Consider the following 461,373-nt stretch of genomic DNA (forward strand, 5'->3'; position numbering starts at 1 on the left):
CAATGACAGTTAACTACGTTCCGTAGTGGCCCTTTAACCTCATATTGCACAGCGCCACACTAGCAACCACCGGAAGTAATTGTATTCTTGTTATTCATATATTGGGCCTGTAGCTAGAAATATTTACCTAAAGCCAGGACTGAATTTAAATATATTTTTTATCATTGTTGAATTATTCGGTTAAGTTTCAAATACTCTGCCTATAATTTGATTTAAGCACAACTATCGATATTCTAGCCAACTATTTATCTGTTCTATGTAGATATTAAGTACGATACGATAGTGGCTTCTAATTACACATGTAGGGAAAAAAATAACTAAGTTTGAGTACAGTTTGTGAACTCTGGATTCAATTTACTTACAGTTATACTTATAGTCTTTATATAATTTTAGGTCTCGGTCATACAAAAAAGATCTTTGTACACAGGGAACTCGTAGTGACAATTGAGTATGACTTTTAATGAGATGAGGGTGAAAATTAACATAATACTGCACCCATCTGGCGTAAGTGCAGTCGAGAGAGAAGTAACTGTAATTTCTTAGTAGAGTAAATATATAAGATTAAATAATTTGCTTACTTTTTTAGTAGGCCTTTTAAATACTCTACAAACTGCTCGCGCTGAAGCCGCGTTGTGTTAACACACCCAATCATTAATCCAGACTTGTTTGGTTTGTTTGCGTAGGACAGAGAAAGTGCTGCACTTCCGAACCCCCTCTGATTGAGTTTTTTTGCAAGGTAAATATCATTATAATTAGGGGTTATAATTATGACATACATTGACGCACTACTCTTAACAAGCGTTACGTAGGGTTCTAGTTGACTTTTTATTAACTCACAAAAGTGCTTCCATTTTTCCCGATAGCATTTTTGCATTTTCCTTACATGCCGTACAAAATGTCCTTCTTCCATAAAATCAGCTAATACTGCTTGGTAGAGTGATGTGGATGGGCCAGAGAAAAAAGACTTTGTATTGGTGAAAGCGGATACTAGAGGCTTAGGTGCAACAAGATAGCCTAGGCGTAAGCTAGGTATTAATACCCTATTAAAACTACCAATAAATATAACCGGAGAATTTTCACGCATACCTTGTAGAGCTGCCTGTGGTTTTTCTGTGAATGAAAATAAACTGTTTGACTCATCTTCCAATATCCAGCATTTTGATCTGCCCGCCCAGTCTAGGAGCTTACTTCTTTCAAGGGGGGGAATTATTCCCCCCATAGGATGCTGATGAGTTGGGCTGGTATAGATGATTTTGGCTCCTAAATTTTCCTTTAATATTTGACATACATCCAGACGATTCTCTTTTAATTCAATCAGTCTTATTTTTGCATTCATTGAGCCAAAAGCAATTCGGGCTCCTCTGTATCCTGGATTTTCCATGAGTACAGTATCACCGTAGTTTAATATAGTCTGGGCACAAATATTTACGGCTTCCTGCCTACCGTTAGTTATAATAATCTGATCTGGAGAGCAGCGAACGCCACGAGATAAAAGTAAATATTCTGAAAGTTTTTCTCTTAAAGGAAAATATCCTATTGGCTCTCCATATCCACTAATTGATACTCTGTCCTGATGCTGTCGATATATTTTATTCCAAATAGAAAAAGGGAAAGCTCTTAAATCTGGAACACCCGGTGAAAAAGGAAGATTTGAAGGCCATTGTAATAATTGAGGAGACTGCAATTTTAATATCTCACTATGTTTAGATAATGCAGGAAGGTCACTCCAATTATTTGAGTTGCCAAATTGTAGATTGTTTATTTTAGAATTTACGCAGTGTGGTAGTTGGTAGGATACAAAAACCCCTGTACCTGCTCTACTGAAAAGGAATCCTTCATTCTTTAATTGTTCTATTACTTGAGTGACAGTATTGCGACTGATTTTTAAACACTCAGACATTCTTCTTGATGAGGGCAGCTTTGCACCTGCTGCTAATCGTCCATTAGTTATCCAATTGGTTAAGACTTTATAAAGCTGTTTTTGAAGAGGTTGATTTCTATCGAGAAATAAATCAGAAAAATCTGGGGCACTCACCGCTGGAACCATTAAATATCAAAAAAAATGATGGGAATTAGTGATTATAAATATCTGAATTCTTATCTGATTTTTTTGTAAAAAGCATAAAAAAGTATATATTTCGTTAGTTGTATTTTTTTCTTTTGCTGAATTTTAGTTAAAAATAAGATAATCATTTCTAGCAAAAACTTTAGTTATTTGTAAGTGACTAAGAATTAAATTAAAGTCAGTTTGACTTAAAAACGCCCAGTTGTAATAGGGGTTTAATCTATCCTAATCTTATTCTTAGAGCTTACCATCTTAAGCTGATCTTAAGTTGCTGGTACCATGGATTTTTCCAAACTGGACCTTTTATTAGTTAAAGAGATACGGCTTATCCGCTCCAAAAATCGCCAAGTATAGGACTTGTAGTGTAAGTATTATGAGGTCTACTATCACAAGATAATGAACGGTTGCGAGAAATTATTTAGCTCCGGTCAAGTGATCTTTATTACAAGTCCCACTAAGCATTATTGATGAGTACAAGATGCATATTCGCTAATGCCAGTACCTATGTTAATGCTGCTTACTGCAGTTAGTTGTGATGAAATAGTAGGTTATATTTGGGAAATTGACGGATTCGATATTCTCGATACACCCCTCTGGGTAAGTATGCAGCATACTGGTGAGAATGTGCGTATTGGTAGTGGTAACGCCGCAGTTGAGATTCGGTTGTCTATCAAATTCGTCCGTATCACGGCGGGTATCGTGTAGTATAGGTGATGGAAAGAGTATGAAAGACGAAGGAGATGGTTCTATATCATTTATCAGTAGGCTTGAGGATGTTGCAATCCGGGACATAGCTGACTGGAATAATGATGGCAGTTTTCAGTTGCAAACTCGTGATACTGATAAGTGTCTTGACTACGAGAATGGAAGCCGAGTTGCTACTGGATGCAAGTTTGGTTTAGCACTGAAAATTTTTTGTATTTGATATTGTGAACTTACCAATCACCTCAAATGCCGAGAGAATCTATTTGAAAGACAATTTATCTGCATGCAGATGTTTGAGTGGAAGATATGCGATCCAGTCGGGTGCGGGCCATACAGCAGATTTTAATACTACTTGTGATTTGGCACTCATAAAATATAGTGGTGGGTGCATGACCTATGATATCAATAATGAAAAATCTATCGAAGACAAAGACGTGATCGCCGATAATTATAAGACTAGTTCCGAGTAGTGAACTGAGTAACTCTACCACTTGGGATTTTCTCGGACAATACAATCTTTCTGGCGTTAACTATTTCCGTACTAGAAATAGAAAAACGGGTGACTGCTTGCTAACAGAAACAGTGAGTACTACCACTACCTCAGCGCTTTCAAAAGGGGGCTGCACAATAGCACCACGCTAATGTGTAGGCTATATAAGGAAGAAGAGTAGGGCTTAACATAGATTGCTTAAAAAGATAGTTGCTACTACGGGCCATATTTAATAGGGCATCGTTCTCACATTTACTTTATTAATACAAAGAAGGCGAACTCATATTATTAAAATTTATTAAGGGCAAAAGTAATCGACATATAATCATTATGCCCATGCCTTAACTATAGTGAATAATTTTTAATTGGCATACAGATTTAAAGTTAATAATGTTTCAGTTTTTGGACTAGCACCAGGTTTATTGGGAATCTCATTTAAGGTTTATATTTTTTTATAAGTTTCGCCAAGTATTTCACAAAATGCAGACGTTGTAGCTGTGTAGTATTGGCACATCCTAATACCAGGCCAGATATTTTCGATTTGTTAGCATCGGATAGAGAGAGTGGTGAATTTCCAAAACCTCTCTCAATGAGCTTCTCTGAAAGGAAAACATCATCATAACCGGGTGTCTTAATAATCACAAACATAGCCGCACTGCTTTTAATAAGATGAATATCTGGTTCTAAATGAGTGCGAATCAGTTGACAAAAATGTGCCCATTTCTCTTGATAATTATTTTGCATTTTGCGGATATGTCGAACATAGTGCCCATCGTTAATGAAATCAGCTAATACTGCCTGATGAAGTAAATTACATGGCCCTGAAAGCATGGATTTTGTATCAATAAAAGATGGGGCCACAGGTTTTGGAGCTATGATATAGCCTAGCCTTAAGCTTGGTAGCAGAGTTCTACAAAAACTGCCAATAAATATAACTGAGGTATTTTTTTTCATGCCTTGCAGGGCAGCAATAGGTTTTTCCTCAAATGATAAAGTACCGTTAGATTCATCTTCTAGTATCCAACAGTTAGATTTTTCTGCCCAATCTAAAAGGTTGCTTCTTTCTTTGAGTGGAAGTACCCCGCCCATAGGATGCTGATAGGTTGCGGTTGTATAAATAAGCTTTGCTTTTATGTTTTTTTTTAATAATTGACCTACATCCAGTCGGTTTTCTTTCAGTTCAATCAAATTCACCTTTGCGTTTTTCATATTAAAAGCAAACCTGGCCCCTCTATAGCAAGGATTTTCCATTAAAACGGTATCGCCGTAATTTAATATGGTCTGAGCACATATATTCAAAGCCTCCTGCCTTCCATTGGTAATAATAACTTGATCCGATGTGCAACGAACACCACGAGAGGCTAATAAATGCTCTGCGAGACTTTCCCTTAGGGCTAAATATCCAGCAGGGTCTCCATATCCACTAATTGGTATTCTATCTTGATGTTGTCGGTATATTTTATTCCAAATAGGAAATGGAAAAGACTTTAAATCTGGTACTCCAGGTGAGAAAGGAAGAAGGGTAGGCCAACGTGACTTAAGCCTAGGTCGAGATTTCATAGCCTCAGTAAAATCTGATAAACTTGGCAAAGAAATTTCAGTATGCTTCTCACCAGGTGAGATGTGGGAAGCTAACTCCATTGCACCGTAGGGTAAATTTTGAGAAACATAAACGCCTTTTCCGGCTTTACCAATTAGGAAACCTTCTTTCTTTAGCTGCTCTATAACATGTATAACCGTGTTACGACTGATGTTTAGACTCGCAGACATCCTTCGTGAAGAGGGTAGCTTGGAGTTTTTAACAAGCCGGCCACTAACTATCCATTCTGTTAGAGACTGATACAGCTGTTCTTGTAAGGGTCGATTTCGATTGAGGAATAAATCAGAAAAATCTGGGGCACTCACCACTTGCACCATGAAAAATATAAAAAGTGATCTTATCAGCTTTTATATATTTATCCATACTCGATCTTAAATAATGAGTAGATTATGTGATTTAGATCGTAGGTTGCTTCCCAAAAATAAAGCTCGTAGACTTAAATCACAGTGATTAGCGCTCTTATTCTTTGTCTTTACATGACTTCGGGCTTTAATAGATGGATCATCAATAAATTGTTACATTTGAAACTAGCTGCATCACATTATCGTTTTCACAAGCGATACATAAATCACATTATTCACCTTACTTTGAAGATGCTTCCTCCATTAACTTCGGAGGGAGAAGCCTCATGAACCAATAGTAATAGTAAAGTCATATCACCCTCATTCCAGGCGTGCCTATATTCGTTAGCACAACCTAAATTACAGCTAGTTCCTTCACCGGTACAGGAATCCAATTGAACAAATTCCTGTGTCTAATATTCCTGTCTTTGTGCCCGTGGATATCAATTTTTCTACAGTGGCTACGGGGAACCTGGGCATATTAGATTTCCCCAATAGGATAAAGCTAGTGATTAATAGCCGGGTGTTGTTTGTGTAAATTGCTGGCTTTATGAGTCTGTATATGCGATGTGCCTACCATTTAAAAGGCAAAACCTGGTTTGACCGTCAGCCAATCGATTTTCTTAAATAGATTGATGGTATCTCGCTGTTTATGGCTGATACCCTACACAAAAATCCGACATCCGGTCAGCTTATTGTCTTTCGTAATAATAGACCGATAAAATTCGTATGATCTACTGAGAAGATAACAGATCATGGCTCCTTTATTAGCTACATGCGAAGTGGAGGTTTATCTATCTAGGCAGTTTACATGACGCAATAGAGTTATAGATTTTACAGCTACAGTGGCTGCTTTTCATGTTGAGCTTTACTCAGCAAAAAAGAATCAGAGAAATTGTATTTTTCACGCTTTTATTGATGCGTATAGGTCCTGGGAAATGGTTTCCCATATTAGAAAGCCCAATGACTATCAGTTGATACACTACAGTTTCAAGTTGAACAGCTTAAATGTGAACTCAAACTTTCGCTCCAAAGGTGCGAGCAGTTTAAAACAGCTTACAGTCAGCTATTACGACTGATAACCCATGAATCGCATATAAGGATACAATGGGCCGCTTTGATGAAATATGACATAAAAGCTGTAAGTTTGATGGATTCAAACCCTTAACAGAAACTCAGCAAAGTTTCTTTGTTGATCTACTGGCTCGTAGTTTCGTAAAGGGGATTGGACATGCGTGGTAGCGTTATTGATTTACTACCCGCCTCAATGGAAAGTGTCAGCCAGAGGAGCAGAAGGGAGGATTGTGGCTTCTGGGTGGGGTATGGACAGCGATATTTCATCTATAGATTCAGAGGTTTGTTTTTATCGAATTGACAGTAAAGAGTCAGGTATAGTTCTCTTTGGGTCCAGCAAAGAGGCTATCTGTGAAAAAGGATTTCCAGAGATCATTAACCTTTTTCTGGTGACGATTTCGGTCAAAAGAGTATGGAGCATCACTGCCTGCCCAAAGAGTATTCAATCTGCAATTATATTATTTTGATACATTGTAGCAATATCATGTCACCAAATGACATTTACTTGATTTCCTTTAGATTTGCATAGAACAAATTTTTGGGTTTTTTAGTTTTAAATTATGAAGTCCAAATGCCCTAAATAGTTAAATATGAAATCACATTGCCTATTTATTCGAATAGATTTCCATATTAACTGGCCTTGTGTCTGGCACCATGATTTTTTCCAAACTGGACCTTACTTTTATTGAGTTTATTTGGCTAAATTTAAATGGGGATTTCCTCTAATTTAAATGTAAAAAAACTCTTAAGAGGCCTAAGTAAATGAAAATTATGAAAAGGGTGGGCTTATGTGCAGGTGTAGCCCTAGCTGTTGCTTATCAGTCTGCCAGCGCAGCGGAGCTAACAGGCGCTTGTTATGACTATGCTTCAAGAGAACCCACCTCAGCTGTGAAGCTTGATGCTCAAGCGATAGGAATGGTTGTTGCCCACAATGTAATAAACCAATCGCTTGGCGCTTCTGGCATTCCAATATTAAAAAACTTGTATCCAATTGTTTATGGTTCAATAACTGGGGGGTTTGTCACAGAAACCACAGACGGTGCAGATCCACAGCTTGTTGGTTGCTTGCAGCAATTCAATAATAGGATCTCTGATCTGGAATCGTCGTTAATTGAAATTTATCTTGTCGAACTAAATGATATTTTATCAGATGCAAAAAGAGAAATTATTGACTTAGGCAACTTGTATTACCACGACGATGCTGCAGATGATTATCAAGGGCTGGCAGTAAAAGTGGGAAAAGTTATAAGAGACACTCTAGAAAGTCCAGTAATATCGAAAGCTAAGTACGACTCTTTGGTTAACAATGTTGCGCCAGCTTATGTTTCCATTATTCAAATGGAGCTGTTACACAGAACAGAGTTTAATCGTTTTTGTTTTAACCAGGAAGTTTATCCAACCTGGAACCATATAGATAGTGATGAGCTCGTTGACCCTGAACTGTTAGAAACAATTAAGTATAACGATTCGGTATTTATTGACTCTTATTTAACTACGCCAGAAGGTTCCGTAGCTAATTGTAATGCAGACTATAATACTTTCTTAAGCTTTGACCGCTTCATCGGTGATGAATTTGATTCATATAAAGTAGTATTGGGATTGCTTGGTATATCTGTTACTGAAAGTGAAAAAATGCCAGGTATGGTTTCAGTATCTTTAGATATTAATAATTCAGAGTTGGGCGCCTACAGAGAGCAAATGTTAGGCGAATGTAGTGATGACGGTGAATATACAGATTCTTATTATAATAGAACTCGTGATGCCGGAAGTAAAAGCGACTGTTTTGGAGATCGCAGAGACTATTTACGAAATGAAATTAGATTTAGCGGAATATATTCTGAGAATTCAGGGCGTAACGCTGAAGCAAGAAGAAATCTTATTTTTCATAATTTAGCAGCGGTTGTAGATTCATGGGATTGGTATAGTCACGTGAGTCCAGAGGCCGTGGCCCAGCTAGATGAAGACACCATGCGACATGGTAAACTTGTTACAGTGCCAACCTATAGTGGTGTGAGACTGAAACATTTAGATACTGATTTATGTGTCGGTTCAGATAAAAAAGCACAGCATACTTGCGATATCAGTAAAAATCTTTTTATGTTCCGACCATTTGAAGATGGTTTTAATATTACACGGATATCTGATAACAACAATTTTAAAGACAAAGGCGAAGACTCTGTCGGCTTCGTTATACGGTCTGGTGAAGGGCTGGACTCTAAATGGATACTCGAAAGAGAAGCTGATTTTGGTTTAGATGCTTATCCTAATTTTGTTAATGCAAGCACAGGAAGATGTTTAGCTCTTGATGATAATGCCAGCCTCACAGCAGTTAATTGTGATGAAATAGATAATGATTTCTGGGAAATTGATGGAGTCGATATCCCAGATACGCATTCCTTTGTCAGTATGCGACATACCGGAGAAGGAAAGTGTATTAGCAAAGCCGGTACACCGGTAAGCTGTGATATCGATTCGGTTTTCTATGCTATTCTTCCGCAAAATGGTGGTTATGCTGTGCATGGTAGTGGAGGATATATGGCAGATACGGAAGATGCTGGAATAGCATTTATTCTTGCTACAGGAGATTCTGTTACTTGGGATTTTTCAGACTTTAATAGTGATGGTGTTTTTAGACTGCAAAATCGAGATACCGGACAGTGTCTTGACTACCAGAGTGGAAGCCTAGTTGGAGTTGACTGCAGCCTTGATCCGGCGGTAAGTGAATTGTTTGCATTTGATATTGTAGATTTACCCAATTCCTCAAATGCGGAGAGAATCAATCTGAAGGATAGTACATCTAAGCATGGTCGTTGTATGGGTAAAAGATTTACCGCAAACTCAGGCACGGGTCAGACTGCCTATTTCAATTGGCCGTGTGATCGGAGAGACATGGCACTCGTAAAATATAATGGTGGTTACATGATCTATGATATCACTAATGACAAGTATATCGAAGACAGTAACGATACCAATGTTCGTAAATATGAACAGTTAGTGCCAAGCAGTGTGCCAAGTGATTCTACGACCTGGGATTTTCTTGGACCATATAACTATTCTGGGGTTAACTATTTCAGTATTAAGAATAGAGCTACTGGTGAATGCCTGAAAACAGTAGAACTGAGTAGTTATAAAGGTGTCGGCGCTCTTTCAAAAGGAGACTGTAGTGATACTGCTGCGTCAAGAATCTGGACCCTCCCTGATATTGGAGAGTAAGAACTAAAAAGCTCTTATAAAAACGCCCGCTTTAGCGGGCGTTTTTATAGATAGGATTGGTTAGAATTTGATCTGATTACTTTATTGTATAAATTAAAGATAAATAGCCCTAACTGCTAAAGAAGTAGAAGAGCAGTTTGCCACCAATGTATTTGGTCTTTTAAATGTTACACGAACGGTTCTCCCTTATATGTGGAAGCAGCGATCTGGCCACATTCTCAACTTTTCATCAATCGGGGGCTATCAAAGTGGACCGGGCTTCGGTATTTATTGCGCCACCAAATTTGCGGTGGAAGGTTTGACAGAAGCGTTATACGCGGAGTTAGCACCACTTGGTATCCATGTTACGGCTATTGAGCCGGGGTACTTCCGAACGGACTTCCTTGGTTCAAGCTATTTAGCCGTAAGCCCTAAAGTCATCGACGATTATGCTGAGACATCAGGTGCTGTGCGTAAACTGGCTAGTGCATTAGATGAAGTGATAGATGAGGAGGTTCAATTTGTAATGGATCGCCTAATAGTAGACCTAGTGGTCCATGCGGTTAATTCTGTAATGAAGGGGAAGTTCCTTTGGTCTACTCGACCTTTGATAATGATTCTATCAATTTGGTTAGCTGGCCCCTGGTGTTGGTAGCACCTTGGGTCAGCGACTTTTACTCACTCTTATGTCACGCTACCGTTCTCCTGTGAGGGAATAAATTATTTATAAATTCTTAGGCGTTTTGAGCTGAATTTATTAGCTAACGAAAGCTAATTTGGTTGCACCCTAAAATACCGATAAATATCTATTTACCTTACGCATTTTAGGTTCTAAAAACAATCTTAATAAAATCCAACAAGATCATTCTGATGCCTATCTTTTTGAATATGTTTTCGACTTCAAAATGTGTTCGGTGTAAAGGCCGTGAGTTGGTGCAACCTTTCCAGAAGAGATATGTACGATTGTTTTCTATTGGCCTAGCAGGCAATAGACTCATTTAAGTAGAGCATAAACCAGCTAAGATCCATCAAATGATTTCGCCATAGATGAATGACTTTTTTTAATTTTCTTATCCCACAGTATTTGTGATTATCCTCTTGAAGATATCGTAGGGCTCAAATTGAGCCTTAAAATATTTTTTGCCAGGAGAAGTGTAATAAGGGGTGGCCTCTAGTGAGGTTTGAGCATTGCGTGGAAGAGGCATTGGTTATGCCTCTATTTGCTTGGGTAAGCGGTACATAAACGTGTGCGGATGTCCTGGTAGCTGTTGTCCAAGGCGAACAGAGCGATGACCTTGCGCTCCAACTCGTCGGTAAGCTGAGCCTGGTGCTTCTTGACGACTTGAGATTCAAAGGTTCCGGCACGCTCCCGTGGCGTCTGCAGCTTGAAACTACCAGCAGGGCTTTCCATTGTTTTTGAGGTGGAACCATTCTTGTGGTTGGGGCTGTCCTCGCTGGTGAGGTGTTTCTCCAGCTCTGCCTTCATGGCGACTTCAGTGAGTTGCTTGATCAGAGGAGTTAGGATACGGTCTTTGCCACTGAGGTCTTTCCTTCATGCAAGGCTTTAACGGCGGCATCCATGTTGAAAGTGGCTTTGGTCATGGGTCATTTCTTTTTTGCTAATAGTAAAGAAATGACACAGAATCCTGAACACTACCATTCAGTGGTGCTATCCCAGTACTCTAAATACAACTCTCACCTACCATCTGGTAAGATCGCTTACGCTTGAGTGCAAAATTTAATTGCCAGATTAATAGCTATTCCTTCATGGTGTTTCGTCACCATTCATCGCCTTTCTTCCACAACCGTTGCTAGTTAAAGAAAAATTCTAAGTACAACGCAAGGAATTAAAGCAGCCAAAACGGATCCTATCAGCCGTCGTGGTCGTGGTGGCTCCGGCCGTTGGAGAAATGGTGTTGCGAATGGTGGTCGCGCCGATCACCGGAATCGTGCTCTCAACGGCCCGCCGATCCGCTTTCAGCGAGGGCACCCGGCATCGGAAAGCGTACCGTAAGAGTACTGTTGGGCGGTAGCGTATAGATGAAGGCATTCGATAGCATCGACACGCTCGCGGTCGCAATACCATTGGTCGAGTAGGTGCAGCCGCTATAGCTGCCGTTGGCGATGGTCCCGCCCTGGATCTGCACCGCTTGCGAGACGGCCGTGGCCGTCGGGTTGACTAAGCTGACCACGACAGCCCCGGCCGTCGGGTTGACGAAGCCCGCGCCAGGCACCCTGAGCGTCGGGTCCCAGCTCGGTGCTAGGGCCGTCCAGCCGGACTGAACTCCCGTGGTATCCACGGTGCAGCCCCCCGCCGTAGAGGTGAGCGGGGCGCTTAGCGACTGGAGCGCGTAAAAGGCGGGCCGCCTAGGGGCGGAGCCGATAAACCTCCCTGCGGCGAGGCCCCACGCCGAGCCGTCCTTATCATCGGCGATCCAGTAGAGGCCGCCGGAAACCCCGAGATTGGCGAGTGCCAGCAGGTTCTCGACGACACGAACGCCGAAGCCTGTCGAGTTGGAGGAAGCACACTGGTCGTTGTGATTGAGAGGCGAGATGAGCGAAGTGCAACCGGCCGGCAGGGGAGCGCCCGGGAAGTCCAGTCCCACCGTGGCGAACTCGGTCACGAAGAAGGGCAGATCGGCGCGGCCCCGCGCTGTATCTATGAAGCTTTGCCACTTCGTGAAAACGCCGGCGTCGTTGTCGTTATAGGCGTGGGCCGACCATCCGGCGAGCCGGGAGACCGCCGCGGCAGACATGTCCTGCACCCACTGGATAGTGCCATTAGCCTGAGTGGCCGCCTCCATCACGTTAACGCCGGGACCGATGATCCCGATCCCGGCGAGGGCGGAATAGTTCGGGTCCGAGGCCATGCTCGCCAGGCTGTCGGCTACCGCGATGACCAGTGTGCCGTAGTCCTGCGGCGCGATGTAGTCGAACTGATTTGGGTTCTGCACGGGCGTCACGTTTGGCTCGTTGGCGAGCTCGATATACTTCGGCATGTCGACGCCGTTATCGTGGAGGTATTGGAGCAATGCGATCCAAAAGGCGGCAAAGTCCTTTATGTTGACCAGGCCGGTGTTGTCGCGATAAACGCTGGGAATATTGAAGAAGCTCAGGACGATCGATGCCCCGCGCGCGTGGTTGGTGTTAATGGTGTCCTGGGCGTTGCGCAGGTGCCAGGGCGCCGGCTGTCCGTTGATCTGAAGCGGGAAATACTGCGCGATATAGTCGTAGAATGCCTTCTCGTCCGGCGTTTGGCCGGCGGGCGTCACCGGCGGGGCATGCGGTACCTGGTTCCAGTCGGGCCCGACCACGGTGCGGACGAGCGGCGTGGCCAGTTCCAGATTCACCAAGGTCCCGACCTCATTGTCCGGCGGTTGCGAGTTCTCCGCGGCCATATTGGTGCCTATCCCGACGAAGGGATGCGCGGTTAAGTTGCCGACATCGAGGACCATCACCGGCGGCGCGGTGAACCCGCAGCAGAGCATGCCCGCGGGGCAGCTCGAGCAGATGGCATCCAGCAGATACTGGACCAGGTGAGGCCAGTCGCTGTGCGCGCCTAGCCCGAGCGTTCGCAAGCGCTGGGGATCATACGGGGAGACATGGTCGAACTCCACCGCCATGCCGTGCCTAGCATGGCCATCCGTCGCATTGGTCGCCGGTGCGGCGAGCAGCAGGGGCCCGGCGATGAGGAGCGGCGCGAATGAGACGACGAGGACTCGGCGCCACAATGCGGCGAGGCGTCCACCGCATTGTGGCGCCGGTGCCACCCGGTTGCCTTTGCAACGGATTGATCCCTTCCCACCTGAATTCCGGATAAGTACTTCGGGCACTGTGTCCCACATGGATCTCGTGAGCATCTCGTCGCTTCCTTACAGGAGATTTGATTACCGTTAGAAGTGAGTTTAGAGAAGAATCCTCAAGAGCGATGGAGCTAGGCTTCGGATAAGTTCAAGAGCAGAAGTGTACCTCGCACCGTTTTCGGCGCCAGCCCCAGCGGGCGCGGAGTGAAGGGTTAAGAAAACCTTGGCAGTTCCGCAGTGCGTGTGCTCGGCACTTGTTTTGCTGTGAGTGAGGATTCTATTTGAGACACTCAAGTTGGGGCGTAAGCGATCTTACTAGATCGTGGGTATGAGTTGTATTTAGAATACTGGGATAGCGCCGTTGAATGCCAACTGCTCGCATCGTTGGAGTGAGAGTTTGAGTTCACATGTGAGTTGTTCAACCTGGCACTGTAGCGTATCACCAGTAGCCATTGGGTTTTCCGATGTTAATTTATGTGTGGATTATACTATGGGAAACTATTTTCCAGGCTCTATACATATCAATAAAAGCGTGAAAAATAGAGTTTTTCTGGTTCTTCTTGCTGAGTAAAGTCCAACTCGGAAAGCAGCCACTGTAGCTGTGAAATCGACAACTCTATAGCGTCATTTGAAATGCCAGGAAAGACAAATCTCGACTTCTCATTTCGCTTATACAGGAGCCAGAATCCATTATCTTCCCAGTAGAGCATACGAATTTTATCAGCCTTTTTGTTACGAAAAACAAAGAGCTGACCGGATGACGGATCTTTGTGTAACGTATCAGCCACCAGCAGAACAATACCATCAATCTGTTTCCTGAAATCGATGGGCTGACGGTAAAACCAGACTTTGCTGTTAAACGGTAGCCACATCGTATTTACAGGTCCATAAGGCCCGGAATTTGCGCCAACAACACCGGGCTATTGATCACCAGCTTTATGCCATTAGGAAACTCAAATATACCCAGGTTTCCCGTAGTGGCTGTGGAAGACTTGATATCCACGGGAACAAAGTCAGGGCTATCAGACCCCGAAGTTTGTTCAGTTAGTTTGCGGTACCAGTAGAGGAACTGGCTGTAGTTTAGGTTGTGCTTACGAGTATAGGCGCGCTTGGATTGAGAGCTTTTCTTGTAGGCCCTGACATGACTTTGCCATTGCTGCTGATTCTTGGGGCTTCCCTCCGAAGTTGATGGAGCGGGTATCATGGCAGACCGTCAAAGCAAATTGAATAATGTGGTTCATGTACCGCTTACCTCTATTTGCTTGGTTATTTATATAATGTTTGATCCGGTATTTTGTGCGGTGTCAATATGGGTGGTGCTTGAAGTTACTACTTTTGTGGGTGTCCGGGATTGTTTTGATTGACCCAAATTTAAAATGGGTATCTTCTGAGCAGGCTAGTCCAATAACTTTATCAATACATCAGACAACCATTTTACCGCGGGTCCCATTGCCTGATTTTTTTGAGTAACCCGATCAACAGGCGTAGTCCAAGGCTTGTCATCAAGTCGCATGGGGAGTTTATAAAGTTCTCCAAGATTTACTGGTTTTTCGATCAGGTGAGAAGGCAGGTAGGCCCAGCCAATTCCTTGCTTGATGAGTTCAAGCATGGAGGGGATGCTGTTAGATGTCCATATCATCGATGACACATGAACTTCATGATCTAGTCCATCTCCGTTCACACCGCGCAAAATGAACTGAGTGTGGGCGGCCAAATGTGATATCTCTACGCTGTCCAATTTGGTTAGCGGATGCGTTGTACTACACACGGCTTGAACAGTGATATTGCCGGCAAAACATACATCAACTTCCCGCTTATAAGCCATATTCGAAAACATCAGTCCAATATCTACACGCCCATCGTCCACAAGCTGAATAATATCTGGGCTCGCAACGGATAAAAGCTCGACTTCTGTGGCGGGGAAACGTTGCCGAAACTCCAGCAAAATTTGGCCTAATGTTGGGAGGTTAAGAGCGTGTTCTATTGCTAGTCGGACAGCTGTCTCTTCTTGCTTGATGATGGACTGAGCGACAGTGTTCAATTCTTCTGTTTGTTCAAGCACAACCTTGGCGTATCCAAATAGCCTTTGGCCCGCTGCCGTCAAGGTAGGTTTACGTGTCGAGCGATCAAAGAGCTCAACACCTAGGTCAATTTCTAGGTTAGCTATACCTTGGCTAATAGCGGACTGTGCTTTACCCAGTTTTCGTGCGGAGGCTGAGAATGAGCCGGTATCAACGGCCTCCACAAACATCCGGAGCTGTTCGAGGTTATACATATCAGAATATCTGATGGTAACTATCTTTAATCTATCTGCTTATTGTATATGCTTTGGCCAATCAATACTCAAGTACAGCCCTGGTTTCCAGAGCCAGGGGGAAAGGGCAATGAAGCAGTTATATCCCGATTTGTGGCAATCGAAGCGCTATAGCTCCGGAATACTCAACACCCATGCTTATCTTTTGCGGCACCCTGACGGTAATATCCTTATTTACAATACCGGTGACTCTGAAGACCTTGATCATATAGAGCTGCTAGGTGGTGTTCGCTATCAATTGCTTTCACACCGCGATGAAGCGGGTGAATCGCTCAAGCGTATTCAGCAACGTTTTGGCTCAATACTGATGTTTACTAAGTATGAAGCAGTTGCAATCAACCACTACGCGAAAGCGGACCGCTACTTCAATGAAGGTGATTATCAGCTCGGTGATCTTACGGTACTGGAAACCCCAGGACATACAGATGGTAGTGTCTGCTTTGTCTACCAATCCCCGTATGGCAAAACTTACCTTTTTACCGGTGATACGCTTTTTCAGTGGAACAGAAAGTGGTCAACACTGGTGATTAAGAAAGCTGGTGGCAGCGAAGCGTTATTGGTCAAGAGTCTATTGAAGCTGAGAAGAGTGCAGCCTGACGTTGTGATGAGCAGCGGTTTTGTCGGTGAGGTGGGACTGGTAGAGCCCACGCATGATGAATGGATTACGGCTATTGATACTCAAATAACTCGATTGAAAGGGTAGTGGCCCCTTGATTAATACATATTTGAAAAGTCTTCAGAGAGAAGTGGCTTAAAAAAATTATATTGTCACGCGGCACCGAGCTGTGTGGCGAAATTTCCGCGATAAATATTGAGGAGTAATGATATGGCTAAACAAAAGCCCGCTTATCTGGTTGCCAGCTCTTTTATGGAGAAAGGCCACGGATCACTCGATGCCTATGCAAAGGCAACCCACCCGCTGATGGAAAAATACGGTGGTGAACTACTGGTTGCTGGAAGCCCTGAGCAGTTTATGGATCATTACGAAGGGGAGTGGAAAGAGGGAGCGCGCTTTACTTTGTTTAGATTCCCCTCCATGGAAGCGTTACAGAGTTTTTGGAATTCGAAAGAGTATCAAGCTGTAAAACACCTTCGTACCGATGTTACGCCGCCTAACTTCACTTTTGGTGTGGAAAGCTTTGATATGGAGGATTGGATGAGTGAACATCCGACGCAAGCTACCCCCGCTAAATAATTGAAGGAGATTAGGTTATTTTTAGTCGAACTGCTTAAAAGTTATGAAGCACTATTATGAATAGCGCTTTAAGCTACTGATTTTGAGGATGCACAAAATTAGTAGAGCTGTTTATAGCGAAGATTGAAGTCAGATTATGCATCCTGGATTCAATCCACTCACGAAGATGCTCATAGTTTTTACCAGACTGTAAATCTATTTCGCAGAGAAAAGCTCTTAGCACACAGCGGAAGACGCTGTAGTAATAGGGGGTGGCCGCTAGGGAGATTTGAGCACTGAGTGGAAGAGGCATTGGTTATCTTCTATCTGGTTGGCTATCTATAGTAATTTATCTGATATCAATATGGCCTGCGCTTAGAATTATTGATTTTGTGGGTATCCAGAATTGTTCAGAAGTTAGATAGTGGAGGAGTCGGGGGTGTTGCACCATTTAATGATGTATTTAATAAAAGCGAGTTGTGTGATAAATATTTGCAGTGCTTTGCCGATCATAAGATAATTGGCATTCGATTTCTTTGGAGATAAAGATAATGGGGGTTTACAATTATGTTTAACAATTTTTTCCATCTGAAAACCATATTAGCAGCATGTTTGATGCTGACTACAAGTGAGGCCTACTCTTATTCGGTAGATAAGACACCTGTAGAATACCTAAGAACTTATAAAACATATGCTATTGCGACCCTGACTAATGAAGCTGCAAATCCAAATGGGTGCACTATGACTTATAAGGATTATGGTGCTGGTAGATATATTGCCGTTGAATTTGATTCTACAGAAGGGAAGGAAATGTACAGTGCATTATTGGCTGCATACTTAAGTGGTAGCGAGGTTGCCTTTGGCGCTCATGACGGCCAATGCAAAGTTTGGTCAGAGGACAATACTATCCCTATAGCGTATCGAATTGACATAATTCGCTAAGGCTATTAAAGCTTTTACAGTAACTATGTGACTGCACTTTGATGTGTGGGCGGGGAGATAGTCTAACCTATATACCTAGCAGCGGGATAAAATAGTGGAGCTGAGATGCAAAGTTAGCTAATTGGGTTTGGTTTGGGTTTTCCTGATTTAGGCGGCTTTGCGCCGTCTTTCAGTTTTTTCCTTTCTGTGAATATTCGTTGTCACTATTCACGCTCAAAATATTCCCATGAAACTATAGAGCTTTTGCTTTATTGTTCTCTATTAGGGTGCGGTACTGAATAGATATCAAACTTAATAGGTGCAAGGGCTTTGTGGGTAGCTTGAGAGTTAACCTTTTATAGGTCCTCATTCTTCATGAAGATTTCTATGTTGGGAATCTATAGGTTTTTTTTCTCGTAGCTGTTTTTCGATTTCCTTCGCGATCTTAATGTTCACGCAAGGTAAGACTCAATATTCAATAGCTGCTTCAGTACATACTCACGTTTTCTGGTGCTTTTCCTGGTGCCGAAACCAAAGGGTTTGGGGGGAAGGCTGGACATTCGAAAGGCGCAGTTTTTGCTGGCGCCGAACAGGATGGGCTCACCTGTTTTCTTATTTCGTAAATCATAAACACCGGGTCCGAAAGGAGCGATGAGGAAGTCACTTTTAGTTGGGTCCGGGAAAGGCTCCCAACTTGTCCATTCGTTCATTGTGATAGCCTTTGTTACTAGTACCTACTAGCACTTATCTGGAGGTAGGATTTGTTACAGAATTAAATTTGTTTAATTTCAGTAGCTTCCACTTTTTTGTTCGGTTAAGTGTCGGCCAAATCCTATCACCCTAAGAGGAAGCTTTAAAACCCGTAGGTATAGAGATCACACACATACCACATCTCAAAACTGTTAAAACGTTTCTAGGGTAATCCAAACCAATAATTTTCTGCCAAGTACCCAGGTCTCTATGGCCTCTCGGTCGGGCTGATAAAAAATAATATATCGACAAGATGGCCCCAGCCTGCCGATTTTCACGCTTTTTTAGTTGATGAAATGTCACAAGCGTCCAGGGCTGGAGCCAGTATGGGCTTTGAGTAAGATTCGGACTTCACTCTTTGAAGAGTTGTGAAGAAAGGTGAAAAACTTGAACGGTTGGAAGGTTTGCGAGGTAGCGAAGTGTCAGTGTGATTTTGCGTTGACACTTTGTTGGCATCTTGGCGTTAACATCAACAAAACAGCCATTTACAAAATGCCTGTGCAAAAACGAAAAAACCCGCGAAAGCCTACGCTATCGCGGGTTTGAGATATGGTACCAGAGGCCGGACTCGAACCGGCACGCTTTTAAGGGCGGGGGATTTTGAATCCCCTGTGTCTACCAATTTCACCACTCTGGCACATTCGCTGCTCGACCTTGGGGTCGGTGCGAAGAGGGCGTGATTATAGCAATGCTTTGGCCGGGGTCAACCAGTGATTTCAATAACTTAGCGCATTTTCTGTCGCCCCAGTTAACAGCTCCTAAAATTTCCTATAACCTTCGCGACCTCTCCATTGTTTCTAGATTTCCAGGATTCCATGCAGCGTCAGGACTTTGACTTTCATCTGCCCGATGAGCTGATCGCCCGCGCGCCCACCGAGGAGCGCCGTGGCAGCCGTCTTTTGTGTCTGGATGGGCCCAGCGGGGCCATTGCACATCGGCAGTTCCCAGATATTCTCGATCAGGTCCAAGCTGGTGACCTGATAGTCTTTAACGATACCCGGGTGATCCCGGCACGTTTGTTTGCGCAGAAGGAGACCGGCGGTAAGTTGGAAATCCTGGTGGAGCGTGTGCTCAACGAGACGGATATCTGGGCCCACGTGCGCTCCAGTAAGTCGCCCAAGCCCGGTTCTACCATCGTCCTTGAAGACGGCACCCGTATAGAGGTGACCGGCCGCAAGGATGCACTGTTTGAATTGTCCTTTCCCAAAGAAGAAGGTGTGCTGGCGATTCTGGATCGCCTCGGCCATATGCCGCTGCCTCCTTATATTGATCGTGAAGACGATGCCAGCGATCGGGAGCGCTACCAAACTGTATACGGCCGCAATGCTGGTGCAGTGGCCGCGCCGACGGCGGGATTGCACTTTGATGATGAAATGATCGGGGCACTGCGGGATAAGGGGGGCGAGGTTGTCTTCGTTACCCTGCATGTGGGTGCCGGTACTTTCCAGCCGGTGCGCGTGGACAATATTTATGAACACCAGATGCACAGCGAAGTGCTGGACGTCTCCCAGGAAGTGGTGGATGCGGTAGCCGCTTGCCGCGCTCGCAATGGCAGCGTGATTGCGGTAGGCACCACCAGCGTGCGCGCGCTGGAAAGTGCGGCGCGCAGTGGCCAGTTACAGGCCACGGTGGGGGAGACAGATATCTTTATTTATCCCGGTTATGAATTCCAGGTTGTGGATAAGTTGGTCACCAACTTCCATCTGCCGGAATCCACTTTGTTGATGCTGGTGAGCGCCTTCGCGGGGTACCAGCATACGATGGCCGCTTATAAGGCCGCAGTTGAGGAGCGCTATCGCTTCTTTAGTTACGGCGATGCCATGTTTATTACCCGCGATCCCAATGCCAAAAAAGAAGAAGTAGCACCAGCGAAAGGAGATACCCAGTGAGCCGCGAATGTTTTATGCAGTTTGAAGTGGATACCACTGATGGCAAGGCCCGTCGCGGCCGCTTGCGTTTTCCTCGCGGTGTGGTGGAAACCCCGGCGTTTATGCCGGTGGGCACTTACGGCACCGTGAAAGGCATGTTGCCGAGGGATATCGAAGGGATTGGTGCACAGATTATTCTGGGCAATACCTTCCACTTGATGCTGCGCCCGGGTACCGAAGTGGTTAAAGCCCACGGCGATCTGCACGATTTTACCCAGTGGTCTGGCCCGATCCTTACCGACTCCGGCGGTTTCCAGGTGTTTAGCCTGGGTGAGCTGCGCAAGATTACGGAAGAAGGGGTTTCCTTCCGTTCACCTATCGACGGCAGCCCGGTATTCCTGGACCCGGAAGAATCCATGCGTGTTCAGCGGGACCTGGGTTCCGATATCGTCATGATCTTCGATGAGTGCACCCCTTATCCGGCCACCACTGACGAAGCGCGTAAATCTATGGAGCTGTCCCTGCGTTGGGCGGAGCGCTCCAAGAAGGCCCACGGCGATAGCCCGTCGGCGTTGTTCGGTATTGTGCAGGGCGGTATGTACCCGGAATTGCGCGATGTCTCCTTGCGCGGTCTGACCGAGATTGGTTTCGATGGCTATGCCATTGGCGGCCTGTCTGTGGGTGAGCCGAAAGAGGAGATGATCAAGGTATTGGATCACCTGGCTCACAAGATGCCGGAAGATAAGCCGCGCTACCTGATGGGCGTGGGCAAGCCGGAGGATATTGTCGAGGCGGTGCGTCGCGGTGTGGATATGTTCGACTGCGTCATGCCCACTCGCAATGCGCGCAACGGCCACCTGTTTACCTTCGAGGGTGTGGTGAAAATCCGCAACGCCAGGCACCGTCACGATACCGGTCCCTTGGAGGAAGAGTGCGATTGCTACACCTGCGAGAATTTCTCCCGCGCATACCTGCACCACCTGGATCGCTGTGGTGAAATTCTCGGTGCGCAACTGAATACGATTCACAATTTGCGCCACTACCAGCGTCTGATGCAAAAGCTGCGCGATGCCATTGCCGCCAATGAACTGGAGGCTTATGTCGCGGAGTTCTACCGCGGTTTGGGCCGCGAGGTTCCAGTGCTGGAGGCCTGATCAGGCGTCGCTTTTACCCTGCCTGGGGTGCTGCTGGTCTCATTGCGGCACCCCTGTAATTTGTCCGTTCCCCCGATCCCCGTATAATCAGCCCCCACTTTTATTGGAGGCGGTGTACCTTGCATTCTGCGTATACTGCCCGCATATCCAGGCAAATTGCTTAGGCAGATTGCCAAGATTTACCGGCCCTCAGGGTCACACTAGAACAATGAGAACAGCATGAATCGCTACCCGATCTGGAAGTACTTTCTGATTCTCGCGGTTGTGGCCTTTGGCCTGATCTACGCCGCGCCCAATCTCTATAAGCCGGACCCTGCCGTACAGATTTCCGGGCAATCCAGTGCGCTCACCATTGGCCCCGATGTCCTTGCGAATGCACAAAAAGCCCTGGATGAAGCGGGCATTGCTCACTTCGGCGGTGAAGTTGGGGATAAGTCAGTACTGATCCGCTTGAGCTCCATGGAGGAGCAGTTGCCGGCTAAGGAGGCGATTCAAAAAGCGCTTGGGACCACTAACTATGTTGTCGCCCTGAACCTGGCTTCCACCACACCCCAGTGGATGAAAGATATCGGTGCGGGCCCGATGAAGCTCGGTCTGGACCTGGCGGGTGGTGTGCACTTCCTGATGGAAGTCGACACCAACACCATTATCAAGAACAACATGGAGAGCTACGAGCAGGAAGTGAAGAGCAAACTGCGCGAAGCTAAGGCCCGTTACCGCAATGTGGAGCTGGTGGATGATCGCGAGATTATTGCCCGCTTCCGCAACGATGAGCTGCGCAGCCTGGCGATGTCCACCATGCGCAAGGAATTCCCACAGCTTCAACTGCGCGAATCCGGCAGTGGTGAAAATCTGGAGGTCCGCGCAACCCTGACCGATCAGGAAATCAAGCAGCTGGAAGATTACGCCGTAACCCAGAACCTCACCACCCTGCGCAACCGGGTGAACGAGCTGGGTGTTGCGGAGCCGATCGTACAGCGCCAGGGCCGCAACCGTATCGTTGTGGAGCTGCCCGGTGTACAGGACACCGCAGAGGCCAAGCGTATTATCGGTAAGACCGCCAACCTCGAATATCGTATGGAAGCCCGCCCGGATGAGCTGGTTTCCAACAAGGAATACTTCGAGTACCGCGATGAACGTCAGGCGCAGATGTACGGCGGTGCCTGGCTGGAACGCCAGATCATTATCAAGGGTGACAGTGTCACCAATGCCCGCGTCGGTTACGACGAGAGCGGCTTCCCGCAGGTAAATATCACCCTCGATGCCCGTGGCGGTGAGATGATGCACCGCGCTACCTGGAAGAATGTGGGTCGCCGTATGGGCACCCTGTTTATCGAGACTCGCTTTGAGCCAGTAACCGAGATCGACGAAAACGGTAACGAAGTTACCGTGCAGAAGCGCACCGAGGAGCGAAAAATTATCAGTCTGGCCACGGTACAGAGTGCCCTGGGCAAGCAGTTCCGGACCACAGGTCTGGACAGCCCGGCCGAAGCCCAGGAGCTGGCCCTGTTGCTGCGTGCCGGTGCCCTGGCTGCGCCGATGTACTTTGTGGAAGAGCGTGTGATCGGCCCATCCCTGGGTGCGGACAACATTAAAGTGGGTATTCAGTCGGTGGAGTACGGCTTGTTGGCGGTACTTATCTGTATGCTGATTTCCTACCGCGTATTTGGTTTGGCGGCGAACCTGGCTCTGGCAGTAAACCTGATCCTGCTGGTGGCGGTGATGTCGATTCTCGGCGCTACCCTCACGCTGCCGGGTATCGCCGGTATCGTACTGACCGTGGGTATGGCGGTGGATGCCAACGTGCTTATCTTCTCGCGAATACGGGAGGAACTCAGGAATGGGATGCCTCCCCAGACAGCGATCAGTGCTGGTTTTGACAATGCCTACAGCACCATTGTGGATGCGAATATCACTACCCTGATTGTGGCAGTGATCCTGTATGCCATCGGCTCCGGCCCGGTGCAGGGCTTCGCGGTAACCCTGTCTATCGGTATTCTCACCTCCATGTTCAGTGCCATCATGGGTACGCGAGCGATTATTAACTTGTTCTACGGCGGTCGCCGTGTGCAGAAGCTCTGGATTTAAGGGAGTCAGTCATGAGTGAGACCAAAGTGGAAAACGGCAAAATTACCGAGTACATGGGCAAGCGCGTCTACGACTTTATGCGCTGGCGCAAAATCGCCGGGATTGTCTCGGTGGTACTGGTACTTTCCTCTATTGCCGCGCTGGCAATTAACGGCCTGAAATTCGGCCTCGACTTTACCGGCGGTACCCAGGTAGAAGTTGGGTACGAGGTAACGCCCTTTATCAGCGATGTGCGTGACCAGCTGGATGCTGCTGGCTACGATGGCGCTACAGTAGTGAATTTTGGATCTGAGAAGGACCTGCTGATCAAGTTGCCACCAGCGGTAACTGAAGAGGAAACCCAGATCAGCGCTACCGATCAGGAAACGACGACACCGATTGGGGACAAGGTGGTGGCTCTGCTGAGAGCGGGCAGCGAGGGCAATGTTGAGCTGCGCCGTGTCGAGATGGTGGGTCCCCAGGTTGGTGCTGAACTGCGCGATGACGGTGGTCTGGGTATGATGGTGGCCCTGTTCCTGGTGATGATTTACGTTGCCCTGCGCTTCCAGTACAAGTTTTCTTTCGGCGCTGTAGCGGCCCTGGGCCACGATGTCATTATCGTGCTGGGCTTCTTTGCGGTAATGGGACTGGACTTCGACTTAACCGTTCTGGCGGCGGTGTTGGCGGTAATCGGTTACTCCCTGAACGATACCATCGTGGTGTCGGATCGTATCCGCGAGAACTTCCGCAAGGTGCGTAAGGCTGACTCTGAGGAGATTATCAATATCTCGATCAGCCAGACCCTAGGCCGTACCTTTATGACATCTTTCACCACCTTGCTGGTGCTTTGGGCACTGCAGTTCTTCGGTGGTGAATTGATCCACAACTTCTCCCTGGCCTTGATCGTGGGTGTGGTTGTGGGTACCTACTCCTCTGTTTATGTGGCTGCCAATGTGCTGATGGCCTTGAATATCAATAAAGAAGATCTGATGCCGCCGGTGAAAGAGGGTGCGGAACTGGAAGAAATGCCCTGATGTGAATGGTCAGTGGCTGCGGTAGCGCAGCCATGGTCGAGCGGCCCCGGCCGCGCTTCGCTGTTGATCAGTGGGGCGCTGTCGGGGTTTTTTATTGGTTGGCGGTTAAGCTCTGGGTTTTTTGCCGAGGGTAATATGCTTGGGGCCGGAGGTGTTGGTCTGGCCACTGACACCCTTGGGTACCTGCTCGATCTCACCGCCACCGGCGAGGAACGCCTTTACCTGCTCCTCGATACTTGCACTGGTCTCAAGGGGAGCGGCTTGTTTGCGATTGGAAGATGAGGAAGGTTTCTTGGCCACGGTGCTATCCGATTTATGTGTAAGCCGGGCATATTACCACGGCTTGCACAAAAAATCACCCAAGTGGCCAGAGTCTGCGCATAGCGAGTGTTTTGTCGACAGTTTTTGAATATTTCTGTCGCTTTTGGATAAGTCGGGCTGTGCAGGCCTGCCCGAAAAATAAAGGGGTTATTCGGTTTCTTCGGTAGCTTCTTCGGTTTCCAGCGGCCAACCGCCCATTTCTTTCCACTTATTCACGATGCCGCAGAACAGGGTTGCGGTTTTCTCTGCGTCGTACTCGGCGGAGTGGGCGCAGTTGTTATCGAACTCAATTCCGGCAACCTGGCAGGCTTTGGCCAGTACGGTCTGGCCGTAGGCGAGGCCGGCGAGGCTGGCAGTATCGAAGCAGGAGAATGGGTGGAAGGGGTTGCGTTTGATGCCGGTCCGCTCGACTGCTGCATTGACAAAGCCCAAGTCGAAGTGGGCATTGTGGGCAACTACGATGGCGCGGGTGCAGCTGTGTTTTTTCACTGCACTGCGAATCTTGCGGAACAGCTCGGGAATAGCGATTTCTTCTGGCCAGGCGTCACGGTCAGGGGATTCCAGGTCGATACCGATAAAGTCGAGGGCAGATTGCTCAACGTTGGCGCCCTCAAAAGGCTCCAGGTGGAAACTGTGGGTCTCCAGCGGGAAGAGGTTGCCGGAATCATCCATGTCGAGGATAACCGCTGAAATTTCCAGCAGCGCATCGGTGCGGGCGTTAAAGCCGCCGGTTTCAAGGTCGATGACCACGGGCAGAAAGCCTCGGAATCGCTGGGCGAGAGAGCTTTTTGGTCCTGTGGGTTCTTCGGCGGGTGTCACGGTGGTTCCTTGTAAATCTTGTCTTCAGGCCAGCAGCATTTGGCGCTGGTGGGGAAGGGTATTGTATTCGAATTGCGGCGCCCGCCGGGAGTGTTCTCCTCGCAGGCGCTGTAATCAGGGCATTCGCCGATTACGCAAGTTGCCAGTTTAAAGTTTCACCGGCTGCGAGGGGAATCAGATTTTCACCACCCATATCCAGTTTTTCCGGCAGGGTCCAGGGGCTCTTGACCAGGGTGATGGTGCCTTCGTTGCGCGGCAGCTCGTAGAAGTCGGGACCGAACTCACTGGCAAAGCCTTCCAGCTTGTCCAGTTTGCCCGCGCGCTCGAATACTTCGGCGTAGAGCTCAATAGCGGAGTAGGCGGTATAGCAGCCGGCGCAACCACAGGAGTGCTCTTTCTTGTGGTCGGCGTGGGGGGCTGAGTCGGTGCCGAGGAAGAACTTCGGATTACCGCTGGTGGCCGCTTCGATCAGTGCATTTTGATGGTAGCCGCGCTTGAGGATCGGCAGGCAGTAAAAATGCGGCTGAATACCGCCGACCAGCATATGGTTGCGGTTGTACAGCAGGTGGTGCGCGGTAATGGTTGCGGCAACACCTTCGCGGGCGCCCTGTACAAACTCTACCGCTTGGGCGGTGGTGATATGCTCAAACACCACTTTCAGCGTGGGGAAATCATCTACCAGGCGGGACAGGGTTTTCTCGATAAAAGCCTGCTCGCGGTCGAAGATATCGATATCGCTGGTGGTGACTTCACCGTGTACCAGCAGCTTCATTCCGCAGGCCTGCATCTCTTCCAGGGCCGGGTAGATGTTGGCGATATCGGTAACGCCGGAATCGGAGTTGGTGGTGGCGCCGGCCGGGTACAGTTTGGCGGCGATAACGCCGGCTTCGTGGGCCTTGCGGACGACGGCAGCGTCGGTCTTGTCGGTGAGGTAGATCACCATCAAAGGTTCGAAGTTGGTGTCGGCAGGAACATGGGCGTTGATACGTTCCTTATAAGCCACTGCACTTTCGGCATCGGTCACAGGGGGTACCAGGTTGGGCATTACAATTACGCGGTGGAATTGTTTTGCGGCGTCGGGCACGGTGCGCCCGAGAGCGGCGCCGTCGCGCAGGTGAATGTGCCAGTCGTCGGGGACGCGAAGGGTAATTTGCTCCGTCATGGTACTCCGTAAAGCTTCTTAGCGTAGTGAGTCGTTGTGCGGCGCGAATGCTACCCGAAGCTGTACAAAATTGCGATGCACGAAAAGGTTAAAAATCAATCAATTGTGCTTACTGGCGCCTTGGCGCTAGTCGATCGCGAGCTTAGGCGCTACAATCGCGCCCCGACAAAGAGTGTGGGTATTGTTGTGCCCGCAATTTACCGATCCTGGGCATATCTCCAAGAATAACTCCCCCAGACCGACACTAGTTTCGCGTAGTGGCATTCCCCGTCTCCGCGTTTTTGTCGCGGCGGCGTATTTCCGGCAGCAGAGGACAGCAATGAGCAAAATCGAAAAGGTGGTACTGGCATACTCCGGTGGATTGGATACGTCAGTAATCGTGCGATGGTTGCAGGAGACTTACGGTTGTGAAGTGGTGACGTTCACCGCTGATATCGGCCAGGGTGAAGAGGTGGAGCCGGCCCGTGCCAAGGCAGAGGCCCTCGGGGTTAAAGAGATTTATATCGACGATCTGCGCGAAGAGTATGTGCGCGATTTCGTTTTCCCGATGTTCCGCGCCAATGCGATATATGAAGGGGAGTACCTTCTGGGTACCTCTATTGCGCGCCCGCTGATCGCCAAACGCCTGATTGAGATTGCCAATGAGACTGGCGCCGATGCCATTTCCCACGGTGCTACCGGCAAAGGTAATGACCAGGTGCGTTTCGAACTGGGCGCCTACGCGCTGAAGCCGGGTATCCAGGTAATCGCCCCCTGGCGCGAGTGGGACCTGAACTCCCGCGAAAAGCTGATGCAGTACTGCGAGCAGCACAATATTCCCGTGGACTTCTCTTCCAGCAAGAAGAAATCCCCTTACTCGATGGATGCCAACCTGCTGCACATCTCATACGAGGGCGGCAACCTCGAAGATCCCTGGGCGGAAGCCGAAGAGGATATGTGGCGCTGGAGTGTGAGCCCCGAGGCGGCTCCGGAAGAACCCACTTACATTACTTTGGGTTTTGAGAAGGGCGACCCCGTTTCTATCGACGGTGAGCGCTTAAGCCCTGCTACTTTGCTTGAGAAGCTGAACAAGTTGGGCGGAGCCAACGGTATCGGTCGTCTGGATATCGTGGAAAACCGCTACGTGGGAATGAAGTCCCGCGGCTGCTACGAAACACCGGGCGGCACCATTTTGATGAAGGCGCACCGCGCCATTGAGTCCATTACCCTGGATCGCGAAGTTGCGCACATGAAGGATTCCCTGATGCCGCGCTACGCCGAGCTGGTTTACAACGGTTACTGGTGGTCCCCGGAGCGCCGTATGCTCCAGGCTGCCATTGATGAGTCCCAGGATGTGGTGAATGGCGAAGTTCGCCTGAAACTGTACAAAGGCAGCGTGAGTGCTGTGGGTCGCCGTTCTGAGGACAGCCTCTTCGATGAGCGTATCGCCACCTTCGAAGATGATGCTGGTGCCTACGACCAGAAAGATGCGGAAGGCTTTATCAAGCTCAACGCCCTGCGCCTGCGCATTGCCGCCGGTAAAGGAAGAAAATTGATTTAGTTGATTTAGATCAGCAATCGCCGGGTGAGAATGCGCTTAAATCCTTATCCGGCCAATAGTAACCGCAGTACCTTACACATTGTGGTTACGCACCTCCTGTGGTGGGCCAGTCCCGCGCAGTGGAACCGAATCTTAAAAGCAACGGAAGTAAAAACATGACGACAACGGTGGCAAAGACCGGCCCTGTGCCGGACTATGACTACAATATCGTGCGCCAGTTCACCATCATGTCCGTGGTCTGGGGCATTTTTGGTATGGGCATGGGCGTATTGATCGCAGCCCAGCTAGCCTGGCCTCAACTCAACGACTTTTGGCAACCCTTCTCGCACTTCGGGCGTTTGAGGCCCCTGCACACAAATGCGGTAATTTTCGCCTTTGGTGGTAGTGTTCTTTTTGCCACTTCTTACTACGTGGTGCAGCGCACCTGTCAGGTCCGCCTCTGGGGTGGCTGGCTGATCCCCTTCACCTTCTGGGGATGGCAGGCGGTTATCGTCGCTGCGGCAATTACCCTGCCGATGGGCTTCACTTCCACCAAGGAATACGCTGAGCTTGAGTGGCCCATCGATATCCTGATCGCGCTGGTTTGGATTGCCTACGCGCTGGTGTTCTTCGGCACCATCATGAAGCGTAAGACTTCCCACATCTACGTGGCGAACTGGTTCTTCGGTGCTTATATCGTCACTATTGCTGTTCTCCATATCGTGAATAACCTGGAGATTCCTGTTGCCCCGTTCAAGTCCTACTCTATCTATTCGGGCACTAAGGACGCAATGATCCAGTGGTGGTATGGCCACAACGCAGTAGGGTTCTTCCTGACAGCTGCCTTCCTCGGCATCATGTACTACTTCGTACCTAAGCAAGCTGGCCGTCCGGTATACTCTTACCAGCTGTCTATCGTTCACTTCTGGGCACTGATCTCCCTGTACGTATGGGCTGGTGGTCACCACCTGCACTACTCAGCGCTGCCCGATTGGGCCCAGAGCCTGGCGATGGTTATGTCCCTGATCCTGCTGGCACCTTCCTGGGGCGGTATGATCAACGGCATCATGACCCTGTCCGGCGCATGGCATAAGCTGCGTACCGACCCGACCCTGCGCTTCCTGGTGGTATCCCTGTCCTTCTACGGTATGTCTACCTTCGAAGGCCCGATGATGTCCATCAAGACTGTAAACGCCCTGTCCCACAATACTGACTGGACTGTTGGCCACGTACACTCCGGTGCTTTGGGCTGGGTTGCCATGATCTCTATTGGTGCCCTGTATCACCTGGTTCCGGTTCTTTGGAAGCGTCGCGAAATGTACAGCTCCAAACTGATCAATGCGCATTTCTGGCTGGCCACTGTGGGTACTGTTCTGTACATCGCCGCTATGTGGGTAAACGGTATTACCCAGGGCCTGATGTGGCGTGCATTCAACGCCGACGGCACCCTGACTTACAGCTTCGTTGAAAGTGTTGTAGCCAGCCATCCGGGCTACGTAGTGCGCTGGATTGGCGGTGCCATGTTCCTGGTGGGTATGCTGCTGATGGCTTACAACGTTTACCGCACGATTACCGAGAAGGTAAACGATGCCGAAGCCGATAACACCGTTCGAGCAGTGCCTGCGGCATAGGAGTTTAGATCGTGAAGAATCATGACCTCGTAGAAAAAAACATCGGCTGGATGATCTTTTTTACCATTGTCGCCATCAGCTTCGGCGCCCTGGTTGAGATCGTTCCGCAGTTCTTTACCAAGGATAACTACACGCCGCTGCCGGGCCAGAAGCCACTGACAGCAATCGAGCTGGAAGGTCGCGATATCTATATTCGCGAAGGTTGTCACGTTTGCCACACCCAGATGATTCGTCCTCTGCGTGCGGAAGTTGAGCGTTATGGCCACTACTCCATGGCTCAGGAATCCGTGTACGAGCACCCCTTCCTGTGGGGCTCCAAGCGCACCGGTCCAGACCTGGCGCGCGTAGGTGGACGCTTCTCTGATGAATGGCAGCGCGCGCACCTGTACAACCCGCGCAGCGTTGTGCCTGAGTCAATCATGCCGGCTTACCCCTGGTTGTTCGACAATGTGGTAACTGGCGAATACACCGCACGTAAGATGGAAGCGCTGCGCCTCGTAGGTGTGCCCTACACCGATGAGGACATCGCCAACGCCGCCGAGCCTTTCAAAGGTGGCAAGGTTATGGAAATCGATGCGCTGGTCGCTTACTTGCAACAGCTGGGTACCCTGGTTACCCAAAAACGCTAAAAGCGAGGAAGGAAGCTCGTGACTATAGAAACTTTGCGGGAAATCGGTCTGGTTCTGGGCTCAGTGGCTTTTCTGGCGATCTGCTGGTGGGCCTTCTCTCCGAAGCGCAAGAAGCGCTTCGAAGAAGATGCCAATTTGCCATTTGCCGATGAAGAGCAACAAGCCGACAAGGATAAGTCGGCCGCTCAGCAGGACGAATCCAATTCCGGGGATAAACCCGGAACCAATCGAAAACAGGGGCAGGACAAGTAATGAGTACATTCTGGAGTGCGTGGGTAATTGTGCTCACCCTCGCCAATCTGGCGTTGATTACCTGGGTGCTGTTCGCCAACCGAAAAGTGGCGGTAGATGATCAGGCAGAACCGGAAAACAAAACAACAGGCCACGTATACGATGGCATCGAGGAGTATGACAACCCACTGCCCAAGTGGTGGTTCATGCTGTTTATCGCCACACTGGTATTCTCTGTTGGATACCTGGTGATCTACCCGGGTATGGGTAACTTCAAGGGCGTTAGCGGTTGGACATCTGTGGGTGCTCTGGAAGCTTCTCAGGCTAAAGCTCAGGAGAGGTTTCACGAGACCTTCGGCAAGTATGTCGATATGCCGATTGAGCAGATTGCACAGAACCCTGAGGCCCTTAAGATGGGTTCCCGAATCTTTGCCAACAACTGTGCCGTATGTCACGGCGCGGATGCCGGTGGTAACTTCGGCTTCCCGAACCTGACTGACAATGCCTGGCTGTACGGCGGCACCCCGGAGAAAATCCTGGAAACCCTGTACAACGGTCGTCAGGGCATGATGCCTCCCCAAGGGCCGGTTATCGGCGAGGAAGGTGTTAGGAATGCTACTGAGTATGTTCTCTCCTTGAACGGCCTGGAGCATGACTCCGCCATGGCCGCCGAGGGCCAGAAGGTATTCAACACCGTATGTATGGCCTGTCACGGTATGGATGCCAAAGGCAACCAAATGCTGGGTGCGCCGAACCTGACCGACAATATCTGGCTGTACGGTAGCAAGCGCGAACAGATTCAACACACTATCCGCGGGGGTCGTTCCAATATGATGCCCGCGCAAAAAGACAAACTGCGTGAAGACAAGATTCGCCTCGTGGCGGCCTATGTCTACAGCCTGTCCCAACAGGAAGATAAGCAGCAGTAATTAACTTTTGAGGCCCGGCATTTGCTGGGCCTTATTTTATCAAGGGACTCCGGGCGCTGCAGGGACGGAGAAAAAAGCCTCAACATAAGTGGCTACCTGGCCCGCGTACAGATGTGCCCGTGCGAGAGTGAGGTTTGTGTGAGTGATTTAATTCCCACCCGTGAGGAACAGGAAGGTGATGGCGAGGTTCGCTATCGCATGCTGTATGAGTCGGAAGACAAAGTTTATATCCGACACATCCGCGGTGTTTACACCCGTATCCGCAAATACACCGGCCTGCCGTTGCTGCTGGCTTTCTTCTTTCTACCCTGGATCAATATCGACGGGCGCCAGTCAGTCTTCTTTGATCTCCCCACCCGTCAATTCCATATTTTCTGGACAACTTTTGGGCCCCAGGATGGTTTTCTACTTGCCTGGTTACTAATTATTGCCGCATTTGCCTTGTTTGCTGTCACCACTCTGCTGGGTAGGGTGTGGTGTGGCTTCACCTGTCCGCAGACCGTCTGGACCATGATGTTTATCTGGGCGGAAAGGATCTGTGAAGGCGATCGCAACAAGCGTATGAAGCTCGATAAGTCGCCCTGGAACCTGGAGAAGGTTCTGCGCAAGGGCGGCACGCACACTATCTGGTTGCTGATCTCACTGGCAACCGCCCTGGCTTTTGTGGGTTATTTCTATGGCGTGCGCGAGCTGGTGGTGGATCTGGCCACATTTAACGCTCACCCGCAGGGTGTTTTCTGGACCGCGTTCTTCACTTTTGCCACTTATATGAACGCCGGCTTCCTGCGTGAGCAGGTGTGTAAATATATGTGCCCCTATGCCCGCTTCCAGTCGGTGATGTACGACGAGGATACGCTGGCGGTCTACTACGATGCCAAGCGGGGTGAGACTCGCGGTCCGCGTAAGAAAAATGTGGATTACAAGGCGGAAGGTATGGGGGACTGTATCGACTGCTACTGGTGTGTCCAGGTCTGCCCGGTGGATATCGATATCCGCGACGGCATGCAGTACGAATGTATCAACTGTGGTCTCTGTGTTGACGCCTGTAACAGCGTTATGGACAAAATGGGCTACGAGCGCGGCCTGATTCGCTTCACCTCTGAGGATGAACTGCAGAGCGGTAAGACCCGCTTCCTGCGTCCGCGATTGTTTGGTTATGCGCTGATCCTGGTTGCTATGACCGGATTGTTCGCTCAGCAGGTAGTGACCCGCAGTCCCATTGAAGCCGAAGTCACCCGCGATCGCGGAAGCCGTATGTTCCGGGAGTCCCAGGGGCTGATACAGAACGTCTACACGGTGAAGATCAACAACATGGATCAGGCTCCCCATGAGTTTTCCATCAAGGTGGTGGGGAACCCTGATTACGATTACTCAGTTCGCAAGCCAAGGACGATTTACCTGGTGCCGGGGGAGATGTTCTCCGTACCTATCCGGGTCAGCGTCCCCAGTGATCAGCTGAAGGAAACCAAGCACGATATCGAGATTGTTGTCCAGGCGGTCGACAATCCTGAGCTGATTGATAAACGCCGAGCGGTGTTTATTGGTCCAAAGCAGTAGACGGGACGCCAATCCCGTTGCAAAGTACGGGCCCGCCCAGGCGGGCTCGACTTTTGTGCACTAACGGTAACTTTTTGGTAACGCGATGAATGAACCAACCCCAAAACCCTGGTACCGGGAACCTTGGGCGTGGATGGTACTGGCACCACTGATTACAGTGGTGGTTGTCTCCACAATCACAGTCTCAATAGCGGTACGTTTTGCTGACGATAAAGTCAGCGATACCTACTACAAAGACAGTCGCATGTATCACTTCAGCGCCGAGCAGGATCTGCGCGCGAAAGAGCTGGGTCTCGCGGCTTTGGTTCAGTTCCAGCCCTCTGATAATGCAGTTGTCGTGGAGCTGAATGGCGATCTCGACTACCCCAAGGCCCTTTTGCTGACATTGAGCCATCCAGTGGAATCGGACCTGGATAAGCATATCGAGTTGTCCCAGCTCTCTGTGGGCCGCTATCAGGGCGCCTTGCCTGAAGGTATTGGAAATCGCTGGTACCTCCGTTTGATGCCGGAACTCGACCCCGATGCCCATCAGGACGCCAACTGGCGCCTGAAAGGCGAAATTAACTTCGATCTCGGCAATGCCGCGCCACTGAACGCTGTAACTCAATGACTTCGTCTTCCTCCAACTGTTATCACTGCGGACTTCCAGTCCCCCGCGGCAGCAACCACTCGGTGGTGATCGAAGGGGTTTCCCGGGAAATGTGTTGTCCCGGCTGTGAGGCGGTAGCCAGCGCCATCGTCTCCGGTGGCCTGGACGGCTTCTATCGTTTCAGGGAAAAAGAGAGTGACAGACCGGAGGAGGCACAACCCCAGGATCGCTGGGTGGCATACGATCTGCCTGAAGTGCAACAGCAGTTTGTCCACGATTGGGATAACGGCAACAAGATTGCCTCGCTGTTGATTAGTGGCATTACCTGTGCCGCCTGTGTCTGGCTGATAGAAAAGCATCTGGGGCAGCTGGACGGGATTGAGAAAGTCTCCGTCAACGCCAGTACACAGCGCGCCCAGATTGGTTTCGATCCCAATAAAATTAAGCCGAGTGAGCTGTTTGGCGAGCTGGAGCGAATCGGCTATCGGCCGGCACCAGCCACTGCGGCGAACCAGGAAAGTGTTATTCAGAGCGAGCATCGCGCCGCCCTGCGCCGCCTGGGTGTGGCTGGGCTCGGCACTATGCAGGTGATGATGTTTGCTATCGCCCTGTATTTTGGCGCTGCGGCCAGCGAAGGTGTCGGCGAGTTTGAGCGCTATTTCCGCTGGGTTTCCCTACTGGTGGCAACGCCAGTGGTTTTCTATGCGGCGCGCCCATTTTTCAGTGCCGCTCTGCGCAGTCTGCGCGCCCAACACCTGAGTATGGATGTGCCGGTGTCCCTGGCGATTGGTATGGCCTATGTCGCCAGCTTTTACGCCACGGTATTCGGCACCGGCGAGGTGTACTTCGAATCTATCTCCATGTTCACCTTCTTCCTATTGTTGGGACGAACGGTGGAGATGCGTGCCCGCCACCGGGCGGGCTTAGCCAGCGGTGGTTTGGCGCAGTTGTTGCCAATGACGGCGGCCAAATACCAAGGGGACGATATTGTCCATGTACCGGTGGCCGCATTGGCCGCTGGGGATAAAGTCTTGTTGCGCCCGGGAGACACTATCCCTGCCGATGGGGAGGTGCTGGAGGGCGTTAGTGGTGTGGATGAATCCCTGCTCAGCGGTGAATCGGCACTGCAACAGAAGTCTGCAGGCAGCCCGGTTTATGCCGGTAGTGTCAACGGCGATTCCACCCTGACTATCCGAATTACGGCAGCGGGGCAGTCGACTCGCCTGTCCGCCATTGAGCGCTTGGTAGAGCGGGCGCAATTAGATAAACCCAACCAAGTGGCCCTGGCAGATCGGGTTGCGGGTATTTTTGTCGGTGTCGTTTTATTCGCGGCACTGGCGGCGTTTGTCGTCTGGTGGCAAATTGATCCCAGTCGCGCTTTTTGGGTATCCCTGTCTGTGCTGGTGGTGACTTGCCCCTGTGCACTGTCGCTGGCAACCCCTGCTGCCCTGGCCTCCGCCACCCTGCGTTTACAGCAGTTGGGACTTCTTGTGGCTGGAGGCAGCCTGCTGGAAACGCTGCCGCGTATTGGCCGGGTGCTGTTCGACAAGACCGGTACCCTGACACGCGGTGAACCGAGAATTTTGCATATTGATTTGCTGCAGGCCAACTGGACCGAGCAGCGGGTTAAGGACGTTGCCGCCGCCCTGGAATCCCAGACCAATCACCCCCTGGCCAGAGCCTTCCGCGCCTGGCGTGGCAATCTCATCGCCAGTGATCTGAAAGTCCATACCGGGGCTGGCCTGGAAGGGCAGATCGAGGGGGACAGTTACCGACTGGGTAAAGCGAGCTTTGTCTCCAGTGAGGAAATTTCCACACCCGAAGGGGAGGGGCAGTGGCTGCTGCTCGGCGACTCCCTGGGCCCTATTGCCTGGATTGCGTTGGGGGATAAGTTAAGGGACTCCGCAACCACCGCCGTTGAGGGTTTGACTGAGCAAGGTCTTTCAGTGGAACTGCTCAGTGGTGACCAGTCTGCGGAAGTTGAGCGGCTGGCAGGGCGAGCGGGTATCGACAACTACCGCGCTGGCGCCTCGCCAGAGGACAAGCTCAGCCATATGAAGCAGCTGCAAAGGGATGGTGAGAAGGTGTTAATGGTGGGGGATGGCATCAATGATGTGCCAGTGCTCTCTGGTGCCGATGCCTCTGTGGCGATGATGTCTGCGGCGGATCTGGCCCAGTCCCGCGCCGATGCCATTTTGCTGAACGGAGATCTCGAAGTGCTGCCCAAAGCTATAGAGCTGGCGCACAAATGCCGCCGAATTGTGCGGCAAAATCTGGCATGGGCTCTGGGCTACAACGTGATTGCCCTGCCGCTGGCATTTTGCGGTCTGGTGCCGCCCTGGGCTGCGGCAATCGGTATGTCCCTGAGTTCTCTGATCGTAGTGCTAAATGCGTTGCGTCTGTCCCGTGGACAGGAAGTCGACGAAAACCCTGTGAGCGCCGCGGCTTAATCCCGTGCTCACAGAAAGAGAGGAGGTGTAACTGATGGAAAGTCTGTATTTCCTGATTCCCATTGCGGTGATTTTGGTTGGCTTTGCGGTGAAGCTCTTTTTCTGGGCCGTGAATAACGGACAGTACGATGACCTGGAAACGGAAGGTCGTCGCATTTTGTTTGATGACGATGATGTTCAGCAGGACAAATCTGACGCGGAAAGGAAGCAGGAGAAGTAAGTGGGGGACTGGGGTTTTTTAGCGGCGGCTCTGGCTATCGGTTTTTTGGGCAGCAGTCACTGCATCGGTATGTGTGGGGGAATCTCCGGAGCGCTGGGAATGGCGGTACCGGGGAAAAAGACTGCTTGGGTGCAGCTGGGCTCTTACCAATTGGGGCGCCTGGGTAGCTATGCGCTGATGGGGGCGCTCGCCGGTGCCCTCGGTGCGGCGATATTGCCCGCTCTCACTCCACTGCGCTTTGCCGCCGGGATTATGCTGATCCTGATGGCGCTGTATATCGGCGGTATCTGGCAGGGATTGGCCTGGATTGAAAAAGGGGGCCGCTACCTTTGGCGCTATGTGCAGCCACTATCGGCCAAATTATTACCGGTTCGCTCTGCGGGGCAGGCATTGGCACTGGGCTCCCTATGGGGCTGGTTGCCCTGTGGTTTGGTTTACAGCGCGCTGACTTTCGCCCTGGCCCAGGGCAGTGCCGAGCGGTCTGCCCTGGCTATGTTTGCTTTTGGTTTGGGCACCGTGCCCGCCATGCTGGCTACTGGCGCTGCCGCAGCGCAGGTGCGTGGCATAGTGCAAAAGCCGGGAGTTCGCTATGGTTTTGCCACAGCGATTTTGCTGTTTGGTATCTGGACCATCTGGGGGGCTATGGGCCACGGTGGACACGGCGAACACACCAGCCACGGGCAAATGAGTGGGATGGAAGCCCCCGCCGAAGACACAGAAGAGCAGGGACACCATCATCACCATCACTAAGCGCAGTGATGATGGGTCTTGTGGGCGCTAGAGATCGATTCGCAGGGAAAGGTCGATAGCGCGCAGGTGCTTGGTCAGGCTGCCGGAAGAGATATAGTCCACTTCCAGTTCAGCTAACTGAGCGATACGATCACGGTCGACACTGCCGGAAAGCTCAATTTTGGCTTTGCCTTTGGCCAGTTTCAGGGCCGTTCTAGTGTCTTCATCATTGAATTCGTCGAGCATAATAACGTCCACACCGACGGCGAGCGCCTGCTCCAACTCTTCAATATTTTCCACTTCGACTTCAATCAAGGCTTCCGGCTTGATCACTCGGGCCTGGGCGACGGCGTGCTCAATGCCACCTGCGGCGAAGATATGGTTCTCTTTGATCAGGAAGGCGTCGTAAAGACCGATGCGGTGATTGTGGCAGCCGCCGCAAAGCACGGCATACTTTTGCGCGCTACGCAGGCCTGGAATGGTTTTGCGCGTGTCGAGAATCTTCACTTCTGTGCCCTCAGCCTTTGCGGCGAATTCTGCAGCCGTGGTTGCGGTACCGGACAGGGTCTGAAGGAAATTCAGCGCAGTGCGCTCGCCGGTAAGGATGGTGCGGGCATTACCTTCCAATTCAAAAATAACGGCGTTTGCGCTGATGCGGTCGCCGTCTTCGAAGTGCCAGGTGAGTTTGAGTTCCGGGTCCAAAGCGTGGAAAACTGCCTCTACCCAGGCTCGACCACTCAGGGTGCAATCTTCGCGGGTGATAACCCGGGCCCGGGCTGTGCGGTCCTCTGGTATCAACTGGGCGGTGATATCGCCACTTCCAATATCTTCTTCGAGAGCTGTCTCTACCGAACGCTGCAGATCGGTCGTGATATTGGGAATAGCTGTGTCTTGTGGTCGCATTGGGAAACCTCGAAATTAACGCCGGCGCAGTTTACCAAAACACCAGGGGTTTTGACTGCCTGACTAAGTGATTGGCAAGTAGCAGTTGGCTCGACGAATAGCTGTGACAAGTGTCTCAAATATGTCGCGGAACTGTGTAAAACAGCCCTGTAACGCGAGTAGAATGACCGGAGAATTAAGCTTAATCGCAGTCTTTATTGTTCCTGGGCAGGGCCCGGAACTATTTCATCTACGCGATTAAAAGTTGAGAGAAATCAATAATTTCGACAGCTTTTTCGCGCATGATCGCGACGAAGCATCAGCAGTATGGGGCTGTGGTTTGGGGCGATGTAACAGGCACCCGATTCCACGCAAAGGGGAGCTTCCCGCAGGGAATTTCACCTGGCGAGCCGCTGTCCCACTGACGAATTTTTGCTATTGGCCACAGTGCTATAAGTCGGACGGCATTCGAAGGACCTCTTGGAAATGAGTGAATCCAGCAAGGTAGTTTCCCTCTCAGAGAAAAGTGGAGCGCGCAATATTTCTGCATCAGGTAAGCCCGCTGTTCTGCCCGCCGCAGTCGCCATGCTGAAAGATAAAGCGACGGCGCAGCTGCTGGAGAGAATTAAAGCGCTGTTCGGCAAGGTGGATGACTCCCTGTTTGCAATGGCTGAGCGGGCCCATGGTCAGGAAGAGCAGGATGGGCTTTTCCAGGCATTGCGATTACTGCGTGTAGAACGCCGCAATATTGCTGAGCTTTTTATCCAGAATGTTTCCCGGGCCTTTCAGGTTCGCCAGGAAGAAAAGTCAGAGAGTACTTTCGCTCCGGACAACCTGTCGCTGGTCAACAATGATGATCTGGAGCAACTGGTGGCTGCCGATACTATGGTGGCAAGTGCCAAGCGCGATTTTGCCGAGCCCCTTACCGAGTTGTGCATGAGGCTCGATACGCTCTACTCCGTGAAGGTTTACGACAAAAACAACCCCTTGGGTCCAGATGTAATCTGCGATGCTTTTGTAGAGGCTATCCAGGACCTGGATCTCTTTATCCGCGCTCGCCTCACTCTGCTGAAGAAGTTTGAGCAGGTGGTCATGCTGCAACTGCGAGATTTCTATGAATTCTGCAATCAGCTACTCATAGAGCAGGGCGTACTTCCATCTTTACGGGAACAGCAGCGTGCAGCCAGGCAGCGCTCGGCCTACAGCAACAGCGTGCCCCATGCCCCCGGCGTTGCTGGCGCACCCACCGGTGGACCTGGTGCTGTAGCGGCTGGTGGCCAACCCGCACAAGCTGGAGTTCAGGCTACAGGGCATTTTCCCCCGGGATTGGTGCCGGCGGCCGCCGGAGTCGCTCCGATGCCCGCTGGAGATCTGCTTTCTCATCTTGGTGCATTGCAAAGCGGCAGCCACTATCAAGGTGGTGGAAGTGCCGTTCAGTTGTTGAATGTGGGCGAATTGCTACAGCAGCGGCTGGTGGATTCCAACCAGGCGGCCTCCCTGGCAAAAGTCGATAGCGATGTGATTAAGCTGGTGGAGATGCTGTTCTCCTTTATTCTGGAGGATCGCAGCCTCGCGACTCAGATCAAGTCCCTCTTGGGGCGCTTGCAGTTGCCACTTTTGAAGGTGGCCATTGCGGATAAGTCATTCTTCAGTAAAGGCGGTCACCCAGCACGCAAATTACTCAACGAACTTGCCGATGCGGCTACCGGATGGCAGGCAGGGGATAATTACGAGTCCGATCCCCTCTACAAAGAGATATCCCAAATCGTTGAGCGTGTGCTCAATGAGTTTGATCGGGACATTAATATCTTTTCCGTTTTGCTGGAGTCCCTGCGGGAATTTATCGTCCGCGAACGCAAGCGCGCCGAAATGCTGGAGCGCCGGGTTGTGGATGAGGCGGATGGTCGCGCTAAAACCCAGGCTGCTCGCGCGCGGGTTGCTGCGGTAATGGATGCTCTTGTCGCAGAGCGAGATCTTCCACAGGTGGTGCAGGATTGGCTGCATAAAGTCTGGAACAACGTGCTGTTCCTGACTTGTGTCAAAGAGGGCACAGAAAGTGACGCCTGGAACCGTGATGTACGCACTGCGAGAGATCTTGTATGGAGTGTCCAGGCACCAATGCCGGATTCCCGCAAGCAGTTATTGAGCTTGCTGCCTGTATTACAAGAGCGCCTGCGGGAGGGGATCGAAGCGCTTTCCTATAACGCTTTCGAAGCGCGCACACTTTTCTCAGGCCTTAAGGAAGTCTATCGCGAGCGCTTTGCCCTGGCCCAGCAGTTGTCGGAACAGCGCGAGCGCGAAGTGGCTGAGCAGGTTGCCCGTGAAGTGCGCGCGGCGACAGCAGTTGAGTCGGCGCCCGCTGCGGCCGAGGCACGGGTTGTCCCAGCGGTAGAACAGGAGGTTGCTGCTGGCGCTGAAACTGGTACTGACATTGAAGCAGCTACTGATGCTGTCGCTGCAGTCCCTGTTGAAGAACAGACTCCAGCTGAGGCGATTGAAGTTGCTGCCGAAGCAGCCCCAGCCGAACCCCAGGAAGTGGCAGTGCCGCAGATGGAAGAGCTGGAGCAGGCAGTTGCTGAGGCAGAGGTGTCTGCACCGGAGCAGGATGGATTGGCGCCCCTCGATGAAAGTGATCCTCACTGGCAGATGACTTTCCGCTTGGCGCAGGGCAGCTGGTTCGAGTTGAAGCGCTCTGAGGAAGAACAGTTCCGCTGTCGACTGGCCGCCGTTATCCGCGATATTGACCAGTTTATCTTCGTCAATCGCAACGGTGCCAAGGTCGCGGAGTTCGCCCGTTTGGAGCTGGCTCACGCCCTGCGCTCGGCACAACTGCTGCCGCTGGATGACGGTATGTTGTTCGAGCGTGCACTGCAGTCCGTGATCGGCAATGTGCGCAAGAAGCGCAGCGAGCAGCGCTAATCCGCAGGGATTTTAAGGCCCGGGGTGGAATTATTCAGGCCTTCTTTAGCAGTGATACCCACTGGCTGGCGGTTTTCCGCAAGTTATGTCGCGATACTGCTCTGATCCGATTGGCATATCGATCAACGCTTCCATAAAATGGTAACTGCTGAAGCCTCGGGCGATGCCGGGGCTATCGATAGGTTGCAGCGGAGATCGCAGATTGAAATATCAAGTGGAGTCCGGTTGGCTGGCGGGCGCACGCCGGGTTCCTAGTCCTCATTGCAATAGCCGCCCGGAAGACTGTGCGGTGGATCTACTGGTGATTCACAGCATCAGCTTGCCGCCGGGGCAGTACGGCGGCCCCTATATTGATGCCTTCTTCCTTGGGCAGCTGGATATCGACGCGCACCCTTACTTTACCGAAATTGCCGCGCTTCAGGTATCTGCGCATATTTTGATCGATCGCGATGGCCTGGTGACCCAATATGTGCCCCTGGATCGGCGGGCCTGGCACGCGGGTAAATCTGAATTCAAAGGTCGCACCAACTGCAATGACTTTTCGATTGGCATTGAGCTGGAGGGATTGGATACCGATGTGTACACCGATGCCCAATACCTCGCTCTCGCCGAGGTGAGTGCTGCGATAATGCAGGCCTATCCCGCCATTGATATCGATAGAATTGCCAGTCACTCGGATATCGCCCCCGGTCGAAAGTTAGACCCGGGTCCGGGTTTTGATTGGGAGCGCTATCTCAACAAATTAAAAGAAATCGTCTGATAGCCTTAAGGGTTATTCCGCTGTGGGTGGCTTCCCATAAGCGAAGTGTCGCAGGGCGATTTTGATAATTGAAACAGTCCCGGAATATTTATGACTCTGCTAATTGTTTTGATCACCCTTGCCCTGGTGCAAATTTGGGGCTCAGGGGCGCCCTTACACCGCGATGGCTGGTTCAGTCGCTGGAGTCGGCACTTACAAACGATGCCCAGCATCAATGGCAACAGTGGTCTGTTGCTTGGTGTGACTATTCTTGTTCCGGTACTGATTTCTGCGATTGTGATGGTGGTGGCCGAGGACGCCGCAGGCAGTCTCGGTTATTTGTTGATGGGGGTGCCGCTGCTTCTCTATTGTCTCGGTCGTGGCAACTTTAATGAAACCGTCGCGAATTACCTGCGCAATTGGTATAGCGGTGACTTTGATGGAGCAGCCAAAGCGGCGTCTCCAATTCTGCGCGAATTGCACGAAGCGCCCTCCGATGATACTTGTCTCCATGAACAGGTATTTCGCGGTGCTGCCTATTGTGCCTTTGAGAGACTCTTCGCCGTGTTGTTCTGGTTTATCCTTCTGGGTATTCCCGGAGCAATACTCTTCCGTCTAAGTGCTTTGTACGCAGAAGATACCCGGGGTTCCACCGAAGAGGCAACGGCGGCGCGCTGGCTGTGGTTGCTGGAATGGCTGCCGGTCCGTGTGATGGGGCTGAGTTTTGCCATCGTGGGTAATTTTGCCGGTTGTTACCGTGCCTGGCGCCGCGTATTGATGTGTCGCGAGAGCGATACCGACCAGGTACTTGAGGCCTACCTGGAGGGTGCGCTCGGCGGTATTGATGCCAGCGAGTGCAGTGGTGGTTCCGACCTGTCTCAGGTGCAGCGCCAAAGTGGCGCAGAGATCGAGGGACTGCAGGCACTGCTATCCAGAACACTGCTCCTGTGGATTACCGGCTTGGCACTCCTGGCTCTCTTTATCTGATAGCTTGTAAATACGTCCCGGAGTTACACGTTCAACTCTGGGGACGATTGTTGAGCTTGTCGCCATTTTCAAGATTTTTTCTCCTCCCTACCTTGACTTATTTCCCGCTTCCTACGAAATTGCGCGCCCCAGCTGCCGGGCTTCAGTGTATTACCGTATTGCCAGGGCGGAGCTAGCCATTGCCTGTGACGGCTTATACTCATTGGAGGAAGTAGGGTTTGGAAGTTTCGGTATTGGAACCGCAAATGTTGTCAGATCTGGCTACATCAAACGACAGGGATGCGTCCACGTTAGTTGCGGGGTTGCGCACATATTTTCACAGTGGCAGCACCGCTGAAATAAGCTGGCGGCGCAGGCAGTTGTGCCAACTTCGCAAAATGATTTCCGAGAACGAGGCGCACTTTCTCCAGGCCCTTCAGGATGATTTGCGCAAGGCCCGCCAGGAAAGCTACCTCACCGAAGTCTCATTTCTATATAACGATATCGATCACACCCTGAAGTCCCTGAAGAAGTGGGTGCGCCGGCGCAAGGTAAAATCGCCGATGCTGACCCAGCCGGCAAAGAGCTATGTGCAGCCGGAACCATTGGGAGTCGTGTTGATTATCGGCGCCTGGAATTATCCGCTGCAATTACTGTTGTCACCACTGGTACCGGCGATCGCGGCCGGCAATTGTGCGGTGGTGAAACCCTCAGAATTATCGCCTGCGACCTCCCGGTTAATTGCTGAGTTATTACCGCATTACCTCGATAACGATGCTTTTGCCTGTGTTGAGGGAGGAGTTGCCGAGACGACAGCCCTGCTGGAGCAGCGCTGGGATCATATTATGTACACCGGGGGTGGCCGCGTCGGAAAAATTATCATGAATGCGGCGGCCAGGAATCTGACCCCGGTGACGTTGGAGCTGGGTGGGAAGAGTCCCTGTATCGTTGCTGACGATGCCAATCTGCAAGTGGCGGCACGGCGGATTGCCTGGGGGAAATTCACTAATGCAGGACAGACCTGTATCGCCCCGGACTATGTGCTGTGCAGTAAAGCTACTGCCAACCGCCTCACCTCCATGTTACAGCGCGTACTCTGGGAAATGTTCGGCGAGCACCCGCGAGAATCCGCGGACTATGGCCGCATTATCAACTGCCAGCATACCCTGCGTCTGTCGGATTACCTGGGGGATGGAGAGGTGGTATTTGGCGGTGAAGTCGATGTGGACGCTTGCTATGTGGCGCCGACTTTAATGCGCAACGTGAATCTCTCTGCGGGAGTTATGCAGGAAGAGATCTTTGGCCCGATCCTGCCCATTGTTGAACTGGATGACTTTTCCAAAGTGGAGGAGTTTATCAACGGTCGGGAGAAGCCCCTGGCTCTGTATATTTTTACCCGGGATGACGCTTTGGCAGATCGGATTTTATCCCGTTGCAGCTCGGGCAATGCCTGCGTGAATGACTGCATGATGTTTATGTTGGCCCAGGACCTGCCATTTGGTGGGGTTGGCGCCAGTGGCATAGGGGCTTATCACGGAGAGCATGGTTTCCGCACCTTCAGCCATTACAAGGCCGTGATGCGGCGTAGAAATATTCTCGATATCGATATTCGATATGCACCCTACAACGATAGGAAAATGAAATTCTTGCGTATGCTTAGTAAGTAATCCCCTCACCGGCATGCACTGTTTTCTGCTGTGCCTGCTCCGCAGAGCACTGAATGTTGTCGGCGATGGATGACATGGATTGTTCCCAATTAGTCGAAAAGGAAACACAGTGTTATGTCCCTGGATCAAATCGAGTTACCAGCCAGTGAGGATGTGTTTAATGCCGCACAAAATATCGCTGGAATGGTCCATCAAACTCCTTTACTTAGCTCCCGGCAGCTGAATGAGCTGACGGGCGCCAACTTGTGGTTTAAGTGTGAGCACTTGCAGAAAGTCGGTGCTTTCAAAGCTCGGGGTGCGGCTAACGCTCTATCCCTACTTCCCGAGGGGGTCGATGAGGTGGCTACCCATTCGTCCGGTAACCACGGTGCGGCTCTCGCCTGGGCGGCAGCTGAGCGGGGAATACCCTGCACGGTGGTGATACCGGAGAATGCCCCTAAAGCAAAGCGGATCGCGGTAAAGGGTTATGGAGCCAAAATAGTGACTTCGGGCCCCAGCCTGGGCGATCGCGAATCTACTTTGGCAAAGGTGCTTGAGGAAACTGGCGCACACGAAGTACCGTCCTACGACGACAAGCGCATTATTGCCGGGCAGGGTACGGTGGCCTTGGAGGTTCTTCAGCAGAGCCGCGAACAGGGGATTGCGCCGGACGTTATTGTGGCGCCAGTTGGGGGCGGCGGGCTTTTGGCTGGTGTGGGTTTGACCATAAGCGCACTCGCCCCTGATATCCTGGTGATTGGCGCCGAGCCTGCCGCAGCGGATGACGCCCATCGTTCACTGCGGGGTGGAGTCCATATCACTACACAGCAACCCAATACGATTGCTGATGGCCTGCGCACGACACTGGGTGGCAGAAATTACGCTGTTATTGAGCGCACAGTGCGGGATATTGTGACTGTCAGTGAAGCTGGTATCGTAAATGCGATGCGGCTATTGTGGACGCGAACCAAACAGCTGGTCGAGCCGTCGGCTGCTGTGGGTTTTGCCGCGGTTATTGAGCACAATGCGCGCTTTCGCAATAAGAACGTCGTTGTCGTTTTGACTGGCGGAAATATGGATCTGGATAAAGTGGGACCAATGCTGTCCAGTGAGGAAAATTAAAAGGGGGAAGCTGGAATATGAGCCAATTATTAAAAAAAGGCGGCCGAGGAATTGCTGGGCTGATTTGTGCCGCAGCGCTGTCACTGACTGGAGTCGGCGCGCTTGCTGAGAAACTGACATTGTCATCCAGCTCGTTGCAAGCTGGAAAAAAAATGCCCATGGCTCATGTTTACGGTGGTTGTGGTGGTGAGAACCTGTCGCCCCAGTTGAGTTGGAGTGGGGCGCCGGAGGGTACAAAAAGTTTTGCCATTACCGCTTACGATCCCGATGCGCCCACTGGTAGTGGTTGGTGGCACTGGGTGGTGTTTAATATCCCGGTGGACACCACCAGCTTGCCGGAAGGCGCTGGCGATCTGAAAAACGGTCTGATCCCGGAAGCGATCCAGGGTCGCAACGATTACGGCAATTCCGGTTATGGCGGTGCCTGCCCGCCAAAGGGGCATGGGGATCATCGCTATCGTTTTCGTGTCTATGCCTTGAAAGTGGAATCCCTGCCACTGGATGAAAACACTTCTCCTGCTAAAGTTGGCTTCAATATCAATGCCAATAAGCTGGCCGAGGCAGAGCTGGAAGTTTTGTGGGGCCACTGAGTAAATAAATCTAACTATTTAAATCCCGCTGCACAGCGGTAGTAGCTGTTGCAGCGGATCAGGCTCCGGAGGCCGCGCTTGACCAATTCGCAGACGCAAATGACATGGGGGCAAGCGCTGGCCGCTTATTTGAAGCCCCGTGTACTCACCATGTTCTTCCTCGGCTTTTCCGCCGGCCTCCCATTACTGCTGGTCTTCTCTACCTTGACTGCCTGGCTGCGGGACTACGGTGTCAGCCGTACTGCCATCGGGTTTTTTGCCTGGGTGGGAATTACCTTTTCCATCAAAGTTCTCTGGGCCCCTATTGTCGATCAGCTGCGTCTGCCTTTTTTCACGGATAAATTGGGCAAGCGTCGGGGCTGGATGCTGGTATCCCAAATCGGGATAGCGATTGGCCTGATAGGTATGGCCAGTGTAAATCCCCAGCTCTCCCTGATGCACGTAGCCCTGCTGGCCCTGTGGGTTGCGTTCTGCTCGGCCTCACAAGATGTGGCGATTGATGCCTATCGAATTGAGGCTATGGACAAAGACTACCAGGGCGCTATGGCTGCCAACTATGTGTTTGGCTACCGGGTGGCAATGTTGATTGCCGGAGCAGGGGCCCTGTTCATCGCGGATATCTTCAGTTGGTCTGGTGCTTATCTCGCGATGGCCGGATTGATGGGAGTTGGCCTTATTACCACCCTGATTATTGCCGAACCGGATCACAGTAAAGTGAGCAGGGAGGCCGATGAGCTGCAGAGCGAGTGGGCGGAGCGTTTGTTAGGTAAGGGGGAGCACGGTCGCTTGAAGCAGTGGTTTATTCGCGCTGTAGCCTGCCCCTTTATCGAGTTTTTCCAGCGCAATGGCCGCCTGGCATTTGTTCTATTACTGTTTATCGGTATCTTCCGTTTAAGTGATATCGCGATGGGGGTGATGGCCAACCCCTTCTATTTGGATCTGGGCTTTACCAAAACGGAAATCGCTGAAATCAGTAAGCTGTTTGGCTTCTTCTGTACCATTATCGGCTCTTTCCTCGGCGGACTTTTAGTGGTGCGCTACGGTGTTGTGCGCCCGCTGATACTGGGTTCCGTTATGGTTGCCTGTACCAATCTGCTGTTTGCCCAGCTCGCAGTGATTGGCCCCGATAAGGCCTGGCTGGCTCTTGTGATCAGCGCGGACAATATCAGCGGCGGGATTGCCAATGCGATACTGATTGCTTTTCTCTCCAGCCTTGCCAACAAGGCTTATACCGCCACCCAGTATGCGCTGTTCAGCTCTCTGATGACCTTGCCAGGCAAATTTATCAGCGGCTTTTCCGGCATAGTGGTGGACGCTCAGGGTTACGCCCACTTCTTTATTTACGCCGCGCTTATGGGGATTCCAGCCATAGTGCTCTCCATTTATTTCTGGCGGCGCGAGCAGCGCGACTGGCCGGGAGAAGAAGTTCAGCCGGGTGCGGGCACTACCTGATTTTTAACGAAACATTTTCTCGTTTTTCTCAGGGTATTTCTTGAGTCCCGTACCTCTCAATATCCCAATGTCATATCAAAACTCTTCGCCGGGCATTTTGCCCGGCTTGTGTCTATGGTGGTTGTAAAGGTGAAACCCGCTCCTTCCTAGACTCGCTTTTATATTTGATCGCATGTCTGCTTTTTGTATGGCCGGGTATCACTGGTGGATGACGTACAGTGAATAAAAGCGACAAACTATGGCCCACGAAACCATCCGGGAGGCGGTGTTTAATCGGCGCATGCTGATTTGTATTGGCACCGGTTTCTCTTCGGGGATGCCTCTCTTTGTGTTGATACAGCTGGTGCCGGCCTGGTTGCGTACCGAGGGCGTGGACCTGGCCACCATCGGTATCTTTGCACTGCTCGGATTGCCCTATACGTGGAAATTTATCTGGTCTCCACTGATGGAGCGCTATGCATTTCCAATGCTCGGTCGCCGTCGGGGCTGGATGCTGGTAATGCAGTTGTTGCTGATAGCTTCTATTGGTGTCCTGGGGATGTTCAGCCCCCAGTTTGATATCTGGTCAATTGCCGCTATCTGCTTTGCTGTGGCTTTTTTCAGTGCCAGCCAGGATATAGTCCTTGATGCCTTCCGCCGGGAGATTTTGCCGGACCAGGAGCTGGGCCTGGGAAACTCTTTTCATGCCAATGCCTACCGGATTTCCGGTTTGATCCCGGGCTCCCTCAGCCTGATCCTGTCGGACCACCTGGCCTGGGACCAGGTTTTTATGATCACTGCGGCATTTATGTTGATTGCCGTGTTTATGACTTTGATGGTAGCTGAGCCAGACCATCCCGCCGCCCGCCCCAAATCACTGAGGGAGGCCATCGTCTTACCCTTCGTCGAATTTTTTAATCGCAATGGGGTAAGGCAGGCTGTGCTCGTATTGGCCTTTATGTTCCTGTACAAACTCGGCGACAGTATGGCCACGGCGCTGGCAACGCCCTATTACCTGGATATGGGATACTCCAATACAGATATTGGCATAGTGGCGAAAAATGCGGGTTTGTGGCCCGCGGTAATTGGCGGTTTCTTTGGCGGCTTGTTGATTGTAAAGATTGGGATTAACAAGTGCCTGTGGATTTTTGGTGTGGTACAGCTGGTCTCGATTTTTGGATTTATTATTTTGTCTGAAGTGAATGGTGAGCTGGTGGGTACGCCGGATTTCAATCCCAGTCTGTGGTTACTGGCGATAGTAATTGCCTTTGAGTATCTCGGTGTGGGTCTGGGAACCGCAGTATTCATTGCCTTTATTGCACGCACTACCAGCAAGTTACATACCGCCACCCAGTTTGCGTTATTTACCGCTTTGACCTCCCTCCCTCGGACCTTTGCCAATGCTTCTACCGGTTATTTAGTGGAGGGGATGGGATGGACCAACTTCTTTCTTCTATGTGCCGCACTGGCAGTGCCCGGAATGATCCTGTTGTTTTGGGTCGCGCCGTGGGGGGCCGATGAGGTTGCGTAACTTCCTGCCTTCGATAAGGGTTAAGGCTTCCAGCGGTATATGTTCATATCCACCCGGCCTTTTAACAGTGTGACTCCCTCTCTTTCCAGTCTTTCACGCTGGCGGCTGGCGCCCGGTTCCGGCAGGGAGATACGTCCCTGGGCGTTAATCACCCGATGCCAGGGAAGTTTGGTGCCCCTGGGGAGCTTGCGCAGGGTTTGACCTGCCAGTCGTGCAGCTCGGGGGTAACCGGCCATCTCTGCCAGGTCGCCATAGGTAACTACTCGACCTTTGGGGATAGCTGCCAGTGCTTGGCAAATTCTTTCCAGGGAGGTTTGTTTTTCCATAAAAAGCTCTAAATACCGGCGAAATACATCAAAAGGGCGCAATTTTTTACTTTGTGCTCTCGTCATATTGGGATTTTTATTCGCCATTTGTGGATACTTTACCAGCTTGCAGGGTCACAGTCCCTATGGCGCAAAAGCCCCCGCTGTGACGGCGTGCCACATCATTCCAGTTATGGCATCATGGTGCGATTGCTTAGGCTATTTGCACTGTTCATACACCTAAAAAGTCCAAGGTTTCTTAGTGGTTTTATCGACACGACTCCCCAGGTTCTTTGCTCGAACTCTCCTGTTTCTTGCGCCTTTCCAAGCCCAGGCGGGTGTACTGACCCTGGAAAATGGCGATCGTATTCAGGGGGAGCTGGTTCTTGTGGAAAAGGATCAGGTTACTTGGAAATCAGAGAACTTCGGTCAGTTAAAAGTCGATAAATCCAAAGTGCTATCGATGGATATCGATACGGATATAAAAATTGCCGGAAGGGATGAACCCTGCACTTTGGCCGGTCACCGTCAGGAGCGCTGGGAGGTTTACTGTGACGAAGGACGCGGTTGGCTGATTGATTTTCCTGGAATTGAGCGAGCGGAGCCCTACAGCACATTTACCACCAGTCCGGTGCTGCTCCACGGTGATGTTACCGCCGGAGGCGTTTTCGAGAGCGGCAACCGAGAGCGTCAAGATCTCGATGCCAGTATTAATCTGGATATTCGCCACGGGGACTTTCACCACTTGATTGGTTCCGTTTACCAGAACCAGGACAGTGAGGAAGATGGTGACCTGGAAAAATACCAGCTCAATTACGATTTGCGCTGGATATTTTCCGAGAAATGGTTTGCTGCAGCCAACAGTGAACTGGAAAGGGAAGAGGCACAGAACCTGGATCTGGGTACTACACTCGGTCTCGGTATGGGTTACCTGTTTTACGACACGAGTAAAACTACCTTTTCTCTAGAAGGTGGCTTGAGTAGCCTGCACGAAAGTTTTATCGATGAAGAGTTAAGTGAGGACCAGGACGAGCGTTATGTCGCCGGTCGAATTGCACTTAATTACCGCTATAAGTTTTCTCTGGGACCGGAAGTTTATTTCGACCAGGAAACCCTTCAATCCTTTGATCACAGTAACGATTACGAAGCTAACGCCAAGCTGGGGGTGCGCACACCGCTGGTTGAAGGCGTGTTGATGGAAATCGGTTACGAGTGGCAGTACGACAATACGCCCTCCCTGGAAAGTGAAAAAGAAGATACCAAAGTTACCGTTGGTGTGGGTTACGAATGGTAATTCCCCTTCGAGCGTACATTGGGTAGGCTCGAAGGCTTTCATAAACGATAAATCTAAGAAATGAGCGACGAGGAGTTCAATATGCAAATCGCTGACAGTATTGTTGCGATTACCGGTGCGGGCCAGGGTTTGGGCCGGGCAATGGCCGAGTACCTGGCCGCACGGGGCGCGCGCCTGGCCCTGATCGATGTTAATGAAGAAGGCCTGAAAGACAGTATCTCTGCCTGTGAAAAGCTCGGTGCAGAGGTTCGCAGTTACGGAATCAATGTTGCCGATGAAGAAGCGGTAGATTCCGGGTTTGCAAAAATTGCAGCGGACTTTGGCGGGCTTCAGGTGCTGATTAATAATGCCGGCATCATGCGCGATGGCATGTTGCTCAAATGTAAAGACGGCAAAGTGACCGATCGTATGTCCCTGGCCCAGTGGCAGTCAGTGATTGATGTAAACCTCACTGGTGTATTCCTTTGCGGCCGTGCTGCTGCGGGCATTATGGCCGAGGGCGGCAAGGGTGGAGTGATGATCAATATCTCCAGCTTGTCCCGCGCGGGCAATATGGGGCAGACCAACTACTCCGCCAGTAAAGCCGGTGTTGCGGCGATGACCGTAACCTGGGCCCGTGAATTGGCGCGCTACGGCGTGCGTGTTGCCGCAATTGCTCCGGGCTTTATCGGCACCGATATGGTTGCACAGATGCGCCCGGAAATTCTTGAGAGCCTAGTAAAACAAGTGCCTCTGCGCAGGCTGGGTGAGCAGGATGAAATCGCTTCGACAGTAGCGTTTATCCTGGAAAATGACTATGTTACCGGTCGTGTAATGGATATTGATGGCGGAGCGCGCCTGTAAATTTCTCACTTTCCGGTTACAAAAAAGGGTGAACTCAGTTCACCCTTTTTTAGTTTTGCTATCAGCGGCTGGGCCTGAATTAAAGGTAGTCTCAACTCAAGCGCATCACACCGTCGGCGCGAAACTGCGAATACATCAGCTGCCATAGCTGCAAAGTACGGCCCCGGAAGGCACCGGCATAGGACAGCAGGTAATAGCGCCACATTCTGTAAAAGCGCTGGCCGTACTGGTCGGCAAAGCGCGGCCAATTCTCCTCAAAGTTTTTATGCCAGGCCATCAGGGTTTTGTCGTAGTAGTAGCCGAAGTTGTGCAGGTCCTCGCATACCAGCAATCGATCGGCTGCGTCTCCCAGTTGCCCCACAGAGGGCAACTCGCCACCAGGGAAAATATATTTTTCCGTCCACAGGTCAGTGGATGCACTGCGGTGGTTGTTGCCGATCGTATGCAGCAGCATCAGTCCGTCTTTATTCAGGCAGCGCTTCGCCGTTTCCATAAAGGTGCGGTAATTCTTACGTCCGACGTGCTCAAACATCCCCACGCTGGCGATGCGGTCGAAAGGCTCTTTGAGTTCGCGATAGTCCTGCAGGTAAACGGTGATTGGCAGTTCCCCGTAACGCTCAGCCACATAGGCCCTCTGCTCGCGGGAAATGGTGACCCCCACGCACTCCACCTGATACTTCTGCGCGGCATAGCTCACCAGGCTTCCCCAACCGCAGCCAATATCCAGCAGGCGCATCCCGGGTTTTAGCTCAAGCTTGCGGCAAATCAGGTCCAGCTTGGCCTCTTGGGCTTGGTCGAGGGTCTCCGCCTCTTTCCAGTAGCCGCAGCTATAGGTGAGTCGGTTGTCGAGCATGGCGCTGTAGAACTCATTGCCCAGATCGTAGTGCTGCTCGCCCACATTGAATGAGCGGTTTTTGCTCTGCAGGTTTACCAGGTAACTGCGTATGGCGCGCCAAAAGTAGCGCCAGTTCTTAACACTGTGGTGGATTTCGGCACTGAGTAACCGGTGGAAGAATTGATCCAGGTCCTGGACATCCCAGTCCCCGCGCATATAGGTCTCACCCAGCCCCAGACTGTGTCGGGCGATAACTTCATCCAGGGCTGTCTCCCGGTGAAGTTGCAGATCCCAGGGCCGCTCCCCGTTAATTTGAATGTCCGCTTTCGCCAAAATATCGTCCACTAAATGGCGACTGCGGCCAATGGCTGGTACTTCTATCGCATCCTGCTGCTCGCTTGCCATTCAATCCTCCTTCTCTCCAGGTATTGCGGAGTTGAATGAGGCGCCCTTGAATAATTTGCCTCCCCACTCCATTTACTACAGCATATTGAAAAAACCGTGATTGTCCCGGCTCTCTGTGAAGCTGGTTAACTAGGAATTCCCGCAATGCGCCCATTACTACTTCTATTTATAGTCCTACCTGTACTTGAAATGTGGGTGTTGATTGCCGTAGGGAGTGAAATTGGCGCATTGCCAACGATCGGTCTGGTTATTCTGACCGCAGTGGTTGGAGTGACACTGCTGCGTCGCCAGGGGATCTCTACCCTGATGCGGGCTCAGGAGAAGATGCAAGCGGGAAATATTCCTGCAAAAGAGATGGTTGAGGGGATTTTCCTCGCCGTGGGTGGCGTGCTGCTACTCACTCCAGGTTTTATTACCGACTTTTTTGGATTTATCTGTTTGATACCGGGCCTCAGAAACCTCCTGCTGGGCTTTATTCTTCGCCATGTCAAAGTGGTTCCTCCACAACACTTCGGCCAGTCGCCAAATCAAAAGAATGGAGATGACGTTATCGAAGGGGAGTATTCCCGGGATGAGAAGCGCCCTGGAGAAGACAAGCATTCTGTTGAAGACAAGCGTCCCAGGTCCTGATTAGATTAAAAAATATACAAAATGCCAGCGGTGAGAATTTGCTTCACAGTTTTTTCACCTGTTGGTGTTGAAATCCCTTTTCCCGCCCATAGATAGGGTTCAACTGAGAATTAAGCCCCGCCTCTGGATTTCAGAGAGGGGTGAGGCTACCGGCCCAAAGGGTCAGTGCCGCCAATGTTGGAAACCATTAAAACGACTCAATGGAGAACTTATCCATGAAAATTCGTCCTTTACACGACCGCGTCGTAGTACGACGTAAGGAAGAAGAAGCGATGTCAGCTGGCGGTATCGTGCTGCCGGGCGCTGCCAAAGAAAAGCCGAACCAAGGTGAAGTGGTAGCCGTGGGTGAGGGCAAGCAGCTGGACAATGGCGATGTTCGCGCACTGTCTGTGAAGGTAGGTGACACTGTTGTTTTCGGTCGCTATGCCGACAGCAATACCCTCAAGGTGGAAGGCGAAGAGCTGATCATCATGAGCGAAGGTGATATCTACGGCGTGTTGGAAGGCTAAGGCCAGCCTTTAACTTTACCCGCAAAAAGAATTTGAGGAATAAGAATCATGGCAGCTAAAGACGTAATTTTCGGTGACGACGCTCGTCAGAAAATGCTGAAAGGCGTAAACATCCTGGCAGACGCTGTAAAAACTACCCTGGGCCCTAAAGGCCGCAACGTAGTTCTGGACAAGTCCTTCGGCGCTCCTACCGTAACCAAAGACGGTGTTTCCGTAGCGAAAGAAATCGAGCTGAGCGACAAGTTCGAAAACATGGGCGCACAGATGGTTAAAGAAGTTGCTTCCAAAGCTTCTGACACCGCTGGTGACGGCACCACCACCGCTACCGTTCTGGCCCAGGCTATCGTAACCGAAGGCCTGAAATCCGTAGCCGCTGGCTTCAACCCAATGGACCTGAAGCGCGGTATCGACAAAGCGGTAACCGCAGCTGTTGACCACATTGCTGGCCTGTCCACTCCCTGTGCTGACACCAAGTCTATCGCCCAGGTAGGTACTATCTCCGCTAACAGCGACGAGAGCGTTGGTACCATCATCGCTGAAGCCATGGAAAAAGTTGGCAAAGAAGGCGTTATCACTGTTGAAGAAGGTTCCGGCCTGGAAAACGAGCTGGACGTAGTAGAAGGTATGCAGTTCGACCGCGGCTACCTGTCTCCTTACTTCATCACCAACCAAGAGAACATGACTGCCGAGCTGGACAACCCGTTTATCCTGCTGGTAGACAAGAAAATCTCCAACATCCGCGACCTGCTGCCCCTGCTGGAGCAAGTAGCTAAAGCTTCCAAGCCGCTGCTGATCATCGCTGAAGACGTAGAAGGCGAAGCACTGGCAACTCTGGTTGTAAACAGCATGCGCGGCATCGTTAAAGTTGCTGCTGTTAAAGCACCTGGTTTCGGCGACCGTCGTAAAGCCATGCTGCAGGACATCGCTATCCTGACTGGCGGCACCGTGATTTCTGAAGAAGTTGGCCTGGAGCTGGAAGGTACCACTCTGGAGCACCTGGGTACTGCTAAGCGCGTAACCCTGTCCAAAGAAAACACTGTAATCGTTGACGGCGCTGGCAATGTTAAAGACATCGAAGCTCGCGTTAGCCAGATCCGTGCACAGATCGAAGAGTCCTCTTCCGACTACGACAAAGAGAAGCTGCAAGAGCGCGTAGCCAAGCTGGCTGGCGGTGTTGCGGTAATCAAAGTAGGCGCCGCTACTGAAGTGGAAATGAAAGAGAAGAAAGCCCGCGTTGAAGACGCTCTGCACGCTACCCGCGCCGCAGTAGAGGAAGGCGTAGTACCTGGCGGTGGTACAGCTCTGGTTCGCGCTACCCAGGTTATCTCTGTAACTGGCGACAACGAAGACCAGAACCACGGCATCGCTGCAGCCCTGCGCGCTATGGAAATGCCTCTGCGTCAAATCGTTTCCAACGCTGGTGACGAAGCTTCCGTAGTTGTTGACAAGATCAAGCAAGGCGAAGGCAACTTCGGTTACAACGCTGCTACTGGTGAGTACGGCGATATGCTGGAAATGGGTATCCTGGACCCAGCTAAAGTAACCCGCTCTGCACTGCAGGCGGCAGCTTCTATCGCTGGCCTGATGATCACCACCGAAGCCATGGTTGCAGAAATCCCGGAAGACAAGCCGGCTGCTCCTGACATGAGCGGTATGGGTGGCATGGGCGGTATGGGCGGCATGATGTAAGCCGGCCTTAAAGCCTATCTAAAAAGCCCCGCAACTGCGGGGCTTTTTTTTGCCTTGTGGAAAGTGGTTTACTGGGGGCAGATTTATCCATGGTGTGAATTGGTGTAGATGAGAGCACTTAACTGCTGGAACTTGGTGTGATACAGGGCAGCAGCAAAATCGAGTGGAGCAGGGTTGGTAAGTGATGGTGAATCTGACTTAAGTTGAAATAACAAACATAGAATGGAATCGGTGCGGAAATATGGATATCTACGAAATGGTCGAGTCGGGAGATCTGCCAGTACCTGAGTGTGCGAAAACTCTGGGATTTGAGCTAATAAGCTATTCAAGTGAAAAAATGGAGATGAAAGCCCGATTTTTTGCCAGGGAGTCATTCTTAAACCCTGCGGGAACAATACAGGGTGGGTTTCTATGTGCAATGCTCGACGACGTAATGGGTCCTGCACTTGTATTTTCCTTGAATATTGGTCAGTTTGCTCCGACTTTAGAGCTAAAGACTCAATTTGTTCGCCCAGCTAAAGTGGGGCCACTTGAGGGTGTTGGCAGAGTTGTATCTAAAGGTGGAACCGTCTGTTTCCTGGAAGGAGAGCTTATTCAAGAGGGGAAAATTATTGCTAGGGCAACCGCTACCACTTTAATAAAGGGGCAAAGTTTATAAATCCTTGATAAAGGATGTGATGTTTTCTGAGGTAAGAATGAGTTTTGAGCAAAAAATGTATAACTCTCCGGAAAGTGAGCTTTGCCCGGAGGGGAAGAAGCGGGTTAAGTTGGGGAGTGTTCTTTCTATATTAGGTGCTTTTCTTCAAACCCCAATTTTTGTGTTCTTTTGTTTGGGGGTGTTGAGTTTTTGGGAAACTTTTCAGGTGGCCCAATCACTTGATACATCTCCTGAAGTAATGGCGGGTATGATGAGCCATTCCCTCTCTAATTTTGTTATAGGAGGTCTATTGTCTACCCCAGGTCTATTGATTTCCTGTGCCGCTTTGTTTTTATCGTCTTTTCGAAATAAGTGGTTGTTCTGGTATTCCTTAATACTCTCCCTGATTTGGATTATCTCTTTTCCGTTTGGGACACTATTTGGTTTGATATACCTGTTAATAATTTTTATTAAACGAAAATCGTAAATACCGATTTGATCCATTTTTTATTCTGATTTTTTAAGTGAAGTGACATAAATGTTAGATACTATTTGGGATTATTTTCAGCAGCGAGAAATCGATGATGCGAGATATCGAGCTCAAAATGCAAAGCAGATGGCCGCTAATCTGGAGCTGGAAGTCGGTGATATTCAGAGTCGCATAGATACGTTGGTGCTGGCGAATCAGGCGATGTGGGAGCTTCTATCGGAAAAGTTAGGGGTAACCGAGGCTGAGCTTATTGAAAAAATGGGGCAGATTGATCTGCGAGATGGTAAGCGCGATGGAAAAATAACCAGCGGGAATCTTAAAGAGTGTCCCTCTTGTGGGCATAAAGTACGAAAACAAAGGGCCAATTGTTATTGGTGTGGAACAGAACTGATGGTATCTAGTCACTTTGGGGGCTGATAGTAGGGATTTAGGTTTTTAGATTATAATTTTGGGGTGCTTTAGGGCACTACAAAGTTGATTTTTTAGTTTTTAAACAAACAGGACTTATGGATGTTGGCTATGGATGGGCTTCGAAAAAAGATTTTATGGGGCTGCATGGGTTTCCTTGTGATTATAGGCGTCGCTCTTGGAGGTTCTCCATTTTTCTTATCCTGGTTTCCAAATTCGGTGGCAGATAGGGGATATTTTTTATATATAGATCTTGATGATATTGAAGAAGATGCCATGATCTCCGTAGATTGGTCTTGGTATCGTTTACTTATTGTTAAGCCTAGGCGTGAGGTTTTAGAACAACTTGATGTTTTAGTTGAACCCAAAAAACATGGAAAGCAGCCACCAAAAGCCCAGGACCGACTAGATCATGAAATAAAAGTGTTTATGCTTCAAGTGGGTTCTGAGGATGGTGTGCCTAGACTAGCCGAGCGTGATTACTATCGCTCGATAATCCCATGTTATGAGTTTAAGTACTTGCCAGGGGGAGTTTCTGTTGAGGGGCATGACTTAGCTGGGGCGCTACAGTGTGTTGAGAGTGAGTGGGATAGTTGGGAGAACTATATGATTTTTGACCTTAATGGTAGAAGTCAATCCTGGTACATTGCCAACCTAAATGTTCCCAGCTACTCCATTGAAGACGATACCTTAATTAACAAATAGGTAAACCACCGCCTCAGGCGGTGAGACTTGACAAGGCTCTGCCGTTCCGGCGTGCAGAGTAAAAATATGGCCTCCGTGAACCGGCAAGTTCTTTAAGGAGGCCATATGCGAGATTGGCAGTGCCAAGCTCACGTGAAACATTATTGCAGGTACCATGTGGTATTTGTGCCCAAGTATCGAAAGAAAGCGTTATTTGGAGCATTGAGGCGTGAGATTGGAGCAATATTCCGAGACTTATGTCGTCAAAAAGGCATTGAGTTGGTCGAGGGGTACGCAATGAGGGATCACATTCATATGTTGTTAATGATTCCTCCAAGGTTAAGTGTTTCCAATACGGTTGGGTTTCTGAAAGGGAAATCTGCGATCCAGATATTTCGGAAGTACAAGCAAGTGCAGAGAAATTTCACAGGAAGACATTTTTGGGCTCGGGGCTACTGCGTGAGTACAGTAGGTCTTGATGAGCAGATGATTCGAGAGTACATCAAGAATCAAGAGGTTTTGGAGCGCCGGCAAGAGCAGATGCAACTGGCGGGGTTGTAAATAGCCCCCTCTGGGGGCTTTCACCATACCACCCGCTATGCGGGTGGTTGCTGATTATTGGTAAGAGGAAGTAAGGGCAAAGCTTCTTTTTTTTAATTAATTTGACTAAATTACCGATATTCTACTACTCAATGGTGTCACGATTAGATGGTCACTTGGCACCATCGGATTCTTAATTGGCGCCTTCTGATCATATATTGAATTCAAGATTAACGCTTGGGAAACAGATAGATGGAAACGGCACTTATTAAGGCGTAGTACCTGACGGTGGTACCGCTCTGGTTCGCGCTACCCAGGCTATCTCCGTAAGTGGTGACAACGAAGACCAGGCGCTATGGAAATGCCTCTACGTCAGATCGTTTCCAATGCTGGTGACGGAGCTTCTGTAGTTGTTGACAAGATCAAGCAAGACGAAGGCAATTTCGGTTACAACGCTGCTACTGGTGAGTACGGCGATATGCTGGAAATGGGTATCCTGGACCCAGCTAAAGTGACCCGCTCTGCTCTGCAAGCGGCAGCTTCTATCGCTGGCCTGATGATCACCACCGAAGCCTTGGTTGCAGAAATCCCGGAAGAGAAGCCGGCTGCTCCTGACATGAGCGGTATGGGTGGCATGAGCGGCATGATGTAAGCCGGCCTAATAGCCTATCTAAAAAACCCCGCAATTGCGGGGCTCTTTTTTGGTTTGGAGAAAGTTGGTTGGTGAAAAAGCGATGAACTTTGGTATCTGCAAGATTCATATTTGCATCGCGAAAGGAGCATCTGTTGCAGAAACTTAACAGTGGCTCAGTCTGAAGTAGGGCGACTGCTATGGAAGGTCCATCATAGGCAGAAAGAGTTATGGTGGCTAAAGAGGATGAAAAACCGCTCTGACTGACGCGGTTCTTTTTTTGTGTTTATTGGGAGTGTCAACAGCGTGGACAAAGCTGCTACTAAAGGTTTGGTTCAGTCTATCTTGGGCCCCAAAACACTAATGCTTGGACTATTAATGAGCTTTTCATACGATAGGTGGCTGCCATTTTGATCCTGCTGATTTCACCGGCCTTGAGGGGGCCAGTTACAAAATCAGGGATATCCTGCTTGGCCTCAGCTGTGAATTCTATTTCGGTCGCTGTAGCATTGGGTTTAACCCATATCTCTGTCGGGGTTAACGTCAACTTCGCGAACTCGCCGGCACCTTGAAAATATTTGATTATTTCCTCGCGTCCACGAAACTGATTTCGCGGATTCTCAAATAGCGCGTCTGGGTCATAGAACCTATCAATCAGTTCGACAAATCGTGCTTTGTTGTGTAATTCGTAGTAGTTACGCCAAAAATTTTCGTCAACCGTTATCATAGTGTTAAACCTTTCTTGGATGGTATGAAAAATAATATGTCATTCTCATGTTGGGGTGTTGAGAAGCAAGTCTTTTTCGTCCATATAAAGCGTGTTTGAGGAAGCTTAAATTTTCAAGACTTAGCCTTGAGTTAGCAGGCAACACTAGAATATCTACAATAATTTTGTACGTGGAAAGTTGTTACCAATGGCTCAGGCATGGAGATTTTCTTTGAAATCTATGGTGAAACTTTATCCGTCACAGGTCTCCAATCGGATTGTTTGCGGAACAGTACAAAACCTAAGTTTTGATTTTTTAATTAATGAAATAAAGATAAAATTTTTTAAGGAAAAAGATGGGTGACTATGCTATTTATCTCCTCCTTATTTTTCCCTAAGTGCTTCATAATGTTTTCACTTAATTTAATGCCTTTTAAAACTCTTGGTTTCGGATAATAAGTGCAATTGGTAAGGGAGGGAATATGGATATTTATGAAATGGTCGAGTCGGGAGAGCTGCCGGTACCGGAGTGTGCGAAAACTCTGGGATTTGAGTTGATAAGCTATTCGCGTGAAAAAATGGAGATGAAAGCTCGCTTTTATGCCCGGAAATCATCCTTAAACCCTGCGGGGGCAATACAGGGCGGATTTCTGTATGCAATGCTCGACGACGTAATGGGTCCTGCACTTGTATTTTCCCTCAATGTCGGTCAATTTGCTCCGACACTAGAGCTAAAGACTCAATTTTTTCGCCCAGCTAAAGTTGGGCCAATTGAGGGTGTTGGCAGAGTTGTATCTAAAGGTGAAACCGTCTGTTTTCTGGAAGGAGAACTTTTTCAAAGGGAGCAGCTTATTGCGAAGGCATCGGCTACAGCTTTGATTAAAAGAAAACTATTGTAATTTCTTCATGAGGGGTGTGATGTTTCTGAGGTAAAAAATGAGTTTTGAACAAGATATCTATAATTCTCCAGAAAGTGATCTTTGCTCAGTGAGGGAGAAGCCGGTTAAGCCGGAGGGGCTATATTAAGAGGGGTTTTGGATCATATTTCTCTGTTGTTCAGAAAGGGTGATGTGATTAATATTCAGATAGACCTCGTGTTTATCAATAACGCAATTTTTAAAATACATCCTGATACTACCGGTGCATTAAAAAACGATCCACAAGTCACCGGAAGATCAAGGGGTGGATGGACAGCTAAAATTCACATGATAGCAGCAGATGATAAATCAACCGTTATTTTTTCTTTATCGGCTGGGCAGTATACGATACACCCGAACAGCGTAATATGCTAAGAACGCTAGAAAACTGTGGTTGGAATGGTGCCAGAATCATTATGAATAAGGTGTATGAAGGTGATGATACGTGGCAGTCGGTGCTGGATCACAGTATGATTCTAGTGGTTCTTCCTAAGATTAACTGGTTCACACAATGGGAGTATGATTGTTAGCTGTACAAGAAGCGTAATAAGTTGGAGCGCTTGTTCCGTCAATTTGATAGTTTGGCTGTGTTTTTTTATTCCTTATCAGCTTTTCACTTATAGCAGTCAGGCTAATTAGTGTAGACAGGCCCTAGGTCGCGAATTTCACTCAGAATAAAATAGAAAACAATAATAAAAGCGTAGATTTCGATGATCTTAAAAAATGTAGTGATTCTAATGTTTAAGTAGGAAGCACTTTTAATGCCATGGGTTTTATTTTTCTTTATTAGACGCAGGAAGTAGTTATCCCTCCCTTAAGTACGGTTCCAATTAAATAGTAGTTTTAAGTCGGTTGTTGTATTTCCTAAAAGAAACTGTTTGATTTTAGGACAATTTATCAGGTTGAATGCCTCCATTACAGAACTATTGCCTATTTTTACTCTATTCCATTGGTATTTGATACGAGAGAGGCCTGGTATGAGTATTAGACGCTTTATTTTTTGTAAGATCGTACTGACGAATATGTTTGTATGTGTAACTTTGGCAGCTTCTTTATCAGCATTTGCCATAGACTGTGGCGATGTTATTACAACAAGTGAAGTTTTAGATAGAAATCTTGTCTGTAATGTAAGCCCAGCATTAAGTGTTGAAGGCCCGTCGGGTTCCCTTAATCTTGATGGATTTTCTGTTGTTTGTGATGGAACATCTCGTGGTATTTCACTTGATGGTGTGGCAGCATTTTTAACCGGTGGTGATCTTATGAATGGGGCCGTTAGAGATTGTGGCCTTGGTATTAATGCCGGTGAAAATGGTTTTCATACCATTCAGGGTGTTATTGTTTCGGGAAGTTCAAGTGCAGGAATTGCCTTGAGGAGCGAGGGCAATACATTGGCTCTATCCACAGTTCAAACAAGTGATATAGGGGTTTATGTATTTGACCCAAATAACACTATTATCCTTAATGAAATGGAAAGTAATTCAGTGGGAGTATTGCTGGATGCAGGTGATTCGTTGATTTCGCAGAATAATGTTAACAATAATACAGGTTGGGGTGTTATTATCCAGAGATCGGATGGAAGTACTATTTCTCAGAATAGTGTGATTAATAATGGAGGCACAGATTCTGCTAGTGCAGGCATACTAATGGATTTGTTTGGGCAGCAGGGAAATTTTATTCTTGGTAATACGGTGACTGGTAATCAAAATTTTGATTTACTCGATCTTAATATAAACGCATGTGATGGTTCTAATGTATGGGTCGGGAATGTTTTTAGTATCAGTGAACCCTCCTGTCTAGATTAGGAAATATAAAACTATATTTTTCGAGGGGCCTGGGAGTAAAAAGAGGGCTTGCCCGGTTCCCCTTGGTTTTTTTGCTCTGTGATTAAAAGCTAAAACTATCTATCTATGGATAGATTTATTAAAAATACAAATGCCTCGGTATTTTAAGTTTCGTAAGTTTATGCAATATTGTATTTGGTGTTTTTAAATCGTTCTCTATAGTATTATTAATGCTATGAGTATGTTTGCAGCTTCGAAAATTGGCAACAGGGATTAGGAGTATTTAAGGGGGGTATATATTTAATGTTGTCCCTATTTGTAACTCTGGTTATATATTAAGAAAAAAGGCTGTACATTTAATTGTGTAACTGCTCCTGTCTCCGCACTTTGTATTGGGGGATAACATGAGAAGAGCAATGGATAATCTGCAAAGAGATCTACATGACTAATGCAATAGAGTCCCTAAACAGCGTCATTCTCGAAGCGACTGCTTCAAGTGGATTATGAGGATGGCATGCCTAAACTAGCCGAGCGTGATTACTATTGCTCGATAATCCCATGTTCTGAATCTACGTATTTATCAGAGGGTGTTTCTGTTGAGAGGCAGGACCTAGCCGGGGCGCTACAGTGTGTTGAGAGTGAGTGGGATAATTGGGAGAAGTATATGATCTTTGACCTCACTGGTAAGAGTCAATCTTGGTACATTGCTAACCTGGACGTACCCAGCTACATCATCGAAGACGATACCTTAATTATTGATAGTAGGAAGTAAGGGTAAAGCCCTTTTCTAATTAATTTGTCTAAATAACCAATAATCTACTAATCAATGATGACATGATTTGATAGCCACTTGGCACTATCGGATTCTTAGTTGGCGCCTTCTGATCATATACTGATTCCAAGATTAACGCTTGGGAGACAGGTAGATGGAAACGGCACTTATTACTGGGGCCTCTGGTGGCATTGGCCTTGAACTTGCCAGGATACATGCATCTAAGGGCGGCAACCTGGTTCTGGTTGCTCGGTCTGAGGGGAAGCTTTCAGCACTCAAACAGCAGCTGGAGAGGGAGTTTGGTATCCAGGCAATGGTTATTGCAGAAGACCTTTCTGACCCCATGTCCGCGCAGAGAATTTTTGAGAGAACCCAAAGCGAGGGCGTGGAGGTTGGCACTCTAATCAACAATGCGGGTTTTGGTGGTCACGGTCTCTTCCATCAGCGGGACCTGGGAGTTGAGCAGGGTATGATGCAGGTGAATATGGTTTCCCTTACCAATCTCACCCACTTGTATTTAAAGGGGATGGTTGGTCGCAATAGTGGACATATTCTTAATGTTTCATCTACAGCCTCTTTTATTCCGGGCCCTTTACAGGCGGTTTACTACGCAACTAAAGCCTATGTAACTTCATTTAGCCAGGCACTTGCTGAAGAGTTGAAAGGCACAGGTGTAACAGTAACCGCTTTGTGCCCCGGCGCTGTTGCGACAGGATTTGTGGCGGCAGGTGATCTTCAGGGTGTCGATATTTGGAAGAATGCTCGCTCAGCTGAGTCTGTAGCCAGGTGTGGTTACCAGGCGATGGAGCGCGGAGATCTGGTTGCTTTTAATGAGACGCGGCTTAAATTATTTCTAAATTGGATAATGCCTTTACTGCCCCGTAAAATGGTACTGAAGTTTTCCCGTCAGACGATGGAAAAGTCTTAATTGCAGGCAGGCCCGGTAATGATCAAACGCGCAGCTAAATTTCTGGTACCTCCCAGCTGGAAGTTGATATTACATGATATGAATATCGATACAGCGCTGGCTCTGGCCTATGCCGGGTTACCTGCGGATTTATTACAGCGGGAAGCTGTGACACTTACTCCGGTAGAGTATTTCCGCTTCTGGTGTGGTATTGATCAGGCCTCGAAGGATCGGCCACTACCGCTCTTACTGGCAGAGCACCTTTCGGCTGAGGCGTTTGACCCTCCCATATTTGCGAGCCTGTGCAGTGCAAACTTGAATCAAGCTCTACTGCGGATACAGCAATATAAGCCATTGATTGGTCCCATGGAATTGCACTTGGATATTACTGACGAGTTCACAAAGCTCAATTTAGAGTGCTATGGAAGTGATGGAAATATTCCTGCGGCTTTGGGCTTGAGTGAATTAATTTTCTATATCCGCCTGGCTCGTTTGGGAACCCGGGAGAAAATTCGACCATTGGAATTGGCGCTACCCCAGTTGCCTGAAGATCAAACGCCTTATCGGGAGTTCTTTGATTGCTCAATTAAGCAGTCAGACCGGGTGAGAATTTGTTTTTCAGCGCAAGATGCGAAAAAACCATTTCTGACTGCCAATGCACCCATGTGGGATTTCTTTGAAGGTAAATTGAGCCAACAACTAAAGGATCTGGACAGTGAAGCTACAATGGGAGAGCGGGTAGGTTCTGTATTGATGGAGTTACTACCAGCCGGTGAGAGTTCTATCGAAGCTGTCTCTGAACGTTTGGCCATTAGTAAAAGGACTTTGCAGCGGAAACTAGGCGAGGAGAATCAATCCTTCCAGACAATTTTACAGGGGGTTAGGTCAAATTTGGCAGATCACTACCTCGCCAAATCGAGTCTTCATCTAGGTGAGATTTCTTTTATGCTGGGATTTAAAGAACCCAATTCATTTATTCGGGCCTACCGGGACTGGAAAGGAATGACACCATTGCAATACCGGGACTCTATTCACTGAATAGATCCCTTAGTTAAAAACCAATGTTTACATATCACTGTAAATTTTTGTGACCAATTTGACCAAGGAAGTTTGGTTTTAACATTTAAACAGCGATTAGTAGAGGATTTAGCTCGGAATGTATAACCTGTAGTGGTTCAGACTTGATCTGATAGTTACCGGTTTTTCAGGGGGGCTCTGTCAGTTCAAGTCTGAACTACTAAATTTTAATCGTTTACTTCGACACTTATCCTGTTTGCCCCATCCAAGGATGACACTGAAAAAAGAAGAGGGTACAGGCTCTCTTCGTCTTATGTAAATCGCGCACAAACCTCAATGAGGCGCTCGTATCGACAAATTAGCAGTGTTTCCTATCCGTGGGACTCATGGAAGTGATCGCCGTGTTGATGATGCCAGTGATCATCATGTTTATATTCCACCAGCCCATTTTGAACTCTAGATTCGTGACCACAATCTAAACTGTGGGCATGCTTATGCGCTTTGTGAAGTTTTAAATCGGCCTCGTGGGTCTCATCCATATGACTATGGTGATCATGGCCGTCGTGACTGTAATCAAAATGATCGATATGCCACTCAGCAGCATGCCCGCAAGTATATCCGTGTTGGTGTTTATGTGAGTCGTGCAAAGGATGTGCAATAACAGTACTGGCAACGCCGAGTGAACAAAGCAAAACAATAGTTTTCATTTCTCCTTCCTTGTTTTTTCCTTCCTTGTTTTGGGCAGCGTTAAATATAGCTATTATCTCTAAAGCATACAAGATGCTTGGCATGTCGAGGGACACGTTTAATCGGTACAAGGAAGCTGTTTCAAGTGGCTACGCGGGTGCCCTTTTTGAGAAGAATCGGCGGGTGACAAATCACAGGAACCGTGTTGACATTGTCGCTGAAGAGAACATTATTGGCCTATGCCCTCCAAGAGCCTAGCCATGGACAAGTTCGATTCTTCAATGAACTGTGTATAACCTAACTAAAGTAGCGCTCCGTTTACGAATAGCTCCAGCTGTCCTACCTTGATTTTTTTAGACTCGGGATGAGGTAAAATTCATAAATACCTCTTGTACTTTTTATATCTTCAGGTTCCATAATTAAAGACTCAAGAAACCTCTGATGTTGTTCAGGTTCCATTTCTTCAAATTTATGGTGCCAAGCGAGCATTGAGGCTTCATCAAACCCCTCCGCTCTCTGATAAAGCATTTATGCTTTGGTGGAGCTCTTCTTAATCCTCGAGATTACGCTTTCAATGGACTTAGAGCTTACTGGTTTATGTATGATATCGCTTGCGAATTGGCACTACCGCAGCTGACTGAAGATCAAACGCCTTATCGGGAGTTCTTTAGTTGCTCAATTAAGCAGTCAGACCGGGTGAGAATTTGTTTTTCAGCGCAAGATGCGAAAAAACCATTTCTGACTGCCAATGCACCCATGTGGGATTTCTTTGAAGGTAAATTGAGCCAACAACTAAAGGATCTGGACAGTGAAGCTACAATGGGAGAGCGGGTAGGTTCTGTATTGATGGAGTTACTACCAGCCGGTGAGAGTTCTATCGAAGCTGTCTCTGAACGTTTGGCCATTAGTAAAAGGACTTTGCAGCGGAAACTGGGCGAGGAGAATCAATCCTTCCAGACAATTTTACAGGGGGTTAGGTCAAATTTGGCAGATCACTACCTCGCCAAATCGAGTCTTCAGCTAGGTGAGATTTCTTTTATGCTGGGATTTAAAGAACCCAATTCATTTATTCGGGCTTACCGGGGCTGGAAAGGGATGACACCATTGCAATACCGTGACTCTATTCATTGAATAGACCGTAGGGATTTTAGAGTTAGTGATTGTATTCAATAGAATCATTTCGTGACTGATCTGACTCTGCAGGTTTATTTTTCAAAAAAAACGTTGCGAATAAGTCGGCCAAACTCAATTGGCTGGTCGGTCAGCAATAATAATTCCGTTGTCTGGGTTCACTTCCAGCGCCCTTAACTCTCCTCCGTAGACCGCCTGGATTTTCCACCTTCCGCCGACAAATTCGATATGAGTGATGGGATTAAATCCCAGACTGTGCAGTTTTGCTTTAATAGTGGATAAATCCAATGCGATGACTGAGGGTTCTGCTCCGTAAAGATCTGGGCTGTCGTAGATGGGGGCGGGTTTATTGGGATCAAGTCCGGGGGGAATTGGATTTGTGAGGTTGCCAACTAAAGCTATGGCGGTGAGAAAAATCATCTACGGCCCCAAACTACTAACAAGCCATAGTATTAGTTTGGACTAGGGATTATCGCAGTGCCAGCGGGCTGTAGTGATTTTGAATTGGTCAGGGGGCTATTATAGCAGTGAATGGTCCGGCAACAGGGTGTTACCAGACCATAAAAGATTAGCGGGTTAGTTTTAGCATAAAGTCGATAACACGAGTTGAGAGCTTGCCATAGGGAGGGCGTAGTAACTTCAATAGATCAATTGGGCCCTGATAGAAGATAGGGCGCAGTTTAGAGAAAGTCAGGAATCCTTCGTAGCCGTGGTAGTGGCCCATACCACTTTCACCAACACCGCCAAATGGAATATCGTGCTGGCCAACGTGCAGTACGCAATTATTTACCGATACGCCTCCAGACATTACTTTATCGATATATAAATTCTGCAGCGTTTTATCGTGGGTGTAGGGGTAAATTGCCAGGGGTCTCGGGCGGGCATTAATATATTCAATAACTTCCTCAGGCTTGGAGTATGTGATAATAGGCAATAGAGGACCAAAAATTTCCCTTTGCATTGCCAGCATCTCGCTATCGACATTAGTGAGGATATGCGGAGGGAACTTACGCAGTTTATTGTCCCTGTCCAGTTTGCCCGAGCTTAAATCTATAGCTTTAGCACCTTTGGCTTTAGCATCATCCAGGGTTGCCCAGATGCGTTGATAAGACGTGTCGTCAATAATGGATGTGTAATCCCGGCCATTTAAGTCAGGGTAACGCTTCTGAACATAATGTTTTGCGTGTTCGATAAACTCTTCAAGATGTTCATCAGGTAAGAAGAGGTAGTCCACATTGACACAGATCTGCCCGGCATTTACCAATTTCCAATAGATTAGTTGCTCGGCTGCTTTTTTTACCGGGTAATCTGGGGCAACAATTGCCGGCGATTTGCCTCCGAGCTCCAAGGTAACTGGAGTTAGGTTTTCTGCGGCGGAGCGCATTACCGCGCGGCCAGTATTACTGGAGCCGGTAAAGATCAGGTGATCGAATTTAAGGCTGGAAAAAATTGGGCCTATCTCATTGGCATCGGGAATAAAAACAAGTTTTTCTTCTGAGAAATACTGCTCGCTAACTTCACTGAGTAATTCTGCCAGGTGCTTGGAGTTAGTGGACATTTTGACCATCGCCTGGTTGCCTGCAGCGAAAATATTGGTCAGTGGTGAAAAGCTAAGGTTTATCGGGAAGTTCCACGGCACAATGACGCCAATGACTCCCAGGGGCTGTGGGACAACACGATTCTTAGACAATGGATAGGACTTAAAGTCTGTATGGCGTGCTCTGGGCTTCATCCACCTCTTTAAGCGCTTGATCGTCTCTTTAATACCAGAGAGGGCAGGGTAGATATCGTAGAGTAGTATTTCTTCCCGGGCACGATTTCCGTAGTCATTACTGATTGCCTGGATAATGGGCTCCTGCTGTTCGCGCAGGAGCCGGGCAAGGGTTTTAAGGTCCTGGATTCGCTGCTGGTAGCTGGGGGTTGGGTTGGCCAGGTAGGCACGGCGCTGTTTGTCGAGATGATTTTGCAGTACCGCTATGTCTGCATCCTGCCGGGTCAGGGTTTGCGTTGTCATTTTATTATCCTGTGGCGTTGATTCCAGAAAGACTAAACCAAATTCACGCGGAGTGATTGACCAATCCCGTCAGGCACTTGTCAATTCCGGTAAATTCTTATTAATAGCTTTGATAAACGGATAGCAAATTCTATCCGGGATATGGCCGAGTTTGTTTTGACACTGCAATTTATGGCGTGCATTGCATCAAATTTGTAATGTAAATAAAGTTGGGCCGGCTTTGGGAGCCGGCCCGCCTAGGTGTCTTGGGAGAGGGGACCACAATCGTTAATTGTTGTCCGGTTTTTCCGATAAGACCTCAGCAGAATTTGGGTCTACATGAAGATCGTACTTCTGCTCGCCCTTATAGGCTTCAACTTTCCACTTACCGTTGTCCAAGTCAACTTCCACAATTGGGGTGTAGCCCTGTTGTTCCAATTTAGTTAACACGGTGGAAAGGGCCATAGCTCCGGGAGGTGGCTTTTCTTTGGCGATTGCGCTTGGTATTGCTGTGGCGGCGATAACGGCCAGCAACAATTTGCTGATAGGCTGCATGATGCTATTACCTCGCTGTCTGTTTTGCTCAGTTGCGATGTTCAGTGAATCAAAGCTTCCTTTAACCGGGTGATTCATACTTCCAATCAATTCGTAAACATCGGGGTTTGATCTGCTGGTCTTCACTGCAGGGGTTGCCCACTACCCTCTGTGAGGTGCTTTTGGATGGCCTCACACCACTCCATTCCTCCGGGCTGTAAGCCGCTGGTATCGACTCCGCTGAGCTGGGAAATAGCAGTGAACCACTCCTCGCTGCCGGTAGTTGGCATACCAGAAGGGTAAAGGTTGGCCATATCGCCATTTTGTTGTGCAATAACCTGCTGCTGGACCCATTCAAACCACTCGGGGGTACAGATAGCTGTAGCTTTTTTGTCGGCCTTCCCCATATCACCTGGTGGGGCAATGGGCTCCTTCATGGCGTCGGTAGCCGCTTCATCCGCAGGAGCTACAGGCGGTTTGGAGTCCTTGGGGCCTTCGCAGCCGTAGACTGTCAGGATCAATGCTATTACAAGCCCAAAGCGGTACATGAGGCCTCTATCTGTGGCAGTTTCAAGCCTAAGCATAGGAGGAAAATTGCGACTTTGCTTTGTCAATTGAAGCCATGTGTATTTTTATTGACATTGCTATTAAATCAAATGAGAATGTTTCTCGTTTAATCTGAGGGTGATCATCGATAATGTCTACCAGAGCTCTATTTCAAAAAGTGCTGGCAGTTGCCGGCTTGTTGGGTGCTGTGGGTGCCAGTGCGGCCGAGCAGGTAAATATCTACTCCTACCGACAGCCTTTCCTGATAGAGCCGATCTTGAAGGAGTTCACCGCAAAAACCGGTATTGAGACCAAAGTGGTCTACGCCAGTAAAGGCTTGAATGAGCGCCTGCAAAGGGAAGGGCGCAACAGCCCCGCCGACCTGGTCCTGACTTCCAATACCAGCAGCCTGATGGATCTACTTAATAAGCAGCTGACCCAACCGGTAAGCAGTGAAATCCTGGAAGACAATATCCCATCACAATTTCGCGATAACGCCGGCAACTGGTTCGGCCTGACCACCCGAGCGCGTTTAATTTACGCCTCCAAAGACCGCGTTAAGCCCGGCGAAATTACTCGCTACGAAGAGTTGGTAGACCCTAAGTGGAAGGGCCGAATCTGTACTCGCAGCGGCAAGCACCCCTACACCCTGTCCTTGATCGCCTCCATGATCGCCCATCACGGTGAAGCAGAAACCAAAGAGTGGCTGCAAGGCGTGAAAGCGAATCTGGCGCGTAAGCCTCAGGGCAATGACCGCGCTCAGGTTAAAGCCATTAGCGAAGGTGTCTGCGACCTTTCCCTGGGTAACAGCTACTACTTTGGTAAAATGATTACCAATAAGGAGCAGCCGGAGCAGGTGGATTGGGCCAAGTCAGTCAACCTGGTCTTCCCTAACCAGAAAGATCGCGGTACCCATATGTTTATTTCCGGTGCGGCGCTGACCAAGCATGCCCCCAACCGTGAAAATGCCGTTAAGCTGCTGGAATTCCTCAGCGGCGCCGATGCTCAATACTCTTACGCTGAGAAAAACTTTGAGTTCCCGGTACGCCCTGGCACTGCCCGCTCTGAGTTGATTAAGGAGTATATGGGTGAGTTTAAAGAAGACGATCTGAGTCTCACGGAGATCGGTTCTTACGTTCCGGCGGCTTCCCGTATGGTTGATGAAGTACGCTTTGACTTTTAGAATGGTTAACTGAATGGGAATTGCTGCTTGGCAAATTGGCAGCACTATCTCAGCCTTATTCGAACGGCCCTGTCGAGAGACCAGGGCCGTTCTTTTATAATGAGCTTTTGATTCCTTAATCCATGCTAAACCGAGCAAACTTATCAGCTTCCCGCTGGCTGCTACTGGTAGCTACTATTTCCCTACTGGTAGCCCTGCCAGTGCTATCCATTTTTTGGTTGGCATTTTTCCCTGAAGAAAATATCTGGCCGCACCTGGTGGATACGGTGTTGTTTCACTATGTGTCCTCCACATTGATTCTGGCTGGCGGTGTCGGTTTGGTAACGCTGATAGCAGGCGTGGGCAGCGCCTGGCTGGTGAGCATGTGCCAGTTCCCCGGGCGACGTTTGTTTGAGTGGGGGCTGTTATTGCCGTTTGCTGTTCCCGCCTATGTGATTGCCTACGTTTACACGGATTTGCTGGAGTATGCGGGCCCTGTGCAAAAGTCCTTGCGGGCCTGGTTTGATTGGCAGACAGCTAGGGATTACTGGTTCCCGGAGATCCGTAGCATGGGTGGGGCGATTGCCATGCTGTCACTGGTGCTCTTCCCCTATGTCTATATGCTCGCGCGAGCAGCCTTTATCGAGCAGTGCGGCAGTATACGTGCTGCGAGCCGGTCATTGGGCTGTACGCCCTGGCAGAGCTTCTTGCGCGTTTCCCTGCCAATGGCACGCCCGGCAATTGCGGTGGGTTTATCACTGGTGTTGATGGAAACCCTGAATGATTTCGGCACCGTGGACTTCTTTGCCGTACGCACCTTGAGTGTCGGGATTTACGATACCTGGTTGAGCCACGGTAATTTAGGAGGCGCGGCACAAATTGCCTGTAGCACTCTGATTTTTGTCGTTCTGTTAATTACGCTGGAGCGAATGGGGCGGGCGAGACAGAAGCACTTTGTACAATCGCCAAATTCCCAGCGTGAACGCTATCTATTGCGCGGCTGGCGATCCGGTGTGGCTCTATTGTTCTGCGGGTTACTGTTGGTGGCCGGTTTTATTATTCCCCTGCTGGTTCTGGGAGGTTACGCATTCAGCAACTTCTCCAGTTATTGGAGCGAAGATTTTATACAGATCGCCAGCAATAGCTTGTTGCTGTCAATCGCAGCGGCACTGGTTTCTGTGTTTTTGGGTTTACTGTTGGCTTACGGTAAGCGGTTGCAACCCAAAAGATCCGTACGGGTCTTGGTCGGCTTTTCCAAGCTGGGTTATGCAATGCCAGGGGCGGTATTGGCGATTGGTGTTCTGATTCCCCTGGCCGCTTTTGATAATGCGGTGGATGGTTTTTTACGTGAACACTTTGATATCTCCATAGGGCTGCTGTTAAGCGGCAGTATTTTCGCCATTATTTTTGCCTACACGGTGCGCTTCCTGGCAGTGTCCACAGGGGCCATAGAATCCAGCCTGGAGAAGGTAACCCCTTCAATGGATCGCGCTGCCCGCTCCCTGGGGCGCAATAGCTGGCAAACCCTGTGGGCTGTACATCTACCTTTGGTGCGTACAGGCCTGCTAACGGGTGGCTTGGTGGTATTTGTGGATTGTATGAAAGAACTGCCGGCGACTTTGCTACTACGCCCCTTTGGCTTTGATACCCTGGCCACTTATGTTTACCAGTTTGCTTCCGATGAGATGCTGGAACGCTCGGCCCTGGGAGCCTTGTTGATTGTCCTGGTGGGATTGATACCGGTAATTTTATTGAGCCGTTCCATTGGTTGGCGCAGAGGTGAGGAGCGCACAGCCCTGGCGGGCTCTGAAGCACCCGCCCTGTCCTGATAGCGTCTATCGGGCCTGGTCAAACACCAGTGCAGAGGAGAGATGCAGGGGAAGTTTATCACCGGGAGCCGCTTGAATATCTGCATTTAAAGCGGCCTCGACAGTTTCCCCTGCGGCCAGCTGAAAGCGATAGTTCACCTGATTGCCGAGAAAATTCTTTTCCATAACCTGGGCCATAACAGCTCCGGGATGTTCGCCTGCGGCAATATCCTCACTGCGCACAAACAGTTCGAGCTTATCTCCCTCTGCGTATGCAGCTGTCGGAGCCTTTACTTCCCCCAGAGGGGTGCTGATCAGGTCATTGCCCACAACAGTGCCGGAAATGATGTTTCCTTCACTGACGATCCTTGCAACTACCAAATTTCTTGGTGTCTGATAAGTGTCTAGGGGGCTATCCCATTGCTGTAATTGGCCCTGGCTAAGCACTCCCAACTTATCTCCGGCAATAAAGGCCTCATGGCGGTCGTGGGTAACAATAATCGCAGGGATCTTCTCTTCGCGCAGTATATGGCGGACTTCGGCGGCGAGATTGCGGCGCAACTCGGTATCCAGGTTGGAGAAGGGCTCATCCAAAAGTAACAGCTTGGGGCGCGGTGCCAGTGCTCGAGCCAGAGCGACACGCTGCTGCTGACCGCCAGAAAGCTGGTGCGGGTACTGTTGCCCGAAGCCTTCCAGGCGCACTAACTTTAGCAAAGACTGGGTGCGGGATTGCCGCTCGCTTTTCGGAATTGATTGGATACCGAAGGCAATATTCTGCTCAACAGTGAGGTGTGGGAAGAGGGCGTAGTCCTGAAAGACCACCCCAATTTTCCGTTGCTCTGCGGGAATCTGTTTCTCACGGGAGGAAATCACTTTCCCGGATAGCTGGATACTCCCCGCTGCGACCGGTTGAAAACCAGCGATGGCGTGCAGCAGCGTTGTCTTGCCACAACCGCTGGGGCCCAATAAACAGGCAATTTCCCCGGCCTGTAAAGCAAAGGAGACTGATTCGATAACTACCTGCTCACCGTAGCGGCACTGCAGGTTTTCTATAGAGAGTATGGGATGCACGGGTTTTCCAGTAGTTTGGCCTGTAAACAATTTGAGCAGCTTTCGGGTCTAGTTCCTGATCATAGTCATCACCAAGCTGACCGATAGCCAGTCCAGAGTGAAGCATGTTTTTAGCTGTGCAGCAGTGTTTAAGCGAGTCTAATCCCGATTATACCATTAGCCTCAGCATTTGGTGCTGTGAGAGGTTTCGAATGAAGATAACAATACATCACTTACATTGAATTTTTCAGGGGGGGATATCTTCGCTGGTCGTTCATCAATACTGAGGTCGATATGACGAACGCAATTGTCATTTTATGTGAGGAAAATTTGAAGCGAAAATTCTTTGAAGGGGCTAATCGAACTTCCGCTAACGCTTGTTGATCAAGATATAGTCTAGTGCGTTGCTTTACCGCCAATCATTTTTGTCACTCTTGGAGCTTCCTCCCAGTAGTCGCTGAAAAAGTCCGGAGAATATATATGAAACGATATCCTCTTTGTTGGTAATATCTTTTTCTCTTAGGTTCTCGGCCTTTCTGTCTAGTTGTGTAGCCATAGAATAGTTATTGCGGACCCTGGCTTCCTCCGCCTGAGCCTCAAGTTCGTTAGCCTTCTCATGTCTCTCATATATGTTAGGGGTTGAGGCACACCCGGAAATAAATAAAAAGGACAGGGTAAAAAATAAACTCTTCATGTTCGGTAAAATAAATTTGAGTTTCATAAAATTTTAACTGGTAGGTGTTGGCCTACATAGGATTGCCAGCAATATACCATAGTAGCGAGCTAAATGCTGGGCTTCTGATAATCAAAGCCCAATGTGGTTGGCACGCGGATCGCATTTAATATCCACGTGCCAGTTATAAGGCGACCCTATTGATTTTCTATTGGCATGGGCCTTTACGCATTCTCATTGTACTTCCGCGAACCATTTCAACATTGCTTGGAGTAACTGATAGAAGCTTATGAGATCCAACATTTGACATTATTAACTTGTTGTCTTCAACAGACCAAGTACCATCCTGCTTCCAAAAACTATCGACCCACTTATAGGAGCCATCTTTCTGGAGAGTAATTGTGACATTTTCAGCGGCGACATTTCCTGCCGCTTCTTGTTCGTAAAAGCACCAAGTACCCTTAAGCTCATTTGCCTCATAGGCATTGGTCACTTGTGAAGCTGCAGCAATAATACTTGCCAGAAAAATTTTTCTCATTTTATATTCCTTTTAGTTTAAGGTGTCCAATTTTCAAGTTTGATTTTTATAGCCTTGAGGTTAGCTTCCCTTAATTATGTACAGTATTAAATTTTACCTAATATTTAACGCGAAGTGACTGGGTGCTGTAATATAGATAGCTTTCTATTATACTTTCCTTTGTCCTATCTCAAGTACATGTTCGTGAGAATAGAATAAAACTGTGTTTGAATTATTGTGCAGAACCATCGCATCATCTTTGGTGGGCGTAAATATATCCTGCCAAGCATCCAGGAAGATATTGGTTGCTAGAATAAAAACTTCATTCTCACTAAATACCCCCTGAACTGTTCCCACGGTATTGAAATTACTCTTTAACCAAGCATCTGCAATGGAATCACTCTCAATCTCTAGTTTGAAAATTGATTCAACGACTTCACTATTTAACCCATAAAAATCGGTCGCACTGTATTTAGCTGCAAAATCGTAAGCATTTTTGGCGTGCTTAGAATTAAGCCACCGAACACTTAAGTTGAGTCTTTCTATTTCAGCTTTTCTATATTTCATTTTGATACACAAAATAGTACATGTGTGCTGAAACGTGGGCATATTAACGTACTGGTCGGCAAGGAAGTGAAGTGGTTGGGCATAACCCGCCTCATCAAGTATTTGATTTTGCTTTTAGAGTAAGAAAGTACCCAGCTATGAACGAAGGTACCAAAACTATATTTGATGCTATTTCATACCAAATGGGATACTCTTTATCCAGGTTCGATGGAGATTGGCCAATATAGAACATAAAACCACCATACATGGCTGCGACTAATATCGCATTTACTATATTTGGACTTCCCGATATTTCAGCTGATAAGTAAATACCAATAGCAATACCAACAAATATTGTGAACAATGAATATATCAAAGGCTCAACTGAAGTCATCAGTATATCCATTGGGGCCTTGTCAACAATAAGATAAGAGAATATAAAAATACTAAAGAATGAGAGAGCCATTATTGTAACTAGCGCAACAATAAAACCAACGAATATACCAACTAAACTTTTAAGTGCTACTTTCAATTTATCTATCTTAGCTAAGGTCATATCCATATTTGGAGCAGTAGGAGTGTTCTGCTACAAAGCGGTGAACATTATATATTAAAAATTCATAAAACAAGTGTGACATACCCAAAAAACAAGTAGATAACCCCTAATGTCAGATGTTTTCGCTCTCACTCAGAAGTGATTACATATATGAAATGTCAGCGGATCACAAGGGAGGAAAGATATCCCCTTTCTGTGATAAGAAAATAAGATATTCCCATTTCACAGGTTACTGAATAGATAAATTGCCATTAGTCAATGATTTATCTTGAAACAAAGAGAAACCTAAGTCTGCGTGCTTGCTACTATCAACCTTTGGATCTCACAGAGTGTCACAAGAGTACCGTCATTGATCTCGAAGGAACTAACATATCTCTGATGAAAAGTATATCCATACCATACAACTATTATCCTGATTACTACCTCAAAAGAAATTCTTCTGCTAAACACAAATATTACTTTAAAATAATAGAGCTAAACTTATCTAGCTCGGTTGTACAAGCTACAATAACTACCAGTTTGGCTACTATCCCATTTTTTATATCAAACTGTAACTCTTTCACTTGCAGATTATTTTCTCACATCTCTTCGCGGACCTCTAAATAACGGCAGGAGTGACTATAGAATAATCAGCTGCCCAATCTCTGTGGAGCTGTTGATGACTCGGAGGTTAAGTGTGCCAAAAGGTTGGGAGGAGAGAGGGGAGATTTGGTAGGCAGTCTGAAAATAGATAGTTGATGTTTGTCCGCTGGAATTGGCGCTAGTTTTGAATTTGGGTAAAGATTGCTATCTGAGAGGTCTTAGGGTTTAAAACTTAAACTGGTTCTTGAACCTTGAACTATGGATATCCAACATGAATATGTTTAATAATACTTGCTGACTATGGAATAATTATATCACTCCTAACACTGTGGCTAAATTAGCTTTACAGTTGTAATCATGAATCTTGTTTTTTCATCTTTGCTTTATAATCATTTATTAATAGAAAATAAATCCATAAGGTCGATAATGCAGCAAAGAAACACCAGGTTGATACCCATGTTTCACGCTGAGTGAAGTAGACGATAACACCAAGTAGCATGACAAGTGCCCAAAACTTTCTAAAAATTCTATTGCTCGATAATAAAAATAAAAAGCCGAGTAAAGAATAAATAATATGTCCTGCTGTAATGGCGAACAAGCTGTAATCGGACGTGATATAGCATAGGCTATGCCCGCATACACTCGTTTTTAGTAAGTGTCTTGGTCCCGTTTCTAATAGGATAGGTGCCCAAAGATATAAACCAAAGACAAAACCTATGACAATTAATGTAATAAAAAAAACTTTTTTCCATTTTTTTGTCTCAAGGCTAAAGGCTACGATTGGTATCCAGGTGAGCCAAAAAAATAGGGCAAAAAACAAATAAAAAATAGAAGCTGTTGTCGTCAGTAAAGTAAAATTTTCGTTGTACCCAATCCATACCACCCCTTCACTCGCTTGCTGTAGTGCAAAAAGGAGAGGAGTAATTGCGAGTAATAAATAGGTTTTATCATTTTTTATAGCATGTGTTGTACACAAAGCACCGCCGACTAGAAGTAGGGTTGCTGATCCGAACGATGCTGTGGCTGAAAAACACATAACGGTTTTCTCTATATGTAAAATATAGCAATTTAAGCCAGATTCTTATAGCTTAATGCACAATCTAACAATAGCATTAACTCAAAAAATAAGTTGGAATTCGATAAGTTATACTAAGCTTTTAAATTTTTCTTTGAATACTATGTCAAGCTCAAAGTCTTCAGTTAACCTTGCGAGTGAAGTTTAAAAAACCAATAAAGATATATCGAGTTTGCCTAGGGAAATCGATACTTATACAGATAAAGCCTATGTCTACTGGGAGAAACATGTCATTTTGATGCCATTGGGTCAGTTTCGCTCTTTATTCAGTTATCAACGCTGGCCAGCTTTTTGAACCATGTATTGTGGGTGCCCTTTGCATATCAGAGTAGTAATGCCCCCACTAAATTAAATGTAATTGGGGGATTATTCTTGTCGATACTCTCTGGTCATTCACGTTACGCGCATTAATAGGGGATCACCAATGATGCTATAACAAAGGAATTATTGGGCATGATTAAGCCCGTCGCGCCTTAACCAGGCTGGTAGAAAAACCGCTAAAGATTGATTGCAGCAACATTTGCATGAGAAGTATTGTCCCCTATTAACGACACTTTCTAATTTAAATTTTTATGTCAAGGTTAACCCCATCTGCGGTAAACAATAACTAGCGTCAAAGATTATATCCCTCGTAAACCTGAGGATCACGTATCATACTGGTCACGCTTTAAGGTCGCGAATATGCGACTCTTTTCGGATGTTAGAGTTAAGGTGGCCAATGAAGGCCATTCGAGTCACAATTTGTCTGAATTATTCGCCATATTCGAACGACTGAACGTTCAGAATGGTCTCGTTTTTTCCGTGATGATTGAACTTGGACTAACAAAGGGGTCATGCAGAAACTTGAGCAAATGGGTATGTCTTATCTGTTTAATCTGAAAAAATATAACTAAGTGAATAGGCTTATTAACCAAGAGCATGGCCGAGGGCATTGGTGTCAGGTTAAACATGGTTGGGAGTCTAAAGATGCCAATATTTACTTATTGAGTTGGAGTTACTTTCGGCGAGTGATATTAGTCCGGCGTCGGTTATACAATGATAATATCGTTGCCTTAAAGCATGGTATCAATCAATAATACGTACTTCGCTGAATACTTTCTTTTCTCCTACCCTATTCAAAAGGTAGGCGTCTACTCAATGAGGGAAACTGCCCCACTAAAAGTATTTTTACGAAGCATCCAATGACTTGTAATAGCTTTAACCGCCTTAAAAAGATAACTAATTTTCCGTGCCCGTTTCAGTTAGCTCTGTTAAATAAACAAAAGTATTCTCTAATCCAGCCTCTTTATGTTCTAAAGCTTCTTGTGCAGCAGGGTTTAAGAAAGCATTTAAAAAGGCATCACGGCTGGCGTAGCGCACAATCATAATCTTTTCCCAGTCGATAGTATCTTCAGTCAAAACAATATCAACATCCATTGAATAGGATGGGCCGCTATTGTAAGAAAAAAGTATTAGTCCAATGGTTTCACCATAGATGCTATTAGCTTCTTCGCCGGTTAGTTCTGTTTCTCGACCGTCAGAATATTGTGCTGTTTCATAAAAGTCGATGAGGTTCATCATAAAAAATGGGTCGGGTGAATCGCTGACAATCATATCGATCATGACATCTATATTTGTGTAAAGGGATACCGCTTCGCCGCTATCATCTAATACGCCTAAGCTGAGAAGTAGTTCAATGGCTTCATCTTCATCAAGATTATCCAGGCTTGGGTCAGAGAAGGAACCGGAAGGTTCAAACGGAAGATTCCCAGGTGTTCCTAATATCCAAGTCTGATCAGTTGAAGCTTCATACAGCGTATTAATAGAGGTTGTAAAATTGTCTGAATTAATAGCTTCTAATAGTGCATTAATATTCGGAAATTCGGCGATACGAATCGCGCTAAATTCCCTTTCAGCGAACATGGTTGCAGCTACTGTGCTCATAAAGACAGTGCTTCCACCTACGCTAGACCATACTGATTCAATCGAGCTTTCGTAGTCGCTAAAACTATAGGCATCACTAACTGCGATAAGCTGCACAAGAGCCAATGTGTTCGACGTATCCTCATATTCCAATAACGCCTGCATTGTTTCTTCGCTAAAGCGGCCTTGAGCATCGCCAAATTGCGCAAGCAACGATTCACTTGCTGTTGTGGTATCCTTGGATGTGTCATTGCTATCAGAACCACTATTATCGCAGCCCAGAGCCAAACATATACATGTGAGAGCGAAGCACTTTATAAGTGTCTTATTAGCAGTGTTTAAAGAGCTTTTTTTATAGTACCTTTCCATAAATTAACCACCCCATGAAGTATATTCTGTAGTTTGACTTAATCAAGCAATTAAGATCCTTATTAAGCATACTAATGAAAATAACAATGATTCATAACCTAAGACAGTTTGAATGGTATCAATGGTGTTTTTTTGCGTATGAAAGGTGATGGAGCGTATTATGTGATATCGAATAATAATCGCTTTAAGAGAGTAGTGGGTAGATTACTATCTAAATTAATCGAGTCTGCACTTATTGATTTAGGTATAAGCAAATACTTAAATTTAGAAAGAATTTCACTTATTAGTAACTATAATAGCGCTTCTGGCTGAAGGGATCTTACACCAATAACAACGTCTTGTTACGTTTTGATCGATGGCTACTGAGGCTTAAACACATACTCGATATGAGTAAACTAAGGCAGAATAACCAAATATTACCTGAAACCTTTTTTGTGCGAAACCGAGAGCAAAGCGAACCGCACAAAACGTGCATAATATTAGGTCTCCCGCGGAGACCCGAAAGGGCGAAGCAAGCTGCTTGCGCTTGTATGGTTGTTCTTGATCAATTCTGATGTTGAAAATCCTTTTCGCTAACGGGTAAATTGAGACCCACCTTCGGCGGCCACCGAAGGCCTTGTTTATCACAGTTCGCTGCCTGGCCGGTGCGTAAAAGACCGATAACAAGTATGAACGTGATAAGCACTCACTAGGCATAACTCGAATAGTCATGTGGGCCTCGAGCCCGAATAGCAAGGCGGAGATAGCTTATCTTATGGAACCTCAAGAGATCAATGTCGGTATCGATACCAGCAGTAAACAACTCGATATTTATGTGAGACCTACTGGCCAATTCTTTAGTGTTGCCAATGATAAAAATGGCATTAAGGATGCCATTAAACAGCTACAACCTCTTAAACCTCAAAGAGTGCTAATAGAGTCTACAGGAAGACTTGAATTAGAGTTTGTTTGCGCCGCAGAAAAAGCAGGGCTACCTATTGTTGTTTGCAACCCTTCGCAGATAAGAAGCTTCGCTAAATCCGCAGGGCGCCTCGCCAAAACTGACAAGCTAGATGCAATGGATATTGCACATTTTGGTGAGGCCATGAAGCCAAGGCTGTCGGTGCTAAAACCAGAAAAGCTTAGGGAGATCAGTGACTTACTGGCTGTAAGAAGTCAGTGCTTAGAGATGAGTACAATGCAAAAGAATCGGCTGCAGAGGATGCCTAAATCAGTGCACAAACCTATCCAGACCATTCTAAACACCATCAAGAAAGAGCTACAAGGTATCGACAAACAACTGGATAAACTGGTTAACAGTGTGTCTGAGTGGCGGCAAAGGCGCGACCTATTGTTGAGCGCTAAAGGAGTCGGAAATGTATTAGCCTATACGTTGATGAGCGAACTTCCAGAACTAGGAAAATTGAACCGTAAAGAAATCGCTGCACTTGTAGGTATCGCTCCGATGAACCGTGATAGTGGCAGCTTCCAGGGCAAACGATATATTCGAGGTGGAAGGCATCGTGTACGCACAGTTTTGTTTGTCTCCATCATGTCGGCCATACAACATCATCCTAAATTAAAGCCGATGTATAAGCGACTAGTCGACGCTGGTAAACCTAAAAAGGTCGCTCTGATTGCCTGTATGAGAAAGCAGATTACGATCCTGAATACGATGGTAAAGAATAACACCTACTGGGATGAAAGTATGGCTTAAAAACTTGACGAGCAACCATAGTCACTTTGTTATACATCTCTAGCTTACCGAACCCGGGAAAAATTCAATTAGACAACGCCTCTCTCTAGGATATAGCCATCCATGCAGGGAGTGAGCCATTAACAGACAACGAACAGAAGTACCGTATAAAGCTTAGCTTGGAGGCGAGGTGGCCAAGGACAAAGAAGCTATGTGATCTAATGAATAGAGTAAATAATACAGTTGTGTAGTGAAAGTTTACGTTCTTATCTGGGGAGATCAGGTTAGCTTGCAGCTGTGAAGCTGTCAGCGTGGCCGCTGACTCAAAAGTAGGCCCAACCCGCTAGCCTTCATAGCGTGGATAGAAAAAAATGGCGGGATACAGCTGTGCCTTGGTCAGTAATGGCCAAGGTTATTAAATGGAAGTCAGCCGACGGCATAGGCATAGTAGCCTAATGTCAAGATTAATACTTTGGATATGATGAAGGCCTGAACCCAAACTCCATGAATTAAAAGACAGGATTAGCCTATAGATATATTTCCAGTCAGCTATAAAGTTGAGGTAGCGTATTGCCAAGACTCTCGACGCAAATGAAAACCTGCTCGCCACTATTGTTGAGTAGAGGTTCATTACGGATAGGGCACGGCCCATTGCGGGTCCCACACGATAGGTGGTATGGGAGCGACAACTGGAAACTATCAGCTACCCGACTTCGGCATATTCAATCCAATATATCTGTTTATGTATATGTTGAGTTAGTTGTCTCATTTTGAATTCCGCATCAGACTTCCATTTATATTCACCAACTATAAATTCATTTGAATTGTCGTCTTGTCGAACTAATCTGTATGTTTGATGTTGGATTAATGGAGACTCCCATAACAGTAAACGCGATTCAACATCAAGAACTGACATGAACTCAGAGAGTGCCTCATAATCAGGGTTGGGATCGAATAACGAAAATACGAGAGTCTGATCATTATTGTCTAGTAAGAAACACTTTAAATAGAGCTGTTTTCCAGAATTCAAGGCCAATCGAGCACCTTTAGCTGGCCCCAACCCATCCTCCATATAGCTTTCAAAAGCTATATTCAATTTTTCTTCGAGTGTTTTCCATCCATAAGGAAGAAGAATGCTATCGTAGTAGTACCCGCGAACCCACTCTTTCTCTGAAATCTGCTTCATGGCTAATCGTACATAATGAGAGGACAACAACGGCTGCTGGAGCATAGCGTATACCGTCCCGGAAAGGGCCAAATACTCGTAGCAACCTGTTTATACTTGTTATGCACTTTTTAAATTACTCGTATTCACATATGCTTGATTGGTAATTAAAAAGACCACCATCATCGAGGCATGAGTCTATATCAATATTTTTAGATGCCCAATCCGTAACTAGTATTACTGAGATTAATATTATTACCCAAGCAATAAGCCCCAAAACAATACAGAAAGTACCATCTATATCTACTTTCTTAAAGGGGCGGCAAATTAGATATCCTAGACCTTTTATTAACACTTCAATAATGACTTCGAATAATATCCACCCAAGAAACCTAAATATAGCTCCGAAAATACCTATCCCAATTTCATCAATCAGCACTTTTATCCCTCAATGCATAACGCCTTGCCCACAGGCGGGCCGCGCAGAGGCGAGTCCGGCGCAGCTCTGCTGCACGATTGTGCGGCAACTTGGTACGCCCAGCATGGGCGTGGACTAATGGGGTGAAAGTCCCCTGTAGGAGGATCACCATTTAATGGGTTCCATTAAATGCTAACTACTAGCCAATGGCAACTGCAACATCGTGAGGCCTTGTGGGGAGGAAGCCGCTGGCAAAACTGCGGGCTGACGAACAGAAACATCCTATAAGGATTAGCTTGGAGACGAGGTGGTCAAGGACAACGAAGCCGGGTGATCTTACGGGTAGAGTAAATGATGCAGTTGTGTAGTGAAAGTTCACGCTCTTATCTGAGAAGATCTGGTTAGCTTGCTGCTGTGAAGTTTTCAGTGTGGCCGCTGACTCAAAAGTAGGTCCAATCCGCTAGTTACCGATTCTAGATACCCAATATCTGGCCTATGTAGACCTCAAACCGATCCGTGCCAATATCGCGAAGATGCCCCAAGAGTCTGATTACATTTCAATTCAACAGCGTATTTTTGTGGCAGCCCAAAAATCTACTTCCGTTTGTCGGCGCTGAGTGTTTGAATATGCTGAGAGGGCTACCCTTTAAGCTAGATCAGTATCTGGCGCTAGTAGATTGGGCTAGCCGACATTTAGCCCCCAAAAAGCGCGGTGCCACTTCTCAAAACACGCTCCCTATCCTTGAGCGGCTGGGCATCTCAGCCAAATATGGGCTCTATTACAATTGGAACTTTGAAAGCCGCTTTAAAAGCCTGATGGGATCAGCAGAGGCTGTGCGACAAGCCTGTATTCAACTCAATAAACGTTGGGTGCATGGCATAGGTAATTGCAAAGACTTCCATTCGGCAACACCCTACTAATTCTCTCCCAGCCTTCGATGCTATTCCTTCCGATTTAGCTAAAGTTACGCAATTAAACCTAAAGCATAATTTTCAGCATTTCACCTCGTCCGAACTAGACCAGGAGAAATGGTCGTTAAAGTGGAAGGTCTGTACTATTTCCGACGTCATCTTTTAAGCTATGGGTGTCCTAGTTTTGCTTCATCAAGGCTCACAATACTGAAGCTGTAAAGCCATTTAAATGAACAAAGCCCGCCGTTGAAACCATCCTTTTCGTAGAGCGTGCAAAACAATCGCTACAGAATTAACCGGATGGACTACTAGTGTTGCCTAACCCTCCACTACAGACCCACCAGACGGGTGACGTGGGCGGGTGTCTGCTAGTGGTCCATGTAACTTAAAGGGGGATATTTTAGTTTTTATACGTGTTTTTTGCTGGTTAAATTTTCAGCTAGAAAACTATTAGTTACATAATTAACCGCATGGACCACTAGAAACTACCAGCTACTCGAATTTGTATATTCTACTTCAAATATACACCAATTATTTTCCCAAAATCTCCATCATTAACACAACCATCAAATCGAATCATAACTTCTTTCTCAGCCATTTGAGCCGAAAGTAACATAGAAAAAACGGCATCATATTTTTCATGGGTTGTATACAAGACAAATCTATCTGTATTACAGTAACCCGACTGGTGATCTACGTAAGCATTACCGGTTTCACTAAAAATATGAAGGAATGATGGGACGGCATCACCTGTGTAAGCTGGTTCCGCTACTGTTGAGACTGCCAAAAAACAGGAAAAAATTATTGATATTGCATATTTCATTATTACTTCTCCAAGTACTATTTAGATTGCTGGGGTGGTAGAAAAACTTGCTCACCTTTTCACATTATAATCTTACATTAAAACAGCACATATTAAGTAGTGAAAACTAACTTAGGCTCACGCAGGATACTCATTTGTGCCTAATATTTAACCAGCCATCTGGGGGGAGGGTGAACTTCAACTTTCTACAGCTAGAAGACCCGCTAAGCTGTTCGCATTTTGTGCAAAATGGGGGCATTGCGGCAGCCCCCCCTTTTTTAAGTAGACGCAATCTTATATTTATCTTATTCGGTCATTCTTTCATATTCTCCTGGGCTTTTGAATCTAAGTGAAATATGTCTTCTTTTAATGATCCTATATACACATTGTCATTCATAAATACTGGTCGGTTCATACTCGGCTCAAAATCCAGCTCTTTGAGTTGGTTTTAGTATGTGTAGGCACCGTATCCAGCGCCGCAGTGGCTGTGAAGTATTAAATCTGATTCTATCTTTCTGGGACAGACGGCTATATTTAGCGTTGACAACGATAATTATACAGTTCGGGTATCTGAGAACTCCCAACCCAAAAATTTTTGGGAGTAAATATCAATAATCACAGCTAAATATTCCCACTGCCAATTGATTTTCAGACAGGTTACATCACCTGCCAATTGAGAGTCTGGTTTGGTCTGCATACCATGTTCTCTTTGTAAATATTCAACTTTAATACAAGGGTTCCGGACAAAGGGCGTCAACGATAGGTCTAATCCTACCTGCTAACGACGGACACCCTCTTAAGTGATAAACTACGTAACAGAGGGCTCCACGACAAAAGTAAAGACAATCCCCCAAAACTGATTGCAAGTAATACTCTGAAGAATACCGAAAAGACGTCCTAGTACTTGCAGCAAAGGTTGGTGTAAGCGACGCAGCCAAACAGCTCGATCTAAATGCATTTCAAATTTACGGCTGGCTTAGTAAAGCCAAGTTACACCAGCATCGAAGATGTGCCGAGAAAGAGCCGGCCACGGGATATGCCCGATTGAAATGCCAACTGGCGGAACAGACAGAGGAATTGTCCAGCTTCCAATCTGTGGGTACCTTAGTGTTGTAACGTCATTTAGACCCCAAAAAGTGCAATGTCATTTATCAAAAGACGACCCCTATCCTTGAACGGCTGGGTATCTCAGCCAAACACTGGCTCTATCTCAAGCGGATCTTTGAAAGCCTGGAGGCTTCAGCAGAGGCTGTACGACAAACCTGTATTCAGCTCAATAAACGCTGGGTACATGGCATAGGAGAGTGCCAGCGTTTCCTTTCGGCATCCCAGCCTTTCGATGCCATTCCTTCCGATTTGGCCAAGGTTACGCAATTTTCAAACCTAAAGTACAATTTTTCAGCATTCCACCTCGCTGTACACCAGACTCGGAGAAATAGCCGTTTACGTGGAAAGCCTGTACTATTTCCGATGTCATCGTTCAATCTGTGGGTGTCCTAGTATATACCTTCGGTCAGTAGCGATTATTCGTTTTTTTCAACCTTCTGGTTGGTGTTTCGATGGTTGCGGCTGACGATAATTGGTGTTCTCGGGTTTTAATAGGACTATTTGTCTGCCTTGGGTTCGGAAAGGTAATCGCATAGCCGCAAGTTCTGGCTATAGTATTCAGTTTTGGGGAGTACTAATCTTTTGTCCATCCATCGACAATCATTAATAACCTTCCAGGTCTCGATTGATTTGTAAAGAGCATGTTATGTCCAGAAAAATATTATCCTTAAAGGTAAAGAGAAATACGGAGCCTAAGAAGTCTGATAAAAAGCTAGAGAATATTTCTGATCCAAAGAAACGGTTCTTAAATGGAGTAGCTATTAATCCATCTGAGCCTATTCGCCTTGAGTCAGGTTCTCAGCAACTTACGGCAAGGGCGTTGGACTTGATTACGCCAATTGGTAAGGGGCAACGAGGCTTGATTGTGGCTCCACCGGGCTGTGGCAAAACCACTATCCTGAAACATATTTGCCAGGCAGTGGGGGAGGCTTACCCCGAAATAAAGCTGTACGCTTTGCTTATTGATGAAAGGCCAGAGGAGGTTACCGACTTTAAGCGAAGTGTACCAGCCGAAGTTTATGCGTCCTCTTCTGATCATAGCTATGAAGAGCATGTGAGAGTAGCTAATGAACTCCATGGTAGGGCCTGTAAGGAAGCCGGTGAAGGCCAGGATGTGATGATCGTGGTTGACTCGTTGACAAGGCTTTCACGGGTACATAATGCGCGGCAGAGTGGTAGGGGGCATACAATGTCTGGCGGGATAGATGCCAGGGCTATGGAGGTACCCAGAAAGCTGTTTGGTGCTGCGAGGAAGATTGAAGGTGGTGGCTCACTTACGATTCTGGCAACGATACTCGTGGATACCGGAAGCCGAATGGACCAGGTGATATTTGAGGAGTTTAAGGGTACGGGAAATATGGAGGTAGTATTGTCAAAGGAAGTTGCGAGACAGCGAATTTTCCCTGCCTTGGATATTGCTAAAAGCAGTACTCGCCGTGAAGAAATCCTGTTCAACTCGAAAGATATTGCAACGATAAGAGCTTTACGAAGAACGCTTGCTAGCCTAAAGCCTGTAGATGGTACTAAGAAACTTATTGAACTCCTTGAAAAGTACCCGACAAATGCGGAGTTACTTGACCATTAATTTTTAAGTTAAGTTTAAGGGTAGTATTTAGCCGCTTAGCATTTTTGGAGTTAGTTGCTTAGCGACCGAGTCCTTATTAGGACAGCCGTTATTTAGTCGAGGGCTTTACACTTCAATTCTCTGGTGTGTTTTTACAAGATATTTCTCAGTGAGGGGCTAAGTGGAAATGTGGCCTTAATATGCCGAAAGGGTTGCCCTTTCAGCAGGTTCACTATTTGGCGCTAGTAGACTGGAGTGGCCGGCATTTAGCCCCCAAAAGCGCGGTGCCATTTCTCAAAAGGCGCTCCTTATCCTTGAGCGGCTGGGCATCTCAGCAAAACACTGGCTCTATCTCAGTTGGAACCTTGAAAGCTGCTTTAAAGGTTTGGTGGGATTAGTGGAGACGGTGAAGCAAGCTTGCATCCAACTCGATAAACGCTGGGTACACGGAATAGGGATTGCCGGCGTTTCCTCTCAGCCACACCCTGCTAATCTACTCCTACCCCAAATACTCTATAACACGATTACCACTCTTTTATCCAAAATAGCATTTCCAAAAATCTGCATATCAATTCCCAGAACTTAATCTCTCTTACCTATAAATCAAAGGGTAGGAGCCCCTAGAAAGAGAGCTTGCTCTACAGTTCACAGCATCCTCCAGCCTTTGGGTGTCCTAATGTGTGTGTGCACTAATTTGCGCAATAGGGTAATAAACAATACCCGCAGCAACCAATAAGATTACTAAACCGGGTGCTTTCATCTAAATTTATGCATCTTCTGAAGATTCACGTATGCGCTCTTTTCGTTCCAGTTCCTCTTGCATCACCACTTTGATTTCTTCTAGCACGGCGTCGACATCGGCGCTGTCATCGTCATCATCAAACTTGCCGCTGAGCGTTGAGCTAGTCGTTAAGTTACCCTCTTCAAACAGTGCCCACATTTCCTTGGCGTATTGAGTCTGTAATAAAGAGGGGGCAAATCTGCCATAATAACGACGCATATTGTCGACGTCGCGAGTGAACATTTCTTGTGCACTGTTATTGGCAGCGGCATTAACAGCTTGGGGTAAATCGATAATCACAGGGCTGGAATCATCTACTAGCACGTTAAATTCGGATAAATCACCATGTACAATTCCCTCGTGAAGCATGAGCATGATGTAATGAATCATTAATGCATGATCTTGAATTGCTTGCTCTTCTGACATTGTCACATCGCCAAGCCGCGGTGCGACATTGCCTGCTTCGTCGGTGATTAACTCCATCAATAATACACCGTCAACACAACCAAAAGTCTTGGGAACTCGTACATGAGCGCGTGCTAAACGGGATAAAGCATCAACTTCGGCATTTTGCCAAATCTCTTCCTGCTGTTGGCGGCCATAATTCGACCGTTTTTGCATGGCACGTGCTTGACGACCACTGCGAACTTTACGCCCTTCTTGGTATTGTGCGGCCTTTTTAAAATTGCGCTTAGTTGCGTCTTTATAGACTTTGGCGCAACGAATTTCGTCACGACAACGGACAATAAATATATCGGCTTCTTTGCCGCTCATTAGGCGGCTGATAACTTCATCGATTAAGCCATCATCGATGAGAGGCTGTAGACGTTTGGGAGTTTTCACTAGATACCAGCTTCGAGTGTTCGGCAATTAATCATATATGCTATTGACATATTTCCATGTGTATTTGAGGCAAGAAATCTAATCCTGCTTATGGATAAAGAGCGATTATGGGGCCCTATAATGCTCGCGTAAAGGATGGGGGCAATAAGAATCGCACTTGACATGTTATGAACAATGCGGTGAAAGCCCCCAGTAGGAAGATCACCGTTTAATGACCTCTAACTACCAGCGAATAGCAATTGCAATACTATAAGGTTTTGTGGGGAGGAAGCCGCGAGCCAAACTATGAGTTGGCGAACAGAAACATCCTATAAGGCGTAGTCAGGAGGCCAGGGGCGCCGGAGCCACGTGATCTAATGGATAGGGTTAATGATGCAGCTGATTTGTGAACTTTTATACTCTTATCTTGGGGAATATGTGTAATTTGTTTCAGTGATTCCGCCAGCGTGGCTACTGGCTGGTAAGTAGGTCCAACCGGTTAGCATTCATGACCCGCATGATGGGTGGTGTGGGGCCGGTAGCTAAAAACTACCGGCTACTCGATTTAGCTATTTGCTTCGTGTCCACCCTTTGTTTTTAAAGCACTCAATCGACTCTTTTTCTAGTGCTTGATATTCACTCCAATACTCTGGCTCTGCTTGACTTCCGCTTCTTATTCGCGCTAATGAATCTTCTACCACCTTGGAAATAACTTTACTTCGATCAGTATATAAGGTCCCATCCATTGTAATTCCTTTACTATATGCCTTAACTCCACAGGAATCTCTATCCGACGAGACAATCGGACTGTTCCCATCAAGCTTTCCGTATTCAGGATGTTCCCAATATGTTTTTTGGGTCGCGCATGAGATTAAAGTTAAGCTAGATATTATTGCAAAGAAATATTTCATCTCGTTGATTTCTTGTCCTTGTTGATAACTAATGCAAAGCTTTACGGACGCCGAAGCAACCCGTAGGTTTTCCGTAAGAACTTTTTGTTATTATTCTACTTTGATTAATTAACATACTCCAACCATTCATTACAAAATATACTTTCAACGGCCATTTCTAACTGAAATATCTGAGGGTCAATCAGGTCGCCTCTAAATGTTGCACCTTTATCAATCCATGCTGAGTACTCAATATATGGATAGTGGCCTATACAGTACAAGGCGTACGACAACTCTTTGCTCAAACTGCCTGAATTTTTTAGGTTTTGAAATAGTGAATGCAGGTCAGACAGTAGTTGTTCTATATATTCCTTTCCTGGATCTTCACCCATTCTGGCCAATACCGGCAACCCTTTTTCACCTAATCCCGCGTTTATAATTCTTTCTTTAATCTCTTTCATATTTGGAAGTCATAACGCCCTAAGCAATACACAGAAGGTCCAGTGCATTGCTTTGTCAGTTTTTTGAATCGCAAAATGATAGTTTGTCACGTAAAACCAAATCAATAATCCCATTAGGATCTGAAGAAAGCTCGACGATTGATTGTTTGTTATCGCCGATTGGTATTCGATGGCACGGATTAGACTGGATTTGATCGTTTTTCCGATAAAGAAAATACAGTTGAACTGAACCCAATTCAACAGGTATCGATGAGTCATTAAATGTAAATCGATCCCCTATTTCAAAAGTACCCTTGATTGAATTCAATACCAAAAAAGTTGAGTCGATACCTCGATTCAGATCTTGTAATCTCTCCCACGCTGGAGAGTCACGCCACTCAATGGGCTTTGAGTTATATGAGCTAATTTCATGTGTTAGATCTGCGTACGCGATGCGGCCTGAGATTTTCTTGGCAATAACAATGTCAGTGGCATTATTCAAATCAAAGCTTAAATCCTTATGATCATATTCAAACGAAATGGCTCGCTGAGAATAAAGGATGACTAATAAGGTTAGATATATAACTTTCATTGATCGAAGCCTGATGGAAACTAACGCCTTGCTCAGTCGCCGCCGGAACGGAGCTGCTTTGTGCTAGCGTAAGCGTACAGTACAAAGCGAGCGGAGTGTAGGCGGTCAGATACAGAAATTTGTTAAATTTTGGTTAGTTTACTTGGTTCTATATACGGGCTGAGGGTTGGATTCAAAGAATAATAGAATTCTATTGTCTCCTTCAATAACTAAGTATTCACCTTGCAGGCACCCCGAAATTGTACCCTTAGGAATAGAGAGTTTATAGCCTTTAGGGTGATCAGTAAGGGCGAATACTTCCGTTTTATGATCTTTCTGACAGCTTAGTGAAATATAGCGATCTAATTGATTGGTTACAATCTTTGCGTTGATAATTTTCGCTGGATTCTCAATGCCTACCGCGTCAGAAATGGAACTGAATAAATAGAATAGTAGGAATATATTAGATTTCATGGTACTTAGATTTTACGCCTTGCAGCATAGGTCGGCGCGTAGCGACGGTCCTGCTGACTGCGATTGTTATGTTTCGTTTTTCTTGAGCTGGTTTTCAAGGCTCTTTAAATCACCCAGCACCCATACATCAGAGATTTGATCACCTTTAAAAGTAAACAAGGCGCACCCATTCCAAGTTACGCGTTTATGTGATGGTAAAAAGCCCATAAACTCATCTCTATGAAGTCCGGTAAAGGACATCTTCGCAAAAACCTTGTCTCCCTCTTCTACGAGATCTTCAATAATGCATTTGTAATCACCCAGCGCTTTGTGAACCATATCGACATATTCAGCGAAACCTTTGTGACCTCGCTTTTCCTGTCCCAATGATCCTCTAAAGGAGAAGCTCTCATGCAGGATCGATGGTATTGCTTTCTTATCGTGGGCATCCCAAAGAACCTCATAAAATCTTCGAACTTGATCTTTATGCACTAGTCATCCTCAGAAACATAACGAACCGGAGTGTAAGCTTTCGGGCGCCAAAAGCGCGTAGTTAATTGATTTGGTACGCCCAGCATGAGCGTGAACTACTGGGGTGAAAGTCCCCTGCAGGAGGATCACCATTTAATGGGTCCATTAAATGCTAACTACTAGCGAATGGCAACTGCAATACTGCGAGGTCTTGTGGGGAGGACGCCGCTAGCAAACTACGAGCTGATGAACAGAAACATCATATAAGGCATAGCCTGGAGGTGAGGTGGCCAAGGATACCGCAGCTATGTGGCTAATGGGCCGAGCTAATGATGTAGTCGTGTATTGAAAGATCACGTTCTTATCTGGAGAGGTCTGCTTAGCTTGCTGCTGTCTGCGTGACCTTGAAATCATATAGGGCCCAACCCGCTAGCCCGATTCAGGAAGCCCACTTTATAGCCTATGTAGATCTCAAGCCGATCGGTACCATTTCTCAAAACGCGCCCCTATCCTTGAGCGGCTGGGCATCTCAGCAAAACACTGGCTCTATCTTAATCGGAATTTTGAAAGCAGCTTTAAAGGGCTGGTGGGATCAGCAGAGGTTGTACGGCAAGCTTGTATTCAGCTCAATAAAAGCTGGGTAGATGGCATAGGCGATTGCCAATGTTTTTTTCGGCAATGCCTCAATAATTCCCTTCCAACCTTTCGATAATATTCCTTCCGGATTGGTCAAAATCACGCAATTTACAAACCTAAAGCATAATTTTTCAGTATTTCACTTTGCCCTATACCTGATCAGGAAAAATGGCCGTCAAGGTGGACGACCCGTACTATTTTCGGTGTTATCTTTCAATCTGTGGATGTCCTAGTGTTGTTACTAATCGGAATAAGGTTATCTGATTCAAGCAATGGCTTACGCAAATACTCGGTATATGACAGATATGTAATATCAATTGGGATGTCATATTCAAGACCAATTTTGTCCAAGGTATTTTTGACATCATAAAAGACTTTCAAGGGGGCGTCGCATCGGTCATCTACTACTACAAGAATATCTATATCATTAAAATTGTTGGATCTAAAAAATGATCCGAAGCCAAAGACCCCAAATATGTCTGACTTACCTTGTAAACGTAATTGGATCTCCGTCTTGATCTCTTTTCTGATAGTTCCAGTATTCATCTCTCCACAGAGCTCCAGACATTTCATCTGTTACATAAAGGCCGATGTGTGAATCCAAGCAAAGGTCTTTGGCCTCGGGTTGATAGCCATTCCATCCCCCGCCTATATAGATAATATCTATGCGGCCAAACTCATCTATTGCACGATCAACCATTGTGCGTCCCATTGTGTATTGCCTAAGACAAAGCACTCTCAGCGTATCATCTTGCTGAATTCTGGACACAGTAAAAAGAATGTCTTCTGATCTACTGACAGTAAAAACATTTTTGTGAGTTCTTAATAGTCGATCTAAAAATGTAATATCACTGTAGGGTGTTCCCCATTCATTACTTCCATTTGTCATTATTGAAACTTCTCCGAAAACGTTTCAGGAAATAGAGTATAGCTGGACAATCGACAATATTGGTTCGCCTCAAATGAGGTCGCATGATTCTTAAACAAAAGAAAGGCTTTGTAATCGTCAGTATCAAGAAGCTTCATGTTAGCTTCAATCACATTGATAATCTTTTGATTGTTGGGAATCACTGTGTCTAGCTTTCGCAAGTTCCATATTTTGTATAGATTAGATCCAGGATCTTCTTTAGCAACTTCTGATTGAGGACCATATTCTTTCCAGATCATGTGATTCTCTGTCAGGAGATTTGATACTTCACGCTTTAACTCTTCGACATTCTCATATACAACCTCACTCATTCTGTGTCTGATTGTATTTTCGTGATCGTTCTTCCACTGATGAAGCTGCTCTACTGTGAAGGTACCTTCAGGTGATTTATCAACATGCCTGTGGCAAGTTGGGCAAAGAAGAATAAGGTTAGAATACTTATCTGAGCCACCACCAGTCTCCCCTCTTGGCCCATCTTCACTTCTTGCTATTATGTGAGCCATTTCGCCTATATTGTAGCTATTTGACTCTAGTAAAAGTGCTGTTAAATCGGCTCGGCAGGAAGGGTTTGAACATATACCGGCGGCTCTTCCCCAAAGTAACTTACTGTCGGCTTCGCTAATTGCCATGTAGGATAATTTCTCTAAAACTTAATGCCCGATTCAATGGGGGAAGGTTTCGAGTCCGGTGGAGGCTACAGGCAGGAACGAAATGCAGCCGCTTGTTAGGCTATTTCGACTCGGTACTTCGGATATGTGCCATAGCTTTTGATGTCTCTTTGGGAAATTTATCAACTGCTAGGTTCCACCACTCTTGTTCAGTATTAATTTTTTTATCATGGGCCAATTCGTCTACTATATCAATAAGTTCTGGCTTGTTAATCAGATTGGGCACCGGTCCCTGAATTAACTGCAAAAGTATATTGAGACAATATTTGTATCCTTCATGCTTCACATAAGCAACATATGAATCTCCACCTCTACCTAGTTGAGGGATACCATATATGTCTGTTAAATTCTGTAAAATTTCTGATGAATTATTCATGTAAGAGATTGGGGAGGCAGCACCTAGTGCAGGGCGTGCGGGGCGCCCTGCATCACCGCCATCACCGCCTCTGGCGTAGGCATAGGATACAGGCGAATCATGTTGCACAGTTTCAATTTTTGCATCCCCACCACTCCCGCCATTTCCATATCCCGGAGTACCGCCCCGACCACCATTGCCTCCTTCAGCAATTCCTGGGCATCCAATAATTTCTGCGTTACCTCCATTTCCACCACGAGAAGGCTTTTTGATGTCAGCCATTTCCTCCATCACCTCCTATAGCCTTACCTTTGCCGATTACTTTAGCATTCCCACCGTTTCCTCCTGGTCCAAATGAACCGGAACTGCCTCCTTTCCCTCCTCGAGCTTCTCCATCTCCGATGACTTCAGCATTTCCTCCTAGCCCACCACTTAAAGTAGATCTATCAACTGACAAAAGAACTCGACTCAATACGATGCCAATTAGAACAACACCAATAAAAGCTATGGCCACGCCGAGGCTATTTGAAGAAAATTCATTTCCAAAAAGATTAAACTTAACCTCTGCTAAACTTTCATTGAAGAAAGCTAAATAGATTCCACCAATCACACATAATGAACTTATAAGCGTTGCTAAATAAGTTGTCTTAGCAATTAAGGCTGATTTTGATTGTTGTTTTGAAGAAAAAGCCATTCTTATTTTCCTTAATTCTCTTTTCGATGTCTGTCGCTCTCAAGCACTTGAGTCTAACGCTTAAATAAGGCTGTTTCTGGACACCCATCAAAGGTAGAGCTTAAGGCGTTACAACTGTTGACACAATACTGAAACCACAATAAAAATACTGGATATTAAAACAGTTAAATCCATACCCGATGACCCAGCCTCGCCGCTCACAGATCATCACTTGATGCGACTCCGTACTATCCCTGCGTCTCCCGCTGTGTACGCCGGGCGTTCCTTTGTGGAAGAGATACTCAATTAGGACGGGATTATGAGCACCGGCGCCAGTGGATTGAGACTGGGATGCAAAAGCTAGCTGCTATCTTTGCGTTGGATATCGCTGCCTATGCGGTAATGAGTAATCACTACCATGTGGTGCTCTATATTGATGCTAAAGCGGCCAGAACTTGGTCTGATACTGAGGTCATTTTCCGCTGGCAGGAGCTATTTAAAGCTTCTAATTTGTCAGGGTGCCTCTCTGGATTGCAGTGAAAAGAACAAGCTTAAGGAGCTGATTGAGCTGTGGCGAGAGTGATTAATGGATATCAGTTGGTTTGTGCGCTGCCTAAATGAATTTATTACTCGCCAAGCAAATGAAGAAGACCGCTGTACTGGCCGTTTTTGGGACGGCCGTTTCAAGTCTCAGGCGCTATTGGGTGAAAGAGCCTTGGCTGCCTGCATGGCCTATGTCGATCTCAATCCTATCCGTGCCGATATTGCAAAAAAACCGGAGGACTCCGATCACACATCCATTCAGCAGCGTGTTCGCGCTGTGATCTCAGGTGAGCAGCCCAAAGAGCTACTACCGCTTGTGGGCGGCGAGCGCCTTAATATGCCGAAAGGGTTGCCCTTTCAATTGGATCACTATTTGGCGTTAGTAGACTGGAGTGGCCGGCATTTAGACCCGAAAAAACGCGGTGCCATTTCTCAAAATGCGCCCCCTATCCTTGAGCGGCTGGGAATCTCAACAAAACACTGGCTCTATCTTAATCGGAACTTTGAAAGCCGCTTTAAAGGCCTGGTGGGATCAGCAGAGGCCGTACGGCAAGCCCTTCCTAATCCCCACCCCGCCTTTCGATACTATTCCTTCCGATTTGGCTAAAATCGCGCAATTTTCAAACCTAAAGCATAATTTTTTAGTATTTCACCTTGCCCTATACTTGATCAGGAGAAATGGCCGTCAAGGTGGAAGGCCTGTACTTTTTCCTGTGTCATATTTCAATCGATGGGTGTCCTAGTGTTGTTATTAGGTGCTTTAACACAAACTCTCCGAGTATAACCCTATTATTTCTTTAGACTCTTCTTTGGCGAATTCTAAGCACCATTTTTCACCAATTGTTCTCACCATGTCCGCAACAAATGAAGCCACATATGAAAGAACTAGACTTGCAAGTGCCTCATGTAACTCTTTGCCTTGAATTCTAGAGTGGACTATGGCGTTTATCGCCGAAGGTGTAGAGTGAGTATTAGTTGATAGTATTTTGTGGATACCATTGAACGTATCCAAATCCAGCCCTCTACATTCGGATATTTCGGTTTGATTCATATCCGAGCACTTACGACCTTTGAGAATCTGCCTTTGAACCTCAGGCAAAAGGGATTTAAATTTTGCGCTTTCTTTAATTGTACCTTTCAGCTTATCGTATTTTTCTTGGAGCAAATCCAAACCTTGTTCTTCGGCACCTATAAACTTCGCGATCTGCATTGTAGATTTCTCATCATGAAAATCATAAAGATAGAATCGAAAGTCTGACACCTCTGTATCAATGCTCTCTATACAGTAATACCAATGTAGGTTAGCAGCTTCAATAAGATTTCTAGAAATCGAACAGAAAGACGGGAAATCGAATAGCTCTTCTGCATCGGTAAACCTTGAGCCAGGAAGTACTCTTAATAGTGACATGCATTCCGGAACAACTTTAGCCAAATAGTACGTTGATATCTTCTTCTTTCTGTCTTCTGTTTGAACACCATCAAATTGCTGAGACAAGGCGTATGCTATCTCAGTTATAAAATCGAAATCATCTATTAATTCTTGAAGGCTACTCATAATTCAGATGACACCTAAAGCCGCGCTCAGGGGCGACTTAGTTTATGTGCTTTTTGCGCGAAAGTGGGAGCGTAGCGAGCGCGCAAAAAGTGCGCAAAGTAAGCTGTTCCCTTGCAGCGCTTTGTTATACGATTTTTCCGTGGCACTCTTTAAATCTCCTGCCACTACCACAGTGACACGGGGAGTTTCTCGGCATGTTTTCAGGTGGAGTCAGATCAATTTCATCCAGCATGGAAAGTAGTTCTTCAGCAGAAACTGCCTCACCAATCATGACTTGAGTTAAACTCCGCATATGCACCAGCAGCTCTGCCACTATCTGTGATTCGACGAAGCTTTTTGTTTCACCGTTGCTGCCAGTTGCATTAAACATTACTCCGCTACTATTTTGCTCCAAAGCATCAATTGCGGATTGGTGATAATGGCTAATAGGGGCATGCTTGCTTACGACAATGCCAATAATTTTATTGTCTGAAGCCCTGAATAGGGCACCACCAGAATTTCCTGAGTTAAATGCCCCATTAACTATCAGATGTTTTTTTATTCCGTTAGTCGTTTTGTGAGAGGCAAAACCCGCCAAATAACCAACAGATAGCAATGGAGCTGGCCCATTATACCCAAGTGGGTAGCCCCAAGTTGTCACGGATTCACCGACATTGAGGCTAACATCCCTAGCGATGGCCAACCCCCCAGGCTGCGCGATAGATGGCCTTAAAATTGCTAAATCACGATCAGCGTCTATCCAAAATTGGGAAACCCGAATTTGTTCTCCAAAAGCAGATACCGCAATTATCTGGCTTTCTATGCAACCTCTTACGACGTGTTCATTGGTTACAATAAGGCCGTTATCCAACAAAAAACCAGACCCCTTTGAGCCAGTGGCAGGGCAAACAATCATATAGACGGAATTCACTGAAGAGCGACCGATCTCACCTACAGCATCCAAAGTCCATTGTGTTGATATCGGTATATCGTTCAAGCATTACTCCATTTCGTATAACGCCCGCTTAAGCGGACTATAATGTGTAGCGAAGCGGAACTGAACCAACTGTTTTAGTTCCGTTTAAAGCGCTTGTTAGCTGTGTGGCTATGGGATATCAAATATTGCTTGCCAGTCACCAGGGCTGCCGCCATGGTAAATACTTTCATCATCTTCAAATTCTTCGTCGTTGTCCCATGCTCCAATATAATCTTCGGTTTGTCCCTCTGTCATAGTACACCTTAGGTTTGAAGGGTAAGGTCCTTTGCGCCTTATGTAATCAAGGCGACATGAATCATAACGGTCGTAGAACTCGATTCCTTCGATGTTAACATGAACAATTTTATCTATATCAGTGTGATGTACAATAAAGTCTTTGGGATCCGCATTTTTCTTAACTGAGGATTCCAGTAAAACCGAGTTAAAATGAGCGAGTTCAGCTAATATTGTGCAAATTTTATTTACATCGTAACTATTTTCTAGGTTTGCATCTCCACTTGCAGGTGCCCTGTATGAAATTAATTCCCTTTGTGCTTTAAGAAGCTTACATAAGTCTTTTAGCTCTTGAGCTTCAGCTTTATTAAAGAGGGCTAGCCAATCGCTAGCTAAATTAATCGCTTTCGTGTGGGAGATTTCAATCAATTTCCCTTCATCCCAATGCTGGCCTGGTAATGTATAGACTACACATCTCAGCAATGATAAAACCGCATAATACTCAATATATGGCTTTACAATTCTCATGTTCTTTTTTTCTGCGTACTCCGCATTCTTTAGAAGAACAGTAGCATTTAAGATCATGTTTGTTGCAAAGTACGTTCGACAAGTCCACTCTGAATTTAAATCTTTATTCCAACCTTTAGTTACATCTGCATATTGCTTTAATATACGGTTGGATATCTTATCCAATTTTTTAACATCAGCGAGCTCTTCTAGCTCTCTAAAAGAATAATACCACTCTCTATTTTGGAAACTCATCAATACTCCATGTAACAGTTAACGCCTACAGCACGGGCCGGAGCCGCAAAGCGGCGGAGGTCCAGCAAATACGTAGTATTTGCGATCGTGCCTGCACTTAGTACGCCCAGCATGGGCGTGAACTAATGGGGTGAAAGTCCCCTGTAGGAGGATCACCATTTAATGGATTCCATTAAATGCTAACTACTAGCGAATGGCAACTGCAATGCCGCGAGGTCTTGTGGGGAGGAAGCCACTAGCAAAACTACGAGCTGACGAATAGAAACATCATATAAGGTTAGCCTGGAGGCGAGGTGGCCAAGGACACCGAAGCCATGTGATCTAACGGGTAGAGTAAATGATGCAGTTGTGTAGTGAAAGTTCACGTTCTTAGCTGGGGAGATCTGTTTAGCTTGCTCCTGTGAAGCTGTCAGCGTGGCCGCTGACTCATAAGTAGGCCCACTCCGCTAGCCACCATCGCGGGGATCGACAAAAGTGGTGGAACACAGCAGCGCCTCGGTCAGTAATGGTCAAGGTGATTAAACAGAAGTCAGCAGACGGCATAGTAGCCAAATGCCAAGATTAATACCTTGGACACGGTGAAGGCCTGAACCCAAAATCCATGAGTTAAAAGACAGGGCTAGCCTACCGATATGTTTCCAGTCGGATAAAGTTGAGGTAGCGCACTGCCATGATACTCAACTCAAATGAAGATTTGCTCGACACTGATTTTGTTACGTGATCGTTGGGTGGAAATTCATTACGGATAGGGAACCGCCCATTGCGGACCCGCATGATGGGTGGTGTGGGGGCCGGTAGCTAGAAACTACCGGCTACCCGATTTAGGCGCAGAATTTATTCCCAGTATTTAGAGTGTATGAAATTTCGCAGAGTGCTACTTTTTATAGATATAATTTCTTTTTCACGCTCATACCACCCAACGAATATACCTGATAAACGGCACGCAAATCGAAGCTCATTTTCTGAATCTATACCTACAAGCTCAAGAACTGGACCACCGCTATTACCGCTAAAGCTGGGGGGTGTTACTCTCTTATTGTCGCTATCTACAGAATTTTTCTTACTGAAATGAAATACAAGAGGGTTTCGTATATGAGGTTTGGATTGATGATTTTTGACTGGCGCAGTAAAGCTTGTTCCTTGAATATATTTTTTAATCTTGTTGAGTCTTGGATTGATAATATTCTTCTTTCCAGGGAAACCAATTAAAAAGTTTATCCCTGTTGATTCTGATTCAGTCCTATTGTTATCAATTGGTAAGGCTTTAATCTTCTCAATGCCATTATTACTAAGCCAGTCAATGCTTAAATGGCTGACAGCTAAATCATCTTCTTCAGATATAGCAAAAGGCATCTTGTTTAGTGGTATAGAATGACTATTTATGTTAACAATTAATAATTCTTCTGCATGCTCTTTTACAACATGAAGAGCGGTAACAAGGAAAAACTCACTCCTTTCCTGAACAATGAAACCAGTTCCAAGGAGCTGGGCAACTCCATTATGGTGAGGTTTTTCTGTATAAATAGGGACAAGAATATCACCCCACTTTTGTACCATTATATCTATATCACTTACGGAAGCTTTCACTTCTATCATATTGATTCCATATTGGTGTTGATATGAGGAGCGCCTAACAGCTATACAGTAATCATTCTGACCACCATTATCCTGATTGTTATCTCAGAATCAATTTCTACGCCAAAGTCTATATTTTTATTTAAAACCATAGACTTAAAGCATCCTGATACGTCCGTGCAAACTGGAAAAACGATTACTTTGACTACTATCCCAATTTTTACGCTAGTCCGTAACCCCTTTATTTCGTTATTGTTTTTGGGTTTATCTTCTTGTTCTCCAATATCACGGTCAATACGATCGTAAATCCCTAAGCTAACACTCGCCAACTTTTACAGGCTGGTATTAGTTGGGGAGTGGTTAAGGTATCCAGGGTGCCTCTGAATCACTCTGTAATATCTCCGCGGATCTTGAAGGCTAAAGATGTTAGGTGCTGTTCGCCGCGAATGGACGTAGCCCTTTGCAAGTGTTGCAACGCAGCAGATGTGGCCTTCAAGGATCGGCTTGAGGGGCTTCCATAACGATTCATTTCTTCTATGGTCTAGTCATTCCTGTGAAGCTACGCTCTTATTGAAACCACTCTGTAAGTTGAGGCATCACTGGGTTCTTCAGAGGCTCCTAAATCTCGCAGTAATATTCTGCAAGTGACTTTGGTCTATGGAGAGATCTTTTCTGTAGATATGTGGAGTACGTATTAAGTCGAAGCATTGATGATCTATTGTTGTCTGAACTCCAGCGTGGGAGCGGTGGGTATATTAATCTAAACGGCCACTTTTATATGCAACCGAAATTTTCAATGCATGAGTAACAAAAAATATAGGCACAAAAATAATCTTATTGAATTTTATTAGGATTGTTTTAGTGTCAAAGCCACGTAAAATCGATAGATATTTATTGGTATTTTGGCCGAGATTAAGAAGCCATCTAAAGGCAACAATCAAAGTCGCTCGGTTGAAGAGTATCGAGAATCCAAGAATTTTCTAAAGACCACCCCTTAAAAGGAGAACGGTAGCGTGAAGTAAGAATAAGTAAAAGGCGCTGACCCAAGGTGCTGGAACACCTGGGGCCAGCTAACCAAGTTGATAATCACAGTATCAAAGTGGCTATATGCATAGTACGCTACAAACCCGCTCGTCTTCAATAAAGTGGAGCACAATCAGCGGCTTGGAGAGATTCCCCAAGCCCTGGGGGCGTTGCGTCTGCCTTTTCTTTTTCTATGCCTACCGTTCTCGCGCACCTCCTCGTAGTTACTCAAAAAATTTCTATTCAAGCTTTCCCATTATGGAAGGTCTATCCATGGTTTGAGTATCAGTAGGAAACAAATATGTTGATCTTAAAGCGCCGCACAGGCGAGAACTTACGGATTGGAGCGAATGTCTCAATCACCGTATTGGAAGTTAAGGGCAATCAGGTAAAGGTGGGAATACTTGCTCCCAAATCCCTGCCCGTACACCGCGAGGAGGTTTATAGGCGGATCAAAAGGAAAGGAAATATGGGCAGTGGAAATCGTTGAGAATCTGATCGAGATTGTGGCGTGTCGCCATGAGCGGGTGGTGTTGCTATGAAAGCGCTAACTGTTGATAGTTAGCGCTTTCAGTCGAGCCTTTCGCTGCGGATAGAGCCACAGGTTAAGCTCGGAAGTGATCTGTATTAGTGATGTTTATGCTTAAATCCAGCAGCAAATTTGTCTGCTAATTTAAAGTAGTGATTCAGATCCTTGCGGGTTTTTTCTGGGCGGTTGTTTTCGGAGTTAATGTGGATGTTTTCCACAACAACGGCGATGTCTTTTGCCAGCTTCTGTCTTTCGCCCTTCAGGTTCTCAGCGAAATACTCAACACTTTTTTCGAGTCTGTAGGTGATGACATGAATCTCGTGAAGTTCAGCAGGGTTAAGCTTTTTCTTGCCCTTAATTTCTTCTGTTGTTTCAACAAAAATCTTTCTCGCATCCTTCAAGGAAGTAACTTTCGCTACTTTAAAGTGCTGGATGGGCTTTTCGCCTGATGCAGGGCTAGCTTGAGCAGTGGTAGCAAAAGTAACAGCAAAAAGTAATGCAATTAAAGTTCTCATCTTTCCTCTCTAACGCCCAAACTTTAAGGGTTGGTAAGGCATTGATCGGGCGAGGTGAATGCCTAACATTTATCAGTGATCATTTTGACCACTTTGATCGCTATCGTAAATGAGGATAACTATCATTAACATTCATGATACAGGAATTTTTAGGTGCTCAAAACATTTGTCGTAAAAATTGCGATCAAGCTGATCGAAATTTGTAAGGAATAAGAAAATTGAATCTGGAAAGGATGAGCAGGGGAGGGGGCTACGGAGGTTTTTAGCCAGGAAGAGGCGCCCCGTGTTATGAAATTTGATCTATTAACCCTCTCTTCGCGGTAACAAAGAGAGGGTTATTTACAGGAAGAGCCAGTTAGTTCGGGATTATTGAGACCGGTTTCACAAATTAATTGGTACGGAAGCTAGGAAATCTCTCCCAGTACATCAACCATCGCCGAGGTTAATTGGCTGAGGTCTTCTTTCGAAATCACATAGGGCGGCATAGCGTAGACCAGCTTGCCGAAGGGGCGCAGCCAAACTCCGCGTTCGATTAGAGCTTCCTGCACTTTGGCCGTATTGACCGGCTCGCGCATTTCCACCACGCCAATTGCTCCAAGGGCTCGAACATCGGCGACACCCGGTGCGGATTTTAATGGGGCCAGCTGTTCAGTCAGCTGTTGCTCGATTGCGGTTACTCGTTCCTGCCAGGGTCCGCTGAGTAGCAATTGAATACTGGCATCGGCCACGGCACAAGCCAGGGGGTTACCCATAAAAGTGGGGCCGTGCATAAAGACACCGGCTTCCCCTCGGCAAATACCTTCGGCCACTTTATCGGTACAGAGAGTGGCGGCGAGGGTCATGGTGCCGCCGGTGAGGGCTTTGCCCAGTGTGAGGATGTCCGGGGTGATATCGGCGTGTTCACAGGCAAATAACTTGCCGCTGCGGCCAAAGCCGGTGGCGATTTCATCGGCGATTAATAGCAGGTCGTGCTCGTCACAGAGTTCGCGTACACGGCGCAAATAATCGGCAGAATAAAAACGCATGCCGCCAGCGCCCTGGACGATGGGCTCTAAAATAATCGCGGCCAGTTGATCACGGTTGGCTTCCACTTGCTGGCGCAGTTCGGCGATATCACTGTCACTACAGGTGTTACCGAAGGGGACCTGCGGGGCGGGGGCGAACAGATGCTGGCTCAGTTGCCCTGCAAACAGGTGATGCATTCCGGTGACCGGGTCACAGGTGGCCATGGCTCCGAATGTATCGCCGTGGTAACCATTGCGCAGGGCGAGCAGTTTGCTCTTCTGGGGTTTTCCCTGGGAGTGCCAGTATTGAATGGCCATTTTAATGGCCACTTCCACAGACACTGAACCGGAATCAGCCAGAAATACCCGGTTGAGGCCGGGTGGAGTGATTTCCACTAATTTCTTGCACAGCTCGATTGCGGGCTCGTGAGTTAAACCCCCGAACATCACATGGGACATTTTGTCCATCTGATCGCGCATGGCCTGGTTTAGCTCGGGCACATTGTAGCCGTGCAGGGCACTCCACCAGGAGGACATACCGTCGATCAGGCCGCGCCCGTCTTCCAGGTAAAGTCTTACCCCCTCGGCCCGCGCTACCGGGTACACCGGGGGCGGGTCGATCAGGGAGGAGTAGGGATGCCAAATATGTTTGCGATCGAAATCCAGGTCCATAAAAACTACATCTTTATTCTCAAGAGCCGACAATCATCAGTTAGGCCAGTTCGCGCAGTACTCTGAGCGGGGGCTGGCTGATCGAGCTGTAACAGGCCAGGGTACCGGCGGTGCCAACCAGTACTGCACCGGTGAGTGGTCCGGTTAGCCAAAGGACTGGGTGCAATATCACCGGCAGTTCAAAGACCCAATAAGACAGCACGGCCAAAGCGGCTTCAGCACCGATAGCCGCGAGCAAACCGGCGGCAAAACCCAGTAGGCCAAATTCCAGTATCAGGCTTCTCAGTAACAAGCGCCTGCGGCCCCCCAGTGTGCGGATAATTGCCGCTTCCTGCAATCGCTCGGCGATACTGGCGCGGACTCCGGCGATTAATACCAGGACCCCGGCAACCAGCATCAGGGCCATAACCGATTCGATAGCAAAGGACACCTGGTTAATAGTGTCGCGGATACGCTGGATGATCTTATCCAGCTCTATCACACTGACGCTGGGGAAGGCGCGAACCAGATCGTTGACCAGTAACTTGTCCTCCGGTGGGAGGTAAAAACTGGTGATATAGGTAGCCGGGAAATCATCGATAGTGCCCGGTGCAAATATCATATAGAAGTTGGGGCGCATGCTGTTCCAGTCCAGCGAGCGGAAGCTGGCTACCGGGGCTTCTACTTCCAGTCCGCCGATGGAAAAGCGCAACTGATCTCCCAGTGACAGTTCCAGCTGAGCTGCCAGCTCCACTTCTACCGAAACACCTTCGCTGGCCTTGTCCCACCATTCGCCTTCCAAGATACGGTTGTCCGGCGCCAGGGTATCGGTGTAGCTCAGGTTCAACTCCCGCCGAACGCCGCCGGGACGATCTTTTTTCTCTTTAATCGAGACGCCGTTAATCGCTACCAAACGGCCGCGCACCATGGGGTAAAACTCGGTGCTGCTTACCTCGCCCTCTGCCAGCATGTTTTCCATGGTTGGAACATCGTGGGGTGCGATATTCAGGAGGAAGTGATTGGGGGCTTTTTCCGGCAATTGCATCCGCCATTCATCCACCAGGGCCGTGCGAGCAAAGACCATGGCCAGCATGGCCAATAGTCCGGTGCCAAAAGCGGCAATTAGGAGGGTGTTAAACGCGGCGCGGCGTTGCAGGCTGCCTAGGGCAATACGCCAGGCTCCCCCTAGGGAGGCCAGCTTGCCGCGCACCAAGAGGCGGTTAACCAGGGCGCTGCCTGCTACCAACAGGAGCATGCCGACAAACAAGGCGAGCGTCATGAGTAGACTGCCGGACAGCCACCAGATCAGAAGCAGCATGGCGCTGGGGCCGAGAATCAGCCCGAGCCATTCGCGTCTGTCCGGGTTACTCCAGTCGTGCCTCAGGGTTTGCATCGGGTCTGTACGCGCCAAACGGAAAAGTGGCGGCAGGGCGAAGCCCAGGGCGCAGGCGAGGCCGGTGGCGAGCCCAATCAGCAGTGGGCTCCAGCTGGTGGCCGGGGGTTGTACCGGGAAGAACCCTTCCATCAGGTTGACCGCCTGGCTCTGGATAAAGGTGCCCAGTGCCAGCCCGATAGCAGTGGCAATCAGGGTGAGGGCGGCCAGCTGTCCCAGGTAGATACCCAGAATTTTGTTGCGCCCGGCGCCGAGGCTTTTCATTACGGCTACGTAGGCGCCATGGCGCAATCCGTAGCGTCTGGCTGCCAGTCCAACGGCGACGCTGGCGAGCAGTACGGCCAGGCTGGCGGCGAGAAACAGGAAGGATTCGGCTCTATCCAGAGCAGAGGCAACCCGGGGCTGGCCTTCGCGCAGATCCAATATCCGCTGGTGCTCAGTCAGTTGAGGTTTGAGCCAGTCAAAGTAATCTTTCAGGACTTGGTCATCGCCGGCAAACAGGTAGCGGTAGCGTACGCGGCTGCCGGGCTGGATCACACCTGCGGCGGGCAGGTCGGCGGTATTGGCTAGCAGGCGCGCACCCATATCAAACAGACTGGTGCCCCGGTCGGGCTCCCGCTCCAGTATGGCTGTCACTTTTAATTGGGTGTCGCCGAGGGCGATAGGATCGCCGAGCTGGATTCCCATCAACGGCAGAAGGCGGGATTCCACCCAGGCTTCTCCCGGGGGAGGTCCTTGTGGTGCAATTTCTCCAGGGCCTCCCTGGGACTTGCTGATTTCCAGTTGTCCCACCAATGGATAGCCTTTGTCGACGGCTTTAACCGAGACAAACTGGAACTGGTCGTTGGCGGAGATCATGGATGAAAACTGGACTATTTGGCCCCGTTCCAACCCCTTCTTATCGGCTTCCTCCAGCCATGCGCTATCCACAGGCTTACTGCTGCGCAGCACCCGCTCTGCAGCCAGGAAGGTGAGGGATTGCTGCTCCATGGCCCGGGTAAGGCGGTCGGTGAAATGGGCGATCGCAGTGACACAGGTAACAGCCAAAACCAGGGCCGAGGCAATTAGCGCCAACTCGCCACCGCGCCAGTCCCTGAACAGCAGTCTGAGTGGCAGCATCAGGCGGACACCTCCGACAGGTTGTCCCCGTCGATAAGCGGAGCGTAGGAATCTACGGCACCTGCGGACATATGCAGGTGGGAGGCACAGCGCTCTGCCAGTCGCTGTTCGTGAGTCACCAGCACCAGGGTGGTGTCAGACTCTTCGTTGAGTTTAAACAGCAGGTCGATAATTTTGGCACCGTTGCCGGCATCGAGGCTGCCGGTGGGTTCGTCGGCAAAGAGGATGGCATCTTTGCTGCTAAAGCTGGCAAAGGCCCGGGCAATGGCCACCCGCTGTTGCTCACCGCCGGATAACTGGCGCGGGTAGTGGCGCAGTCGCTGTTCCAGGCCCACCCGGGCGAGGAACTCTTCCGCCCGTTTGGCGGCGCCCCGTTCGCCGCGCAATTCGCTCGGTAGCATCACATTCTCCAGGGCGGTAAGGCCGGGCAGCAGTTGGAAAGTCTGGAATACAAAGCCCACGCAGCGGGCTCGTATTGCTGCACGTTGTTCCTCGTCCATAGCGGTGATTTCATCACCCGCCAGCCAGATCTTGCCCTCGGTGGGTTTGTCCAATCCCGCCAGCAGGCCGAGCAGGGTGGACTTGCCTGAACCTGAGGCCCCTGTCACAGCGAGGCTCTCGCCACGGGCGACTTTCAGGGAGATATTGTTTAATAGGGTCAGTGGCCCTTCGCTGGTGGAGACCCTGTGATAGAGGTTTTCTGCCGTGAGAATGGCGGACATACTGTATTCCCTTTGCGGATACGCGAGATTTTTGGAGAGTATGACATGACAACAGCCTTTTTTCGGCAGTTACTGACTCGGTTCGGCTTGGTGCTGATGCTGTCGGTCCCCAATCTGGCACTGAGTGCCAACAAGCCCGGCACTCTGCTCGTATTAGGGGATAGCATAAGTGCGGCCTACGGTATCGATGAGGAGCTGGGCTGGGTCAACCTGTTGCAAGAGCGCTTGCAGGAGAAGGGTCGCCCGGTGAAGGTGGTCAATGCCAGTATCAGCGGGGAGACCTCCGCAGGCGGCCTGACCCGGCTGCCGCGCCTGATGAAAGAGCACAAACCCCAGTGGGTGATTGTCGAATTAGGTGGTAACGATGGCCTGCGGGGCTACCCACCCCAGAGTTTACAGCGCAACCTGCAGCAGATGGTAAAACTGGCGAAGGATTCCGGAGCCGAGGTCCTGTTGCTGGGGATGCGTATCCCGCCCAATTACGGCCGCGCCTATACTGAGGCTTTTGCCGCTGTATTCCCTAAAGTAGCCAAGGCTGAAGAGGTCGCCCTGGTGCCCTTCCTTTTGGAAACCGTGGCCCTGGAGCAGGGCGCTATGCAATCCGACGGTATCCACCCCACCGCCAAGGCGCAGCCGGCCCTGCTGGATCATGTCTGGCCCTGCGTGCAGTCCCTGCTGGGGGAGAAGGCGGCTGGTGAGTCGTGTACTCCGTGATCGAAATGCGTACAATCGCGCCCCCAGGAACAGGAAAGCCTGGCTCTGGTCCCAAAGTTTAAGGTTTTGTGCCGGTACAGTGGGCCCGGTCACTGGTCGCGAATGAGTTAGAGAGACACCATGCCCGAATTGGAAAACCGCCGCGAGCGGCTCGAGTTTAATAAGCTGCAAAAGCGCCTGCGCCGCCATGTGGGCCGCGCCATCGCCGACTTCAATATGATTGAAGAGGGCGACAAGATTATGGTCTGTTTGTCCGGCGGTAAGGATTCCTACGCCATGCTGGACGTGCTGCTGAATTTGCAGAGGACAGCGCCGGTTAACTTTGAACTGGTGGCGGTCAATATGGACCAGAAGCAGCCGGGTTTCCCCGAGCATATCCTGCCGGAATACCTGCAATCCCTGGGTGTTCCCCACCATATTGTCGAGAAAGATACCTACTCGGTCGTGAAGGAAGTGGTGCCTGAGGGCAAGACCACTTGCGGGCTCTGCTCCCGTCTGCGCCGGGGCACTTTGTATGGTTTTGCTGAAGAGATTGGTGCCACCAAGGTGGCACTGGGCCATCATAAAGACGATATCGTTGAGACCTTGTTCCTGAACATGTTCTACGGTGGTCGCCTCAAGGCGATGCCGCCCAAACTGCGCGCCGACGATGGCCGCAATATCGTGATCCGTCCGCTCGCCTATTGCCGCGAAGAGGACATCGCCCAGTACGCGGAGTACAAGCAGTTTCCGATTATTCCCTGCAACCTGTGCGGCAGCCAGGAGAACCTTCAGCGCCAGGCGATCAAGCAGATGGTGCGGGAGTGGGATAAGAAATTCCCAGGCCGCAGCGAGAATATTTTCGCCGCGATTACCCGGGTGTCCCCGTCACAATTGGCGGACAGGGACCTCTACGATTTTGAGAGCTTGGAGCTGGACCGCTCTACGCCGTCGGCTGTCGAGCGTTCTGACCATTCAATCCAGCGCCAGGTGAATTCTTGGGAGCCTGAGGATGCTCAGGAGGCTGAGCCCCAGTATATCGAGGCGCTGAATCTGTAGGATCTGCACCGTTGACCAGCTGTGCGTAGCTGCATTCAAAATCCTGGGGGCTGGCACTGGGCCCGTGGTGGAAGTGCTGGTGCCACAGGCGCGCCATATTGGCCACGTCTGCGGTTTCCTCGTCCTGGATTTTATGCACCTTGGCCGATTTGTATATCAACCAGGCAATAGCCGTTGCATAGCGCAGGTTGGTGGTCAGTTCGCTGTGGGGGTGATCGAGAAAATCCCGCTGGCTCGCCAACCCTCGCACCTTGGAGGCGAGGGTCGGGTGGTTGATCAGGTATTGGTCCCAGATTTCCCGGTGGGTGTGGGGCTGGATTTGGTAAATACCCAGCCCGTGGCGCCGTCCCTGTTTGAGGTGGAAGCCCAATTGCGACTCCTGGGCGGCGGTTCCCAGAAGGAGATTCTCCATGCCCTGGCTCCAGGCTCTCAAGTGCTTGAGGGTTGGACGGATAACCTGGAGTCGAAGCTCGTCCAGACATATGCCCATAGTGTTGTCTTTTTTTCTGTAGTTGTATCCAACATATATGTAGTTTGCTGATTGAGTCGGCGCCACCTTATGGGTAGATTTACGCGCAATAAACATAACAATTTTTAGGTGGTGCTCTTTCCATAGCTCAATGCGCTGAAAAATTGAGCAGGAAAACGCAGACTATTCCCGCGCCAAGTGCCACCCCACTTTGATCAGAAGGAATCCCTTATGGCCGCCGAGTGGCTGATCGCCCTTACTTTTGTCGCCTATTTGGCGTTGATTGTTGTTATCGGTATTTACGCTTACATGCGTACAAAAAATGCCAGTGATTATTTCCTCGGTGGCCGCTCTCTGCCGCCGGCAGTGGCGGCCCTGTCTGCCGGGGCCTCGGATATGAGTGGCTGGCTGCTCCTGGGTTTGCCTGGCGCGGCCTACGCGGCGGGGCTTTCCGCCGGTTGGATCGCAATCGGTCTTTTCTCCGGCATCGTTCTGAGCTGGGTGACAATGGGTCGGCGCCTGCGCATCTACACCTATGAGCTGGACGACTCACTGACGGTGCCAGCCTATCTGGATCGTCGGTTTAAGATGGGGCACCCCTATCTGCGCACAGTCTGCGCGATATTCATCCTTCTGTTTTTCCTTTTCTATGTAGCTTCGGGCCTGATTGCCGGCGGCAAATTGTTTGAAACGGTGTTTGGCTGGGATTACCGCTGGGCGGTGATTATCGGTGCGGTTGCCGTTATTTCTTACACCTTGTTTGGTGGTTTTTTGGCGGTGTCCTGGACCGATGTGTTCCAGGGGCTGCTGATGAGTGCGGCGCTGATTGCGGTGCCTCTCGTTGTTATTTCTGACCAGGGTGGTTTTTCCGCCAGCTGGACTCGCCTGCAAACGGAGATGCCTCAGCTGACCCATTGGATGACGGATAACACCGGGCAAACCTTAAGTCTTGTGGCGATACTCAGTTCTCTCGCCTGGGGACTGGGCTACTTCGGCCAGCCGCATATTTTGGCGCGATTTATGGCGGTGCGCAGCCCTAATGATATTCCGGTTGCGGCGACAGTGGCGGCGGTTTGGTCCCTGGCGGGCTTCTTGGGCGCTATGGCGGTAGGTTTGTTTGCACATCTGGAAATCCAGCAGAGCTTACCCGATGGCGAGACTGTGTTTATGGAAATGGTGCAGGTGCTGTTCCACCCGTTAGTTGCCGGTGTTCTGCTGGCGGCAATTTTGTCTGCCATTATGAGTACGGCGGATTCCCAGCTGTTAGTGTCTTCGGCGGCACTGGCGGAGGATATTTATCACGTTTGGTTTGGGCGTGAGACCACCCCGGAAGCCATGGTGAAAGTGGGGCGCTGGGCGGTGGTTGCTTTATCAGTGGTCGCTGTGTGGATTGCGATGGACCCGGATTCCAAGGTTCTGGATGTGGTGAGTTATGCCTGGGCAGGCCTGGGTGCAGCCTTTGGCCCGGCGTTGCTGATCAGTCTCTACTGGTCCCGTATGACCGGTAGTGGCGCTATTGCCGGTGTTATCGTTGGCGGCCTCACCGTTGTGGTGTGGGAGCAACTCTCCGGTGGCATTTTTGATGTTTATGAGCTTTTGCCGGGTTTTGTTTTCTCTTCAGCTGCTATCGTGTTAGTGAGCGCGCTGACGAAGTGCCCGGAAGCCGTTGCCTCACAGCACCGCAAGTTGCTTGGTTGAGGGGGCAGGGCAGGACTTGAGCCCGAGCGACTCGCTCGGGCCGAGACAGACCAGCCGCGCTAGGGACGCACCTCTGGCAAAGGTGCGACTGTTGTGAAGTGAAATGGATTTCCATCCGCAGCAATTATTCAAATAGCGGTTGGAGATGCTGAGTGATCAAAGTTCATCTCGGTGATATCACTCGATTGCAGGTCGATGTAATCGTCAATGCTGCCAACAGCCGTCTCTTGGGAGGCGGTGGTGTCGATGGGGCCATACACCGCGCAGCGGGGCCCAATCTACTGGAGGCCTGCCGCAGTCTGGGCGGCTGTCCTGTTGGTGAAGTGCGCGCCACTGGCGCTTATTCCATTCCCGTAAAACGTATCTACCACACGGTTGGGCCGGTTTGGCGCGGCGGCAGTTTGGGCGAGCCCGAGTTGCTCTCCAGTTGTTATCGGCACTGCCTGGCACTGGCTCGGCGCGAAAATATGCGCTCGATTGCTTTTCCGGCGATCAGTTGTGGCGTCTACGACTATCCCCCGGAGCTGGCCGTAGAGGTGGCTGTAGAGCAGGTACAGCAGTTCCAGGAGAAGGAGGGAGCGCCGCAGCAGGTTGTATTCTGTTGTTTCGAAAAATCGATGGCGGATCTCTATCTATCCCAGTTGGATGCCTACGTTAGGCGCTAAAAGCCACGTTTTGTAGGCCTCGTGGTATTTTCGGCCATTGATTGATATCCATGGGTTGGGGATTATTATTGCTCTGACAATAACAATATAAGAATGAGGAGATTGTCATGCGCAGTGCCCAGCAGTGGTTTTCCGAGTATGGTGAGAGTCATCAGAATCCGATCAACAAATCCATTCATTGGATTGCTGTTCCCGTAATTTATGCAACTGTGGCCGGGCTTTTGTGGGCAGTTCCGCAGCCGGAATTTATGGCAACAATTCCCTGGCTGAACTGGGCTGTCGTGGTGACAATCCCTATTCTTCTGTTTTATTTCGCGATGTCGTTTCCCATTGCCCTGGGAATGACGGGGTTAACGGTTCTGTGTTTGTGGGCTTGGTCGGTATTGGAGCGCCTGGGGGTGCCCATCTGGCAGACGGCACTGGCCCTTTTCGTGATCATGTGGGTATTCCAATTTATTGGTCACCATATCGAAGGCAAGAAACCCTCTTTCTTTAAGGACTTACAATTCCTGTTGATCGGCCCCGCCTGGGTGATTGGTTTTATTTACCGGAAACTGGGCATTCAATACTGATTGCCGGTTTATGCAGATGAGTGGCTGCGGCCACTCATCGATCTATCCCGCTATCGGTTGTAGTGAACCGGTACTTCCAATGTCTCTTTGACTTCTTCCATCACCACATAGCTAGTGCACTCCTGCACTTCTGGCAATGTCAGTAGAGTCTCCCCGTAGAATTTTCGATAAGCACTCATGTCTGCCACCCGGGCTTTGATCAGGTAATCAAAATTCCCCGATACCAAATAGCACTCCTGTACTTCCGGCAGGGCGGCCACGGCGTTGCGGAATTCCTCAAAGGCGTCCTGCGCGGATCGATTCAATCTGATCTGCACAAAAACCACTAGGGCAGCATCGAGGTACTCCGGGTTGATCAAGGCGGTGTAGCCCTGAATAACATTGTCATTTTCCAGGCGCTTGACCCGTTCGACACAGGGGGTCGCGGTCAGACCTACCTGTCGGGCCAGCTCTGCATAACTGGTTCGTCCATTCTTTTGTAGAACACGCAATATGTTCCGGTCGATAGTGCTTAGCTCTCCCGCACGTTTGCGCATAACTGGTGACTCCGAATTGGTCGACATGGTCAAAAAGTAGACTTGGCGACAGGTTGTTTAGTGGATTCCACTAGTTTTAACAAAAATCTACTAAATATCCACTTCTTACCTGCTCTTATACTGGGGAAAACATAGAAATTAGGTACTCCTATTTTGATTAAGGCAGTACCGAGCGCACAGAGCGAGGAGAAGGAAAATGTTGATTGGCGTCCCGAAAGAGATTAAGAACCACGAGTATCGTATTGGCCTGACGCCGTCGAGTGTTCGCGAACTGATTGGCCACGGCCACGAAGTAATTGTACAGAAGGATGGTGGTGCCGCTATTGGTTTCCCCGATGAGATGTACGTTCAAGCCGGCGCCAAGATTATCGATACTCCGGAAGAGATTTTTGCCACTGCCGATATGATCGTCAAGGTAAAAGAGCCCCAGCCCCACGAGTGCGAAATGCTGCGCCCTGGGCAGGTTCTGTACACCTATCTGCACCTGGCTCCAGACCCCAAGCAAACTGAGCTGCTGGTGAAATCCGGCGCTACCTGCATCGCTTATGAAACCGTAACCGACCGCTTCGGTGGCCTGCCTCTGCTGGCGCCTATGTCTGAAGTTGCCGGTCGTATGTCTGTACAGTGCGGTGCCCACCACCTGGAAAAAGCCCAGGGTGGTCTCGGCGTACTGCTCGGCGGTGTTCCCGGTGTAGCTCCCGCTAAAGTCCTGATTATCGGTGGCGGTGTTGTTGGTACTAACGCAGCGAAGATGGCCCTGGGTATGGGTGCTGACGTTACTATCCTCGACCGCTCCCTGCCGCGTCTGCGTCAGCTGGACGATATTTTCGGTGGTGCGGTTCGCACTGAGTACTCCACTAACGATGCTATTGAAAAGCACGCACTGGAAGCTGACCTGGTTGTTGGTGCGGTTCTGATTCCTGGCGCAGCAGCCCCCAAGTTGCTGACCCGCGACATTATCAGCCGCATGAAGAAAGGCGCAGTTGTTGTTGACGTTGCTATTGACCAGGGCGGTTGTTTCGAGACTTCCAAGGCGACTACTCACCAAGAGCCTACTTACGTAGTTGATGGTGTCGTTCACTACTGTGTTGCCAACATGCCCGGCGGTGTAGCTCGCACCTCTACTATGGCCCTGAACAATGCCACCCTGCCTTACGCGGTAGCCCTGGCAAACAAAGGCGCCAAGCAGGCACTGCTGGACGATGCCAACCTGCTGGAAGGCCTGAATGTTCACGCTGGCATGGTGACCTACCAAGCCGTAGCCGATGTATTGGGTTACGAGTTTGTAGATCCCAAACTGGCTCTGCAAAAACATGCAGTAGCGGAAGACGCTGTAGCTTAATTGCCCCGGTGGCCGCCTGCGGGCGGCCGCATTGTAAATAAGCGGTAACGCGCTTGTTGTTGGGAAGTTTCCCCCGGAGCGCTCTTTGCGTTCCTCTCTGTGAGACCTGGTGGCGGTAGTCACCATATTGATAGCCGCGTGTATACGCGGCTTTTTTATGCGCGCTATTATTCCTTGATGAATTGTGCTCTGGCGAAGGTTAGCTTTTGACTTTAGGGAATTATCAGGGGAGGTAAGGGACTTCCTTGTCGCCTCACTGGGGGAGTGTCTAATTGAGTGTTAAATAATCCAGATTTCCACTCGGCGGTTTTTAATTTTTGCGCTGGAATTGTTGGAGGCTACCGGAAGGTAGGCGCCAAAGCCCTGTACGGGAGCAGTATTAATCTGGTGATCCCTTAGGGCAGAGCGAACCGTAACAGCGCGCAGCTTTGATAAAACGACTGAGCGCCCCTCGCTGACCTTTTCATCGCCAAACCCTATTAACAGCAGGCGTTTGTGATTATTCTCGGGCTTTTGCATAAAACGGACAAGTCGCTGGATATCCTGTTTTGCCTTGTTATCCAGTGAGGCACTACCTTCAGAAAAGCGAAAGTTGATACTCAAGCGCTCCGCATTTTCCGTTAATTTAAGGTACTCACTGGGCCCCTCTCGGTTGGCCTCAGGTTTAACCCCGATCGGCGTCTGGGCAACAAACCCAGTGGCATTTACCTGATCCTGGCCTTGTTCGCTCTGTACAAATTGTAGGAATTCCTGAGCGGCAGGTTTTAAACCATAGGCAGCGGTATAGAGGAATAGACGGCGGGAGAGGGGGTAATCCTCGGTTGCAATAGTCAGGTGTTCCGGAGCCTGTGGATGGGTATTGTTATCGGATACCGCAATTGCTTTGGCCTTTCGAATAGATGCCAAACCGACAAATCCAATACTGTTGGGATTAGCCGATATGCGATCCGATAATTGATCATTGGATTCAAAGCGCTGGGCGTTGGCTATAAGAGTGCGGTTCTTCCCGAGAACCAGACTCTTAAAAGTATCCCAGGTACCAGACTGGTTATCTCTTGCCAATACTTTGATACGTCCTTTCTGTCCGCCCACTTCAGACCAGTTGGTAATTTTGCCAGAAAAAATTGCAGCTATTTGTTGCAGGGTTAACTTATTGATGGGGTTTTGAGGGTGAACAATAATCGCCAGGCCATCGATGGCAATTACATGTTCTGCACCCTGGCCGCGCATATCGCCAAAGCGGCTCAGGGCTGCATGTTCTTTGTCTTTAATCGGGCGGGAAGCCATAGCGATATCTGCCTGGCCGCGTTCGAGGCCTTTAAAGCCCGTACTCGAACCGTGCGCTAAAATATCCACATAAATCTTATTGACTCCCAGGCTTGCCTGTACTCGAACTTCATTCTCTTTTCCCAGTGGGATTGTCTCCAGATTATGGCCACCACGGGCTTTCAGGTAATCATTAATCAGGTTGGGGGCTAACTTTGCGCCGACGGTATTTGAGCCGTGTAAGGTAAAAAGCAGGCCCGATGTATCGGGAGGGAAGCTAGTTTGTGCTGCTGAAGTTGCTGCTGCCAGGGTCACTCCGAGTAGGAGGGTAAGGGTTTGCTTAATCCGGCTTAAGAACACGCTCATAGTAACTCGACCGTAAGGTGGTAAAACGAGGGCGCAAAATATGACTTAATTGTGACAAATTGATGAAATATTAATTGCTAAATTACGCAAATGTCTCATCACGAGAGATAGGCAACTTTACTGGGTTTTATTTGAACAATTGAAGTATCGGCGGTTAAGAGTTTGTAAAAGCGGGGACCCCCTATTTGTTACGTACCCGTAATTGTTACGGTTGTGTCAATTTAAAAGTATTAATAAAGGGGTATTTCTCAATTGCACAATTGATCGATAGTTATCTGTACATTATCGCTCAACAGGCTGGGAACAGTCGGCTGATCAGCACCGGCAATGCAGTTTCTACACGTAAGATACGGGGCCCCAAGTGCACAGATTGGAAACCGACTTCCTGTAGTTTCTCAACTTCATAATTGATAAACCCCCCTTCGGGGCCAATTGCTAAAGTGGTTGGCTGTTTTATGTCCACAGGGCAAGCTGTTCCCCCCACCGGGTGAGCGACCAGTTTCCGAGACCCACTGGAGAGGTTGGGCAATTCATCTTCGACAAATGGTTTAAAGCGTTTTCGCAACAGAATTTCCGGCATTTGTGTATCGACGGCCTGCTCAAGCCCGAGCAGGCATTGCTCAAAAAGTTTGTCCTCTTGTAACCAGGGCGTTTGCCAGTAAGACTTTTCGACCCGGTAGCTATTTACTAATACCAGCTTTTTGACACCCAGTGCGGTCAGGTGCTGGATAACCCGCTTGAGCATTTTGGGGCGGGGCAGGGCTAAAACCAGTGTGAGAGGCAAGGGCTGGGGCGGGTCCATGGCCAGTGCCACTTCAAGCTCAACACTCTGATCATTGAGCGTAATAATCTCGCCACTTCCAATTTTGCCATTGAGCAGCCCGACACGAAGTCGTTGCCCCGGCGCTGCTCTGTGAACCTTGGCGATATGTTCCAGCTGGCGGCCGCCCAGGCGGACGCGATCAGCGCTAATAAAGTCGTGTTTTTGTAAAATAATCAGGTTCAAAGTCGGGCGCCTTGGTACTTCAGTTTATATTGGTGTCGGTGCTATGGAATTGGGTCAGCTCGTTTGAGCTGAAGCAATCGCGCCTTTGCCAATACCTTCGTAGGCTCTTACGGTTATCGCTTTCCCTTGTTCTTTTGCCGCCAGGTTATTAGCGATATATTGGGCCAGTTGCTCTACTGTGGTATCGCAGTCCAGGATTTCACATGCTGCAGCCGGGATCGAAAGAGTGAAGTTTCCCTGTTGTGCGCTGTAAGCGAAGTTATGGATTTGCTCACCACGATTATCGGTAGTCGTTGAAACCAGGTCCTCGCGAGTGCCCAGGTAGATATCTTCCCAGCGTTCAGCCCAGTATTTTTCCAGCTCTATATCGCGCTGGTCACCGGTAGTGATCTGGATACGGGAGCGGTGTCCATGGGCGATACGTTGGCAATTGCCAAGGTGCTTTTTCAGACCATGGCTGTAGTGATAGAAAGCATCTTCAATCACTTCACAATGAAAGCTGAGTTTGAGCTTTTCCACGCTGTCGGGGAAGTGGCTGGCCAGTTGCAGGACACACCAGGTGGCGACACTTTCTGCGGTAATTGCTTCGGCATCCACCAGGGCAAAAGCCTGTTCCGGGCCTGAGACGCTGATGGAAGCGCCGCTTTCCAGTAACCAGGTCATGTTAACCTGGTCTTCAGTGTGCTCCAGGGTTAATTGGGGCGAGCGGGTGGGGACTAAGAGGCGATGGTCGACCTGATCATCGAGCCAGTGCCTCAGTGTCTTTTTTACTATGCCAAAGTCGCAAACCATCCCCTGCTCATCCAGAGCGCCATCGAGGGCTGCATTTGCCAGCCAGGTTTCGCCTACGATGCCTCGTTTATGGTCGAGGTAGCTAAAGTCAACGTTGGTTAAATTATCGACAAACAAGTGCATGAGTAACTCTTTGCAGGGGTGAGATAGTAGTCGTTTATTATAACCTGTTAATAGGGCTGGATCTTATTCGTTTATGCCTCTATAATCGCGCCCTCTTCGGATGCACTGGCACCGAAGATCGTTGTGGCGGCCCTCCCGGTCCCCTCGCAATGAACAGCTGTGAATCCCGCCAGGCCCGGAAGGGAGCAACGGTAGCAGTGGTATCATGTGCCGAGGGTGTTGCTGGTTGGGCTGCCTCCAATCTCCCCCTTCTTTTTTCAAAAACAATTCCCCTGATAAATCCCCGCTGAGAGTGTTTTGCTCGGCCGTGTCCTGGGTTCTTGATCTTTTCCTTACCAAATTTTTTCCCGCAAAGACGATATAAAAGGGGATTTTGTGTCGATCTGGCTCGATCTTCGGCCTTGCCGTCGCTGATTGAGTGGGGCTTATGCTATAAACGGCGTCAACTATAAGCAGATCTAAAAATGATTCTTGAGGAGAAAATGAAAAAAATTGCTCTCTCGATAGCGGTTGCCGTTGCACTGTCTGCCTGTGACAGTGGACAGCAAGCTGCAAAGCCAGTTGGTGTAGCCCAGGCGACGGCAGAAACCCCGGCCAACAATTCCCAGCTGACAGCCAAAGATGCTCAGGCTTTTCTTACGGATGCCCAGGCCCGTTTGGAAAAAATGGGGCAGGAGGCAAGTCATGCAGCTTGGCTCGCTTCTACTTATATCAACATTGACTCCCAGTACGTGGAAGCTTTGGCCTCAGAGCGGTACACCACTCTGGCAGTAGAGCTGGCTTCAGAGGCGGCCAAATTTAACGATCTGGAGCTGGACCCGGACACCCGTCGCCAGTTGACCCTGCTCAAGCAGGGCTTGGTTTTCCCTGCACCGAAAGATCCTGCATTAACATCTGAGCTGGCGCAGATTGGCTCGAAAATGCAGGGCATGTATGGCGCTGGAAAATACTGCCGTGAAGATGGCGGTGAGGAAAAGTGCTACACCCTGACCGAGATGGGTCAGGTGATGGCGAAAAATCGCGACCCTGAATTACTCAAGGACCTGTGGGTTGGTTGGCGTAAAGTATCTCCTCCAATGAAGCCCTTGTATGAGCGTCAGGTAGAGATTGGCAACGCGGGCACCAAAGAATTGGGTTATGACAACCTGAGTGTATTCTGGCGCTCCAAATACGATATGGCCCCGGATGCCTTTGCAGCGGATATGGATGCCCAGTGGGGTAAAGTGAAGCCGTTGTATGAGGCTTTACACTGCCATGTACGCGCCAAGTTGAATGAACACTACGGCGATGATGTAGTGCCGGCGCAAGGTAAGATCCCTGCACACCTGCTGGGCAATATGTGGGCCCAGGAGTGGGGCAACGTCTATGACCTGGTCAAAGATGGCGATATGCAGGCGCCCTATGACTTGACCCAGCTGGTTGTCGATTCCGGCATGAGTGAAAAAGACATGGTCAAAGTGGGTGAGAAGTTCTTTACCTCCTTGGGCTTTGAGCCTCTGCCCGAAACTTTCTGGGAGCGTTCCCAGTTCACTCAGCCCCGTGATCGCGATGTAGTTTGTCATGCCAGCGCCTGGAATATGGATGGGCAGGATGATCTCCGCATCAAGATGTGTATCAATAAAACTGGTGAAGATCTGGTAACCATCCACCACGAGTTGGGCCACAACTTCTACCAGCGCATCTATAAGGACCAACCTTTCCTCTATAAGAATGGCGCCAACGATGGTTTCCATGAAGCTGTTGGTGACACTATCGCACTTTCCATCACGCCCAAGTACCTGAAGGAAATTGGCTTGATGGATGAAGTGCCTGATGAGAGTAAAGATATCGGTTACTTGATGCAGCAGGCGCTGGATAAGATCGCTTTCTTGCCGTTCGGTCTGCTTGTCGACAAGTGGCGCTGGCAGGTATTCAACGGTGAAGTGAAGCCGGAAGATTACAACAAAGCCTGGTGGAAACTGCGTGAAGATTACCAGGGTATCGCTGCTCCGGTAGAGCGCTCTGAAGAGAACTTCGATCCGGGTGCCAAGTACCATATCCCAGGCAATACGCCTTACGCTCGCTACTTCCTGGCGCGTATCCAGCAGTTCCAGTTCCACCGCGCGCTGTGCGAAGCCGCTGGTGAAACCGGACCGCTGCACCGCTGCTCCATTTACCAAAATGATGAGGCCGGTAAGAAGCTGCGCGCTATGTTGGCAATGGGTGCAAGCAAGCCCTGGCCGGATGCTATGGAAGCGCTCACTGGCCAGCGCGACCTGGATGCTTCAGCCATTATCGATTACTTCCAGCCGCTGATGGCGTACCTGGAGGAGCAGAACCAAGGTCGTCAGTGCGGTTGGTAATCTGAGCTTTTAATTTTGTCGGTATTAGAAAAAGGGGCTTTGCCCCTTTTTCTGTTTTATGCGCACGTGAAATATGAACCTTGGGTATTAGTTGTGAGGCTCAGTTATTAGTGGACAGGGGGTTGCTCTTCCTCTGAGTTTAGGAAGCTGGCAGCAGCATTTAAAAATGCTTCCAGTGGCGGGTGGAGAGACCCGGTACCGACTTGATAGCGGTTCATGCTTTTGTGGGCCAAGCCAGAATTAATTGTTGGTGTCGTACCGGTCCTGATAATTTTAAGCAGGTCGAATCCAAGAGGGGCGCCTCTCCCCTCGATGCCTGGAGTAACGACAAAGTCACTTTCCGAGTGGCAGATATCGTACATTTTCAGTATGTTGTCGATGTTGTCTTGGTATGTTCCTGAGAATATTTTGTGAGTGCCGCCAAAACCCATAGTCTCGGTGATGGCGCTGTCTCCCATGTCTCGATTGACATCTGCGGGAGTGATTCCAGGCATTAACAATCCATGGCCAACCCCAGCCAAGCCGGTGAACCAAGCTTTATCCAACCCTGAAACTTGAATACCAAATTCCGTCCCATTGCGAGCCATGGTTGTAATAATGCTGCTGTGAGGGATGCCGCTGCCTGCATCGGAAATAAGTTTGCAGGTGGCCATGATTGGGTTTAACGGGAATGTCTCATCCTTGTAAATTTGGTTCGCAATCTTTTCAATATCTTTTCGCTTTTTGCTGGCCCGAATAACCCCTGGCATTAAAATTCTGGAGAAAATCAGTGTTGCGGCATTAGTCATGACATGGCAGTCATCTCCCATAAGAAGACTCCGACCAATTATCGGTACGAAATCAATTCCGCCTTCATCTAGAATTGCTTGATTTAATACGGGAGCAATTTCGTCCTCTATCCAGCGAAGGTAATTGATTGCTGATTTATCGTAGACACCAAAGCGGATAGAGCTGCCGCGGTAATCGGCACGATCATCGCTGAGATTGGAGTAGGCGCGATTACCAGATAGCTTATCTTCGACAATATACACAGACATTGAATAGGTAATAATGCCTGCCATTGGCCCGACGGCATTGTGGTTATGGCAGGGCTCAAGATCAACCTGGCCTTCCTCCATAACCTGTTCGGCTTCGGCTTTATCTTTAGCGAACCCCTCATAAATTAGACCGGCAATTATTGCGCCCTTTAATGGACCTGATGCCCGTTGCCAGGTTATTGGAGGGCCGGCATGCAGAATTAAATTTTTTCGCATTCCGGGAATGTTGTCGCTCGCTTTACCTATCCCGATCAAAATCGGCACAGCCTGCTTCATGCGTTTAACAGATTCGTCATTAGCTTGCTGATTGAGTGCTTGGAACTCAGGGGTTGCCAGTTTATGGAGGATTTCTTCAGTGCTGGGCCTGAATTCAATATCTGTTCTCATCCCTACTTCCCTGAATTTAACAACTCAGCATATTGTTCAGTAATGACGTTCATATTGCGTAGCATCAGATCAGTGGTGCCAGTGATTACCTGAATTTGGCGCTTTTCAGATATTTTCATATCTCCCTCAAACCCCCGGCTGGCGTAACTCAGATGGTCTTTTGCCTTTCGTAGGTTGTCATTGATCTCTGGAGTATTGAGGGGGCTCTCCAATAGCTGGTTCAGTCGGTTGGAGTACTCGGAGAGATCTTCTTGCAATCCGGTTTCGGCATCATCTAAAGATACTTCCCAAAGTTTAGCAGCGTAGTTCTTGGCGATTCTCTGGGAGAGCATGCGCTGACGACCGGCGATATTAATGAGTTCGGCGCTGTTGTGGTTGGCGACTTGCTGGAGTTTGACCACATAGGTGTGGGCAGCAGAAAGAAGGGAGTTGCTACGCTTAAATAATTCGCTGGCGCTTTGTTTATTGACGGGTTGTGAGGCGACAGACTCAAACGCTTTCCATTCTCTTTCAACTTTAACAAGTTGATCTCTGATCTTTTCTGCGCCATGAAAATTACTTAGTTTTTCGTGGTTCTTTTTAAACTCGTGAATTGATCGGGCAAATACTTTTTCGTGGCGCTCTGCATCCGGTTGAATGCCACGCAAGATGTAAGTCTGGGTGATGCGTTGAGATAGCATTCTTTGTCGACCAGCCGTATTGATGGCGTCTCCCATAGAAAAAGCTGCGACATCTAGGCTTAAGATTAACAAGATAAATACTGCTGACAACTTCATGATTTTACTCTTGTAGTTTGACTTACTTCACAATTTAAGTGGGTTTGATGTTTGCAATGCATGCGTGATCCCTCTCGGTTAATGAGAGGCCGCAGAGGTATTGCGGAGTTATTCAGAGATCCTTGAGTAACAGTGATGTGAGGTTATAGGGGCTGCTTTCTGAATAAGGTGATTTTGAACAATATTGATAAGTTAAACAAATAAGCTCCAGATTCCATTGATTGAGCAAAAATAAATAATTTAAATATGCTGTTAAGAGATGTGATTTTGCAAACTCATCTGGTTTTAGGATTTGACGTTCCTTATATCAAATTTAAGGATGGAGATATCTAACCCTTTTTTTCGATGTTAACGCTTTGGTGGTACTTGGATTGGGGGTGAGGGGGAGCTTTCTGAGGAGTGGATTGTTGTGGGGTTTATGGGGGTTGATAATAGCTGGAAATAAAAAAGGCCCTACCAGGGGTAGAGCCTTCGTATTACCAAGCGTGGTAAGGGGGCTTAGAACTGATAGTTCAGAGCCAAGCTGAACAGGTAAGCTTCGGTCTTGGTGGTGCCGCCGTCGAAGTAGGTAATCAGGGCGTCACTAATGTTGTTAGCTTCCTGAATAACTTCGTCATCACCCCAGATATAGGCGAAAGCACCATCAACAGTGAGTTTGTCTGTCAGTGAGTAGGTACCACCAACAGTCAGCCACTGGCGATCAGTGTCAGGGATTGACAGTGTCCGCCAGGTAATCGGGAGGTCTTCATCCACTAATGCTGAGAGTTCTTCAGTTTCCTCTCTGTTCAAACCGTCGCGCGCAGCGCCTTGGTCGTAGGCGTAACCAAAGCGGAAGGTCCACTCGTCATTGCAGTAGTATTCACCGGCGATGCTGAAGCGAGAACCGCTCTTAAAGTTTTCTTCTTTCAGCAGCAGTGGGTTGAACTCTTCACCGGCGGAAGGAATAAAGGCTTCAAGGCGCTCGAAACGGTCCCAGTTGGTCCACATGTAACCCAGCGCAAGACCCCAATTGTTGTTGAAGCGATGGTAGAAACCCAGCTCCAGAGTATCTGGCAGGTTCAGGGTCAGGTTGCCGGAAGTGTCGTCAAACGGGTCCAGTGGGCTCGGGGCAATGTCGGAGCTAATTTCACCTTTAATCTTGGGATCGTACTTGGCGTGGTAAGAAATACCGGCGCGAGTGTTATCGCTGATGCGCCACAGGCCGCCAATGGTCCAGCTCAGGTCCCAGGCATCCCCTTTTACGTCCAGCACGGTGGCGCCGGCGGGGTTAAACCCAAAAACAGGCTCTACAACGTCACCGAGCAGGAAATCATCGGGGAAGGTAGTGTTCAGCTCTGCATCGACGTAGAAGATATTGGCCGCAATACCAACGCTGAACTGATCATTAAAGTCATAGGCCACAGAAGGTTGGATATTAACAGTCAGCAAAGAGGTTTTATTCGCGATAGTGGTTGCTGCGAAGCTATCCGGGAAGTCAGTTTCCAGGCCGAAATCAGTATACATGGCCAGGCCCCAGGACCATTCATCATTGATAGGGGCAGCCAGGTAGCCATTGGGGATTACTGCACTGGTGGCGTAGTCTTTGGCGCTTGCTGGTGTAGTGGCTGATATGTAACCCGTCTCTGGGCTTCCTACGAAATAGGTCACGTCACCATCTACATCGATCTCGGGGTCAACGTAAGTAGCACCAAGAGAAATGGTGTAGGTGTTGAACAATGCTGAGCCCGCTGGGTTACGAGCCAAAATTGCGGCGTTGTCGCCGATGGTGTTTTCGGCGGCAAAAGCACGGCCAAGGCCTGATGCACTGGTTTCCTGCAAGTAGAAACCTGCAGCCATAGCGCCTTGGGAAACGGAGCTGATCGCTGCGGCCAGAACTGCGTGTCGCAGGTAATTTTTATTCATGAGAACCCATCTCTAAGTCTGCTGATTACTGAAAGCCATAAACAGGTTGGAACAAACTCTGCTATAGCAGGAAGGCCTTTAGACTTATATAAGTACCTTCCACTTCCGTAGCAAATCCCTTACTAAAAAGTCTAGCAATATGACATTGCCCTAGTGAGGGAGAGGAGTGACTTTATAAAGACAATGGGGACAAAAAGCTATCCAAGTCGACGGATTTTTTTTCATTACTCGAAAATGTGGCCATTTATTGGCTGGCAGCGACTTTTTCTCCGTTGATGGATAAATTTGTCAGGTTGATTTGATATCTTTTGCCATTTTCTTCTCTTTGAATAAGTTTCACCAGAGCGTAGTTCCATTGAGGCGCGATCCAGACAGTTGTCTCTCTCCCTGAGTCCTTACTTCTCACCCGAGCGACTTTAATTGTCTCCACCGGACCCAGGGGCGTTTTTAAGGTTTCAGTGCCAACCTGATTGAATTTGTAGTCGCGGATTTTTTTGCCATCGGCAACTTTGTACTGCAGGTCTGTTTTTCCTGCGGCGATGTCCAGCGCCAGTTGGATTTGGTAGCTCACTTTATCGAGAATATTTGGCGGCGCATCTTCAAGGTTCCGTTCTGGGTTGTGGACGTTGAGGACCAAACCTTTTGAGGGTTCGAAGTTGAGGGCGGTGGTGCGGTCACGGCCTAGGCCTTTGCGGCGATACTCGTAATGATGGGGTGTAATATGGCCGCCCTGGCTGGTAAAACGAGAGTATTCTTTAATACTGGCGAATAGAGCGCTGCTATCAAAATCCAGGCGCCAGTTTCCATCCTGGCCGGATAATTCCCGGGTGGCGGTAATACTGATCCCGTTAAATCGGGCAGCGTAGGTGGCTTTGAAAGGTTCCAGCTCAGCGGCAATTGCTTGGCCGGTTATCAAAAAAAGAAACAGAAAAGTAGAAAGAAGGCGCACTGTGATATCCCACAAAAAACTGAACCCTCTTGAATACTAGCTGGCGAGGCGCGCAAAGTACATTGAAGGACTTTTACCCTGCCAGCTAACAAGGGTTGGTTTTATGCGGAAACTTGCACCCCGTGATGGGGTAATAATTCACCATCAAACCGAACTCGATCATCAGCCATTTGCAGGCGTTGCTGGGCAAACCAGGTAACCGCCATGGGGTAAATGATGTGTTCTTGAATCTGCACTCGCTTTGCCAGCAGCTCTGGAGTGTCTCCTTCCTTTACAGGAACAATGGCTTGGACGATAGGTGGGCCGCCATCGAGTTCCTCGGTGACAAAATGCACGGTTACGCCGTGTTCTTTGTCCCCGGCTTCCAGCGCCCGCTTGTGGGTATGCAGGCCCTGGTATTTGGGCAATAGGGAAGGGTGGATATTGATCAGGCGGCCGCTGTAGTGGCGCACAAAGTCGGGCGTCAAAATACGCATAAACCCAGCCAGTACAACCAGGTCTGGTTTGCACTTGTCGATCTCTTCGATCAAGGCGTGATCGAAGGTCTCTCTGCTGGAGTAATTGCGGTGATTCACCACAGAGGTTGGAACGCCTGCCTGTTCTGCACGAGTCAATCCGTAGGCGTCTGCCTTATTGCTGACAACTGTGCTCACGGAAAAGGGCGCATCTACCTGCGCAGCGGCATCCAGCAGTGCTTGCAGATTGCTGCCACTGCCGGAGATCAATACGGCAACTCTACAAGACATTACAGCCCCGCCAGCTCTACAGCTTCTGCCCCTTCTTTGGCATCTTCGATGGTGCCGACAACAAAGGCGTCTTCGCCCAGTTGCTTAAGGGTTGCCAGGGCCAGCTCGGACTGCTCTTCAGGCACGCAAATTACCATACCAACGCCGCAGTTAAAGGTGCGGTACATCTCGCGGCTATCGATATTGCCTGCGTCGCGCAGCCAGTTAAATACGGGGGGCATTTCCCAACTGGTGACATCTATACATGCGCTGCAGCCTTCGGGCAGTACGCGGGGCAGGTTTTCCAGTAAGCCGCCACCGGTGATATGGCTGAGTGCGTTTACCTGGCAGGTCTTCATTAATTGCAGCAGGTTTTTAACGTAGATACGAGTCGGGGCCATCAAGGCTTTGGCCAGGGTTTCACCACCGATATTCTGCTGGAGGTCGGCATCGCTGACTTCGAGAACCTTGCGGATCAGGGAGTAACCATTGGAATGTGGGCCGCTGGAGGCCAGGCCGATCAATACGTCGCCAGCTTTAACCTTGCTGCCGTCGATGATTTCGGATTTTTCTACAACACCGGTACAGAAGCCTGCCAGGTCGTAGTCATCTCCCTCGTACATGCCGGGCATTTCTGCGGTTTCGCCGCCAACCAGTGCACAGCCTGACAGCTCGCAGCCTTTGCCAATACCGGTAACGACTTCTGCAGCAATATCGACATTCAGTTTGCCAGTTGCGTAGTAGTCGAGGAAGAAGAGTGGCTCGGCACCGGCGACAATCAGATCGTTGACACACATGGCGACCAGGTCGATACCGATGGTGTCGTGGATACCCAGATCCATCGCCAGGCGCAATTTGGTACCCACGCCATCAGTGCCGGAAACCAGGACTGGCTCTTTATAGCCACTTGGGAGTTCACACAGGGCGCCGAATCCTCCCAGTCCACCCATTACCTCGGGACGGGATGTGCGTTTGGCGACATTTTTGATGCGCTCTACCAATGCATTACCTGCATCGATATCGACACCGGCATCTTTATAAGAAAGGGATGTTTGCGTAGATTGCGGCTTGGAATCGCTCATGATTCTTCCTGCGGTGGGTATTCGAAGGGCGCGTATTCTATCTGGGTCTTGCCTCGGTAGCCACGCCCAGACGGCATCTCAAAGGGGGATTTCGGCATTTTCTCGCCATTTGAACTGTGAAATCACTCCGATAGTGAGAACTCGGGGCTGAGAGAAACGTCTGACGCTGATACAATAGCCGCAATTTTTAGTCCGCCCTAAAATCTGGCGCCTTGCACATCGATAATAAATTCTGCAAGCTCAGGGGCGGAAAATAAGAGGTTTGGAGAGAAGTCCTATGCACAAGCTGCTCCGGCAGGGATTGGTGTTGCAGTTGCTGGCTCTGGTTATCAGTGTCCTAGCCCTTCCGGTCCAGGCTCGAGTCATCTCGGATTTGTACGAAGTTGTCGAGGCTGTGTCGAGTCGCGGAGCCACGGATCGTGCAGCAGCCGGAAGTCGCGGCCTGGAACGGGTATTCGTGCGTGTTACGGGAGATGCCGCTGTCGGCAGTAACCCAAATGTGCAGTCCGTATTAAAAAATGCCCAACAGTTTGTTCAGGGGTATCGCTATACCCGTGAGGACAACCAGCTCTACCTGCATCTCTCCTTTGATCCCCAAGCGATCTCCCGACAAGTCAATCAATTGAATTTGCCAATGTGGCCTAATAATCGCCCCGGCACCCTGGTCTGGCTGGCGGTAGATACCCTGCAGGAGGGCCGCAGTGCGCTAAGTGAAGAAGTTACCCCTGAACTCTTTTCTGTCCTCGAGGCAATGGCTATCGAGCGCGGTGTCCCTTTGGATTTTCCGGTAATGGACCTCAATGATCAGCGCAATATGCCGCTGGGTGCCCTCTGGGCCCAGGATGAGCAGGCAGCTGAGCAAGCGGGTTTTCGCTACAGTCCCGATGCTACATTAATGGGGCGGGTGCTTCAGGCTTCTGGTCATCGCTGGCAGGCGGATTGGCTGCTGGTTCACGGCGGCCGAAGCTATGCTTTCGATACAACCGGTGGCTCCCTGGAGGAGGTTGCTCTGCGCGGAGTCAATCAATTGGCCAATATTCTCGCCCAGCGCTATGCGGTGTTACCGAATGGGCAGGACAATCAGCTGGGTGCTGTGATTGTTGAGCTGTCCGGCATCGATAGTTTCGCTGACTATGCGAAGGCATCTGGCTACATGCAGGGGTTGGCACAGGTCAGCAGCGCCAATCTGCTTTCTGTTGAGGGAGACCGTATGCGCCTGGCACTGGTCACTTCAGTGGGGTTGAGCAATCTGCGTGATACTCTGGCTCTAAACCATAAATTGCGGGCACAAGCGGACGGGGATGCCATTAACCTGAATGGATACCGTTCCCCCTTGGGCAGCGCTGATAATCCGTTGCGCTATCACTGGGATTGAGATGAGTATTCCGCAACAATTGCCGCTGGGGGTGTCCCTGCGGGATGATGCCACCTTTGATAACTTCTACCTGTCGGACTCAGATCCAAATCGTCAGGTAGTTGCGTTATTGCAGTCTTTTGCCAGTGGTGAGAATCCCGAATCTGTGATTTATATCTGGGGTGAGGCCGGCAGTGGTATCAGTCACCTGCTTCAGTCTGCCTGTCAGTGTGCAGAGGCCAATGGCCGATCTTTTCACTATCTTCCACTAGCAGACCTGATGGCCATGGACCCTGCCGTTATTCTCGACGGACTCGAGCGGCTCGATCTTGTTTGCATTGATGATGTCCATCTGCTGGAGGGACAGCCCGAGTGGCAGACCGCTATTTTCCATCTCTATAACCGGGTCAAGGATGGCGGTAGGCAATTGTTGATGGGAGCCCGCAAATCTCCCCGCGGAATGGATATTGCTCTAGCCGATTTGCAGTCCCGCCTGCATTGGTCTCTGGTGTTCCAGCTCAAAACCCTGAATGACAGCGATAAAGTTGCCGCCCTGCGCCGCCGCAGCCGCTTGCGTGGCTTTGATCTGCCGGAAGATGTGGCTCAGTACATATTGCACCGTGCGCCGAGGGATACACGAGCGCTGTTCCTGTGCCTGGAGGAATTGGATCGGGCTTCACTCATGGCCAAGCGCAAGATCACCATTCCTTTTGTGAAACAGGTTTTGGATATCTGATTTCTATACGGGCCCAGAACGATTTGCACTGGTTTCCTGAGTTCAATCGAGCGCGGTTGTTCTCCCTGATAGTGTCCTCTTGATTCACAAGATTAGTTTTCACTCACTTCGCCTCGATTTGCCTCTATTCTACTTATCTATTTCTTTGTGAAATCTGCTCTGCCGACGATAACAATCTTAAGCAGCGAGTGGATTTGCGGGCTTTTTGCCCCTGTTTAATTCCAAATATCTTTGGTTGAGGGCATTGTCATGCCAAACATTCATAAAATCCTGTACGTCAGCCATGCTGCTGAAAATGAGAGTGAGGGTTTGATGCAGGCTTTTGCGGTGGCGCGCAATCACCAGGCTGAGATTAAAGTGCTGCTGGTATGTCCGAAGGTTCCTGAGGGGTTTGAGGAGTTTAGTCGCCTCTGTGTGAGGACAATGCTGGATCGAGTCAGGAGTGAAATCGAGTCGGCCCGTGCTCATATGGACCTGGCCAAGGAAAGGACCAACCTGGAGATTGAGTCAGATTGTGGGGTTCGCCCTGCCGAGCGGGTGATTCGGCGGGTGTTAGCCGAAGGCTACGATCTGGTGATCAAGAATGTCGAAGGGCGCAATCAACTTAAGGGCTTCAAAGCAATGGATATGGACTTGCTGCGAAAGTGCCCCTGCCCGGTATGGTTGTGCCGACCTATCAAGCAAACTCACAGCAAGATACAAGTGGCGGTAGCGATAGATCCTGAGTGCGAGGATGGCAGTACTTACGACCTGGCAATTCGGCTGTTGCGCTGGTCGCGGGTACTCGCGGATAGCTGCAGCGGGGTACTCAATATCATTTCTTGCTGGGACTTTGATATCGATGAGTATCTGCGCCGGCATTTTCCCCTGAGTGCCTCTGAGGAGGAATTGGATGAGGCCACAGAATCAGCTCGCGCCCAGCATCGTTCAAAGCTTGATGTCTTGATACGTGCATCCGGAATTGAGGGGGAAATGCTTATTCACCATGTGGTTGCCCACCCGGATAATTTTATCCCGTTGTTGATTGATGAAAAGCAGCTTGACTTGCTGGTCATGGGAACTGTGGGGCGGGCGGGAATCCCCGGGTTTATCATGGGGAATACTGCCGAGAATATATTACAAAAAGTCAGTTGTTCACTGCTGGCCCTGAAGCCCAGTGACTTTATATCGCCGATTAAATAGATGTGAATTGCAGGTCGATTTCAGTTTGGCCTCTGCGCTAATCGGTTTATCGGAATTATTAATCCGGAGCATTGTGGCAACCCGCATACCGGGCCAGAATTACCGTTAGATAATCTGGAGAAATATAATGATTAAGAAAATTGCCAAATGGTTTGGCGGCTTATTCTTTTTGGGGGTTTTGGCAGTTTCTGCTTTTTTAGTGAATGCAGTTTATTTCAAACCCTGGTCTATCGATGTGTTTTTTGAGCGGGTATTTCTAAAGATCGGAAGTACTAGCCCTGAAATGCTGTCACAAATTAGGGTTCTGGAACAGTTTGGAATCGATGGACACAACGCACACCTCGATGACATATCTCAAGAAGAGCAATTGCGTGTTATTGAAATAATGAAGAGTGAGCTGGCGGTACTGCGCAGTTATGATCGAGCCAGCCTGGGTGGACAGCAGGCCATTTCCTATGATGTACTCGATCATCTCCTCAGTATAAAGGCAGGGGTTGAGCGCTGGAGATATCACGATTATCCACTTAATCAAATGTCTGGAGAACAGAATAGATTGCCGGAGTTTCTCGCCGAAGTTCACCAGATTAACAATATAAAAGAAGCCGACTATTACCTGTCCCGCCTGGGAGAGGTTGACCGTAAATTTGACCAGTTATTGGATAGTTTGAAGATACGGGAAGAGAAAAATATCCTGCCCCCGAGATTTGTTATTGATAGCGTTTTAGAAGAAATGCGGGGTTTTATCGCAGTACCGGCGAAAGAAAATATACTTTACACCTCCCTGCTAGAGCGTCTTAGTAAAATTGAAAACCTGGATAAGCAGGAGCAGGATCATATTCTCAGTCAGGGCGAGCTACTCATTGAAACACAAGTCTACACCGCGTATCAGGGGTTAATAGATTATTTTGATACGCTTCAATTAAAAGTTGTGGAAAATAATGGCGTTTGGGCTTTGCCAGATGGCGATGCCTACTATGCCTATCAGGTGCGTAACTTTACCAGTACAGATATTGCACCGGCAGAGCTTCACCGTACTGGTTTGGAAGAGGTGGCAAGGATTGAAGCGGAAATGACTGAAATTTTCGCATCGATTGGTAGAACCAGCGGCACTATTAGTGAGCGCTTTTCTGCATTGAATAATGACCCTCAATTTCTTTATGAAGATTCTGATTTGGGACGGGAGAGAATTATTGCTGACTACCAGGCAATGATTGATGAGATTGATGCTGGACTTGATGATTACTTTGATTTAAAGCCTAAAATGGGTGTTGAGGTTCGTCGAGTACCTGAATTTAAGGAGCAGGGCTCTGCGGGGGCCTACTATAACCCTCCGGCCATGGATGGGTCTCGTCCCGGTGTATTTTATGCAAACCTGCGCGATGTTTATGAGACCAAGAAATTTGGTATGCGTACCCTGGCATATCATGAAGCCGTGCCTGGACATCACTTTCAGTTGGCAATAGCGCAAGAATTAGAGGGTGTGCCGACCTTCCGTAAAATGGGATTGTTCAATGCTTACTCCGAGGGGTGGGCACTATATTCCGAGAAGCTTGCCAAAGAAGCCGGTTTTCAGGAAAACCCTTATGATGATTTAGGTCGATTGCAGGCTGAGATGTTCCGGGCAGTGCGCTTGGTTGTTGATACCGGGATACATTACAAGCGCTGGAGTCGCGAACAAGCTATTGAGTATATGCTGGAAAAGACCGGTATGACTGAAACGGAAGTTACTACTGAAATTGAGCGATATATGGTTTGGCCCGGACAGGCGCTGGCCTATAAAACCGGTATGCTGAAGATTCTTGAGTTGCGTGAGCGTGCCAAAGAAGCGCTTGGTAGCAAGTTTGATATCCGTCAATTCCACAATGTAATTCTCACGAATGGAGCTTTACCATTGGCTGTGTTAGAGCAGCAGGTAGATCAGTGGATAGCAGTCAAGGAGGGTTAGGGTTCACTATCGCTGACCATTTGGTTGTGAGAGTGTCAAAAGTGTAGCTCGATAGTTTTGAGCATCTTTACCACTAGAAAAGGTGAAGATGCCAAGAGCATATGATTTTAGGTAAGAGTGGTATTTGTAAGGGGTTAGTAAGTGCCGAAATCAAAAGCTATTACAATAGATGATGGATTTTCCAGAGTTAAATTTTTAAATGGAAGAACTCCTGAAACAACGGATGAGGAAGCTAAAGATACTTTTTCCCTATTGTCCGAGTATAGGGATGGTGGAATATATGTAGCACACTATTCAGGAAATAGCGAATGGGAAAGGCACACCAGTGGAGATGAGTTTGTTCAAGTTGTAGGTGGGGCAACGACTCTAATTCTTCTCATAAGGGGTGAAGAGAAACGTAACGATTTATCAGCTGGGCAAATATTGGTTATACCAAAAGGTGTGTGGCACCGGTTCGAAACGCCAGCGGGAGTAAAAGTTATGACTATAACCCCGCAGCCAACTGAGCATAGTGTCGCTAAGCCATTTGATACCTAAGAGGTAAGCTCATTCTACATACTGGGCGCTGTTAGTTTTACGGCATTCAAACTTAAGCTATAGGGCTGTGTGTGTAAGATGCAGGTAAACAAAGCATGTTGCATATTCCCGTGTTTATTTGTCCTTCGACTTGTTAGGTGTTCACTATTAACTCCAATAAAAAGGCCACAGATGGTGGCCTTTTTAATGCTGTTTTAGCCTGACAGCTATACTTTTGGAGTTTTTGTTTTTTCTATCCACTCGTCAATAATTTCCTCCAGGACATCCAGTGGTACTGGACCGTTGGCTAGAACTGCATTGTGGAATTGGCGAATGTCAAAGTGATCCCCTAGTTCTGTTTTGGCTTTTTCACGCAACTCCAAAATTTTTAACATGCCAATTTTGTAAGCGGTTGCCTGGCCGGGCATGACGATATAACGCTCGATCGCTTTAATGACATCGCCTTCAGGATTTGGGGTATTCTCCATGAGGTATTGTATGGCTTGCTCGCGGGTCCACTTCTTAGCGTGAATTCCAGTATCTACAACTAGACGAGCCGCTCGCCACAACTCCATAGCCAGGCGTCCAAAATCTGAGTAGGGATCCTGGTAGAGTCCCATTTCTTTCGGCACCATTTCAGAGTAAAGACCCCAGCCCTCGGTATAGGCGGTATAGCGCCCATATTTGCGGAATTTGGGGATGTCTTGCAGTTCCTGGGTGATAGAGAGCTGCATATGATGGCCGGGTATGCCCTCGTGGTATGCCAGTGCTTCCATCTGATAGCTGGGCATATCGTCCATGTTATAGAGATTGGCATAGTAAATACCTGGGCGAGAACCATCGGGGGCAGCTTGCAGGTAAAAAGCTTTACCGGCGGATTTTTCCCGGAAAGGTTCAACCGCTCTCACATCGAGATCCGCTTTGGGTTTTGTGGTAAATAGCTCGTCCAACCTTCCTTTCATGGTATCGATAATGGCTGTAGCCTTCTTCAGATACTCAGCTTTGCCCTCTTCAGTAGTTGGGTAATAGAACTGCTTATCTGTACGCATGAATTCGAAGAAGTTCTTTAATTTACCTTCGAATTTTACTTTGCGCATAATTTCGCGCATTTCATTATGGATGCGTGTTACTTCTTCAAGGCCGATTCTATGAATTTCGTCGGCAGTCATACCTGTAGAGGTATAAAAGCCGAGGCGAAAGTCATAAAAGTCATTGCCATGTGCCAGTTTCCAGGCGCCATCATCAGTGGTTGCGCGTATTTCCAGTTCCTGCAAGTAGTCGATCAATTCTTGATAGGCGGGACCAGTTCTTTCTTTTAGTGCTTTTTTCGCCTTGTCAGTCAGGGATTTTTTCTTTTCGCTACTGATGCTCAGATTCTCTAACTTTTGCTTGAAATCGGCAAATAGCGGGCTGTCTTTTTTCCTGTCAAATGGTGCTCCGTTGATAAGGTTTTGTGCATCGCTAATAATATAGGGGAAAACAAATTTTGGAATAATAGTGCCAGCTTTGGCACTTTCTTCTAGCTGATTCTGCAGTTGTAAGAAATACTGGGGAATTCTATTTAAGCGGGAAATATAGGCTTCGGCATCCCTTATGTTGTCAATACGGTGTTGACTAATAAGTGTTGAAGCAGCCCCGGTATGGGTGGCGAACATTTGGTTGATAGGGTAATTGTGATTCCGCCATTGATATGCCTCGACCTCCTGTTGCACAGTTCGCTTAGCCAAGCGCAGGTTCAGTTGGGTGGCTCGATCCAGTGTGGCGGGGTCAATTTTGTTTAATTCCTCTAATTGACGCTTGTTAATTTCATGTGTTTCTTGTGCAAATTCCGGTGATAGGTCGTTCCACTTACCGTAATCCTCTTTTATTCCCAGGAAAGTTTTAAACTCAGGGTTGCGGTTGAGATGCTCCTGAAAGAAATTATCGAATATCTGGTTGACCTTTTTGCTGGCCTCGCTCTCTTTTTTATTGATTTTGGAGGACACTGCTGGGTCTAAAGTGCCCTCCTGTGGAGCGGCAATCTTCTGTGTGATCTCATTGTTGGTACTGTCGTTGCAGCCAGTGAGAACGAGTGAGCTTACCGCCGCTGCAATCAGAGTTAATTTTAACTTCATGAGTACAATCCTTGCGTTCAAAGAGTAGCTTTTTCTTTTTTATCATTATTTTTACGATCAATGGACTTTTTTTTGTAGATACATCCCATAATTTGGGTTTTTGGATAAAAAACTATAGCAATTAAGTGTGGTGCACTTATTTGGTGTGGAGAAATACAGAGTAGGTTTTATTTTGGTGCTATTGCACGACAAGGGAGGGGCTAAGCGTAAGTTGTGTAATAGAAGGGCGTTTGTGGCATTTAGCAAGAGTGGGGGCTTGGAGCCAGGTATATTTTTGAGTGGTGTTTACTCAATAAAAAACCCGAAAACTCAAGATTGGATTCCGGGTTTTTGTGATTAAACAGTAATTATCCAGTTGTAAAATTAATGCAAGAGTTTTGTCTTTGCGGTATTTTACTGGCGATAATAAAAGAAAAGACAGGCGCGTAATAGCTGCCTGTCTTTCTAGTAATTACTGTTGGGTTTTCACCTTGGCTACCCACTCGTTAACCAGCTCTTCCAATACATCCAGGGGTACTGAACCATTGGCGAGAATAGTGTCGTGGAAACCGCGGACATCGAACTTGTCGCCCAATTCATTTTTTGATTTTTCACGCAGCTCAACAATTTTCAGCATGCCGATTTTATAGGCGGTGGCTTGGCCAGGCATTACGATATAACGTTCGATTGCTTTGACTACATCGCCTTTCGGGTTCGGGGTGTTCTCTACGAGATAGTCGATCGCCTGCTCGCGAGTCCATTTCTTAGCGTGGAGGCCGGTGTCTACAACCAGTCGGCCAGCGCGCCACAGTTCCATAGCCAGGCGTCCGAAGTCAGAGTAGGGGTCTTCGTAGAAGCCTAGTTCCTTGGGTACCAGCTCGGAGTAGAGGCCCCAGCCTTCGGTATAAGCAGTGTAACCGCCGTATTTACGGAACTTGGGAATATCCTCTAATTCCTGGGCGATAGAGAGCTGCATATGGTGGCCGGGGATACCTTCGTGGTAGGCCAGTGCTTCCATCTGGTAAGACGGCATATCTTCCATATTGTACAGATTGGCGTAGTAGATGCCGGGGCGCGAGCCATCGGGAGCGGGGCGCTGGTAGAAAGCTTTGCCGGCGGATTTCTCGCGGAAGGGTTCTACCGCTCTCACATCCAGATCGGCTTTGGGCTTGGTGATAAACAGTTCATCCAGGCGGCCCTTCATGGTGTCGATAATTGCGGTGGCCTTTTCCAGGTACTCCGCTTTACCTTCCTCAGTAGTGGGGTAGTAGAACTGCTTGTCGGTACGCATGAACTCGAAGAATTCCTGCAAGTTACCTTCGAACTTAACCTTGCGCATAATCTCGCGCATTTCGTCGTGAATGCGGGCAACTTCCTTGAGACCGGTTTGGTGGATCTCATCGGCAGTCATATCCGTAGTAGTGTAAACACCGAGGCGGAATTTATAGAATTCTTCGCCATCAGCCAGTTTCCAGGCACCGTCGTCTGTAGTGGCTTTTTTCTCCAGTTCTTGCAGGTAGCTGATCAATTTTTCGTAAGCGGGGCCGGCACTTTCAGTCAGGGCCTGGCTGGCTTTTTCGATCAGTGATTTCTTTTGATCTTCGCTGATTTCCAGCTTTTCTACCTTGCCTTTAAAGTCGGCAAACAGAGGGCTGTCTTTCTCACCGTTAAATGGTGCACCGGTGATCAGGTTGCGGGAGTCGCTGATAACGTAGGGGAATACGAACTTGGGTACGATGGTGCCGACTGCAGCGTTTGCCTTCAGTTGCTCTTGCAGTTGGGAGAAATACTTGGGCATGCCATTCAAGCGAGCAATATAGGCCTCTGCATCGCTGACATCATCAATGCGATGTTGGCTGATCAGCAGAGACGCAGCGCTGGTATGGGTGGCATACATCTGGTTGACAGGGTAGCCGTGGTTACGCCACTTGTAGCCGTCAATATCCTGCTGCCAATTGCGCTTTGCCAGGCGTAGGCTCAAGCGTGTGGCGTCATCCAGATTGGAAGGGTCAATTTTATTCAGTTCAGCCAGCTGGCGCTTGTCGATCTCCAGGGTTTCTTTGACAAATTCTGGAGAGAGGTCGTCCCACTTATCGTAGTCTTCCTTTTTACCCAGGAAAGTTTTGTATTCGGGGCTGCGAGCAAGGTGCTCCTGGAAGAAGTCCTCGAACATCTGGTTAACGCGTTTGACTGCGGCTGGGTCCACTTTTCCTGCGACCTCTTGAGTCGCACTGCTTTCCGTGGCTGTAGCGGTTGCACTCTGCTCGGCGGTGTTCGGGGCGCCGCGGTCACAGCCGCTGATTACCAGCGCGCTTATGGCGGCTGCGATCAGGGTTGGTTTCAACTTCATGAGCATATTCCCAGTGTTCGGTTCTTCGTTGCTAATTTGTGCCACTTAAGTGGCATTCTTTAGGTTGGCTGCCTAAATCCCCCAATCTTTATGCGGGATCAGTAGTGCAGATCAGCATGTATTGTGCTGATTGGAGCAGCATTTGGCCAGTGGTGGGGAGCTTTTGGCTGGGGGGAGAGCAATAAAGAAATCAAAAAAGCGGGCACATGGCCCGCTTTTTCTGGTGACTTCGGGATTAAGCGAAGTTCTGGTTTACAAACTCCCAGTTCACCAGGGCCCAGAAAGCTTCCATGTACTTCGGGCGCAGATTGCGGTAGTCGATGTAGTAAGCATGCTCCCAAACATCGCAGGTCAGCAGGGGAGTAACGCCTTCTTCGGTCAGCGGGGTTGCCGCGTTGGAAGTATTAACAATAGCGACTGAGCCGTCAGCATTTTTTACCAGCCAGGTCCAGCCGGAGCCGAAGTTGTTCACAGCGCTGGTGGTGAATGCTTCCTTGAACTGGTCAAAACTACCGAAGGCGGCATTGATAGCCTCTGCAATAGCGCCAGTGGCTTCACCGCCACCGTTAGGGCTCAGGCAGTTCCAGTAGAAAGTGTGGTTCCAAACCTGGGCTGCGTTGTTGAACACACCACCGGAAGAGGACTTGATGACGTCTTCAAGGGACTTGTCAGCGTCAGCGGTGCCTTCCAGCAGACCGTTCAGTTTGTCTACGTAGGTTTTATGATGTTTGCCGTAGTGGTACTCCAAAGTCTCTTCGGAGATGTGTGGTGCCAGGGCGTTCTTAGCGTAGGGGAGTTCGGGCAATTCGAAAGCCATGGTGTTTTCCTTCCTTTGTCTGAGGGTTATTGGTGAGAGCATTCTACACGTGCCGCATCTCAGAATTAAGCCGGCGCGATCGATTAGGGGAAGTTGGGACGATTTCCTCAAACACAAGGGGGGAAGTTTTTGTCGTCAACTCTATTCGACTGTCGTCTATTATTACTGACGACCGCTTACTTTTTCGTCAATTTTTGGTATAACTGCCGCAGAATTCGACGAATCTGAATGGATTCTAGTGTTATAGATTCCTGAAAATACGGTACCGGAAAGAACAGCATAGAACTGGCGGGTATCGGACTTATCAGCACAGTTATCGGGTGTATTGAACCATGCAACGCAAAGAGCCCACACTGGGCGGCAGCGCCGCTCTTGAACCATCACTGGATCTCACTACCAGGGAAGTAAGGAACGATTCACCTGAGCCCCAGGTGATCGTGGAGGAGCGCCGGGGTGGTTTCTCTTTCTTGGGGCTATGCGCCCTGATTATGGCGATGGGTGGCCTGGGTGCCTCGGGTTTCCTGTACCAGCAATGGCAGGACAGCCGGACCCTGTTGAGTAATGCAGAGACTCGTATTGCCGATGCGGAAAACCGTATTGCTGAACTCGAGAAGCGCTTTAGCCTCTCCGATGAGGAATCTACGGCATCGGTTGAAGTACTGAATGCAAAAGCCAAGGAAAACTCCTCGGAGATTCGCAAACTGTGGGGTGTTGCTTATGACACTAACCGCAAGAGTATCTCCGCAAATAAGACAGCAGTTGCGGCTAACAAAAAGCAAGTCGCTGCTCTCAGTACCAAGCTCAGCGGTCTTGAGTCCAGCGTGAAGAAAATCGCTTCTGTCGAGGCTTCGCTGGCAGAGTTGCGCAAGGGCAATACAGATTCCCAGCGTGAGATGACCGATAAGCTTGCACGCCTGGAGCGCCAGCTGACTTCAGTGCGCAGTGACCTGACCATGCGTGTCGGTGCGAATGAAGAGGCGGTAGAGTCTATCGATGCTTACCGCCGTTCGGTGAATAAGGATCTGGTGCAGCTTCGCGATGCGATTCGCTCCCTGCAGTCCAGCGGTGATTCCACAGCTTCATCCATGTAATTTTCCGGTTGAGTTAAAAAAGGCGGACCTGGTGTCCGCCTTTTTTATTCTATTTTCCCTTTAGGTGAATGGGATTTCTGGGAATATCTGGGTCAATAACCCTACATTTCGTGTAGAATCGCCGGCCTCGAGACGTTAATCGGAGTTGGCAATGACCACTATCCGCCAGGATGATCTGATCGGCAGCGTGGCCGATGCGCTGCAATTTATTTCTTACTACCACCCACAGGACTTCATTCAGGCCCTGAACAAGGCTTATGAGAAAGAGGTCAACCCGGCGGCCAAGGACGCCATGGCCCAGATCCTGATCAACTCACGCATGTGTGCCGAGGGCCACCGCCCAATCTGTCAGGATACCGGCATTGTCACCGTGAAGTTGAAAGTGGGCATGAATGTGCGTTGGGAAGCGGACATGAGCGTTACCGATATGGTTAACGAAGGTGTTCGCCGGGCCTATCAAAATGCCAGCAACGTGCTGCGTGCCTCTATTCTGGAAGATCCAGATGGTGCTCGTAAGAATACCGGGGACAATACCCCGGCGGTGATTCACTATGAAATCGTTCCCGGTGATACCGTAGAAGTTTATGTGGCAGCTAAAGGCGGCGGCAGTGAAGCCAAAACCAAATTTGCCATGCTGAACCCATCTGACTCGGTGGTTGACTGGGTGTTGAAGATGGTTCCGCAGATGGGCGCCGGCTGGTGTCCGCCCGGCATGCTGGGTATTGGTATCGGTGGTACCGCTGAGAAAGCGATGCTGCTGGCCAAAGAGTCTCTGCTCGACCCCATCGATATTCAGGAGCTGCAAGAGCGCGGAGCTGCTAACCGCGCTGAAGAGCTGCGCCTTGAACTCTATGATTCCGTCAACAAACTGGGCATCGGCGCCCAGGGCCTGGGCGGACTGACCACTGTGCTGGATGTAAAGATCAAGGATTATCCTACCCACGCTGCCAACAAGGCTGTGGCGATCATCCCCAATTGTGCGGCTACCCGTCACACCCACTTTACCCTGGATGGCTCCGGGCCCGCGCGCCAGACTCCGCCTAAGTTGGAAGACTGGCCGGAAATTACCCGCGAAGCGGGCAGCAATACCCGTCGGGTAAACCTGGATACCATTACTGCAGAAGATATCCAAAGCTGGCAGCCCGGTGAGACCCTGCTGCTGAACGGTAAGATGCTGACTGGTCGCGATGCGGCGCACAAGAAAATGGTAGATATCCTCGCTAAAGGCGAGAAGTTGCCAGTAGACCTTACCGGCCGCTTTATCTACTACGTAGGTCCGGTAGATCCGGTGCGCGATGAGGTTGTTGGCCCCGCTGGCCCAACCACCGCTACCCGTATGGATAAATTCACTCGCACGATGCTGGAAGAAACCGGCTTGGCGGGGATGATCGGTAAAGCGGAGCGCGGTCCCATGGCGATTGAGGCGATACGCGATAATAAAGCGGTATACCTGATGGCCGTAGGTGGCGCTGCTTATCTGGTTGCCCAGGCGATTAAAGGTTCCGAAGTTATCGCCTTCCCCGAGCTGGGAATGGAAGCGATCTACGAGTTCGAAGTAGAAGATATGCCGGTAACTGTGGCTGTAGACAGCCAGGGTGAGTCAGTACACACCACTGGCCCGCTGATCTGGAAAGCCAAGATTGCTGAAGGTGAGGTGTAACGCTTCCGCCATTTAAAGAAAAGGCCCCAACAGGGGCCTTTTTTATTGGAATTTATTGCCTTGCTCGGCTAAGTCCGCCAGCATCAATTCGCGAATAATTGGTATAGGTGCACTACCATAGCTCAGGAACATCTCGTGGAACCCCTTGAGACTAAAGTTGTTGCCCATTTTCTTTTTGATTTCCTCGCGCAGAGCCAAAATATCAGTAAAGCCAGCAAAATAGCTGGTGAGCTGCACTTGGCTTAAGGTCGCCCTGCGCCATTTACCCTCTGCTTCAGCTTGTTGCTGAAAGGCATCCCTGACCATTAACTTCATCGCCTCAGCTTGATCGATACCTTTTACCTGTACCTCATAATCCAAAATGGTATTAGTGATAGTACGTAAATTCCACTTGTAGTACATCAGCCAAAGTTCGGGGGAAAAATTACCGTAGCCAGCATCCAGCATCATGCGTTCCGCATAGACTGCCCAGCCTTCAATCATCGCGGTATTGCCGAGAATAGTTTTCAGGATGCTGGGGGACTGGTTGGCGTAGACCAGCTGAGTGTAATGTCCGGGAATTGCTTCGTGGATATTGAGTATCTGCAGGATATAGTCGTTGTATTCCCGCAATAAGCTCTCCGCCCGTTGATTGGAATAGGTCTCTATGGGCATTACGTTATAGTAGGTGTTCGCACCTTTATTATAGGGACCCGGTGCATTGATAGAGGCTACCGCAAAGCCCTGCATATAAGGCGGTGTTGTCCGTACGACAAGAGGCTTTTCCTTATCCAGGTTTAACAGGTTTTTTTCGGTTACGAACTCCGCCAGCTCTGGGATTTGCTGTTCCACCTTTTTCTTAAAGGTTTCTTTGGTAGCGTGGTGCAGGGATAGCTTATTCAGTAATCGTTCGATTTTTTCCAGTGGCCGATTGGGAGGGCGGGCGTCGGGAAAGTATTTCGGCCAGAGTTGATCGGCCAGTCTGGCCATTTTATCGTGGGTTACCTGCTTTTCATCAATGGCACGTTGGTATAACTCACCAGCAGTCATTCCAATATTGATATCAAACCGGAATTTTTCTTCGTAGAGTTTTTCACCAATACGAAAATCGCGAAACTCTCCAGACTTTGTCAATTTTTTCTGCAGGTTTTGTAAGAAATAAATATAGTCTTGTATGGCTTTGCGAGAGTTCTGCATTCGCTGCAGGAATACCTCTTTTGCATCCGAAGGCATCTGACTTTCTTGAACCGTACTTTCCAGTTCCTCACCAAAGACTTCCAGTGAACCCATACTCTGTTGAATCGCTAACTCTAGTTGCGGTGCTGCTGGCCGATAGATCGCTTCCTTGGCGGCCTTGTAGTACTCAGGCACTTGCAGCATACGGGTGCTAACAGTTTGAAGCCGCTGTAGAAGGGGGGCATAGTTGGTATTGAGGATCAGGGCAAAGGAATGAGAAACATTATAAATGGAGGGATCCCATTGATAGGACTTAAAGATTGTATATTGCCACTGTAATCGCCGGAGGAAGTTTTCAATGATAGCGAGATTACTACGGGAATTAATATTGAGTTGTTTTTTGTCCAAAGCAGAAAATTTACGTTCATAAATTTGGGCAAAATCCAGAAGGTAATCACGATAATTCTTATCCGGTACCTGGAGCTTCTTGGCGGCTTCATAGTAGCCTTCACTGATTGCCCAGGAGGGAAATAGATTCCACAGCCCCTCTATGAATTGCTGACAAAGCTGATCAAATGCCAAATTTGTCTCGGAGCGCATTTCCTCCAGGATAACTTTTTCTGGCGTGGGAATCCGTTGTCGATCTACTTCCTGGCGCTCGCATGCTCCCAGTGCTACCAGGAGTAGTAACAAGACAAACTGTTTCATGACAATCCCTGTTTTGATGTGTCGATATCTACCCAAGGCTCAGGTGGTTATAGATCGTCCAATATTTTTAGCATGCCGTTCCATTTTGTGATGCTAAAACCGGATAAAATGCGTTTTTGAGCCCTGTACTTGTGTCGTCTGAGGGGGGCGGTTAGAGTGAGGCCGGCCCAATTGAGCCGATAATAAACAAGGTTTTGAGGACCGATTCATGACCGAACTAGCTCAACAACAATGTGAAGCCTGTCGTGCCGATGCACCGCTGGTAAGTGATGACGAACTGCCAGGGTTGCTGCGACAGATCCCCGATTGGACACCCATGACCCGTGACGGAATCATGCAGCTGGAACGTGTGTTCAAGTTTCGTAATTTCAAGCAGGCTCTGGCCTTTACCAACCGTGTCGGTGCTATTGCTGAAGAGGTGGGGCACCACCCGGCACTGTTGACTGAGTGGGGTAAGGTCACTGTGACCTGGTGGAGTCACGAGGCCAAGGGCTTGCACAAGAATGACTTTATTATGGCTGCCCGTACTGACGAGCAGGTAGACGCAGCCTAGCTAATGTTTTTTGTGGCGCTTGTAACCGGCTCTGGGAGGCGATAGGCCACTTGAAACAGCTCTCACCGGCCCTTAGCTGAAGCTGGGCTGGTGAGGATTCCAGTTTGAACCCTTTCCACCCAGGGCAGGGGGCTTGTGTCGAGGGAGACTAGTATTGTCCGAATATACTTCAACGGTAGTCTGGAAACGCGACGAACAGATTTTCACCGATAACCAGTACAGTCGCGCCCATACCTGGCAATTTGATGGTGGAGCATCCATCCCCGCCTCCTCTTCCCCCCATGTTGTACCTATTCCCTATTCAGTAGTTGAAAACGTTGATCCAGAAGAAGCTTTTGTAGCGGCTCTGTCCAGCTGCCATATGTTGTTTTTTCTCTCAATCGCGGCCAAACGGGGTTTTGTGGTAGATGAATACTGTGATGAGGCCATTGGAATTATGGATGCAGGAGAAGATGGTCGAATTGCTATGACTAAAGTAACCTTACGTCCTTTGGTCCACTTTTCTGGTGACAAACAGCCCAGTCGAGAACAGCTGGAAAAAATACACCAGCTTTCCCACAAGCAGTGTTTTATTGCAAATTCGGTAAAAACTGAAGTGGCGATAGAGGTTCAATAAGCACCGGTTTGATTTTTTACCTATTGGACTAGCCCGTCGTTAAGTAGATTTGGCAGCATTTTTTATTTTTTATAGCAAAATATGTACACAATTATTGAGAAGGTAGCGCCGACTGAGGATTTTCTCAGGTTGCGGGAGATAACCGGCCTGACCCCGAGAACTCGTAAAGCAGCGGAAAAAGGTCTCCCAAATAGCTTGTACGGTATTCATATAAAAAGGCAATCAGAAACTATTGCCATGGGGAGGGTAGTAGGTGATGGAGCGTTAAATTTTGAGATAGTGGATGTCGCCGTCGATCCAAGATTTCAGGGCGCAGGCTTGGGGCGCCAGGTGATGGAACATATTATGTCATATCTGGATCGAGAAGCGCTCCCTTCAGCATATATCACTTTGATGGCTGATGTTCCCGAGCTCTATAAAAAGTTCGGGTTTGAACTGAGTCGCCCAAATACCGAGGGAATGCACCTGATCAAATAATGGTTTCCAACTGTTACTGTGGACTTGAGGTGAGGTTTGTAACAGTGATTGATTCCTGACCTATGACTTATGGTGATGGAGCCATTTAAGTGTTTGGTGGATAACTTATGCTTGATCATACAGTTGATTCATTTAATTGCGTTACGTTAAAACTGGAAGATTATTCTGCTACAGAAAATCAATTCTTGATTGAATTGGTTGCCACTATTGAAGTATCCAGGGTTAACAAGCGGAAGTTAATCTGGGTAACTCTCCAAGATGCACTAACCCGGTTTATACCAATATTCTTGAAGCACGGATTTACATTTCACAGTTGTCGGGATTCAGCTACGAGGCTGGTACTTAAGCTACAGGGCAATGCATATGTTCCATTCTCTCCAACCCACACCGTTGGAGTTGGAGGATTTGTATATTGTGATGGGCAGCTGCTGTGTGTTCAGGGGCACAACACATCATCCAGCCCGAAATTACCGGGAGGAACGGTTGACCTGGGTGAAAAGATAGCCGATGCGGTGATTCGTGAAGTTTATGAGGAAACCGGTGTGTCTTGCGAGTTTTCCTCGGTACTGGGATTTGCGACCCGATTTCCCACGAATTATGGCTATACGGATATCTATTTCGTTTGTGAGTTGACCGCATTGAGTCGGGATATTTCAATAACGGATACTGAAGAAATTAAGCATGCGTCTTGGGTAGATATTGATCACTATCTCAATGGGGGGCATGTTTCATCGTTCAACAGGCATGTAGCTGAAATGTCCCTGGAAAAGTTGGGATTAAAAAAGGTCAGTCAGGATTCTTACCAAGATCCTTTTACCAAACAGGAAATATATTGGAGTAATGCTTGAGTCAGGGGCGTTTTAATTGCTGAATTAAACTGATATTTCAGTTTAATTCAGCAGCTACTTTTAATCGTCTAAGATGAGATTGCTCTCTGGATTATAGTAGCAGTAATCATAGTCCAAGTTCTTGCGGAAGCAGTAGGGATCTTTAGCTTCAGAATCAGACCACAGTCCCAGGCCATAGTAGTAAGCAAACTCCTGTTCCAGCTCAAATTCACTGCCGCAGTAATACTCATAATTCCAGGCAGCTCCCCGTATAACCATTTCCTGATTAATACTGTAGCCATTCACATAGAGGTAACCTGTTTCCCGACCGTAGATATCCTTCCCCGTTGATTCGAAGTCAACAGATCCCAGTGATAATAGATAGCTCAGGGTTTGTGTGGCTTCGGGGCCATAGGCTTGGGTATTGGGGTTGGTTTCTGGGGCATCAATGCAGTTGAGACGTATTTTTACGTATTCGTTATTGACATAGCCGTGAACCGTATCGCCATCAATTACTTCGTAGTTTGTCAGCGGAGCGGCCTGGGTCGCAGTGGATAAGGCCGCCATGATAAGTAGTCTTTTCATTATGATTATCCTTAAAGGGTTTGCAGGGCGCAGCATAGGCAGGGGTTGTTACGGAGCTATGTAGAAATGGTGATAGAAAAAAATGATTTTTATTAAATATATAGCGAGGTCACATTCTTAATGTGGATGAGTCACTTTTAGCGATGTGATTTGGGCTGCGTTTAGATTTAATGCTTTGGTGCCTGAAGGGGAGTATTGGTTATTGGAGCACCAGCAGTGGTGTAGAGAGGTAGATTAATTTATTTATTAAAGACGGAGCCAATAGTTGTTGTTTCCAAGAGCTATTGGCTGTGGAAGCGGTTTGATAGATTAAAGGAGCGTTTCAGGCTTGGTGAAGATTTGCCCAGAGCAAAAATTCCCGGTTGCCATCGCCACCTTTTATTGGGCTGTCAATATATTCTTTTACTTCAAGCCCAAGCTCTTCACATAAAGCAGTGATACGCTCGCGCACTTCCGGGTAGTATTTTGTATCTCGAACCAAGCCTCCCTTACCAATTCCTTCGGGGCCGACTTCAAATTGGGGTTTGACCAGACTTAAGAGCTGTCCCGATGGTTTTAGCAGAGCGGGTAACTGCGGCAGGATTAGTGCCTGGGAAATAAAGGAGACATCCATAACGATGGCGTCAAAGCCAATATCTCCGTGTGGCGCAATCTGGGAGGCCTCCAGGTGGCGTGCGTTAATCCCTTCAAATAAGTGCATACGGGGGTCGTCCAGTAACTTTTGCGCCAACTGGTCTCGCCCTACATCTACACCGACTACCGATGCTGCTCCGCGCTGAAGGAGGCAATCACTAAAGCCACCGGTAGAGCAGCCCACATCCAGTGCGAGCCAGCCAGAGGGATTGAGCCCTGTTTGGTCGAGGATTGCGGCCAGTTTCAGGCCCGCTCGGGAGACATACTGATCTTCAGGCAGGGGAGTCACTTCCAGGGCGCAATCTTCCGGGATGCTCTGCCCAGCCTTGCGTGCCGGCTGGAGGATGCCCCCATCGGACACCATGACTCTTCCGGCATCAATCAGTTTTTTCGCATGGGTGCGGGAGTTGGCCAGTTTTCTCTGTACGAGCAGTTGATCCAATCGGGTCATGTTTAGCGATGCAATCCTGTTTATATGGTTAAGAATACAGTGCCCATGCTAACCTCTGGCTCAAATAGGTAGAAGTGTGGCGCCAGAAATTGTGGGGCTAATCTTTAGTTAGGAGGATGTCAGCTGATGGCAAAAAGCGTTCTGGATAAGTTCAAAATTCGCAAGGGGAAAGTCTTTGAGGCGCCACTTGAGGGTGCGTTTGGACGCCTGGTTACTCCCTTTGAAGAATTTATCCATCGCCAAAGCAGCAGTGGTATTTTGCTGATGCTATCCGCGTTGGCGGCATTAATTATTGCTAACTCCCCTTTACAGGAAGCCTACAAGCACCTGCTCCATATGCCCATCAGCCTCAGTGCTGGTAACTGGGAGTTTTCGCTTTCCGTGCATCACTGGATCAATGATGGCCTGATGGCAATCTTCTTCTTTCTGGTGGGTTTGGAATTAAAACGGGAATTTATGGTGGGGGAGCTGTCCGATCTCCGCCAGGCGGTGCTTCCGGTGATGGCGGCCATCGGCGGTATGGTGGTGCCGGCGCTGATTTATGCCTCTTTCAATGCGGGGAGCGGTGCTGAGCGGGGCTGGGGGATTCCCATGGCTACGGATATTGCATTTGCAGTTGGTTGTATTGCCCTCTTGGGGAATCGGGTGCCCCGTGCGGTGGTTACTTTCCTGGTAGCGCTTGCGATCGTGGATGACTTGGGCGCAATTCTGGTTATTGCGATCTGGTATACCGAACAGGTGAATGTCACGGCTTTGATTGCGGCCGGTTGTCTGGTAGTCATTATGTGGCTGCTAAAAGCTGCGGGGGTTCGCAGTTCTCCGGCCTACGTATTTGTCGGTGTGCTGCTCTGGTACGAGTTCTACCTGGCGGGGGTACACGCGACTATTGCCGGGGTAATTACAGCAATGGCACTGCCGGCCAAGCCCAAGTATGACCCGGTAGCTTTTAGTACTTTTGTGAAGGACATTATTCGCAGTTTTGACCGTTGCTTCCGCCCGGGAGACAAAATTATTGCCAATGATGCGTTGCGCGCCCGAGTGATGGCCTTGGGCAACGGCGTCAACCTGGCGCAGTCGCCATTGCAGCGAATGGAAACCCGCCTGCACATACCGGTGGGCTTCGTGATAATACCCATTTTTGCCTTGGCCAATGCCGGTATTCCATTTGATAGCTTTACCAGTTCCTCGGCTGTAATAAACCCTGTCACTCTGGGGGTGATTGCCGGTCTGGTTATTGGCAAGCTCGTGGGTATTGTTGGCGCTACCTGGATCGGCTGGAAGCTGGGCTGGGGCAAGCTGCCCAAGTCAGCTAACTTCCAGCACATTATTGGTGTTGCGCTTCTTGGGGGGATTGGCTTCACTATGTCGATCTTTATTGCCGAGCTGGCGTTCAGTTCTGAGTACGAGCTATTGATCCAGGCTAAGGCCGGTATCCTGTTGGCGTCCGTAATTGCCGGAGTGGCTGGATTCCTGGTGTTGCGCAATACACCGGTAGCCGATGAGTTTGAAGTTCATGGGGAGGGGGAGCCCCTGAATGAAGAGGGGAACGGTACCCTCAGAGAGGGGGAGGTAGAGCAGCAGCCCAGCCGCCAGGGTTGAGACTTTTTTGCGCTTTCTGTGTAATTGGGCCCCTCCGTCCTGGTGGGGCCTGAACCCTGTAATATCCCGCCAACCCCTTTGTTTATGTACGTGAGAGAAATAAGAATTATGCATTTGAAAATACTGGCACAGGCTCTACCAGTACTTGCTATTTCCCTGCTGCTTGGGGCTTGTGATGGCCAAACTGCCGCTGATAATAAAGCTGCGCCAGTAGAGGATGGCGCAGACTATTCGGTCGCAATCAAGCCTAAATCCGGTAGTGGAGACAGTGCGATGGATAGACTGGCCCAGTCTTATGTCCTCCTGGTGCTCGAACTGGGTAACCATGACGATAGCTATGTGGATGCCTATTATGGTCCGGCGGAACTGCGTGAAACCGCCGCTAAGAGCAAGGCGAGTCCCGTGGATATTGCCCGGCGAGGAGAATCCTTGCTGGCAGAGCTGCCGAAGGTGGTTGCCGGCGATGGGTCTATAGAAAACCTGCGTATGCATTACCTGAGGACCCAGCTGTTGGCCCTGGTGTTCCATGCCCGTAGCCTGGCGGGTGAGAGCCCGAGAAACTTTGCCAAGGAAGCCAGGGAGCTCTATGACACAGATCCTCCGAAGCAGGATCTGGAAAGTTTCGAGCCTATGCTGCGGGAACTGGAGGCGTTACTGCCCGGTGAGCAGCCCTTGAGTGAGAGGGTAGCCAGTTTCCGCAAGACTTATGAAATTCCCGCCGATCGATTACAGCCGGTATTCGATGCCGCGATTAAAGAGTGCCGTGCGCGTACCAAGCAGTATATTTCCCTGCCGGACAGCGAGAGCTTTGTGTTGGAGTATGTCAGTGACAAACCCTGGAGTGGCTACAACTGGTACAAAGGGAACTCTCATAGCTTGATACAAGTGAACAATGGCTTGCCGATCACTATCGATAGAGCCATTGACCTGGGCTGCCATGAGGGGTACCCGGGGCATCACACCTATAACGCCTTGTTGGAGCAAGTGCTGGTGAAGGGGCGTGGCTGGGCTGAGTACAGTGTTTACCCGCTGTTTAGCCCCCAGTCACTGATCGCGGAGGGAAGTGCAAACTATGGGATTGAGCTGGCTTTTCCCGGCGAGGAGAAAACCCGTTTTGAAATGGAGGTCCTCTATCCCCTGGCCGGCCTGGACCCACAAACAGCGGATAAATATGAACAGGTAATGGCCCTGGTGGACAAGCTGGGCTTTGCCGGTAATGAGATTGCACGCCTATATATCGATGGTGAAATTGATGGGGCACAGGTGCCCGCACTATTCGAGAAGTACACCCTGATGAGCCCAGCCAAGGCGGCGCAGCGCAAAGACTTTGTAGATGCTTATGGCGCCTACGTAATTAATTACAATTGGGGTAAGAAACTGGTTGCTGACTATGTAGAGGAAGGCAGTCAAACCAATGATGAGCGTTGGCAGCGCTTTGCCCGACTACTGTCTTCACCGCGCCTGCCTTCATCCCTGGATTGGTAATTATGCAAAAAGGCACTTTGCGAAAGTACTTGCTGTCACGACCGGAAGCTATTGAGGATTTTCCTTTTGGTCCAGATGTGGCGGTATTTAAAATTAAGGGGCGCATGTTTGCTACCTTAAGCTGTTACCGCGGAGTGGATGCCAGTAATCTCAAGTGTGACCCCGATGAAGCCCAGGCGTTAAGGGATATCTTTTCCGGTGTTATTCCGGGGTACCATATGAACAAGAAACACTGGAATACCGTGTTGTTGGATGGCACAGTGCCGGATTATGAGATTGAGCGCATGGCCGACCGCTCCTATGGCTTGGTGGTTAAGGGGCTTCGCAAGGTTGAGCGAGAGTCGCTAGAACTGGCCTATGGTGCAGAGACGCTCTACCGTTAGTGGCACAGTAACTCAGTGCTAAGAAAAGAAAAATCCAGATTTAATCTAGGAGAGGATGTGAACGAATTTATTGTCGATGTAACGGCAGAGAACGCCCAGCAAATTCTTATTGAAGAGTCTATGAAACGCCCGGTGGTGGTGGACTTCTGGGCCGACTGGTGTGAGCCGTGCAAACAGTTGATGCCGGTGTTGGAAAAGCTGGCCAATGAATACAGCGGTCAGTTTTTATTGGCAAAGGTCAACGCCGATAATGAGCAAATGCTGGCTGGTCAACTGGGTGTGCGCAGCTTGCCCACAGTAATGGTTTTAAAAGATGGCCAGCCGGTAGATGGGTTTGCCGGTGTGCAACCGGAGTCGCAAATTCGCGAAATGCTGGATAAGTATTTGCCGAAACCTTGGGACATAAAGTTGCAGCAAGCACAGGCGCTAATCGGTGAAGATAAAGTAGCGGAAGCCCTGCCTCTGTTGCGTCAGGCTTATACGGAATCGTCTGAACGCACTGATATCGCTAAACAACTGGCTGCTATCCTGCTGGATCAAAACCGTGTCCAGGAAGCTGAGACTGTGCTCAATAAAATCCTGCTGGCAGATCAGGATGCGGAATACCAGCAGCTGATGGCTCAATTGGAGCTGAAACAACAGGCAGCAGAAACTCCAGAGATTCAGGCTCTGCAAAAGGCGCTGGAAGAAAACCCTGCGGATAGCGATTCTGCTTATCAATTGGCAGTGCAATACAGCCAGGCCAATCGCCATGAAGAAGCATTGCAATTATTGTTGGATATTTTGCGTAAAGACATGGGCTTTGCCGATGGTGCTGCCAAGCAGACGTTCCTGGATATTGTAAAGAGCCTGGGGGCTGGCGACCCTGTTGCCACTCAGTACCAGCGCAAGTTAATGACTATGATGTTTTAACCAAGGAGACTCTGAACAAAGGGGCCTAAGAGGCCTCTTTGTTTTTTGGGGGAAGAGAAGGACGATTATTTATGTATAAGCTCTGTGTTTATATTCCCGAGTCTCACTTGGAAACGGTAAAGCAAGCACTCTTTTCCGTGGGTGCAGGACGTATTGGTGACTACGATAGTTGCTGTTGGCAGGTTCTGGGAACGGGACAGTTCAGGCCGTTGCAGGGGAGCCAGCCATTTATTGGTGAGTCGGGCCAAGTCGAGACTGTGGTGGAATACCGTGTGGAGATGGTTTGTCCCGATGAGTCAGTGGATGCCGCTCTTGATGCATTGCGAACAGCGCATCCGTATGAAGAGCCGGCGTTTGACCTCTGGCGATTGGATGATCGCTGCAGTGGTGCCGGCTAAAATAATCAAGAAAATCTTATAGGCTATCGAGCACTTTTTGTCGCTCGAGACTTTTTTGCTCAATCGCTTTCGTATCTTCCAATAATTTTGAAAGGCTGGTGTGATGGGTAGGGAGCTCATTCGTTGAGGTGCTGCTGCCCTGGTCGACCGAGTCGGTTTTCAGCTCGATAGGATCATTGGCAGTTACTGTATTTAAGGGTTTGACACGGTGAATACGCACATGTGAATCCAAACCCTCCGGCACATTATCTGAGAAGTGCCAGTTTCCATCTTTGTCTTTCCAGGTAAAAACTTCAGACGTCTGCCTGGCTGAATCTTCTTGAGGTATAAGCCCGCTGGAGGTTGCCAGTTCTTCAATTTTTGAGACTGATTCCTGGGTGGTCTTACGCATACTTTGTACGGCCCGCTCACCGGTTTCGCGGATTGCTGAAATATCCGGTTTTTGCGGTAGCCAGTCTGAGGGAGACATGATGGGCTTGCCATCCGGGCCCGGCAAAACCATTGGCAGTACAACGCCTACCAGTAATAAGGCACCGAGCATTGGAAAGTATTTCATGCAAACATCCTTTTAATGCAGGGTCATTGATTATTTAAAGTGGCTCACAGTTTGCGATTGATTACTCCGCGGTGCAGCTGATACTGGCCCATGCGGGTATCCTCGAAATAGTGCTCCAAAGTGCGGTGCATGATGGGAAACGCAATTTCCCTCCAGGGAATTTCGTCTTCGCGAAATAGTTCAACTTCCAGCGATTCTGGCCCGGGTCCGAAATTCAAATCGGTCAATTCGCCCCGATACATCATGTAGACCTGATTGATATGGGGAATATCGTAGACGGAGTAGAGGTCGTCCACGCGAATACTGGCCCGGGCTTCCTCCCAGGATTCCCGCAGGGCGCCTTCTTCACTGGTCTCTCCGCTTTCCATAAAACCGGCGGGCAGGGTCCAAAGCCCCATGCGCGGTTGTATGGCACGCTTGCACAGCATCACCTTATCGCCGACGTAGGGAATAACCCCGACAATAACACGGGGGTTGATGTAATAAATGGCGCCGCAATTGCCACAGATGTGGCGGGGGCGATCATCACCCTTAGGAATGGAAAGTGTTACGGCGTTACTGCCGCATTGGCTGCAAAATTTCATGGCGTCAGTATACCCATGCAAGATTTGAGCGCCAGCTTCCGGACCGGTTGACGCCTATAGTTGTTAGTGATGTTGAAGTATAAAGGCGGTATCTACCCTGCGATGGCGCGTTTTTTTCTGTTTGGACTAGCGCTTCTTGTCCTTTGCGCTTGTGGTGGTAAAGGCGAAGAGGAAAAAGCGCCACCTCCCCCGCCAGTAGAAGTATTGGTTGTCAGGGAGGAACCTGTTATCCCCCGCTTTGAATTCGTCGGGCGGGTAGAAGCAACCGATGAGTATCAAGTCCGCCCACGAGTGCAAGGGTATATCCAGAGTCGCAATTTTACCGAAGGGGAAACCGTCCAAAAAGGACAGTTATTGTTTGAAATTGACCCGCGCCCTTTTATTGCCGAATTGGCGAATCAGCGCGCCACCCTGGAACAATCCCAGGCCTCCCTGAGAGTTGCTGAGAGGAACTTCCAGCGTGGCCGCCGCTTGGTGGCCACGGGGGCTATCAGCCAGGTACAGATGGATGAGCTTGAAGGTAACTTCGAGGAAGCGGAATCCCAGGTTGATGCTAATCGCGCCAAAGTTCAAAGTGCTGAACTGGACCTTTCCTATACCAAAGTCTATGCGCCATTGACCGGGAGAATTGGCCGCACAGATTTTCCGGTGGGTTCTCTGGTGGGGCCAAACTCTGACCCGCTCGCCACCATAGTAAAAATGGATCCTATTTACGTGCTGTTTGAAGTGCCTGAAGAGCAGCTTTATGCGGTGCAGGTGGATTCCCAGCGGCGGCAGCGAGAGGGTTTAAGCCCAACCCGCCTGGATGTACGTATTGAGTTACCCGACGGTAATTACTACCCCCATAAGGGCAAAATCGTATTTATCGATAATCAGATCGATCCCAATACCGGGTCGGTAGCGGTGCGCTCCCTGTTTCCCAACCCCGAGCAATTGTTAGTGCAGGGTCAGTTTGCCAGAGTGTCTATTAGCGTTTTTACGGGCAGTGATGCCCTTAGACCTCTGGTGCCCCAGTCGGCGGTTATGGAGGATATGCAGGGACGTTATGTCTTCGTTCTGGGCAAAGACAATATTGCTGAAAAGCGCTATCTGACCCTGGGGCAGAGGGAAGGGGAGTTGTGGGCTGTAGATCGGGGGCTCGCTGCAGGAGAGTCTGTGATCGTCAATGGATTACAGAGAGTCGTCGCGGGACAGCCGGTTACACCGCAAAACACACCAAGAGATCCGTACGATGTTGAAGCGCCACCGGCCCCGCCCGCCGAACGCAGCGGTACTCCCGCAACAGGTTCTGGCACTACAAATAATCAGGGTAAGAGGGATTTGCCGGTAACTGACGAGGGGGCAGTACCGGCAAGTCCTGAATCTGAGGGGCATGACGATGACTATAAATAGCTGTCGCTGCCTATGATCAGTGCTTTTTGTATCCGGCGGCCACGATTCGCCTTTGTTATATCCATACTGATCACCCTCGCTGGGATACTTTCCTTGCCACAATTACCGGTGGCGCAATTCCCTGAAATCACGCCAGCGACCATCAATGTCGCTGCCACATATGCCGGCGCCAGCGCTGAAGTAGTGCGCGATAGTGTGGCTGTGCCGATTGAATCGCAAGTTAATGGTGTGGAGGGCATGGACTATATGTCTTCCACCAGTGGCAACGATGGCTCCTACAGTCTCACCGTGACATTCAAGCCTGGCTACGACGATGATATCGCCCAGGTTAATGTACAAAACCGGGTGGAGCAGGCCACGCCCCAGCTTCCCGAGGATGTTAAACGGGATGGTGTGGTGGTTTCCAAGCAGAGTACCACGCTGTTACTGGTGGTGAATGTATTTTCTCCAGAAGAAAAGTTTGATGAATTGTTTCTGGCAAATTACGCCGAGATTTATTTAAAAGATGAATTGGCGCGGGTGCTGGGGGTGAGCAATGTTGTTATTTTTGGCTCGCGCAATTACGCCATGCGTCTCTGGCTCGACCCCAATCGAATGGCTTCGCTGGATGTCACTGCCCAGGATGTTATCTCTGCTGTGCAGGCACAGAACGTAGAGGTAGCTGCCGGTCAGATCGGAGCGCCACCGATCCGTCAAGATCAGCAGTTCCAATACAATATCCTGGTACAGGGGCGCTTGGTATCTCCCAGTGAATTTGAGGATATCACCATCCGCGCCAAGCCCGATGGCGCCATGGTAAAAGTCAAGGATGTAGCGCGGGTGGAATTGGGGAGTGAATCTTACGCTTCTTACGGGCAGTTAGATAACCAGGCTTCAGCAGTTATCGGGGTTTACCAGCTGCCTGAAGCGAATGCGATCGAAGTGGCAGATGGAATTAAAGCCAAAGTCGCGGAGCTGTCCAAGCGTTTTCCCGATGGATTGGAGGCTGAGATTCTTTACGACACCACCTTATTTGTGGAGGCTTCAATCAAGGAGGTGGTAGAAACCCTGATTATTGCCCTGATACTGGTAATACTCGTGGTTTTTTTGTTTCTGCAGGATTGGCGCTCCACACTGGTTCCGGCCATTGCTATTCCTGTATCTCTGATTGGTACTTTTGCCTTAATGCTGGCATTCGGGATGACGATTAATACCATTACGCTGTTTGCCTTGATCCTGGCGATTGGCATAGTGGTGGATGATGCGATTATTGTGGTGGAAAATACCCAGCGCTTAATGGCCGATGGCCTCCCGCCAAAAGAGGCAGCGCTGGAATCCATGCGCGAAGTTACCGGTCCGGTTATTGCCACCACCCTTGTCTTGTTTGCAGTTTTTGTTCCGGTGATGCTGATGCCGGGAATTACCGGGAAAATGTATCAGCAGTTTGCGGTTACTATTTCCATGGCGGTGGCCATTTCTTCCCTGAATGCACTCACTTTAAGTCCGGCGCTTTGTGCCAGTTTATTGAAGCCGAGCAAGGATGGAGAGGTGGCGGGCATTAAAGAGACCGGTATTTTTGGCTTCTTTAATAAATCCCTACATATCGCCACAGGGTTCTATGTGGGCATGGTGAGGGCTTGTATCAAAATACCGCTTATCGGTATTGCTTCAATACTTTTAATTTTATTGTTCTGTTTCTTACTTTTCACACGAATCCCCACCGGATTTATTCCAGATGAAGATCAGGGCACGTTTATGTTGCATGTGCAGCTGCCAGATGGATCTTCCCTGGAGCGAACCGGCCCAATAGTCAATCAGGTGACCGATATCCTGATGGAAGAGCCGGGTATGGCTCATGTGGTAGGTGTTCCCGGTTACAACCTGCTTACCAGCAGTGTTTCCTCTAACACGGCAATGATGTTCGCAGTACTAAAGCCCTGGGATAAGCGCACTAACAGGGAGGATAGCCAGTTTGCCATTATGAATCGGGTACAGAAGAAATTATCTGCGATTCCCGATGCGCAGGTAATGCCATTTGTGATTCCCCCACTTCCTGGTATTGGCACAGTTGGTGGTTTTGAATTTGTTCTTGAGGATTTACAGGGGCGCAGTATTACTGAGTTATCGCAGGTTTTATTTGACCTTTTGGGTAATGCCAACCAGCGCCGTGAAATTTCCCAGGCCTTTACCAGTTTTCAGGCGGCTACACCGCAACTGGAATTAAAGCTGGATAAAGAGAAAGCCCATGTGTTGGGAGTCCCCCTGCCGGATGTGTATTTAACCCTGCAAACCTTTTTGGGTGGTTATTACATTAATGACTTCAATTTGTATGGGAAAGTTTTTCGGGTAATCGCTCAGGCGGATGCACAGTTTCGCGATAAGGAAGAAAACCTGGCAGGCTTTTATGTTCGTGCCAATAGCGGTGGACTGGTACCGCTGACTTCAGTCTCCACTATTACCCCTGTTGTCGCACCGCAGACAATAACCCGTTACAACCTTTATAACAGCGTCACTATCAATGGTTCACCGGCACCGGGTTATTCCAGTGGCCAGGCAATGGATGCGATGGAAGACTTGGCATCAAAGTTGCCAGAAGGTTATGGGTACGAGTGGACAGGTATCAGCTTACAGGAGGTGACTGCGGGTAATCTGGCCCCAATCCTGTTCTCTTTGGCCGTTGTATTTGTCTACTTGTTTTTGGTCGCCCAATATGAAAGCTGGACTATTCCCTTCGCGGTGATGTTGTGTGTCCCTATTGCGATTGGTGGCGCGATGTTTACGGTATTTGTCGCGGGGTCTATCAACAATCTCTACACGCAGATCGGCTTGGTCCTGCTAATTGGTATGGCGGCAAAAAGTGCGATCCTGATCGTGGAGTTTGCCTGTGTGGAGCGCGATAAAGGCAGATCTATTGCACATGCAGCTGTGTCGGCGACTCGCCTTCGGTTCCGCGCAGTTTTGATGACAGCCATGTCGTTTATTTTAGGGGTAATTCCACTACTGGTTGCCACAGGCGCCGGAGCGGTGAGTCGGGTTTCCCTGGGACTGGTGGTGTTTGGAGGTATGTTGGCTGCGAGCCTGTTCGCTACTTTACTGGTTCCGGTGTATTACGGCTTGGTGCAAACGGTGCGGGAAAAGCTGAAAGGTGGCTATACCCCCAAAATTAATGAAGGCAAGGTCGAGAATGGTGGGTCTGAATCCACCTGACCACTGATAGTGGATTGTGTGGTAGGGTAGTAAGTCACAAAAGGATATTGTGGCATATCGCTCAGTGTTGCCGCTGGAAATCGGTATGATGAATGTTAAGGAGCCTCGCAGAGATCGGGGTAGGACAGAGATTTATGCTAGAGATTATTGAACACAAGATCGTAGGGCAAATCGAAGACTTGGAAGCGAAGGTCCCGGTGGGTCCCAACCTGCAAGGGCATGCTGCCGTGTTAATTGCCCTGACTGAAGAGCCGGACCCCCAGGTAATTCTCACCAAACGCTCTGCAAATCTCTCCACACATTCTGGCGAAGTCTCCTTGCCTGGGGGGCGTTGGGATGCTACCGATCCATCCCTTCAATTTACTGCCCTGCGCGAGGCTGAAGAGGAAGTCAGTCTGCCCATGGATGACGTGCGTGTTCTCGGCCCCCTTTGGCCCCGCACCACCCGCTGGCAGGTGCATGTAACCCCTTGGGTGGGGATAATTTCACCGGATATCCAGTTGTCTCCAAATCCTGGCGAACTGGATGCGGTTTTTCGAGTTCCCCTGTCATTTTTTCTTGCGGACCCGCGTATTCGCACTGATCGTATTATTATTGATAACCAGGCGATTTACCTGCCGGCTTACAGATATGAAGACTATGAAATCTGGGGCTTTACCGCAGGTGTCTTAACCGAATTCTTGGTGAAAATATTAGGGGCATCAATTGGGCGTCGTGATGACGTACCGCTGCGCGCACTCAATTAGCTCAAGTTTATTTGAGCGAGGTGCGTTTCTATTTATTGAAACTCCGGAACTTATTCCGCTACAGGTTCGCCAAGATCATTCCATGCATCCAGTAACAGGTTTATCAAATCGCGGGTAGTTGGATCGGCATTGAGAATTGGAAAATCGGGATCTTCAGGTAACCCGAATTCATCGGCACACCGGCTTTCGAATAGCCAATTGCCATCTATTTTGACCAATTTATCTTTGTACTCTGCTGCGAAAGCCACACGGTAGCCGGATCGAGTCGCAAGGATAACGACAGTGGAGGCTTTGCCTGAGGCCGACTGCCCGTCTTCCGAAATATGGTGCAGGGGAGAGCAGGTAATGTGCCGGCTTCCCAATTTACTGTGGATTGTTGCATAGCGCTCCAGTTTATCTCTTCCTTTTATCATACGGTTGCCGTTGATAAAGCGTCCATTAGGCGTAAATAATGATGCCCAACCATGAGAGTCATGGTTGTCGACGGTTAAGGTGTAGCGAGCAAGTAAATCACTAATTGCAAATCTATCTTTGAATAATTGCAATTCTTCCATCCCTCTGCCCCTCTTGTTGTCACGATTGAATACTAATGAGGATAGATTCTGCAGCTGGAATTGTAAGTGTATTTTTCTGTCCGGTGATCAATACAAATGTGACCCAAACTTAATAACAAACTGTTTAAGTATTTTCCCTGGAGAAGAGTAGAAGTGTTTTCTTGTGTAAAGTGAAGTAAAGCCAACCCTCAAAAGTCTTTGTCGTTTGGCGACTGATTCACGATTTTGGCCAGTCGCAGGATTTATTTGAGACGTAAGTACTAGATATGCTGTAAAGTTCTTATATTCTTAATTTTTCTATTCTATTAGTTATTGGATTGCTTGAATGAGATCTCTTTCTATTTTCTGTGTGTTGCTGGGAATCGGATTAATCCAGGCTTGTGCAATGTCTACTGTGCCTCCTAAGTATCAAGGTCAATGGGCTGGAACCCAGGAATCCTGTAACGCTTCTTCAGCGGCTGATTTAATGACCCTGGCAGACAACCGTATTCAGTTTACTGAGTCTTCAGGTCAATTGATGTCGGCTAATCAGAATGATGGCAATCTTCATTTAGTATTCAATATGCGGGGCGAAGGGGATGCCTGGAAGTCAGAGGAAGTTTACTCTCTTACTTCTGGCGGAAAAGTATTGGTGCGTTATACCAAAGATTCTACGCATAAGTACTTTCGCTGTAATTGATAAGCTTGGATAGACTGGCGTTTTCAGCTGAAGAGATATCAATAAAAAGTTCTGTAAGGTCCTAGGCTATACCTAGATTCTAAACTTCTTCGTAAAGCCTTTGAATGTGGACTTTAGATGTTTAAGTGACTGGTAGTCAGGTGCTGGTCACTTAAAGTGTCATTAAAATTGAAGAATTCCCTATCTGGCTCTAGCTACAAAACCTGGACTTCCTTCTCTTTTAAAGTAGGCGTTTTTTGAACTATTTATAAGCTTTCTATAATGTTTTTTAAATTTTGTATACACAAAAAAGCAAAAGGTAACTTTTTATTTTGTGAAAGACGTATCCTTTTTCCCACTCTGCAATTGAATCAGATCATTCTTGATTGTTAATCTGTGCGTAAGTTAATAGTTATTAGTAGAGATATGAACGTGAAGTTTGTCTGGTCTAACAGTCTTTTATTGTTACTTCTTGGAATAACTTTTATTTTGCCGACAGGTTGTAAATCTGAGTCGGAGTATAATAAGCAAATAAACGTACTGTTTATTGGTAATAGTTATACTGCCCCGCTGCCGCCTGTTATCAAGGAGATTTCCAGGGCAAACGGGGTTGATGTTAATATAAAATCTATCTCACCCGGAGGTTGGACCCTGAAGAAACATGCTGGTTCCGAAATTACTTTATCTGCGATACGTCAAAATGTCTGGGATTTTGTAGTGCTTCAGGAGCAGAGTCAGCTCCCATCTTTTTCCGATGCTCAACGTCAGGAGGAAGTGCTTCCTTATGCTGAAAAAATCTGTACTGAAATTTTTCTCTCGGGAGCTACACCATTATTATATTTGACTTGGGGGCGTAAAAATGGCGATATCCGGAATGTGCCAAATGATACGAGAAGTTTAATGCAGGAGCGTCTCACAGCGGGGTATCAGGATATAGCGGACCTGTGTGAGGCATCGATAGTACCTGTAGGCCAGGTATGGGAAAGCCTGAGTTCATCGTCTGATGCTATTAATTTATATGCACAGGATGGGAGCCACCCCAATGAAGAAGGTATTTTTCTGGCTTCACTTGTCTTTTCCCGTTACTTTAAGGGCGAGCCATTGGTGGTTTCTAGTAAATTTGACAGTCTGCCTGAAGAGATAGTTTTAAGACTCACTAAAATCACAAATAAAGCAAGCCTGGATTAAGAGCTGGGATAGTAGTTATTTTTTCAACCTGGAGTTGTAAACTGATTTCGCCTAATTATCCGGTTTCAGTACAATTCTGTAATTGAGCTTTAACGGCTTTAACAAATATTTGTACCTTTGCTGGCGGTCTTTTTGAAAATAGATGCATATAGTGAATGGGTGCTGCAGCGACCGATGTTATCGGACAAAGGATTCCGTTTTTTACTTTTTTTCGAGCGATAATATCAGGTAGCCGGGCAACTCCAATACCGGCTTCTGTTAACTGGACTATATCGTGAAGTGAGTTACAGCGTATTTTGGGGGTGGCTCTTACCTGAACCCCGCTTTGCAACTCATATTTCAGCGGCGAGCCCTGCCAATCATTGGAGATATGAGGCCAGTTTTCTAGTTCGGTAAGATCTGTAGGAACACCACATTGATTATCAATAAGCTGCGGGCTGGCGTAGAGGCTTTCACCTAGCAAACCCAGCTTTGAAATTTTAGCTGATTGAAGTTCAAGGTTGCCCACACGAATAGCCAGGTCTACCTGGGATTCGATTAAGTCCATTGGGGAATCATTGGCTAACAGCCTGATTTTTAAATGTGGATGCTGTTCTGCCAGCTTAATGATTGCTGGAACAATCACTGGCCCACACAGTGCGTGAGGAGCTGTCACCGATAATGAACCCGCCAATTTATCACTGCTATTCCTAAGGCCCGCTAATGCTGAGTTATAAATATCCTTAATCTCCCGGCAGTGGGCATAAAACTCTGAACCAGCCTCGGTGAGAGATAGGGACCGGGTACTACGGTAAAGTAACCGTGTGCCAATATCCGATTCCAAACGGGTAACTGCTTGGCTTACTGCCGACTTGGTGCGCTCCAGACGATCGGCTGCCAGTGTGAAGCTGCGCGCCTCAACCACAGCGAGGAATACCTGCATATCTTCCAGGCTTGGCTTCATTGTTTAATCTCACTAAACATTAATATCAACCAATGAGTATTTATCACAAGCTGTGTTATGGGGCAATCTATAGGCAGAAGATCGATACCTAGAGCAGAAGAGGATATAGAGATGAGCGACAGTTTGATCGAGAAAACAGAAGCTGCCAGCGAACAGTGGAAGTCTTACTTCAATAGTGGTAATGCCGCTGGCTGTGCGTCCATGTATGAAGAGCAGGCCCAGATGACCGCGAAACCGTTTGGAGTGTTTGAAGGCCGCAAGGATATCGAGGTTTTCTGGCAAAACCTGATTAATCAGGGATTCTCCGATATTACCTATATAGGCGCAAAGATCGAAGTTGTGGATGATATATCCACCGTGCTCTCAAGTAGTTGGAAAATGAATCACGCACAAGGAATTATTACTCGTGAACTCTGGGTCCTGCAGGAAGATGGCACTATGCGACTGCGAGATGATCAGTTTGAAGCTATTAACCCTAGTGAAAAGTAAGGACACTAACCGTGAATGAATTCTGGTATAGCTTTACCCGCGAAAAAACAGACGAACAATATAACCCTACACTGTGGACACGGCGTCTTCCCACAGAAGATTTGTTACCCGCTCATGTCGAATTTACCGGAAGTCTTAGTTCCGCTTACCGCAAGGCAGTAAGTAATGGTCTACACGCTGTCAATTTTGGGGAGGGTGACTTATCGGGCTCCATGGATATTTTCAGACCTGACGAAGTCCCTGAAAATGCCCCGATCGTAATATATATCCACGGAGGCTGGTGGCAGTGGTTTTCAAAAGAGCAGTTCTCCTTTTTGGCAGAGCCTTTTAATAAAAAAGGATTCGCGGTCTACATGCCGGGCTATCGTATGGCCCCGGATTGGAGGAACGATACCCCAATGGAGTCTATCGTCTTACAGATGCAGTGGGCAATGGCGACCATACTGAAAGAGGCCGAAGCAAAAGGTGCTCCATCTGTGTATCTAGTAGGGCATTCGGCAGGGGGGCAGCTGGTAGCACTGTTACACCAGACAGAATGGAGTCAGTTTGGTGTCTCTGCTTCTGCTCAGCATAAATTTAAGGGAGCTTTCTCTCTTGCAGGGCTGTTTGATATACGCCCTTTGGTGAACAGCTTTGTCAACGATACCATAAACATGACTATGGAATCCGCAGAGAAAGTCAGCCCTCAACTATTAGAGCCTGGTGTTGACACTTCTTCATGCCCCTTACATTTAATAGTGCCTGAATTTGATACTCCTGAGTTCTTTCGACAGACCAAAGAGTATCAAGAGAAAATGCTAAAAATGAATAACCCGTGTTATTTCAGGTTGGTAAATAATAGGGATCATCTCGACTTGTTGGAAAAACTGATAAACGACCAAGATGAAGTTATGAATTATATGATTAGTAATATGCAAGGGTAGTTTTAAGAAGCTATTTTGGGTTCTACTGCTGGAAAAAATTAATAAAATTTATTTATGTAATGATTCCTGTGATCTGGATAGGTCTCAGCTTTGCTGATTGAGGCTCTATTCAACATAAATCGTGCTATATATTTTTTCTGCCAGACCTTTTGGCATGATTCTTTAGGTTTCTAGTGTAATAAATTATTAACTGCCTCGACATATCCATACATCTTTTGGTGCCGGTAAATATCTATCAGGTTGATATATTTTTTTTAATGGTTCTTTCCAGGGGTTAAACATAAAGTTGATTTCGTTATCCAGAAAGAAGGCTGGTAAATTCAAATCTGTTTTCCGGCTTTGTTGGGTGGTAAATATCAGATCGTAAGTTTTCATCTTGTATGTGAGATTTAACTTTAATAAATTATGGAGGATTTAAGATGCCATTGGTGAATTTCTCTAGATTGGTGGTGCCCCGGGGGTTGAATGTTCCAACAGAGCAGGATTTTGAGGATGCAGTTGAGGGGTATATTGATGTTGAAGCTTTGGGAGCGTTAATTCCCCTGGGTACTCAGGACGTTTATGTCCCTGGTCCCAGAACATTTGCTGGATTTAAATATGAGTGGAGTTGCACCGCTTTCAGATGGTCTATCTGGGGGCATGGCCCAGATTCGAGAGCAAATCCTAATCATTTAGCTGCGCAAGAATGGACGCTAAGGGTTAGAAAAGGTAACAGATTTCTTACTTATGCTGAAGTTGGTCTTGGACCAGGTAGAACTACCTTTCCTGGAACTCGTTGGGTTAGGGGGAATAATGCACAATATTCCCATATTCCTCTTATGTTAACTTGATAGGTTGAATAACAAGTTATTTATATAGTGGCCCGCTGACTTAACTGGCGATGCTTAAAGCTTGGTTCAAGTGTGATATTTTTTATATCTTGAGATAGGCGGGCTTAATTAACTCTTCTTGGTGAAAAATAGATAAGGATTTCATTCTATATGCTTGGAAGTTGAGATTTCAGTATTGTTAACCCCCAGTGTATGAGGTTTGTCACTGTTAAACTATCCTAATAGATAAAAATTTCTGGGCGAGCAGGAAAGGTCATAAGTAGCTACTTTGCAATTAAAAATCGTACAAGTTTTATTGTTAAATTCATCTATAGCTGGACCTTAATTTCATAAAGCAAACTTCAGGATTCATAAAGTTTGGCTAATTGGGGGGGGAAGCAATATGATTAAAGGTATCGGGTCGCTGTGTCTTAGGTTAAAGGATAGGTCGTATAAGGAAATACATCACTTCCCCATTTGAGAGTAAGCGTCTATATAAATCTTGTCTACGAATTATAATAGGCGCCTATTTTTTCTTCCTGGATAGATTATGCCGAGACCCAAGTCCACTGTTTCACTGGATGAGGTGCACTGGGGTGCCCTGAAAACACTCTTTCCCTACTTACTGGAGTTTCGCCGTGCCGTGGTCTTGGCGGTACTCTGCCTGATTGGCGCCAAGGTTGCAGGCGTTACCCTGCCATTTTTGCTTAAGCATATTGTCGATGACCTGGATAGTGCAGGGGGCGTGGTCCAGGTGGTGGCACTACCTTTGGGCCTGCTTTTGGCCTATGGGGCTGTACGCTTTTCCAGCACCCTGTTTGGTGAGTTGCGTGACACCATTTTTGGCCGCGTTACCGAGCGAGCTCAGCGCAGGATAGGCCTGGAAGTATTCCAGCACTTGCACAAGCTGGACCTGGATTTTCACCTGAACCGCCGTACCGGTGGGCTCTCCCGGGATATTGAGCGGGGCAACAGTGGTATTGGCTTCCTGATGCGCTTTATGGTGTTCAATATTGTCCCCACCCTGGTTGAGATTGCTATGGTGGCCGGGCTGCTCTGGTGGAATTACAGTGGATTATTTGCGTTGCTGGTGTTGGCAGCGGTGATTATTTATATCGGTTTCTCTGTTGTGGCTACTGAATGGCGCACACGCTTTGTCAGGGAGTTGAACGAGGCAGAGTCACAGGCCAGCAGTCGTGCTGTTGATAGTTTGCTCAACTATGAGACAGTGAAATATTTTGCCAATGAACGACACGAATCCGGCCACTATGACCGGGAGCTGGCCAGCTGGGAGAAGGCTCGCCGAAAGAACAGGCTTTCCTTGTTTGGCCTGAACAGCGGACAGGCACTGATCATCGCCAGTGCCATGTGTGCGGCAATGGTTCTCGCTGCTGTGGGCGTTACGAAAGGAAACATGACTATCGGTGACTTTGTGCTGGTGAACGCCTTTATGATGCAGATTTTTATACCGCTGAATTTCCTCGGTTTTGTTTACAGGGAGATGAAGGGGGCACTGGCGAATATCGAGAAAATGTTTTCCCTGCTGACGGTTAAACCCGCGGTTGAAGATCTTCCCCAGGCGCCTGCCTTGGCAGTGATGGATGGGCGTATTGAGTTTGACAACGTCCAGTTCTGCTATAAGGGTAATCGCCAGATTCTTCAAGGAATCAGTTTTACGGTGGAGCCGCGCCAAAAGGTAGCAATTGTTGGCGCCAGCGGTGCAGGTAAGTCGACCCTATTCAAGCTTCTGTTCCGTTTCTATGATGCCAACAGCGGCTCAATTTTTATCGATGGACAGGATATTCGCAGTGTCTCCCAGGAATCGTTGCGCAGGGCTATCGGCGTGGTGCCACAGGATGCGGTGCTGTTCAACCAATCGATCAGGGACAACGTGCGCTATGGCTGTGTAGATGCCTCAGACGCAGAAGTGGATGAAGCGATCCGCCACGCCCATTTGGCAGACTTTGTCCAACAGTTACCGGAGGGGGCCGATACCCTGGTGGGTGAGCGAGGGCTCAAATTGTCGGGCGGTGAAAAGCAGCGGGTGGCTATAGCTCGCGCCTTGCTTAAAAAACCGCCAATCATGATTTTTGATGAGGCCACATCTTCTCTAGACAGCCACTCAGAGCAGGGCATAGTGGCATCCTTGCAGGATATTGCCCGGGAGCAGACCACGCTGGTCATAGCTCACCGTCTCTCGACCATTGTGGATGCGGACTGCATTCTGGTAATGGACCAGGGGGGAATAGTCGAACAGGGCGCTCACCGTGAGTTAATGCAGGCTGGGGGGCACTATGCAGCCCTATGGCGTATACAGCAGCAGGAGCATGGCGCTGAGGCGCAAGCGGCTGAGCTACCCACGCCTTGACGGTTGATAAATCCCTGCAGCCAGACTAATGTGGCGCCGATACAAAAAAATGATAGGCAGAGCGATATGACCATTCCTTTTCAGGCTACCAAGATAGCGGCAGCGGTGCTGGCACTGGCCCTTGTTGGCGCTTGTTCCAAAAAAGAGCAGCAAACCGAAGAAGTTGCCAAAGCGGAGGCCGAGGCCCAGATTGTAGAGTCTAAGACTGTACCTGTGCCCTCAGGCCAAAAGGTAGAGGATGCCGACAAGCGTTTTGATATCTACGTACCTGTCGAGCTTACCGCAAACCTGAGTGGTCTCACTGATAACCAGCGCAAAATGATTGGCCTGTTGATCGATGCCAGCCAGATTATGGACCGCTTGTTCTGGTTGCAATCCTACGGCCCGGCTGAAGAGCTGCTGCCGGATATTGAGGACAATCGTGCTCGCAAGTTTGCCGATATCAACTACGGTCCCTGGGACCGCCTCAACGACAATAAGCCGTTTATTGTTGGCTATGGGGATAAGCCCCTGGGTGCGAACTTTTACCCAGCGGATATGACCCGTGAAGAGTTCGAAAACTGGGACCAGGCGGGTAAAGACGGCCTGTACTCCCTGGTGCGTCGCAATGATTCCGGCGGTCTTGAGTTATTGCCCTATAGCGAAGCCTACAATGCAGACCTGAATAAGGCGGCCAGTATCCTTCGTCAAGCGGCTGAGCTGGCGGAAAGCAAAGAGTTTTCACGTTATCTCACTATGCGTGCCGATGCGCTTCTCTCCGACAATTTCCGCCCCAGTGATATGGCCTGGATGGACATGAAGGAGAACGATATCGATGTAGTGATTGGTCCTATTGAAAACTATGAAGACCAGTTGTTTGCCTATCGTACCGCCTACGAATCCTATGTACTTTTGAAAGATAAAGAGTGGAGTAAAAAACTGGCCAAATTTGCCGCTCTTTTACCCGAGCTGCAAAAGGGTTTACCGGTAGAGGAAAAATATAAATCCGAAGAGCCCGGTACTGACTCAGACCTGAATGCTTACGATGTACTTTTCTATGCAGGCCACAGTAACGCCGGTTCCAAGACCATTGCCATTAACCTTCCTAATGATGAGGAAGTACAGCTGGCCAAAGGCACTCGCCGTTTGCAGCTGAAAAATGCAATGCAGGCTAAATTTGACAAGATTCTGGTGCCGATCAGCGATGTATTGATTGCTGAAGATCAGCGTAAGAATATTACCTTCCCAGCGTTCTTTGCCAACACTATGTTCCACGAAGTGGCCCATGGTTTGGGAATTAAAAAGACCGTAGAAGGTGGAGCTAACGTCCGCCAGGCCCTGAAGGAAACCTCTTCTGCACTGGAAGAAGGCAAGGCTGATATCCTCGGCTTATATATGGTTACTCGCCTGCATGAAAAAGGTGAGTTGGAAGAAGGCCAGCTGATGGATAACTATGTCACCTTCCTGGCTGGTATTTTCCGCAGTGTGCGATTTGGTGCGGCCAGTGCTCATGGTAAGGCCAATATGATGCGCTTTAACTACTTCAAGGAGCAGGGCGCCTTCACTCGTGACCCGAAGACGGGTCAATACAGTGTTGACTTTGAAAAGATGCAACAGGCAATGACCAACCTGTCTCGCCTGATCATTACGATCCAGGGAGATGGTGATTATGAAAAGGCCAAGTCACTGCTGGAAACCAAAGGGGTAATTGGCCCCGAATTACAGGCTGATCTGGATCGTCTGGCTGAGGCCAATATTCCGGTTGATGTTACCTTTATCCAGGGTAAAGAAGTACTGGGCCTGAAATAAGTCTTTAGCCTTATATTTCGAATAAAAACCCGGCTTATGCCGGGTTTTTTGTCTAAATTTTTGTATCTTTTCTATTTGTTATCTTACCTGCCGATATCCGCAAAGTACTTTAGGTACTTTTTCTTATGGCGGAACTAATATTTACGTCCAAACTAAGAAGGCAATTAGTATCCCGCTGCCGGGGCATATCATTGTGTTTTAAATTAATAGGAATGAGATATGGATATCAAGCAGATTTTATATAAGGGCACGCTATTGACAGCAATGGGGTTCTACGCCATCTCATATACACCGAGCGTTGTGGCGGATGTAGCTTGCGGTGATGTTATTACAACCGCAGAAGTTCTTACACAGGACTTATCCTGTGACTTAACCACTAGTGAGCCTGACGCTCTTACAATAGTGGGCCCTGAAGGTAGTCTGGATATGGGGGATTTTTCAGTGACCTGCGCTACAGGCGTGGGGTCTGGTAGTGCTGGAATACGTATCTTGGGCCAGGGTGCGGTATTGACTGGTGGTACCATTGATGGATGTTATGACAATATTTTTATAGAGGGTGTGGGTTATCACACGGTCATCGGAACTGAACTTATTAATAGTGTTGACGATGGTATTGATATTGATAGTGTCTTTAACATTATTAATGGATGCACAATTACCAATAGTGGTCGGGTGGGTGTTGATATGGATGATGACTTCAATACATTCTCTTTTTGTACCGTAACGGGGAGTGTTTCTGATGGAATTCAGATAGATGACAGCTTTTCAAGTGTGTTTAATAATATATCCACCGACAATGGTGGAGCAGGAATCCTGATCGAAGGTTCATCCAATAATGTCATCTCCCAAAATATAGCAACAGATAATGGAGATGGAGATGTTGCTGATGGTGGTATCGTATTGGAATCCACTGTCTCAACTAATAATATTGTTACTGGAAATACCGCTTCAGGTAATGATCCATTTGACTTGAACGATAGGGTCGATCCTAATTGTAGTGGCACCAACACTTGGTATGCTAATGATGCCGTTACTAAAAATCCGAGCTGCCTAGATTGAGTTTTTGGCGATTTGCGAAATTTAAGTTGTATCTCTTAGGCGATTCATTTGAATAGTGAGAGTTAGCTTTAATTTGAGTCGCCATTTAATTTCCTCCAGGTTTGTGAAGAGACTCAAAAAAATAGCTGTTTGCGATGAATCATCTATGACTATGAACTGCAGTACAGTTAATACGCAATAAATTTGGTGCTATATTCTAATTGTTTGACTGTTAAGCAGTATAATTTAAGCTCTAAATTGATCAATATAATTCAACTATAACAATGGATTGATTATGTCTCGTGTTCTGTACTCGGGTACTAAAAATGCATCCACCTGGGCCTTCAGGGCTTGGCTGGCATTGCGTGAACAGGATATTCAATTTGAGGAAGTGGTCGTAGACATTCGTCGGCCACAGCGATTCCAGAACTTACAGCGTATTGGTGAGCTATCCCCTGCGAGGTCAGTCCCCGTACTGGAAGAGGGGGAGATAATTATCTTTGATTCCCTGGCCATTATGGAATACGCCAATGATATTGGCACTGGTGATCTGCTACCTAAAGAGTCGTTGTTGCGAGCACGAGCTCGAGCCATGCTCTCTTGGCAGCACTCCGGATTGTCGGGACTGTGCTCACGTCTCTCTTTTGAAAGTGCATTTTATCCAGATAAACGCCCAATGACACCTGAAGAAGAGATGGACGCGGAGCGTCTGTTTGCCGCCTGGGAAGGGGAGATTGAACAAAATGGTGGACCCTATCTGATGGGGAATCTGTCCCTGGCGGATCTGGCCTTTGTACCAACGGTGATAAGGATTTACTCACACTCCCCAAACTTGAAACCCTGGCCACTTACTCAGCAGTGGATAGAGCGTTTGCTGGCACGCCAGAGTGTCAAGGAATGGATGTCAGAGGCCACTGAATTACCTCCAGTAATACTATCGGATTATCGATAGGCTCTAATTTTAATCGAGGCTGGGATTCCAGTTACTAAAACTATTGGGTGAAGCTGTTCCTGCTTCACCTTTTTCACTATGAATGGCGTAAATTACTCGAAAAAAGAAGCAGTTTACGCATTTTTTAGCTAGAGAAAGTTTCAAGCGCAATCACTGGCAAATAGTGATGCCAATGAGGTCTAAACTGTGCTGGGTTAACCAGTGCGCCAGTTGATGTTTGAGGCGATCAATTTATTAAATATTAAGGATAATATTTAGAGCAATGAAAAGATTAGCCTTCGGTCTGTGTTTCTTATTGAGTAGCGGTGTACAGGCTTCATGTCACTTGGAAGAATATGAGCGCTTTATCAATACGCAGAGTTTGGTGATGCTTGAGGCGTCGGTAAAGCTTTTTGAGGAGGATAAAGAAAAGTTTAAAATCATTAAACCGTTTGTAAAGCTGGAAGTACGCAATAACAAGCTCAAGGTCTATGTGGCGAAGAAATTGAGCGAAAAGGATTCCTCCGTTCTTAATCTCGAAGGGCCAATTGCAAATTATGTTCCCAGTGTGTCTGTACAAATTATGCCAGATGGATCTATTCGAGACAAAGTTGATTTGGCAATGTCAGACGATGTTTTCTATCGTACAGAGAAAACGGCCATGGCCCCGCTGCAAAGTTTGTATCTTTTTCATGAGGGAATGGGTGAGGTAGAAAAGAAAAATTTCATGCGAGCAAGAAATTCCCTAAGTAAACATATGGAAAGCATCGAACAGTTCTCTTATATGAAACGTGCATTTACAATGCGCCTAGAGAATGTTTGCAAGGTGACCGGTTGAATATTTCGTCATCTATGTTGATGTTTGAAATAAAAACTATAGCTTTATTTCTGGCTACGGCTGTTGCTGAGATAATAGGTTGTTATATGGCCTATTTGTGGTTGAAACAGGATAAAAGTATCTGGTTGTTAGTGCCTGGCGGTATCAGTTTGGCAATATTTGCCTGGCTGTTGACGTTACACCCGGCCCCTGCGGGCCGGGTATATGCCGCTTATGGAGGAATCTATATCTTTTCCTCAATAATCTGGTTGTGGTTGGTAAACGGAGTTAAGCCTACGGTTTGGGATATTAGTGGCGCAACAGTGGCGATGTTGGGAATGGCTATTATTATGTTTTCGCCAAGGCAAATGGAATAGGTTACTTCTACCATTGGATACAATTATTTACTGTTTTAGATTTAAATAGTCTTTATATTCAATATAATTTTCTTTAGGTTGCTCTTCGAGGTTTTTGGAGGATATCGCTATTTGATAACCTGTCCAAACTTATTGGGCTAATTCATTCAGCCATTGAAGTATCACTTTATGCTCAGCATTCCCAATGGTAGCCATGCTGGGGTGATTCCTATCAGAAATTTCACAGACCTGGATATTGGCTTTATCTAGCCCTTTGTAGTTGCTGGACGGGGCGATTCGGTCCGCAGGTGAAGAGAGTAATAGTATAGGGAGCTCAGAGGAGTTAAGCAGAGGTAATATATTGGTATCACCTGGTTCGATACCAGCTTTCGTTAAAGCCAAATTCGCACCTTGACGAACATCTTTCTCGGGTATTATCAGGCTAAGTATAGGGTGATTAAGTCTGCTATAATTGTAGAGAGCCTGATCGAATGGAACCATGGGTGCCAGTAAAATAATTCCATCTATATCAGTCCGCAAGGCTGAGAGATAAAGGGCGGTCAGTGCACCCATAGAGTTTCCAACGATATAGATGTGATCATTTTTTATTTCTTTCTTAGTAATTAGGTTGTCTACCAATTCGTTGATAATGGTGCTGTCACCCACACCATATTTCTTGTTACCACTCGATTCACCATGACCAAGAAGGTCTGGCACTATTACTCGATATCCGAGAAAACGAAAATACAGTGCAGAGTGTAACATGAATTCTTTAGATGATCGGAATCCATGTAAAAGAATCACAGTGCCAGTATGGTCTTTCCTGATTGAATCCCTTTGTAGTTCAAGTCTGACGACACTCTTTCTATCATGAGTATCAAATTCAATAGAGTAGTGAAGGCTGTCCTGATGTAAAGGTGAAGCATAATAATAGGTAATACAGTTTCCATTGTTATCGGTGCAGTACTTTCCTTTTTTAAAGCCCAGTTCATTTATTTCTTTACTGGTGATTGTTCTGTCGAAAGGAAAGCTTTCAGAGTTTTCTATAAGCTTGGCAATCCTTTGTGAGCAGGCCGACATAGTCAAGCATGCTGTAATAACGGCAAATATCGTATTTAGCTTGATAGCGCTTTTCACTCTAAGGCTATGTCCTATGGGTGAATTAATTTAAGGTGAAATATCTCAATAAGGTTAGTTTTTGCTGGATATAGTGTCAATAAGTCAAGAAGGTAAACTGAAAGTTTATTTGTCGTATATATCTTTTAAGTTGTGCGTGTTTTGTTAGTTTAGGTTGGATGTTTTTTTGAATTTTTTCAATGGCTTTTAACGTGGGTGGCTGAAAAATAGTGTCAAAATGAGAGCTTAAAGTGTTCTTTTAATTGCTAAGCCGATGCAGATTGTATATGTGAGTTTAGTTAGATTTGACAAGTGTTGTGTTCTGCTAAATATGGATACTAATTAAGGGTAAAGTTGCCATCGAAAATATAGATGTTCAATGAGTAGATGACGTCGATCCTTTTATCTTGAATTTAAATTAGATGTTGCCTACTTGGTAGTAGTGCAGGGGTTATTCAATCGCCAAAGCAACCCGATTCCTGGAGCAGTTATCCGTCGTTGGATGAAGGAGCTAGAGGCAGAGCTAGGTGTAGAGACGTCTACTCCATTATTTGGTTCTCTGCTTAATTCTCTTTTCTTTAAGATGATCTATAAATTCGTAGTCCCCTTGGCGTATATTAAAAATAAGCTCCACACTAAATTCCTATTTTATTGGGAATAATTTCTCATGGCTCTTTCGTGGCGCTGGATCAAAATATCCTAGGCATGGTCCCAGGCTATTTATAACGAATACAACGCTAAGGATGAATTTGATGAAAGTCCATCGTTCAACGCTTCATAAAATCGCCATTGTATCAATAATTGGGGTAGCCAATGTTCCTACTTCCAAACCTGCGGCTGCCGATGATGTTGAATGTGGGGGTTCGATTACTACATCTGTTACCTTGGATGAAGACCTCATTTGCGATGTCAGCCCTGTTTTAACGGTTATAGGTGCGGATGGACGGCTGAATATGAAAGGGCATGAGGTTCAGTGTGATAGTACTGAAATTGGTATATTGATCGAGGGGAGAGCGGCTCTACTTCGAAGCGGAACAGTCTCAGATTGCGAGATAGGAATTTTAGCTGGTGGGGAAGGTTTCCATAATATACAAGAGGTATCCACATCAGCCAATTCTTACGCCGGATTTCAATTAGACAGTGATAGTAATTATATGACAGCTTGCACTGCTCAAAATAACACCGGAGTGGGCCTGATCGTCAGCGGAGAGAGAAATAATGTATTCCAGAACAGCACTGAGGGAAATACCTCGACAGGTATTCAGGTGGATGGAAATAGGTCTTATATCACTAAAAATTTCAGCTCTGGAAATGCGGGCTCTGGTATTGTAATCAATGATTCCAATAATAGTTGGATTGTGGAGAATGCCGCAGAAAATAATGGAACTTCTGGCGCCGGAACGGCGGGAATCTTAATGAATGCTTTTGATCAACAATATAATCTGATAGTTCTTAATGTGGGTATCCTTAATGAAGACTTTGATGCCCAGGGTCTAAATAGTGACCCCTGTAATAGTACCAATTTATGGCGAAATAACAGCTTTGATACTTTAGATCCTGCTTGCCTGGATTGAAGTATAACATTGTATGAGAGTAATAGTTTGAAGGTGTTACGTTACTGTCTTGCGTTTGTAAAATGTTATCCCGATAAAACTCTCGTCGTTAGCTGTCGCTGCTTGTTTATGTTTTGGTTTTCATGATCCTTTATTCTTTTATGTGTTTGGCTTGGAAGTTTTATTGATATCATTAATTATAGTTAGTTTAGGAGTGCTTAGTGCGCCTTATAGTTGTTGAATAGTTAGGTGGAGTAGAGTTAAAGAGAATTTATTCCTATGGCCATTTTAGATATATACGACGAAACTGTTTGAGGTGATTTTCTGGATGTATATTTTAATGTAACTTAAGGAGAAGGTTATGAAGAATAGAGATCGCGGAGTGGTAGGGAATTTCTTTGTAGCGGCTGGAATTTTGTATGCTGCCTCAAGTGGTTTTGCTTATGCTGTTGATTGCGGCGATACGATTACCACTCCCGAAACACTTGATCAGGATCTTGTCTGCGCAACAGAGCCAGCTCTAACTATAGTGGGTCCTGCAGGTAGCTTGGATATGGCAGATTTTACTGTTAGATGTGATGGAGCTGCTATTGGTATCCAGATTGAGGGGGTTGGGGCCTTTTTATCAAATGGTGTGGTAACATTTTGCGATATCGGAATATCTGTGGATGGTACTGGAGCGCATAATATACAGGAAATTAGAGTCGATGGGGCGGATGTGGCAGGAATCTCCATAAATAGTAGCTTTAATTCTATTAATCAATCAGGAATATTTAAGAATTTTGGTTCTGGTATAATTATCTCTGGTGATAGCAATAATGTCACTGCATGTACTTTGCTGGATAATTTACAAAACGGTATCGAGTTGAATGGTGATCGTAACCTTATTGTAGCTAATGAGATTATGCGGAGTGAATTTAATGGTATTGTCATTGGTGATGCTGATGGAAATACGGTTGCCCAAAATACCGTTGCAATGAATGGGATCGGTGGGGCGAATACTGCTGGAATTCTAATCCAGCAGAAGGTTAATGAGCAGTCGGGAAATGTCGTTGTTAGTAACGATGTGTTTAGCAATATAGACTTTGATTTGCAAGATAACAATTCAGCCCCCTGCTTAAATAGCTGGGTGGGGAATTCGTCAACTGCAACAACTGATGGTGATTGTATCTGAGTGATTTTTAAGGTTTGCAGGATTTCTTTCGATACGAAACCCTATTTTAAAGTATTTTTAGTTTGCATGGTAATACTGAGGTATATTTCAACCTTGTAAGCCCGCAGTAGCGAATAATTTGCCGTGCGGGCTTATTTTCAATTGATTTTTAATCTATACAGGAATCACCAGATGTGCCAAAATTGTTGCCTTGCCACTGAGTTCCTATACAGGGCGGTGTATTCTGATCATCTGCGTCAAAGTCCGGATTTCCGAAAGCGGTATTTCCAATAATGAAATTTCCGGTTTGTCCTAGGCTTTCTACAACGATTCCTGCTGAGTTATTTGAATTTGTAGTGTTTTGGATAAAGTAACTATTGTTTGAATTTCTTATCCGTATTCCAAAAAGGGAGTTTAAACTTGACTGAGTTTGAGAGATAAAAGTTTCACTGCCTTCTACTATAATCCCGTTTTGACCATTATTTTCAATTGTAGCACCAATAATTTGATTCCCATTTTCAAAAATTTCCATGCCATTTCCAGAGTTGCCGCTGGAGTTTATATCAATTATAAAGTTATTATTACTATAGATGCCGACCCCTTCAAAAATACTATTCGTAGCGTTAACACCCTGAATATTATGTAATCCGGCACCTTCAACGCTTATAGCGGTCCCACAGCCGCCAACGGTGTTGGTTCCTGCCCCCCCTGTTCCCCCTATTAGACTGGCGGCAGTACCATCCAAACTGATTCCAGCTCCTTGTCCGGTACAATTAACGTTAAAGTCGTTAAGATTTAAGCTGCCCGTAGGGCCAACTATTGTCAGTACGGGATTGAGCGTACAGCTTGTAATGTCATTATCTAAAATTTCAGCAGTTGTTATGATGTCTCCACAATCTACAGCCTCAGTTAAATGGCTAAAAGGCATTGTCGAAATTGTTAATGCCAGTATATAGCTTTTCTTCATTACTTGTGCTCCTGGTTTAAAATTGCTAACTATTTAGTGGCTGAATGAGCCTCTGAGAGTTTGGTTCAGGTTTGTTGGATTATCACTAATATCTGTCTGTGTAGCTTGTATTGTGGCGTTGTTATGGATTTCTTTTTTGAAGAATTATTGGACTCTGTTTCTTCAGGAGGGGTGGTTGGATTTACCTGTAAATATCAGGTGTGGAGCGCACATGTGTTTTTTTACCGGAGTTTCAGTGTATAAGGTAAAAAGCCAGTCAGAAATCTAATCCATTTCGTAGTTTAGTTGTTGCAGATAATACAGTTGATGGATGAAGAGGGGAGTTATAGAAGCTTATGATTATTGCTCTAGAGTGCTGGGTGGTAAGGGTGAAAGTTATGAGCAGTTTGTCGTATTACGAATTATTTTGTCGCTTTTTATTGGAGGTAAATATGAAGTTCCTGAATGTCTCTTTCTTTTCAACGGTTATGGTAGCTGGATTAATGTTGTCATCTCTGGCGGTAACAGCGCTTGAGTGTGGTGATACGATTACAACAGCTGAGGTGCTCTCTGAAGAGCTGCTATGTAACGTTATTCCTGCCTTATTAGTTGTTGGTCCAGCTGGAAGACTGACAATGGCTAGGAGGGGAATAGAGTGTTCTGGTGGTAATATCGATATTATCCTGGTGCGCACTGGCGCATTTGTTACAGGGGAAAAAATTAATGACTATAGTATCGGCGTCCTTACCAGTGAGAATGGGTTTCACTCTATTTCTGATATAGAAATAGAGGATTCAGGAAGTTTTGGCATACAGCTTGTAAGTTGAAATAATACCGTTTCCCGGTGTGAAGTGGATGAGAGTTCCAATATCGGTATATTGATCATTGGTGACGGGAATAGTGTTAATTCCTGTGTTGTAAGCGAGACTGGTGGTCTCAGAATTAAAATTCAAGGGGATAATGCCCCGTATTCTACAAAATACGGTTAAGCAAAATTTTTTTTACGGGTATTTATATAGATCGTTCTTCCGGTGGGCGAGTTTTACAAAGTACCATGATAGATACCGTTGGCGGGGAGGGGGTGGCAGAGAAATAACTATGCAGGCTTTGGGACAGCATAATTATGTGATCTCAGGTAATCAGGTGTCTAATGGTGATAATGTAGATCTTCTGGATAAAAATGAAGATACATGTATGTTAACTAATGCCTGGTTTGAAAATATCTTTACTTCTGAAGCTCCTACTTGTCTGGAGTAGAAAATTCAGTTTTAGAGTTTTTATGAAGGCTAGTGAAACGCCGCTTCCACAGCGTTTGGATTTTGAGCTGACTATATACCCAGATAATGGCCCATTGGGGAGAATTTTTTCCTATATTTTCCACACTATTCTCCTATTGCTGAAAGTGCCATCGGAGATAAGACTCAACACAGCATCAAGCATGAGTTTCTGACGGAAGCTGGGGATTTAGCCCTTTTGGGTGCAGCAGTTTATAAGCATAAATGCTGAAGTTCTGGTATTTGTTTTGGCGATATTAAGCACTTCCTGATAGTAAATCGCTTTCTCATATTTGGATTGCATATGGTGCTAATTAATTTCGTGTATTGATGCAGTATAAGAAGCTTAATTTAGCGACATTTCATATTCTAAGGAGATAAATATGAAAAGGTGTGCCCCGTTGGCGACTGCGGTCCTGCTTGCTGTTGCAAGTCAGGGTGTTTTTGCTTCCAACAATGTTGCGGTCCTGAACCAAAACGGAACATTTAATAATGCGACAGCGGATCAAAGTGACGCAACAGTGACATTTAACTTTATCGGTCAAACTCAGGTCGGTGATGCCAATACGGCGCTTGCCACTCAGTTAAACAGTAATACTTTAAGCACGATTAATCAGTTACAAACTGGGACAGCGAATGATTCGACTGTTACCCAGAATGGGTCTGATACTGTGGCTGCGGTTATTAGCCAGAATGGTATAAACAATATAGGTGTAATTAATCAGGTTTTGTCGAATACCAGTGCAGCGACAATTAACCAGTTTGATGTTTTAAACTTGGCCACAATTAACCAGAACAATACTACTACTGTGGCTGCAGTTATTGGCCAGAATGGTATAAACAATACAGGTGTAATTAATCAGGTTTTGTCGAATACCAGTGCAGCGACAATTAACCAGTTTGATTTTTCTAACTTCGCCACAATTAACCAGAACAGTACCACTGATGTTGGTGCAGTAATCACCCAGATGGGTAATGCTAACATAGCGACTATGGTTCAAAGCAATAGTACAACCAGCTCAGCAGTAACGTCTCAAGAGGGTAATACGAACGTGGCACAGGTGTCGCAGTTTGCCTCCGATACTAATATTTCCACACTGAGCCAATTGGGTACTATCAACGAAGCTAGTGTAACGCAAACCGGTAATAATAATACCAGTGCCATTAGCCAGCAGAATGTCTCGAATGATATAGCTCATTCTCAATCTGGCAGTTTTAACTTGGCAACCACCAATCAGTTTGGTGTGGACAATACAGGTGCAACGGTTCAGGGCGGAATGAATGGGATTGCAACTGCATTGCAGTTGGGCAATACAAACTCATTTACCATCAGCCAGGCTAATGACTTTCAAACTGCCACTGTTTCCCAGATCGGGGATAGTAATATGGCAATTGTGGTTCAGTAGAGAGAAGTTAGGAAAGAATCTGCATTTCCGGTTCCTGAGCGAGGCGATCTTACTCAGGGACCGGGATTTAGCTGTCGATAGTGAAGCTAATTAGAAATGGTAGGTAGCGGATACACCGATATTACGTGGTTCAACAATAGCTACGTAGCCATCTGGATAACGAGCCCCGACCGGCTCAACAGTCAAGTATCCCTCTTCGTCAAACGCGTTGTTGATATAGGCAGAGATGCTCCAGTCTTGGCCCTCATAGTTAGCATTCAGGCGCGTCAAAACGTAATCACCAGCAACTCGCTCTTCGGTATTGGTAAAGTCACCGTAGTACTCACCTACATAGTTTGCAGAGATACCTAGATTGATAGCATCGGTAATCCAGTATTTTGTACTCAGGTTTGCAGTAATATTGGGGGCTGAGTTGAGTTCATTCCCATTCGCATCGCTGTACTCAGCGCCGGCATCAGTGATTTCAGTTTCCAGTAAGCCCAGGCCGGCACGTAACTCCCATTGAGGTGTCAGCATGGCTATTGCTTCAACTTCCGCACCGTAAGTCTCGACTTCATCCATATTTATGATAACGCGAGAAGAGTTCAGAGCCTGGTAGCCGGAGTATTCATTGAAGAAGAGGTTACCGCTAAGACTGATGGTGCCGTTTGCCAGGGAGCTGCGCACGGCCAGTTCGTAGGTGTTAACGGTTTCTTCATCGTAATAGTAATAGTGATAAGAGGAGGTGCCTTGGGTACCGCTAAGAAGAGCAAGGGCGCCACCAGCTGAATTGTAACCCTTGCGGGCACTGGCAGAAATGACGGTGTCTTCGGTCAGGTCGTACTGAAGAGCAATTTTGGGGAGAGTGATTGTTTCATTGGTATTAAGAGGGTCATTCGTGGGCTCGCCGTAGGCGGTAAAATGGAAGTAACGGTCTTGCTCTTCTTTTTCGACACGTAGGCCGCTGATCAGGTTCAGTCGGTCTGTCAGTGCGTAAGTTACTTCACCATAAAGCGCTGTAGAGGTACTTTCGTCATCGCCAAAATAGGTGGTGCTGCCGCTGCTGTTAAAATCCTGCTCTCTTTCGAAGTGGGCAAAGCCGATAAAACCGTGCAGCGTGTCACTGGTGAGTCCGAAGTTCAGTTTTGCATCAAGGGTGATATTCTGTTCGTCCATGCGAACATATTGCTCGCTGCTGGCTTCCTCTTCATAGGAATCAAAGCCCCATTGATAGTCCATGTAGGCTGTCAGGATTTCGATGGAAATATCATCGTTGATCTGGTAATCCACTTTAATGCTGGTAGTTGTGGATTCGGTGTCCATATCGCGATAGAAGTAGGTCTCGTAGTCATCCACACCGGTCAGGGTGTAGTACATACGCCCGGTGTTTCCCTCTTCGCTGTTAGTGGACACAGTAAACAGTGTCTTTAGTTTTTCGCTGGGGGTCCACAGCAGCTTTCCTTTTAGGCGCTGGGTTTCCAGTGTGTTCAGGTCGAAGTCAGCGGGGTTGCCTTCATACTCTTCGGCATTGCTGATTGTGTCGCCAGTCAGTTGCTGGGCGGTCAGGCGGAATGCGAGCGTGTCCTCAATAATTGGGCCGGAAATCATACCGGAAGTATCGATATAGCCGTCCTGGTCGCGGTAACCTACGCGAGCTGCACCTTCCCAGTCAAAGCTGGGATCTTTGGTTTTGATAAATACAGAACCGGCAATACTATTGCGCCCATTACTGGTCGACTGGGGGCCACGGAATACTTCAATTTGTTCCACATCCCAAATACCGGAATCACCCGTGAGATCTGCGACAAATGGCTCGGCGACACCATCGATCAGGGTAGAAACTCGGGCTTTGGCGCCACCAGAGAAAGAGTTAAAGCCGGTGGCTGAACCGTTACCGGACACACCGCGAATATCCGGAGTAGCGCCGGAAAGTACTACTACGTTAGAGATATTGGACACCGCATCGGTGATGCTCAGGTGTTGCATGCTATTTAAGGTTTCTTCGGTAATCACGGATACCGAAGACGTGGTTTCCTTGAGGGAGCGCTCTGTTTTTTCGCCAATAACAATGACATTTTCCATTGCCTGCGGTGCGTACTCATCCTTTTTTTCTTCCGCGGCGATCGCAGTCGCTCCGATAGAAGTGAGAATAGTCAGTGAAACGGCTTTGCTGAGCAGTTGGCGTTTATACATAGCGTAATCCCTAGGAAGGTAAAGGAGTCAGGGCAATAAGGAAGATCGGTGGCGAATATAATGCTAATCATTCTTGTTTGCAAATAGGAGATTATCGCAATAAACTTCCACCATTCTTCCGCCGAGCAGTGGCTTAGTTGCGGCAACTGGCCAGTGCTTGGTAATCAGGCTGCTACCACCTTTGGCAGCAGTACTTCTAATACTTAAGTGAAAACTAGAAATGTATTCCTCAGTTTTAACGGGACTCGGGCTACTTAGTTGTGTTCTTGCTTCCTCTGTCTTTTATTTAGGGTGTCCTAATCAGCAGTGGAGTGAGCAGAGGCCAATCCAGTTTTACCCGGCTCTCTTCGCAAGCCTCCTGCTCCTAGTCACCTCCTGGATACTTTTCCATCAAAATTTATCAGCAATGTCAGCTTCCTTTACGCTTCTTAGCACTTTTATGTTAACTCTGGGACTGCTGCCTTTTAGCGGGGTGCTGGATAAGCCAGGCAAAGTCTTGGCGAAGAAAAAGAAACGAATCCAAAAAGGGCTGGAAGGCTATAAACCCCAATGGTGGGTAAAAAGCCTGTGTGCAGTTTTCTTGGGGTTACCCATTGCAGTTGCCATTGCTGGATTGATTGCTCTGTGGGGCCCCGGTGATGTAGTGGTCGATGATAAAAGCCAATTCGTGATGTGGCTGATCACTCCTGTCTGGCTCACTTTGGTGAGTCTGGTTTACCTGTTTATTAGTGTCAGGCGTATGTTGTCTCTCTACCTGGGGCTAAATTTGGTGCTGTTTACCCTGTTGTGGGTAGCGAGATTCGGAGGCTAAGAATATGCGCGTTGAATTGATTAAAACTTATAAAAGCGTGCATACCTGGACCGGTATTCTTGCGGGCCTGTTTCTGTATATCGCTTTTATCGCTGGTGCCCTGACCATGTTTAAAGGGCCACTCAATCAATGGGCCCTGCAGCCTGAAACCACACTGCCAAGTATTTCTGTCAATCAGTATGACAGCCTTATTTCTGAGGTTTTGCAGGCACATCCGGAAGCAGCAAAACAGATGACCGTCCAATTGCCGCTGGCGGGTCTGAAGGCTGCGCCGGTGAGTTGGGAAATAGAGGACGAAGAAACCCATGGCCATACTCTCTGGTATGCGAGTTTCAATGAGAAAGGGGAGCTGATCACTCAGAGCTTTACGGTTTCCGCCATTGGCGAATTTGTCGACCATTTACATCGCACCGCTGGTATTCCCGGTGGTGAGGGCCACGATGCTTTTGGTACTTATGTATTGGGTGTTGTGGCGGCACTGTATTTTGTGGCGCTGATTTCGGGCCTGATTGTTTTCCTGCCCACTTGGTTTAAGGATTTATTGGTACTCCGAAAGGGTAAGAACCGCAAGCGTTACTGGCTGGATTTTCACAATGTACTGGGTATCACCTCGCTGCCATTTCACCTGATTATCGCTTTTACCGCCTTTGTATTTGCCTTCCATGATCCGCTTTATGGTGCCCTGCGCGTGGCGGTTTACGGTGACTCCCCTATGTTCACTCGCCCGGCGCCAGCAGAGGTGAAGAGCTTCTCTGAGCTGGTACCGGTGGCAGAATTGGAAACTGCGATTCAGGAGCGGGAGCCTAAGTTCCAGATGGCGGAAATCCTCTATATGGGCCTGGATACCCGTTCCCCGCGTATGCGGGTTGGTGGACTAATGCACGGTGAAGTAGTGCGTGGCGCTGAGTACGCCTATGTGCTCGGAAATCCTTACCTGCGGGAGGTTCCTTATAGCAGTATTCTACCCAGTAACTTCAATGGGTATAGCGGCACGGTAGTGAGTATTTTTTCACTTCACTTCGGCAATTTTGGTGGAAATGCCGTGCGCTGGATTTATTTTGCACTTGGTATTATGGGTGCACTGATATTTTTCACTGGTAACCTGCTTTGGATAGAAAGTCGCCGTAAAAAGCGCAGGGGGCAAGATGAGCTGCCTGTGCAAACAACTTCATCAATGGTTATGGCAAGGCTGACAGTCGGTGTGGGACTGGGCACAATCCTGGGTATAGCTGTGAGTATGTTGACGGTTAAGTGGCTGCCTCACGCGCAGGTGGATATTGAGTTCTGGCAAAAAGCTGCTTATTACTCAGGCTTCTTTCTTGCGGTGGCCTGGGCATTTATACGCCGGCCAATGGTTGCCGCGCGACAGCTCCTTATTTTCTGCACCGCTACAATCGTGCTGATTCCTATCAGCTCCTTAATAAAAGGCGAGTTGTTGGGAGCTGTTACCCCGGTATGGGCAGTTGATCTTGTCGCTCTGCTTATTGGGATATCTTTTATTCTGGTTTTGGCGTGTTTGCGCAAGCGCCAATCAAAAATTGAGCCGGATAGTGTTTGGTCTGAAATTGCGGAGCAATCTGATATAGAGAATGACATTGCAAGTCCGCTGCCTAACACTCACCCACAGGCATCGGGTTAATAGACGAGGCTGAAAAAAGGGGCCCTGTTTAGAGCCCCTTTTTTTATCACTTAAATTTTGACTTTTGAATCAATGTCGAATTGCATGTCCCAGCCTTCCCAGATATACATTGATTACGAAAGGCCCCAAGTGATTGTTCGAGCACTCCAGGGCTTATGCAAAGTCACTTTCAGTATGATCTTCTGCGCCGTTTATACTGCTATCAACACCAAATGAACCATTACCATCCAGGCATATTACTCTGCTCTTCGGACTTGCAACGGCTATGCGGGTAGCGATGGGGAAGCCTGAACCGAAAGACGCCCAGTTACCCAGACTTGAAGTAATAGCAAACGTACTTTAATGAGATTGTTATAGTCTTCGGTATTACCGACTAGTAGATCGACTTCCTTGATAAAGTGCGCTAGTTAGTGATAAAGGCTGTTGATAGATATCAGCGTTGTTCCTGGGGGCTGCTCAAAATTTTTATCGAGTACTTTGGAAAGTAACGCCGGTAATACGTCCCGAAAATGGATATGTTTAAAGTTCCTGCCGCAGATAGACACACTGTCCTGATCCAAGGTGATGGTGTTGGCTGGATTGATATTGTTTGAGAAGGCACCGGTATTAAAGTGGTATACCAATATTGAGCAATAGATTGGTATTTTCAATAGTACGTGTTACATGGCGCCCAGATAATTCTCCCTGATAAAACCCTGCGCGATTAGGTAAATGCCCCAGATATCCTACTTTGGCATCGAAAGCGATGGCAAAGGGAATTTGTGTCTGTTTAAAAAATGTCTCAACAGTAGTTGCTATTTAGTTTCTTTCAATAAATACACCGGTTAACGCTGCCGCATGTTTAGTGTCTTTCTTTTTAAGAAGTGGATGCATATAAATTGTTTTTAATGTTGTGTATTAAGAACTTTTTTGGTGTCAATGTTTAATGTTTTTTAATAGGGTGATTTTGTGGTTTCTTTTGGTGTAATTATTATATTGCGATATTTCAAGTTTTATTGATATTTGAATGCTGGGATAATTTGGGGGTTGGTAAATTTAGGTTGAGATAAATGTGAGTATTAGCTAAAGGTATGAGACGTTCTTCTCATGGTTGGATGTTTTTATGCAGCTAAAATTTGAGATGTTTTGGGGTTGATCTAGGTAGCCTTCCAAAGTGTAATCTTTTCATATTTTACTATCTATATGGGTCTAAGCATATGAATATAATGCGGTTGAAGTTTATGTCGACATTGTTGATGGTTTTTCCACTGGCTTCTTTAGCCGAGGTTGAGTGTAGAGATATTATAACGACAGCAGAGGTGCTTACAGAAAACTTAATTTGTAGTGATACTCCGGCTTTAACGATTGAGGGGCCAACCGGTAGTTTAAATATGAATGGATTTACCTTGGAATGCAGGGCGCCGGATAGGGGGATTGATTTGTTAGGCACAGGCGCTGTACTTTCAAATGGAATAATAGAAGATTGCTCTATTGGAGTTTTTGTGAATGGCGATGGTTTTCATAGTGTGCAGTCGATGACGATTCAAGATAGTTTTGATATTGGTATTTTGTTATTGAGTGAAAATAACACTGTTAGTGGCTCTACGGTTACCGGATCTATTAATCGTGCAATAGATATTCTAGGTGCAAATAATAGTGTGATAGGGAATTTTATTTTCGATAATCAGGGAGGAGCACCCAGGGGGATAGCAATTGGTGGTGATAATGCATTTGTTTCCCAGAACTTTTGTGATGACAATGAGGGTGCTGGTATTGTAATTGAATCCTCTTCAGGCGGCCTGGTTATCCAGAATGTAGTAACAAATAATAGTCAAACAGGCATATCAATGGAGGGAGGAGGGCAAAGTGATTATTTGGTTGCCGGAAACATAGCAACGGATAACCCAGATGGAGATTTAGTTGATAGTAACCCTGACGCCTGTATGTCTACCAACTTATGGTATGGGAATATTTTCGATACAGCTGATCCTAGCTGCTTAGAGTAAGTGGTATTTTATGGGGCAGTCTAGCAATAAGACTGTCCCGACTCTCACTGCCATGATTAAAAGCCGCAGTTGACGGCTATTACAAATAATTGAAGTACTTTCTTCCCACTCTCTTACAACTAATTTCTCATAGAAAAGTATTTTTCTCTCGGCAATACTGTTTACAGCATCGTTGTATCACTCAAGAAGTATCGCAATATTGTTGTTTGTATGCGAAGTAGTTTGAGTTTGGCTCATGGATCTAGTCAATTATCCGTCACCGCTCCCTCTATGTGGCGTGTATTACACGCCACAACCTCAATATTTGTTTTACTCAATGATGCTGCTTTCCTGAACAAATTGTCGTAAATGCTATCTAGCTGGACCTGTCATCGTTAAGGAGTATTAGATGAACATGTACAGACCTATCGCAGCAGCTGTTTTACTTTCCATGAGCGGAACTGCCGTCTTTGCTGGAGATAACACCTATGATGTCCTCCAAGTAGGGTCGGGTAATACGGCCAATTCAGACCAAAGTGATCCCTCCGCAATTGGCAATACAGTTATTCAAGTCCAGGTGGGCGATGATAACGAGGTGAATGCAACCCAGAATCTTTTTACCTCTTTCAGTTTGATTCAGCAATCCCAAATTGGTGATAGCAACTATATAGAATCAACTCAGAGCGGCTCAGTGTTATCAAGCACCTTTGTGGAGCAGGTTGGGAGTAATAACTCGGCAGGTACTCTACAGCAATTTGCTGAACTCAGTACTTTACTGGTAGTTCAAATTGGTGAGAATCATGACACATCCCTAATTCAATCCGGGACTCTTGGTGAATTTGTCAGTGTCATACAAATAGGCGATTCAAGTGAAATAACTGTTATTCAAAATGGAACTGCCGGGAATACAGTCTCATCCCTTCAGGAGGGTAGTGATCAGGGTGCGATAATTGTGCAAAATTTGAGCGCCGGGAATAGTATCAGTACAGAACAATTTGGAAGCTCTCACGATTTAGATGTGAGTCAAACTCTTGCCTTTGATTCTACTGTTATTATTTCCCAGGCTGGTAGTAATAACCAAGCAGAGGCTTCCCAGCAATCGATTGGGAATTACAGTGAAATACGGCAGGCAGGAGAAGGCCTGTTCGCTAATCATTCGCAGGCCGGGGTCTCTAATGAAGCCTACTCCCTACAGTTTGGTAATTCAAATAGTGCCGAACTCTTGCAGGCAGGTGACTTTAGCGTGTCCCAGAGTGAGCAATTTGGCAGCTCTAATACTGCTGAAACTGCACAGACTGGTGGTTTTAATAATGCAGGTATTTTGCAGCTAGGAGGGTCAGGAAACTCTTCAGTGATAGCTCAGCTTGCTAGTTTCAATACAGGAGCTACTTCCCAGTTAGGCAATTCTAATCAGGTCACTTTAAGCCAGACGACGATTAACAATACTGCATCTGCCACTCAGGTAGGTGATGGTAATTTCGTATTGGGATTACAGTAAACCCTGATATAAGTATCGTTTTAATTATTAAATTTTAAAAATTGAGTATTTGTTTATACGGATATTTAGCAGTCGGCTACTTTCTGTTCGACTGCTTAAAAGGAGTTCGTGATGAATGTATTGAAGCCTGTTTCACTCGGCGTTTTTGTTGCGATGGCCAGTGCGGCCGCTTTCTCTGCTGACAACACCTATAACGTACTTCAGGTGGGCTCAGGTAATACAGCAACTGGTGAACAAAGTGATCCTTCAGTAACCAATAGCCTGATTAGTCAAATACAGATTGGCGATAATAATCAGGTTATGGGAGAGCAGCAATTATTCACTGAGTTCAGCAGTATTATAGAGATTCAAGTTGGCGACAGTAACTTTATGGAGGTTTACCAGGCCGCAGCTGTTTTATCTTCAGTGTTCGTTAGTCAAGTTGGAGATAGTAATAATGGATTTATTTCACAAGAAAATGTTTTGGGTAGTACCGTAAATGTTACTGAAATTGGTGATAACAATAATTTTCTAGTATTGCAAAGTAACAGTGTAAATGATTCCGTAACGGCAGTTCTCATTGGTAGCTCCAATAACAGTGGTTTTATACAAGATTTGGGCTTAGGTAATTCTGCCAGCAGTTTTCAATTTGGAGATAACCTGAACTCATCGATTGACCAAATTAATGGCGCAGGTAACACTGGCACCGTGTTGCAGTACGGGAGTTTCTTGGATGCCTCAATTAGCCAAGACGGCGCTTTTGATTCTTACTCACTTATTATCCAGAACAATGCCAATAATATATTTGAAAGTAAGCAGGAAAATGTAGGTAATACCAGTGTAGGTTTCCAGGATGGAACCAGCTTGGAAGCAATACAGCTGCAGATTGGTAACTTTAGCAGCGGCTACATACAACAGTTTGGAGGCTTGAATTTTGCGGAGTTAGCGCAAAGTGGTGATTTTAGCACATCGGAAATTTTACAGTTTAGTGGGCTTTTAAATACAGCTCTTGTGGTGCAGTTAGAGGCATTCAATACAGCTATTGCTGCGCAAACGGGTGATACTAATCAGGTAACCTTAAGTCAAACTACGATAGGAAACTTCGCTACATCAGCTCAATTTGGTGATAATAATACTGTACTCGGACTTCAGTAGGTATTATTGATTTTTTATCGCCAAGCTGTTTTCTTGATAAACCAAGCCCCTGGGTTTTTACCTGGGGCTCGGTTATTTCCATTTAAGTTCAAGGGATATTAGCCTTTAGTTGATTTATAAATTTTATCACCTTGTGGATAGCTTACAGGTTTATCATCAATTGAATTTTTTATGATCGGGTCTGTTTTTAGGTCTGAAGCTATATGGATTTATTGGAGAAATTTTAGATGAAAAAGTGTACATTTGTCGCGGTTGGTGTCTTACTTACTGTAGCTGGCTCTCAGGTTATGGCTGCCGATAACACTTACCAGGTTACGCAGATCGGAAGTGGAAATTCTGCAACTGGTGAACAGAGTGACCCAACAGTAAATGGTAGTACGATTATACAATTGCAGATAGGTGAGAGTAACCAAGCTGTTGCTATGCAGGAATCATCGACAGAATTTAGTACAATTATCCAGAGGCAAGTAGGTAGCAACCTTTCTGCAAATGCCGTGCAAATGGAATCCGTCTTGTCAACATCCATACAAGATCAGTTTGGAGAGGGGAGTTCTGCAAACTCCCTTCAGGCAGATACAGAGGGCGATTACTCCTACGTGTTTCAGGCCGGATCAAATCATGATATTTCTGTAATACAGGCTGATAGTGTCGGTGATTCTGCCAGTATTACTCAATTAGGCAGCTCCAATACAGGTTTTCTCTCTCAAACCAGCAGTTTTGGTAATATGGCAACCATGGTTCAGGTTGGTGAAAGCCTGAATTTTTTTATGAGTCAGGATTCTGGTGTAGAAAATAACGCATTGGGTTTTCAGGCGGGTAACTCAATGACAGTGAGTATCATACAAAATTCAGCCTCATTCTCTAATTCTGTAGCTCTGCAGGGAGGTAACACCAATTTAATTGATAATACTCAACAGGGTGTTGGGCACGAGAGTTTTGCGGTTCAAAATGGCACCAGTCTTGAGATTATCCACTTGCAAATTGGTGCGTTTAACACCGCATTAACTGAGCAGTTTGGAGGGATAAATACTGCCGAGACTGTCCAAAGTAATGGGTTTAACTTTGCGGAAACATTGCAGTTTAGCGGCCTGCTTAATACTTCGCTAATTGTACAGTTGCAAAGTTTTAATACTGCTGTTGCACTGCAAACCGGTGATACTAACCAGTTAACGCTTAGTCAAACTACGCTGAACAATTTAGCTACTGCAGAGCAGTTTGGAGATAATAATACAGTTCTCGGGTTGCAGTAGAGATTCTTTTAATGTTGAGAGTGAGCTCCTTTTTAGCTTAGAGCTTCTCTACCCGGGCGTGACTCCTGGGTAGAGGTGTGAGATTTTATTTTGCATTCTGTAAGAGTGAGTTTTATTAAGTAGTGCCAGTGGTAATAACTGGCACTACTATTTTATTGTTTCTCATTGTGGATTGGGATGTAAGTTGGGAGGTAGGCGTCTGGCACTGATGAGGTAAAGGCTGAAGGATATTCAATCGTTTAGAATTTCTTATATTTTAAGGTGACAGCAAGGATAAAAAGCAGACTAAAGGAAAATACCATTGAAATAGGTGTGAATTGAATGGGGGGCATCTTCAGGTGCGTCTGGGTAAAGCTATAAATTGCTGAAGTAAAAGCAAAACTAAAGGTAAGTAGTGCTGATGCCATTCCATGTCCTTCTTTAACTTCTGCCATGGCAAAACTACTGGATAGAGGGTTGAGGAATCCCACTGTAAAACTGCATAAGTAGAGAGAGATTAATAAGGGGAAAAGAATTGTATAGTATTTCAGGTAGATTATAACAGCTACCGGGATCAGTAATGTTATCAATATTCTCACTATTGGTAGTTTGTCGTAGTTAACTAATGTACGGAATGAGAATATGCCGAGTATATATGACGCACTCAGGCCAAAAACAATCAGGTTTACTTGGTTATAGGAAAGTGTCGCGCTGTATTTTACTATTCCGTAGATATGCCCGATTATTGTCTGCATAACCAGTGCATAGCCAATCCCAGTGGATAACATATTTAAGATACAGCTTTTTGTGGTCAGACAGTGCTTCAATATCGTTAAGATGGTTTTGATATTTATGCGAGGTTGTCGATCTTTTCTGAGTACAATCAATGAATAAATCAACATTGCTGTCTCAATAGCTATCATTATGTAGTAGGCATAGCGCCAATTAATGGGAATAAAGGTGCGAGCAAGTATTTAAGATAAAATTGGGGCGACAATAATGGTCAATGAAATGAATGAAGTTCGTTTCTTAACCGCTTCTGGATTTTGGGCGTGCCGCAACATCACTGAGCGTCCTATAGACGAGTAACATCCTGTGCCGCCTCCCACTAAAGCACATCCCAGGTAGAAAGTGGTTAGACTGTGTGTGTTTGCGATAATAAAGAGTCCGAAAATTGACATTAGTTGGGCGTACTTCAAGGTACGTTCAGCACTAAAAAGGTCAGACAGGATGCTAATTACAATAGCGGAGATTGAGAACATTAAATAAAGCATACTAATCCCCAATTGAATGTGACTGCTCTGAACTCCTAAGCTTGAAGTAATAGCATCGCTTAATGGCATAGATAGCATCAGCGTCATATAACTGACGGTTGCCAAGCCATAAGAGAGATAGTGAAAATTGGGTTTAACGTGCTTATTCAATGGATTGATAGCAAATTTGGATGATTTTTTCTCATAGCTACTTGGTAATAATGTAGCTCAAAGCAGACGGCAGTTGATTGTTTCACGATTTATATGGTTGAGTTTTTTTAATTTTTCTATCTAGGGAGCCTCTGAATAATTCCGTGATGCCTCTGGCTTGGAGAGCGGTTCACAATCAAGGCGCGGCTTCGCAGGAATGTCTAGACCTTTCAAGAAGTCGCAACGCGGAGTGTGAATCGCTCTGCAAGCCCCGAAGGGCGGGCCTTGAAGGCCACAGCTGCTGCGTTGCAGCTCTTGCAAAGGGCTACGGCAATTCGCGGCGAGCTGCGCCTAACATCTACAGCCTTCAAGACCCGCAGAGGCATTACGGAATTATTCAGAGGCTCCCTAGTTCTCTTGTGAATGAGCGCCAATAAAAAGCCCCGGTTAACCGGGGCTTTTTATCTCATCCTTATCCTTCAGTTAAGGGTGTCCCACCGGTGCTGCGCATGCCAGATAGACATCCAATTGATTGTTGGTAAAGCTCAATCCTTCCAGCGTTAATCTCACCTGATCAAAGTCACTATTAGTAGTGACTAATAGCAGGCGGTGATTGCGTGCACCGTTGACTTTGAATGGAGCGAGACGATATCCGCTAGTGGACTCCCCTGTAGCTACTCCATCCAGGTAAGTGCTGATTGTAATGGTGTTCAGGTAGATGATATCCAGCAGTGATGTGGTGTGCTCTACCAGGAAGCCGACCACATGGCGCCCCTCTTTAACCGAGTGGTGGTTGACCTGAATATGGGTAGAGCCGCCTGCACCGCTGACAACTTCCATTCTGGCAGCATCGGACAGGACGCCGTTAAATACCCGTTCTACCGCGGTAATAGAGCAACCATAGCAGGGCTGTTCGATACCGTGGGTCAGGTCTGCATCTACACCGTTAACGATCTCCAGGTCTTCAAATGCTGCGCAGGACAGGCCTGATTCCTGATCGCAGGCATCGCCGATGCCATCGTGATCAGAGTCTTTCTGGTTGGGGTTGTGAGTCTGGGGACAGTTATCGAAATCGTTTTCTATCCCGTCGCCATCCAGGTCTGCATCGCAAACATCTCCCACTCCGTCACCATCAGTATCGGTTTGGTTTGGGTTTGGAATCGCGGGGCAGTTGTCGGCGGTATCATCAAGACCGTCATCGTCGCGGTCGTTATCGCAGACGTCTCCGGCACCGTCGTTATCGCCGTCCTCTTGCCCTGGATTCGGAATCATTGGGCAGTTGTCGACGTCATCATTAACGCCGTCACCATCCAGGTCTTCGTCACAGGCATCCCCAAGACCGTCACCGTCAGTATCGGTTTGGTCGTTTGGCGTTAGTGGACAATTGTCATCGGTGTTGTCTGTGCCATCGCCATCGGCATCGCTATCACACTCATCGCCGATACCGTCACCATCCGTGTCCGTTTGATTCGGATTGGGGATGGCTGGGCAATTGTCTTCACCGTCATCGTGGCCATCATTGTCGGTGTCACTATCGTCATCACAAGCGTCGCCGATGCCGTCACCGTCCTGATCGGCTTGATCATCATTTGGAATAGCCGGGCAGTTGTCGGAAATGTCCGGGACACTGTCACCATCCCGGTCGCTGTCACAGACATCACCAACGCCATCCTGATCGATATCCGACTGATCGCTGTTGGCAGTATCCGGGCAGTTATCGTTAGCGTTATCTACTCCGTCGTTATCGTTGTCGCCGTCGCAGGCATCGCCGATTCCGTCGTTATCACTATCTTCCTGTAGTGTATTGCTGACGTAGGGGCAGTTATCGTCGTCATTGAAGATGCCGTCGCCATCGAGGTCTGGATCACAGGCATCACCGACTGAATCCCCGTCGGTATCTGTTTGATCACTATTGGATGCAGTGGGGCAGTTATCGGCTATGTCATCGACGCCGTCGTTGTCGTCGTCGCTATCACAGATATCGCCACTGCCATCCCCGTCAGTATCGAGTTGGTCTGAGTTGGGTATTGATGGGCAATTGTCGGCATCGTTATCGGTGCCGTCACCGTCCAGATCGCTGTCGCAGGCATCGCCTATGCCATCGCCGTCCTGATCAATTTGATCCGTGTTGGGGATGAGTACACAGTTGTCGACGCTGTCAGGTACCTGATCGCCGTCGACATCGGTGTTGTCATCGCAGGCATCTCCGTAACCGTCACCATCTGTATCTGTTTGATCTGCATTGGGTACCAGCGGGCAGTTGTCATTTTCATTTTCAACGCCGTCATCATCGCGATCGCTGTCGCAGGCATCGCCGGTGCCGTCGCCGTCGGTATCAGTTTGATCGTCGTTGGCTACGGCTGGGCAGTTGTCATTACTATCGTCTATACCATCGCCGTCATCGTCGCTGTCACAGCTATCGCCCTGCCCGTCACCATCGATATCGCTCTGGTCTGAATTGGCGGTAGCAGGGCAGTTGTCATCGTCGTTATCAATACTGTCACCATCCTGGTCGCTATCACAGGCATCACCGACACCGTCTTCGTCGATATCACTTTGGTCGGTATTGCTATGGCTTGGGCAGTTGTCGTTCTCATCATCGACAGAGTCATTGTCGTCGTCGCTGTCACAGGCGTCGCCAATGCCATCTCCGTCGTTATCGTCTTGGTTTGGGTTGTGGGTGGATGGGCAATTGTCATCTTCGTTATCGATGCCGTCACTGTCCGCATCGTCATCGCAGGCATCGCCTATACCATCGCCATCCTGGTCGGTTTGTGAGGAGTTGGCTGCGGTTGGGCAGTTGTCGTCTTGATCGTCTACGCCATCACCGTCGTCATCGCTGTCACAGGCATCGCCAATGCCGTCTCCGTCAAGGTCGGCTTGGTCTGGGTTGGATACGTCTGGGCAGTTATCCTGGCCGTCGTCGTGGCCGTCATTGTCAGTATCGCTATCTTCGTCACAGGCGTCGCCGATACCGTCATTGTCCTGATCTGATTGGTCTGGGTTGGCTACGTCCGGACAGTTATCCAAGCTGTCGGTGTAATTGTCCCCGTCGCGGTCGTTGTCGCACACATCGCCGACACCGTCGCCATCGATATCTCCCTGTTCGCTATTTGAATCAGCAGGACAGTTGTCAGAATCGTTGGGGACGTTGTCGCCATCCAGGTCGCTGTCACAGGCATTGCCTATGCCGTCGCTATCACTGTCGGCCTGGTCCGAATTTGGGGTTTGTGGGCAGTTGTCTGAAGTGTCTGGGTGGGAATCGCCATCGTCATCAGTATCACAGGCATCACCGCTGCCGTCGCCATCTAAATCATCCTGGTCTGAATTACTAACAGCCGGACAATTGTCATTATCATCATCGATGCCGTCACCATCTGAGTCCGTGACGCCAGGGGTTGGGAGCAAGTCATCGGCGGCGTCGCCCCGGCCTCCATCAGAACCGCAGGCACTTAAAAGCACCAATGAAAATAGTATCGCAATAAGCGAGGGTAGACGCATGGTCATAATCTCCCGAACAAAATCTATTTTTGTTATCTGTCGGACAAGCGCGGTAGACCTATAAAAAATACGCCTGCAATGATTATTTATGCTGGCGCTCTTAGACTCCGGCTTATTTTTAGATAGGTGTCCTTGTTTTGGTTGTACGTATTTCTAATACTAAAGTTATGGCGCATAACCGGTTATGACTGTGGTAACTATGCGTTCTTTCTCACTAAAAGTGTGATGAATGGCGAAATTTTGGCGGGATAATTTATGGATGATAAAGCATGTAATTAGTAAAGATAAAATTACGCCATTAAAAATATCGGAATAGATAATTTGACAGTTTGCTTTTCTATTGGTCTTGATTCTTTGTGGAGTGTGAGCTGATTCTGAGCCTGATTAAACTGTTGCGAAGGTAGGGGTTGCCCCGCCATTTCTAATTGGGCAGTGGCTGAAGGCGATAAGGGGAGTTCATCTTGTGGTGAGTCTGATAAGGACCAGAGAAGATAGGAAGTTTCTCCCTGTGTTCATGGGATTTTTATAAAAATTATCATTGAGTTTGTCTCAAGCATGCTCGCCAGAAACGTAGCAGGTTGGGTTTTTGTGGAGTTTACTTTTCCTAATTGATCATAACATTTGCAGTTATGTATTTAATTCGAAATATGTCGACTAAGTTATTCTATAAGAGCGCTCTGTGAAGTCGCGTAATGTAAGTCAGGTGAGCCTAAGTCATCACCTGAATTTGTAGGTTGTGGGCTTTCTATTTAAGGTTTAACTTCATTTCCATAAGTGATGGTTTGAAGCCGGTTTTTTCATAGGCTTTTATCGCTGAGCTATTTTGAGAGTAAACGTCAAGGTAGAAATCTTGAACACCATTCTGTTTTCCCCATGCAATTAATTTCTCTATTAGCCTTGAATTAATGCCCTTTCCTCGGTGCGCTGGTGATACATACATAAAACCTAGATAAGCATGCCGCTTATGATCAAGAGATATCTTTGAATTTCGTATCTGGGCATATCCAGTTCCAATAATCTCATCTTCGGTTTCAGCTACCAGAAGATATGAGTCATCAGATAGTATCAAATTCTCTATATTATAATAGAATGCTGATTCAGCTTTAATGGATGAGTTGTATGGCCTTTCGGCTTCGATAATGCATTGTTCAAATTTAAGTAAATCAGGAAGGTCTTCTATAAGTGCTTTTCTAAAATTTAACATCTTTATTTTCAGTGATGATAGGTTTGAAACTGAAAGCTGCTTCAGCTTGATAAGGGCCTGTATCTGCCCACTACTGTGAGCCCTTATCTGTGTGATTGCGTGAGAATAGCAGATTATACTAAAAAGGGAGAAGGAAATAATACACTGGGATCGGGACCCTATGGGACATGGATGCCGATAAGGAGGTTACAGGGATGTATTCACAGAGCGTCTCGAGTGCGGTGTATTATTTCCTGTTACCCCAGTAGTAAGTATTGAAGCAGCTTTTGTGATTCAAGCTTTGCTTGTTTAGGAAGTTAGCCCCAGAGCCCTGTCAATTGTCCAATACCCGCTGGCTATTCCAACTAGATAAATAGTGTATTTTGATTGTGTCAGAAGTTGGTTATACAAAGTTGTAATTTTCCACTTCGAGAATATCCGCTGAACTATAGATGATAAGAAAATCAAAACCAAGACAAATAATATCTGCCCCAGTTCTACACCTATATTAAAGCTAAATAATGCAGTAATTTTATGATTGTGCGGAAGGCCTAATTCCGCTAGCGCACTGGCAAACCCAAACCCGTGAAGTAATCCAAAGCCAGTGGCAACAATCGCAGGATAGCGTCGGGTTAAACTCGTTCTACTCTGTCCATTATGCGCGTATACAATTTCTGCGGCTAACAGCATAATACTCAATGGGATCAACACTTCAACAACATCTACTCTTATGGTGAATAAGTCTAAACTTGCGAGCCCTAGAGTGAGAGAGTGGCCTACTGTAAATCCGCTAATCGCTATTAAAATGCCTCTAAAGTTTCTGGCGATAAAGACTAAACATAATACGAATAGTAAGTGATCATAGCCCTCTAATATATGTGAGAAGCCTGCTTCAATATATTGTTTGACATAATCCCAAATAGTTAGGCGGGAGGGTAAGTTTATCTCTAAGACCTTGGGGCCATTAAAGAGATTAATAGTGTCACCGTCTGCTTTTTCAAAATGAATTAAGCTCGATAAGGCCGGATTGGCAATGGGGTATGTGATTTTTATTGTTAGGGGGTTATATAGCCTTGTAAAATTGTTTGGGTGGGGGTTCCTGCATAGGTAACTCTTCACATTGGGTCCGGCAGGCCGTGTTATCTCTGGTTGTATTTGGCAGAATTCGCCCTTTAAGTGTATCTCAGGTTCAGTGCCTGGCTGCATGATAGGCGGGATTTTCCATCGAAGGATATATCTGCTTTCCGTGACTTCTTTTAACTCAATGTATATCGGTCTTCCGTCATGAGCGAAACTAAAATTACTAATTGTTGTAAGTAACAATAAGAATAGAAGGGCTTTGATGATCTTGTAGGAATTTTTAGTTGGCATAGGTGATATCCACAGGTACATATGGTATCGAGGCATCCCTCTCTATTCTGTAGCCTGCCAACAGCTCTTGTATCCTAAGTTGTCTGTTTTTCTCCATTTTATTTCGTCGATAATCCTCAAGTACTAAGGGGGAGGCTTCTCTAAAGCTGGGTAGACGGCTTGTTTTGTTTTCACTAACCAAAATTAGATGTAGGCCATATGGAGATTCAAATGGACCGGACCAGGTATTCAATGGTAGTTGAAAGATACTTTCTGCCAAATTATCTCCGAAATGGCTGGCTACTAGATGGAGAGTGCGATCTACATAATTCCGATGAAAGATAAATCTGTCTCCGTAGAGGGCGGACTCCTCGAATGGAACTGATTGCTTTATTAAGTGGTTCAAGTTCTGTTTGACAGTCTCCTCTAACTTTTCTTTAGAGTGACGTCTAAAATCAAAGAAAACATGAGTGAAGGTAATAGATGCTTCAATTCGATATTTCTCGTGATGAAGCTGGAAGTAGTTTTCCAGGTCTTTTTCACTAATGTCAGTGTTACTGGAAAAGCCTCCATTTACATAGTCCAGCTTTTGAATAAGGCGCCGTCGTATAATCTGGTCATGCTTCTGTAGGCCTAGGTTAAGGGCTTCTCGGTAAAGTACTTCTTCTTTAATGTAATCATTAATGAGGTTGGACCTTTCTGGCTGAGTCAAACCCTCCCAATAACGTCGTGCGAAACTCTCGTTAAACGTTTTTTTCTGGAATTGGAGGTGCTCAATTAGTATGTCCTCGCTGATAAGCAAGGTATCTTCATAGTTGGTTCCATTTTCCTCTATTAATAACTCTGCGAAAACGAACAGCAATAAAGCGATAATAGAAAAGTGTACCAGAGGCTCCCTCTTCAGAATCTCTAATTTCCGCTGCATGAAGCTTCCTCCTTAAAACCTGCAGACAGTATTGATATCAGTACGTAAACGACGTTTTTAGATATGTTATTTGCTTGCTTTGGTGTCGAGGTTTCTGCCTGTCTTAGGGGGTATACCAAATTGGGGATGTATAGGCGCGCTCCTGGATAACGGCGGGTCCTTCAGGCGGTACCTGAATATTTCCATTATTGATTTCTTTTGTAGCTATTGCATCGTAGAGTGAATGGCGTGGAGTAGGGATTTGCAATACCCGAACATAGTAAAAGGCTCTTTCGTTCATATTAAACTTTGGATCTTGCCATAGGGTTGATAACTCTATGGAGCCAATGTTATTGGTGTATTGCCCCGTTTCTCGATTTACCGTGTCCCCCACAGGCATTAGCTGCCCTTGGTTATTAAGCGTGCGTTCCCCAGACCAGGCAACATTAAATATTTTTTCATGGCTTTTTCCTGTTGAGTCCAGCCAAGATTTAACAACCTGAATTCGATCCAGATTTGCCCCTTTAGGATCTTTTGTCGCGCGTATAAGTAGCTGAATTGGTTGGTCAGTTCTTTGTGGTTTGACTAAATCACCCCCCATAGGTACTCCATGGGAATAACCTAGTTCAGCAATATTTTCAGCATCTATAGCGTGCTTAGGAAAATTCCAGCCTGCAAAGACGCGCACCTGAATTCGAGGACCTGTAGTGGCATATACTTCACGGCGTTTAAATGCAGCGAAAAGGCTTTCTCTGGTATTTTCTTCTGCCCAAGCGGCGGCGAGTCCAGAAGCGGACATGTTCCAACCTGTAGCCTTGGTTCCGCCAATGACAGTGTTAGTTCGCTTGCCGCTTGGTACTGAGTCATGAGCAAACTTGCCCCAAAAGTTGTTCTCCTCAGCAGTTGACATACCCGTATGTGAATCTGTGGACCCTACAAACCCCAGCTTGTAAGGGTTTACACCAATTTTCTTCTGCATTTCCAGCCCTGTACGTAAGGCGGATCGGACGAAATCACCTTTAGCGACACGGTACGACTCCGGATCAGCTTGTAGGTAGAATGGATAATTCTCAAAGTCTGCGAAAGGATCGTCCGGGGAAAGCGTTGAATGGGTTTCTGAATCCCCCTTAATTTGTGTTATTTCAACCAGGGGCTCCCAGCGCATGCGTGTACGCGCATACTGTGTATCAATTGGCTCACCACGCAGAGTGGTTTCTGCAAACATATAACCTTTGGACACATTGGAGTTGTGGGGGATCGCAATGAATTCACTGCCAGTTCGTTTAGATGTCTCATCTAACCACTGCCACAAATCTTCTGGGTACTGGCTCTGATCAGACCCAAAAGGAAGATACTGCTTAGCTTTTTCCGCCCCATCAGGAGAGACAACCACCCGGTGTAAGTTGGCCCCGGTTGGTGTTGAGCTCCATTCCCAGCCAATAAAACTGGTAAAAGTGCCCGGGTTATTATGGCGCTCTGCGGCATCGACTATTGCACTCCATGCGCTTGTCCGGGTCTTATCCAGATCTCCAAGAACGGGCTCAGGGGGCGTGTTAGCTGGGTCCTGGACAGGGTCAGCGGGAGCTACTGTGTCTAGCGCCTTTTTGGGCAGTAACTCATTGAAAATATCCATACCTTCATTTATTGAGACTTTATATCTAATATGCTGCTTGGCAAACCAGCGCATCATTGACTGGTATAAGGACATATCGCTGTCGAGCTCATCTGTTTCATTCACCACTGCCCTCATAACTCCCAGCCCTTCAGCGTGATCTGAAACCACGAGAAAATCCAACGGGGTGTCTATACGTACTTTTGCATGAGTGTAGGGGTGAATAACCGGCTGCCCCTTGGCCCACCGATAAGCGGTGTCCGGAGTTGCCGAATAATTTTGACTTAAGAAGGCATCGAATGAGTAGGAGGTATGTAGGTGCATATCTCCCCAGAAAACCTGAGTGGGCTCACTAGCAGTAACACTTAGGTGAGTGATGGATAATGTAACCCCTACCAGACGTGCTATTCTTTTTATGGGATTTTTCATATTTCCAATTACCAACGTCGGTTGGCTATCTTTTAGGTGACTAGATCCTCTTAACATGTCAGGATCGTTAGGATAATCTTGGTAAATAAGGAAGTGATTGATTAGATGCTAATCATTTGGCTTTTAGGTTTCTTTGCAAATAAAGCCAATCTCTTGATCAATTAGGACACACTTGTAGATGGCTGAGTATGGACACACGACCATTGCAACTTGGGTATTACCTATTATTGAGGCCCTAAAACCATTCTGTTCTACCCAAGAAATTTTGCAGCGTGCAGAAATTGACCCTAAATGCATAGTGGATGCGAACCAGAGAATTCCTTTAGAGAATATGAAAAAACTATGGGGGCTCGCTGAATCTATATCAGGTGATGATTGTATCGGCCTGCAAGTCACTAAGTATGTGAATCATACAAACCTTCATGCCCTGAGTTATGCCCACTTGGCCAGTAGCTCCATCAGGGAGAGTTTACTGAGATCTGCTCGATTCTCAGAAGTGGTTACCACCGCTATGCGAATCAATGTTCATGATGAACAGCAGCAAGTAATAGTATCCTGGGAAAAAGTTGACGATTTTCCATATGAGCCAAGCATCCATGCTATAGATGCCTTTATGGCTCTGCTAATAAAGTCCATAAGAAAGATATGCCCCGATGTACATCATCATTTGATTTCTATTAATCTGGAGAGGCCCAGACCTGCCACCCTTGAGCGGCATCAATTGATGTATAAGTGCCCAATTAACTTTTCGGCAGACATTTGTGAGATTAGATTTAAACAAGAGTTTGTTGATCGAAAGCTCTCTTCGGGAAACGATGAGCTGGTCAGGGTCAACGAGCAAGCCCTAATTGGTTATTTGGAGCGTTTGAAGAAGAATGACATAGTCAGTATGACCAGTAGAGTGCTTGTTGATCTGATGGCTACAGGTAATTTTTCACAAGAGGTTGTGGCCAAGGAGCTTGGTATTAGTTGTCGTGGTTTGTATAGAAAACTAAAAGAAAGAGGTTCCAGTTATCAGACTGTTCTAGATGAAATACGCCAGTATCAGGCTGTGCAGTACCTTAAGCAAAACGATACCCCGATCACATCAATCGCCTACAAACTGGGATTCGGAGATACCAGTAGTTTTTCCAGAAGCTTTAAAAAATGGACTGGACAATCTCCACGAGAGTTTCGGACTAAGCATAGTAGAGATGTTTCAACAGAAAGCTGTATAGATTAAGAGCGATTTAATATCACAACATGTGAGAATACCCGGCAGCGCCGGCGCATATTGTCGAGTTCCTCATCATCAAATTGAAACCTCTCTGTAATTGTTGCGACCCACCAGTTATAGGGGCTCTTATTTCTGTCAGGAATTCTCTCGATACCCATTAATTCCCCCGCTTGCGGTCAAGTAAAATAGGAATAAAGCCGCAGCGAAATATAGGGGGACACGAATAATGCCTGCAATTCTATTTGGGCCCCGCTCATCTTTACTCTTTGAGTGAGGTGAACTTTTAGGGGGCGCATCAAAAAATTCTATCTCTTAAGAATTGTAAAAATAAAGCCATTACTATCCCTTCTAGGATGGCCACCTAAAATCCCCAAAAATACTTAAGCAACTTTGACTGATAACAGAAGGGACTTATGGTAAGTAGCAGTATTGAAGATCTATTCTTCTGAGTTCTTTCGAGTGAGCTTAATAAAAGCACCAGAATAAATGGTTTGTTTTGTGAATAACTCAGATTATTCAAAGCGTAAAGTTAAAAAATATAGGCACAAAAATAATCTTATTGGATTTTATTAAGTTTGTTTTAGTGTCAAAGCTGCGTAAAATCAATGGATACTTATTGGTATTTTGGTCGGCGTTGAGCCGCATTTTAAAACGCCAGCTACCAAAGAAGTTTAACTGAGTCAATAATTTTCTAAAATCAACCTATCAAAGGAGAGCGGTATTGTGACGTAAAAGAAAGTAAAAGGCGCTGACCCGAGGTGGTGGAACACCCAGGGCCAGCTAACCAAATTGATAACCGAACTATCAAAATGGCTATATGTATCATACGCTAGAAACCCGCTCGTCTTCAATAAACTGGAGAGTATTGAGCAGTTTGGAGAGGTTCTCCAAGCTATGGGAGCGTAGTGCTCGCCTTTTCTTCTTCTATGCCTACCGTTCTCGTGCACCCCCTCATATTTCCTCAAAAAGTTACCTATAAAGCCTTCCACTAAGGGTGGCCTACAAATGGTTTGAATCTCAGAGGAAAAAAATATGTTGATCTTAAAGCGCCGGACGGGTCAAAACTTAAGGATTGGAGCAAATGTCTCAATTACCGTACTGGAAGTTAAAGGTAATCAAGTGAAGATAGGCATACTTGCCCCCAAATCCCTGCCTGTTCACCGTGAAGAAATATATATACGTGTACAAAGGGAGCGGGCACTCGGAAGAGGAGATCGTTGATAGTCCCGCTGTGGCTACGGATTTCCCAAAGCATCCATGTCAAAACCATGATGGTAGCGGTTTTGATATAGGGTGCCTTTGCTGGTTACCCCTATTTGCTGGATGTAATTAAAGGATTAGTGTTGGGCCGACCTACCAATATGCCATAGGTGCCTAATTTATGGGCGTCCATGATCGTTCAAACTCAAATGAAAAGCTGCTCGACAGTATTGTTGAGTAGAGATTCATTGCTGATTGGGAGCTGCCCATCTCTGACCCGCACGATGGGTGGTGTGGGGGCCGGTAGCTAGAAACTACCGGTTACCCAATTTAAGATTGGTCCGTAGCTCTTTCCCATTCATCTGCATAGCCACTTGACCGTAAATATGAACGTAGGGAGTTCATTATGTATTCGTTCCAAGCCGCAAGATCTTTATAGCCACAAACCAATCTTCCTTCCTCTATATCCTCTACAGATAAGTCAACCATAGACCAGAAGAATTTTGCTAAATAAAACGCCTCGCCTCTATCAGAAACCATACCTTTAGAAATTATAAGGCTTGTTTTTTGATCGTTGAGGAAGTTTGCGTAGTGAAGAATAATATCTTTTTCTTCTTCGAATCTATATTTGATCATAGAACGTCTTGTGCCTCCCTAATAATCGACATTCTGTCAGCAAGCCAAATCAGCTTTTGATGTAATTGGGCTGTGGTCATTTTGCGAGTGACCGTCAAGAAATAATGCTGTTTATCCCTCTCGTCAGCGACAAATTCAAGTCCTTCTGGTAGATCACATTTTTCTACTACCCAAAATACATCAACTGGACTACCTTTGGCATGTTTCTTTTTAAGTTTGTACTGATCCTTCAAATGATGCCAATGAGCCGAAAACGATAGTCCCATTCGTTGGGTAGAGATTCAGCGGATAGGGAACCGGCCATTACGGACCGGCACGGTGGGTGGTGTGGAGGCCGGTAGCTAGAAACTACCGGCTACCCGATTTATGCGTCTGTCCCTGCCTAATTACAATGACATCTATGTGTTTACCAAATAGTGCTTATTTACGATTAGCCCAAGGAGATTTATTTTCAAACGTTGAGATATACAGATTCTCGACTTTATCTCGCGCCCACTGGGTTTTACGTAAAAACTTGAGCGAAGACTTAATTGATGGGTCGCTCTTAAAGCAATTGATATTAATCCTATCTGCCAAACCATCCCAGCTATAATGCTCTTGCAAACGTGTAACAACTTTCTCAAGAGTAATACTATGTAGCGGATTATTTGGTTGTTCTTTACTCATTCTTCAATTAATACTCTATGTTTAATGACGCATAATGCCGTGAACATGGGCTGATGAAGTTGGTACCTAATCGCAAATAAAATTAGGTGACAGGCTTGCAAGTCCGTTCCATAAACTTATTATGTGTTTAAAGCCCTTTAATAATTATAATTGATATACTAATAAATGTGGATATAAGTAATATAGTGATACATTGTTTGAACCTTTGATTACTTCGTTTTGTTAACTTTTGAGTAAAGGTGGAATCTGTTTCGATAGCATCTTTTAATAGAATATTTGAGCTAGATTGCAATAGTTCACCTATCTTTTCAGCTTCCTCTGGGCTCATTTCAGTCTTCGATGATATTTCAGATATCCTCTGGTGAATCGATGACAGCTCATTGAATTCAGCCTTGTTGATTTTACCTGACTGAAAAAACTCTTCCTGCTTTTCTCTCAGTGTAGTTACATCCACGATTTTTCCTTACGCATAACGCCTTGCACAGGTGCCTCTGGAATGGAGCCGCTTTGTGCTAGCGTAGCGTACAGCACAAAGCGAACGGAGTATAGGTAGTGGGATTCAGCAACTTGTTAAAAGCTTACTGGGACCAGTAACCCAATATATGGTATTTGCCAGACTCTTCAGGTTTTAAACGAATGCCGAGAGCTCTAAAGCCAGGGCAGGTAATGAGAGCATGATTGCTAGCGTTACCATCACCTATTGGTTGTTTGGCATCACCTTCGAGAATGTTGAGGGTGCATAACGAGCCAATGTTTCGCCGCTTGTTGAATTCTGAGTGTGTGCTGTTTCTGACGTGAACAAAGCTATCTGTACTCCCTGACTCCAATAGAGATCTGACAGCCGTTGAAAGTGCCTGATATGATAAGGCACTAGAAGATAGAGCAGTCAAAATTAATGCTGCGACTAATTTCATAACTTTTAACGCCTTATACGCAGGCGACTGGAACGACGTGTAGCGAGTCCAGCCTGTATCCTTTGTGGGCGATTGTGCCACAATTTGTAAGTACTATTTAACAGCATTGATCTGAACTACCGTGACATTAGCAATGCGACCACCACGCCACCAAGTCCCTTTTGTACCAATCTTAAGCCTTTTATGGTGATACTCACGGCGCTCTTCACTTAATATCCACATATTGGCAAATCCTTCATTAGGAATATTACCTGGAGTAGCATCTCTTATGACTCTGCCATCTTCATCAAGAATCTCTGGCCAGATCATGTGTATACCTTCAACTTGCGGATCATCCCCGTCATATAGAAAATCCACTCTCATTCCTTGACCCGGCTTGACATTTTTATTCTCTTCAGAAAGGTCTATCTTGTACTTGACTACAAAATCCGGCTTTCTTCCGGATCTTTCTTCATAAGGTATATGTGCTTTCATATAAGGCGCTAACATGAAGTTGTAGGGTGCCGTAGGCGTCCCGGGCAGCTTGCTATCGAACGCCGACGTCTTGTTATGCCTACTGGTTTTATTACATAAATGTGGTTCGCACAGCGTTTACTGTTAAGGCTAATAATGGAATGTTTGATAGAGCAAATATTAAAAACCTGATTTCAACTTTGTTGAAGGTTGCTTGCACAATACTATGAATTACTCGAATACCGACATATGCCCATGCCAGAATGAAATTTATGTCATCTCCTGCGCCAAGGACTGCAAGTGATATTGCCAATGCATAGAAAATAGTTGGTTGCTCCATCAGATGATTATAATTATCAGCTTTCCAACGAACATGGGGAGGCAGGGTTGACATTTGCTCTCCGCGAGGAGCATTCGGATCAAGCTTTAATTTAGCTTTCTTTACTGCAGGCAATCGTGTTGCGTACATCCACAACCACATAACCATTGACCAAGCTATCAAGGCAATTACAGGTTGAATTATTTGGGCACTTTCAATCATCCGTTGATTCCTTTTTATTATTTACTGATGTTAGAGAGCTGAACGCGGGATAACGGCTACAAAAATGGGCTGTTGGAGCATCGCGTAGGCCATCCCGTGAAGGGCCAAAGTCCCGCAGTAATGTGTCTGTGATTGTTAAGCACTTATCTCATTGGCCTCCACCATACTATGGCGAGGAGCTATGTCCCACAATGCCGGTAACGCTCCAAGAACAAAGCCACAAAATAGCGTTTGAATTTGTACAGGCCAAAATGCAAGCTTCACTCCTACACCGTAAATAGCATATGAATTCAAGGTAACATCTAGCACCATAACTATGGCAGCGAAAATTAGGCCTGCTCTCAATTTAGCTATAAGCAAAACCACCACAAGGAGATCAATTACAGACAATGCAGTCCAGAACACATTAAAACCGAATGGCGCGAAGGTATATGGGAAAGGGCCACCATTTACGATATCTGCTACGTGATTAATGCATCCGATCATAAAGCATGCAGCAATTACATAAATATATATTTTTTTTAACCGTGGCACGATATTTCTCTGTATGCTTAACGTCCAGCAACCAATGGAAGCGATTGCTGTGGGTTGTTAAATATCACTGCTTTAAAGGATTTGGTCCTGTTGCTATGCACTGCCTTGATTCTTTTATTATGTATTGCTGATTCAAAAAGATACAGTGTTCGCCATCCATCGCCACGCTATGCCTGCCATCCTTCTCACGATAAAGCACCATAATTGAAACGATATAGCCACCATCTGTTGCATAAGCATGAAACTCATAATCAATAGGTTGGTTTGTGCTCGTTACATTCTTTACATAATATTCCTGAGCGGCATTGAAGGCCAGGATTACTTTATCTGACGGTGTATAGTCTTTATGTGGATACCATTTAGGGGGCACAAATTCCGTGGCCATTGCTAGTGATGAAAATAAAACTATAAAAAGTGCGATTACTCTCATTAGATGCCTAACGCCCCTTGCCTATGCTTGCTATGTGTTTTACCAAGCTTTATCACTAATTTCCTCACCTTTATCGGAGATATGAAGCCACGTATATGGATTGTACTGGTTTGTTCCGTGGGAACAAACAACTTTGCAATGAAAGTGTTCATATAGGTCGAGTGCACATTCTCGATCATTTCCCCATTTGGCAACACCTTCAAACACGAGAAAAAGGCACGAAAATTCTGTGAAATCATTTAGGCCAGTGGTGACGGTTACAGAAACACGGTCATGGTGAAATTTGCCGTGATAGATATACAAATCGTCTTCATGCTCTACTTGCTCTACAAATTAATTGATCTAGACACCCACCAAGCAAAAAGGATAAGCCGCCAAACCTATTGGGCCATGATTCATGGGTGTCCTATTTGTGTGATTTGTGTGTTTATGCACCAAGGCGTAAACCAACATTAAAAAAGGCAAACATTATTGATGTTGATAATGTTGCAGCAAGAGCATAATAAAACCAGTGATATCTAGTGAAATGAGATATAAACCTTACGAGTGACAGGGCCGCTAAAATCAATGCCACAACGAACAAGAAAGATACATATAAAGCTGCCAGGCCACCACCATATGTTGCGATAGCATCTCTCCCCGTAACTATTAGAACAGTAGCTAAGAATGATGAAAGCGCTTGGTCGCCTAGGAAGCTTGATAGATTTGAATATGTGAACTTTTCATCTGTGTCAGGAAGCTCTAAGAACTCCTTGAATTTACTGTCCGGTATTTTAGTTAAAAGTCGTGTAATTAATGGAAGGGAGATAATTACAAAGAGTACACAATTAACAAATAAAATCATGAACTCTGACTTGTCATCTATCGAGGTACCCTCGAAGATAGCGGCAAAGAATACGAAATTTAGGAATAAAAATAGACAGAAAACTATAGCCGATATTAGTGACTCCCATTTCCCATATGATCCTACGAGGAATCGCATATGTCTCTCCTTAAATTTAGCGCCATTACTAATGGCCGCATAAATGCTTGGCTAGAATTGGTGACGCAGGAGTGCAAGCCAAGCGTTTTACGTTCCTGTAGTGCTTTAATACTTCCGGACACTTCGCTAAGCTTGTAAAGCTACCAAATGAGGTGAAGTAAGACAATAAAAGGTACACGCCGGAAGGAGAAGACAGATCGAGGCACCCACCAAACAAAAAGCATAAACCGCCAACCCTATTGGGCATGATTCATGGGTATCCTATTTGTGGCACTTTTTGTGTTCTTTTTGTGTTCCTTCCGCTGAGGGCCGAAGGCCCGGAGCATACTGCCCGGCTTAGTTGTGCAGGCTATTTCTGCACCTCGAGACAATCTGAAAAAACAGAGGGGAAATCAATAGCTTCATTTTTGGGAACCTTCATCTGCCTCCTAAACTTACTCACCTGGCGTAACAGTGTTAGCGATATTTTCTTTGAAGCAGCTTCACAAGCAATTTTTGTCTGAAATCCAGAAATCGTCTCAAACTGCACATCGTTCAATGAGCCTGGCTCGTTCACTAGGCTCATCGTCATAATCAAAACCCATTCTTTCACAAAAAATCCTCGAAATAATTGATCTAGGTACCCACTAAGCAAAAAGCATAAGCCGCCAACCCTATTGGGCATGATTCATGGGTGTCCTGATTCGGTGCTCCGCTAGAAACTACCGGCTACCCGATCTAACTGATTTCTAGTTGAAAATTCTGAGAACGATAGGGAAAGTAAAATTTACCTGCGAATCCTAGCTTTTTCAGAATGTGCTTCATTGCTAAAGATTTTCTTTTTACTCTTGAGGTTACCTTGTGACCTGACTTGAATTTACTTAGCTCATTTTTGAGTAAAGCCTCAGAGATCCCTTTTTTACGATGTTCTACAGCAACACCGACCATATAAATCTCTGTTTCATTTTTGGTCCGCTGAAGATTCCACATAAAACCAACTGGAACACCTCTTATTTCTGCCACCTGTAGACTAGATGGATACTCCTTGTCGGGCATTGGACATACGCCATCGTTTATAGTTCTTTTAAACTGCTCAATAAGTCCTGCTTGAAAATTTTTCAGGAGAAAAACAGGGTTAAAATGATCGCGAGCGTTTCTCACCAAAAATTCAAGAATAAACCGATCATCAGTATGAGTGGCGTGACGAATTTTCATAACTCTCCATAACCAGTTAACATTTATATAGTACTCATTCTGACCACTATTATCCAGATTGCTATCCTGGAATCAATCTTACGTCTTGTCTAAAAAATATTATCCAAATCAAAAGCTTACTTGTTTTTATGTCAGTCGTACCAAATATAAAAGTGATCAATTTGACTGCTATCCTCAATATAGATTTACTTTGTAACTCATTGTATTTCAATAAATTTTTGCTTATCAAAGCCGTTCTAGAAAAATAACAGTCAAACTGATCAAAAATATTCCTGTGTGCCCTCTTGTTGCTGGCTGGGACTAGAAACAACCAACAGATCTAGACAGAACCAACAGATCTAGACACCCACAGAACAAAAAGCATAAGACGCCAACCCTGTTGGGCCATGATTCTTGGGTGTCCTGGACTGTTCTTGATGATTCATGGGTGTCCTATTTGTGCTGTTAATACGGCTAACACCTGCCTCAAAGGCCGGAGGTGTGATTATTGGGCATGACTCATGGGTGTCCTATTTGAGCCACCCAGTGTGGATGCGCACGATGGGTGGTGTGGGGTCGATAGCTGGAAGCTACCGGCTACCTAATTTAGATTTTGTTAATAAAGTCTGCGAGCCTTTGCCCAATGCCTTTGTCATTTTCGTTCAATCCTGTTGTAGATGTATTGCTTGGTTCATTTACAACAACTTCAATATTCCCTATTTCATCCCGCATTTCTCGTAGTTTGACTTGTATTTCACTTTGATGGGTGTCGAGTGCAGCCATCAAAGCACTCTCGGAAGCTCTTCTATAGATCCATACAATAGCCAATAAAGAAATTACAATTACGAGTATCAGAACCATATCCAGAATACTTCGCTGAGCTGGCTCACTGTACATCGTGATCTTATGATTGCCACTATCATCTATGTAATTTACGTTATACGAAATTGGCGACTCCGAAAACATTGTTATTTTTAAGTTCGAATTGCTTGATAGCCTCTCAAGAGAAATGTTTAGCTTACGCCCTTTAGCTTCTGGCCTGCCTATATTTTCATCGCTGGATAATTCGAATTTTGGTATTTTTTCTGAAAAACCTATTATTATCTTAATGTTCTTTGAGGCAGATCGTCCTCGATTTTTAAGATTAAGCGTATCAATATACCCATTCTGGCTAATGAGCGGGTTTAGCTTGATAGTGTCATTAACTGCAACTATGTCTGCCTTGTTACTTATATTTGATACGCTATCACTAAGAACTAGTCCAATGAATGCAACTAGAAAGCTCAATGTTGATACCGCTAAAGATATTTTCTCACCCCAGCCCAGTTTGCTAACTGTTGAAGACATGCAGGCCTCCTCGCGCATTTAGATTCAGTACTACATGCTCCTTTGGAACTTCATCTTTGTAGGTAAACTCGATATATTGAAGCCCTTTATTTCTAGACGTTAGGTCATCAAGAATACTGAGGGACTTTTGATGTGTCCTATTATCAAGGTCAAACGACAGGTAGCAGTCGTTGATAATTAGCTGGGGGAAATTATAAATGCCTTCTTTGGCGACTTTTGCAATTGCTAGAACTAGTATGAATCTAGAAAATGTCTCCTCTCTGTACGACATGGTTTTGCTTCGATCTTTTATAAATAATTCCAAGTCATCAAAAAATCTCCTTTCAAATCCCACGTATTGATTGAGGCTAAAAAATGCATCTTCTATTTCAGAAACCTTAGATCTTAGCTCAAAGTCGGATCGCTCTTTTATTTTCTCGAGTTTTGAGGTGGCATTAATTAGTAAGTATTCTTTCTCTCTGAACTCATCAAAGAACCGCCCTTTGGTTAATTCAATTATGTCATCTAAATCTTCGATCTTTACGTTTTCATTCAGCCTAACTGCCAGTGATCTGGAAAATTCATCGACAATCCTTTCAGTTTCAATGTTTTTAGAAACTTCTTTTTTTAAGGTGTGTATGTCTTTTTCAACGGATTTTACTAAAGATACATTTATGCCACATATTAAGTTAATAGCTTCCCACTGCTGGCGCCTGTTGGTTGATCTTTCTTCTGATAGAAAGCAAAAATCCAACAGTGCTAAAACAGATTCCGTGTCACTGCCATATGTATAAGTGGGTGAAAGTGCATCTCTTAAGAATTCATCTAGCTCCTTTGATAGTGCACGATACTTATATGTTTCGCCCTTGTGTGAAATGGAAAGATGTGCACTACCAATCTCTCTTCTAAATTGAAAATCATATTCATTAATGCAAATCTTGAGCTCAATTTTGCTTATGTGCCCATGCAAGATGGACTTGGTTAAACCGAGTGCATATTTAATACAATTAAATATGGTGGTCTTTCCTGTTGCATTGTTGCCGATGATGTAATTCGGCCCATCTTTGAAATGGATGTGAGTATCATCAATTTGAAGTGATACTAAATTTAAACTATTCACTCATACCTCTTTTCCTCTATCTTTCGGAAATCTAACGATCACATTTGTGGCCGGTTTGAAGCGTAGCGGAAAACCAGTTTGACAACATATGTTTGTTAGGCTTATCTGATTCTGTGTTGCTGTAACTCATTACCAGTACACTCTTTATAGAGTGCATTCATTGCTGTAAATGTATCTGCCAATTCAGATTTTGCGTAGTCTAAAAATCCACTCTTCCTTAAGTCATGTGGGAAGGGTTCATTATTTTCTTCAGCTAGAAGCGCCTTAATTAATCCAGTTCTAACGTGGCCCATATTTCGCACTTCTTCGTACGACCATTGAGCAAGATTGAACAAGTTGGCATCTAGCTCTGCAATGCTAGCAATAAACTTTTCGTAGTACTTATCGTGCACTATCGGTATCGAACAGCTCTCTATCAAATCATCTCCATCATATCCATGAATATATTCTTGACCTGATTCTTTTATAAGAAGCGTGTAATTAGCGTTTGGGTGGTCTTCTTCCTGATTTTCTATGTCAGTGACAATCTTAAGTAACCGCTTCAGTGCCCACAGGTTCAGCTCTAATTCTTCAGAAATTAATGACATATAAGCGAAGAGCTTTCTCTTTGATTCCCGTCCCTTTTTGAAAAGCTCTAACACTTCCTTAACTATAAAAAGTAATATTGCCACTATAACCGTGACAGGTAATAAGCTGATCTCTCCTCTCACGACCTTGTCAGCCAATTTAGGAAAGCCTTGAGATGAGGTTACTTCCAATGAAAAAGAGAGCAAAACATACGCAAATGCCATAAGAACGACTGCAAAAATAGCTCCTAACATTTCTGGCATAAGATTTCTCAATAATGCTTTGATGCGAACCCTCCTTCTGCCTAACTATTTACATAGAGATCATTCTGACCACTATTATCCTTATTGCCATCCTGGAATCAATCTTACGCCTTGCCTAAAAAATGCTATTCAAATCAAAAGCCTACCTGCTCTTATGTCAATCGTAACAAATATAAAAATGATTACTTTGGTATACATCCCAAATATGGACTCACTTTGTAATCAATTATTTTCCAAAAAATTTTCACCTATTAAAGCCATTCTGAAAAAATAACAGTCAAACTAATCAAAAATATCTCTGTACACCTTTTTATTACTCGCTGGGGCTAACACATATAGAGCTGGTGTTGAGCAAAGCAACGGCCTAGTTGTTTGCAAAGCTAAAGAATCACTGGGTGATTTCGTGGTGCCTCTGGCTTACAGAGCGATTCAACTCCGCGTTGCGACTTCCTTAAAGGCCTAGACATTTCTGCGTAGCTGCGCCTTGACTGTGAACTGTTCTGAAAGCCAGAGGCACTAAGGAGTTGTTCAGAGCTTCCTTAGGTGCGACTTCTCAACCGAGGCATTCTTTGGGAGAGGTATTTTAAGAGAGCCCAATTGGCCTCTTCCCCTCTAGATCTCACTTTCCTGACTTCCAAGTCTACACCCCAAAATGGCCAGTTCCGTTTATGACTAGTTCCGATACCGTCCAATCCATACACTGGTAGTCAGAAACGAGAGAAACTTATGAAGATTGATGCAGCAGTTTGCTCCAGTGCGCGATTGGCCCGAGACCGGCGCTTTGATGGGTGCTTCTATACCGCAGTGAAAACAACCGGCATTTTCTGCCGCCCGATCTGTCCCGCTCGGCCTCCGCTGGAGCGCAATGTTACTTATTTTGAGACTGCGGCGGAGGCGGCCAATGCGGGCTTTAGGCCCTGTCTGCGCTGTCGACCCGATTCTGCGCCGGGCAGTCCAGCTTGGGGATTGGTATCGACCACCGTGCAGCGCGCTTTAAAACTGATGCGCAGTGAGCGCGAGCCTCAATCTGTGGAGCGACTGGCAGAGCGTCTCGGAGTCAGCAGCCGCTACTTGCGTCGTCTGTTCTCTGAGCACCTGGGGGTAAGCCCCTTGGCAGTTTGGCAAACCGAGCGGGCACTGTTTGCTTTTCGTTTACTGCGGGATACGGACCTGCCTATTGCTGAAATCGCTTACGAGTCCGGTTTTAACAGCTTGAGACGCTTTAACGGCGTATTCAAACAGATCTATCAGCGCACCCCATCCGAGGTGCGCAGGGAGGGACACGCAGTGCGCGCGGAGAAGGCGAGTGCCACACGGGTGCGGTTGTACCTGGATTACCGCCCGCCATTAGATTGGCAACAACTCCTGGCTTTTTTGGGAACTCGCGCTTTGGCCGGGGTAGAGCAGGTGGAGGGGGAGGTCTATTCACGCAGTTTCGAACTGGATGCCTGTCGCGGCGTGATGGAGGTTTCCCTCGATCCGGAACGCAATCGCCTGGTAGTGGAGGTTTTTGGCCAGGAAGGTGGGGCAGGGTTATACCTACTGAACCAGCGCCTGCGCCGGCTGTTTGATCTGGATGCGGATATTGAGGAGATCCAGACGGTATTAAATGAAGATCCACTGCTGGCGGATCAGTTGGCGAAGAATCCGGGCCTGCGCTTGCCCGGTGCCTGGGACCCATTCGAATATGCACTGCGGGCGATTCTCGGTCAGCAGATCAGTGTCGCGGCGGCGACCACTATTGCCGGACGTATAGTGGCTCGCTACGGGGAGTCTTTTGTGGATGATGCTGGCAGAGAGCGGTTTTTATTCCCAACGGCGGAGCGTCTCGCCGAGGCGGATTTTGCCGATCTGGGCTTGACTCGGGCTCGGATGAAAACCCTACAGGAGTTTGTTGCCGCAACTTTGGATGGCCGTGTGAGTTTTGCCGATCAGTCCCTGGAGGATTGGTGCAGCCAAGCCACGGCACTGCCGGGTATTGGCGATTGGACGGCGCATTATATTGCTATGCGTGGCCTGTCGATGCCGGATGCTTTCCCCGTGTCGGATTTGGGTATTCTGCAAGCCCTGGGCAGTGATGGTGAAAAGGCAAAACCCAAGCAGGCCCTGGAGCGGGCAGAGCAGTGGCGGCCCTGGCGGGCATATGGAGCCATTTTGTTGTGGCAGTCCCTGAAATCTGGAGAGAAAAAATGATTGTCTATGAGAGTTACACCACGGAATTGGGTGATGTTGCCATCGCGGCCTGCGAGCAAGAAGGGGAGGGGCTTTCCCGGGGGATAGTTGCACTCCAGTTTTATGACGATGAACGACCATTGCGTTTGGGGGCCGGTTGGCAGCGGGGCGCCTCGGAGCTGACAGATTTGGCCGCCCAGCAGTTGCGGGAATATATCGTCGGCCAGCGCAAAAATTTTGATCTGCCTCTGGCGCCAAAGGGCACTGAATTTCAGCGCCGGGTTTGGGATGCGCTGTTGCAAATTCCCTTTGGCGAAACCCGCAGTTACAGCCAGCAAGCCCAGTGGCTGGGCCAGCCACGGGCTATCCGTGCAGTGGCGCGGGCCAATGGTGCGAACCCGATTGCCATCGTTATTCCCTGCCACCGCGTAATCGGTGCCAATGGCAGCCTTACCGGCTACGCCGGCGGCCTGTCTTTGAAAGCGCGCTTACTCACTCTTGAGGGTGCCAACTTTATCCAGCAGGGCGAGCTGCTCTAACGGGTAATATTGGGAAAAGCGTAATCATCTCTCCCTAGCCACGGCCTCTTTGGCGCGAGATAATGAGCGGTTCATAATCATATCGAGCCGGAGGCCAAATGCTGTACAGATTGGGGGATAAACAGCCACAACTGGAAGGTGAGGGCCACTATATTGCGCCCGGTGCCCATGTGATTGGAGATGTGCGTATGCTTGCGCACAGCTCCGTATGGTTTAACGCGGTGGTGCGCGGTGACTGTGCGCCGATCACTATCGGTGAATACAGTAACGTACAGGATGGCTCGGTACTGCATGCCGATGTGGGTGTGCCATTAACCATCGGCACCGGTGTCACCGTAGGCCATAAAGTGATGCTGCACGGCTGTGACATTGGTGATTACAGCCTGATTGGTATCAATGCCGTGATCTTAAACCGGGCCAAAATCGGCAAGTGCTGTATCATTGGCGCCAATGCGCTGGTGACCGAGGGCACAGAAATCCCCGATTACTCTATGGTGCTGGGCTCTCCCGGCAAGGTAGTAAAATCTCTCGATCCCGCCACCTACGAGCTGCTCAAAGCCAGCAGCGATCACTATGCGGCCAACGGCAAACATTTCGCCAGTGAACTGGTCCCGCTTGAGGCTAATGATGTCTGAACAACCGGTAAAAACCGTGGAGCCGAAAGAGCGCCCGGTGAAATCCCCCTGTATCTCCGTATGTGCCCTGAATGAGCAGGACCTGTGCGAGGGCTGTTTTCGCAGTGGTAACGAAATCAGCCGCTGGGGCTCCATGAACAATGATGAGCGCCGTGCAGTGTTAAAGCTCTGCACCGAGCGCGCGCGGCAAATGGGCCGAATCTGGTAAACAATCGATAGCGCTTTGTCGGGGCCGGGCCTCGCAGGGCCCGGAACTAAATGCGACTATGACCCAACCCTTTGTCCACCTAAGAATTCACTCAGAATTTTCCCTGATCGATGGCCTGGTAAGAATCAAGCCGGCCATCGCCCGCGCCCAGGAGTTGGAAATGCCAGCCCTGGCGATTACCGACCAGTGCAACCTCTACGGGCAGATTAAATTCTACCGGGCCTGTTTGGGTTCCGGTATCAAGCCGATTACCGCAGCGGATTTTTGGCTCAGCGAAGGCGGTGAGGGCAAGCCAACGCTGATCACGCTCTATGCGATGAACGCCGATGGTTACCGCAATATTACCGAGCTGATTTCCCGCGCCTGGATGGAGGGCCAGTACCACGGTAATGCCTATATCAAGCGCGAATGGGTTAAGGAGTACAGCGAAGGGGTACTGATGCTGTCCGGTGCCAAGTACGGCGATGTGGGCCGTGCCCTGGTAGCGGGGCGCCGCGCCCAGGCAGAGGAGCTGGCACGGGAGTGGGCGGAGTTATTTCCCGGCCGTTACTACCTGGAATTACAGCGCACCGGTCGCGCCGGCGATGAGGACTACCTGCACTCGGCGGTGAAGTTGGCCCAGAACCTGAACTTGCCAGTGGTAGCCACTAACGACGTGCGCTTTATGGATGAGAGCGAGTTCGAGGCCCACGAGGTGCGCGTCTGTATTCACGAAGGCCGCGCTCTCGATGACCCTCGTCGCGAACGCCGTTATTCTGCGCAGCAGTATTTCCGCACACCGGAAGAGATGTGGGAGCTGTTTGGCGATATTCCCGAAGCCCTGGAAAACACCGTGGAGATCGCCAAGCGCTGCTCCGCACCGATCCAGCTGGGTAAATACTTCCTGCCGGAATATCCGATTCCCGAGGGTATGACCGAAGACCAGTTCTTCGAAAAGGTCTCCTATGAAGGTATGGAGCGGCGCCTCGCCACCATCCTCGACAAGTCCGCTGCGGACTATGCCGAGCGCCGCCAAGTCTACGAAGACCGCTTGCGCTTTGAGCTGGATATCATTATCCAGATGGGATTCCCCGGTTACTTCCTGATCGTAATGGACTTTATCCAGTGGGCCAAAGACCACGATATCCCGGTGGGTCCGGGGCGGGGTTCCGGTGCCGGCTCCCTGGTGGCCTACTCGCTGGACATTACCGATCTGGACCCGCTGCAATACGACCTGCTGTTCGAACGATTCCTGAACCCGGAGCGGGTTTCGATGCCTGACTTCGATATCGACTTCTGTATGGAGAAGCGCGATCGGGTAATTGGCTACGTTGCGGACAACTATGGTCGCCAGGCGGTGAGCCAGATTATCACCTTCGGAACCATGGCCGCGAAGGCGGTGGTGCGGGACGTGGCGCGGGTGCAGGGCAAGTCCTACGGCCTCGCCGACAAGCTGTCCAAAATGATTCCCCCCGATGTGGGCATGACCCTACAAAAGGCTTTCGACCAGGAAGAGATCCTGCGGGAATTCCTCGACCACGACGATGAGGGCCAGGAAATCTGGGAGATGGCCCTGCAACTCGAAGGTGTGTCCCGTAACGTGGGTAAGCACGCCGGTGGTGTGGTTATCGCCCCCACCAAGCTTACCGACTTTGCGCCGCTCTACTGTGATGAGACCGGCGCGGGTCTGGTAACCCAGTTCGATAAAAACGATGTGGAAGATGCGGGCCTGGTGAAGTTCGACTTCCTCGGCCTGCGGACGCTGACCATCATCGACTGGGCCAAGCGCATGGTGGACGAGACCCGTGCGCGTGAGGGTGAGGAACCCCTGGATATTGCTGCGCTACCGCTGGACGATGAAGAAACCTTCAAAATGCTTAAAAGAGCAGAGACCACGGCGGTATTCCAGCTGGAATCCCGGGGTATGAAGGACCTGATCAAGCGCCTACAGCCGGACAACCTGGAAGATATGATCGCCCTGGTGGCCCTGTTCCGTCCGGGCCCGCTGCAATCGGGCATGGTTGATGACTTTATTAACCGTAAGCACGGTCGCGCCCAGGTGGCCTACCCGGATGCCAAATACCAGCACGAAAAACTGCAACCGATCCTGGAGCCCACTTACGGGGTTATTGTTTACCAGGAACAGGTTATGCAGATCGCCCAGGAGTTGGCGGGCTATACCCTCGGTGGTGCCGACCTGTTGCGTCGTGCGATGGGTAAAAAGAAACCGGAGGAAATGGCCAAACAGAGGGCCACTTTTGAAAATGGGGCAAAAGAGCAAGGAATTGACCCCGAACTTGCGATTAAGATCTTCGACCTGGTAGAGAAGTTCGCAGGCTATGGTTTTAACAAATCGCACTCTGCGGCTTACGCACTGGTGTCATACCAGACCGCTTGGCTGAAAGCGCACTATCCCGCCCAGTTTATGGCGGCGACCATGTCTTCGGATATGGATAAGACCGATAAGGTGGTGACCTTTATCGAAGAGTGCCGAGCCATGGAGCTGGTGCTGGTGCCGCCAGATGTGAATCTGGGTAGCTTCCAGTTCTCGGTGGATATCGACAATCGCATTATCTACGGTCTCGGTGCGATTAAGGGCCTGGGTGAAGGTCCGATTGAAAATATTATTGCGGCGCGGGAAGAGGGTGGTCCCTTTACTGACTTGTTCGACTTCTGCTCGCGGGTTGACCCACGCAAGGTGAACAAGCGCGCGCTGGAGGCACTGGTGCGCTCTGGGGCACTGGACAGCATAGGCCCGGATACCAATGGTGCCGACGGCTTGGATTACTCCCGCGCAGTGTTGTTTAACGCGCTGGATGAAGCGGTAAAAGCGGCGGAACAGCAAAAGGCCAATGCCAATGCGGGCATGATGGACCTGTTTGGCGAAGTGGTGCCCCAGGCATCGGAAGGCGATGTGTACGAGGATTTCCGTCGCACACGCTGCTGGAGTATCCGCGAGCGCCTGGAAGGCGAAAAGAATACCCTGGGTCTGTATCTCACCGGGCACCCGATTGACGAGTATGCCGGTGAGTTACAACACCTGGTGAAGGCGCGAATCGCCGATTTGAAACCCGGCCGGGAATCGCAAAAAGTTGCGGGCCTGGTTGTGGCGATGCGGGTAATGAAAACAAAACGCGGTGATTCCATGGCTATTGTTACCCTGGATGACCGCAGTGGCCGTATTGAAGCGGCCATGTTCAGCGAGGCCTTTGGCGAACATAGAGACAAGTTGGCCAAAGATGCATTGCTGGTATTGGATGGACCGGTTGCCACTGACGATTACAGCGGCGGCCTGAAGATGACAGTGAACAGCGTTTCCACGCTCGATGAGCTGCGCCAGAGCCGGGTGACCGGGGTGCGTTTGCGAGTGGATAGCGGCAGTGTGGCACCGGGGCTGGCCAAGCGGCTGGCCGCATGCCTGCAACCCTATACCGGTGGTCAGTGCGGGGTGAGCCTTGAGGTTTCCCGCCACGATGCCCGGGGCTTGTACCGACTGCCGCCGCAGTGGAACGTAGAACCGAATGACCAGATGATTCAGTCCCTCAGAGAGCTTCTGGGGCGTGAGCAGGTGGCGCTTCAATACGCAGAACGGCGTTAAAGTCTACCAGGCTCGACTGGCTGGTTCTGTACAGTTAAGCTATGCCGCTGTGATAGCCCGGTGGTAACAAAAAGAGTTAAAGGCGCAGATTTCATGAATTTTAATTTTCTCGAGTTTGAGCAGCCCATTGCAGAGCTGGAAGGCAAGATAAAAGAGCTGCAGCTTGTGGGTGATGATAACGAGCTGAATATCGCCGATGAAGTTACCCGGTTGCGGGAGAAGAGTAGAACCCTGACTGAGTCCATCTACTCCGATTTGAGCCCGTGGCAGGTAGTACAGGTAGCCCGCCATCCGCAACGTCCCTACTCAAAGGACTATATCGAGCGCTTGTTTACCGACTGGGATGAGCTGCACGGCGACCGCCACTTTGGTGACGACAAGGCGATTATCGCCGGTATCGCGCGCTTAAATGGCAAGCCGGTAGCCGTGATTGGTGAAGAGAAAGGCCGCTCTGTAAACGAGAAGGTTGCGCGCAACTTTGGTATGCCTAAGCCGGAAGGTTACCGCAAAGCCCTGCGTGTTATGGAAATGGCCGAGCGCTTTAAAATGCCGGTTCTGACCCTGATCGACACTCCGGGAGCCTATCCAGGTATCGACAGTGAGGAGCGCGGAATCAGTGAAGCCATTGCCCAGAACCTGGCAGTGATGTCCCGCCTGCGCACGCCGATTATTTGTACCGTAATTGGTGAAGGTTCCTCCGGTGGCGCACTGGCGATAGGTGTGGGTGACCAGCTGAACATGCTGCAGTACTCCACCTACTTTGTGATTTCCCCTGAGGGTTGCGCCAACATCATCTGGAAAACTGTCGAGAAAGCGCCTTTGGCCGCTGAGGCGATGGGGGTGACTTCCAGCGTGTTGGAAGAGTTGGGTATTGTGGATGAAACCATCCCCGAACCTCTCGGTGGCGCTCACCGCGACCCGGATGCAATAGCCAATAGCCTCAAAGACCGTCTCAGTGAGCAGCTGGACCAGCTGAGCAGCATCCCCATCGATGAGCTGCTGGAGAAGCGCTATCAGCGCCTGATGAGCTACGGCAATATCGTTTCCTAAGCTGCTTTTTTGATTTAGGGAGTTGTTCAGAGGCTCCCTTGATCCTTTCCCGCCGCGCCAAGTGTATAAATTTATTGCTCTTGTGCGCGGCTGGTGTTTCCTTCCTATCCCCTTCTTTCCCTACTCATAGATACTAGCGATTGTGTGCCATTTTCCGCGCGATTGAGTTTTCCCTTTCGCTGTCCTTCTGTCTGAAAAACCCATTATTTACAAGACCGCTTTGTGGTCAGGGTTGTCAATGTAGATAGGTTATTGGACTCCCGGGAAGTCTTGGAGGGAAATAACGTACTCAAACAGGTTGATCTACTCTTTCGAGAGAAGCCGTTGAGAGAGCGGCGCAACTGGCCTGGTAGCAGGCAGTCTGGAGCTTGACGGCCGCTGTATGTCCACGCTGCCTCCATTTTGAACCCCCTTATCGAAAAGCCCTCTGAGGCGGCGCTGCCTCCATGATAGAAAGTACCAACAATAAAGATTGGTGCAATAGGCACAGGTTTGCTCGGATAAAAATATCGACCGGAGAGACCTGTGAGCTGAAGTCTCAGGATTAATAATTATGGCAATAATGCAGAGTAATACAGCAACGGAAGCTGCACAGATACCGACGGGTGACCAGTCGGGGCACAGGTTTGCCCTGGTGGCGCTGACCTCACTATTTTTTATGTGGGGCTTTATCACCTGCCTGAATGATATTTTGATTCCCTACTTGAAAGGAATTTTCGAGCTGAACTATGCCCAGGCAATGCTGGTGCAGTTCTGCTTTTTTGGTGCTTATTTCCTAGTTTCCCTGCCTGCCGGTGCCCTGGTCAGTAAAATTGGTTATCAGAAAGGGATTGTGACCGGCTTAAGTATTTCGGTGGTAGGCTGTTTGCTGTTTATCCCCGCTGAAAGAATGGAAGTCTATGCACTGTTCCTCGGTGCACTGTTTATTCTGGCTTCCGGTATTACTATTTTACAGGTTTCCGCCAATCCTTATGTAACAGCACTGGGCGATGAGCGCACGGCGCCCAGCCGCCTGACCCTGACCCAAGGCTTTAACTCCCTGGGCACTACTATCGCCCCTCAATTTGGTGCATTGCTGATTTTACCAGCTGCCGGCGTTGCAGCGGGTGCTGCCAGTGCTGCTGTTATTGAAGTTCCCTACCTGATCCTGGCCTCCGCGTTGGCGATCCTGGCTATCGTCTTCGCATTTTTGAATTTGCCAGCAATTGTCAGTAGTGCAACTTCTGAGTCTGTTTCCAATACTGAAGCCGCTTCCGCCTGGAGCTACCGTCACTTGGTGTTGGGCGCGATCGCTATTTTTGTCTACGTAGGTGCCGAAGTCTCTATCGGCAGCTTCCTGGTGAACTTTATCGCTGAGGATTCCATCGCCGGTTTGGAAGAATCTGAAGCCGCCTTCTATATCTCCCTGTATTGGGGTGGCGCTATGGTTGGTCGCTTTGCCGGCGCTTTAATTATGCGCTTTATCTCTGCTGGCAAAGTGCTCGCAATCTGCTCTATCGGCTCCTGTGTATTGTTGTTGATTACTGTTACGGGTAGCGGCTATCTGGCGATGTGGGCGGTACTGGCTGTGGGTCTGTGCAACTCTATTATGTTCCCGACTATCTTTAGTTTGGCGCTGGCCAAGCTGGGCCCATCGACCAGTCAGGGCTCCGGAATCTTATGCCTGGCCATTGTAGGCGGTGCCATTGTGCCGTTGTTACAGGGGCTTCTGGCTGACCAAATTGGTATCCAATTGGCGTTCGTTCTGCCGATCTTCTGTTACCTCTATATTCTCTACTACGGTCTCTCAGGACACCGTACAGATAAACGCGCTTAAGTTTTCTTTTCTTCTCTTCTGAGCTCGTTTGCCGGCATTTTTATGCCGGCTTTTTTGTGTCCGGAATAAATGGCCAATTTGAAATGTATTTGATTGTGGGGGGAGGGGGTACCGGCGATCCCTGCCAGTTTTAGAGAGGTTGGGGGTTAGGAAGCTTGGGGGGCAGTTAGATCAGACTGTTTGTTGGAATCGAGAAATTCTTTAATCGGTAAGCGATAGTTGCGGCTTACTTTCAGCTTTGCACCGCTGCTCAGGGTGAGAAAGTACTCGCCTTTGGTCAGAACCTTGATGTGTACAATAAAATTCAGGTTAACCAGTGTGGATCTGTGGATGCGCTTAAAGGTATCCGGACAGAGCTGCTTTTGCAGGTCTTTAATGGTGCTGCGCATTACATGGGTTTCCCCTTTGGCATGCACACACATATAGTCGCCAGCAGCGTCGATCCACTCGATATCCGGTTGGCTAACCATGGTGATACTGCCCCGGTCTTTAATGGCAAGGCGCTGGGGTGAAGCAGCGGCGCTCTCTCCGCTTGAGGTTTTGCCGGCACTGCTTTCGAAGGATCGCATCAGGCGATTTTTTTCTTCCTGATGGCCATCCTCTCCCTTGGATAGCAACTGTGCCTGGCGTTGCTTGGCTCGATCCAGGGCGGTCTCCAGTCGACGTGGATCGAGAGGCTTAAGTACATAGTCGACCGCGTGGACTTCAAATGCTTTGAGGGCATATTGGTCGTAGGCTGTGGCAAAGATCACCAGGGGCATGGTGTCAGCCTGCAGGTTTCGTACTACATCAAAACCGTTCATTCCCGGCATCTGTACGTCGAGAATAACAAGGTCTGGATTATGCTCTGAGACTGCTTGAACAGCTTCCCTGCCATTGCGACAACAGGCGAGAATATCCAGGTCCTTGCGTTCTTCCAGCATACTTTTGAGTAGTCGTAAGGCCAGGGGTTCGTCGTCCACCAGTACGACGCTGAGCTTGCTCATTGAACTTCTCCCTGTGTCAGGTGGGTTGTTTGATTGGAAGTTTCCAGTGGGATATTGATGAGTACTTGCATACCGCCATCAGAATTTTTGTTTTGTTCTATTTTGAAATTTTGAGGGTAGAGCGTGGATAGACGTTCACGCACATTTTTGAGCCCCACTCCTGTTGAGGAGGATTCCGGGCCGCAGCCACTGGTCGATTGGTCTGGGCAGCCAGTGTCGTAGACCTCCAGTACTAAGCGATCATTAGTGTTGTGTGCATGGATACCGATTGTGCCCCCCATTTCGTTGGGGGCTATGGCATATTTCACTGAGTTTTCTACTAGTGGTTGTAACAGCATACTGGGTACATGTGCGCGGCGAACGGTTTCATCGATCGACAGGTCTACAGACAATCTGTCGGCAAAGCGGGTTTTCTCAATTTCCAAGTAGAGCAGTACGGCTTCAATTTCTCGTTCAAGCTCAACTTTCTGCATAGGGTCTTCTTTTAGGGAGAGCCTTAAAAAGTCGCTAAGACGCACAACCATTTCTCGAGCCTCGTCAGCTTGCTGAAAGCGAATCAGGGCGTTAATGGAATTGAGCGTATTGAAGAGAAAGTGTGGGTTGAGCTGGTAGCGCAACATTTTTAGTTGTGCTTCATTGGCAATGGCCTCTGCTTGAAGTCTGCGGAGCTGCTCCCGTTCATGTACTGCTGCGACCTCCAGCATTTTTTTGTGTTCTTCATTGAGTAGGAAGTGATATTTTACCCCACAGTACAAGGCGCTCCAGAATAAAAACACAAATAAAGAGGCGTAGTACCAGCCGCCGAACTCAGACCAGATTGAGTGTTCGCCGCTGAGGCGTATATAGGCCTCCATGCGAACCAGGGTCCATATTCCTGAAATAACCGCGACAGCCAAAAGGTAGATCACGGTGCGGAAAGCGAGTTCTGATTCCCAGGCGACATCAAAAATCGGTTTTAGAAACAGGGATAGAAAAAATGCGACAGCACACTGGAAAATGGTATTAACCGGTTCGAAGTGCGGCCACTCGGTGGGGGAGTGCCACAGGGTCAGCGAAAGAAAAGTGACCAGCAGTATGCTAATCCAGCTGACCAGCTGAAGTTTCCAAAACCAGCGGGTCGACTGAATTTCAGTGTTCGGTCTCGTATCTAGACGGGTCGAGTACTGCATGATGTCCCGCATATTTAGTATTGTGGAAAGGACGGGATAGACGCTCATCGTCGCGTTCATTATTATCCGCGAAATATTACCTTGCAGAAACGTGACCCGCCAGAGGGGAGAGCGCCACGCTTCCGGCTCATCCCTGTTAAGGTCCTTTTTATCTGATTTTGGGGTGAATAGTCGAGTAATTTTCGGCAATCTCGATTGAGAAGACAACTCTTCTCTCTTTTTAAAGAGGATTTAATCGACCCGGCCTTCTCCGGCCTCTAATTTCAGAGGTATTTCTGTTTATTCAGCGAGACACCATTAGGTTGTCTATCTGGTCAATAGGGTTAATTTGAAATTTGGTTGAGTGGATAGGTAGTTGTCGTTAATTGTGGTAAAAATGTGCAAGGCTCTGTGCCTGCTTAATGAATCTACAGTCGCAGGGGTTATGTTGGCTTCTGCTGAAAATTAGTGATGGCGGAAAAAATTCCGGGTGAATGAAACAGCCGCTAGTAAGAAATAGTTTAGATTTGGGGATCGGTTTCCGATGAGCCAGATGTTGCCCGAATCGGGGTTCTCCTCGAGCGAGATGGCTAAATATGACACTGATGCCCGTGCCGAAGTAGCGGCCGGCGCTGCCCCGCGCTATATCAATTTAATTGCACTCACGTCCCTGTTCCTGATTTGGGGATTTATTACCGGCCTGAACGATGTGCTGGTACCACACCTGAAAAATGTTTTTGAGTTGAGTTACACCAAGGCAGTCTTGGTGCAGTTTTACTTTTTTGCTGCCTACTTCCTCGTATCTGTGCCGGCCGGCATGTTGCTAAGGCGAGTTGGTTACCAGCTTGGGCTGGTGCTGGGGCTTTTGGTGGCCTGTGCGGGATGTCTGGTCTTTATTCCCGCTGCCCGCTTACAAATCTATGAGGTCTTTTTACTGGGGCTGTTTGTACTCGCGTCCGGAATTACCCTGCTACAAGTATCCGCGAATCCCTATGTAATTGCGCTTGGCAGTGCTCGCACGGCCCCCAGTCGACTGAATCTGACCCAGGCTTTTAACTCCCTGGGAACTACCTTGGCACCGGTGATTGGCGGTGCGGTTTTCTTTGCGGGACTCACCATTGCTGCCGATCCGGATACAGCGGCGAGTATCGTCGAGTTCAGGGCTCGTGAAGCGGCGCTCGTAGAGACCCCATATTTCTGGTTAGCCGTACTTCTTTTAGTGATGGTGGCTTTCTTTTCCTGGATAAGGTTGCCAGCTATTCCCGAGCATCAGCAGGGAGTAGAGGCAAATAACCACGATGTATTTTCACTATGGCGCTTTCCCAGGCTGACCTTGGGAGCTGTAGGTATTTTTGCCTACGTGGGCGCTGAGGTGGCTATCGGCAGCTTCCTGGTGAGCTTTTTTGGGGAGCCATCAGTGGCAAAGATGGCTCCTCTTGAAGCATCAAAGTACGTCTCCTATTACTGGGGCGGGGCGATGATTGGGCGCTTTGCTGGGGCCTTTTTGCTGCGTTTTGTCTCTGCGGGAAAAACCCTGGCGGTTTGTGGCCTGGGCTCAGTGGTACTTATTGCCATTGCGATGATGACGTCTGGCCCGATCGCGGTCTGGTCCATAGTTGCGGTGGGACTGTGCAACTCGATTATGTTCCCCACCATATTCAGCTTGGCTTTGCGCGGGCTGGGCAAACATACCAGCCAGGGTAGTGGTGTCTTGTGTATGGCAATTGTCGGTGGTGCAATTATTCCTCTTTTCCAGGGGATGCTGGCTGATAGCGCGGGTATCCAGTACTCATTTCTGGTCCCTCTGGTTTGTTACTGCTACATCGTTTACTACGGCGCTTTTTCCAGGACTCTACGCGGTAGCGCAGTGGAGTAGAGCGCTTATTTATCCTTTCCGCCTTGTCTGTGATTTGGACCAGCCCATCGGATTTCTATTGGCCTGTAGAGGCAAGTACTGCAATTTGTTGTCATTGCGAACTGTGCCCACAAAATAGTTGCGACTCACACTAGTGACTATTTGCTGAAAGTGGACTCAGTAGAGCTAGATTCCAACAAGGGGTGGACTTGAAGGTTATCTTCAATATTTCAGCCCAGTGGAAGCAGACCGCTCAGACCTGTTTAGGCAGTTGATGGGCGGCATAATAAATAAGGCGATAGTTGAAGCGCGCTGGTTGCACAGCTTTGGAAGTATTTCTCCAAAGTTAGCCGGACGTTACTTGTAGAGCCAGTTAACAAGCGTGGAATAATTTTGGGAGTTATTCGTGAATTTTAGTAAGCGATTTTCGCTGGGCTTTGTCCTCTGTGCCTCTGTGCTCGCCGGGTGTCACTCGGAGAGCCAACAAACTGAGCCAAAAGCCGATAAAGCGCAGGCCGACACTGGCAGCAGTGCTGCCGAGGGCATCGACAACTGGCCTGAACTGAAGCCAGCTTTACCACGCGATGAAAAGCTGGAAGCCCAAATCACTGAAATCATGTCCCGCATGTCTCTGGAAGAGAAAGTGGGTCAGATGATCCAGGCGGAAATCCGCAGCGTTACTCCTGAAGATGTGAAGACCTATCACCTGGGCTCCGTATTGAATGGCGGTGGCGCCTTCCCGAACAACGACAAGTTCGCTACGCCGCAAGACTGGCTTGCGCTTTCCGATGCTTTCTTTAAAGCTTCCATGGACACTTCTGATGGCGGTGTTGCGATTCCCCTGATTTGGGGCTCAGATGCGGTTCACGGTCACAACAATGTAATTGGTGCAACACTGTTCCCGCACAATATTGGCTTGGGTGCAGCCCAAGACCCGGAGCTGATAGAGCGTATTGGTAGTGCTACCGCCCGCGAAGTGGCAGTGACCGGTATCGACTGGACTTTCGCTCCCACTGTAGCGGTAGTCCGTGATGACCGCTGGGGCAGAACTTACGAGAGCTATTCCGAAGATCCCAAGATCGTTGCGGATTATGCCGAAGCGATGGTGAAAGGGCTCCAGGGAGAAAAATCCAGCGCTGAATTCCTGCGCGGCGAAAATCTGGTAGCCACTGCCAAGCACTTTGTCGGTGACGGTGGTACAACTCGCGGTATCGATCGAGGTGACAATGCGGTTCCGGAAAAAGAACTGGCAGAGGTCCATGCAGCGGGTTACCTGACGTCTCTGCCGGCTGGCGTACAGACCGTTATGGCTTCATTCAATAGCTGGAACGGTGAAAAACTCCACGGCCACAAATACCTTCTGACCACTGTATTGAAAGAGCGCCTCGGTTTTGATGGCTTTGTTGTGGGCGACTGGAATGGTCACGGATTTGTGCCCGGTTGCACCGTAGAGAGCTGTGCTGCTGCCATTAATGCCGGACTTGATATGTTTATGGTGCCGGCGGACTGGAAAGCCCTGTACAACAACACCCTGGCCCAGGCCAAGAGCGGTGAAATCGGTGCAGAGCGTATCGATGATGCGGTTCGCCGTATCTTGCGAGTGAAGATCCGTGCAGGTCTGTTTGACCGCAATATGCCGCTGGCTGGCAAGGATGGCATCCTGGGCAACCCGGAGCACCGCGCTATCGCTCGTGAAGCGGTACGCAAATCCCTGGTATTGCTGAAAAACAACGACAAGCTGCTGCCATTGGCTGCGGACCAGAATATTCTGGTTGCCGGCGATGGTGCGGATAATCTATCCAAACAGAGTGGTGGTTGGACGATTTCCTGGCAAGGTACCGGCAACACCCGCGCAGATTTCCCTGGTGCCACTTCAATCTTTGAAGGTATTTCATCGGCGGTTAAAGCAGCCGGCGGTGAAGCGGTATTGAGCGCTGATGGCAGCTTCTCAGATGCCACCTTTGCCAATGGTAAGGCGCCAAAGGTCGCTATTGTTGTATTTGGCGAAGAGCCCTACGCAGAGTGGCATGGCGATATTACCAATCTGGAATATCAGCGCGGCAATAAAAAAGACTTGGCGCTGCTGAAAAAGCTGCGTGAGCAGGGCGTTCAGGTAGTGAGCGTTTTCCTGTCCGGTCGTCCGCTTTGGATTAACAGCGAACTGAATGCATCCGATGCGTTTGTCGCTGCCTGGTTGCCTGGCTCTGAAGGTGCTGGTGTTGCGGATGTCCTGATTAAGGGTACCGATGGGGAAGCCCGTTACGACTTTACCGGCAAGTTGCCATTTAGCTGGCCAATGCACAGCTATCAAAATGTCCTGAATCCATACCACGAAAATTATGAGCCACTGTTTGAGTTGGGCTATGGCCTGGCTGCTGAACAGGAATCCCTTGTGAGCAATGAGTTGCCAGAGACCAGTGAATCCAGTGCCGGTGGCGGTTTGGAGGAAGCCTGGCTGTTGGTATCCCGCCCGCAGGCGCCCTGGGTGTTGAATATTTCTGAAGCTGGGGCGGAGGTTGTACCTGTACACGGTAACTACGCAGTTAGCGGAAGTGATGAAAACATCACTGTCAGTTCCATCGATATGTCTTCCCAGGAAGATGCTCGACTGATTACCTGGAAAGGCCTGCGTCCTGGCGCAGTTCAGTTGTCTGCTGAATATATGCAAGACCTGAATGTCTATCTGGAAGAGAAGTCTGCGCTGACACTGAATATCCGTGTCGATCAGCCAATTGAAAAGCCGGTGATAGCTACCATGAGCTGTGGCGATGGTTGTTCTGCCAAGGTGCCACTGGAGTCCACACTGAAATCCATGGAGCAGAAAAGCTGGACCCGGGTTTCTGTAGATCTGCAGTGCTTTGTAAAAGCCGGTGCGGATTTCGGCAAGGTGTTTAGTGCCTTTGGTCTGGAGAGTGAAGCTCCGATGGCTATTGCGGTTGCCAACGTTAAGCTGACCCCGGAAGCTGGAGTATCTGCTGATATTCGTTGTGACGGTTAAGTTACAGCGCACTTAAAGGGTCAATTACCCTCAGCTGCTAACCAGCGTCAATAAAGTTAGCGGCTGAAATAATTTGTTCTCACAGGAACGGTGCCAATGTGATGTTCTATCCCGTTGGCACTTCTTCGCCGCTAGCCACTTCTATCTGAATATTTCTATTTCTTTCGTCCTGTAGATTTACACTGGGCGGCGCTATCCCACTATAAATCTACCTCTTCCTGTTATTTTTGTTATTTCACGCCTTCAGTGTATTGTTTGTCACAAAATTATTGTCGCTATTGGTGCTGTGTTAGGTTGTCAGGCACTGCAAACGTGCAGATAAATAAATAATTTAATAAATTTTATTTTCGAACCTTATTTAAATTTTGGGGTGAGTTGGGTTTTGCGTAATTTCCATTTTCTCGGGAACAGAAAGGTAATTGATTTGAAATGAACCTGCCATTTCTCACTGGTTAGTATGGCTTCGCATCCAAAATTAGGGCTGCTGGATAGTTGGCATTCTTATTGCTGGATATTTTGCGAGTATTTACTTTTTCAGAGCTGGCCTTCCATTGAATTTTGGCGGTTATGGTGGGTTGGTTCCCTATTTAATTTTTATGCATTTTGAGGTCCCCAGTAGTGGTGCTCTCGGGGGCGGTGCGGATAAATTAACTTGAAATGGAATTGGAGGAACTAATGGCACCTTGTCATATCGTTTTTTTACCAGGACTTTTCGCGCGTGGTTGGATTTGGAAGCAGGTAGCAGAGGCTTGCCGGCAGCAGGGACATAAAATCACCGTTATTGAGCCATCTATTCCCGAAGTGTTTATGGGCAAGTTGGAGTCGGCCCACGAAATGATTCGGGAGTGCCTTCAATTAAATGGAGCAGCAGGGGGTAATATACTGGTCGGTAACTCAATGAGTGGACTTATCACTTTAGATTTTGCAGCGAAGTATCCCGAACTGGTGGCCGGAGTGGTTATCAGTGGTGCGCCGGGGCTTGAAGAATTGGAGGCTGGAGTTTCTCTTGTCGATCTTCGCGGATCAGTGCCAGGAGCGGCGAACTCCCTTTGTGAGAGAGTTTTTCGTGATATTAACCGCTTGCCAAAACCGGACTATGAAAGAGGGGTGGCCGATATCAATACGATATTTTCCACCAACGAAACATTTAAATCTGTAGTCAAGTGGCTGAACTTGAGTAGAAAATATGATGTTCATGGGAATCTGGATAAAGTGAAGTGTCCAATCAAGTTAATATGGGGTGACTTCGATAAAATAACGCCCGCGGAATCCTGGCGCTTACTTGCTTCACAGAGGGATAATATAGATTACTCTGAGGTGTATGATTGTGGACATAGCCCTATGCTGGAAAAGCCGGAGGAGTTTTACAGCGTTCTTTCTGAATTTCTTCTTGGGTTAAGCAGGCCATTGGCGCGGACCGCCTGACCTTGGGATGGGTTGAAAAAGCGTAGCTATGACAGGAATTTTGCTTGTCATGGCTATGTGGTTTGAAGAGCATTAATAATGTTTTTAAATTGGTAGTGTTTTCTGAAGAAGTAGTTGATTAAAAAATTGGGGGCACAGTCCTTGTGTGTAATCATTGAATGGTTTTCCTTGATAGGGAGCTGGCTCCAAGGCCAGCTTTATTGCATTAAAGCCTGTTGTTTTAATGTTTTTTGAGAGTACCCCAAAAAATTTCTACTTAATTCATTCTTGGCGTACAGACCACAGTTGGACGCCAATCTGTGACTGAATACTCTCTTTTATTATATCCAGTCCTGGTGTATTCAATTTGTAATCCCGTGAAATTGTTCGTGGACAGGTTACAAATAGGCTATGTAATGTATTTTTCAGGCTAATCATTTCTATAATCTTCCCGCAAAAAATTCATTGGCTGCATAATTTGCGGCTCGAGCAGTTAATGCCATAAAAGTTAGAGAGGGGTTTTGAACTGCTGAAGAGACAAAGCAGGAGCCATCGGTTACAAAAAGGTTGCGTATATCGTGCGACTGGTTGTAACCATTTAAAACTGAGCTGGTTTTATCACTACCCATACGTGCTGTGCCAACTTCATGTATAGCACTGCCAGGGGGGTATTTGTCACTTGTGACTTGTCCACTGACTTCACTTAGCCCCAAATTCTTAAGCATAGCTTGCATGGTTTCACAGGCATCTTCCATCATTAGGCGCTCATTTTCAGACCATTGGCAATTGATGTGTAGTTGTGGGATTCCCCACTTATCTTTTTTGGTGGAGTGAAGACTGACCTGGTTTTCGTGCCTCGGTAACATCTCTCCTTGTGTCCCAATCCAAAATCCCCAGCGTCCAGGTTGTTGCAGTTTTTCTTTAAAAGATTTTCCAATCCCCTCGGAAGCTGCCATTGTCCGCCAGTCCTGCCGATAGGCGCTTCCTGAAATCTGGTAGCCGCGCTTGTAGTGCTTTCGGTAAAGTTCGGGGCGATATTGGAAATTGGGTATCAGGATGCCGGTTGGTCTCCACCCGGAGAAGTACTCATCTTCATAACCATCAATAAAGCCGTGGGCTGAGGTATTGTAATTGTGGTCCATAAGGTAGTGGCCCAGTACACCAGAGCTGTTGGCGAGCCCCTTGGGGAAATGCTTGTTGGCTGAGTTGAGGAGTATTTGGGTTGAGCCCAATGTGGATGCGCAGAGGAAAACGATTCGTCCAAAATACTCTCGTTGTTGCAGGGCTTCGCTGTCGATTACCCTTACGCCAGCTACTCGGTTCTTTTTCGAGTTATAAATAAGGCTGTGTACCACGCTATTACTGGCAATTTGTAGTTTGCCGGTTCTCATTGCGGCTGGCATGGTGGCGCTTTGTGTAGAAAAGTAGCCGCCGAATGAGCAGCCTCGTTGGCACTGGTTGCGAGCCAGGCAGTTGTATCGGCCTAGGGCTACCTGTTCCCGGTTTGGCTTGGTCAGGTGAGCAGCTCTTCCAATAATGAAATGCTTATCACGATACTGCTTTTCAAACCTGGACTTGATGTCTTGTTCACACTGGTACATCTCAAATGGTGGTTGGTATTCGGAGTCTGGCAGTTGCTCAATATTGTCCGTATTGCCACTGATTCCGGCAAAGCGTTCGACTTTGCTGTACCAGGGGGCGATATCCTTGTAGCGAATTGGCCAATCAGCTCCTACGCCATCACGTTTGTTAGCGAGAAAGTCGTGGTTACTAAATCGATATGACTGCCGGAACCAAAGGAGGCTTTTGCCACCTACTTGATTGCCGCGAATCCAGGTAAAGTCTGAGCCGGGCTCTGTGGAGTAGGGTTGTTCGTTGTCATTGCAGAAAAAATGCTTGGTGCTTTCATTGAGAAAAATACTACGACTTTGTATCGGGTAGATTTCTTTTTTCTCTTTCAGGTTCATTTTAGTACGGAGTGGGAATTCCCAAGGTCCCTTGTTTTCTGTGGGGTAGTCCTGGCCGTGTTTTACCATCCGGCCCCGATCTATCATCAGGGTACTTAACCCCCGTTCGGTTAGTTCTTTTGCTGCCCAGCCACCGCTAATACCTGATCCTATAACGATTGCGTCAAATACCTGGTTTTCTTTTTGGATCAATAATTCATCATTTTGCATAGTGTTTTCCTTTAAATACGTGGCAGTGAACCCCAGGCCTTCCCGGTTTGATCCAATGGAACTGAACCTTTGAATCCACCGGGGATTGCTTGGTAAGCAAGCTCACGGGTGGCTCCGGTAAAGCTGGTGTAGTAGCCAAGGCACACCAGGAATTTAAGATTCCTGAAATCCTGTTGTAAGTCTGGGTTAAAGGGGGCTATTCCGGTGTCGAGTGATTCGAGTAGGGCAACCGATTGTTCTGGGGCCAGATGGATAAAAGGGTGTCCATACCGGGCGGTGGCACCCTCCTCCAACTCATGTAAGAGCCTTTTAGTTTTTAGCTGGGTCTGTTCTTCTATGCAGTCGGTTAAATAATGATCGACAAATAAATGGCACTCTGTTTCAGCTGCGCCGGGAGTATCCGTTGCGGGTATCAGGTAGAAGCAGATTTTGTGAAGGGTGGTGAGTTGTTCAATAGAAAAAAGCCGTGCCCGATAGGCGTCAGTTCTTCGCGATTTGAAAAAAATATCTGCTGCCGCAAGAGCTTGCTGTTCTGTACAGGTTAAGGCCAGAGAGGTCCCGCCCACAGTGGCCAGCCCTTGAATAAATTTCCGACGGTTTATCATCCCGGTCTCCTCTTGTTGCTTGAAGAGTTAGTTCTTTTCTAGTGAATCGATACTGGTAGGGAGATTTTGTCTTGGGGGCTTCAGCTCGTCGTCTTGATTTGTGGTAATACCCAAATCTGGACGTACAAATTTAGGTATTACCTAAAGCTTTACCCCTCAATTGGGCAGGCCGATGATGGTTTAGTGGTAATATCTTTCTAGGGAGCCTCTGAATAACTCCGTGATACCTCTGCAAGCCCCGAAGGGCGGGCCTTGAAGGCCACAGCTGCTGCGTTGCAGCTCTTGCAAAGGACTGGGCCATTCGCGGCGAGCTGCGCCTAACATCTGCAGCCTTCAAGACCCGCAGAGGCATTATGGAGTTATTCAGAGGCTCCCTAGGTAGAAGGGCTATTTGAGTATCAATGGACGCTTTACTATTCAATTTCCACGATATTGTTCTGATAATGACCAGTTATCAGTGCGCTCTTTTTGCACTGTTGTTGTTAGTGATTCGTCGTGAGCGGCGTTTCAGCAACACCCTGTTGGCGCTATTTCTGTTCTCACAAGCCGCTATTCCCCTGGATATCCTGATTAACTTTGGTGATGGTTTCCGCAGTTGGTCCATTGAGACTTCCCCGGACTTGTTTTTTGTATTTGGCGCAGCCTACTGGTTAGAAGGCCCCCTGTTACTTTGGTATACCCGTTCCTTAACTCGCGAGGGGTTTAGGATTTCCAGGCTGGACCTTTGGTACCTGTTGCCTTTTTTACTGGCAGTCGTGTTTGAATATTTCTCCTACTGGCAATTTGATAGTGAAACCAAGACAGCAATGCTGCGTGGGGAGAATTTAACTACTGGCTCGATGTTTGATCACTTGTTGGGATTGGCTCGTGAATCGCTTCGGGTACTTTTCGGTGTTTTGTGTTTTTTTGAGGTGCGTCGATGCCGCAGGCAGATTCGAGATAATCATTCCAGTATTGAGAAAATTGACCTGACTTGGCTGTTGGTGTTGATCTGGGGCTTCTTACTGGTTCGTATTTGGGCAGTGATGATCAACCTCGCGGTAGGGTTGGCGCAGGAGTGGCAGTTCCAGTTGGATATTGGAGCGATGGGGCTATTTAGTAACTACGCCGTATTTGTTCTGGTTAGTGCCATGATCTTCTTTAGTCTCAGTTACTCCTCAATGTTTGAGGGCGAGAGGTATAAAGTGGAGAAGTTCGGGGAAAATGTAGATTCTGATCTGGAGCAGGATGCTAGTGGGGAGCCTGAGGTTGATCTGGAGTTGGCAGCCCAAATTGAAAATTATATGCGGGAAGAAAAGCCTTACTTAATTCCAGCCCTTACCCTAGAGCAGCTGTCTGGGCAGTTACAGGTATCACGCAGGTTGCTTTCACAGACGATTAATCGTCATTTTCAGTGCAACTTCTTTGAGTTTGTAAACCGTTATCGTATAGATGAGGCAAAACGGATGCTGCGGGAGCCGCAAAATGGAGGGCTTACCGTGATGGAGATAATGTTGTCCTCGGGCTTTAATACCAAGGCTACGTTTAACTCCTTTTTTAAGAAAATAGCTGGTATGACGCCAACTGAGTATCGTCGACTAAATGGTGAAGTTGAGGTAGGTAAAGAGGATCGTGCTATAGAGCCAGGTTGAAGGGTGCTACATCCGCTTTTGCCGTCTTTGGCGGTATACTGGCGAAAATTTGTTTCTGGCTCAACCCCCTGTGAAACCCGTAGATTCGCCTGAAAAACTCCCTGCTCTGGTAAAGAGTATGCTGCAGTCTCACCCTGCCATAGGCCAGTTGTGGGTGGGGTTTTCCGGTGGCCTGGATTCCACTGTTCTCTTACATCTTCTGGTCGCTTGCCAGATTCCTGTGCATGCACTTCATATTCATCATGGTCTAAATACGGATGCAGAAGCCTGGCTGGCTCATTGCAAGGCATTTGCCGAAAGTCTGGACGTACCCTTTACCGCAGTCCAGGTTACCGTCGACCGCAAGGACGGCGGGTTGGAGCAAGGGGCTCGCCGGGCGAGGTATCAGGCGTTCAGTCAAGTTATGTCTGAAGGCGATCAAATTTTGCTCGGTCACCATGCAGATGACCAGACGGAGACCTTCCTTCTGAGACTGATGCGGGGCGCGGGAGTGCTGGGGTTAGCCAGCATGTCTGAGAGTCGACTTATCGGAGACGATAAGTATTTATTGCGACCTCTACTCAAGGCGGAGCGAAAAGAGTTGGAGCAGTGGGCGGAGGCTTATGGACTGGACTGGATTGAAGATGACAGCAATGCCGATGAGACTCTGGAGCGCAACTTTTTACGACATCGAGTTGTGCCTCTGCTCAACCAGCGCTGGGGAGTGAATCGTCAGATCGCACGGGCGGCGGAGAACCTGAGGGAGTCAGCGGATTTACTGTCGGAGTTGGCACTTGCTGACCTGGACGCATTGGATTTAAAAGAAGAGCGCTTGGGTGAAAGTTTGGCTTTGCCTCTATTTTTCAATCTCAGCGAGAGGCGCCAAAAAAACCTGATCCGGCAATGGGTTCTGTGCCAGGGGGGGCAGCCGCCGGAGTCAAGTCATTTAAACCAGGCACTATGCCAGGTGGCTTATGCGGGGGAGGAAGCCCAGCTTGAAGTGAATTTGGGTGGGCGAGTTGTGCGGCGTTTCCGAGATCGCCTTTACTTGACCCCCAGGCTGCCACCATTTGCCAATAATACTGATAAAAGTTGGACCTGGGATGGCTGTTCTGATCTGGCCTTACCTGGGGGGAGCATCCTTCATCCTGTGCCGGGTTGGCCGGCGAGTGAATATAGGGTGTGCTATCGCAAGGGTGGAGAGCGAGCTCATCCAATCAATCGCCCCAGGTCACAAACTATTAAAAAACTATTGCAAGAGGAGGCCCTTGAGCCCTGGCTAAGGGATCGTGTGCCCCTGGTGTTTTTGGGAGATAGTTTGGTGGCAGTCGCGGGGCTCTTTTCATGTAAAGCTGATTGCCATATCCCGGATGAACCACCCGGCTGGCGGTTTTTGGATTGAGTGTTGGGGGGCTTTCTGCTACTCTGGCGCCCCGTCTCAAAGGCACCGGGAGAAGCTGGATTATCCGCCCGGGCCAGCCCTGTAAGCTCGACATTCATCGAGCGCTCAACTGACCAAGGTTTTGCATGACGCGCTATATTTTTGTAACTGGTGGCGTGGTTTCCTCGTTGGGGAAAGGTATCGCCTCCGCCTCTTTGGCCGCCATTCTCGAGGCCCGCGGCCTCAAGGTTACCATCCTCAAACTGGACCCCTACATCAACGTAGACCCGGGTACCATGAGCCCCTTCCAGCACGGTGAGGTGTACGTCACCGAGGATGGTGCTGAAACTGACCTGGACCTGGGTCACTATGAACGCTTCATCCGTACGCGGATGTCAAAGCGCAATAATTTCACCACCGGCCGTGTGTACGAGACCGTACTACGCAAAGAGCGTCGTGGTGACTACCTGGGTGGCACCGTGCAGGTGATCCCCCACATTACCGACGAGATCAAGCGCCGTGTTGTGGAAGGTGGCCGCGATGTGGACGTGGCTATTGTTGAGATCGGCGGCACCGTAGGTGATATCGAATCCCAGCCATTCCTGGAATCCGTACGTCAGCTGCGTGTCGAAATGGGTACCAACCGTGCCCTGCTGATCCACCTGAGCTATGTGCCCTTTCTTGCCACTGCTGGTGAAACCAAGACCAAGCCGACCCAGCACTCTGTTAAAGAGTTGCGTTCTATCGGCTTGCAGCCGGATATCCTGCTGTGCCGTTCCGAGCGCGAGATTGATGAGGACTCCCGCCGCAAGATCGCACTGTTCACCAATGTTGAAGAGCGCGCTGTTGTACCGCTGCCCGATGCCAAGACCATCTACGGCGTACCGCGTCTTCTGCACAGTTACGGCCTCGACGATATCGTTGTGGAAAAACTGCAGCTGGAATGCCATTCACCGGACCTGTCCGAGTGGGACCAAGTGGTCGACGGCAAGCTGAACCCTCAGCACGAAGTGAAAATTGCCATGGTTGGCAAATATATGGAGTTGCTGGATGCCTACAAGTCCCTGATCGAGTCCCTGACCCACGCAGGTATCAAACACCGCTGCAAAGTGGATATCGACTTTATCAACGCTGAAGACGTTGAGGGCGAGAACGGCATTGACCTGATCAAGGATGCCGATGCAATCCTGGTTCCCGGTGGATTTGGTGAACGCGGTTTAGAGGGCAAGCTTGAATCTGTTCGCTACGCCCGCGAAAATAATATTCCTTACTTAGGTATCTGCCTCGGTTTGCAGTCTGTGGTTATCGAGTTCGCGCGCAATGTGCTCGGCCTCGAAGGTGCTAACAGCACTGAATTCAATACCAAAACCCCGCACCCTGTTATCGGCCTGATCACTGAGTGGATCGATAGTGAAGGCAATATCGAGAAGCGTGACGAGCAGTCCGACCTGGGTGGCACCATGCGCCTGGGTGGCCAGGAGTGTCGCTTGGCTAAAGACACCAAGGCTCGTGATATCTACGGTGCAGATGTCATCGTAGAGCGCCACCGCCACCGCTACGAAGTGAACAACAACTACGTTGATCGCTTGCAGCAAGCCGGTTTGAAAATTGGCGGCTGGTCTGCAGACGATACCCTGGTGGAAATGGTTGAATTGCCGGACCATCCCTGGTTCGTTGCTTGCCAGTTCCACCCGGAATTTACTTCAACCCCGCGCGACGGCCATCCGCTGTTCGAAAGCTTTGTTGCCGCCGCAATGAAGCAGCGTGAAAACCAGGGTTAATCAGTAATTCCACTTCCGGTTCCAGTGACTGGGAGTGAGATGACAGGGAGCTGACAGTGAAAACAATTGAAGTCGGAAATATTCAGGTCGCTAACGATAAGCCTTTTGTGCTTTTTGGCGGTATGAATGTACTGGAGTCCCGCGACCTGGCGATGCAGGTGGCTGAGCACTATGTAAAAGTCACTGAAAAACTGGGTATTCCCTATGTTTTTAAAGCGTCTTTTGACAAGGCCAATCGCTCTTCCATTAATTCCTATCGCGGACCGGGAATGGAAGAAGGCCTGAAGATTTTTCAGGAAATAAAAGACACCTTTAAGGTTCCCCTGATTACCGATGTCCACGAAGTACACCAGGCTGCTCCGGTTGCCGAAGTCGTGGATATTATTCAGCTGCCGGCTTTCCTGGCCCGCCAGACTGACCTGGTCGCAGCTATGGCAGCGACTGGTGCAGTGATCAACGTCAAAAAACCTCAGTTTATGAGCCCGCCGCAAGTTAAAAATGTGGTGGAGAAATTTGCTGAGTGCGGCAACGAAAATATTCTTTTGTGTGAGCGCGGTGCCAGCTTTGGCTACGACAACCTGGTTGTCGATATGCTGGGCTTCAGCACCATGATCAATGCCTCTGGCGGTGCGCCGCTGATTTTTGATGTCACCCACTCACTGCAAATGCGGGATCCTTCCGGTGCTGCTTCTGGTGGTCGCCGTGCACAGGTAACTGAGCTGGGCCGTGCAGGTTTGGCTATCGGTATTGCCGGCCTGTTCCTGGAAGCACACCCGAATCCAGACAAAGCATTGTGTGATGGCCCCAGTGCATTGCCATTAGAGAAGCTGGAGCCATTCCTGGCGCAGATGAAAGCGGTAGATGACCTGATCAAAGGCTTTGAGCCGCTGGATACGAAATAAAAAAGAGATATTTTTGCGCGCCCTGATCGGGCGCGCGGCACTTTCCCCTCTGCTATTTAGCCTGAGTGCTGTAGCAAAAGTGCGTAAAGTCTGATTTACGAAAACCTATTTTCAGTAAGTACCAATACGGAGCCCATTGTAAATGAGCAAGATTGTCGCTGTTAAAGCCTTTGAAGTACTGGATTCTCGCGGTAACCCTACCGTTGAAGCCGATGTAATCCTTGAGGACGGTTCTATTGGTTCCGCCTGTGCACCCTCCGGTGCCTCTACTGGCTCCCGTGAAGCGCTGGAACTTCGCGATGGCGATAAAAGCCGTTACCTGGGCAAGGGTGTCCTGAAAGCGGTTGAGAATATCAACACCACTATCGCCGACTTGCTGAAAGGTATGGATGCTACCGATCAGCGCGTCCTGGACAAGGCGATGATCGATGCCGACGGTACTGAAAACAAAGCTAACCTGGGCGCCAACGCAATTTTGGCGGTTTCCCTGGCGGCCGCAAAAGCAGCTGCAGCTTCCAAAAATATTCCCCTGTACCAGCATATCGCTGAGGTAAATGGCACTCCGGGTGAATACTCCATGCCGGTTCCGATGATGAATATCCTCAACGGCGGTGAGCACGCTGATAACAATGTGGATATCCAGGAATTTATGGTTCAGCCCGTTAAAGCTGAGTCTTTTGCCGAAGCCCTGCGCCAAGGTGCAGAGATCTTCCACTCCCTGAAAAAAGTACTGTCCAGCAACAGTCTGAATACTGCGGTTGGTGATGAGGGTGGCTTTGCTCCTAACCTGCCTTCCAACGAAGCAGCTCTGAAAGTGATTGCTGAGGCTGTAGAAAAAGCTGGTTACACCCTGGGCGATGATATTACTCTGGCTCTGGACTGCGCTTCTTCCGAGTTCTACAAAGATGGCAAGTACGATCTGGCTGGGGAAGGCAAGCAGTTCGATAGCGAAGGCTTTGCCAGCTACCTGGCCGACTTGTCTGCCAACTATCCGATCCTGTCTATTGAGGACGGTATGGATGAGAGCGATTGGGATGGTTGGAAAGTGCTTACCGATAAGATTGGTGACAAAGTACAGCTGGTAGGCGACGACCTGTTCGTAACCAACACCAAGATCCTGAAAGAAGGTATCGAAAAAGGTGTAGGTAATTCCATCTTGATCAAGTTCAACCAGATCGGCTCCCTGTCCGAGACTCTGGACGCGATTAAAATGGCTAAAGATGCAGGCTACACCGCTGTGATCTCTCACCGCTCTGGTGAGACTGAAGATACCACTATTGCGGATCTGGCGGTTGCGACTGCTGCTGGCCAAATCAAGACCGGCTCCCTTTGCCGTTCAGACCGCGTAGCCAAGTACAACCGCCTGCTGCGCATCGAAGCTGAGTTGAATGGCTCCGCTCCTTATCGCGGCCGTGCTGAATTCAAGTAATCTATTATTTGAATTAGCGTGCAAGCACTACAAAGAGGGGCCAGCCCCTCTTTGTAGTGCTATAAATACGAACAAGCGAAATATCGTAATCTCGTATGAAATGGCTGCTGGCAATACTCACCATTATGCTCCTCGCCACCCAGTACCGACTTTGGGTTGGTGAAGGTAGTCTCGCCGAAGTTACACGTCTCAAGCGTCAATTAGCCCAACAGCAAGAAAAAAATATCGCGCTGGTGCGGGAAAACCGTCAACTGTTCAGGGAAGTCCGCAGTTTGAAAATTGGCACAGATGGTGTGGAAGCGAAAGCCCGTTATGACCTGGGACTGATCAAGGAAGGGGAAACACTGTTTATCTTCCTGGATAAGAAGGAAGAGGCTGAAAATTGATTAAGGATTATTGGGTCATTGTACCCGCTGCCGGCGTTGGCAAACGTATGGGGGCCGATCGCCCGAAACAGTACCTGCCATTGCTCGGGCGACCACTGCTATCCCTGACTTTAAAAAATATTCTTGGGTGGCCAGGCTTGGCCGGCGTTGTAGTATCGCTGTCGGAGCAGGATACCTACTTCCTTCACCTGAAAGAAGCAAACCACCCCTTGGTACACACAGTCATTGGTGGAGCTGAGAGAGCGGACTCTGTTCAGTCCGCTCTGGATTTCCTGGCGGAGCGTGAAAGCGGTGATACCCCGGTTTTAGTCCACGATGCTGCACGACCCTGTGTGTCTGAGCGCGATATCTGCGCTTTGCTTTGTGACGAAGTCTCACCAATGGCACTTTTGGCGCGCCCCGCGAGCGACACATTAAAGCGCAGTCACGTGACAGGCGGTGTAGCCTGTGTGGAAGAAACGGTTGACCGGGAAAGTATTTGGCTGGCGCAAACTCCGCAACGGGCCCCTCTCAGCACTTTGCACTCATGCCTTGGTAAAGCCCTGGAGCAGGGTATTGCTGTAACCGATGAAGCCAGTGCACTGGAATTTTTTGGCCATTCACCGCAATTGGTTGCAGGTGATAGTGACAATATTAAAGTGACGCACCCCGCCGATATCATAATTGCAGAAACTATTTTACGTCTGCGCTACTCCCCGACTGAGGATAAGCGATAGTGAGTTTTCGAATAGGCCAGGGCTTTGATGTGCACGCATTTGGCCCTGGTGATCACGTAGTGCTCGGAGGAGTACAAATCCCCTATGGGTATGGTTTGGTAGCTCATTCTGACGGGGATGTTTTATTGCACGCCCTCTCGGATGCCTTATTGGGTGCTCTGGCCTTGGGAGATATTGGTAAACACTTTCCCGACAACGATGAACAGTTTGCCGGGGCAGATAGCAGAAACCTGCTTCGACATGTTGTTGGGTTAATCGATAGTAAAGGGTATCGCCTGGTTAATGCGGATATGACGTTGATTGCCCAAGCCCCCAAGATGGCTCCGCATATCGATGGAATGCGAGTCAATATTGCCGCTGACTGTGGTGTTGATTGCGATGCGATCAGTGTCAAAGCAACCACTACAGAAAAGCTTGGATTTACTGGTCGCGGTGAGGGTATCGCCGCGCAAGCTACCGTTTTATTAGAGCGCAAAGATGTCTGAAGTTTGGAATCTGGATTGGCCCCGAGCGCTCGGGGGTGCGGTAATTTCTGGTGATTTTCGCACAGAACCGGAAGACTTTATTGTCGATGAACTGGCTGTGCCACCGGCTGATAAAGAAGGTGAGCATGTTTACTTACAGGTTAAAAAGCGCGGGGCAAATACCGCCTGGGTTGCCAAGGAGTTGGCGAAGTTAGCCGGGGTGCAAAGCCGGGATGTCAGCTTTTATGGTTTGAAAGACCGACATGCTGTTACCACTCAATGGTTCAGTGTATGGCTTGGACAAAAGCCAGAGGCAGACTGGTCGCAAATTAACAGCGATGAAATTTCATTGCTCCAGGCCTTCCGGGGACCACGCAAGTTGCGTCGCGGTGAGCATATGGGGAATCGCTTCAGGATTCGTCTGCGCAATGTAGAAGGTGATCGGGACAAAGCAGAAGAAGTACTTCAGCTGATCCCCAAAGGAGTACCCAATTACTTCGGTGAACAGCGCTTTGGGATTGATGGCAATAACCTTAGCCTGGCAAAAAACTTAGCTGAAGAGGACGGTCGTTGCCGCAAAAGCGAAAAGGCCTTCGCCATGTCTGCTGCCCGTAGCTGGCTGTTCAATCAGATTTTGGCTGAACGAGTCAATACCGGAACCTGGCAGAGCCCCCTCGTTGGAGAGCCTGAAGATTACCCAACCGGGCCTCTTTGGGGGCGCGGTAGAAACCTGTCAACGGATGCCCAGGGAGAGTTGGAGGAGCAAGTGTTGTCTCCGTGGCAGCCTTGGTGCAACTGGCTGGAGCACTGCGGTCTTAGCCAGGAACGCCGGGCCATGATTTTATCCCCTGAGGCGTTTCGTTATGAGTGGGAAGGTGATCACTTGATCGTCGAGTTCGCCTTGCCACCGGGTACTTTTGCTACGGCTTTGCTGCGGGAGATAGCTCAGCTGGTCAATGTTAAACAGCGTACATAAAATTTAGGTTCAGAGGCTCCCTAAATGACTGGTGCTGTTCTACAAATCATGGACAAAAAGAGAATATGGATCGCTTGAGACAAGAAGGTCTGGGAATGACTTCCCAGCGAACCCGCAATCGCTTGATCCAGCGATTGCGGGAAGAGGGGATTTCTAATGAAGAAGTGCTGGATGTAATGGCATCCACCCCTCGACACCTTTTTTTGGATGAAGCTCTGGCTATTCGAGCTTACGAGGACACCGCCTTGCCCATCGGTTATGGCCAAACCATCTCCCAGCCTTACATTGTTGCCCGTATGACTGAACTCCTGCTGAGTCGAGCAAAGTCTCTACACCGGGTGCTGGAAGTGGGCACTGGCTCTGGCTACCAAACGGCCATTCTTGCCCGTTTGGTGGAACAACTTTATTCCGTTGAGCGTGTCGAACCTCTATTGGAAACTGCTCGCCATAGGTTGGGAGAGCTGGGTTACAACAATGTAGAGTACAAGCTCAGTAGTGGGGGCTTCGGTTGGAAGGAAGAGGGGCCCTATGATGCAATCCTGGCCGCAGCGGCACCTGCAATAATTCCCGATGAGTTGCGAGAGCAATTGGCGCCCAACGGGGTTTTGGTAATTCCGGTGGGTGCTGAACAGCAATACCTGACGATGGTGACTCGCCGTGAGGACAGTAATAAATTTGATGTGGAAAAGTTGGAAGCGGTGCGCTTCGTGCCTTTACTGGGTGGTGTGGTTCGATGAGATTTTCTGAGGTTCTGAAAAGTCGTTATCCCGGAGTCTTACTTCGGGGAATGGCAATGGGTGCTGCCGATGTGGTACCCGGTGTCTCTGGGGGAACCATCGCTTTTATAACCGGCATTTACCAGGAGCTTCTGGACTCCCTCAGTAGAATCGGCCCGCATTGTATTACTTTGTGGCGGAAAGAGGGGTTTATGTCCACTTGGCGCTATATCAATGGGGGCTTTTTACTCTCCCTTTTCCTTGGGATTTTGCTAAGTGTTTTTAGCCTGGCTCACCTGATCAGTGGTTTACTGCAAAATTACCCAATAATTGTCTGGTCTTTCTTTTTTGGTCTGGTTCTCGCCTCAATTGTTCCTATTGTAAGAAATATCCCGCGGTGGTCACCATCCGTAATGGTATTTCTGGTACTGGGTATTGCGCTTGCAGTTACAGTGAGCGAGATGCGCCCCTCGGAAATACCGGCAACGCCCCTGACATTGTTTCTGTCTGGAGCCTTGGCAATATGTGCTATGGCCATGCCGGGAATCTCTGGTGCTTTCCTGTTGCTGTTAATTGGGATTTACCCCAAAGTTTTGGCTGCGGTTCACAACTTACAAATTGCAAATCTTTTGTGCTTTGCTGCAGGGGCTGCAATAGGCTTAATGCTTTTCAGCCGATTGCTGTCCTGGTTGATGCGCAAGTATATAGCCAGGACAATGGCATTTCTTGCCGGGGTTTTATTGGGTAGTTTAAAGATTATCTGGCCCTGGAAGTTGCCGGAATCTGGGGGAATAGAGGTCTCCAGCAAATTGGCTCCAATGTTATCCAATACTTCTCCGTTAACTTTTGCCGAACAGACTGGTAACAATGCCCATTTGGGAAGTGCAATCAGTGCGGCTCTAGTGGCAATGATCTTAGTCCTCGCTGTAGACTTCTTTGGCAGGGGGCACAGAGAGAAGTCTTGCGCCACTCCGCAATAAGGTCTGGAAAATCTCGGTATGGCAGCGTTTTATCAAGCTTTTTCAGACATTTTTGGAGCTTTTCTTTAGACACTTTTTCCATAAATGCCGTGGTCTGATGTAAAAAGAGAATAATGGAATGTCATCTTTTGCAACCTTTTGAGCGCCGATGTTGGCGGAACAAACTCCCTAAAATCGGTCATTGTTTATGGGGGGTGTTAAAAATATTAGGCTTGCTGATTTTGCTGCAGGCCATCTCCTCCTGTTCCAGCCACAAGGCTCCTTCAAGCTCCCTGCGCCAGCCACCCAGCATCAAGATTACTCATCATACGGTTAGTAAGGGGGATACCCTCTATTCCATAGCCTGGCGTTACGGTAAAGACTTTCGCCACTTAGCAGCGATAAATGGCATCCGCTCCCCTTACCAGATATACCCGGGACAGAGAATCAAGCTGGCTGGCTCTGTGCCAACCAAGAGCACTGTCAGTGCAAAAAACAAGCAAAAAGTGCCAGTTACGAAGACCAAGCCAAAGACGACACAGCCTACTACCGCTAAAAAATCTTTAACATCAAGTACGAAGCGCCAGACAACTACATCCCGGCGAAGTGGATCAGTCAGTTGGCGCTGGCCCGCCAAGGGGAAAGTGATTAGTCACTTCCGCTCTGGAGACCCGCTGCGTAAGGGAGTTGATATCGCGGGTGAAAAGGGAGAATCTGTACTGGCAGCGGCTGATGGCACCGTGATCTACGCAGGAAGCGCCTTGAGAGGTTATGGAAAGCTGCTGATCGTCAAGCACGATGAGGTTTACCTCAGTGCTTATGCACACAATCACCGGCTGCTCGTAAAGGAGGGCAGCAGGGTAAAAGCGGGGCAAAGGATAGCGGAACTGGGTTCGAGTGGTACCGACCGCAACAAGCTCCACTTTGAGATTCGCAAAAACGGTCAGCCAGTAGACCCTCTTGCCTACTTACCGTAAGTTCGTGGCCGCAGTAAAGCTCTGTAAATAAAAATGGACTTTTAACTAGTACCACTTGAGGTAGTCACTGTAATCGTGGCCATCCCAGGGTCAGCCGATTCAGTGGCTGTCGCCACATGCCCGCGGCATTGATAGTTGTCTGATCAGTGCACGAGTGTGTTGTGCGGCTGAAATTGGCAAAGTACAAGGAGCAGGGGAAATGGAAGCACAACGGCAAGACCAGTCTATGACTGGCCAGGCAGAAGACTTTCCTCCTGAGTTAGACGTTGAAAATGATGAGCAGAAATTAGGTTCAACTGAAGCAGGTGTTAGTCGCTCGCGGAAATCTGCGGCTAAAGCAAATTCCGCACCCTCCCAGGCAGAGAAAAGTAGAGTTTGTAGATTGGATGGCGATGGCCATTTGCAGAAGAATCTCGACGCTACTCAGCTCTATCTCAATGAAATTGGATTTTCCCCCCTTTTGACCGCAGAAGAAGAGGTGTATTACGCGCGCAAGGCTTTGCGTGGAGATGCTGCGGCAAGAAAACGAATGATCGAGAGCAATCTTCGCCTCGTGGTAAAGATTGCTCGCCGCTACGTTAGTCGAGGTCTGGCACTGCTCGACCTTATTGAGGAAGGCAATCTGGGCCTGATTCGAGCAGTGGAGAAATTTGATCCAGAGCGAGGCTTTCGTTTTTCCACTTACGCTACCTGGTGGATACGTCAGACGATCGAGCGGGCAATTATGAATCAGACCCGAACTATTCGCCTGCCCATCCATGTCGTCAAGGAGCTAAATGTTTACCTGCGGGCATCACGTGAACTGGCGCAAAAGCTGGATCACGAGCCCTCTGCAGAAGAGATCGCCAACCTCCTGGAAAAGCCGGTAGAAGACGTTGAGCGTATGCTTGGACTCAACGAGCGGGTTACTTCTGTGGATACCCCCATTGGGCCTTCCTCCGAGAAGACTTTGGTGGACACTATCCCGGATCAGCATGAATCTGATCCTGCAGAGCTGCTGCAGGACAGTGATCTTTTTGACAGTATCAACCGCTGGTTAGGAGAGCTTCCCGACAAGCAGTGTGAGGTCGTATCGAGGCGCTTTGGTCTACGTGGATTTGAAGCGAGCACCCTGGAGGAAGTCGGGCGTGAAATAGGGCTCACCAGGGAGAGAGTAAGGCAGATACAAGTAGATGCACTGAAGCGCTTAAGAGAAGTTATGGAGAAGCAGGGGCTCGACGGGCAGTCCCTATTTGGCAATTTGTAGTCTCTTCTCCTTCTGATAACCCCACAACCAAGTACTGGTAGTGGGGTTATTTATCGCTTTTCTTCAATGAGTGGAAGAGGCCTGTTGGCAATTACTTCCTTACCCAGCGCCCCAGGTTGTCCTGGTAGTACTCTCCTGGAGATAAGCGAGATTCCAGCTTTTCAGCTGCTCGTGTTGCCACCTGGGCAATATCAATTTTATTGCGCTCAGCAATTCGAGCGTAAGCAGCCTTACGCTTGGCATTAACTTCCTTAACCAGTTTTTCCAACTCTGGGGAGCTGGCATCTACAATGGCGATGTATCCGCTATTGGCTTCTCCAACCAGCCCCTGGCTTTTGGCTTCATTCAGGGAAATTGCCATTGCGGGCAGGGCGATTAGTATGCTCAATGCCAAAAAGGCTTTCATCAATGTCTTCATATCTTGCCTCCTCAGAAAATTCCTTCCTTGTCATCAAATAAGTTATCCAGGTCTTTATCCACCTTGACCCGAATCTCGTGTTCGATCTTAACATTCAGGTTTACTGTAATAGGCTCGCTGGGAGCCTTTACCGCTACAGTGGGGGTGCACCCTGTAGCAACCATAGCGTATAGCAGCCCTAAAGGAATCAGTCGGCTGGCTTTCATTAGACACTCCTCACAGTACCTCTTTGGTACTCTTTTACTTTTTGTACCTAGCCCGTGTTGCCTGCTTGGTTCAGCAGGTTTATTGGATGCCGGCAGACTCAGGTATTCTATTGGGTCAACCTTAACCAGTGATGAACCAAGCAGGTTTGTACTTGCAAATGAAGGCTACTTTACTCCAGACCTATTGGTCCAGCTGCTTTTCCAGGGTTTCGGTTAAGTCGCGGCTGGCTTGGAGTGACCGCAGCATGTCGGGGATATTATTTTCAAGGTTCAGGTTGATTATCAAGTCCCGTTCAGAATCAATAGCTTCACTGCGTCCAACCAGCTTTAGCTGGAGTTGGAGATCCCCGCTTGCAAGGTAGTTTATGCTGCCTTTGAACGTTCGAAACTCATAATCCTCCAGCGCATTGGCTATCAGCTTGAGTTGGGGATTACTTGCCAGCATCTGGGGAGAAAAGGCTCCGTAATAACGCAGGTGTCCACCTGGAGCTTCCCCCTGGAGTTGACCTGACTCCACAGTGATGCCTTCTGCTCCAATAACTAAGGGTATTGATAGGTCGATAAATCCACTTGCCTCAAAATTTCCTGAGCCAGTCTCTTGGGCCAAAGCCTCCAGAGAAATATCTTGAGCATTCACAGTACTTTTGCGAGTCTTTTTATCGAGATTCCAAACGAGGGCCGGTGAAGTTACTTTGCCTTGTAAAAAGTCGGCAGAAAAATTATGTAAAGTAATATCCTGTTGTTTATCCAACTGCAGTGACAACTGGATATTTTCCATTGGTAAACCTGCGTTAACGGATTCTATTGAGAGAGGGATCAGATTTGGTGTGACCCAGTGCCCAGCTGTATTTTCTACTTTCAGGTCCCCTGTAATACCAGTGGCAAAACTATCCTTAAATATCACTGCGATGTCTGCCATATTAACGTGAATAGTATCTCCTGGCTGGGTTGGCAAAGATAAGGAGCCTCCAGCTGTTAGTTTTCCGGATACGATATTGATAGGGAGCCCTTTGATGGTATCACTCAATGTATGATTAGAGTCGAAAGCAATATCAGGAATAGAGATTTGTACTTCCCCAGAAGACTTTAATAGGTTGTAATGGCCGCTTAAATCAATTTTTATTGTACCCGCCACAATTTGGCTGCGACTTGTTATTTTGTTGTTTTGTAAGGATAGTGTACCTTTGGCTGAAGAATTAACAGAGTAGTTTTCCGGAGTCTCTACCTCTAACTCGAGGGCTTCAAAATTACTCTCCAGGTCTATTTCCCCATTTTTTATCTTAACACTATTCTCGATAAGGTTGAGCTGTCCTGAGAGGGAGAATTGCTCGGAAGTAATCTTTCCGAGCTGGCTATCTATTTTGGGGCTGGTACAGATTATAAGCCCAGTTATTTTGCAGTTTACCGTCGGCACTTTTACTTCAAGGTTGCTAATCTTAACTTCTGTAGCATTTGTTTTTTCAGCGGATACCTTAATGTTTTCTAATTTTAATTTGTGGTTTACATGGCTGCTTTCGATCTGTATTTTTGCAGTTGAGTGAAGATTCGTGATCGTGAGTTTTTTGACTTGATCAACAAGCTTTGGGACCCTTGTCTCCAGTTCAAAATTGCAAGTAGTAATACCTGAAAGGTAACACTGGATATCGTCAGCTGCCATTAATAATGAAGAGTTACTATTGGTCGAATCTACTTTTGCAGTTATAGCTCCTCTTGTAATTTTTATATCTCTGTGGCCTGGAATACTTAGATCGCCTATGATGAAAATGTTGTCTTCAATATTTGCCTGAAGCCTGCTTTGCCGTAATCCAGTAGTGCTTAGCGGTAAATTTTTATTCGATGTGGGAATTGAAATATCTAAAATAACTGTTTTTCCGGGGATCAATTCTAACTTAAAGTTGTTTATCTCTGGATCGGCTATATTGCTGAGTGAGCTTAATTGGAGTTCACCCTTGAATGCGACTTCCCCTTCGGTGATATCTAGTGGTAGAGCCGGGAATTGCCTGAGATATAGAGGTGAGTTAAGTACAGTATTTGCACCAGATAGATAAAAAGTACCTTCAGTCTCTAGTTTTGGGGCTGTGGCTGATGTGCTTGAGTAAAAATCCATTTTGATTAATGGAGTTTCGGTGGTTTCATCTATCCTTAAGGAAATATCGAGTTCACCATTTCCTTTGATATATTGGGGTTTAAATGGGAGTAGTGATTTAGCCCCTATTTCAATTGGACTTTTCGTGGATAAGTAAGTTTCTATAGTAGAACTAATGGGACTGTAAGGAATTGAGGCCTTTAACCCGCTACCGCTAAGCTGAAGCTTAAAATCCTGGTAGTTTGATTTCAATAGCAGATTATCCGGTAGGTTAATGCTACCGGTAGCTTCTAAATGACCTGACGCTGTTAACTTGGCCGGATTATTTACATGGGGCTTAATTATTTCTACAAGTGGGGATATAGTTTCCAGGTTTGATATTACTCTACTATTTAAAGTCCATGTATCAGCATCCTTTCTGATAATAGTTATATTGGCTTCGGATAGATTTTTTGAAGTTTTCGATAATATTCTGGGGGATATTTTAATTTCTGATGAGCCTAATTCAGCTTTGAGTGATAATTTAAGTTTACCGAGCTGAGGATGTCTAAATGGGGTTTCGGCATGAATATTTACATCATTGCGTACTATATTTAAGGGGCCGCCGGTCAGAAGGCTATCGAACGCCATTTCTTTAACTAGTACTTTACCAGGTAGAAAGCGAATTAAATTTTGGCTTATGCTGCTTAAGGATAATATTTTGTTGTTGGTGACATTTTTTACGGGGGGATGTTTATAAGTAACGGCTTCAATTGTAGAATCTCCAACTTGCATACTTCGGGTTAGCTTTTCTATTGAAAGCTCAATTTTTTGAGTGTTATCACGGTCATAAATAATATGGAAAGGATAAACAATCTTCACTCCCTCTAGGAGTATATCACTATCTATGCTGGATTTTAGACGGACTTCTTTAATAGATACCTCTTTAATGCCCAGTCGTAATCCGGTCAATTCCTGAATAACCACTTCTCCAGAGAAAATATTGATTAGCTGCGAGGCAACAATATCTTTTTTCCACCAACTGGCTGTTATAAGAAAGACTAAAAAGCAAGCCAGGGTAATGATGGTAATACGGAGTTTGCTCACACTGAACCTCAGAACTCCCAAAGGAGATTAGCTCAAACTTACATCTATTATTCATTAAAAGGTAAGAGCAGGGCTGCTTTAGAACCTTGCTTCTATCTACCGCCGAGTTTATCAGATTGGATAAGTTATACTGGCTACCATTTGTAACCAATTGCAACCATTTAGGATTTAAACCTAAGTTATATGAAAATGTTAGGCGGATCGTACTTTTACTTGTATTGATGACCGAATCTTTAAATAGGTTTTCAATATCAAGTTGTGGTTTCTGATAGTTTTTATTTTGTCAGTGATTTTTCAATGACGTTTTCGCCTTCGCAGCGGAAGCAGGCACGGCAATAGCAAGTAAAGTAAGGGCTATGAACAAGCAGTAACGCAAATAACTTGTGTCCTTTACATGGAACCAAATGAGCTAGGCGGCTATAGTCCGGTTTTTAAGTTGGGTGATAGGGAACTCTAGCCCGGAGTAGTATTTTGAGTTCAGTTCATCGACAGTATTTCAGGTGAGATTCCCCCAATTAGTCGAATTCCTATTGCTCTGGAAGGGCACATAATGACTGAGGATGTTTCAATAATGAAAGACAGCCAGCCAGAGGCCATTTACCTTAAAGATTATCAAGTACCAGATTACCTGGTGGATGCTACTGATTTACATTTTGAGCTGGAACCCAAGGCAACTTTGGTCAAATCTCGCTTAAGTATTCGTAGAAATCCGCAAGCGGGTTCAGGCTTGCCGCCCCTACTACTGGATGGTGTCGATCTAGAATTACTTTCAGTTTCTTTGGATGAGACCTTGTTGTCTACATCTGAATATCAGGTTTTACCTGAAGGCCTGTCTATCCCTGTAGAGAAATCAGAATTTCAGTTGGAGATCCATAATCGTATCAAGCCTGAGGAGAATACCTCATTAGAAGGGTTATACCTCTCCAATGATATGTATTGTACCCAGTGTGAAGCTGAAGGATTTAGAAAAATCACTTTCTATCCCGATCGACCGGATGTTATGTCCAAATTTAAAACCACAATTGTGGCGCCGATGGACCATCCGATATTACTTTCCAATGGCAATGAAATTGAGAGAGGCTTATATGAGGATGGTCGTCAATTTGTGACTTGGGAAGATCCTTTTGCCAAGCCGGCCTATCTATTTGCGCTGGTAGCAGGAGATTTAGAATATGTTGAAGACAGCTTCACAACGACTTCTGGGAGAAAGGTAAAGTTACAGATCTTTACTGAAGCGAAAAATATTGGGAAGTGTGATCATGCTATGCGTTCCCTTAAAAATGCAATGTGTTGGGATGAAGAAACCTACGGAAGAGAATACGATCTGGATATTTTTATGGTGGTTGCTGTTGATCATTTCAATGTCGGGGCCATGGAAAACAAAGGGTTGAATATCTTCAATTCAGCTTGTGTGCTCGCCAGCCCAGAAACAGCGACGGACTCAGCTTTTCAGAGTATCGAGTCAATTGTTGGACATGAGTATTTTCACAACTGGTCTGGTAACAGGGTTACTTGTCGTGATTGGTTCCAGTTAAGCTTAAAAGAAGGCTTTACTGTATTTCGCGATGCGGAGTTCTCTGCAGACCTCAACTCCCGAGCTGTTAAGCGCATAGAAGATGTTTCCCTGTTGCGCACTGCGCAGTTTGCTGAAGATGCTGGACCTATGGCTCACCCTATCAGGCCAGACTCTTATATAGAAATTACAAACTTTTACACCCTGACCATCTATGAAAAAGGTGCAGAAGTGGTGAGGATGATCCATACCCTTTTAGGAGCCGAAGGATTTCGTAAAGGAAGCGACCTCTACTTTGAGCGCCACGACGGCTATGCGGTAACGTGTGAAGATTTTGTAAGGGCAATGGAAGACGCTAATCAGGTTGATTTACAGCAATTCCGTAATTGGTACAGCCAAGCGGGTACACCAGTTCTCGATGTGACAGATAGCTTTGATCAATCGAAAGGTAAATATAGGCTGATTATTCGCCAGTCCTGTCCCCCATCGCCAGGTCAAGAAGAGAAACTACCATTTCATCTACCGATAAAAATTGGATTGTTGGGGGCCGATGGTGCTGATCTTGCAATTAATGAGCAGGGTGATACTGAAACAGTCTTACAGCTGAAAGAGAATGAGCAAGTCTTCGAATTTTCCGGGCTTGCAGAGAAACCTTTACCCTCGTTATTAAGAGGATTTTCTGCTCCAGTAAAAATACGCTACGACTACAGTACTGAGCAACTCCTGTTTTTAATGAGAAAGGATACGGATACATTTAATCGATGGGATGCGAGCCAGCGCTTAGCATTAAATGCCTTGAGTGATCTTCAGGCAACTTTCCGTAAGGGAGAAGAACTGCAGGTTCAAGCAAGTCTAATCAGCGCTTATAGAGAAGTTTTACAGGACAAAGAACTTGACCTTGCACTAGTTGCAGAGATTTTGCAGCTACCTAGTGAGCAATTTATTGCAGAAGAATCCTCTTCTATTGATGCTGAGGCCATTATTGCTGCACGGGAATTCGTTAGGAAAGCAATTGCGGTCGAATTATTTGACGAATTCCACAAACGCTATCTGGAGTTAAACACGAATAAGACCTATAGCCCTAATGCATCGGATATCGCACAACGGCGTCTGAAAAATACCTGTCTATCTTATATGTGTGTTACGGAGACTGAGGACGCGTTAGATATAGCCCAAACCCAGTTTGAAACGGCTGGCAATATGACAGATAGTGCAGCTGCACTTGCTGTTATTATTAATCATGCAGCGGAGAAGCGTGCTCAAGATTTAATTAGGGAGTTTTATGAACGCTGGAAAGCTGATACTCAAGTCGTAGAGTTATGGTTGAGTCAGCAGAGTTGCAGTCCGAAACGTGGTACATTGGAAAATGTCCGTGCACTTATGCAGCATCCCGCTTTTGAAATGAAGAATCCCAATAAAGTTAGATCGGTAATTGGTGGTTTTGCCAATCGCAACTTTAAGCAGTTCCATAAGAAGGATGGTAGCGGATTTGAGTTTGTTGCTGAGCAGGTTCTCGCGCTGGATAAACTCAATCCACAGATTTCCGCAAGAATGGTTATACCGATCACACGCTGGAAGAAATACTCTGGGGACTTGGGGGGTAAAATGAGAGCCGCTCTGCAAAAAATTTCTGACTCAGAGGATTTATCTAAGGACTTGTTTGAGGTGGTCAGTAAGAGCCTGATTTAAAACGATTGCTTGATCGGGGTATGCAGAGCATGCCCCAGAATTTTAGAGGATTTCGTTGCTTTTTTCATTGCCCAGCTGAATTAAATGTAGCTGGGTTCCATCATTATAGAGCTCTGTAATTGATGTATAGTCAGGCCTGAATTGTTGTACTTTTTGGTGTTTTCGGATATGGGCCACTACTGAATTGATGACCATAAAATGGCAGAATATTATGGTGTCCTCAGAAAGGCTTTCCAAATATTTGATAATGCCATCACGCCAGTTCATTTGCTCCCTATCAAAAGGGTCCCATCTTCCATTAAGCAGTGTTCGTAACCAGGACAGGCGCTGGGTACTGGGGATGTCCTCTGGAGTGGGTATCTCTGTTACTGCATTTTCAATCACTATCTCTATATCCCAAACTTTGGCCAAGGGTTTGGCTGTTTGTTGGGCGCGTAGTTTTGGGCTGCTGATTAATTGAACTTTCTTGAGCGTGGAGAGTTTCAAGGCAAGCTCTTCTGCTTGCCGGTTACCCTCATCTGTAAGTATTGGGTCAGAGATGTATACCCCTTTAGCTGCTTCCCCATGCCTGATTAAAAAAATTTTTGCCATTTATGCCGACCTAAAGATAACCATTCAATATATCGTCGGGTATATGTTGCCATAAACTGAGAAGCTCTGGGGAGTTAAACGATCTGGCTGAGGGGTGACTGCCAAATCGCTTGCTGTGTTTACCAGAAAATTCGGGCCAGCTATCGCCAGGGTTTCCTGTCTCAGCAAAATTTAGCCAAGCTTGTTGCATTGAGGCGCTCAATATTTGGGGATTTTCTTCAGCACCATATAAGGCTTGTAGTGATTGATCGCTATGGGTACCAAATACATAACCGAGTTCAACGGCATGACAGGCTCCTAATAGGGGCTGAGCCGCAAGTGGTTGTGCAAAGTGATAGTGAAAGTTCTCCCCTTGATGGTTTTGTAGGTGCCGCAGTCCCGGTAAGGTAAATACCATGTCTGTGAGAAGCAGGTTCCAGGCTCGGCTCCATTCTGGCCAGGGGTTGTCTGTCATTTTTTTTGCTAATTGGTAGTAATGACTAAGTAGGGGCTTTAATTCAGATTCAGGGATGAGCCACTCTAAATGGGTGCAAATTTGCCGGTAGTCAAGGGTAAAGCTTTCGGGGTTGATCGCACTGAAAAGGTTCCACTCCTCCAAGTTGTTACCTAGTAGGAGAGTTGTACCATGGGTACAGGTGAGTTCTTCCTTGGCAAGAAAAAGCTCTTCGTCTGCAACAGGCTTAAAGGGGAGTTGCCCCCATTTGGCTGTCATTGATGTGTCTGAAAGTATTTCTTTCTGGGCGTTCAGGAGAAGTTTTGGAGAACAATTCATTAATGAGGTGCCGCCAGAGATCTTCTCCAAGTGGCGAATAAAAGTTTTGCCAACAATATTGGCACTCTGCTGGGAATGAGCCGCTCTTGGGTGTCCACTCTGAATAATAGCGCGTCGTATTAGGCCTTTACATTGTGGTATCTCAAGTATGGAGGCAATACTCATTGCCCCAGCCGATTCACCAAAGAGCGTAATATTATTGGGATCCCCACCAAATGCAGATATATTTTTTCTCACCCATTTCAAGGCGGCTATTTGATCTAGAAGACCTTCATTGCCAGTAGAGGGTATATCGCTGATATCCTTTAAACGCAGAAACCCTAGTGCGCCCAAACGATAGTTGATAGTGACGACAATAGCCCGGCTGCTGGCTGCTAGGTATCTACCATTGTAAATATTCTGACATCCTGATCCCATGTAGAAAGATCCACCATGAATCCAAAACATGACAGGCAGTTTCTTTCCTTGTGACATCGCCGGCGAGAACACATTCAAATAGAGGCACTCCTCCTTTTCTGGAAGATTTCCATTTTGGTCGCGAACCTCCATAAGGGTCGATGAATTTTGCGCTGCTGGAGAACCAAAATTGTGTGCATGAAATGGGTTGTTCCAACTATTTAATTCTTGCGGTGGTAACCACCGTAAATTTCCCACGGGAGGTAGGGCGTATGGAATCCCTAAAAACTTATATACGCCAGTCTCTTCATCTGTGGTTCCGATAATTGGCCCGGCAGGCGTATCAACAACTGGAGTCGGATTTTTGTTTAAGTGCCTGCCAATTTCCGGGTCTGTAGTCATTTGTAACTTCCTAATCTTACTGAAGTTAGCGCGAAAACTGTTTTTCCCCTAATGCTGCCTAACTCTTCCTTGAAAAGGTTTTGAATTACGTCCATACAAAAGTAGTGCGCGTAAAAACGTACTGGCGTAATTGTTTTTTTATGGAGGGAAATTAGTAAGGCAATGTATTAGTGAATCTAGTCACGGATGGGCTCAAAGTGGGGTATTTTCCGTCTTTAAGCTCAGGCCATGAACTGTGTATTTAGGAAGTTGCACCGTTTGAAGTTGGTGAGAGCATGATTGCGAAAATCTTTGACAAATCCACGGGCTCGATCGATGAGCGATCGTTGGAGGGGCTAACTCTGACCTCTCCTGGTCTAGTCGAAATGCCCGCAGATCCAGAGGAAATTGCGTCTTTTTCCAAGGACGGAGTAGACCTCGTTATTGTTTTAAAATCTGGTCAGATCATCATTATTTCAGGGTTCTACCTGTTAGACGAAGATGGTGACCATAGTGAGTTGGTGCTGACCGGGGCTGAAGAGCCCCTCATGTTAGCCTCTAATGGAGATTTAATCTCTGCCTTTGCTGCAGCTGGCGGCGCATCTTACCCTGCGCCTGCACCAGTTAACCCTGGTGTTTCTTGGTGGATTCCTGCATTAATTGCCCTTGGCGTTATTGTCATCGCTATCGCTGCTAGTGATGACGATGATGATGATGGCGATCAATTCTTTATACCCGATTCTGATGCTGACGCGGATTCGGATGCCGATGCCGATGCCGATGCGGATGCTGACGCGGATGCTGACGCGGATGCCGATGCCGATGCCGATGCCGATGCCGACGCGGATGCTGACGCCGATGCCGATGCCGATGCCGATGCCGATGCCGATGCCGATGCCGATGCCGACGCGGATGCCGATGCCGACGCGGATGCCGACGCGGATGCCGATGCCGACGCGGATGCCGATGCCGACGCGGATGCCGACGCGGATGCTGACGCAGATGCGGATGCCGATGCCGACGCGGATGCCGACGCGGATGCCGACGCGGATGCCGATGCCGACGCGGATGCTGACGCCGATGCCGATGCCGATGCCGATGCCGATGCCGATGCCGATGCTGACGCAGATGCCGACGCGGATGCCGATGCCGACGCGGATGCCGACGCGGATGCCGACGCGGATGCCGATGCCGACGCGGATGCCGATGCCGATGCCGATGCCGATGCCGATGCCGACGCGGATGCTGACGCCGATGCCGATGCCGATGCCGATGCCGATGCCGATGCTGACGCAGATGCGGATGCCGACGCGGATGCCGATGCCGATGCCGATGCCGATGCGGATGCCGATGCCGATGCCGACGCGGATGCCGACGCGGATGCCGATGCCGATGCCGATGCTGACGCAGATGCCGACGCGGATGCCGATGCCGATGCCGACGCGGATGCTGACGCCGATGCCGATGCCGATGCCGATGCCGATGCCGATGCCGATGCTGACGCAGATGCCGACGCGGATGCCGATGCCGATGCCGATGCCGATGCTGACGCAGATGCGGATGCCGACGCGGATGCCGATGCCGATGCCGACGCGGATGCCGACGCGGACGCCGATGCCGATGCTGACGCCGATGCCGATGCCGATGCCGATGCTGACGCGGATGCGGATGCGGATGCCGACGCGGATGCCGATGCCGATGCCGATGCCGACGCGGATGCTGACGCCGATGCCGATGCCGATGCTGACGCAGATGCGGATGCCGACGCGGATGCCGACGCGGATGCCGATGCGGATGCCGATGCGGATGCCGATGCGGATGCCGATGCCGATGCTGACGCGGATGCCGATGCCGATGCCGATGCCGATGCCGATGCCGATGCCGATGCCGATGCTGACGCGGATGCCGACGCTGATGCCGATGCGGACGCTGACGCTGATGCGGATGCGGATGCGGATGCGGATGCCGACGCGGATGCCGATGCCGATGCCGATGCCGACGCGGATGCTGACGCCGATGCCGATGCCGATGCCGATGCCGATGCCGATGCCGATGCTGACGCAGATGCGGATGCCGACGCGGATGCCGACGCGGATGCCGATGCCGATGCGGATGCCGATGCCGATGCCGATGCTGACGCGGATGCCGATGCGGACGCCGACGTAGATATCGACATAAATATTGATATCGACATTGATATTGATATCGACGTCGACATCATCATTATCAATATCGGACATCACCCGCACGAGCAGAGCGCGCTTCATGGAAGTGATGTAGCGACTCTGGGTGGCGACGGAGATATGTTGGCAGATCCGTTATTCACTTGGGAACCGGACGGAGATGCCGATGCCGATGCCGATGCCGATGCCGACGCTGATGTAGACATCGATATAAATATCGACATCGACATAAGCATTGATATCGATATTGACATCACTATCATCAATATCGGTAAAGGTTCCGCCGACGGACTAGACGGCCTTCTGGATATCGACGTTACTGCTGAAACGAGCGTTGATATGCTGGATAGTGGTTCCGGCTTAGACCTTGATGACCTATTCGAGTCTGAGAGCAGTGATGCTCAAATATTCGAGTCTGCTGGAGATGAGGTGGGTACAAATACCAGCCTGAATTCTAGTGAGGCAACAGGTGATATTGGGGTGCTGGCTGCAACTGACAGTGCAGCAGTTCCGGAAGATCCTGTCGGAGATATGTGGCAGCAAAATGGCTTGAATGACACTTAGATCAGAAAGCTTAAAATTAACTTAATTACCGGGCCGTAAGGCCCGGTTTTTTTTGGCTAGACTTTTGTAGCCACTCTACTAAACCGTCAATGCAAGCGACGATAGAGTGTTTAACATCCAGTAATCATTGATAAGTGAACATAGTGGAAGTGTTTAAACAACTATGGAAAATGCCATTTGCATTTATTTTGGTATTTTGGGCGCTAATAGCTGATGCTGATATTTTTAGTTCGTCGTCCGCTACTGAAGTTATTAGTCCAAGTAATATGGATCTGGAGATTAATGATCCATTAAAGCAATTATCCTTCCGAGATTATGAGGAGGGAATTAACCGAAATGAACTCAATATGCTTGAAGTGGTGCATCGAGCAGTGGGATGGCACCCATTAATTGCAGAAGCAATAGGAAATCTATATCAACAACGACAGGGTGTTCGGGCTGCTCGATCTGGCTATTTCCCCCAGCTAAGTGCTGGTATCGTGGCGGGCCATGATTCTGAATACAAAAGTGATGGGGATGGCCACGCATTCCAGGTAAATATATCGCAAATGGTGTACGACTTTGGCAAAGTATCCAGTAGCGTGGATTTTGCAAAAGCTGGTGTACAACGATCTCAGGCTGAAGTTCTCCAATCTATAGATGAAGTTGCTAGAAGAACTGCAAAAGCCGCAATTGAAGTTCAGAGATATCAGTCGTTGCTTGTTACATCTGACGCACAAATTCATGGCGTTTCAGCAATAGCCCAACTTGTACAAATTCGAAAAGAGCGAGGGGTTAGCTCTCGTTCAGATGTTCTACAGGCGCAGTCCAGGGTTGATGCAGCACAAGCTTCAAAGCAACAGGTAGAAGCTCTGTTGCGCCGATGGAGAAGTACTCTTCAAAATCTTACTGGTTTCCGATCTCCATTTAGAGTGACTATGTACGTTCCTGAGGATGTAGCTCAAGCGTGTGATGTCGAGTCTTTTAATTTAATGTCGGTGCCGGATGTGCTTATTGCTGAAGCTTCTAGAGCTGAGGCTGAAGCGCAATTAAAGTCGGCGAAAGCAAATACGTGGCCGACTTTTACTCTGGACGGCAATGTAAATCAGTATTTGGATCAAAATTATGTCGATGCAAATGCGCTAAATGAAAACGAAAAAGCAATCTTTTTTAACGTCTCCATGCCTATTTATCAGGGAGGGAGGATATCTGCAGGTCGGGAAGGGGCAAATTATGCTCTCCTGTCAGCTGATGCTGCAAGGGATACTGCGCAGCTATCTGTGACCCAGAAATATCGTGAGGCGCAGGAAGAGGCTGAAGGGCTTATGCGTAGTTTGAGTGCATTGAGTGCCAGGGAAAGTGCAATTGCTGAGACGAGAGACCTTTACAAGCAACAATATGCCACTCTCGGAACCCGAACTCTTATTGATTTGTTAAATTCAGAGCAGGAGCTTCATCTGGCACGGCAGGAAAAAAATAATACGATTTTCGACCTGCATCTATTGAAAATAGACTGCTTACATAGTCGTGGTGGGCTGCGTGAAGCATTCAAGCTGGATGGGACTGAGATTCAGGGCGTGGAGGTGTTGCCTTGAGCGGTGATCAATTAAATAGTATTGACGATGATGATAAGCCAGCTATAAATGCGACAAACTCTTCGGCTGATTTCAATCCCTGGTGTGAAGCGATTATTTCCATCGCTCGGCATTATCGTGTTGATTGCTCCTCTGAAAGAGTGCGAATCGCAGGAAACTGGGGAGGTTGCACCTCAATTGAAAGTGTTGTCCGGCAGATGGCACGTCAAGCTGGACTTACCGTAAAGTTCTGCCCATTCAGTGAATCTGCCATTAACTCTTGGCGCCTTCCCATAGTTGCCCAAATGATCGACGGACAATTAGTTGTAATAGAGTCAGTCTCTAAAGAGGGACAGTTGAGCGTTACATACTGCGGAGATGCAGGGTTAAAAAGTAGTGTTTTCCTGGATGAGCTAAAGAACAACATCCTGAGTCTAGCAATTTTCCGCCCAAGGCGGACAGCAACAGATTCCCGTGTAGATGAATATGTAAAGCCTGGAGATAAGCATTGGTTTCGCCGAATTATTCTCCGAGACTTGAAGCCTTACTTTCATGTAATGATTGCGACAACAGTGGCTAACTCTTTGGCACTGGCAGGTATTGTCTTCACGAAACAGGTTTATGATAGGGTGATACCAGCAGAATCCTTACCCACCCTTTATGTGCTTTTTAGTGGTGTTGTTGTTGCCATTATTTTCGATTTTATTATGCGAACTATGCGGATCAGGGTGACCGATCTATTGGGAAAACGCGCCGATATACGTACGTCTGATCTTGTGTTTGGTCATGCTATTAGGATAAAAGATCAAGCAAGGCCAAAATCGACAGGTAGTTTTATATCGCAAATCAGGGACCTTGAGCGAGTAAGGGAGCTGTTTACATCGACTACTGTTTTGGCCCTTGCTGATTTACCTTTTTTTGCCCTCTTTTTGTTTGTTATGTGGTGGATTGCAGGGAGTCTTGCAATCATACCTCTAATTGCGGTTTTCTTATTAATTATACCCGGGCTACTCCTTCAGCCAAGGCTCGCAACGTTATCTAAGGAATCAATCAAAGAGAGCGCTCTTCGAAATGCGATGCTTATTGAAACAGTTCAAGGACTGGAAGATATTAAAGCAATGCAGGCGGAGCAGCGTTTCCAGGGGCAGTGGAACCACTTCAACGCAGTAACCGCAGAGTCCAGCTTAAAATTGCGCTATCTGGTGGGATTATTATTGAGCTGGACACATAACGTTCAATCATCTGTTTTTGCTGTTATTGTGCTTGTTGGGGCGCCGATGGTAATGGTAGGGGATTTGACTACCGGTGCGCTGGTTGCAGCCTCAATTCTTGGTTCACGGATGATGTCTCCGATGGCAAATATTACTCAGGTATTAAGCCGTTGGCAGCAAGCCCGATTTGCAATGAAGGGAATTGATCAAATAATGCAGCTACCAGTTGATAACCCGGAAGATGAAAAAAAGGTACAAAAGTCATCTATTCAGGGAAATTATCATTTCAGGCAGGCTGTTTATAATTATGGAGATGATACATCTGAACCTGCTTTAGTCATTCCCGAATTAAAGATTCAACAAGGGGAAAGAGTTGCTATTTTGGGCCGAAATGGCTCTGGCAAATCGACCCTTTTACATGCAATGTCTGGTTACATTGAGCCCTCTCGGGGTCAATTGAGGCTGGATGATGTAAGCCTTGCACATATTGATCCCGCTGACGTCAGGCGGGATGTATCTTTGTTGAGCCAGAAAACTGGACTCTTTCACGGCACTATCTATGAAAACCTTGTTTTAGGTGCACCCTATGCCAGTGATGAAGAAATATACTGGGCTTTAGAGATGAGTGGTGCCAAGCCCTTTGTCAGTAAACTGTCAAAAGGCTTGGGATGTTTGATTCAGGAGGGTGGCCATGGCCTTTCTGGGGGACAAAAACAATCATTGCTTCTTGCCAGGTTACTCTTGCGTCAACCTAACGTGCTTTTGCTAGATGAACCTACTTCTGCATTGGATGAAGCTACTGAGAAACAGTTTATCCATGCATTATCAGAGTGGAGCGCCGAGAGAACAGTGGTTATTGCAACTCATAGGACCAGCATCCTGAGTTTTGCAGAGCGAATAATTGTGTTGGATGGCGGACGGATTGCATTGGATGAACCGAAAGAAAAAGCCTTATCGATTCTATCCCGGCCAAAAGATACTAAGAAGGGTGAAAAAGTTTCCTAGATAGTAGGTTGGAGAAATTACGATGTCATTTCCCGATGGTTCCGACTTAATATCAAATCCCCGGCGTGAGCCAAAACGCGTAGCACTTCTGGATATTGATTCCCAGGACGATGAAAAACAGTATGGAGAGGATGTTGATGATGCATCTTTGATACGCTCTGGGAGAATAGTTTGGGTATTCTTCTTCTTGCTTGCTGCTCTTATCACTTGGTCATATTTTGCTAAAGTTGATGAGGTTTCATCCGGCAGTGGTAAAGTCGTTCCCACATCACGCTCACAGATTATTCAGTCACTGGAAGGCGGAATACTAGCGGATCTTAAAGTTTCTGAAGGCGATATTGTTGAAAAGGGAGAGGTATTAGCTCAGCTGGACCCTACTAAATTACGCTCAAATGTGGAAGAAATCTCAGCTCGTTATCGGGCGGCGCTAGCCAGCGTAGCGCGTTTGAGTGCAGAGGTGAATAAGAAACCAGTTAGCTTCCCAGAGGAACTTTCCCAGTATACAGAACTGATAGCTAAAGAGAAAAAACTTTTTGATACGCGACAAAGAGGCTTAGCTGAGTCTCTCAAAGGGTCGAAGGAGACGTTGGAGTTGGTAAATAAAGAACTGGCAATAACCAACTCTCTGGTGAAATCAGGTGCGGCCAGTAGTGTTGACGCTTTGCGCTTGCAGAGACAAAAATCAGAACTTGAAACAAAGATTAATGAAATTCAATCTATATATATGGTAAAAGCACGTGAGGAGTTGGCAAATTTTAGTGCTGAAGTTGAAGCCCTTTCATCCGTGGTAGAGGGTCGATCCGACTCATTAACGAGACTAACTCATAAATCTCCGGTAAGGGGTATAGTTAAGGCTATCGAAGTTACCACGATAGGAGGTGTAATTCCTCCAAACGGTAAGATTATGGAGATTGTGCCTCTAGATGACCAACTTTTAATCGAAGCCAAGATTTCACCTCGGGATGTTGCTTTTATTCGTCCTGGACAGGCAGCCAAAGTAAAAATAACTGCTTATGAATATGCAATTTATGGTGGCCTTGATGGTGAGGTAACGACAATATCTCCTGATACTATACAGGATGAAATCAAACCAGGTGAATATTACTATCGTGTATTTATCCTTACGGAAAAGGATTCTTTGATTAATAAGATGGGGAGAAAATTTCCAATAGTCCCTGGTATGATTGCAACAGTGGATATTAAGACCGGTTCAAAAACAATCTTTGATTACTTAATTAAACCTATCAATAAAGCCAGCGAGGCTCTGCGGGAAAGGTAGTGGTGGAAAACAGTGGTCTTTAATAGATTATTTTTAACTGTGTTTTGTATTATCTTTGGGGCGCTTGGCTTTTGGCGGAGTGCTGTAGCAGATAGTAAAAAAGTTACTCTAACTGCAGAAGTTACTGTAGAGAACCGTTCTGAGTATGATGTTTTAGGGTATGTGCATAGGATTTCTATGCCCGTAGAAAACGGTTTGCAGCAATCATTAAAAAACGTAAGGTATAATTACGAAGAAAAAATGGTATATAAAAACCATAAAAGAGGAGATTCAAAATACTTAGAATTTAAGCTGGACATTCCTGCTGGGAAGACTGTGAAACGAGTGATTCATTTCGACCTTCTCTTGACCTCTTATGATTATTCTCAAATCTCTCGTGGCCGGGAACCTTTCCCAGCTAGTAATTACCTGGAGCCGGCTAAATATATTGAGTCGGACTCCATGCCAATAAGAAAATTGTCAACGGGTATACAAAATACTTTTACCGATGATGAAGGTCGGTTAAGGGCTGCATTTTTATTGCCACAGGCTGTTATCGATTACAAGGTTCAGCCTACCAAAGGAGCACTCGCCGGACTCGAATCTGGGGAGGGAGATTGTACTGAATATGCTGCGTTATTTGTAGCCTTGGCTCGTTCGATGGGATATCCGGCAAGAGTAACTTCTGAATTTCTTTTCACCAAGAGAAAGAAATTTAAACAGCCAAATCATCATGCAGCCGAAGTATATATGAATGGCCGATGGATGCCTGTTGACCCAAATCTGGCTCAAAAGTCTCGATTTGGTTACGGGTTTGGTAGGGGAAAACTAAGTAAAATAACACTTACAAGGGATTTTACCTGGGTGTGGTCCAACTTATGGCCAAAAGACTTTCGAGAGCATGTCGGGAAAACAAATGTCGCTATTGCGTGGACTCTGCAATAGCGACTTAAATTGTTCATTCAGCTTCAATAGGTTGCCCTGTTTTTTGAAGCTTGTCCAATAAAGCCGGAATGGAACCAAAATCTGAATCTCGCCTGGACCCTTTGAGAAGAATTAAATCAGAGTCCTGAAAAAAATCTGCCAAGTAATTTACCAAAGGAGCTGCTTCGGAAAAGTGCGGCCCTAATATTTCTTCTGGTAATACTTGACGGAGGTATTTCATTTCCTCGCCGTGAGTTACCACCCAATCGACTTGACTTTGCATAAGGGGATCGGAAAGGCTTTCATGAAGCTCTTGCGCTTTTTCTCCTAAATGTACAATTCTTCCTAGTACGGCGATTTTCCTTCCTTGATCCTGGGCTTCAGTTTGTGCAAAGACAGAAAAGGCGTTTAGCATTGAACTCACAGTAGCATTCCAGCTGTCATCGATCAAATTGATTGATTTTCCATGTATTTTCATACTGGTGCGCTGTAAATGACTATCGTCTAGTCTGAGCTCTTGCAGCTTTAATGCTGCCTCATCAAGATCTCTATTCAAAGCATATACAGCACAGATTGATGCTATTGCATTATGTAGCATACCGAGACTGGGTGCTGGGACACGTAACTCCAGCTCTCTTTTAGGGAACTTTAATTGCACCCAACTGCCTGATTCGTCGGTACGTATTCGTAAAATACGCACTTCGGCATTGGGGCTTTCTCCAAAAATAATTATCCGCTTTGCGTGCTTTTTAGCTTTGTTTAAAACATAATCAAAGCACTCCAAGTGTTCCCCTGCAATAGCTATTGCTGGGCCAGTTAGACCGTCGTAGATACGTGACTTCCATTTGGCTGTATCCTCTACAGACTTTACATGGTGACTGGTTTGGGACATTCCAATTTCGGTGATCAGGGCTATAGTGGGTTTTACTTGACGGGTAATAGGACCGCGTTTCATCCATAGGGCACTCTGTGCAACTTCTATAACCGCGACTTCGTGATCCTGATTCAGGCTGGCCATCATCGTAGGTGCACCGACACGAGAATTATAATTTCCCAGACTGGATAATACCTTCTCCCTAGGCCCCAGCATCTGTTTAATCATTTTTAGTGTGGTTGATTTTCCCGCGGTACCTGTTACGGCAATCACATCGCCATTAAACCGCTCTCTCGCAGCCAACCCTAACTCAATGATTACTTTGATAGGATCAGGTACTTCAAGAACAGGCAGGTCTTTCGGAATACCAGCTACAGGTTTAGAGACAATCACTCCTGCGAGTTTATTAGCAAAAGAGGGAAGCTTTTGATGAAAGTCCCAGAATTTAGTTGGTATCTTGGAGCTTCGTTCATGATAAACACGATCAAGGTTGGTATGCGCTACAAACAGTATTGGATCTAGGGACTCTTCTATAAAGCTACTCCCGGAGATTACGCTGCGAACAAACCATCCTTCGGGAGGAGGCACAAGCCATTTTCCTCCAGCGATAGCTGAAATTTGTTCTGCATTCCAGGTTTGGCCGGGGTGATGCTCAAATACACATGGAGGAAAATCTTTATTGTAGACAGGGGCTTTAGACCTCTCTGCTAGTGTTTTACCGGAAAGATTAAGCTGTGTAATCATTCCACCTACAAGCACAGGTTTTATCTGAGCTGTATTTGAAATCAGGCCTACTGCCAGATGGAGGTGGATTGGCTGGATCTCACTCTTGGCAGGAGCCCTCAGTCCATAAAGGTCCCGGTAAATAACTCCTGGTTGCCACCGGCTCGTAGGTACTTGCCAATCACAGGGGTCGTGATCCATGGATTTACCCCAGTAGGGCATTGAGGTTTTACGAATTGGTATCGCTCGGAAGTCGAGTCGGAAATCTTCCTGTAGCTTGTAATCTGTAGTCCAGAAAGATTCCACCCAAAGCATCTGTCTGGATTTAATCTCACGAGGGTAAAATCTCACTCCTAGTAATTTAAGTGGCCCACACTCGATAGTTGGAATACGTGCATCCAGAGGTACTTGATCTACGGTCCAGTTGGGTTTTAGTGGCCGTTGATCCGTGATGGCATCGCGCTTGTATTGAGTTTTAAAAATTTTTGGAAGCTTACGGTATTGCCTTGCCGGAGGTGAAAGCTGAATAGTGCCACTGCCATCAGAATTTTGAGTCAGTTGTGTACCCAAATTTAAACAGGATTCAGAGTAGCGCTGAGTAAGCTCCTTAGCTTTATCCCCGCTCAACTGTTTGCTAAAGCCAAATCCAACTCCCACTGGGACAAAGGTAATTTGCTCTACTCCTTTTTCACTCAAGTGCAGGCGAAAAATTCCACTGTCAGCAAGACTTTTGCGAACAGCATCAAACAGTAGATCACCAGCATCATGGATAATCGGTCTGTCGCGATATATTTCAACGCCTTGCAGGTTGTGTGCACTGGTGCCAAGTATTCCATCAGCTCCGGCATCAATAATTGCATGGCCGATTGCTATTTCATCTTCACTGGGCACTGGTTCCTTGTTCTTTCCCCAGTGAACAGCAACAAATACAAGATGGGCTTTCTCTCTTGCCGCAGAGATACGTGGTTTCAAATTATCTAGCCAGAGATGGGGTATTGTAAGAGGCAAATGGGCACAACCAGCAGTATCAGGTCCTGCAGCAAACCGGGGTTGGGTAGCATCAAGGGAGAATATAGCAATATTCAGTCGGCCGGCTGGTCGATAGACTGGCTCTAAGGCCTTATCGATATTGATGCCTGATCCGCAATGGCCGATACCTGCTGAATTGAGCCAGTGCTGTTGCTCCATAAGAGCATCGGGGCCATAGTCTCCACTGTGATTATTTGCTGTTGCAACGATATCTATTCCTGCATCCATGAGAACCGAAAGCATTTCAGGGCGGGCTCGGTAGTAGTAGGGAGATGATTCTCCTTTACTGATTCCCTGTTCGCCCTCAGTGGCAACTACACATTCCAGGTTTATCACACTGATATCTGCTTTTTTTAGTGCAGTAATAGTACCAAGAACTTTTTCGGTACCAAATTGGGCTGTACGGTAATGTTGCCTGCGGGATAAATTGACATCCCCTCCCCAGGCTAGAACTGGCAGGGAGTTATGGGGCTCAACAGGGGGCTCACTTTCCATTTCGAGAGTTTTCTCTTCAAATTTTTGAGGTATATCTCCAAGGGTAAGAAGATATTTTCGGTAGGCAATAAAGCCGGACAGGTAGTGCTCTACATCATCAATCCTTACCCTGAAAGCGTGATGTCGAATAAAGAAGCTTCCAACAATTTTCTTGGGGTTACGGAAGTACATGGCGAATTCAGGCCAAAAGTACCCATTCAATAGATACATAGCTCGTTTGTGTAGAGCGCGATAAAAATGTTCCAGATCCACCTGATCGAGCAGGTATTGGAATTCAGGTTCCCCCTGCAGGCGAGTGACCATTTTCTCTGCGGCCATCATCAGTTCAAGCAGGGTTGGGAAGGTGGTTATTCTGTTCTCAACAAAATCCAGATAACTGGCAAAGTTGCGAATACCAAACTGATAGTATTTCTCTTCGGGGCGGTAGATTGTAAGTTCATTGACACAATAGCTAAGCCAGTGATCATGAGCACGCCAGTGGTCAGCATGGATAAAGTAGTCAAATGCTTTTTCTACCAGTGACAGCCAGCGGGAGTCTTTTGTGAGACCATATAGGCGCATTAAGCCGAAGGCAGCTTCGCCATCATAATAGATAACTCGATATTTATCTTTTACCTGGAGATCTGGATATTCAAGAACATGAGAAAATTGTCCAGTAGCAGGGTCCTGCATATATTCTATAGCGAGAGCCAGTTGCTCCATTAGTTCGGCATATTGATCAGTTTTTGAGACTTCCGCGTACTTGACTAGAGCCAATATAGAAACTGCATTTCCTCCAAGTTTGATTTCGTTGTTTTCCTCTACCAAGAATGCGCCTGTGGCACCTGAAGGCAGTATTGCTGTTTTAATAAGATCTTCTGTCAGGTGTTTTAGTGATCGAAGTATGGAGTTCAATAGCGTCTCGTCACCTGTGACCTCCCAGGCTTCGATCATTGCGTAGGTACTGCTTGCATGGCGCAAGTTATTATAGGTATCGATTTGGCGGTCGAAGCAAGCGTGCCAGCCATAGAAAAATGCCCCGTCTTTTTTGACTTGGCTGCTTAAGTATCGACTGCTTGATTCAATAAACTCGGTAACATTACTGATAGTCAGTTTTTCAATGATACGTCGACCTGCATCCAGGCCTGGACCATATAGAGCAACCGGGTTTTTCTTAGGTTCGAAAAACAGCCCCTCTGTCGATAGAAGGATAACTGGTTTATCCTCAGAAAAATCCAGTTCGGTATTAGGTCCAAAACGTTGTTTGGCATAGGATAAAAAGTTGTTCTCATTGATAATGACATGGTTAATTTTATTGCCGCCATAGAGCATGGCATTAGCATTAAGCTCCTGCTCCAGGAAGGCCACTTCGCAGTCGCCATCCATTGCGAGTCCGTAGCGGAAATATGATCTTTTAGTGTCATGGAGGATCTCTTCCAAACTCGCAAGGGTCATTACCGTTTTTTGTGTTACCCAGTCCACTCGCAGCCAGCAAGGGTCCATCTTGCTGGCGTTTGCAGCTTTTTGAGTGGACTTAGCCAATGACTGCCATGCATTCGGAAAGTCTGTAGCTGTTATATGTCTGACTAAGGCACGTCTTTTACCATCACTAATGGAGAAAAATAAAGTGTAGGGGGGGCGTAGCCTAGTCACAGCCTGCTCTACTTGAGCGCGCACTTGGACGAGCATGTTGGATAGGGACATGTCGCGAGTTATCTCTCTATTAAAAAAGCGTGGCAGTATTTTTTCTGCTGATGGGGTCGGGTGCTTTTCCTGAAGGAGTATAGACGTGAGGAAAGATTCTGCTTTTGGTGGTTTGTACGGCAGTGATGGGATGGCAAATATTTTTTGTTTTATCTGTCAATGTGGGTTTTCAAAACAAATCTTGTCGGATAGTATTGGGTAACCGTATTCAGAATGATTGTTGTGCAACTCACTCAGATTATTCTCTATTAACCTGTAATTAACAGTGTGGGTTGATACCAAGGTTTAGCCGTAGGGCAGGAGCATTTTCTGCCAAGAAGGAAACCCGGGATCTTATTATCTCGGGTTTTTTTGTCGGTAAATAAAGGTTGTTTGTCTCAAATTCATCTTGCTTACTGAAACTCTTCTTTGTCTGCCTCTTAATTTTCTGGGGTAGGCTGCTTGCCCTCTCCCGAAAGATGGGGACCTTGGCCGAATAGTGAAAGAACCTTCCGGGTTCGTATTTGTATCAATGTCTTGCGGGCACTCGCCGAGTGGCCTTAGCGCCATTCTTTTATCTGGAACCAGCCAACTTAAACCATACAGGACAGGTGCCTCTATCGATTTGTTGGCAGTGAATCTATTGGAGTAGTAACCATGAATGGGAAGTGGTGGAGAAGCTTGAGGAGCTTCCCTCCGTTAGTTTGGATTATTTTAATTGGCAGTTTTTTTAGCCGTGGAACTTATTTTATGGTCTGGCCTTTCCTGGCCATCCTTCTATTTGAAAAGTTTCACCTCGGCGCGGCTGAAATTGGTTTGATCTTGAGTGCATCTGCCGTTGGTGCTGCTGTGTTGGGCTTCTTTACCGGTGCGCTATCGGATCGCTATGGGCGTCGCAATATGCTATTGCTTGGCTGTATTGTGGGTATTTTTTCCTTTGCCTTGTTGGCTGTGACGCAAACCTTGGCAGGATTTATCTGTGCGATGACCCTGTGTGCGATCGGTCGCGCGGTGTGGGAGCCGCCGGCGAGTGCGCTGATAGGCGACTTAATTGACGATCAAGCCAGCCGTGAATTGGCGCTGCAATTCCGCTACTTCCTGATTAATGTGGGGGCCGCGCTGGGGCCGATTGTGGGTGTCTGGGCCGGTTTGAGTGCGCAGCAATCCACTTTTGGACTCACTTCTCTCAGCTACTTACTCTTAGCCCTGGCCTTTGTTTGGGGTTTTGCCAGAACCGAGAGCGGGCGTTTAGCGAGTAAGCAAAGGGATGCGGGCGTATCTCTGGGAAATACGCTTTCGGTATTGCGCCGTGATCAGGTATTTCTGGTGGTGATTATTGCGAATATTTTAACGCTGTTTATCTATGCGCATATGGATTCAAGCTTGGTGCAATACCTTACCCGCGCTGAAGCGCCGGGATTGGTAGAGCTGATATCCAGTATGATCTTTGTTAATGCGTCGACGATAGTATTACTGCAGTTTCCCATTATGAAGTTAATGGGGCCGCTGGCCATTAACACCCGTATTGTGATTGGGTTGGGTATTTTGTCGATCTCCCAGCTTTGGTATGCCCTAAATCCGGTAGATTGGTTTTGGGGTTGGCTCGGAGCGACTTTTATTTTGAGTCTGGCTGAGGCAATTTTGTTTCCAACCATGAGCATTCAAATTGATCGGTTGGCACCATCCCATTTACGCGGTACCTATTTTGGGGCCTCTTCCTTTTATGCCATTGGCTGGTCGATGGCGCCATTAATTGGTGGAGTGATTATTCAATGGTGGAGTGGCCCGGCCTTATATGGCTTGTTAGTGGCGTTATGTGGAGTTGTGTTCGTGCTCTATCGCCTTACAGAGTATCTGTCTCGCCCTGAGTGGCCTGAGCCTGAGGGAACGGTAGTCGCGGATCGAGTTGCCAATGTCTCCTAGCACGGGATACAGAATTTAAGGGCAAAAAAATACCCCCGCCAATTCGAATTGGCGGGGGTATTTTATATTGTGATCGCCGGGAGATTAGATCTCGGCAGCGAGACGAGAGCCTTGGTCGATAGCGCGCTTGGCATCGAGTTCTGCGGCTTCATCAGCGCCACCAATCAGGTGGGTGGTTACACCGCGCTCTTGCAGAGCTTCGTATAGCTTGCGTGCAGGTTCCTGACCGGCGCAGACAATAATATTGTCGACTTCCAGTACCTTTTCCTCTTCACCAATGCGGATATGCAGGCCTTTATCGTCAATTTTTTCGTAAAGGGCACCGGCAATCATCTCTACCTTGCGATGCTGTAGGCTGCCGCGATGAATCCAGCCGGTGGTTTTACCCAGGCCCGCGCCCACTTTGGTGGTTTTGCGTTGCAATAGGTATACCTGGCGCGGAGAGCTTACTGCTTCGCGAGGCTTCAGGCCGGAGCGATTCTCCAGGGCAATATCGACACCCCATTCATTGAAGAACTCTTCCTTATCGCTGGCGACCACTTCATCTTCTGTGGAGTGGGGGCCATCGTGGGTCAGGTACTCCGCTACATCAAAGCCGATACCGCCGGCTCCGATAATGGCAACCTTCTCGCCAACCGGCTTCTTGTGCTTCAGTACATCCAGGTAACCCAGGACTTTATCGCTCTCAATGCCGGGGATCGGTGGAGTGCGCGGCTCGATACCGGTAGCAATAATCACTTCATCAAAAGATTGCAGATCTTCCGCTGTGGCGATGGTATTAAGTTTTACTTCAACACCGGTGACTTCCAGGCGGCGCTTAAAGTAGCGCAGGGTTTCCTGGAATTCTGCCTTGCCGGGGATCTGCTTGGCGATATTGAACTGGCCACCAATCTTATCGCTGCCTTCGAACAGGGTTACTTCGTGTCCACGCTCTGCGGCAACGGTAGATGCGGCCATGCCTGCAGGGCCGGCGCCGATTACAGCTACCTTCTTCACGTTGTCGGTAGGCAGGTAGTTCAATTCGGTTTCGTGACAAGCGCGGGGGTTTACCAGGCAGGAGGTCAGTTTCAGCTGGAAAGTGTGGTCCAGACACGCTTGGTTACAGCCAATGCAGGTGTTGATCTCGTCGGCGCGGCCTTCGGCGGCTTTGTTGACGAACTCAGAGTCTGCGAGGAAGGGGCGCGCCATGGAGATCATGTCAGCCTGGCCGGAAGACAGAACTTCTTCGGCGACTTCCGGCACATTGATTCGGTTACTGGCAACCACCGGGATAGACAGGTGCTTTTTCACCTTGGCGGTGATATCGGTAAATGCCGCGCGGGGAACATTGGTGGCAATAGTGGGAACGCGCGCTTCGTGCCAGCCGATGCCAGTATTGATAATCGTGGCGCCGGCTTTTTCGATAGCCTGGCCCAGGGCCACTACTTCATCGAAGTCACTGCCATCTTCTACCAGGTCCAACATAGACAGGCGGTAGATAATAATAAAGTTCTCACCGACAGCTTCCCGTACGCGGCGGACGACTTCGATCGGCAGGCGGATACGGTTTTCGAAGGAGCCACCCCATTCATCGGTACGCTTGTTGGTGCGCTTCACGATGAACTGGTTAATAAAGTAACCCTCGGAGCCCATGATCTCCACACCGTCATAGCCGGCTTCGCGAGCCAGGGTGGCGCAGCGTACATAGTCATCGATCTGGCCTTCGATTTCCTCGCTGGTTAATTCGCGCGGGGTGAAGGGGTTGATCGGCGCCTGGATGGGAGAGGGTGCGATCAGATTTTCGTTATAGGCGTAGCGGCCGGTGTGCAGGATCTGCATACAGATCTTGCCGCCCTCAGCGTGAACAGCATCGGTGACTTCGCGGTGCTGCTGGGCTTCTTCCGAAGTGGTCATCTTCGAAGCGCCCTGGAATACGCCACTCTCTTCGTTCGGGGCAATACCACCGGTTACAATCAAGCCAACGCCACCGCGGGCACGTTCGGCAAAAAAGGCCGCCAAACGGGTGAAGCCATTGGGGTGTTCTTCCAGGTTGGTGTGCATGGAGCCCATCAGCACCCGGTTTTTCAGGGTGGTGAAGCCCAGGTCCAGGGGGGCAAGCATATTAGGGTAGGCTTGGGACATGGCAAATTTCTCTTCTTGTAACCTTTAGGGTTCATTTATGTATATGCAAAAAGGTGCATATCGTTGCCCAGCAGGATAACAAGACGGCCCACTGTGAAACAGTGACTTAACCGGTCGAAATCAGTGATCAATTACGGGCCCAGTTTAACCTTGATGCGTCCCATTCTCATCTATAAATAAAGCGTTTTTTGAAGTAGTGGCTATCTCGCTTTCTTTACTCTTCTATCAAGCTTACCAACTTGTTTCGCAGCCATTGATTGGCTGGGTCATCATGTTGATTTTTATGCCAAAGCAGGTGCCAGTCCATTTGTGGTACCTGGAACGGCAGTTCGAATAATCGTGCTGAGTACTGCTGGGCCAGGCTGGCGGGGACGGTCAGTGCCAGGTCAGTTCTTAGGACTACTAAAGGTGCGACCCGGTAATGCTGGACCCGTAGTTTCACATTGCGACGGCGCCCTAATTTGTTCAGGGCGATATCCTCCAGGCCCGGGCCACTGCGACGGCTGGATACATGGATATGCTCCAGCTTCAGATACTGTTCCAGGGTAAGGCTGGCGGAATCCGCCAAGGGGTGATCCTGGCGCAGCATACACAGGTAACGGTCGCTCATCAGCCGCTGTTGTTTGATGTGGGGGGATGTCGGTACGGGAATATCCAGGGCGAAATCCAAGGTGTTGGCGGCTAGCTCCTTAACCAACTGTTCCCTGGGGACCTGGAAAGATTCGACTGCAATACCTGGGGCCTCCTGCTCCAGCACTTCCAGAAGCCTGGGTAAAAGGAAAGTTTCCGCCATATCGTTCATTGAGAGCCGCAAGGTTTTTCTGGCTTCCTGTGGCACAAAATGGCGATGCTCGCTAAGGCTTGCCCCCAGTAGAGAAAGAGCTTCCTGGACTCTCGGCATAATACTTTCAGTCAGTGGCGTCGGCGCCATACCGGTGGGACTGCGAGTGAATAATGGGTCACCTAAAGTGCGACGAAGTCTCGCCAGAGCATTACTGACCGCGGGCTGGGTGATGTGCAATTGCTCAGCGGCACGAGTCAGGTTTCGGGTTGTGTATATCGCCTCCAGTACGGGAAAGAGGTTCATGTCGATTCGCTGTAATTGCATTGCTGCCACCATCATCACTCTCATGAATGATTCAATATTCGCATAATAAACTTTGATGATTCAATTGCGAGGGATAGGGTTGGGAATATCAAAAGGGGAGGGAAATAGGTGGCTGAATTTATTCTGGTACGTCACGGACAGGCTTCATTTGGGGCTGATGACTATGACAATCTCTCCGATACCGGCTGGCAGCAGTCGCGCTGGTTGGGTCAATACTGGCGGGATAAGGGTATTCGTTTCGACCGGCTGCTGTGCGGCAACCTAACCCGGCATCGGCAAACTTTGGACGGTATTTGCGAGGGGTTGGAACTCCCCAGTGAAAATTCTCGCAGCGTACTCCCCCAACTCAATGAGTTTGATTTCCTGGCGGTTGCCAGGCATTACAGCAAGCTATACCCGGATCGGGCACCGGGAGCGGGTGCCAGTCGCGCCGATTTTTATCGATTCCTGAAGCAGGGGATGCTGGCTTGGGCTGCAGGTGAGATCAGTCCACCGGAAACCTGGTCGCATTTTGAAGCCAGAATCGCAGATGCGCTTAAAAACATTTGTGATAGCCCCAAAGGCAGCCGAACCTTGGTTGTTAGTTCGGGCGGTGCCATTGCCATGATGTTGACGCAAATATTGGGCGGCTCAATTTCCACCGTCGCCAATCTCAATATGCAAATCCAAAACACAGCCGTTAGCCGTTTATTTTTCAGTGCAGAAAATATCAGTCTGCACAGTTTCAATCATGTGCCGCACCTGGATCGGGATGGGCGTCACGAACATATCACTTACAGTTGATCGGGCAGGTAGCGATGGAATTTGAATACTCAGACAAGGTAAAAGGACTGCTGGAACGCCTGCAAAATTTTATGCAGGAGTATATCTATCCCGCCGAAGCGATATTTATGCAGCAGTTGCAGGAGGATCGCTGGGGAGAGCCGGCGATTTTGGCAGAATTAAAGATTAAAGCCCGGGAAGCGGAACTCTGGAATCTGTTTTTACCGGATTCCCGTTACGGTGCCGGGCTCAATAACCTGGAGTATGCGCCCCTGGCTGAGGAAATGGGGAAAGTGCTTTTTGCATCGGAGGTATTTAATTGTAATGCCCCGGATACCGGCAATATGGAAGTTTTGGCTCAGTACGGTTCTGAGGCCCAGCGGGAACAATGGTTAACTCCGCTTCTGGATGGAAAAATTCGCTCTGCCTTTGCTATGACCGAGCCCCGGGTTGCCTCCTCCGATGCCACTAATATTGAAACGTCGATTACCCGCGATGGCGACAGTTACGTTATTAACGGCCACAAGTTTTATATCAGTGGCCTGATGAATAAACGCTGTAAAGTGATGATCGTGATGGGTAAGACCGACCCGGAAAATCCCAATCGTCACCAGCAGCAATCGCAAATCCTGGTACCCACCGATACGCCTGGAGTCAAAATAGTTCGCCCGATGACGGTATTCGGTTATGACGATGCACCGGAAGGGCATGCTGAGGTGATTTTTGAAAATGTCCGGGTGCCCACAAGCCATTTAATTCTTGGAGAGGGGCGCGGTTTTGAAATTGCCCAGGGACGCTTGGGGCCGGGCAGGATACACCACTGTATGCGGTTAATTGGCCAGGCTCAAAGAGCGCTGGAAATGATGTCGGCACGCGCGGAGCAGCGCATTGTTTTTGGTCGCTCGATGAGCAAGCAGGGATCGGTGCGGGAAGATATTGCCAAATCCGCCTGCGAAATTGAGCAGGCACGCCTGCTGACTCTGAAGGCCGCAGCGCAAATGGATCGGTTGGGTAATAAGGCGGCCAAAGATTTAATCGCGATGATAAAAATTGTCGCGCCACAGATGGCTTGTAAGGTGATAGATCGCGCCATACAGATTCACGGCGCCGCAGGATTGGGGCAGGATTACAGTCTCGCCCATCACTATGCCTATGCTCGGACCATCCGTCTGGCGGATGGCCCCGATCAAGTTCATATGATGCAGTTGGGCAGAAATCTGGCTGCTCACTACGCCGCCGCGGAAAATCATGGAGGACTCAGTGACTGAGACGGTAAACAATTTGCGCAGCTCTGTGGAAGAACTGCCTGTTGAGCGACTGCAAGAATATTTGTCCGGCAAAGTCGACGGTTTCAATGGGCCTGTAACGGTCACCAAATTTCCCGGTGGCCAGTCTAACCCCACTTTCAAGCTGCAAACCCCGGCGCGATCTTATGTTTTACGGCGCCAGCCTCCGGGCAAGTTATTGAAATCTGCCCATGCCGTAGATCGGGAGTACCGGGTAATGTCGGCACTCGCCGATACCAATGTGCCGGTGCCCAAGGTATTGCACCTCTGTGAGGACCGGGACCTGATCGGTTCTATGTTTTATTTAATGGAATATTGTGAGGGTCGGATATTCTGGAATGCGGCACTGCCGGAAGTTGACGCCGAGCAGCGCAGCGCTATGTACGATGAAATGAATCGTGTACTGGCGGCCATGCACAGTTTGGATATTAATGCCGTCGGTCTTTCGGATTACGGCCGACCAGGTAATTACTTCCAGCGGCAGCTGGACCGCTGGAGCACTCAATATCGAGCCTCTGAGCTGGAGCCCATTGCCGCGATGGATGAGTTGATGGCCTGGTTGGGTGACGTTTTACCGGATGATGATGGGCGTATCGCATTGGTGCACGGTGATTACCGGCTGGACAATATGATTTTCCATCCCCAGGAGCCCAAGGTCATAGCGCTTTTGGATTGGGAACTTTCCACACTGGGACATCCCTATGCCGATCTCGCTTACCAGTGTATGCAAATGCGAATGCCCGCCGGCAAAGACAAAATGTCTGGCCTATTAGGCTTGGATATAAAGGCCCTGGGCATCCCCTCCGAAAATCAGTATGTGGCCAAATACTGCCAGCGAATGGGTATTGATGGGATTGATAATTGGCCGTTTTATTTGGCATTTAGCTTCTTTCGCCTGGCAGCGATTGTTCAGGGGGTGGTCAAGCGTGCAAAAGACGGCAATGCCTCCAATAAAAATGCGGCAAAACTGGGAGCCCTGGTAGAACCCCTCGCACAAGCTGCATTGGATATCGCTGCTAATGGTTAACTTCTGAAATTATAAGGATAAGAAATGGCAAAGAATATTTTTGATCTCACGGGAAAAATTGCCCTGGTAACTGGTGCCAGTCGGGGTATTGGTGAGGCCATCGCAAAACTTTTGGCTGAGCAGGGTGCCCATGTTTTGGTTTCCAGCAGAAAAATCGAGGGATGTCAGGCCGTAGCCGATGCAATTGTGGATGCCGGTGGCTGTGCCGATGCGATCCCTTGCCATATTGGCAATATGGATAATATCCAGCAGGTTATCGGCGATATTCGCGAGCGATTTGGTCGCTTGGATATTTTGGTCAACAATGCGGCGACTAATCCCTATTTTGGTCATATTCTGGATACTGATTTAGCGGCCTTTGAAAAGACGGTAGAGGTCAATATACGCGGTTATTTCTTTATGTCGGTAGAAGCCGGCAAATTGATGCGAGAGCAGGGTGGTGGCGTTATTGTAAATACCGCCTCAGTGAATGCCTTGCAGCCAGGTGTTGGGCAGGGTATTTACTCAATTACCAAGGCGGCGGTGGTCAATATGACCAAGGCGTTTGCCAAGGAGTGTGCGCAATTTAATATCCGGGTGAATGCTTTACTACCAGGGCTTACAAAAACCAAATTCGCCGGGGCATTGTTTTCCCACGAGGATATTTATAAGACCGCTGTCGGCCATATTCCCATGCACCGCCATGCGGAGCCAGAAGAGATGGCGGGTACCGTTTTGTATCTGGTCTCCGATGCTTCCAGTTATACGACTGGAGAATGTGTCGTTGTGGATGGTGGTTTGACTTCTTGTGGGGGGATTTAACCATGCATGATCCAATACTCGATTTTAGTGATAAAGTCGCATTGATTACCGGTGCTGCCAGTGGATTTGGAAAATTACTGGCCCAGGAACTTGGTTCTCGGGGCGCTCGTTTGGTATTGGGAGATATCAATGAAGAGGCCTTGATGCAGTTGGCGGACAAACTGGGAAGCCAAAATATTGCTGTGCGCGCCCAGCGCTGTGATGTTTCCCAAGAGCCTGATTGCGCTGCACTTGCTCAACTGGCCCAGTCAGAATTTGGACAGCTGGATATTGCTGTTAACAATGCCGGCATCGCGCCTCCGATGATGTCTCTCAAGCAGACAGATGAGGCCATGATGGACCTTCAGTACAACGTTAACCTGAAGGGTGTTTTCCTGGGGCTTAAACACCAGTTGCCCCTGTTGAAAGACACTGGAGGGGTTGTGCTCAACGTTTCCTCTATGGCGGGTCTGGGTGGTGCCCCCAAGATCGCCTCCTACGCAGCGGCAAAACATGGCGTTATTGGCCTGACCAAAACGGCAGCGATGGAAAATGCCAAGTACGGTATCCGTGTGAATGCGATTTGCCCCTTCTATTGCCTGACTCCGATGGTTACCGATATTGCAACGGAAGATGCCTGCCCTGAACAAGTACAGGCGTTTCTCGCCGAAGGGTGCCCGATGAAACGCTTGGGTAAGCCAGAAGAGGTGGTAGCGGCGATGTTGATGCTGGTTTCCCCAAAAATGACTTACATTACTGGGCAGGCACTGGCGGTAGATGGTGGCTTGTCGGCCTACTGAGTAAGGAGCCTCTGGATAACCCTGGAATATATCTGCAGGCCTACGAGGCATCGCAGCGTTGTTCAGAGGCCTGATCAATAACTGGAATGAAAATCGAAAGGGAGCCTTCGATGCCTGTAGAGATTTCACCTGATAACCTCAATCAGTACATTGGTTTTGAAACAGAGCCCACTGCCTGGTTTGAGATTGACCAGCAACGAGTTGACAGTTTTGCTGAGTGCACCTTGGATCGACAGTTCATCCATGTAGACCCGGAGGCAGCTGCTAAAACTCCCTTTGGAGGGACGGTTGCCCATGGCTTTCTCTCCTTGTCACTACTGCCATATTTTGTAGGATCCTTGCAGATAACGGTCGCGGGTGCCTATATGGGGGTGAATTATGGATTGGATAAAGTCCGCTTTATCAGCCCGGTAAAGACAGGTAGTCGGGTACGCGTCTCTGGGAAAATACTGGATATTACGGAGAAGAGAGAGTCTCAGTATCAAATTAGGCTGATGGTGACAATGGAAATAGAGGGAGAGGCGAAGCCCGCTTTAGTTGCAGAGTGGATTTTCCTGCAGATTACCTAGTAGGAGTAGTAGAAGTCTTGGCCACCACTTTTATAAGTCGTAATGGAAAGTGGTGTCTGCGATTTGTTTGAGAGCTATTTAAGATGAGTTTATATAAGTGGTTCTTCTTTAAGAATATTGAGGCCCATGCGAACAATATTTAGGTGAGAAGCGGAAATACCTTTTTTAAAATAATCGCCCGTAAGGTTAAACTGTTGAACCTCAATAAATGGTGAGGATAAGGTACATCCCCAGTAGGGGTTTATACCCCACCAGCCATATTTTCCGGCGGTTCTGGGGTTTCTTTGAAAGAAGTTGTAAGCCTTTTTGATATTGTTATATTTGAGCTTGAATTTTCTTTTGTCATTTATGCTGTGGGCATCAAATATCACTAGGCATTGTATAGAGATGCCTTGGCGACCAAGTGCGTTTGCGATTTTTATTGCGGTATTTCCCCCTCTACTGTAGCCAAACAGTATTGCTGTTTTATTGCGTGAAATCCCATTTTTAAGGTAGCGATAAATAGTAAGCTTTCTTGTATGGGAGAATATCCGCCCGTCAAGTTGGTTGATCACTGACTTAAGTACCGGATTTTCTCCGGCAGAAGGGCCACCGGCACCGTAGATGCCCGCCACAATATAATGGCTAAGTTGGGACTGTATAGGGAGTGAGAATTCGAATTGGCCGCTTGAACTTGATATCAGTTGTTTCTAGCTCCTTGAAGCCGTACTCGATAAAATCCGACAGTGACGCTTAGCGCTTTTACGCAATTCATCTGGCAGGGGCTCTTCACTTTCACTCTGCTGTTCTGCCCGCCAGTAATGGCACAATGCAACATACTCGCCACTATTTACCTGATTGCGCAGTGCGAGCCAAGGGTCTGGTTTAGGGATAATTGGTGCTGCAGTTTCTTTCCAGTCCCTTAAAACCGGTTCGTATGAATGCTGCTCTTCGGGGCCTGCTTTGTGTGTGAAGGCGCCCAAGTGCTGTGCTGGGTGTACTAGCAGCAATAGGGCAGTTACTACACTGCAGCTCACGGTTGCCCGAGATAGCAGGTGATTGATATTTACTTTTGGCTTATACGCTTGGGCTGTTTTATATAGATCGTCATCCAGCTGTTGAGGGGAAGTCAACGTTTCGGCTTCTTTAAAATATTGATTTTCCCAATTGCTCATATCACTAACTCAATTACTCTTCGATAATTTCTACTTGCCAGGGTTTTCTCTCTGATCCATAAATAGCGTCATCCAGAGATGATCGTGCGCGATGATATAGGGTTCGGCACTTGTTCAGTGAGAGTTGCTCAATATCCGCCACTGTTGCCAGTGGTAGTTTGCACTCTATATGCAGTAATAAAACATTACGCAGCTGTGAAGGTAATTTTTGGATCGCCGCGAGAATTCTGTTCTGCTGAGGGGGTTCTTGTGCGTGTGTCTTAGAGCTATTGAACTCCTCGTGCCTGAGTAATTTGTTGACCTGAATAAAAAGCCAACTCTTCAGCATGCGCCCATGTAGTTCTGGAGGATTCTCCAAAATGCCACGCCAGAGTTTTTGCAAGAGCAAAGTAGTTGAAGATGGTGCCATTTGTATGCAGTAGCGATAGAGGGAATCTTTGTGACGACTGTAGAGCAGACGGAAAACAGTCGGTTTCCGCGACTCCTTGTAATATTGGAATAGCGCTTCGTCAGATAGGTGGCGTAATTCTTTGCGAGACAATGTCTTTAGCCTCCGTACGCAAATTATCCGGCCTCGTACCGCTGGTCGAGTATGGGTTTATGCGGCGTCAATAAAGAAGATTGTAGTATGCTTCTGCGTCGTAAATATTCTCCGGCCAGTATTTATAATTTCAGCCGATGTCACTGCGCGACAGACACTAATCTTCGAGCTTGCGAAGTATAGTTGCCTCTGGTTTGGTGGGTGGTTGCTCGGGTAACGGCCAACGCCAGATTTATTGATAGATGATGGTGCGCCTTAATAAAGAGTTAGGCGTCAAAAAATGGTTTTTTCCGGCAGGGGCAATGGTAATTGAATGGGTCCCTGCCCCGCGCGCAGGTCTGTGAGACGCAAGCCTACCCCGAGAAGACGAATAGGCGCAGGACGCTTATCACGACACTCTTGCAACAGCTGACGAAATTCAGAAATTCGCCCAGCGCGGCTGCTGCGCTCGTGAGTACTGGTAGTAAAGTCCGCGTACTTTACTTTAACGGTGGCACCGTTTACCTCGTAGCGATCGCCGAGTTTTTCCAGGCGTTCCAACAGGCGCATATAGAGCTCTGTCAGTTGTTCCAGCCACTCCTCATAACTGGACAAGTCCTCTCGAAAAGTTCGCTCGACACTAACACTCTTGCGTGATCCATCACCACTGACCGGGCGATCATCAATGCCACGACAGAGGTCGTAAAGGCGGCGGCCAAATTTCCCAAATTTCTTGCTCAATTCAATTTGTGAAAAATTGCGTAAATCCGCACAGGTGCGAATGCCCTGGCGATGCATTTTCTCTGCGGTTACTCGCCCCACACCGTGTATTTTGTTGATCGGCAGGCGCAAAACAAATTGATCGACTTCGTCTGGGGTAACGACCGTTAATCCGTCGGGCTTCTGCCAGTCACTGGCAATTTTGGCCAGGAATTTATTCGGGGCGACTCCGGCTGAAATTGTGATACCGAGATTATCCCGCACCCTCTGCCGGATCTCTTCTGCAATCAAGGTGGCGCTGCCGTGGCACCGACCGCTGTCGGTGACATCCAGGAAGGCTTCGTCCAGGGATAGGGGCTCAATATCGTCACAGTAATCGAGGAAAATCTCTCGTATCTGTCCGCTGACCTCCCGGTACTTGGCCATATTGCCGGGTACTACAATCAAATCAGGGCACAGTTTCTTGGCTTGGGCGGTAGGCATTGCGGAGCGAACTCCATAGCTGCGCGCTTCATAGTTGCAGGTAGAGATCACTCCTCGTCGGTTGCTACTGCCACCAACGGCCAGGGGGCGTCCACGGAGATTGGGATCGTCACGCATTTCGACCGAGGCGTAGAAGCAATCACAATCACAGTGGATGATCTTTCTCATGCTGTGATTATATACAGTGTTGTATAGTGCCAGGAAGTAATTTATGCCACCCGGACACCCGGCGAAGATAGGTAGGTGAATAATGAGCAGTATTCCGTTGGTAGATTGCCCAACTTCCGATGATGTAGCCAAGGTGTTTGATGAAATTCAGGATGAATTGGGGGGAATCCCCAGTCTGTTCCGGATCTACGCTCAGCACCCGGGGCTGTTGGAGGCAAACTGGGATAAATTTAAAGCTGTGATGATACACGGTTGCCTGTCGGCTCAACTAAAAGAGGCGATTGGCCTGGCGGTCTCTGCTGATAATCACTGTGACTATGGTATCTACCACCACTGCATGTCTCTCGAGATGCTCGGGGTGGAAACGGATGAAGTGATGCGTATTCGCACTGATCCCAAGCATGTACATTTTTCCGAAAAAGAGCATGCGCTGTTTGACTTGGCGCGGAATGCAAATAGCGCGCCGGACGACCACCGACAGCACTTGATAGCCTCTGCGCGAAAGCTGGGTGCCGGCGATGATGAGATTTTGGAAGCCTTGGGCGTAATGGAGATGGTGCTGGGGGCCAATCACATCGCTGAGGTGCTCAGCCTGGACCCCACAAGAGTGCCCCACAAGAAATAATGACGGCAATTTACTGAACAGGCAGTACTACCTGGGCCTGCCGAATATCAGTGCCAGTACAAACATCACAATGAAAATAAAGAAGAGAATCTTGGCTATTTCAGTTGCGGTAGAGGCGATGCCACTGAAGCCAAAGAAAGCGGCGATCAATGCAATGACCAGGAAAGTGACAGCCCAGCGCAACATAAGAAGCTCCCGAAGCAGTGGAGGGAGCTTCAGGCTCCCGCTCCGCTAATTGATAGAGTCCTGTTTCACAGATTCCAAATGGTCACCTGCTTTAATCAGGGTTAATTGCTCCAGTGTGGCAAACTGGAAGCCCTTTTGCCTGAGTTGTGCCGTAATCAGGGGCAACGCCTCCATTACCTGATGGTGCTGGCCGTGCATTGGGTGCAGCAAAACCACACTCCCATCTCTGGCCTTTTTGGATACGTAGTCTGCTGCGGCCTGGGGACCACCGGTTTGCAGGTGCTCAGAGGGGTCTATATCCCAACGGGCGATTGTGAACTGATGATTATCCAGTAGTGCGCCCAGCTCTTCAGATACCTTTCCATGTGGCGGTAGGAACATGGGCTTATTGGTATAGCCATTGCTCTGCAGCAGTCGGCAGGTTTTTTTAATCTCCTCCCTGGCGTTGCTCAAGGGCATTTCGGCAAGGTTCATATGAGAATAACCGTGGTTGCCCAACTGGTGCCCAGCCTGAATGATCGCCTGAGTCTGTGTGGGGAATCTCTCCATATCCTGCCCTGTGGGGAAGAAAGTGGCAGTAACTTGCAGGGAATCGAGCCGTTTCAGCAGGGGTTCGGTTTTATCGGGTGAGGGCCCCTCATCAAAAATAAGTGCGACCCATTTATTCTTTCCCGGTGTCGCTTGAGTCATGGCTGAAAAGATAAGAAACCAAGCGCAAATAGCAGTCATTATTATTTTCATTTTTATGTTCCTGCTGATATAAAAAAAGCCGTCAATGACGGCTTTTTTTGAATTTCTCTAGCGTTCCAGCTGGTCCAGCTTGCCCTTTTTGCCATCCCACTCCTCGGCATCCGGCAGCGGGTCTTTCTTCTCGGTAATATTGGGCCAGACCTCGGCGAGTTCTGCGTTCAACTCGATAAACTCCTGCTGATCGTCTGGAACCTCATCCTCCGAGAAAATTGCGTTGGCGGGGCACTCCGGCTCACACAAGGCGCAGTCGATACACTCGTCTGGATGAATTACCAGGAAGTTGGGGCCTTCGTAAAAACAGTCTACCGGGCAAACCTCTACACAGTCGGTGTATTTACACTTAATGCAGTTTTCCCCAATTACGAATGTCATGTTTGTCCCTCGATAGTGCCACTGAATTCTTCGTGCAGCGGATTTTATCAATTACTGGCGCGAATTGTAGTGGCTTTTCAGTCGATTTAGTTCACTGTTTATAACAGGATGCACTGGGCGACCGGGGCCGCCCGGTCTTTTACTTCAATAACTTGCGCAAAGAATAGAGCGCTTCCAGTGCCTGGCGTGGCGTCAAATCGTCCGGATCAAGCTCCTCAAGGGCATCCACGGCCGGGTGGCTCGGGCTGCCAAACAGATCTACCTGCTGGGGGGAACCAGGGCCCGCGGCCATTGGCACAGCGGCTTCTTCCGGCTCCTGTTTGGGGGCCGGTGCAGGCGTAGCAATAGGAGCTGGCACATCTACCGACTGAGCGCCGGCTTCCAATGCTGCCAAGCGCGCGCGGGCCTCGGTCAATACATCACTGGGGATACCGGCCAGTTTGGCCACCTGCAACCCGTAACTTTTAGAGGCAGGCCCTTCCTGGATGCGGTGCAGGAAGACAATTCCCTCGCCGTGCTCGGTGGCATCCAAGTGGATGTTGGCGGCCTCAGAGCATTGGCTGGGCAGGTCAGTCAGTTCAAAGTAATGGGTGGCGAACAGTGTAAAGGCGCGCACTTCCCCCGCCAGATAGTGGGCACAGGCCCAAGCCAGGGACAGGCCGTCGTAAGTGCTGGTACCACGGCCAATCTCATCCATCAGTACCAAACTGTGCTCGGTGGCGTTGCGCAGGATGTTGGCGGTCTCGGTCATTTCCACCATAAAGGTGGAGCGGCCACCGGCCAGGTCATCGGCACTGCCGATGCGGGTGAAGATACGATCCAGCAAGCCGATCTGGGCGCTGTCCGCAGGCACATAACTGCCACAGTGGGCGAGAAGGGCAATCAACGCAGTCTGGCGCATATAGGTAGATTTACCGCCCATGTTCGGACCGGTAATTACCAGCATGCGGCGGTCGTTGTGCAACTCAATATCGTTAGCCACAAAAGGCTCGTCCAACACCTGCTCCACCACCGGATGGCGCCCGCCGGCAATATGCAGACCCGGCTCACTGCCTAGTTCGGGGCGGCACAGGCGCAAATCGTCAGCGCGCTCGGCCAAGCAGGCCAGCACGTCCAATTCGGAGATACCTGCTGCGGCGGCTTGTAGCTCTGCCAGGGACTCATTCAGCTGATTGATCAGCTCTTCGTACAGTGCCTTTTCGCGAGCTAGCGCGCGGCTCTTGGCGGAGAGCGCCTTGTCTTCAAACTCCTTCAGCTCGGGGGTAATGAAGCGCTCCGCATTTTTCAGGGTCTGGCGGCGAATATATTCAGCTGGCGCCTTATCGCTTTGCCCGCGACTGATTTCAATAAAGTAGCCATGCACCCGGTTGTAACCCACCTTAAGGGTGGGGATACCGGTGCGCTCTTTTTCTCGCTGCTCCAGTTGCACCAGGTAATCGCCGGCGTTTTCACTGATAGCGCGCAGCTCGTCCAGTTCTTCGTCGTAGCCGGCAGCGATAACCCCACCGTCGCGAATTACCACTGGAGGGTTTTCAATAATGGCATCTTGCAGCAGCTCTACGGTTTCTGGCCACTCGCCGATCTGGCTGCACAATTCACTCAATAAAGTTGCTTCAGATTCTGCCAACTGCTGCTGAATTTCCGGGAATTGAGCCAGGGACTGGCCCAGGCGAGCCAAATCCCGAGGACGTGCAGAGCGCAGTGCCAAACGGCCCAGGATTCGCTCCATATCACCCACAGGTTTGAGAGCATCACGCAGAGGCTCAAAGCCATAATCGGCAATTAATGCTGCGATGGCATCCTGGCGGTTGCGCAAGGTGGTCAGCTGGCGCAAGGGGTTGTTGAACCAGCGGCGCAATAAGCGGCTACCCATAGCGGTTTTACAGCTATCGAAGACCGACAATAGGGTATTGTCATCGCCACCGTTCAGGTTCAGATCAATCTCCAGGTTGCGGCGGCTGGCACCATCCAAGGCAACTGTTTCATCCCCACTTTCGGTAAGCAGGCCGCGAATATGGGGCAGCTCGGTACGCTGGGTGTCCCGTGCGTATTGCAGCAAACAGCCGGCAGCGATCACAGCACCGTGCATATGACTGCACCCAAAGGCCTCCAGGTTCATGGTGCCGAATTGCTGGTTGAGCAGACGCAAAGCGCTCTCCAGCTCGAACTCCCAAGGTGCGCGGCGGCGCACGCCCGCGCGGCGCTCGATTTCAACCGGCAGGCTAAGGTTTTCTGGTGCAAGCAGTTCAGCGGGATTGTGACGTTGTACCTGCTCAGCTAAGGCTTCCAGAGTATCTGTTTCCTGAACCACAAAGCGGCCGGTCGCCAGGTCAAGCAGTGCAAGGCCAAATGTATCGCCTAAATGTGAAATAGCAGCCAGCAGGTTATCGCGGCGATCGTTAAGGAGAGCTTCGTCGGTGACTGTGCCCGGCGTAACAATACGAACCACCTGCCGCTCAACAGGCCCCTTACTGGTGGCCGGATCACCGATCTGTTCACAGATGGCAACGGAAACACCGGCCTTAATCAGCCGTGCCAAGTAGCCTTCAGCTGCATGGTAGGGGATGCCCGCCATGGGGATAGGCTCACCGCCGGACTTTCCACGGGCAGTAAGGGTGACATCTAACAGCTCAGCCGCTTTCTTGGCATCATCAAAGAACAGCTCGTAAAAGTCCCCCATGCGGTAGAACACCAGCTCCTGGGGATGCTGGGCCTTGATGCGCATGTATTGCTGCATCATGGGGGTGTGTTCGGGTTTCGCGGCCTTGGTCTTGTTTGCGGTTCTTGGCATTTTTCTCTAAGAAAATCAGTAAGTTACAAAAGTATTTGCAAACCCCAAGAGCTCCGCAGGAGTGGCGGTCAGCTCAGATTGGGGTAGGGGGCAGGTTTCCTATGGGGCTCAATAAGTAGAAGCGTTCGATCAAATAATGAACGGCAAGCCCAAACCTGATGTTCCTGAAGCATGCAATCGGGGTAGGTCTGAACAGAAAGGTCCAGACTTAAGTTCGAAGGGCTTCTTTATAGGGGGCGCAGAATAGCAGAGTGGGGGACAAACCACTATCCACTATGGATGGCTTATCAACTGCTGGAAGGATGGCTAGTAGCGACCCTGTGATTTTATGAGAACTTTAATAGATAAGCGGGATGTTTTGCTTTTTTAGGTAAGAAACTTCACTTTGCTTTGCTCTAAAGAATCTGCTGTTGATCTCTACAAAGAAGGTTCCTGACACTTCAAGGTCGTGTACTTAGAAAGCCAATTCTCTAAGTGGCAGCGTACCCACCAACTGGAACATCCGTGTGTAAAAAGGTTGGTGAAATACAGTACTGATAACTAAGTCCTGCTTCGCATATCAGAATTCAAAAGACGCTGCTTCTATTTCTAGGGAAAATTCTATAACTTGTTGATTTTTAACGGATGTGAAAAGTGATATAAAGCAAGGATAGCGTGGAATTATAAAGACGCTGCTATATATCTACTTGTTTTATTTTGTGACACTCAATGTAGTTCTTTGATTTTGCTGGGTTTTTAAGCTGGCTTTAATTGAGGACAGCAGAATTATATAGAAGGGTGATATATAGACGCTGCTTTTGAATTAACTGTTAGCAATAATAAGTAATTTGGAGTTTTTATGAATGTGTCAATGGGAAAAACCAAGTGGCAAAAGTTCGAAAGTTATGCCCTTTTAATTATCTTGGTGCTGGTAGGCTTGGGTTATGCTGCTTCAAAAATACCATCTTTGTTTTCCCCTGATGAGCGGCAAGTTGCTGTATCCGGTTACATTGCGAATGCAGAACAGAAGGGTATTTCTTGTAGTTATTCGGGCTTTGTATTTGATCGTAAATCTGAAGTAGAGAGAATATTTCTTACTTGCAATCCCAATAGTGTTATTCCTGGCAAAGTAAACTCCAAGGAAGAATTGTTTAGTTCAATTGGTGAGTATGTGATAACTCCAGCTATTGAGTATCTCCCAAAAAATGAAATGGGCTTTGTTATCGCTATTACACAAATTGATCAAAACATGGTTGTTTGTACTAATGTCGAGCGTCAGGAAATCACGCAACAGTGGTTGGACTCATATGACAATTACTGCATGCCTGGATAAAATTGCTAACAAGGCGTTGCAGTGGACTCCCAAAGCTATGCACCTTTTTTGTGTAATTCGCTGCGCTCATATTATACACAAGACGGTGCGCCGCTTCGGTCGCCCCTGAACGCGGCGTTATGTGTCACGGAGTTGCGAGTGATTGAGATTGGAAGAATTGGTTTGATCGAATCTGGCGATGAAATTGGTTGCCAGGTAAAGGTTGTCAACGATTCAGAGAATACCGATGGCTTTCTTATTCTCACGGGCAAAAACCTCAGAGACCCGAAAGTTGAAGCTTTTGATGGTTGGGTGGAAAACGAAAAAGAGCTCTCAGGCTACTTTGAAGAATCTAAGTGGGTTATTAAATGGCTTTAACCAAAGAAACACATAACAAGTGGCGGCAATACGCAGCCTTTGGCTGCCGGACTCAGCACTGTGTGCTTCGCCGTTGCGCCAAACATTATGTGTAAATAAATATGAGCAAGGAAGAATACAGTAATCGAATACTATCTAGTGCAGTGCACTTACTATCTTCGCATGAAGGCGAGTTGATGCAACAAGATAGAGTTACTACTCGTGGCAAGGGAAAGAGTGAATCTCGTAAAACAACATACGATGCGATATTTACTTTCAATGAGTCTTTATTCTGCCCGGAGAGTGATGTTCCGCTTCATGGCGGTTACTTTTTAACAGATCAAGGTCAAGCAGAAGTTACGCAACTAATCGGGCGCTTTAATTCGCAACAAGAGCGCGAGGCTTGGGTATCAAAAAATTTGAGGGTTGGCAGTGGAGCAAACACATAACAAGTTGCTGTTGCTCGCCGCTTCGCGGCTGGGACAGCCTACACTGCGTTTCGGCTGCCCCAAAGCAAGGCGTTATGTGTAGATCATGAGACTGCTACTAATCGCAATTTTATCAGTGATTTTGTTTTTCCCTCTCTATTGGGCTTTACATCCATTTTTTGGCCCAAATTGGGGAGCTGGTATTTCTGCTTTTATGATGTACATTGGTTTTCCTGCCTTATTCCTACTGAAGTGGGGTAAACGGAGCAGCCATCCTTTCATCAAGGCATGTAACTATGTACTAGCTACGATTGTGTTAGCTTTACTCGGCTGGGTCTTCTATGGGGTGCTTTTTAACAATGCCCCTTTACCCAACTCAATTGCGTTGGCAGGTGTCTACGGTTATCTGGCCTTCTATTTTTTAAAGAATGGATATATGCCTTATCAAGCTGAGGAGTTAGAGAAAGAGGTAAATGAGCAGCAAAACACATAACAAGCGGTTCAATTCGCTCCAGCCACAAAAAGCGTGGCTTCCGCTGGGACAGGCTACGCGCTGCTTCGCCTGCCCATTAACCGGGCGTTAGCAGTAATTAGAGAATTATGAGCGCAATTGAAGTTCTACAAGAAAAGTTGCTTGGTAATTTCTACTCCCTATTCAGAGTAGGGGATGTCTTTGATTTATATTTCGATGGGTTTTCGCTCATAGCACACGATGTAGTTTCTACAGATGAAGATGAGATAAATAAGCAATTGTCCACATTGTATCCGCGAGCTTCTGATGCCGTAGATAAAGAAGATGTTGCTAAGAGCATTGTGCTTTCATCAACACTTCACAAATGCATTACTTGCGTGGATTTATTGCCAGATTCAAGTTTAGAGCTCACTTTCGAAAATGGGGTAAAGCTGCTATTTCCTACCAATACCGAAGTAGTTGATTGGCAGTGGGCTCTTAATGAAAATGCCAATGACCCTTATCTTGGTTGTATTGTGGGTGTTTTTGTATCTGGTGAGGTTCAGCTTGGCAACTGCTAACAAGGCGCTGTTGTCGGACTGGTTTTCCGCTACGCTCCAACTAGCCGCAAAGCGCGGCGTTAAGCCAAACCAGAATTGAAGTTATGGATAAAATCGAATTACAGAGAAAAACTAAAGCTAAAAACGGTAAGGTTGAGGCCTACTGGTTTGAGAACGAGAGTATCGGGTTACAGAAAACATTATTTCATCGTATAACCATACCTCTAGAACCTTTTGATTCAGGTCTTGAGTATGAGGAGCAGCCACTATCAACTGAAATAGTCTTGGACTGGTACGAGTTAAACTTAGAGAATTCAGCGGAACTCGATGGGGCTAATTTATCACACGAGTCATACCCAGAAGCAGGAGGTTCGGTTTATGTCGGTTGTGCTCACAATTGGTGTAATGTAAAAGAGCTAGTGTTTTCTAAAGCAAATGATGGCCGCTATGAAATAAAAGGTTCCGTTGTCGTTGAATTTGAGAATGAGGGTGTGGCTCAAAATGAGCCGTTCACTTTCGAAACAACAATCGAGGTAGTCACGGCTTAACAAGCGGCTGCTGTCGGACTGCCAAAAGCGTCACTCCTTTTGCTGATGCAAAAGCAGTGCCACTTTTTCTCAGCCGCAGAGCCGGGCGTTATGACTCTTAGTAGTATGAAATATTTAATTATTGCTCTAGCGATGCTGCCGCTCCATGGGAAGGCATGTGGTAGTGATGAAATTCCGCATCACATAAAGTTGTCCGAAGGGGCATTGTACAATTCGCCTCAGTGCCATCCTGTGAAAGTAGTTGTTCCTACAAAGTACAGGGGTGGAAAGTTGAAGTATGCAACCTACCTGCTGGGATCTGGAGTTGCGGATAGCACCTCTCTTGAAGTAAATGTAAACATTCTTGGTTCATCTGACTCAATCAATGAATCGGAATTATATTTATGCTTGAACTATGAAGTGGCTCCAAGGTCCACGCTGCACTTACGCTATCTTCCCGAGCCAAACGAAAACGGAGTAGTATCTCTATGTGCCCATGAATACTACATCAGAGATTTTATGTCTCATCTCACAGAGTCATAACAAGTTGCTGAAGTACACTCCGGTCGCGAAAATCGCGCCCTCCGCGGGGCAGCTTACCTTGTGCACATTTTGCGCAGGTCGCTGTGCTCCCATTTTTGCGCAAAATGTGCACAAGGTAAGCTGCCCCTGCCGGCGGCGTTAAGTGCCTATGAGCGATAAGTACAGTGCATATAAGCTAGTTCTTGAAGAGTTAGTATTGATTCTCAGAGAATATAATGAAGAGAATTGGTTCACCTATTTTTCTAAATCCTTGGAGCTACTAGAAAACAATAAGCCACAAGCAAGTATTTCTCATTCATTGCGTGCATATGGAGGAATGTGTAGCTTCAGTGATGAGTTGTATTTTACTGGCGCTCCTCCAGTTGAGGCGCAAAGAGGGTATGAGCTTCGTGAATTACTGTGGCAGCAATGCAAGGACAGTGAAAATTTTCTCAAGCGTATTTTTGAGCTATGAGCACTTAACAAATTTAGGCAAGCGCCGCGCGCCTGCTAAAAGCGTTATCGCCGAGTCTTCCATAGCTGCTCTCTATAGCTCTATGGATATGTCGTCGAAACTCCAGTGGAAGTTGAGCATAAAGCCTGGCAATAAAGGGAGGAAATGGAATCTGCACGAAGTGGTGCTTTGTTAGCCAACCGAGCAGTAAAGAAAATCTCCAAGTGCGATGGGGTTTGCGCTTTGGATACACAAGAAAAGTGGCAATGGATGCAGCGCCGTACCGCCGTCAATGATGTCTGGGGCATAGGGCGGCGACTGTCCAGGCGCTTGGCCGATTTTGGCATACAGACAACCTATGACCTGGCGCAGGCCAACCCAAAAGTATTGCGCCGCCATATCAATGTGAACATTGAGCGAACGATTGAGGAGTTGAACGGGATTCCCTGCCTTGGCTTGGAGGAAGAGCCCCAGCCAAGAAGCAGATCTATTGCACCCGCTCCTTTGGTGAAAAGCTCACCGACTTACAGCCGATACTGCAGGCTGCCACCTTGTACGCAAACAGGGCGGCGGAGAAGCTACGGGCTCAGAAATCGCTCGTAAAGTCGATTCATGTGCTTCTGCATACCTTGTACCATAAGCCCAGCTACTACAGCTGCAGCATAATTGTACGGACACTATACCCTACCGACGATACGCGGGTAATTGTGGGGCTGGTAAGAAAGTTTATTGCAAGTCTGTACCGGTCAGGGTGCCGCTTTATGAAAGCAGGAGTGGAGCTTGTTGAGATTATTCCTTGCGCTAGGACAGGGTGATCTATTCACGCCAGGCCAATCGGCAAGGGCCGGGGAGATCGATAGCATCAACCGCAAGTTTGGACGGGGGACTCTATTCCTGGGGGCTGAAGGTATCCAGAAGAAATGGAAGATGCGGCAGGAGCATCGCTCTCCGGCCTATACAACTCAGTGGGATCAACTGTCGGTGATTACAGTCTAGTTACTGTGCAGCCATACAGTTTCTACGTGTGCAAAAAATTGAGTAGCTGAGTAATCACGGGGTTTATAGTGGGTCTAAACGACCTTGCTATTTACACACGAAGTTATATAACTATATGATAGTTATATGGTTTTTGGTTTGATTGTGGCTCCTGAGGTTACGGGTTCGATTGCCGTCGGTCATCTCAGATTCCTCTCTGTTTATTAGGGTCTTCGAACCTCGCTTAGTGCAGTTTTTTTCGTTTTGCCTCTTATAGTGGTAATTCCAGAGATAATTTTTGCCCTAATCGACTTTTCCTGTCCTTTCGATTGGATGGATGTACAGCTGTCTCAGAAGGTAAAGAGGATCTTTAAGGTACTACCTTTTGGAGGCAGCATGAAGCGCTTAACCAGTAAAAAATATAATGTAGATTTATCTGAGCGTAATCGTCCTAGCCTTCACTGGCAAGAGGGGGCGGGCAGTAGAAGGCGAAAGCGATAAATATTTCTTTATATACTTGACTTCAGAAATGGTCTCAAGGCTTATTAAAATAGAAATAACTGAGTCTGAGTTTGAGCGGGCAATGCATGGGAGCTAATTTTTAAGGCTATGCTGCAAAAGTATGGGAATGGGCATGATTGAGTTTCGGTCGCTATGAGGATAAAGCGCATGTAAATTATTAACTCATGCTATTTAAATGTTTATCCATTCCCCTTTGGTTTGTCTTTCTTGCTCTTGATTCTCGCCTTGTTAAGGGAAACAACTTTATCTGCGGTATGGTTGTAGCGCACCATCATGCTACGAGTCTTGTGTCCGCTGAATTCCTGCTTGTCGCCTTCGAAATCTGAAATGCCTTTTATCTTTAAATCGTGGAACCGAAACCGGTTGGGTAGAGTGCCAGCTTCGTCGGCGGCTTTTTGTTCACGGCTCCAGGTGCTATTGAATCCATCTCGTGTGAAGCGTTGCCCGGTCCTGCCGCGGATGAGGTACATGCTTTGCGATTTTGAGCTTGAATTGCTTTTTAATGCCAGCTCAACAGCATCATGAAGGCGCTCTGTCCAGAGTTTTAATTGCTTCTTGCCAGTCTTCTGTTGGCAAATCAATAATCCCTCCTCCGTAATGTCTTGCCACTTAAGTGACAGTACATCTTGTTGTCTAGCGCCGCAGAGATAGGCGATCTCCATGGCTGCGGCGTGTGCCGTGTGTCCCCTGGATTCAAGCCAAGTGTAAAACGCGAGGTATTCCGCATCTTCGACATAGCGTCCACCTTGTTTCTCCTTGAAGGGCTTTACCGCTTTAGTTGGATCATCTATCGATACAAATCCGCGTGCCTTTCCCCAGCGAAAAATGATGCTAAGAAGTGTTCGCTCTCTATTGGCGGCTGTTGGATATTGTTGGCCGCGAGCATCCATATACATCTGGATTACTGGTGATGCGATAGTGTCGGGCTTAGCTGGCCCAAAGACTGTGCGGATCTTCTTTGCGTATCTGAAGTAGTCTTTTTGGGTTTGAGGCTTCAGTTCTTTAGTGAACTGAGGGGAAGCGAAATACAAGTCAATCAGGTCTTCAATGGTAAATAACTTCCCGTGCTGGTCGTTCTCCCATCTCTCATAGGCTGTCCATACCTCGGCGCGTGATGAGTCTGGACCGCATAGATACCAGGCGCCTTGCCCTCGTATTTTTACTCGATAGCCACGAGGGTAGATTTCTACCCATCGTGGCATCCAAGCATTCTTGGGGTCTCTTGGTCTACCCATTGATTGCACTCATATTCACGCCTAGTGGTAATTGGAGGCTGTTCCCACTTGAGTTAGGGGTATTAATTTGCATGAGTTTAGCTTGATTGACCATATCCTAAGTCAGGGCAGGAGATCGATCTTTTTTTAGTACATAAGGGATTCTATTGGCGTCAAGAACACGTTTTTGTTCTTCGGCATTATCGGCGCCAGCACCAGTAAGACGGCTTATTTCATGTTTGGTCAGCAAGTTTCCCATCGCATATCCCTCGCGTTATTGTCTTCTATCTAAAAAGTCCGTACTCGGCGGGCTGATAACACTATTTTTAATTGAGCTCAGGCGTACTGCGGTTTTGCCTTGGACTCTGGCTCAGAGTTAGGGCAGTCTTTGGGTTTCTCTTCGATGACTTTCTTATCGACTATGCGATAAATTTTTGCCTTGTCGTTTTTCTTATCGAATATCTGTGCCCAGTGTGTAAACAGGTCATTTTGAGCAATGCGCTGTACTTCTTTAAACGCTTCCTCTTCAGTGGTGTAGGAGCGCTTAAAATCTTTGATGCCGCCCATCAATAGGTTGTAGGTGCCAGTAAGCAGTGCATATCTTTCCATTGGATTTTCCCATTTTAAAAATGGGCTCCATACTGGCAGCCCAAGGATGGTTACCTCTGACTGAGTGCGCCGGGGCACGGTTAAATTTCTAGCTGGCTTGGGAGATGGAACTCTTTTCGATAAGATCCCGAATCCACACCATGCCTTTCGATGTCACCTTGGTATTGATATACGGCACCTTCACCGGGCCGCGCTTATATTCGGCATTCTCTGCAACCAGTAGCCCCTGCTGTACGGCGGCCTTTGTCGGTGAGTTACGTATAGGTTCGCGGCTATGCAAAAGGTCGCTATTTCGCAGTAGCTTCAGCAGGTTGTTTCTGCCCATTTCTAGAGTTCGGGCGGCCTGGGTGATGGTGAAGAGTTTTTCCTTTTTCACGCTGCCTCCTGGTCCTTCAAATTTTGTTCTGATGGCTGGCCCTGGATGGCTTTGGAGAGTGCTGCGATTTGTTCGCGCATGCCGTTTATTTGTAACTGCTGGGCTTCTACCGTGGCCATTAGGTCTTGAGTGATTTGGAGCAGCTGGGAGAACTCATTCATGGTTTGTTCCTGCCAGCTTTTTGAACTTTCTTTCTCTACCTATTGCCGGCTCCCAGTATTTACAAAGCTGACAACTCCAGCCGCGTAATAACAGCTTCCCGTTGAATACTGGCTCTGCGGGTTTTCTGCAGCGCACGCAACGTACTTTTGGCAGCTGCTGAATCTGTTTCACGCTGCACTTTTCCCCTGCGTTTCAAGGTGAGACCATTCGACGCTGAGGGTGCGAAATTTTTTCTCGCCGTGCGCAATAACGCTTTGGGGCTCTTTGCCCATGTAGCGAAGCGTGATTACGTTCAGTGCGTGTGCGTTGCGTGATGTGAATGGTCGATTGATAGACCTGAGTCATGTGAGGACAATTTTAGGGTGTGACAAAAAGTGCTGGGATAGGGATAGGGATAGGGAGTGGGTGAAGATTTGGAAGCGTTTGCAGCGGCGTTTGGACCCTTTACCAGCAAGAGCTTTAGGGCCTGTTTCTGAGGTTGTGCAGGAGTACAGAGGGCGGTTTAAAGCTGTCAGTTGAGGGCACTATGCGGTCTAAGCATAAAATTCCCGGTAAGCAGTTTTTCTGCTCTGCAGGAAACCCGGCTCCCCCAGCCGGGTTTTTCATTATAGATTTTAAATCAATCTCATGGTATGAATGAAGAAGAGCTATATTTATCTGGCTTGTTGTCCTCCCGTTCTTTGGAATGCTTGGTTGACCATCCAGTTGGTTCCATCGGCAGGTACAATCACTCTCCCATTAACGTCGTCATTGTTGTTCATTCCTCCATAGAATTGAAACTTCCCGGCCTTGTTTAAGCACATGAATCCCTTGTGCGGTGGGTAATATACAGGTCGAAAGGCTTCAAAGTATCCATGCAATCTATGCTGGTTACCATGGCATACATAAATGTGTATTGCAGATCGTCGCCCATTGGCCCCCATCATCCGCCGGATTTTCAATGCAACATCAAAACTAGTTAATTTATTCCCTTGGACTTTGATTTTTCCGTCTGAATCATTCCCATGAAACCAGATGATCACATTATCTCCGATACGGTGCCTGGGGGGTGGCTCAGCTCGACTTGGCACTGTTACAACGTCGCACCAAACATTGTAGTATTCTCTTAGAGCATTAATTTTATCTGTGTGCATTATCGTATTATGACAAGTGAATACTGTGGCTGTTCTCATGGCTAGTCCTATTTGATTGCAGGATGGTTAAGTCTTTTATTTGACAAAATTTAGTGAAGCAATAATTAGTCTGTCGACTTATGGTTTTTCTTACTTTTTGTTGAGTTCCGGACTTAAATTCTAATGATTTCTGTTATTGTTAATTTGATGGGTTAATTAATTGGTACGTTATTTTTATTTATAATAATTTGGAGTATTTTGTTTTTCAATTACATGTAAGTACAGATAAGGTTGGGTGAGATAATTCGAATACTTAAGGCGCCTACAAACATTATATGCCCCTCATTTTTTTGCCTTGCTGCCTCTATAATTCAATGTTTTAAGGCATAAAGTAGGCAATTAATTGAGGTCGCTCATAAGAGAGTGTTTTGAAATTTATTTGAATTGTTATGATGAATGAATGTTTTTTCCTTTCTGATTGTCTTGTGTTTACAAAAAAGAAGTTAAAAAATGTTAATTTCTATGTGTCATATATTCGTGGGAAACTCCAGCTATAGAAGCTTTTTATCTTGATATCTCTAGGTCCCGCGCATCGAGGAATTGATTATTCTGGTAATCCCCTGTTTATTAATGATTACTTCCTGGGTATGAAAATGACCAACTGTTGTTATGGCAATAACCTATTTAAAGATGAAGCTCTCAAATGCCTAATTTGAGTTATTGAATGTTTTGGTGGACCAATAATTATTAATTCCGGCTACCATCGCCGAGCGCTCAATGTTCGACTACATTTCAATATGGCTCATACTACAGGGTAGGCTGTTGATGTTTCAGTAGTCCTGAGTGGGGCGCATCGTTTTGCCCTAGGAGAAGGTTTCACCGGCATAGGTGTGAAACAGAAAGGACCGATCCAAAAGCGGTTTATCCATTTGATGCCCTTGATTCAATTCGTGGCGAGCGTGCGCGGCCTGCGGTGTGGAGCTATTAGTGATTTCGGTCATATCCAATTTACAAGGCAAGGTCATAGACGAGGTAGTCCCAGATAAGGCAGAAGCCAACGGCCACAAAGCGTAGGTTGACTCACTACTGGTTTTAATGGGCCTACCAGATCTGAAAGCGGCCTCGGTGGTTGTGTGGTGGGGCGCTGGGCTGAGAAGACGATGAAGGCTTGGAAACAGTCATGATTCTTCAGGACACCCTAAGAGAATTAGTGGATAACGCTGGCTTTATAACTGCCATTGGTGCTGGAACTACCGCTGGTTGGCTCACGGATAACTGGTTTGGACTTGCTGCTGTGCTGATAGCTGAGGCGGGTTTGATGGTTAATTAGTATTACAACCACAAGCGCTTAAAGCTGGAAGAACAGCAGCAGGGTGGGGACGATGGATGTTGGTGTAAAGCTTGATACCTTAAAGTTTGATTGAGCATCTTCTGAATTGAAAAAGTAGTCACCTTATGCAAGTTCGGTGGCTCTAAATAATGTGGTTTTTCGTAATCGAGGAGAAGAGCACACAGCTATGGAACGTGTATTTTTAAACCCGGCAAAATTAACCCTCAACTCTATATTGGTTAAGAAAGCCACCAAGCGTTCAGGCGTTGCCAAAGTTTTTATCCGTGACCAGACTGCCAACGGTACCGCGCCTAGTGAATATCTAGCGTCTTCGGTCATTGATGTGAACCGGAGTGACAAGCGCTTGAGCGTGTCTTCAGCACATGGGTGTCATACCTTTTGGCATGTACGAAGTGTATGACAAGGCGGCGAGATTAAACAAATACGGGAATGTCTCGGTCGTAACCTATATAAAATCCTGGTTGAGCTTCGGGCAGGATCTGGTAGCGTGAGTGACTCAGCTGGCACGCAGGGCAAGAAAGGTAAGTATTTCGTATGGCGTCTTAGGCCTATGGAAGAGGGCAGGTAGCAAGCGCCGGCCTACGGTTAACCCCATTCTGATATTCCTCAAGGAAAAGTCAGACCATAAAAGGTCCTTTACCCCATGTTGCTGAAGACAGAGCGTGGCGTCACCTTCCTACAGAACTTCATAAGGCAATGGATTGTGTGATCGCAAACGCAAAAAGAACTTGAATGGGTCCTCTTGAGCGGTCCAGCACACGGGTAATTAGAACCGTGTTTTTTTAACAGATCTCTGAAATTTCCTAGGGGGTTATACCTTGGCTGGGCAGCCGATCTACTCGCACTGCACAAGGAAAGGACACAGAGCTGGGAAACTATCGAGCGGGTCGAGTGTGCCGGCCTCCGTACCGTGTACAAGGTCTCTGTAGGTGGTAAGAGTTATGCCGCCGGTATCGATCACCGGCACCAGATCATTACCCATAAGGGCGTGTATAAATCTGACTAAACAAAGGAATAGATAATGTCCAGCTTGCCCCCGATTACCATGTCAGGCTTGGCAGTTTGCCTACAACATAGACGTTGGCCACAACGCCGGCACTATTGGGCGCGCAACGGTAACTCAGGCCATCGAGCCCACCAAGACTCTGCAGACCGATGCAGGCCAGCCGGTAAGCGTCGCTGACCATGTGCTGATTTAGTAGCGAGTTGTATTGTTGAGGTGGCCAACCGCCTGGCTGTGCATAGCTCTATTGCGGCTATGGAGATCCCTAGTGGGTAATGTTGGCTGTGATTTTGAGTAGTGGAGTGGGTGTGTTACCGGTGCGAAAGCCCGAGTTATAGAGCCATGGCTTACATCTACAGAAAGTCCCCCCTAACTTATTGATTTAATTATGGGTAAAATGTGTTCAAGAGCGGGAGGTCGAACCAGGCGACTTGAGCTGATGGCTCACTATCTCTGGTTACTATTTAGATAATAGTTTGTAACCTGCTGTAAATAAAGGCTTTTTTTCGGGGCTTGGAAGATCCCTCCCAGAAATAGTGGCCAAATAGATAGTGAGCCATTGGCTCATTAATAAACTGTTATGAGTAATCCATGGACGACGATCTATGCTACGAAAGTGACTTGATGGAGCTGTCGCCTCAAGACCTTGAGGAATACTACGGCCCATTTGACGATATAGATAGGCCAGATAGTTATGGTGATTCTTTGCTGCTAGCAGCATGTAAGAATAGAAACTTAGCGCACGTAAAGTATTATTTGATGAAAGGGGCAAACTCCGATCTCCGAAATGACTGCGGCGATACTCCCTTACTTGAGGTTATTGATAGTGCTGAAGATGATGAAGAGGTCGCAATACCAATTATTCAAACTTTGATTGATGCTGGCGCAAACTTAGAGGTTCGAGGGTATATGGATAAAACGCCATTTCTAAAGGCGTGCTCTAGAAACTCAATCAGCGTTTTAAAGCTATTGGTTGAGTCTGGCTGCAATACTAAAGCGGTTGTTTCTGAGTATGGTGAAGACTTGAACGGCTTATGGTTTGCGAATTGCTTTGGCCTAAACAACGACCTCAAAGAGTATATTGGTAATGCAGTCAAAAACTCATAACAAGCAGCGGCACAATCGCCCGCAAAAAGCGCGGGCTGGACTCGCAAAACTACGTTTTGCTCGCCTGTGCGCTGGGCGTTAGAGCAATAAATGGACACTGAAGAAATTTCTTACCTGGTCATATATCTGGCAGTTCTAGCTGTGTATTTCTTTGTGTCTTTCATCACTGTAAGGTGGGGCTGGAGAAAGTTAGAGTACTTCAAAAGCGCAGTCAAAATTCCACTAAGAACCTGTCTAATTACCTTTTTCTTTGCACCGACAGTATTTGCGTGTGGAGCAGCAGCTTTTGTACCTTTCCCAATATTATTGATAAGTGAATTCGTCAGCGAGCCTTCTGCATGCTCTAGCCAACTTAGGTTTGCATTTCCTGTACTAGCTATTTTTTGGACGATATGTTTAGTTGTATACCTTTCAAAGATAGCTATTTGTAGGCTTAGGTCATGAGTGCAATATTCAGTCTAACAATCACAGGCAGTTTGCGCCGGCCCCTTATGGGGCCTCTGCGGGACAGCCTAAGCTACGCTTCGGCCGTCCCTGCTGTGGTCGTTCAGGCTGTAGAAAAACTCTTAAAAAGTAGCTTTTTTGTTAAAATGGAGGTCTTGATGTCGAGATTATCCATATGCCCAATTTCAAACGTTACGATTACAACCAAGATGCAATGGTCGTCATCAATTTCGAAGAACAACTACAACCTGAAACCTTTGAGTTTACACTTCATCATTTGATTGATGACCATATCGACCTCTCTGTCTTCCATAAAAAATATCAAAATGATAGCGGCGGGCGAACCGCTTATGATCCAGCTATCCTCCTGAAAATCATATTGTTTGCTTACTCAAAAGGCATTACCTCAAGCCGTGAAATTCAATGGCAATGTGAGAACAATATCCTCTTCAAAGCACTGTCATGCGATACCGTTCCGCATTTTACTAGTATTGCAAGTTTCGTAAGCAGTTATCCTGATGCGATTGAGTCGGTGTTTGAGCAAGTGTTACTGGTCTGCGATCAGCAGGGGCTGCTTGGCAACGAACTTTTCGCAATAGATGGATGCAAGATGCCATCCAATGCCAGCAAAGAACATTCGGGGACTTTTAGAGAGCTAGAACAGAAGCAGGAAAAAATTCGCAAGAAGATCAAAGATTGCCTCAAAGAGCACAAGAGGCTGGATGGCAGGAAACCTAAAGAAAAAGAGCGAAAGCAAGCGGTAGCTAAAGCGGCGGATACGCTGCAGAAACACTTTGATAAAATTGATCAGTTCTTAAAGAATCACTCCCCCAGGATGGGGCAAGGTAAAAAACCTAAAGAAGTGAAAAGTAATATCACGGACAATGAATCAGCTAAGATGACTACCAGCAAGGGAACCATTCAGGGCTATAACGGTGTTGCCGCAGTTGATAGGAAGCATCAGATAGTTGTTGAGGCCCAGGCCTTTGGAGAGGGCCAGGAGCATCATACATTGAAACCTATTCTTGATGGCATCAGTTGCCATTATCAGAATATAGGAATAGATGAAGACATCTTGGCCAAACAGGTCATCATTACTGCTGATACTGGATTCTCCAACGACGCTAACTACAACTACCTGCGAGAGAACGGCATCAATGCCTATATACCTGACAATAAATTCCGTTCACGTGATAAAGCTTTTACAAAGCAAAAAACCAAGTATGGCAAGCGCAATCAAAAAGGTAGGGCTAATGTCCAGAAGAATATCCCAGCTAGTGAATTTACATTCAACAAGAAAAAGAAAACCTGTATCTGCCCTGCAGGAAAAGCCATGCTCTTGTTAAAAGAAGAGCATGTCAGTGAAGGTAAGAAAAAACTACTGTTCGAAGGACGCCTCACCGACTGCAGGGCATGCAGCCTTAAAAGTCAGTGTATGCGAAACCCAGATTCTGCCGACTCTCGAAAAGGACACGGAAGGCAAGTATCCCTTACTTGGACAAACGGACGGACAGCCATCGACTGGATAAAAAAGCGGGTTGATAGTATCGAGGGCAAGACCATTTATGGACATCGAATGTCTGTTGTCGAACCGGTATTTGGGAACATTGGTACCAACAAGCGATTAAATCGCTTTTCGCTACGAGGAAAAAGTAAGGTTCAGGGACAATGGCAGATGTTTTGCTTGGTACATAACATTGAAAAGCTGATGAGATATGGCAGTATCCACTGATTGAGTATAAATTAAGGTCATCAAGACACTTAAACTTAATACAATGAAAGAAATTTGGTGGTAGAGCTAAATTTAGCCCGAAATTTTAATTGGAGGAGTCTGGGAAGTGGCAGATCTTTCTAAAACTGTTTTTCTACAGTCTCGTTAGCATCAAGGAATGTATGGAAGAAAAGTTAAGTAAAAAGGTAAAGTTCATTTTTTTGATCATCCATCAGGTTATGCAGGCCAATCTGTATGGGGAGATGTCGTTGGACTTGATCTATACGAGATTAGAAATATTTCCGTATTCCCGTACGGTGTTAGTTTTTTAGATATTGTCAGAGCTCAAGAAGACGAAGGCTGAATTATTCAGGTATCTGAAGTCGTTACGAAAATCACTCATCATACAATCAGAGTGTTCTTTGTTGATGGGATGAGCACGGATAAAACTCCGAGAGACTCTTGAAGTTCAAGGGCGGAGGCATTGGTTCAGATAGATGGAATGATGACCTTTACGCATTAAATGTCACTCCACAAATAGATTATAAGGCTTTCATAGAAGAGCTGGAGGAGCTCGAAGATCAAGGCATCATTGAGTTTGAGCTTTCTGGAGAGTGGAAGGAAACTTTGATGCACAGAAAAGTGCTAACAAATAAAGACGTCCGACATTAAACTAGTAACTACGTTCTAGTTTTGCCACAGGTGCTTTTAACGTTATGTGTATCTAGAATGAATAGACTGACCAAAAAAGAAATTTTTAATCTAATCGATTCCATCGAATCGGAACAGTTGGCGTTTGAAAGAGTGCGTCCTCACAATAAAGGCGAAATTCGTAAGAAAGACTCTCTTAAAAAGGGGGAGTTCAAAAATATGGTGTCTGAAGCTATTGAAGAAGGGCATCAGCCTGGTGGAGGCTTAGAACTCAAAATACCATCAATTAAGAAAACCTTATTTGGGTACCATGATGGCATTTACAGGCTGGAATAGAACATGTAACAAACCGCAGCAATTGTTGTCCCAGCGTGTTTTGTTAGGCATACAAAGTAATTACAATGAAAAATTTATTTTTACTTATAGTTTTAATTCTATGCTCTTGTTCGTCGAGCATAGATGAAAACAGGTTAAATGTAGAAGCAGCGACTGAGTCTCTGGAACATCTATTATCAAAGTGTGCGGAGAAAGGGGGGGATTTCTCTAGAGAAGTAGAATATGTCGAGCCAATTGGAAAAAGATATTCCTATTGTAATCAAAGCGGTGCTTATATCAAATATGGTGGTTTCTTTGTTTCAGAGTACGGTTTGTATATGCCTGCAAAAGGAGTCGCTGCTGTAGAGTCTGATGGCTCTGATCCCTGCTACAAAAGAATCCGCGGCTCTGTCTATAGCTACAAAATTCGAGGTTAAAATGCTTAACCAACTCAGTTTGCAGGATCTCCGTTCCGATGTTATGTTTTCCGAGCAGTCCTATGCTACAACTCAATTGTATATGATCGATAGGAATAAGAGATGATGAGCTCTTTGGAAATAGCAGAGTATTATTTGTAGTGGTCTAATCCTTCCGGACACTTCGCTAAGATGGTAAAACTACCAAGGGAGGTGAAGTATGACAACAAAAGGTACACGTCGGCATTTCAAGCCGGAGTTCAAGAAAGACGCAGTAGCCCTAGTCTCCGAGCAAGGGTATTTAATTTCTAAGGCAGCTTTCCAGTTAGGGTACCCTGCCGGGTAATGCAGGTAAATAAGAACAGCTATTACGAGTGGTGTCGCCCTAGTGATAGGCTAATAGATAGCCAGACATGGAAACTATGCTATCGTTTGAATGCTTTACTTGTAGAATCTCGACAAAGTCTCGGAAGTCGTCGGTTAATGAAACTGTTACGCAAAGAAGGCTTTGAAATTGGGCGCTATCGAGTCCGTAAGCTCATGAAAAAGCTAGGCTTGGCAGTAAAGCGCAAGAAGCGATTTACACTGACAACAAACAGTAAACATCACCTGCCGGTCGCTGAGAACCTTTTGAATAGGGATTTTTTACGGAGTACTAAAAATCAAGTTTGAGCTACTGATATTACGTACATCCAGACTTTGTAGGGGTGGTTGTACTTGGCAGTAGTGATTGATCTCTATTCACGCCGAATTGTTGGTTGGCATCTAGACAAGCAGATGGAAACGGCTTTGGCAAGTCGTGCGCTGATGATGGCCGTCAATTTGCGTACGTCCCCAAAAGGCCTCCTGCACCATTCTGATCGAGGCAGTCAGTATGCCAGTCATACCTACCAAGCGCTGTTGAAGCAATATGGAATGGTGTGTTCAATGAGCTGTAATGGAAATTGTTGGGACAATGCACCGACTGAACGTTTCTTTAGCAGCCTGAAGCGGAAATGGTTAACGGGAAATTTCTATCCGAAAAGGGAGGATGCGATAGCAGATGTGAGAGCCTACATTGCTTATTACAACTCACGCAGAATACATACAACACTGGGGGACGTAGCCCCTATCGAATTTGAGAAATGTGCTTAAAGAAGTGTCCGGTTGGAGTTGACCACAGCGGAGTGCGCAAAATAAATATCAGCCTCTAAGCCTTAAAATGCCTTTCATTAGATATATTTTCTAATACAGCACTGAAAGAAAAATCTCATCACCCAACTTTTCTCTAATCATAATAATTTTTCTTTGTAGTCGGCTGATTTAATGGTGAGCAACCGATGACTTTTCCATGAATACTACGAAGGTAGTACTCAAAATTTAGTACTTAAAATTTAGTACTAAGAATTTAGTATAGATATCGTATATCTTCCCATCTATACCTAAAGCAGGTCACAACAAAAAGTAAAAAAATTTATAGCCAAGTAAGCTGGTTTCTAGCCCTACTTAAATTAGGTAGCGCGATAGCGATAAATTGCATGGAGGGATGCTGCAAGTAAATATAACTACGAATGAAAGAGCGAGGATCCTATTGAATGACATCAAATATCCAGTTTTATGCGATATATCATTAATTGTTATAGCTTATGCGCAAGGTAGATCTACACATTAAAAATGAAAATTTATTCAAGAGGCAGTTGTGAGTGTAACAGATTTTGGAAGTACGTTTAGGTGACCAGGGAGCTTTCATATATATGAAAGGATTGAAACTGAAGATAAACAGTTTCATGCAGGTTCATATCCATAACAATGCAAAATGTTTTCGAACACTAATAGTTTTTAAGAAATTAACGCAGTAGTGGAATTGCAAATAAATTGAATTTTTTTACGAGTAACTAACTAGATAGAATAGCTATTCCTTATAGCTACTATTTAGGTGTTATCACTATTTTTTTCTATATATTTTAAAGTAATTAAAGTGACATACAAAGCCATAAACAATGTATTGGTCGGGGCAGATTCTTCAAAAGAATCCGCGAATAACACGTTAAATTTAATGTTTGCGGGTCATCAACGACTATTTGCTAATGCTTTAGTCTCCTTTTGTCAAGAATATGATCATTCTACAAGAGTTATCACTGAGAATAATTCTCGATTGGTAGTGACAGCTATAGGCAATCCGAATCTCTGGAATCTAATACTGCTAGATGAGCTGTTCATTCGGTCCTCAGTAGATCTTTTGGATAAAATTTCACAAATTAAAAATCGGGTACCTGTTGCGATTCTTGCAGATCCTGTACTAACTTCTCGTGCCGATATTTTCCTGCGTTGTGGTATTGATGGAATTTTGAATAAGGAGGATGACATAGAGAGCTTTATTTGTGGTTGCCGGGCTATTGCTGCAGGCCAGACTTGGTTTGCACGCCCCTGGTACCAGGAGCACGTTAAGCATCGTTTACCACCAACACCTCGCCAGCTGCAAGTGTTAACACTACTTGCGAAGGGCCTTTCCAATAAGCAGATAGCAGCTTATCTCAACTGTACTGAAAATACAATTAAAGTACATTTGCGTACTATTTATAGGTCACTGAACGTGCGCACTCGAGTAGAATGCCTAAAGGCGGCGGCAGCAGAAGGATGGTTGTCGTAATCAGAAAACTCTAAATAGAGCTTGTAATCATAAAAATTTACAACCTACCAACTTTAGAATAGTTTTATATGGGTTAGTTTAAACTAATATATAGCCTATTTGATCCAATTTCGTTACCTATTTAACCGTAGATTGGATTTGTCAGTGCCCACCTCTTGACTTGTTTATTTCTCGCTACGTATATCACCAACACCGGAAAGATTTCTGACAATTAGAATTGCTCATAATACACCCCAAACATTCAATTAGCAACCCTGGTTTCCAATTATTAGTGGAATTTCTTTCTGGGAGTGTCTGGCTTTACTCGGGCTATAACTCGGGTATCGTTCGTTCTCACTCAGTTGGTAGTAGCTCACCAGTATCTTTCTCTTAGTCGGGATAAATGCTGACTCTACGAGCTGAGCCCTTCCTTACCAATTGCACTTATTATTCGGAACCAAGATGTACAGATTATGTTTAAATTTCAAGTATATTATATCTTACTACAATACTTCGGACAGTTTTAAGGGGGGAAATGGGTAAGAACTATGGGCAGATATTGAGAAAATAAGGTTCTCAAATTTAATTGGCGCAGCATCTACCCATGGAAGACGTAGTAAAAGCTATTTTCGTTCGAATGTCCAATATCAAAAAACCACAAAGAAATATCTTGCTCACACTATTTTCTGTATTGATGGTTTTTCAAGGGAATCTGAGATTTTTGAACATGGAACAGTACTGGTTAGCGAGTGAGAAGCGCTATCACCGATGGTCTTATCGAAATTTTGACTTCGCTAAGTTCATTACAGAACTGTTTATGCAGATGTTCTCTAGCGATCATGAATGTGTGGCGGCAATAGATGCCAGTTTCATCAATAAATTAGCAAAAAAGATGGAGGAATGGGGCTGGTATTACATTGGTAGTTCCGGAGCTTCACAACGTGGTCTTGAAATCTCTATGATCAGCATCACTGACCTGAAGTCGAATACTGCCTATACCTTGGATGCTCAGCAGACAACAGATGAAGAAGGCCGATCCTGAATAGAGTTATATGCTAACCATGCTATCAAACTTGCACTAACGCTCTTTGATTTCGTTATTAAATATCTTGCTGCACATACCTACTATACCAAGGCGAAATTTGTTTCGACCATTATTCCAACGGGGCTACACATCATTGGTAAGTCAAACTTGCTATGGCTATATGAAGGCGTTTACAGAGGCGCTGGACGGTCAAGAAAATATGATGGAAAAGTTGACTTTGTTGCCGGCGTGAATTGTTTTGAGTATGTTGGTATTTTGAATGATACGACTGAAGTATATACAAAGGTTGTCTATGCCAGATTTTTGAAAAGAGTTATTCACGTTGTGATACTGAGGTCTACTAACGGCGAAAAAAAGGGTCAAGTACTGCTGAATTCGACAGATACAGAGCATGATGCGATGACACTGATCGCCTATTAAAAATCAAGGTTCTAAATAGAATTTTTATTCAGAGAAGCCAAACGGCACACTTGTCTAACGCACTACCGGTCAATCTGAAAAGAGGCGATCAATCTACAAGTAAATGCATCACTGACAGCTCTAAATTTACTGAAAATTGAGGATAGAAGAGCAAAGAAAAAATGAAGCGATGGTTATTTCAATTACCAGCTGGAAGCGCCGTAAGTTCAACCAATATCTCATGGACAGACTTTTCTATGAGTTAGATCTGGATCTAAGATGTATTAGTTCAGACTTGACCTGATAGAGCAGCTTCCGAAAAATAGGTAACTGTCAGATCAAGTCTGAATTATTACACCTAAGGCGTGGAAAAATTGCCTGTATTTACGAACGGTATAGTGACTACGGGGCTATAGCTGCATGAAACTGTCCGAAGTATTGTTGCTTAAAACATTAATTTTTACGTAATTTCCTTTTTTCCGAACAAAAAGCCAAGAATTAAAGTTATAAGGGGCGTTGTAGCCTGCCATAATTCTAAGGGTTCAACCCCCTCTATTTTAAAAACAATTCCATAAATATTTAGACATAAAAGTAATAAAACAACAAGTCCGGAAATGTTGCTGGGTGAATGAGCTTTATCTCCAAATATTTTCCCCAAAAAACCAGAATCCAAATCTACTTTCTCTTTTTTGATCGCCGTTACATCTTTTTCTTTACCTTCTTCTTTAGAAATATTCATAAATGCTCCAGATTTTCAAAGAATAGTCGATTTTTACTTAAAGTTAAAAAATTACTACTTTCATTACAATCAGTAGCCACTTGCATAGCGGGTGGTATCGTGAAAGTCCATAAAGGGCTAGTCACAATCCCGCCTGCTGCATCTGTTCTTGACGGCGTTCTTCAGACTCTTGATTTTTGATTTGCTCTCGGATCGATCTACTTATCGAGCCCCAATGTACTAACACAGCATCCCCGGACCCAAGAGTGTTTTCCTGTAAAATATTTCTGTACATGCTTGTGCTTCTGAAATATCTGGATCGCAGATTTCCCTTTCAAGAACTCAACCGTATTGGAAGCACTGGATGCCGGAGGAATCATTAACAACCTATGAAATGTAATCCCTAAATACGGACCCCTCGTCGAACTCAATACCCATTTGACGGCATAAGTCTCTAAATATCTCTCTGAGCTCCCGTCTCAATGTTCCAAATAATGCTTTCTTTTGATACCTATATACAAAGACCACGTGATACCTGCAATAATACTTCACGTAAGCTTGGCACTGCTAATCTAGTATATGGACTCCTTGATAGAACTTGCCGGTTCATGGAGGCCATATTTTCATTCTGCTGCTCCGGAACAGTAGAGTCCGTCAAGTCACACGACCAGAAACTGGCTATCAAATCTTTATGATCATAGATTGAATTAATAAAAAATTTCTATATGATAGCGTGAAGATTAACTACCACTTGTGGTTAGCCTTTAACTTTTAACAAATCCATTCCAGAATGTCCTAAAAGTAATACACTGTTGATCTGCATTTAAATTATTTTTAGCGATGATACTTATTATTGATGAGCAGTTTAAATAATATCCAATTTTGTTGGTGTATTTTTCAGGTGAAAGAATTTTAACCAGATTTGGCAGATCAAATGAATAGTCTAATTTAGAAACTTTAACATCAATAATGCCAGGAAGTAGCTCTCCTATTTTTGTGTTTATAGATCCTATTATTTTTGTCGGATTCTGATAAATGATTCCGGATATCCAATTTCCCTGAGAGGAGGCTGCAATCCAGCGTCTAAAAACTTTTTTTATTCTTTTGGTGAAATCTGACCCCAAATCTGAGCCCCTCTAGCAGATTTAATCTGATCTAATGAAGTATGTGAGCTGAATCTTTTATGTTCATGAATCATAACCCCCCCCTAATGTAGAAATATCATTCATAAATCATATTAAGGAGCCTCTGAGTAATTCCGCAATATCTCTGCGGACCTTGAAGGCTGCAGATGTTAGGCGTAGCTCGCAGTGAATGGCCATAGCCCTTTGCAAGTGCTGCAACGCCGCAGCTGTAGCCTTCAAGGCCCACCCTACGGGGCTTTCAGAGCAATTAATACTCTGTATTGCGACCTCTTGAAAGGTCTAGAAATTCCTGCAAAATCGCGCCTGGATTGCTAACCGCTCTGAGAGCCTGAGGCATCACGGAATTATTCAGAGGCTCCTTAAGTCAATCGATATCTGTAGTAATTTGAAATGATCATTTAGGGTTAAGTATAAGAGAATAATTGTGGTAGTGTACAAATTATGCATCATACAGAAAACTTGGTCTTAAATAATAACTGTAACTCCCTTATGCTGCAGGCAGATAATCTTGCAGCCCCATAAATAAATTATTTGGTAACCTTCCACCTCGACTCGCTCTTGGTCTACTGTTTAGGTGATCCATTACAAATTAAGCCTGCTCTTCTGTTACTTTATTTGGATTAGTTTAGACCAAATCCAGCTGATTCTTTCTGAGTTAGAGTGACTATTTGTTGCCACATGCCACTAGTTTCTTTCTGTATCTTTTATGCTTGCTGGCGCCTGAGTTCTGCAAGCCTATGTGCTTGTCTTGGACGATATCCTTGCGGCCTGTATTACACTTAGCTCTCGGCTGATCGTTGAAGAGTGCCTATCCAGCAATTCTGCAATTTATTTCTGAGAGTGTCCGGCTTTTCTCAGGCTGTAAATCTGGTAAAGTTCTTTCTCTCTCAGTTGGTAGTAACTCATCAGTGTCTCTCTCTTTGTCGGGAGAGGAGTCGACTCTACCAGCTGAGCTCCCCTTTACCAATTGCACTTATTATCCGAAACCAAGAAGTTTCTGGCATGTTGGTCTCATTTTTATTTTATTTGGTTATTTGTGCATTGAAGTTTTGGTCGCGATGACAAGATATCTGACCAAGGGCTTGCTACTAGATCGGGTTTTTTGGGTGAAAAGCGGAAGTCACAGCTAATGCGTGTGTGGCCCGTATCATTTTCTTTGCTACCATGCTTAAGCATTCCTCCGTCCCAGAGTAAGGCTTCACCGTATCTCAGATTGAGAGGTTTGTATTGGTCAGTGCCATAGTCTGTTTCACACCAAACTGTGCATCCCTCAAAAACATTGGTAAAAGGTAGGTAGCAATTTATTTGATCGTACTGTTTTGTGATATCCACATCTCTATGAAAGCCGCTAACACAGCCAGTGCCGGATAAATGAACACGCATTTTAGGGTGGGCGGAGTAACTGATTTTACGATTAAAATGGGGAGCAATCACATTGGCAACCCAGGTATGGTAGATCTGATAAAAGAGCGAGTTATCTGGTAGGCGTTGCATGAGTTCGCGCAACACTATATTATCTTTGTAGGTTAAAACCTGTTTACCTGATTGTTTTTTCCAGACTTCATGGAGTTTGTGTAGATTAGGCACTTTAAAAACAGACGAAGACAGTACTCGCTGGAAGGGGTACTGGTTGACATCGTAACGAACAATAATCATGGACGTTGTGGAGGGCTTAATATTTTACTGTTGATTTCATATTGAGAATGCCTGCTGTAAAATTATCCACCCTCCCTTGCGTATCTGTCTGCGTCGTGATTGATGTCCGGAAAGATTGAGTAGTAAACAGTGTGAAAGATGTTATTAATTTTAATGGGTGCTTTGTTAGGGAAGATAAAAGCCCATAGCCCGTATTAGGGCGATAAGTGCCGGACTCATCTACAAGTTCAATTCTTTTATAAGCTATGCTTGCAGGCAATTTGTGTTTATGGCTAAAGGTGACGTTGGAGTAATCAAAAGTCACGATGGATAATAAACTGTCAGATTCTTTATTATATATCCTACTGTCTTTTATGCTTGGATTACCATCTCTATTTTGGATTATTCCTGAGTCAAAATTGATATTAAACGTGCTATTCAATTTACCCAATAAGATATCAACATGAAAGGCCATAGTTGATGAATCTAACGATTTGCTCTCGGGCCACATCGATATGTGATTAAGGTGGTCGCCAATAAATTTTTCGGTAGGGTTATAGTTGTCTGCACTTGCTGATTTTGGTAAATTATTTACCTCATGCATCGCATCTTGATGAAGTTGACATAGCGACCTAAGTCTATAGATGGTTTGTGTGTGGTTTGAGTTGTGACTTACATTCATTGTGGCTTCCTTCATGCTTAAATCAAGTTAGCTACATATTTATTCACTACTTTGCTGGTGAAATTATGTTTTTCCCATTTATGCCAGAGCATTAATCCACCTTTCTTTGAATTTTCTTGGGCGATAGAGGCTAGATAAGGTCGAGCCCATGTAGCGATTGTAAAGGGACCAGTGTATGATGATGGATTATCTGAAATGGATGAGCCATAACATTGAAATTGCCCGGGCTCTTCGCTTGATGTATATGTGCCAAAGAACTCAATTGAGTTAATAATTGGATCTCTAAGAAACATAATGCTACCTTGATGGTAGGCGGGCATACCATCACTCCAATTTATGACACCTTTTTCAAAGGAAAAATCTCTAATGTTTATTTGATTTATAGTTAGCCCCCGCTCTGAAATGACAAGGTCGTTAACAATTTTTGAAAAGCGGCCAGACGTTCTCATCGAATAATTACCCTTGGGTAGGGTATCTGTATTTCTAGGCTCCAAGGTGCTAGCGGCAACATTGAACCGATCAGGATCAACTTCGTCGGCTACAAAATTGGGTGTTGTTGGTGTATCATCATTTTTATCCCAAATCTTTCCGATTATTCGGCGTTGCCCATGCAGCTCTATATCAGGTCGGAGGAAACCATTAAAAGGGACGGTCTTGGAACTTTTCCATTTAATAGTGCCATTAAAGAATTTAAATTTCTTAATCCTAATATCGTTGATGTAGAGTACACTTTTATTGCGGTCGTATTGATTTCCAATAAGTGTTACTAGAAATTTCTGACCTGGTTCCATATATACACCGGTAAATGGATAGAGATTATTTCGGTGAATATAATCTATAGAGCTATGTAGCCGGGACCAATCAATACTCAACCCCTCACTTTCAAGCCATTCACTAAAAGCTTTCCTTGCTTGAGGCTTATTTAATCGGGATATACTTTTGAGTGCTTTAGTTGCAGATGATTTTTTTGTCAGCAGATTATAGAGAGTAGTCTCCGTGTCATTACAGCGGTGGAAAACACCTTTACAAGCAATTTGTACTGCACCTGAATCTCGAGATACAAGAAGTGAACGTTCTCGGTCAGAAAGTTTGTTAAATGCCTCAGCACTAACTGCTTCTACAGGGGATTTGCGATAAAGGTCTTGTAGCTCAGTATCAAAGTACACACTGATAAGAAATTTGCTAGCTTCAGTTTCCCGCTGCCACTTATAAGAGTGGGGGATTTTAAATTTCTCAAATGCCTCAAATGCTTTCATTTCCTTGGCACCATATAAGCCAATCTCGCGCAAAGGAGAACCAGGTGTAACAAGCGACTGGCCTTCACTAATGACACCAAGATCTAATGCCGTTTGATAGTGTGTGGGGATAACATCACGAGGGGGGATATAAAAAGTAGATAAACCAGAAATATTGGTTTGCACTTCTGGGTCATGCAATTGATGTAAAGATAGCTTTTCTTTCAAGGGCTCTATAGTGGGATATCGGGAGCCAACATAATGAATGATTTCAAAGTCGGGGTCGTAAATGCCTTCAAGCCAACTTACAAAGTAGGAAAAATTATTATTTAAATAACCTTGTCGTCGGTATCCCAACTCACCAATGAGGCCAACTTGCCATAAAACAACATGGAGACTAGGATCGATATTGCGGCGTCGGATGATGCAATCAGTGGCCTCGTACGTTTGTAAGCCTGGGTGCGATGGGTCAACACCTAAGTCAGCACAGAGTGTATCTAGGGCAGAAACGCCCGCTTTCATTCTCGCCTTGTAGCCCTCTCTGCGCGCGATTTCTATTGCTCTGTGGGTAGAGAGGACAAAAATTCCGGGGTGACCATAAAATAAAACGGCTACTTTTAAACCCTGCCGAACCCAGTACAGCTGAGCCTCAGTCATTTGCATATACGTGGTATAGCGAACCTTGTTTTCGCCATAGAGAACGTAAAGATCAAGGGCATCCGGGCGTAATTTTTTTAACCACACAATTGTGACTGGATCTGCCACGCAAAAGAGAACTTTATCTGCCTCTTCAAGTATTTTCTTATCGCCTAGCGAGATACCGATTGTTTCTATTCCCGAGCCGAGAATGATTAACTCACCCTCTTTAGAGTTCTCTGGAATAGTGCCTGGTTCAACATATTTAATTTCATCTTTAATTGAAGCGATGCCGCTGGCGAGTTCTTCCCAAGATTCACGATGCTGATCAAAACTTGGATAGCTTGGTTTACTATTATCATTCATGACTGCCCCCTACATGATCTTGGCAATGTATTTAAGCGCTACACTAGCACCTACTTTGATCGGTAATGTTTTTTTATCATAGGTGTATGTAGCGAGAGTGGTATAGGCTTTAAATTGATCGCCTGATGAAGAAGATTTTACCATGGCATCTACGGCGTCATCCTCATCCTTTGTGCTCCATTTCCAAGCAGCGAACGCATTATCGGCATCTTTATTCTTAGCACTGAGTAATCCAGAAACCACCATGTTTTGTTCTGACGTTGTCGCACCTTGCTGTACGTAGTAAGAAAATGTGGTCCACCGAGTTTCTACATCATTAGCTGGATTGATCATATAGTCTTGCAATAACCCCAGAGGTGCAGCTGTCGAAGGCTGTGCGTCGGAGTAGCTTTCTCCTGCTTTTTTACCCCAAAGTGCAAGTAATTTTTGCGCGCCAAGCATGCCGCCCATAACAGCTGCATTCTTAAGAACAGCCTTCATTATGGTGCCCTTATTATCCCATAGCGCGCTGCCAATTCGTTTAACAAGTCCTTTTAATGTTGACGAATCTACATCTATGTCGGTGTCGATGTCGGTATCAACATCAGTAACATTATCAACCACGTTATCGGTTACTGTATCCACTACGGAGTCAATGTCGACATCTATATCTATATCTACATCAACAACCACTCCCGCATCAATATCAACGTCAATGTCGACGTCAACATCAACGTCGGTGTCGACATCGGTATCTACATCAGTGTCCACGTCAGTATCTACATCGGTATCAACGTCGGTGTCGATATCAGTATTAACAAGGTCTCCATTTTCCTCGGCAGCAGATGTAAAATTGCTAGAGATTTTGCTAGCAATTTTGCTGAGCCCAGTTTGGATACCTTCCACAACGTTTTTGCCTGCGGTTTGCAGTGCGCTAAATAAGCTTGGTAAGGATTGAGCTAGGGAGATGACGGTGTGGCAAATCATAATAATGTTGACACCGGTATAGGCAAGATAGGCTAGATCATAGACGCCCATCCACCAAGCAAGCTTTGGTACCTTGTAGGGCTGCGCGATAATATCGTTGCCATTATATTTTCCTGTGAAGAAAAGCTCATATTTTCCTTCATCACCACTATGCATGATCATGTCTTGCATAACGCCAGTCATATCGACGCCGCTAGATTCAGAACCACCATTACTGAGTAAAGTAGCTTTTTCCCAGGTTACACTGATGGATTTGCCAAGAATTGGGTTGCCATTTCCATCCACTCCTGTTACTGGTGAAAACTGAACACTGCCATCATCGTTAAAAGTAATTTCTGCTGTGAGGTCTTTGGGAAGCACCAAGGGGATTGCGGGCTGTGGGTTGGCAGGGCTGTAACAGTAATATGTGCCTACCCAGGCGCGGGCATCGTTTTCAGCCCAATATTGAACGGCGGCATATAAGCCGTAGTCAAAGCTATAGTTATTATCACTAAACCATTTATTTAGGTCGCTTTCTTGTTTTGTTAAATCAGTTTGATTCAACAAAATGTTATTGATTGCCAGAGCATTGGGCCCATAAGGACTACCTTTATATTGTTTGTAAAATTCAAAGGCTTGAGTTGATGCGTTTTGGGTGTCACTTGTTATGGTTACATTGGTATCGCCTTCAATATTTGTGACAGTTTGTGCGATCGGTTGGCCTGTTGAATGGAGTGAGAATGAAAGATTTTGTAGCGGTGTATCAGCAGGAGTCGTGTACACACTTTTAGTGTTAGCAGCAACAGATCCGACCTTTGTATAAACCGGATACATACTATCCGGATTGCTGGTCGAAGCCCCAGAGGGAACTGTGAAAGTGTAAATATCCAGTGCTTGACCGTATTGATTATCAATATTTACGTTATTTCCGGTTGACATGATTGCCCCTTTAGAAAGTAATGATTGGTTATAAATCCGATAAGCACTGGACTGAATTGTTTTATAGGGCACCCACTAAGTTGTGAGTGCCTAAAAAGTTACAAACCTTCAGGTTCAATCGGATCTTCGCCTTCGGGGTTATCATTGGTTGTGGTTTCTTCTTGGGCCTCATTCATTTTATCAACCTCTTCACTAACCTGTTCAGTAGCAGTCTGGTTTTCTTTAATTGCCTGTTGTTGTTCTTCTGTTATTTGATCACTAAGATTCGTCGCAAGGTCGGTAGTTTGGGTGCTGATGTCATCCATGCTTTGCTTCGCTGTATCGACTACATTGCCAAGATCAGTTTGGCCCTCAATAGCGTCGTTTAATTCGTTAGTAGTTTCTTTCAGTTTTTTGGCAGTAGACTCCAAGCCTTCAATTTGTTCCTCTGTCATAGACGATTCGTATTCTCCGAGAGTTTCAAGAGTATCCTCTTGATTATCTAGCCCTTCTTGAATATTAGCTGCATTCTGGTTGTCATTTATTGAAGTGGTTTGCTCATCAATTGTATCTAAGGCCTCCTCGGGTGATCCTGGCTCTTTTATTTTGCCGTCAGACATTTCTTTAATGTTGTCAGATATTGATTCATTGAGTGTGTCTTCAGTTTCCTTCATATTATCGTCGAATTCAGATTTAGTTGCAGATTCATCAACATCTTTAGCCGTACTTATTTTTCCTTTTGCCCATTTAAACATTCCAAAAAGGGATGAGGCAAAAAACTGCAGCATCATTATTGCACCACCAATTTCCATAACAGATGAAAATACTTGGGCGGAGGTTTTAGGATGAAATAATGCGCTCCAAAAATCCGAATTTTTATCGTCGCTCAGCTGGGGTGAGTCAAAACCAGTAACAGTTAAGCCATACACTGAACCCGTGATAACAGGTAGGATCGACGTGTCAGTTTCCACCTGAGTAAAAGTGCGTTTAAGCATGAACATGCCTTTGACGGCGATTTGGCTTATATCGGAACCGGTGCTGTCTGTAAATAATCCATCGGCATAAGTAAGAGAAACTGCCTTTGATGCGTCTACATCTACGGTGGTGGTGTCACTTGGTTTTTTGGCAGGATTAAACTTAATGGTGTAGCCGCCATTCGCTTTTGTGAGATCAATAGTGCTAGGTGGAGTAAGGACTAAAGTTCCTTGGAAGGTTGTTGTGCTTCCGTCATTGCCATACAAATAATATGTCACCGCAGTTTTGCTATATTTCGCCCAAGCGAAGGGAAATTTGTCATAATAGCTCTGCATGGCAGTTACAGCAGCTAGAGTAACATCCTTGTAGCTGTCAGTACTTTCAAAAAAATTGTTAACGCTCTCAGTTATTGAGTTCGAAACATTTTGAGCTGATCCGCTACTTCCGTCAGCTGCAGTTTGTGCAGTGCTTTGGGTGCTGGAAAGGGCGGCTTGATAATCTTTGGTTAGTTTGGACGTAGGGTAGGCTTGAGTTGTCTGTATGAAACTAGCGGCGTCTTGCAAGGATTTAGCATCAGCGTTTGTAACAATTTGATCCGGGTAAGTCTCTGTTGTGAAATCCTGCATTACTGACAAATTAGCGACGGGGTAATACCAGGTTGAATTACTAATCAGTAAGTTATAAAGTAACGATTGTGTTGGTTTATTTGTTTTGGGATCTGTGTAGGTTTGGTCAAGAGTGACGGTGCCAGATTTGCCGTTGTTTGTAACATTGCCACCTTCCTTTAGTGCTAGAATTTCTAAATTTTGATTATAAACTTTAGTGGCATCTGATGCTGAGGTTGGGTCTGATGTGGTTGGGGTTATTACGACTACATCCTGACCAGATTGGTTGGTTATTTTGCAAAGATTAGATGAGCCATTAGAGTCTTGAAGTTTCATTTGTGTACCTTTTTCTAAACCTGTTTCCAATTGTGTTCCATTCTCTGAATCTGTTTTCTGTTGTTTCCGCCTCGCTAAATATGATTTCAGTTGTGCCCCTATCTCTAAAGCAGATTTCTTTTTACCACTCTTATCAGAATCTGTTTCCTGTTGTTTCCGCTTCTCTAAATCTGATTTTAGTTGTGTCCCTCTTTCTAAATTAGATTCCTGTTTTCTTCCCTTATCTGAACCTGTGTCCTGTCTTCTCCCACTCTCTGGATGTGGTTTCTCTTCTCTCTCTCCCTCTAAATCATGTTTCTGTTGTCTTTTCTTATCTGAACGTTTTTTCATTTGTATCTCCTTTTCTGAACTTGATTGAAAAAAACCTAGCTTTAGGTTAGAAGGCTTAGCAATTAATTACATTCCCAATTGGAAGTACTTCCTTAGTTGTAACTAAGACACAGGTAAACCACCACTGATCCTACCCACCAACGACGGACACTCTCTTAAGCGATAAACTACGCAGCAGAGGTGCTCTATGACAGGATCAAGTAAATCAACTAAAACCACTCGTTAACAATACTCTGAGGAGTACAGACAAGACGCCCCCCCTCAGATTTACGGGTGGAGATGCCGAGCGAGAGTTAGCCACAGAGAATGCTCACCTTAAGCGACAGCTGGCGGAGTAGGCAGAGGAGCTGGCGATCTTAAAAAAGGCCGCAGCGTAGTTTACAAGGCGCCCGAAATGAGGTTCGCCTTTATGCAAAAGCACAGGCTAGAATTCAGCATTAAGGCGTTGGCTAGGGTGTTGGGTGTATCTCGTAGTGGCTTTTACGGTTGGATATCAGGATCGGCCATTCAATCCATGCACCAACTAAATCGAATTCAACTGGACAGCTTGGTAGGACAGCGCCTTATAGCCAGTAAAGAACGTAGCGGCGCCCCTCGCCTGACAAAAGAGCTCGCCTATGAAGGGAACAAATATAATCAAAAAACAATTGCTTCCAGTATGCACCGACAGGGGTTTCAGGCTAAAGCATCCAAGAGGTACAAAGCCACGACCTACTCGAAACACAGCCTGCCAGTAGCCCCTAATCTACTCATGCAGTACTTCAATGCTCAGGCGCTGAATCAGAAGTGGGGCGGTGATATCACTTACCTGCGGACAGAAGAAAGTTGGTTATATCTAGCGGTAGTGATGACCTTTATAGCCGACTGGTTATTGGTTGGGCGATGTCGGAAACGATGACGGCTACATTAGTCTGTGATGCCCATCAGATGGCTCTCTGGCGACGCAAGAAACCTATGAATGTTATCGTGCATACTGATAGAGGGAGTCAGTATTGCTCTAGAGATTATCAATCTTTAATTATGGCGTATGATCTGCAGTGCAGTATGAGTGCCAAAGGTAATTGCTACGATAATGCTTGTGCAGAAACGTTTTTCCACTCACTCAAAGTAGAAGCAATCTATGGGAATCGCTTTCCCACAAGGTGCTCAATGCGAGAAACCGTATTTGATTATATAGATAGACTACAATCGATTCCGTCTTCACGGCGCCAATGGCTATGTCAGCCCTGAGGCGTTTGAAGAGCAGCTAGCCGCTTAACGATGTGTCCGTTTTGGTGTGTAGGATCATCTAACCCGTTACGCTATAGCTTGGCCCACCTTGAAATTGATTGGATTTGCCCTCACCGAAGGGGTAGAAAAAACCTACGAAACAAGATGGCAGAAAGCTTAGAAGGTATACGCCGTTGGAAAGTTGAACGAATTTTTGCATGGCTAGGGAATTACTGTCGTTTGGTGGTCAAGTGAGATCACTATTTATCTTCTTACAGAGCTTTATTCTATATTGCTTGCATGTTAATTACACTAAATAAGTTATGAAACAGCTTCAAGTCGCTGTGGTAAACTAAAGAACTTAGCTCTTATCTCATGTATGAGAAAGCAACTTAATATCTTAAATACGATGGTAATAAACAACACTTACTATGATGAGAAAATGACTTTAATTTTTGATAAAGGACCTTTGTCACTTTTTATGCAGAGCCTTGGTTCTTTTTTGGTTTACATGGTCGATAAATTTCCCGCTGACACCAGCTTTTTGAACCTAAAAGACGACCTGTTTCCGATAACTCATTGGCAACTCATGCCAATCTCAGATGGAGATTTTTATAACATTTTCAGCTCAATCGGAAACTTTGGATCTGTTAGTGTAACAAAATATTCCTGCCTGGATATAAGACTTGAAGCCATTACCCGGCTCGAACTAGAGATAAGGAATGTATTGTTACTAATATTGCATAACTCCCGCAGTTTCGGACGATTTGTAGTGACGAAGTATCGGAAAGTCGTTCCGACAGGTACAGGTAGTGTTCGGATTTCTAGATCATTTCTTTACTATTAGAAAAAAAATAGATGACCAAACTCACTTTCAAGATGGATGCCGCCGTAAAAACTTGCGTGAGGGTAAAGGCCTCAGTGGCAAAGACGGGATCCTATTAACAGGCCACGCTTTCAAATAGTTTGATAAAATCGCGTAGGTCTTTGTATTTCATGGGTTGCTGGTCTAGAAAAATAAACCAGAGCGCAGTGTAAAACAGAAATCATAAAATGAGGAACAGCACTCCGGACGGAGTCTTGATAGGCAGGGAAGAGAAACGGCCCGCAATGCGTATGTTGCAGGCCACAAAAACCTCAAGCTTGTATGAAGCTTAGAAACGGGGATGACGCGGGCGATCTACACGAGGCTTGGCTTCGTTCACACGGATGTTACGGCCAGACAGGGGCTGCTCGTTCATCTCTTTGATCGCTTTACGCGCTTCGTTATTATTAGGCATTTCTACGAAACCGAAGCCCCTAGAGCGGCCAGTCTCGCGGTCGGTGATCACAGTAGCTCGAGAGATATATCCAAATGCGCCAAAAGCTTCATGCAAGTGGTCAGAGGTTACGTCGTAGGCCAGATTTCCAATATAGATATTCACAAAAGGTTCTCACTTGATGTTTGGGCTGTATTGCAGTCACAAATGGGTAACCAGCTCCACCATATTACTCATCTGAGATTGGCCCTTTTAGCGGTTTGAATCTTGGGCCAATTCGGTCGGACGCAGCTTTATGAAACCTATATCAAGCGCCAAGATGTAAAACCTTATATGCCTAAAAGCTCGCCTTTGAATCCGCACTCATAAGCCGTAGCATAGAGGTCGAGATAGGAAGAAGGTTGACATTGGCAATCCGGATATGTCTTTCCTGATGCCGTATGAACTTCTCTAGATAGCTCCCATGGTTATTTCCCGATAGACCTTATCGTTGACACCTTGGAAGTGAGTTTGCCTGCTATTCAACATGTTAAGGGTTACCCCATACCAGTTCATGTCATAGTCGAACCATGACTGTTCCCAACACCATCCCGCAAATGGTTGGATCTTCCCGTTGCTATACAAACATTGCCTGACCAATCTGTACTGCCCTATGTATTGCAGTCTTCGACATTTATAGCAGACCATTCATGAATAAGGTTTTGAGTTATGGGAAAACCATCCTTTAGATAATTGAGCTCTGCTTGTGATAGCATCCGCTTATAGGCTCTTATCCAGATTACAACACCGTCCAAGGGGCGGATGTTAGCGATAGCGGAGCCGCCCAATTTCAGCAGTAACCAGGGAGGGGGCTATTGAGTCAGCCTTCCTAGTAGACTGACTGAGAGCCATCCCAAAGTAGAATTATCCGCGTAAATCTAACTAAGATTGATGCTGCTCAATTTTCTTCTGGTGCTTTACATACTTACGTATCATGCCTGCATCAACCTCAACTGTATCTACACAGTAACCCTTCGCCCAAAAGTGATCACCCCAATATGGCCTTTTCGGAGGATAGGGGAAACGTGTAAAGACCCCCAAAGCTTAGAGATTGAGACCTTCGGTGGCACCTTAACCAGCAGATGCACATAATGTACCTGAACGTTCAGTTCCACGACACTGCATCAGAGCTGGCTGCAGTAGACTTAAATACATTTGTGAACTTCATTTGCAATCGTACCTTTCAGCGTCCTGTATCGGTACTTTGGATCCCAAATGATATGGTATTGGTAATTCCAAAGCGCATTCATAAATTTTTCAAAACAGCTCATGTCATTTCCTTTAGTTCAAATTGTGGGGGCAACTCGAACCTAGGTTTAGCATGAGCCTCCCCATTCGTAATGGGCAAAGCTAATTACTCATAACCATGTCTTTAGGACGTGGATTTATACATCACACTAAAAACTCTACGATTCAACTTTTCTCTCGAATGATCTAGGGTTTTCTTGATCACCTTAGACACCTTTGGTTCGGATAATCACTTCTACAAGATCGCCGCATTCGCAGCATATTTCGATATTGTCGTTTAACTCGCGCTTTAACCTTTAAACTCCAGTTTAGCAGCAGGTTGTTTAAGGAAATTGATGGTATATTGCATTCAATTGTACTGATGTTGCAATATTGTTGTATGAAAAATATGGGGGGTAAGAAAGCCTTGGCAGCTCAACAGTTGTGTTCTCGGCACTTGTTATGCTGTGTGTGAGTATTATGAGGCACTGTTACCCTAGAAATATCCAGCTTGAGAGATTTTGAATGCCCGCAGCAGCATAATTAGGAGTGCGGCGGGAAAGCGAGAACATAGAAGCAAACTACATACAAAATCACATCTACTGATCAACGGTACGGATCTAAAACTGCAGATTCAGGGCCAGCGCTTATAACTGAGATGCAGAGGTACCCGCAAGACCGGCGAACTTTTCGACAGAACTTAATGAAGCCGTATCAGACAGTGTGTAAAACAATAACCTTCGACAACTGTGCCGAATTCATGGACATCCTGTCGACCGCTCTTACACTAGGCTACAATGTTTATTGTGTAAAGCCACATCGTTCTTGGGAGCGCGGGTTAAACGAGAATACCAAAGGGCTGTTGAGGTATTTTTTATTGAAGGAGATGAAAATTGACAAACTTCCTAAAAGCCTGAATGACCATGCTGTATTCCGTGTTAATGCCATGCCGGACGAGAAAAAGGTTAAATTACTGGAACCCATTGGAATTTTTAACATGCAGGGATATGTCGCCATGTTGGTAATTTATTGGTAAGTGAGGGTTAAAAGATGAAGATATTAACGATTTTATTCTTGCTTCTCCTTTCAAGTTTTGGGCTTGCCTGCCCAGTTGAGAAAGCGAATATAGTTGGTGTGTATTCGTATCAATCAGGTGTGATTTTTTATCAAGAATTTCAATTATCTGAAAACGATGAATTTAATTCCTGGTTGAATAATCGTCTGGATTCATCTGGCACTTGGGGGCTAGATGTATGTACAGTTAAAATAAAATTAAGGGCTCAAAATGATATTGTAGAGTTTAAGATAATAGAGTCTACTCCAACTCAGATAACGGTAATATTTAAGGGGTATGAAACTATATCCGTTTTTAAGAAGTCGAAATAGTACTCAATGTATAGGAATTTCAAAACGCTTTAACTTATCAAGTATGCCGGTCAGGTTGGCAGGTTTCTCGGTAGCGTTAGAGGCCATTCCGGATGAGAGTAAATCAGCTCGTGAGAAGAAAAAGAACAAAATCTGGTTTCTTTTCGCCCACCTTAAATTCCAAATGGACTTATCCAGTGCATCCTCAAGGCATCTTTTTCCAGAGGGCCAGCTGTTGTTGATCGAATGAATCGGATAGGTGATTGGGAAGGTGATACCGTTATAGGCAAGGGATGTGGTGGGGCTTTGCTGACCATGGTTGAACACAAGACGTTATTTACTGTTATTGTCAGATTGACAGGTAAACGATCAGACTTGTCGGCTGAAGCAGCGGTTAGTCACATGGTGAGCTTCAAAGATAAAATCAAAACAATTACCATTCGACAATGGTCTTGAATTTGCTGGCCGTGAAACGATTGCATAAGGGTTGGAGACTGATATTTAGTTTACGCAACCATATTCATCTTGGGAGAGGGGGATTAATGAAAATACTAACGGCCTCATTAGACGGTATTTTTCAAAGGGTACCGACTTTAATAAAGTAACAGATGAGCAGGTTCAATTTATAATGGATCGCCTGAATAGAAAACCAAGAGCGAGTTGAGGTGGAAGGTCACCGAGTGAGTTATTTATGGGGCTGTAAGATGAGCTGCTTGCAGTATAAAAGGGTTGCACTTAATACTTGAAACCAAGGATATTTATTTTGCTCACCCATATTCATCCTGAGAGAGGAATCAATGAAAATACTAACGGCCTTATTCGACAGTATTTCCCAAAGGATACCGACTTTAATAAAGTAACAGACGAGCAAGTTCAATTCGTAATGGATCGCCTGAATAGTAGGCCAAGAGCGAGTAGGGTGGAAGGTTACCAATAAGTTATTTATGGCGCTACAAGATGATCTACTTACGGCATAAGGGAATCGGATTTATTGCTTGAAACCAAGGTGTATAATTTTCATTTTTTCGTATTTAATAATAAGCGTACAAAAAATTCTAAAGCAATCTTAAATGCTGGAAAAACAAAATGAACAATAAATCCAGCCACCATAGCCGTAGCAGGGCGGCCAATGTCATGGATTACTTGAGAACCTAATGGAATTGAATGAACGAACAACGTGCACACAAATATAGCAAAAATAATACCGAAAAGATATCTAATCCAATAAGACGAGTTATATATTGGATCGAATATTCCTTTTTCCATATAATGACTAATTGCAAGGACGCATGCGAAAGATGAACCCAAAGAGGCAGCGGAAAGAAGAAACAAAAGTATTACTAACAAATCTGCCCCGGATAACTCTAAAAAAATATATTTAGTTCTTGCCTCAAGGTCAATCTGAGGAGATATCCCAAAACATATAAACAGAAACAGAGAGACTACAACAACAAGCATCATATTTCTAAAAATATTCACGGACAGGAGTGTGTTGATCTGATATGGATTTTTTGTGGACTCATACATTAAGATTGCAGCTCTAGGAGTTCTAGGGTATATAATCTTAACAAGTGTGTTGTGAATTTTCATTAGCTTCCTCACTGAGTCTTTTTCGTAATTTTTTTTAAAAATATTGCTGTTGGATTCATCAATGCATTTTTGCCCATCAATAAACTGAACCCAAGATTCAATCACGTCTGGAGGTATAAGTATCCCGGAAGATAAGCATAAATTAATCATTGACTCACATTCAGTTATAAGTTTGTAGAATAATTCATGTGAAATTTTTTCTGAGGTTGGATTATGATGTCTGCTTTTCATAATTAAAAATTAAGCCTATTTGGGAGTTTTTGATCAATGAAGAATTTTCCTGGAATTAATCTAAATCGATAAAAAAGAAATTTTTTAAGCGCAAACACTTATTTTTCACGTTATAGCTCTCTGATTTTTCAACTGATGATCTCAGTAGTCTGATTTCAGACATGCAACATCTAGGTAACCGAGTATTTTTTTCTATTGGTAAGCTGGTGAAGCCTGCTAGCAAGTATAGCTTCTCAGTGTTTATTGCCAGTCCTCGATAACGGACCTTGTCATATCCAAACACCCGCTTGATGTAGTGAAAGGGGTGCTCGACCTTTGCTCTTATCTACGCCTTGATCTTTTCCTCTTTACGGAGTGCATCAGTCCCTGTAATAGTTTTTAGCTTGCTCGGCTTCATTGCTATCTACTAATCCAGCTCTCGCTCTCGCTCTTGCAACTCTTCACGCTTCTCCGCACCAATGTGCCCAGAGCCACCCCAGACTCTTCTATCCTCAATTTTCAGTAAATTTAGAGCTGTCATTGATGCATTTATTTGTAGATTGATCGCCTCTTTTCAGATTGACCGGCAGTGCGTTAGATAATTGTGCTGTTTGGCTTCTCTGAATAGAAATTCTATTTAAAACCTTGAGTTGTAATAGGCGATCAGTGTCATCGCATCATGCTCTGTATCTGTCGAATACAGCAGTACGTGACCCTTTTTTTTGCCGTTGGTAGAGCTTAGCATCACAATGTGAATAACTCTTTTCAAAAATCTGGGATAGACAACCTTTGTATATACTTCAGTCGCATCATTTAAAATACCAAGATACTCAAAACAATTCACGCCGGCAACAAAGGCAACTTTCCCATCGTATTTTCTTAGCCGTCCAGCGCCTCTGTAAACGCCTTCATATAGCTATAGCAAGTTCGCGTCAGATCGCAATTTACCAACGATGTGTAGCCCCGTTGGAATAATGGTCGAAACAAATTTCGCCTTGGTTTTGTGGTTTTTGATATTGGACATTCGAACGAAAATAGCTTTTACTGCGTCTTCCATGGGCAGATGCTGCGCCAATTAAATTTGAGAACCTTATTTTCTCAATATCTGCCCATGGTTCTTACCCATTTCATCCCTTAAAACTGTCCGAACTACTGATTTATGGGCTCCTTAGGTAGATCTCTATACCTCTAAAATTCACTCTAAACATATAGAATGTAACCTGCATTGACCTGATAAGTTATGATAATTATGAACGGAGTGAATAAGGATTAGAGTTATTGCGGAGTAGCGACAGTGCAACCCTGTATATCACATTACTTATTGTGGGGAGCTGTAATAATATCTAGAATAGAAGCCAGGGTATTTGGCGTATTCCGGCCACTAACCAGCACCCGACCTGAACGGCTGGCAATGTACTCAAGAACCGTTCTCCCCCTGGTATTCTTATATATCGCTATGCGCTGGCCCTTCTCAACAGTTTCCCCATGGTTCACTAAAATTATCATCCAGTCCCTGTCATGGTTTCGTGCGGATGTGGAACGAGCCTGACTTGCATATATCTGCTCAATACTCAGTAACCTTTGGGCCTTTCCAAAGGTTGGAGCCTCCGCTGCCCGTAAATGTTTCAATCCGCTAACAGTCAGAATAATGATAAACAGACATACTCTTTTCAATGTGATACTCCTATAAATAGTTAATTTTACGAGCAATTTTCTTCGAAATCCTTTCACTCGCTGGTATACTCCTGAACTTCATTACGCTTCTTGTATACTTTGTAATCATATTCCCATGGCGTCAACCGACTAATCTTTGGGAGAAGTACTGGATTTTTTCTTGTATGCAGTGCCAATGCAATTTATCATTATTCTTAATAAGCCTTATCTATTGTGAACCTGGTAGCATCCCAGCCATAGGGTCTAGTGTTAACAGTAGATTGCTCCATTCTGGAGTATCGTTATATTGCCCTAGGGAAAAAAGTAGCAACTGTTTTATCAACTGCTGCTACTCCAAGATCAAGGGAAGCTTCCGTAAGTCGGCTTACTAGAAGCCATCGATCGTTGTACGCTTTCAATCTTTAAGTAAATTTAAAATATTATCTCTCTATTAATCTGATAAGAGTCCTTTCAGATACATCGCTGCATTATCGGCTCGTTTGACAGCCTCACCATACGGAATGGCATAGTCTTTCGTTTCCAAATTTAAAATTTCCGTCACATAGATATTGCGTAAAGGCCTTATTTCAGTATATATAGAATCTGGATTTGGTTCTTTTATTGTCAAATCCTGAATGTCTCCCAGGGTTGTAAAATTCAGTTTGTCAATTCCATAAAGACCTTTCGGTCCATATTTGAAACCACTTTTTTTATTGCTTTGAAGGAACTTTAAATATTCCTCGACAAAATCATTGGTTGTCATTTCGTACCCTGGAGTAATATCGGGCAGTACAGTTGTCAATAGCTGCGCAACCTCCGACAGATAATCTTTTTCATTATCTGCAATAAATTCATCGTTACTCTTAATAATGCCATAATATTCCTTAACAGCATTTATTGCCTTCTGATTCCTCAATAGTAAGGGGTAGCTTTCTTTTTTAATATCGCCACCAATAAAATCATCCCCTTGATTGGCAATTAAGTAGTTTATCTTAGCGATACTATTGCTCAAATAGTACGCGAGGTAGTAAGCAAAACCTCTTCCGCGTTTTGAGCATTCATATGGCGTTTGGTCCAATTTGTCTTTCTCAAGGCATTCCTCGATAGGATCATAATTATTTGTATTCTCCCACTCAACAATATCATTGACATATTTAATTTGGTATTGATAAACGAATGGATTATTTTTAAAGTCCATAAAAAAATTGTAGACTTTTTCTGTTTCCATTGAAAAGGTAACCTGTGGCCCTACGTCGGATGTGGGATTTGGTGGGTTTTTCTTGTTATATACATTTTTTTTGGGGTTAGGATTTATGAATTCAGTCACTCGAGCTAGTGTGAACTTTGGGTTTTGATTATCGTCACCGTTGTCGCCTTTTTGTTCGTCATCACTACCCTTTTGAACTATATCAGCCACAATATACTTATAAATCTGTTGAAACTGTCCCGTTTTATCTGTGGCCTCGTTAATAGTCTTTGCATACCAATCCAAATAATTTATATACCATTGAGCCTCTAAATTTGACAATTCAAAAGGGCCCATATGTACTTCCAGATCAGTATATCCAGCGCGTGTATCACCTAGGAGTTTAATTTTTGGCGATTTACTTTCCGCGGGCCAATAAATGCCATCGCTGTTAGTCGGGGCTCCATTTGGCCAAGCATGTAAGTAATCTTCAAATTCAAATCCTATAGTTTCTTTTGCTATTAAATTATATGGCGACACGATAGATATGATAGCAATTGCCAAAGTATTACAGGCAACTGTTTTAAATTTAGACCCAAATTTCATCTTGCTATCCTCAAGTTAAATTCTAACTAAAAATTACCGAAATCGGTTATGCACAGAATGCTAAGTATGTTCTGATCATCATCAGGTATACATTAAGGGCTCTATTATCGCTATATTAAATTTGGAGTACTACTTTCGCAGTGTTTTCAGAAATACCAATGAGCAGACTGAGGCAAGGTGCCATAATAACAATACACAAACCTGGTACAAGATGGGGTAGCCTTAAGGATACCTATAGAAATTCACTAATTTCCGATAAAATAGCCTACCCTTTCTTGTGTAATGCTTTTTGCTAAGGTGCAGCCGGTTTTTTCAGTATTGATGACTGCCATCACAAGATAAATAAAACTGATCCATTGCTTATTTTGTATTAGCTGATTGATTGGGGAAATTTTTGAGCTACTTTGAAAAATAATTACAACACTTCCACGAAAGAGCAATGCAGGAAGAAAATTCTTCTTAGATTTTTACAACAACGGACATACTTGGCGATAGCGAGGGGGCTAACGGTCTTATTTGGGTCTGCCTGGTTGTTCATCTGGAATAAATGGAGTCATTTCATGAGATCTTCTGACAAAAATATGCTGGATCAAATCGACCATATTGTCGTAGTAATGCTGGAAAACCGTTCTTTCGATCATATGCTGGGTTTTTTGTACACGGACCAGAATAATCAATCACCGCTTGGGCATCCCTATGAAGGCTTAACGGGAGAAGAGGCCAACCCTGACGGTAAAGGCAATACGGTGAAAGTGTTCAAGATACCCTCTGATCAGCATCCGTACTACTGGCCTGGGGTAAATCCCGGAGAAGGGTATTACAGTACCAACAGCCAATTATTTGGCGACTATAAAACGCCGCAGGCTGGAACTGAAGCTACCAATCAGGGTTTTATCACTGACTTTGCCTTCACGCTGCAATGGAAACGTAAAGATAATGAGAAAAAGGCCAATAGATGGCCGATTGTCGAAGGCACAGAGCCCAGCGATATTATGGGAATGTATTCGCCGGAATTATTACCAGTCTTGTCTGGTCTGGCTAGATCTTACGCTGTATGTGATCACTGGTACTCCTCTGTGCCCACACAGACATTGCCCAATCGTGCATTTGTTCATATGGCAACCAGTCTTGGACGCTTGAATAATCATGACAAGAAATATAACGCTACCACCATTTTCAACCTGCTTGAGGATGCTCAGCTACAGTGGAGTCTCTATGGGTATCAAGATGACCCGATATTAACCCGTGAATCCCTGCAGGCGTTGCCTGCCAACCCGGAATACGGGAGCTTTGGCAACTTTGATGCATTCAAGCAGGCGGCCGGTAATGGATCATTGGCCAGTTACACATTTCTGACACCTGAATGGGGTTTTAGTGGTAACAGCCAGCATCCTAATTATGATGTGGCAAAGGGGGAACAGTACCTCTATAACATCTATCAGACTTTGCGAAACTCTCCCGTGTGGAATAAGACCCTGCTTATCATTACCTATGATGAGCATGGTGGTACCTATGATCATGTCGCCCCCCCTGAAAATGCAGCACAGCCTGCGGACTGTCCCGATAACGAGGGGTTCAATTTCCAGCGTTTTGGGGTGAGGGTTCCAACGGTGCTGGTCTCCCCTCTAATCGAAGCTGGGACGGTGTTTCGTGTTTCGGAGCCGGATCAGGGCTTGAACGGAAATACACCCTCTACGACGCCTTTTGATCATACCTCTATACTGGCAACATTGGAAAAACGCTTTGGTCTGTCTAGCCTGACAGCCCGAGATGCGGCAGCGCCGGATATCGGATCGGTACTGACCCGAACAACAGCTCGTGACGATTATCCTCTTCGAGGTGTGACGCCTCCAAAAACGGAAGTAGCCCCCGTGTTGGAGAACAACGGTTCTTGGGGACAGGCGAGTGAGCTGCAAAAGGCGGAAGTTGAGCTGACATCTCAATTAAGTAAGGAAGGAAATTACCACTCCCGCTCTGAGTATGACATTAACAGCGAGGATGGGGCCAAGCGCTATTCCCGATACCGCTATCACCGCCACCATGGCTAGCACCCGGATCTTTCCTTGGTAGGTAATCTATGGTTGATGAGTGATCTTTAGTGTCAAGTTTGATGCACCCCACTTCTAATTAATACATAGGTAAACCACCGCCTCTGGTGGTGAGACTCGATAGGGTGCTGCCGTTCCGGCGCGCAGAATGAAAAATATGGCCTCCATGAAGCGGCAAGTTCTATAAAGGAGGCCATATGCGAGATTGGCAGTGCCAAGCATACGTGAAACATTATAGCAGGTACACGTGGTGTGCTGGCGATAAATAGTTGAACAGAAGACCAATATTCCGTACTCCTTAAATACATACGTCCGAATTTTATAAATTATATATTTTTCAAGGGAAGCTCTTGTCATATTAGGGCTGGCCGCAGCCTGAACATGCAAAAGCATGTAGAGGGGGGGAGTCAAGCTGCGGCCAGTGGTTGGTATCTCTCTCGCATCGAACAAATAAGATTGCTAATTATTTCTTATTTATGATTCAGCAAGACAGAAAATTCAAAAACTTAATATTGATTAATTGTTAACATGGCACAAGTGAAAGACTATAAAATATTAAATATAACGCATTCTCCGTACTTTTTGCTAAATTCAGCATCACTTATAAACGGAGTAAGGTTACTCATAAATATCAATTGCTCAGTCATTTGCTCTACAGTTAAGTTAATATAAAGCTAAGATAATGTTATACGGAATTTTGAAAAACTCAAGAAAAATGCAACATAGGGAAATGAGAGAATAAATCTAGAGGCTGGCCTCTCCTGCATAAGCACACACGACTGCGTATAAAATGTGTCGTCTAACTCCCAAGGCGTGAGCATGGTGTTTTCATCGACGATCCCCCTGGCTTTATTTAATCTCTGAAGTGAGTATCTCTCTAGCTCCAGGGCTAGCACCGTACGAAAAGGTTTGCCTCTTCAAAGCATGCGCAACCGCCAATTGAGACAGCTGTGCCGGCGATAAATAGTTGAACAGAAGACCAATATTCCGTACTCCTTAAATACATACGTCCGAATTTTATAAATTATATATTTTTCAAGGGAAGCCCTTGTCATATTAGGACTGGCCGCAGCCTGAACATGCAAAAGCATGTAGAAGGGGGGAGTCAAGCTGCGGCCAGTGGTTGGTATCTATCTCGCATTGAACAAATAAGATTGCTAATTATTTCTTATTTATAATTCAGCAAGACAGAAAACTCAAAAAATTAATATTAATTAATTATTAACATGGCATAAATGAAAGACTATAAAATATTAAATATAACGCATTCTCCGTACTTTTTGCTAAATCCACCATCACTTACAAACGGAGTAAGGTTACTCATAAATATCAATTACTCAGTCATCTACTCTACGGTTAAGTTAATATAAAGCTAAGATAATGTTATACGGAATTTTGAAAGATTCAAGAAAGATGCAACATAGGGAAATGAGAGAATAAATCTAGAGGCTGGCCTCTCTGCACAAGTGCACACGGCTGCGTATAAAATATATCGTCTAACTCCCAAGGTGTGAACATGGTGTTTTCATCGACGATCCCCCAGGCTTTATTTAATCCCTGAAGTGAGTATCTTTCTAGCCCCAGGGCTAACACCGTACGAAAAGGTTTGCCTTTTCGAAGCATGCGCAACCGCCAATTGAGACAGCTGTGCCGGCGATAAATAGTTGAACAGAAGACCAATATTCCGTACTCCTTAAATACATACGTTCGAATTTTATAAATTATATTTTTCAAGGAAAGCCCTGAATAATTCCGAGTCAATTTGGCAGTATTCAGCCATACCTTAAGGCTACGATGAAATATGCACCAAGTCGCATTTTCCGAAGAAGAATATAAACTTAAGTGCCGAAAACTCGCCGAGAGATATTTCTTTCTCAGATGCATGCTCTCATCCCATGGGGGCGACTATAAGTACAAAAAGAGCCTTGTTATTCATGAGGTAAAATTGACCGACAACCGTATCCATTGTGTGTCATGCTGCACATCCATTGCATACAGTTATTTTACAAACTCAGTGATCATGCTATGGAAGATGCACTATATAAGATTGAATCTATGCGTAATTTTGCTAGGTTGACTTTAAGAGGCCCAATTTCTTACGAGACAACGATTCTTAACTTTCGGCACTTACTGGAGTTGAATCAGCTGGGCAAAACTCTTTTTTGAGGAAATCAATAAACATCTTGCTGAGAATGGCACTAAGTTTTATACACAAGTTTTTTCAGTTTTATTGTAAAAATCAATGAGTTACATTTTGCATGTTATAAGAGCTACAGATTTGGCTGGATAATTATGCAAGACTGGGTCAGGGACGAAGTGAAAAATCAGGTTATGGGTGATACACGATTGAATAAGCGCTTGTCCAATATTCTCAGTAATTTAAGTGCCGACCCAAAGAGTCGTATTCCCTGTGCAAACAAGTCTTGGACAGAAACCTTTGCAGCCTGTCGATTTATCGAAAATGATAAAGTCAGCTTTGACTCCATTATGAGTGCCCATAAATCAGCCACTCTTGAAAGAATCAAGGCTCAACCAGTTGTTCTTATCCCTCAGGATACCACTTTCCTAAATTTTGCTACCGATTTAGAAAGCAAAGAAATGGGAACACTCCGGCGCAAAGAGACTAATCAGCAGCTCCTACATACGTCTATCGCAATAACACCATCCAGAGATAATCTGGGTATTATTGAGGGTAGCATGTGGCAGCGAGATAAAGAATCTAGTGCTAATTCTCGCTATACCAAGTCGATACAAGATAAAGAGAGTCGACGTTGGCTAGACCATTATGAATCAGCTTGTGAGCATCGCAGATAGAGAGGGGGATATTCATGAGCGGTTTCAATTAGCTGAAGATCAAAATGGACAGCGGCGTGCAAGCTATATTGTTCGAGCCAAGGCTAATCGTAGTTTAGAGATCGGTGGAGAAGATACAACTTTACTTTGGGACTATATGACCAAACAAAAGCCCATCGGGAAATACTCAGTAGGTATCCCCAAAAGGAATGGAGAGCCAGAAAGGGAAGCTAAGGTCAGTGTATCCATTGCAGAAGTAAGATTGCAGGGAAAAGGAAAATCAAAACGACCTCTTTCTCTCTACGCAGTCTTTGCTAAGGAATTAAGCCCACCAGAGGGCGAAAAAGGTATTGAATGGATGCTGCTGACCGATCTTGCAGTTGAGGACTTTAAGCAAGCGAGGATCATCATTGAGTGGTATCGAAGTCGATGGGACATTGAAACCTATTTTAGAGTGGTGAAAGGCGGATGCCAGATAGAAAGTAATTGCTTTAGAACCGAGCAGCGAATGCTGAACTGTATTGCAATCTATATGATTATTGGGTGGCGTCTACACTCCATGACAACACGAGCACGAACACTTCCTGATACATCGTGTACGAATGTCTACTCTGAAAAAGAGTGACGTATGATATGGATAATGCAAGCTAAAACCTCCCCTCCAAATGAGTCTCCAAGTATGAGAGATATAACTCGTATGCTGGCAGGACTTGGAGGCTTTCTGGGGCGGAGCGGCGATGGTGAGCCCGGAGTTAAAACCGTTTGGCAGGGATACACTAAACTGCTCCATTATATGGAGGCAGCGGAGGCTTTAAATGGACTTAAGTGATGTGTATAAAACAGTGAGGTAAGGAGAAAGTTATGTCCAGACTAATCCTATCACTAGATGGTGGCGGAATTCGTGGTGCTGCTACTACTCAATTTCTTTATCATGTTGAAGAAAAATTGAATAATGACCACGGTATATCTATTCGGGATTGTATTGACTTTTATGCGGGAACAAGTACTGGAAGTATCATTGCTCTTGGTCTGGCCACAACAAATTTATCTGTAAAAGATATAAACCAATTGTTCAGTTACCAAAATGCTAAGATAATATTTACCAGAAACAGGTGGTGGTTAGAGCTGGATGGAATAAATGCCCCAAAGTATGAAGCTAAGGGCAAAACTAAGCTTTTAAAAACTAATTTTGGCAATGCCAAGATTCGTGATGTACCTGATGGCAAACATGTTCTGGCAGTCACTTATGCAATCGAGAAACGTAAACCGGAAGTTATAAAATCATCAGATTCGAAATATCGAGATCTTGACTCATATAAAGTTGCAGATGCATCCACTGCTGCACCAACTTATTTTCCTACCAGAGAAGTGGAAATAGGCGCCTCTGATGAAGAGTACTGGCTGATTGATGGTGGCGTTACAGCTAACAATCCGACTATGTGTGCAATAGCCGAGGCAAAAAGTATTTGGAGCGATTTATCCCTAGAAAACTTGCGGGTTTTATCAGTAGGTACTGGCTATCGGACTCGTAAAATTAATGGACCTGAATCCACAAAATGGGGAGCAATAAGCTGGCTTGTAAAAGGTCAGATTCTTGATGTATTAACTGATGAGCGCGTGGTTGCTTATCAGGCTATCACTATTCTCAAGCCAGGTAGTTATATCAGAGTGAATTCTGAGATGAGGCCACAACCGGGTTTATCACAACCACCTGATGATGCGATGGATGATATTAGCAAAACGAACATTAATAGATTGAAAGAAATGGGTAGTTTTTGGTTTGAGCAATATGGTAACAGTGTTATTAACTTATTACTCAATCAATACCATGGGGAATCATTAGACAGAATTGATGAAGAAAGTGGTCAACCAATTATTTATAAGCAGTAAAATGTCAGTGCTAACAAGGCGCTGTTAAGGACTGCGCTATCGCGCAGCCCCAAAGCTTAGCGCTAAGTTTTATATACAACTTTTTCATTTTTATTATAAAAATCAATGAGTTAAAGTTTACATGTTATAAGAGCTACAGATTTGGCTGGATACTTATGCAGGACTGGGTCAGGGACGAAGTGAAAAATCAGGTTATGGGTGATACACGATTGAATAAGCGCTTGTCCAATATTCTCAGTAATTTAAGTGCCGACCCAAAGAGTCGTATTCCCTGTGCAAACAAGTCTTGGACAGAAACCTTTGCAGCCTGTCGATTTATCGAAAATGATAAAGTCAGCTTTGACTCCATTATGAGTGCCCATAAATCAGCCACTCTTGAAAGAATCAAGGCTCAACCAGTTGTTCTTATCCCTCAGGATACCACTTTCCTAAATTTTGCTACCGATTTAGAAAGCAAAGAAATGGGAACACTCCGGCGCAAAGAGACTAATCAGCAGCTCCTACATACGTCTATCGCAATAACACCATCCAGAGATAATCTGGGTATTATTGAGGGTAGCATGTGGCAGCGAGATAAAGAATCTAGTGCTAATTCTCGCTATACCAAGTCGATACAAGATAAAGAGAGTCGACGTTGGCTAGACCATTATGAATCAGCTTGCGAGCATCGCAGATAGAGAGGGGGATATTCATGAGTGGTTTCAATTAGCTGAAGATCAAAATGGACAGCGGCGTGCAAGCTATATTGTTCGAGCCAAGGCTAATCGTAGTTTAGAGATCGGTGGAGAAGATACAACTTTACTTTGGGACTATATGACCAAACAAAAGCCCATCGGGAAATACTCAGTAGGTATCCCCAAAAGGAATGGAGAGCCAGAAAGGGAAGCTAAGGTCAGTGTATCCATTGCAGAAGTAAGATTGCAGGGAAAAGGAAAATCAAAACGACCTCTTTCTCTCTACGCAGTCTTTGCTAAGGAATTAAGCCCACCAGAGGGCGAAAAAGGTATTGAATGGATGCTGCTGACCGATCTTGCAGTTGAGGACTTTAAGCAAGCGAGGATCATCATTGAGTGGTATCGAAGTCGATGGGACATTGAAACCTATTTTAGAGTGGTGAAAGGCGGATGCCAGATAGAAAGTAATCGCTTTAGAACCGAGCAGCGAATGCTGAACTGTATTGCAATCTATATGATTATTGGGTGGCGTCTACACTCCATGACAACACGAGCACTTCCTGATACATCGTGTAAGAATGTCTACTCTGAAAAAGAGTGACGTATGATATGGATAATGCAAGCTAAAACCTCCCCTCCAAATGAGTCTCCAAGTATGAGAGATATAACTCGTATGCAGGCAGGACTTGGAGGCTTTCTGGGGCGGAGCGGCGATGGTGAGCCCGGAGTTAAAACCGTTTGGCAGGGATACACTAAACTGCTCCATTATATGGGGGCAGCGGAGGCTTTAAATGGACTTAAATGATGTGTATAAAACACAGCCCAGACCGTTATTCATACATTCCATCTGGCACACTCCGCCCATTACCGCGAAGTACAGGAAGAAAAGCTGAAGGGCGAGAATACTTTACCTTTACCTTTACCTTGGCCAGATAAAGGGGCCTTTCTCGAACAGGCTAACCGCATCTGTAGGGTTGTCGTATTTCACAGCTTTATAGTTGGGGTTGGATGAGAGTGAGAAATCGTTCGGGTTTCTCACGAGCAGCAATGATTCCTCATCAAAATGATTTACAGGGACGACCAGCTCATCCGCACCATAGTAGAGAAGAGCCTCCGCTTTGGGTTCCGGCACCCCTGCTTCTTTGGGTAACCGAATCTGAATATCCTTATGCGCATATACGGCGACTAGGCACGGTCCCCAGAGGAGTGAGGATTTCTTAACTTGACCCGTGGACGGCCCTTTACCATCTTTTCCAGATGAGGTGCTGGGGCCGACAACTGGATTAACATAGAAACCTATTCCCTTTCCCTTCGCATTTACAGTTCCGATAGGCTCTTCCTGAGGGCCTTGCCATAGCAAGTTTGAAACAGATTCCAGTGACGTGGCATGATAGCCGACCAGACGAAAGTCTTTAAGCTTAACGCTCAGTTTGGCAACTAGGTCAGAAAATATCTCTATTGGCATATCCCTATAGAACTGATAGGGTTCGCGGATAAGCCCGGTCTTATTGTCCCAGCCCCATTCTCCCGGCGGCCATCCCTTACTATCTTCGGGCTCTTCCCAGTCTCCATCATCAATCGCAGCGTCGACGTCCACAACAGCGTCCCACGCCTCTTCGAACTCGCATTCATCCCCATGGATAGCCTGAATCCTTTGCAGTACTTTCTCAAGCAGATCATGCTCGGCAAAATTTTTCGGCGGGAAAGGGTATTTGTTCCCTACCAGCCAGATGAGAAAATCTGAAGTGCTTCTGACGATTGTTTCTTCCTTTTCATCTTGACTTATGAGTTTAATACTAGGCATTACATCATCCTCTTTTTCAATATCAATATTGAATTCGCACTTTAGCTTTCAATTTAGTACCTGGGCGTTTAAGGAACTTGTTCGTATATTGCATTCACTTGTATTGGTGTTGCAACATTGCCGGTTGGAAAAGATGAAGGGTTAAGAAAGCCTTGGCAGTCCCGCAGTGTGTGTGCTCGGCACTTGTGTTGCTGTGAGTGAGGATTCTATTTGAGTCACTCAAGTTGAGGCGTTGAGTGGACAGGCACCGAAGTTCAACAAGAAGTGTTACCAAATGAGAAGCATGGAGTTGCGCAGAGCTTTCCCGCCACACTCCTAATTGCACTCTACAACCATCCCAACTCTCTCAAGCTGGATATTCCAGGGTAACAGTACCTCAAAATTCTCAACGGATTGGCAGTGAGGAATCTGCTCAAATGCCTCCACATAATACTTGTAGGGGGCAAGGCCGTGGTGCTTGGCTGTGCGAATCAAACTGAAGTGCAGGCATAATGCTTTAGCGCCATTGACTGAGGATGCAAATGGCAAGTTCTTACGAGCCATGATAAAGGGTTTCATTATCATGTTCTTTCTTTCCAAAGCCTGAAGCTGCGACTCCGTAGGAATTATCCCCTCCTCAGCCACCTTGGCCCCTAGCGCCTTTAATCGCAATTTGAAGTTGGGCTAGGTCATACCGCAGCCAGATGCTACGAACTCGACTAGGAGACACAAATACACGGCGTTTACGCGGCTCATTGCAAACGCGTACCTGTCCATGGATGGGTTCTTGGAGGGAATAAACCAAGACGGCCTCCTTGTACCGATAGAAAGGGCCTCTCGATACACCCAGTATCTTACAAGCTTTGGATATATTGCCGAGCTCTTCTACCAGATTTAGTAATCCGGTCTTGTGTTTGATGATGCGATCATTAGTATGGATCATGGGGTATACCCTTGGTTTTACTTTTAGGTTTAGGCACCTTCATCAAAACCGGTAAACCCCTCTTTTTCAAGAGAATGTGTCAGATTTGGTCTGAATTAATCCAGATAAATAGCGATCCCTCCTGATAAGTAATCGACGTTAGCAAAAGTTCGTTAAGCGTTTTCAGCGTCGCACATACTTTCCAAGCCTTCTGCCATCTTGTCTTGAAGGTTTTCCTTCATTCTGACGGTGAGGGCAAATTTTGTCAATTGTACGGCGGGCCAAGCTATAGCGTAACAGGTCAGAATCTGTAGCATTGTCGTACACAAAGCGACGATCTTTTGTATTTTCATAGGTAAGATCGAGTAGTGGATGTAATAGCCCCCTTTTAGGGGGCTGAGGGCAATTCCGCATTGTGAGAATAAGGATTTTTAGAATAATGTTCAAAGAGGTGGTGTTTTTCAAATAAACAACTGTTAATACTCAAGCTACTCGATCGACATCAACCAGCCCTCCGCCTCTGCCGCCCTTAGGCATGCGATCCTGGTGCGTACACCGAGAATTCGAAATATGGTACGCAAATGCACTTTGATAGTATTTTCCTTACAGTTGAGACGAGCTGCAATCTGTTTATTGGATAGGCCTTTCTTAAGTAATGTTAACACCTGCTGCTGTCGTGGAGTTAGGGGTAAGATCTGCTGCCTTCGCACCTGTTGCCAAGGACGCGCGACCCAGGTCTCACCTGCTGAAATTGCTCGGCAACCGCAAAAAAAAGTTTCTATATCATCTTGCTTGTTCAATACTCCAACAATGCCGAAATTCAAATAAATATCGACTTGTGAAGTTAGCTCCGGATCCGCAAGAATCGCAACTGGGACTCGATTTTTAATGCGTTCTACTTCATTTAAAAGGCTCACTGTGGACCTAATGAAAAGTTCATCAAGCAGTATTATGTTCCAGTGATCAAGATCTCCTATGGCGGCTATCACCGCCGGTGAATTACTTTCTATGACAACTCTACTGGAGGGGGAATGCTCGGTAATTAAGGAAGCCAATGCATTACCAAATAACCTCTGGCGGCTAGCAAACAATAATCTTAATAACGAATCCGAGGACTCTATTGATAGGCATGCCTGGTTCATATTTCTTTCACTTAAATATCTGTCAGTATGAATAGGCGGGAACAATAGAAAACACTTGAAAGGGTATCTATAGACTTCGCCCTGTAACTTAGTGGGCAACTTTAAATTTAAAAGCATGTTGTTTTCGATAAGGTCAAACTTAAAAATACTAATTATTTATTTACTGCTAAAGGGGGAAAGTTACTCTAACGTTTAATTTTTAATTATTTTATCTGCAATTAATTCTGATTGGTTACCTGTTTTTATGAAATATCTCCTGTGCTAGATGGCATGCTGTAATCGTAAATTTATTATTGTTTAGGTGGTTGCTTAGTGTTTTATAGTGAGTGCTTTAATATGGATATTATACTTATCAATACTTCTGACAGTTTCATGCAGCTATAGCCTCATAGTCACTATACCGTTCGTAAATACTGGCAATTTTTCCACATCTTAGGTCCAGATATAACTCATAGAAATATCTGTCCATGAGATGTTGGTTGAACTACGGCGCTTCCAGCTGGCGATTGAAATAACCGTCGCTTCATCTGTTTTCTTTGCTCCTTGGTTTCGGATAATAAGTGCAATTGGTAAGAGGGGCTCAGTGGGTAGAGTCGGCCCCCTTCCTGACCAAGAGAAAGGAGCTGATGAGCTACTGCCAACTGAGCGAGAACGAACGATACCAGATTTACAGCCTAAGAAAAGCCAGATACTCTTGAGTAAATTTCCGGCTTGCTTGAGCAAGATGAAAATTTGTATTTGGCCATAAAACCATTTATCTGCTATCTAGGCTGATAAGGAATGTGGTGGGGCTCCGTACGAGAACTTGCAGCACAAGGATAGGCCCACAACAAATGAGCTAATGAAAAGTCAACTCAAGAGCACATCAAGAACGCCATCAGCATCAAATAGCGTCCACAAGTTGTCGATGTTTAATCTCGTATCAGAGACTGGGAGATTGATACGGTTTTAGGCCACAGTGGTGCCCTAGCTACTTGTAGATCGTAAGAGCAGATTTACTCTCCCTCAGTAGATTTAGCGCCAGACGGCAGTGTTGGTTACAAAGGCTACCAAGCTTAGGCCGTATAGGCACTTAGTACACACCATTATCACCGATAACGGCAAAGAATTTTCTCTACACGAGAAGATTACTGAGGCTCTGGATGCGCAGGTCTATTTTGCGCATCCGTATTTATCTTGGGGGTGGAGCCTGAATGAGAATACTATTGGCCTGATCCTACCCATCAACAACGGACACACTGCTAAGCAGTTAGTTGCTCCTCAAACGCTTCAGGGCTGAGATAGCCGTTGGCGCTGCGAAGGCGATCGATCTGCTTGTTGACAAGCCTGAATTTATTGGGTGAATACGGTTCTCTGTAATTTAAAGACGGATCTCCGTAGCACCAGTCATACGAATAGAACGAAATATGCACACCGTCCGCCATTTGGCTGAGTTTCAATATCGGTTTAATCGAAGATTTGCTTTTTCGGCACCTACTTCAAGACTTGACTTTATCTCATTCTGAGCGCCGTAGATAACAGAAATGTTACAGAAAATTGGCTTAGCATAGATGGTAACCAAGTAAGTTTAAGTTCATTTGAATATTACACGAAAGTAGTACCACAAATTTGGCATGGATTTATCAATTTCCTACCCCTAACCTGATGCAGGCTACAACATGATGTGCACTACAACATGGTCTAGCAAGATTTTGTAAGGCTCATTCAGCAAAATGTCATCAAATGGCAAAGTTTCCTGGAAGGCTGTCATGCGACAAGTAGATACAAGTGTAGTAGAGGAAGCCAAAGGCTTATTAAGTTTTATCGATTATGGAACTTTAATCAACGCTCCTTTTGATTCTGTGGTGAACGTAACCTTCCTTTACATATACGAGGGTAGGCAGATATATCTTGTTGTTCTGTCTCTTGTTATTGTTCCGATTCCATTAATTACTGTCGATGAAGTCGATGTCCAAGTTAAGGAAAATATCAATGCCTTACCCTTACAATCGACAGAACAAGGCTCTCAGAGCCAGGTGGGTGGAGAGCTAATTTCAAGTGGCAAAATAGGTTGGAGCCCATTTAGCCCCAATGCCAGTTATTCAACTAAACAGAACTCCAAAGCAACACAAGACTCGCGATGTTCAGTCGAATACACCCAGAATGTACAAGTGCATGCCACCCAGGCCGAGTTGCCTGCTGGGCTGACAACCGCTCTTTATATCCTATCTAGTGCAAATGTCAGAATCGATGGTATTCCTGATTGGTTGTCTTTCGATTTGTCGTCACTCGGACAAACTATTTCCGGAGAAAAGGCCTCACGATTACGGTACCGACGGATGACAAAAGACAAGTCAATCTCTTACTATAGATTTCCGAACAGAACCAAGAAAAAGCTAGTGGACTGCAACCTTTTCAACTCAATATTTCAGCCAATATTGATAAAGTCACTAAGACTGGTGCATTCCCTATTCGAGTTGATGGGGCTTTACCTCCATCCTAGTTCGCAAGCGTCCATTAAAGCAGATTCAACATCGATGATGCTACCACTAGTAAAGCGATTACAGTAACCGTAACCGATACAACTGGAAAAGCTCCAGCCAGTGCTACTGTGACTGCAACAGTTAATGGAAAACTAACTGTGGATCCTTCCAGTGTGAGTATAACCAATGGTCAAGGAGCTGTAACGATCATGCTTAGGGTGATAAGAGCAATGTTACATTGACCTACACCCAAAAAGGTAGTTCGGTAATTATGACGACAATTAACGTAACTCTAACCTGAATTTTTTTGCGACGGTGGTTGAACACTACCGTTGCTTCATTAAATCCAAGGAGAGGTAGCAGTGGCGACATTACAAGAAATTGTTGAGGCTATACTTACGGACTTAAATTGCGCTCAAGATTATTCAAATAAGTTAATAAGTACGCTGGCTGAAAAGAATCAGGATGACTATTTGTTGCAAAACCTCTCCGTACCAAATGTCGCGTTGAAAGAATTGGAGGTTGATCTTAGGGTTGTTTTTCAGGGGGATTCAATTAAAACTAAGGAAGCACCTCAAAAAGAAAACTTAAAAAATAATGTAAATTTGAAAAGAATCCGTGAATTCACCAATAAAATAGTTGGACTGGTTATTGATGATGTTGCTAAAAGAATTAGATCAGCCGCAGAGGTAAATCCCTCCACCGAGCTGCATAAAATGGGCCTGCGAGTAGCTGATGCCATCGTCAAACCATATGTAGTTCAAAGTCTTGTTAATTATTTGTTACCCTTAATGAAGGATGTAGCGAATTCTTCATCCGATCCCAAGGTTTCTATAGAAGTTTTACTTGAGAAGGTAAGAGATAAGCTTGGAAAAGTTCTTTCAGAAGATAAATTGATAGAAAAATCATCAGTCAACATAGGAGATTATTTAACGAATGCTTTAGTTGTCCATAAACAAACAATTGAAGATTGGTATGAGGAAATGCAGAAGCTAGAGGATAATGTGAAAGCTGCTTCATTAGGAAGGTTACTTTCTTCTGATGTGATTATTGACAGTAAGAGTTTGTCCGAATTTACTGAACAAATGGCACAGAAAATAAAGCTATGCGTAAATCTAAAATGTATCATTGTATAGATTCTGGTACTGATTTTAAAATACCGACGCCAGAAAATAATTAAGTAGGAAAATAGAAATGTCAGATAATTCTGCCAGCTCTGTAGATCTAGCAGCCATTTTCTATGCTCCTTTAAATACGGTTGCTAATGCTGACTTTATGATAGTAGGACAGTTTGTTCAATACATTTCTGAATCTGGTGATTCGGAACCTGGACAATCTACGTATTATCGCAAGTATGTCATTTTGGACGTTGCGCCAACGGAGGCCATTGCTGAAGGTAGCGGAGGGTCTGGTTCCTCAACATCTTTGGATGTCAATATCTGTGTGTATCGTAATATGCATCGAGCAGATATTCCTTCAGGTAAACGTAGGCTACTTTTCTTGTTAATGTTTAGTCTGCTTATCGAAACTAGCTTTATTTATCAATTAACTTAAGTGTCACTGATTCAGAAAATCTTTCTTCAGAGGTTAAAATGGTCAACGTGGCGAATAAAAGCCATCTTCGAATTTTAATTTTTGAGGCAGGTAAAAGCTGAAATGATTTCATTGCAAATGTGAATATATATACAGAAATGGCTCATAGAAATTAACAGCGTTCCACCAATATCGAAGTGTTTTAATTTGAGGTAGGTGGAACAAGGATGCCCTATCAGGGCTTTGGTACTTAAAATTATAAGTCGATTTAATATTTACTTTAATTTTTTATTGGAGAAACCCTATGATTAGGAATTTCTATTATGACACTATAATTTTTGATGCAAATCTATCTAAAATTTTTATATAACTATATTTTTTCTTAAAAATTTATGTAAGAGATACAAATTTTTATTGCAGAAAAATTTAGTGTAAGTGGTATATAGGTGGATAACTATCAAGAAAATGTAGATTGGTCTGAATGCTAGGATAAAGATAAGGATATAGGCTTTTCCTTTATCAATACAACTGAAGGCAGCAAAGATACTAATCATCTTTTTAGTAATCAATATAATGGGGCACCAAAAATTGGAAGGATCCGTGGCGGCTATCATTTCGTTTCCTAATCGTTCCAGTGGTTCAAAAAAGCTCAGTTTTCTAGTGGATAATAAAATCAATTGGTCTATGGATGGTAAGACTTTGCCCGGAGTTATAGACGCTGAGCTAACCCTCTTGGATCGCTCCTCTACGGATTGACCATGGGCCTGATAATCGGTTGGATAAAAAACTTTAACGACACATATCTTGCAAGTTATGGACACCTACTAATCATCTATGACAAAGCTATTTGGTGGTATCAGAGTGATATTGGTAATTTCGGTTCACCCTCCACGTTGGGTGGAAAATATTCAAAATTTCCATTGCCGATTACGGGTAATTAGGGATCCTATGATTTTTGGTGGTTTATCGAATACCCAAATTGCCGTAATCATATTTAAAGAAGAATTTTAGCAGCTTAAAAATCTATTCTTTCATACTAAAATTGCTATGACGAAATTTACTAATGATGAGTAAGAGTTCCTTAGAAAGACGTCTACTGCGAGTTAATAGAAATAGAACGATTACTTTCTCAAATACAAGAAGGGTTGCAGCGGTTATATATTGAAGCCGTATTACATATGTATTTACTAGTGTTACATCATGACACTAATAGATTTTATGAGATTTATTAGTTTATTATCGCCAAAAGATATTGTTCTTCCTGTCGGGGTACTGAATAAGTGATATTAGGAAAGTGAAGAGGGGGTAATTCCTTCGAGGTTTTAGGCGAAAAACTATACACAATATATTAAATTTCTTATATGGCGAATACTTCATTAATGCATAGTTTAAAGAGGTGAATACATGTTAGATCGTTTAGGTGTAAAAATATGCAAATGTATATTTGTCTGGTGAAATGCCGATATTTATCCACATTGAATTAAGTTACCATAATTAATTTGTGTATTAACCTTTCAGGAAAACTATCGACTTAATTGCTATAAACAGGAGCATTCCGGTGAATACTGATCCGTTAGTAGAGGTTAGAAGAATTGATCTTAAAATATGTCAATCAAATAATTATGATTTAGTATTTAATAGAATTTACAAAGCAATTATTGTAAATTTGGAGGATCAGAATTTCACTGTGGGGAGCTTATCTAAAGCTGCATTTTTAAGTAGATCGCAATTGTATAGAAATGTAAAAAAAAATATCGGGGTTTCGCCACAATTTTTAATTACCTGGCTAAGAATAAAAAAAGGGGCCCAATTTCTGGAGAGCGGAGTGGATAATATTACCTGGATTTCATATAGTGTTGGATTTAAGAGTTCTTCTCACTTTAGTCGAAGATTTCGTTATCAATATGGAATTCCACCGTCAAAATATAAATGTCTCCATTCAACTTTGAAGTGCATCATTTAATTATCTGGAAACTAACGGTCAGCCGAAGGTAACATCCGTCTATTCTTTTCCGCCATGAGTTAAAGTGGTGACAAAAGCTACCGACAGATGGCCGAATACCAGTGATGTCAGCTCTGGTTGTTAAAGGAATGTGATCAGAAGCTGTTTCATAACTTCAGTAGTGTAATTAACATACAGGCAATATAGAAAAAAGCTCTGCAAGAAGATAAATAGCGATCCCACCTGATGGCCAAACGACGGTAGTTCCCTAGTCATGCAAAAGTTTGTTCAACGTTTCCAGTGTCGCGCAGACCTTCTAAGTTTCTGCCATCTTATTTCGTAGGTTTTCTTCTATTCCTTCGGTGAGGGTAAATCCGGTCAATTTCACGTTGGGACAAGCTATAGCGTGACGGGGCAGAATCTGAAAATTTACCATATACAAAGCATCGTATTTTTGTATTTTCAAAGATAACATCGAGTAGTGGCTGCAATAAATTTACTTCTGCTGGTGAGGCCGAAGTAACGGTGCCTCCCAATGGAATACCTTCGCCATCGACCACCACCATCCACTTTATACCCTTGCGCCACCTGGTTTTCCGGCTCCTGCTCCCCTTTTTTTTCTGAAGCAAAGCTGCCATCCGAAAAGACCTCCTCCCAGTTAAGCAAAGACTGTTGATCCAACAGCTCTAGGAATCTTCTCCATGCCTGTAACCAAGCGCCTTGCTCTTCCCAAAACTGGAGCCTTCTTCAGCAAGTTCTTGATGATGGATAAGATGGAGGTAGATCCTTTCATCGTACTCCCGACCGCAAAAATCATAAAATACCTTCAAAACATGTACGTTTATCAATGGGTTTGAAGTCACCTTTTTTACGTTTTGCTTGGGAAGGCAAGGCTCAATCAATTTCCACTGATCGTTGGTTAATTCTGACTTAAATCTACTCATATTTACTGGTCATATCATTCCATAAGGCTACTAGAATAATTGATTTCAAGTTATGAAACAGGTTCTAGAGTCAGAGGGCAGTCGCCAGGGAGACTTGAGTTAGTCAGCTATAGTTTACAGACAGCTAGTTCATAATTGAGGTTTAAAAGGCTACCACTGTAAATAAGCATCAACGGATGACTGAAGAGCAATGTAGAAAGAAGAGGAATCCAAAAAAGATGCCACCGAAAACAATTACATAGATATACAGTAAACTGAAGTTGTAATGTAGCCCGGAGCAACGTTCCAGCTTGCTAGAGTAGAGCAGGAAGGAAACCTGTTAATTAGCCCTGAAGTTCTTTACCTACAAGTCTGGGCTGATAAGCAATTGAATGGGACCCTATGCGAAAATTTGTGGTGCAGGGGTAGGCCCTACATAAAATCATCAAATGGAAAGTCAACTCGGGGGCACATCAATACGCCATCATCATCGAACAGCGTCTACAAAATATCGATGATGCATCTTGCATCGGAGACTAGAAAATTGCTACCGTTATAGCTAGAGGCCTTTTGGGAGTGGGGGCAGAACGAGAATACTATTGGCTTGCTGTGTCAGTACTTTCTGAAATAAACTGATTTCAAGCTTGTGAATCAAGCAGATGTCGGGGCGACTATTGCGCGTTTAAATAATCGCCCCAGTAAAATAATAGGATATAAAACTCCTAGATAGATAGTCGGATAATATTAAGCTGCTACAGATCCAGCAACCTGAAGGATGATACTCCTCATAGTTGAATCCACGATATTTAATTATTAGCATTTATAAGTTTATTAAGAGTATTAATATCTGTAGGTGGAGGCGTTACCTTATCTGATAAAGGCATTCTCTCATATGCATGTTCTAGCTTTAAATCATAATGATTAGAAGCATATGAAGGTCCATTATATCTACGCGCAAACTCAGCCCATGCGCGACTTCTCAAATACATTTGCAAACTATTCGAAACTATAAATCTCGCCATGATATAGAGCTGTGCTCCATCGGAATACATCATAGCTTCTACAAACGCCAGCACTGTTGAGAACCCACAAGCCTTATAATTCGCTCCCAATATCTGACCAAGCCCCCATGAACAAGAAGCAAGAGCTGCATCTTTATTAATAGCCATAGCTTTTTCAAGCCATAGATATCGATCTGATTGTGTCACTGGATATGGCATTGTGCCTGGATAAGGGTATGCTAAATTCTCACGTGATGCTCTCTGACGCTGTTTTGGTATAGTTAGCTCCCGATAGAAAATATGAGGCTCGTTGAGTATGATTGGTCTATCTTCATATCCAAAACCTTTTCCCGCACTTTCAACCGAAAGAACTGACTTTAATGCGGCTATTTCACACCCAAGGTATCCAGCTATAATTCTTATATCATCATCATTCATAGGTAGTGCTGCACCAGAGAAATTCATGTTGGACATATTTGCACCAAAATAATTATCACCACATTCATTAAAATTATAGTCTATCTATAGAGCCCCTGATAAGCTATAGTCAAAATTGGGTAAAAGAAGAAACCTCTGTATAAATTTCTGCAAAAATAGGGTGCAATAATACTCGATAGTGAGCAAAATAAAGTAACACAGATCATACTCCAAGTCGGCTTTACTGAAACTGAGTAACGGAACAAACGTAGTAAGACCCATCAGCAAAAAATTTCTTTTACCCAAGGACACTTTAGTTTCATGTACTCGCCTTGTGGTTAAGATAAAACCCCCTATGCAATCTTTGGACGTGGCCGCAGCCCTTACAGGTTGAGAGTTATACTGCGGATTTATAACATACATTTATTTTACAATCTTAGTGACCCAGCAATGGAGGATTCTCTCTATTAGATTGGGGATATGTACCACTTTGCTGGCCTGACACTTACAAAGCCTACTCCTGATGAGACTACTATCCTTGATTTTTGCCGCCTACTAGCACACCCGCTGGGACGCCAGCAATTTGAAGAGATAAGAGGCAACATCGTAGATATAATGATTATCAATGCACCCAGCTCCATTAGAAATGGTAAAAAGGCTTATGAGCCATAGATGTATCCGATCAAAAAAAATGGCAGTAATTTTTGCTATGAGAGTGTATATCGGATTTTATGAGTCAGTCATAGGGCGAGTTCTACATAGCTAGGAAAAATGAGTCTGGGGTGGATTTGGGTACATTTTTTAGGGAGGACTTATCTATTGGGAAATGTTTTAGGCTTGCTTATTTTTAGCTAATTCAACACATAGGTAATCCACTATCTATGGTGGTGAGACTTGACAGGGTTCTGCCGTTCCGGCGTGCAGAGTAAAAACATGACCTTCATGATGCGGCAAGTTATATAAGAAGCCTGTTTTCTAGCTTGGCAGTGCCAAGCTCACATGAAACATCATTGCAGATACTACTTGGTATTTGTCTCAAAGTATCGAAAGAAAGCATAAACTAGGGTAAGGGAAAGGAAACCAATATTAGAATATTTCATTTTTACCTTCTTAAGGTTGGATAAATCTGATATTAACAATCAAAAGTTTGGACGATTTTAAAATTTTTTCTTTTCTCTATGTTGTAATCTCGATCGAAAGAGAAATACAACTGGGTTCGCAACGAGATTTGCAAGCCATAAAAAGGGGGCGACTGCACCAATTTGATAGTGGCTAATCGCTGTGAGCCTAAGGAGTTATCTTTTCTAGATCGATGTACCTCATACCTGAGGCGTTAAGAACTCCTTAGTGGTCTCGAAGTGCGTATATCGACAATTGTTTTACTGCGAGTGAGAATTCTATTTTAGACACTCGAGTTGGGTCTTGGAGTGGCTTGAAGCTGTTTTATAACTTGAAATCAGTTATTCTTGGGCATTCATGGAATGATAAGAACAGTAAGTTTGAGTAGATTTAAGTTAGAATTAACCGACGCCCTGTGGGTGTTGATTGAGCCTTGCTTTCCCCAGCTAAACGTGGAAAAGGTGGCTGCAAACCCATTGATAACCGTGCATGTTTTAAAGGTATTTTATAATTTTTGCGGTCGGGAGTACGATGGAAGGATCTACCTCCATCTTATCCATCATCAAGAACTTGCTGAAGGAGACTCCAGTTTTGGGAGGAGCAAGGCGCTTGGTTACAGGCATGGAGAAGATTCCTAGAGCTGTTGGATCAACAGTCTTTGCTTAACTGGGAGGAAGTCTTTTCGGATGGCAGCTTTGCTTCAGTAAAAAAAGGGGAGCAGGAGTCGGAAAACCAGGTGGAGCAAGGGTGCAAAGTGGATGGTGTTGGTCGGTGGTGAAAGTATTATATTGGAAGGCACTGTTACATCGGCCTCACCAGCAGAAGTTAATTTATTACAGCTACTACTGGATGTTACTCATGAGGGCCTCAAAAAAATTCACTGATTTTCAGTAGAATAGCCCAACCTCCCTCTGGTAAAGGTTATTGTCTAATGCAGCCGAATTTTTTCGGTCTTGATGACCGCCATCGCTAGTTAAATGAACATGATCCATTGGTTGCTCTGCGTTAGCCGACTGGTTGGGAGGACTTCAGAAGCACTTTGAATAAAATTCCGAAATCTCCAAGGAAGAGTAATGCTGGAAGAAGACCCTTTGATAAGGTGCTGATGTTCAAGGCACTTATAATACAGCATTTATATAACCTATCGATGATGAGCTAGAAAATCAGATACACGACCGATTTTCATTTTGTCGATTTCTGAGCCTAAATCCGGAGGACAGAATACCGGATGCCAAGACCATCTGGTTGTTTTGTGAGTGACTGGTAAAGGCAGGACTCATGAAATCTCTCTTTTTAGATTTCAATTTGTAACTTTAGGTACAGGGACACAAAGCTCGGAAAGTGTAAATAGTTTTAAGCGATACATGAGCCACATTATTTAACTTGCTCTGGCAGACTAGCACGATGCCCCCTCCATCAACTTCGGAGGGAAGCCCCATGAATCAGCAGCAGTAGCAAAGTCATGTCATGGCCTACGAGAAAATCTCTCAGTCCAAGCGCGCTTATACTCGTAAGCACAACCTAAATTACAGCCAGTTCCTCTACTGGTACCACAAACTACCTGAACAAACTTCGGTGTCTGATATTGCCGACTTTGTTCCCGTGGATATCAAGTGTTCCACAACCACTAGGGGAAACGAAAACGGTGAGTCGGGCAATTAAGCAGATGTTGAAACCGTATCAAGCTATTTGTAAAACCATTACCTTCGATAATGGAGGTAAATTTACAGGTCATCAGTCGATTGGGCAGAAGCTAGGCTGCAAAATATATTTTGCGAAACCTTACCACTCCTGGGAGCGTGGGCCTAACGAAAACACTAATGGTCTTTTGAGACGCTTCTTCCCGAAAGGAGTGGAAATTGGCAAGATGCCAAAAAGTCGTATTGATGATGCAGTGTTTCGAATCAATGCTCGACCAAGGAAGGTGTTAAATTACTTGAGCTCACTGGAATTTCTGGTGGGTAAACGTGTGTCATTTATGTTGACAATCTAGGAGTCACAATCAATTTTTACCGATCATCAGTTATCCCAGGCTTTTGCTGGCTTACTACCACTGATTTCTCTATGGCAAGAGCAAAAGATGTTCAATAATTTTAAATTTTTCTTTTGAGATTTCCATATGGACAGATTATGCCAAAATTAGTGTCGACAGGCCCTAGGATATTGATGGGAAATACTTTTTCACCAAGGCATACAGAACTGCTGCCGTTTCAGCATCCAGTACACCGTCGTAATTTTTTTGGCGAAAATGTAGTTGGAATGCCCGGATTAAATTCTTATATCCATTATCAGTAGACGCACCTGAAGTATCATATCCGTATAGGCTGAGTTTGGCTATGATGTCTGCTTTAGCAGGCAGAGCCATGCTGAACATATCCTGATAGGTTTCCTTGCTCACATCATCGTACCAAGCTCCTATACCCGCAGCGTAAAGCTCCTCCCAGGGGAAGGCTGCACCGGGGTCACTCTTTCTTCCTGGAGCGATATCACTGTGTCCTACAACATTGGTAGGCGCAATATCAGGATAACGCTGTAGGATATTAACTGCCAGCTCTTTAACAGCATCTATTTGCGTTGGGTTATATCGAGGGAAGGTAAAGGTTTCATTAATTTCAGTAGCTAAATTAACTATCTCTATACCAATAGATGTGTCATTCAGGTTACTGCGTTCGGCCCATTCGCTAGCGCCTGCGTGCCATGCACGTTCGCTTTCATCAACTAAGTTAAAAATACGCATACCCTTAAAGCCTGCATCAATATACGTTTTCTCCGAAGGATCAGGAACAAGATAATGGGTGCTTACTTCGGATCCAGTTAGTCTAACTGTAGATGCCTTAAAATCCTCGGCAGTATAGTGCATTACCAGAAAGCGAATACGGCGGTTAAAACTCTTAACCGAACGATAGCTGTTATAATCAATTAAATACATAGAGCCTCTGTATATAAATTAATCGAATTTTCCAAATACTCTACGATTCAACTTTTCTCTCAAATGATCTAGGACTTTCTTGATCACTTTAGGTATCTTTGATGCGGACAATCACTTTTACAACATCGCCGCATTCACGACATATTTTTATATCGACGTTGAATTCGTACTTTAACCTTTAAGCTCCAATTTAGTATCTGGACGTTTAAGGAATTTGTCCTTATATTGCATACACTTGTATTGATGTTGCAACATTGCTAGTTGGAAAAGGTGAGGGGTTAACAAAGTCTTGGCAGTCCCGCAGTGCGTGCGCTCGGCACTTTTTTTGCTGTGAGTGAGGATTGTATTTGAGACACTCAAGTTGGGTCGTTGAGTGGCCAGGCAGTAAAGTTCAACAGGGCGTGTCGTCAATCGATAAACATAGAGTTGTTCAAATCTTTCCCGCCGCGCTCCTAATTACGCGGCTGCGGCCATCCCAACTCTCTCAAGCTGGATATTCCAGGGTAACAGTGCCTCAAAATCCTCGACGGACTGGCAGTGAGGAATCTGCTCAAATACCCCGACATAATACTTGTAGGAGGCAAGGCCGTTTAGCTTGGCTGCGCGAATCAAACTGAAGTGCAGGCATAATCTTTAGCGCCATTGACCAAATGGGAGCAATAACTATTTGACCTGCATAGCCTTTAGGGCAGGCGACCTTCTCCCGCAACTCGACAATTACCCATATATCGGGGGTATGTAGTTCAAGCGCCCATGACGTTCGTAATCAACGAGTTTCTTTTGGCACCCACACACACAGGTTTTATCCTATTCTGAGACAGGGTTTACCATCTCCTTTCTTGGGAAATGCTCGACAAAGGTCTTTTTTGTTTTATTGAGACATTTGAGTTCAGTAATGTTAACCACGTCATCCTGGCCTTTGTTACTATCAGCATCGTTTTTCTCTACAGAGCCTTCATCTCTAACTTCTGCACTGTCGGCTAGTAGCCTTTGAGGATCATCGGGGGCTTCGTATCGCTCAGAGCGTCGTCCAAAGAGAGAGCGCTGCAGTTGTTTGAATTGAAACAATAGTTGATTGTAAGCCTTTTCAAACTGCTCGCACCGTTGGAGTGAGAGTTCACGTGTGAGCTGTTCAACTTGGAACTGTAGCGTATCATCGGTGGCCATTGGGTTTTCCGATGTTAATTTATGTATGGATTATACCATGGTAAGCTATTTCTTAGACTCTATACGTATCAATAAAAATGTGAAAAAGACAATTTTTCTGGTTCTTCTTACTGAGCAAACTCCAACCTGGAAAGCAGCACTGTAGCTGTGAAATCGACAACTTCATTGCGTCATTTCAAATGCTAGGAAAGATAAACCTCACTTCTCATTTCGCTTATAAAGGAGCCTGAATCCATTTTTCCCAGCAGAGCATACGAATTTAATCGAGCTCTTTATTACTAAAGACAAAGAGCTGACTGGATATTGGGTCTTTGTGTAATGTCTCAGACACCAACAGCACGATACCATTGACTTGTTTGCGAAAATCGATGGGCTGACGGTAAACTAGACTTTGCGGTTAAACGGTAGCCACATCGTATTTACAGATCCATAAGGTCTGGGATTTGTGCCAACAACACCGAACCATTGATCACTAGTTTTATGCTATTAAGGAGCTCTAATACACCCAGGTTTCCCGTAGTGAAAGTGGGAGACTTAATACCCAAGGGAACAAAGTCACAGCTATCAGACAAAGGCGCTTGTTTGGATAACTTGCGGTGCCAGTAGAGAAGCTGTCTGTAAATTAGATTGTTCTTACAAGTATAGGCGCGCTTAGATTGAGAGCTTTCCTAGTAGGTCCTGATATCGGTTTGACACTGCTGCTGATTCATGGGGCTTTCTTCCGAAGTTGAGGAAAGGGCTATCATGGCAGCCTGTTAGGGCAAGTTGAATAATGTGGTTCATGTACTGCTTATAAATAGTTGATGCCAGTTTTATTGATACGTCGAAGTAGTGGAATAGTCGAGAAGATAGCAAGGAAATCAAGTCAGGCAAGGTTCCAAGGCGAATCGATGAGAATCCAAATGTCAAACGCCATAAAGATCTTGATACTCGCTGGGCCAAGAAAAGCAGCTTCAAAAACAAATCGTAGATGAAAAAGCCGGATCAGCTCAAATTTAACTACGCCCTGTGGGCTCGTAAGGCTGTCATGGAGCTAATAGAACGTGAGTATGGCATAAAAATTCCAATTCGCACGGTTGGTGATTATCTGAAACGCTGGGGTTTTACACCTCAGAAGCCCGCCAGACGTGCCTATGAGTAAAACCCCAGAGTTGTTAAAAAATGGATGGAAGAAGACTATCCAGGCATTAAACAGCGTACGAAAAATGGAGGTGCAGAGATTTATTGGGGTGATGAAACGGACATTCGCAGTGACTGTCAGCATAAGCGCAACTATGCGCCAAAAGGAAAAACGCCCATTGTAAAATTAACTGCAAAGCGAGCTTCACTCAACATGATCTCACCGATTACAAATCAAGAGATAGTGCGCTTTCAAATTTACGAAGGAAGTATGAATGCCGACAGATTAATTGGCTTTCTTAAGCGATTAATCAAAACAGCAGGTCGAAAAGTTTACGTCATTCTAGATAATCTTAGCGTACATCATGCCCGAGTGGTTAAAACTTGGCTGTCAGAACATGAGGATGTGATAGAAATATTTTATTTGCCATCGTATTCACCTGAATTGAATCAAGATGGATATTTGCACTGCGACCTTAAAGGGGGTGTAAATAGTGGGATTCCAGCACGATCCAAGAAAAAGTTAAAAACAAAGTATTTTCTCACACGAGAATGCTACAGAGGAAGTCTGCGCGCATAGCTTCCTGTTTTAAGTGTGAGGCAATTAAATATGCAGTATAAATTAACTATTGGGTCACCGGATTAATAAAAATTGCCCGGTGCAAATTCTCTATTTACAGCATTAATTGTATTGGCGATAAATGTTTGTGCTTAAGTGTCGGTTAAAATATAATTTTTTCTTGTTGCCCCTCTAATGTAAATTGGGTTTTTTGATGGGCAGTTACTTCTCTTGCCAGGATTTTTTATTTGTTGATCTATATTGCTCTTATCCCAAAAAGTATATATTTCTGATAGATAATATTTTTGAGATGTTTCATCATAATTACAAGCTAGTACGACATAATCCTGACCACCAAATAGGCTTTGTAGATTTTTAAGTGAGGTATGTGAGTTTATATATTGTGATAGTTTGTCTGGAGTGCCTGGGTTTTTTATGACTTTATATGTTGTGGCTTTGAAATATTCTTCTTGAGTTAAATTGGAGCATGTTCCATGTTTTTCCCACTCATGTTTTGCTAAGAAGTTCCCATTGGGTTGCGTAATCATCAAATAATTACTCCATGTTGAATAGGATAATTTACTGCTAGAAAAGGTGTCTTTTCCAGGGCTATTTTTACAATAAGTTGGATAGGCTGATTTGTTGTTAATAGGGTTGTATTGTGGCCAAAAACCATGAGCAGATAACTTAGTTGCAGCATAGGTTCCGTATAATTCATCTGAACTGCATTTCTTAGTTTTTGTACATAGTTCTGGTTTCCAGCTAATAGCGAGCACATATAAGTCAAAGCATCCACTAGGATTACCTTTTATTTCACCAGTATTGGTAGGTTTGGGGCACTCTAGGGATAAAGTTTTGTCTGTATAAATGAAAAATAATAGAAATATATAATACAGTATTTGTTTTTTTAGTTTTCGCATTATTTTACTCTCGTGAATGATAGAGTAACTGGGATCAAGCCTATCCTGGCTATTATACAAACCCCTGGTAGCCCGCCGGGGATACGGAAACTTTTCGGCAGGCCCGGTTTCTTAATACGTAACTGAGTATCCGAAATCGAATTAGGATTTTCTTGATCACTTGAGGTATCTCCGATGTGGATAGTCACTTTTACAACATCGCCGCATCCACGACATATTTTTATATCGACGTTGAATTCGCGCTTTAACCTTTAAGCTCTAATTTAGTACCTGGGCGTTTAAGAAATTTGTTCTTATATTGCATTCACTTGTATTTATGTTGCAACATTGCTAGTTGGAAAAGGTGAGGGGTTAAAAAAGTCTTGGCAGTCCTGCAGTGCGTGTGCTCGGCACTTATTTTTTGTGAGTGAGGATTCTATTTGAGGCACTCAAGTTGTGTCGTTGAGTGGCCAGTCACCGAAATTCAAAAAGAAGTGTTGTCAATCGAAAAGCATGAGGTTGTGAGATCTTTCTGGCTACGCCGCTGCAACCATTCCAACTCTCTCAATCTGGATATTTCGGAGTAACAGTGCCTCATAATCCTAAGCGAACTGGCAGTTCGGAATCTGCTTAGAGGCTGTTTCATAACTTGAAATAGGCTATTCTCACGCAATTACATAGAAAGAAGTCCAGCAATAGTGAGCCGATTCAAGTCAGAGTTAACCAATTATCGATGAAAATTGATCGAACCTTGTCTTCCTGAGTTAAAACAAGGAAAGGGAAGTCCAAAACCCATTGATAATCGAGCCTGTTTTGAAGGCATCCTGTGGGTTTTGCGTTCTGGAGCGCGATGGAAAGATCTTCCTTCACACTATCCATCATCAAGTACATGCTGGAGAAGGCTTCAGTTTTTGGAAGAGCAAGGAGTTTGGTTACAAGCATGGAGAAGATTCCTGGAGCTGTTGGATCAACAGTCTTTGCTTAACTGGGAGGAGGTCTTTTCTGATGGCAGCTTTGCACCAGTAAAAAAGGGTTTTCGAAATCGGAAAAATCAAGTGGGGCAAGGGTTCAAAGTGGATGGTGATGGTCGATGGCGAAGGTATTCCACTGGGAGGCACCATTACTTCGGCCTCACCAGCAGAAGTAAAGTTATTACACCCATTACTTGATGTTATGTATAAAAATACAAAGATTCATCGCGTAGTTTATGATAAATCGGCGGACTCTGATCCTCTTCGAGATAGTCTGTTGAGTTGTGGAATCGACCTTATTTGTCCATTTATCGTGCTTTTTTCTATATTGCATGCATGTTAATTACGTTAAAGAAGTTATGAAATAGCTTCTAAGCACCTCCACACAATACCGCTAGGGGGCAAGGCCGTGGAGCTTGGCGGTGCGAATCAAGCTGAAGTTCAGGCACAATGCTTTAGCGCCATCGCCCGTTTTGCTAGGTATAAACCACATTATTCAACTTGCCCTAACAGGCTGCCATGATAGTCCTTTCATCAACCTCGGAAGAAAGCCCCTTGAATCCGCAGCAGTGTCAAACCAATATCAGGACCTACTAGGAAATTTCTCAATCTAAGCGCGCCTATACTTGTAAGAACAATCTAATTTGCAGCCAGCTTCTCTACTGGCACCGCAAGTTATCCAAACAAGCGACTTTGTCTGATAGCTGTGACTTTGTTCCCTTGGGTATTAAGTCTCCCACTTTCACTACGGGAAACCTGAGTGTATTAGAGTTCCTTAATAGCATAAAACTAGTGATCAATGGTTCGGTGTTGTTGGCACAAATCCCAGACCTTGTGGATCTGTAAATACGATGTGGCTACCGTTTAACCGCAACGTCTGGACTACCATCAGCTCATCGATTTTCGCAAACAGATGGATGGTATCGTGCTGTTGGTGTCTGAGACATTACACAAAGATCCGATATCCAGTCAGCTCTTTGACTTTCACAATAAAAAGGCCGGTAAAATTTGTATGCTCTACTGGGAAATAATGGATTTTAGCTCTTTTATAAATGAAATGAGAAATTGAGATTTTTCTTTCTTGGGATTTCAAATGACTTAAAAGAGTAATCGATTTCACAGCTACAATGGTTGCTATCTGAGCTAGGTTTTCTTAACAAAATGAACAAAAAAATTGTCTCTTTCATGATTTTGTTGAGACATATAGAGCCTCGGAAATAGTTCCCCATGGTATTGTCCACACATAAATTAACTCCGGAAAACCGAATAGTTACCGGTGATTTGCTACAGTACTAGCTTGAACAGCTCGCTCGTGAACTCAGGCTCTCGCTATAACTCGCGAGCAGTTTGTCTTCATGTTTAACTTCGGTGACTGGCTACCCAACGCCCCAACTTGAGAGTCTAAAATAGAATCTACACTCACAACAAAGAAAATGCCGAGTACAAGTAGTGCAGGACTGCCAAGGCTTTCTTTATCCCTCATCTTTTCCAACTGACAATATTGCAACATCAGTGAAAGTGAATGCAATATACGGACAAATTTCTGAAGCGCCCAGTTACTAAATTGGAGATTAAAGCGAGAATTCTACGTTGATTTCGAAATATGTTGCGAATGAGGCGCTCTTGAAAAAGTGATTTTCCGCATGAGGTGAATGACAGCCTGACACTACAGGAGACGGGGTCGAGACCTAGATATGGAAATCCAAACACATTCTCCTGCGCTACCTGCTGTGCTTGTGATTTTTGTCAAAATTATTTCCTCCTCTCCCGCCAATGCCCAGGTTTATGTTGAAGCTGATCAGTTGATGAAAGTGATCGAGGCGCAGGAAGCGCAAATTCAGCAGCAGAAAGCTGATCTAGAAGCTTTGCAACAACAGGTGGAGGAGTTGCGTAGGGCGAGGCCCCCAGAAAATTCCCCGGCCGAGCCAGTTCTGGTGGTGCCAATACCATCAGCCCCTCCATCGGGAGAATATAATGAGCCCATGAATGGCGTAGCGTTCGATGATTTTCAAGATCAATTAGAGCTCATACTCTACGATATCTCGCCGTCTCCTCGGGCCAGCGGAGATCCAAAGCATCCGGAACAGACGGATATCGAAGGAGTTATTTCCAGCGTACCGACCGCCTGGCCGGGGTCTATCCCTGTGCTCGGGAGTCGCACTCGAATAAAAATTAATGGATTCACCGAGCTGGATGCTAGCTATGACACCGGCGCCATTGTCAGCCCGGCTGAGTTCAGGACCAGTGCTATTGTCACCAGAGATAGAACGGCAGCGGAGGGTAAGGATGGTAAGACTAATGTTACCGTTCAGAATTCGACATTGAGCTTCAAAGCAAGAACGCCCTGGGGCGATCGTTTGATACAAAATGAATTTTCTATGGTTGCCCTTCAGGGTCCGACAGTCAGTGAGCCTTTTCTCAGTCTGGAACTGGAAATAGCATACGGCCAGGTCAGTGATATTTTACTGAGTGGAGACTTGCGGCTGGGCCTCGACTGGTCCACATTCAGTAATTTAACCGCCGTACCAAATACCCTGGACTACGAAGGGCCCAACTCAGTGATAACGCTAATACGTCCGGTTGCACGTTGGAATCGTAAATATGATCCAACCCTCACCCTACAAGTCTCTCTGGATGCGCCAACTGATCGAGTTTTTCAGAATGCACTGGAAGTATCTCGCTGGCCGGACTTTGTTGTAGCGGTTATTTCCCAGACAGATCGCATTAACTTTCAGGGCAGTTTTATCCTGCGGGACTTGCGTGGCAGTGGGGAACCACAGTCTGCCGTTTCGGATACCGGATGGGGTATCAATTTAAGTGGCGTGATTGATATGCCCGGTAAGCTTGCGCCGGATTTTGCCTCCTACTCCTTCAGCTATGGCTATGGCTATGGAAGCCTTATGGATGATCGGCCCCCTGATGCAAGCTATGACTTCGTCAATAATCGGCTGGAGGCGATTCCAACTTTCGGCTGGTATCTGGCCTATCAACACTGGTGGAGCCCGTGCCTCTATACTGTGGCAACCTATGGGCTGGTGGGTCAGGACAATCTGGACTTCCAGCCGGGCTCCTCATTTCATCAAACTCAATTCAGCAGTATTAATCTGACCTGGACCCCGACGTCACATTGGCTGTTTGGCCTTGAGGCCCTTTATGGAACCAGGGAGGACAAAGATGGAGCCTATGGTTCAGTCTGGCGGGCCCAGTTCACCAGCCGAATCTCGTTCTAGTGGTTTCAAATGTGCGATATCAATGGTGTTGCGCATTATTTTGTTATGCGATTATTTAACCTCCTGTAATTCACCGAGAACAGTTTGTGGAGTGCACACATAACTCTATTGCGCTATTCGAAACTCCAGGAAAGATAAATATCGATTTCTCATTTTGCTTTTAGAAGAGCCAAAATCTATGATCTTCCCAGTAGAGTATACGAATTTTATTAGCCTTGTTATTGCGAAAAAAAATAACTGACAGGATGTCAGATGTTTGTGTAATGTCTCAGACACTAACAGCACTAGACCATCCATCTGTTTGTGAAAATCGATGAGCTGACGGTAATCCAGACGTTGCGGTTAAACGGTAGCCACATCGAATTTCTAGGTCCATAAGATCTGGGAATTGTGCTAACAATACTGGACTATTGATCACCGGTTTATGCCATTTAGAAACCTTAATACACTCAGATTTTCCTTAGTGTCTGTGGGAGATTTGATATCCAAGGGAGCAAAGTCAGAGATATCAAACTCAGGAGATTGTTCAGATAGATTGCGGTACCAGTAGAGGAACTGGCGGACTTTAACCATATCATCCACTAAGTGGATGGTTGCTGGTTAATTTTTATTTTTTTCTTTCCCCTGGCATGCTATCTATTCGATGCTTTTTGAATTAAGGTGGCTTATTCATTACATTTAATTTCTCAAAGTAGATATAAAACGACCGACAAAAAATATAATTTATAAAATTCGGAAGTGCTAGAAGGGCAGAAATAATCAATACACTCAGGTAATCTAATCAGCATGAAATTTGATGCCAGAAAGCTTAGCACTGAAGAGCAGTACCTCATACGCAAAATTGCTGTCCGCGAGTATTTGATGGGTAATCTGAGGCGGAGGTCAGCCGTAGCTAAGGATTGAGGAGTAGAACTATTCTCCCATGGTTAAAGGTTGCTCGGGAAAACGGCATTGATGCATTATCTCCTAAAACTAGACCTGGGCGCGGTAGAAAGTTGTCACCTATCGAAAAGGAGAAAGTCAAACGCTGGGTTATTGGTGGTGATCCAAGGCAGTATGGTTTTGACTTTGGGTTGTGGACACGCCAGATAAATTCAGGTTTGATTTGTGAGAGATTCAAAGTTGAGCTCAGTGTATCCAGTGTCGGTACACTTTTACAACGGTTAGGCCTGACGCCACAAAAGCCGTTAAGAAGAGCTTACGAGAGAGATGAGAAGGTGGTGAAGAAATGGGTAAAGGAGGTCTACCCAAAGATTAAAACTTATGCGAAACAAACCGGTGTAGAAATATTTTGGCTGGATGAGGCTAGTATCAGATTAGACGATTCACACCAAAGGACATGGGGAGAACAAGCCAAAATTCCAGTAGTAAAACTAGTGGCCCAAGACGGTCAATTAACGCAATCTCAGCTTTTGGTAGGGTTGCAACTAGCCCCCTCTGGAGGCTTTCAATATACCACCCTCTATGCGGGTGGTATATTGATTATAGTACTTATCAGGGAGAGTTTGTTGCCATAGCATACCGACTGCAACTCTTGAAGATGGAAAAAGTATCTTGAAGGAAAAGCTCGTAAACTGAATTTGACCTGACAGAGCACCTCCTGAAAAACCGGTAACTGTCAGATCAAGTCTGAACTACTACAAGTTATCTAATATAGATCCTTCTCAAAAGTCGATAACTATCAGGTCGAGTATGAACCACTACACTTTACACATCTATGGTAAGCTGTGTCCACCCGAGCATTCCCGTGAGGTAACCTTGCAAAGTGTCACCGTCTTTCTGGTTTGCGACCTGTAAATATGCTTTGCTAAAATGATCAGGTCCAATTGGATAAAAGATGTATCGTTTGCTGTAGTATTGTGGTGTAATTGAAGAGCCATCTGTAAATTTACCGCTGCAGCTTCCAAATACCTTTTGGTAATGCGATGGTCGGCATCCTCTCCGGGATAACGCACGGGCCGTTTATCAACTTCCATGGCATACCCTTGCACAGCAAGCTCGGCACTAATGGCGCCTTTCAGTTCGGGTAAATAATCAAATAAACTCATTTCGGCTGGCAATCTAGATAATGGTGTCTTGTCATCGGTTCCTGCAGCTGAATAAAGCTTTCCATTAACCACTAGAGGTTCTTCAACCGCAATTTTCGCTCCATCTACCAGTAAAATTGCGGCCGCTACAGCCGCCGCACGTGCTTGTATGATCTCATCTTCGGCACCATGCCTTTCCCCAAATGTAACAATTGCTCCTTTGTTGATATTGCTCCAAAAAACTTTCGGATCCGGCATTCTCGCCCCTGGGTTGTTCTTCCCCGTTTCGTCTTCCGCTGTCGCTGTATGGTATGTTTTGTAAATCCCTAATACACGCTCTACGTCTTGATAGTTCGTTAAATCGCTTACTTTAGTGATTGCCATTGGTAATCTCTCTTTGCGTTAAAATTAAATGTTAGCTTGATAGAAATATTATTGTTTATCTAGCTTGGGCAAGTACAAAGTTAATAAGAGGTAGCGTTATTCTTTATGTTGCAACGTAAGCGGTACATGAACCACATTATTCAGCTTGCTTTGGCAGACTGGCATGATACCCCCTCCATCAACTTCGGAGGAAAGCCCCATGAGTCAGCAGCAGTGGCAAACCCATGTCAGGGCCTAAGAGAAAAGCTCTCAGTCCAAGCGCGCCTATACTCGTAAGAACAACCTAAACTACAGCCAGTTCCTCTACTGGTACCGCAAACTAACTGAACAAACTTCGGTGTTTGATACCCCTGACTTTGTTCCCGTGGATATCAAGCCTTCTACAGCCACTACGGGAAACCTGGGTATATTGGAGTTCCCCAATGGCATAAAGCTGGTGATCAATAGCCCGGTGTTGTTGGCGCAAATTCCTGGCCTTATGGACCCGTAAATACGATGTGGCTACCGTTTAACAGCAAAGTCTGGTTTTACCGTCAGCCCATCGATTTCAGGAAACAGATTGATGGTATCGTGCTGTTGGTGGCTGATACGTTACACAAAGATCCGACATCCGGTCAGCTCTTTGTCTTTCGTAATAAAAAGGCCGATAAAATTCGTATGCTCTACTGGGAAGGTCATGGATTTTGGCTCCTGTATAAGCGAAATGAACAGTCGAGTTTTATCTTTCCTGGCATTTCAAATGACGCAATAGAGTTATCGATTTCACAGCTACAGTGGTTGCTTTCCGGGTTGGACTTTACTCAGCAGGAAGAACCAGAAAAACTCTATTTTTCCAGCTTCTATTGATGCGTATAGAGCCATGGAAATAGTTTCCCATGGTATAATCAACGCATAAATTAACATCGGAAAACCCAATGGCTACCGATGATACGCTACAGTGCCAGGTTGAACAGCTTACATGTGAACTCAAACTTTCACTCCAATGGTGCGAGCAGTTTGAAAAGGCTTACAATCAACTATTGTTTCAATTCAAACAACTACAGTGCTCTCTCTTTGGTCGGCGCTCTGAGCGATACGAAGACCCTGATGATCCCCAGGGATTGCTATTCGAAAGTACAGAAGTTCGAGATGAAAGCTCCTTAGAGGGAAATGATGCTGATAGCGACAAAGATCAGGATGATGTGGTTAGTATTGCGGCACACAAACGTCATAAGAAAACAAAGAAGCCCTTTGCCGAGCACCTGCCAAGAAAAGAGGTGGTAATCCCTGTCTCAGAATCGGATAAAACCTGTGCATGTGGCTGCCAAAAGAAACTCGTTGATTACGAACGCCATGAGCGCTTGAACTACATCCCTCCGGTATATGAGGTGATTGTCGAGTTGCGGGAGAAGGTTGCCTGTCCCAAAGGCTGTGCAGGCCAAATTCTTATTGCTCCCAAGCCAAAGCATATCCTACCCAAGGGTAAGTTTACCGAATCCGTTCTAGCCCACCTCATAGTCAGCAAGCTTGATGATCGACAGCCGATCTATCATCTGGAAAATCAGTTTGAGACCCGTGCCGGTTTTATTGACTACGATATTGGAGCTTTGGATGCCACACCACTGCAGGTTCTTAATGAACCTGGCCGGCCAGCAAGCCGAAAATCTTATGCCTACTGTTTCCGAGGTGGTCCTCCAGGAAAGGAAGCGATCCTCTATGAATATAATGCAGCTGATCACAAAGATTTCGTAAATGACTGGTGTGTGGGCTTTAAAGGCACGCTGCATTGCGATGCTGACCCATTTTTTGAGTTTTTGTTTGAGCAGACAGCTGTAAACCCAAACCACTGCAATGCACATTCCCGTCGAAAATTTGAAGCCATAGCCAGAGCGGCGCAAGGGGATGGGCTAGCAAAGCAAGCAATGCACCTTTATAAGAAGCTCTATCAGGTTGAAAGGAGGGCCAAAGACAACCATCTATCATCGAAACAAAGGCATGAATTACGACAGCAAGAATCCAACCCCATTATGACCGTCTTTAAGTACTGGCTGGATGAGTACCATCCGCAAGTGCTACCCAAATCCCCGCCGGGCAAGGCAATGAATTACTGCCTGAAATATTGGAATGGGCTATGTGCATTTCTCAACGATGGCCGCTTAGAAATCGACAACAATTTGACTGAACAGGAAATCAAACCCTTTGTGATGGCTCGAAAGAACTTCCTGTTTGCATCTTCAGTCAATGGCGCTAGAGCACTGTGCCTGCACTTCAGTTTGATCCGCACTGCTACCCTGGAATATCCAGCTTGAGAGAGTTGGGATGGCCGCAGCCGCATAATATAGTGGTGCTGCTGGCAAGAAGGCGGACGTCTGTTGATTTGTCTGTTGATGACATAAGCCTTCCATGACTTGGCATTCAGCGGTGCTATCCCGGCACTTTAAATACAACCCTCACCTACGATCTGGTAAGATCGCTTACATTTGCTCTATCATGTCATTGGGCTTCTCTGTTACGTAGTTTATCGCCTAGAGATTGTTAGTCGTTGGTGAGTAGGATCAAAAGTGTTTAAAAATCTATGCAAGCAAATATATTTCGTATTTACTCCCTAAGCTTCACTTTGAGGTAATCATCGATTACCATTTACAGTGATGACCTCTACTAAGTATTAGTCATCATAATAATAAATAAAATATGAGAAATAATATATGTATGTAGCATCCAAAACAGCTTATGCCGATGGCATTTATAAGGCAGGAATAGTACCAAATAGTAAGCTACTTCAAAGCGTAATTTCAGTTGTAAGTGAACAGATTAATAATCCAACAAATAAGCCCAACGGAAAAGAGCTTGCATCTATAGATACTTGGGGGAGTAGTAAGAATGCCAAGAAATATATTGAGGCAACACATGCAGCTCTTCCAGCAGGGGGAATATCAATTACGTTTATAGGTGAAACACATGGCCTAGTTAAGGACCAAGGAGTTGCTAGATCCATAATAAACAATCATTCAGCAGCTGATTTGATTTACTACGAACGCGGCTTGAACTCTGGATATGGAGGTCCTTATGCTAATCCAGCTGTTGCAACAGGTACTGTGAGAGAAGAGGATTTAACTACAAGCTATGGTATCAGATGGGGTGTCAACACTTTTGGAGTTTCCCCTGCTCCAAGAGATATAGTTCTTGCCGGTTACTTAGTGTTGTGTGCAGCAAGTGGAAATCAAAATAATACTGCTAAAATATTGCTGCTTAGTGGAGAGAACCATGTTGGTGTGCTCCACCAATTCAATGAAATAGCTACGAAAGCAGCGCCTTGGCTGTTAAAGCGAAAAAGATTATTACATTTTGTAAAATCTCACGATACCTGTAAGGAAAATAAATGGGGCATTAAAAAAGTTTAATCGTATTTTAAGGTTCTGTCGCAAACTTTCTGTATGGCTGAAATACACCTATAGCCGGGGTAACGTTCAGAATTCTGTGTCATTTCTTTACTATTAGCAAAAAAGAGATGACCCATGACCAAGCTTACTTTTGACATGGATGTCACCGTTAAGGGGCTACGTGAGGGTAAGGATCTCAGTAGCAAAGATGGCAACCCTAAGACGAACAGCTCACTGAAGCTGCCGTGCAGGTGAAACTGGAGGAGCTCTTCGCCAGTGAGGACAAGCTCAACCACAAGCATGATTTGTAGTAGTTCAGACTTGATCTGATAGTTACGGGTTTTTCAGGAGGTGCTCTGTCATGTGAAATTCGGTTTACGAGCTTTTCCTTCCAGATACTTTTTCCGTCTTCAAGAGTTGCTATCGGCGGTTCGACCGCAGCACTTCTAATCCTGATGGGTTCTCTCATTTTTGTAATATGTGAGCTATTCATCCAGATCCTTGTAAGCGGTACATGAACCACATTATTCATTAAAATATGTAGTTTTTGTACCGCTTACGCTGAGTCTCTTTTTTTAATCAATCCATACCCTTGTGTAAACTCTTTTCTGTTCTGGAGTATCAATAAATCCATCCCGATCATGTAGGACTTTGGTGTTATCAATAAATGCCATATCTCCGGAATTCATATAAAAACTTAATGTATTTTTATCACTGTTTAGTTCGTTATCAAGGGTGTCTAATGCTTCTAGCACTTCGCTTGGTAAGGGTTGGTTTACTCGCTCGTGCCCTTTCTCAATCCAGTATCGCATATAGCGAATACTGAGCTTTTCATTTGAATATTCAAAAATAGGAAAGCGGTTTTTTAGTATATTGTCTATGTTTTTATTGCTGCCAGGAGTTACCAGGTCTCTGATGTAATTGTTATAAAGGATTTCCAGTTTCTGTGGGGCCGACTTTCTTAGGTTTTCATGTACTTGGGCGGCAGATATAATTTTTGATTTCCCACCTTCAATCGCTGGGGTTAGGCAGCATAATCCAAGTATATTTGGTTGTACTGTACGTTGGGAGCTGTCGGTGTGTACGCCTGTCGGTGCGTTTGTTTGAGATACTGGGATAGCTTCACTGGTATAGTCTTTTCCGGTATCTAGAATTCCATAGAGTCTACCGTAGGTATCAATAGTATTGCCCATTGCTAAACTAAGCTTTAGAAACAGGAGGTTGAGCGTTGGCTTGCTTAGCGATTCCTCTCCCTGGATCCATGCAACACCGCTACCAAACTCTATCTCATGCTTTATTTTTTTTGCCAGCTGGTCAAATTTAGGTGTTGGAACTGAATCCTGGTTTAAATCATTAATAGGCTTGCTTTGGTTTTTGGCCCAGTTCTCTAGAGATTCTACCTCAGCCTTCCAGTTAGAAGGCCACAAGAATTTCCAGTTGGATTTTGCGGTCATATCATTGGCGGTCCAGGCCTGTGCTTGAACTACTTCACTTGGGGCTAAACTAGTCATTTACTTGAACCTTAAATAAAACATGTAATGGATAGCCGGCTAATGGCGTGAAGAAATCGGGATCTAAATCGAGGTGCTCTTGTGTTACTGATAGTTCTTTGACGGTTGGTAGGGAGTTAAAACCGGCTAATGCCAATGCCTCAAAATAGTGCGAGAAATTTTTGTGTACACACCGAACTGAAACTGGTTTTCCGTCTCTCCGCCATATTTTTCCTTCAAAAGTCTGATCTATACCATCTAAATAGGTCATGTCACCATGTTGAAAGTAGAATGGGGGAGTTTCTTCTCGCATGAATGGCAGGCAGGGATGAGGTACCGTAAAAACAAAAGCTCCATCTTTTTTCAGCAGATTTTTGACTCTGCTCATAACTGCTGTCATTTCTTCTATCGTCAGGTAATTGAAAAGAAATACGGCGATGGCGTGATCAAATTTTTCTGTTGGGAAATTTGAATAAATGACGGCATTTCCGACTGTATATTCTGCGGTCTTTAAATTACCAGCCAGGGCTGTTTCTTTTGCTTGAGCAATCATTTCTGAAGAAGCGTCGACTCCAAATATAGAGCTTGCGCCCTGAGCTAATAGCATTCTAGATACATAACCCTCACCACAGCCCATATCAAGTATTCTTGCTCCAGAAATATCCCCGAGTGCCTCGATAACTTTGGGACGAGCAGTGAAGTCGCTAAGTAAAATTTTTTCTGAGCGACTCCAGCTATTTGCTTGCTTGTTATAGATGGATTCTGTCGATATTGGTAGGTTCATCCCTAACTGCTCCTTCAATTTTGGGGATAAAATGTGTTATGCATAAATTCGATTTGTTCAGGTTTGCTGCATAACGAGCGAAATATTTTCCAATATAAAATTTCAAATAAAATACCACTAGGAATTTCTTTTAACTGACTCATTTATCTTTGTATGTCTGTGAAGGCTGCCTCATAGTTATTCAGCTAACGGTCTCTCTAAATGTTTTCTGCTAGGTTGACTTTGTTCTGCTTGGTTTTGTGTTCTGTTTGGTGCTGGTAGTGCGGCGATTACGCAAGGGTAGATTTGGCATGTTATACGTAAGCATTATTGGTAGCTTGTCCATAATTAAATTTATTTTAATTCTTATTGATTAAGTTAAGGTAGCATGACTTTTCTCTTTTGAGTTGATATATGTCAAACAGGGCTAACTTTTTTGATGGAAGTTTAAAGAAATTCTTTAAGTTGACTTTATCTTTGAGGGGGATTGATTGGGTTAGTGGTGAGCGATTTAAGGAAATTAGATCATCGGGAATCTCTACCATTTTTATGACTATGATCAATCCGTTTCGTTAACGGTATGTCTTTTTATTGGCTTTATTGGCGTGTTGATGCTTTAAGCGGACTCATAAATTGCCTCTCTCTTGGCTAGGCTGATCTTATTGTGTCTTTAACTTTGCCAAGTGATTGGCATTTTATTCAATGTGAATCGATATGAGAGCAACCGCGATTGATTCGGTCGTTTTTTGCGATATTTTTAGTACTTCCGCAATGCGTGAGATTTTCTCGGATCAACAGCGTGTCCAGTACTATCTGGATGTTGAAGCGGCGCTGGCTAAAGTACAAGCCCGGTTAAAAATAATCCCTGCAGAGGCTGCAGAGGACATTACTCAACACTGTGACGCCAAGCAGATAGATTTTGTAAAGCTTAAGGAGCAAACGGAGCTGATTGGTTATCCGGTGCTGGGTGTTGTAGAGCAGCTAGTGGCACTGTGTAGTCGAGATTTAGGTCAGTGGTGTCATTGGGGGGCTACTACTCAAGATATTACGGATACGGCAACCGTCTTACAAATTAGGGCGGCGCTTGAAATTGTTGAGACGGAGGTCAATGGGATAGCAGATGCTTTAGCGAGCCTGGCCAAGCGTTTCAGGGATACGCCTATGGTTGGGCGCAGCAATCTTCAACAGGCGGTACCTATAACGTTCGGCTACAAGGCGGCTGTTTGGTTGGCTGGTATTCATCGCCATCAAGCGCGATTTAAAGAGATAAAGTCTCGGGCGTTTGTAGGGGAATTTGGTGGTGCGGCGGGTAATCTTTCTTCCTTGGGGCATCAGGGGCTAGAAGTTCAAAGGGGAATTATGCAGGAACTCGATCTCGGAGTACCTTGTATCGCCTGGCATACGATGAGAGATCGTGTTACCGAAGTGGCTTGTCTATTGGGGATGATTACTGGCACCTTGGGAAAAATTGCCCTCGATATAAAACTAATGGCGCAGACAGAAGTCGGGGAGGTGGCGGAGCCCCTTATATCTGGCCGGGGAGCGTCTAGTACAATGCCCCAAAAACACAATCCTCTATCAGCAGTTCTTATCAGCGGTACTGTCCCAGTGGTTAGACAGCAGGTTGCCTCTTTGCTGGAAGCGATGGTTGAAGACCATGAGCGGGCTACGGGCCCGTGGGAAATAGAGTGGATTGTTCTGCCGGAAATATTCTGCCTCACCGCATCGGTATTATCTCAGGCACGTTTTGCGCTAGAAGGACTTCAGGTATTTCCAGAAAAAATGATGCGAAATTTGGAGATGACTGGAGGTTTAGTGCTCTCTGAGGCTGTAATGATGGGACTAGGACCGAAACTGGGGCGTGAGAATGCCCACGATTTGGTTTACCAGATTTGCTGCCAGGCAATGGAGACGGGTCGTCCTTTTTCTGACTTGTTAAAGGAAGATAAACAGGTGTCAGGGGCTCTCTCTGATGCGGAGTTAGATCAACTTCTTGACCCTCATAACTATCTTGGATCATGCGGGGAGATGGTTGATGCAACGCTTGCTGGAAAAGAGCGCTGACTCAGTAACCTGCCGTTTCCCAATTGTCAGTGCTAGCTGCTGTGGATTGATTCTTGTGTCCGCTGCTCTTAATGCAAACTCTCTAAGATTAGAGTCTCAATCTTTATCTTGGCTGGTTTTTATTTTTTCAGTGAACTATTTTATTTTTAAATAGATACCTGAAGAAAATTTTGGTTATTTATTTAAAGATAGGGATTCTATAGCTGGAAGAAACTTAAAAATTAAGACAATCAAGAATCGATGCTTATTACTTGTGGTGTAACATATACAGTAATTTAGTCGATTCATGTTGTATTTAAGTGGTGATCTGAAGGGTGGGGTGATGGGCAGGTTTAAATTGGCATTGGCACAGTTGCCGTCAGTGAAAGGAAATATAGAGCGTAATATTGAGTCACATATCCATGCTGTAAAAGTCGCAGTAAGGAAAAAGGCCTCTATTGTGGTGTTTCCCGAGCTTTCATTAACTGGTTATGAGCCGGATCTGGCTGAACAATTAGCGCTTAAGATCGACGATCGACAGTTAAGCCCTCTAGCTGACTTGGCAGCTGACTGTGGTGTTTGGCTAGTTGTGGGTGCGCCTATTCGTCAGAAGAATGGTATTGCGATTGGTTCGCTCGTATTTTCTCCTCAGGGTGAGATTTCTGTTTATTTGAAAATACATTTGCACCCAGGAGAAGAAAAATGGTTCGTTCCCGGATCTGAATATCTATCACTGAACATCGAGGGTGAGACCGTAGCTCTGGCTATTTGTGCAGATGTGTGTAACCCAGGTCATGTTGCCACCTATGAAAAGCAGGGGGCTTCAGTTTATGTGGCAGGGGTATTGATTACTCCGACGGGATACCCGGAGGATAGTCAACAGTTGGCAAATTATGCTTTAGAGCACAATTTACTGGTGGCTATTGCGAACTTTAATCAGCCGACAGGTGGTTATTCCACAGCCGGCTGTAGTGCAGCTTGGGGGCCCGAAGGTGAGATTGTCAGCGCGAGTGATACAGCCAGCCAACTAGTTTGCGTTGAGCGTGACGATGAAGGGTGGTGTTCGGAGATTGTGTCTCTTTAAATGAACTGTTCTATAAGTGGTAGTTGCCAATAGCTTCCTTCATTTACTGGCTTCTAACTCTGCTACTAAAGCTGTCACCAATCCGGCTGCGGGAAGGGCTCGTGCGAGAGGGGCTCCCTGGCCCGCCCATTGAACGGCATATTCGTCATCGCCCGCTTTTGCTGCTGCCTGGGCCAGGGCTTTGCCGGCAGAATAAGCGATCGGGTAATCCGGCAGGGCAGGGGCATTCTCACTTAGCGCTTTGTAGAATTGATTGCTAATGCCCCGAGCCGGCCGCCCGGAAATATTGGCGGTGATCTCTGTATGTTGTGCGCGCTCACTTTGTAAGGCATTGCGATAGCTGTCAGAGGCTGCAGACTCAGGGCAGAGAACAAATGCGGTGCCCATTTGCACGGCACTGGCGCCGAGAGAGAGCGCCGCGCGAATGCCGGCCCCATCCATAATTCCACCTGCGGCAACGATGGGTAAGCTACTGTGGCAACACAGCAGTCGAACCAGTGCCAGTGTTCCCAATTCCTGATCATCCTCTGGGTTAAACACCCCCCTGTGCCCTCCGGCCTCAACACCTTGGGCAATTAGCACATCAATATTGGCAGCCTCGGCGAGCTCCGCTTCTTGAGGAGAAGTTGCCGTGGCCATCAAGATAATCCCTGCGCTTTTTAGTGCGGCGATAAACTCTTCTGACGGTAGGCCAAAGTGGAAGCTGACAACCGGTGGCTTTTGCTCCAGCAAAACTTCCAACATGGCCTTATTGCCAATAAATGTTGAGTAGGGCTCATTGATCAGCTTGGGAACTGGTGCATCGAAGGCAGCAAAATGTGGGGCGAGATGGGAAAGCCAGGCTTGCTCCCGTTGGGGATCTTTTGTCGGGGGCTGGTGGCAAAAGAGGTTTACATTAAAGGGGTGCTCGGTCTGGTCGTGAGTACAACGAATTTCATCTGCGGCTTTTTCTACTGAGCAGGCGCCGAGTCCGAGTGAGCCGAGTCCCCCAGCGTTGGATACAGCGGCGGCGAGAGCGGGTGTGGATACCCCGGCCATGGGTGCTGCAAAGATGGGATGGGAAATTCCGAGTTTTTCGAGTAATGGATTCATGGCCCTGCCTGTGAGTTGCGCTCCCTTTCTGGGCCACCTTAGTGCAGATTGTGCGAGGTAGCTATACCTCACAGGCGTTAGTGCTGCAAAAGTTTTTGGGGAGCGCGAACAGCAATCCTAGGTGGATTGCTTACAGGTGCAGGTTGAAACCGATGTATGGGCCTTTGATTTCAATATCGCTCTGCAAGTCGTCGAGCTCTTCCAGGTCGAGAGTCATTACGCGGTAACCAGCTTCGATAGCAAAGTCAACAGCCGGTACAAAATCCCAGCGCACTTTCGCTGTCAGGTCGGTATGGGTATCGCCACGGTAGGCTGTTGCATTGCCCTGGGCAATTACAGACCAGCCGGTAAATGGCAGGTCAAAGCGCGCCATGCCGTAGGCCATTGGCATGTAGCCAGTGAGGTCGACAGTCTCTGCCTGGGTATCGCTCACTGCGGTAAATTCACCGTCATACATACGCGCGGTCAAACCGACATCTAGGTTTACCCAGTTGTCCAAAATTTCGTAGTAAAAGGTGGCATCAGTGTGGGTCAGGCTCAGATCTGTGCGGATTTCTGAGTTGGCAGTGAAGGTTTCATCATCAAAAGTCACTGAGGCTTCCAGGGTATCGTCACCATCGGTATCGATATTGCTATGGGCCAGAAGCACATTGGGTATCAGGGGGATCGGGTGTTCCAGGGCGACCTGCAGGAAGGTGATATTGTCTTCTGCCAGGGATAGGTTATCCAGTTTGTATTCGTCGGCACCGATATTACCGCTATAGCCTGGCAACCAAGCGCCAGCAGTAGCATCAAGGCCGAGGATAGTATCTGCGCTTGCGGTGGCGCAGGCGAGGAGGGTACTCAAGGCAAGTGCGGATTTCTTCATTGACTTCTCTCCGTGATGAATTTGTCGCGGAGTTTACAGATAAATTTTTCCTGTGCCGCGGCTAAGTTGCACATTTTTACAAATCTTTAATGTTTTCCACTGGTAAAAATGGTGCGTTTGGGTATTGCCTGTTAGGAAATTGGCCGCTTCTTTCCTGTCTTTTCTAAATAGCTGCTTCGAACAGCATCTGTTGTAGCGCGCTGGCGGGATTGCTCAATGTTCGGCCCCGGTGACTGATTACGCCAAGGTTTCGCAGTACTTGCAGTTTTTTGACTGGCAGTACCGCCAGGCTGCTGTCCACCAGCGTATGGGGCAAAACGCTCCAGCCGAGACCGACACAGGCCATCATTTTAATGGTTTCCAGGTAGTTGGTTGCTAGCTTAGCGGTGAGCTTTAATCCCTGGGCATCAAACTCCCTTTTGATCAGGCGCCCGGTATAGGTATTCATATCCGGCAGTATGGCGGGATAGTTGGCGAGGTCGGTGAGTTCCAGCTCTGGCAGCTTTGCCAGGGGGTGATCTGGGGCCGCCACCACAACACAGGGGTCGGGCCAGATGACTTCGGCATTCAGGTGCGGATACTCCTTAAGTGCCAAGGTGACCACTGCCAATTCATATTTGGCGGCCATCAGGGCTTCGTAAGCTTGTTCCGAGTCGACAAAATCGATGTCCAAGGCAACCTGTGGGTAGCGGAAACTGAACTCTTTCAGCACCGGGGGTAGGTGATGCAGACCTACGTGGTGGCTGGTGGCGATACGCAAGCTGCCGCTGACCGAGTTGCTCAATGCGCGGAGTTCTCGTTCGGTGTCGCTGACTTCATTGAGTATATGGCGAGCGCGGGGTAGCAGGGCGCGGCCGGCATCGGTGAGCTGCAATCGCCGTCCGATGCGGTCAAACAGCGGGGAGCCCAGTTGCTGCTCCAGGGCAGCCAGGCGCTTACTCATGGCGGGCTGGGTCAGGTGTAGCAGCTCGGCGCCTTCGGATACCGAGCCCTGTTCGGCGATTGCCAGAAATGCCCGCAGCCACTGTAGTTCCAAGCTGTTTCCCCTGAAGTGGTTTGTCGATAAAGGCCCCGATTGAGCCTCTGTATAAATGGCCGAGACGCCAGAGGATGGATCTTACCTCAGTTTGGCTTTTGAATTCCATTTAGGAATACTTTAGATAATAAATATAAATTGGTGTTATTTGTTGGGTCTGGGTAGACTCAGGCTCTTAACTACTGAGAGGAATGGCTGTGGCAGGGCAAACACTCTACGACAAACTCTGGCAGGACCACCTGATCAAGAACTGTGATGATGGCTCCTCACTTATCTATATCGACCGCCACCTGATTCACGAGGTGACCTCCCCGCAGGCGTTTGAAGGCCTGCGTCTGGCTGGTCGCAAACCTTGGCGCAAGGATTCGCTAGTCGCCACTCCCGACCACAATGTGCCTTCCGAGGCGGCCGAGCGCGCCGCTGGCGTCAGTGGTATTCGCGATGATATCTCCCGAATCCAGGTGCAGACCCTGGATGAAAACTGCCGTGATTTTGATGTAGTCCAGTTCGGCATCAATGAGCCGGGGCAGGGTATTGTGCATGTGATCGGGCCTGAGACAGGTGCGACACTGCCGGGTATGACGGTGGTTTGTGGCGACTCACATACCTCCACTCACGGGGCGCTCGGCGCCTTGGCCCATGGTATTGGCACTTCTGAGGTGGAGCATGTGATGGCTACCCAGTGCCTTACCCAGAAGAAAATGAAGAATATGCTGGTTCGCGTCGACGGCCAGCTGCGCCCAGGTGTCACTGCAAAAGATGTGGTGCTGGCGATCATTGGCAAAATTGGCACTGCTGGCGGTACTGGTTACGCGATCGAGTTTGGCGGCGAAGTGATGCGCAATATGTCCATGGAAGGCCGTATGACCGTGTGCAATATGGCCATTGAAGGCGGTGCTCGCGCGGGGATGGTGGCGGTAGACCAGATCACTCTTGATTACGTGAAAGGCAAGCCCTACGCGCCGAAAGACGAAATGTGGGATCGCGCAGTTGAGGCCTGGAGCCACTTGCACTCCGATGACGATGCGGTATTCGACGAAGTCGTGGTATTGGTTGGTGAGGATATTGAGCCGCAGGTCAGCTGGGGCACTTCCCCTGAGATGGTGGCGCCGATCAGCGCCCAGGTGCCTACCCCCAGTGACGAGAGCGATGCCACCAAGCGTACGGGCATGGAGCGAGCGCTGGAATATATGGGGTTGAATGCCGGCCAGAATATCAGCGATATCAAACTGGATCGCGTATTTATCGGCTCCTGCACCAACTCCCGAATTGAAGATCTTCGCGCAGCAGCAGAAGTTGCCAAGGGCCGTTACAAAGCGGATAGCGTTAAGCAGGTACTGATTGTTCCGGGCTCCCAGGCCGTAAAAGCCCAGGCTGAGCGCGAGGGGTTGCACGAGATTTTTGTTGAAGCCGGTTTTGAGTGGCGCGAACCGTCCTGTTCCATGTGTCTGGCGATGAATGCGGACAAGCTGGGGGCGGGAGAGCACTGTGCTTCCACCTCCAACCGCAACTTTGAAGGGCGCCAGGGTTACGGTGGCCGCACGCATCTGGTGAGTCCCAGTATGGCGGCAGCTGCTGCAATTGCCGGCCACTTTGTCGATGTGCGAGAGATGGCACCGGTACAGCTGTAAGAGGAGATGGTCTGATGAAAGCGTTTACCCAGCACGAAGGTCTCGTGGTACCGATGGATCGGGCCAATGTGGATACCGACTTGATCATCCCCAAGCAGTTTTTGAAATCCATTAAGCGCTCTGGCTTTGGCCCGAACCTGTTTGATGAGTTGCGCTATCTGGATGAGGGGGTTCCCGGGCAGGACTGTTCCGGCCGTCCGCTCAATCCGGACTTTCCCCTTAATTTCCCCCGCTACCAGGGTGGTTCAGTGCTGATTGCACGGGAGAATTTTGGCTGCGGTTCCAGCCGTGAGCACGCGCCCTGGGCACTGGAAGATCACGGTTTCCGCGCAATTATCGCGCCCAGCTTTGCCGATATCTTTTTCAATAACTGTTTTAAAAATGGTCTTTTGCCAATTGTCCTGGCGGAAGATGTAGTGCACCAGTTGTTTGAGGAAACACACGGGCAGGAGGGTTATGCGCTCACCATCGACCTGGAACAGCAGCATGTGCGCAAACCCTGTGGCGAGCTGATTCCATTTGAAGTGGATGCTTTCTACAAGCACTGTTTGCTAAATGGTCTCGATCATATCGGTCTGACCCTGGAGCACGCCGACGATATTCGCGCTTATGAGCAGGCGCGCCGAGAGAAAGCCCCCTGGCTTTTTGATGCGGTTCAGTAATTAAAGGAAATTCCTGTGACGAAAAAAGTAATGATTCTGCCGGGTGACGGCATTGGTCCGGAAATTGTTGAACAAGCCATGGCGGTGCTGGAAGTTGCATCGGGAAAATTCAATCTGGGGCTCAGTTTTGAGCAGGGCCTGATTGGTGGCTCGTCTATCGATGCCCACGGTGAGCCTCTGACCGACGAAACTCTGAAGGCGGCGGGTGACTGCGATGCGGTGCTGCTCGGTGCGGTAGGCGGCCCCCAGTGGGATACCCTGGAACGGGAAATTCGCCCGGAAAAAGGCCTGCTAAAAATTCGCAGTGGCCTGGGCCTCTACGCGAATCTGCGCCCGGCAATTCTCTACCCGCAACTGGCCGATGCCTCTTCGCTTAAGCCTGAAGTGGTCGCCGGCTTGGATATTCTGATTGTGCGCGAATTGACCGGCGGCATTTACTTTGGTGAGCCGCGCGGTATCAAGACACTGGAAAATGGTGAGCGCCAGGGCTTTAACACCTACGTGTATAGCGAATCAGAAATTGAACGTATCGCCCGCTCTGCCTTTGAGGCAGCACAAAAACGCAATGGCAAACTCTGTTCTGTAGACAAAGCCAATGTACTGGAAGTGACAGTGCTCTGGCGCGAGGTGTTGGATCGCCTGGCTCCGGAATATCCCGATGTAGAGCTGTCCCATATGTACGTGGACAACGCCGCGATGCAGTTGGTGCGGGCTCCCAAGCAGTTTGATGTGATGGTAACCGGCAATATGTTCGGCGATATCCTCTCCGATGCCGCCGCCATGCTTACCGGTTCCATTGGCATGTTGCCCTCCGCCTCCTTGAACGAAAGCGGTTTTGGTCTTTACGAGCCCTGCCATGGCTCCGCTCCGGATATTGCTGGCCAGGGTATCGCCAACCCGCTGGCGACTATTTTGTCTGCTGCCATGATGTTGCGCTATTCCCTCGATATGAACGAGGCGGCAGATGCGATTGAAGCAGCAGTGAGTAAGGTGTTGGAGCAGGGTTTGCGCACTGCCGATATTTATACCGACGGCTGCCAGAAAGTTTCTACCGCAGAGATGGGCGCTGCCGTTGTAGCCGCACTTTAATTTTCGATTCCACTATCGTGCCGCTTTCCCGGCGGCGCACTTTGACCACCTCATCACATACAGGACACCGCAATGCAAAAAATAGGTTTTATCGGCTGGCGCGGCATGGTCGGCTCGGTATTACTGGAGCGCATGCGAGCAGAGGACGACTTTGCCCATATCGCCGAACCGGTTTTTTTCTCAACTTCCAACGCCGGTGGCACGGCACCGGACATCGGCAGGCCCCTGCCGCCACTGGGTGATGCTTACGATATTGATGCACTGATCCAGCTGGATGCGATTGTCAGCTGTCAGGGTGGCGATTACACCAAGGAAGTTTTTACCCGCTTGCGCGAAGCCGGTTGGCAGGGTTACTGGATTGATGCGGCTTCCAGCTTACGGATGCAGGACGATGCTGTGATCGTGCTGGACCCGGTTAATCGCGATGTGATTGATCGCGCAATTGATGCCGGACAGAAAAACTTTATCGGCGGCAACTGCACAGTGAGCCTGATGTTGATGGCTCTGGGTGGGCTGTTTAAGGCGGGTATGGTTGAGTGGGTTACCGCCATGACTTACCAGGCGGCCAGCGGTGCCGGTGCGCGCAATATGCGCGAATTGATTTCGCAGATGGGTGCGCTGCGCGATGGTGTGGCAACAGAGCTGGCCGACCCCGCCAGTGCCATTCTGGAGATTGATCGCAAAGTAGCAGCAGATATGCGCTCGGCGGAATTCCCCACGGCAGAATTTGGCGCGCCACTGGCAGGCAGTTTGCTGCCCTGGATCGATACCCAATTGGAGAATGGCCAGAGCCGCGAAGAGTGGAAGGCGCAAGTTGAAGCAAACAAGATTTTACAGACCGAAAACCCGATCCCTGTGGACGGCACCTGCGTGCGTATCGGTGCCATGCGCTGCCACAGCCAGGCTTTCACCATAAAATTGAAAAAAGATTTGCCACTTGCCGACATTGAACAATTGTTAAATGGTGCCAACGACTGGGTAAATGTGGTGCCCAATGAGCGTGAGGCTACGGTGCAGAACCTGACGCCAACAGCGATTACCGGAAAGTTGGATATTCCTGTCGGTCGACTGCGTAAATTGAGCGTTGGTCCAGAGTACTTAAATGCCTTTACTGTAGGGGATCAGCTGCTTTGGGGCGCCGCAGAACCCCTGCGCAGAATCCTGCTGATTTTACTCGGCAAACTGTAACTGGTACGAACCTGAGTAAGTCCTCTGCTAAGAGTGGAAATAGGCCACTTTAGTGGAGGGCTTTTTGCCAAGCTGTGAACTTCTTCGCGTAAAAAACGGCTACTGTTTGTCATAGCGCCTTTTTCGAATTTTCCCCACGGGTATAATCGCCCCTCATTTTTCCCTTTCCAATTCAATGAAGTGATTTGCCATGTCCGAAGCCACCCGCGAACTGGTCATTGTCGGTGTTGATAACGCCGCCTTTGGTCCCCTGCTGGAAGTACTCGAAGAGCGTGAAGTAATTTCCGCCGAGCAGCTGAGTTTGCTGGAGACTGACGAACGGGAAGTAGACCCCCAAGTATTTGCCAATCGCAATATTCCGGTGGAGTCCCTGGAGAAATTTACATTTAACGATAAGCAGGTCGTGATTCTGCTGAGCGCCGGCGAAGCCGTTGAAGCTGCCATGGCTGCCGCAGAACAAAATGGCGCCTGGATTGTAGACGTGGCCAACAATACCCGTGGCGATGAAAGTGTTGCCCTGGTACACCCAATGTTTAACAGCGGGGAACTCGCTTCTGCCGAGCGCCGCTTTGTTGCCCTGCCAAGTGCCGGCGCCTCCATGGTGGCGGAAGCCCTGGCGCCCCTGAAAGATAAACTGCAAGCGGTAGAGGTACAGCTCAATCAGCCGGTGTCTGCTCTGGGCAAGGCCGCAATTGATGCTATGGCGGCACAAACCGCGCGGATGTTTAGTGGCCAGGACGCAGAAATTGATCCTGAGATTGGCCACCGATTGGCGTTTAACCAGCTCAGTGCCTGCGAGGCTCTGCTCGCCAGTGGCCACACCCTCAGTGAGCTGACTTTGGTTCACGACCTGCGCCGTTTATTAGGAGACGCGGTAGCCGTCGATGCCAGCATCAATACGGTCTCTGTTTTCCACGGTCAGCTAGCTAATTTGGGCGTCGCTTTAACTGAAGATGTCGACCTGGAAAAAGTGCGTGCGCTGCTGGCAAATGGCGCTGGCCTCAAAATGGCGGAGCAGCCCTCGGCAGAAAGTGCGGTGGGCAGTGACGTGACAATCATCGGCCGCTTGCGCCAAAGTCTACTCAACAAGCGACAGTTAAATCTTTGTGCGGTGTCTGACAACCTGCGTAAAGATGTAGCAATAAACTGTGCACAAATTGCCCACTTGTTGCTAAAAAACTACTGATAATTAATACTTAGCGGCCATAGTGAAGGTGTAATCTTAACTCTGGCCTGGTTGAGACTGGCGAGAAATTCGCCATAGTTGGCGGCTGCCTAAACGGCGGCTAATTAGTTGAACGATTACCGTTCAGTAATGGGGATATTCTGAAGGCGCGCTTTTCGGAAGCCCTGGGAAGGTTCTAACAATAAAGGGAATCGGATATGCGTGTGCGTAAGTTGGCACTTGCAGTTGGTCTAGTCGGTGCACTGGGAAGCAACGCGGCTCTGGCGCTTGGACTAGGTGAGATCAAGCTCAACTCGACCCTTAACCAGCCTCTCGATGCGGAAATCGGACTGCTGCAAACTCGCGGTTTGGAAGATACCGAAATTAGGGTTCGTCTTGCAGGCCCTGAAGAATTTGAACGCGCTGGTGTCGAGCGCTCTTACCTCCTCACGTCTTTAAATTTTGAGGTAGATTACTCCGGCAGCAAGCCGGTTATCCGCATTTCCAGTCGCGAAGCGATTCGCGAGCCCTTTCTGAATTTCCTGGTTGAGACTCGCTGGCCCAGTGGCCGTTTACTGCGTGAATATACGCTGTTGATGGATCTGCCCGCGTTCTCTCCCACAGCGGCACAGCAACCTGTGCGCGCGGCCGAGCGCGAGCGGCAGCAAGTGCGCCGCACTGCCCCGGTACAACAGCCCCAGCCTCGCACAACACCAGCTCCGGCTACCCGCCAGGCACCGGCCGAGCCAGCCACAACTGAAAGTACCACCCCGGAGACCCGCGAGCCCGCTCGTCCGCAGCCACGCTATGCAGCGACAGACACCAGTGACAGCAACAGCCAAGTCTACGGCCCGGTAAGTTCCTCTGATACGTTGTGGGAAATTGCACTGCAAAATCGCGCCAGTCGCGAGTTCTCTGTGCAGCAGACCATGCTGGCTATTCAAAGGCTGAACCCGGAAGCCTTTATTAATGACAATATCAATCTGTTGAAGAAAGGCGCTGTACTGCGCCTGCCGAACAGTGAAGATCTGCGCATCCTGACCATGACAGAGGCGATTTCTGAAGTGGCTCAGCAGAATGAATCCTGGCGCCAGCGTTCCGATGTGGAAGTGGCTACTGGCGCACCCCTGGATGCCCGCGCGGTTGAAGAGGAGTCTTTTGCCAGCGAAACGGTAGAAGGCCGCGTGAGCCTTGCTGCGCCAGGGGATAATGAATCTGTTACCTCCGGCTCCGGAATTGGCTCTGAGGACAGTGAGGCACTGGAAGGCGATCTTATCGTCGCTGAGGAAGAGCTGGACAAGTCCAAGCTTGAAAACTCTGAGCTGCGTGAACGTATCGCCGAGCTCGATGAGCAGATCGACACCATGGAATCGCTGGTTGAAGTTTCCAATGAGGAGCTGGTGGCTGTGGTGCAGGCTGCCTCCGAGCAGCCCGAAGTCGAAGATGAGGGGGTAGCTGAGGCAGAGTTTTCAGAAGCCAGCCTGGCTATCGATGGCAGTGAGGAGTTTGACACTGCAGTTAACGCGGAAGAAGAGGCTGCTGAGGCCGAGCCGGCTCCAGAAGAGGTTCGCAACCGTGTAGTTGAGGTGCAGACTAAGCCCAAGCCCACTTTTATGGAGCAGCTCGCCGATAATGGGATGCTGATCGGCCTGGGTGGTGCGGGTCTGCTGGCTGCCATATTTGGACTGTTTACCTGGCGCCGTCGCAAGGCTGAGCAAGAGGCGCAGCAGGAACTTGAACAGCAGGTGGCTATGGAACAGGAGCCGCTGGATATTCCTGAGGAAATCGTCGAACCCGATGAAACACTCGCTGCAGTGGAGAGTATGGAGGCGGATGATACCTTCGATCTGGGGGATCTCGGCGATGTAGGTACTGATGACCCGATTTCTGAAGCGGAGATACATCTGTCCCTTGGACAGTATGAGGAAGCGGAATCTAAGTTGCTGCTGGGTCTGGAAAAGGACCCGCAGGTGGTCGACGCGCGCCTGATGTTGATGGAAGTTTACGCCCACAACCAGGACGTCGAAAAATTTGATGATCACTATCGACAGTTGCTCAGTATTAGCGATGGTCCTGCTGCCGATCGCGCGGCGCGTCTGCGTGAATCTATTGTCGGTGCACCAGATTTCGAAGCCCCGGTGATGGGCCTGTCCAATGAGTCCTTCGAAGCGGCACAGCTCGATGATATTGGTGCGGCCCTGGATGATGACTTTACCAGCGCCGAACCGGGACTTGACACCAGCAGCGATGCGCTGGAGCCAGATACCTCACTCCTCGACGATCTGACTATGGATCTGTCAATGGGTGAAGAGAAATCTGATTCTGAGCAGGAGCTGTCTCTGGATCTGGATTTGGACAGCAGCTTTGATGAGCCGCTGCAGGTTAATGCGGAGCAGGGCGAGTCCCTCGAGACTGAGTTCAACCTGGATGATTTGGATCTGGATAGCGCTCTCGATGGAGAAAGCCGGGAAGTTACCGCTGTGGCATCGCAAGCGGAAGCCGAAACCGATTTGAATCTGGATGAGCTTGATTTGGGTGAGCTGGACCTGGGCGACCTGGGTTCAAACGATCAAACGACTGTTCTGGTCGAGGATGACCTGGGGCTGGAGCTATCTGATAACGCCGAAGAAAGTTCTGAAGCTCCGCTAGAGTTTGACACCTCTGACTTGGATCTCGATTCCCTCGACCTGGAGCCGGAGACTCAAGAGGATACAGCGGCTTCCGTTGAAGCGCAGCTGGAAGAGAAGGCAACTGCCAGTGGCGGCTCTGTTCCAGGGCTCGATTTTGAACTGGACCTCTCCATGATGGAAGAAGAGGTACAATCGCAGGCTGCACAAGAGTCTTCGGTTGAGCTGGATACTGCCCTCGATTTAGACCCAGCTGACAATGGTTTGGGCGAGGGAATTTCCTCAATAGAGCAGGCCTCTTCAGTTCAAGAGCCAGCAGACGAGTTGTCTATGGATGACTTTTCTGAAAGCGATCTGGATATGATCGGCGGTGAGCTGGATTCCGATCTGGATCTCGATGGTATTGATCTGGATGACATCGCAGCAGACCTCACTGCGAGCGAACAGCCTTCTGCCGAAGTTGCAGCGGCAAGTAGTGAGCCGACAGCAGATCTATCTCTCGATGCCGATCTGGAATCTCTCGATGCCACAGGTATGGAGTTGGCAGGAGATAGCAATCTGGACTTCAATACCGATGCGATCGAGGAAGAGTTCTCTCTGGAGGATGAGCTGGCCCTGATCGATGAGTCTACTGAAGGTGACTTGACCCTTGAGCCGGAACCTCTGGTCGAGGCTAAGCCCGAAACTGTAGAGCAGGTTGAGGCGGTCGTTGAGAAACCATCAGATTCCGACTTTGGTGATCTCGACTTCAACCTGGAAAGCGACCTCAACTCAGAGTTGAGCCTGCTGGAAGGTGGCGATGAGATGGCAACCAAGTTGGAACTGGCTCAAGCTTATATGGATATGGGAGACCAGGAGGGTGCTAAGGATATCCTTAGAGAGGTAGCCCAGGATGGTGGCGGTGAGCACAAAGACCGCGCCGAGGAAATGCTGGAGCGCATGGTGTAGTCTGGAAAGGCTCCCCGCTTTAAAAACCTCGCACTGGTTGCGAGGTTTTTTTATTTTTACCGGGAAGTTCCCGGCAGTTATCTTTACTCGATCAAGTTGGAGTCGGGGCAGCAAGTGGTTTTGGTGATATGGCTCAGGTGACGCAGCGGGAATATATTTACAAGCCGAACGGGGAGGTCCCCGAAGGAGAGGGGCTACCTGAAGGATTGCGCCGTATAGTCCTGGGTGTTGAGTACTGCGGGGCCAAGCTGCACGGCTTCCAGAAGCAGAAGTCTGCGTCGGAGACAGTCCAGGCTCACCTGGAGCGGGCTTTATCCACTATCGCAGCAGAGGAAGTGACCCTGGTTTGTGCCGGGCGCACCGATGCGGGTGTTCATGCTACCAATCAGGTAATTCACTTTGATACACGAGCGCAGCGCCCGGATCGCGCCTGGGTACAGGGCGTTAATACCAAGTTGCCGGATTCCGTACGGGTTCGCTGGGCTCGGGAAATGCCGGCGCAGTTTCATGCACGTTTTTCCGCTCACGCCCGCAGTTATCGCTATTTGATTCACAGTGCGCCGACCCGCTCGGCCCACAGCGCAGCGGAGGTAACCTGGACCCAGCATTCGCTGAATCTGGAATCTATGCGCGAAGGGGCCAGCTATCTGGTTGGTCGCCACGACTTCACCAGCTATCGCGCCTCTCAGTGCCAGGCTAAGAGCCCGGTGCGCGAAATTACCCGCCTGGATATTGCCCCAGTGGGTCAGCTGGTTGCCTTGGAAATTAGTGCTAACGCATTCCTTCACCATATGGTGCGCAATATCACCGGGGTTTTGATGGCTGTGGGGAGAGGGGAGCGTCCACCAATTTGGGCAAAAGAGGTGCTGGATCAGCGGGACCGCTCCGCCGGAGGCGTGACTGCGCCGCCGTTTGGCCTGTATCTCGTTGATGTGCGCTATCCGGATCATTTCCAGCTTCCCCAATGTGAGCCTGGGCCACTGCTGGTGCCACAACCTTTGGGTGCTTTGCTTTCCAGTTAGACTGCTGAATTTTTCGAGGCTAAAGCAAATCTGGGAGAGGGCGTGCATTTCGCGCCTTCTGACTATCTGCTAGTATCCGTCGTTCCCTCTTTTGATCGGCCAGCCGGCTGAGTCCAGGTTACACGATGCAAGTAAAAATATGCGGCATCACTTGTATAGAAGATGCCCTGATGGCTGTAGATGCGGGTGCCGACGCGTTGGGCCTGGTATTTTATAAGCCGAGCCCGCGCTATATCGATCTTGATATGGCAGCTAAAGTTGCAGCGGCAGTTCCCCCATTTGTCACCCTGACGGGGTTATTTGTCGATGCGGCACAGAGTGAGGTGGACGCTGTACTGGAATCGGTGCCGCTTAACCTGTTGCAATTCCACGGCGATGAAAGCGCCCGCTTCTGCGAACAATTCCGGCGTCCCTATATCAAAGCGTTGCGGATGAAAGATGACCTCGATGTCAAAGCCGCAATGACTGAGCACCCCAAAGCCCGGGGTTTTCTATTGGATGCCTACAGGCCTGGTGTCCCCGGTGGTACCGGAGAGACCTTTGATTGGGACAGGGTTCCCCAAGATAGCAGTCGCCCGATCGTTCTTGCCGGTGGCTTGAATCCCGCGAATGTAACTGCAGCAGTAGAAGCTGCGCGCCCACAGGGGGTGGATGTGAGCGGAGGTGTAGAGCGTCAGCCGGGACGCAAGGATCGAGAAAAAGTTTTTGCGTTTGTCAGCGCGGCGAAGAGATAGATTTAGAGGCGGTACCGGAAGTGCCGCCCGCCGGCTTGGCCGGCGCGAGCCAGCAAATACCAGCAGATCGACGCATCTGCGCCAGTATTTTCTGGCGGCGTTTGAATAGTTCAGGAAGAACTATTCAAACAGTAGGTAAACAGAAAGAAAGTTTTAACCCCACGTGACCCACGGAGTATGAGTGTGAGTAAGCCAGGTGCTATCGATTTTTCCACCTTCCCGGATGCGAGCGGACATTTTGGTCCCTACGGCGGTCGCTTTGTATCGGAGACGCTGATCAGCGCATTGGATGAGCTTCAGGCAATGTATAGCCGCCTGAAAGATGATCCGGATTTTGTCGCTGCCTTTGATCACGATCTGGCGCACTACGTAGGCCGGCCATCGCCGCTGTATCTTGCTGAGCGACTGACTGAGCAGGCGGGCGGTGCGCGAATCTGGCTTAAGAGGGAAGACCTGAACCATACCGGTGCGCACAAGGTAAATAACACGGTGGGCCAGGCACTGCTGGCCAAACACAGCGGTAAAACCCGTGTTATTGCCGAAACCGGCGCTGGTCAACACGGTGTGGCTACGGCAACCGTGGCAGCGCGTCTCGGTTTGCAGTGTACGGTCTATATGGGTGCGGAAGACGTTAAACGCCAGTCCCCCAACGTATACCGTATGAAGTTGTTGGGGGCAGAAGTGGTGCCGGTGGAATCCGGTTCCAAGACCCTAAAGGACGCCATGAATGAAGCCATGCGCGATTGGGTAACCAATGTCGATAATACTTTCTACATTATCGGCACTGTGGCTGGTCCTCACCCTTATCCGCAATTGGTGCGCGACTTCAACTCTATTATCGGCCGTGAAGCCCGTCGTCAGAGTCTGGAGCGCTTTGGCCAGTTGCCCGATGCGTTGGTGGCCTGCGTCGGTGGTGGTTCCAATGCGATCGGCCTGTTCCACCCGTTCCTGAATGACGCTGAAGTGAAAATGTTTGGTGTCGAAGCCGGCGGTGAAGGCCTGGCTTCCGGTAAGCATGCTGCACCACTGAATGATGGTATTCCCGGTGTTCTGCACGGTAACCGCACCTACCTGATGGAGGATGATGACGGCCAGATTATCGAGACTCACTCGGTTTCTGCGGGGCTCGACTACCCGGGGGTTGGCCCTGAGCACTCTTGGCTGAAAGATATCGGCCGGGTGGAATATGTCACGGCTGATGATGATGAAGCCCTGGATGCCTTCCGTCGACTCACTCGCACTGAGGGTATTTTGCCGGCATTGGAATCCAGCCATGCAGTCGCGTACGCGCTCAAGTTGGCGGCTTCCATGAGCCCTGAGCAGAATGTCCTGGTGAATCTCTCCGGCCGAGGCGATAAGGATATTTTCACCGTTGCCGCTATCGATGGTATCGAGGTGTAGCAATATCACCGCCCGCCTCTGAGGCGGGCAAAATGGGTGAAGATCAAATAATTGAGCTGGCTTTTTGCCAGGAGTAGCTCAGGGAATAAACTGTGACAGAACAAAATAGAATTGATCGCCGCTTTGCCAAGTTGCGCGATGAGGGCCGCAAGGCACTGGTAACTTATATTGTCGCTGGCGATGGCGGCTTGGAAAATACTGTGCCGCTGATGCATCAGTTGGTGGCCAGCGGGGCCGATTTTATTGAACTGGGGGTGCCGTTTTCCGACCCCATGGCAGAGGGCCCGGTAATTCAGAAAGGGCATGAGCGAGCGCTGGCCAGTGGGGCTTCGCTACGCAAATGTTTGTCTTTGGTGAAAGAATTTCGTCAGTCGGATAGTGACACCCCGGTAATCCTGATGGGCTATGCCAATCCCATCCAGCGTATGGGTGAATTGGAATTTGCTGAAGCGGCGTCCACTGCGGGTGTCGATGGTGCCCTGACCGTAGATCTGCCGGCTGAAGAGTCCGGTTCCCTGAGTGCCTTTTTGGCGGAGCGCAACCTGCGCAACATCTTCCTGCTAACGCCTACCACCACTGAAGAGCGTATTCGTGAAATTACCGATGTCGCCAGCGGCTTTGTTTACTATGTATCCCTGAAAGGGGTTACCGGAGCAGGCCACCTGGATTTGGATTCAGTGCGTGACAATCTGGACCATATTCGCCAGTTTACCGATCTGCCCCTGTGTGTTGGCTTCGGTATCAAAGATGGTACCTCGGCCCGCCAGGTCAGTGCCCATGGCGACGGCGCTGTAGTCGGTAGTGTACTGGTGTCGGCGGTAGATGCGGCGGCAGACCTGGAAGCCGCCAAAACGGCGGTTGGGGCTATAGTCAGCGAGATGCGCGAAGCCCTGGATCGCTAAAAGCAGCTATAGGTCTAAACACAAAGCTGGCCAGAAAGCCAAAAATAGCGGCTGATCTGGCCGGGTTTGTTGTTGAGCTTAGTGTTTTAATTCCTAGCCTGAAACCCACTGGTCGGTAAAATGTGCCGGCCCAAAGAAAGCCTCCGGATTTGGAAACGAGATGAGCTGGTTAGAAAAAATTGTCCCTGCGGTAATTCGCACAGAGCGTCGCACCGGCAGTAGCAAGGTCCCCGAGGGGGTTTGGAAGAAGTGCGTCAAATGCGATGCGATGCTCTATCGCCCGGAGCTGGAACGCAATCTGGATGTGTGCCCCAAGTGCGATCACCACTTTAGAATCGGCGCCCGTCGCCGCCTGGATATCTTCCTCGACGAGGAAGGCCGTGAAGAGCTGGCCACCGATGTGCAGCCGGTTGATCGCCTGAAGTTTAAAGACGTCAAAAAATATAAAGACCGCTTGGTGCAGGCGCAAAAATCCACTGGTGAGAAGGATGCCCTGATCGCCATGCAGGGCAGCCTGAACGGTGCCCCCCTGGTAGCGGTAGCATTTGAGTTCGCTTTCCACGGTGGCTCCATGGGCTATGTGGTTGGTGAGCGCTTTACCCGTGCCGCTCAGCGTGCCTTGGAGCAGCGTATCCCGCTGGTTTGTTTCTCTGCTACCGGTGGTGCCCGTATGCAGGAGGCCCTGATCTCCCTGATGCAGATGGCCAAAACCTCGGCGGTGCTGGAAAAAATGAAGATGGCCGGTGTGCCATATATCTCCATTATGACCGACCCGGTTTACGGTGGTGTTTCCGCATCCCTGGCCCTGCTGGGTGATATCAATGCAGCGGAGCCCGGAGCGCGCGCAGGTTTTGCCGGCCCGAATATTATCGAGCAGACCATTCGCCAGAAATTGCCGAAAGGTTTCCAGCGCAGTGAGTTCCTGCTGGAGCACGGCGCAATCGATATGATTATTCCCCGCAGGGAAATGCGCTCTACAGTGTCCCGCATATTGGGTAAACTTACCGGCAACTGATTTCCATTCCCTTGGGGTAATGCTGTGATCAGCTTAAATTCCGCTGATTGCAGCCCCCATCATCGATGTTTTCAACTATGTCTTCACTGCAAGATTGGCTCTCCCGTCTGGAGCAGCTGCACCCTTCTGAAATTGAATTAGGTCTTGAGCGGGTCGCGTCTGTGGCCGATGCGCTGGGTATCCAGAAGCCGGCACCGACAGTGATTACTGTGGCGGGCACCAATGGTAAGGGTTCCTGTGTGGCGACTATGGAGGCGTTGCTGTGTAAGGGGGGGCACTCCGTAGGCGCTTACAGTTCCCCACACCTTTTGCGCTTTAACGAGAGGGTGCGTATCGGGGGTGAAGAGGTTGCCGATAAAGATCTCGTGCTGGCGTTTGAGGCTATCGAGGTTGCTCGCGGTGAGACCAGCCTGACCTATTTTGAATACACTACCCTGGCTGCGCTCTGGTTATTTCAAAGGGCAGGCGTCGAGTTTGCGCTTCTGGAAGTTGGCCTGGGTGGACGCCTGGATGCAGTTAACCTGGTGGATGCGGATCTCGCTATTATCACCAGTGTTGCCATTGATCACGAGGACTGGCTTGGCAGTGACCGGGAAATAATCGGCCGCGAGAAAGCCGGTGTCCTGCGTGCTGGGGCGCCTTTTGTCTGTGCTGATAGCAATCCCACCCAATCTGTGCTGTCTGCGGCAGAAAAATTGTCCAGTTCCAGTTACTTTATAGGTCAGGATTTCTCTCTGAATTTGGGAGAGGATAAAAAAGAACTTTACCGCTTTGGTGAGTTGGAACTTGCGATCCCCCCGATCAGCTTGCCGCGCCCGAGTATCGCTGCTGGAATTACCGCGCTGGCTCTGCTCAATGTATTGCCTCAGGGTGGGGTCGAATCTGCACTGGCTGAAATTGCCTTGCCCGGACGCTGTCAGCAGGTTCAATGGCAGGGGCGCAACTTGCTCTTGGATGTGGGGCACAATCCGGCAGCGGCTGAACACTTGGCTAAATGGCTTGCAGATCACCCTGTAGATAGTGAGACCCATGCGCTGGTAGCGGCTATGGCCGATAAGGATTTGGTGGGACTCTTCGCGCCTTTGCGGGATGTGGTGGATGCCTGGCACCCCGCAGAGTTGCCGGGCAATAGCCGCGCAGCGAGCGGAGAGGCCCTGATAGGAGGACTGGCTGAGGCCGGTGTTGAGGCAACGAACATCGATAGTCGCTGTCCAAGCGTCGCCGATGGTGTACAACAGCTGCTGCCGACCATTGGTCCACAAGACAGGTTGCTTGTATTTGGTTCCTTCTTTACTGTGGCTGAGGTTCTGCAGCAGATGCGAGACGAAGGTAATGGAGAATTGCGAGGGTAAACCCTCCCGCCGAGGGCGATTGAACGACGGATTTAAGCAGCGAATAGTCGGTGCGTTGGTTTTGGCTGCGCTTGCAGTTATTTTCCTGCCGAGCCTTCTGGATCGGGAGGCCGCGGGCAATATCAGTGAAACCAGCCTGATTCCGGCAGAGCCGGATATACGCCCCATTGAGATCGCCGAACCGCAGCCGGTTGCGGATGCATTGCCAGCGCCAGCACCCGGAGATGCCTTCCAGCCGGACCTGCCAGAGAACTTCTCCAATCCTAAAGCGCCAGTAGCCGCGACTGATGAAGAAGCGCAGTCAGGGGGTACCAAGGTAGATGAGCCGGCCGAAAATCAGGCAGCGCCGAAGAAGGGGGCCTCGCCTCTTGTGGATGCCTATGGCCTGCCTGTGGCCTGGGTGGTACAGGTGGCTTCCTATCGGGATGAGTCCAATGCGGATAAGCTGCGTCTGCGCCTGATGGATGAGGGCTACAGTGCTTATACTCGCTCTATTGATACGGACAAGGGGCGCCTGGTGCGAGTCTTTGTCGGTCCAAAGGTCAATAAAGCCGATGCCCAGCAGCTTAAAAAAGAGCTGGATGCGCTTCTGAAGGCGCAGACTCTAGTACTCCAGTTTAAGGCCTAGCGAGTCTATTGACCCCAGGTTGCCACTGTTTCAGCTCTCGGCGAATGGTGGCAGCCCGCGGGTATAATTCCACTTTGCACTTTTATTCGTTATTAACCGATTGCCACTGCGCCAAATGTCCAGGGAAAGCGGTACTGAAAGTAATAAATTCCAATCGGTTGGCCTACGGCTTCACGCGCTTAGTCCCTTCAGTTAGAATGCGCGCTCTTCGCGGCAGCAGCCGCCACGCAGGTAGGATTGAATGAATTGGGCTGACTGGATCATTCTGGCTATCGTGGGTATCTCCACGCTTATCGGCCTTAGTCGAGGTTTCATCAAGGAAACCCTGTCTCTGCTTACCTGGATTGCCGCCTTTATCGTCGCCATGATGTTTCGCGACCAGCTGGCGCCAATGCTTTCCAATCTTGTAGACACTCCCTCCCTCCAAATGATCGCGGCCTTTGCCATCCTTTTTATCGGCACCTTGCTCGCTGGCGCTGGTCTCAACATGGTGCTCTCTGCCTTTGTTGAGGCGACGGGGCTATCGGGTACGGACAGAGTGCTGGGAATGGCGTTTGGCTTGGTGCGGGGAGCGATTGTCGTGATGGCGCTGTTGATCCTGGCCCCGGCGTTGGTGCCGGTGGAACAGGACAGTTGGTGGAATCAATCGGTACTGATTCCCCACTTCCTCGAGTTCGAGGATAGCGCCCGGGAGCTGGCGAGCTCCGTTAAGGAATTCTTTGTAAAGTTGTTTTAAATAGGGCGCCAAAAGCGCTCTTCTCGAGTCAATAGGGTCAAATATATGTGTGGTATCGTCGGTATCGTCGGTAAGAGTGACGTCAATCTGCAGCTCTATGATGCGCTCACTCTGCTACAGCACAGGGGACAGGATGCCGCCGGTATCGTTACCTGTGACGATGATCGCCTGAACCAGCAGAAAGCCAATGGTCTGGTTCGCGACGTATTCCGCGCGCGCCACATGGAGCGTCTGAAGGGCAATTTTGGTATTGGTCACGTTCGTTATCCCACTGCCGGCAGCTCCGGTCCTGCACTGGCCCAGCCATTCTACGTAAACTCGCCTTACGGCATTGCCATGGCCCACAACGGCAACCTCACCAATGTGCACGAGGTGGTCGATGAGATCTTCCAGCAGGATCTGCGTCATATCAATACAGATTCTGACTCAGAAGTGTTGCTGAATGTTTTTGCTCACGAGCTGCACAAATTGCACAAACTGCAGCCCAAGGCCGAAGATATTTTCAGTGCGATGCGCTCTGTACACAAACGCGTGCGCGGCGCCTACGCTTGCGTGGCCCTGATTGTCGGTTACGGTATTGTCGCTTTCCGCGATCCCAACGGTATTCGCCCACTGGTTTACGGCAAACGCGAAACCGAGAAGGGTACTGAGTACATGGTGGCTTCCGAGTCCGTGGCTCTGGATGTACTGGGTTACACCCTGGTACGGGATGTAGCTCCCGGCGAAGCTATCTATATCGAACTGGATGGCACTGTGCACTCCGAGCAGTGTTCAGATAATCCATCCCTGACTCCCTGCATTTTTGAGCATGTGTACTTTGCCCGCCCGGATTCCATTATGGATGGCGTATCGGTACACAAGGCGCGTTTGCGTCAGGGTGAGCATTTGGCGGATAAAATTCTCAGCATACGCCCGGATCACGATATCGATGTGGTTATCCCCATCCCGGATTCTGCCCGCACGGCAGGCCAGACGGTAGCCCACCGCCTGGGGGTGAAATTCCGTGAAGGTATGGTGAAGAACCGCTATATCGGCCGAACCTTTATCATGCCTGGTCAAAAGCAGCGCAAGAAGTCGGTTCGCCAGAAGCTCAATGCCATCGAGCTGGAATTCCGCGGCAAGAATGTGTTGCTGGTAGACGATTCCATTGTGCGCGGTACCACCTGTAAGCAGATTATCCAGATGGCCCGCGATGCCGGCGCTGCCAAAGTGTACTTTGCCAGTGCCGCCCCTGCAGTAAAATACCCGAATGTCTACGGTATCGATATGCCCTCTGCCACTGAGCTGGTGGCTCACGGTCGCACCACTGAGGAAATCTGTGAGGAGATTGGTGCAGACTGGTTGATCTACCAGGAGCTGGAAGATCTGGTGGTAAGCTCCAGCGGCGGCAAGCAAAAAATTGATCGTTTTGACTGCTCTGTGTTCGATGGCAATTACATCACCGGTGATGTGGACGAGGAATACCTCAACGATCTGCATGCCCAGCGCAATGATACGGCCAAGCGTAAAAAGGCCGATGTCAACGCTCTGTGATTAACTGTTGAACAGAATCTCTAAATATTCCTGTTCTGATTGGCGGGTGGAAGAACACAGTTTTTTGTGGCCCGCCAACAGTAAAAAAGCGTAAGCGTCCTTTTCTCACGGCAGAAGAGGGCGCCAGCTCAGATCGTTTCGGTTAAGATGACTGCTTCCAAAAATACTGACCAGGAAGCGGTATATGTTTGAAGACGACGGTTACGCTCTGGAAACCCTGGCGGTGCGCGCCGGCCAGGTTCGCTCACCGGAAGGGGAGCACTCCGAGGCACTCTATCTTACCTCCAGTTATGTTTTCCCCTCTGCTGCGGAGGCTGCCGCGCGTTTTTCCGGTGAAAGCTCTGGCAACGTCTATTCCCGCTATACCAATCCCACCGTGCGTACTTTTGAAGAGCGCATTGCCGCTCTCGAAGGCGGTGAGGCTGCGGTAGCTACTGCCAGTGGAATGGCTGCCATTCTCAGTATTTGTATGGCGCTACTGAAAAGTGGCGACCACGTTATTTGTTCCCGCAGTGTTTTCGGTACCACTACAGCTTTATTTGGCCGCTATATGGAAAAGTTCGGCGTGCGGGTGAGCTATGTCGATTTGACCGATATGGATGCCTGGAAGCAGGCTGTGGATGGTTCCACCAGGCTGTTGTTTATGGAGACACCTTCCAACCCCCTGTGTGAAGTGGCCGATATCCGCGCGTTGGCACAGGTCGCCCACAGTGCCGGCGCCATGTTAGTGGTCGATAATTGTTTCTGTACTCCGGCGCTGCAGCGCCCCCTGTCAATGGGCGCCGACATCGTAGTCCACTCTGCGACCAAATTTCTCGATGGCCAGGGCCGGGCTCTGGGTGGTGTTGCTGTTGGCCGCAAGGAAGTAATGGACGAGTTGGTGGTTTTCCTGCGTACAGCCGGGCCCAGCATGAGCCCGTTCAATGCCTGGGTATTCCTCAAAGGTCTGGAGACTTTAAAACTGCGCATGCAGGCACACTGCACCAACGCCCTGGATTTGGCCTGGTGGCTCGATGAACAGGAGATGGTGGAGAAGGTGAATTACACCGGCCTGCCTAAACACCCCCAACACCGTTTGGCACGAGAACAGCAGGACGCCTTTGGTGCAGTGCTGAGTTTTACTGTGCGCGGTGGTCGTGAGGAGGCCTGGAAAGTGATCGACAACTGCAAAATCCTCTCCTGCACCGCCAACCTGGGGGATGCGAAAACCACTATCGTGCATCCGGCTACCACAACTCACGGCCGTCTCAGTGATGAAGACAAGGTTCGCGCAGGGATTACTGAGAACCTGATTCGTGTTTCGGTGGGGTTGGAAAATGTTGAGGACCTCAAGCGCGACCTGATGCGTGGATTATCCCAGTTATAAGCGCTAGCGTAAGCGCCCGGCTACCTATGATTATTAGCGGACAGTGGAATACTGCCCGCTGCTTCCGGTAGCGTATGCATTTTGTCGCGCCCCTGCCGATGAGCAGAAATAGCCCCCTTGAGAAAAATTGAGCAGTAATGGATTTGCCGTGCAAAAAATAGTTTCCGCCATAGTGTCCGATATCGGCAGTGTTTTGTTGGGTAAAGAGCGCCAGGTGAAGCTGGCGCTGGCTTGTTTGTTATCAAAAGGTCACCTGTTAATCGAAGACCTGCCGGGTATGGGTAAGACCACCTTGGCACACGCGCTCGCGCAGGTGCTGGGGCTGACTTATAAGCGGGTGCAGTTCACCAGCGATATGTTGCCGGCGGATATTCTCGGTGTTTCGATATTTGATCGGGAGTCCAGCCAATTTCACTTTCACGAGGGTCCTGTGTTTAGCCAGGTGTTATTGGCGGATGAGATTAATCGCTCATCGCCAAAAACCCAGAGTGCGCTGTTAGAGGCCATGGAAGAGCGCCAGGTAAGTGTCGATGGCGAGACCCGCGCACTGCCCCAGCCATTTTTTGTGATTGCCACGCAAAACCCGATGCAACAGTCTGGCACTTTTGCATTGCCGGAATCCCAATTGGATCGCTTTCTAATGCGTATCAGTCTCGGCTATCCCACCCGGGAGGCGGAACGCGCTTTGTACTTGGGGGCCGATCCGAGGCAGCAGCTGGCGAAGTTAAAACCCAGAATCGATATCGCCACACTCGGAAAAATGCAAAGCCTGGTTGGGCAGGTGAAAACCTCTGACAGCTTGTTGGATTATCTGGAGCGGCTGGTGCTACAAACCCGGCAGAGCCCGGATTGCGCAGTGGGCTTATCCCCTCGGGGCGCATTGGCCCTTTTACGTGCGGCCAAAGCCTGGGCGCTGATTTACAATCGCGGTCATGTGTTACCAGAGGATATCCAGGCGGTGTTGCCGGCGGTGGCGGGACATCGGTTACAGAGTGATGGCGGTAACGGCGATCAATTAGTGGAGCGTCTGATACGCCAAGTGGATGTGATTGCAGCCTGAGCCGATGAGTGTGAATCAGCCTCCAAGTCGAATCAACCCTATACGCATGCTGGCAGAACCGTGGCGCAACCTGATGGAGCGTTGGCTCAGCCGCCGCGCGCCACGGGCCCGCACCATCACCCTCAACCACAGCCGTTTATTTGTCCTGCCCACCCGGGCCGGATTGGGTTTCCTGATTGTGATTGCACTGTTGTGGCTGTTGGGGACCAATTATGAAAACAACCTTGTCTTTGCATTGGCGTTTTTGCTGGTCAGTATTTTCGCGGTGCTGCCACTACACACTTTTGCCAATCTGAGTGGTGTACGCCTGCGCCTGCTGGGTACCCGTGCAGCTTTCGCCGGTGATTTCGCTGAGGCGGATATCAATGTCAGTCGAGAGGGCAAGCGTGAGCGGGAGTGGCTCGAATTGAGCTGGCCACCGGAGCAGGGCAGTCGGGTGGATTTGTGTGGGCAAAAAAGTGCGGATGTTTGTATTGCATTGCCTGTAGTAAAGCGTGGGCGAGTACAGGCACCGCGATTGCGGGTAGAAAGTCGCTTTCCCCTGGGGTTGTTTCGATGCTGGAGCCGCATCGACCTGGATGTTGAATTTCTGGTATATCCGCGCCCGATTTCCACGGGCCCGTTACCTTTCGGCGAGGCCATCGCCGAGGGGGAATTTGGAGAGGTTCAGCGGGGCGGAGATGATTACGCAGCGCTGAAGCCCTACCAAGCGGGCGACTCTTTGCGCCATGTTGCCTGGAAGCAATATGCAGCTGGGCGCGATCTCTACAGCAAGGACTACGAGCGCAAAACTGATACGCGCTTGTGGCTCGACTGGGATTTGCTCAAGGGCAGGGATGTGGAAATGCGCCTGAGTAACCTCTGTGACTGGGTACTGCAAGCGGAAAAGCAAGGTGTCGCTTACGGTTTGTGCCTGCCTGGCATTTCGATAGAGCCTTCGCTCGGTCCCGAGCATCAACAGCAGGTCCTGCAGGCCTTGGCCCTGTACCCCGGGCGAGGTCAGTGATGGTTGGAAATAAAGATTTATTGCCGCGGGAAAGTTTGCTGTGGATTTTCGCCGCCCAGTTTGTCGCCCTGTTGCCACAATTTACAATGTTGCCACTGTGGGTGGCTTTTGCCTGGGCCTTCGCGGTTTATTGGCGCCTGGAAGTCTTTCGTGGGCGCAGGGATTTACCCGGCCGCACACTCAAACTGACCGTGATTGTGTTGACGGTAGCGGGGCTGGCTCTGTCCTATCGACGCTTGTTTGCGCTAGAGCCGATGATTGCACTATTGGCGTTGTCATTCGCCCTGAAAAATCTCGAGCTGGTCAGCCGCAGGGATGCTTTTGTCAGCCTGCTATTGGCCTACTTTGTTGCCGCCACTCTGTTCGTGCAAGAGCAGACCATCCCCTATGCACTTTACGGTTTGCTGAGTGTATTGGTGATTACTGCAGCCCTGGCGGCGCAGTTGGGACATTTTAGTGCGCGTCCGCGCAAGGCTCTCGGGTTGTCCGTGAGATTGGTGGCACAGGCCACGCCGTTGATGGTGTTGTTGTTTTTGGTTATGCCTCGGCTGGGGCCCCTTTGGTCTGTGCCGCAGAATACCTCCGTGGGGCGCACCGGTGTCAGTGATTCGATGGCCCCAGGAGACTTTACCGAGCTATCCAAATCCAGTAAGCCGACCTTGCGGATCTCCTTTGATGGACCGGTTCCCCCACCCGAGCAGCGCTACTGGAGAGGCTTGGTTTACTCGGAATTCGATGGTCGTACCTGGCGCCAAGGCTATGGCGTGGACCCGCGCAATGGTGGGCGGGTCTTTTGGAGAAGCGGTGAGCAGGTGCTTCCACAAGTGGGCCCTCGATATCGCTACCAGATTATTCAGGAGGCGAGCCGCAGCCCCTGGTTATTCGCTATGGCGCAACCGGCTTCGGAGAATCCGGGGGTTGGAGAGACGACGGATGATCGCCTGGTAAAGCGCACCCCGGTTTTCAACCGCTTCGCCTACCAGGTGAGTTCCTGGCCCAGGGAAACGCTTCCGGCTCCGGCTGCTCTCAGCAATGCGGAGCGGCGTAGGAATTTACAACTCCCCAGCTACGGTAATAACCGTACCCGCCAGTGGATGGCCTCCCTGCGTGATCAGGGGCTCAGTGCTGAGGCGGTGTCCTCTCAGTTGTTATCACACTTCAACAGCACTTTTACCTATACCCTGAAGCCACCGGCAATGGGTGCGGATACTGTTGATGAATTCCTGTTTGATACCCAGCAGGGGTTCTGCGAGCACTTTGCCGGTAGTTATGTCTTCGCCATGCGTGCCGCTGGGATACCGGCGCGGGTGGTGGCTGGATACCAGGGCGGTGAGTGGGTGAGTGGAGAAGAGTACCTTTTAGTGCGGGAATACGATGCCCATGCCTGGGCTGAAATCTGGCTCGATGGCCAAGGCTGGCAACGTGTAGATCCCACAGCCGCAGTGGCGCCGGAGCGAGTGCGCGACGGTCTGGAGAGTGCGGCTGGTGATGAGTTTATGCAGGACTCCCTGTTTCCCCTGCACCGTATCGGCATTCTCACCCAGTTGCGCTTGCAGTGGGATATGATCAATTACCGTTGGTATCAGACCGTCGTGAGCTTTGATGCCGATCGGCAGAAGAACTTTCTGCAGCGCCTGTTCGGTGATCTGTCCCCAACTCGTATGGCTCTTTTGCTCGGCGCACCGATTCTTGTGCTGTTACTGGGCATCAGTCTGTGGGCGGCGCGCTCCGCGGGTGGACCCAAGTTGGCGCCTGCGGAGAAGCTCTACCAGCGCTTTTGCCGGCGCATGGCCCGCAATGGTGTCCAGCGGCATTCCGGTGAGACTGCGGGAGATTACGCCCGTCGTATTGCCGAGGAAAAACCAGAGATGTCAGGCTATGCCGCAGCAGTAACCGAGGCTTTTGAATCTGCAGCCTATGGTGGTGATGACTCTGGAATGAGAAAGCTTCGGAAGCTATTAAACTGGTACTTCTGGTTGCGGCACTCGGCGAATATGACGCCGCAAAAGCGTGAGTTGGCAGGTTATTAATCATTGAGTTACTTCGTATCTAGAATGCCAACCCAATTGCAAAGATTTCTGCTCGGCTACAGCGGCACCTCCCTGGCAACGGGCCTGCAGGTGATATTGCTGCCGTGGATTGCGCTCACAATCGTGGATCTTCCCGCCCTGCAATTGGGTTGGATTCAAGCGTCAGTGCTGCTGCCAAACCTGGTATTTCTGTTGTTTGGTGGCGCTTTGGCGGATAAGCGAGATCCGGCTCTGGTGTCGGCTCTGGCCTGTTTGGGCCTGGCGCTTTGTCATACCGCGCTTTTGCTGTATTTCACTTTCCATGTACTGACTCTTCCCACCCTGATGGTTTACGGCATCTGCCTGGGGGTTTGCAGCGCTTTCCTGCAGCCGGCGCGGGACAACCTGGTACAGCGCAGTGCCCGCAATCGAAAGGGGCAGGCCACGGAGCGGGGTGTGCAAAAAACCGTGACCTGGATGATGTTGGCACAGTACGGCGGCCAGGCGGTGGGTATGCTTCTGGCAAGCCGATTCGACCAGTGGGGCTTGCAGCATTTACTGGGAGTACAGATTGCTGTTGTGTTAGTGGCTTCGCTATTGCTCTACTCACTGCGCCAACCGCAAGTGCGCCGAGAAGCACCTGAGAAACGACCCCATACCATGATTCTGGATGGTCTTGGACAGGCCTGGAAGCACCCGGTTTTGCGAGAACTGACCGCATTGATGGCTTTCAATGGCTTTGTCCATATCGGGGTTTTCCTGGTGGTGTTGCCGCTGCTGGCTGAGGGTTACGGCCGAGGTGCCGGTTACTACGCGACCTTGCAGCTGGCATTTATAGCGGGCACGGTGATCGCGACAGTGACCATGCTGAGACGTGGGCAGGGGAAGGAACCGGGACGGGGAATTTTGATGTGCCTGCTCTACAGCGCTGCACTCTTGATTGCCATCAGCCTGGGGCCCACAAAGTTTGGGCTGATCCTGCTGTGTCTGTGCTGGGGGGCGGTCGCAGCTGCTTCTGCGGGATTGGGGCGAGGCATAGTGCAGTTGCTGGCGCCGGCAGAATATCGTAGTCGCATTATCTCTATTTATCAGTTCGCCCTGTTTGGTTCTGCGGCTCTGGGTGCCCTGGCGGCGGGAGTATTAAGTGAGGTAGCGGCGCCTTTGACCACCTTGTTGTGGGCGGGGATCCTAAGTCTGCTGGCCTTTGCCCTGGTTGCCCTGAGCGGTGCCTTGCGACAGGTGAAAATTACCGATAGTGAGGTGTAGCGGGGATTGAGCTGTCGATGACCAAGTCCATGGGACTCACCATATATTTAACAGGAAGCTGCTGTTGTGGAGGTGCGGTTTGGTCCCAGAGAGAAGCGCCAGGTGGTCACAGAAAGTCACGTCCAGTAGCCATGCACTTCATCTTGAGGAGGGTGTATTTAGCCTGGATGATCCCAAAGCGATAGCCAGATCTCTCAAGGCTGCAGCTGAGGCCAGTGAGCAGCGCAAATCAGAACCTTTCCGTTCGGCTATGTCTATGCTGACCTTCTATATCAACCGGGCCGGTCACCAGTTGCCTGCGCGCAGGCGCAGAATACTGGAGGCAGCCAAAAATGAGTTGCGTGAGCTCTACGGGCGTCCGCGCCGGCATTGAGCCGGCGCAGGCTGGTGATTTATGAAGAGTTTTATGGGGCGAGGCAGGACAGGCAGCGCACGTAGAGCCCACGGGGGTCGCGGAAGCTCTGCAGTTCGCCGATTGGTGCCAAAACCGGTTGTAAGCTGTTTAACCAGGCGCCGAGTGGTAGGTTTGCCTCAAGGCTGGCGGCGATACGCGCGTCCACGTTATCACTCAGGGCGCGCAGGAATTTTTCGCCGGGAGTCAGCTCGCGCTGGATCTCTATTACATCGTATTCTTCGATCTCAGCAAGCTGTGCGGCGTCGGCAATGGCATCGTTGAGATTGCCCAGGTCGTCTACCAACCCCAGGTTTTTAGCTGCGCGCCCGGTCCAGACCTGGCCCTGGGCAATTTTGTGCACTTCTTTGGGGGTGCTGCCACGGGACTCGGCCACAATTCTCAGAAATCTGGCGTAGGTATTGTCGACACCCTGTTGTAGGATGCTAGCGGCCGCCTCCGGCAGAGCGCGATCCAAACGCATGCTGCCGGCGAGATCAGAGGTGCCAACCCCATCGGTGTAGATACCCAGGGCTTCCAGGGAGTCCTCGAAGGTTGGGAAGGCGCCAAATACGCCAATGGAACCTGTCAGGGTTGCGGGAGAGGCCCAGATGCGGTCTCCACCGGTAGCAATCCAGTAGCCGCCGGATGCAGCCAGGCTGCCCATGGAGACAACGACGGGGATATCGGCTTCGCGGGTGGCCAGTAACTCCTGTCGAATAGCTTCAGAAGCAAAAGCGGAACCACCGCCGCTGTCGATGCGCAGAACCAGGGCATCGACTTCTTTCTTGCGCGCCTGAGCGATCAGTTCGCCCAGGCTTTCGCTGCCAATCCTGCCGGCGGGCGCCCGCCCATCGACAATAGATCCACTGGCGGTAATCAGGGCAATCTTATTGGGCTCTTTCTTGGCGGCGACTTCGCTGAGTTTCTGGCTGCGCAGATAGGTAAGGGCATCGATCGCTTTATAATTGCGCTCGTCCTTCTCATCTTCACCAATACTCTTGCGCAACTCCTGGACTGCCAGGTTGCGGCTGGCGAGTTGGTCCACCAGTTTATTGGCCAGTGCGGCCCGAGCCCAGTCGCCTTCGTGCTGCTGTAGCTTTTGCGGCAGCTCGTCGATAAACAGATCGATGCTCTCTGTAGGCAGGTTGCGCAGACCGGTCACCTGTTCGGTGTATTCGCTCCACAGCTCATGCAGCCAGCGCTGGTTGTTCTCGCGGGAGGCGGGAGACATATCGTCGCGGGTATAGGGCTCGATAAAATCCTTGTAATCGCCAACGCGGAATACGTGGAAATTGACTTTGAGCTTTTCCAGTGCACTTTTGTAGTAATTTCGGTAGACGCCAAAGCCGGTGAGCATCACAGAGCCCATAGGATTCAGGTAGACCTTGTCGGCGTGGCTTGCGAGGAAATACTGCGCCTGGGTGTAGTTGTCACCCACCGCGTAAATGGGCTTGTCGGCAGCTTTGAAGCGCTGCAGGGCTGAGCCAATCTCGTCGAGCTTGCTGAGGCTGCCGCCGACCATATTGTCGAGCTCCAGCACCAGTGCGGAAATACGTTTGTCTTGTGCGGCCTTGTCGATGGAGTCGACAAGATCCTTAACTCTGACCTCTGCTGGTCCCTGGGAACCGCCCAGAAAAAAGGGCAGGCCGCTGGTTTGGCTGAGTTCATCCACCAGGAATCCACTTGGAGCCACCCGCAGAGCAGCCCCCTGAGGGACTACCAGCTGTTCGTCCTTGCCAAAAATAGCGATACCCAGGAACACCAGTATTAACAGGAATATCAGGTTGGTAAACACTCGCCTCAGCCAGGTAATTGAGCCGCCAATGGCACCAAAAAAGCTGCGGAAAAGTCCTTTATCATCGGATGAATCAGTCAAACCTCAAAACTCCTTAGTGCACTGAGAGGCAGGCAATGTCTACTAATCTGTTGCGAATTCATAAGCGCTGTGAACTCCGCCGGGGGCTATTGCATGCGATGCCAGCGGCTGCTCATCATTGAAGAAAAGAATAGGATAAGGCTAAGGGCCACCAGTACGCCATCCTGCCAGCCGCGTGTAGGCATCGTTACACCGACAATACTGGCCGTGATATAGAGCAAAAGAATAAAACAGAGCCAAAGATAGCTGCGGTAGCGCTGTTTTATCAATCCGGGCAGTACCAATAGCAGTGGCACAGTTTGCAAGATCCACAGGAAAATTGAGCCGCCTTCGAGGAACAGGTTCCAGGCGACAAACAGCAGGAGCATGCCGATATAGCAGATCCAGTTAATTCGCAGCGCTATCTTGAGCTTGCGCTGTACAGAATCGTTCACACTTTATCCTCTAGTTACCGCCTTCTTGCGGATTATTCAGTGTCTGCGCCAGGTTGCCGACCCGCTTGCCCAGTGCCCGACACAGGGATACTTCGTCATCGGAAAGCGATGTGGCGTGTTCGCCGGACCAGTGTGAGGCACCATAGGGTGTGCCGCCAGTGCGGGTGCGCATTAAGGCGGCCTCGGAGTATGGGATACCGGCGATCAACATGCCGTGGTGCAGCAGGGGTAACATCATGGAAACCAGCGTAGTTTCCTGACCTCCATGAAGACTGCCAGTGGCGGTAAATACCGCAGCAGGCTTACCGGTAAGGCTGCCATCGAGCCAAATATCACTGGTCTGGTCGAGGAAATAGCGCAGCGGAGAGGCCATGTTGCCAAAGCGGGTAGGGCTGCCCATCAGTAGACCGGAGCAGTTGCGCAGGTCTTCGATTGTACAGTAGGGAGCGCCTTCGGATGGGACTGGCGGCTCGCTGGCTTCAGTGTCCGGGGATACGCCGGGCACGGTGCGCAGGCGAGCAGTGATTCCACTGGCCTCTACGCCGCGAGCCAGCTCGGTGGCCATGCGCGCTGTGGCGCCGGTGCGGCTGTAGTAGAGGATAAGGACATAGCCTTCGTTGTCCTGATCCATCAGACCAGCCCCAGGACATTTTCAGGGGGGCGTCCTATCACTGCTTTGTCGCCTTTTGTGACGATCGGGCGCTGGATCAAGATAGGGTTTTGAGCCATTGCATCAATTATCTGGGATTCCGCCAGATCTTTGTCTCTCAGGTTTAATTGCTTGTAAGGCTCTTCGCCAGTGCGCAATAACTGTCGTGCATCAATACCCAGTTTATGTAGTAACTGCTGAATATCCTCAACAGAGGGTGGGGTTTGCAGATAGAGAACCACTTCCGGTTCAATACCGTTATCCTGTAATAATTGCAGGGTTTGGCGGGATTTTGAGCAGCGGGGGTTGTGGTAAATCGTCCACATTGTGGCGGCATCCTGTTACTGTTTGGCGTATTCTAACCGAAGAATGTTGCGGAGTTCTAAGGCGCTTCTGAATAATTACCTCAAACCCCTGTGGGTATTTCAGAGGCTCCCAATCGATTTGGGGTAGAAGTATTGAGGCCTGGGGAGATTTTCCAGATATAGAGAGATCACAATGGGAAGCACCGTGAAGGACTGGGGAAAGCACTGGCTGCGCTTTGCAACGTCGCTGTGGCAGTTGTTCAACGAAAAGGATTGCAGGCAGCGGGCTGCGGCACTCACCTATCTGACACTGTTTGGTATTGTCCCTTTGGTGACGGTCAGCTATGCCATGTTGTCACTGTTTCCGGATTTTGCCGGTTTGCAGAGTAAACTCGAGGATCAGCTGTTCTCTCACTTTTTGCCCCAGAGTGGGCGTGAGGTACAAAAATATATCAGCAGTTTTTCCGAGCAGGCGCAACGCCTGACTGGTGTTGGTATTGCAATGCTGATTATTACCTCTGGCCTGACCTTAAAGGGCATTGAAGGCACTTTTAATTCTATCTGGGATGTGCAGCGGGGGCGCAGTGGTGTCTCCAGTTTTCTTTTGTATTGGGCGATTCTCAGCCTTGGTCCGATCCTCTTGGGCGCAGGCCTGGCGACCAGTACTTATGTACTTTCACAAAAACTATTCCTCGGCGGTGCTGATTCCTTTGAGGTGACATCAGTTTTTATCAGAGTGCTGCCGTTTATCTTCAGCACTATTGTGTTTACCTTGCTGTTTATTGCTGTACCCAATTGTTACGTGCCGCTTCGCCATGGTATTGAGGGGGGAATTATAATTTCGATTGCGTTCGAGATTATGAAGTACCTTTTCGGTTTAATTGTTGCGCGCAGTTCCGTCCAGGCAATCTACGGTGCATTTGCCGTTGTTCCCCTGTTCCTGCTTTGGATTTACTTAATGTGGATTCTGGTATTGGCTGGGTGTGTGCTGGTGCGAACACTGTCCGTTTATCAGGCGGCTACCCAGGAGCGCGAGCACTCAGACCTGGTTGCGATACTTATCGTCCTGTGGCAGATGTATAAAAAATGTAGCCATGGGAAACCACTGAGGGAGAGAGATATCTCTCTAATGGGAATCAAGTTTTCCCAGTGGCGAAGGTTACGAAGAATTCTTCAGGCCAACCGAATGGTGACTCAAACAGATAGGAATGACTATGTGCTATTGAGGGACCTCAATACCGTTCCCCTGGTTGAATTGGCGAGCTGGTTGAGTGCGGAGTGGACGCCCAAAGGTGTTCCTGCTGACTTGGATGAGTTGCCCTGGTATGGCGAGGTGGAGCAGCGCTTTGCCCTCGCCAGGGAGTCTACCAGGGAGCAGCTGGGTATTTCTGTCGGAGAGCTTTTTCAAGAGGCTCGGCAGCAGGAAAATGACGGTAACCCCCTTGAGCTGGGCAACGATGGAGACAGCGGCCAAGGGCAGAATAAGCATGGCAATGGGGGAGGAGTTGAAGTTGAAACACACGATCAAACTGAGGGTGACAAAGGTTCGGGGGGTAATCTTTCTTTTGTTGGCATGCGCAATAAGCGCTTGCGCTAAAGATCCCAACGCACTGAAAGCTGTTGATGGGGAGTTTTTAGATATATCGGGTAAAACCCTGCTGGTTAATTATTGGGCGGAGTGGTGTAAACCCTGTCGAGAGGAAATTCCAGTTTTGAATCAGCTGGCTCACAGTAATAAGGATATTGTGGTCATTGGGATTAATTTCGATGGTCTGTCAGTTGGAGAGATACAACAACAGGCTGACAAGCTGGGTATTGAATTCCCTGTCCTCACTGTAGAGCCTGAGGGTCGTTGGGGACAAGCCAAGCCGGAAGTTTTACCTTCCACATTTATTATTGGTCCTGATGGGCGTTGGCAGAAAACGCTAATTGGTCCGCAGGAGCGCGATGACTTTGTGTCTGCACTCAATCTCTAACACGCTTTAGTCAAATAGCTTTATAAAACTATAACTAACACATCTATAAAGTTGTGGTGGATCGCTGATAGCATGCTGCCACTTTCCATTTTGCTCCGGGTGGGACCCAGATTTTATGCATATCAGCTCCCTTGCATTCCTGCTTTTATTTATTGTCTTCCTGTATGGGCTTTTTCGTTGGCAGAAAGGTCGCAATTCCCTTGCGCCGACAGTGTTGGCTGGATTGATTCTCGGAGTTGTCCTTGGCGGAGTCCTGCAACTTTCCAGGGAGTGGGGGGTTGTGCCAGCAGAGGTCATACCCTGGGTAGAGATGATTGGGGACAGCTACGTTAGTCTGCTGTATTTGCTCGTGATGCCACTGGTACTCACCTCCATATTGGTGGCAGTGGTTAAAGTCAGCCATACCCAGGCATTGGGCAAAATCAGCATTTCGGTTCTGGGTGTACTTTTAGGAACAACGGCGGTGGCGGCCCTGATCGGGGTGGCTATGGCTGAGTTATTTGGACTTTCTGTTGCGGGACTGGTTGAGGGTTCCAGGGAAGCGGCGCGTGCGGAGGTGCTCAATGAGCGGATTGGTCGCGTCACTGACCTCTCAATTCCTGAAATTATTACCTCGTTTGTGCCACGCAATATTTTTCTGGACCTGACTGGTGCTCGTTCCACTTCTGTTATTGCAGTGGTGATATTCGCGGTGCTTCTCGGGTTGGCAGCGCTGGCAGTGCGTCGTGAGTTTCCCGAAGAGGGAGCGGCGATTGAGCGCTTCGTGCACGTGGCTCAGGTCTGGGTCATGAAGCTGGTGCGCCTGGTGATGGCCTTTACACCCTATGGGGTTATGGCTCTGGTCACGGGCTTGATCGCGAAATCCAGTATGGGAGATATTCTTAATTTATTGGGCTTTGTACTGGCTTCCTTTACCGCTATTGGTTTGATGTTTTTAGTACACGGCCTGCTGCTACTGATTAACGGTATCAATCCGCTGCACTATTTCACCAAGGTATGGCCTGTACTGGTCTTTGCCTTCAGTTCCCGCTCCAGCGCTGCAACTATTCCCCTGAATGTAGAGACCCAGGTGGATCAGTTGAGGACTTCTCCAGCTATTGCTAATTTCTCTGCGTCCTTCGGTGCGACTATTGGCCAAAATGGTTGCGCAGGTATCTATCCTGCAATGTTAGCGGTCATGGTGGCTGTGCCAATGGGGATTAATGTGTGGGACCCGGTATGGCTGGCAACTTTAGTAGCAGTTGTAATGATCAGTTCTTTTGGTATTGCCGGTGTTGGTGGTGGTGCTACTTTTGCGGCTTTGGTGGTTTTGCCGGCAATGGGTTTGCCCGTCACCATCGCGGCATTGCTAATTTCTGTAGAGCCCCTGATTGATATGGCACGGACCGCACTGAATGTAAATGGCGCTATGACTGCGGGTACCCTGACCCAGCGTTGGCTTGGCGATGAGGTGCCAGGTCCGGAAGTCGTGGAGGGGTAGGTTAAGAAAGTTATCTTGGCCTCCGATTATTGTTGCCTTTTGATTTTGCCGACTTTTTACAAAGTCCTGTCAACCAGCTCCTGTGCCTGACGTTGTAGTCAGTGCTATTAACCCATTAAGTTTTTTGTTCACGGAAATGGAGCAACTTATGAATAAACTGATAGGACTGTCAGTACTGGCACTAAGTCTTGGTATTCCCCTCTCGCTACAAGCTGAAAGTAGCAGTGATGATGATGGGCATGATCGCGGCGACCGTATAGAAAATCGTCTCGATCAAAAGGGGGATCGTATTGAGGAGCGCCTTGATGATAAGGGCGATCGCATTAATGAGCGCTTGGATCAGCGGTCTGAGCAGGCGGCGGCTAACGGGAGAGATAAATTAGCGGCACATTTGGATCGAAAAGGTGATCGTATCGATAGTCGCCTGGATAATAAGGGTGAGAGAATTAATGAGCGCCTCGATAAAAAGGGCGAGCGAATAGATAATAGATACGATAGTAAGAATGATCGCGGCGAGCGGACAAAAAAACATCGCCATAGATCGCGCGATAACGATAGCAATTAATCATCACTGGTTGTAGCTGGCATTATCTAGTGGGTTGCGGCGAATTGAGGAGCCTTAGAATAATTCCGTAATACCTCTGTGGGCCTTGGAGGCTGCAGAAATCGGGCGCGGCTTGCTGCGAATGGCCTTAATCCCTTTTCAAGATGTAACTCAGCAGCTGTGGCATTCGAAGGCCGTCCTATGGGGAATTTCAGAGTGCTTTATACTCTGCGCTGCGAGTTTTTGAACGGTCAAAATGCTTCCTGTGAAGTCACGCCTTGATTGTGAATGCCCATGAAAACATCGGCATTATGGAATTATTCAGAGCCTCCTCAATGGCCGTAAAAGGATTGCATCCTCGTAAAGGGACCTCAATCGGCTTTTATGGATCAATTTCTCGCTTCGGTAGAAAAGCGGGCATTCACTATGGCGAAATTTGCTGTGGGGAACCGTGATGATGCGCTTGATATCGTTCAGGACTCTATGCTTGCGCTCGTTAAAAGCTATAGTTGTCGAAAACGAGAGGAGTGGCGCCCATTATTTTTTACCATTCTCAATAATCGTATTACCGATTGGCATCGTCGCAAAAAGAACCTGTCCCGCTGGCAGCTATTAAAGGATAAACTTCCCGTTAATAGTGACGATGATGAATGGGATCTAAGTGAATTTCCCGATCCCAATGGCCGCAGCCCAGATAGTGCCCTGATCGGTGAGCGTACGATTAATGCCATTGACCGGGCTATTGAAAAATTACCTCTCCGTCAACAACAGGCTTTTTTATTGCGCTGTGTTGAGGGCTTTGATGTCAGTGAGACAGCGAGGGCCATGGCTTGCAGCGAGGGAAGTGTGAAGACTCACTTGTCTCGAGCACTGCGCAGTCTGCGTGTTCATTTGGAGGCGGTGGAATGAGTGACTTCGGCAAAAGTTCATCGAGTGGCGAGCAGCGTTTGCTTGAGGTTACCAGTGCCGCTGTTGTACGCAGGGAGAGATCCCTCGATACTGAAACCCTGGATGAATTACGTAGAATTCGCGCCGAAGTGCAAGACCGAAAAAATAGCAGGCGCACTTATTTATTCAGCTCTTTGTTTCCTTATTTTTCAGTCGCAGCGGGTTCAGCAGCAATTTTGTTCTTCGTTCTGTGGTGGCCCAACCCCGCTGTAAATATTGATAGCCGCACTGAGCTAATGGTGAGCGGTGACTGGCTACTGGAAGAAGATATGGATATCGAGATGATCGAGGATATGGAGTTTTACCAGTGGTTGGCGGAGGAGCTGGATGGACACTCCTCGTAGTGTTTTATTCAACCTGCTTATGTGTACGCTCATACTTTCCGATACTGCCAGGTCGAAGGAGAGTGAGCCCCTGCCAGAGGATTTCCTGTTTTTTCTGGAAGAGTGGGTGGATGACAAGGGTGATGTTTTGATTCCTGAAGATCCCGAGCTTGCCCAGGGATCCATACAGCTCCAGGAGGATGCCAGCATTAGCGATGTTTGGTTGGGGGGCAATCATGATTAAATTCCTAGTCAAAAATTGCTTGCTGGCAGTCTTGTTGTTTTGGGCGGGTATGGCCTGGTCAGTAGACTGGGAAAGTCTCAGTGAGAATGATCGCCGATTGTTACAGGGCATGGAGCAACGTTGGGCCAATTTGTCGGAAAATCAGCAGGAGAGACTGTTGCGTGGTGCGCGTCGATGGAACTCAATGAGTCCTGAGCAGCGCAACAATGCTCGGCAAAGGTTTGAAAGATGGCAGTCTCTCCCCCAGGAACGGCGTAACCAGCTTCGGGAATCCTACCGTCAGTATCGCGCGCTACCGGAGGGCAGACGTGAAAGTATCCGCGAGGCCCGAGAGAAGTATCAACAAATGTCACCGGAGCAGCGTGAACAGTTACGGCAGCGCTGGCGCGAGGCCAGAAGTGACAGGACTGACCGGGAGAGAACCAGGGGTGATAGACCCCGGGGTGATAGGCGCAGTGAGGATGGGGCCAGGAGAGATAGATCTGGCGAGAACAGACCCAGGGGAAACCGATTGAGAGAAGATCGCCCCAGAGGCGACCGAACAAGGAGTGATAGGTCTGAGAGGGAGCAGATACGGGGAAGAAGATTCCAAGAATCCCGGCCGCGGCGTGATCGTGACACTGATGAGAGCCAAAAGAGTGAAGAAGAGACCGATGGTTCATCTGAAGCGTGAGGATAATACAGCACTCTATAGGGCTTCCAGAGTGTAGAGCCTTGGAGTTGCAGCGCAGTAATGTCTCAGCCAGGCTCACTGGTACACTTAGTTTAATTCAGCGTCTATTCAGATCGCTTTGATTAATCTTACTCCCGTTGATGACAAGCGGGAGATTTATCGTGCAACTCTACAAACAGCTTATCGCAGGTGCGGCAGTAGCGGCACTGGTGGGTCTCAGCTCTACTGCCAATGCCGGCCCTCGGGGCTATGCCGCCGACGGCTATGACTATGCTCGAGTTACCGAGGTTACACCCATCTACACCGATGTTCAGGTTGTCACACCAACTACCCAGTGCCGCGATGAACAGGTCGCCTACCGTGAACCTGCTTCTCCGACAGGTACCTTAGTTGGCGGACTCATCGGTGCGGCAGTCGGGAACAACCTCGGCGGTCACGGTCATCGCGGGCGCCATCATTATCATCGCAGTCACAACCGTGGCGGAGCGACAATTGCTGGGGCCCTGGTAGGCGCCTTGGTGGGCAATCAGATCAGTCGCGCCAATGCCCCGGTCTATTACGCTACCGAGTCCCGCTGCCATATTGTCGATGAATACTCTACGAGAAGGGAATTAGTCGGATACGATGTTCGCTATCGGTATAATGGTCAGGTTTACTTGACTCGCACCGACCATCATCCGGGCGATAGAATCCGGGTCCATGTCGCAGTCTCTCCGGCTCTTTGAGCTCGGCTGAGGGCGGCAGGGAGTTTAAAAAGGGTGGAAAATTGGATATCCACAGGAGCCGCACCGTGAAACTGAATCGTACCTTAATGGGCTTTATTGCTTTTATCGCCGTCTCTTTGCCGGCGCTTTGCAGTGCCTCGGTACACAGCTACCCCACTTATGAGCGGGAGAGTTTCCAGCCCCACTTTTTGCGTGTGCAAGGGGGCGAAATTTCAAGAGACCGGGCTGCTTCGATCGTAAAACAGCGTTTTGGTGGAAAGATCCTCGCCATTTCTGAGACCAAAAAACAGGGGCGAGCGGTGTATCGGGTGAAAGGGCTGTCGGCTAAAAGCCAGGTCTATGTGGTGTTTGTAGATAAGCAGAGCGGCCGTATTTCCCGCTAGCAGAATAATTGCGAGCAGCAATAAGGTAATTACTATGCGCGCACTATTAGTTGAAGATGAAGCATTATTGCGGCAGCAGTTGGCGGAGTCCCTGCGCTCTGCGGGGTACACCGTTGACGAGGCCCCTGATGGTGAGGAGGCGCTCTACCTGGGGCGTGAATACCCCTACGATGTAGCGGTAATGGATCTGGGTTTGCCCAAAATAGATGGTATCCAGGTTATCGAAACACTGCGTCGTGAAGAGAAGCATTTCCCTATCCTGATTTTGACGGCCCGGGGACACTGGCAGGAGCGGGTCTCCGGCCTGGAAGCCGGTGGCGATGATTACCTGGTAAAACCCTTCCACACGGAGGAACTGCTTGCCCGGCTGAATGCTCTGGTTCGCCGTTCTGCAGGGTTCTCTTCACCAACCATTAAAGCCGGCCCAATCGTTCTGGATACCAGTGCGCAAAGAGTTAGCGTTGACGAAGTAGAGCTGGACCTGACTTCGTTTGAGTACAAGGTGCTTGAATACCTGATACTGCATCCGGATGAGGTGGTTTCAAAAACCACCCTGACAGAACATATCTACGAGCAGGACTGTGACAGGGACAGCAATGTGATAGAAGTATTTATCGGCCGCCTGCGCAAAAAAATTGATGCGGCAGCCAAACTTAAACCCATTGAAACTCTGCGCGGCCGTGGCTATCGCTTTGTGATTCCGCAGTGAGATCCGTCGGCTTTCCCTTGGTTTCCTACATACTGGGCTCTTTAAAGGGCCGCCTGGCACTGGTAACCAGCCTCGTACTGATTGGCTTTATTCTTCTTATTTCTGGTGTGCTTGAGCACGCTTATCGAACTTCATTGAATGAAGCCAAGCAGCGGGAGCTGCAAGTCTATATTTATACCTTGCTAGCTGTTGCCGAACCGGAAGGCAATACCCTGATCCTGCCACCGAGTTTGCCCGAGCAACGCTTTAACCAGCCCGACTCAGGCTTGGTAGGGGCTGTTGTCGATCGTGATGGCAAGGTCATCTGGCGCTCAGAATCGGCTCTGGCAATGCCGCAGCTGGAGATCTATCCACTCTCACAGGGGCAGCAATCTTATTCCCGGGTGTCGGTTCCCGGAGAGGAGGGGAGCTTTATCAGTTTCCGCCAGGGGGTGGCCTGGGGGCTGGAAGGTGAGAACCTGTTTACCTTTGCGGTGCTAGAGGATGCGGCTCCGCTTCAGGCTCAAGTGGGGCAATTTCGCTCAACTATGTGGCGTTGGTTGGGGTTGGGAGCGCTGCTGTTAATTTTTGCCCAATGGCTGGTTCTGCGCTGGGGTTTTGCGCCACTGACAGCCCTGGCGGACGCGCTCCAGGAGATTCAGCGTGGCGGTGCAGATCGATTGGAGGGAAATTTCCCCCGTGAGCTGCGGCCACTGACAGATAACTTAAACCTGTTAATTGAGAATGAACGACGCCAGCGGGAAAAGACCCGGCATACATTGGCTGATTTGGCTCACAGCCTGAAGACTCCATTAGCGGTTTTGAAAGGTCTCAATTTTTCTGGCAATTTAAAAACCTCCGGGAAGACACTAGCTGATCAGGTTCAGCGGATGGACAGTATCATCAGTTATCAACTGCAGCGGGCGGTAACCAGTTCGCCGAAATCCATTATACGGGGGACACCGGTCGCGCCGTTGCTGTATAAGATATTGGATGCCCTGGAAAAGGTGTACCGCAGCAAGCCTAGTGATGTCGATAGCTCCTGCGATGAAAACACCCTGTTTTATGGTGATGAGGGCGACCTGATGGAAGTCCTGGGCAACTTGTTGGATAACGCATACAAGTATGGTGATGGGAAGTTAACGGTTTCTATTGAGAATAGGCCGGATGCCCGTAAATTGTTTATTCGAGTTACAGATAATGGCCCGGGTCTTGATAGCGAGAAGTGGGAAGCGGTTACACAACGAGGTGTGCGAGCCGATGAGCAGCAACCGGGACAGGGTATTGGCCTGGCCGTAGTGGTTGATATTGTTGAAAGCTATGAGGGGCAGATTAATGCAGCCCCTTTGCCTCAGGGAGGAACGGAAATTACAGTACAGCTGTAATTTCCGTTTTGTGTGGCAGTTTAATCAATCAGAACCAGTTTTCCTGCATATCGAAGGGGATACTGTTGCCTGATTTCAGCAGCTCGATTGCGGCTTCAGTTTTTGGCAGCTCCCATTCAAAGTAGTATTTAGCAGTATGTAACTTACCCTGATAAAAGTCTTGGGCTTCACCTGCGGGATTATTTTCCAGAGCTTTTTCTGCAACAACCGCCTGTTGCAGCCATAGCCAGGCGACTACGGTACAACCGAACAAATCCAGGTAAAGAGTGGCATTACCCAAGCCGCGGTCCACATCATCCTGAAGCTGGGAAAATAACGCAAAGCTGGTAGCGTCCAGTTTTTCCAGCGCCTCTTCCAGCATTTTGGCCATGGATTCAAGTTTAGGTTTGTCCCTGGCTCGCATAATCGTATTGCGAATTTCTGCCTGCAGTAGCTGATAACCAGCAAGGTTCTTTGCGGGCACTTTTCGACCGAGTAAGTCCAGAGCGTGAATGCCTTCGGTGCCCTCGTGAATTGCGTTAAGGCGATTATCGCGATACATCTGTTCTACGGGGTATTCGCGAATATATCCGGCGCCCCCCAATACCTGAATCGCCAATTCATTGGCTTTAAGGCAGTATTTTGAAGGCCAGGACTTTACTACCGGAGTGAGCAGGTCTAGAAGTATTGCCGCATTGTTACGCTGTTCTTCTGTAGGGGCTGTGTTCTCATCCTCATACAATGAAGTGGCGTAAATACTTAAGCTCAAACCACCTTCGGCATAAGCCTTTTGCATTAGCAGCATACGGCGCACATCGGTATGTTGAACGATGGGAACCTGCTTGGATTCGGGATCGCGGTTTGAAGGCATACGCCCCTGAGGACGGCCTTTGGCATATTCAAGGGAGTAGGTGTAGCCCTGATATCCAAGTACTGATGCACCTGCACCCACACTGATGCGGGCTTCGTTCATCATCTGGAACATATATTTCAAGCCATGATGGGGTTCACCAATAAGGTAGCCTGTCGCACCGCCGTCCTCACCAAAGCTCAATACTGTTGAAGTGGTGTTGCGATAGCCCATCTTATGCAGTAAACCAGCGAGTTTTACATCGTTGCGTTTTGAGGATTGACCCTGCTCATCCAGCAAAAATTTTGGTACCAGGAAAAGTGATATCCCCTTTACGCCTGCAGGGGCACCTTTTATTTTTGCCAGTACCAAGTGAACGATATTTTCGGTGAGATTCTGATCGCCACCAGATATATACATTTTCTGACCATGGATACGATAGCTACCGTCTTCCTGAGGTGTGGCACTCGTGCGAATGTCTGATAGAGCCGAGCCCTGGTCTGGTTCAGTCAGTGCCATAGTTCCGGCAAAACGCCCGTCCTGCATTTGGGGAAGAAATTGATTTTTCAGCGATTCGCTGGCGAAAGTACGTATCAGATTAGCCGCCCCAATAGTCAGGAATGGATAGCTGGCGCTGGCAATATTTGCAGCCGCCATATACGCGAGAGCTGTACGTAAAATAACTTCCGGCAGTTGTAGGCCACCTTCTTCAGCATCGCAGTGTGCAGAGAGAAATCCTGCTGAGGCGAAAGCATCCCACGATTGTTTGGTTTCTTCGATGACACTAACGTTTTCGCCATCATAGCTCGGCTCATTCGCATCGCCTTTGGCATTGTGGTTAGCAAAAAACTTTTCTGCAATGGTATGGGCAGTATTCAGTGTTGCGTCAAAAATCTCACGGGAATGATCGCTGTACCGGGGGCGATTAATAAGGTCCTCGGTATCCAAGAATTCGTAAAGTAAAAAGTTGATTTCACGCTCATTGAGTAACTGATGGGCCATGTTTACCTCTTACATTATTCTTTTTGGGTAATTCGTTAAATTTGCAGCCGGCATTCCAGCAAGAATTTTTCTAGAAAACCACAGCTGAAGTCTATAAGTAAACGCGTATGAGATGCAGGGGGCAATGACTGATTGTGTGAACAGACTTGGCGATAGTTGGGGGGTTGGCTCATTGGCCCCGTAACTAATCGGATGTTCTTTGAAATATCGGTGCTGCCTCTGCCACCGGTTTTGGTGCTACTTTGCGCCACAACTGGCTAGACAGCTCCGCTGGGCTCTGCCGGCACCCTGAGGCAATCCATCTGCCCAGTGACTCAGCTACATCAGGCCACACTATGCGGATGGGAGGAGGGCAGTTGGTGATCCATTGATCGATTGTGCTGGCATTTATCTGTTTTACTATTGTGGCCAATTGGAGTTGATTGAGCGCTTTCGCATTGGCTTCCTGCTCAAATTGATTGGCGAGAGGCCTGCTGAGAATGGGTTTTCCCAAAGCTAAAGTTTCAGCCAATAATTCAAAACCGCTGTTGCAGATTACCGCTTTTGAACTCGCCAGGTCTTGTTGGAAGCCGTTGATTGCAGGTGCCTTAACTTGAATATTCTCAGCGGTAGGTAAATTGTGAGGCACACCGTAGACGATAAATTGATAAGGCAGCCTGGCAAGCTCATTCAACATTGGAATGGGTTGCTCGAACGGTAAGTAGACTAGAATATGTTCCCCAGGTTCTTGGGAAAACACTGGTGTCTGAGAGATGATCGGCGGCAGGATTGGCTTGCCAAAATGATGCCAATGTAAGCCGATACTTTCCTGTGTTGGAGCAAACGATCTCATTACTGTGCGAGAGATCCATTTATTGCGGGGAGCGGGAATTGAGTAGTCAAAAGCATATTGATGCCCGATACCGATACTGCGTTTTTTCTTCAATTTTGCCGCCCAGGCTGTGACGGGCTCATAATCGCTGATGATTAAATCAAAATTATGTACGGGCAGTTCCCGTATATCTTGGATAAACCTGCCGGCATTTATATTTCGTAGCGTTGCGAAACTATTTAAACGTCCGTGACTGTGTATAAAAGTCATGCCCTCGCGCCACCAGAAATCCCCAAAGGGTTCCATTCCAAACAAGCTTTCTCTTGGGCGGCCCGAAAATAACCACTGTACATCGAGTTCTGGATACTTTTTGAATTGCTTGGCCAGAGCACGGGAACGACTGATGTGCCCATTACCCGTGGATTGAACGCCGTAAAGTATCTTCATAAAAAGGCCGCACTCACGATTAAACCGACACTGGTTCCCAGTATGGCGCCAGCACAAATATCAGATGGAAAGTGAACCCCCAAACCAATTCTGGCTGCCCCCACTCCAGTAGCCCAGATATAGCCAAAGCTCCATATAGGGCTCACCTGGATAGACATTGCGGTTATAAATAGAAAAGCACATGAAGTATGGCCGGATGGCAAGCTGAATCGATCGTGCGCGACAATTACTGAGCGCATCCCTGGGATTGCCTGGGGAGGGCGGAGCCGTCGTGTCGTGTTTTTTATTCCCCAATACAGGCCGCGTTCCAAGGCAACAGCTGTACATGCCAGATACAGTAGTTGAATGGCTGAATTGAGCCATACATAAGTGAAGAAAAGTGCCCCGGCGGCCCATCCATCACCAGATTTGGATAGCCATAAATAGCGCCGGCGTGAGCTGGGGCGCGATGCCCGCTCCACCATATACAGCACTACGGACACATCAAAACTCTTCAGATTCATCGGTAAGCCTCGCATGCCGACAAGTTACAAATCGATTATTGCACGGACTTGACCGATTTATGTCGCAATAATGAAATCTTGATCAGGCAGGAAGGATAGGATGAAATGGCTTTTTTCAAAGATTAGTAATTTTTAAAAGGTAGCTGGCGTGCGATTCTTTTAAAACTTAAATGGAAAGTAATTGTGTTAACGAATGTCAGGAATTTTCGGACTTATTTAAGGGGGCTTAATACGTCTGGTTTTTAATAACTGCTTGATGAGATTGTGGTGAGCCGGGAGATGGTATTGATACCTTGTGTCGCTCAACTTTCATTTATGGGAGGAGGGGTTGGAGGAGATATGCCCCTCCATAAAATAATCGCTGTTTCAGTCAGGTTAGCAAGCGACGTCAAATGCCTGAACTAATTCAAAGCGTGGAATTTCAGAGCCATCCTTGGAAACCGAATCATTAAATAAGCTTTGTGGCCGAACCCAGACGCCATAGCTTCCATACAGGGCCCGGTAAACGATCATAGTTTCTTCGGTTTCACTGTGTTTTGCCGTGTGTAATATCTCGTACAGATTTCCTTTGTAGTGGCGATACAAGCCTCGTTGCATAGGTACCTCTAACTCACGTGATGGGGGGCAAGCTGTAATTGTTCAATACGGTTTCCATGCAGTACAGCGGTGCCTGAGTAACGGTGTTCGCCTGTAGAGGTAAACTCAAACTTATAGCTGCGATGAAGGCTGAAGAAACCTCTTTTATCCTTCTTGATTCGAGTACGTACCAAAAGTACGGTGTCGTCCAGCAATTGGACACCGAGCTGTCGACAGTGTTCAGAGGCGGCTCGCCGGACATGTTCTTTAGCGGCCATACTGGCCCAGATATACCAGAGAACTATAAAGAACAGGGAAAGCCACAGTATGTCGCTGAGAGTGTAATACATTGCTATACAGTTGCTAAGATCGATTTTCCGCAAGAATAACATTTAAGGAGCGTCAATGTCTGGCACCATTTTAATAACCGGTTGTAATCGAGGAATTGGGCTTGAAGTGTGTGCCCAATTTGCTGAAATCGGATGGAAGGTTTTGGCTTGCTGCCGGGAACCTGATCAAGCTGTGGAACTTAAAGCGCTGCAGGAGCGCTTTCCTTCAATGCAGTTGATTCGCCTGGATGTGACCGACTACGAACAGATGATTTCTCTGGGCAAGGCTTTCCAGGGAGAGCCGATTGACATACTGCTCAACAATGCGGGCTATTACGGCCCTAAAGGTGTAGGCTTTGGAGCCGTTGATCGGGGGGAGTGGCTTCGAGTCCTGGAGTCCAACACCATCGCACCTTACATGATGGCTGAAACTTTTTGCGATAATGTTGCTGCAAGCGAGCACAAGCTGATCGCGGTGATGAGCAGTAAGGTTGGCAGTATCGCTGACAATCGCTCTGGCGGCGGCTATATCTATCGGACATCCAAGACCGCCGTTAACCAGGTAGTTAAAAGCCTATCTATCGATTTGGAGCCGAGAGGAATTACCGTCCTGGCTTTGCATCCCGGTTGGGTAAAAACGGCTATGGGTGGGCCAGGAGCACTGATTTCTGCTGAGGAAAGTGTCGATGGACTTAAAAAGCTGCTTTTAACAGCGAGTCTGGCAAAAACTGGTCGATTTTATAACTATGACGGCACTGAAATTCCCTGGTAGCTCCTGTAATCGCCTGTGACAGAATTTTGCTGAGAATCCAATAGAATACGACACCCATATTTAGCATCCGGATTGCTTTGCCAGATTTTGTGGGCAGCCGACTCATTGGGGTTATTTAATCATAATCTTTTTGCATATGGCTGGTGGAGTGGCATCTTGTTAGCCCCATGGCTAGCCATTGTCAGCCGATTGCAAGATTGGGCAAGGATGCGGAAGAAGTTTTCTATCGCCCAAGGTGAGAGCTGCCTGAAAATACCTATTAATCAGGAAGTGGAGTAGTTAAACCCATGCAGAGTATTGGCGGGTTTTACTTTTTAGGCAAGGAATCCTACCTCTTATCAGGGTTTTCTCGAAGGAGTGGAAATCATGAAATGGCTCGGCGTTTTAACCAAGCGTGAAAGCTTATCTCCCCAGTTACTAAAGTCGCCAATCCTGGCAGTACTTATTGTTGCCGCACTGGTGGGATACCTGGGCGGAATGCCCACTTGGGTAGCAGTGCTAGGAGTTATTGCCTACTTCTCCAGAGGGCGTAACTGGCGGGCTGGTGCTTACAACCTGGCCTGTGTGGTCACTGGACTTGGACTGGGTTTGGGGGCTCAAGCTGCGGCCTTCAAATGGCAGATTGACCCAAGTATCCTGGTTGCGCCGATTGCGCTGCTCTTCTCAGTCATCAGTGTTTGGGCAATGGGACTGGTCACAGGTATCAGGAATATTCCCAGCTATGCCATTGGTATTGTCATCGCGTTTCTTGCCCAGTTGGATATCACCCTGGATGCCTACTTCCAGTTAATTGCCACTGTATCTATCGGGGCTGTGTTTGCTGGCTTGATTGATGCTCTGTGGCCGCGCAAGGATAGTGTAGTGAGAACCTGCTAAGCCCTAATTTTCTGCGGTTAGGGCTTTGAGGCAAAAGTAGTTGTTGTTCTGAGTAACATTGTGTAGAGGTTTTGTACAATGTTTAAACGTATTCTGCTATCTACAGCAATGGTATTTGTTACCGCTTTGGCTTTTACTGAGCCTTATGAATCCGAAAATGGTATTGAACTCGAATACTACAGAACACTTCTTCGTTGATGTAAGCTTTTTTCTTTTCTAATTTTTTCATAGTGATTTACGGAGGCCAGTGGTGAAGGAAGAGTTTTGGCACGATAAATGGGAAAGAAATGATATTGGCTTCCATGAGGCTTCAGGAAATTCACTTCTCAATGAGTTTTTTACTGAACTCTCTCTTTCCCCTGGCGATCGTATTTTCTTGCCATTGTGCGGTAAAACCAAAGATATAGCCTGGTTGTTGAAACAGGAGATTTCGGTTGTTGGCTGTGAGCTTAGTGAAGGGGCGGTGGAGCAGCTATTCAATGAGATGTCGGTGGTTCCGAAGGTAAATCAAATTGGCAAGTTAAAGTGCTATTCCAGTGAAAATATCGATATTTTTGTAGGCAATATTTTCGATTTGAGTAGAGAGGAGTTAGGGCCGGTTACAGCAGTTTATGACCGGGCTGCCTTGGTAGCCCTTCCCGGCGATACTCGAGTGCAATACGTAAAACATTTACTAGATATCACTCAGATCGCACCGCAACTACTTATATCATTCCAGTACGAGCAAGCCCTGATGGCGGGCCCGCCTTTTTCTGTTGGTAGTCGCCTGATTTACGAATACTATGATGCTTATTATTGCCTCCAGGCTTTAACGACAAGAACCGTTGTGGGTGGACTTAAAGGAAAAGTTCCAGCCAGAGAGGAAGCCTGGCTGTTAACACCAAAATGACCATCGCTTTTTAGGAATTCTAAATCTCCGGTAGCGAATGACAACCAAGTATCAGCATTTCTTTTTTGGACTTTGGCCACTTTTTAATGGCTAATTCTATTTTCAATGCGGTTGACTTGTCGGGAAGTACAACCGAATACTCAAGACTGAGGGGGCCCTTGCCCCGTAGTGCTTTGGCTGTCTTAGGTCCATTACTGCAGTGCTCGGTAAACCGTCTTTCCATATCATTGGTTATACCGGTATAGAGTGCTCCACTTGCCGTTCGAACGAGATAGAGAAACCAATGTACATCAGGTTCATCTTTCTTTTGTTTTTTTTCAAAATTCATAGGCTCAAGAAAACAAGTCCTGTTGCTCATTGGCGCAAGGCGGCGGTTTAAATTGGGAGCAATCCAAAGTAAGGCGTCGATGATCCAAGCCCAATTTCTTTATCGCTACTTGAAAGCGTCTTTGAAGTAATTGAGCAAATATACCGGTTCCGGTGCGCCTCTGAGAGAATTCACTTTGATAGTCTTTTCCTTCACGGCTTTGCTGCACCAAACTCATCACATGCTTTGCCCTTTCGGCATAGTGTACCTGTAACCACTCTCGAAACAGAGGGGCAACCTCATAAGGGAGGCGCAGGAGGATATATGCGGCTCTTACCGCCCCTGAATCCTTTGCTGCCGAGAGAATCGCTTCCAGCTCACTGTCATTCAGTGCTGGAATCATCGGCGCCGCAAGAACTGCGGTGGGGATACCCGCGGAACTCAGCTTTTCAATAGTTCTCAGTCGAGCAGAGGGTCCTGCGGTTCTCGGCTCAAGCTTGCGTTTGAGAGTGTTATCTAGTGTTGTCACACTAATAGCGACTTGAGCCAGGTTGTCCTGTGCCATTTCTGCCAGTAGTGGGAGGTCTCGCAAGATTAGTTGGCTTTTAGTGATAATGGTCACCGGCTGGCGAAATTCTTGCATAAGCTCCAACAAGTTTTGGGTTATCCCTTTCTCTCGCTCCAATGGTTGATAGGGATCGGTGTTGGCTCCCAGAGCGATAGGGCTGCACTGATAGTTTTTCTTTCGCAACGCCTTCTCTAATAGTTCGGTGGCATTGGCTTTGTAGAAGAGCTTGGTTTCAAAGTCCAGGCCGGGTGACAGATCCATATAGGCATGGGCTGGACGGGCGTAACAATAAATACACCCATGCTCACACCCTCGGTAAGGGTTTATCGATTGAGAGAAAGGAATATCAGGTGATTGATTGGTTGCAATAATACTTTTCGCCTTTTCCTCCGTGGCTGAGGTTATTAGCCGTACAGGCTCGTCTGGCTCAGTTTGCCAACCGTCACTCTCACGGGAGCTGCACAGCTGTGCAAAACGCCCTGGGAGGTTATTGGCGGTTCCTCGACCTTTGCGAGGTGATGGTGCTTTGGGGGGAGGATGATCTGACATTGCTGTAACGATAACTGTATTAATGTACAGTTTACGTTGTAATATCGAATATGTGCAAGAGGCGATATACCCCCTGATGGACTAATAGGCTGGTACTAGGGGAGTAAATAGGACTCCTGAGAAAAAGACTGGATTCGCTCAGGAGTGCTCATTGAAAATTTTACTCTGCCAGGGCTGTGGTGATGGGGTTATATTTGGAATTCATAGTTAGGCCTGGTCGTTCGTCATCCCAAATCATATTTACAACCTTCCATGATTCTCCATCATTGAACAGCTGAATACTGTTGATGCCCCTTTTAAGGAATTGAGTTCTCTCTCTGTCACTCCATGCTTCATAAGTACTGAAAGCATGGGCGATATTCCCAAACTGTTCAATGATATTATGTATTTCTACTTCATAGAAAGGACGGCCTGAAATCAGCTTTTCAAAGTTTCCCGGATATTCCTTAATGTCCATAATTGTTGACTGGGGATTGCCATTGCTATCAACAGATGTGCGAATCATTTTTGCATAAGGGACAAACAATGACTCCTGTCGTTGCCAATCCCGCTGGAACTCTGCCGGGCCAGAAATCCCATTATAAAGCTCATCCAGTACTTTTTTTATCTCGAGATTTTCGTCCATAGTCCTCTCCTTGTTAAACTTTAGTGGTAATTCCAAGTTGTTCGGGTTTGGGGATATCTCTTATGGCAGTGGGTCTTGTAGTTCTACTTCCTCTGTGCGCTGTTTGTACCGCTTGTTTTGTGGCGGGCGCAATACCTTTACTCAACGTTGGGAAAAATAATTCTCTATAAGCCTGGGTGAACGTTCTAATACCGTGTTGGTCACAACTTAGTTTGATAAAGGATTTAATAAGTAATTTTTTATATATTTTGTTGCGAGGTAATGTCCTCTTTAGAGGTAGTGGTACAGTAATCTATCCTGCAAGTTATCTATAGTTTTATCTATAAAGATTCCTGAAACTTTACTCTTATCCTTAGCTTTTATTCTATATGTCTATTTTCTTATTTGTCTATAATATATTAGTAAATTTTTGCTCAATATATGAAGTATGAGTCGAGAACACTTCTCTAGAGAATTGGGTCCGCAGGAGGCACTATTTATTGAGTTGACCAGGCAGTCTGGTGGCGGACTGCAGCTGATTTCATTTATAAGGGTTAGCGAGCCTTTAAGTGTAGAAAGTGTATTTCAAGGGTTTAAGTATTTGCACGCCCGTCACCCATTTTTACGTGCCCGTGTGGTTAGAGGGAAGCGGTTGCGTTGGATTTGTGATGTTGATTTTAGTGACATCCCAATTCAAATCCTTCCATTAAATGGAGCATTAAATTTTGAAGATGCATATGCTTACCATGGAATGACTTGTCTGGATAGTGAAAGATGCATTTTCAGTCTTACTCTTTATACCAATCATGCTGGAGATGTAGAGTGGATTGTTGTTGTAAATATACATGCCGCATTCGATGGTAGAGCAATAATGACGCTTTTTCTGGACCTTGATAAATACCTCTGCTCCCATAAAATGCCAGCTAGCATACCATCACTTCCATTATCGGAAAGCATCGCAGGCCAGCTTGAAGAGGCTGGGTTTTCTGGGGGGGAAGAGTTTGAGTATAGGAACAAAGGTGATTTCTTTTGGCCAACTGAAAAGAGTGCAGCTATATCTGAGCGTAGGGCATGTGCAACCTCATACTCTATTCCATTGGAAAGTATTCAACAGGTTATACGAGTTGCTAAAAAGAATCAGATAAGGCTTACAGCTTTTTACGGGGCTGTAGCAATACTTGCATCGCGAGTTTTGCCGGTCGAAAAGAACTTGTCAGAACTAATTGTAGCCTTGGATGCAAGACAGCTTTGCTCACCTCCCATTTCATTTGAGCATGTGGGACCATTTTCTCAGACAGCCAATTTACATGTTCCGTCAGCTGTTAACTCTATGGGAGTGATTGATCTAGCTAGATATTTGCAGTCTCAGATTAACTCAGTTTTACTTGGAAAAATACCGTTAGCAAAAAATCTGAGTACAAAATATAGCGTTGGAGAAATATCCCAATTGGCGTATGAAATTTCTGAAAAGGATGATACCTTTTCGGCCGGTATATGCATATCTAATGTGGGTAATATGAAATTTCTTGCTGGAAGAATGCATTACTTTGAAATTGAAAGGGGGATGGTTACACAGAATAATGGCATTAATCCGTTTACGATTATTACGTATACGACCTATCGGAGTGGAGTTTTTATACTAGGGTACTGTGAGCCCCTGATGAGTAAAAAAAGTGTATATCTATATATAGATGAGTATGAAAAAATAATAAGGGATCTTGTTTCGGGTGAATAGGATGTTGTGAGATATGAATAAATTTATATTCTTTTTGGGGTGTTCTATGTTAAAGATATTTAATGTTTAGAGCAAAGGTGGTGTGGTTAAGCGAAATATCTATTTTAGATTTGGGGTGTAAAATTAAATGCTATATCACTTTTTATATGGTAATTGGGTGAGGTTTTTAAGGGTGGAGATATAGTCTGGTATGAGAAAGTCTTCTTAGATGCTAGAGTTAAACTGTGGCGTATATTTATATATTTGCAGCTATGGATACGTCGATCAGCTTATGCAAATTGGTAGCTAAGTTGTACTGGATGGTTGGTCGTAATAAATTTTTATAAGGTTTAGATGCTTGTGCTGGTAGAAGTGTATCTGCAATCAGTGAGTTATTTTGGCGTCACTATCATTTTGAAAGCGAAGGAAAGTGTTGAAATGTGGAATGTTGAAAAGTCCGCTTTGCCTTTAAGTGTCGAGGAAATACGATTTCTTAGTTATCATCAGCTGACTCGATGCCTATACTGCAATTATCAACTTAATAACAGGTGCGAGTAATTCAAGTTGCTAACCTGATTGAGCTTGCCTAGGGCCTTCATATTCAGAGGATGTTTGCTGTAAGTATGAAAGCTCCTCTTGCAAAAGGCTTAACTTTAAAAATACTAGTCGCCCAATGGGAATCTGTGTATCACTTACAGGAAGCCTACAGTATCTTTTCAGTGAACCTCAACGCCATGAAATTTAGTTTGGATGCAATGATATGGTGCCAATCTAAAGATGATGTTGGTCTATACGACTTACAGAATTTTAGTGTTCATGTTTTATTACTGCGGACTACTAATCAAAAATTAGAATGTACGATGCTATGTGGGCCACTATATGAATGCTTTAAAAGCCCTGTTCACAGATGGCTCAATCAGGTGGGTGAGTCTATTGAAGGTGCCGGTAATGAATGTAGCTGTGTTTGATTTTCGGATGCAATACTAATGGGAGTGGTTGGGTGAGTGATGTTGTCACTGTTGTAGGTCAGGGTTTATATCTAGCCGCCGCCGCCGTTGTTGGATTGGGTATCGCGAGGGTGTTACGCATTGACAACACGCTGGGTTGTCTCGTTGCCGGGGTCTTGGCAGCCTTACTTCTGCCAATTATTGAGTATGACACAGGCTTGCGTGCAACTAGCTTAAGAGAGTTGGTATTCTTTGTTATTTTACCCGTGCTAATTTTTGAATCAGCCTGGCAGCTGGAACCTAAAGTTTTGAAACGCTGGATCGGGCCGGTGTTGTTATTTTCCACATTGGGTCTGGTTATTTGTGCAGTCCTTATTGCTGCCATTACTTATTATGGTATTGGTCACCCTGAGGGCTTTCCTTGGGTGGCCGCTATGTTGACAGGAGCTATTTTGGCTGCCACTGATCCCGTTTCTGTAGTTAATAAGTTACGACAAGAAAAAACTGGTGAAGATCTCTTGACCTTGGTGGATGGAGAAAGTCTTTTTAATGATGCTGCGGCTGTAGTTCTTTATTCTCTAGTTTTGGGATTGGCAACATATGGTATTGTTGAAACTTCGCCAATGGAAACCAAGGCTCCCTCACTAGATGTGGCATCTGTGACGCTATATTTTTGTATGGTTTTTTTTGGTGGCGTTGTGGTTGGGCTAATTTTTGGTTTGCTAACTACGCTGGTGATATTTTTTCTCCGCTCACCGAGTGCGGCATTGATGACTTTAGTGATCGCTGCATTTGGTAGCTTTTATCTGGCGGAAAGTATTTTTCATGTGTCAGGTATTATTTCGGTAATGATATGTGCAATTGTTGCTCGAGGGTGTCTAAGTAAGCAAAATAACACTTATTTGGTTCATGCAGGTCCAACTTGGGAATGGATGGGATTATTTTTTACCGGTATTATTTTTGTAATTATGGGGTTGGTGATTACCTTTGAGATGTTTAGCCATCAATGGTTGGCAATGATTATTGCTACAGCAGCTGCTTTGGGAGCCAGAGCATTATCCGTATTCTTAGTGGCGCCTTTAACCCGCTTTGTTGGTCCTCCTATACCGAAATCTTGGCGGCTGTTGATGAGTTGGGGCGGACTGCGAGGGGTTATCGCGGTCGCTTTGGTACTCTCTCTTCCGGTTGAATTACCCTATTGGTGGACAATTCAATCTATGGTGTTTGGCGTGGTTCTTTTCTCCTTGTTGGTGCAGGGTACCACCAGTGGCCGCTTAATCCATAAATTAAACCTTTGAGTTAAATCCCCTAGTCATGCAGCAGTTAGGCTAATAGCGGTGGGATTATCAGCTATCAACCACACAGCGGCAAGAAGCAGGGTGAGTGCAAAAGACTTATTTTGTAGACTTCTATCTTTATCACTATCAAGTGCTTTCGATAAGGTCCGACCAAAATCGCTCCATGAAAAGTGTGTCACAAAGTTAAGTATGGTGATCATGTCAATCAAGGCGGTAATACTACTTTCGGCACTTTCCCTCTGTTTTGGCGCGAATACGGAAAACATGGTAATTACTATCATTTACTCTTTGATGTTCATACTTTGAATAAGTATTCTCTGTCAAATACTGACCGACTTTATTGTAGTATCACCAGGCTTTTTACTGGGTTTTATAAAAACATAAGTAAGGTAAATTAAATAGATGGCATCAGTCCACTGTAGGATATTTATCACCATAGGGTAGTGAATGAGCCAACTCATAAATCCGAAGCTAATCAATAAAGTCTTCACCAGAAGTACAATGTTGATACTTGTGAGCAAAGGCAAGGAATTATGAATGCCTAAGCTGGATCTAGCTGTAGCAAAGTGATGTTGGAGAAGCCTGGGCTAAAAATTAGGGAAAACATTACCGCCAGCCAGGCTGATAAGAACTCTAAACTCATATGTATTACTCGTATTAATTCAATGGGGTAGCCATGAGATATAGCTAACCCCGCCTTAAGGCGAGCTTCGTTTTCTCGGTGGCAGATGAGTTTAAGAGTGGTAGGGAGGAGTTTCTTGTACAAAATTGCGCTGCACAGACTTCAGTTAGCGAGCGGGCGTGATACCGAATGCACGCTTGAAATTGCGACTCAAATAGCTCGGATCAAAGAATCCACAATAGTTAGCTACATCTGCAACTTGGGCTCCTGTACGAAATAATGTACGGTCCTTTTGGGTTTTCAGGAGTATTAGGAATTTGTGTGGGGGAGCACCAAATTGGGCATTGAAACTACGAATAATCTGATATCGACTCATGCCGGTAAATTGTCACAGCTCATCCAAGATCATATTTTTTGTGAATAAGCACGATCCTTCAGGGCGCCCTGCTTGTTTGACGATGACTTTGGGTAGATCTTTTTGTCACCGTGCCGGGCAGCTGACTGATTACTAAGGTAAGTAGAGTGACTGCTGAAAGGAATAAAGCGTTCACTTCAAGGTTGCTATGTAGCTTGCAAAGTGGCTAAAAAAGCTCAGAGCCATCCAATGGCAGCCCTTTTAGAAATGGCACGGATGTTTGGTTGAGTTGATTGTACTCCTTGAGAATTTTCTCAATAAGAGCTGTGTCAAAGTAAAACATACGGTAGTGCCAACCGGAGTCACTACCGGAAAAACCGGTGAGAATCTTCCCAGGGTTGAGTGCAGCGAGGGTTCCCTGGGAGAGAGTTACAGCTTCCCCGCAATAATCGAAATTTCTATACCGAAGAGGAAGATCCCGATAGCGAGCTCATCGTGTCGATACTTGGTAAAGGAAAACTTGTGGAAGTAGGTGTAAAAAAGCTCTATGTCACTAGGACTTGGGCTTCGCCAGGCTTTGGAGAATTCCTTTTTCATTGATAATTCCCATATGAAAAGTGACTATTACCATATAGAAAGAAAGGGTGGTAAGGCAAAGTTACAGATGGGAGTGCGGTAATTGAAGGGGGGGAAAGGGATAGCTGCGGTTATCTCCGCAGCTATTTGTATTTATTATTAGCTCAGAATTATCTTTAGCTGATTTTGGTATCTTTCTTATACTTGATATAGTTAGCCAAGGCTAAAGTTATAACACTGGAAATCATCAAGCAATAAGTGGCGATGATCATGCCTGATCCGGCTTCAGTACCAATTAATATACTGTGTAGCAGACCCAAAGTTAGGCCCGGTAAGCTGAGGCGGTGTAGCCAGACTGCAATGAGCTTTCGGTTCGCGCGCATTGTTCCAGCAATGGCTGACCCGATTAATACCCAAAATGCAATAGCTCCTATTGAAACGCTGGTTTTATAGAATCCATGGGAAAAAGTAGGTATTAGATTGCCGAGTGTAGAGTGTCCAGTTCTAATAGATGTGGCAGCAATAAATAAGCCTGCATGCAAAAGAAAGGTAACACAAACCATACTTCCAAGAATGATATGCACCTTTCTGGTAACTATTTGTTGGGAGGTTAGTGGATTGGCCAGTGCCAAGCATACTTGTAGCCACAGTAAGAAAATACTGTAAAGCCCGAATAGTTTTGAGAGTATGTAGGCTAATTGCCCCTTAGGTATTTCATAAGTAAAGTAGTCCGCAATGCTGCCAGTCGTATCACTCCAGAGTACAGCCGGTGTTATTAGGGTAAAGCACACTGCTAGAGCTTTAAAAGCTGTAAGAGTGATCGGTGCAATAAAATTTGCTTCCGTGGATGTATTGGCTTGCTGCATGATGTCGCTTTTATAAGTGAGTGCAAATATTAAATATTCTTAATACATTCTTTGTCGTTAATGCATTGCTCTAAGTTGGCCTTAGCTTGCTGTTCGGTCAGCGCTTTAGTGCCAGCAACTGGAAGCTCAGCTTCAATCCAACCTCTTATGCCGTAGGGGTTGAGTATTGCAGTTTGCTGCAATCCCCGCCGACGAAGTATTTTAGCCATCTCAAAGCCCCTAAAGTCTTTAACGCAATAACTTATAATGATGTCGGCACTCTCCAGTGATTTGGGGAGCTGCTTGCCCAAGCTGCGTATGGGAATGTTTACAGCTCCTGGAATATGGGCCTCGGCAAATTCATTGCTTTCTCGAGTGTCAACAAAGACAACGTTCTTGCCGTTTCTTATATGATCGAATAGCTCCAAGGCTGTAATCTCAGGTACAAGCCTTGTAGAGCTATTAAAGGCTACTTTAGTATTTTTTGTGCATTGTTGATCTGGAATCAGATCGGTTTGGCTGGCTACAACCTGTTCTTGGCTATCACTGCCTATCCACTCGTAGATATTGCTAAAAAGCTGGTTGTAGCAGTCAAGTGTAATATTTTCCTCACCATAATTTCTTTGCAGCTTCCTAAATGCAGTTTCTACGATGATGGATTCCGGATTTCTGTTAGGGCGCCATAGATTTACTTCAATATCATTGATAACGCTTGCTAGCTTTACCAGTTTAGGATCTGAAGCTTCGAATGACTCTATTAGTACTTCGAATGTTGACTGGTGCTGGGTGCGATGGAAGGTTGCACCTTCGGAGTCAAAACTTGCTGATTTTTTTGGCTCAAAAGTATCGCTATGTAGGGGGTGGATGATTATTCGGCTGCCGGGGTCCAAGTGTTGTGAAAGTAACCATGCAGATGCCCACTTGTCTGGCCCAAGCCCATGTGTGGTGTGATAGGTGGGTTCAGACTCCCTGGGGGATGGAGAAATTTCAGCACGGGATGAAAGAGATATTGCAGTTGTTAGCAGGAAGAAGGGTAAAAATCTTAACTTGAACACAGAGCATTCCACTACTAAGGCACAAAAATAGCTAATTTGTATGCGGTAAAGTTTATTTGTCTTGAAAGCTTAGCAAGAATTTATTTTGTGGTGGAAGTGGTTTTTTACTGGTGCTCAGTAATAGTGAGAAGTAGTTTTATTGAAATTATATTTGTCCTGTCTTGCTATTTTTGTCACTATTGACAGGTAGATGAAATTTTCCAATTTTCTTATTTCTTGCACATTGTTTGGCATTTCTTTTTGTATACTGCAGAAAATTGCGTCATCCAGCGCATTCAGTAATGTGTTGGCTGTGGTTTTACGGAAAAAGACACACAAACCTTGGTTGAGTGTGTGATGCATATAGGGTGTATGGATTGCTGTTGAAAGTGCAGTATTGAGCAAGTGGTATCAGTACCTATTTCGTTCTTTTAATTTCTGCAGTGCTTTCTTCCGGCTAATCGTTTGAATAGCTGAATTGCTTGGCTTTCTAGCTACCCGTTATGCATGGAATGGTTCAAGGTGCAAATTGGGAAGGCATGTTCATGCGCAGCTCGGCTTATAATTATCCACGGCTTTTGGCGTTTCAAAAAAATGTTCAGCAGCTAGTGCAATACCTGTTTCTCTCATTGGTATGTGTCTCGGCATTTACGTACGCCGAAGTAACAGTGGATGAGGATATCTCTCCCTGGCAGCTTTCCATTGTTGGGGCTAGCACTGGGGATGTTGTTCTAAGTGGTGATGACCAAGCATTAAGTCTTGGGATTTCAGAAATTTGTGTAGCTGAAAACCAGGTCTCTGAAGACTTCTCCTCAGGTTCTAGTGAGGATCTCTCATTATTTGGGTTTCAGAGCTTTGGTGGTGAGGCTTTGTTACTCCTGAATGAGCGCGTAACTGTAACCGCTCAAGCCCATCAAGTTCTGCTGGCCCCCACTGTACTAAGTGATTCAAGTGAAATCACACTCAGTGCCTTCATTAATTCTTCAACGGATGTTGGTGCAGGTACCGACTCACTCTCTATCTATCTGACGGATGGTGAATACGCAGGTTATGGCGTTCAGTATCAAGGGGATGGTTCAACGGGTGTGTGGGCCATCGTTCAATTTGCAGGTGCAGACAGTCAATCCAATTTAGCTCAGGTGGCTGCAACTGATAATCATCCAACAACCGGGCAAACAGTTACCTTAAATCGTTCTGGCGATACGTTGACGGTTACTGTGGGAGGAAGCGATATCGGTCTTACCTATACTGTAGGTGAAGGCATTGATGATCTTTCGCGCTACGGTATCCGTTCCACCTCGCTTGAAGTTAGCGATAACAATTATCTAGATGATCTAGAACTTACCTTTTCCTCTAACGCTACTTGCCCCGCCTTAGCTGATACCGGTGAGTGGGATGATGCTTATTCTCTGCACTTTGTCTATCAAGAGCTGTTGCAGCAGGGAGAGCTGATTGCCCGTTTATCCAGCCACAGTAACAGTGGGTCAGGTATTGCGGGTATTGCATTGCGAAACGGCACCGCAGCGACGGATAAAGCTATTGCATTAGTAATGGACCCAGCCGATAACAGCATTGGGCTTTTTACCCGAGATACAGACGATGCAGCCAATACGTTAACTTCCACTGGACAAACGGGTGCCTTACCGCAGTGGTTAAGGCTGGTACGTGACGGCGACACTATCACAGCTTATATCTCCACAGATGGTACAAGCTGGACCCAGGTGGATAGTGTTTCAATCAGCTTCGACGATATTGTCAAGGCCGGAATTGCAGTGGCAGTTACCGGCAGTGAAGCGCAAACGCTGGAATACGATAACCTCAGTGTCATCAATGAATTATCTGGTGATATTACTTCAGACATGGAGCTTGCCGCGCATCAAACCTATGTAGTGACTGGAAATGTAGTTGTTAATAGCGGAGTGACTCTAACTATTAATGAAGGCGCTACCATTCTATTTGACGGTGATTTTACGCTTGAGGTGAATGGTAATCTTGTCGCTTCTGGAGGAGAGGATACGTCTGTAGTATTTACCAGTGCACAGGTTTCGCCTGCCAAAGGCGACTGGTATGGCATTGTGGTGAATAGCGGCGGCTCAGTGAATTTAAGTAATGCCATCATCGAATACGCTGATTACGGGGTTAATGCGAAACCAGGCAGTACCTTTAGTTTAAATAACAGCACCTTGCAGTACTTTGATGAACACGGTGTCTACGCCTACGGCGCCAGTGGTTCAATCAGTAATAGCATCATTCAATACGCAGATACTGCTGGGGTATATCTGTACGGTGTAGCGGATGTCGCCGTCAGTGACAATGCGATCACTGATAATGCATACGGTTTTTATATTCGGGGCGCGAGCGGTGGTGTCACGACCCCAACTATTACCGGCAATACGATTACAGACAACAGTAGTTACGGCTTTTATCTCTATGGTTCAGGAAATGTTAGCTACGACCCTCTTCCGGTAATTAACGGAAACAGTATTTACAATAACAGTGCCGATAATGTCTATACGAGTAACTATGGTGCAGGGTCAACTACTAATATTGACGCAACGGGTAACTGGTGGAATGCCACCGATCCCGGTTCTATCTCTCCAACGATTTATGATTACACCGATACTGGAAGTGATTCCAATCCATTTATAGATTACAGCGGGTTCCTGGATACTGAAGATGGAGCGGCAGTAGTCAGTCATTCATTGGTAGGTACCCTGACAGAAGATACTACCTTGCTTTCGGGTAACACTTACACCATGTTGGGACACCTCTATGTTGGTACAGGCACGGTACTAACCGTAGAGCCGGGAGCGCGTATTGAGTCAGGTGGTAGTTATAGAATCGTTGTTGATGGAACTCTAAAAGCCATAGGCACCAGTGAATCGCCAATTGTATTTACCAGTGATGAAGAGTCTGCATCTAGCGGGCAGTGGAAAGGTATTCGCGTTGACGAAGGCGGTTCGGTAGAACTGGACTATGTGACGTTGGAGTATGGAGAGTATGGTCTTTATGCACAGTCAGGCAGTAGCTTTAGTTTGAGCAACAGTATTGTTCAATATATTGAGGAAGATGGTGTTTATGCCTATAACGCCAGTGGCTCAGTAAGTAATAGCACCATTCAGTATGCTGAAAATGCAGGTGTGTACCTATACGGTGTAGCAGAAGTTTCCGTAAGTGATAACACGATTACAGACAATGAATACGGTTTTTATATTAAGAGCCATAGCAGCGGTGTCACGACGCCCATCATTACCGGCAATACGGTTATCGACAACAGCAGTTACGGTTTTTATCTCAATGGTTCAGGGAATGCTAACTATGACCCGCTACCGGTAATTAATGGAAACAGTATTTACAATAATACTAGCGATAACGTATACACTAGTAACTATGGTAGTGGGTCAACCACCTTTATTGATGTGACAGGTAACTGGTGGAATGCGACTGACCCAGGTTCTATTTCTCCAACGATTTATGATTATTCAGATACTGGAAGTGACTCCAATCCATTTATAGATTATAGCGGATTCTTGGATTCTGAAGATGGCGCAGCAGTAATTAGTCATGCATTGATGGGCACTCTGACAGAAGATACTACTTTATCTTCAGGTATTACGTACACCATGTTGGGAGGGGTCTATGTAGATGAGGGTACGGTACTGACCGTGGAGCCGGGTGCGCGTATTGAATCGGGGGGAGCTTATCGGATCTTTGTTAATGGAACTCTAAAAGCGATTGGCAGTAGCGATTCGCCAATCGTATTTACTAGTGATGAATCATCTGGATCCAGTGGGCAGTGGCGGGGGATACGGGTTAATGAGGGCGGTTTTGCAGAATTAGATTATGTAACCCTGGAGTATGGAGACTACGGTCTCTATGCAGCCTCAGGTAGTAGTTTCAGCCTCAATAATAGTACGTTGCGGTATTTTGAGGAAGATGGTGTTTACGCCTACAAGGCCAGTGGCTCAATCAGTAACAATACCATTCAGCATGCTGAAAATGCAGGGATATATTTGTACGGTGTAGCAGATGCCACCGTTAGTGAGAATGAGATTACAGATAATAAATATGGCTTTTATATTCGAGGCTATAGCGATATTGCCACTGCGCCAACCATTACTGGTAATACAGTTACCAGTAACAGCAGTTACGGTTTTTATATTCAGGGCCATAGCAGCGGTGTTACCAACCCAAAGATTACCGGTAATACCATTATTGGTAATAGCAGCTATGGTTTTTACTTGAGTGGAGTGAGTGACTCAGGCTATGACCCGCAACCCGTGATTACCGGTAACAGCATTTACAGTAATAGTAGTTACGACCTGTATACTTCTAGTTACGAAAGCGGTGTGCTAACCATAAATGCGACGGGCAATTGGTGGAACACCACAGATTCTGGCTTGATTGCGGAAGAAGTCTACGATTATAACGATAGTACCTCTTATCGACCGCTAGTGGATTATAGTGGTTATTTAGATGAGGAGGGTGGAAGTGTAGCGATTAGTAATGGCTTGTTTGGTTATTTGACCGAAGATACGACGCTGTTTGCAGGCACTACTTACACTCTTTTGAGTAAACTATATGTGCAAAGCGGCGTTACCCTGACAATTGAGCCAGGTGCACGAATTGAAGTGGGCGGATATTTTAGTCTCAAAGTGTATGGCATGTTAGATGCGCGAGGTACTAGTGATAGCCCAATTGTATTTACCAGTGATGAGAGCACTTCTACTGCTGGAGACTGGTATGGTGTTGTGGCGCAAACTGGCGGCACGGTGAATTTGGATTATGTAGAGCTTGAGTATGCTGATAGAGGTCTTTATGGAGCTTCAGGTAGTAACTTTAGCCTGACCAACAGCACCTTGTGCTATTTTGAGAGAAATGGCGTTTATGCCTATAACGCTAGCGGCTTGATCAATAACAACACCATTAAGTACGCGGATGATGCAGGAGTGTATCTATATCGTATGGCGGATATCACTATCAGCGATAATACGATTACAGATAACAATCACGGATTTTATATTAAGGGACATAGTAGTGGAGTCACGACCCCAACTATTACCGGCAATACGATTACAGACAACAGTAGTTACGGCTTTTATCTCTATGGTTCAGGAAATGTTAGCTACGACCCTCTTCCGGTAATTAACGGAAACAGTATTTACAATAACAGTGCCGATAATGTCTATACGAGTAACTATGGTGCAGGGTCAACTACTAATATTGACGCAACGGGTAACTGGTGGAATGCCACCGATCCCGGTTCTATCTCTCCAACGATTTATGATTACACCGATACTGGAAGTGATTCCAATCCATTTATAGATTACAGCGGGTTCCTGGATACTGAAGATGGAGCGGCAGTAGTCAGTCATTCATTGGTAGGTACCCTGACAGAAGATACTACCTTGCTTTCGGGTAACACTTACACCATGTTGGGACACCTCTATGTTGGTACAGGCACGGTACTAACCGTAGAGCCGGGAGCGCGTATTGAGTCAGGTGGTAGTTATAGAATCGTTGTTGATGGAACTCTAAAAGCCATAGGCACCAGTGAATCGCCAATTGTATTTACCAGTGATGAAGAGTCTGCATCTAGCGGGCAGTGGAAAGGTATTCGCGTTGACGAAGACGGTTCGGTAGAGTTGGACTATGTAACGTTAGAGTATGGGGAGTACGGCCTTTACGCACAGTCGGGTAGTAGCTTTAGCCTTAGCAACAGTACTGTGCAATATGTTGAGGAAGATGGTGTTTATGCCCATAACGCCAGTGGCTCAATCAGTAACAACACCATTCAATATGCCGAAAATGCTGGGGTATACCTGTATGGTATAGCGGATGTCACAGTTAGCGACAACGCGATCATCAATAATAAATACGGGTTTTACATTAAAGGCGATAGCGGTGCAGCAACTACACCAACTATTACCGGTAATACCATTACTGGTAATAGCAGTTATGGCCTCTATTTATATGGGGTAAGGGATACAGACTACGATCCGCAACCCGTCATTACCGGCAACAACATTTATAGCAACACTAGTTATGACCTGAACGCTTACTATTACGAAAGCGGTGTGCTTACTCTTAATGCCACGGGCAACTGGTGGAACACTATTGATTCTGGTTCTATTGCAGAAGAAGTTTACGATTATAACGATAGTACTTCTTACCGGCCGATAGTGGATTACAGTGGTTTTCTGGATGCCGAGGGCGGCAGTGCAGTGATCGACAACGGCTTGATTGGTTATCTGACCGAAGATACCACCTTGTTGGCAAATACAACTTACACCCTAGTGAGTTCACTGCACGTGAAAAGTGGTGTCACTCTAACGATTGAACCGGGTGCTCGCATTGAAGTGGGTGGAAGATTTTTTCTCAGGGTTTATGGCACTTTGGATGCTCAGGGGACCAGTGATAACCCGATTGTATTCACCAGTGATGAAAGTGAGCCCAGTGTTGAGGATTGGTACGGTATTGTGGTGCAAAGTGGCGGCACGGTGAATTTGGACTATGTAACAGTGGAGTACGGGGATTCTGGCGTTTACGCAGTCTCGGGGAGTACCTTTAGTATCAACAATAGTACTTTGCAGTATTTCGAGTTTAATGGTGTTTACGCCTACAACGCCAGTGGCTCAATTAGTAACAGTACCATTCAGTATGCTGAGAATGCTGGGGTGTACTTGTACCGTGTGGCGGATATCAGCGTCAGTGATAATACGATTACGGATAACAAATATGGCCTGATCATCAAGGGTCACAGCAGTGGTGTCACCACCCCAACCATAACCGGCAATACGATTACAGGTAACAGTAGTGATGGTGTTTACTTGGAAGGGGTTAAGGACGCAGACTACGATCCGCAACCAGTAATTAATGGCAACAGTATTTACAGTAACGGTACCTATAACGTATACACGAAAAACTACGGTAGTGGAGCTACCACTAATGTTGATGCCACGGGCAACTGGTGGAACACAATTGATTCAGAATCGATTGCAACAGAAATCTATGATTATAACGACAGTGCTTCCTATCGACCGGTAGTGGACTACAGCGGTTATCTGGATGCCGAGGGTGGAAGCGTAGTAATTAGCAATGGATTACTCGGTTATGTGACCGAAGACACCACTCTGTTGGCTGACACCGCTTACACCCTTTTGGGTAAATTATACGTACAAAGTGGTGTGACCCTAACGATTGAACCTGGTGTTCTTATTGAGGTGGGAGGAGACTTTAGCCTTGAGGTGTATGGCACTTTAGATGCACAGGGTACCAGTGATTCCCCGATTGTGTTTACCACTGATGAGAGCACGCCCAGTGTTGGGGATTGGTATGGCATTGTAGTGCAAAGTGGTGGCACGGTGAACTTGGACTATGTGACATTGGAGTATGGAAACTACGGTCTTTATGCAGAATCGGGCAGTACCTTCAGCCTTAGCAACAGCACTTTGCGGTATTTTGAGGAAGATGGTGTTTACGCCTACAAGGCCAGCGGCTCAATCAGTAACAATACCATTGAGTATGCAGGTCGTGCTGGGGTGTATCTGTACGGTGTTGCGGATGTCACTGCTAGCGACAACATGATCACGGATAACTATTACGGCTTTTACATTTGGGGCTCTAGCGGTGTTGCCACCACGCCAACCATTACAGGCAACACGGTTATGGATAATAACTACCACGGCTTTTACATTAGGGGCTCTAGCGGTGGCACCACTACCCCAGTCATTACCGGTAATACAATTACCGGTAATAACAGCTACGGGTTATACCTGTATGGGATTAAGGGTGCAGACCACGATCCGCAACCCATGATCACCGGAAATAGCATTCACAACAATGGTAGTTATGATCTGTACACCAGTTATTACGAATATCGCTCTAGTGACGTGCTTACTATCAATGCCACGGGCAATTGGTGGAGCACCACGGACTGGAGATCGATTGCGGCAGAAATCTACGATTATACCGATAGTACTTTCAACCGGCCGCTAGTGGATTACAGTGGTTACTTAAATAGCGCTAATGGCAACTCAATATACGATCATTATCTTCGCTTTGATATTGACACAGATACGAGCTTGGCTGCAGGTTCCTATATTGTGGTTGACGATATCAATATCAATAGTGGTGTGAGCTTAACCCTCGAAGCAGGAGCAGTATTGGTATTCCCCGCTGGTCATTCCCTAACGGTGGAGGGTGATCTGGTGGTCAGTGGTTCCAGCTCCCAGCCGGTCTTATTCACCAGCGAGGCTCAATATCCTGCGGCTGGGGATTGGCAGGGTATCGTTATTGCCAGTGGTGGCAGTGTCAGTATGGATAATGCTTACATCCAATATGCTGAAACTGCAGTCTCTGCGACTTCACCCAGTGCGTTCAGTGTTACCAACAGTATTATTACTGACTTCAGCGAAAGCGGAATCAGCATTAATAATTTTGTCGGCGGCACCATTGCTAATAACTTGATCCAAAACACGGATTACACCGGTACAGGTATAGCCCTGGATACTGCATCGCCAGCTGTAACTGATAATATTGTTACTGGTTTGAATTACGGTGCATATATTACCGGAGCATCTTCACCGAGCTTAACGGGTAATAGTTTTATCAATAATAACTATGGTATTTACCTTAATGGCTCGGGTAGTGATGTTACCAATCCTACCCCGACTATTATCGGTAATGACTTGTATGGAAATACCAGTGGTAGTTTATACCTCAACAACTATGGCAGCAGCTCGGCATCGGTGTTGAATGTTACTGGCAACTGGTGGGGCAGTGCTTCGCCTGAGTGGGGTGTAGATATTATCGGAGTCGACACGCCAGAGATGGCTGTAGATTACAGTAATGCCCTGGCAGCAGAGAGTCGTGTAATAACATCCAACCTGAATGGGAATTACGAGTATTTCTCCCCAAATAATGATGGCAATCAGGATACATTGACTATTACTGCCACCTTGAGTTCAAGTAGCAGTTGGAGCCTGGAAATCAGTAATGAATCCGGAACTGTTGTGAATACTTTCTCGGGAACCGGTACAGATATTAGTATCGATTGGGATGGTACTGATAGTAGCAGTACGGTACTGGGTGATGGTCGTTACTATTTGTACTTAAATGTGACCGATGCGGAGAATGCCAGCTACCGAGTGGGCGCCATTTGGGCGGAAATGGATAACACCGCGCCTTTGGCCGAAATGAGTAATGTTAATGATGGCGTTATCCTATCAACCGGGACTACCACTCTGGAGATAGAGGGCAGTGCTACTGATCACTTATTTGTAAGTTACACCGTGGATTACCAGTTAAGTGGAGATACCGATAACTGGATAAACCTTATATCTTCAACATCGGCGGTGAGCGAAAACACCTTGGCCGAGTGGGCGATTAATTCCACTGACGGGACTGTTGAGGCACCGGCCAATGGTGACTATCAAATACGTTTAGCGGTCAATGATAGGGCTGGCAATACCACAATCATTATTCGCACTGTCACCCTTGACTTGATCAGTATTGCCAATGTCAGCCGCAATCAAACCACAGTCAATCCAGTGGCCGGTGAGAGCCTGGTAGTCAGCTTTGATTTGTCCCTCGGTGCTACTGTTACGCTGGATATTAAAGACGAGCAAACCGAGGCACTGGTTCGCAGTGTGGTAGAAACCTTTGAGAATGGGGGTAGCTACTCCCTGAGCTGGGATGGTAGGGATAACGAGGGTAACTTTGTTCAGGAAGAGGCATATACCTATTATCTCACCGCAGTAAATGGCAGTGTGGAGGGGGTGTATACCATTGAGGATGGTGGTAGTACCAGCGACGATATCTTAGTGGGCAGTATGGATACCGTCATGAATGCAGTACAGAACGACTTTATGAAAACTGAAGTTACGCCCACGGCGAATGTGCGTGTCTATATGGAAGTGACGCCAGGCGGAGGCGATACGCATGTCGTGTACGATAATATTCCCATGGAGGCTGGTACCCACTATATGGTCTGGGATGGGCGCACCGCTGATGGCGTGCTTACCACAGGGTCTTTTTACACCTATGTGCCTGATCCTGAAATTTTGCCCACCAACGCTGTCATTATCGACGGCGTAAATCCAAGTATCACCGGCACCCTGGATGCACCCAATATCGAAGTAAAATCCGATCCCTATCTGATGTACCACAGCTACGATCAAATCTCGAAAGTGGCTTATTTATTGGATCAGGATTCCTACGTAACCTTCAAACTGTTACCGCCGGATATCGGTGACCCCACCAATGCCGGAGCGATCACCTTGATCGATAACCAGCTGCAAGCTGCGAATGACAGCGATGGTGCAGTGGCCACCCACGAAGTGGAGTGGACCGGTTACGAAGAGAGCGATGGCAACGCGATTATGGTCTCGGATGAAGGTGTATATAGTTTCTGGATAGAAGCGACCTCGGCAACTACCGGAGCCAGTACTACCTACTACGGCGCATTGCAGCTGTATCAATAATGGTTAGTGGGCTAGCGGTGTTTTTAATGCACCGCTAGCGCCCTAACTGTCAAGTCGGCGCTAAATCAAAAAACAACCAAGAGAACAACGTGAAAGCCTTACTAAAGTCCAACGTGGTCATTGTGACTTGTGCATTGCTATGGTGTGCCTGCGTTCACGCAGAAGAGGATATTGCTTACCTGGCCCCGGGCAAACAGGGGTATTGGCAGGTATGGGTAATGGATACCCAGGGCCAACAACACCGGCAACTCACCCATTCAGCCTTCGATAAAAACAGCCTTAGCTGGTTTCCCGATGGCAAGCGTTTGCTGGTGAATGGCAGCCAGGGTGAATTGCATGAAGTAGGTTTAACCGGCGGTAAAGAATTGCCAATAACAATGCCACTAAAAGGCTTTATTGATGCGAGCCTGGCGCCGGATGGAAAATCTGTAGTCTTTTCTCTCAGTACCTCCGACAGTGTCGACGATAACAATTTGTGGCGATTGCCATTGGATGGGAGTGACCAGCAAAAGCTCACCAATATGCGTCATATGCAGCACGAACCCCGCTGGCATCCAGATGGCAAGACCGTGTATTTCTTATCCGGGGATGGTGGCGAAGCCCACGATATCTGGGCGCTGGATTTGATTTCCGGAAGCAAGCGGCAACTGACTTTTAACAGTCTTTACAATTTTGATGTTGTCGCCGACACAAAAGGCCGATTGGTATTTTCCAGTAACCGTGCCGGCAACTACGACCTGTGGTTGCGCGAGAGCAACGGAAAACTCAAACAGCTCACCACCGATGCCGCACTGGATGCCGCTCCCAGCTGGTCCCCGAAAGGTGATGCCGTTGTATTTCAGTCTACCCGTGACGGCGCCTATAACCTGTGGAGGTTAACACTTGAGAGTGGTGAGTTAACCCAGTTGACCCAATTTACCAGCGGTGCCCGTAAACCCCTATGGCGGCCGCAGTCCGCGCAAGGCAAGTCAGTACTATGAATAAGATGTTAAAAAAAATCGGCCTCACCGCAGTATTGGCCGCTCTGGTTACGCCCCTGGCTGGCTACGGACTGTCTATTTCCGGGGTCAATAATGAATCCCGTTCATTTGCCCCCGCCCAGGGGGAACAGTTCGCTCTGAATTACCATATTGATACGCAAGCCAACGTTACGATTAATATCTACGACGCCCGAGACCTGCTGATCAAAACGGAATATCGCGAACAGCTGGCGGCGGGCGATCACCAGTGGCAGTGGGACGGCACCGACCAGCAGGGGCGCCCGGTACCCGCAGAGGCCTATCACTACACCATCAGTGCAACAGCCGGTGAGCAAACTGCCGAGTACGACCTGACCGATATTACCGGTGGTGAAAGTGTCGCGGTGAACGATCTGAGTTGGAATGCGGAGCAGGGCAGTGTGGATTACACCCTGCCGCAAATGGCCCGCGTCGCAATTCGGGTGGGATTAAAAAATAACGGCCCACTGCTGAATAATATTATCGACTGGGTGCCGCGCGCGTCTGGCCAACAAAAAGAAGCCTGGGATGGACAAGATGCCTCCGGCGCCCTGAATTTAAAGGGCCACCCAGCCCTGGAATTAATTCTCAATGCCTTCGCTTTACCTCGTAATACCATCCTGGTGACTGGGGATAAATCATCTTCTGACTCCCGCTTTGTGCAGGATATGCCGTGGGGCCAAAGCCCGCGAGAAAAAAAGAAATCCCATCGCCCGCGTATTCACGCCCCAGCACAACGGGATGCATTGAGCCGGGGAGATTTCCCGCTAGAAATTTCACTGGTGGGGGACTACCCCAAAAATAGCGAAGGCACCCCGATAGTTAGCGGCACTGTACCGGTACGTATTAATGTACAACCGGAGCATATCGCGCAGCTGGCCTCAAAAAGGTTTGAGCCTGTGTACTTTGTCGATGGCCAGTACGTTTATGAGAACGAAGTGGGTTACTTCCCCACCACTTATCGCTGGGACAGCCGCAACCACAATCCTGGCGAGCACTATCTAACGGTGAATTTGCGTGGCTACCTGGGCAACTTTGGTATGGCCACCTTAAAAGTGGTTATTGAAAAGCCCCAAACTGAAGGCTCAGCGAACACTCTCGCTCATAAAGATTAGCTCTAATACGAATTAGATATTCAGAAGGATGTGAACCATGAAGCGAACAACGGAATTAATCCAGATTCTAGCCCTGGCAATTATTGCGCTTTTTGCCGGTACTGGAGCTTACGCAGCCAAGCCGAGCGCCCATATCCAGCAGGTCTCCCAAGCTGAAGCCCAAGCGGCGGTTGAGCAAAAGGATTACAAGCGGGCGCGAGCCTTGTACAACCGCCTACTGCGACAGCAACCGCAAAATTACTCGGCCATGATTGAATTGGCCCAGCTTGAAAAGAAATTAGGCAAGTACAAAAAAGCTAAACAGCACGCTTCAGCGGTATTGAAACAAAATAGAACCCATCGCCAAGCCCTGCAATTATTGGCCCAAATCGCCATTCAACAGCAGCAGTGGGCAGAAGCGGAAACCTATTTCAGCCGCCTAATAAAAAACCACCCGGAACACGGCCACGCCTACCTTGGCCTAGCCCAGGCTTACCAGGCACAGGGCAAGGATGAGCAGGAACAAACCGCTTTGAAAGATTATCGCCTGTGGCGTGCCGCACAATAATATCGTCCGATTTGTACTGAATAAGAATCACACTCCTGGCCAGTAGTTGGGGGATAGGGAATACCCATGAGCAGTTTTGCCAACAAAATACTAAAAACACCGCTAAAAGCCCTCGCTGGATTTAGCAAAACCTTGGAAGACGCCCGGCGCGTCTGCGCAAGCGCGAACTCCATTCGTCCGCCCCTAGCCTCCGCGATGCTGGCTTTAACCCTGGCCATCGCCGCCAGCCCCGGTCAGGCGCACACCTTTGGTGGAGGCACCGGTTCCAATAGCGGTGATGGCACTGGTGGTGGCAGTGGTGCAGGTGGGGGGTGCCCCAAAGAGGCTGTTGAAGGGGGTACGGTTGTACTTAACAGCGGCCAGGAACGCCACAAAGAAACCGATATGGTGGTGAAGGGCAGTTACCCGATTCAAATTATACGCAAATACAATAACCAATCGGATTATGACAGCGCTCTGGGTTATGGCTGGGCTTTCGATCACGATTACCGCTTGTACGAATACCCCGATGACAAAGTCATTATCCGCTATTGCGCCGGGCATCGCGCCGAGTTTGTTTATAGTGGCGGTGCCTATGTAAGCGATGTGGCCGGGCTGCGTGGAACCCTTAGTGAAGATAGTGATGGTACCTACACCTTTGCCCACAATAATGGGCGTAAAGATTACTACGATGCTGAGGGCCGACTGACAGCACGGGAAAATAAAAATGGTCAGCGTTTAGAGTTTTCTTACAGCAGTGAACGTTTCCCTATCGTTGGTACTTCCCTCTATTCTGTCGATCCCTCTAAGCCGATGACGGTGGCCTACAGCTATCAGTTGCAAAAAATTGAAGAGCGTTTGGCAGATGGCAGCTTGAGTGGCAACTACGTTAGTTTTAGCTATGACAGTGACACCGGCCGTGTCACCCAAGCGGTGGATCACATCGGCCGCACTGTTGTTTATAGCCACGACACGCTGGATGATAGTGAAGGTAATGCCCTAACTTCAGGCAACCTGATTAAAGTCACCGGCCTGGAAGGGCTGGTATCCACCTATAAATACGAAGACAGTAACGATAGCCACAATCTGACCTATTTCCAGGTGGGTGAAAATGCTACGCCCTATGAGGAAACCTACGATTCTGAAGATCGGGTAATCAAAGAGGTCTACGGTAATCTAATCTTTGAGTTTGACTATGTCACCGAGGGTTATGAAACCGAAGTCACTACCACTATTACCGATGCTGATGGTAATAACCCCTATACCACCACCGAGCGCTACGTATTTAACGAAGATGGCCGCACAGTGGAGTACGAGGACCAAGCGGGCTATCTCACGGTAAAAACCCGCGATGCCAACAACAATGTTACTCGTGAAGAACGTTATGGCCTAGCTGATGACAATGGCGATCGTAACCTAGCGCGCGCTATCGATTACACCTACAACACTGATAACCGTCGTTTGAGTAAAGCGGTTAACCTGGCTAGTGGTGAAATCATTACTACCAGTTGGACTTATGAGGGGGGGTGGGTAGCCAGTAAAGAGGTAGTTTCCTCGACTGATACTGCTACAGTGTTCCGAACCGAATATACCTTTAATTACGATAGCGATGGCAATCCTGAGACTCTGGCCAGCACCAAAAAATTAAAGGCCGACGGAAGCTATCAAACTACTAGCTATAGCTACAACGCCCGCAATCAGTTCACTACTACCACTTATGCCGATGGTAGCCAGTATGTGCTGGAGTACGAGAGTGACAGCCTCTATCCCACCCGTGTGTATTGGAAAGACCAAAACGGCAACAGCCTGACCACCGGCGAGCAGACCTTTACCTATGACCAAGCGGGTAACCGCCTGACTGCCACTGATGCCATGGGTAACATCACTACCTATACCTATGACGATAAAAACCGCCCAGTTCAAGTAACCAATGCCCTGAGTGAGGAAACGCATTACACCTACGAAGACAATAATTTAGTAAAGGTGGAGTCTGGGCGCAGTACCGATAGTGTCAGCCAGGAGGTTATAGCCGGACAGATTATTCTGCTCAATTACGACGGCAAAAACCGTATTGCCAGTATCGGGCGCCAAGACAGTGTCGGTGCTGAAGCTACCTACCAAAGTTATACCTATGACAGTTTGGGGCGACGCCTGAGTGTGAGCGATGCGCTGGGTAATAGAAGCAGCTATGGCTACGATCTGCGCGGCAACCTGACCAGTTTCAGCGATGTCGATGACAATACTACCACCTACACCTACGACGCTTTGGGCAATCGTACCCAGGTTACTGATGTCAAAAACCGCATAACCCTGTACAGTTACGATGAGATACATCGCTTGGTACAAATCGAGAACCAGGCCCTGAGTCCGAGCTTGGTGACCAGTTACAGCTATGATGCAGCTGGTAACCTCCTCACAGTTACCGATCCAGAAAATAACACCACTACCTACACTTACGATCGTTTACGTCGCAAAACTGCCGAGCAGCGCCCGGGGGGAGCGGTAATTACCTACAGCTATGATGACCGCAATCGTCTGGCCAGTAAAACAGGTGCTCGTGGGCAGGTACTGCAATATACCTATGAGGACTGGGGTGGACTGGCAACTATTGGGCACTTTGTCAGCGCTACGGACTATATCGGCAATAATGCCGAGCGTACTCAAAGCTTTGCCTATAACAATAATGGCCGCCTCACTCAGGCCATTGATACAGCGATACAGAACACGGCGTTTTACACTCAGAGCTATGATGCGCTCAACCGCCTAAAGCAAACCATCAGTCATTATATACCTGGCGGAGACCGCACCCTGGCTTACAGCTACAACAGCAGGGGTAACCTCAGCGGCATCAGTTTGGATAATACTGCAGAATCTGGCGGTACTTTAGTCAGTCATAGTTTTACCTACGACGACTACAGTCGTTTAAATAGCGCTACTTTGGCTGCCAATACCCATACGCTGAGTTATGACAGTGCCGATCGCTGGACCGGTATCACTTATGCTTCTGGCGTTAGTCGTACCAACACCTATAACGATGATAATACACTGGCCACCGCGACTCTGGTGGATGCCAGCAGTACCACGCTCGAGGCACTTAGCTATGCCTATGATACGGTCAACAACATTGAGGGCTATACCGATAATGACGGTACTCAGGTATTTACCTATGACGGTCTGGACAGGCTTACTGGTGCTGACTACCCGGATGCCACAGGCTTAACAGACGAACAATTCGATTACGACGGCGTAGGCAATCGTGAGGACCCGAGCGACAGTACCGCCTACGAATATAACGCTAACAATCAGCTGATCAGCCAAAATAATGAGGCATTGATTCGCAGCTATGATGATGACGGTAATTTAACGTCCATTACCGGAACAGAAAATAAAACCTTTACTTATGACCGAGAAAATCGCCTCGCCAGCTACACGGATGGCAGTACTTCGGCCGGTTACGGCTATGGTACAAGTGGTCGGCGCTTGTACAAAACTGTTGATGGCACCACCACCTGGTTTTTATGGGGTGGTACTCAAGTAATTGCGGAATTTATCGAAGCGGACGGCTCAGCTAGCCTAAGCAAGCGATATGATTACCTGCCAGGTGCATATGCACCGCTGCAAGTAACTGATAGCAACGGCACTTATGAAGTATTTAGTGACCACCTAGATACGCCCCGGGTGCTGGTTGATGCAACGGGTCAAGTGGCCTGGCGCAGTGTGCGCACCGCTTTTGGTGAAACCACCGTAAATGAAGATGTGGATGGTGATGGTACGACGGTGGTCTTTAATGTGCGCTTCCCGGGGCAATATTATGACTCCGAGAGTGGGCTGCATTATAATTATTTCCGTGATTATGACCCGAGCACAGGTCGGTATATTCAGTCTGATCCTATTGGGTTAAGTGGCGGATTAAACACCTACGGATACGCACTCCAAAATCCTCTATTCTATGTAGATTCACTTGGCTTAGCAGCATGCACCTGGGGCGATACGACGTTTACATGTTCCTGTAAAACACGTACTCGTACAGCGCAGGAAAATTGTAGGGCTGCTGGTGGTATTCCATTATTTCCAGACCTTTTAAAAGAAGAAGAAACAGAGGGTGATAGCTGCCCTCCGGTTGATGGAAGTGATAGTCTCCAGTCATCTCCTGGTTCCCCTGATAATGATCCAGATGATGAGGGAGATGAGGGAGATGAGGGAGATGAGGGAGATGAGGGAGATGAGGGAGATGACAAGAACAAAACTGAAGTAACACAATCCCCAAAGCAAGCTCCAAAGCAAGGAGAGCCAGACTCCATCCATGAGCAATTAGATTCGGACGGAAATGTTCGCTCCAGAACATTTTATGATTCAAATGGAAGATCATTTAATCGTCAAGATTACGATCATAGTCATGGAGGCATGCAACCTCATCAGCATTCCAGGGATTTTGATGCTAGTGGACGGCCGACTACAAAAGAGGTCGTTGGGCCTGTCCCTGAAGGCTATGATAGTTCGGCTACACCTCAGTAAAAGGATAAGAAATCATGAGTTATTTTTCATTTGGAGAAATTTTCTTTGACTCGCCGGAACATGATGTTATTTCTGTCTCCTTTGAGTTGGTTCAGTTAGCATTGAGTTCAAATTTATATGTTTTACTCGGATGCAATATACCTCAGAAAGTAGTATTTGAAATGTTAGGTAAAGATAGGCAGCTGTTTAATGACTCAATGCCATTTTTGCTAACAGCGACACCATTGTCGGATGTGTCGGATGAATTGATTTCACCCTATGCCCTTGTTGAGGATGATGATAGTTGTCAGTCTTCTTCCCTATTCTCTGGAATTAATAAAATTCGGAATTTTTTGGAAGGGGTGATAAAAGTTGCCGAAGTTGAAGCTGTAGATATTTATTTTAGTGAGGGCTATGGTGAAGAATTTAATGTGCAATCGGGTAAGCCAGATGAGGTGTATCAATATTTGTCAGGTGAGTGCGAAAAAAATGGAGATATGCCGCAAGTGAAGTTTACCCTCAAAGGGTTGTACAATCCAAACAAAAAGGACAGCCATGGATTGAAGGGTAAAAGCTAGGTGAGAACTTCTGTGCCATAGAACAGGTAGATGGAGTGCCTACAGCAAAGTGGGTGGCGAATTGGCGCTAATAACGTTTTTAGACCGTAGGTAAAAAGATGCGGGGGCAGGTAGGGATACCAGTACTCTGGGGATAACTAGGGTTTGAAATTATCTTGTTCAGCTGGGCGCGGGGCTAAGAAATTGTTGGCAGTCTCGCAACCCATGTATCCAGTGTTTATCGAGCTGAACACAGGCTTTTCGTACAGCCTCTGCTGATCCCGCCAATCTTTTAAATCGGCTTTCAAAGTTCCGGTTGAGGTAGAGCCAGTGTTTTACTGAGATACCCAGTCGATCCAGGATCGGGGGTGTATTTTGAGAGATGGCGCCCCGCTTCCTCGGGTCTAAATGCCGACCACTCTAGTCCACTGGTGCCAAATAGTGATTCAGCTGAAGAGGCAGGCCCTTAGGCATATTCAGACGTTCTCCCCCCACCAATGGCAATAGGTTTTTGGGTTACTCGCCAGAGATTGCGGTTTGAATACGTTGTTGGATCGAAGTGAAATTGGACTCTTCCAGAGTTTTGGCCATTTTGGCTCGGATGGGATTGAGGTCCACATAAACCATACAGGCTGCCAGAGCCCGTTCATCCAGTAATGCCTGAGATTTGAAGTGCCCTTCCCAAAAGCGACCTGTATACTGGTCCTCAGCATTAGCTTGCCGAGCGATAGACTCATTTAGACCACGCATAAACCAGCTGATATCCATCAATCGCGACCGCCATAAGGCAATCAGTGTGTTTAGCTTTTCATTTTCGGCAAAATTGAAGGTATGGTCTTGTAAAAAATGTAAAGCCAGAGTAGGAACCCTGAAAATCTTCTGCCAGCAGGTGATCACCTCGATATCAGCCCAAGCGCCTGCCGTTCCTTGCAGCTTTGCTTAGGTAGTGTAAAACCAGCCGCCTTTAGCGCTTTTTATTTTCCAGCCCCTGTTCCTTTTTGATGCGCAGATAAACTTCCTCACGGTGAACGGATAAGGATTTCGGAGCGTGCACTCCTACCTTTACCTGATTACCGTTAATTTCGAGTACTGTGATTGAGACCTTTGATCCAATCCTGAGGTTTTCGCCAATGCGGCGATTTAAAATTAACATATTTGTTTCCAGCTGAATTCAAACGATGGGCAGGCCTTCCGTAGAGGCAAAGCTTAAAAAGTAATAGGTGAAGACAGTGAGAGGTGGGGCGCGAGAACGATAAGCATAGAAGAAGAAAAGGCGGGCGCAACGCTTCCAGAGCTTGAGGACGCACTCCAAGCTGCTGAATGTACTCCACTTTATTGAAGACAAGAGGGGTTCTAGCGTACTATGCATGTAGCCACTTTGATACTGTCATTATCAATTTGGTTAGCTGGCCCCTGGTGTTGGTAGCACCTTGGGTCAGCGCCTTTTACTTGTTCTTACACTGCGCTAGCGTTCTCCTTTAAGTAGGTGAGTCTTTTTCAGAATTCTTAGGTCTCTGTCTCTCTTGGACCTTTCTTGTGCTTCTTAGTCACTGGTCTGTAGAGGTTTGATCAAATAGGCCTTAAATACCGAAAAATATCTACCAATTCTACGCAGCTTTGACACTAAAACAAACTTAATAAAATCCAATAAGATCATTTTTGTGCCTATATTTTTGAAACTTCTCTCTTTGGATATTTCAATCGTCGATAAAAATCTTCAGATCAAGTGGTCTTCTTTTAAATCGCAGAGCTTGAGGTTCATGCGCCTATTTATCCGAATTGAACCATTCTGAGCTAAAAGAAGAGCTTCGTAGGTTTGGATATCTTAAGGTGATGGTGATTGTTTGTGCGGATATAGGCTGCGATATTCAGGGGAAAGGTGTCTGTTCAATTCTGCCCCAATCTGTTGGCACTGATACTTATAGCCTGTGCAGATTGTATATTTCTATCACCAAGAAATACCCTTAGCATGCAGCAAGGGCACAATGGTCGCGAAATATATTTCCCACCTTTGAAATAATCCAAATTTTGGAAATTAATTTTTAATCGATGAACCTCTTAACTGGAGTAATTGCGAATATGCAGATATAGGTTGATAACACAAGGTAGTCGATGGGTAGAGTAAGGTGGGGAGTAGTAAAACAAGTGTCAGGAGAAGCGGCTGCGGGTCATCCGCAGCCATTGAGACTTATTTCCAGTTAAGAATTACCTTACCGGATTCACCAGACCCCATGGTATCGAAGCCTTTTTGGAAGTCATCGATAGAAAACTGGTGAGTGATAATGGGGGTTAAATCCAGACCTGATTGAATCAGGCTGGCCATTTTGTACCAGGTCTCAAACATCTCACGGCCGTAAATGCCTTTGATCATCAGGCCTTTAAAAATAACCTGCCCCCAGTCGATTGCCATTTCACCTGCGGGGATACCGAGCATGGCAATTTTGCCCCCGTGGTTCATCGCGGCGATCATATCGCGGAAGGCGACGGGTACGCCGGACATCTCCAGGCCAACATCAAAGCCTTCGCTCATTCCCAGCTCGTTCATCACATCGCTGAGGTTTTCCTTAGCAACGTTTACGGCACGGGTAGCGCCCATCTTGCGTGCCAGGTCCAGGCGGTATTCATTGATATCGGTGATAACTACATGGCGTGCGCCAACATGTTTGGCGACTGCTGCGGCCATAATACCGATAGGGCCGGCGCCGGTAATCAGTACATCTTCGCCCACCAGGTCAAAAGACAGGGCCGTGTGTACCGCATTGCCGAGGGGATCGAAAATAGAGGCGAGATCGTCAGAAATGTTATCCGGGATCTTGAAGGCATTGAGCGCGGGGATCACCAGATACTCTGCAAAAGCTCCGGGGCGGTCTACACCGACACCGTAAGTGTTGCGGCACAGGTGGCGGCGGCCGGCGCGACAGTTGCGGCAGTGGCCGCAGGTAATATGGCCTTCACCGGAAACACGGTCGCCCACCTGGAAACCTGCAACTTCCTGCCCCATACCGACGACTTCACCCACATATTCGTGGCCAACGACCATAGGGACAGGAATAGTCTTTTGAGACCATTCATCCCAGTTGTAGATGTGCATGTCGGTACCGCAAATCGCGGTTTTGTGAATCTTGATCAGCAGGTCGTTGTGGCCCGGTGTGGGGATTTCCACATCGGTGAGCCAGATTCCCACTTCAGATTTCAGCTTGGATAGTGCTTTCATTGTTTTTAAAACTACAAATGGCAGGGTGCGGTGCCGCTCCGGTGAATTCCTTGTGAGAATTACCGTATCAGCACCGCTGTTTGGTTTAGATAATATTTAGTTCGCGGCCAACTTCAATGAAGGCATCGATACACTGGTCGAGCTGTTCGCGGGTGTGGGCGGCGGACATCTGGGTGCGGATGCGGGCCTGGCCCTTGGGCACTACCGGATAGAAGAAGCCCACTACGTAGATGCCGCGCTCCAGCATCTTGTCAGCCATTTTCTGCGCCAGGGCAGCATCGCCAATCATCACCGGGATGATCGGGTGGTCGGCACCGGCCAGGGTAAAGCCGGCTTCGGACATGCGCTTGCGGAAGTAAGCGGAGTTGTCGCGCAGCTGTTCACGCAGCTCGCCGCCTTCAGTCAGCATATCCAACACTTTCAGGGAGGCGGTGACGATCGCTGGGGCTACGGAGTTGGAGAACAGATAGGGGCGTGAGCGCTGGCGCAGCATATCGATAATTTCCTTGCGGCCAGAAGTAAAGCCGCCGGAAGCGCCGCCCAAGGCCTTGCCCAGGGTGCCGGTAATAATATCGACGCGGTCAATCACATCGCAGTATTCATGGGTGCCGCGACCGTGGTCTCCGAGGAAGCCCACTGCGTGGGAGTCGTCCACCATTACCAGGGCATTGTACTGGTCGGCCAAGTCGCACACGGCTTTGAGGTTGGCGATAACTCCGTCCATAGAGAAAACACCATCGGTGGCGATCAGCTTGGTCTTGGCGCCAGCGGCGTCTGCGGCCTGTAGCTGCTTCTCCAGTTCCGCCATATCGTTGTTGGCGTAGCGGTAGCGCTTGGCTTTACACAGGCGAACGCCGTCGATGATGGAGGCGTGGTTGAGGGAGTCGGAGATGATGGCATCTTCCGGGCCCAGCAGAGTTTCAAACAGGCCGCCATTGGCGTCGAAGCAGGAGGTGTAAAGGATGGTGTCTTCGGTTTGCAGGAACTCAGAAAGGCGTGATTCCAGTGCTTTGTGAATATCCTGGGTGCCGCAGATAAAACGCACCGATGCCATGCCGAAGCCGTACTGTTCGAGCCCCTCTTTGGCCGCTTCAATCAGGTCCGGGTGGTTAGCCAGGCCCAGGTAGTTGTTCGCACAAAAATTCAGTACCTGGGTGTCGTTGTTCACCTGAATCTCAGCGGCCTGCTGGGAGGTAATAATCCGCTCGCGTTTGTACAGGCCGTCTGCATCGATCTGTTTGAGTTCGCTGCGCAGGTGCTCAAAGAATTGTTCTGGCTTTGACATGGTATTGTTTTTAGCTCCTGTCGGGTGCTCTTGGCACAGGGTAACGGGCGCGAGCTCGCGGCGCCTGTTGGTTCTACTTTATCCCGCCAGTTCGCAGGCCTCATGGGCTGAAATAGGGTGCTCACTGGCGCGGCAACTGGTGGCAAATTTTAATGCCTCTTCGGCAGTGTCGAACAGTAGTTGCCACAACAACTGACGATCACCTCTTCTCACCGCGCGTACCGCCGTGTGGCTTCTTTGGCTGGCAATTTGAATTTCGATAATGTCTTTACTGGAAAACGGTGATTCGGACATGGTCCCTCCAATGGTAAAACTATGGAGGACTGACGTGGAAGCGGCGAAATGATGTTCGCTAATCCGGTTGGTTTGCTCTGGTAGAGCCCCATCCTCCCCGCAGGCCTTGTGTGCCGCAGAGAGAGAACCACCTTGCCCCGGTCGGCAGGTTGGCGTTGGCGTCAGCCACTCTCGTGATGTGCGAGCAAAGATAACGGGGAGGGGATTAGCAGTCAACAGTACCGCCCCCATTAGAGGGCGGTGCAGAAGTTTATGCGGGAAGCTGCACGGATTTCAGTTCGATAAACTCACCGAGACCGGCCTCACCAAACTCGCGTCCGTTGCCGGAGCGCTTGTAACCGCCGAAGGGGGCGTCGTAGTTAAACTCACCGCCGTTAACAAAGCACAGGCCTGCTTCGATGCGGCGAACGATAGGCATGGCGCTCTCGGCGTCTTTAGCCCAGACACCGCTGGACAGGCCGTATTCGGTGTCATTGGCAATGGCGATAGCCTCATCCATATCCTTGTAGGGGATCAGGCAAGTTACCGGTCCAAAGATTTCTTCCCGGGCGATGGTCATATCGTTGTGAACATCGGCAAATACTGTCGGCTTCACGTAGAAACCCTTCTCCAGCCCTTTGGGCAGGCCGAGACCGCCGGCCACAAGGCGAGCGCCTTCCACAACGCCTTTCTTGATATAACTGCGTACAATTTCCAGCTGGCGCGCGGAGGAAAGCGGGCCCATAAAGGCATTGGCGTCGGTGCCCATCGTTACTTCTTCAGCCACTTGCCTGGCGATTTCCACCGCCTCTTTATAGCGTTCAGCGGGGATCAGCATCCGGGTTAATGCAGTACAGGTCTGGCCGCTGTTAATAAATACATCCTCGCAACCCCAGCGAACCGCTGCTTTAAGGTCTGCATCCGGGGTGATAACCAGAGGTGATTTGCCGCCCAGCTCCTGGGTAACTCTTTTTACCGTGGGCGCTGCGGCTTTGGCGACTTCGATGCCTGCTCGGGTAGAGCCAGTAAAGGACACCATATCGATTCCCGGGTGAGATGACAGTGTCGCACCCACCACGGAACCCGCACCGGGAACCAGGTTGAAGACGCCCGCGGGAACACCGGCCGCGTCAATAATCTCCGCCATGACATAATCCTGTAGCGGAGTGGTCTCCGAGGGCTTGGTGATCATGGTGCAGCCAGCTGCAAGGGCTGGGGCTACCTTGCCTACAAACTGGTGCAGGGGGTAGTTCCAGGGGGTGATAAAACCGCAAACGCCAATCGGCTCCCGGATCAATACCGAGTGAGCCGCTTTCTCGGTCTCTTCCATTATCGAAGTGCGACCGGCGTAGTAACGCATGGCGTAGATGGGGCCATCCACGTGCAACCAGCGGGTGATATGGGCTGGGCAGCCGAGGGTTTGTGAGATCGCCTGTATCAAATCTTCCTTGCGTTCTTCCATACCATCGGCAATAGCGTTCAAGAGGGCAGAGCGTTGATCCGCGCTGGTGTGGCGCCACTTGCGGAAGGCGCTGCGAGCGGCGGTGATGGCAATATCAACATCTTCCGCAGAGCCTTCTACCACTTGGCAGATCATCTCTTCAGTGGCGGGATTGATCACCGGGTGGGAACTGGTGCCGAGGGGTTCGCGCCACTCACCATTGATAAACAGTTTGTCGGTATGCAGCTTGTTGAAATCTGTCATGTCACGCTTCCGTTTGTTTCGCGCCAGTTCAAGGGGCGGTGATTTCGATGAGTGTTGGAGTTTTGCGTTGAAGGGCTTCCGCTACCGCCGAGGCTAATTGCTGCGGTTTGTCGATGCGACAACCTTCAGCGCCAAAAGATTTTGCCAGTGCGACAAAATCCGGCGTTCGAAGATTAACACCTTCTTGAGGCACCTCTGCGGCATCCATAAAGTCACGAATCTCTCCGTATCCGCTGTTATTCCAAACCAGGATCGGCAGCGGCAACTGCTGTTCTACCGCAACGGCCAATTCGCCGAGGGTAAACATCAGGCCGCCATCGCCTATCAAGGTAACCACATCCCGCTCGCTGGACAACCTGGCCCCAATAGCGGCGGGCAGGGCGAATCCCAGAGTGCCGTAGCCGGTGGTGCAGGTAATATGGCTGCGGGGCTGATATAGCGGCAGAGCGTGGTTGGTGTTATAGGCGAGTTGCGTGGAATCTGTAACCAGAATTCCCTCTTCGGGCAGAGCCTTGCGAAGGGCTTCAACCCAGGGGAATCGCGCCTCTGAACCTTCCCACCACTCTTTGCGGCAGTTAGCGATTAATTGTGAAACTTCTTCTTCAGCCAGTAGCTTTGAATTCCCATCGCGCCGAACCAAGGCATCGCTTATTTGTTGCAGGCTTTCAGCGGCATCTGCACAGATAGCCAGGTCCGGTTGGGCGTTACAAACCAGTTGGGCTGGGTCGATATCAATGCGGATAAGTTTGCCAGAAAATGCGTAATTGTCGCGCACCAGATTGCGATCGGTTTCCGAAAGCTCTGTGCCAACGGCCAGAACCACATCGGCAGTTTCCACTCGCTCGCGCACGCAATCAAAACTGAGATTGGCGCCACCACACAGGGGATGTCTTTCATCGACAACGCCTTTGGCCGCCAGTGATAGGAAAACCGGAGCTGCAATTTTTTCTGATACTTGTGTAGCTGCTTTTCCAGCAGATTGCGCGCCACCACCAAGCAGAATTACAGGGCGTTCAGCAGCTTGTAGCCATTGGGCCGCAGTTGCGGTAGCTGCGGCATTGGCTGCAGGTACCATGGCCTTGGGAGCTGCGCGATAATCCTCCAGCTTGCCGGGCATCGGTGCTGGGAACAGGTCGATAGGGATTTCGATATGCACTGGGCCGGGGCGGCTGGATTGCAGCAGCTGGAATGCCCGCGCCATCACTTCAGGTAGTTGGTCTGCCTGGGTGAGGCTGTGCTGCCAGATACAGAAGCCGCGACTGGCGTCGCTCTGGCGGGGTAGCTCATGCAGGCGCCCACGCCCCATACCAAGGTCTTCCCGGCGATTGACGGCGGAAATAACCAGCATGGGAATTGAGTCTGAGTAGGCTTGCGCCATTGCAGTGGCTGCGTTGGTGAGCCCTGGCCCAGTGATCAGGAAGCAGACACCAGGCTTGCCGATGGCGCGGGCATAACCGTCTGCCATAAAGGCGGCGCCCTGTTCATGCCTTGGCGTGATATGCATCAATTCGCTACCGGGCAGGCCGCGATACAGTTCAATGGTATGTACGCCGGGGATCCCGAAAACTTTTTCTACCTGATATTCGCGCAGCAGGCGCATTAGCACCTGGGCGCATGTGGGCGCAGAGGACATAAGCACCATTTTCCTTATTCGTGTAAAAACGCAGTGAGCCTAGCGGCCCGCTAAAAGCGGTGCAAGCGCCCGCAGAGTCTGCACCCTCGCAAGAAAAATCACAGGAAAATTGAGATTCGACCCGCATCGCGGCAGGAAACTTTGTACGCTTGATATAACTTTACCTGCCGACAGGTTTTGGGGAATTTGACGCGGTGGCTGCCGCACCATAGCCTTCCGGCATTTCGCTGAATAAACTTTGAGCTAGAACAACCGAGGAAGTAGCACCATGGAAATCGATCAATGGCGTCGGGAATACCAGATGGGTGGTTTAAGGCGCTCTGAACTGAAGCCGACCCCTCTGGAACAGTTCAGTAAGTGGCTGGCAGAAGCTGTTGAGGCGGAGTTAGTTGATGCCAGCGCCATGTGTCTCGCCACGACTAACGCGGACGGGCACCCCTCGCAGCGGATCGTTTTGCTTAAAGGCTTCGATGAGAAGGGATTCGTTTTCTATACCAACTTACAGAGTGACAAGGCCCGAGATATGGCCGTTAACCCTCAAGTGTCCTTGTTGTTTCCCTGGTGCCGTCTTGAGCGGCAGGTGATTGTTTACGGGAAAGTGGAGTCAGTTTCCCGCGAGCAGGCTGAGGCTTATTTCCAGTCACGCCCCCTGGACAGCCAGTTGGCCGCATGGGCCTCGCACCAGAGCCGGCCGCTTTCGTCCAGAGAGGAACTGGAGCAGCAGTTTGATAAAGAGAAGGCTCGCTTTGCCGGTAAAACAATTCCGTTGCCAGAATTTTGGGGCGGCTACTGTGTGGTGCCCAATGCTGTTGAGTTTTGGCAGGGAGGTGAAAATAGATTGCACGATCGTTTTATTTATCGACGTAAAGAAAATGAAAGCTGGAATATAGAGCGTCGCGCCCCCTAATTTTTATATTTATCTTTTCGTGGCCCAGCCCTTTGGGCCACAACTAACCGCTTAATCACGCTTCACTTTGTGAGTACCCATCCCCTGATATTGTTTTATAGCGGTGTCTTATCTGGCAATTTGTGGTCAAGGCCGCTTAGAATAATGCGCCATAAATATAGCTAAAACTATTGTCTTAAAAATTCTATAGATTCGATCGTTTTTGCAATTCGAATCCAAGGGTAGGTAGGGGAAATATGGCCATTATTGGTATCGACTTGGGAACCACTAATAGTGCTTGCGGGGTACTGACTGATGACGGGGTAAAACTAATTCCCAATCGTTTGGGTGAAATTTTGACCCCGTCAGTTGTGGGGCTTGATGATTCTGGCACTCTGCTAGTCGGCAAAACGGCTAAAGAACGTCTTATTAACCACAGTAGTACCACTGTGGCTGCGTTTAAGCGCTTGATGGGCACTGACCACAAAGTTTCCCTGGGGAAACAGAAATTTAGTGCAACAGAACTCTCCTCGTTAATTTTACGTGCGCTCAAAGAAGATGCTGAAACCTTTCTTGGTGAAGAGGTAACCGAGGCGGTAATCAGTGTCCCAGCTTATTTTAATGATAATCAGCGCCATGCCACCAAGTTGGCAGGAGAGCTTGCGGGATTAAAAGTAGAGCGGCTTATTAACGAGCCAACTTCGGCTGCCATTGCTTACGGCTTACACGATAAGCGCGAAGGAAACTTCCTTATTTTAGATCTTGGGGGTGGCACCTTCGATGTTTCCATCCTGGAATTTTTCGATGGCATTATGGAAGTTCATGCCAGTGCCGGAGACAACTTCCTCGGTGGAGAAGATTTCGTTGAGGCAATGATCGATGATGTCCTGGCTGAGTTTGATATTAAGAAAGAGGCCTTAAGCCCTCGCGATTTGCAAAACTTATATATGCAAATGGAAAGCGCCAAGCGCCGAGTTAGCCAGCAGCCTGAGCAAAAACTTGAATTACAACTTGATGGGCGCTCCTTGCAATTTCAGGTGACCCCAGAGTGGTTTGAAAAACTCAGCACCCCCCTGTTGTTAAGAGCGAAACGGCCAATTGAGCGGGCAATGCGCGATGCAGATTTGCCACCACAGAAAATTGATGAGGTGGTATTGGTTGGCGGTTCGACGCGCATGGCCCAATTTCGTTCAATGGTTGGGCGAATGTTTGGCCGCCTGCCAGCCTGTCATTTGGACCCGGACACTGTCGTTGCGATGGGGGCGGCTATTCAGGCTGGCTTAAAAGAAAAGAACTCGGCACTGGATGATATTGTCCTGACTGATGTATGTCCTTACACCCTGGGAACTGGGGTTATCAATGAAGATAATCCGCAGCTCGGTGCTTACTTTATGCCTATTATCGAGCGCAATACCGTTGTACCAGTCAGTGTTGTAAGGCGGGTTTGGACTGCTCGGGATGATCAAACCCAACTTTGTGTAGACGTATACCAGGGAGAGAATCGCCTGGTATCTAAAAATGTTTACCTGGGTGAGATGACCGTTCCCGTACCGAAAAAGCCGAAGGGGGAAGAAGCGGCAGATGTTCGCTATACCTACGATATGAATGGACTTTTGGAAGTGGATGTGACCGTTGTCTCCACGGATAAAACTTTCAACAAGTTAATTGAGTTTACACCGGGGGCTCTCTCCGATGTACAAAAGGCTGAAGCCCTGCAAAAACTGGCAAAACTAAAATTCCATCCCCGTGAAGATGAGAAAAACCAGGCAATCATTGCTCGTGGTGAGCGCTTGTATGAATCTAGTCTTGGCGAGCAGCGTGAGTATATTGCCAAATTACTGTCATCCTTTGATAGCGTCCTAGAAAGGCAAAATCCTACAGAAATTATTAAGGCTCGAACTGAGGTTAGTGAAATTCTGGATCGCTTGGATGGTGAGGATTGGATTTGATGAATCCCTGGGCCATTCTTGAAATTAACCCCATCACTGATGCTCGGGTGATTAAGCGCGCTTATGCAAAAAAACTAAAGCAAACACGCCCAGATGAAAAGCCGGAAGAATTCCAGGCACTTCATACAGCTTATAAGCAAGCATTGAAACTGGCTGAGCAATTGCAAGAGGAGACTGCCGGGCATGCGGAAGCCTCCTTGGAAACTCCTTCACTAGGGCAGGCAGGAAATACAAGCCATGAGAAGGTTAAAAGTGAAAGGGTAGCTGTATTAGAAGGGGCGGAGGAAGTTGAAGTGCGGCCTTCTGCTGATGGAATATCAACTCCGCCAGTAGCTGAAGAACTCTCAGTGAAACAAGATAGCGCCTCTGAACCCTTGGAGCAGAGCGAAAGAGTTTCCCCTGATACGCAGCAAAGTGAATCTCATGAGACGCAAGACCCGGATAGAGATTTGCGTATCAAAGAATTTCGGCGGGTACTTAAGCAAGTTGATGAGATGCTCAATAATCATTTGGAAATGAGCTTGGAGAAAAGTTGGGACTTTCTTACCAAGAGCCCCTATATGCTGGACGAGGAGTACAATTGGAACTTAGGTCTTTCTGTATTTGAACGCTTTGCCCAATTTAATCAAAGTGCTGTAGAGGGGGGGAAATCTGCAAGATTTCGCCCACAAGTAACGCCGAATATCCTGCAGTACTGTGATCAGCTGTTCGATTGGCGAGGTAATGCGTCTTACCTCTACCAAGCGCTTGACGAGAAGTTGTGCAATAGCATATTTAATAGCTTGGAAACCCATGAGTCCCGTATTGATCCTTTGCAAGGGCTTCGTGGCGGGGGCAAGGTAGAGGCACAAAGTGAGACTGAATTTGAAGAGCGTTATGAAAAGTACTTTTTTGGTGATTTTGTACCTAGAAGTGTTGCACTCTTTTTAGACTTGGTTATGACTTATATGGCCGTTGGCTCTCTTGCTACTGCGGCAATGATGAAGCTCTTTGACTTTCCGGAAGCTGTAGCAGCCGCAAAAGTTATGCCTTTTTGTTTTGGAGCCTACCTGGTGTTTGCTTGGCTGTTTGAGTGTTCCAAACTTCAGGCAACACCAGGCAAGTATATAATGGGCTATAGGGTAACCAGTCAAAAATTCGAGCGGATAGGATATTTACGAGGCCTTTGGAGAACTGTAAGCTTTGCCTTCACTAGTGCATTTGGGCTTATTGCATGGATTATCAATTTCTTCCTGGTCGGCAAATTATTGCATGATCGGTTAAGTCGCACTTATGTCATTAATATGCGTAAGACCCATGAAGAGCATTTGCGCCGTTTGAGGAAAGCTTAGCTTTAGGGCGGGGATACGCTCCCGCTCTTCCCTTATTAACTAGTCATACAGATAAAATATTAGGTTGAAGCAGACCTCTTGCAGGGGTTTCGTGGTGGGAGTGAAGTAGCAAAGGTTAATAACGAAGATATAAATGATAGCTATGAACAGTACTATTTTGGCCGGTTGTTGGTTAGAGGGTAGCTATTTTACTGGATTTGTTCCTACTTAATGTAGTTGTTGGTTTTCCGACATCGACTGTTCTAGTGAAGGCCTCTGAGAAACTAGGGAGTATTGCAACCTTAGAGGCTGCTGAAATTTGCGTTTTGGAATATTTATTCTTTGTCTGGATATTAGGCGGCTCTCGATTTCCGGCTACTCCGGGGAAATACTTGATGGGCTAAGGCCAATCGTCAATTTGGGCGTATTTGTTACTTCTTCTCTTTTAATAGCTTTGCAGTAGGTAAAAGCTGTAAAATTTCCTTAAATATTTATGGTGGTACTAAGGATGTTTTGGCTAGCCATCTAACTGAAACATATCGAATAACTGGCTAGCCAAGATGAGTTAGAACCTGAGGATTTTTTTGGGTGTTTAATTGTTGTTTACGTTGAAATATCCAAAGGTCGGGTAAATGCCATCTTCATTGCATGAATCTAGAACATAAAAACTAGCTTTTTTTCCGGCAAAAAATGCCGCGGTTAATAAGCTTAGAGTTTCTTGGCCGTTGTCGGCATCTTTGCTCCAGCGTATCGAGTTGCTGCTGCAGCTATCTGGGTCAACTGTTTGATCCAGATAGACGTAGCAGGCTGCATTATTCATGTGGCAGCCTGCCTTGTTAATGGTGGCATCGTCAGACATGCCCGCAGAAAAACACCTTTTTATAAGGTCATTACAATTAATGCAATCAGAAATTTGAATTTCATAGGAGTCTCCGGCTTATAGTGTTGTTGTCATTAATTCTAAAAGGTTTTGAAAATTTATCAAATGGTAAATTATTAATCTATATGTTTTCTGTTTCATGCCTGGTTGCTATTTATGTCATGGTTTTTGACTGAAACATCAAGCTGCACTTGGTGTGCAAGTGCCATTTATGGGTGTTGTGAGACGCTCGTCTCAGTGCGGCGCTGAAGTAAAAGTGGTCTTGGGTAGGTGCCTAATTTGAGGTTGATAGAATAAGTATGTACGGATCATAATGATGAGATTCTTTTTAGTGTCTGGGGGCTGCTTGAGTTAGTGTGTGCTAATCCCAAGTTAATTTCTAGCAGGTTTATTTTTTAAAAATTCCTGAAGCTAAAAGTAGAATTTTATGTTGTGTGAGATGTTTTCATTTGATGCTTCTTGTAATTGATAGATG

General features: G+C 47.3%; 411 protein-coding genes, 1 tRNA gene, 1 other RNA gene, 14 pseudogenes and 1 riboswitch (1 of these 428 running past the window's edge). Of the genes and pseudogenes, 245 read left to right on the forward strand and 182 right to left on the reverse strand.

From position 1 onward, the window contains the following. Together BTJ40_RS05295 and BTJ40_RS05300 are read right to left on the reverse strand one after the other, a co-directional pair. On the reverse strand, positions 1-50 hold the beginning of the coding sequence (locus BTJ40_RS05295) for a GFA family protein (protein WP_255422859.1). 334 nt of this gene lie to the left of the window's left edge; 50 of the gene's 384 nt are visible here — the first part of the coding sequence; the start codon lies at positions 48-50; its stop codon lies off the left edge, out of view. 524 nt (positions 51-574) lie between these two features. Further along, the gene (locus BTJ40_RS05300) at positions 575-2,035 is read right to left on the reverse strand and encodes a PLP-dependent aminotransferase family protein (protein WP_192879378.1); all 1,461 of its coding nucleotides are present in this window, start codon (positions 2,033-2,035) and stop codon (positions 575-577) included. A 522-nt stretch (positions 2,036-2,557) separates the two neighbouring features. Here BTJ40_RS05300 and BTJ40_RS05305 point away from each other — a divergent pair. Together BTJ40_RS05305 and BTJ40_RS05310 are read left to right on the forward strand one after the other, a co-directional pair. Then, the gene (locus BTJ40_RS05305) at positions 2,558-2,770 is read left to right on the forward strand and encodes a hypothetical protein (RefSeq protein WP_157953901.1); all 213 of its coding nucleotides are present in this window, start codon (positions 2,558-2,560) and stop codon (positions 2,768-2,770) included. Between the two features lie 19 nt (positions 2,771-2,789). Further along, positions 2,790-2,990 (forward strand): hypothetical protein, encoded by a 201-nt coding sequence (locus BTJ40_RS05310; protein WP_108732111.1) that lies wholly within the window; start codon positions 2,790-2,792, stop codon positions 2,988-2,990. A gap of 705 nt (positions 2,991-3,695) precedes the next feature. Here BTJ40_RS05310 and BTJ40_RS05315 read toward each other — a convergent pair. After that, on the reverse strand, positions 3,696-5,165 hold the full coding sequence (locus BTJ40_RS05315; protein WP_192879379.1) for a PLP-dependent aminotransferase family protein: 1,470 nt from the start codon (positions 5,163-5,165) through the stop codon (positions 3,696-3,698). 1,872 nt (positions 5,166-7,037) lie between these two features. On the opposite strand from BTJ40_RS05315, the gene BTJ40_RS05330 reads away from it, so the two are divergent. Continuing rightward, a complete protein-coding gene (locus BTJ40_RS05330) occupies positions 7,038-9,488 on the forward strand; it encodes a hypothetical protein (RefSeq protein ID WP_108732115.1) in 2,451 nt (816 codons plus the stop codon). Between the two features lie 103 nt (positions 9,489-9,591). Then, positions 9,592-10,122 carry an SDR family NAD(P)-dependent oxidoreductase gene (locus BTJ40_RS05335; protein ID WP_108732116.1) on the forward strand — a complete coding sequence of 177 codons (531 nt, stop codon included), beginning with the start codon at positions 9,592-9,594 and terminating at the stop codon, positions 10,120-10,122. Between the two features lie 573 nt (positions 10,123-10,695). On the opposite strand, the pseudogene BTJ40_RS05340 reads toward BTJ40_RS05335, so the two are convergent. The 4 genes and pseudogenes from BTJ40_RS05340 to BTJ40_RS05355 all read right to left on the reverse strand — a co-directional run. Next, positions 10,696-11,069 (reverse strand): annotated as a pseudogene (locus BTJ40_RS05340) (transposase); the annotation flags it as partial. A gap of 353 nt (positions 11,070-11,422) precedes the next feature. Then, positions 11,423-13,237, reverse strand: a complete 1,815-nt coding sequence (locus BTJ40_RS05345; protein WP_157953903.1) for a hypothetical protein — start codon at positions 13,235-13,237, stop codon at positions 11,423-11,425. Between the two features lie 554 nt (positions 13,238-13,791). Continuing rightward, complete coding sequence (gene tnpB / locus BTJ40_RS05350) at positions 13,792-14,142, reverse strand: IS66 family insertion sequence element accessory protein TnpB (RefSeq protein WP_108732119.1); 351 nt, start codon at positions 14,140-14,142, stop codon at positions 13,792-13,794. A 5-nt stretch (positions 14,143-14,147) separates the two neighbouring features. Continuing rightward, positions 14,148-14,474, reverse strand: coding sequence for a hypothetical protein (locus BTJ40_RS05355; RefSeq protein WP_108732120.1), 327 nt, complete (start codon positions 14,472-14,474; stop codon positions 14,148-14,150). On the opposite strand from BTJ40_RS05355, the gene BTJ40_RS22180 reads away from it, so the two are divergent. Next, positions 14,473-14,634, forward strand: a complete 162-nt coding sequence (locus BTJ40_RS22180) for a hypothetical protein (RefSeq protein ID WP_157953904.1) — start codon at positions 14,473-14,475, stop codon at positions 14,632-14,634. The two genes, BTJ40_RS05355 and BTJ40_RS22180, sit on opposite strands and share 2 nt — an antisense overlap. Positions 14,635-14,666: 32 nt before the next feature. Here BTJ40_RS22180 and BTJ40_RS05360 read toward each other — a convergent pair whose 3' ends face one another. Beyond that, positions 14,667-15,545: a LysR family transcriptional regulator gene (locus BTJ40_RS05360; protein ID WP_108732121.1), complete on the reverse strand. Its 879-nt coding sequence runs from the start codon at positions 15,543-15,545 to the stop codon at positions 14,667-14,669. A 109-nt stretch (positions 15,546-15,654) separates the two neighbouring features. On the opposite strand from BTJ40_RS05360, the gene BTJ40_RS05365 reads away from it, so the two are divergent. The 3 genes from BTJ40_RS05365 (at position 15,655) to BTJ40_RS05375 (ending at position 17,700) form a co-directional block, all read left to right on the forward strand. Beyond that, entirely contained in the window at positions 15,655-16,287 is a 633-nt protein-coding gene (locus BTJ40_RS05365) for an MBL fold metallo-hydrolase (protein ID WP_108732122.1), read from the forward strand. A gap of 123 nt (positions 16,288-16,410) precedes the next feature. After that, entirely contained in the window at positions 16,411-16,779 is a 369-nt protein-coding gene (locus BTJ40_RS05370; RefSeq protein ID WP_108732123.1) for a DUF1330 domain-containing protein, read from the forward strand. 546 nt (positions 16,780-17,325) lie between these two features. Beyond that, positions 17,326-17,700, forward strand: a complete 375-nt coding sequence (locus BTJ40_RS05375) for a hypothetical protein (protein ID WP_108732124.1) — start codon at positions 17,326-17,328, stop codon at positions 17,698-17,700. 431 nt (positions 17,701-18,131) lie between these two features. Here BTJ40_RS05375 and BTJ40_RS05380 read toward each other — a convergent pair whose 3' ends face one another. Together BTJ40_RS05380 and BTJ40_RS05385 are read right to left on the reverse strand one after the other, a co-directional pair. Then, positions 18,132-18,389, reverse strand: a complete 258-nt coding sequence (locus BTJ40_RS05380) for a hypothetical protein (RefSeq protein ID WP_108732125.1) — start codon at positions 18,387-18,389, stop codon at positions 18,132-18,134. Between the two features lie 590 nt (positions 18,390-18,979). Then, positions 18,980-19,066 (reverse strand) — tRNA-Leu (locus BTJ40_RS05385). 178 nt (positions 19,067-19,244) lie between these two features. Here BTJ40_RS05385 and queA point away from each other — a divergent pair. From queA to secF, 4 genes are all read left to right on the forward strand, one after another. Then, positions 19,245-20,318, forward strand: a complete 1,074-nt coding sequence (queA, locus tag BTJ40_RS05390) for a tRNA preQ1(34) S-adenosylmethionine ribosyltransferase-isomerase QueA (RefSeq protein ID WP_108732126.1) — start codon at positions 19,245-19,247, stop codon at positions 20,316-20,318. After that, positions 20,315-21,451 carry a tRNA guanosine(34) transglycosylase Tgt gene (gene tgt / locus BTJ40_RS05395; protein WP_202862861.1) on the forward strand — a complete coding sequence of 379 codons (1,137 nt, stop codon included), beginning with the start codon at positions 20,315-20,317 and terminating at the stop codon, positions 21,449-21,451. Before queA ends, tgt begins: the two co-directional genes overlap by 4 nt. A 219-nt stretch (positions 21,452-21,670) precedes the next feature. Beyond that, positions 21,671-23,539 (forward strand): protein translocase subunit SecD, encoded by a 1,869-nt coding sequence (secD, locus tag BTJ40_RS05400; RefSeq protein WP_108732127.1) that lies wholly within the window; start codon positions 21,671-21,673, stop codon positions 23,537-23,539. A gap of 11 nt (positions 23,540-23,550) precedes the next feature. Next, positions 23,551-24,552, forward strand: coding sequence for a protein translocase subunit SecF (gene secF, locus BTJ40_RS05405; protein WP_108732128.1), 1,002 nt, complete (start codon positions 23,551-23,553; stop codon positions 24,550-24,552). A 105-nt stretch (positions 24,553-24,657) separates the two neighbouring features. On the opposite strand, the gene BTJ40_RS05410 is transcribed toward secF, so the two are convergent. From BTJ40_RS05410 to pyrC, 3 genes are all read right to left on the reverse strand, one after another. Beyond that, positions 24,658-24,852 carry a hypothetical protein gene (locus BTJ40_RS05410; protein WP_108732129.1) on the reverse strand — a complete coding sequence of 65 codons (195 nt, stop codon included), beginning with the start codon at positions 24,850-24,852 and terminating at the stop codon, positions 24,658-24,660. Between the two features lie 168 nt (positions 24,853-25,020). Further along, complete coding sequence (gene rnt / locus BTJ40_RS05415) at positions 25,021-25,692, reverse strand: ribonuclease T (RefSeq protein ID WP_108732130.1); 672 nt, start codon at positions 25,690-25,692, stop codon at positions 25,021-25,023. 130 nt (positions 25,693-25,822) lie between these two features. Beyond that, complete coding sequence (gene pyrC / locus BTJ40_RS05420) at positions 25,823-26,854, reverse strand: dihydroorotase (protein WP_108732131.1); 1,032 nt, start codon at positions 26,852-26,854, stop codon at positions 25,823-25,825. Between the two features lie 319 nt (positions 26,855-27,173). Between pyrC and BTJ40_RS05430 the strand changes: the two genes are divergently transcribed. The 10 genes from BTJ40_RS05430 (at position 27,174) to BTJ40_RS05475 (ending at position 37,359) form a co-directional block, all read left to right on the forward strand. Continuing rightward, positions 27,174-28,394: an argininosuccinate synthase gene (locus BTJ40_RS05430; protein ID WP_108732133.1), complete on the forward strand. Its 1,221-nt coding sequence runs from the start codon at positions 27,174-27,176 to the stop codon at positions 28,392-28,394. 155 nt (positions 28,395-28,549) lie between these two features. Further along, entirely contained in the window at positions 28,550-30,004 is a 1,455-nt protein-coding gene (gene ccoN, locus BTJ40_RS05435) for a cytochrome-c oxidase, cbb3-type subunit I (RefSeq protein ID WP_108732134.1), read from the forward strand. 11 nt (positions 30,005-30,015) lie between these two features. Next, positions 30,016-30,633 (forward strand): cytochrome-c oxidase, cbb3-type subunit II, encoded by a 618-nt coding sequence (gene ccoO, locus BTJ40_RS05440; RefSeq protein WP_108732135.1) that lies wholly within the window; start codon positions 30,016-30,018, stop codon positions 30,631-30,633. A gap of 18 nt (positions 30,634-30,651) precedes the next feature. Further along, positions 30,652-30,885 carry a cbb3-type cytochrome c oxidase subunit 3 gene (locus BTJ40_RS05445; RefSeq protein WP_108732136.1) on the forward strand — a complete coding sequence of 78 codons (234 nt, stop codon included), beginning with the start codon at positions 30,652-30,654 and terminating at the stop codon, positions 30,883-30,885. Then, on the forward strand, positions 30,885-31,793 hold the full coding sequence (ccoP, locus tag BTJ40_RS05450) for a cytochrome-c oxidase, cbb3-type subunit III (RefSeq protein ID WP_108732137.1): 909 nt from the start codon (positions 30,885-30,887) through the stop codon (positions 31,791-31,793). Before BTJ40_RS05445 ends, ccoP begins: the two co-directional genes overlap by 1 nt. Positions 31,794-31,931: 138 nt before the next feature. Next, positions 31,932-33,350 carry a cytochrome c oxidase accessory protein CcoG gene (ccoG, locus tag BTJ40_RS05455; protein WP_238152143.1) on the forward strand — a complete coding sequence of 473 codons (1,419 nt, stop codon included), beginning with the start codon at positions 31,932-31,934 and terminating at the stop codon, positions 33,348-33,350. Between the two features lie 85 nt (positions 33,351-33,435). Further along, a complete protein-coding gene (locus tag BTJ40_RS05460) occupies positions 33,436-33,960 on the forward strand; it encodes a FixH family protein (protein WP_108732138.1) in 525 nt (174 codons plus the stop codon). Then, positions 33,957-36,389 carry a heavy metal translocating P-type ATPase gene (locus tag BTJ40_RS05465; RefSeq protein WP_108732139.1) on the forward strand — a complete coding sequence of 811 codons (2,433 nt, stop codon included), beginning with the start codon at positions 33,957-33,959 and terminating at the stop codon, positions 36,387-36,389. The genes BTJ40_RS05460 and BTJ40_RS05465 overlap by 4 nt, the downstream gene beginning before the upstream one ends. Before the next feature lie 34 nt (positions 36,390-36,423). Further along, entirely contained in the window at positions 36,424-36,609 is a 186-nt protein-coding gene (gene ccoS, locus BTJ40_RS05470; protein WP_108732140.1) for a cbb3-type cytochrome oxidase assembly protein CcoS, read from the forward strand. Next, positions 36,610-37,359 carry a sulfite exporter TauE/SafE family protein gene (locus BTJ40_RS05475; protein WP_108732141.1) on the forward strand — a complete coding sequence of 250 codons (750 nt, stop codon included), beginning with the start codon at positions 36,610-36,612 and terminating at the stop codon, positions 37,357-37,359. 27 nt (positions 37,360-37,386) lie between these two features. Here BTJ40_RS05475 and nadC read toward each other — a convergent pair whose 3' ends face one another. After that, a complete protein-coding gene (gene nadC / locus BTJ40_RS05480) occupies positions 37,387-38,241 on the reverse strand; it encodes a carboxylating nicotinate-nucleotide diphosphorylase (protein ID WP_108732142.1) in 855 nt (284 codons plus the stop codon). A 465-nt stretch (positions 38,242-38,706) separates the two neighbouring features. Between nadC and BTJ40_RS05485 the strand changes: the two genes are divergently transcribed. From BTJ40_RS05485 to BTJ40_RS05520, 8 genes are all read left to right on the forward strand, one after another. Then, the gene (locus tag BTJ40_RS05485) at positions 38,707-41,139 is read left to right on the forward strand and encodes a DUF1631 domain-containing protein (protein ID WP_108732143.1); all 2,433 of its coding nucleotides are present in this window, start codon (positions 38,707-38,709) and stop codon (positions 41,137-41,139) included. 163 nt (positions 41,140-41,302) lie between these two features. After that, positions 41,303-41,899: a 1,6-anhydro-N-acetylmuramyl-L-alanine amidase AmpD gene (gene ampD / locus BTJ40_RS05490; RefSeq protein WP_192879380.1), complete on the forward strand. Its 597-nt coding sequence runs from the start codon at positions 41,303-41,305 to the stop codon at positions 41,897-41,899. Positions 41,900-41,989: 90 nt separating this feature from the next. Further along, on the forward strand, positions 41,990-42,865 hold the full coding sequence (ampE, locus tag BTJ40_RS05495; protein ID WP_108732145.1) for a regulatory signaling modulator protein AmpE: 876 nt from the start codon (positions 41,990-41,992) through the stop codon (positions 42,863-42,865). A gap of 218 nt (positions 42,866-43,083) precedes the next feature. Next, positions 43,084-44,511 carry an aldehyde dehydrogenase family protein gene (locus BTJ40_RS05500; RefSeq protein ID WP_202862862.1) on the forward strand — a complete coding sequence of 476 codons (1,428 nt, stop codon included), beginning with the start codon at positions 43,084-43,086 and terminating at the stop codon, positions 44,509-44,511. A 114-nt stretch (positions 44,512-44,625) separates the two neighbouring features. Further along, entirely contained in the window at positions 44,626-45,612 is a 987-nt protein-coding gene (locus BTJ40_RS05505) for a threonine/serine dehydratase (protein ID WP_108732146.1), read from the forward strand. 17 nt (positions 45,613-45,629) lie between these two features. Next, entirely contained in the window at positions 45,630-46,202 is a 573-nt protein-coding gene (locus BTJ40_RS05510; RefSeq protein ID WP_108732147.1) for a YbhB/YbcL family Raf kinase inhibitor-like protein, read from the forward strand. 99 nt (positions 46,203-46,301) lie between these two features. Beyond that, the gene (locus BTJ40_RS05515; RefSeq protein WP_108732148.1) at positions 46,302-47,654 is read left to right on the forward strand and encodes an AmpG family muropeptide MFS transporter; all 1,353 of its coding nucleotides are present in this window, start codon (positions 46,302-46,304) and stop codon (positions 47,652-47,654) included. A 238-nt stretch (positions 47,655-47,892) separates the two neighbouring features. After that, positions 47,893-49,164 carry an AmpG family muropeptide MFS transporter gene (locus BTJ40_RS05520; RefSeq protein ID WP_108732149.1) on the forward strand — a complete coding sequence of 424 codons (1,272 nt, stop codon included), beginning with the start codon at positions 47,893-47,895 and terminating at the stop codon, positions 49,162-49,164. Between the two features lie 20 nt (positions 49,165-49,184). Here the strand turns inward: BTJ40_RS05520 and BTJ40_RS05525 are convergent, their stop codons facing one another. Continuing rightward, positions 49,185-49,490, reverse strand: a complete 306-nt coding sequence (locus tag BTJ40_RS05525; RefSeq protein ID WP_108735183.1) for an MGMT family protein — start codon at positions 49,488-49,490, stop codon at positions 49,185-49,187. A gap of 241 nt (positions 49,491-49,731) precedes the next feature. Between BTJ40_RS05525 and BTJ40_RS05530 the strand changes: the two genes are divergently transcribed. Further along, entirely contained in the window at positions 49,732-50,763 is a 1,032-nt protein-coding gene (locus tag BTJ40_RS05530) for a DUF481 domain-containing protein (protein WP_108732150.1), read from the forward strand. A gap of 81 nt (positions 50,764-50,844) precedes the next feature. Next, a complete protein-coding gene (locus BTJ40_RS05535) occupies positions 50,845-51,606 on the forward strand; it encodes an SDR family oxidoreductase (protein WP_108732151.1) in 762 nt (253 codons plus the stop codon). A gap of 91 nt (positions 51,607-51,697) precedes the next feature. Here BTJ40_RS05535 and cfa read toward each other — a convergent pair whose 3' ends face one another. Beyond that, positions 51,698-52,846, reverse strand: a complete 1,149-nt coding sequence (gene cfa / locus BTJ40_RS05540; RefSeq protein ID WP_108732152.1) for a cyclopropane fatty acyl phospholipid synthase — start codon at positions 52,844-52,846, stop codon at positions 51,698-51,700. Positions 52,847-52,990: 144 nt separating this feature from the next. Between cfa and BTJ40_RS05545 the strand changes: the two genes are divergently transcribed. The 9 genes and pseudogenes from BTJ40_RS05545 to BTJ40_RS05585 form a co-directional block, all read left to right on the forward strand. Beyond that, positions 52,991-53,476 (forward strand): FxsA family protein, encoded by a 486-nt coding sequence (locus BTJ40_RS05545; protein WP_108732153.1) that lies wholly within the window; start codon positions 52,991-52,993, stop codon positions 53,474-53,476. A 215-nt stretch (positions 53,477-53,691) separates the two neighbouring features. Further along, a complete protein-coding gene (gene groES / locus BTJ40_RS05550) occupies positions 53,692-53,985 on the forward strand; it encodes a co-chaperone GroES (RefSeq protein WP_020412315.1) in 294 nt (97 codons plus the stop codon). A 48-nt stretch (positions 53,986-54,033) separates the two neighbouring features. After that, a complete protein-coding gene (groL, locus tag BTJ40_RS05555) occupies positions 54,034-55,674 on the forward strand; it encodes a chaperonin GroEL (protein WP_108732154.1) in 1,641 nt (546 codons plus the stop codon). Positions 55,675-55,915: 241 nt separating this feature from the next. Further along, positions 55,916-56,332 carry a PaaI family thioesterase gene (locus tag BTJ40_RS05560; RefSeq protein WP_108732155.1) on the forward strand — a complete coding sequence of 139 codons (417 nt, stop codon included), beginning with the start codon at positions 55,916-55,918 and terminating at the stop codon, positions 56,330-56,332. Between the two features lie 37 nt (positions 56,333-56,369). Continuing rightward, complete coding sequence (locus BTJ40_RS22185; RefSeq protein WP_157953905.1) at positions 56,370-56,798, forward strand: hypothetical protein; 429 nt, start codon at positions 56,370-56,372, stop codon at positions 56,796-56,798. A 51-nt stretch (positions 56,799-56,849) separates the two neighbouring features. Beyond that, on the forward strand, positions 56,850-57,218 hold the full coding sequence (locus tag BTJ40_RS05570) for a zinc ribbon domain-containing protein (RefSeq protein ID WP_108732157.1): 369 nt from the start codon (positions 56,850-56,852) through the stop codon (positions 57,216-57,218). A 93-nt stretch (positions 57,219-57,311) separates the two neighbouring features. Further along, entirely contained in the window at positions 57,312-57,914 is a 603-nt protein-coding gene (locus BTJ40_RS05575) for a hypothetical protein (RefSeq protein WP_108732158.1), read from the forward strand. A 105-nt stretch (positions 57,915-58,019) separates the two neighbouring features. Further along, positions 58,020-58,454, forward strand: a complete 435-nt coding sequence (gene tnpA, locus BTJ40_RS05580) for an IS200/IS605 family transposase (RefSeq protein WP_108732159.1) — start codon at positions 58,020-58,022, stop codon at positions 58,452-58,454. Between the two features lie 251 nt (positions 58,455-58,705). After that, positions 58,706-59,085 (forward strand): annotated as a pseudogene (locus BTJ40_RS05585) (TCP-1/cpn60 chaperonin family protein); the annotation flags it as partial. Between the two features lie 319 nt (positions 59,086-59,404). On the opposite strand, the gene BTJ40_RS05590 reads toward BTJ40_RS05585, so the two are convergent. Further along, positions 59,405-59,791: a nuclear transport factor 2 family protein gene (locus tag BTJ40_RS05590; protein WP_108732160.1), complete on the reverse strand. Its 387-nt coding sequence runs from the start codon at positions 59,789-59,791 to the stop codon at positions 59,405-59,407. A gap of 461 nt (positions 59,792-60,252) precedes the next feature. On the opposite strand from BTJ40_RS05590, the gene BTJ40_RS05595 reads away from it, so the two are divergent. The 5 genes from BTJ40_RS05595 to BTJ40_RS05620 all read left to right on the forward strand — a co-directional run bounded on the left by BTJ40_RS05595 (position 60,253) and on the right by BTJ40_RS05620 (position 65,185). Continuing rightward, on the forward strand, positions 60,253-60,669 hold the full coding sequence (locus tag BTJ40_RS05595) for a PaaI family thioesterase (protein ID WP_108732161.1): 417 nt from the start codon (positions 60,253-60,255) through the stop codon (positions 60,667-60,669). A gap of 995 nt (positions 60,670-61,664) precedes the next feature. Beyond that, positions 61,665-62,489, forward strand: coding sequence for a right-handed parallel beta-helix repeat-containing protein (locus tag BTJ40_RS05605; protein ID WP_108732163.1), 825 nt, complete (start codon positions 61,665-61,667; stop codon positions 62,487-62,489). Positions 62,490-62,982: 493 nt separating this feature from the next. After that, positions 62,983-63,240 (forward strand): hypothetical protein, encoded by a 258-nt coding sequence (locus BTJ40_RS05610; protein WP_157953906.1) that lies wholly within the window; start codon positions 62,983-62,985, stop codon positions 63,238-63,240. Positions 63,241-63,394: 154 nt separating this feature from the next. Then, positions 63,395-64,168: an SDR family oxidoreductase gene (locus BTJ40_RS05615; RefSeq protein ID WP_108732165.1), complete on the forward strand. Its 774-nt coding sequence runs from the start codon at positions 63,395-63,397 to the stop codon at positions 64,166-64,168. Between the two features lie 18 nt (positions 64,169-64,186). Further along, positions 64,187-65,185 (forward strand): AraC family transcriptional regulator, encoded by a 999-nt coding sequence (locus tag BTJ40_RS05620; RefSeq protein ID WP_108735184.1) that lies wholly within the window; start codon positions 64,187-64,189, stop codon positions 65,183-65,185. 350 nt (positions 65,186-65,535) lie between these two features. On the opposite strand, the gene BTJ40_RS05625 is transcribed toward BTJ40_RS05620, so the two are convergent. After that, complete coding sequence (locus BTJ40_RS05625; protein ID WP_108735185.1) at positions 65,536-65,871, reverse strand: hypothetical protein; 336 nt, start codon at positions 65,869-65,871, stop codon at positions 65,536-65,538. A gap of 577 nt (positions 65,872-66,448) precedes the next feature. On the opposite strand from BTJ40_RS05625, the gene BTJ40_RS05635 reads away from it, so the two are divergent. After that, entirely contained in the window at positions 66,449-66,982 is a 534-nt protein-coding gene (locus BTJ40_RS05635; protein ID WP_238152144.1) for a helix-turn-helix transcriptional regulator, read from the forward strand. A 114-nt stretch (positions 66,983-67,096) separates the two neighbouring features. Here the strand turns inward: BTJ40_RS05635 and BTJ40_RS05640 are convergent, their stop codons facing one another. The 4 genes from BTJ40_RS05640 to BTJ40_RS05655 form a co-directional block, all read right to left on the reverse strand. Next, positions 67,097-67,402 (reverse strand): hypothetical protein, encoded by a 306-nt coding sequence (locus tag BTJ40_RS05640; protein WP_108732167.1) that lies wholly within the window; start codon positions 67,400-67,402, stop codon positions 67,097-67,099. A gap of 148 nt (positions 67,403-67,550) precedes the next feature. After that, positions 67,551-68,996 carry a coniferyl aldehyde dehydrogenase gene (locus BTJ40_RS05645; protein WP_108732168.1) on the reverse strand — a complete coding sequence of 482 codons (1,446 nt, stop codon included), beginning with the start codon at positions 68,994-68,996 and terminating at the stop codon, positions 67,551-67,553. A gap of 267 nt (positions 68,997-69,263) precedes the next feature. Then, on the reverse strand, positions 69,264-69,656 hold the full coding sequence (locus BTJ40_RS05650; RefSeq protein WP_238152145.1) for a PepSY domain-containing protein: 393 nt from the start codon (positions 69,654-69,656) through the stop codon (positions 69,264-69,266). After that, a complete protein-coding gene (locus tag BTJ40_RS05655; RefSeq protein ID WP_108732169.1) occupies positions 69,653-70,057 on the reverse strand; it encodes a hypothetical protein in 405 nt (134 codons plus the stop codon). The genes BTJ40_RS05650 and BTJ40_RS05655 overlap by 4 nt, the downstream gene beginning before the upstream one ends. Positions 70,058-70,206: 149 nt before the next feature. On the opposite strand from BTJ40_RS05655, the gene BTJ40_RS05660 reads away from it, so the two are divergent. Continuing rightward, complete coding sequence (locus tag BTJ40_RS05660) at positions 70,207-71,238, forward strand: Fe(3+) ABC transporter substrate-binding protein (protein WP_108732170.1); 1,032 nt, start codon at positions 70,207-70,209, stop codon at positions 71,236-71,238. A 122-nt stretch (positions 71,239-71,360) separates the two neighbouring features. Beyond that, the gene (locus BTJ40_RS05665; protein WP_108732171.1) at positions 71,361-73,046 is read left to right on the forward strand and encodes an iron ABC transporter permease; all 1,686 of its coding nucleotides are present in this window, start codon (positions 71,361-71,363) and stop codon (positions 73,044-73,046) included. Between the two features lie 6 nt (positions 73,047-73,052). Here the strand turns inward: BTJ40_RS05665 and BTJ40_RS05670 are convergent, their stop codons facing one another. The 6 genes from BTJ40_RS05670 to BTJ40_RS05700 form a co-directional block, all read right to left on the reverse strand. Further along, on the reverse strand, positions 73,053-74,096 hold the full coding sequence (locus BTJ40_RS05670) for an ABC transporter ATP-binding protein (RefSeq protein ID WP_108732172.1): 1,044 nt from the start codon (positions 74,094-74,096) through the stop codon (positions 73,053-73,055). 860 nt (positions 74,097-74,956) lie between these two features. Next, on the reverse strand, positions 74,957-75,286 hold the full coding sequence (locus tag BTJ40_RS05680) for a lipocalin-like domain-containing protein (protein WP_108732174.1): 330 nt from the start codon (positions 75,284-75,286) through the stop codon (positions 74,957-74,959). A gap of 147 nt (positions 75,287-75,433) precedes the next feature. Continuing rightward, positions 75,434-75,832: a hypothetical protein gene (locus BTJ40_RS05685; RefSeq protein WP_108732175.1), complete on the reverse strand. Its 399-nt coding sequence runs from the start codon at positions 75,830-75,832 to the stop codon at positions 75,434-75,436. A gap of 94 nt (positions 75,833-75,926) precedes the next feature. Further along, the gene (locus tag BTJ40_RS05690) at positions 75,927-76,343 is read right to left on the reverse strand and encodes a hypothetical protein (RefSeq protein WP_157953907.1); all 417 of its coding nucleotides are present in this window, start codon (positions 76,341-76,343) and stop codon (positions 75,927-75,929) included. A gap of 961 nt (positions 76,344-77,304) precedes the next feature. Further along, positions 77,305-77,985, reverse strand: coding sequence for a DUF6629 family protein (locus tag BTJ40_RS05695; protein WP_108732177.1), 681 nt, complete (start codon positions 77,983-77,985; stop codon positions 77,305-77,307). A 1,257-nt stretch (positions 77,986-79,242) separates the two neighbouring features. Beyond that, a complete protein-coding gene (locus BTJ40_RS05700) occupies positions 79,243-80,295 on the reverse strand; it encodes a hypothetical protein (RefSeq protein WP_157953908.1) in 1,053 nt (350 codons plus the stop codon). Positions 80,296-81,049: 754 nt separating this feature from the next. Between BTJ40_RS05700 and BTJ40_RS05705 the strand changes: the two genes are divergently transcribed. Further along, positions 81,050-81,991 (forward strand): IS110 family transposase, encoded by a 942-nt coding sequence (locus BTJ40_RS05705; RefSeq protein WP_108732179.1) that lies wholly within the window; start codon positions 81,050-81,052, stop codon positions 81,989-81,991. A 682-nt stretch (positions 81,992-82,673) separates the two neighbouring features. Here BTJ40_RS05705 and BTJ40_RS05710 read toward each other — a convergent pair. The 4 genes from BTJ40_RS05710 to BTJ40_RS05725 form a co-directional block, all read right to left on the reverse strand. Further along, positions 82,674-83,156 carry a hypothetical protein gene (locus tag BTJ40_RS05710; protein ID WP_108732180.1) on the reverse strand — a complete coding sequence of 161 codons (483 nt, stop codon included), beginning with the start codon at positions 83,154-83,156 and terminating at the stop codon, positions 82,674-82,676. Positions 83,157-83,271: 115 nt separating this feature from the next. Beyond that, positions 83,272-83,574: a hypothetical protein gene (locus tag BTJ40_RS05715; RefSeq protein ID WP_108732181.1), complete on the reverse strand. Its 303-nt coding sequence runs from the start codon at positions 83,572-83,574 to the stop codon at positions 83,272-83,274. Beyond that, complete coding sequence (locus BTJ40_RS22190; RefSeq protein ID WP_157953909.1) at positions 83,564-83,725, reverse strand: hypothetical protein; 162 nt, start codon at positions 83,723-83,725, stop codon at positions 83,564-83,566. Before BTJ40_RS22190 ends, BTJ40_RS05715 begins: the two co-directional genes overlap by 11 nt. A gap of 1,251 nt (positions 83,726-84,976) precedes the next feature. Beyond that, the gene (locus tag BTJ40_RS05725) at positions 84,977-85,288 is read right to left on the reverse strand and encodes a hypothetical protein (protein WP_108732183.1); all 312 of its coding nucleotides are present in this window, start codon (positions 85,286-85,288) and stop codon (positions 84,977-84,979) included. 1,732 nt (positions 85,289-87,020) lie between these two features. Between BTJ40_RS05725 and rho the strand changes: the two genes are divergently transcribed. After that, entirely contained in the window at positions 87,021-87,959 is a 939-nt protein-coding gene (gene rho, locus BTJ40_RS05730; protein ID WP_108732184.1) for a transcription termination factor Rho, read from the forward strand. 745 nt (positions 87,960-88,704) lie between these two features. On the opposite strand, the gene BTJ40_RS05740 is transcribed toward rho, so the two are convergent. The 9 genes from BTJ40_RS05740 to BTJ40_RS22700 form a co-directional block, all read right to left on the reverse strand. Beyond that, on the reverse strand, positions 88,705-89,562 hold the full coding sequence (locus BTJ40_RS05740; protein ID WP_108732186.1) for a PA4780 family RIO1-like protein kinase: 858 nt from the start codon (positions 89,560-89,562) through the stop codon (positions 88,705-88,707). 548 nt (positions 89,563-90,110) lie between these two features. Further along, entirely contained in the window at positions 90,111-90,452 is a 342-nt protein-coding gene (locus BTJ40_RS05745) for a hypothetical protein (protein WP_108732187.1), read from the reverse strand. A gap of 104 nt (positions 90,453-90,556) precedes the next feature. Beyond that, complete coding sequence (locus BTJ40_RS05750) at positions 90,557-90,892, reverse strand: hypothetical protein (RefSeq protein ID WP_108732188.1); 336 nt, start codon at positions 90,890-90,892, stop codon at positions 90,557-90,559. 55 nt (positions 90,893-90,947) lie between these two features. After that, positions 90,948-91,463: a hypothetical protein gene (locus BTJ40_RS05755; protein WP_108732189.1), complete on the reverse strand. Its 516-nt coding sequence runs from the start codon at positions 91,461-91,463 to the stop codon at positions 90,948-90,950. 519 nt (positions 91,464-91,982) lie between these two features. Then, positions 91,983-92,387, reverse strand: coding sequence for an ester cyclase (locus BTJ40_RS05765; RefSeq protein ID WP_108732191.1), 405 nt, complete (start codon positions 92,385-92,387; stop codon positions 91,983-91,985). Positions 92,388-93,486: 1,099 nt separating this feature from the next. After that, entirely contained in the window at positions 93,487-93,891 is a 405-nt protein-coding gene (locus tag BTJ40_RS22195; protein ID WP_157953910.1) for a hypothetical protein, read from the reverse strand. Beyond that, positions 93,891-94,559, reverse strand: a complete 669-nt coding sequence (locus BTJ40_RS05780; RefSeq protein WP_108732194.1) for an HNH endonuclease signature motif containing protein — start codon at positions 94,557-94,559, stop codon at positions 93,891-93,893. The genes BTJ40_RS22195 and BTJ40_RS05780 overlap by 1 nt, the downstream gene beginning before the upstream one ends. A gap of 100 nt (positions 94,560-94,659) precedes the next feature. Continuing rightward, a complete protein-coding gene (locus BTJ40_RS05785) occupies positions 94,660-95,235 on the reverse strand; it encodes a hypothetical protein (RefSeq protein WP_157953911.1) in 576 nt (191 codons plus the stop codon). Then, the gene (locus BTJ40_RS22700) at positions 95,228-95,647 is read right to left on the reverse strand and encodes a hypothetical protein (RefSeq protein WP_108732196.1); all 420 of its coding nucleotides are present in this window, start codon (positions 95,645-95,647) and stop codon (positions 95,228-95,230) included. Before BTJ40_RS22700 ends, BTJ40_RS05785 begins: the two co-directional genes overlap by 8 nt. Before the next feature lie 330 nt (positions 95,648-95,977). Between BTJ40_RS22700 and BTJ40_RS22445 the strand changes: the two genes are divergently transcribed. Both BTJ40_RS22445 and BTJ40_RS22450 read left to right on the forward strand, forming a co-directional pair. Beyond that, positions 95,978-96,166: a hypothetical protein gene (locus tag BTJ40_RS22445; RefSeq protein WP_192879381.1), complete on the forward strand. Its 189-nt coding sequence runs from the start codon at positions 95,978-95,980 to the stop codon at positions 96,164-96,166. A 46-nt stretch (positions 96,167-96,212) separates the two neighbouring features. Then, positions 96,213-96,776, forward strand: coding sequence for a hypothetical protein (locus tag BTJ40_RS22450; RefSeq protein ID WP_192879382.1), 564 nt, complete (start codon positions 96,213-96,215; stop codon positions 96,774-96,776). Positions 96,777-96,929: 153 nt separating this feature from the next. Here the strand turns inward: BTJ40_RS22450 and BTJ40_RS05800 are convergent, their stop codons facing one another. The 4 genes from BTJ40_RS05800 to BTJ40_RS05815 all read right to left on the reverse strand — a co-directional run bounded on the left by BTJ40_RS05800 (position 96,930) and on the right by BTJ40_RS05815 (position 101,271). Next, a complete protein-coding gene (locus BTJ40_RS05800) occupies positions 96,930-97,724 on the reverse strand; it encodes a hypothetical protein (RefSeq protein ID WP_108732197.1) in 795 nt (264 codons plus the stop codon). Between the two features lie 124 nt (positions 97,725-97,848). Beyond that, entirely contained in the window at positions 97,849-98,700 is an 852-nt protein-coding gene (locus tag BTJ40_RS05805; protein WP_108732198.1) for a trypsin-like peptidase domain-containing protein, read from the reverse strand. Positions 98,701-98,808: 108 nt separating this feature from the next. After that, positions 98,809-99,675 carry a hypothetical protein gene (locus BTJ40_RS05810; RefSeq protein ID WP_108732199.1) on the reverse strand — a complete coding sequence of 289 codons (867 nt, stop codon included), beginning with the start codon at positions 99,673-99,675 and terminating at the stop codon, positions 98,809-98,811. Between the two features lie 834 nt (positions 99,676-100,509). Next, entirely contained in the window at positions 100,510-101,271 is a 762-nt protein-coding gene (locus tag BTJ40_RS05815) for a serine protease (RefSeq protein WP_108732200.1), read from the reverse strand. 1,303 nt (positions 101,272-102,574) lie between these two features. Between BTJ40_RS05815 and csrA (BTJ40_RS05825) the strand changes: the two genes are divergently transcribed. Beyond that, complete coding sequence (csrA, locus tag BTJ40_RS05825; RefSeq protein ID WP_108732202.1) at positions 102,575-102,763, forward strand: carbon storage regulator CsrA; 189 nt, start codon at positions 102,575-102,577, stop codon at positions 102,761-102,763. Positions 102,764-102,900: 137 nt separating this feature from the next. On the opposite strand, the gene BTJ40_RS05830 is transcribed toward csrA (BTJ40_RS05825), so the two are convergent. The 4 genes from BTJ40_RS05830 to BTJ40_RS05845 all read right to left on the reverse strand — a co-directional run bounded on the left by BTJ40_RS05830 (position 102,901) and on the right by BTJ40_RS05845 (position 108,206). Next, on the reverse strand, positions 102,901-103,317 hold the full coding sequence (locus BTJ40_RS05830; protein WP_108732203.1) for a DUF6746 family protein: 417 nt from the start codon (positions 103,315-103,317) through the stop codon (positions 102,901-102,903). A 404-nt stretch (positions 103,318-103,721) separates the two neighbouring features. Beyond that, a complete protein-coding gene (gene bioA / locus BTJ40_RS05835) occupies positions 103,722-104,993 on the reverse strand; it encodes an adenosylmethionine--8-amino-7-oxononanoate transaminase (RefSeq protein WP_108735187.1) in 1,272 nt (423 codons plus the stop codon). A gap of 40 nt (positions 104,994-105,033) precedes the next feature. After that, a complete protein-coding gene (locus BTJ40_RS05840; protein WP_108732204.1) occupies positions 105,034-107,484 on the reverse strand; it encodes an ABC transporter permease in 2,451 nt (816 codons plus the stop codon). Beyond that, a complete protein-coding gene (locus BTJ40_RS05845) occupies positions 107,484-108,206 on the reverse strand; it encodes an ABC transporter ATP-binding protein (protein WP_108732205.1) in 723 nt (240 codons plus the stop codon). The genes BTJ40_RS05840 and BTJ40_RS05845 overlap by 1 nt, the downstream gene beginning before the upstream one ends. A 45-nt stretch (positions 108,207-108,251) precedes the next feature. Here BTJ40_RS05845 and BTJ40_RS05850 point away from each other — a divergent pair, with 45 nt between their 5' ends. Continuing rightward, positions 108,252-108,920: an arylesterase gene (locus tag BTJ40_RS05850; RefSeq protein ID WP_108732206.1), complete on the forward strand. Its 669-nt coding sequence runs from the start codon at positions 108,252-108,254 to the stop codon at positions 108,918-108,920. Between the two features lie 120 nt (positions 108,921-109,040). Then, positions 109,041-109,958 carry a tRNA 2-thiocytidine(32) synthetase TtcA gene (gene ttcA, locus BTJ40_RS05855; protein WP_108732207.1) on the forward strand — a complete coding sequence of 306 codons (918 nt, stop codon included), beginning with the start codon at positions 109,041-109,043 and terminating at the stop codon, positions 109,956-109,958. Here ttcA and BTJ40_RS05860 read toward each other — a convergent pair. Further along, entirely contained in the window at positions 109,843-110,448 is a 606-nt protein-coding gene (locus BTJ40_RS05860; RefSeq protein WP_202862864.1) for a hypothetical protein, read from the reverse strand. The genes ttcA and BTJ40_RS05860 overlap by 116 nt on opposite strands. 210 nt (positions 110,449-110,658) lie before the next feature. Here BTJ40_RS05860 and putP point away from each other — a divergent pair, with 210 nt between their 5' ends. The 3 genes from putP (at position 110,659) to BTJ40_RS05875 (ending at position 113,362) form a co-directional block, all read left to right on the forward strand. Next, positions 110,659-112,125: a sodium/proline symporter PutP gene (putP, locus tag BTJ40_RS05865; RefSeq protein WP_108732208.1), complete on the forward strand. Its 1,467-nt coding sequence runs from the start codon at positions 110,659-110,661 to the stop codon at positions 112,123-112,125. A gap of 152 nt (positions 112,126-112,277) precedes the next feature. Further along, on the forward strand, positions 112,278-112,790 hold the full coding sequence (locus BTJ40_RS05870; protein WP_108732209.1) for an O-acetyl-ADP-ribose deacetylase: 513 nt from the start codon (positions 112,278-112,280) through the stop codon (positions 112,788-112,790). Between the two features lie 107 nt (positions 112,791-112,897). Then, complete coding sequence (locus BTJ40_RS05875) at positions 112,898-113,362, forward strand: DUF962 domain-containing protein (RefSeq protein WP_108732210.1); 465 nt, start codon at positions 112,898-112,900, stop codon at positions 113,360-113,362. Positions 113,363-113,412: 50 nt separating this feature from the next. Here BTJ40_RS05875 and BTJ40_RS05880 read toward each other — a convergent pair whose 3' ends face one another. After that, a complete protein-coding gene (locus tag BTJ40_RS05880; RefSeq protein ID WP_108732211.1) occupies positions 113,413-113,898 on the reverse strand; it encodes an Lrp/AsnC ligand binding domain-containing protein in 486 nt (161 codons plus the stop codon). A 196-nt stretch (positions 113,899-114,094) separates the two neighbouring features. Between BTJ40_RS05880 and ald the strand changes: the two genes are divergently transcribed. Next, entirely contained in the window at positions 114,095-115,240 is a 1,146-nt protein-coding gene (ald, locus tag BTJ40_RS05885) for an alanine dehydrogenase (protein WP_108732212.1), read from the forward strand. Positions 115,241-115,519: 279 nt separating this feature from the next. Here the strand turns inward: ald and BTJ40_RS05890 are convergent, their stop codons facing one another. The 3 genes from BTJ40_RS05890 to BTJ40_RS05900 all read right to left on the reverse strand — a co-directional run bounded on the left by BTJ40_RS05890 (position 115,520) and on the right by BTJ40_RS05900 (position 118,793). Next, a complete protein-coding gene (locus BTJ40_RS05890; protein WP_108732213.1) occupies positions 115,520-116,872 on the reverse strand; it encodes a substrate-binding domain-containing protein in 1,353 nt (450 codons plus the stop codon). Positions 116,873-117,161: 289 nt separating this feature from the next. Further along, the gene (locus tag BTJ40_RS05895) at positions 117,162-117,878 is read right to left on the reverse strand and encodes a 16S rRNA (uracil(1498)-N(3))-methyltransferase (protein WP_108732214.1); all 717 of its coding nucleotides are present in this window, start codon (positions 117,876-117,878) and stop codon (positions 117,162-117,164) included. A gap of 54 nt (positions 117,879-117,932) precedes the next feature. Continuing rightward, positions 117,933-118,793: a 6-carboxytetrahydropterin synthase gene (locus BTJ40_RS05900; protein ID WP_108732215.1), complete on the reverse strand. Its 861-nt coding sequence runs from the start codon at positions 118,791-118,793 to the stop codon at positions 117,933-117,935. A gap of 133 nt (positions 118,794-118,926) precedes the next feature. Here BTJ40_RS05900 and ffs point away from each other — a divergent pair. Together ffs and BTJ40_RS05910 are read left to right on the forward strand one after the other, a co-directional pair. After that, an RNA gene (gene ffs / locus BTJ40_RS05905) (signal recognition particle sRNA small type) lies at positions 118,927-119,024 on the forward strand. A 251-nt stretch (positions 119,025-119,275) separates the two neighbouring features. Continuing rightward, complete coding sequence (locus tag BTJ40_RS05910) at positions 119,276-121,135, forward strand: M2 family metallopeptidase (protein WP_108735188.1); 1,860 nt, start codon at positions 119,276-119,278, stop codon at positions 121,133-121,135. A gap of 107 nt (positions 121,136-121,242) precedes the next feature. Here BTJ40_RS05910 and BTJ40_RS05915 read toward each other — a convergent pair whose 3' ends face one another. The 6 genes from BTJ40_RS05915 to purM all read right to left on the reverse strand — a co-directional run bounded on the left by BTJ40_RS05915 (position 121,243) and on the right by purM (position 127,993). Next, a complete protein-coding gene (locus BTJ40_RS05915) occupies positions 121,243-122,559 on the reverse strand; it encodes a DUF1116 domain-containing protein (protein WP_108732216.1) in 1,317 nt (438 codons plus the stop codon). A gap of 2 nt (positions 122,560-122,561) precedes the next feature. Continuing rightward, entirely contained in the window at positions 122,562-123,335 is a 774-nt protein-coding gene (locus BTJ40_RS05920) for a type IV pili methyl-accepting chemotaxis transducer N-terminal domain-containing protein (protein ID WP_108732217.1), read from the reverse strand. A 498-nt stretch (positions 123,336-123,833) separates the two neighbouring features. Further along, positions 123,834-125,237: an outer membrane protein transport protein gene (locus tag BTJ40_RS05925; RefSeq protein ID WP_108732218.1), complete on the reverse strand. Its 1,404-nt coding sequence runs from the start codon at positions 125,235-125,237 to the stop codon at positions 123,834-123,836. A gap of 244 nt (positions 125,238-125,481) precedes the next feature. Beyond that, entirely contained in the window at positions 125,482-126,186 is a 705-nt protein-coding gene (locus BTJ40_RS05930) for a DUF3108 domain-containing protein (protein ID WP_108735189.1), read from the reverse strand. Positions 126,187-126,287: 101 nt separating this feature from the next. Next, positions 126,288-126,932, reverse strand: coding sequence for a phosphoribosylglycinamide formyltransferase (gene purN / locus BTJ40_RS05935; protein ID WP_108732219.1), 645 nt, complete (start codon positions 126,930-126,932; stop codon positions 126,288-126,290). Continuing rightward, positions 126,932-127,993 (reverse strand): phosphoribosylformylglycinamidine cyclo-ligase, encoded by a 1,062-nt coding sequence (purM, locus tag BTJ40_RS05940; protein WP_108732220.1) that lies wholly within the window; start codon positions 127,991-127,993, stop codon positions 126,932-126,934. Before purM ends, purN begins: the two co-directional genes overlap by 1 nt. A gap of 277 nt (positions 127,994-128,270) precedes the next feature. Between purM and BTJ40_RS05945 the strand changes: the two genes are divergently transcribed. From BTJ40_RS05945 to BTJ40_RS05965, 5 genes are all read left to right on the forward strand, one after another. Next, the gene (locus BTJ40_RS05945) at positions 128,271-129,368 is read left to right on the forward strand and encodes a DUF2066 domain-containing protein (protein WP_108732221.1); all 1,098 of its coding nucleotides are present in this window, start codon (positions 128,271-128,273) and stop codon (positions 129,366-129,368) included. Between the two features lies 1 nt (position 129,369). After that, complete coding sequence (hda, locus tag BTJ40_RS05950) at positions 129,370-130,083, forward strand: DnaA regulatory inactivator Hda (protein ID WP_108732222.1); 714 nt, start codon at positions 129,370-129,372, stop codon at positions 130,081-130,083. 249 nt (positions 130,084-130,332) lie between these two features. After that, complete coding sequence (locus tag BTJ40_RS05955) at positions 130,333-131,265, forward strand: universal stress protein (protein ID WP_108732223.1); 933 nt, start codon at positions 130,333-130,335, stop codon at positions 131,263-131,265. A gap of 127 nt (positions 131,266-131,392) precedes the next feature. Next, entirely contained in the window at positions 131,393-133,210 is a 1,818-nt protein-coding gene (locus tag BTJ40_RS05960) for a DUF885 family protein (protein ID WP_108732224.1), read from the forward strand. 141 nt (positions 133,211-133,351) lie between these two features. Beyond that, on the forward strand, positions 133,352-133,747 hold the full coding sequence (locus BTJ40_RS05965) for a cupin domain-containing protein (protein ID WP_108732225.1): 396 nt from the start codon (positions 133,352-133,354) through the stop codon (positions 133,745-133,747). 206 nt (positions 133,748-133,953) lie between these two features. On the opposite strand, the gene BTJ40_RS05970 is transcribed toward BTJ40_RS05965, so the two are convergent. The 3 genes from BTJ40_RS05970 to sodB all read right to left on the reverse strand — a co-directional run bounded on the left by BTJ40_RS05970 (position 133,954) and on the right by sodB (position 138,986). Beyond that, complete coding sequence (locus BTJ40_RS05970; protein ID WP_108732226.1) at positions 133,954-135,840, reverse strand: DUF885 family protein; 1,887 nt, start codon at positions 135,838-135,840, stop codon at positions 133,954-133,956. Between the two features lie 451 nt (positions 135,841-136,291). Further along, entirely contained in the window at positions 136,292-138,169 is a 1,878-nt protein-coding gene (locus BTJ40_RS05975) for a DUF885 family protein (RefSeq protein WP_108732227.1), read from the reverse strand. 235 nt (positions 138,170-138,404) lie between these two features. Further along, positions 138,405-138,986: a superoxide dismutase [Fe] gene (sodB, locus tag BTJ40_RS05980; protein WP_108732228.1), complete on the reverse strand. Its 582-nt coding sequence runs from the start codon at positions 138,984-138,986 to the stop codon at positions 138,405-138,407. 332 nt (positions 138,987-139,318) lie between these two features. Between sodB and BTJ40_RS05985 the strand changes: the two genes are divergently transcribed. Together BTJ40_RS05985 and BTJ40_RS05990 are read left to right on the forward strand one after the other, a co-directional pair. Beyond that, positions 139,319-140,077, forward strand: a complete 759-nt coding sequence (locus BTJ40_RS05985; protein WP_108732229.1) for a hypothetical protein — start codon at positions 139,319-139,321, stop codon at positions 140,075-140,077. 151 nt (positions 140,078-140,228) lie between these two features. Further along, positions 140,229-141,737 carry a fumarate hydratase gene (locus BTJ40_RS05990; RefSeq protein ID WP_108732230.1) on the forward strand — a complete coding sequence of 503 codons (1,509 nt, stop codon included), beginning with the start codon at positions 140,229-140,231 and terminating at the stop codon, positions 141,735-141,737. Positions 141,738-141,779: 42 nt separating this feature from the next. Here BTJ40_RS05990 and BTJ40_RS05995 read toward each other — a convergent pair whose 3' ends face one another. Beyond that, on the reverse strand, positions 141,780-143,600 hold the full coding sequence (locus BTJ40_RS05995) for a DUF885 domain-containing protein (RefSeq protein WP_108732231.1): 1,821 nt from the start codon (positions 143,598-143,600) through the stop codon (positions 141,780-141,782). Between the two features lie 208 nt (positions 143,601-143,808). Here BTJ40_RS05995 and BTJ40_RS06000 point away from each other — a divergent pair, with 208 nt between their 5' ends. The 4 genes from BTJ40_RS06000 to BTJ40_RS06015 all read left to right on the forward strand — a co-directional run bounded on the left by BTJ40_RS06000 (position 143,809) and on the right by BTJ40_RS06015 (position 146,094). Further along, entirely contained in the window at positions 143,809-144,153 is a 345-nt protein-coding gene (locus BTJ40_RS06000; RefSeq protein ID WP_108732232.1) for a 4a-hydroxytetrahydrobiopterin dehydratase, read from the forward strand. Between the two features lie 154 nt (positions 144,154-144,307). Continuing rightward, complete coding sequence (locus BTJ40_RS06005) at positions 144,308-144,769, forward strand: OsmC family protein (RefSeq protein WP_108732233.1); 462 nt, start codon at positions 144,308-144,310, stop codon at positions 144,767-144,769. Between the two features lie 81 nt (positions 144,770-144,850). Further along, positions 144,851-145,246 (forward strand): GNAT family N-acetyltransferase, encoded by a 396-nt coding sequence (locus BTJ40_RS06010; RefSeq protein ID WP_108732234.1) that lies wholly within the window; start codon positions 144,851-144,853, stop codon positions 145,244-145,246. 107 nt (positions 145,247-145,353) lie between these two features. Further along, positions 145,354-146,094, forward strand: coding sequence for an NUDIX domain-containing protein (locus BTJ40_RS06015; RefSeq protein ID WP_108732235.1), 741 nt, complete (start codon positions 145,354-145,356; stop codon positions 146,092-146,094). A 60-nt stretch (positions 146,095-146,154) separates the two neighbouring features. Here the strand turns inward: BTJ40_RS06015 and BTJ40_RS06020 are convergent, their stop codons facing one another. Further along, on the reverse strand, positions 146,155-146,658 hold the full coding sequence (locus tag BTJ40_RS06020; RefSeq protein WP_157953912.1) for a thermonuclease family protein: 504 nt from the start codon (positions 146,656-146,658) through the stop codon (positions 146,155-146,157). A 322-nt stretch (positions 146,659-146,980) separates the two neighbouring features. Then, on the reverse strand, positions 146,981-147,742 hold the full coding sequence (locus tag BTJ40_RS06025) for a TlyA family RNA methyltransferase (RefSeq protein ID WP_108732237.1): 762 nt from the start codon (positions 147,740-147,742) through the stop codon (positions 146,981-146,983). Positions 147,743-147,868: 126 nt separating this feature from the next. Between BTJ40_RS06025 and nhaA the strand changes: the two genes are divergently transcribed. From nhaA to BTJ40_RS06050, 5 genes are all read left to right on the forward strand, one after another. Continuing rightward, positions 147,869-149,341 (forward strand): Na+/H+ antiporter NhaA, encoded by a 1,473-nt coding sequence (gene nhaA / locus BTJ40_RS06030; protein WP_108732238.1) that lies wholly within the window; start codon positions 147,869-147,871, stop codon positions 149,339-149,341. Between the two features lie 108 nt (positions 149,342-149,449). Then, positions 149,450-150,826: a hypothetical protein gene (locus BTJ40_RS06035; protein ID WP_108732239.1), complete on the forward strand. Its 1,377-nt coding sequence runs from the start codon at positions 149,450-149,452 to the stop codon at positions 150,824-150,826. Positions 150,827-150,828: 2 nt separating this feature from the next. Beyond that, a complete protein-coding gene (locus BTJ40_RS06040) occupies positions 150,829-151,209 on the forward strand; it encodes an MmcQ/YjbR family DNA-binding protein (RefSeq protein ID WP_108732240.1) in 381 nt (126 codons plus the stop codon). 57 nt (positions 151,210-151,266) lie between these two features. Beyond that, positions 151,267-152,121, forward strand: coding sequence for a thioredoxin (trxA, locus tag BTJ40_RS06045; RefSeq protein ID WP_108732241.1), 855 nt, complete (start codon positions 151,267-151,269; stop codon positions 152,119-152,121). Between the two features lie 71 nt (positions 152,122-152,192). Next, positions 152,193-152,519, forward strand: coding sequence for a YqfO family protein (locus BTJ40_RS06050; RefSeq protein ID WP_108732242.1), 327 nt, complete (start codon positions 152,193-152,195; stop codon positions 152,517-152,519). Positions 152,520-152,535: 16 nt separating this feature from the next. Here the strand turns inward: BTJ40_RS06050 and BTJ40_RS06055 are convergent, their stop codons facing one another. Beyond that, entirely contained in the window at positions 152,536-153,075 is a 540-nt protein-coding gene (locus tag BTJ40_RS06055; protein WP_108732243.1) for a hypothetical protein, read from the reverse strand. A 44-nt stretch (positions 153,076-153,119) separates the two neighbouring features. Further along, positions 153,120-153,659, reverse strand: a complete 540-nt coding sequence (locus BTJ40_RS06060; protein WP_108732244.1) for an NUDIX hydrolase — start codon at positions 153,657-153,659, stop codon at positions 153,120-153,122. A 69-nt stretch (positions 153,660-153,728) separates the two neighbouring features. On the opposite strand from BTJ40_RS06060, the gene BTJ40_RS06065 reads away from it, so the two are divergent. The 3 genes from BTJ40_RS06065 to BTJ40_RS06075 all read left to right on the forward strand — a co-directional run bounded on the left by BTJ40_RS06065 (position 153,729) and on the right by BTJ40_RS06075 (position 158,983). Then, a complete protein-coding gene (locus BTJ40_RS06065) occupies positions 153,729-155,051 on the forward strand; it encodes an efflux RND transporter periplasmic adaptor subunit (RefSeq protein ID WP_238152146.1) in 1,323 nt (440 codons plus the stop codon). A 12-nt stretch (positions 155,052-155,063) separates the two neighbouring features. Beyond that, the gene (locus BTJ40_RS06070) at positions 155,064-158,237 is read left to right on the forward strand and encodes an efflux RND transporter permease subunit (RefSeq protein ID WP_108732246.1); all 3,174 of its coding nucleotides are present in this window, start codon (positions 155,064-155,066) and stop codon (positions 158,235-158,237) included. A 134-nt stretch (positions 158,238-158,371) separates the two neighbouring features. Continuing rightward, positions 158,372-158,983, forward strand: coding sequence for a CoA pyrophosphatase (locus tag BTJ40_RS06075; protein WP_108732247.1), 612 nt, complete (start codon positions 158,372-158,374; stop codon positions 158,981-158,983). A 50-nt stretch (positions 158,984-159,033) separates the two neighbouring features. Here BTJ40_RS06075 and BTJ40_RS06080 read toward each other — a convergent pair whose 3' ends face one another. Continuing rightward, the gene (locus BTJ40_RS06080) at positions 159,034-159,537 is read right to left on the reverse strand and encodes a nuclear transport factor 2 family protein (RefSeq protein WP_108732248.1); all 504 of its coding nucleotides are present in this window, start codon (positions 159,535-159,537) and stop codon (positions 159,034-159,036) included. 325 nt (positions 159,538-159,862) lie between these two features. Between BTJ40_RS06080 and BTJ40_RS06085 the strand changes: the two genes are divergently transcribed. Further along, on the forward strand, positions 159,863-160,216 hold the full coding sequence (locus BTJ40_RS06085; RefSeq protein ID WP_157953913.1) for a hypothetical protein: 354 nt from the start codon (positions 159,863-159,865) through the stop codon (positions 160,214-160,216). Between the two features lie 411 nt (positions 160,217-160,627). Continuing rightward, complete coding sequence (locus tag BTJ40_RS06090; RefSeq protein ID WP_108732250.1) at positions 160,628-161,383, forward strand: hypothetical protein; 756 nt, start codon at positions 160,628-160,630, stop codon at positions 161,381-161,383. A gap of 55 nt (positions 161,384-161,438) precedes the next feature. Here the strand turns inward: BTJ40_RS06090 and BTJ40_RS06095 are convergent, their stop codons facing one another. Then, positions 161,439-162,326 (reverse strand): LysR family transcriptional regulator, encoded by an 888-nt coding sequence (locus BTJ40_RS06095; protein WP_108732251.1) that lies wholly within the window; start codon positions 162,324-162,326, stop codon positions 161,439-161,441. Positions 162,327-162,437: 111 nt separating this feature from the next. On the opposite strand from BTJ40_RS06095, the gene BTJ40_RS06100 reads away from it, so the two are divergent. The 9 genes from BTJ40_RS06100 to BTJ40_RS06140 all read left to right on the forward strand — a co-directional run bounded on the left by BTJ40_RS06100 (position 162,438) and on the right by BTJ40_RS06140 (position 171,866). After that, positions 162,438-162,815, forward strand: a complete 378-nt coding sequence (locus BTJ40_RS06100) for an isochorismatase (protein ID WP_108732252.1) — start codon at positions 162,438-162,440, stop codon at positions 162,813-162,815. Between the two features lie 11 nt (positions 162,816-162,826). Beyond that, the gene (locus BTJ40_RS06105) at positions 162,827-163,738 is read left to right on the forward strand and encodes an alpha/beta hydrolase (protein ID WP_108732253.1); all 912 of its coding nucleotides are present in this window, start codon (positions 162,827-162,829) and stop codon (positions 163,736-163,738) included. A gap of 419 nt (positions 163,739-164,157) precedes the next feature. Continuing rightward, on the forward strand, positions 164,158-164,568 hold the full coding sequence (locus BTJ40_RS06110) for a hypothetical protein (RefSeq protein WP_108732254.1): 411 nt from the start codon (positions 164,158-164,160) through the stop codon (positions 164,566-164,568). A gap of 529 nt (positions 164,569-165,097) precedes the next feature. Then, entirely contained in the window at positions 165,098-166,915 is a 1,818-nt protein-coding gene (locus BTJ40_RS06115; protein WP_108732255.1) for an ABC transporter ATP-binding protein/permease, read from the forward strand. Between the two features lie 66 nt (positions 166,916-166,981). Next, entirely contained in the window at positions 166,982-168,703 is a 1,722-nt protein-coding gene (locus BTJ40_RS06120; protein WP_108732256.1) for a Zn-dependent hydrolase, read from the forward strand. A 219-nt stretch (positions 168,704-168,922) separates the two neighbouring features. Then, positions 168,923-169,762 carry a right-handed parallel beta-helix repeat-containing protein gene (locus tag BTJ40_RS06125; protein ID WP_108732257.1) on the forward strand — a complete coding sequence of 280 codons (840 nt, stop codon included), beginning with the start codon at positions 168,923-168,925 and terminating at the stop codon, positions 169,760-169,762. Positions 169,763-170,036: 274 nt separating this feature from the next. Beyond that, entirely contained in the window at positions 170,037-170,693 is a 657-nt protein-coding gene (locus BTJ40_RS06130; RefSeq protein WP_108732258.1) for a glutathione S-transferase family protein, read from the forward strand. A gap of 262 nt (positions 170,694-170,955) precedes the next feature. Next, on the forward strand, positions 170,956-171,510 hold the full coding sequence (locus tag BTJ40_RS06135; protein WP_108732259.1) for a hypothetical protein: 555 nt from the start codon (positions 170,956-170,958) through the stop codon (positions 171,508-171,510). Positions 171,511-171,530: 20 nt separating this feature from the next. Next, positions 171,531-171,866, forward strand: coding sequence for a YnfA family protein (locus BTJ40_RS06140; RefSeq protein WP_108735190.1), 336 nt, complete (start codon positions 171,531-171,533; stop codon positions 171,864-171,866). A gap of 129 nt (positions 171,867-171,995) precedes the next feature. Here the strand turns inward: BTJ40_RS06140 and BTJ40_RS06145 are convergent, their stop codons facing one another. Continuing rightward, positions 171,996-172,982: an alpha/beta hydrolase gene (locus BTJ40_RS06145; RefSeq protein ID WP_108732260.1), complete on the reverse strand. Its 987-nt coding sequence runs from the start codon at positions 172,980-172,982 to the stop codon at positions 171,996-171,998. A 722-nt stretch (positions 172,983-173,704) separates the two neighbouring features. On the opposite strand from BTJ40_RS06145, the gene BTJ40_RS06150 reads away from it, so the two are divergent. Together BTJ40_RS06150 and BTJ40_RS06155 are read left to right on the forward strand one after the other, a co-directional pair. Beyond that, positions 173,705-174,535 carry a right-handed parallel beta-helix repeat-containing protein gene (locus BTJ40_RS06150; protein ID WP_108732261.1) on the forward strand — a complete coding sequence of 277 codons (831 nt, stop codon included), beginning with the start codon at positions 173,705-173,707 and terminating at the stop codon, positions 174,533-174,535. A gap of 340 nt (positions 174,536-174,875) precedes the next feature. Then, on the forward strand, positions 174,876-175,688 hold the full coding sequence (locus BTJ40_RS06155; RefSeq protein WP_108732262.1) for a right-handed parallel beta-helix repeat-containing protein: 813 nt from the start codon (positions 174,876-174,878) through the stop codon (positions 175,686-175,688). Positions 175,689-175,836: 148 nt separating this feature from the next. Here BTJ40_RS06155 and BTJ40_RS06160 read toward each other — a convergent pair whose 3' ends face one another. Further along, positions 175,837-176,634 carry a right-handed parallel beta-helix repeat-containing protein gene (locus BTJ40_RS06160; RefSeq protein WP_108732263.1) on the reverse strand — a complete coding sequence of 266 codons (798 nt, stop codon included), beginning with the start codon at positions 176,632-176,634 and terminating at the stop codon, positions 175,837-175,839. Positions 176,635-177,065: 431 nt separating this feature from the next. On the opposite strand from BTJ40_RS06160, the gene BTJ40_RS06165 reads away from it, so the two are divergent. Both BTJ40_RS06165 and BTJ40_RS06170 read left to right on the forward strand, forming a co-directional pair. After that, on the forward strand, positions 177,066-177,440 hold the full coding sequence (locus tag BTJ40_RS06165) for a hypothetical protein (protein ID WP_157953915.1): 375 nt from the start codon (positions 177,066-177,068) through the stop codon (positions 177,438-177,440). Between the two features lie 830 nt (positions 177,441-178,270). Continuing rightward, positions 178,271-179,293 (forward strand): hypothetical protein, encoded by a 1,023-nt coding sequence (locus BTJ40_RS06170; RefSeq protein ID WP_108732265.1) that lies wholly within the window; start codon positions 178,271-178,273, stop codon positions 179,291-179,293. 90 nt (positions 179,294-179,383) lie between these two features. On the opposite strand, the gene BTJ40_RS06175 is transcribed toward BTJ40_RS06170, so the two are convergent. Next, positions 179,384-181,465: a TonB-dependent receptor gene (locus BTJ40_RS06175; RefSeq protein ID WP_108732266.1), complete on the reverse strand. Its 2,082-nt coding sequence runs from the start codon at positions 181,463-181,465 to the stop codon at positions 179,384-179,386. A 439-nt stretch (positions 181,466-181,904) separates the two neighbouring features. Here BTJ40_RS06175 and BTJ40_RS06180 point away from each other — a divergent pair, with 439 nt between their 5' ends. Beyond that, complete coding sequence (locus BTJ40_RS06180; protein ID WP_202862865.1) at positions 181,905-182,276, forward strand: hypothetical protein; 372 nt, start codon at positions 181,905-181,907, stop codon at positions 182,274-182,276. A 4-nt stretch (positions 182,277-182,280) separates the two neighbouring features. After that, positions 182,281-183,915 (forward strand): PepSY domain-containing protein, encoded by a 1,635-nt coding sequence (locus BTJ40_RS06185; protein WP_108732267.1) that lies wholly within the window; start codon positions 182,281-182,283, stop codon positions 183,913-183,915. A 153-nt stretch (positions 183,916-184,068) separates the two neighbouring features. Here BTJ40_RS06185 and BTJ40_RS23045 read toward each other — a convergent pair whose 3' ends face one another. Then, positions 184,069-184,242: a thiamine pyrophosphate-dependent enzyme gene (locus BTJ40_RS23045; RefSeq protein WP_369974280.1), complete on the reverse strand. Its 174-nt coding sequence runs from the start codon at positions 184,240-184,242 to the stop codon at positions 184,069-184,071. A gap of 893 nt (positions 184,243-185,135) precedes the next feature. On the opposite strand from BTJ40_RS23045, the gene BTJ40_RS06190 reads away from it, so the two are divergent. The 4 genes from BTJ40_RS06190 (at position 185,136) to BTJ40_RS06205 (ending at position 189,761) form a co-directional block, all read left to right on the forward strand. Then, complete coding sequence (locus BTJ40_RS06190) at positions 185,136-185,900, forward strand: right-handed parallel beta-helix repeat-containing protein (protein ID WP_157953916.1); 765 nt, start codon at positions 185,136-185,138, stop codon at positions 185,898-185,900. Positions 185,901-186,288: 388 nt separating this feature from the next. After that, positions 186,289-187,377, forward strand: coding sequence for a hypothetical protein (locus BTJ40_RS06195; protein ID WP_108732269.1), 1,089 nt, complete (start codon positions 186,289-186,291; stop codon positions 187,375-187,377). Positions 187,378-187,488: 111 nt separating this feature from the next. Then, positions 187,489-188,511, forward strand: coding sequence for a hypothetical protein (locus BTJ40_RS06200; protein WP_108732270.1), 1,023 nt, complete (start codon positions 187,489-187,491; stop codon positions 188,509-188,511). Between the two features lie 227 nt (positions 188,512-188,738). Next, the gene (locus BTJ40_RS06205) at positions 188,739-189,761 is read left to right on the forward strand and encodes a hypothetical protein (RefSeq protein WP_108732271.1); all 1,023 of its coding nucleotides are present in this window, start codon (positions 188,739-188,741) and stop codon (positions 189,759-189,761) included. A gap of 239 nt (positions 189,762-190,000) precedes the next feature. On the opposite strand, the gene BTJ40_RS22200 is transcribed toward BTJ40_RS06205, so the two are convergent. From BTJ40_RS22200 to BTJ40_RS06240, 7 genes are all read right to left on the reverse strand, one after another. Next, positions 190,001-190,195, reverse strand: a complete 195-nt coding sequence (locus BTJ40_RS22200; RefSeq protein ID WP_157953917.1) for a hypothetical protein — start codon at positions 190,193-190,195, stop codon at positions 190,001-190,003. A 519-nt stretch (positions 190,196-190,714) separates the two neighbouring features. Further along, positions 190,715-191,164 (reverse strand): MFS transporter, encoded by a 450-nt coding sequence (locus BTJ40_RS23050; protein WP_157953918.1) that lies wholly within the window; start codon positions 191,162-191,164, stop codon positions 190,715-190,717. Positions 191,165-191,626: 462 nt separating this feature from the next. Further along, positions 191,627-194,644 carry a thrombospondin type 3 repeat-containing protein gene (locus BTJ40_RS06220; RefSeq protein WP_108732274.1) on the reverse strand — a complete coding sequence of 1,006 codons (3,018 nt, stop codon included), beginning with the start codon at positions 194,642-194,644 and terminating at the stop codon, positions 191,627-191,629. A gap of 745 nt (positions 194,645-195,389) precedes the next feature. Further along, positions 195,390-195,848 carry a GNAT family N-acetyltransferase gene (locus BTJ40_RS06225; RefSeq protein ID WP_108732275.1) on the reverse strand — a complete coding sequence of 153 codons (459 nt, stop codon included), beginning with the start codon at positions 195,846-195,848 and terminating at the stop codon, positions 195,390-195,392. A gap of 288 nt (positions 195,849-196,136) precedes the next feature. After that, entirely contained in the window at positions 196,137-197,198 is a 1,062-nt protein-coding gene (locus BTJ40_RS06230) for a HupE/UreJ family protein (RefSeq protein WP_157953920.1), read from the reverse strand. Beyond that, positions 197,188-198,102 carry a peptidyl-prolyl cis-trans isomerase gene (locus tag BTJ40_RS06235; protein WP_108732277.1) on the reverse strand — a complete coding sequence of 305 codons (915 nt, stop codon included), beginning with the start codon at positions 198,100-198,102 and terminating at the stop codon, positions 197,188-197,190. Before BTJ40_RS06235 ends, BTJ40_RS06230 begins: the two co-directional genes overlap by 11 nt. Positions 198,103-198,205: 103 nt before the next feature. Further along, on the reverse strand, positions 198,206-200,122 hold the full coding sequence (locus tag BTJ40_RS06240) for a DUF3604 domain-containing protein (protein ID WP_108732278.1): 1,917 nt from the start codon (positions 200,120-200,122) through the stop codon (positions 198,206-198,208). A 178-nt stretch (positions 200,123-200,300) separates the two neighbouring features. On the opposite strand from BTJ40_RS06240, the gene BTJ40_RS06245 reads away from it, so the two are divergent. Beyond that, positions 200,301-201,344: an AraC family transcriptional regulator gene (locus BTJ40_RS06245; protein ID WP_108732279.1), complete on the forward strand. Its 1,044-nt coding sequence runs from the start codon at positions 200,301-200,303 to the stop codon at positions 201,342-201,344. Here BTJ40_RS06245 and BTJ40_RS22205 read toward each other — a convergent pair. Further along, on the reverse strand, positions 201,341-201,496 hold the full coding sequence (locus tag BTJ40_RS22205; protein WP_157953921.1) for a hypothetical protein: 156 nt from the start codon (positions 201,494-201,496) through the stop codon (positions 201,341-201,343). The genes BTJ40_RS06245 and BTJ40_RS22205 overlap by 4 nt on opposite strands. 874 nt (positions 201,497-202,370) lie before the next feature. Between BTJ40_RS22205 and csrA (BTJ40_RS06250) the strand changes: the two genes are divergently transcribed. Beyond that, a complete protein-coding gene (gene csrA, locus BTJ40_RS06250) occupies positions 202,371-202,559 on the forward strand; it encodes a carbon storage regulator CsrA (protein WP_108732280.1) in 189 nt (62 codons plus the stop codon). A gap of 309 nt (positions 202,560-202,868) precedes the next feature. Here csrA (BTJ40_RS06250) and BTJ40_RS06255 read toward each other — a convergent pair whose 3' ends face one another. The 15 genes from BTJ40_RS06255 to BTJ40_RS06325 form a co-directional block, all read right to left on the reverse strand. Next, positions 202,869-203,174 carry a hypothetical protein gene (locus BTJ40_RS06255; RefSeq protein WP_108732281.1) on the reverse strand — a complete coding sequence of 102 codons (306 nt, stop codon included), beginning with the start codon at positions 203,172-203,174 and terminating at the stop codon, positions 202,869-202,871. After that, positions 203,171-203,407, reverse strand: a complete 237-nt coding sequence (locus BTJ40_RS22705; RefSeq protein ID WP_108732282.1) for a hypothetical protein — start codon at positions 203,405-203,407, stop codon at positions 203,171-203,173. The genes BTJ40_RS06255 and BTJ40_RS22705 overlap by 4 nt, the downstream gene beginning before the upstream one ends. Before the next feature lie 187 nt (positions 203,408-203,594). Continuing rightward, complete coding sequence (locus BTJ40_RS06265; protein WP_108732283.1) at positions 203,595-203,840, reverse strand: VF530 family DNA-binding protein; 246 nt, start codon at positions 203,838-203,840, stop codon at positions 203,595-203,597. A gap of 127 nt (positions 203,841-203,967) precedes the next feature. Then, positions 203,968-204,294 carry a hypothetical protein gene (locus BTJ40_RS06270; protein ID WP_108732284.1) on the reverse strand — a complete coding sequence of 109 codons (327 nt, stop codon included), beginning with the start codon at positions 204,292-204,294 and terminating at the stop codon, positions 203,968-203,970. 124 nt (positions 204,295-204,418) lie between these two features. Then, on the reverse strand, positions 204,419-204,754 hold the full coding sequence (locus BTJ40_RS22210) for a hypothetical protein (RefSeq protein WP_157953922.1): 336 nt from the start codon (positions 204,752-204,754) through the stop codon (positions 204,419-204,421). Between the two features lie 93 nt (positions 204,755-204,847). Next, on the reverse strand, positions 204,848-205,228 hold the full coding sequence (locus BTJ40_RS06275) for a hypothetical protein (RefSeq protein ID WP_108732285.1): 381 nt from the start codon (positions 205,226-205,228) through the stop codon (positions 204,848-204,850). Positions 205,229-205,319: 91 nt separating this feature from the next. Next, positions 205,320-205,748: an MAPEG family protein gene (locus BTJ40_RS06280; protein ID WP_108732286.1), complete on the reverse strand. Its 429-nt coding sequence runs from the start codon at positions 205,746-205,748 to the stop codon at positions 205,320-205,322. Between the two features lie 135 nt (positions 205,749-205,883). Beyond that, a complete protein-coding gene (locus tag BTJ40_RS06285) occupies positions 205,884-206,282 on the reverse strand; it encodes a hypothetical protein (RefSeq protein WP_108732287.1) in 399 nt (132 codons plus the stop codon). 64 nt (positions 206,283-206,346) lie between these two features. After that, entirely contained in the window at positions 206,347-206,712 is a 366-nt protein-coding gene (locus tag BTJ40_RS06290; protein WP_108732288.1) for a hypothetical protein, read from the reverse strand. 427 nt (positions 206,713-207,139) lie between these two features. Then, positions 207,140-207,694, reverse strand: coding sequence for a hypothetical protein (locus BTJ40_RS06300; RefSeq protein ID WP_108732290.1), 555 nt, complete (start codon positions 207,692-207,694; stop codon positions 207,140-207,142). Between the two features lie 349 nt (positions 207,695-208,043). Then, on the reverse strand, positions 208,044-208,286 hold the full coding sequence (locus BTJ40_RS06305; protein ID WP_157953923.1) for a hypothetical protein: 243 nt from the start codon (positions 208,284-208,286) through the stop codon (positions 208,044-208,046). 125 nt (positions 208,287-208,411) lie between these two features. Next, on the reverse strand, positions 208,412-208,888 hold the full coding sequence (locus BTJ40_RS06310; protein ID WP_108732292.1) for a GNAT family N-acetyltransferase: 477 nt from the start codon (positions 208,886-208,888) through the stop codon (positions 208,412-208,414). Between the two features lie 585 nt (positions 208,889-209,473). Further along, the gene (locus BTJ40_RS06315; protein WP_108732293.1) at positions 209,474-210,214 is read right to left on the reverse strand and encodes a hypothetical protein; all 741 of its coding nucleotides are present in this window, start codon (positions 210,212-210,214) and stop codon (positions 209,474-209,476) included. Then, on the reverse strand, positions 210,198-211,313 hold the full coding sequence (locus BTJ40_RS06320) for an ATP-binding protein (RefSeq protein WP_108732294.1): 1,116 nt from the start codon (positions 211,311-211,313) through the stop codon (positions 210,198-210,200). Before BTJ40_RS06320 ends, BTJ40_RS06315 begins: the two co-directional genes overlap by 17 nt. A 101-nt stretch (positions 211,314-211,414) precedes the next feature. Then, positions 211,415-212,143: a hypothetical protein gene (locus tag BTJ40_RS06325; protein WP_108732295.1), complete on the reverse strand. Its 729-nt coding sequence runs from the start codon at positions 212,141-212,143 to the stop codon at positions 211,415-211,417. A 726-nt stretch (positions 212,144-212,869) separates the two neighbouring features. On the opposite strand from BTJ40_RS06325, the gene BTJ40_RS06330 reads away from it, so the two are divergent. The 7 genes from BTJ40_RS06330 (at position 212,870) to BTJ40_RS06360 (ending at position 222,140) form a co-directional block, all read left to right on the forward strand. Then, positions 212,870-214,336: a DNA-3-methyladenine glycosylase 2 gene (locus BTJ40_RS06330; protein WP_108732296.1), complete on the forward strand. Its 1,467-nt coding sequence runs from the start codon at positions 212,870-212,872 to the stop codon at positions 214,334-214,336. After that, complete coding sequence (locus tag BTJ40_RS06335; protein ID WP_108732297.1) at positions 214,333-214,854, forward strand: methylated-DNA--[protein]-cysteine S-methyltransferase; 522 nt, start codon at positions 214,333-214,335, stop codon at positions 214,852-214,854. The genes BTJ40_RS06330 and BTJ40_RS06335 overlap by 4 nt, the downstream gene beginning before the upstream one ends. Positions 214,855-214,952: 98 nt before the next feature. After that, on the forward strand, positions 214,953-215,489 hold the full coding sequence (locus BTJ40_RS06340; RefSeq protein ID WP_108732298.1) for a gamma carbonic anhydrase family protein: 537 nt from the start codon (positions 214,953-214,955) through the stop codon (positions 215,487-215,489). Next, positions 215,482-215,697, forward strand: a complete 216-nt coding sequence (locus BTJ40_RS06345; protein WP_108732299.1) for a DUF1289 domain-containing protein — start codon at positions 215,482-215,484, stop codon at positions 215,695-215,697. The genes BTJ40_RS06340 and BTJ40_RS06345 overlap by 8 nt, the downstream gene beginning before the upstream one ends. Before the next feature lie 58 nt (positions 215,698-215,755). Further along, on the forward strand, positions 215,756-219,274 hold the full coding sequence (gene dnaE / locus BTJ40_RS06350) for a DNA polymerase III subunit alpha (RefSeq protein WP_108732300.1): 3,519 nt from the start codon (positions 215,756-215,758) through the stop codon (positions 219,272-219,274). 93 nt (positions 219,275-219,367) lie between these two features. Beyond that, positions 219,368-220,324, forward strand: a complete 957-nt coding sequence (locus BTJ40_RS06355; protein ID WP_108732301.1) for an acetyl-CoA carboxylase carboxyltransferase subunit alpha — start codon at positions 219,368-219,370, stop codon at positions 220,322-220,324. Positions 220,325-220,877: 553 nt separating this feature from the next. Further along, positions 220,878-222,140 (forward strand): sugar MFS transporter, encoded by a 1,263-nt coding sequence (locus BTJ40_RS06360; protein ID WP_108732302.1) that lies wholly within the window; start codon positions 220,878-220,880, stop codon positions 222,138-222,140. Positions 222,141-222,286: 146 nt separating this feature from the next. Here BTJ40_RS06360 and BTJ40_RS06365 read toward each other — a convergent pair whose 3' ends face one another. Together BTJ40_RS06365 and BTJ40_RS06370 are read right to left on the reverse strand one after the other, a co-directional pair. Next, positions 222,287-223,126, reverse strand: a complete 840-nt coding sequence (locus BTJ40_RS06365) for a LytTR family DNA-binding domain-containing protein (RefSeq protein ID WP_108732303.1) — start codon at positions 223,124-223,126, stop codon at positions 222,287-222,289. After that, entirely contained in the window at positions 223,123-224,295 is a 1,173-nt protein-coding gene (locus tag BTJ40_RS06370) for a sensor histidine kinase (protein WP_157953924.1), read from the reverse strand. Before BTJ40_RS06370 ends, BTJ40_RS06365 begins: the two co-directional genes overlap by 4 nt. A 523-nt stretch (positions 224,296-224,818) precedes the next feature. Between BTJ40_RS06370 and BTJ40_RS06375 the strand changes: the two genes are divergently transcribed. The 3 genes from BTJ40_RS06375 (at position 224,819) to BTJ40_RS06385 (ending at position 230,552) form a co-directional block, all read left to right on the forward strand. Then, the gene (locus tag BTJ40_RS06375) at positions 224,819-226,150 is read left to right on the forward strand and encodes a sugar MFS transporter (protein ID WP_108732305.1); all 1,332 of its coding nucleotides are present in this window, start codon (positions 224,819-224,821) and stop codon (positions 226,148-226,150) included. A gap of 385 nt (positions 226,151-226,535) precedes the next feature. Beyond that, complete coding sequence (locus BTJ40_RS06380) at positions 226,536-229,127, forward strand: exo 1,3/1,4-beta-D-glucan glucohydrolase (protein ID WP_108732306.1); 2,592 nt, start codon at positions 226,536-226,538, stop codon at positions 229,125-229,127. Positions 229,128-229,802: 675 nt separating this feature from the next. Continuing rightward, positions 229,803-230,552, forward strand: coding sequence for an alpha/beta fold hydrolase (locus BTJ40_RS06385; protein WP_157953925.1), 750 nt, complete (start codon positions 229,803-229,805; stop codon positions 230,550-230,552). A gap of 419 nt (positions 230,553-230,971) precedes the next feature. Here the strand turns inward: BTJ40_RS06385 and BTJ40_RS06390 are convergent, their stop codons facing one another. Both BTJ40_RS06390 and BTJ40_RS06395 read right to left on the reverse strand, forming a co-directional pair. After that, on the reverse strand, positions 230,972-232,708 hold the full coding sequence (locus BTJ40_RS06390) for a GMC oxidoreductase (protein ID WP_108732308.1): 1,737 nt from the start codon (positions 232,706-232,708) through the stop codon (positions 230,972-230,974). An 11-nt stretch (positions 232,709-232,719) separates the two neighbouring features. Beyond that, positions 232,720-233,313 carry a gluconate 2-dehydrogenase subunit 3 family protein gene (locus BTJ40_RS06395; RefSeq protein WP_108732309.1) on the reverse strand — a complete coding sequence of 198 codons (594 nt, stop codon included), beginning with the start codon at positions 233,311-233,313 and terminating at the stop codon, positions 232,720-232,722. 401 nt (positions 233,314-233,714) lie between these two features. Between BTJ40_RS06395 and BTJ40_RS06400 the strand changes: the two genes are divergently transcribed. The 13 genes from BTJ40_RS06400 to rpoS all read left to right on the forward strand — a co-directional run bounded on the left by BTJ40_RS06400 (position 233,715) and on the right by rpoS (position 246,856). Further along, a complete protein-coding gene (locus BTJ40_RS06400) occupies positions 233,715-234,944 on the forward strand; it encodes a helix-turn-helix domain-containing protein (RefSeq protein ID WP_108732310.1) in 1,230 nt (409 codons plus the stop codon). 118 nt (positions 234,945-235,062) lie between these two features. Continuing rightward, positions 235,063-236,325 carry a tRNA lysidine(34) synthetase TilS gene (gene tilS, locus BTJ40_RS06405; RefSeq protein WP_238152147.1) on the forward strand — a complete coding sequence of 421 codons (1,263 nt, stop codon included), beginning with the start codon at positions 235,063-235,065 and terminating at the stop codon, positions 236,323-236,325. A 125-nt stretch (positions 236,326-236,450) separates the two neighbouring features. After that, positions 236,451-238,085, forward strand: a complete 1,635-nt coding sequence (locus tag BTJ40_RS06410; protein WP_108732311.1) for a CTP synthase — start codon at positions 236,451-236,453, stop codon at positions 238,083-238,085. Positions 238,086-238,141: 56 nt separating this feature from the next. Then, positions 238,142-238,987: a 3-deoxy-8-phosphooctulonate synthase gene (gene kdsA, locus BTJ40_RS06415; protein WP_108732312.1), complete on the forward strand. Its 846-nt coding sequence runs from the start codon at positions 238,142-238,144 to the stop codon at positions 238,985-238,987. A 142-nt stretch (positions 238,988-239,129) separates the two neighbouring features. Further along, positions 239,130-240,416, forward strand: a complete 1,287-nt coding sequence (gene eno, locus BTJ40_RS06420; RefSeq protein WP_108732313.1) for a phosphopyruvate hydratase — start codon at positions 239,130-239,132, stop codon at positions 240,414-240,416. Between the two features lie 95 nt (positions 240,417-240,511). Next, entirely contained in the window at positions 240,512-240,802 is a 291-nt protein-coding gene (locus tag BTJ40_RS06425; RefSeq protein ID WP_108732314.1) for a septum formation initiator family protein, read from the forward strand. After that, a complete protein-coding gene (ispD, locus tag BTJ40_RS06430) occupies positions 240,799-241,518 on the forward strand; it encodes a 2-C-methyl-D-erythritol 4-phosphate cytidylyltransferase (RefSeq protein ID WP_108732315.1) in 720 nt (239 codons plus the stop codon). The genes BTJ40_RS06425 and ispD overlap by 4 nt, the downstream gene beginning before the upstream one ends. Beyond that, entirely contained in the window at positions 241,518-242,003 is a 486-nt protein-coding gene (gene ispF / locus BTJ40_RS06435; protein ID WP_202862866.1) for a 2-C-methyl-D-erythritol 2,4-cyclodiphosphate synthase, read from the forward strand. The genes ispD and ispF overlap by 1 nt, the downstream gene beginning before the upstream one ends. Beyond that, positions 241,996-242,958, forward strand: a complete 963-nt coding sequence (gene truD / locus BTJ40_RS06440) for a tRNA pseudouridine(13) synthase TruD (protein WP_108732317.1) — start codon at positions 241,996-241,998, stop codon at positions 242,956-242,958. The genes ispF and truD overlap by 8 nt, the downstream gene beginning before the upstream one ends. Positions 242,959-243,023: 65 nt before the next feature. Next, positions 243,024-243,695, forward strand: coding sequence for a protein-L-isoaspartate(D-aspartate) O-methyltransferase (locus tag BTJ40_RS06445; RefSeq protein ID WP_192879383.1), 672 nt, complete (start codon positions 243,024-243,026; stop codon positions 243,693-243,695). Beyond that, a complete protein-coding gene (locus BTJ40_RS06450) occupies positions 243,692-244,654 on the forward strand; it encodes a DUF368 domain-containing protein (protein WP_108732318.1) in 963 nt (320 codons plus the stop codon). Before BTJ40_RS06445 ends, BTJ40_RS06450 begins: the two co-directional genes overlap by 4 nt. 203 nt (positions 244,655-244,857) lie before the next feature. Beyond that, on the forward strand, positions 244,858-245,610 hold the full coding sequence (locus BTJ40_RS06455) for a peptidoglycan DD-metalloendopeptidase family protein (protein ID WP_369974281.1): 753 nt from the start codon (positions 244,858-244,860) through the stop codon (positions 245,608-245,610). Positions 245,611-245,809: 199 nt separating this feature from the next. Beyond that, complete coding sequence (gene rpoS, locus BTJ40_RS06460) at positions 245,810-246,856, forward strand: RNA polymerase sigma factor RpoS (RefSeq protein WP_238152149.1); 1,047 nt, start codon at positions 245,810-245,812, stop codon at positions 246,854-246,856. A 91-nt stretch (positions 246,857-246,947) separates the two neighbouring features. Here the strand turns inward: rpoS and BTJ40_RS06465 are convergent, their stop codons facing one another. The 3 genes from BTJ40_RS06465 to BTJ40_RS06475 all read right to left on the reverse strand — a co-directional run bounded on the left by BTJ40_RS06465 (position 246,948) and on the right by BTJ40_RS06475 (position 250,652). Further along, positions 246,948-247,274, reverse strand: coding sequence for a YdbL family protein (locus tag BTJ40_RS06465; RefSeq protein WP_108732320.1), 327 nt, complete (start codon positions 247,272-247,274; stop codon positions 246,948-246,950). Positions 247,275-247,285: 11 nt separating this feature from the next. Beyond that, a complete protein-coding gene (locus BTJ40_RS06470; protein ID WP_108732321.1) occupies positions 247,286-247,480 on the reverse strand; it encodes a YnbE family lipoprotein in 195 nt (64 codons plus the stop codon). 181 nt (positions 247,481-247,661) lie between these two features. After that, on the reverse strand, positions 247,662-250,652 hold the full coding sequence (locus BTJ40_RS06475) for a YdbH domain-containing protein (protein ID WP_108732322.1): 2,991 nt from the start codon (positions 250,650-250,652) through the stop codon (positions 247,662-247,664). Between the two features lie 550 nt (positions 250,653-251,202). On the opposite strand from BTJ40_RS06475, the gene pepN reads away from it, so the two are divergent. Beyond that, the gene (gene pepN, locus BTJ40_RS06480; RefSeq protein WP_369974272.1) at positions 251,203-253,854 is read left to right on the forward strand and encodes an aminopeptidase N; all 2,652 of its coding nucleotides are present in this window, start codon (positions 251,203-251,205) and stop codon (positions 253,852-253,854) included. Between the two features lie 42 nt (positions 253,855-253,896). On the opposite strand, the gene BTJ40_RS06485 is transcribed toward pepN, so the two are convergent. After that, complete coding sequence (locus BTJ40_RS06485) at positions 253,897-254,445, reverse strand: histidine phosphatase family protein (protein ID WP_108732323.1); 549 nt, start codon at positions 254,443-254,445, stop codon at positions 253,897-253,899. Positions 254,446-254,455: 10 nt separating this feature from the next. Then, the gene (locus tag BTJ40_RS06490; protein WP_108732324.1) at positions 254,456-256,015 is read right to left on the reverse strand and encodes a carboxylesterase/lipase family protein; all 1,560 of its coding nucleotides are present in this window, start codon (positions 256,013-256,015) and stop codon (positions 254,456-254,458) included. A 275-nt stretch (positions 256,016-256,290) separates the two neighbouring features. Between BTJ40_RS06490 and BTJ40_RS23055 the strand changes: the two are divergent. Continuing rightward, positions 256,291-256,470, forward strand: a pseudogene (locus tag BTJ40_RS23055) (BapA prefix-like domain-containing protein); the annotation flags it as partial. 180 nt (positions 256,471-256,650) lie between these two features. On the opposite strand, the gene BTJ40_RS22460 reads toward BTJ40_RS23055, so the two are convergent. Further along, complete coding sequence (locus BTJ40_RS22460) at positions 256,651-258,261, reverse strand: hypothetical protein (protein WP_304598653.1); 1,611 nt, start codon at positions 258,259-258,261, stop codon at positions 256,651-256,653. Between the two features lie 36 nt (positions 258,262-258,297). Between BTJ40_RS22460 and BTJ40_RS22465 the strand changes: the two genes are divergently transcribed. The 5 genes from BTJ40_RS22465 to BTJ40_RS06515 all read left to right on the forward strand — a co-directional run bounded on the left by BTJ40_RS22465 (position 258,298) and on the right by BTJ40_RS06515 (position 264,713). After that, positions 258,298-258,741, forward strand: a complete 444-nt coding sequence (locus tag BTJ40_RS22465) for a hypothetical protein (protein ID WP_192879436.1) — start codon at positions 258,298-258,300, stop codon at positions 258,739-258,741. Positions 258,742-258,884: 143 nt separating this feature from the next. Next, positions 258,885-260,315 (forward strand): TolC family outer membrane protein, encoded by a 1,431-nt coding sequence (locus BTJ40_RS06500; protein ID WP_238152150.1) that lies wholly within the window; start codon positions 258,885-258,887, stop codon positions 260,313-260,315. Beyond that, on the forward strand, positions 260,312-262,510 hold the full coding sequence (locus BTJ40_RS06505; RefSeq protein ID WP_238152151.1) for a type I secretion system permease/ATPase: 2,199 nt from the start codon (positions 260,312-260,314) through the stop codon (positions 262,508-262,510). Before BTJ40_RS06500 ends, BTJ40_RS06505 begins: the two co-directional genes overlap by 4 nt. 22 nt (positions 262,511-262,532) lie before the next feature. Beyond that, on the forward strand, positions 262,533-263,789 hold the full coding sequence (locus BTJ40_RS06510; RefSeq protein WP_108732325.1) for an HlyD family efflux transporter periplasmic adaptor subunit: 1,257 nt from the start codon (positions 262,533-262,535) through the stop codon (positions 263,787-263,789). 12 nt (positions 263,790-263,801) lie between these two features. Continuing rightward, on the forward strand, positions 263,802-264,713 hold the full coding sequence (locus BTJ40_RS06515; protein WP_108732326.1) for a transglutaminase family protein: 912 nt from the start codon (positions 263,802-263,804) through the stop codon (positions 264,711-264,713). 13 nt (positions 264,714-264,726) lie between these two features. Here BTJ40_RS06515 and BTJ40_RS06520 read toward each other — a convergent pair whose 3' ends face one another. After that, on the reverse strand, positions 264,727-269,496 hold the full coding sequence (locus BTJ40_RS06520; protein WP_108732327.1) for a CapA family protein: 4,770 nt from the start codon (positions 269,494-269,496) through the stop codon (positions 264,727-264,729). 636 nt (positions 269,497-270,132) lie between these two features. Between BTJ40_RS06520 and BTJ40_RS06525 the strand changes: the two genes are divergently transcribed. Next, a complete protein-coding gene (locus BTJ40_RS06525) occupies positions 270,133-271,398 on the forward strand; it encodes an MFS transporter (protein ID WP_108732328.1) in 1,266 nt (421 codons plus the stop codon). Between the two features lie 84 nt (positions 271,399-271,482). Here the strand turns inward: BTJ40_RS06525 and BTJ40_RS06530 are convergent, their stop codons facing one another. Both BTJ40_RS06530 and BTJ40_RS06535 read right to left on the reverse strand, forming a co-directional pair. Next, a complete protein-coding gene (locus tag BTJ40_RS06530) occupies positions 271,483-273,519 on the reverse strand; it encodes an NADPH-dependent 2,4-dienoyl-CoA reductase (RefSeq protein WP_108732329.1) in 2,037 nt (678 codons plus the stop codon). Positions 273,520-273,733: 214 nt separating this feature from the next. After that, complete coding sequence (locus tag BTJ40_RS06535; protein ID WP_108735198.1) at positions 273,734-274,627, reverse strand: LysR family transcriptional regulator; 894 nt, start codon at positions 274,625-274,627, stop codon at positions 273,734-273,736. Positions 274,628-274,735: 108 nt separating this feature from the next. Here BTJ40_RS06535 and BTJ40_RS06540 point away from each other — a divergent pair, with 108 nt between their 5' ends. From BTJ40_RS06540 to BTJ40_RS06565, 6 genes are all read left to right on the forward strand, one after another. Next, complete coding sequence (locus tag BTJ40_RS06540; RefSeq protein ID WP_108732330.1) at positions 274,736-275,410, forward strand: histidine phosphatase family protein; 675 nt, start codon at positions 274,736-274,738, stop codon at positions 275,408-275,410. A gap of 14 nt (positions 275,411-275,424) precedes the next feature. Further along, on the forward strand, positions 275,425-276,657 hold the full coding sequence (locus tag BTJ40_RS06545; RefSeq protein WP_108732331.1) for an acyl-CoA dehydrogenase family protein: 1,233 nt from the start codon (positions 275,425-275,427) through the stop codon (positions 276,655-276,657). After that, positions 276,650-277,702 (forward strand): phosphotransferase, encoded by a 1,053-nt coding sequence (locus tag BTJ40_RS06550; RefSeq protein ID WP_238152153.1) that lies wholly within the window; start codon positions 276,650-276,652, stop codon positions 277,700-277,702. The genes BTJ40_RS06545 and BTJ40_RS06550 overlap by 8 nt, the downstream gene beginning before the upstream one ends. A gap of 24 nt (positions 277,703-277,726) precedes the next feature. Next, the gene (locus BTJ40_RS06555; protein ID WP_108732333.1) at positions 277,727-278,503 is read left to right on the forward strand and encodes an SDR family oxidoreductase; all 777 of its coding nucleotides are present in this window, start codon (positions 277,727-277,729) and stop codon (positions 278,501-278,503) included. 2 nt (positions 278,504-278,505) lie between these two features. Beyond that, a complete protein-coding gene (locus BTJ40_RS06560) occupies positions 278,506-279,282 on the forward strand; it encodes an SDR family NAD(P)-dependent oxidoreductase (protein ID WP_108732334.1) in 777 nt (258 codons plus the stop codon). 110 nt (positions 279,283-279,392) lie between these two features. Next, the gene (locus BTJ40_RS06565; RefSeq protein WP_108735199.1) at positions 279,393-279,851 is read left to right on the forward strand and encodes a MaoC family dehydratase; all 459 of its coding nucleotides are present in this window, start codon (positions 279,393-279,395) and stop codon (positions 279,849-279,851) included. 89 nt (positions 279,852-279,940) lie between these two features. On the opposite strand, the gene BTJ40_RS06570 is transcribed toward BTJ40_RS06565, so the two are convergent. From BTJ40_RS06570 to dinB, 4 genes are all read right to left on the reverse strand, one after another. After that, complete coding sequence (locus tag BTJ40_RS06570; RefSeq protein WP_108732335.1) at positions 279,941-280,465, reverse strand: hypothetical protein; 525 nt, start codon at positions 280,463-280,465, stop codon at positions 279,941-279,943. Positions 280,466-280,540: 75 nt separating this feature from the next. Further along, on the reverse strand, positions 280,541-281,005 hold the full coding sequence (locus BTJ40_RS06575) for a hypothetical protein (protein ID WP_108732336.1): 465 nt from the start codon (positions 281,003-281,005) through the stop codon (positions 280,541-280,543). 13 nt (positions 281,006-281,018) lie between these two features. Further along, positions 281,019-281,546, reverse strand: a complete 528-nt coding sequence (locus BTJ40_RS06580) for an RNA polymerase sigma factor (RefSeq protein WP_108732337.1) — start codon at positions 281,544-281,546, stop codon at positions 281,019-281,021. A 273-nt stretch (positions 281,547-281,819) separates the two neighbouring features. Next, the gene (gene dinB, locus BTJ40_RS06585; protein ID WP_108732338.1) at positions 281,820-282,896 is read right to left on the reverse strand and encodes a DNA polymerase IV; all 1,077 of its coding nucleotides are present in this window, start codon (positions 282,894-282,896) and stop codon (positions 281,820-281,822) included. Positions 282,897-282,978: 82 nt separating this feature from the next. Here dinB and BTJ40_RS06590 point away from each other — a divergent pair, with 82 nt between their 5' ends. Next, positions 282,979-283,521: a carboxymuconolactone decarboxylase family protein gene (locus BTJ40_RS06590; protein WP_108732339.1), complete on the forward strand. Its 543-nt coding sequence runs from the start codon at positions 282,979-282,981 to the stop codon at positions 283,519-283,521. 27 nt (positions 283,522-283,548) lie between these two features. On the opposite strand, the gene BTJ40_RS06595 is transcribed toward BTJ40_RS06590, so the two are convergent. The 4 genes from BTJ40_RS06595 to mutS all read right to left on the reverse strand — a co-directional run bounded on the left by BTJ40_RS06595 (position 283,549) and on the right by mutS (position 287,620). Beyond that, positions 283,549-283,707 (reverse strand): DUF1328 domain-containing protein, encoded by a 159-nt coding sequence (locus tag BTJ40_RS06595; RefSeq protein ID WP_108732340.1) that lies wholly within the window; start codon positions 283,705-283,707, stop codon positions 283,549-283,551. 45 nt (positions 283,708-283,752) lie between these two features. Continuing rightward, positions 283,753-284,448, reverse strand: coding sequence for a polysaccharide deacetylase family protein (locus tag BTJ40_RS06600; RefSeq protein ID WP_108732341.1), 696 nt, complete (start codon positions 284,446-284,448; stop codon positions 283,753-283,755). 57 nt (positions 284,449-284,505) lie between these two features. Next, on the reverse strand, positions 284,506-284,829 hold the full coding sequence (gene fdxA / locus BTJ40_RS06605; RefSeq protein ID WP_108732342.1) for a ferredoxin FdxA: 324 nt from the start codon (positions 284,827-284,829) through the stop codon (positions 284,506-284,508). Between the two features lie 139 nt (positions 284,830-284,968). After that, positions 284,969-287,620: a DNA mismatch repair protein MutS gene (gene mutS / locus BTJ40_RS06610; protein WP_238152154.1), complete on the reverse strand. Its 2,652-nt coding sequence runs from the start codon at positions 287,618-287,620 to the stop codon at positions 284,969-284,971. An 838-nt stretch (positions 287,621-288,458) separates the two neighbouring features. On the opposite strand from mutS, the gene BTJ40_RS06615 reads away from it, so the two are divergent. From BTJ40_RS06615 to BTJ40_RS22720, 10 genes are all read left to right on the forward strand, one after another. Further along, on the forward strand, positions 288,459-288,932 hold the full coding sequence (locus BTJ40_RS06615; protein WP_108732343.1) for a hypothetical protein: 474 nt from the start codon (positions 288,459-288,461) through the stop codon (positions 288,930-288,932). Positions 288,933-289,070: 138 nt separating this feature from the next. Beyond that, positions 289,071-289,289 carry a hypothetical protein gene (locus BTJ40_RS06620; protein WP_108732344.1) on the forward strand — a complete coding sequence of 73 codons (219 nt, stop codon included), beginning with the start codon at positions 289,071-289,073 and terminating at the stop codon, positions 289,287-289,289. A gap of 101 nt (positions 289,290-289,390) precedes the next feature. Then, positions 289,391-289,717 (forward strand): hypothetical protein, encoded by a 327-nt coding sequence (locus tag BTJ40_RS06625; protein ID WP_157953927.1) that lies wholly within the window; start codon positions 289,391-289,393, stop codon positions 289,715-289,717. A gap of 85 nt (positions 289,718-289,802) precedes the next feature. Continuing rightward, complete coding sequence (locus BTJ40_RS06630; RefSeq protein WP_108732346.1) at positions 289,803-290,189, forward strand: hypothetical protein; 387 nt, start codon at positions 289,803-289,805, stop codon at positions 290,187-290,189. Between the two features lie 107 nt (positions 290,190-290,296). Next, positions 290,297-290,728: a hypothetical protein gene (locus tag BTJ40_RS06635; RefSeq protein ID WP_108732347.1), complete on the forward strand. Its 432-nt coding sequence runs from the start codon at positions 290,297-290,299 to the stop codon at positions 290,726-290,728. Positions 290,729-290,811: 83 nt separating this feature from the next. Further along, the gene (locus BTJ40_RS06640) at positions 290,812-291,255 is read left to right on the forward strand and encodes a hypothetical protein (protein WP_108732348.1); all 444 of its coding nucleotides are present in this window, start codon (positions 290,812-290,814) and stop codon (positions 291,253-291,255) included. A gap of 670 nt (positions 291,256-291,925) precedes the next feature. Further along, positions 291,926-292,231: a hypothetical protein gene (locus BTJ40_RS06645; protein ID WP_108732349.1), complete on the forward strand. Its 306-nt coding sequence runs from the start codon at positions 291,926-291,928 to the stop codon at positions 292,229-292,231. A 144-nt stretch (positions 292,232-292,375) separates the two neighbouring features. Next, a complete protein-coding gene (locus BTJ40_RS22710; protein ID WP_238152155.1) occupies positions 292,376-292,813 on the forward strand; it encodes a hypothetical protein in 438 nt (145 codons plus the stop codon). Next, positions 292,747-293,025: a hypothetical protein gene (locus BTJ40_RS22715; protein WP_238152208.1), complete on the forward strand. Its 279-nt coding sequence runs from the start codon at positions 292,747-292,749 to the stop codon at positions 293,023-293,025. The genes BTJ40_RS22710 and BTJ40_RS22715 overlap by 67 nt, the downstream gene beginning before the upstream one ends. Then, complete coding sequence (locus BTJ40_RS22720) at positions 292,991-293,206, forward strand: DUF4113 domain-containing protein (protein WP_238152156.1); 216 nt, start codon at positions 292,991-292,993, stop codon at positions 293,204-293,206. Before BTJ40_RS22715 ends, BTJ40_RS22720 begins: the two co-directional genes overlap by 35 nt. 680 nt (positions 293,207-293,886) lie before the next feature. On the opposite strand, the gene BTJ40_RS06655 is transcribed toward BTJ40_RS22720, so the two are convergent. The 6 genes from BTJ40_RS06655 to BTJ40_RS06680 form a co-directional block, all read right to left on the reverse strand. After that, positions 293,887-294,909, reverse strand: a complete 1,023-nt coding sequence (locus tag BTJ40_RS06655; protein WP_157953928.1) for a tyrosine-type recombinase/integrase — start codon at positions 294,907-294,909, stop codon at positions 293,887-293,889. A gap of 130 nt (positions 294,910-295,039) precedes the next feature. Further along, positions 295,040-295,180, reverse strand: coding sequence for a DUF4224 domain-containing protein (locus BTJ40_RS06660; protein WP_108732351.1), 141 nt, complete (start codon positions 295,178-295,180; stop codon positions 295,040-295,042). 77 nt (positions 295,181-295,257) lie between these two features. Further along, positions 295,258-295,530 (reverse strand): hypothetical protein, encoded by a 273-nt coding sequence (locus BTJ40_RS06665; RefSeq protein WP_192879384.1) that lies wholly within the window; start codon positions 295,528-295,530, stop codon positions 295,258-295,260. A gap of 88 nt (positions 295,531-295,618) precedes the next feature. Then, on the reverse strand, positions 295,619-295,906 hold the full coding sequence (locus BTJ40_RS06670; RefSeq protein WP_108732352.1) for a phage antirepressor KilAC domain-containing protein: 288 nt from the start codon (positions 295,904-295,906) through the stop codon (positions 295,619-295,621). Beyond that, positions 295,903-296,067 (reverse strand): hypothetical protein, encoded by a 165-nt coding sequence (locus BTJ40_RS22470; protein WP_192879385.1) that lies wholly within the window; start codon positions 296,065-296,067, stop codon positions 295,903-295,905. The genes BTJ40_RS06670 and BTJ40_RS22470 overlap by 4 nt, the downstream gene beginning before the upstream one ends. A 654-nt stretch (positions 296,068-296,721) precedes the next feature. Continuing rightward, positions 296,722-297,090 carry a hypothetical protein gene (locus BTJ40_RS06680; RefSeq protein ID WP_108732353.1) on the reverse strand — a complete coding sequence of 123 codons (369 nt, stop codon included), beginning with the start codon at positions 297,088-297,090 and terminating at the stop codon, positions 296,722-296,724. Between the two features lie 1,270 nt (positions 297,091-298,360). Here BTJ40_RS06680 and BTJ40_RS22475 point away from each other — a divergent pair. The 10 genes from BTJ40_RS22475 (at position 298,361) to BTJ40_RS06725 (ending at position 307,828) form a co-directional block, all read left to right on the forward strand. Further along, complete coding sequence (locus tag BTJ40_RS22475; protein WP_192879386.1) at positions 298,361-298,510, forward strand: hypothetical protein; 150 nt, start codon at positions 298,361-298,363, stop codon at positions 298,508-298,510. 1,615 nt (positions 298,511-300,125) lie between these two features. Next, positions 300,126-300,641, forward strand: a complete 516-nt coding sequence (locus tag BTJ40_RS06685) for an ankyrin repeat domain-containing protein (RefSeq protein WP_108732354.1) — start codon at positions 300,126-300,128, stop codon at positions 300,639-300,641. Between the two features lie 619 nt (positions 300,642-301,260). Beyond that, positions 301,261-302,817 carry a transposase gene (locus tag BTJ40_RS06690; RefSeq protein WP_108732355.1) on the forward strand — a complete coding sequence of 519 codons (1,557 nt, stop codon included), beginning with the start codon at positions 301,261-301,263 and terminating at the stop codon, positions 302,815-302,817. 441 nt (positions 302,818-303,258) lie between these two features. Beyond that, the gene (locus tag BTJ40_RS06700) at positions 303,259-303,468 is read left to right on the forward strand and encodes a hypothetical protein (RefSeq protein ID WP_108732357.1); all 210 of its coding nucleotides are present in this window, start codon (positions 303,259-303,261) and stop codon (positions 303,466-303,468) included. A gap of 57 nt (positions 303,469-303,525) precedes the next feature. Further along, the gene (locus BTJ40_RS06705; protein WP_108732358.1) at positions 303,526-303,783 is read left to right on the forward strand and encodes a hypothetical protein; all 258 of its coding nucleotides are present in this window, start codon (positions 303,526-303,528) and stop codon (positions 303,781-303,783) included. Between the two features lie 65 nt (positions 303,784-303,848). Continuing rightward, complete coding sequence (locus tag BTJ40_RS22220) at positions 303,849-304,199, forward strand: hypothetical protein (protein ID WP_157953929.1); 351 nt, start codon at positions 303,849-303,851, stop codon at positions 304,197-304,199. A gap of 324 nt (positions 304,200-304,523) precedes the next feature. After that, entirely contained in the window at positions 304,524-304,850 is a 327-nt protein-coding gene (locus BTJ40_RS23060; protein WP_108732359.1) for an IS3 family transposase, read from the forward strand. A gap of 45 nt (positions 304,851-304,895) precedes the next feature. Continuing rightward, on the forward strand, positions 304,896-305,312 hold the full coding sequence (locus BTJ40_RS06715; RefSeq protein ID WP_157953931.1) for an IS3 family transposase: 417 nt from the start codon (positions 304,896-304,898) through the stop codon (positions 305,310-305,312). 823 nt (positions 305,313-306,135) lie between these two features. Further along, positions 306,136-306,807, forward strand: a complete 672-nt coding sequence (locus BTJ40_RS06720) for a response regulator transcription factor (protein ID WP_157953932.1) — start codon at positions 306,136-306,138, stop codon at positions 306,805-306,807. A 583-nt stretch (positions 306,808-307,390) separates the two neighbouring features. Then, entirely contained in the window at positions 307,391-307,828 is a 438-nt protein-coding gene (locus BTJ40_RS06725) for a hypothetical protein (protein ID WP_108732362.1), read from the forward strand. A gap of 862 nt (positions 307,829-308,690) precedes the next feature. Here the strand turns inward: BTJ40_RS06725 and BTJ40_RS06735 are convergent. The 9 genes from BTJ40_RS06735 to BTJ40_RS06775 form a co-directional block, all read right to left on the reverse strand. Further along, positions 308,691-308,969 carry a hypothetical protein gene (locus BTJ40_RS06735; protein WP_108732364.1) on the reverse strand — a complete coding sequence of 93 codons (279 nt, stop codon included), beginning with the start codon at positions 308,967-308,969 and terminating at the stop codon, positions 308,691-308,693. Between the two features lie 197 nt (positions 308,970-309,166). Beyond that, the gene (locus BTJ40_RS23065) at positions 309,167-309,328 is read right to left on the reverse strand and encodes a transposase (protein WP_108732365.1); all 162 of its coding nucleotides are present in this window, start codon (positions 309,326-309,328) and stop codon (positions 309,167-309,169) included. Between the two features lie 7 nt (positions 309,329-309,335). Continuing rightward, positions 309,336-309,500, reverse strand: coding sequence for a transposase (locus tag BTJ40_RS23070; protein WP_108732366.1), 165 nt, complete (start codon positions 309,498-309,500; stop codon positions 309,336-309,338). A gap of 212 nt (positions 309,501-309,712) precedes the next feature. Further along, positions 309,713-310,072, reverse strand: a complete 360-nt coding sequence (locus tag BTJ40_RS06750; RefSeq protein WP_108732367.1) for a hypothetical protein — start codon at positions 310,070-310,072, stop codon at positions 309,713-309,715. Positions 310,073-311,110: 1,038 nt separating this feature from the next. Then, positions 311,111-311,749: a streptomycin biosynthesis enzyme StrG gene (locus tag BTJ40_RS06755; RefSeq protein WP_108732368.1), complete on the reverse strand. Its 639-nt coding sequence runs from the start codon at positions 311,747-311,749 to the stop codon at positions 311,111-311,113. A 16-nt stretch (positions 311,750-311,765) separates the two neighbouring features. Continuing rightward, positions 311,766-312,410 (reverse strand): hypothetical protein, encoded by a 645-nt coding sequence (locus BTJ40_RS06760; protein ID WP_157953934.1) that lies wholly within the window; start codon positions 312,408-312,410, stop codon positions 311,766-311,768. A gap of 17 nt (positions 312,411-312,427) precedes the next feature. After that, positions 312,428-314,647 carry an SAM-dependent methyltransferase gene (locus BTJ40_RS06765; protein ID WP_108732370.1) on the reverse strand — a complete coding sequence of 740 codons (2,220 nt, stop codon included), beginning with the start codon at positions 314,645-314,647 and terminating at the stop codon, positions 312,428-312,430. A 9-nt stretch (positions 314,648-314,656) separates the two neighbouring features. Next, positions 314,657-316,531, reverse strand: a complete 1,875-nt coding sequence (locus BTJ40_RS06770) for a hypothetical protein (protein ID WP_108732371.1) — start codon at positions 316,529-316,531, stop codon at positions 314,657-314,659. A gap of 98 nt (positions 316,532-316,629) precedes the next feature. Then, positions 316,630-318,756 carry a hypothetical protein gene (locus tag BTJ40_RS06775; RefSeq protein WP_108732372.1) on the reverse strand — a complete coding sequence of 709 codons (2,127 nt, stop codon included), beginning with the start codon at positions 318,754-318,756 and terminating at the stop codon, positions 316,630-316,632. Between the two features lie 269 nt (positions 318,757-319,025). On the opposite strand from BTJ40_RS06775, the pseudogene BTJ40_RS06780 reads away from it, so the two are divergent. After that, positions 319,026-320,014, forward strand: a pseudogene (locus BTJ40_RS06780) (IS3 family transposase); the annotation flags it as partial. A 1,105-nt stretch (positions 320,015-321,119) separates the two neighbouring features. Here the strand turns inward: BTJ40_RS06780 and BTJ40_RS06790 are convergent. Beyond that, positions 321,120-321,389, reverse strand: coding sequence for an RNA-binding protein (locus BTJ40_RS06790; protein WP_108732374.1), 270 nt, complete (start codon positions 321,387-321,389; stop codon positions 321,120-321,122). Positions 321,390-322,145: 756 nt separating this feature from the next. Beyond that, positions 322,146-322,534, reverse strand: a pseudogene (tnpA, locus tag BTJ40_RS06795) (IS200/IS605 family transposase). Between the two features lie 659 nt (positions 322,535-323,193). On the opposite strand from tnpA (BTJ40_RS06795), the gene BTJ40_RS06800 reads away from it, so the two are divergent. After that, on the forward strand, positions 323,194-323,526 hold the full coding sequence (locus BTJ40_RS06800; RefSeq protein WP_157953935.1) for a hypothetical protein: 333 nt from the start codon (positions 323,194-323,196) through the stop codon (positions 323,524-323,526). Positions 323,527-323,540: 14 nt separating this feature from the next. Next, positions 323,541-323,876, forward strand: coding sequence for a hypothetical protein (locus BTJ40_RS06805; protein ID WP_108732376.1), 336 nt, complete (start codon positions 323,541-323,543; stop codon positions 323,874-323,876). 3 nt (positions 323,877-323,879) lie between these two features. Here the strand turns inward: BTJ40_RS06805 and BTJ40_RS22480 are convergent, their stop codons facing one another. Beyond that, the gene (locus BTJ40_RS22480; protein WP_192879387.1) at positions 323,880-324,182 is read right to left on the reverse strand and encodes a hypothetical protein; all 303 of its coding nucleotides are present in this window, start codon (positions 324,180-324,182) and stop codon (positions 323,880-323,882) included. 414 nt (positions 324,183-324,596) lie between these two features. Between BTJ40_RS22480 and BTJ40_RS22725 the strand changes: the two are divergent. Next, positions 324,597-324,832, forward strand: a pseudogene (locus BTJ40_RS22725) (IS30 family transposase); the annotation flags it as partial. Between the two features lie 40 nt (positions 324,833-324,872). Here the strand turns inward: BTJ40_RS22725 and BTJ40_RS06820 are convergent. The 4 genes and pseudogenes from BTJ40_RS06820 to BTJ40_RS06835 all read right to left on the reverse strand — a co-directional run bounded on the left by BTJ40_RS06820 (position 324,873) and on the right by BTJ40_RS06835 (position 329,100). Next, positions 324,873-325,676 (reverse strand): hypothetical protein, encoded by an 804-nt coding sequence (locus BTJ40_RS06820; RefSeq protein WP_157953936.1) that lies wholly within the window; start codon positions 325,674-325,676, stop codon positions 324,873-324,875. A 199-nt stretch (positions 325,677-325,875) separates the two neighbouring features. Beyond that, positions 325,876-326,034: pseudogene (locus BTJ40_RS23075) on the reverse strand (transposase); the annotation flags it as partial. 935 nt (positions 326,035-326,969) lie between these two features. Next, entirely contained in the window at positions 326,970-327,329 is a 360-nt protein-coding gene (locus tag BTJ40_RS06830; RefSeq protein WP_157953938.1) for a hypothetical protein, read from the reverse strand. A 430-nt stretch (positions 327,330-327,759) separates the two neighbouring features. Continuing rightward, a complete protein-coding gene (locus BTJ40_RS06835) occupies positions 327,760-329,100 on the reverse strand; it encodes a hypothetical protein (protein ID WP_108732382.1) in 1,341 nt (446 codons plus the stop codon). Between the two features lie 560 nt (positions 329,101-329,660). Here BTJ40_RS06835 and BTJ40_RS06845 point away from each other — a divergent pair. The 9 genes from BTJ40_RS06845 (at position 329,661) to BTJ40_RS06890 (ending at position 337,310) form a co-directional block, all read left to right on the forward strand. After that, a complete protein-coding gene (locus BTJ40_RS06845; RefSeq protein ID WP_108732384.1) occupies positions 329,661-331,148 on the forward strand; it encodes an alkaline phosphatase family protein in 1,488 nt (495 codons plus the stop codon). Positions 331,149-333,122: 1,974 nt separating this feature from the next. Continuing rightward, the gene (locus tag BTJ40_RS23080; protein WP_108732386.1) at positions 333,123-333,314 is read left to right on the forward strand and encodes a transposase; all 192 of its coding nucleotides are present in this window, start codon (positions 333,123-333,125) and stop codon (positions 333,312-333,314) included. A gap of 126 nt (positions 333,315-333,440) precedes the next feature. Beyond that, positions 333,441-333,962 carry a transposase DNA-binding-containing protein gene (locus BTJ40_RS06860; RefSeq protein ID WP_108732387.1) on the forward strand — a complete coding sequence of 174 codons (522 nt, stop codon included), beginning with the start codon at positions 333,441-333,443 and terminating at the stop codon, positions 333,960-333,962. Further along, complete coding sequence (locus BTJ40_RS06865; RefSeq protein ID WP_157953939.1) at positions 333,946-334,566, forward strand: IS4 family transposase; 621 nt, start codon at positions 333,946-333,948, stop codon at positions 334,564-334,566. The genes BTJ40_RS06860 and BTJ40_RS06865 overlap by 17 nt, the downstream gene beginning before the upstream one ends. Before the next feature lie 15 nt (positions 334,567-334,581). After that, a complete protein-coding gene (locus tag BTJ40_RS06870) occupies positions 334,582-334,770 on the forward strand; it encodes an IS4 family transposase (protein WP_255422902.1) in 189 nt (62 codons plus the stop codon). A 32-nt stretch (positions 334,771-334,802) separates the two neighbouring features. Continuing rightward, entirely contained in the window at positions 334,803-335,831 is a 1,029-nt protein-coding gene (locus BTJ40_RS06875; RefSeq protein WP_108732390.1) for a patatin-like phospholipase family protein, read from the forward strand. A gap of 155 nt (positions 335,832-335,986) precedes the next feature. After that, positions 335,987-336,508: a transposase DNA-binding-containing protein gene (locus tag BTJ40_RS06880; protein ID WP_108732387.1), complete on the forward strand. Its 522-nt coding sequence runs from the start codon at positions 335,987-335,989 to the stop codon at positions 336,506-336,508. Next, the gene (locus BTJ40_RS06885; protein WP_108732391.1) at positions 336,480-337,106 is read left to right on the forward strand and encodes an IS4 family transposase; all 627 of its coding nucleotides are present in this window, start codon (positions 336,480-336,482) and stop codon (positions 337,104-337,106) included. Before BTJ40_RS06880 ends, BTJ40_RS06885 begins: the two co-directional genes overlap by 29 nt. A 15-nt stretch (positions 337,107-337,121) precedes the next feature. Further along, entirely contained in the window at positions 337,122-337,310 is a 189-nt protein-coding gene (locus tag BTJ40_RS06890; protein WP_255422903.1) for an IS4 family transposase, read from the forward strand. A gap of 114 nt (positions 337,311-337,424) precedes the next feature. Here the strand turns inward: BTJ40_RS06890 and BTJ40_RS06895 are convergent, their stop codons facing one another. From BTJ40_RS06895 to BTJ40_RS06915, 4 genes and pseudogenes are all read right to left on the reverse strand, one after another. Beyond that, a complete protein-coding gene (locus BTJ40_RS06895) occupies positions 337,425-338,309 on the reverse strand; it encodes a hypothetical protein (protein WP_108732393.1) in 885 nt (294 codons plus the stop codon). Between the two features lie 315 nt (positions 338,310-338,624). After that, the gene (locus tag BTJ40_RS06900) at positions 338,625-338,867 is read right to left on the reverse strand and encodes a transposase domain-containing protein (protein WP_238152242.1); all 243 of its coding nucleotides are present in this window, start codon (positions 338,865-338,867) and stop codon (positions 338,625-338,627) included. Between the two features lie 9 nt (positions 338,868-338,876). Further along, a pseudogene (locus tag BTJ40_RS06905) lies at positions 338,877-339,231 on the reverse strand (helix-turn-helix domain-containing protein); the annotation flags it as partial. A gap of 467 nt (positions 339,232-339,698) precedes the next feature. Continuing rightward, a complete protein-coding gene (locus BTJ40_RS06915) occupies positions 339,699-340,352 on the reverse strand; it encodes a response regulator transcription factor (protein WP_157953942.1) in 654 nt (217 codons plus the stop codon). A gap of 1,072 nt (positions 340,353-341,424) precedes the next feature. Between BTJ40_RS06915 and BTJ40_RS23085 the strand changes: the two are divergent. The 7 genes and pseudogenes from BTJ40_RS23085 to BTJ40_RS06955 form a co-directional block, all read left to right on the forward strand. After that, a pseudogene (locus BTJ40_RS23085) lies at positions 341,425-341,568 on the forward strand (IS30 family transposase); the annotation flags it as partial. 117 nt (positions 341,569-341,685) lie between these two features. Next, positions 341,686-341,857, forward strand: a pseudogene (locus BTJ40_RS06930) (IS1595 family transposase); the annotation flags it as partial. Between the two features lie 243 nt (positions 341,858-342,100). Next, entirely contained in the window at positions 342,101-342,901 is an 801-nt protein-coding gene (locus BTJ40_RS06935) for a hypothetical protein (protein WP_108732398.1), read from the forward strand. Positions 342,902-343,176: 275 nt separating this feature from the next. Beyond that, on the forward strand, positions 343,177-343,950 hold the full coding sequence (locus BTJ40_RS06940) for a hypothetical protein (RefSeq protein ID WP_108732399.1): 774 nt from the start codon (positions 343,177-343,179) through the stop codon (positions 343,948-343,950). A gap of 58 nt (positions 343,951-344,008) precedes the next feature. Then, positions 344,009-344,368, forward strand: coding sequence for a hypothetical protein (locus BTJ40_RS06945; protein ID WP_108732400.1), 360 nt, complete (start codon positions 344,009-344,011; stop codon positions 344,366-344,368). Between the two features lie 482 nt (positions 344,369-344,850). Next, positions 344,851-344,973: a hypothetical protein gene (locus BTJ40_RS23090; protein ID WP_369974282.1), complete on the forward strand. Its 123-nt coding sequence runs from the start codon at positions 344,851-344,853 to the stop codon at positions 344,971-344,973. Between the two features lie 932 nt (positions 344,974-345,905). Further along, on the forward strand, positions 345,906-346,310 hold the full coding sequence (locus tag BTJ40_RS06955; RefSeq protein WP_157953943.1) for a helix-turn-helix transcriptional regulator: 405 nt from the start codon (positions 345,906-345,908) through the stop codon (positions 346,308-346,310). A gap of 1,708 nt (positions 346,311-348,018) precedes the next feature. Here the strand turns inward: BTJ40_RS06955 and BTJ40_RS06965 are convergent. Beyond that, positions 348,019-348,687, reverse strand: a complete 669-nt coding sequence (locus BTJ40_RS06965; RefSeq protein WP_108732404.1) for an N-acetylmuramidase family protein — start codon at positions 348,685-348,687, stop codon at positions 348,019-348,021. Positions 348,688-350,892: 2,205 nt separating this feature from the next. On the opposite strand from BTJ40_RS06965, the gene BTJ40_RS23095 reads away from it, so the two are divergent. From BTJ40_RS23095 to BTJ40_RS06990, 3 genes and pseudogenes are all read left to right on the forward strand, one after another. Next, positions 350,893-351,009 carry a transposase gene (locus tag BTJ40_RS23095; RefSeq protein ID WP_108735201.1) on the forward strand — a complete coding sequence of 39 codons (117 nt, stop codon included), beginning with the start codon at positions 350,893-350,895 and terminating at the stop codon, positions 351,007-351,009. A 207-nt stretch (positions 351,010-351,216) separates the two neighbouring features. Then, a complete protein-coding gene (locus BTJ40_RS06985) occupies positions 351,217-351,411 on the forward strand; it encodes a hypothetical protein (protein WP_108732407.1) in 195 nt (64 codons plus the stop codon). After that, a pseudogene (locus BTJ40_RS06990) lies at positions 351,389-351,742 on the forward strand (IS30 family transposase); the annotation flags it as partial. The gene BTJ40_RS06985 and the pseudogene BTJ40_RS06990, both read left to right, overlap by 23 nt. Positions 351,743-351,904: 162 nt before the next feature. Here BTJ40_RS06990 and BTJ40_RS06995 read toward each other — a convergent pair. The 4 genes and pseudogenes from BTJ40_RS06995 to tnpB (BTJ40_RS23105) all read right to left on the reverse strand — a co-directional run. After that, the gene (locus tag BTJ40_RS06995; protein ID WP_108732409.1) at positions 351,905-352,678 is read right to left on the reverse strand and encodes an N-acetylmuramoyl-L-alanine amidase; all 774 of its coding nucleotides are present in this window, start codon (positions 352,676-352,678) and stop codon (positions 351,905-351,907) included. Between the two features lie 456 nt (positions 352,679-353,134). Continuing rightward, positions 353,135-353,290 (reverse strand): transposase domain-containing protein, encoded by a 156-nt coding sequence (locus tag BTJ40_RS23100; protein ID WP_157953945.1) that lies wholly within the window; start codon positions 353,288-353,290, stop codon positions 353,135-353,137. A gap of 195 nt (positions 353,291-353,485) precedes the next feature. Beyond that, positions 353,486-353,845 carry a hypothetical protein gene (locus tag BTJ40_RS07005; RefSeq protein WP_108732411.1) on the reverse strand — a complete coding sequence of 120 codons (360 nt, stop codon included), beginning with the start codon at positions 353,843-353,845 and terminating at the stop codon, positions 353,486-353,488. A gap of 259 nt (positions 353,846-354,104) precedes the next feature. Next, positions 354,105-354,221 (reverse strand): annotated as a pseudogene (tnpB, locus tag BTJ40_RS23105) (IS66 family insertion sequence element accessory protein TnpB); the annotation flags it as partial. Positions 354,222-354,815: 594 nt separating this feature from the next. On the opposite strand from tnpB (BTJ40_RS23105), the gene BTJ40_RS07015 reads away from it, so the two are divergent. Beyond that, positions 354,816-354,986: a winged helix-turn-helix domain-containing protein gene (locus tag BTJ40_RS07015; protein WP_108732413.1), complete on the forward strand. Its 171-nt coding sequence runs from the start codon at positions 354,816-354,818 to the stop codon at positions 354,984-354,986. 15 nt (positions 354,987-355,001) lie between these two features. Further along, positions 355,002-355,544 (forward strand): annotated as a pseudogene (locus BTJ40_RS07020) (IS630 family transposase); the annotation flags it as partial. A gap of 131 nt (positions 355,545-355,675) precedes the next feature. Here BTJ40_RS07020 and BTJ40_RS07025 read toward each other — a convergent pair. Continuing rightward, entirely contained in the window at positions 355,676-356,443 is a 768-nt protein-coding gene (locus BTJ40_RS07025; protein WP_108732415.1) for a hypothetical protein, read from the reverse strand. Between the two features lie 719 nt (positions 356,444-357,162). Here BTJ40_RS07025 and BTJ40_RS23110 point away from each other — a divergent pair. From BTJ40_RS23110 to BTJ40_RS07045, 4 genes are all read left to right on the forward strand, one after another. Continuing rightward, complete coding sequence (locus BTJ40_RS23110) at positions 357,163-357,591, forward strand: transposase (protein WP_108732416.1); 429 nt, start codon at positions 357,163-357,165, stop codon at positions 357,589-357,591. Positions 357,592-358,288: 697 nt separating this feature from the next. Next, a complete protein-coding gene (gene tnpB, locus BTJ40_RS23115) occupies positions 358,289-358,462 on the forward strand; it encodes an IS66 family insertion sequence element accessory protein TnpB (protein WP_369974283.1) in 174 nt (57 codons plus the stop codon). A 625-nt stretch (positions 358,463-359,087) separates the two neighbouring features. Continuing rightward, positions 359,088-360,623: a hypothetical protein gene (locus tag BTJ40_RS07040; RefSeq protein WP_108732418.1), complete on the forward strand. Its 1,536-nt coding sequence runs from the start codon at positions 359,088-359,090 to the stop codon at positions 360,621-360,623. An 899-nt stretch (positions 360,624-361,522) separates the two neighbouring features. Then, the gene (locus tag BTJ40_RS07045; RefSeq protein ID WP_108732419.1) at positions 361,523-362,140 is read left to right on the forward strand and encodes a winged helix-turn-helix domain-containing protein; all 618 of its coding nucleotides are present in this window, start codon (positions 361,523-361,525) and stop codon (positions 362,138-362,140) included. 198 nt (positions 362,141-362,338) lie between these two features. Here BTJ40_RS07045 and BTJ40_RS07050 read toward each other — a convergent pair whose 3' ends face one another. Further along, the gene (locus tag BTJ40_RS07050; protein WP_108732420.1) at positions 362,339-363,034 is read right to left on the reverse strand and encodes a hypothetical protein; all 696 of its coding nucleotides are present in this window, start codon (positions 363,032-363,034) and stop codon (positions 362,339-362,341) included. A 337-nt stretch (positions 363,035-363,371) separates the two neighbouring features. Here BTJ40_RS07050 and BTJ40_RS22225 point away from each other — a divergent pair, with 337 nt between their 5' ends. From BTJ40_RS22225 to BTJ40_RS07065, 4 genes are all read left to right on the forward strand, one after another. Further along, complete coding sequence (locus tag BTJ40_RS22225) at positions 363,372-363,524, forward strand: hypothetical protein (protein WP_157953947.1); 153 nt, start codon at positions 363,372-363,374, stop codon at positions 363,522-363,524. 5 nt (positions 363,525-363,529) lie between these two features. Beyond that, positions 363,530-363,880, forward strand: coding sequence for an IS66 family insertion sequence element accessory protein TnpB (gene tnpB, locus BTJ40_RS07055; RefSeq protein ID WP_108732421.1), 351 nt, complete (start codon positions 363,530-363,532; stop codon positions 363,878-363,880). A gap of 68 nt (positions 363,881-363,948) precedes the next feature. Continuing rightward, positions 363,949-365,322: a transposase gene (locus BTJ40_RS07060; protein ID WP_202862867.1), complete on the forward strand. Its 1,374-nt coding sequence runs from the start codon at positions 363,949-363,951 to the stop codon at positions 365,320-365,322. Between the two features lie 396 nt (positions 365,323-365,718). Further along, the gene (locus tag BTJ40_RS07065) at positions 365,719-366,414 is read left to right on the forward strand and encodes a hypothetical protein (RefSeq protein WP_108732422.1); all 696 of its coding nucleotides are present in this window, start codon (positions 365,719-365,721) and stop codon (positions 366,412-366,414) included. A 554-nt stretch (positions 366,415-366,968) separates the two neighbouring features. Here the strand turns inward: BTJ40_RS07065 and BTJ40_RS07070 are convergent. Further along, positions 366,969-367,904: a TauD/TfdA family dioxygenase gene (locus BTJ40_RS07070; RefSeq protein ID WP_108732423.1), complete on the reverse strand. Its 936-nt coding sequence runs from the start codon at positions 367,902-367,904 to the stop codon at positions 366,969-366,971. Beyond that, positions 367,897-368,667, reverse strand: a complete 771-nt coding sequence (locus BTJ40_RS07075) for a class I SAM-dependent methyltransferase (protein WP_108732424.1) — start codon at positions 368,665-368,667, stop codon at positions 367,897-367,899. Before BTJ40_RS07075 ends, BTJ40_RS07070 begins: the two co-directional genes overlap by 8 nt. Before the next feature lie 693 nt (positions 368,668-369,360). Between BTJ40_RS07075 and pcaB the strand changes: the two genes are divergently transcribed. Both pcaB and BTJ40_RS07085 read left to right on the forward strand, forming a co-directional pair. Beyond that, on the forward strand, positions 369,361-370,710 hold the full coding sequence (gene pcaB, locus BTJ40_RS07080; RefSeq protein WP_108732425.1) for a 3-carboxy-cis,cis-muconate cycloisomerase: 1,350 nt from the start codon (positions 369,361-369,363) through the stop codon (positions 370,708-370,710). Between the two features lie 322 nt (positions 370,711-371,032). Further along, positions 371,033-371,773 carry a carbon-nitrogen hydrolase family protein gene (locus BTJ40_RS07085; RefSeq protein ID WP_157953948.1) on the forward strand — a complete coding sequence of 247 codons (741 nt, stop codon included), beginning with the start codon at positions 371,033-371,035 and terminating at the stop codon, positions 371,771-371,773. A gap of 39 nt (positions 371,774-371,812) precedes the next feature. Here BTJ40_RS07085 and BTJ40_RS07090 read toward each other — a convergent pair whose 3' ends face one another. From BTJ40_RS07090 to BTJ40_RS07100, 3 genes are all read right to left on the reverse strand, one after another. Further along, the gene (locus BTJ40_RS07090) at positions 371,813-372,865 is read right to left on the reverse strand and encodes a nitronate monooxygenase family protein (RefSeq protein ID WP_108732427.1); all 1,053 of its coding nucleotides are present in this window, start codon (positions 372,863-372,865) and stop codon (positions 371,813-371,815) included. 130 nt (positions 372,866-372,995) lie between these two features. After that, positions 372,996-373,733, reverse strand: a complete 738-nt coding sequence (locus BTJ40_RS07095; protein ID WP_108732428.1) for a TIGR04219 family outer membrane beta-barrel protein — start codon at positions 373,731-373,733, stop codon at positions 372,996-372,998. Positions 373,734-373,896: 163 nt separating this feature from the next. Then, entirely contained in the window at positions 373,897-374,769 is an 873-nt protein-coding gene (locus BTJ40_RS07100; protein ID WP_108732429.1) for a LysR family transcriptional regulator, read from the reverse strand. Between the two features lie 197 nt (positions 374,770-374,966). On the opposite strand from BTJ40_RS07100, the gene leuC reads away from it, so the two are divergent. The 21 genes from leuC to BTJ40_RS07205 all read left to right on the forward strand — a co-directional run bounded on the left by leuC (position 374,967) and on the right by BTJ40_RS07205 (position 400,482). Next, positions 374,967-376,400 (forward strand): 3-isopropylmalate dehydratase large subunit, encoded by a 1,434-nt coding sequence (leuC, locus tag BTJ40_RS07105; RefSeq protein ID WP_192879388.1) that lies wholly within the window; start codon positions 374,967-374,969, stop codon positions 376,398-376,400. Between the two features lie 14 nt (positions 376,401-376,414). Then, positions 376,415-377,062: a 3-isopropylmalate dehydratase small subunit gene (gene leuD / locus BTJ40_RS07110; protein WP_108732431.1), complete on the forward strand. Its 648-nt coding sequence runs from the start codon at positions 376,415-376,417 to the stop codon at positions 377,060-377,062. Positions 377,063-377,092: 30 nt separating this feature from the next. After that, positions 377,093-378,151, forward strand: a complete 1,059-nt coding sequence (leuB, locus tag BTJ40_RS07115; RefSeq protein ID WP_369974284.1) for a 3-isopropylmalate dehydrogenase — start codon at positions 377,093-377,095, stop codon at positions 378,149-378,151. Positions 378,152-378,223: 72 nt separating this feature from the next. Then, positions 378,224-379,339, forward strand: a complete 1,116-nt coding sequence (gene asd / locus BTJ40_RS07120) for an aspartate-semialdehyde dehydrogenase (RefSeq protein WP_108732433.1) — start codon at positions 378,224-378,226, stop codon at positions 379,337-379,339. A 190-nt stretch (positions 379,340-379,529) separates the two neighbouring features. Beyond that, the gene (locus BTJ40_RS07125) at positions 379,530-380,525 is read left to right on the forward strand and encodes an Asd/ArgC dimerization domain-containing protein (RefSeq protein WP_108732434.1); all 996 of its coding nucleotides are present in this window, start codon (positions 379,530-379,532) and stop codon (positions 380,523-380,525) included. A gap of 197 nt (positions 380,526-380,722) precedes the next feature. Next, positions 380,723-384,079, forward strand: a complete 3,357-nt coding sequence (locus BTJ40_RS07130; RefSeq protein ID WP_108732435.1) for a FimV/HubP family polar landmark protein — start codon at positions 380,723-380,725, stop codon at positions 384,077-384,079. Between the two features lie 128 nt (positions 384,080-384,207). Further along, positions 384,208-385,101 (forward strand): tRNA pseudouridine(38-40) synthase TruA, encoded by an 894-nt coding sequence (truA, locus tag BTJ40_RS07135; RefSeq protein WP_108732436.1) that lies wholly within the window; start codon positions 384,208-384,210, stop codon positions 385,099-385,101. Between the two features lie 125 nt (positions 385,102-385,226). Then, positions 385,227-385,835: a phosphoribosylanthranilate isomerase gene (locus BTJ40_RS07140; RefSeq protein ID WP_108732437.1), complete on the forward strand. Its 609-nt coding sequence runs from the start codon at positions 385,227-385,229 to the stop codon at positions 385,833-385,835. Between the two features lie 177 nt (positions 385,836-386,012). Further along, positions 386,013-387,236, forward strand: a complete 1,224-nt coding sequence (gene trpB, locus BTJ40_RS07145) for a tryptophan synthase subunit beta (protein ID WP_108732438.1) — start codon at positions 386,013-386,015, stop codon at positions 387,234-387,236. 92 nt (positions 387,237-387,328) lie between these two features. Next, positions 387,329-388,138, forward strand: coding sequence for a tryptophan synthase subunit alpha (trpA, locus tag BTJ40_RS07150; RefSeq protein WP_108732439.1), 810 nt, complete (start codon positions 387,329-387,331; stop codon positions 388,136-388,138). A 160-nt stretch (positions 388,139-388,298) separates the two neighbouring features. Then, positions 388,299-389,153, forward strand: a complete 855-nt coding sequence (gene accD / locus BTJ40_RS07155) for an acetyl-CoA carboxylase, carboxyltransferase subunit beta (RefSeq protein WP_108732440.1) — start codon at positions 388,299-388,301, stop codon at positions 389,151-389,153. A 77-nt stretch (positions 389,154-389,230) separates the two neighbouring features. After that, positions 389,231-390,505: a bifunctional tetrahydrofolate synthase/dihydrofolate synthase gene (gene folC / locus BTJ40_RS07160; RefSeq protein ID WP_108735202.1), complete on the forward strand. Its 1,275-nt coding sequence runs from the start codon at positions 389,231-389,233 to the stop codon at positions 390,503-390,505. Then, positions 390,486-391,133: an SPOR domain-containing protein gene (locus tag BTJ40_RS07165; RefSeq protein ID WP_108732441.1), complete on the forward strand. Its 648-nt coding sequence runs from the start codon at positions 390,486-390,488 to the stop codon at positions 391,131-391,133. The genes folC and BTJ40_RS07165 overlap by 20 nt, the downstream gene beginning before the upstream one ends. A 241-nt stretch (positions 391,134-391,374) precedes the next feature. Continuing rightward, positions 391,375-391,869 (forward strand): CvpA family protein, encoded by a 495-nt coding sequence (locus tag BTJ40_RS07170; protein ID WP_108732442.1) that lies wholly within the window; start codon positions 391,375-391,377, stop codon positions 391,867-391,869. Between the two features lie 45 nt (positions 391,870-391,914). Then, a complete protein-coding gene (purF, locus tag BTJ40_RS07175) occupies positions 391,915-393,402 on the forward strand; it encodes an amidophosphoribosyltransferase (protein ID WP_108732443.1) in 1,488 nt (495 codons plus the stop codon). Positions 393,403-393,586: 184 nt separating this feature from the next. Then, positions 393,587-394,768 (forward strand): O-succinylhomoserine sulfhydrylase, encoded by a 1,182-nt coding sequence (locus tag BTJ40_RS07180; RefSeq protein ID WP_108732444.1) that lies wholly within the window; start codon positions 393,587-393,589, stop codon positions 394,766-394,768. 148 nt (positions 394,769-394,916) lie between these two features. Further along, positions 394,917-395,828, forward strand: a complete 912-nt coding sequence (locus tag BTJ40_RS07185; RefSeq protein WP_108735203.1) for a MoxR family ATPase — start codon at positions 394,917-394,919, stop codon at positions 395,826-395,828. Between the two features lie 4 nt (positions 395,829-395,832). After that, the gene (locus BTJ40_RS07190; RefSeq protein ID WP_108732445.1) at positions 395,833-396,834 is read left to right on the forward strand and encodes a DUF58 domain-containing protein; all 1,002 of its coding nucleotides are present in this window, start codon (positions 395,833-395,835) and stop codon (positions 396,832-396,834) included. Continuing rightward, the gene (locus BTJ40_RS07195) at positions 396,834-398,864 is read left to right on the forward strand and encodes a DUF3488 and transglutaminase-like domain-containing protein (RefSeq protein ID WP_108732446.1); all 2,031 of its coding nucleotides are present in this window, start codon (positions 396,834-396,836) and stop codon (positions 398,862-398,864) included. Before BTJ40_RS07190 ends, BTJ40_RS07195 begins: the two co-directional genes overlap by 1 nt. 36 nt (positions 398,865-398,900) lie before the next feature. Next, on the forward strand, positions 398,901-400,109 hold the full coding sequence (locus tag BTJ40_RS07200) for an MFS transporter (protein ID WP_238152158.1): 1,209 nt from the start codon (positions 398,901-398,903) through the stop codon (positions 400,107-400,109). A gap of 79 nt (positions 400,110-400,188) precedes the next feature. Beyond that, the gene (locus BTJ40_RS07205; protein WP_108732448.1) at positions 400,189-400,482 is read left to right on the forward strand and encodes a DUF3175 domain-containing protein; all 294 of its coding nucleotides are present in this window, start codon (positions 400,189-400,191) and stop codon (positions 400,480-400,482) included. A 31-nt stretch (positions 400,483-400,513) separates the two neighbouring features. Here BTJ40_RS07205 and sppA read toward each other — a convergent pair whose 3' ends face one another. The 4 genes from sppA to arsC form a co-directional block, all read right to left on the reverse strand. After that, a complete protein-coding gene (sppA, locus tag BTJ40_RS07210) occupies positions 400,514-402,379 on the reverse strand; it encodes a signal peptide peptidase SppA (protein ID WP_108732449.1) in 1,866 nt (621 codons plus the stop codon). 86 nt (positions 402,380-402,465) lie between these two features. Then, complete coding sequence (locus BTJ40_RS07215) at positions 402,466-402,813, reverse strand: DUF2069 domain-containing protein (RefSeq protein ID WP_108732450.1); 348 nt, start codon at positions 402,811-402,813, stop codon at positions 402,466-402,468. 10 nt (positions 402,814-402,823) lie between these two features. Continuing rightward, positions 402,824-403,444 carry an NAD(P)H:quinone oxidoreductase gene (wrbA, locus tag BTJ40_RS07220; protein ID WP_108732451.1) on the reverse strand — a complete coding sequence of 207 codons (621 nt, stop codon included), beginning with the start codon at positions 403,442-403,444 and terminating at the stop codon, positions 402,824-402,826. Further along, on the reverse strand, positions 403,444-403,788 hold the full coding sequence (gene arsC, locus BTJ40_RS07225) for an arsenate reductase (glutaredoxin) (RefSeq protein WP_108732452.1): 345 nt from the start codon (positions 403,786-403,788) through the stop codon (positions 403,444-403,446). The genes wrbA and arsC overlap by 1 nt, the downstream gene beginning before the upstream one ends. A gap of 172 nt (positions 403,789-403,960) precedes the next feature. Here arsC and BTJ40_RS07230 point away from each other — a divergent pair, with 172 nt between their 5' ends. The 12 genes from BTJ40_RS07230 to BTJ40_RS07285 all read left to right on the forward strand — a co-directional run bounded on the left by BTJ40_RS07230 (position 403,961) and on the right by BTJ40_RS07285 (position 413,136). Then, positions 403,961-405,364: a YihY family inner membrane protein gene (locus BTJ40_RS07230; RefSeq protein WP_108732453.1), complete on the forward strand. Its 1,404-nt coding sequence runs from the start codon at positions 403,961-403,963 to the stop codon at positions 405,362-405,364. Then, positions 405,336-405,743, forward strand: coding sequence for a TlpA disulfide reductase family protein (locus BTJ40_RS22230; RefSeq protein WP_238152159.1), 408 nt, complete (start codon positions 405,336-405,338; stop codon positions 405,741-405,743). The genes BTJ40_RS07230 and BTJ40_RS22230 overlap by 29 nt, the downstream gene beginning before the upstream one ends. Before the next feature lie 115 nt (positions 405,744-405,858). After that, positions 405,859-407,223, forward strand: a complete 1,365-nt coding sequence (locus tag BTJ40_RS07240) for an L-cystine transporter (protein ID WP_108732455.1) — start codon at positions 405,859-405,861, stop codon at positions 407,221-407,223. Positions 407,224-407,371: 148 nt separating this feature from the next. Next, complete coding sequence (locus BTJ40_RS07245; RefSeq protein WP_108732456.1) at positions 407,372-407,788, forward strand: hypothetical protein; 417 nt, start codon at positions 407,372-407,374, stop codon at positions 407,786-407,788. Positions 407,789-408,151: 363 nt separating this feature from the next. Then, on the forward strand, positions 408,152-408,676 hold the full coding sequence (locus BTJ40_RS07250; RefSeq protein ID WP_108732457.1) for an RNA polymerase sigma factor: 525 nt from the start codon (positions 408,152-408,154) through the stop codon (positions 408,674-408,676). Further along, positions 408,673-409,059, forward strand: coding sequence for a hypothetical protein (locus BTJ40_RS07255; protein WP_108732458.1), 387 nt, complete (start codon positions 408,673-408,675; stop codon positions 409,057-409,059). The genes BTJ40_RS07250 and BTJ40_RS07255 overlap by 4 nt, the downstream gene beginning before the upstream one ends. Continuing rightward, positions 409,043-409,282, forward strand: coding sequence for a hypothetical protein (locus BTJ40_RS07260; protein WP_108732459.1), 240 nt, complete (start codon positions 409,043-409,045; stop codon positions 409,280-409,282). The genes BTJ40_RS07255 and BTJ40_RS07260 overlap by 17 nt, the downstream gene beginning before the upstream one ends. After that, positions 409,275-409,955, forward strand: coding sequence for a DUF3106 domain-containing protein (locus BTJ40_RS07265; protein ID WP_157953950.1), 681 nt, complete (start codon positions 409,275-409,277; stop codon positions 409,953-409,955). Before BTJ40_RS07260 ends, BTJ40_RS07265 begins: the two co-directional genes overlap by 8 nt. 161 nt (positions 409,956-410,116) lie before the next feature. Further along, entirely contained in the window at positions 410,117-410,680 is a 564-nt protein-coding gene (locus BTJ40_RS07270; protein ID WP_108732461.1) for a glycine zipper 2TM domain-containing protein, read from the forward strand. Between the two features lie 65 nt (positions 410,681-410,745). Next, entirely contained in the window at positions 410,746-411,063 is a 318-nt protein-coding gene (locus tag BTJ40_RS07275) for a PepSY domain-containing protein (RefSeq protein WP_157953951.1), read from the forward strand. Between the two features lie 34 nt (positions 411,064-411,097). Continuing rightward, positions 411,098-411,772, forward strand: a complete 675-nt coding sequence (locus tag BTJ40_RS07280; protein ID WP_108732463.1) for a response regulator transcription factor — start codon at positions 411,098-411,100, stop codon at positions 411,770-411,772. Then, positions 411,769-413,136, forward strand: a complete 1,368-nt coding sequence (locus tag BTJ40_RS07285; protein WP_238152160.1) for an ATP-binding protein — start codon at positions 411,769-411,771, stop codon at positions 413,134-413,136. Before BTJ40_RS07280 ends, BTJ40_RS07285 begins: the two co-directional genes overlap by 4 nt. 28 nt (positions 413,137-413,164) lie before the next feature. On the opposite strand, the gene BTJ40_RS07290 is transcribed toward BTJ40_RS07285, so the two are convergent. The 5 genes from BTJ40_RS07290 to BTJ40_RS07310 all read right to left on the reverse strand — a co-directional run bounded on the left by BTJ40_RS07290 (position 413,165) and on the right by BTJ40_RS07310 (position 417,654). Then, complete coding sequence (locus BTJ40_RS07290; protein ID WP_108732464.1) at positions 413,165-414,967, reverse strand: acyl-CoA dehydrogenase; 1,803 nt, start codon at positions 414,965-414,967, stop codon at positions 413,165-413,167. Between the two features lie 184 nt (positions 414,968-415,151). Further along, positions 415,152-416,225 carry an MJ1255/VC2487 family glycosyltransferase gene (locus tag BTJ40_RS07295; protein ID WP_108732465.1) on the reverse strand — a complete coding sequence of 358 codons (1,074 nt, stop codon included), beginning with the start codon at positions 416,223-416,225 and terminating at the stop codon, positions 415,152-415,154. Further along, a complete protein-coding gene (locus BTJ40_RS07300) occupies positions 416,222-416,728 on the reverse strand; it encodes a phosphatase PAP2 family protein (RefSeq protein WP_108732466.1) in 507 nt (168 codons plus the stop codon). Before BTJ40_RS07300 ends, BTJ40_RS07295 begins: the two co-directional genes overlap by 4 nt. A 375-nt stretch (positions 416,729-417,103) precedes the next feature. After that, positions 417,104-417,325, reverse strand: coding sequence for a DUF1653 domain-containing protein (locus tag BTJ40_RS07305; protein WP_108732467.1), 222 nt, complete (start codon positions 417,323-417,325; stop codon positions 417,104-417,106). Between the two features lie 8 nt (positions 417,326-417,333). Beyond that, positions 417,334-417,654 carry a DUF3301 domain-containing protein gene (locus tag BTJ40_RS07310; protein WP_108732468.1) on the reverse strand — a complete coding sequence of 107 codons (321 nt, stop codon included), beginning with the start codon at positions 417,652-417,654 and terminating at the stop codon, positions 417,334-417,336. 55 nt (positions 417,655-417,709) lie between these two features. On the opposite strand from BTJ40_RS07310, the gene BTJ40_RS07315 reads away from it, so the two are divergent. The 3 genes from BTJ40_RS07315 (at position 417,710) to tmpT (ending at position 420,170) form a co-directional block, all read left to right on the forward strand. Then, positions 417,710-418,405 (forward strand): SDR family oxidoreductase, encoded by a 696-nt coding sequence (locus tag BTJ40_RS07315; RefSeq protein ID WP_108732469.1) that lies wholly within the window; start codon positions 417,710-417,712, stop codon positions 418,403-418,405. A 366-nt stretch (positions 418,406-418,771) separates the two neighbouring features. After that, positions 418,772-419,281, forward strand: coding sequence for a DUF1097 domain-containing protein (locus tag BTJ40_RS07320; protein ID WP_108732470.1), 510 nt, complete (start codon positions 418,772-418,774; stop codon positions 419,279-419,281). A 250-nt stretch (positions 419,282-419,531) separates the two neighbouring features. Further along, positions 419,532-420,170: a thiopurine S-methyltransferase gene (gene tmpT / locus BTJ40_RS07325; protein ID WP_108732471.1), complete on the forward strand. Its 639-nt coding sequence runs from the start codon at positions 419,532-419,534 to the stop codon at positions 420,168-420,170. Positions 420,171-420,189: 19 nt separating this feature from the next. On the opposite strand, the gene BTJ40_RS07330 is transcribed toward tmpT, so the two are convergent. The 3 genes from BTJ40_RS07330 to BTJ40_RS07340 form a co-directional block, all read right to left on the reverse strand. After that, positions 420,190-420,498 carry a GIY-YIG nuclease family protein gene (locus BTJ40_RS07330; RefSeq protein WP_108732472.1) on the reverse strand — a complete coding sequence of 103 codons (309 nt, stop codon included), beginning with the start codon at positions 420,496-420,498 and terminating at the stop codon, positions 420,190-420,192. 4 nt (positions 420,499-420,502) lie between these two features. Further along, on the reverse strand, positions 420,503-421,594 hold the full coding sequence (locus BTJ40_RS07335; RefSeq protein ID WP_108732473.1) for a PA0069 family radical SAM protein: 1,092 nt from the start codon (positions 421,592-421,594) through the stop codon (positions 420,503-420,505). 160 nt (positions 421,595-421,754) lie between these two features. Beyond that, positions 421,755-422,219, reverse strand: coding sequence for a hypothetical protein (locus tag BTJ40_RS07340; protein WP_108732474.1), 465 nt, complete (start codon positions 422,217-422,219; stop codon positions 421,755-421,757). A gap of 427 nt (positions 422,220-422,646) precedes the next feature. On the opposite strand from BTJ40_RS07340, the gene BTJ40_RS07345 reads away from it, so the two are divergent. The 3 genes from BTJ40_RS07345 (at position 422,647) to BTJ40_RS07355 (ending at position 426,157) form a co-directional block, all read left to right on the forward strand. Continuing rightward, positions 422,647-423,933 (forward strand): hypothetical protein, encoded by a 1,287-nt coding sequence (locus tag BTJ40_RS07345; protein WP_157953952.1) that lies wholly within the window; start codon positions 422,647-422,649, stop codon positions 423,931-423,933. A gap of 602 nt (positions 423,934-424,535) precedes the next feature. Then, positions 424,536-424,880, forward strand: a complete 345-nt coding sequence (locus BTJ40_RS22745; protein WP_157953953.1) for a hypothetical protein — start codon at positions 424,536-424,538, stop codon at positions 424,878-424,880. A gap of 32 nt (positions 424,881-424,912) precedes the next feature. Continuing rightward, positions 424,913-426,157 carry a sodium:proton antiporter gene (locus BTJ40_RS07355; protein WP_108732477.1) on the forward strand — a complete coding sequence of 415 codons (1,245 nt, stop codon included), beginning with the start codon at positions 424,913-424,915 and terminating at the stop codon, positions 426,155-426,157. A gap of 14 nt (positions 426,158-426,171) precedes the next feature. Here the strand turns inward: BTJ40_RS07355 and BTJ40_RS07360 are convergent, their stop codons facing one another. From BTJ40_RS07360 to BTJ40_RS07380, 6 genes and pseudogenes are all read right to left on the reverse strand, one after another. Next, positions 426,172-426,438, reverse strand: a complete 267-nt coding sequence (locus BTJ40_RS07360; RefSeq protein ID WP_108732478.1) for a hypothetical protein — start codon at positions 426,436-426,438, stop codon at positions 426,172-426,174. Positions 426,439-426,945: 507 nt separating this feature from the next. Continuing rightward, positions 426,946-427,155 (reverse strand): helix-turn-helix domain-containing protein, encoded by a 210-nt coding sequence (locus tag BTJ40_RS23120; protein WP_108732479.1) that lies wholly within the window; start codon positions 427,153-427,155, stop codon positions 426,946-426,948. Between the two features lie 205 nt (positions 427,156-427,360). Further along, positions 427,361-427,528: pseudogene (locus BTJ40_RS23125) on the reverse strand (AraC family ligand binding domain-containing protein); the annotation flags it as partial. A 35-nt stretch (positions 427,529-427,563) separates the two neighbouring features. After that, positions 427,564-427,731 (reverse strand): hypothetical protein, encoded by a 168-nt coding sequence (locus BTJ40_RS22240; protein WP_157953954.1) that lies wholly within the window; start codon positions 427,729-427,731, stop codon positions 427,564-427,566. Positions 427,732-427,886: 155 nt separating this feature from the next. Beyond that, complete coding sequence (locus BTJ40_RS07375) at positions 427,887-428,576, reverse strand: hypothetical protein (RefSeq protein WP_108732481.1); 690 nt, start codon at positions 428,574-428,576, stop codon at positions 427,887-427,889. A 29-nt stretch (positions 428,577-428,605) separates the two neighbouring features. Next, positions 428,606-429,622 (reverse strand): chromate resistance protein ChrB domain-containing protein, encoded by a 1,017-nt coding sequence (locus tag BTJ40_RS07380; protein WP_108732482.1) that lies wholly within the window; start codon positions 429,620-429,622, stop codon positions 428,606-428,608. 512 nt (positions 429,623-430,134) lie between these two features. On the opposite strand from BTJ40_RS07380, the gene BTJ40_RS07385 reads away from it, so the two are divergent. The 6 genes from BTJ40_RS07385 to BTJ40_RS07410 all read left to right on the forward strand — a co-directional run bounded on the left by BTJ40_RS07385 (position 430,135) and on the right by BTJ40_RS07410 (position 447,784). Continuing rightward, positions 430,135-440,073, forward strand: a complete 9,939-nt coding sequence (locus tag BTJ40_RS07385) for a right-handed parallel beta-helix repeat-containing protein (protein WP_192879390.1) — start codon at positions 430,135-430,137, stop codon at positions 440,071-440,073. Positions 440,074-440,162: 89 nt separating this feature from the next. Then, a complete protein-coding gene (locus BTJ40_RS07390) occupies positions 440,163-441,053 on the forward strand; it encodes a PD40 domain-containing protein (protein ID WP_108732484.1) in 891 nt (296 codons plus the stop codon). Beyond that, positions 441,050-442,186 (forward strand): FlgD immunoglobulin-like domain containing protein, encoded by a 1,137-nt coding sequence (locus BTJ40_RS07395; RefSeq protein ID WP_157953956.1) that lies wholly within the window; start codon positions 441,050-441,052, stop codon positions 442,184-442,186. The genes BTJ40_RS07390 and BTJ40_RS07395 overlap by 4 nt, the downstream gene beginning before the upstream one ends. Positions 442,187-442,223: 37 nt before the next feature. Continuing rightward, positions 442,224-442,733: a tetratricopeptide repeat protein gene (locus BTJ40_RS07400; RefSeq protein ID WP_108732486.1), complete on the forward strand. Its 510-nt coding sequence runs from the start codon at positions 442,224-442,226 to the stop codon at positions 442,731-442,733. A gap of 66 nt (positions 442,734-442,799) precedes the next feature. Then, entirely contained in the window at positions 442,800-447,227 is a 4,428-nt protein-coding gene (locus tag BTJ40_RS07405) for an RHS repeat-associated core domain-containing protein (RefSeq protein WP_108732487.1), read from the forward strand. Between the two features lie 14 nt (positions 447,228-447,241). Continuing rightward, the gene (locus tag BTJ40_RS07410) at positions 447,242-447,784 is read left to right on the forward strand and encodes a hypothetical protein (protein WP_108732488.1); all 543 of its coding nucleotides are present in this window, start codon (positions 447,242-447,244) and stop codon (positions 447,782-447,784) included. A 495-nt stretch (positions 447,785-448,279) separates the two neighbouring features. On the opposite strand, the gene BTJ40_RS07415 is transcribed toward BTJ40_RS07410, so the two are convergent. The 7 genes from BTJ40_RS07415 to BTJ40_RS07445 all read right to left on the reverse strand — a co-directional run bounded on the left by BTJ40_RS07415 (position 448,280) and on the right by BTJ40_RS07445 (position 455,873). After that, positions 448,280-448,531: a hypothetical protein gene (locus BTJ40_RS07415; RefSeq protein WP_157953957.1), complete on the reverse strand. Its 252-nt coding sequence runs from the start codon at positions 448,529-448,531 to the stop codon at positions 448,280-448,282. Between the two features lie 196 nt (positions 448,532-448,727). Beyond that, positions 448,728-448,916 (reverse strand): carbon storage regulator CsrA, encoded by a 189-nt coding sequence (gene csrA, locus BTJ40_RS07420; RefSeq protein ID WP_108732490.1) that lies wholly within the window; start codon positions 448,914-448,916, stop codon positions 448,728-448,730. Between the two features lie 1,035 nt (positions 448,917-449,951). Next, entirely contained in the window at positions 449,952-450,977 is a 1,026-nt protein-coding gene (gene tdh, locus BTJ40_RS07425; RefSeq protein WP_108732491.1) for an L-threonine 3-dehydrogenase, read from the reverse strand. Between the two features lie 85 nt (positions 450,978-451,062). Beyond that, positions 451,063-452,262: a glycine C-acetyltransferase gene (locus BTJ40_RS07430; RefSeq protein WP_108732492.1), complete on the reverse strand. Its 1,200-nt coding sequence runs from the start codon at positions 452,260-452,262 to the stop codon at positions 451,063-451,065. A gap of 78 nt (positions 452,263-452,340) precedes the next feature. Further along, positions 452,341-452,556, reverse strand: a complete 216-nt coding sequence (locus BTJ40_RS07435; RefSeq protein ID WP_108732493.1) for a hypothetical protein — start codon at positions 452,554-452,556, stop codon at positions 452,341-452,343. A 58-nt stretch (positions 452,557-452,614) separates the two neighbouring features. Beyond that, a riboswitch (SAM-I-IV-variant riboswitch) is annotated at positions 452,615-452,741 on the reverse strand. 65 nt (positions 452,742-452,806) lie between these two features. Beyond that, positions 452,807-454,240, reverse strand: a complete 1,434-nt coding sequence (locus tag BTJ40_RS07440; protein ID WP_108732494.1) for an aldehyde dehydrogenase family protein — start codon at positions 454,238-454,240, stop codon at positions 452,807-452,809. A 28-nt stretch (positions 454,241-454,268) separates the two neighbouring features. Beyond that, positions 454,269-455,873 (reverse strand): 5-guanidino-2-oxopentanoate decarboxylase, encoded by a 1,605-nt coding sequence (locus BTJ40_RS07445; RefSeq protein ID WP_108732495.1) that lies wholly within the window; start codon positions 455,871-455,873, stop codon positions 454,269-454,271. Positions 455,874-456,141: 268 nt separating this feature from the next. Between BTJ40_RS07445 and pdxH the strand changes: the two genes are divergently transcribed. The 3 genes from pdxH (at position 456,142) to BTJ40_RS07460 (ending at position 460,039) form a co-directional block, all read left to right on the forward strand. Further along, complete coding sequence (pdxH, locus tag BTJ40_RS07450) at positions 456,142-456,780, forward strand: pyridoxamine 5'-phosphate oxidase (protein WP_108732496.1); 639 nt, start codon at positions 456,142-456,144, stop codon at positions 456,778-456,780. Positions 456,781-457,016: 236 nt separating this feature from the next. Further along, positions 457,017-458,708 carry a molecular chaperone HscC gene (locus BTJ40_RS07455; RefSeq protein WP_108732497.1) on the forward strand — a complete coding sequence of 564 codons (1,692 nt, stop codon included), beginning with the start codon at positions 457,017-457,019 and terminating at the stop codon, positions 458,706-458,708. Then, entirely contained in the window at positions 458,708-460,039 is a 1,332-nt protein-coding gene (locus BTJ40_RS07460) for an RDD family protein (RefSeq protein WP_108732498.1), read from the forward strand. Before BTJ40_RS07455 ends, BTJ40_RS07460 begins: the two co-directional genes overlap by 1 nt. Positions 460,040-460,610: 571 nt before the next feature. Here the strand turns inward: BTJ40_RS07460 and BTJ40_RS07465 are convergent. Next, on the reverse strand, positions 460,611-460,877 hold the full coding sequence (locus tag BTJ40_RS07465) for a hypothetical protein (protein ID WP_108732499.1): 267 nt from the start codon (positions 460,875-460,877) through the stop codon (positions 460,611-460,613). Positions 460,878-461,373 lie beyond the last annotated feature (496 nt).

Origin of the sequence: Microbulbifer sp. A4B17 (assembly GCF_003076275.1) — a bacterium.
In the GTDB taxonomy this organism is placed as follows: Bacteria; Pseudomonadota; Gammaproteobacteria; order Pseudomonadales; family Cellvibrionaceae; genus Microbulbifer.

Bases quoted from the DNA above. Each gene is read 5' to 3' on its own strand.
- truD (WP_108732317.1), top strand. From the start codon at position 241,996: ATGTCTGAAGTTTGGAATCTGGATTGGCCCCGAGCGCTCGGGGGTGCG.
- purN (WP_108732219.1), bottom strand. From the start codon at position 126,932: ATGTCTTGTAGAGTTGCCGTATTGATCTCCGGCAGTGGCAGCAATCTG.
- BTJ40_RS07385 (WP_192879390.1), top strand. From the start codon at position 430,135: ATGCGCAGCTCGGCTTATAATTATCCACGGCTTTTGGCGTTTCAAAAA.
- BTJ40_RS22450 (WP_192879382.1), top strand. From the start codon at position 96,213: ATGGATATCAGTTGGTTTGTGCGCTGCCTAAATGAATTTATTACTCGC.
- BTJ40_RS06330 (WP_108732296.1), top strand. From the start codon at position 212,870: ATGAAGATTGATGCAGCAGTTTGCTCCAGTGCGCGATTGGCCCGAGAC.
- tdh (WP_108732491.1), bottom strand. From the start codon at position 450,977: ATGAAAGCACTATCCAAGCTGAAATCTGAAGTGGGAATCTGGCTCACC.
- dnaE (WP_108732300.1), top strand. From the start codon at position 215,756: ATGACCCAACCCTTTGTCCACCTAAGAATTCACTCAGAATTTTCCCTG.
- BTJ40_RS05710 (WP_108732180.1), bottom strand. From the start codon at position 83,156: ATGAAGCAGATTTCAGAGAAAGAGTGGGTTCGCGGGTACTACTACGAT.
- BTJ40_RS06755 (WP_108732368.1), bottom strand. From the start codon at position 311,749: ATGATTATTGTTCGTTACGATGTCAACCAGTACCCCTTCCAGCGAGTA.
- BTJ40_RS06315 (WP_108732293.1), bottom strand. From the start codon at position 210,214: ATGTCTTCAACAGTTAGCAAACTGGGCTGGGGTGAGAAAATATCTTTA.
- BTJ40_RS05355 (WP_108732120.1), bottom strand. From the start codon at position 14,474: ATGATACCCGCTCCATCAACTTCGGAGGGAAGCCCCAAGAATCAGCAG.
- BTJ40_RS05985 (WP_108732229.1), top strand. From the start codon at position 139,319: ATGCAACGCAAAGAGCCCACACTGGGCGGCAGCGCCGCTCTTGAACCA.
- BTJ40_RS07195 (WP_108732446.1), top strand. From the start codon at position 396,834: ATGGTTGGAAATAAAGATTTATTGCCGCGGGAAAGTTTGCTGTGGATT.
- BTJ40_RS05830 (WP_108732203.1), bottom strand. From the start codon at position 103,317: ATGAGAACTTTAATTGCATTACTTTTTGCTGTTACTTTTGCTACCACT.
- BTJ40_RS06640 (WP_108732348.1), top strand. From the start codon at position 290,812: ATGGATAAAATCGAATTACAGAGAAAAACTAAAGCTAAAAACGGTAAG.
- BTJ40_RS07140 (WP_108732437.1), top strand. From the start codon at position 385,227: ATGCAAGTAAAAATATGCGGCATCACTTGTATAGAAGATGCCCTGATG.
- BTJ40_RS06870 (WP_255422902.1), top strand. From the start codon at position 334,582: ATGCAAGCTAAAACCTCCCCTCCAAATGAGTCTCCAAGTATGAGAGAT.
- BTJ40_RS06015 (WP_108732235.1), top strand. From the start codon at position 145,354: ATGCTTGATCATACAGTTGATTCATTTAATTGCGTTACGTTAAAACTG.
- BTJ40_RS06485 (WP_108732323.1), bottom strand. From the start codon at position 254,445: ATGGCAAAAATTTTTTTAATCAGGCATGGGGAAGCAGCTAAAGGGGTA.
- BTJ40_RS05725 (WP_108732183.1), bottom strand. From the start codon at position 85,288: ATGAAATATGCAATATCAATAATTTTTTCCTGTTTTTTGGCAGTCTCA.
- BTJ40_RS06915 (WP_157953942.1), bottom strand. From the start codon at position 340,352: ATGAACCAGGCATGCCTATCAATAGAGTCCTCGGATTCGTTATTAAGA.
- BTJ40_RS06345 (WP_108732299.1), top strand. From the start codon at position 215,482: ATGTCTGAACAACCGGTAAAAACCGTGGAGCCGAAAGAGCGCCCGGTG.
- BTJ40_RS07445 (WP_108732495.1), bottom strand. From the start codon at position 455,873: ATGTCCTCTGCGCCCACATGCGCCCAGGTGCTAATGCGCCTGCTGCGC.
- BTJ40_RS22200 (WP_157953917.1), bottom strand. From the start codon at position 190,195: ATGGCAGAAGTTAAAGAAGGACATGGAATGGCATCAGCACTACTTACC.
- BTJ40_RS05960 (WP_108732224.1), top strand. From the start codon at position 131,393: ATGATTAAGAAAATTGCCAAATGGTTTGGCGGCTTATTCTTTTTGGGG.
- BTJ40_RS07250 (WP_108732457.1), top strand. From the start codon at position 408,152: ATGGATCAATTTCTCGCTTCGGTAGAAAAGCGGGCATTCACTATGGCG.
- putP (WP_108732208.1), top strand. From the start codon at position 110,659: ATGGCCGCCGAGTGGCTGATCGCCCTTACTTTTGTCGCCTATTTGGCG.
- pyrC (WP_108732131.1), bottom strand. From the start codon at position 26,854: ATGACGGAGCAAATTACCCTTCGCGTCCCCGACGACTGGCACATTCAC.
- leuD (WP_108732431.1), top strand. From the start codon at position 376,415: ATGAAAGCGTTTACCCAGCACGAAGGTCTCGTGGTACCGATGGATCGG.
- BTJ40_RS06240 (WP_108732278.1), bottom strand. From the start codon at position 200,122: ATGAAAAATCCCATAAAAAGAATAGCACGTCTGGTAGGGGTTACATTA.
- ald (WP_108732212.1), top strand. From the start codon at position 114,095: ATGTTGATTGGCGTCCCGAAAGAGATTAAGAACCACGAGTATCGTATT.
- BTJ40_RS06075 (WP_108732247.1), top strand. From the start codon at position 158,372: ATGCTAGAGATTATTGAACACAAGATCGTAGGGCAAATCGAAGACTTG.
- BTJ40_RS06120 (WP_108732256.1), top strand. From the start codon at position 166,982: ATGACCATTCCTTTTCAGGCTACCAAGATAGCGGCAGCGGTGCTGGCA.
- BTJ40_RS06470 (WP_108732321.1), bottom strand. From the start codon at position 247,480: ATGAAAGCCAGCCGACTGATTCCTTTAGGGCTGCTATACGCTATGGTT.
- BTJ40_RS06245 (WP_108732279.1), top strand. From the start codon at position 200,301: ATGGCTGAGTATGGACACACGACCATTGCAACTTGGGTATTACCTATT.
- BTJ40_RS05880 (WP_108732211.1), bottom strand. From the start codon at position 113,898: ATGCGCAAACGTGCGGGAGAGCTAAGCACTATCGACCGGAACATATTG.
- BTJ40_RS06140 (WP_108735190.1), top strand. From the start codon at position 171,531: ATGTTTGAAATAAAAACTATAGCTTTATTTCTGGCTACGGCTGTTGCT.
- leuB (WP_369974284.1), top strand. From the start codon at position 377,093: ATGATTCTGCCGGGTGACGGCATTGGTCCGGAAATTGTTGAACAAGCC.
- BTJ40_RS06085 (WP_157953913.1), top strand. From the start codon at position 159,863: ATGAGATCTCTTTCTATTTTCTGTGTGTTGCTGGGAATCGGATTAATC.
- BTJ40_RS07190 (WP_108732445.1), top strand. From the start codon at position 395,833: ATGAGTGTGAATCAGCCTCCAAGTCGAATCAACCCTATACGCATGCTG.
- BTJ40_RS06290 (WP_108732288.1), bottom strand. From the start codon at position 206,712: ATGAGAGTAATCGCACTTTTTATAGTTTTATTTTCATCACTAGCAATG.
- BTJ40_RS05640 (WP_108732167.1), bottom strand. From the start codon at position 67,402: ATGATTTTTCTCACCGCCATAGCTTTAGTTGGCAACCTCACAAATCCA.
- BTJ40_RS05810 (WP_108732199.1), bottom strand. From the start codon at position 99,675: ATGAGTTTCCAAAATAGAGAGTGGTATTATTCTTTTAGAGAGCTAGAA.
- tnpB (WP_108732421.1), top strand. From the start codon at position 363,530: ATGTGGCTACCGTTTAACAGCAAAGTCTGGTTTTACCGTCAGCCCATC.
- ccoS (WP_108732140.1), top strand. From the start codon at position 36,424: ATGGAAAGTCTGTATTTCCTGATTCCCATTGCGGTGATTTTGGTTGGC.
- BTJ40_RS06625 (WP_157953927.1), top strand. From the start codon at position 289,391: ATGAGCAAGGAAGAATACAGTAATCGAATACTATCTAGTGCAGTGCAC.
- BTJ40_RS05590 (WP_108732160.1), bottom strand. From the start codon at position 59,791: ATGATAACGGTTGACGAAAATTTTTGGCGTAACTACTACGAATTACAC.
- BTJ40_RS22240 (WP_157953954.1), bottom strand. From the start codon at position 427,731: ATGAAAAAGGAATTCTCCAAAGCCTGGCGAAGCCCAAGTCCTAGTGAC.
- BTJ40_RS06070 (WP_108732246.1), top strand. From the start codon at position 155,064: ATGATCAGTGCTTTTTGTATCCGGCGGCCACGATTCGCCTTTGTTATA.
- BTJ40_RS06310 (WP_108732292.1), bottom strand. From the start codon at position 208,888: ATGAAAATTCGTCACGCCACTCATACTGATGATCGGTTTATTCTTGAA.
- BTJ40_RS05680 (WP_108732174.1), bottom strand. From the start codon at position 75,286: ATGAGAAAAATTTTTCTGGCAAGTATTATTGCTGCAGCTTCACAAGTG.
- BTJ40_RS05915 (WP_108732216.1), bottom strand. From the start codon at position 122,559: ATGAGAACAGATATTGAATTCAGGCCCAGCACTGAAGAAATCCTCCAT.
- BTJ40_RS06565 (WP_108735199.1), top strand. From the start codon at position 279,393: ATGCCTGTAGAGATTTCACCTGATAACCTCAATCAGTACATTGGTTTT.
- BTJ40_RS06220 (WP_108732274.1), bottom strand. From the start codon at position 194,644: ATGCGTCTACCCTCGCTTATTGCGATACTATTTTCATTGGTGCTTTTA.
- BTJ40_RS06770 (WP_108732371.1), bottom strand. From the start codon at position 316,531: ATGTCAACCGGAAATAACGTAAATATTGATAATCAATACGGTCAAGCA.
- BTJ40_RS05505 (WP_108732146.1), top strand. From the start codon at position 44,626: ATGTCCCTGGATCAAATCGAGTTACCAGCCAGTGAGGATGTGTTTAAT.
- BTJ40_RS06900 (WP_238152242.1), bottom strand. From the start codon at position 338,867: ATGAAACCCTTTATCATGGCTCGTAAGAACTTGCCATTTGCATCCTCA.
- BTJ40_RS05745 (WP_108732187.1), bottom strand. From the start codon at position 90,452: ATGAAATATTTCTTTGCAATAATATCTAGCTTAACTTTAATCTCATGC.
- BTJ40_RS07300 (WP_108732466.1), bottom strand. From the start codon at position 416,728: ATGAATCTGAAGAGTTTTGATGTGTCCGTAGTGCTGTATATGGTGGAG.
- BTJ40_RS06125 (WP_108732257.1), top strand. From the start codon at position 168,923: ATGGATATCAAGCAGATTTTATATAAGGGCACGCTATTGACAGCAATG.
- BTJ40_RS06110 (WP_108732254.1), top strand. From the start codon at position 164,158: ATGCCATTGGTGAATTTCTCTAGATTGGTGGTGCCCCGGGGGTTGAAT.
- BTJ40_RS07400 (WP_108732486.1), top strand. From the start codon at position 442,224: ATGAAGCGAACAACGGAATTAATCCAGATTCTAGCCCTGGCAATTATT.
- BTJ40_RS06765 (WP_108732370.1), bottom strand. From the start codon at position 314,647: ATGAATGATAATAGTAAACCAAGCTATCCAAGTTTTGATCAGCATCGT.
- BTJ40_RS06600 (WP_108732341.1), bottom strand. From the start codon at position 284,448: ATGAAAATAATAATGACTGCTATTTGCGCTTGGTTTCTTATCTTTTCA.
- BTJ40_RS06665 (WP_192879384.1), bottom strand. From the start codon at position 295,530: ATGGAAAGATATGCACTGCTTACTGGCACCTACAACCTATTGATGGGC.
- sodB (WP_108732228.1), bottom strand. From the start codon at position 138,986: ATGGCTTTCGAATTGCCCGAACTCCCCTACGCTAAGAACGCCCTGGCA.
- BTJ40_RS06995 (WP_108732409.1), bottom strand. From the start codon at position 352,678: ATGTATTTAATTGATTATAACAGCTATCGTTCGGTTAAGAGTTTTAAC.
- eno (WP_108732313.1), top strand. From the start codon at position 239,130: ATGAGCAAGATTGTCGCTGTTAAAGCCTTTGAAGTACTGGATTCTCGC.
- BTJ40_RS06545 (WP_108732331.1), top strand. From the start codon at position 275,425: ATGGAATTTGAATACTCAGACAAGGTAAAAGGACTGCTGGAACGCCTG.
- BTJ40_RS07430 (WP_108732492.1), bottom strand. From the start codon at position 452,262: ATGTCAAAGCCAGAACAATTCTTTGAGCACCTGCGCAGCGAACTCAAA.
- BTJ40_RS22220 (WP_157953929.1), top strand. From the start codon at position 303,849: ATGAAAAATTTATTTTTACTTATAGTTTTAATTCTATGCTCTTGTTCG.
- asd (WP_108732433.1), top strand. From the start codon at position 378,224: ATGCAAAAAATAGGTTTTATCGGCTGGCGCGGCATGGTCGGCTCGGTA.
- BTJ40_RS06860 (WP_108732387.1), top strand. From the start codon at position 333,441: ATGCAAGACTGGGTCAGGGACGAAGTGAAAAATCAGGTTATGGGTGAT.
- BTJ40_RS06635 (WP_108732347.1), top strand. From the start codon at position 290,297: ATGAGCGCAATTGAAGTTCTACAAGAAAAGTTGCTTGGTAATTTCTAC.
- pdxH (WP_108732496.1), top strand. From the start codon at position 456,142: ATGGAAATCGATCAATGGCGTCGGGAATACCAGATGGGTGGTTTAAGG.
- BTJ40_RS06325 (WP_108732295.1), bottom strand. From the start codon at position 212,143: ATGCCAGAAATGTTAGGAGCTATTTTTGCAGTCGTTCTTATGGCATTT.
- csrA (WP_108732280.1), top strand. From the start codon at position 202,371: ATGTTGATCTTAAAGCGCCGGACGGGTCAAAACTTAAGGATTGGAGCA.
- BTJ40_RS05510 (WP_108732147.1), top strand. From the start codon at position 45,630: ATGAGCCAATTATTAAAAAAAGGCGGCCGAGGAATTGCTGGGCTGATT.
- rpoS (WP_238152149.1), top strand. From the start codon at position 245,810: ATGGAAGCACAACGGCAAGACCAGTCTATGACTGGCCAGGCAGAAGAC.
- BTJ40_RS05990 (WP_108732230.1), top strand. From the start codon at position 140,229: ATGACCACTATCCGCCAGGATGATCTGATCGGCAGCGTGGCCGATGCG.
- BTJ40_RS07315 (WP_108732469.1), top strand. From the start codon at position 417,710: ATGTCTGGCACCATTTTAATAACCGGTTGTAATCGAGGAATTGGGCTT.
- BTJ40_RS06575 (WP_108732336.1), bottom strand. From the start codon at position 281,005: ATGAGCAATTGGGAAAATCAATATTTTAAAGAAGCCGAAACGTTGACT.
- BTJ40_RS07095 (WP_108732428.1), bottom strand. From the start codon at position 373,733: ATGAAGAAATCCGCACTTGCCTTGAGTACCCTCCTCGCCTGCGCCACC.
- purF (WP_108732443.1), top strand. From the start codon at position 391,915: ATGTGTGGTATCGTCGGTATCGTCGGTAAGAGTGACGTCAATCTGCAG.
- BTJ40_RS22205 (WP_157953921.1), bottom strand. From the start codon at position 201,496: ATGGGTATCGAGAGAATTCCTGACAGAAATAAGAGCCCCTATAACTGG.
- BTJ40_RS05975 (WP_108732227.1), bottom strand. From the start codon at position 138,169: ATGAAGTTGAAACCAACCCTGATCGCAGCCGCCATAAGCGCGCTGGTA.
- BTJ40_RS07070 (WP_108732423.1), bottom strand. From the start codon at position 367,904: ATGACTAGTTTAGCCCCAAGTGAAGTAGTTCAAGCACAGGCCTGGACC.
- BTJ40_RS05780 (WP_108732194.1), bottom strand. From the start codon at position 94,559: ATGGCAATTAGCGAAGCCGACAGTAAGTTACTTTGGGGAAGAGCCGCC.
- wrbA (WP_108732451.1), bottom strand. From the start codon at position 403,444: ATGGATCAGGACAACGAAGGCTATGTCCTTATCCTCTACTACAGCCGC.
- trpB (WP_108732438.1), top strand. From the start codon at position 386,013: ATGAGTGTGAGTAAGCCAGGTGCTATCGATTTTTCCACCTTCCCGGAT.
- BTJ40_RS07340 (WP_108732474.1), bottom strand. From the start codon at position 422,219: ATGGACGAAAATCTCGAGATAAAAAAAGTACTGGATGAGCTTTATAAT.
- BTJ40_RS07460 (WP_108732498.1), top strand. From the start codon at position 458,708: ATGAATCCCTGGGCCATTCTTGAAATTAACCCCATCACTGATGCTCGG.
- BTJ40_RS05995 (WP_108732231.1), bottom strand. From the start codon at position 143,600: ATGAAACAGTTTGTCTTGTTACTACTCCTGGTAGCACTGGGAGCATGC.
- BTJ40_RS06685 (WP_108732354.1), top strand. From the start codon at position 300,126: ATGGACGACGATCTATGCTACGAAAGTGACTTGATGGAGCTGTCGCCT.
- BTJ40_RS06735 (WP_108732364.1), bottom strand. From the start codon at position 308,969: ATGAATATTTCTAAAGAAGAAGGTAAAGAAAAAGATGTAACGGCGATC.
- BTJ40_RS05665 (WP_108732171.1), top strand. From the start codon at position 71,361: ATGCTAAACCGAGCAAACTTATCAGCTTCCCGCTGGCTGCTACTGGTA.
- BTJ40_RS06645 (WP_108732349.1), top strand. From the start codon at position 291,926: ATGAGCGATAAGTACAGTGCATATAAGCTAGTTCTTGAAGAGTTAGTA.
- BTJ40_RS05615 (WP_108732165.1), top strand. From the start codon at position 63,395: ATGGAAACGGCACTTATTACTGGGGCCTCTGGTGGCATTGGCCTTGAA.
- BTJ40_RS23080 (WP_108732386.1), top strand. From the start codon at position 333,123: ATGCTGCACATCCATTGCATACAGTTATTTTACAAACTCAGTGATCAT.
- BTJ40_RS06450 (WP_108732318.1), top strand. From the start codon at position 243,692: ATGAGATTTTCTGAGGTTCTGAAAAGTCGTTATCCCGGAGTCTTACTT.
- ccoN (WP_108732134.1), top strand. From the start codon at position 28,550: ATGACGACAACGGTGGCAAAGACCGGCCCTGTGCCGGACTATGACTAC.
- csrA (WP_108732490.1), bottom strand. From the start codon at position 448,916: ATGTTAATTTTAAATCGCCGCATTGGCGAAAACCTCAGGATTGGATCA.
- BTJ40_RS05695 (WP_108732177.1), bottom strand. From the start codon at position 77,985: ATGTGTTTTTCAGCCACAGCATCGTTCGGATCAGCAACCCTACTTCTA.
- BTJ40_RS22180 (WP_157953904.1), top strand. From the start codon at position 14,473: ATGGCAGACCGTCAAAGCAAATTGAATAATGTGGTTCATGTACCGCTT.
- BTJ40_RS06150 (WP_108732261.1), top strand. From the start codon at position 173,705: ATGAATTTGATGAAAGTCCATCGTTCAACGCTTCATAAAATCGCCATT.
- BTJ40_RS05560 (WP_108732155.1), top strand. From the start codon at position 55,916: ATGGATATCTACGAAATGGTCGAGTCGGGAGATCTGCCAGTACCTGAG.
- BTJ40_RS07375 (WP_108732481.1), bottom strand. From the start codon at position 428,576: ATGCAGCAAGCCAATACATCCACGGAAGCAAATTTTATTGCACCGATC.
- dinB (WP_108732338.1), bottom strand. From the start codon at position 282,896: ATGAGAAAGATCATCCACTGTGATTGTGATTGCTTCTACGCCTCGGTC.
- csrA (WP_108732202.1), top strand. From the start codon at position 102,575: ATGTTGATCTTAAAGCGCCGCACAGGCGAGAACTTACGGATTGGAGCG.
- BTJ40_RS06465 (WP_108732320.1), bottom strand. From the start codon at position 247,274: ATGAAGACATTGATGAAAGCCTTTTTGGCATTGAGCATACTAATCGCC.
- BTJ40_RS06845 (WP_108732384.1), top strand. From the start codon at position 329,661: ATGAGATCTTCTGACAAAAATATGCTGGATCAAATCGACCATATTGTC.
- BTJ40_RS06660 (WP_108732351.1), bottom strand. From the start codon at position 295,180: ATGGGAAACTTGCTGACCAAACATGAAATAAGCCGTCTTACTGGTGCT.
- BTJ40_RS07240 (WP_108732455.1), top strand. From the start codon at position 405,859: ATGCATATCAGCTCCCTTGCATTCCTGCTTTTATTTATTGTCTTCCTG.
- ampE (WP_108732145.1), top strand. From the start codon at position 41,990: ATGACTCTGCTAATTGTTTTGATCACCCTTGCCCTGGTGCAAATTTGG.
- BTJ40_RS06760 (WP_157953934.1), bottom strand. From the start codon at position 312,410: ATGAATGTAAGTCACAACTCAAACCACACACAAACCATCTATAGACTT.
- BTJ40_RS06595 (WP_108732340.1), bottom strand. From the start codon at position 283,707: ATGTTGCGCTGGGCTGTCACTTTCCTGGTCATTGCATTGATCGCCGCT.
- BTJ40_RS05610 (WP_157953906.1), top strand. From the start codon at position 62,983: ATGCCTAAACTAGCCGAGCGTGATTACTATTGCTCGATAATCCCATGT.
- BTJ40_RS06205 (WP_108732271.1), top strand. From the start codon at position 188,739: ATGAAAAAGTGTACATTTGTCGCGGTTGGTGTCTTACTTACTGTAGCT.
- BTJ40_RS07405 (WP_108732487.1), top strand. From the start codon at position 442,800: ATGAGCAGTTTTGCCAACAAAATACTAAAAACACCGCTAAAAGCCCTC.
- BTJ40_RS06705 (WP_108732358.1), top strand. From the start codon at position 303,526: ATGAATAGACTGACCAAAAAAGAAATTTTTAATCTAATCGATTCCATC.
- BTJ40_RS07245 (WP_108732456.1), top strand. From the start codon at position 407,372: ATGAATAAACTGATAGGACTGTCAGTACTGGCACTAAGTCTTGGTATT.
- BTJ40_RS22700 (WP_108732196.1), bottom strand. From the start codon at position 95,647: ATGGCTTTTTCTTCAAAACAACAATCAAAATCAGCCTTAATTGCTAAG.
- BTJ40_RS06835 (WP_108732382.1), bottom strand. From the start codon at position 329,100: ATGAAATTTGGGTCTAAATTTAAAACAGTTGCCTGTAATACTTTGGCA.
- BTJ40_RS07065 (WP_108732422.1), top strand. From the start codon at position 365,719: ATGTATGTAGCATCCAAAACAGCTTATGCCGATGGCATTTATAAGGCA.
- BTJ40_RS06510 (WP_108732325.1), top strand. From the start codon at position 262,533: ATGTCATTTCCCGATGGTTCCGACTTAATATCAAATCCCCGGCGTGAG.
- secF (WP_108732128.1), top strand. From the start codon at position 23,551: ATGAGTGAGACCAAAGTGGAAAACGGCAAAATTACCGAGTACATGGGC.
- BTJ40_RS06775 (WP_108732372.1), bottom strand. From the start codon at position 318,756: ATGAAAAAACGTTCAGATAAGAAAAGACAACAGAAACATGATTTAGAG.
- BTJ40_RS07345 (WP_157953952.1), top strand. From the start codon at position 422,647: ATGAGTCGAGAACACTTCTCTAGAGAATTGGGTCCGCAGGAGGCACTA.
- BTJ40_RS06025 (WP_108732237.1), bottom strand. From the start codon at position 147,742: ATGACCCGATTGGATCAACTGCTCGTACAGAGAAAACTGGCCAACTCC.
- BTJ40_RS06400 (WP_108732310.1), top strand. From the start codon at position 233,715: ATGGACGCTTTACTATTCAATTTCCACGATATTGTTCTGATAATGACC.
- BTJ40_RS06395 (WP_108732309.1), bottom strand. From the start codon at position 233,313: ATGATAAACCGTCGGAAATTTATTCAAGGGCTGGCCACTGTGGGCGGG.
- BTJ40_RS06185 (WP_108732267.1), top strand. From the start codon at position 182,281: ATGCGCGTTGAATTGATTAAAACTTATAAAAGCGTGCATACCTGGACC.
- BTJ40_RS06160 (WP_108732263.1), bottom strand. From the start codon at position 176,634: ATGAAGAAAAGCTATATACTGGCATTAACAATTTCGACAATGCCTTTT.
- BTJ40_RS06355 (WP_108732301.1), top strand. From the start codon at position 219,368: ATGAATTTTAATTTTCTCGAGTTTGAGCAGCCCATTGCAGAGCTGGAA.
- BTJ40_RS05660 (WP_108732170.1), top strand. From the start codon at position 70,207: ATGTCTACCAGAGCTCTATTTCAAAAAGTGCTGGCAGTTGCCGGCTTG.
- BTJ40_RS07435 (WP_108732493.1), bottom strand. From the start codon at position 452,556: ATGTCCGAATCACCGTTTTCCAGTAAAGACATTATCGAAATTCAAATT.
- BTJ40_RS22745 (WP_157953953.1), top strand. From the start codon at position 424,536: ATGAAAGCTCCTCTTGCAAAAGGCTTAACTTTAAAAATACTAGTCGCC.
- BTJ40_RS06895 (WP_108732393.1), bottom strand. From the start codon at position 338,309: ATGCCTAGTATTAAACTCATAAGTCAAGATGAAAAGGAAGAAACAATC.
- bioA (WP_108735187.1), bottom strand. From the start codon at position 104,993: ATGGACCTGGATTTCGATCGCAAACATATTTGGCATCCCTACTCCTCC.
- BTJ40_RS07320 (WP_108732470.1), top strand. From the start codon at position 418,772: ATGAAATGGCTCGGCGTTTTAACCAAGCGTGAAAGCTTATCTCCCCAG.
- BTJ40_RS07465 (WP_108732499.1), bottom strand. From the start codon at position 460,877: ATGTCTGACGATGCCACCATTAACAAGGCAGGCTGCCACATGAATAAT.
- BTJ40_RS05310 (WP_108732111.1), top strand. From the start codon at position 2,790: ATGAAAGACGAAGGAGATGGTTCTATATCATTTATCAGTAGGCTTGAG.
- BTJ40_RS05785 (WP_157953911.1), bottom strand. From the start codon at position 95,235: ATGGCTGACATCAAAAAGCCTTCTCGTGGTGGAAATGGAGGTAACGCA.
- BTJ40_RS07040 (WP_108732418.1), top strand. From the start codon at position 359,088: ATGGAAATCCAAACACATTCTCCTGCGCTACCTGCTGTGCTTGTGATT.
- BTJ40_RS06335 (WP_108732297.1), top strand. From the start codon at position 214,333: ATGATTGTCTATGAGAGTTACACCACGGAATTGGGTGATGTTGCCATC.
- pcaB (WP_108732425.1), top strand. From the start codon at position 369,361: ATGAGAGCAACCGCGATTGATTCGGTCGTTTTTTGCGATATTTTTAGT.
- BTJ40_RS05815 (WP_108732200.1), bottom strand. From the start codon at position 101,271: ATGATAGAAGTGAAAGCTTCCGTAAGTGATATAGATATAATGGTACAA.
- BTJ40_RS06800 (WP_157953935.1), top strand. From the start codon at position 323,194: ATGAAGCCGTATCAGACAGTGTGTAAAACAATAACCTTCGACAACTGT.
- BTJ40_RS06275 (WP_108732285.1), bottom strand. From the start codon at position 205,228: ATGAAAGCACATATACCTTATGAAGAAAGATCCGGAAGAAAGCCGGAT.
- BTJ40_RS07015 (WP_108732413.1), top strand. From the start codon at position 354,816: ATGAAAAAGCCGGATCAGCTCAAATTTAACTACGCCCTGTGGGCTCGT.
- BTJ40_RS05920 (WP_108732217.1), bottom strand. From the start codon at position 123,335: ATGAAGTTGTCAGCAGTATTTATCTTGTTAATCTTAAGCCTAGATGTC.
- ampD (WP_192879380.1), top strand. From the start codon at position 41,303: ATGCCGGGGCTATCGATAGGTTGCAGCGGAGATCGCAGATTGAAATAT.
- BTJ40_RS06080 (WP_108732248.1), bottom strand. From the start codon at position 159,537: ATGGAAGAATTGCAATTATTCAAAGATAGATTTGCAATTAGTGATTTA.
- BTJ40_RS06945 (WP_108732400.1), top strand. From the start codon at position 344,009: ATGTCAGATAATTCTGCCAGCTCTGTAGATCTAGCAGCCATTTTCTAT.
- BTJ40_RS06175 (WP_108732266.1), bottom strand. From the start codon at position 181,465: ATGTATAAACGCCAACTGCTCAGCAAAGCCGTTTCACTGACTATTCTC.
- BTJ40_RS06965 (WP_108732404.1), bottom strand. From the start codon at position 348,687: ATGTCCAACATGAATTTCTCTGGTGCAGCACTACCTATGAATGATGAT.
- BTJ40_RS05845 (WP_108732205.1), bottom strand. From the start codon at position 108,206: ATGTCCGCCATTCTCACGGCAGAAAACCTCTATCACAGGGTCTCCACC.
- BTJ40_RS05430 (WP_108732133.1), top strand. From the start codon at position 27,174: ATGAGCAAAATCGAAAAGGTGGTACTGGCATACTCCGGTGGATTGGAT.
- BTJ40_RS07060 (WP_202862867.1), top strand. From the start codon at position 363,949: ATGGCTACCGATGATACGCTACAGTGCCAGGTTGAACAGCTTACATGT.
- BTJ40_RS07310 (WP_108732468.1), bottom strand. From the start codon at position 417,654: ATGTATTACACTCTCAGCGACATACTGTGGCTTTCCCTGTTCTTTATA.
- groL (WP_108732154.1), top strand. From the start codon at position 54,034: ATGGCAGCTAAAGACGTAATTTTCGGTGACGACGCTCGTCAGAAAATG.
- BTJ40_RS05515 (WP_108732148.1), top strand. From the start codon at position 46,302: ATGACATGGGGGCAAGCGCTGGCCGCTTATTTGAAGCCCCGTGTACTC.
- cfa (WP_108732152.1), bottom strand. From the start codon at position 52,846: ATGGCAAGCGAGCAGCAGGATGCGATAGAAGTACCAGCCATTGGCCGC.
- BTJ40_RS07085 (WP_157953948.1), top strand. From the start codon at position 371,033: ATGGGCAGGTTTAAATTGGCATTGGCACAGTTGCCGTCAGTGAAAGGA.
- BTJ40_RS06935 (WP_108732398.1), top strand. From the start codon at position 342,101: ATGCGACAAGTAGATACAAGTGTAGTAGAGGAAGCCAAAGGCTTATTA.
- BTJ40_RS06280 (WP_108732286.1), bottom strand. From the start codon at position 205,748: ATGATTGAAAGTGCCCAAATAATTCAACCTGTAATTGCCTTGATAGCT.
- BTJ40_RS23120 (WP_108732479.1), bottom strand. From the start codon at position 427,155: ATGAGTCGATATCAGATTATTCGTAGTTTCAATGCCCAATTTGGTGCT.
- BTJ40_RS05595 (WP_108732161.1), top strand. From the start codon at position 60,253: ATGGATATTTATGAAATGGTCGAGTCGGGAGAGCTGCCGGTACCGGAG.
- BTJ40_RS05370 (WP_108732123.1), top strand. From the start codon at position 16,411: ATGGCTAAACAAAAGCCCGCTTATCTGGTTGCCAGCTCTTTTATGGAG.
- BTJ40_RS22185 (WP_157953905.1), top strand. From the start codon at position 56,370: ATGAGTTTTGAGCAAAAAATGTATAACTCTCCGGAAAGTGAGCTTTGC.
- tnpA (WP_108732159.1), top strand. From the start codon at position 58,020: ATGCGAGATTGGCAGTGCCAAGCTCACGTGAAACATTATTGCAGGTAC.
- BTJ40_RS07455 (WP_108732497.1), top strand. From the start codon at position 457,017: ATGGCCATTATTGGTATCGACTTGGGAACCACTAATAGTGCTTGCGGG.
- BTJ40_RS06135 (WP_108732259.1), top strand. From the start codon at position 170,956: ATGAAAAGATTAGCCTTCGGTCTGTGTTTCTTATTGAGTAGCGGTGTA.
- BTJ40_RS07305 (WP_108732467.1), bottom strand. From the start codon at position 417,325: ATGCAACGAGGCTTGTATCGCCACTACAAAGGAAATCTGTACGAGATA.
- BTJ40_RS07290 (WP_108732464.1), bottom strand. From the start codon at position 414,967: ATGGCCCATCAGTTACTCAATGAGCGTGAAATCAACTTTTTACTTTAC.
- BTJ40_RS06655 (WP_157953928.1), bottom strand. From the start codon at position 294,909: ATGCCACGATGGGTAGAAATCTACCCTCGTGGCTATCGAGTAAAAATA.
- BTJ40_RS05925 (WP_108732218.1), bottom strand. From the start codon at position 125,237: ATGAATAAAAATTACCTGCGACACGCAGTTCTGGCCGCAGCGATCAGC.
- BTJ40_RS07260 (WP_108732459.1), top strand. From the start codon at position 409,043: ATGGACACTCCTCGTAGTGTTTTATTCAACCTGCTTATGTGTACGCTC.
- BTJ40_RS06985 (WP_108732407.1), top strand. From the start codon at position 351,217: ATGGCCTACGAGAAAATCTCTCAGTCCAAGCGCGCTTATACTCGTAAG.
- BTJ40_RS05465 (WP_108732139.1), top strand. From the start codon at position 33,957: ATGACTTCGTCTTCCTCCAACTGTTATCACTGCGGACTTCCAGTCCCC.
- BTJ40_RS05875 (WP_108732210.1), top strand. From the start codon at position 112,898: ATGCGCAGTGCCCAGCAGTGGTTTTCCGAGTATGGTGAGAGTCATCAG.
- BTJ40_RS06590 (WP_108732339.1), top strand. From the start codon at position 282,979: ATGAGCAGTATTCCGTTGGTAGATTGCCCAACTTCCGATGATGTAGCC.
- BTJ40_RS06445 (WP_192879383.1), top strand. From the start codon at position 243,024: ATGGATCGCTTGAGACAAGAAGGTCTGGGAATGACTTCCCAGCGAACC.
- BTJ40_RS06885 (WP_108732391.1), top strand. From the start codon at position 336,480: ATGAATCAGCTTGCGAGCATCGCAGATAGAGAGGGGGATATTCATGAG.
- BTJ40_RS22445 (WP_192879381.1), top strand. From the start codon at position 95,978: ATGCAAAAGCTAGCTGCTATCTTTGCGTTGGATATCGCTGCCTATGCG.
- BTJ40_RS06235 (WP_108732277.1), bottom strand. From the start codon at position 198,102: ATGCAGCGGAAATTAGAGATTCTGAAGAGGGAGCCTCTGGTACACTTT.
- BTJ40_RS23060 (WP_108732359.1), top strand. From the start codon at position 304,524: ATGCAGGTAAATAAGAACAGCTATTACGAGTGGTGTCGCCCTAGTGAT.
- BTJ40_RS06615 (WP_108732343.1), top strand. From the start codon at position 288,459: ATGAATGTGTCAATGGGAAAAACCAAGTGGCAAAAGTTCGAAAGTTAT.
- BTJ40_RS07295 (WP_108732465.1), bottom strand. From the start codon at position 416,225: ATGAAGATACTTTACGGCGTTCAATCCACGGGTAATGGGCACATCAGT.
- BTJ40_RS05955 (WP_108732223.1), top strand. From the start codon at position 130,333: ATGCCAAACATTCATAAAATCCTGTACGTCAGCCATGCTGCTGAAAAT.
- BTJ40_RS05970 (WP_108732226.1), bottom strand. From the start codon at position 135,840: ATGAAGTTAAAATTAACTCTGATTGCAGCGGCGGTAAGCTCACTCGTT.
- BTJ40_RS06040 (WP_108732240.1), top strand. From the start codon at position 150,829: ATGCAAAAAGGCACTTTGCGAAAGTACTTGCTGTCACGACCGGAAGCT.
- BTJ40_RS07170 (WP_108732442.1), top strand. From the start codon at position 391,375: ATGAATTGGGCTGACTGGATCATTCTGGCTATCGTGGGTATCTCCACG.
- tnpB (WP_108732119.1), bottom strand. From the start codon at position 14,142: ATGTGGCTACCGTTTAACAGCAAAGTCTGGTTTTACCGTCAGCCCATC.
- BTJ40_RS06010 (WP_108732234.1), top strand. From the start codon at position 144,851: ATGTACACAATTATTGAGAAGGTAGCGCCGACTGAGGATTTTCTCAGG.
- BTJ40_RS06410 (WP_108732311.1), top strand. From the start codon at position 236,451: ATGACGCGCTATATTTTTGTAACTGGTGGCGTGGTTTCCTCGTTGGGG.
- BTJ40_RS05485 (WP_108732143.1), top strand. From the start codon at position 38,707: ATGAGTGAATCCAGCAAGGTAGTTTCCCTCTCAGAGAAAAGTGGAGCG.
- BTJ40_RS07180 (WP_108732444.1), top strand. From the start codon at position 393,587: ATGTTTGAAGACGACGGTTACGCTCTGGAAACCCTGGCGGTGCGCGCC.
- BTJ40_RS05645 (WP_108732168.1), bottom strand. From the start codon at position 68,996: ATGACAACGCAAACCCTGACCCGGCAGGATGCAGACATAGCGGTACTG.
- BTJ40_RS05625 (WP_108735185.1), bottom strand. From the start codon at position 65,871: ATGAAAACTATTGTTTTGCTTTGTTCACTCGGCGTTGCCAGTACTGTT.
- nhaA (WP_108732238.1), top strand. From the start codon at position 147,869: ATGGCAAAAAGCGTTCTGGATAAGTTCAAAATTCGCAAGGGGAAAGTC.
- folC (WP_108735202.1), top strand. From the start codon at position 389,231: ATGTCTTCACTGCAAGATTGGCTCTCCCGTCTGGAGCAGCTGCACCCT.
- BTJ40_RS07130 (WP_108732435.1), top strand. From the start codon at position 380,723: ATGCGTGTGCGTAAGTTGGCACTTGCAGTTGGTCTAGTCGGTGCACTG.
- arsC (WP_108732452.1), bottom strand. From the start codon at position 403,788: ATGTGGACGATTTACCACAACCCCCGCTGCTCAAAATCCCGCCAAACC.
- hda (WP_108732222.1), top strand. From the start codon at position 129,370: ATGAGTATTCCGCAACAATTGCCGCTGGGGGTGTCCCTGCGGGATGAT.
- BTJ40_RS06255 (WP_108732281.1), bottom strand. From the start codon at position 203,174: ATGATCAAATATAGATTCGAAGAAGAAAAAGATATTATTCTTCACTAC.
- BTJ40_RS06375 (WP_108732305.1), top strand. From the start codon at position 224,819: ATGAGCCAGATGTTGCCCGAATCGGGGTTCTCCTCGAGCGAGATGGCT.
- BTJ40_RS05375 (WP_108732124.1), top strand. From the start codon at position 17,326: ATGTTTAACAATTTTTTCCATCTGAAAACCATATTAGCAGCATGTTTG.
- secD (WP_108732127.1), top strand. From the start codon at position 21,671: ATGAATCGCTACCCGATCTGGAAGTACTTTCTGATTCTCGCGGTTGTG.
- BTJ40_RS07335 (WP_108732473.1), bottom strand. From the start codon at position 421,594: ATGTCAGATCATCCTCCCCCCAAAGCACCATCACCTCGCAAAGGTCGA.
- BTJ40_RS05620 (WP_108735184.1), top strand. From the start codon at position 64,187: ATGATCAAACGCGCAGCTAAATTTCTGGTACCTCCCAGCTGGAAGTTG.
- BTJ40_RS06165 (WP_157953915.1), top strand. From the start codon at position 177,066: ATGAAGTTCCTGAATGTCTCTTTCTTTTCAACGGTTATGGTAGCTGGA.
- BTJ40_RS07330 (WP_108732472.1), bottom strand. From the start codon at position 420,498: ATGAATTTTGAAAAAAAACAAAAGAAAGATGAACCTGATGTACATTGG.
- BTJ40_RS06230 (WP_157953920.1), bottom strand. From the start codon at position 197,198: ATGCCAACTAAAAATTCCTACAAGATCATCAAAGCCCTTCTATTCTTA.
- BTJ40_RS06520 (WP_108732327.1), bottom strand. From the start codon at position 269,496: ATGTCCCTATCCAACATGCTCGTCCAAGTGCGCGCTCAAGTAGAGCAG.
- BTJ40_RS05575 (WP_108732158.1), top strand. From the start codon at position 57,312: ATGTTGGCTATGGATGGGCTTCGAAAAAAGATTTTATGGGGCTGCATG.
- BTJ40_RS07395 (WP_157953956.1), top strand. From the start codon at position 441,050: ATGAATAAGATGTTAAAAAAAATCGGCCTCACCGCAGTATTGGCCGCT.
- BTJ40_RS07410 (WP_108732488.1), top strand. From the start codon at position 447,242: ATGAGTTATTTTTCATTTGGAGAAATTTTCTTTGACTCGCCGGAACAT.
- BTJ40_RS06115 (WP_108732255.1), top strand. From the start codon at position 165,098: ATGCCGAGACCCAAGTCCACTGTTTCACTGGATGAGGTGCACTGGGGT.
- BTJ40_RS06000 (WP_108732232.1), top strand. From the start codon at position 143,809: ATGACCGAACTAGCTCAACAACAATGTGAAGCCTGTCGTGCCGATGCA.
- BTJ40_RS06725 (WP_108732362.1), top strand. From the start codon at position 307,391: ATGGAAGACGTAGTAAAAGCTATTTTCGTTCGAATGTCCAATATCAAA.
- BTJ40_RS05890 (WP_108732213.1), bottom strand. From the start codon at position 116,872: ATGAGCGTGTTCTTAAGCCGGATTAAGCAAACCCTTACCCTCCTACTC.
- BTJ40_RS07360 (WP_108732478.1), bottom strand. From the start codon at position 426,438: ATGATAGTAATTACCATGTTTTCCGTATTCGCGCCAAAACAGAGGGAA.
- BTJ40_RS05305 (WP_157953901.1), top strand. From the start codon at position 2,558: ATGCCAGTACCTATGTTAATGCTGCTTACTGCAGTTAGTTGTGATGAA.
- BTJ40_RS05635 (WP_238152144.1), top strand. From the start codon at position 66,449: ATGTATGATATCGCTTGCGAATTGGCACTACCGCAGCTGACTGAAGAT.
- BTJ40_RS06555 (WP_108732333.1), top strand. From the start codon at position 277,727: ATGGCAAAGAATATTTTTGATCTCACGGGAAAAATTGCCCTGGTAACT.
- BTJ40_RS06130 (WP_108732258.1), top strand. From the start codon at position 170,037: ATGTCTCGTGTTCTGTACTCGGGTACTAAAAATGCATCCACCTGGGCC.
- BTJ40_RS06170 (WP_108732265.1), top strand. From the start codon at position 178,271: ATGAAAAGGTGTGCCCCGTTGGCGACTGCGGTCCTGCTTGCTGTTGCA.
- BTJ40_RS06055 (WP_108732243.1), bottom strand. From the start codon at position 153,075: ATGAAATACTTTCCAATGCTCGGTGCCTTATTACTGGTAGGCGTTGTA.
- BTJ40_RS06035 (WP_108732239.1), top strand. From the start codon at position 149,450: ATGCATTTGAAAATACTGGCACAGGCTCTACCAGTACTTGCTATTTCC.
- BTJ40_RS06100 (WP_108732252.1), top strand. From the start codon at position 162,438: ATGAGCGACAGTTTGATCGAGAAAACAGAAGCTGCCAGCGAACAGTGG.
- BTJ40_RS07415 (WP_157953957.1), bottom strand. From the start codon at position 448,531: ATGGATATCAGCTGGTTTATGCGTGGTCTAAATGAGTCTATCGCTCGG.
- BTJ40_RS06535 (WP_108735198.1), bottom strand. From the start codon at position 274,627: ATGCAATTACAGCGAATCGACATGAACCTCTTTCCCGTACTGGAGGCG.
- BTJ40_RS05365 (WP_108732122.1), top strand. From the start codon at position 15,655: ATGAAGCAGTTATATCCCGATTTGTGGCAATCGAAGCGCTATAGCTCC.
- BTJ40_RS06060 (WP_108732244.1), bottom strand. From the start codon at position 153,659: ATGAAATTTTGCAGCCAATGCGGCAGTAACGCCGTAACACTTTCCATT.
- BTJ40_RS07280 (WP_108732463.1), top strand. From the start codon at position 411,098: ATGCGCGCACTATTAGTTGAAGATGAAGCATTATTGCGGCAGCAGTTG.
- BTJ40_RS05840 (WP_108732204.1), bottom strand. From the start codon at position 107,484: ATGCTGCCACTCAGACTGCTGTTCAGGGACTGGCGCGGTGGCGAGTTG.
- BTJ40_RS05945 (WP_108732221.1), top strand. From the start codon at position 128,271: ATGCACAAGCTGCTCCGGCAGGGATTGGTGTTGCAGTTGCTGGCTCTG.
- BTJ40_RS22470 (WP_192879385.1), bottom strand. From the start codon at position 296,067: ATGAATGAGTTCTCCCAGCTGCTCCAAATCACTCAAGACCTAATGGCC.
- BTJ40_RS06180 (WP_202862865.1), top strand. From the start codon at position 181,905: ATGTTAACTCTGGGACTGCTGCCTTTTAGCGGGGTGCTGGATAAGCCA.
- BTJ40_RS05380 (WP_108732125.1), bottom strand. From the start codon at position 18,389: ATGAACGAATGGACAAGTTGGGAGCCTTTCCCGGACCCAACTAAAAGT.
- pepN (WP_369974272.1), top strand. From the start codon at position 251,203: ATGACTGAGGATGTTTCAATAATGAAAGACAGCCAGCCAGAGGCCATT.
- BTJ40_RS06065 (WP_238152146.1), top strand. From the start codon at position 153,729: ATGTTGAAGTATAAAGGCGGTATCTACCCTGCGATGGCGCGTTTTTTT.
- BTJ40_RS05460 (WP_108732138.1), top strand. From the start codon at position 33,436: ATGAATGAACCAACCCCAAAACCCTGGTACCGGGAACCTTGGGCGTGG.
- BTJ40_RS05750 (WP_108732188.1), bottom strand. From the start codon at position 90,892: ATGAAAGAGATTAAAGAAAGAATTATAAACGCGGGATTAGGTGAAAAA.
- BTJ40_RS07025 (WP_108732415.1), bottom strand. From the start codon at position 356,443: ATGCGAAAACTAAAAAAACAAATACTGTATTATATATTTCTATTATTT.
- BTJ40_RS05800 (WP_108732197.1), bottom strand. From the start codon at position 97,724: ATGAGTAGCCTTCAAGAATTAATAGATGATTTCGATTTTATAACTGAG.
- ttcA (WP_108732207.1), top strand. From the start codon at position 109,041: ATGCCCGAATTGGAAAACCGCCGCGAGCGGCTCGAGTTTAATAAGCTG.
- BTJ40_RS22710 (WP_238152155.1), top strand. From the start codon at position 292,376: ATGGAATCTGCACGAAGTGGTGCTTTGTTAGCCAACCGAGCAGTAAAG.
- tilS (WP_238152147.1), top strand. From the start codon at position 235,063: ATGCTGCAGTCTCACCCTGCCATAGGCCAGTTGTGGGTGGGGTTTTCC.
- BTJ40_RS06365 (WP_108732303.1), bottom strand. From the start codon at position 223,126: ATGAGCAAGCTCAGCGTCGTACTGGTGGACGACGAACCCCTGGCCTTA.
- BTJ40_RS05525 (WP_108735183.1), bottom strand. From the start codon at position 49,490: ATGGAAAAACAAACCTCCCTGGAAAGAATTTGCCAAGCACTGGCAGCT.
- groES (WP_020412315.1), top strand. From the start codon at position 53,692: ATGAAAATTCGTCCTTTACACGACCGCGTCGTAGTACGACGTAAGGAA.
- BTJ40_RS06690 (WP_108732355.1), top strand. From the start codon at position 301,261: ATGCCCAATTTCAAACGTTACGATTACAACCAAGATGCAATGGTCGTC.
- BTJ40_RS05705 (WP_108732179.1), top strand. From the start codon at position 81,050: ATGGAACCTCAAGAGATCAATGTCGGTATCGATACCAGCAGTAAACAA.
- BTJ40_RS23065 (WP_108732365.1), bottom strand. From the start codon at position 309,328: ATGATTCCTCCGGCATCCAGTGCTTCCAATACGGTTGAGTTCTTGAAA.
- BTJ40_RS06360 (WP_108732302.1), top strand. From the start codon at position 220,878: ATGGCAATAATGCAGAGTAATACAGCAACGGAAGCTGCACAGATACCG.
- BTJ40_RS06875 (WP_108732390.1), top strand. From the start codon at position 334,803: ATGTCCAGACTAATCCTATCACTAGATGGTGGCGGAATTCGTGGTGCT.
- BTJ40_RS05685 (WP_108732175.1), bottom strand. From the start codon at position 75,832: ATGAAATATAGAAAAGCTGAAATAGAAAGACTCAACTTAAGTGTTCGG.
- BTJ40_RS06340 (WP_108732298.1), top strand. From the start codon at position 214,953: ATGCTGTACAGATTGGGGGATAAACAGCCACAACTGGAAGGTGAGGGC.
- truA (WP_108732436.1), top strand. From the start codon at position 384,208: ATGGCTCAGGTGACGCAGCGGGAATATATTTACAAGCCGAACGGGGAG.
- BTJ40_RS05330 (WP_108732115.1), top strand. From the start codon at position 7,038: ATGAAAATTATGAAAAGGGTGGGCTTATGTGCAGGTGTAGCCCTAGCT.
- BTJ40_RS22475 (WP_192879386.1), top strand. From the start codon at position 298,361: ATGATTCTTCAGGACACCCTAAGAGAATTAGTGGATAACGCTGGCTTT.
- BTJ40_RS05520 (WP_108732149.1), top strand. From the start codon at position 47,893: ATGGCCCACGAAACCATCCGGGAGGCGGTGTTTAATCGGCGCATGCTG.
- BTJ40_RS07440 (WP_108732494.1), bottom strand. From the start codon at position 454,240: ATGACAGATTTCAACAAGCTGCATACCGACAAACTGTTTATCAATGGT.
- BTJ40_RS07075 (WP_108732424.1), bottom strand. From the start codon at position 368,667: ATGAACCTACCAATATCGACAGAATCCATCTATAACAAGCAAGCAAAT.
- BTJ40_RS07165 (WP_108732441.1), top strand. From the start codon at position 390,486: ATGGAGAATTGCGAGGGTAAACCCTCCCGCCGAGGGCGATTGAACGAC.
- BTJ40_RS05860 (WP_202862864.1), bottom strand. From the start codon at position 110,448: ATGGGCATATGTCTGGACGAGCTTCGACTCCAGGTTATCCGTCCAACC.
- BTJ40_RS07005 (WP_108732411.1), bottom strand. From the start codon at position 353,845: ATGGCCACCGATGATACGCTACAGTTCCAAGTTGAACAGCTCACACGT.
- BTJ40_RS06225 (WP_108732275.1), bottom strand. From the start codon at position 195,848: ATGTTAAATTTTAGAAAAGCACTTATAGAAGACCTTCCTGATTTACTT.
- BTJ40_RS06425 (WP_108732314.1), top strand. From the start codon at position 240,512: ATGAAATGGCTGCTGGCAATACTCACCATTATGCTCCTCGCCACCCAG.
- BTJ40_RS05570 (WP_108732157.1), top strand. From the start codon at position 56,850: ATGTTAGATACTATTTGGGATTATTTTCAGCAGCGAGAAATCGATGAT.
- BTJ40_RS05755 (WP_108732189.1), bottom strand. From the start codon at position 91,463: ATGAAAGTTATATATCTAACCTTATTAGTCATCCTTTATTCTCAGCGA.
- nadC (WP_108732142.1), bottom strand. From the start codon at position 38,241: ATGCGACCACAAGACACAGCTATTCCCAATATCACGACCGATCTGCAG.
- BTJ40_RS05655 (WP_108732169.1), bottom strand. From the start codon at position 70,057: ATGTACCGCTTTGGGCTTGTAATAGCATTGATCCTGACAGTCTACGGC.
- BTJ40_RS06385 (WP_157953925.1), top strand. From the start codon at position 229,803: ATGGCACCTTGTCATATCGTTTTTTTACCAGGACTTTTCGCGCGTGGT.
- BTJ40_RS06525 (WP_108732328.1), top strand. From the start codon at position 270,133: ATGAATGGGAAGTGGTGGAGAAGCTTGAGGAGCTTCCCTCCGTTAGTT.
- BTJ40_RS07125 (WP_108732434.1), top strand. From the start codon at position 379,530: ATGTCCGAAGCCACCCGCGAACTGGTCATTGTCGGTGTTGATAACGCC.
- BTJ40_RS22195 (WP_157953910.1), bottom strand. From the start codon at position 93,891: ATGACAAATGGAAGTAATGAATGGGGAACACCCTACAGTGATATTACA.
- BTJ40_RS07090 (WP_108732427.1), bottom strand. From the start codon at position 372,865: ATGAATCCATTACTCGAAAAACTCGGAATTTCCCATCCCATCTTTGCA.
- BTJ40_RS05605 (WP_108732163.1), top strand. From the start codon at position 61,665: ATGAGTATTAGACGCTTTATTTTTTGTAAGATCGTACTGACGAATATG.
- BTJ40_RS06050 (WP_108732242.1), top strand. From the start codon at position 152,193: ATGTATAAGCTCTGTGTTTATATTCCCGAGTCTCACTTGGAAACGGTA.
- BTJ40_RS22210 (WP_157953922.1), bottom strand. From the start codon at position 204,754: ATGAAATTAGTCGCAGCATTAATTTTGACTGCTCTATCTTCTAGTGCC.
- BTJ40_RS06890 (WP_255422903.1), top strand. From the start codon at position 337,122: ATGCAAGCTAAAACCTCCCCTCCAAATGAGTCTCCAAGTATGAGAGAT.
- BTJ40_RS06390 (WP_108732308.1), bottom strand. From the start codon at position 232,708: ATGCAAAATGATGAATTATTGATCCAAAAAGAAAACCAGGTATTTGAC.
- purM (WP_108732220.1), bottom strand. From the start codon at position 127,993: ATGAGCGATTCCAAGCCGCAATCTACGCAAACATCCCTTTCTTATAAA.
- BTJ40_RS06020 (WP_157953912.1), bottom strand. From the start codon at position 146,658: ATGAAAAGACTACTTATCATGGCGGCCTTATCCACTGCGACCCAGGCC.
- BTJ40_RS06530 (WP_108732329.1), bottom strand. From the start codon at position 273,519: ATGTCCCAAGCCTACCCTAATATGCTTGCCCCCCTGGACCTGGGCTTC.
- BTJ40_RS06265 (WP_108732283.1), bottom strand. From the start codon at position 203,840: ATGAGTAAAGAACAACCAAATAATCCGCTACATAGTATTACTCTTGAG.
- BTJ40_RS06200 (WP_108732270.1), top strand. From the start codon at position 187,489: ATGAATGTATTGAAGCCTGTTTCACTCGGCGTTTTTGTTGCGATGGCC.
- BTJ40_RS22190 (WP_157953909.1), bottom strand. From the start codon at position 83,725: ATGGTGATCCTCCTACAGGGGACTTTCACCCCATTAGTCCACGCCCAT.
- BTJ40_RS05360 (WP_108732121.1), bottom strand. From the start codon at position 15,545: ATGTATAACCTCGAACAGCTCCGGATGTTTGTGGAGGCCGTTGATACC.
- BTJ40_RS06300 (WP_108732290.1), bottom strand. From the start codon at position 207,694: ATGCGATTCCTCGTAGGATCATATGGGAAATGGGAGTCACTAATATCG.
- BTJ40_RS07255 (WP_108732458.1), top strand. From the start codon at position 408,673: ATGAGTGACTTCGGCAAAAGTTCATCGAGTGGCGAGCAGCGTTTGCTT.
- BTJ40_RS07230 (WP_108732453.1), top strand. From the start codon at position 403,961: ATGGGAAGCACCGTGAAGGACTGGGGAAAGCACTGGCTGCGCTTTGCA.
- BTJ40_RS06820 (WP_157953936.1), bottom strand. From the start codon at position 325,676: ATGAAAAGCAGACATCATAATCCAACCTCAGAAAAAATTTCACATGAA.
- BTJ40_RS06190 (WP_157953916.1), top strand. From the start codon at position 185,136: ATGTCGACATTGTTGATGGTTTTTCCACTGGCTTCTTTAGCCGAGGTT.
- BTJ40_RS22465 (WP_192879436.1), top strand. From the start codon at position 258,298: ATGTTGGCAGATCCGTTATTCACTTGGGAACCGGACGGAGATGCCGAT.
- BTJ40_RS05545 (WP_108732153.1), top strand. From the start codon at position 52,991: ATGCGCCCATTACTACTTCTATTTATAGTCCTACCTGTACTTGAAATG.
- BTJ40_RS06880 (WP_108732387.1), top strand. From the start codon at position 335,987: ATGCAGGACTGGGTCAGGGACGAAGTGAAAAATCAGGTTATGGGTGAT.
- BTJ40_RS22460 (WP_304598653.1), bottom strand. From the start codon at position 258,261: ATGAAGCGCGCTCTGCTCGTGCGGGTGATGTCCGATATTGATAATGAT.
- BTJ40_RS05700 (WP_157953908.1), bottom strand. From the start codon at position 80,295: ATGGAAAGGTACTATAAAAAAAGCTCTTTAAACACTGCTAATAAGACA.
- BTJ40_RS07265 (WP_157953950.1), top strand. From the start codon at position 409,275: ATGATTAAATTCCTAGTCAAAAATTGCTTGCTGGCAGTCTTGTTGTTT.
- BTJ40_RS06630 (WP_108732346.1), top strand. From the start codon at position 289,803: ATGAGACTGCTACTAATCGCAATTTTATCAGTGATTTTGTTTTTCCCT.
- BTJ40_RS05900 (WP_108732215.1), bottom strand. From the start codon at position 118,793: ATGCACTTGTTTGTCGATAATTTAACCAACGTTGACTTTAGCTACCTC.
- mutS (WP_238152154.1), bottom strand. From the start codon at position 287,620: ATGCCAAGAACCGCAAACAAGACCAAGGCCGCGAAACCCGAACACACC.
- BTJ40_RS06370 (WP_157953924.1), bottom strand. From the start codon at position 224,295: ATGCAGTACTCGACCCGTCTAGATACGAGACCGAACACTGAAATTCAG.
- ccoP (WP_108732137.1), top strand. From the start codon at position 30,885: ATGAGTACATTCTGGAGTGCGTGGGTAATTGTGCTCACCCTCGCCAAT.
- queA (WP_108732126.1), top strand. From the start codon at position 19,245: ATGCAGCGTCAGGACTTTGACTTTCATCTGCCCGATGAGCTGATCGCC.
- rho (WP_108732184.1), top strand. From the start codon at position 87,021: ATGTCCAGAAAAATATTATCCTTAAAGGTAAAGAGAAATACGGAGCCT.
- BTJ40_RS05910 (WP_108735188.1), top strand. From the start codon at position 119,276: ATGAAAAAAATTGCTCTCTCGATAGCGGTTGCCGTTGCACTGTCTGCC.
- BTJ40_RS05850 (WP_108732206.1), top strand. From the start codon at position 108,252: ATGACAACAGCCTTTTTTCGGCAGTTACTGACTCGGTTCGGCTTGGTG.
- BTJ40_RS06195 (WP_108732269.1), top strand. From the start codon at position 186,289: ATGAACATGTACAGACCTATCGCAGCAGCTGTTTTACTTTCCATGAGC.
- BTJ40_RS06560 (WP_108732334.1), top strand. From the start codon at position 278,506: ATGCATGATCCAATACTCGATTTTAGTGATAAAGTCGCATTGATTACC.
- BTJ40_RS06095 (WP_108732251.1), bottom strand. From the start codon at position 162,326: ATGAAGCCAAGCCTGGAAGATATGCAGGTATTCCTCGCTGTGGTTGAG.
- BTJ40_RS06805 (WP_108732376.1), top strand. From the start codon at position 323,541: ATGAAGATATTAACGATTTTATTCTTGCTTCTCCTTTCAAGTTTTGGG.
- BTJ40_RS07050 (WP_108732420.1), bottom strand. From the start codon at position 363,034: ATGGCAATCACTAAAGTAAGCGATTTAACGAACTATCAAGACGTAGAG.
- BTJ40_RS06490 (WP_108732324.1), bottom strand. From the start codon at position 256,015: ATGACTACAGACCCGGAAATTGGCAGGCACTTAAACAAAAATCCGACT.
- fdxA (WP_108732342.1), bottom strand. From the start codon at position 284,829: ATGACATTCGTAATTGGGGAAAACTGCATTAAGTGTAAATACACCGAC.
- BTJ40_RS05535 (WP_108732151.1), top strand. From the start codon at position 50,845: ATGCAAATCGCTGACAGTATTGTTGCGATTACCGGTGCGGGCCAGGGT.
- BTJ40_RS06155 (WP_108732262.1), top strand. From the start codon at position 174,876: ATGAAGAATAGAGATCGCGGAGTGGTAGGGAATTTCTTTGTAGCGGCT.
- accD (WP_108732440.1), top strand. From the start codon at position 388,299: ATGAGCTGGTTAGAAAAAATTGTCCCTGCGGTAATTCGCACAGAGCGT.